Source organism: Pseudomonas sp. SK2 (genome assembly GCF_016772395.1).
GTDB classification, from domain to species: Bacteria; Pseudomonadota; Gammaproteobacteria; order Pseudomonadales; family Pseudomonadaceae; genus Aquipseudomonas; species Aquipseudomonas taiwanensis.
This window is the reverse complement of sequence record NZ_CP061944.1, coordinates 2065594-2526966: the sequence shown is the minus strand read 5'-3', so window position 1 is coordinate 2526966 and position 461373 is coordinate 2065594. Positions and strand designations below refer to the sequence as shown.

Sequence of the window (461373 nt, the reverse complement as noted above, 5' to 3'; positions counted from 1 at the left end):
GCAAGAACGCGATTCTGATCGTCGAGTTCGCCAAGGATGAACAGGCCAAGGGCCTGGACCCATTGGCGGCTGTACTGGAAGCCTGCCGCCTGCGCCTGCGCCCGATCCTGATGACCTCGATCGCCTTCATCATGGGTGTGGTACCCCTGGTGTTCTCCTCCGGCGCCGGATCGGAAATGCGCCATGCCATGGGTGTCGCGGTGTTCTCGGGAATGATCGGGGTGACCGTGTTCGGGCTGTTCCTGACGCCAGTGTTCTTCTTCCTGATCCGCCGTTTCGTCGAGCGTCGCCAGGCCCGCAAGGCTTCGCACGTGCCATCGCTGGAGAGCCACGCATGAACCTGCTCAAACCCCTGACGCCTAGCCTGCTGGCACTGGCCCTGGCGGCCTGCGCGGTGGGCCCGGACTACAAGACACCGGACACCGAACCTGCGCATCTGGACACCCAGGCCCAAGCCCAGGCGTTCGATCGCAGCCACTTCGAAAGCGTGTGGTGGAAGCAGTTCGACGACCCGGTGCTCAACCAGCTGGTGCAGGCCTCGCTGGAAGGCAACCGCGACTTGCGCGTGGCCTTCGCCCGCCTCAAGTCGGCGCGGGCGATCCGTGAGGATGCCTCGAACGATCAACTGCCGGTGGTGACCAGTCGCGTCAGCAGCGAAATCGGCAAGGGCCAGATTCCCGGCCAGACCGAACAGCGAGTCAACAGCGAGCGCTATGATTTGGGCCTGGACATGGCTTGGGAGCTCGACCTTTTCGGCCGCATCCAACGCCAGATCGAGGCCAGCGAAGCCCAGGAGGCAGTCGCCCAGGCCGACCTGCAACAGCTGCAGGTCAGCCTGATCGCTGAACTGGTCGACGCCTACGGTCAACTGCGCGGTGCTCAGTTGCGCGAGAAAATTGCCCTGGCCAACCTCAAGACCCAGGAGGAGTCGCGTGCCATCACCGAAACCCTGCGTGACGCCGGGGTCGGCAACGAACTGGACGTAGTGCGCGCCGACGCGCGGCTGGCCGGGGTCGAGGCGACCGTACCGCAACTGCAGGCCGAACAGGTCCGAGCGCGCAACCGCATCGCCACCCTGCTTGGCCAGCGTCCGGATGCACTGAGTGTCGACCTCTCGCCCAAGGCGCTGCCGGCCATCGCCAAGGCCCTGCCGGTGGGTGACCCGGGCGAGCTGCTGCGCCGCCGCCCGGACATCCGCAGCGCCGAACGCCAACTGGCCGCTGCCACGGCAAACGTTGGGGTGGCTACCGCCGACCTGTTCCCACGGGTAAGCCTCAGCGGCTTCCTGGGTTTCACCGCCGCGCGCGGTTCGCAGATCGGCTCGTCCGCGGCCAATGCCTGGGCGCTTGGCCCCAGCATCACCTGGGCCGCCTTCGATCTGGGCAGCGTGCGGGCACGCTTGCGTGGAGCCAAAGCCGATGCCGAAGGCGCCCTGGCCAACTACGAGCAGCAGGTATTGCTGGCCCTGGAAGAATCGGCCAACGCCTTCAGCGACTACGGCAAGCGGCAACAACGCTTGCTGTCGCTCATGCGCCAAAGCGACGCCAGCCGCAAGGCCGCCGAACTCGCTTCGGTGCGCTACCGCGAGGGCACGGTGGACTACCTGGTGCTACTGGACGCCGAACGCGAACGCCTGAGCGCCGAAGACGCCCAAGCCCAGGGTGAAGTCGAGCTGTATCGCGGCATCGTCTCGATCTACAAAGCCCTCGGTGGCGGCTGGCAACCCGAGACAGTGGCCAGCGCCCACTGATTCAACGACTCCTTTGGTTGGATCCTCCGCCAACCGTTTGCCCCGCTGGCCTCGCGCCTGCGGGGCTTTTTTGTTCATCCTTCGCCTACGCGGCACCGAGCCGACCCCAGACAAGGGTTGAGCCAATGCACCTTGCAGACAGGGGCATTCTGCCCCAAGCTCTGCCTTCCCACCGCCATGGATCGCCCGATGCTCAAACGCCACCACTACCTGATCGCCTTGCTGGCGCTGGTCCTGGCGACGACTGCGTTGGTCTTCCTGCGCCGCGATGACCAACCCACGCCGCCGACCTTGCCTGCGCACAGTTATGCCAAGGCATTGCGCCAGGCCCATGAAGGCCTGCCAGGCGCCGCGCGGGTGCTGTACCAGCAATTGCAACGCAACGACCTCGCGCCGATTCGCCGCGCCGCACTCTACGCCGAGTTGCCCAACTACCCGTCGCCACAAGCACTGAAGCTTGCGCAGCAAGATTTGGAGCATGACGAGCCGCTGGTACGCCGGGCTGCCATCGCCGGCATTCGTCGGTTGCTGCCTGCCGCGCAGCGCAGCCTGGTGCTGGGGCCGCTGCTGGACGACGACGACCAGAGTGTGCGCTTCGCGGCGGTGGACGCCCTGCTGGGTCTGGACCCGGACGCCATCGGCCTGTATTTCGGCCCCCTGCAAGCGGCGCTGGAGCAGTACCAGCAGGCGCTGGAAAAGCAGCCCGAGGATGCCGCCGCGCAGGTGCACCTGGCTCGCCTGTATCTGCATGAAAACGACTATGACCAGGCTGCCATGGCCCTGCAACGTAGCTTGGCCGTGGCGCCGGACGGCCTCGATGCCCTGGCCACTCAGGTGCGCTTGCTCGAGCGCCAGGGACAGCATGATGAATCACGTCAGGTGCTGGCCAAGGCGCTGGCCTTGCGCCCAGACTCGGCGTTTCTGCAGTACGAGCTCGGGCGATGGCTGAACCGTCATGAACAACGCGAATACGCATTGCTGGCCCTGGCCCGCGCGGTGGAACTGGAACCCGACAACGCTGATTATCGTTATGCCCTGGCGGTGACCCTGCACGACCTGGAACAGGGCGATGCCGCGCAGAAGCAACTGGAAACCCTGCTCAACCGTCAACCGGCAAACCGGCGCGCCAGGCTGTTATTGATCAAGTACTGGAAAGAGACCGGCCAACTGCAGAACGTGCAGGTGCTGTTGGCTGAACTGGAACGACAGAACCCTGATGATCCGGTGCTTCAACAAGGTTTGTAGCAAGCTCGGAGATTGTCGTTGAACCCTTGACGATGCGCCGTGGTCCAGAGGTTATCGGACCTCAAGGCGAAAGCGCCCCCAGGCGCTGCCCATCGACACGGGAGAGTCGTTTTGGCCAGTTCATTGTCGCTGGATGAGCGCGCCCTGATCCTGGCCCCCGCCCAGCTCGGCGCGAGCACCTCGAAGCTACTGGCGACAGCCGGTATAGACTGCCTGTGCGCGCGCGATATCGACCATCTGCATGGCTGCCTGGTCGAGGGCGCAGGCTTGGCGATCATCGCCGAAAAGACACTCAAAAGTTGCAAAGATACGTTGTTGCGGGAGTTCATCAAGGATCAGCCCTGCTGGTCGGACCTGCCCATCGTGCTGCTCACCGCCCCCCGCTCCCCCCTCACCGCCCCCCTTGGGCACCCCTTGGGAAACTTGTCCCTTTTGGGCTCACCCTTCGCCGATGAACAACTTCTGCTGTTGGCCAGGAATGCGCTGCGTAATCGTCGCCGCCAGTACTTGGCACGCGACCAGCTCCAAGCGCTGCAACAACAACTCGATTCGCGCAGCCAGACGCCGGCGTTGGCTGTGCATCAAGCACGCAAGATGGAAGCCATCGGCCAGTTGGCTGGTGGCGTGGCGCATGACTTCAACAACCTGCTGACCAGCATCGGAGGCAGTTTCGAACTGATCGACCGCCGCTTGAAGCAAGGCCGCAGCGAGGGCCTCGAAAGCGTGCTGCGGATGGGCCGGGAGGCCGTCAGCCGGGCATCCCTGCTGACCCACCGTCTACTGGCATTTTCTTCCAGACAGTCGCTGCACAGCCAGCGCATCGAACTGCGCGCCTTACTGGAGGCTCAGCGGTTGCAGGACAACTACAGCGACTCGGTCACGCTTGAGCTGCAGCTGCCGGATACACTATGGGCCGTCGAGGCGGACGGTGTGCAACTGCAGCAGGCCCTCGACAATTTGCTGCTCAACGCCTGTGAGGCCATGCCCAGCGGCGGCGCGTTGAGGATAGAGGCAAGCAACCAGCGGGTAGAAGCCGATCCCGGAAGGGGTGACAGCCTGAGTACCGGCGACTATCTGCGGCTGAGCATCATCGATGATGGCCAAGGTATGTCGCAAAGTACCCTCGAACACGCTTTCGAACCGTTCTTCAGCACCAAGCCCGTGGGCCAGGGTATCGGCCTTGGCCTTTCGATGGTGTACGGTTTCAGCAAACAGTCCCGTGGCCATGTCGCCCTGTACAGCCAGATCGGCCAGGGTACGCGGGTGGACCTTTACCTGCCACGCCATGCTGGGCCGGCGCAGACAGTGCAGGCCGTGGACCCACCGACCTCGCCCATGGAGAGCCGTGACGTGCTGGTGGTCGAGGACGACCCACATGTGCGCTGCTTGTTGTGCCAGGCACTACAGGAGGACGGGGCCAACTGCCAGAGCGCCAGCAATGCCAACGACGCGTTGAAGTTGTTGCGCTCTGCGCAAAACGTGGATTTGCTGATCAGCGACGTCGGTCTGCCTGGCATGAATGGCCGACAATTGGCCGAGATTGCTCGCACCCTCCGGCCGGGGCTGGCGGTGCTGTTCATCACTGGCTATGCCGAGACGGCCATGGCCCGCGAAGGCTTCCTGGCGCCTGGCATGCAGTTGATCAGCAAGCCGTTCGAGCTCAAGGAGCTGCAGCGACAGGTTGCCAGGATGCTGGGCAAACCTTGAGATGACTCACTCGGCCAGCAACCGTAAGGCCTGGCTGGCGAGACTCTGGAGCTCAAAAGGCTTGAGCAGCAGCGCGGTGCCCGGTTCTTCGAACAACTGGGTTTGCAATGCAGGCTCGACAAAACCCGTGATGAAAAGGACCCGCTGTTCGGGCACCAGTTGGCGCATCGCCCGTGCCAGCTGCCGACCGCTGAATCCACCCGGCAAGCCGATATCGGTGATGACCAGGTCGAAGGGGCCATCTTGGCGGAAACGCTGCAGGGCCTCGTCAGCATCGCTGGCCTGGTGAACGTCGAAGCCACACTCGTGCAGATACTCGCGCATCAGCGCGCGCAAGTTCAGCTCATCGTCCACCAGCAGCAGGCGTTGTCCGCGGGCCCGTTCCACCACCGGCGTCGGTGGGGGGGGCTCAACGGGCAGTGGTTGGTGGCAGCGCGGGAACAGCATCGAGACCCTGGCACCCTTGTCCGGTGCTGAAGTGATCCATACGTATCCGCCGGACTGGCGAACGAAACCGTAGACCATCGGCAGCCCCAGCCCAGCACCGCTACCTATGGACTTGCTGCTGAAAAACGGTTCGAAGGCACGGGCCATCTCCACCTCGGACATACCATGGCCATCGTCCTCCACGTGCACCGCTACATAATCCCCTGGCGGCAAACCCGTCTCATCGGGAAACGCGGTGGCAAGGCGCTCGTTGGCGCAGCGAATGGTCACGCAGCCACGCTCCAGGCAGGCTTCGCGAGCATTGCTGCACAGGTTGATCAAGGCCGTCTCGAACTGCGTACTGTCAAGGCAAACGGTCCAGGGTTCGATATCCAGTTGCCATTGCAGGCGCATCTCGGCACCCAGGGTCTGAAGTAACACGGGCTGAAGTGCCGACAACTGCCGGTTGAGGTTCAACGGACGGGGCTTGAGCGGTTGATTGCGGGAAAAAGCCAGCAACCGATGGGTCAGGTTCATGGCGCGCTGCACTGAATCGCGCGCCATGTCGACGTAGTCCCCCAAACGCTCCAGACGCCCTTGGTCCAAGCGTCGCTGCAACAACTCAAGGCTACCGCCGATGCCGGACAGCAAATTGTTCATCTCATGTGCCATACCGCCTGCCAGCTGGCCAACGGCTTCGAGTCGCTGACTGTTGCGTAGCAACGCCTGGGATTGGCGCATGGCCTCGTCACGATCATCGGTGATGTCGCGGCCGACCGCGGTCAACAGCGAGCCGTCGAACTTGGCGGTCCAGCGGAACCATCGGTAGTGCCCGTCCTGATGACGCAAACGGGTTTCGAACGTATCGTCGGCATTGCCAAGGATGAAGTCGACCACCGCCACCTGCACCTCGGCGCGGTCCGCCGGATGGATCAACTCAAGTACCGAACGGTCGCGTACCTGGTCTTCACTCCACCCCAGAATGCGGTACCAGGTGGGATTGGCATCCTTCAACACAAGTTCCGAGGTGACAGTCACCATCGCATCGCGCGACAGCGCCCAGAGGTGCTCGCGGTCGACCATGTATTTCTGGATTTGCGCCTGCAACACCTGCACCTGGTCCCGCCACGCTCGCTGCAACTCGGCGCCGGCCGTGGTTTCCATCACCGTGTGCAGAAAACCTGCCACCTCCCCATGGTCATCACGCACAGGGGAGTAGCAAAAGGCGAAGGAGCCCTGCTCTCCCTGGGCGCCACGACCGACCACAATGGGCTTGTCCCCGATGCAGCTCGCGTGGCCTTGCAGCGCTTTGAATACCCACGGCCCCACTTCGTCCCAGGCCTCATGCCATAGCCTGTCGAACCCTTGGCCCAAGGTATCCTGTTGCACGGGATGCAGCGCCTGGTAAGCCTCGTTGTGGATGACCGTCAGGTCCGGCCCCCAGACCAAGGCGCTAGGGAATGGGGTGTTGAGCACCATGTCGACCGCAATGCGCAGCGGAGCTGGCCAACGCGGCAAGGGGCCCAAAGCAGTACGCCCCCAGTCGAAGCGCGCGATTCGCTCGGCGAGGGTGCCTGCGGCATCGGTGTCTGTCGCCTGGGGAACGCCCCGCGGACCGGGTGGGTGTGGCGTACGGTTTGCGCCCAATATGTCGATTCCACTGTGGGGTAGAAGAAAGGATTGGCTGCATCATCTGCGCGAACGAGCGCCTCTGCAAGACATCTGTAATGTTAACCATTACGCGTGCACCACACGCGCTGCGAAATGGCGCGCCCTCAGGAAGATAGCATAACGCCACCATCACAATGGCGTGAGCGAAAACCCCAGCTATGCTGATTAGGCTTCACCTGCCGCCTGTTGCTTTATTCCTTCGCTGCCAATGGAGCCTGGTCATGAGTAAGAAGATTCTGGTTGTGCTGACCAATACAGCCAAGTACCCGACACTCAAGCGAGCGACCGGACTGTGGCTGGGGGAGGCAGTGCACTTCGTCGAAAAAGTGCAACAGGCCGGCTATGCCGTGGACTACGTGAGCCCCAGCGGCGGCTATGTGCCGATCGACCCTCACAGCCTGCAACTGGCCCCAGACCTAGACTGGCAGTGGTACAACGACAAGACGTTCATGAACCGGCTAGGCGCTTCGCTGCAGCCCGGGCAGGTCAAGGCCGATGAGTACAAGGTCATCTATTACACGGGGGGACATGGGGTCATGTATGACTTCCCCGACAACCCGGCGCTGCAGGACCTTGCGCGTCGAATCTACGAAAACCAAGGCATCGTTGCCGCCGTCTGCCACGGTGTCGTGGGCTTGCTGAACATAAAACTCAGTGACAACAGCCTGTTGCTGAAAGATCGGCAAGTCACCGGATTTTCAAATATTGAAGAGAAACTGGCCGAGCTCGATGCCGTGGTGCCCTTCCTGACCGAGAACGAACTGACAGCGCGGGGCGGTCAGTACCTGAAACACGACGACCCTTGGCAGCCCTTCGTGGTTGAAGATGGCCGGCTCATTACAGGTCAGAACCCCGCCTCCACGGGTGCGCTGGCGGAAAAGGTACTGGCAAAGCTCAAGGTGCGATGAACCTTACAGCGATTTCCCCTGATCCCTACCTACGCATCGCCTGCGGATTACAGCCTGAGTAACACAGCTTACTTAGGCTCACCCTTCGTTTGCTCATGCGGCAGACCTACGAGGGGGAAATGCAGGCTATGGCGAAACTCACACAGATCGGCCGCATCATGCTGGCACCGATGCTGGCCTTGACCACCAGCCTGATGCCGGTTGCCAGTGGGCTGGTGGTGATGTTCTACCAACTGGAGCGCAAGCTCGAAGAAAACGCGCGAGTTTCCGTTCAGGAAGCCGTCTACGCGATCGATGGCGCATTGGATCGGTTGCACGCGTCGGCAGAACTGGTTTTGCCTTTGGCTGGCAAACCCTGTTCGCAAGCCCAAGAGAAGCTGGTGGGCCTGCTGCAGGGAGGGCAACGCCTTCAATCGCTGGTGCTGGCGCAGGAGGGCAAGGGCTATTGCTCGTCGATGGATGACGCGCTGTTGTACGACAGCCTGTTCATCGACCAAGACCACCCTGCAATGCTCGTCTTCGACCCGCCCACTGCGCCCAACGCAGTGTTGGTCGTGTATCAGCTGAGGCAGGACAACCTGCGTGTCTACGCATCAGCCTATGGCATGGAACTCCGTAACGAGCTGCGCGGCTTCCAGGATGGCCTGACGCTGCTCCTTGAATTTGGCGAGGACTATATCTGGAGTCATGGCGACAGCCGCGACGCTGATCGGCCTTCCCAATCGGAGTTCTTTGAAACGGCTCACTCCGAGAAGTACGGCTATACCGTCAAAGGCGGCTATGAAACAGGGTTTACCGCTCGAGAAGCCCGCCAGTCGTTGTTGCAGACGATGCCGTCAATCGCCCTGGTCGGGATACTGACAGGCTCGATCGTCTACTGGGGGATGGTAAGGGTGCGTCGCAAGGCGTTGGGTGCCACCGCCATCAGGTCATGACGGCAGCACCCCTGTGTCGTCAATCGACGTTCAGGACACCGCGGCGCACCTGGTCGCGTTCGATGGATTCGAACAGGGCCTTGAAGTTGCCTTCACCAAAGCCGTCATCACCTTTGCGCTGGATGAACTCGAAGAATACTGGCCCCAGCAGGGTCTCCGAGAAAATCTGCAGCAACAGGCGCTTGTCGCCCGCTTCGGACGCGCCGTCGAGCAAAATGCCGCGAGCCTGTAGCTCGGCCACGGGCTCACCGTGGCCTGGCAGCCGCTCTTCGAGCATCTCGTAGTAGGTCTGCGGCGGTGCGGTCATGAAGCGCATGCCGAAGCCCTTGAGGGCGTCCCAGGTCTTTAGCAGGTCGTCCGTGAGGAAGGCCACATGCTGGATACCCTCGCCGTTGAACTGCATCAGGAACTCTTCGATCTGCCCTGCACCTTTGGACGACTCTTCATTGAGCGGGATACGGATCATGCCATCGGGCGCGGTCATGGCGCGCGAGGTCAGACCGGTGTATTCGCCCTTGATGTCGAAGTAGCGAATCTCGCGGAAGTTGAACAGCTTCTCGTAGAAGCCGGCCCAGTAAGCCATACGCCCGCGATAGACGTTGTGGGTCAGGTGGTCGATGATCTTCAGGCCAGCACCGACGGGGTTGCGATCCACGCCGTCGATGAAATTGAAGTCAATATCGTAGATCGAACTGCCTTCCTCGAAACGGTCGATCAGGTACAGCGGTGCCCCCCCGATGCCTTTGATTGCCGGCAGGCGCAGCTCCATCGGTCCGGTCTCGATTTCGACCGGCTGAGCGCCCAGCTCCAGGGCCCGGGCGTAGGCTTCATGGGAATTGCGAACACGAAATGCCATGCCGCACACCGACGGGCCATGCTCGGCTGCGAAGTACGATGCGATGCTTTTCGGTTCGTTGTTCAAAATCAGGTTGATGCCACCCTGACGGTACAGGTGCACATCCTTGGAGCGGTGGGTCGCCACCTTGGTGAAACCGAGCATCTGGAATACCGGCTCCAGCACCCCCGGCGTCGGCGACGCCAGCTCGATGAACTCGAAGCCCATCAGGCCCATTGGATTGTCGAAGATATCAGCCATGTTCGTGTCCTCATCTGCAGCGAAAAATGATCAATTGCCTGTGATGCGGAACGTAGATGGTGGGGAGCACGGGATACCCCGCACGCTGCGGGCGAGGAAGTCACCAATGATCAGCTTGAACCCATGGTATGTCATATGGACCCATTCTCGGCGGGCTGGATCCTCCGTAGGCGAAGGACCTTATTGTTGTATTCGTAAACCGATTCTACATTGCGTAAATACCTTTGTCGCGCTTTAGTTCGCGCTGCACGCCGACGAGCGGCTATCCTGTGCAGGTCTTCCTTTACAAGATTAGGTCAGCATGCCCCTCACGGTTAAACGCCCCGCCCGCTGGAGTTGGCGAGCACTGCTCCCCTGGCTCATTGGCGTATTGCCACTGGCGTGCGGGCTGGTGGTCATCGACTGGCAAACCCAACGCGAGCTGCGCGCCAACAGCCTGGCCACCACGAGTCAGGTGGTGACCCATGTCGAGCGCATTCTCGACAACCTCTCTGGAGCCGCCCAGGCCTTGCTGCCACTGGCCGGCAGCCCATGCGAGCAGATCAAGCTCAACCTGCGCGGCCAGGTAACCCGCAACGCGTTCGTGCGCTCGACCAACCTGTTCCAGCACAACAGCCTGTACTGCACCTCATTGTTCGGCGAGTTCGACGAGCCAGTCGATGCCCGCGATTACACCGAGGGTAAACTGTGGCTGATGGACGGCAATTCGGTGACTCCCGGTCATCCATTGCTGGTGTACCGTGCCAGCGAAGGTGACCGGGGCGCCATCACCACGGTCGATGGTGAACACCTGCTTACGGCGCTGCGCCTGATCGGCCCAGATGAAGTATTGCAGATCCGTGTCGGCGATAAATGGATGGGCAAGGACGGCGTGGTACGCCAGGGCATGCCCCCCGTTGCGCCCATCGCCAGTGTCGAACGAAGCTCCACCCGTTATCCCTTCAGCATCCACGGCGGTTATGAGGCAGGCAAGCAAGGCGCGGTGCTGCGCAGTCATTACCCGGCGCTGCTCAGCCTGTTGCTGTTCATCGGCGCGGTGGCCGGGGTTGCATGTCATTGGCAGATCCGCCGTGCCTCGTCGCCGCGCAATGAACTAAGGCGCGCCCTGGAGGCCGACGAGTTCCTGCCGTACTTCCAGCCGGTGGTGCGCAAGGGTGACTATCGCTGGGCGGGGGCCGAGGTGCTGATGCGCTGGAACCATCCTCGCGAAGGACTGGTGCGCCCCGACCTGTTCATTCCATATGCCGAACACAGCGGCCAGATCGTCGCCATGACCCGCGCCCTGATGGTGCACACGGCACAGACCCTGGCACCCTACTGCTCGCTGATCGAAGACGGATTCCACATCGGCATCAACATTACCGCCGACCATTGCCGCGACCTCGGCTTGCTCGACGACTGTCGAACTTTCCTCCAGCACTTCCCGCCCGGCCGAGTGATCCTGACTCTGGAATTGACCGAGCGCAAACTGATCGAGCCCACACCCGTCACCCTGGAGTTGTTCGAGAAACTTCATGAAATGGGGGTGATGATCGCCCTGGACGACTTCGGTACCGGCCAATCGAGCCTCAACTACCTGCGGCAGTTCCAGGTCGACTACCTGAAGATCGATCAGAGTTTCGTTGCCATGATCGGTGGCGATGCCCTGTCCCAGCATATCCTCGACAGCATTATCGAACTGTCGGGCAAGCTGGGCCTGGGCATCGTCGCCGAGGGTGTGGAAACCACTGCCCAACGGGACTACCTGGCACACCACCAGGTGGATTTCCAGCAGGGCTACCTGTTCGCCAAGCCCATGCCGGCGGCGCAGTTTCTCCAGGCACTGGCGGCCCGCCCAGGCATCACGCAGTTGCCGCAGGGCGCGCCCCCTGAGATCATGCGCGGCTGATCCAGCGGCTTAACTCCCCCTATTTCGAGGCATTCGTGTCAAAAGGCATTCTCTCGTCGGTCATGGCGTCCTGTCTGTTCGCTGTGATGTACTTCTATACCTCTTTGCTCTCACCGCTCGACGGCGAAGAAATCTTCGGCTGGCGCACGCTGTTGACCCTTCCCTGCCTTACCCTGTTCATGCTGCTGACCAAGGACATCAAGCTGGTCGGCGGGCTGCTTGGCCGAGTGCGGCAGAATCCGCTGCTGTTGCTGGGCATGGTTGGCACGTCCTGGTTGATGGGCGTGCAGTTGTGGCTGTTTCTCTGGGCTCCTCTGCACGGGCGTAGCCTGGAAGTGTCGATGGGGTACTTCCTGCTGCCCCTGGCGATGGTGGTGACCGGGCGCATGGTGTACGGCGAACGGCTGTCCCGCCTGCAGAAAGTGGCAGTGGCCTGCGCCGCGCTGGGCGTGGGGCACGAGTTGTACCAGAATGGCAGCTTCGCCTGGGAAACCTTGCTGGTGACCCTCGGTTACCCGATCTACTTCGTGCTGCGTCGCCGCTGTCGCACCGACCACCTGGGCGGGCTTTGGTGCGACATGTGCCTGCTGCTGCCGTGGGCCGTGTATTTTGTGACCCAAGGCCCCCTGAGCGCCAACGACCTGCTGCAGCACCCTGCCCTATACGGTCTGATTCCGTTATTGGGAGCGATCAGTGCCTGCGCCCTGATCGCCTACGTGCTTGCCAGCCGGCTGCTTCCGTTCAGCCTGTTTGGCCTGCTCAGCTATGTGGAACCCGTTTTGCTGGTAGGTGTAGCGTTGCTGCTGGGCGAGACCATCGGCCCAGACCAGTGGCTGACCTACCTGCCGATCTGGGCCGCGGTGTTGGTGCTGGTGCTCGAAGGAATCAAGCACCTGCTACGCCAACGTCGTCGTCCGGTTTAAGGCGCACCTGGCGCACCCGGCGCTCCTCCACCGCCACCACCGTCATGACCCAGCCATTCCAGGCCAGACGGTCACCGACCACCGGCAAGCGGTCCAGCAAGCTCATGACCAGGCCCGCGAGGGTCTGGTAGTCCTCGGTGGCACGGGCGCTGAAGCCGGTTCGCGCCTGCACCTGGCTCAGGTTCAGGGCGCCGTTGACCACGAAACCATCGCTGTCTTCGACTACGCCTGGGCCCTCGACTTCGCTGGCATCGGGCAGCTCGCCTGCAATCGACTCGAGGATGTCGGTCATAGTCAGCAGACCGGTGAAATCACCGAACTCGTTGACCACGAACGCGATGTGGGTCGACTGGCTGCGCATCTGCTCCAACGCGTTGAGGATGCTGAAACTCTCCAGCAGGTTCAGCGGCGCCCGTGCCATGCGTTCGAGGTCGAACTGGCTGCCTGACAACAGCTCCTTGAGCAGTTCCTTCTTGTGCACAAAGCCCAGCGGCTCGTCGATCCGGCCATCGCGAATCAACGGCAGACGCGAATACGGAGAATGGGCCAGCGCCTGGGTAATGGCTTGGGCCGGTTGCGCCAGGTCGATGGCATCGACTTGGGTACGCACCGTCATCACTGTGCGAATCGGCCGTTCGGCCAGGTTCAGCACACCACTGATCATGACCCGCTCGCGACGGTCGAACAGCACTTGCTCCTCGCCACCTTCGACCAGGTCGGCAATGTCTTCGCCCACCTCGTCAGCTTCCACCCGTCGCCCGCCCAACAGGCGCAGCACGGCATGGGCGGTGCGGTCACGCAGCGGTCGGTGCTGTTGCAGGCTGCGCTTGCGACGGGCCCGGGCCAACTGGTTGAACAGCTCGATCAGCAGCGAGAAGCCAATGGCCGCGTACAGGTAGCCTTTGGGGATATGGAAGCCCAGGCCTTCGGCGGTCAGGCTGAAGCCGATCATCATCAAAAAGCCCAGGCACAGCATGATCACCGTGGGGTGGGCGTTGACGAAGCGGGTCAACGGCTTGCTGGCCACGATCATGATGCCGATCGAGAAGATCACCGCGATCATCATCACCGACAGGTGTTCGACCATACCCACGGCGGTGATCACGGCGTCCAGCGAGAACACCGCATCAAGCACCACGATCTGCGCCACGATAGGCCAGAACGCGGCATGGCGTGCCACCCCGCTGCTCTGGGCCACGTGCCCTTCCAGCCGTTCGTGCAGCTCCATGGTGGCCTTGAACAGCAGGAACACACCACCGAACAGCATGATCAGGTCACGGCCGGAGAAGCTCTTGCCGAATACCTCGAACAGCGGCGCGGTGAGAGTGACCATCCACGAGATACTGGCCAACAGGCCCAGGCGCATGATCAAGGCCAGGCTCAGGCCAATCACCCGCGCGCGATCGCGCTGATGGGGTGGCAGCTTGTCGGCCAGAATGGCGATGAACACCAGGTTGTCGATACCCAGCACCAGCTCGAGGACGATAAGCGTCAGCAGGCCCAGCCAGGCCGTGGGGTCGGCTAGCCATTCCATTAGCGGGTACTCACGGGGAAAGCGTCACGAGGACGGGGGAAGGATGGCCAGGAAGGCCGGAGACTGGGGGGCTCCGCGAAGGTGCTCATACGTACCTTGATCAAGAAATAGGAAGGTGATCCTACAATCACCGTGGGTTCTTTCGACAGCGCAAAAATATTACAAAAGCTGTAACCGCCGCTGTGAGGGACTTTTCTTCAATACATCGCCCACCTACCAGGCCAGGATCGTGGCATCTTCCACACGAGGAAATGCACCCATGACTCTCGCGCTTTCCATGGCCGCCTTTGCGCTGGCAGCTTCCATTTCACCGGGCCCGGTAAACATCGTTGCCCTGGGCAGCGGTGCCCGCCATGGTCTGCGGGCCAGTCTGGGCCACGTGGCAGGCGCCACGCTCGGGTTCTGTGCACTGTTGCTGCTGGTCGGGCTCGGGGTGCACGAACTCCTTGCGCGCTGGCCCATGGTTGGTGTGCTGTTGCATTGGGGGGGCGTAGCATTCTTGCTGTACATGGCATGGAAGCTGGCCCTGGATGACGGTCAGCTGAACAGTGCACTGCACCACAGTGCCCCCACTGCCTGGCATGGCGCAGTCATGCAATGGCTCAACCCGAAGGCCTGGCTGGCGGCGGTGGCCGGGGTCGGTGCCTACACCGGTGGCGAGCAGCACTTGCTGTGGTTGTTCACTTGGATCTACGGGCCGATCTGTTTCGTGTCGGTGGCCGGCTGGGCCTGGGCCGGCAGTGTGATTCGACGGTATCTGGGTAACCCACGGCGAGTGCGGGTGTTCAATCGAGGGTTGGCGGCGTTGCTGGTGGCCAGTGCGGGGTATCTGGTCATTTAATGGAAGATCGGCGCACAAGATCCGATCTGCACGCGTCGACTTTTCCTACAGTGCGGATCGAATTTGCCTGGCATCTAGTCAGGTAACCCCACTCATACCCTTTGGCCTTCTCGGATTTCCCGGGGTAATCCCCCGGCTAGGAAGGCCTGCCAAATGCCCCAAGGTTCCCCCGGATCCGCGCTGTCCGAGCGCGAGGTCCAGATCGCCATCGCCCCGCTGGAAACCCTGCTGCGCGAAGACCTCGGTGCCGCTGCCGCCGCCGTCGACCAGTGGCTGCAGGACATCAGCTGCGGTCTGCTCGACCTGCAATCGGTGCGTTATCACCTCGAAGCCTCGGTGCCGGTTGTGGCCAACGCCTTCGCCCTGGTGGATGCGCTGCTCGATATCGCCGAGCTGGTACGAAATCCCAGCAACGATCCGCTGCAATGGGTCAGCCTGGGCATCAACCTGATTGGCGTGGTGCCGGTTCCGCTCGGCCTGGCACGGGCGCGCATGGTGCTGCGGCCGGTGCTGCACCTGACCCGACAGAAGCTGCGGCGCAACCCCCGGGCCAACTTGGGCGCGGTGTTCCTGGAAATCCTCGAAGGCCACCTGCACGCCAACCTTCGCGGTGAGCTGGAGCACTACGTCGACGGCGCCCTCGAGCAATTGCCTGCCATGCTCGAAGCCGCCGGCCAGACCGCCAGCCAACTGTTCGGTGGGCTGGCCGGGCTGCTCAAGGACGCCGCTAGCGGCAACCTCGACGCCGAGGTCAATCATGCCCGGGCCCGCCAGCAACTGGCCCAGGTGGCGCTGTACGACTCCCTGTTCGAAGTCGACGCCTGGACCCTGGCCGCCGCGGCCCTCGCCAATGCTGGAGAAGGCCTGCTCAAGAGCGCCTACAACGGCGTTGCGCGACAGTTCGACGAAGCCTTGCCGAAACTGTTGCAGCCCCTGATCGATACCCTTGAGCGCCTGGCCGCCCGTGTTCCGCGCTTCCTCGACACGCTGGGCCAGGCCGAGCGCGAACAGAGCATCGCCTGGTTGCTGCAACGCCTGCTGCAGACCGTGCGCGCCCACCCGCCCCAGCGAGGGATGGCGGCGGCGGTCAAGGCCGACACCACCCGGCAGGCCCGTCACGTGCTCAGCGAGGGGCACAACGAGTCGCTGTCCCGGCAGGCCCCGGTGCGCCAGGCGCCCAATCCCCGCAAGAACGGCCCATGCCCGTGCACGGCGCACAGCATTGGCTATGCACTGGGTAACGAGCTGCTGTCGCACACCGACTTCAGCCTGTCCGGCCCGTTCCCGGTCACGTGGACTCGCACCTACAACTCGCGCCTCGACAAGCTGGACAACGGCATCCTCGGCGCCCGCTGGATCACCGAGTTCACCACCTGCATCGACGTGGTCGACAAAGGCCTGCTGTTCCACGACATGGACGGGCGCAGCCATGCCTTCGCGCTGCCGAAAAAGGGCAAGCCGCAGTATGACGCAGTCGAGTACTTCACCTGGGTGCGCACCGGTGAACAGCAACTGGTGCTGCTGCGCGGCCTGGGCCGCCGGGAAACCTATGCCCGTCACGGTGACCGCTTCTACCTGACCCATATCCAGCTGCGCAGTGGCGCGGGGGCGATGCTGCATTACGAGCATCGTCACCACGACCAGCCGGTGCTGTCGGACATCAACACCTATTTCGACAACGACCCAAACAAGGTCCACCTGCAACTGGGCACCCTGCTCGACGATCACGGCCACATTCAAGGCTTGTGGCAGGTGGTCGACGGCAAGCCGCTGCGTCAGCTGTGCGGGTATCACTACGATGGCCAGGGCGACCTGATCGGCGCCCAGGATGAAAACGGCGCCGCCTGGCACTACCGCTACCGCCATCACCTGATCACCCGTTACACCGATCGCACCGCGCGCGGCTTCAACCTGGAGTGGGACGGCAGCGGCCCCCATGCCAAGGCCATTCGCGAGTGGGCCGACGATGGCAGCTTCGAAACCCGCCTGGCATGGGACACGCGCATCCGCCTGACCTACGTCACCGACGCCCAGGGTCAGGAAACCTGGCATTACTACGATGCCCAAGGCTACACCTACCGGATCAAGCACCCGGACGGCAACTCCGAATGGCTGTTCCGCGACGCACGCAAGAACGTCATCCGCCACGTCCATGCCGACGGCAGCCAGGACCGTTACGCCTACGATGAGCGCAGCAATCTGCTGCAGCACATCCGCCCCGATCACAGCGTCGAGCACTATGCCTACGACGACCACGACCAACTGATCAAGATTCGCGATGCCGAGGGCGGGCTGTGGCTGCGCGATTACGACGCGCGCGGCAATCTGGTCGAGACCACCGATCCGCTGGGCAACAAGACCGAGTTTGCCTATACCCCGGCGGGCTTGGTCAAGGCGATCAAGGACGCCAACGGCAACGAAAAGACACTCGCCTACAACGACGCCGGGCAATTGCTGGCGTACACCGACTGCTCAGGCAAGACCAGTGTTTGGGCCTACAACGCCTTCGGCCAGTTGATCGAGTTCGCCGATGCACTAGGCAACAAAACCGCCTATGAGTACAAGACCGGTCAGTTGGCCAAGGTCTCCCACCCTGACAAGACCGAAGAGCGTTTCGACTACGACGCCGAAGGTCGCTTGCTGGCTCACTCCGATGGCCTTGATCGTTGCACCACCTGGTCCTACACCGCGGCCGGCCTGCTGGCCGAACGTGTCGACGCCAACGAGCACACCCTGCGCTACCGCTGGGACAAGCTCGGACGCCTGATCGGCCTGGAGAACGAGAACGAAAGCAAGGCGACGTTCTTCTACGATCCAGTAGGTCGTTTGCTCCAGGAAACTGGATTCGATGGTCTGGTGACGCGCTACCAGTACGACCCGTATTCCGGTCGCCTGGCCTCCACCCAGATCGGCCAACGCCGCCTCGACCTGCGCTTCGACCGCATGAACCGGCTGGTCGAACGCACCGCACGCCTGGGCGATCAGAGCCAGACCGAAACCTTCGCCTACGACGGCAACGGCAAGCTGATCCAGGCCATCAACGCCGTCAGCAAACTGCAGTGGTTCCATGACGCAGCCGGCAACCTGACCCGCGAGCACCAGCACTACCTGATGACGGGTGCGCCGATGGTTGCGGTCTGGCAGCACACCTACGACGCCCTCAACCAGCGCATCTCGACCCTCCGCCCGGACGGCCACAAAGTCAGCTGGCTCACCTACGGCAGCGGCCACCTGCTGGGCATGACCCTCGACCACCACGAAATGCTCGCCTACGAGCGCGACGACCTGCACCGCGAAGTGGTTCGGCACCAGGGCAACCAGCTGATGCAGACCCAAGCCTGGGACCCGGTCGGGCGTTTGCAGGAGCAGTGGCTCGGCAGCCACGACAGCCAATCCACGCTGCTCAAGCGCCAGTACCGCTACGACGCCGCCGGCCAGCTCACCAACATCCACGACACCCGTCGTGGGCCGCTGGAGTACCAGTACGACCCCGTCGGGCGCCTGCTCAAAGCCACCAGCCGCCTGGGCATCGAAACCTTCGCCTTCGACCCCGCCGGCAACCTGTTGGACCAGAAGACCCAGGAGCTGAACCGCCCACTGGAAGCCGACCCACGTCGCAACAAGCTGATGGACAACCTGCTGCGCGAGTACGCCGGCACCCACTACAAGTACGACGAACGCGGCAACTTGGTGCACCGCTTACAAAACGGCGCGCACGCCCACTTCACCTGGGACCTGTTCGACCGGTTGGCCAGCTACAGCGACGACAAGCTCAAGGTCGACTTCGCCTACGACGCCCTGGGTCGACGTCTGTACAAGAACGCGGTCGCACATTACTGGGATAGGCCGGAAGCGGGTACCGGCTGGAACCAGATGCAGCGAGCCAAGCGCCAACGTGATCTCGGCTGTGGCTTCACCCTGTTCGGCTGGGACGGCGACACCCTGGCCTGGGAAAGCTCACCGCCAAGGGACGATGGCGATACCGGGCGTACGGTGCATTACCTGTATGAACCGGGCAGCTTCGTGCCGGTGGCCCAGGCCCTGCGCAAGCGCCCGATCGTGCTGCACAGGCAGCCGGATTGGCGTCAGCGAGAGTACGACTTCGATCAGGATCCGTTGTGGCAGACGACGATGCCGCCACAGGCGTTCGATGCGATTGCCTGGTACCACTGTGACCACCTCGGCACGCCGATGGAGCTGACCGATCCGCACGGCAACGTTGCCTGGGCGGGGCAGTACAAGGCGTGGGGAGAGGTGCGGGAGGAGCGTTCGGAGTGGGCCAAGCAGCATGGGTTGGGTAACCCGATTCGCTTCCAAGGGCAGTATCACGATCACGAGACGGGGCTGCATTACAATCGACATCGGTATTATGATACTCGGGGTGCTCGATTCATTTGTAAAGACCCCATTAGCTATGCCGGGGGGCTAAATCAATATGTATATGCTCCAAACCCTACAAGTTGGATTGATCAACTAGGATTAGCAAAAGAAAGTTGCTGCGGCCCAAAAGCGACAGATGTGGTCGATCAAACTGCCGGTTCAATAAAGAATGTTAATCCGGGTTATCCAGAGGCAGGTCGAACTCATAACTGTGTCAATTGCTCTATTGCTACTGATGCGACACTGGCGGGAAATCCTGCATCTGCATTGCCAATCAACCATACGAAAGGTGTTCCATTGAGTATACTGGAAAAGCAATTCAGCTCTAAATTTGGCCCTGTAATAGCGCCTGAGAATATTGCGCAACAAATGGCAAGCTCCGGCAATGGTGCTCGGGGTATCGTGTTTGGTTCTTATGGGCCGGGTCAGCCAGGGCATGTGTTCAATGTGATTAATCAGAACGGTGTTGTTAGATTCCTTGATGGGCAGACCGGGAAGCCAGCAAACCTTAGTAATTTCAAAACACTGCAGCTATTGAGGACAAATTGATGGTCACTTATGCGTATGCCTTGGAGTTGGCGAAGAAATATCTAAAGGACTCCGAAGTTCCTTTGCAAATTACATATGAGGGAGAATTTTCCGAGGGATGGTATTTCTGCTACCAATCAAAAGAATTTTTGGAAACAGGTGAGCTGTCAACTCAGCTCGCAGGGAATGCCCCGTTTTTAATTGATAGGCAGTCTGGTGAGCTTCATGTTCTTGGAACAGCAAAGCCCATAGATAGCTATTTGAATGACTATATAAAAGAGAAGTCCTTGAAATCGAAGTGATTTAATGGTGCAAAAGACGCAGGTGAAATTGCTGGCTCCGCAAAAAACTTCTCAATTGCTGATCGCGTATTTGGCCAGCTCAACGATCCTCGAATGGGTCAGCTTGCAGGAAAGCTTGATGCCGATGCTTTGCGGAAACTTGCCAATAACCCCAGCGCTACTCGGTTTATGGACGCAAGGACAGGGCATATCAATGTAATTAAAGAAATTGAAGGGAAGGTGATTCGAATTACTGCGCCAAGAGACGAGATGAAAATTATTTCCGCTGGACCAATTAGACATAATCAAGTTAAAAACTTATTAGGCAAAGGCGATTTTATACCGTTACCTTGAGTTCGCGGAGGGCTTATGGCGTCAATTCATATTGAGGAAATTCAAAAAATCTTGTCTGAGCAAGGCAATAAAGATGCCTTGCCAAATCAAGCAAATGGGGAGGGCTATTTTCTAGAGATTAGATTTGACAGCCCTACTCGTAAGGCATCCGGAATGGTTGATAATGAGTTCAAGGACAGGGTAATAACCCTAGATCGTCCGTACGGTACGGTCATTATTTTGTGCGATGGCAAGGGGCAGCTGAAATCAATTGAGTTCAGTTGACTGTACAGTGGTAGCACTCTCCCAGCACCGGCCTTGCGCCGGTGTTGTTTTATCTGCGTTAGTTTTTCTTCTTAGCTACCCGCTTGGTTGTTGCTGCTTGTCCCCATAATTCGCGACGCCTGGTATTTGAGAATCATCCCATCAAGTAGTGCCTTGATAACTGACTTCTCGGCTTCGGGCATATGACTAATGGCCTCGAAACGCAGGCGCAAGTCGTCGGATGGCCCGCGTTCCCCTTCTGCAAACACCAAATCATCCAGACTGACGTGCAGAGCCTGAGCAAGCCGGATCAGGGCTTCTAAGGTTGGTTGAGCCGTCCCTGTCTCATAACGCCGAATCTGATTAACGTGCACTGACGCGGTGTCAGCCAGAGTTTGCTGGGTGAGATCGGCGGCTTTGCGCAACTGAATCAGGCGTGTGGGGAAATGCATGGGTAGGAACCAGATCGTTTCGGACTCCATAACTGTGTGCCCTGTCTCTGATAAGGTTTGACTTTGACACAGTGTAAGGTATCAAAATAAAACCTCAAACAAGCGCTGACGTATTTTGGAGAAACCCCGATGGCCCGCATCCCCGAAGCCGAACTGGAACGCCTTAAGCGTGAGGTGTCGCTGGTTCGGCTGATCCAGTCGCAGGGCCATGAGCTGAAAAAGCGTGGCAAGGATTGGGTGCACTGCGTGTTCCATGACGAAAGCACTCCCAGCCTGTCGGGCCAAGCAGCATGGCCTGAGTAACCCGATTCGCTTCCAGGGGCAGTACCACGATCATGAGACTGGGCTGCATTACAACCGTTATCGGTACTATGACTCAAAGGGCTCTCGCTTTACAAGCCAAGATCCAATAGGGTTGAGCGGTGGACTGAATTTATATGTTTATGTTCCAAGCTCTACACAATGGATTGATCCGCTGGGTTTGTCTGGATGCGTTTGCAAACTGACTGAAACTTCCACTAGCGTGATCAATCAACAAAGACTGAATCGATACTACACTCAGTATGAGAAGTACGGCAGTGCTGGAGCAAAAGAGTTAGAGAATGGGCGTTATCGTTTTTATGAAGAGTTGAAGTCGCTTAGGACTCCAGGCGAAATGAAAGGTGCTAGATTGGTACGAGAATGGGATCCTAACACCGATGAACGAATAACCTGGTATGAAACGGTAGATCACTACAACAATATACGAAGCGTTGCGCCGAAACCGATAACGCACGAAAAAAATCACCACATATTGGAAGCAAGCGGTAAGTATATCGGCAGGAGGTAGGCTTGAATATTGAACCAACTCGCAGCGACATGATAAATAAAATAAAACTTGTGATTGATGGGGTCGAATCACGCAGCGAAGTGGCGAGATGGGCTTTCGCCATCTACGAGGATGACGATTTAAGGATAGCGGACAAGGTTGTACTTAAGTATTTAGAATTGCTGGGCGCTTTAGATCTTCATGGTGTAGACAGGGAGTATCTATACACCGAAGAAGATTTAAATCACTGGTTAAATAGCATAAAAACTGAAGATATCCCTTAGGGAGACACTGCATAAATAGCCAGCCGCCCCTACCCTTGGCACACTGAGCCCCCTCAACCAGCCTCCTCCGTGAGCTTTGTTACGCGCATGCAAAAGACCTTCTCCGAACTCGAATACACCGGCAAGAAAAAGCAGACTCGCCGAGATCGCTTCCTGGCGGACCTTGAACAGCTGGTGCCCTGGGCACAAGTGGAGGCGCAAGTGGCGCCGTTCTATAGCGACACCACAGGCAAGCGTGGACGCCCTGCGATTGGGTTGTCGCGCATGCTGCGCATGTATGTCGTGCAGCAGTGTTTCGGTCATCTCCGATGAAGGTACCGAAGATGCCGTCTACGACAGCCAGGCCATTCGTGGTTTCATCGGCATCGACCTGGGCCGTGAGTCGGCACCGGATGCCACCACCTTGTTGCGGTTTCGCCGCTTGCTGGAAACCCATCAGCTAACGCGGGTGTTGTTTGAAACGATTAACCAGCATCTGGCCAGCCAGGGTCTGCTGCTCAAGGAAGGCACTATCGTCGACGCTACCCTGATCGCCGCGCCGCCTTCGGTCAAGAACCGAGAAGGCAAGCGTGATCCTGAGATGCATCAGGCCAAGAAAGGCAATCAATGGCACCTCGGGATGAAGGCCCACGTTGCTGTCGACGCCACATCGGGACTCGTGCACAGCGTGGCAGGGACTGCCGCCAACGTGGCGGATGTCACCCAGGTCGATCAGTTGCTGCACGGCGCCGAAACCTATGTTTCGGGTGACGCTGGATACACTGGTGCGGCCAAGCGACCGGAGCATGCTGAACGGGACGTTATCTGGTCGATTGCAGCACGGCCAAGCAGTTACAAACATCACGGCAAAGACAGCGTGCTGTACCGAGTCAAGCGCAAAATCGAATACGCCAAGGCGCAGCTGCGTGCCAAGATCGAGCATCCCTTCCAGGTGATCAAGGTGCGCTTCAATCATCGCAAGGTTCGCTACCGTGGACTGGAAAAGAATACGGCGCAGTTGTTCAGTCTGTTTGGGTTGGCCAATCTGGTACTGGCCAAGCGGTATTTGCAACGGACGGCGGGATAAGTCCGTCCGAAAGGCGGGGCTGGCCCGCTAATCAGCAAAATCAGGGTAGAAATCGGCCCAAGAAACGCAGAATAAGGCCGGTAGGTTGAAAAACCGGCTTGAAAATGGGGTCGGTGAGAATTGGCTAATTGTTCAGCGCCTCCCTAAAGCAGGGCGATTTATTAGCAAAGACCCAATAAGCTACAGAGGCGGAATTAACTTATTTGCGTATACGGCCAATCCGGTCCTCTGGGTTGACCCATTAGGGTTAGCAAACAATAAGTATAAAGTTCGCCGCCCACCTGAGGATGCCCATGATCCCCATGGTTCGAAATCCCCGGGAAAGCCTGGAAAGGCAGAAGGCTTTTGTGAATGCAAGTTTGGAGAGACTTGGGCAAAACTTGATGATGGGCGTGGATCAGGATGGCTCGACAAATATGATAACGTTTGGGTTCCTACAGGTCCTGAGGGTCCTGGATCAAAGGCTCATGGTGGGCCACACTGGGATGTACAAAAACCTAAAGGCGAATACGAGAATGTCTATCCAGATGGGAGACGAAGATAAATGAACATATTAATAAAGCTCCCAAGTTTTTTCTCCAACTTGGACGAAGTTCGCTTTTTTGAAGGTATCACCTCTAATCCAGCCATAGTCGATATCCGCGGAACCGGGAAAGGGCTGAGTATAAAAATAGACAGGCGAAAACTCTCAAAAGAGAATGCGCGAGAACTTATTTCAATACTTTTCAGGTACGGCGTTAACTTGACGCCGCTTGCGGCGATCGCCAATGGGAATCGCCATGCCTGGATAAAAGATAGTGATTATTACTGGCACGAATCCATGTTTGCAAATAAACAGTCCGGTGATTTCATGGACAAGCATAAGGGGAAAACTGGAAGCGTGATGCTCATGAAGAACATGAAATGTAAGGGGTAATCCATTGATTAGGGCCGCGGACGAGTTTAAATGCATATTCGATTCCGCCCAAGGCGAAGAGCGCGAACGTGTAAAAAAGGAGGCAGACGATGCTGTTTGGCTAGAGGTGGTAGAGAAATATCCAGATCTAGGGTCTGTATGAAAAGTCTTGAGACGAAGGTCAGCCAAGGCGAAAACAGCCGAGGAAGCGGAGTTTACGGGTTGTAAATGAGCACTCCGAGGCTGTTTTCAACGCAGCATCACCGAATTTCAAGGCTTTTCGTACAGAGCCTAGAGGTTGAAGTATTGAACAACCATACTATTTCCAGTGTAGTGTTGGAATCTTTGGCGGCGAGCGCCGATCCAGATGTGAGATTTGATGTCGCCATGAAACGGCGTATTACTAGAAAAACATTTGAGGCGCTTGCAGAAGATCCTGTTGCCTCAGTGAGGCACTGTATCGCTTGCAATGCTAGGGTTCCCCGAGATATTTTGGAAATATTGGCTTTTGATAGAAGCGACTCAGTAGCTCGGGCAGCCAAGAAAAGACTGTGATTAGCATTGACTCGTCTTCGAGCAGTATTCGTATAGCTACGCTCCCCGGACCGAGGCTTGCAAAAGCATTCGGTGGCGCACTATACAGAAGCCGGCACCGGCCGGAACGAAATGCAGCGGGCCAAGCGCCAACGTGAACTGGGTTGCGGATTCACCCTGTTCGGCTGGGACGGCGACACCCTGGCCTGGGAAAGCTCACCGCCAAGGGACGATGGCGATACCGGGCGTACGGTGCATTACCTGTATGAACCGGGCAGCTTCGTGCCGGTGGCCCAGGCCCTGCGCAAGCGCCCGATCGTGCTGCACAGGCAGCCGGATTGGCGTCAGCGAGAGTACGACTTCGATCAGGATCCGTTGTGGCAGACGACGATGCCGCCACAGGCGTTCGATGCGATTGCCTGGTACCACTGTGACCACCTCGGCACGCCGATGGAGCTGACCGATCCGCACGGCAACGTTGCCTGGGCGGGGCAGTACAAGGCGTGGGGAGAGGTGCGGGAGGAGCGTTCGGAGTGGGCCAAGCAGCATGGGTTGGGTAACCCGATTCGCTTCCAAGGGCAGTATCACGATCACGAGACGGGGCTGCACTACAACCGCTATCGGTACTATGACCCAAGGGCTGGAAGGTTCCTGAATCAGGACCCGATCAGTTACACCGGTGGGTTCAACCTGTTCGCCTACGCACCGAACCCTGTCGAGTGGTCTGATCCATTAGGGCTTGCTGCACAAAATCAGTTGGGTACCTATGGGAGTATGAACGGACAAGGGAATGTTGGTGATGAGCTTGAGGTGCATGAATTTGTTAGACATGAAGCATTGGTACAGATGGGATGTGCTAACAAACGACGGAGGAACAAGGATAACCCATCAATTGCTTTAACCCCAAAAGAACATGATCAAGTACATGTCAGCGAGAACGCGCTGGCGCGAACGCATCTTAATGTTGGGGTGAATGAGTTCCAGTTTTCAGGGCAGACAGGTAAGCCGAAAAAGCGTCAAATGGATGTCTGGCAAGGCGCCATTCGACGGGCGGGTATATCTGCGGCGCAAGCGAAGGCGCTAAGAGAGCAATCAGCGCGATATCTTAAAAAATTAAACTGCTGCTGCGAGGCAGGTTGATATGTTCAAAGAACTTGTTTTTTCGACGGATGCTCCTTTAGAAAGTGATGCTTATGTTGGAGGTGGCGCGCGCTTGCCTAAAAGTATGTCCTGGCCACGCTCAGATAGCGGGCTTCCATTGGTGCACTTATTGGCTTTTCCTGTTAGTTGGTTGAGTGACGCAGCGTCACCTTACTGGATTTCTATTTTTATACCATATGAGCCTGGAAAAGTTAGTCATTATGGTCAGCTGCGCATGAAAAGCGGTGAGTCTCAGGCGGCTGTTCTTATCTATGAGAGATGCAAGGAAATTCGTAATGAAAGTGAAGGGAAAATTGTAGGTTGTGGAAGGATCATTGTTTTGGAAAATAATGGCGAAGATGATGAGGAGAACCTCGCGTCAAAAATTGACGGAGTTGATTCTTGGCTGCAGGCTCCGCTTGAGATTGTAGATGCTAAAAGAAGGGTTTCAATCTACGGAGGCGATCTGGATTTATCGATTCCGGAAAACAAAGGTGTGTTATCGGACGGTATGGGGTACCTGCTCTTGAGTGATGATTTTGTGGCTGGAAATTTAGCGGCTGCGCATGGTTTTTTTCTGCAGCTCGGCTAAACACTGGAGCGACTCAAAGTGTGACAGACCTATTAGACAAGGCGATTTAATCGTAAGCGCTCCATAAACCCCACCCAACCAAAGATGGGCAGCGCACCTAGGCTCTGTCTGAAATCCCAAGAAACTGAAATGTGGCCCCCGGAACAGCCGGGGTTCTGTACAGTCGCCGGCCATCTGCGGAAAGGAATTCTGTGATGGCAAAGCGTTATGAACTCTCGGATGAGGCGTGGGCAGTGGTCGCCGATCTCTTTACGGCAGCCCACGTCAGGGGCAGGTCCCGCAGCAGTGATCGCTTGATGCTCGATGGTGTGCTCTGGGTGCTGTGCTCGGGAGCAGCCTGGCGAGATATGCCCGAGCGCTTCGGGTCCTGGGCGACGGTCTATCACCGCTTCCGGGTCTGGCGAAACCGCGGAACATTCGATCAGATGCTCAGACGATTGCACCTCAGACTCAATGAAAAAGGCTTGATCGATCCCCACACCTGGATGATCGATTCGACCGCTGTTCGAGCAACCCGTGCTTCATCTGGAGCGCAGCGGTATATGGCTACAACGATGCACCAGCTGTCAGCCATCAGGGCAGAAATCCTGCTGGGACGACAAAGGGGGACACCGGACTATCGCGCAAATAGGGCGCAAGATTTCGATGCGATTGCCTGGTACCACTGTCATCACCTCGGCAGGCCGGCTGCATTAAAATCGGTACCGACACCATGATCCGACAACGTGTCGTTTAACCAGTCAAGACCCTATCAGCCTGCTCACAACCCACTTCAAGCATCACGATAATGCCCAGGCGTCGCCGCCAGATGTTGCTTGAACACCCGTTGCAGATGCGCCTGGTCCGCAAACCCAGCCTCCACTGCCACCTCGGCGATCGCCCTGCCCTGGCGTAATTGCGCCCGGGCATGCTGAACCCGCTGATCAACCAGGTATCCATGGGGCGTAAGGCCGAAGCGTTGTCGGAATGCGCGGATCAGATAGGCCCGCGACAGCCCGGCAGCGGCACAGATATCTTCAAGGCTCAGTGGGTCGGTGCGGTGCGCACGAATGAAGGCAGCGGCCGTCTCTAGACGCGGATGGCCTGACGCGCTGACGCGCGTAGGTGCCCCAAGATAACCTGGCAGGTCTGTAAAAAACGTCGCCAGCAGCGCCTCACGCTGGGGCTCAGCGTCGTCGAACAAGCTGGCAAACACCTGCAACAGCCGGCCGTACAGCCTCGGCGACGTGCTACAGGTGTGCCCAGGCAGTTCGAACCCCAGCGTCTGCAACCACGGCAGGTCGACGAACAGCATCAGGTAAGACCATGCCTCCCCTTCGATCGGGTTGCAGGTGTGCACCACGCCAGGGTTCATCAGCACCGTGGTACCGGCGCTGACTTCGACCTGAGTGTCACCGGTCAGGTAACGGCTACGCCCGCCAGTGATCACACCGATGGAAAAGCTCTCATGGGAATGGGCGGCGTAACACACCTTGCGCCCATCCCCTACCCGCCGGGCTTCGACGAAAGGCAAGGTTGGATCCCGCCAAAACCGCGACACCTCGATCATCGAGCACTCCTCACGCGTTACAGTTTCCAGTCAAGACTAACCATCATCGTCCTCGGTTCGCCATGATAAACCCCGTTATAGAACCCAAGGTTGTTGTAGTAGTGCTCATCGAACAGGTTTTTCACGTTCAATGACGCTGACACATGCTCATCGAACTGATAGCGCGCCATCAGCCCCACCACCGAGAAGGCCTTCTGGCTAATGGTGTCCTTGACCGTGATGATCGTGCCGTCCGCCTCTCGCCCCACCGGACGATTGGCCGCCTTGAAGTTGTCACTCTGCCAGTCCAGGTTGCCGCCCACGGTCAAGACCGGGGTTAGCTTGTAGGTGGTGGAGAAACGCACTAGGTTCAGCGGCTGCTCGGTATTCTTGCGCTGCTTGTCGCCCGTTGCGGCATGGGTGTAGCTGTAGCCCAGGCTCATTTGCCAGTCGGGCATCACCTCACCGGCAATCTCGGCTTCGAAGCCTTCGACCACCACGCCCTTGCCACCGGATTTGTAATAGATTTCACCGTCCGGCCCCGGCGGCACCGAGTCGTCCTGTTCGGCAACGTTGTCCTGCTTGCTGCGGAACACCGCCGTGCTCAGGTTGAGGCGATCGTCGTAAAGGCTGCCCTTGAGGCCCACTTCGTAGACCTTGCCGACGATGGGTTCGAGGTACTGCTTGTTGACGTCACGCACCGTCTGCGGGTTGAAAATGTCGGTGTAGCTGACATACGCCGTGTACTGCTCGGTGAGGTCGTAGAGCACGCCGGCATAGGGTGTCCACTGGTCGTTCTGGGTCTGCTTGCTCTGGGTTTCAGCGGCATTGAGCGCATCGTCATAGGTCCAGTCGCGGCTTTTGGTCTGCCAGCTGCCGTAACGGCTGCCCAGCACCACATGCAGGCGGTCGGTGGGGTTCAGGCGCGTGGCAATGTAACCGGCTTTCTGGCGGATGTAGCTGCGCGAAGCATCCAGGCCCGTGTCGATGTCGTAGAACTTGGGTATCGACCCCATGTACTTCCAGTCGGGAATGCTGGTGTAGCCATCAGGCACTGAGAGCGCAATCAGATAGGGCGAGCTGTTGCGCCGCTCGGACTCGCCATAGCCAACCATGAAGTCATGGCTGCGCCCGAACAGCTGGTACGGGCCGGCCAGGTTGAAGTCGATCGCGTCCATCTTTTCCTGGCCAGACATGTGCCTGGACCAGGCCTTCATGCCGCTGCGGTCGGCCTCGGGGAAGCCATTGCCGCCGTAGTACACCTTGCCGTCGCTGTCGGTCTGGCGATGGGTGTAGGCCGCCTTGAGCAGCCAATCGTTACCCAGGCGTTGGTCGAGGGTGGCGAACAAGGTCTGGTCTTTCAGTGGCCAGGACGACCAGGGCGCAGCCAGGTTGGTCGAACGGGGCAGATCGGCCTTGCCGCCATCGGCGCTCCAGTAAGGTACCGTGCCCCAGGACGCGCCTTGTACATGCTTGTTCTGGTAATCGTAGCCTACCGCCAGCACGGTACTGTCGGTCAGGTCTGCCTCGACGATGCCATAGGCCACCTCGCGCTGGGTGGCGTACTTGTCCATGAATGACTGGCTGTCCCGGTAGGCCAGCACCGTGCGACCGCGCAGGCGCCCTTCCCAACCCAGCGGGCCGCCGACATCCAGGTGGCTGTAGTAGTTGTCATAGCTGCCTGCACTGACACTGCTGTTGACCGCCAGCTCATGGGTCGGACGCTTGCGCACCATGGCGATGGTGCCAGACGGGTCGCCCGCGCCGGTGGTCAAGCCAGTGGCGCCGCGCACGACCTCGATATGGTCATAGATGATGGTGTCCGAATCCGACTTGAGCCCGGAGAAGGTGTTGAGCATCCCATCGATCTGGAAGTTGTTGATGGCATATCCACGGGAGTAGTAAGTCGGCCGCTCCGAGTCGTTGCGCTGCACGGTGACGCCCGTGACGTGCGCCATGGCCTCGGACAGTGTGTCGAGCTGGAAGTCATCGAGTTGCTGACGGGTGATCACCGAGACCGATTGCGGAGTTTCCTTGATCGACAGGTTCAGCCGCGTGGCTGCGCTCATGCTGCCCGTGGTGTAAGACCCGCTGTTTTCGGTGGTGCTGCCCAGGCTTTGAGCAAGAATTTGCGTGGAGCCGAGTTCCAGCACCCCTTCCTGCGGCCTTGGTTCGTTGTCTTCTGCCAGTGTCGCAGTGCTGAGGAAGGTGGTGCAAAGACCCAGGGTCAAGGTCATGGAACGGCTGATGGGCGCGAACATCGCTGCCTTACTCCTTGTACGTCCGATGAAAATCCATGGCTGCCGTTTGGCAGCATTCACATGAAAACGAATCTCGGATAAGAATCGTTATCGATATGTCATCGAAACGTAAAGATCGCGCTGTCCGTACTGGCCTCATCGCCGGCTTGCCAGCGATGAGGCTTTCAGCAACAGCCCGTCACTTCAAGGCATCACCGGCGGCAGGTACTGCAACGTAGTCCCCAATGCCCACAGCAGCACCAGCACCAACGGTACATGCACCAGCAACTGCACGAACGAGAAGCCGATCAGGTCACGTGCCTTGAGCCCCAGCACGCCCAGTAGCGGCAGCATGTAGAACGGGTTGATCAGGTTCGGCAGCGCTTCGGCGGCGTTGTAGATCTGTACCGCCCAACCCAAGTGGTACTGCAAGTCATTGGCCACCATCATCACGTACGGCGCCTCGATGATCCACTTGCCGCCGCCTGAAGGGATGAAGAAGCCCAGCACCGCCGAATACACGCCCATCAGCAACGCATAGGTGTCATGGGTAGCGATCTGGGTGAAGAACAGCGAAATATGATGAGCCAAGGTCTGCTCATCGACCCCCTTGACCTGGGTGAGGATCGCGGCGATCGAGCCGTACAGCGGGAATTGGATGAGGACCCCGGTGGTGGTCGGCACGGCGCGGGCCACAGCGTCGAGGAAGCTGCGCGGGCGCCAGTGCAACAAGGCGCCGAGCATGATGAACAACAGGTTGTAGGTGTTCAGCCCGGAAATCGCGGTGATCGCCGGCTTGGTGGCAAACTCCTGGTACAGCCAGCCACCGGCCAGCGCCACCAGCAGCAGGATCAGGATCGGGCTGTATTCCAGCCACTCACCGGGGCGGGTGCGCTGAGGCGCGGGCGGCGCGGTGAAGCTTGGGTCGACGCCACAATCCTCGGCGCTGCGCGCACTGTTCGGGCCGGGTGCAGTGGCATAGGCGATCACCAACGAAACGATCACCAGCGCGGCCAGCATCACCCCGGACTGCCAGAGGAAGATGGTCTCAGTGAACGGAATCACACCGGTAATCGACAGGATCGACGGCGGCAGGCTGGCAGGGTTGGCCTGCAACTGCGCGGCCGAAGACGACAGGCCCAATGCCCAGACGGCGCCGAGGCCCAGGTAGGCGGCTGCGCCAGCGGCGCGGTAGTCCATCTTCAGCTCGGTACGGCGGGCCAGGGCGCGAACGAGCAGACCGCCGAACACCAACGACAGGCCCCAGTTGAGCAGCGAGGCCAACATCGAAATCAGCGCGACCCAGCACACAGCCGAGCGGCCGTTCTTGGGCAGGCGTGCCAGGCGGTCGATCAACCGCGCAGCCGGCGGCGAGCTGGCGACCACGTAGCCGCCGATGACCACGAAGGCCATTTGCATGGTGAATGGGATCAGGCTCCAGAAGCCATCGCCAAAGGCCTTGGCGGTGTCGGTCGGTTTGGCGCCCATGACCAGGGCGCCCAGGCACACCAGCATCACCGCCAGGGCAGCGAATACCCAGGAGTCGGGGAACCAGCGTTCGGCCCAGTTGGAGCAGCGCAAGGCAAAGCGGGCGGAGCGGCTGTCTTGAATTTCAGCGGCCACGGTAAACTTCCTTTTATTGGTTTTATTGGTTGCAACGGCAAATCTGCCGGAAACGCAAAAACCCTGTGAGAGCGGGTTCACTCGCGAATGCAGCAGTCAGTTGGCCAATGCATTCGCGGGCAGATCCGCTCCCACAGGGGATGGGGAATGACCTTAGAAGGTCATTTCCTTCACATCATCGGGCACGATCAGCTTGCCGGCGGTCTTCTCGATGATTTCCTCGACGCTCACCCCTGGCGCCGTCTCGCGCAGGATGAACGCACCGTTTTCAATTTCCAGATAGGCCAGGTCGGTGAGCACCTTGCGGATACAGCCCGCACCGGTCAGCGGCAAGCTGCAGCGCGGGAGCAGCTTGGACTCGCCGTCCTTGGAGGCGTGGGTCATGGTGACGATGATGTTCTCGGCTCCGGCCACTAGGTCCATGGCGCCGCCCATGCCTTTGACCAACTTGCCGGGAATCATCCACGAGGCGATGTTGCCCTCCACGTCCACCTCGAAAGCGCCCAGCACGGTGAGGTCGACATGGCCGCCACGAATCATGGCGAACGACTGGGCCGAGTCGAAGATCGAGGCACCACGACGGGCGGTGACGGTCTGCTTGCCAGCATTGATCATGTCGGCGTCGATGGTGCCTTCGGTCGGAAACTCGCCCATGCCCAGCAGGCCGTTTTCCGACTGCAGCATAACGTCCATATCGGCGGGTACGTAGTTGGCGACCAGCGTCGGAATGCCGATGCCAAGGTTGACGTAGTAACCGTCCTTCAGTTCACGGGCGACGCGTTGCGCCATCTGTTCGCGGGTCAATGCCATGGTCAGGATCTCTTTGTTGTTCTTCAGGACGGCGCTCAGGCCTTGACGGTGCGTTTTTCGATACGTTTCTCGAAAGTGCCGACGATCACGCGGTCGACATAGATGCCCGGAGTGTGGATTTCACTGGGCAGCAAGACGCCAGGCTCGACGATCTCTTCGACTTCCACCACGGTGATCCTGCCGGCAGTGGCGGCCAACGGGTTGAAGTTCTGTGCGGTGTTGCGGTACACCACGTTGCCGTAGTGGTCGGCCTTCCAGCCCTTGACGATGGCGAAGTCACCAGTGATGGACTCTTCGAGGATGAACTTGCGGCCGTTGAACTCGCGTACTTCCTTGCCGTCGGCAACTGGAGTGCCATAACCGGTGGCGGTATAGAACGCCGGGATGCCCGCACCGCCCGCACGCATTTTTTCCGCCAGGGTGCCTTGCGGGGTCAGTTCGACCTCCAGTTCACCGCTCAGAAGCTGGCGTTCGAACTCGGCGTTCTCACCGACGTAGGAGGCGATCATCTTGCGGATCTGCCGGTCTTCGAGCAGCACACCCAGGCCGAAGCCATCGACGCCGCAGTTGTTGGACACCACGGTCAGGCCTTTGACACCACGGCGCTTGATTTCGGCAATGAGGTTTTCGGGGATACCGCACAAGCCAAAGCCACCGGCCAGTACCGTCATGTTGTCGTTCAGGCCTTCGAGGGCCTGTTCATAGGTTGCTACGCGCTTGTCCAGTCCGGCCATGCTGATCCGCCTTTTGTAGTTGTTGAACCGACGAGGCTGTCGGTGAGCGTGTGGAGGCATCTTCACTGCTGGCGACTGATTTGTTAATTTTGTTTTAATCATCAATTGATAATAAATTCAAAACAAAGGCCAAGCCCTGTCATGAACGTCAAGCAACTGCGTGCCTTCGTCACCGTGGCCAAATACCAGAGCTTCGCCCAGGCCGGCGAACACCTGCATGTGTCGCAACCGGCGCTGAGCCTGACCATCAAGGCGCTGGAGGACAACCTCGGCGGCGCCCTGCTCACCCGCACCACCCGCAGCGTCAGCCTGACGGCCGAAGGTGAAGTGCTGCTGCCCATGGCCCGACGCCTGCTGGCCGACTGGGACGACACCGAGGAGATGCTGCGCCAGCGCTTCACCCTGCAGCTGGGGCGAGTGTCGGTGGCCGCCATACCCGCCTTCGCCGGCAATCTGCTACCACACTCGCTCAAGGTCTTTCGCCAGCGGTACCCCAAGGTCAACGTCACAGTGCATGATGTGATCAACGAGCAAGTGCTGGAGCTGGTGCGTCATCGTCGCGTAGAACTGGGCATCGGCTTCGAACCGGACAACAACGAAGGCCTGGACTTCCACCCTCTCTACCTGGACCGTTTCGTCGCCGTGGTGCCGGCCGATTCGCCACTGGCAGCGCAGCAACAGGCCACCTGGAACCAACTGCTGGCCGAGGACTTCATCGCCTTGCAACGCCCTTCTGCGGTTCGCCTGTTGCTCGAACACAATGTGGCGGCGCAGCACGGCAAGCTGGCGGTGGCGTTCGAGAGCCATCAGCTGTCGACCATCGGCCGAATGGTGGCCAGCGGGCTGGGCGTGAGCGCAGTGCCTGCGCTGTGCATCAACCAGATGCAGGAGCTCGGCGCACGTTGCGTGGCGCTGGTCGACCCGATCGTCGAACGACGTATCGGCGTGATCGCCTTGAGTGACCACAAACTGTCCACCGCAGCGCAGGCGCTGCTCGAGGTACTGCTTTCCCACACTCAGCCCCCGGAGGTGACATGCGTTACGTGAAACTGGCAGGCTCCAGCGTTCCGGCCATTGGCCAGGGCACCTGGTACATGGGCGAAAACCCACATCGCAAGGCCGCGGAGGTAGCGGCCCTCCAGCAAGGTATCGAACTGGGATTGACCCTGATCGACACCGCGGAAATGTATGCCGAGGGCGGCGCCGAGGAAGTGGTCGGCCAGGCTATCGCCGGGCGCCGTGACCAAGTGTTTCTGGTGAGCAAGGTCTACCCGCACAACGCCAGTCAGCGCGGCGTGCCGGCCGCGTGCGAGCGCAGCCTCAAGCGCCTGGGCACCGACTGCATCGACCTGTATCTACTGCACTGGCGCGGGCAGTACCCGCTGGAGGAAACCGTCGAGGCGTTCGAGCGGCTGCGCGAGCAAGGCAAGATCCGTCGTTGGGGGGTATCCAACTTCGATGTCGACGACCTGCGCGAACTCGACGATGCCAACTGCGCGACCAACCAGGTGCTGTACAACCCGACGCAACGCGGGATCGAGTTCGACTTGTTGCCCTGGAGCCAGAAGCGCGGCTTGCCGACCATGGCCTACTGCCCACTGGCCCAGGCGGGACAGCTGTTGCAGCACTCGGTGCTCAGCGAGATCGCCGAGCGGCACGGCGCAACCCCGGCCCAGGTAAGCCTGGCATGGGTGACGCGCAACGATGGGGTCGTTGCCATCCCCAAAGCAGTCACACCGGAGCATGTGCGCTTGAATGCTGCGGCCGGGGTGCTGAGTTTGAACAGCGAGGACCTGCGGGCGATCGACCGGGCATTTCCGGCGCCGACACGCAAGCAGCCCCTGGCGATGGTCTGAACGGCCGTTGACAGCCCTTTTCACGGGTAGAACCGCTCCTACGGCTTTTGCATTGCCCTCGAGAATCCAGGGAGACCTGCAGGCGCAGGCTTACCCGCGAAAAGGTCGCTGCAATCAGTGGAAGTCCCGGCTCCGTATATCCAGCCCTTGCAGCAACGGGGTGATATCTTCCAGGCGCCGGGCGATCAGATGCCGCACCCCATTCTCCTGCTCAAGCCGCCCACTCACCTTGAGCAACTGCGACCCTACCAATGCCCGCCGCTGCCGTTCGGCCAGGTCGCGCCAGACCACCACATTGACCATGCCGGCCTCGTCCTCAAGGGTCACGAAGGTCACGCCACTGGCCGTCTGCGGCCGTTGCCGCCCCACCACCAGCCCTGCCACGGCGATGTTGTCACCATGCTCGACGCCCGGCAGTTCGCTTGAGCTGCGGCAGCCCAGCGCCCGCAAGCGGGGTCGCAACAAGCTCAGTGGATGGGGGCCGAGGGTAGTGCCCAAGCTCTGGTAATCGGCGAACAGATCCTCCCCGACCGTGGGTGCAGGCAGCACCACCTCGGCTTCAGGGGCCGCATGCACATCCGCGAACAACGGCAACTGCGCCTGCACCGCCGCCACCTGCCAGCGCGCCTGATGGCGGTTGCGGGCCAAGGCCCGTAACGCACCGGCATCGGCCAGGCGGGCGCGGGCCTGACTGTTGAGGCCGGCGCGCAGGCACAGGTCCTCGACATCGCGCCAGGGCCGCCCTGCCCTCGCCTGCACCAACCGACGGGCATCGCTTTCGGCAAAGCCACGAATCTGCCGCAACCCGAGTCGAATGGCCAAGGCGTCATTGGCCATAGGCTCAAGGGTGCAATCCCAGTCACTGTGGTACACATCCACCGGTCTGACCTCGATCCCCTGGCGCCGCGCATCCTGCAACAGTTGGTCAGGGCTGTAGAAACCCATGGGCCAGCTGTTGACCAGCGCACAGGTGAAAATCGCCGGTTCATGGCACTTGAGCCAGCTGCTGGCATAGCACAGCAAGGCGAAACTGGCGGCGTGGGACTCGGGGAAGCCATAGCTGCCGAAACCTTTGATCTGCTCGAAGATACGCTCGGCAAACGCCAGGTCATAGCCGTTGCGCAGCATGCCTTGCACCAGCCGTTCGCGGTGTGGCTCCAGCCCACCATGACGCTTCCAGGCGGCCATGTTGCGACGCAGTTGGTCGGCCTCGCCGGGGCTGTAGTCGGCGGCGACCATGGCCAGCTCCATGACCTGCTCCTGGAACAGCGGCACCCCCAGGGTGCGCTCGAACACTTCTTCAAGCGCCGGCGATGGATAAGTGACTGGCTCCTGCTTCAGACGCCGACGCAGATAGGGGTGCACCATGTCGCCCTGAATCGGCCCCGGACGCACGATGGCGACCTCGATCACCAGGTCGTAGAACTTGCAGGGTTTGAGCCTGGGCAACATGGCCATCTGTGCCCGTGATTCGATCTGGAACACCCCCATGGTCTCGGCGCGCCCGATCATCTCGTAGGTGGCGGCATCCTCGGCGGGGATGGTCGCCAGAGTCAGGTGCCGCCCACGATGGCGCTGCAGCAGGTCGAAACAGCGGCGCAAGGCGCTGAGCATGCCCAGAGCCAGCACATCCACCTTGAGCAGGCCGAGCATGTCCAGGTCGTCCTTGTCCCACTGGATGACCGTGCGTTCGGGCATCGCGGCGTTTTCCACGGGCACCAGTTGGTCGAGCGGCTGCTGGGAGATGACGAAGCCCCCCGGATGCTGCGACAGGTGCCGTGGAAAGCCGATCAGCTCGCCTGCCAGCACCAGGATGCGTCGCAGCGAAGGGCTGGCAGCGTCGAAACCGGCCTCTGCAAGGCGCTGGGCATCGGGGATGCGGTCGCTCCAACGGCCACAGCACTTGGCCAGGGCATCCACCTGGTCGGCCGGCAGCCCCAGCACGCGCGCCACGTCCCGTACCGCACCCGCGGCATGATAGGTGCTGACTACCGCGGTGAGCGCCGCCCGGTGCCGGCCATAACGGCGGAAAATGTACTGGATCACCTCCTCCCGGCGGTCGTGCTCGAAATCCACGTCGATATCCGGCGGCTCGTTGCGCTCACGGGACAGGAACCGCTCGAACAGCAGGCGATGCACCATGGGGTCGAGTTCGGTGATACCCAGCACGAAGCACACCACCGAGTTGGCCGCAGAGCCCCGCCCCTGGCAGAGGATGCCCTGGCTACGGGCGAAGGCGACGATGTCGTGTACGGTCAGGAAGTAGCTTTCATAGCCCAACTCGGCGATCAGCGCCAACTCCCGGGCCAGCACCGTGCGTACTTTGTCGCTTGGCCCTTGCGGCCAGCGCATGGGCAGGCCGCGCTCGCACAGTTCGCGCAGCCAGCTTGCCGGGGAGTGCCCTTCGGGCACCAATTCCCGTGGGTATTGATACTTCACTTCGCTCAGCTCGAAGCGGCAGCGTTCGGCGATGACAAGGGTCTCGGCGAGCAGGTCGTCGGGGTACAGTTCGCTCAACTGCGCCAAGCTGCGCAGATGCCGCTCGCCATTGGCGAACAGGTGACGACCGGCCTCGGCCACGTTGCAATGCTCGCGGATGGCGACCATGCAATCTTGCAGGGCACGACGGCGGCGGTTATGCATGTGCACATCGCCACAAGCCACGGCGCGAACACCCAAGCCTGCCGCCAAGGCCCGCAGGCGGACCAAACGAGCCTGGTCATCGCTGCCCCGGTGCAGGTGCACCGCCAGCCACAGGCGCTCGCCGAACAGCGCTTGCAACCATTGGCCGGAAGCCGTGTCGCCCAGGTCATCGGGCACCCACAACGCCAGCAGCCCCTGATGATGGTGTTGCAGGTCTTCGCCCAACAGTTGGTAAGCCCCCTTCCGCGCCCGCCGCCGCGCCCGGGTTATCAACGCACAGAGGTTCTGGTAACCCGTGAGGTTCTCCACCAGCAACACCAGTTTCGGCCCGTCCTGCAGACGCACCTCGCTGCCGACGATCAGCCGCAGCGGGTGGGCCTTGGCCGCCTGCCAGGCACGCACGATGCCCGCCAAGGTGCACTCGTCGGTAATCGCCAGCGCCTCATAGCCCTGCTCAAGGGCGCGCCGGAACAGCTCGTCGGCGCTCGAGGCGCCGCGCTGGAAGCTGAAGTTCGATAGGCAGTGCAGCTCGGCATAGCCGGGGGTGCTCATGCGAACCAGCCTTGCAGCCACAGCGGACCGGGCTGGGCCAGGTCGCGGTAGGCCCAGCCGCGCAAGCCTTCACGGGTTTCGATGCGATAGTAGTCACGGCGTACGTCGCCACCGTCCCACCAGCCCGATTCGATGCGCTCGGCATGCCCCAGCAGGCGGTGGCCTGCCTCGTCCAGCGCCTGGGGGGTCGGAAGCAGCCAGCCCGGGCGGCTGCCAGGCGCCACCGGCAGGCTGCCCTGCGCGCCCTGCTCTGCCCGCTGCCAGGCGCATTCGGGACGATGGTCGGCCTCGGCGCGCAGTCCCTTCACGGCCTCGTCGCCCAGGCGTGCGCGCAGGCGTTCGCGCAGCTGCTCCCAGGGTTGGGCCTGTTGCGCACGGGAGTCGAACAAGGCCTGGTGCTGGGGCACGAATGGCGGCAGGTCATCGGCAACCAGACGCAGATTGCGCACCGGCGCGGGAATGCGCAATGGTTCAAGCCGTCCGCGAGACAGCTCGAACAACATGCCGGCGTCGCGCTCGGCGGCCAGCAGGCCGACCTTGAGCACAGTGTCCGGCCCTTCGGCATGCTCCAGGTGCAGACTGAAGCGCTGTACGCCGCAATCACGGCCAGCAAGGAAGGCGGCCAGGTCGCCGAGCATGCGCCGCAACGGAAACAGCAGGGCCTGGTGCGATTCGACGTCGAAGTTGAGTTCCAGCCGCGTCTCGAAGCGGTCAGGCGGCTGGTAGAAGTCCAGCGCCAGTTTGCGCAGGCCCAGCAGTTGATCCAGATGCAACTGCACTTGGGCAGCAAAACGCTTGGCCAGGGCATCACGGGGCAATGCCAGGACCTGCCCGAGCTGACGCAGGCCCATGCGGGCAAAGGCCTCGGCGGCGTCACGGGGCAGGCCGACCCGCTCGATGGGCAGGCGTGCCAGCGCTGCGCGGGTATCTTCAGCACAGGCCACGGCCAGGCCGTCGTGGGCGTTAGCGAGCATGCGGGCCGCCACCGGGTTGCTGGCCAACACGATGCGCTGGCGCAGCCCCAGTTCACCCAGTTCCTGACGCAAGCGGGCCTCGAACGCAGGCCAGGGGCCGAACAACTGCAGGCTGGAGCCCACCTCCAACAGCAAGGCGCGGGGATAATGCAGGCTCACCTGGGCGCTGAAACGGTAGGCCCAGGCGGCCAGCAGCTGTTGCAGTTGCTCGATGTGCGCCGCATCGACCTCAACGCAGGTAAAGCCATCGGCCAGGGCCCGTGCCGCGGTCAGGGTCTGCCCGGCGCGCAGGCCCAGCGCCGCTGCAGCCGGGTTGACCGCCTGCAACACACGGCGCTGGGTCGGGCCACCGATCAACACCAACGGCGTATCGGCATCGTCCCGCTCGCGCAGGACCGAATCCAGCGCCAGCTGTGGCAGAAGAATGCAGGCCCAGAGCATGGCGCATCAGCCCCGCCCTGGACAGGCAATGGGAACCGCCGGCGGCAGGCCACCCCGACACTTGAGCACCCGCCATTGCGCCGGTCGGGTGTCGATGGCTATGCGCAACGCGGCCGGCGACGGGTTGTGCGCGGCCTGCTGGGGTCGACAGGCGAACGCCAGGGCCTGACCGGTCTCGGCGGCCACCTGCAGGCGCCGCAGGGAGCGGTCGTCGGCCCGCTGCGGCCAGCACAGCACGGCGGCGCAACTGCCGGAGCGCAGGCATTGTTCGGCGGCCCACAACGCGTCGGCTGGCTCGGCGTCGACCTGGGCCAGCCAGCGCAGGTCGACGCCGGCCGCCTGCCAGGCCGGTGCATAGGGGATGAAAGGCGGTGCCACCAGCACCACCCGCCCCCCGTCGGCGCTCAGGCGCGCCAGGGAGGGCCACAACAGTTGCAGTTCACCGCAACCGGGGCTGGCCAGCAGCAGTTCGGTCAGTGCGGCGGCGGGCCAGCCACCATCGGGCAGGCGCTGATCGAGGGCGTCGTGACCGGTAGGCTGCAACCCGAGTGGGCGTGCCCGGACCTGCCGACCGCGCCACACCTGGCGCTGGTCGAGCAGCCTGTCGAGTTCGACCACCGCGCCCATCAGTCACGCCTCAAGAGGCCGCAGAACACGCCTTCGATGAAGAACTCATGCTCCGGCCCCACTTCGATCGGCGCATAGGCCGGGTTGCGCGGCACCAGCCGGTAGCCGCCAGGCTGGCGTTGCAGGCGCTTGATGGTGACTTCGCCGTCCAGGCGCGCCACCACGATTTCGCCATCGCGGGCATCGGCCTGCTGACGGATGCCCACCAGGTCGCCGTCGAAGATGCCATCGTCGACCATCGAGTCGCCGCGCACTTTCAGCAGGTAGTCCGGGGGGCGGCAGAACAGGCTGGGGTCGAGCAACAGTTGCTCGTGGATGTCCAGGTCCGGGCCTATAGGCGCGCCCGCCGCGACGCGACCCAGCACGGGCACTTCAAGGATTTCCGGGCGCCGCAGCGGCTCGGCCAGGCGAATACCCCGCGCCTGGTTCGGCGTGACGTCGATGTAGCCAGCCTGGCACAGGGCGGTGATGTGCTTGCGCGCCACGCTGCGCGAGGCGAAGCCGAAGCGTGTGGCGATATCGGCAAGGCTCGGCGGCTGGCCGTGATCGGCGATGCGTTCACGGATGAAGTCGAGGATTGCGCGGCGTTTGGGGGTCAAGTTGTCCATGGAGCACATTTGTACTCTTTTCGGAGCGCACTGAACAGCCCCCCTCGTCGCCAGGTTTGGTTATCATCCCCAGGCGTGTGTTTTTTCAATGCCTGGATGCCTGATGCTGACTGCCCTGCTGTTCGACCTCGATGGAACCCTTACCGACACCGACACCCTGCACTTGCAGGCCTTTCGCCAACTGCTGCGCGAACATGATGGCCGCGAGCTGACCCAGGCGCAGTTCGATGCCCAGGTCAGTGGCCGGGCCAATGGCGAGTTGTTTGCCGAGCTGTTTCCCAAGGCCAGTACGGTGCAGCGCCTGGCGCTGGCTGACCGCAAGGAGGCGCTGTTCCGCGAGTTGGCCCCGGCGCTTGAGCCCATGCCAGGGCTGTTGCGCCTGCTGGAGCATGCCCAGGCGCAAGGCATCGGCATGTGCGTGGTGACCAACGCCCCTAGGCTCAACGCCGAGCACATGCTCTCGGCCATGGGCCTGGGCGCGCGATTCGAGCATGTGCTGGTGGCTGAGGAATTGGCCCGACCCAAGCCAGACCCCCTGCCTTACCTCACCGGCCTGCAACGCCTTGGGGCAGAGGCCGGACAGGCACTTGCCTTCGAGGACTCGTTGCCGGGGGTGAAGGCGGCCAGCGGGGCCGGGATCTTCACCGTGGGGATTGCCACGACCCAGACGCCTGAGCGGTTGCTGGCGGCAGGTGCACAGTTAGTGGTCGCGGATTTCGCTGATTCGCGGCTGTGGGAGGTGGTCGAGCGGATGCAGGGGTGAGGGTTTGCTGGTGCATGACGCAAGCGGTGTAGCGCCTGGACGATCGAGCGCCGCCCGCGCGGCGCATCGCGAGCAAGGCTCGCTCCTACGTCTGTTGCGGACCAGGAACGTCAGTGACGGGCGCGCGCGACCGCCTGGTTTGTACGACCCCATATTGCGCCGTGCTCTAAAGCGTTCGCGCGCAAATCCCACAGGATTCATTGGCCCGAAACCGACGTAGGAGCGAGCCTTGCTCGCGGTGCACCGCGCGGGCGGCGCTCGATCGCCCAGGCGCTACACCACTTCCGGCATACGCCCAAAACGCCACCGGCCAACCACCATTAGTCGCCCTCTCGATTCCCCGGTCGAATCTCACCCCTCCCATACGACCATTACTGAATCCCCAAGCGCGGAGTCAGTATCATGAGCACCCCGGAACCGAAGCACGAAGTGGTCTCACGCAGTCAATGGCTGGCCGCCCGCCAGCAACTGTGGCTGCACGAAAAAGCCCTCACCCACCAACGCGACGAACTGGCTGCCGCCCGCCGCGCCCTGCCCTGGGTCAAGGTCGAGCAGCCCTATCGCTTCCAGGGACCCGACGGCGATCTGAGCCTGGCCAACCTGTTCGCTGGCCGCAGCCAGTTGCTGCTGTATCACTTCATGTTCGCCGAAGGCTGGAGCGAAGGTTGCCCAGGCTGTTCGTTCCTCGCCGACCACTTCGACGGCGCCAACCTGCACCTGGCGCACCACGATGTCTCGCTGGTCGCCGTCTCGCGGGCGCCTTACCCCCAGTTCCAGGCATTCCGCCAGCGCATGGGCTGGCGCTTCCCGTGGTACTCCTCCCACGGCAGCACGTTCAACGAAGACTTTGGCGTCAGTGTCGCCAGCCAGGGCCAACGCCAGTACAACTACGCGCCATACACCGGCAACGAAAGCGAATTGCCCGGCCTGAGCGCGTTCTTCCGCGACCACGACGGGACGGTCTTCCACACCTACTCCACCTATGCCCGCGGCCTCGACATCCTGGTCAACACCTACAATTTCCTCGATATCGCGCCCCTGGGCCGCAACGAGGGCGGCACCATGGACTGGGTACGCCACCACGACCGTTACGAACAGGCGCCAGCAGCACCGCATTGCTGCCATCAGTAGCACTACGCCCATGGCGGGCATTCGCCAGGAAAGCAGCCATACTTGAGGCCGTCCCCCGCCTCACAGGCCCGCCATGCCCAGTATCCGTCCGCGTACCGATATGCGTACCCTTGTGCTGGGCATGGTGCTGCTGGCCTGCCTGGCCACCTTGGGCAACACCCTCTACGTGGCCAATCGGGTCCAGCACGGCACCCTGATACAGCTTTCCCTACGGGCCAACCAGGCCCACGCCAGCAAGGTAGCGTCCAGCATCGCCGAGTTTCTGCGCTCGCCCCACAGCCACCTGCGCTACAGCGCTCGAAAACTGGCCACAGGCCTGGACGATACAGTCCTGCTGCAAAGCGAAGCGCACCGCCTGCAAGCGCAGGACAAGGACTTCAACTCGATCGTCATGGTTAACCCCGATAGCCAGGTACTGATGGCCTACCCCGACATCCGCCAGATCGCCAGCCGCCGCCAGCGCTCGCCGGAAATCCATCCGCCAGGCCTTGCTGACGTGCGATCAACTGTTGCGGGATAAATTCGGTCGTTTGCGCCAGGGAGCGCAGAGCGATGCGCTCACCGGCCTGGCCAACCGACGGGCGCTGCACCATACCCTCGACGCCCTGATGCAAGGCACACGCCCGTTCGCCGTGCTGGCGCTGGATATCGATCATTTCAAACGGGTCAACGATACCTTTGGCCATGACGCAGGCGACGAAGTGCTCAAACACCTCGCCGCGTTGCTGCGCCAGCAGTCACGCCAGCAAGACCTGCCTTGCCGGGTGGCTGGCGAGGAGTTCACCCTGCTGCTGCCCGACACCGGCCATGCCGATGCACGGCGCATCGCCGGGCGAATTCGTGAGGCGGTCGAACAAGCTGATACCGCCCATGTTGGCCGACTCACGTTGTCCATTGGCGTGGTCTGCCGGCAGACCGATAGCGATCAAGCCGAGACGCTGCTCAAGCAGGCGGACGAGCAGCTCTACAAGGCCAAGCAGAATGGCCGCAACCGTGTGGAAGTGCTGGGCTTCAGCCCCGCACACCCAACATCCCCCGCTCAACGATGAAGTCGATCACCGCCTGCAGGCCTTCGCCTTTCTTCAGGTTGCTGAAGGTCCAGGGGCGCTCGGGGCGCATACGCTGGGTATCGCGCTCCATCACCTCCAGCGAAGCGCCGACATAGGGCGCAAGGTCGGTCTTGTTGATCACCAGGAAGTCGGACTTGGTGATGCCAGGGCCTCCCTTGCGCGGAATCTTCTCGCCTTCAGCCACGTCGATCACGTAGATGGTCAGGTCGGCCAATTCAGGGCTGAAGGTGGCGCTGAGGTTGTCGCCGCCGCTTTCCACGAAGATCACTTCGAGGTTGCCGAACTTGCGCGCCAGGGCTTCCACCGCCGCGAGGTTCATCGAAGCGTCCTCACGAATGGCGGTATGGGGGCAGCCGCCGGTTTCCACGCCGACGATGCGCTCAGGTTCCAAGGCGCCGGCCTCGGTAAGGATGCGTTGGTCTTCCTTGGTATAGATGTCGTTGGTGACCACGGCGATCTGATAGTGATCGCGCATGGCCTTGCACAGGGCTTCGAGCAAGGCGGTCTTGCCCGAGCCGACCGGGCCGCCGACACCGACGCGCAGGGGTTGCTGATAGTTTTGCATGCAGGCAGTCCTCAAGAACGGAACAAACGGGTGTATTGGGTTTCATGGCGCGACGAAGCGATAGCCAGCAGCGGCAGGCCGCCACCGAGCTGATCGTCGTCCAGCGCCAAGGCATGGTCGAGCACGCCGGGCAGCGCTTGGCCCAGGTCGCGCAGCAGTGTCTGGGCCGCTTGTTGGCCGAAGGGCACCAGCTTCACGCCTGCCATCACGGCGCCTTCCAGCCAGGCAAAACCATGGCCCAGGGCCAACTGGCGTAGCGGGATCGACCAGTGGGCGCCGAGCCAGGCCATGCCGCCGAGCTGGCTGAGTTCCAGGCTGGCGCGCCAGGCCGGGTCCTGGCCCAATTGCCAGCCGTCGAGCATGCGCGCCAGGGCCGAGCCGCGCTGCTGTTCTTCCAGGCGCAGCTCGGCGGTTTCGCGGTTGGCCAGCAGGAACCGGCTCCAGCGGCCGAACGCCTCGGCATCATCGGCCTGGCTGGCCCGGTACAAGCGCGCCAGCAGCGGCCAGTCGAGGTGGCCGAGGGTGTCGTGCAACTGCTCTCGTTGCCAGGCACTGAAGCTGGCGATGTCGCGCACCCAACCTGCCTCGACAGCCCACTCCAGACCTTGCGAATAGGTGAACCCGCCTACTGGCAGGCCGGGGCTGGCCAGCTGCAGCAGGCGTAGCAGTGCCAGGTCGCTGTTCATCAACCGGCCAGCACCAAGGCGGCGCCGGCCAGCAGGCCACCGCCGAAGGCCTTCTGCAGGCCGCTATGGCGACGCAGCAGGCAACCGACGGCGAACCCGACCACCAGCAGCAGGCCGCTGACGGTGACGAAGCCTGCACTGAACAGCCAGAAGGCACTAGGGGTAGCTTCCACACCGTGGGCCCAGCCGTGGAACAGCGCGAACACCGGCATGAGCAGAGCCAACACCAGCTGGCGGCTGGGCAGCAACAACGCGCCAGCGGCAACCAGCAGCGAGACGGTAATCAGGGTTTCCATGCCTAACACGTCACCGAACACGTGACCGCAGATGGCGCCACCGAACATCGCCGCCAAGGTGGCCAGCGGCAGTGCCAGGTTGCGGCGGGTCAGCGCAGCAAGCACGCCGGTACCTAGCAGCATCAGCAAGTGGTCAAGGCCAGTCAGCGGGTGAAGCAGACCGTCCTGCAACGGATTGGCATCGTGGCCAGGGTGGGCGAAGGCTGGCAAGGCCACCATCAGCAAGGCAAAGGCGATCGTTTTTTTCATGGTTGACTCCGTGTACTCAAGAATGGGCTGGCATGCGCACGAACGGGTGATCGTGGCCATGGCTGTGGCTATGCGGCGCACTCTGGTAGGCGCCGGCCTCGGGTTCGAAAGGGGCCTGTTCGGCTTCCACCGTCAGGCCCAGGCCGCGCAGCATGTCGTCCAGCACATGGTCGTGCTGAAAGCGCAGCAGGCCCGGTTCGATCTGCAGCGGCACATGACGGTTGCCCAGGTGATACGCGGCACGGGCCAGCAGGTGTGGATCAGCGCAACGCACCGTCGACACCGCTTCCGGGGCAGCCAGCACACGTATCACCTGACTGCCTTGGGCATCGGCCAACAACTCGCCGCCACGCAGCAGGTGGCCACGTTCGAGCATCAGGCCAGCCTCGCGACCGTCGTCGAGCGTGACGCGCAAGCGGCTCTTGATTCGGCTGTCCACATCCAGGGTGACAGTGCCGGTAACAGTGTCGGATGCAGGGATCCGGCGGGTCAGGACAATCATGCTTGCTCCTTCAGAACAGGAAATAACGCTGAGCCAGCGGCAATTCGGTGGCTGGCTCGCACACCAGCAGCTCGCCATCGGCACGCACCTGATAGGTTTGCGAATCGACTTCGATCACCGGTTGCAGGGTGTTGTGCACCATGTCGGCCTTGCGCACCCGGCGGCAGCCGTGGGCCACCCCTATCAGGCTGCGCAGGCCCAGCTCCTCGGCCAGACCGCGGTCCATGGCGGCCTGGGGCAGGAAGGTCATGCGCGTGGCATGCCGGGCAGCGCCCAGGGCGCCGAACATCGGACGGTAGTGCACCGGCTGCGGCGTCGGGATCGAGCCGTTGATGTCGCCCATCGGTGCAGTGGCGATCATGCCGCCCTTGATCACCAGGGCCGGCTTCACGGCGAAGAAGGCTGGTGCCCACAACACCAGGTCGGCCAGCTTGCCCACTTCCACCGAGCCGACTTCATGGGCGATACCATGGGTCAGCGCCGGGTTGATGGTGTACTTGGCGATGTAGCGCTTGACCCGGAAGTTGTCGCTGTAGGTGGTATCCGGGGCCAGCGGTCCACGGCGCAATTTCATCTGGTGCGCGACCTGCCAGGTGCGCAGCACCACTTCGCCGACCCGGCCCATGGCCTGGGAGTCGGACGAGGTCATGGCAAAGGCGCCCATGTCGTGGAGAATGTCTTCGGCGGCAATGGTTTCACGGCGGATGCGCGACTCGGCGAAAGCCACGTCTTCGGCAATGCTAGGGTCCAGGTGGTGGCAGACCATGAGCATGTCCAGGTGCTCATCGACCGTGTTGACCGTGTAAGGCAGCGTCGGATTGGTCGAGGATGGCAGCACATTGGCCTGGCCTGCCGCACGGATGATGTCCGGGGCATGACCGCCCCCGGCACCTTCGGTGTGGAAGGTGTGGATGGTGCGGTCACCGATGGCGGCCAGGGTGTCCTCGATGCAGCCGGATTCGTTGAGCGTATCGGTATGAATGGCCACCTGGATGTCCATTTCTTCCGCCACGCCCAGGCAGCAGTCGATGGCCGCGGGTGTCGACCCCCAGTCCTCGTGCAGCTTCAGGCCCACCGCTCCCGCGGCGATCTGCTCGCGCAAGGCTTCAGGTTGCGAGGCGTTGCCCTTGCCCAGCAGGCCGATGTTGATCGGCAGGCAATCGGCGGCCTGGAGCATGCGCGCCAGGTACCACGGACCTGGGGTGCAGGTAGTGGCGTTGGTGCCGGTAGCCGGCCCGGTGCCGCCACCGACGAAGGTGGTGACGCCGCTGGTCAGCGCCTCCTCCACCTGCTGCGGGCAGATGAAGTGGATATGCGAATCGATGCCCCCGGCGGTGACGATCTTGCCTTCGGCGGCGATCACTTCGGTGCCTGGCCCGACCGGCACGGTCACGCCAGGCTGCACATCGGGGTTACCGGCCTTGCCGATGACGGCGATGCGGCCATGCTTGACGCCGATGTCGGCCTTGACGATGCCCCAGTGGTCGATGATCAGCGCGTTGGTCAGCACCAGGTCCATGGCCTCGGCCGCCAGCATCTGGCCTTGCCCCATGCCGTCGCGGATGACCTTGCCACCTCCGAACTTGACCTCTTCGCCATAGAGGGTGAAGTCCTTCTCCACCTCTACCCACAGCGCGGTGTCGGCAAGGCGCACGCGATCGCCGACAGTGGGGCCGAACATGTCGGCGTAGGCTCGACGGGAAATACGGCTCATGCCTGGCCCTCCAGTGCGCCCATTATCTTGCCCTGGAAGCCGTAGACTTCCCGCTTGCCGGCGTAGGCCACCAGTTGCACGGTGCGTGACTGGCCGGGCTCGAAGCGCACGGCGGTGCCGGCGGGGATGTCCAGGCGAAAGCCGCGTGTAGGTTCACGTTCGAACACCAGCGCGTCGTTGACTTCGTAGAAGTGGTAGTGCGAGCCGACTTGCACCGGCCGGTCGCCATGGTTGGCCACGCTGACGCTGACAGTGGCGCGGCCGACGTTGAGCTCGATGTCGCCATCGGCGACCTGGATTTCTCCGGGAATCATGGGTGGCTCCTCAGACGATGGGGTCATGCACGGTCACCAGCTTGGTGCCGTCCGGGAAGGTGGCTTCGACCTGCACGTCGTGGAGCATCTCGGCGACGCCTTCCATGACCTGCTCGCGACTCAACACTTCGCGGCCCAGGCTCATCAGCTCGGCCACAGTCCGGCCATCGCGGGCACCTTCGAGCACCGCGGCGCTGATCAATGCCACCGCTTCCGGGTAATTCAGCTTCAAGCCGCGGGCCAGGCGCCGCTCCGCCAATAGCGCGGCGGTGAACAGCAGCAGTTTGTCTTTCTCTCTCGGGGTCAGTTCCATGGCGCGTTCTCAGGTAGCCCAAATGCGCGGCGGACATGCCGGCAGGCCGAGAACGGCCGGCCGCAGCACATGCCAGAGGCGCTGCAGGGTGCGTTGCAGATGTTGGTTGTCGTGATCGAGCAGACGGATCACCAGCAGTTGCCCCAGCAGCGTGGCGCCAGCGGGGTTGCCCAGTGCTTCGAGCAAAGGCCGCACCTGCTCCAGCAGCGCCTGGTCGGCGGGCGCGGCGCAGAAGGTGGCCAGCAGCGGGTGGTCAGCGACCTTGTCCAGGCGCCCGCCTTCGATACGCAGGCGCTCGTGCAGCCCCGGGTCACCGGGCATGTCGATGCGCAGTCGGCTATCCAGGGCGCCTTGCTCGAAGCGTTCGTTCATCACTGGCCGCCCCAGGCAGAGGGTTTCCCAGGCCAGTAGCCGGGCACCAGGCTCCAGGGTGAAACAGCTGTCGAGGCTCGCTCGGGCACCGCAGAAGAAGATGCTGTCCTGAGGCAGCCATTCCAGCGTGCTGCCCGGCTGCAGGTGAAAGCGCTGACGTAATCGGGCGGTAGGGCCGATGCTGCGGTAGAACTTGCTGGCGCCGGGCATGGTCAGCAGCGCGTGACTGCCTGGTTCCAGATGAATGTCCAGTTCCAGGCGGTCGCCAGCAACGATGCCGCCGGGTGGGTGCAGCACATAGACGTGACACGGTGCACCTTCCGGGTAGAACGGTCGCTGCACCAAAAGAGGACCAAAATGATGGCGCGCACCAAGACGGGTCACGCCGGCGCGTTCGACAAAGCGCAACTGCAAGTGCGCGCTCCAGCCAGCATCCTGTTCGGTATGTTCGATCTGCTCCGCGAGCGACATCCTGCGGCCCCTGATATCCGTGGCCTGACGGCCGTTGTGAGGGTTTGGCGCGGCGCCGCTGAGCATTGCCTGCCTGACCACTCGATCAAATTCGATGGCTGGATATAGCAGGTTGCGGGCCAACTACGCAGGTGAAGGAAAATGAAACGTGTGTGGCGACTGCTCTGGCATCGGGCACACAGGGCTATGGCGCACAAACGAGGGGCGGTACAGAGCCCCGTTTTGGGCCATGGCGGTGGAAGTGGCGTGGGTTCGGACGGGATCGTTTGGTGGCCCCTGGTTTTACCTGGGGTGAAGAGTTGGCGGGGGGCAAGAAAGCTTTGCCCCCAACCCTGGAATTTCCCACGGAAACTGCGCCTACTCCACCGCTTCGTAGGGCAGCCCGACGTAGTTTTCGGCGATGTTCACCAGACCAGCCGGCGAGGTCAGGAAGTACTCGCGATCGGCCTCCTGCATCTTCTGGTCCCAGGCATCCTTGTGGTCGCCGAAGTCATGCAGCAACTGAGTCATGAACCAGCTGAAGCGCTCGCCCTTCCACACCCGGCGCAGCGCCAGTGGCGAATACTGCGCCAGCAGGTCGGTGCGGCCCTCGCGGTACACCTTGACCAGGATACGGAACAGGTAGTTGACGTCGGAAGCGGCCAGGTTCAAGCCCTTGGCGCCGGTGGGCGGGACGATGTGCGCGGCATCGCCAACCAGGAACAGGTGCCCGTACTGCATGGGCTCGACCACCAGGCTGCGCAGCGGAGCGATGCTTTTCTCCAGTGCAGGGCCGGTGACCAGACGTTCGGCAACGTCATCAGGCAGGCGCGCCTTGAGCTCCTCCCAGAAGCGCTCGTCGGACCATTCCTCCACGCGATCTTCCAGTGGAACCTGCAAATAATAGCGGCTGCGGGTGTGGGAACGCTGGCTGCACAGCACGAAGCCGCGTTCATGGTGGGCATAGATCAGTTCATGGTTCACCGGCGGGGTGTCGGCCAGCATACCCAGCCAGCCAAAGGGGTAGACCCGTTCGTAATGCTTGAGCACACCTTCAGGAATGCTCTGTCGCGACACACCGTGGAAACCGTCGCAGCCAGCGATGTAGTCGCAGTCCAGGCGATAGGTTTGGCCGTCTTTCTCGTAGGTCAGGTAAGGGCGTTCACCCTTGAGTTCGTGGGGCTGGACGTTGCTGGCGGAATAGATGGTCAGTGCGCCGCTGGCCTTGCGGGCCTCCATGAGGTCGCGGGTCACTTCGGTCTGGCCGTACACCATGACGGTCTTGCCACCCGTCAGGGCCTTAAGGTCCAGGCGTTGGCGACGCCCGCCAACCAGCAGCTCGACGCCTTCGTGAACCAACCCTTCGCAGTCCATGCGGGCGGCCACACCGGCTTCGCGCAGCAGGTCGACCGTGCCCTGTTCGAGGACGCCTGCACGGATCCGGCCCAACACGTATTCAGGGGTCTGGCGTTCGACGATGACCGTGTCGATGCCAGCGTTATGCAGCAACTGGCCAAGCAGCAGGCCGGACGGACCTGCGCCGATGATTGCAACCTGAGTGTTCATTGTTCTTGTCTCTTGTCTGGCGATGCCAGCCCACGACTGGCAGTGGCTGGGCATCTGCTGTTAGGGTTTGCCCCTGCATTTTTACTGGCAATGCACCGCTAAAAAGTGTGCTATCCAATATAAAAACTGCACTTTTGCAAAAAGCGTTCGATTAACGGACAGGAACAAGAACAATGAAATCCACCCTCCCCGGCGTCCCGCTGTTCCAGTTGTATGGCGAAAACCAAGCCTGGCCCGCCACCGACTTGCTGCATTGCGAGACCATCCCGGTGCGCAGCCGCCTGCACCATTGGGAAATCAAGCCGCACCAACATGCCGAGTTGTTCCAGTTGCTCTACGTGCAGCGGGGTCGGGCCGAGGTGGAGATCGAGGGCCGGCACAGCGAAATCCGCGAGGCCGCGATCCAGGTCGTGCCGCCACTGACGGTGCATGGCTTTCGCTTTAGCGCGGACATTCAAGGGCATGTGGTGACGTTCGGCGCAGCCCTGGTAGCCGATCTGGAACAGCGCTTGGGCACGCCGCTGCGGGTGCTTTCGACACCGGCCTGCTACCCGTTGGGCAAGGATCGTCAGCACCTGCGCACGCTGATCGACACCTTGCAGCAGGAATACCAGGGCAGTGCCCCGGCGCGGTCGACCATGCTCCAGGCGTTGGTCACCGCACTGGTGGTGTGGATCAGCCGTCGCCAGCAACAAGGTTTGGCACCACGCAACCGCGATGAACGCGACCGCCTGTTGCTGGGCCAGTACCTGCGCCTGGTCGAGGCTCATTACCGCGAACACCTGTCGGTGGAGGACTTCGCCGCGCACCTGAATATTTCCAGCCTGCAACTGAACCAGCTATGCCGCGAGCTCAGCGGCCAGACGGCCTTGCAGGTCGTCCATCAGCGCCTGCTGCTGGAGGCCCGGCGCAACCTGATCTACACGCGTATGAGCATCAGCCAACTGTCGGACAGCCTGGGGTTCAGCGACCCCACCTACTTTGCACGGTTCTTCAAACGGCTGACCGGCCAGACGCCCAATGCATTCAGGCGTTCGGCTTCGCACGCGCCTGCTTGACGTATACGTCAACCTGCCATTAGGTTAGCCACATACCATCCTGCGAGCCCGAGCATGAGCAGCCAGACCTACAGCATTTCCGACCTGTCCCGCGAGCTGGACATCACCACCCGCGCTATCCGCTTCTATGAGGAACAGGGCCTGCTGAGCCCAGAGCGCCGCGGCCTGGAGCGAATCTATTCGGCGCGCGACAAGGTCAGCCTCAAGCTCATCCTGCGCGGCAAGCGTATCGGTTTCTCGCTGGCCGAATGCCGTGAATTGATCGAGCTATACGACCCCACCAGCGGCAACCTCAAGCAGCTCAACAGCATGCTGGCGAAAATCGCCGAGCGCCGTGCGCAGCTGGAACAGCAGATGCTCGATATCCACCAGATGCAACTGGAACTGGACACCGCCCAGGAGCGCTGCGAACAAGCCCTGGCTGCCACCTTGAACAAGAACGACAACCGTTGATCCGCCACAGGAACCCTGCCATGTCCTTGCCCAAACACGTTCGCCTGGTCGAAGTCGGCCCGCGCGACGGCCTGCAGAACGAAGCCCAACCTATCAGTGTTGCCGACAAGGTGCGCCTGGTGGACGACCTCACCGAAGCCGGGCTGAGCTACATCGAAGTCGGCAGTTTCGTTTCGCCCAAATGGGTACCGCAGATGGCCGGTTCCGCCGAGGTGTTCGCCGGTATTCGTCAGCGCCCAGGCGTTACCTATGCCGCCCTGGCACCCAACCTGCGCGGGTTCGAAGACGCATTGGCGGCCGGTGTGAAGGAGGTCGCGGTATTTGCCGCCGCCTCCGAGGCCTTCTCGCAGCGCAACATCAATTGCTCGATCAGTGAAAGCCTCACGCGCTTCGAACCGATCATGGACGCGGCACGCAGCCACGGCGTGCGTGTTCGCGGCTATGTGTCGTGCGTGCTCGGTTGCCCTTATGAAGGCAAGGTCAGCGCCGAACAGGTCGCACCGGTCGCCCGTGCCCTGCATGACATGGGCTGCTACGAGGTGTCGCTGGGCGACACCATTGGCACCGGAACCGCCGGCGATACCCGGCGCCTGTTCGAGGTGGTGTCGAAACAGGTGCCACGCGAGCAACTGGCCGGGCATTTCCACGACACCTATGGGCAAGCCCTGGCCAACGTCTATGCCAGCCTGCTGGAGGGTATCAACGTGTTCGACAGCTCGGTCGCAGGCCTTGGGGGCTGTCCCTACGCCAAGGGCGCCACCGGCAATATCGCCACGGAGGACGTGCTTTACCTGCTGCAGGGGCTGGGCATCGACAGCGGTATCGATTTGGACCGACTGATTGCAGCCGGTCAGCGTATCAGTACCGTGCTGGGCCGAGCCAATGGTTCACGGGTGGCGCGGGCGCGCACTGCGGGCTAGTTCACACGGCTGTCACATTTGTGTGGGTGGAGTGTTACCGCCCCCACAAAAACCAGCAAAAAATCGGGTAACAGGGAAACAAATCGACAAAATCTCAGGTCACCCGCCACACGCCCAGAATGCCAACCTATTGATTTTAAAGGATTTTGAAAAGTTGGCACGCCACCTGCTATATCTTTGGCATAACAAGAACAAAAACGTGATACCCAATAAAAACAACAGATAACGGCTCTGACATAAAAAAAACAACACGGCAGAGGCGTAGCAAGCAGATTTTTTTGGAGTAGATACGCTTTTCAGGGGTTCGCCCCGCGGTCTGACACAGAACAATAAAACTACCTTCAGGTAGAGACGGTCAGGACCGGACCAGCCCTGGTGAAAGCAGATCAGCGCTCAAAAAAATACGTTTGCTCTTGACCCCGGATGGGGGTCGGCCGCAGTACCAAGACAGGCTAACAAAAACAACAAATGGTCGGTCTTCAATAATAAAAAAGAGCAAGCAACAACGCTTTGAGGGGAGCTCCGGCTCCCCTCAGTGCTTCCTGCCTTCGCCCTCCTCCTGCTTCGCCTCCTCATGCCCTTCGACCTTTTCCACCACCTTGGGCATCGTGCCCAGCACCAGTAGCGCCATCACCGTGCTTACCAGCGCCGTCACTTCTCGCCCCATGCCTGCCGCCGTGCCGATGGCAGCGGTCATCCAGAGTCCGGCAGCGGTGGTCAACCCCTTCACATGGCTGGTGTCCTGCCCATTGCCCTTGAGAATGGTGCCCGCCCCCAGAAAACCAATGCCCGCGACGATGCCCTGGATCACCCGGCTCAAGGCTTGCTCATCCGCCCCGGCCATCGCTGGTGCCAGGACAAACAGCGCGGCCCCAAGCGACACCAACATATGGGTGCGCACACCTGCCGATTTACCCTTGTGCTCACGCTCGAACCCCAGCACCGCCCCCAGCAATGCCGCCATCAGCAAACGCAGCAGAATCCGCGTCACCTCGCCTTCGTCGGTCACATCGGCAAATTCGGACTCAATGGCCAGCACCACAGGTCGCCACCAAGGTTCCATAACCGCCTCCCGCATCAGGCCACTCACATGAACGGTGGACCGCGCTGTGTGCCAGGAGTGCCGCCTACCGGCTGGCGAGCAACACGCCTGGCCATCTGATACGGTTTTTATTGCAAAACCTGAGTCTGTGCTGAAAACAGTTTGACGGCGATAGTGCAGCAACCCTGATGCAGGCCTGATGAGCACAGAACCATGAGCGAACGCATTCCCTTCGTCGAGATCGCTGCCCCGCGAAGCACCGCCAAACCCGTCGACAGCGGCATCCATACCCGCAGCTTCAAAGGTCTGTACCGCAACCTGCGAATCGTCTTCGCCGGCAGTCTGTTCGTGTTGTTCTTCGGTACCGCCTGGCTCGACTGGAACGGGCGCCAGGCCGTGCTGTGGGATCTGTCCAACAGCAAGTTCCACATCTTTGGCGCCACCTTCTGGCCACAGGACTTCATCTTGCTTTCGGCAGTTCTGATCATCTGTGCCTTCGGCCTCTTCGCCATCACCGTATACGCCGGCCGGGTGTGGTGTGGCTACAGTTGCCCACAGAGCACCTGGACCTGGCTGTTCATGTGGTGCGAAAAGGTCACCGAAGGCGACCGCAACCAGCGCATCAAACTCGCCACTGCGCCCTGGAGCCTGGCGAAGGCGGCCCGCCGTACACTCAAACACAGCTTGTGGATGGCGATCGGTGTACTAACCGGCCTCACCTTCGTGGGCTACTTCACGCCGATCCGCCCCTTGGCGGCTGAGCTGTTCACCCTGCAACTGGGGGGGACGGCACTGTTCTGGGTGCTGTTCTTCACTGCCGCCACCTACATCAACGCCGGCTGGCTGCGCGAGGCGGTGTGCCTGCACATGTGCCCGTACGCGCGCTTCCAGAGCGTGATGTTCGACAAGGACACCCTGGCCGTGGCCTATGACCCACGCCGAGGCGAGGCACGCGGGGCACGCAAGAAGGGCGCCGAGGCCCGCGCCCAGGGCCTGGGCGATTGCATCGACTGCACGCTGTGCGTGCAGGTCTGCCCCACCGGCATCGACATCCGCGACGGCTTGCAGATGGCCTGTATCGGCTGCGCCGCCTGTATCGATGCCTGCGATGGCGTGATGGACAAGATGGGCTACCCACGTGGCCTGATCGGCTATAAGTCCGAACACAGCCTGCAAGGCGGCACCACCCACTGGCTGCGCCCACGTCTGTTAGGCTATGCCTGCGCCCTGGTGGTAATGCTCGGCGCCTTGGTGGTGGCCTTGCAGGTGCGCCCGATGGTGTCGCTGGACGTGATCAAGGACCGCGGCCTGTTCCGGGAGAATGCCCTGGGCCAGATCGAGAACATCTACCTGCTGAAAATCATCAACAAGACCGAACAGACACAGCGCTATCGGCTGCGCCTGGACGACGCCGAAGGCTTTGCCTTGCAAGGCCCGGACGAACTGATCGTGCCAGCCGGGGAAATGAGCGAAGTGCCGGTATCGGTCGCCCTGCTCGCCGAGCGCCCGACCAGCAGCTCGCAGGCGCTGAGTTTCGTGGTTCAGGACAGCGACGAGCCCGAGGTGCGGAGCGTGGCCCAGAGCCGCTTCGTGGCACCGATGAACCGCTGATCCCTTACACTGCCCATTCACCTTGCCCGCCAGGCCACGACAAACAGCCACGATGAAACGCTACGAACGATTTGCCGACGACATCGCCGAACTGATCCGCACCGGGGTGCTCGGCCCAGGCCAGCGCGTACCTTCGGTGCGCTATGCCAGCCAGACCCATGGGGTCAGTCCGTCCACGGTGTTCCAGGCCTATTACCTGCTTGAGCGACGTGGCTTGATTCGTGCCCGGCCGCGCTCAGGCTATTTCGTCAACGCTCACGCACCGCGCCCGTTCAGCGAGCCGCAAACGCTACAGCCGCTCAGCGAATCCACCGAGGTAGATGTCAGCGCCCTGGTGTTCTCGATCCTCGAGTCGATCAAGGACCCCAACACCGTGCCGTTCGGCTCGGCGTTCCCCAGCCCCGAACTGTTCCCCTTGCAGCGCCTGTCGCGCTCGCTGGCCAGCGCCAGCCGCACGATGGACCCGCGCATGGTGGTGACCGACCTTTCGCCTGGCAACCCGCAGTTGCGGCGGCAGATCGCACTGCGCTACATGGTCGGCGGCCTGATGCTGCCCATGGAAGAGCTGTTGATCACCAATGGCGCACTCGAAGCGCTGAACCTGTGCCTGCAAGCCGTCACCGAACCCGGTGACCTGGTAGCCATCGAAGCCCCTGCCTTCTATGCCTGCCTGCAGGTACTGGAGCGACTCAAGCTCAAGGCGGTGGAAATTCCCGTTCAGCCACGCGAAGGCATGGACCTCGGCGTGTTGGCACAAACGTTGGACAAGCACCCGATCAAGGCTGTGTGGTGCATGACCAACTTCCAGAACCCCATGGGCGCCAGCATGCCCGAGGCCAAGAAGCAGGCATTGGTCGAACTGTTGCGCCGCCACCAGGTGCCGCTGATCGAAGACGATGTCTATGCCGAACTGTACTACGCCCAGCAAGCCCCCAAGCCGGCCAAGGCGTTCGACACCGAAGGCCTGGTGATGCACTGCGGCTCCTTCGCCAAGAGCCTGGCACCCGGTTACCGGATCGGCTGGGTCGCAGCCGGGCGATTCGCCCAGAAAATCGAACGCTTGAAGTTAATGACCTCGCTATGCGCCTCGATGCCCGCCCAGGCCGCCATTGCCGATTACCTGCAGCACGGTGGCTACGACCGCCACCTGCGCAAGCTGCGCTATGCCCTCGAAGGCCAGCAGGCCAACATGCTGGCGGCCATCGCCCGGTATTTCCCGGCGCAGACACGGGTCAGCCAGCCTTCCGGGGGCTACTTCCTGTGGCTGGAACTGCCCGAGCAGATGGACGCGCTGAAGCTGTTCCACATGGCGCTGGCCCAAGGCATCAGTATCGCCCCGGGGCCGATCTTCTCGCCGACCCGACGCTTCGGCAATTGCATTCGCCTGAACTACGGCAGCCCTTGGCATGATGGCGCCGAGCAGGCCATGGAGACACTGGGCCGCATCGTGCGATCCTTCTAGCCGCCACCATGACGGGCAGGCTACAGTGGGGCCATGCCCCACTGTCGGACGACCGCATGCCCTCTCGCGAATTGCTCCATTTGCGCCAGCAACTCGACGCACTGCAACAGCGCACCAGCCAACTCGAAGCCACGCTGGCGCAGCAACAGACGCTCGGTGATGGTCTCTATCGCTTCCTGTTCGACACCATGGACGAAGGCTTCTGCATCATCGAGTTCTTCGATGGCCCCCATGGCCCACTGAGCGACTATGTGCATGTGCTGGCCAATGCCGCCTACACCAAGCACGCCGGCATCCCCAACGTTGTGGGGCAAAAGCTTCGCCAAATGGTCCCCGACGAGGCCGATGACTGGGTGGAGCGCTACGGCGCGGTGCTGCGCACCGGCGAACCGCTGCACTTCGAGCAGGAACTGGTCGCCACCGGCCGTGTACTTTCGGTCACCACCTTTCGTGTCGAGCCCCCCGAGAAACGTCAGGTCGCGGTGCTGTTCAAGGATGTCACCGAACGCCGCAAGGCCGAGCTTGCCCTGCAGCGGCTAAATGAGGAACTCGAGCAACGGGTCAGCGAAGCACTGGCCGAACGCCGGCTATTTGCCGAGTTGATCGAGCACAGCGTGGTCAATGTGCATGTGGTCGACACCGACATGCGCTGGTTGGCCGTCAACCGCCAGGCCAAGGAAGACTTCCACAAACTGTATGGGCACACGCCGCAAGTCGGTGCGTCCATGCCGGCCCTGATGGGCGATGCCGATGACGACCGCGCGCGGTTCCTGCCAATGTGGCGTCGGGCCCTGGCAGGCGAGCGCTTCCTCGAAATGAGCGTCTTCGGCAGCGAGCACTACGTGCGCCACTTCGAGCTGCACTTCAACGCCTTGCGCGACCATGACGGCACGATCCAGGGCGCTTACCTGTTCGCCTACGACGTCACCGAGCGTTTCCAGGAGCAGCAACGGCGGCTAAAGGCCGAAGAAGCCTTGCGCCAGGCACAGAAAATGGAGGCCGTGGGACAGCTCAGCGGCGGTATCGCCCATGATTTCAACAACCTGCTCGGCGGCATACTTGGCGCCCAGGACCTGATGCGCCAGCGCCTGGCCCGGGAGCAGTACGACGACCTGCACCGCTTGCTCGACCTTTCCAACAGCTCGGCCAAGCGCGCCTCATCGCTGGTGCACCGCCTGCTGGCCTTCTCCCGCCAGCAAACCCTGCAACCACGTTCCACCCACATCACCGCGCTCGTGCATGACATGGAGGAATTGGTGCGCCGCTCCATCGGGCCATCGATTGAGTTGAGCAGTCGGTTCCATTCGCCCCTGTGGCCGGTGTTCATCGATCCACCTCAGCTGGAAAGTGCCCTGCTGAACCTGTGCATCAACGCTCGCGATGCGCTGCCTGCTGGTGGCACCATCGTCATCGAGGGCGAGAATCGGGTGCTGGATGCCGACCAGGCACGTGCAGTGGAGCTGCCTTCCGGTGAATATGTGTGCCTGACCATCTCGGACAACGGCCGTGGGATGACGCCGGAGGTGATGGCAAGGGCGGTGGATCCGTTCTTCACCACCAAGCCGATGGGCCAAGGGACGGGGCTGGGGTTGTCGATGACCTACGGTTTCGTGCGCCAGTCCGGCGGGCAAATGCGCCTGCGCTCGACCCTCGGCGAGGGCACCGAGGTAGCACTCTACTTGCCTCGCCATTACGAGCAGCCGGTTGCTTGCAGTGTCGAATCGGCAAGCAATCCGACAGCGTCCACACACCCGAGCGGCCAGCGAATCCTCCTGGTAGAGGACCAAGTGGCGCTGCGCATGGTGGTCAGCGAGGTGCTGGAAGAGCTGGGGTACCAGGTCGAGGCATTCGAAAACGGCCTGGCGGCACTGGATCATCTACAAAATGGCGAACGGCCCGACCTGCTGCTCAGCGACATTGGCCTGCCCGGCGGGATCAATGGTCGCCAATTGGCCGAGCGCTGCCGGGCCCGCTACCCGGACCTGAGCGTGCTGTTCATCACCGGTTACGACGAGAGTGCGGCGCTTAGCGAGGGGCAACTGCTCCAGGGCACGCGCGTTCTGACCAAGCCCTTCGAACTCGGAGCACTGGCTGACCAGGTGCGCCAGTTGCTCGACAATGGGCAGAAGTGACGGCGGGCTTAGCGCCCACCGCCGAGGTCGATGAAACTGCCGGTGGAATAGGACGCCCTGTCCGATAGCAGCCAGAGAATCGCCTCGGCGACTTCCTCGGGGTACCCCCCGCGCCCCATGGGCAGGCCCGGTTCGAGCTTGCTCACCCGCCCCGGGTCGCCGGACAGGGCATGGAAACCGGTGTGGATGTAGCCGGGCCGCACACCGTTGACGCGCACGCCCTCGCCCGCCACCTCTTTGGCCAGGCCGAGGGTGAAGGTATCGAGCGCCCCTTTGGATGCGGCATAGTCGACGTATTCGTTAGGAGAACCCAGGCGCGCCGCCACCGATGAGACATTGACGATGGCGCCGCCCTGACCGCCGTGGCGTCGGGACATACGCCGCAGCGCGTGCTTGGCGCATAGCATCGGCCCGACCACATTGGTTTTCATCACCTTGAGCAGGCGAAACTCCGACATGTCCTCGACCCGGCTTTGCTGGGCGATGGTGCCGGCATTGTTGACCAGCGCGGTGACCGGACCGAGATCGTGGTCGACCCGCTGGAACAACTGGATCACCTCATCCTCGACGCTGGCATCGGCACGCACGGCAATGGCGTCGGCGCCCAACGCCCGGACCTGGGCCAGAACGCTCTCGGCGGCCTGATCATCGGCGTGGTAATTGATACAGATACGGTAACCCTGCTTTGCCGCCAACAATGCCGTTGCGGCGCCGATGCCACGGCTGGCACCGGTGATGACGATAACGTTGTCCATGTCACTGCCAATCGCTTGGTTGGGAGTCACCGACAATAGGGGAAAAGCCTGCGCATGGGAATGCCTTGGGCACCGGCGCTTTTTCAGTAATCGAAGCGATCGACCGCACGCCGCCGTTCGTTGTCATCCCGCCGATCATAGCTGGCAGTGGTCTGGATGTTGGCATGGTGCGCAAGCTTCTGGGCAATCGACAGGTCGTGCTCTTCGATCACCCGGGTGATGAACGCACGGCGAAAATCATGGGGCATGATCTTGACCCCCACCTGGGCACCGCGTTGGCGAGCGATGTAGTAGATCGCATGCTTGGTGATGCGCGCGCGGGTGATGTGGTTGCCACGGCGGATACGGTTGAACAGGAACGGGTCGTCCGCAGCCCCCTCGGGCAACGCCTGGCGACGAAGGTCGAGCCAGGCCTGAAGCTTTTCGAAGGCCCAGGCTGGCGCGTACTTGACCAACTGCCGATTACCCTTGCCCACCACCTGCAAGCTGCGTTCGATGAAATCGACCTGTGTCAGGTCGATGTCCACCGACTCGGACTTGCGCATGCCGGTGCCATACAACAGCGCAATGATCGCCGCGTCACGCACGCCTTGTGGGCGTGGGTCGGCTGCACAGACGTCCATCAGTTCGCGAATCAGACTGCGTCGCAGGTTGCGCCCCGGTGGCAGACGGCTGCCGGTGTCTGGCTTGACTTCGCGGATTCGAAGCAGCCGCTCATGCTCGATCAGCCCCTGGCGCCAGGCTTCGTTCATCACCCCGCGCACCGCATTGACGTACAACGACGAACTGTTCGGCGCGTAACCGTCCGACCGCAACGCGGCCACCAGACCGATGACATGCCCAGGCTCGAGCTGGTGCCAGGGTACATCGACGATATCGTAATCGACGAAACCAAGCCGGTCGGCGGCATCCTGGAGAATGTAGCGCATCGTCTGTTGGCTGGAGGGCGCCAGCCGGGCCAGGTACTGCAGCAGCGGGTTTTGCGTGAGGTCGGACAAAACGTGATCCTGTAGCGAAGCCCAGGGCGGCGTGAAGCCACGCCAGGCGTGAAGCGAATCAATGCCATCACCTTGATATTCAAGGGGTTTGACGGTGGCACGGCCCATGATGGTACCCCATAGGCTATCGTGGTAGCCATGACTCCCCATCGCCGAGGCCGCATGGCGTTCCATCGACTGACCCGCACCCATCCCCGCCTGAGCATCGCCACCCTGGCAGGCGTTGTCGGCGCCTGGCTGGTTCCCGCCGACGATACCGTCCAGCAGGTGCTGATCGGCTGGAACATCGGCGTCTGGCTTTACCTGTTGCTGGTATTGTGGCTGACCTGGCGGGCCAGTCCCGATACCGTGCGCCGGGTCGCCCGCATCGAAGACGAGAACGCAGGCCTGGTGCTGTTCACCGTCTGCATCGCAGCCATCGCCAGCCTGGCGGCGGTCACCCTGCAGTTGGTATCCAGCCGCGGGCTGCACGGCAGCGACCTTGTCCTGCACTACCTCTATACTGGGCTGACCGTTGCTGGCTCCTGGTTGATGATTGGCTGCATCTTCAGCCTGCACTACGCCCGCCTGTTCTACACCGACGATGGCAAGGCACCGCCCCTGCGCTTCGCGGACAATGAATGCAACCCGGATTACTGGGACTTCCACTATTTCTCGTTCACCCTCAACGTGGCGGTGCAAACGTCGGATGTCGGCGTCGCAGGGCGGGCTTTGCGACGGGTAGTGCTGGCGCACTCATTGGTAGGTTTCGTGTTCAATACGGCCATCCTGGGGTTCACGATCAACATCGCCGCCGGGTTGCTGGGCTAGCGCACGCCAGGCACAAGCAGCGACACGGCGACAAACGTCCTCCAACTGACCAGTCTCCAGCACCAGCCCCATGCGTACATGCCCTGCCGCGCTGGGGCCAAAGGCATCGCCCGGTAGCAGCGCTACGCCCTCCTCCATTAGCAGACGCTGGGCGAACGCCTGGGCACTAAGCCCGGTCGCGCTGATGTCGAGCATGACGAACATGCCGCCTGCGGGCTTGTGAGCCCTGACCCCCGGGCAATCGGCCAGGACCGAGCACACCCGGTCACGACGCTGTCGATACGCTTCGCGCATCTCCCGCACCGCCGGCAGGTCTCCTTCCAACGCAACACAGGCTGCCTGCATCACAAACTCCGGCAAGCCGAACAGCATGGCCATGGCCAGGTTGGCCAAGTGCGCGGCGAGCGGGAGCGGTCCGACCACCCAACCGATTCGCCAGCCGCTCATGGCATGGGACTTGGACAGGCTGTCGATGATCACGCAGCGCTCGGCCATGCCCGGCAGGCTGGTCGGGTCGATCACCTCGCCCTCGAACAACAACCCGCTGTAGACCTGGTCGCACACTAGCCACAGGTCGTGCTCGCGGCATAGCTGCGCGAGTTGCGCCATGTCCTGGGCTGGGATGGCGACGCCGGTGGGATTGTGCGGGGTATTGAGCCACAAGCCCCGGGTACGGGGGGTGACGGCCCGGGCCACGGCCAGCGGATCGAGCCGGAACCCCTGCTCGGGGCTGACCGACACCACGACCGGTAGCGCCCCACAGGCGGCGAGTACCGCAGGGTAGGTAACGTACATGGGTTCGGCGACGATCACCTCGTCTCCCGCCTCGAACAGGCATTGGGCGACGGCGTACAAGGCACACTGCGCGCCCGCCAGCACCACCACTTGGTCCGCCGTGACTTGCGGGCCGCTACGCCGGGCAATGGCCTGACGCAAGGCCAGGCTGCCGCGCACATCGCTGTAATGGGTATCGCCGCGGCGCAGGCTGCTGACCGCCGCCTCGACGATGGGTCTGGGCGTGTCGAAATCGGGGTCGCCCACCGACAGCAGGAAGATCTCTCGCCCTTCGCGTCGCAGGGCCTGAGCCTGATAATGGATGTCCCAGGCAGAGCTGGCGTCCCCGGCGATGCATTGCGTGAGCGTGGAATAGCGCATGACTGTCTCCCTGTCTGCCCAGCCCGCACCGCTCGTCCGAAAACGCTGTGCGCCAACTGGGGTTAAACATAGCAGAGGCCACGGCTCAGCTAGCGGCAGGCCGCGAAGGAAAACGTTTGCCTGGACGTTAATAGCCCAATGGTAGGCATGACGGATCTGTGACCGCCTTCAAGCCTTCATGCAATTGTCTTGAGCGGCGCGGGACAATGGCGATCCAAGTGCTATGGTTAAGTTCCCGGCAACCGCGCATGCGGCCATCCAAACGAGGCGTCCAGGACTGGACAAGGAGGCTGGCTTGAACAAAATGACGTTCCCCAACGCCTGCCAGGTGATGCGTTGGCATTTCCATCCGCTGGGCTTCGAGGCCAGCATGGATGCACCGCGCAGCATGGTCGCCCGCCTGTTCGACCGCGCCACGGGGCAAACCCTGCTCGCCATTGCCGGTATCCCCTGCGCAGCCATCATGGCGGCCTCCGACGTGGAACGGATCATCGAAGCCGTCGAGGCCGAGATGGAGGCGTTCGTGCCTGCCATGGCACTGCGCGACGCAGGTTAAGCCACTGCGTCGCTCGCCTGACGCAACGCCTGCAGCTTGTCCATGAACTGCTCGGCCGGCACCGGCTGCCCGAGCAGATAACCCTGTAACGAATCGCACCCCAGACGGGTCAGAAAAGCCTGCTGGCGGTCGGTTTCCACTCCCTCGGCGACGATCCGCAGGCCCAACGCCTGACCCAATGCGACAATCGCCGAAACGATGGCCGCATCGTCGCTGTCTTGCTCCAGGTCGCGCACAAAACCTCGGTCGATCTTCAGCTCGCTGGCTGGTAGGCGCTTGAGGTACATCAGGCTGGAATAGCCAGTACCGAAATCGTCGATGGACAGGTCGACCCCCATGTCGGCCAGGCGCTGCAGTACCGTGAGGCTGGCATCGGCATCGTGCATCGCTGTGGTTTCGGTGATTTCCAGGGTCAGCCGGTTGGCCGGCAGGTTGTTTGCGCGCAACGCTCGGGCAACGCTGTCGACCAGCCCGGCATGGCAGAATTGAATCGCCGAGAGGTTGACCGCAATGCGCCAGTCCTCGTGCCCCTGCTCCATCCAGGCGCGCATCTGTCGGCAGGCTTCCTGCATCACCCATTCGCCGATGGGAATGATCAGACCGGTCTTCTCCGCCAGGCCAATGAAGCGGTCTGGCAACAGCAGCCCGTGCTGGGGGTGCTCCCAGCGCAACAGGGCCTCGGCACCGATGGGGCGGCAGGCCTGGGCATCGAACTTGGGCTGGTAATGCAGACGGAACTGGCCCAGCTCAAGGGCCACGCGCAGGTCCTGGAGCAGTTGCAGCTGCTGACGGGCATTGCTGTTCATCGACACGTCGAAGAAGCTGTAGCCATTCTTGCCGGCGCTCTTGGCGTGATACATCGCGGCGTCGGCATTACGCAGCAGTTCGTGCTGGTCCTGGCCATTGCCGGGATAAAGCACGATGCCCAGGCTTGCCGACAATTGCAGGTCATGTTCGGCAACGCGGAAGGGACGCGATACCAGGTTGACCTGCTTGACCGCCACGCCCATGGCATCGTCCGGTTCCTGAAGCTCCACCAACAGCACGAATTCATCGCCGCCAATCCGTGCCAGGGTGTCCTGGCTGTGCAGATGGCCTCGCAGGCGCGCCGCCACCTCCTTGAGCAGCTGATCGCCCACATGATGACCAAAGGCGTCATTTACCGGCTTGAAGCCGTCCAGATCGATGAACATCAGCGCAAAACAACCGCCCTGCTCCGCCACCTTGCGGATGGCTTGCTCGATGCGGTCGGCCAGCAGTGTACGGTTGGGCAAGCCGGTCAGGGTATCGTGCAGGGCCAGTTGGATCAGCTCCTGGTTGGCCCGTGTCAGCGAGCGGGCAAGCTCGGCCGTGCGCGCTTCCAGACGGGCGTCGAGCACCGAGGTGAGCAACGCTACCGACAGTACCGCCAGCGTGGTGATCAGCACCAGGTAGACCAGCCCGTCACCCTTGAGCCCCTCTGCCAACGCACCGCAGTAACTGCCTTCGGGAAAATTCGCCGCGGCCATGCCGGTGAAGTGCATGCCGACGATGGCGAAGCCCATGATGATCGCCGCCAGACCGCGAACATGCCGGACATAGGGGGTATGCTGGCGTAGCCGGAAAGCGATCCACAAGGCTGCCGCCGAGGCACTCGCGGCAATGGCTAGGGATGCGCTGAACAATACCGGGTCGTAGTCGATCCCTGGCAGCATGCGCAACGCGGCCATGCCGGTGTAGTGCATGAAGCTGATGCCGGCTCCCATGATCAGTGCACCGAACCCCAACTGCGTCCAGGGCAGGCTCGGCTGGCTGACCAGCCACAAAGCGAAAGCCGAGGACAACACGGCGATCAACAGCGAGAACGCGGTGAGGCCGAAGTCGTAGCCCAGCTGGATAGGTAGGCTGAAGGCAAGCATGCCAATGAAGTGCATCGACCAGATGCCAATACCCATGGCCAGCGCTCCGCCCACCATCCACAGATGAACAGCCCGGCCTTTGGCCGTGGCGATGCGCCCCGTCAGGTCGAGGGCGGTGTAGGACGCTAGAATCGCCACGCACAGCGAAATCAGCACCAGCGAGGAAGAGTAGCTACCGGTCAGCATCAGGAGTTCCAGCGTCGGGACGAAGGGCCCGGAAAAAGCTGACGATTGTACTCAAGCGTTAGCGAAACGCACGGGGTTTTTGCGAATGGGAACGGATCCAGGCTGCTGTCAAGGTCGACCGCCAGCCAGCCCGCTCCGGGAGAGAGAAGCTGGCTGGCGACGGTACCTGTCACTCCTGCCGGGCGAACGCCTCGTCGGACTGCCAGCCACCGCCAAGCGCGGCAATCAGCTGGACGCTCGCGACCAACCGCCCCTGCAGCACGTTGAGCACGTTGCGCTCGTTGCTCAATGCCGTGGTCTGCACGTTCACCACATCCAAATAGCCAATCAAGCCTGCACGATACTGGTTCTCGGTCAGTCGCAACGACTCACGCGCGGCATCCAGCGCCTCTTGACGCACCACCGCTTCGTCGGCGTAGACCTTGAGCTGCACCAGGTAGTTCTCGACTTCCTTGAAGCTGTCGAGCACCGTCTGCCGATACTGCGCCACCGTCTGGTCATACACCGCCACGGTGCGATCCACCTCGGCGCTACGTTTGCCAGCATCGAACAGGGTCATGGCCAGCGATGGCCCCACCGACCAGTAACGGTTGGGCAGCTCGATCCAGTTGCTGAAACTGCTGCTGGAATAACCGCCGCTCATGCTCAGGGACAAGTCGGGGAAGTATGCCGCGCGAGACACGCCGATGTTGGCGTTGGCAGCCATTACATTGCGCTCGGCCGACGCGATGTCGGGACGACGTTCGAGCAATTGCGACGGCAATGTTACCGGAATGTCCGGCAACGCCGGTATCGACTGGTTATCAGCCAGGCTGAATTCGGCCGGGGCCTTGCCCATCAGCACCGCAATGGCGTTCTCGAACTGGGCGCGCTGCCACACCAGGTCGATCAGGTCGGCCTGGGTGCTCTTGAGCTGGGTCCGGGCCTGGGCCACCGCATCGGGCCCGGCGACGCCCGCTCGGTACTGGTTTTCGGTCATCCGCAGCGACCGCTGGTAGGCGGCCACCGTGGCCTCCAGCAAGCGCTTCTGCTCGTCGATGACCCGCAGTTGCAGGTAGTTCTGCACCAGCTCCGACTGCTGGCTCAGGCGAATGGCCGCCAGATCGGCAAGACTGGCTTCAGCGCTCGCCTCATTGGCATTGAGCGTTTCACGCAACTTGCCCCACAGGTCGATCTCCCAGCTCACCCCCAGCTGCGCGTTGTAGGTGTTGCGGATGCCGCTGCTGTTGTTGGACAAGCTCGAACTGCTGCTACCGGTGCCCTGGGCCGAGCGGTTCTTGCTGGTGGTCAGGTCCAGGCTGGGGAACAGCGAGGCACGGCTGCTGCGCACCAGCGCCTGGGCCTGACGATACTGGGCTTCGGACTGGGCGACGGTCTGATTGCTGCGATTGAGCTCCTCGACCAGCGCGTTGAGCCCGGCATCGCCGTAGATCTCCCACCACGCCCCACGGTCAATGGCATCGGACGGCTTGGCCTGGGTCCAACCTTCGGCCTGCTTGAACTGGACCGGGGTGCTCATCTGGGGACGATGGTAGTCGGGGCTCAGGGTACAGGCACTCAGCAGCGCCACGCACAGCCCCGCGCCGACCAGGCGCGAGCCACGCCCACGTGTCAGTAACTGCAGGGCACGGTGAAGAGGTGTCTGGGCAAAGTTCATAGCGGGGTTTCCAGGGCGGCGTCGGTGCGCACGCCACGCCAACGGTTGAATCGGTGACGCAAACGGTCGAGGTACAGGTATACCACCGGCGTCGTGTAGAGGGTCAGGACCTGGCTGACCACCAGGCCGCCAATGATGGTCAGGCCCAGGGGCTGGCGCATTTCAGCGCCTTCGGCGCGGCTGAGCAGCAATGGCAAGGCCCCCAGAATAGCCGCCAGAGTGGTCATCAGGATCGGTCGCAAGCGCAACAGGCAGGCCTGTCGAATCGACTCCTCCGGCGTGAAGCCCTGGTGACGCTCAAGCTGCAAGGCCAGGTCGATCATGAGGATGGCGTTCTTCTTTACCACCCCAATCAGCAGGAACAGCCCCAGCAGCGAAATCAGACTGAACTCGCCACCGGTGGCGTAAAGCGCGAGCAAGGCTCCAACCCCAGCCGAAGGCAGGGTCGAAAGGATGGTCAACGGGTGAATGTAGCTTTCATACAGAATGCCCAGCACCAGGTACACCAGCACCAGGGCGCCGAGGATCATCAGTGGCTGGCCTTCCTGAGTTTTGGCAAAAGCATCGGCAGTACCGCCGAGCTTGGCGATCACCTCTTCAGGCAGGCCAACCTTGGCCACCGCCCGCTCCACCGCGCTCATGGCCTGGTCGGGGCTGTAGCCTTCGGCGACGTCGAACGCGATGTCTTCGGAGGCGAACTGCCCCTCGTGGCTGACCCGGTCGTTGGCCAGGCTGTTCTCGTAACGGGCGATGGTTGACAGTGGTACCCGGGCACCGTCGGCGGTGATGACCTGGACCTGCTCGAGCGTGGTCGGGTCCCAGGCGTATTTCGGGTTGATCTCCAACACCACCTGGTACTGGTTGAGGCTGTCGTAGATGGTGGAGATCTGCCGCTGGCTGTAGGCGTTGTTGAGCACGGTGGTAACCATGTCCATGTCGATGCCCAGGCGCTTGGCCTGGTCACGATCGACCACCAGGGTCACTTGCTGGGTACCCGAGCCGTCACGGGCGTCGATGGCGGTCAGCTCCGGCAGCGCACGCAAGGCGGCGACCACTTTCGGGAACCATTCGCGCAGCGCCGCCAGGTCGCCGCTCTGCAAGGTGTAGAGGTACTGCGACGAAGTCTGGTCGCGACCACCGCCGCCCAACTGCAGGTCCTGGTCGGCCATCAGGAACAGTCGCCCACCCGGCACCTTGGGCATTTCCTTGCGCAAGCGTTCGATGACACGCTGAGCGTTGATCTTTCGTTCGCCGATCGGTTTCAGACGCACCAGCACCATGGCATTGTTGGTACCGCTGTTGCCGCCGATGAAGCCGGCGACACTCTGTACCGCCGGATCGGCCAGCAAGGCGCGTCGGTAGATTTCCATCTTCGGCTGCATCACGCTGAACGACAGGCCGTCGTCACCGCGAATGAAGCCGATCAGCTGGCCGGTATCCTGCTGCGGCATCAGGGTCTTGGGCACCACCACGTACAAGGCGATGTTGACCCCGATGGTCAGCAACAGGCTGATCAGGGTCAGTCGCTTGTGGCGCAGGGCCCAGCCCAGGCTGCGATCGTAGGCATCGACCATACCCTGGTGGAGCTGGTCGCTCCAGCGTTGCAGGCGAGTCTGCTCGCGGTGCTGCGCCTTGAGCCAGCGGGCGCAGAGCATTGGCGTCAGGGTCAGGGAAACCACCAGCGAGACGATGATTGCCGCCGCGAGCGTGACCGAGAACTCCAGGAACAGGCTGCGCACGATACCGCCCATGAACAGGATCGAGACGAACACCGCCACCAGCGAGACGTTCATCGACAGCAAGGTGAACCCCACCTCCTTGGCGCCGAGGAACGCAGCGCGCATCGGAGGTTCGCCGCCCTCGATATGCCGGGAGATGTTCTCCAGCACCACGATCGCGTCATCCACCACCAGACCGGTGGCCAGGATCAGCGCCATCAGCGACAGGTTGTTGAGCGAGAAGCCGCAGAGGTACATGACCGCGAAGGTGCCCACCAGCGACACCGGCACCGCCAGGCTAGGAATCAGCGAAGCACGCAGGTTGCCGAGGAACAGGTAGACCACCAGGATCACCAGCACCACGGCGATCAGCAGGGTATGTTCGGCCTCCTTCAAGGTGGCCTTGATCACCGGCGAGCGGTCCATGGCCACGTTCAGCTTGACGCTGGCCGGCAACAGCGACTCCAACGCCGGGAGCTGTGCCTTGATCTGGTCGACGGTTTCGATAATGTTGGCACCGCTCTGGCGATTGACCACCAGCAACACCGCGCTCTGGTCGTTGAAGAAACCGCTGTTGTAGCGGTTCTCCACCCCGTCGGTGATGGTAGCCACGTCGGACAGGCGCAGGATCGTGCCATTTTCCTGCCGGATCACGATCGGCGCGTAGTCCTCGGCTTTTTCCAGCTGGTCGTTGGCACGCACCTGCCAGTTGCGATCGGCATCCTCGACAAAACCCATGGGCCGCCGCTGGTTGGCATTGGCCACCGCTGTGCGCACTTCGTCCAGCGACAGGCTGTACTGGTTGAGCAGTTGCGGCTCCACCGCGATACGCACTGCCGGCAACGAGCTACCGCCGATCTGCACCTCGCCTACCCCACTCACCTGGGCCAGGCTCTGGGACAGGATGGTGTCGGCAAGATCGTACAGCTGGCCTTTCTGCAGCACATCCGACGTCAACGACAGCACCATGATCGGCGCCTGGGACGGGTTGATCTTCTTGTAGGTGGGCATGCTGCGCATGCCACTGGGCAGCAGGTTGCGAGTGGCATTGATCGCCGCCTGCACCTCGCGCGCCGCGCCATCGATGTCACGGCCCTGTTCGAAACCGATGATCACCCGGGTCGAGCCCTGGTTCGAACTACTGGTCAGGGTGGTGACGCCGGCGATGGTGCCCAGCTTGCGCTCCAGCGGCGTGGCGACCGTGGCCGCCATGACTTCGGGGCTGGCACCGGCCAGGTTGGCCTGTACCACGATCACCGGGAAGTCGATCTGCGGCAACGGTGCCACAGGCAACAGGCCGAAACTGACGCCACCGAGCAACATGATCGCCAGGCTCAGCAGCATGGTCGCCACGGGGCGACGGATGAAAGGTCCGGACAGGTTCATGCCTCGGCCTGCTTCACGTCAGCGACCGGACGCCAGCGGCGCGCCAGGCGGTCGAAGTACAGGTAGATGACCGGCGTGGTGAACAGCGTCAGCACCTGGCTGACCAGCAGCCCGCCGACCATCACCATGCCCAGGGGTTGTCGCAGCTCGGCACCGGAGCCGGTCGCCAGCATCAACGGCACGGCGCCGAACAGCGCCGCCAGGGTGGTCATCAGGATTGGCCGGAAGCGCAGCAGCGCAGCCTGGTAGATCGCGTCACGCGGTGCCATGCCCTGGTTGCGCTCGGCTTCGAGGGCGAAGTCGATCATCATGATCGCGTTCTTCTTGACGATGCCGATGAGCAAGATGATGCCGATGATGGCGATCATACCCAGGTCGTTGCCGCTCAGGATCAGCGCCAGCAAGGCACCGACGGCTGCCGATGGCAGGGTCGAGAGGATGGTTATCGGGTGGATGTAACTCTCGTAGAGCACGCCCAGCACGATGTACATGGTCACCACGGCGGCCAGGATCAGCAGCAAGGTGCTCGACAGCGAGGCCTGGAAAGCTTCGGCGGCGCCCTGGAAGCGGGTCTGCACGCCAATCGGCATGCCGATCTCCTGCTGCACCTGCTCGATCACCTTCACTGCCTCGCCCAGGGACGCGCCATGGGCCAGGTTGAACGACATCATCACCGCCGGGAACTGGCCAATGTGCGAAATGGCCAGCTGGGCCTGGCGCTGCTCGATGCGCGCCAGTGCCGACAGCCGCACCTGGCCACCGTCTGAAGCCTTGACGTGGATCGACTCCAGGGCCTGTGGGCCAATGCTCGCCGCGGTCTGGGACTGCAGCACCACACGGTACTGGCTGGCCTGAGTATAGATGGTCGAGATCTGCCGCTGACCGAAGGCGTCATACAGGGCATTGGTGATTTGCGACACGTTGATGCCAAGGCGGCTGGCCATGTCGCGGTCGATCACCAGGTACACCTGCAGGCCTTTGTCCTGCAGGTCGCTGGCCACGTCCTGAAGTTCGGGACGCTGCTGCAGAGCCTGGACCAGCTTGCCGCTCCATTGCGCCAGCAACTCGGCGTCGGGCGACGACAAGCTGAACTGGTACTGGGTGCGGCTGACCCTGTCTTCGATGCTCAGGTCTTGCACCGGCTGCATGAACAGGCGAATGCCCACCAGTTTGTCGAGCTGCGGTTGCAGGCGCTCGATGACTTGCGCAGCAGTCACATCGCGATCGCCGTGGGGCTTGAGGTTGATCAGCAGACGGCCGCTATTGAGCGTGGCATTGTCGCCGTCCACGCCTATGTAGGATGACAGGCTTTGCACCGCAGGGTCTTGCAGGATCACTTTGCTCAAGGCCTGCTGGCGTTCGCTCATGGCGGCGAACGAAGTCGATTGCGGAGCTTCGGAAATACCCTGGATCACGCCGGTGTCCTGGGCCGGAAAGAAGCCCTTGGGCACTGCCAGGTACAACACCACCGTCAGTGCCAGGCTCGCCACCGCCACCAGCAGGGTCAGCGGCTGGTGCCGGAGCACCCATTGCAGGCCACGACCATAGTGCGCGATCAGCCAGTCGATCCAGGCGCCGCTGGCGCGATAGAAGCGGCCCTGCGCTTCAGGCTTGGGCTCACGCTTGAGCAAGCGCGCGCACATCATTGGGGTCAGGGTCAGCGACACCACCAGCGAGATCAGGATCGCCACCGCGAGGGTAATGGCGAATTCACGGAACAGCCGGCCGACCACATCGGCCATGAACAACAGCGGGATCAGCACCGCGATCAGCGAGAAGGTCAGGGAAACCAGGGTGAAGCCGATCTGCCGGGCGCCCTTGAGCGCCGCCTGCATGGGGGGTTCGCCTTCCTCGATATGACGGGAGATGTTCTCCAGCATGACGATGGCGTCGTCCACCACGAAGCCAGTGGCGATGGTCAGGGCCATCAGTGTCAGGTTGTTGATCGAAAAACCGGCCAGGTACATCACGCCGAAGGTACCGATCAGCGACAGCGGCACGGCGATCGAAGGAATGAGGGTTGCGCTGACGCGACGCAGGAACACGAACGTGACCATGACCACCAGGACAATGGCGATCAGCAGCTCGTGCTGCACGTCCTTGACCGCTGCGCGGATGGTCTGGGTGCGGTCGGTCAGCACTGAAACGTCCAGGCCGGCAGGCAGGTTGTCGGTGATCGTTGGCAGCATCTGCTTGATCCGGTCGACCACTTCGATGACGTTGGCGCCCGGCTGGCGCTGGATGTTCAGCAGCACGGCCTGGTTCTCGTTGGCCCAGGCGGCCAGGCGCTCGTTCTCGGCGCCGTCGACGATCTCGGCGACATCCTTGAGGCGCAGTGGCGCACCGTTGTTGTACGCCAGGATCAGGTTGGCGTACTCCTCGGGCGAGCGCAGTTGGTCGTTGGCATCGAGCATCGACACCCGGGTCGGGCCATCGAAGTTGCCCTTGGGTTGGTTGACGTTGGACGCGCCGATCAAGGTGCGCACGTCTTCGAGATTAAGGCCGTTGGCAGCCAGGGCGTCGACGTTGACCTTGATACGTACCGCCTGGCGCTGGCCGCCGGCGATGCTGACCATGCCCACGCCGCTGATCTGGGCGATTTTCTGCGCCACGCGGGTATCCACCAGGTCGTTGAGCTTGGGCAACGGCATGGTCTTGGAGGCAATGGCCAGGGTCAGCACCGGGGTGTCCGCGGGGTTGACCTTGTTGTACACCGGCGGTGCAGGCAGGTCGCTGGGCAGCAGGTTGTTGGCGGCGTTGATCGCGGCCTGCACCTGTTGCTCGGCAACGTCCATGTTCATGTCCAGGCTGAAGCGCAGGGTCAGCACCGAAGCCCCACCCGAGCTGGTCGAGGCCATCTGGGTAAGGCCTGGCATCTGGCCGAACTGGCGCTCCAGCGGTGCGGTGACCGCGCTGGTCATGACCTGAGGGCTGGCACCGGGATACAGGGTCATGACCCGGATGGTCGGGTAATCGACCTGGGGCAAGGCCGAGACCGGCAGCAGTTTGTAGGCAATCAGGCCGGCCAGGACGATGGCCAGCATGCTCAGCGTGGTTGCGACCGGGCGCAGGATGAACAGGCGCGAGAGGTTCATGCGCCCGCCTTGCCTGCTTCACCCGCCTGGGCCGAACCTTTGGCATCCTGGCCCTGCAGGTGCTGACCGGGCGTGGTGGGGACCTGCGAGCTGTCTTCCACCACCTCCACCTGGGTGCCTTCTCGCAGGCGGTCGGTACCTTCGAGCACCAGTCGGTCGCCTGCGGCCAGGCCTTCGAGGATCACGCTGTGCTCGCCGTCGCTGGCGCCGACCTTCAGCTTGCGGATGTTGACTTTGTTATCGGCATTGACGACGTAGGCGAAGGTGCCATCGTTTCCGAACTGGATGGCCGCTGCAGGGGCAAGCACCACCTGTTTGAGGGTGTCGGCCAGCAGGCGCACGTTGACGAACTGGTTGGGGAACAAGGCTTGGTCCTTGTTCTCGAAACGGCCTTTGAACTTGAGGGTTCCAGTGGTGGTATCAATCTGGTTGTCCAGGCTGCCCAGCACGCCAGTCGATTGCAGCTTGCTGTCGCTGCGGTCCCAGGCCTCGACGGGCAGGCTGGCGCCACTGCGGTAGCGCTCGAGCACCCTGCTCAGTTCGGTTTCCGGCAAGGTGAACGTGACACTGATCGGTTCGGTCTGGGTGATGACCACCAGGGCCGTGGTGTCATTGGCGGCGACCAGGTTGCCCAGGTCGAGCTGGCGCAGGCCTACACGGCCGCTGATCGGCGCACGAATCTGGGTGAAATCGAGGTTCAAACGGGCATCGTTGACCTGCGCCTGGTTGGTCTTGACCAAGCCCTGGAACTGCGCGACCTGGGCTTCGGCGGTATCCAGGGTCTGCTTGGCGATGCTGTCTTCGGCGTACAAACCTTTGTAACGCGCCAGGTCGACCTGGGCGTTCTTCAGTTGCGCCTGGTTTTGCGCCAGGGTGCCTTCAGCCTGCTGCAAGGCGATGCGGTAGCTGCGCGGGTCGATTTCAGCGAGCAGGTCACCGGCCTTGACCTGCTGGCCTTCCTTGAAGTGGATCTTCACCAGTTCGCCTGCAACCCGGCTACGCACATTGACCGTGTTGGTCGCCGTTACCGTGCCGAGGGCTTTGTAGTAGAGCGGGAAGTCGCCAACCCGCACCGGTTCGACCCGCACCGGCACCGGGTCGGTGGATGCACCGAAGCCTGGGCGCCCCTTGCCCATTCCCATGCCCATGCGACCACCACCGGCCTCTTTATGTGCCGGCGTTGCAGGCCACAACCACCAGGCCAGCAGGGCCACCTGCAGCAGGATCAGCAGGCCAACGAGCCAGCGACGGGGGGAACGGGAGACAGAAGCTTGCATGGATTGAACGAACCTTGTTCAGAAAAGGACGGCTTGGAAAGTTTGAACGATAAGCACTGGCTTCGTTTTAGCAAAGGCCCTTTACCAGAGGTTTACCTTCGGCTGACGTTGCCAAGATGCTGAACTTTAAATGAAAACGGCCCGGAACGCGTTCCGGGCCGTTTACAGGGTATTGCTTGAAGCCCTAGTACCGGGCGCCTGCAAGCACTGCGATGTCAGGTGCCGGCGACAGGGCCGGAGCAGGCCACAACGGCCTGCCCCCACGCAGCGTTTACTTCAGAACCGCCAGCGCCGCCGCGTAGTTCGGCTCGTCAGCGATTTCGCCAACCAGCTCGCTGTGCAGCACGTTGTCATTTTCGTCCAGCACTACCACGGCGCGGGCGGCCAGGCCAGCCAGCGGGCCATCGGCGATGGCTACGCCATAGTTCTCCAGGAACTCGCGGCCGCGCAGGGTCGACAGGTTCTTCACGTTTTCCAGGCCTTCGGCACCACAGAAACGCGCCTGGGCGAATGGCAGGTCGGCGGAGATGCACAGCACCACGGTGTTGGCGACGTCGTTGGCCTGGGCGTTGAACTTACGCACGGAGGTGGCGCAGGTTGGCGTGTCGACGCTTGGGAAGATGTTCAGCACCTTACGCTTGCCGGCGAAGTCCTTCAGCGAGGTGTCGGCCAGATTGCCAGCGACCAGCGAGAAAGCGGGAGCCTGGGCACCGACTTTTGGCAGCTCGCCGTTCACCTGAACCGGGTTGCCTTTGAGAGTCACTTGAGCCATGGGCAGAAATCCTTATGCGGGGTTTGAAAAGGACACTGAGTTAAGCATGAAGGCAGCCGGGTGCCTATGGGTGGCGGAGAAATTGTTTTATTGCCGGACAATTCTTGTGGACAAAAAAATGTCCGGATGGCCACAGACCATCCGGACATTTTTAGTTTTGGCGGTGGATTAGCCCAGCAGGCCGTAGACCACCGAGGTCAGTGCGACCAGGCCGACCACAACGACGAAGACGTTGGACAGCGCCCCGCTGTACTTGCGCATCGACGGCACGCGACGGATGGCGTACATCGGCATCAGGAACAGCAGTACCGCGATGATCGGGCCGCCCAGCGACTCGATCATGCCGAGGATGCTCGGGTTGAGCGTGGCGACGATCCAGCACACCACCAGCATCAGCGCGGCGACCACGCGATCCAGGGTCTTGGCGCCGGGGCGCAGGCCAGCCTTGGCGATGATGCCCTTGAGGCCTTCGCTGGCACCGATGTAGTGCCCCAGGAACGACTTGGCGATGGCGATGAAGGCGATCAGCGGCGCGGCAAAGGCGATGGTCGGGTTGCTGAAGTGGTTGGCCAGGTACGAGAGGATCGACAAGTTCTGCGCCTTGGCTTCGGCCAGCTGGGCGCTGCTAAGGGTCAGCACGCAGCTGAAGACGAAGAACAGCACCATGGCCACCATCAGCAGGTGGGCACGGGCCAGGATCTGGCCGCTGCGCTCGTCGGCGTGCTCACCGTAGCGACGCTTCTGGTCCACCGCGAACGCGGAAATGATGGGCGAGTGGTTGAACGAGAACACCATCACCGGAATCGCCAGCCACACGGTGTGCAGGAAGGCCGAACCGGACGGCACCTGGTTGGCACTGTCCAGGATACCGCCGGTCCAGTGCGGCACCAGGTAAAGGCCCAGCAGCGCCAGGGCGACGATGAACGGATAGACCAGCAGGCTCATGACCTTGACCGTGGCCTGCTCACCGCAACGGACGATGGCCAGCAGGCCGAGGATCAGCACGAACGAGAGGATCGCGCGTGGCGGCGGGGTCATGTGCAACTGGTGCTCCATGAAGCTGCTCACCGTGTTGGTCAACGCCACGCTGTAGATAAGCAGGATCGGAAAGATGGCGAAGAAGTAAAGCACGGTGATCAGGGCACCGGCTTTGAGCCCGAAATGCTCTTCCACCACTTCGGTGATATCGCCACCGTTGCGCCCCGACAGCACGAAACGGGTCAGGCCACGGTGGGCGAAATACGTCATGGGGAACGCCAACGCGGCGAGGATCAGCAACGGCCAGAAACCGCCGAGGCCTGCGTTGATCGGCAGGAACAGGGTTCCAGCGCCGATGGCTGTGCCGAACAGGCCCAGCATCCAGGTGGTGTCGTGACGCGACCAGCTGCCGAGGGTGGCGGGGGTCGATTCTGCAAAGCGTTGTTCAACGCTTGGGGCCTGCTCATTCATTCCGGGTGAAGCTCCACTCGCAAGACTGCAACAGGCTGAGAATGGCGAAATAGACGTTTCGCCCAACTCAACCGGAAAAGAGGGGCGCGATTGTGCCTGCAAAGGTTGCACTTGGGGAAGCCCCGTCCGAGGGACGGTTGCACCTCAGAGTAACGCATCCTCAGCAGCTCTTACGTCATACATCCATCAACACCGCTTACGTGAAAGCTCAAGACCTTGTACGTCCCTGAGCAATCTGGCCTTATCGGCCACAATATTAAACGCCTTAATATTCTCATCATGCGCCCTCCTTAAAGCGCGCCCATTTCCCGCAGGAGTTTCTATTGGCGACAACGAATTCTCAAGTTTTCTTCGTGCGCTTATTATCATGCCATAATGAGAACTAAACATTCCTCTCGGCTCAGGCGAGGGCTGACTTCCGTCCGCCATTAGCAAGTAAGCGCGTTTGGCATTTTGAATGGAACGATAATCGACGAGCGCCGAGATCTCTCCGAATGAAGCCGCATCCAGCTCAGCTGAACGTGTATTTTTCAACTCGTTTTTGAACGCAGGGGATAATTGGGCAACCTTGACCTTTCTATTAAAATATCTAAGCATTTTAGTGTCAAACACTTCAAAATCTGCCTGAGCTTTCACTCGCTTAAAAGTCAGAGCGCCATGCCAGCTCCGCCCCGATGAGTCAATTCGATTTATAGGGTCGCCGCCGCAGTAGCAATAAGAATTGATGCCACCCTCCCCGAAAGGACTAGCATCGTCACTGAATAAAAATCGCATTAATCCTGGGCTATAAGCTCGATAGCCATTACCAAGAAAATGACAGAGCGTGATCGGATCTTGAGGATACCCACAAAAACCCAAAAGTTCAGAACTGACGTTTGCGCAGTAACCATAGCAATTGTAAACGCGCCTATCTGGGACCATTTTCATATCCACTCCTCAGAAAGGAGATATGTATACCAGCGCAAGAGCAAGGTAGAAACTATCAGTTTTACTAGGTTGGAAGGCAGTCAGAAATTACCCTGTGCAGCATTTGTGCAGACTGAGTGATCGGTATGACCGCGCCAAGATTCACCGATGAAACCGCCCTCAATAGAATTTTGAAGGCGGCTTATGCTTCGATTCTTTACTGAACAGCAGCGAACGCTTCGGCAACCCGTTGCAGGTTGGCCGGGCGCAGGCCCGACATGCACACACGGCCGCTGTCGATCAGGTACACCCCGAACTCGTCACGCAGGCGACGCACCTGCTCGACGCTGAAGCCAGTGTAGCTGAACATGCCGCGCTGGCGCAGGAAGAACTGGAAGTCCTGGCCCGGCAGCAATACCGCCAAGGCGTCCACCAGGGCCTGACGCATGTCGAGGATGCGCTTGCGCATGACTTCGACTTCCGCGACCCACTGGGCGTTGAGGGCCGGGTCGCCGAGCACGCCGGCCACCAACTGGGCACCGAAGTTGGGCGGGCTGGAGTAGTTGCGGCGCACGGTGGCCTTGAGCTGGCCGAGCACGCTCTGAGTGGTGGCTTCGTCGTCGCAGACCACCGACAGCCCCCCTACCCGCTCGCCATACAGCGAGAAGATCTTCGAGAACGAGTTGCTGACCAAGCACGGCACGCCGGCGCGGGCCATTTCACGGATGGCGTAGGCGTCTTCCACCAGGCCCTCGCCGAAGCCCTGGTAAGCGATGTCGAGGAACGGAATCAGGTTGCGCGCCTTGACCACTTCCACCACTTGTTGCCACTGGTTCTGCTCCAGGTCGGCACCCGTAGGGTTGTGGCAGCATGGGTGCAGCAGGACGATGCTGTTTTCCGGCAGGATCTGCAGGGTGGCGAGCATGCCGGCGAAGTCCACGCCACGGGTGGCCTGGTCGAAGTACGGATAGGTGTGGACCTTGAAACCGGCACCTTCGAAGATGGCACGGTGGTTATCCCAGGTCGGGTTGCTGACCCAGACTTCGGAGCCTGGGAAGTAGCGTTTGAGGAAGTCGGCACCGACTTTCAGCGCGCCGGAACCACCGACGGTCTGCACGGTGGCCACGCGCTTGCCGGTGACGGCCGGGTGGTCAGCACCGAACAGCAGCGCCTGGATGGCCTGACGGTAGCTGGCCAGGCCTTCCATCGGCAGGTACAGCGAGGCTTCGTGGTCCTGGCCCGCGATGCGTTTTTCCACCGCATCCACAGCCGCCAATTGCGGCACCACGCCGGCCTCATCGTAGTACAGGCCGATACTCAGGTTGACCTTATCGGCGCGTGGGTCGGCCTTGAAGGTCTCCATCAACGAGAGGATCGGGTCGCCGGCATAGGCATCGACATGTTTGAACACAGCGTGCAGCTCCTTGGATCAGGACAGTTCGGAAAGGCTGCCCTGAGGATACCCGGAGTCGGGGCCAAGAAACATCACCTATCGTGCAAGGTTGTCTATGCAAGATTGCATGACGGGAGCGTTTTCTTCGCCCTTTGGATCGAACGCCACCTGCGCGGTGATGGCGAGCAAGGTTCGCCCCTGTCCCGCCATGCCTGTGCGACACGACCAGGTAGGAGCGAGCCTTGCTCGCGACGAAGCAACCTTGGCCTCGAACCCGCTCAGCCAATCATTCCCTGAAGGGACTCCCACTCACACTGCGTCAACGCCACCCCTTGCTCATCGGCCATTTCTCGCTCGCGGTAGCGGCGCTCGCCAGGCATGCGCGTCAACCCCACGGCCTGCATCTGCTCGACCAGCTCACGGCTGCGCTGGGCAAACCGTTCGCCTTCGGCCTTGCTGGGGTCGATGACGATGATCAACTGCCCGGTCCATGGGGTCTTGGCCCCAGGGTGCTTGGACCAATCGAACTCCCAGGAAAAGTTACCTCCGGTCAGGGCCGCCGCCAGCAGCTCGACCATCATCGACAGTGCCGAGCCCTTGTGTCCACCGAACGGCAACAACGCCCCGCCCTCGAGGATGGCCTTCGGGTCGGTGGTTGGCTGCCCATTGGCATCGACCCCCATGCCTTCAGGCAACTGTTGGTCGGCACGGGCGGCGATTTGCACATCGCCGTGGGCCATGGCGCTGGTGGCCATGTCGAAGACGATGGGGTCATGGTCGGCGCACGGAGCAGCGAAGGCGATGGGGTTAGTACCGAACAACGGCTTGCGTGCGCCATGGGGCACCACACAGGTCATGCTGTTGACCACGCTCAGTGCAACCAGGCCTTCCTCGGCGAACGGCTCGACATCCGGCCACAGGGCCGCGAAATGGTGCGAGTTGTGGATTGCCAACACGGCGATTCCGGCACTGCGGGCCTTTTTCACCAGCAGCGCACGTGCGGCTGCCAAGGCGGGCTGGGCAAAACCGCCCGCCGCATCCACCTGGACATAACCGGAGGCGACATCGGTGACCTGCGGTGTTGCGCGGCCATCGACCCAGCCGCTGGCCAGTGTCGAGACATACCCCGGAATACGGAACACCCCGTGGCTATGGGCGCCGTCGCGCTGGGCGCTGGCACAATTGTGGGCCAGCACTTCGGCCACTGCCTCACTGCAACCGTGGCGCTGGAAAATCGCTTGCAACAGCGCCTGCAACTCGGCGAAAGGCACACGCACGACGGGGCTGGTGGAGGGTGCGGACATCTGAAGCTCCTTATTGGATTTGGAGTGGCTACAGCGTTGGCAACGACAAAAACTTTCCTGCAAGTGACAGCTACCTGTCAAATGTTGACTTGATGACAGAAAACATCCATTTTCTTTTCCACGCCTCACCGGGAGCCACAGCATGAGCCAACCGATCAAGCAACGCCTGGAAAACAGCCTGCAAGGGGCCGCTGCCTCAGGCCGCAAGATCGCCACGTACATGCTCGCCAATCTGCACGAACTGCCATTCCAGACTTCGGCCAGCATCGCTGCCAAGCTGGGTGTCAGCGAATCCAGTGTCGGCCGTTTCTGCCGCGCCCTCGGTTACCCTCACCTCAAAGCGCTCAAGCAAGATCTGCAAAGCGACCTGGGCGACGGCCCCTGGCTGGTGGGTGATCGTCTGCAAGAATACCGCCAGAACCATGACCCCAGCGATATCTCTGGCAGCCTGGAGCTGGAAATGGCCGCCTTGGTACGGGTCCACGAGTATCGTCAGACCGACGCCTGGCACCAGGTCGCCCAGCGCCTGGCGCAGAAACCACGGGTATTCATCGCCGGCTTCCAGACCGAGCGCGGCGTCGCCCTGTGCATGACCCACCTGCTGCAATACCTACGCGATGGCGTGCAACAGGTCGATGGCAGCGCCGGGCACTTCGGCGAAGTGCTGCTCGGGCCCGCCGAACAGAGCGCCCTGGTGGTGTTCGAGGCCCGCCGTTATTCACGCCACGCCCTGCTGCTGTGCCAGAAGGCACGGGCCGCCGGCATACCCGTCACCCTGGTGACCGATACCTTCTGCGACTGGGCAGATGCCCACGCCGACGAAGTGTTCCGCGTACCTACCGAGTTCAATCTGTTCTGGGAATCTACTGCCCCCATGCTGTCGTGGGTGCACCTGATGGTCAACGAGGTCTGCAAGAAGCTCGGACCGGATGTTGAAAGACGCTTGGAAGCAACTGCCGCTCTACATAACGAATTCGTCGGCTACACCTCGTGGCCGTCGGGCAAACAACAATAGCAAGAGTGCAAGAGGTGCGAGATGAACAAGACCATGGCTATGGTGGGTGCGTGTGCCCTGCTGCTGGCGGGTGCTGCCAGTGCCGAAACCGTGCGCTTCGCCACAGAGGGCGGCTACCCGCCCTTCAACTATGTCGACGCCGATAACAAGCTGCACGGTTTCGACATCGACATTACCTACGCCTTGTGCGAACAGATGAAAGTCGAGTGCACCCTGGTGGCACAAGACTGGGAAGGCATCATTCCGGCGTTGATGGCGCGCAAGTACGATGCCGTGGTCGCCTCGATGATCGACACCGAGGAGCGCCGCAAAAAGATCGCCTTCACCGACCATTACTACCGTACGCCGCTGGCCGTCGCCGTGGCCAAGGACAGCAAGATCGACGACGCCCAGACCACGTTCGAAGGTTACACCGTGGGCGCCCAGTCCTCCTCCACCCAGGCGATCTACGCCGAGGACGTTTACGCCAAGGCCGGCGCCGAGGTGAAGCTCTATCCAACCATGGACGAGGCCAACGCCGACCTGGCAGCCGGCCGCCTGGACGGGGTGATCGCCGACAAGTTCCCGCTGCAGGAGTGGGTCAACAAAAATGGCAAGGATTGCTGCAAGATCCTCGGTGATGTGGCCGGGACCAAGGCCGACGCCGCCATCGCGGTGCGCAAGGACGACGATGCGCTTCGCCAGCGATTGAATACCGCCCTGGCCGAGATCGTCGCCAACGGCACTTATCAGAAGATCGCCAGCAAGTACTTCGACTTCGACATCTACAACTGACCTGCTGCCCTGTGGGAGCGGGTTTGCCCGCGAATGCGCCCGACCGGGCGACAGGTGCCGCTGTTGCTGGCACTTTCGCGGATAAACCCGGTCCTGCAGGGAGGGTAAGTGATCCCGCGTGAGGGCTTGTCATGCTCGACCAATTGTCACTTCTGTCGTTCGCCAGCGGAGGCTGGGGCCAGGCCCTGCTGGCCGGTGCCCTGGTCACTGTTTCGCTGGCCCTGGCCTGCCTGCCCATCGGCCTGCCGCTGGGCCTTGGCGTGGCCATGGCTGCGCGTTCTCGCAAACGCCTGCCAAGAGCCTGGGCGACCACCTTTTCCACCGTGTTTCGTGGGCTGCCCGAACTGCTCACCCTGCTCATCATCTATTACGGCTGCCAGATCGCCGCGCAAAAGATCCTGACAGCCATGGGCTATGAAGGTGAGTTCCTGATCAACACCTTCCTGGCCGCCATGGTCGCCTTCAGCCTGGTATTCGCGGCGTTCTCCAGCGAGATCTGGCTGGCCGCTTTCAAGACCCTGCCCAAAGGCCAGTTGGAGGCCTGCTCGGCCCTGGGCCTGGGCAAGCGCACGGCGTTCTTCAAGGTGGTGCTGCCGCAACTGACGCGCATCGCCCTGCCCGGCCTTTCCAACAACTGGCTGTCGTTGCTCAAGGACACCTCGCTGGTCTCGACCATTTCCCTGGTCGACCTGATGCGCCAGACCAATCTGGCAGTCAGCGTGACCAAAGAGCCGATGTTCTTCTATGGCGTTGCCTGCGTGGGCTACCTGCTGTTCTCGGCATTGTCGGGGCGGGTATTCGCCTGGATCGAACGACGCTGCAACCGACATCTGCAAGGAGCACGGGCATGAGCTTCGAACAACTGCTGGGCCTGGTACTAGACCCTGACCTGCTGGAGCGCTACGGGCCACGCTTCGTCGATGGCCTGCTGGTGACCGCGAAACTGGTGGCCATCTCCTTCAGTCTGGGCGCCGTCCTTGGCTTGCTGCTGGCATTGGCGAGGATGTCACACAGCCTGTTGTTGCAGCGCATGGCCGCTGGCTACATCTATTTTTTCCGGGGTTCGCCGCTGCTCGCGCAGCTGTTCCTACTTTATTACGGCCTGGGTTCGCTCAAAGGCTTCTGGCAGGACGTAGGGCTGTGGTGGTTCTTCCGCGAGGCGTGGTTCTGCACCCTGCTGGCCTTCACCCTGAACACCGCGGCGTACCAAGCCGAAATCTTCCGCGGCAGCCTGATGGCGGTCGCCCCAGGGCAGTACGAAGCCGCGCGAGCCTTGAGCCTGAAACGCTCGACCACCTTCTTCAAGGTGATCCTGCCGCAATCGCTGCTGGTGGCCATCGGCCCGCTGGGCAACGAGTTGATCCTGATGATCAAGGCCAGCGCCATCGCTTCGCTGGTGACCATCTACGACCTGATGGGCGTGACCAAGCTGGCCTTCTCGCGCAGCTTCGACTTCCAGATCTACCTGTGGGCCGCTGTGCTCTACCTGGTGATCGTGGAACTGGTACGGCGCCTGCTCAAACACCTGGAAGCCCGCCTGGGCCGCCACTTGAACTGACGGAAGGATACGTTCCATGCATTGCCAGACCCTTGTCCTCGGCGCCGGTATCGTCGGCGTCAGCACCGCGCTGCACCTGCAAGCGCGTGGTCGCCAGGTGATCCTGATCGACCGCGACGAACCCGGCAGCGGTACCAGCCACGGCAACGCGGGCCTGATCGAGCGCTCGAGCGTGATCCCCTACGCGTTCCCCCGCCAACTGGGCGCTCTGCTGCGTTATGGCCTGAACCGCCAGCCCGATGTTCGCTACAGCCTGCTGCACCTGCCCAAGGCAGCGCCATGGCTGCTGCGTTACTGGCGCCAGTCGGCTCCTGGGCGTCTGGCGGGCGCGGCCGCCGACATGCTGCCGCTGGTGCAGCGCTGCGTCGAAGAGCATGACGCGTTGATCGGTGCTGCTGGCCTCGAAGGGCTGGTGCAAGCCAAAGGCTGGATCGAGGTGTACCGCGACCCGGCCCTGTTCGAACAGGCCAAGGCCGAGATCAGGGGGCTTGCCCGCTATGGTCTGCAGTACGAGATTCTCGAGCGCGGCCAGTTGCAGGCGCGAGAGCATCAGCTCGACAGCGCGGTGGTCGGTGGCATTCATTGGCTCGACCCGAAAACCGTGAACAACCCCGGCGCCCTCACCCAGGGTTACGCTGCGCTATTCGTCCAGCGCGGCGGGCAGTTCCTGCATGGCGATGCACGCAGCCTGAGCCAGGTCGCAGGTCGCTGGCAGGTGAACAGCCAGCGCGGCCCGATCACCGCCGACGAAGTCGTCGCCTGCCTCGGCCCGCAATCCGCCCAAGTCTACGAGCGGTTGGGTTACCGCATCCCGCTGGGTATCAAGCGCGGCTACCACATGCACTACGGCACCCGTGACGGTGCACAGCTCGAACATGCGATCTGCGATACACAAGGCGGCTACGTGCTGGCACCGATGGCCCGAGGCGTGCGCCTGACCACCGGCATCGAGTTCGCCGCCAGCGACGCGCCGGGCAATGAAATCCAACTAAGGCGCTGCGAAATCCTGGCCCGCCAACTGTTCCCGGCCCTCGGCGAGCGCCTGGACGACAGCCCTTGGCTCGGTCGTCGCCCCTGCCTGCCGGACATGCGTCCGGTGATCGGGCCTGCGCCAAGGCACAAAGGGCTGTGGTTCAACTTCGGCCATGCCCACCATGGCCTGACCCTGGGCCCGGTCAGCGGCCGCCTGCTGGCCGAGATGGTCACCGGCGAACGGCCATTCACCGACCCTGCGCCTTACAGCGCTGCACGTTTCGACTGAACCCACGCGGGAGAACAACAATATGACCGCCCCCCTGAGCGTTGCCAGCCTTGCTCCTGAACCCGATCCGCGTCCAACGCTGATCAGCATCGAGGGCTTGAACAAGCATTACGGCGCCTTCCATGTATTGCGTGACATCAACCTCAAGGTGCGCGAAGGCGAGCGCATCGTCCTGTGCGGCCCATCCGGCTCGGGCAAGTCGACCCTGATCCGTTGCATCAACCGTCTGGAGGTGGCCGAGCAAGGCACCATTCGGGTCGACGGCACCGACCTTGCTGCGACCAGCCGGCAAGCTGCCCAGGTGCGTAGCGAAATTGGCATGGTATTCCAGCACTTCAACCTGTTTCCGCACATGAGCGTGCTCGACAACTGCCTGCTGGCCCCCACCAGCGTGCGCGGGCTGTCACGCAAGGACGCCGAGGAACGCGCGCGGATGTACCTGAGCAAGGTCGGCATCGAGAGCCAGGCGCACAAGTACCCCAGCCAGCTTTCCGGCGGCCAGCAACAACGGGTTGCGATTGCCCGTGCACTGTGCATGAAGCCGCGGATCATGCTGTTCGACGAACCGACCTCGGCGCTCGACCCGGAGATGGTCGCCGAGGTGCTGGATGTGCTGGTACAACTGGCTGGCACGGGCATGACCATGTTGTGCGTGACCCACGAGATGGGCTTTGCCCGGCAGGTCGCCGAGCGCGTGCTGTTCCTTGAAGGTGGTCAGATCATCGAAGACAGCCCGCCAGAGGTCTTTTTCGGCCAGCCACGCACTGCGCGAGCCAAGGCGTTCCTTGCGCAGATACTGCATTGAGGCCTGATCGTCGGCAAGCCGATGCCTGCTGGGGTTGCGGAGCCTTTGCCGGCGCCGAATTGGCGGCGATTCATTGCACGGCTGCAATGAGCCGACTGCATCGTTAAATATAATTGACCTCACCTTACGTCAAACCCTTGCCGCCTGAGGCTCGCAAGGGTTTAACCCCCCGTATTTCGGCGCCCGCCCCCCATCAAAGCCCCTGCGTGTCGTTTGACATATCGAACGGCTCTGGCAATCTATCGCTTAAGCCCCGACCGGAATCGTCGACTCGGACGAGCCGGCAGTGCTCGGGGCTCCAGGCAGCACAGAAGGCCAAGGCCGTGCGCCTGCACAACAACGACAGGTCGAACCTGTCTCAAGGTGACATATGTCCAACAGCAACATTGGCAGCAAACAACCCTCCCTGCGCAAACCCGTCGTCCTGATGACCATGGGCATGCAAGAGCGCAAAGGCCATGACTACCAGGTCATGACCCACAAATACATCACCCCGCTGGTCGAGTTTTCCGATTGCGTCCCGGTACTGGTGCCCACTTGCTGCGGTACCGAAGACCTGGAGACCTATCTGGACATGGCCGACGGCGTGTACCTGACCGGTGCTGGCAGCAATATCGACCCCACCCTGTACGGCCAGGAAAACGAGACCCCAGGCAAAGGCCAGGACAAGAACCGCGACCTGTTCGATATCCCGCTGGTCAAGGCAGCCATCAAGCGTGGCTTGCCGATCTTCGGCATCTGCCGGGGTATGCAGGAAATCAACGTGGCCCTGGGTGGTGATATCTACCAGAAGGTCTACGCAGAGCCAGGTTTCAACGATCACCGGGAAAACCCGGAAGACCCGGTCGAGGTGCAATACGCCCAGGTCCACAGCGTGAAGATCAAGCCAGGCAGCTGGCTGCGCGAAACGCTCGGTACCGATGAGATCCGCGTCAACTCGCTGCACGGTCAGGGCCTGCGCAATCTGGGTGAAGGCATCGAGCCGATCGCTCACGCCGAAGACGGCCTGGTCGAGGCCATCCACGCGCCAAGCATTTCGCCTTTCCTCTTCGCTGTGCAGTGGCACCCAGAGTGGCAAGCTGCGAAGAACCCTGACTCGATCAAAATGTTCCAGGCCTTTGGCGACGCCTGCCGCGCCCAGGTCCGCAAGGCCCAGGCCGGCAAACGCCACCTGGCGGCTTGATTCCTCTGCTTCGTTAGCTTTGATCGCGGGGCGGCGCAACGTCGCCCCCGTTTCCCCGGTCACCCTCTGCTGGTCCCAGAATACTTCCCGTGGAAGCGGGCGGCGGGCTTGTGCCTGTCTCCGCGATCGTTTTTTCCCTTTTCGCAGCCAGAGATACGATGACTGAGTGTGGTCGTCGTGACAGACCCTACGCCTGCGAGATCGAGCGCCGCCCGCGCGGCGCATCGCGAGCAAGGCTCGCTCCTACGTCTGTTTCGGGCCAACTATGCCTGTGAGATTGCCCGCGAACGCTTTGGCACCTGACGCGATATCAGGTCGTAGAAACAAGGCGGTCGCGCGCCGGCCACTGACATCACTGGCCCGAAACAAGCGTAGGAGCGAGCCTTGCTCGCGATGCGCCGCGCGGGCGGCGCTCGATCTCCACCCCACCGCATACCCCAGTGTTTGTTTCGCGCCAATGAATCCCGAGGGATTGGCGTGCAAACGCTTCAGTGCACGGCGCGATATGAGGTCGTACAAACAAAACGGTCGCGCATCGGCCACTGACATCACTGGCCCGAAACAAGCGTAGGAGCGAGCCTTGCTCGCGATGCGCCGCGCGGGCGGCGCTCGATCTCCCCCCCACCGCATACCCCAATGTTTGTTTCGCGCCAATGAATCCCGAGGGATTGGCGTGCAAACGCTTCAGTGCACGGCGCGATATGAGGTCGTACAAACAAAACGGTCGCGCGCCGGCCACTGACATCACTGGCCCGAAACAAGCGTAGGAGCGAGCCTTGCTCGCGATGCGCCGCGCGGGCGGCGCTCGATCTCCCCCCCCACCGCATACCCCAATGTTTGTTTCGCGCCAATGAATCCCGTGGGATTGGCGTGCAAACGCTTCAGTGCACGGCGCGATATGAAGTCGTACAAACAAAACGGTCGCGCATCGGCCACTGACATCACTGGCCCGAAACAAGCGTAGGAGCGAGCCTTGCTCGCGATGCGCCGCGCGGGCGGCGCTCGATCTCCCAGGCGCTACGCCTCTTCGGACATACGCCGCAAATCCCAAGACAAGCACCACCCAAGCAAAAAATCCCCAAAAGGGACTAGCCACCACCATAGTTGTACGATAACTTACATCCATCGCTAAACATCACTCGTCACCCAAGCGCCATAGGATGCCAACAACAATGACTCCACAAGAACTCAAATCCATCCTCTCCCACGGCCTGCTGTCGTTCCCGGTAACCGATTTCAATGCCCAGGGCGATTTCAACCAGGCCGGCTACATCAAACGCCTGGAATGGCTCGCCCCCTATGGCGCCAGCGCCCTGTTCGCCGCAGGCGGCACCGGTGAATTCTTCTCGCTGGCCGCCAGCGAATACAGCCAGATCATCAAGACCGCGGTCGACACCTGCGCCACGTCGGTGCCGATCCTCGCCGGCGTCGGCGGCTCCACCCGCCAGGCCATCGAATATGCGAAGGAAGCCGAGCGCTTGGGCGCCAAAGGCCTGCTGCTGCTGCCACACTACTTGACCGAAGCCAGCCAGGACGGCGTTGCAGCCCATGTCGAGGCCGTGTGCAAATCGGTGAACATCGGTGTGGTGGTCTACAACCGCAATGTCTGCCGCCTTAACGCGGTACAGCTGGAGAGGCTGGCCGAGCGTTGCCCGAACCTGATCGGCTACAAGGACGGCCTGGGTGACATCGAGCTGATGGTGTCGATCCGTCGCCGTCTGGGCGAACGCTTCAGCTACCTGGGTGGCCTGCCGACCGCCGAGGTGTATGCTGCCGCCTACAAGGCACTTGGTGTGCCGGTCTACTCGTCGGCGGTATTCAACTTCATCCCGAGAACTGCGATGGACTTCTACAACGCCATCGCCCGCGACGACCACGCCACCGTGGCCAAGCTGATCGACGATTTCTTCCTGCCATACCTGGACATCCGTAACCGCAAGGCCGGTTACGCCGTCAGCATCGTCAAGGCAGGGGCCAAGCTCGCCGGCTACGACGCAGGGCCGGTACGCACCCCGCTGACCGACCTGACTGGCGAAGAATACGAAATGCTCGCAGCGCTGATGGACAAGATGGGTCCGCAATAAGCGCCCCCGGCGGCCTGCCATCGCCGCCACCGGAGTGGGATGCCCCACTCCGGCTACAACTCGTGAGCCCGCACAAAAATAACTAGTGGGAGTATTGCCAGCATGCAAGCGACTAAAAAGACGCATGTGCGCTACCTGATCCTGTTCATGCTGTTCCTGGTGACCACGATCAACTATGCCGACAGAGCAACCATCGCCATCGCAGGTTCCAGCCTGCAGAAAGACCTCGGCATTGACGCCGTAACCCTCGGTTATATCTTCTCCGCCTTCGGATGGGCTTACGTGGCTGGCCAGATTCCTGGTGGCTGGCTGCTCGATCGTTTCGGTTCCAAGAACGTCTACGCCTTCAGCATCTTCACCTGGTCGCTGTTCACCCTGCTGCAAGGCTTCGTCGGCGGTTTGCCCGTGGCCTGGGCAGTGGTGACCCTGTTCACCCTTCGCTTTCTGGTCGGTTTTGCCGAAGCCCCGTCGTTCCCGGGCAATGCCCGCATCGTCGCGGCCTGGTTTCCTACACAGGAACGCGGCACCGCCTCGGCCATCTTCAACTCGGCACAATACTTCGCCACCGCATTGTTCGCCCCGATCATGGGCTGGATCGTGTTCAGCTTCGGCTGGAAGCACGTATTCGTGGTGATGGGCGCGCTCGGGATCCTGTTCTCGATGGTGTGGATGAAGACCATCTACAACCCACGTCAGCACCCACGCATCAGCCAGGACGAGCTCGAACACATCGAGCAGAACGGCGGCCTCGTGGACATGGACCAAAAGCGTGGCGATAACGCAGGCCCCAAATGGGGCTACATCAAGCAACTGCTGACCAGCCGCATGTTGCTGGGCGTCTATCTTGGCCAGTATTGCATCAACGCCATCACCTACTTCTTTCTCACCTGGTTCCCGGTATACCTGGTGCAGGAACGTGGCATGACCATCCTCAAGGCCGGCTTCATCGCCTCGCTGCCGGCAGTGTGCGGCTTCATCGGTGGCGTGCTTGGCGGGGTGATCTCGGACTGGCTGCTGCGACGGGGCAACTCGCTGACCTTCGCCCGCAAGCTGCCCATCGTCTGTGGCCTGCTGCTGTCGACCACCATGGTCTTCTGCAACTACGTCGATGCCGAATGGATGGTCGTAGGATTCATGACCCTGGCCTTCTTCGGCAAAGGCATCGGCGCGTTGGGCTGGGCAGTGGTCGCCGACACCTCGCCCAAGCAGATCGCCGGGTTGTCCGGTGGCCTGTTCAACACCTTCGGCAACATTGCCTCGATCACCACGCCAATCGTCATCGGCTACATCATCAGCGCCACCGGTTCGTTCAAGTGGGCGCTGGTGTATGTAGGCGCCAACGCGCTGGTGGCGGTGTTCAGCTACTTGGTGATCGTCGGCCCGATCAAACGGATCGAGTTGCGCGACGACCCAAAGACTGAAGCCGAGCTACGCGCCACTGGCGAGCTGGCCAGCTCTCGCCACTGACAGAGCACGCCCGCGCCGGCGGATGCCGTGGGCGGGCGGACGTACAACGCCTGAATCTGACAAACAGGGCCCCCATATGCAGTTGATCGAACACTCAGACTCGCCCCGCTACGTTCGCCTTCACGACGACGATAACGTCGTGGTGGTGGTCAACGACGGCGGCCTGGGCGAAGGCGCCCGCTTCGCCGACGGCCTGACCTTGATCGAGGGTGTACCGCAGAGCCACAAGGTCGCCACCGTGAACATCGCCAAGGGCGAGCCGGTGCGCCGTTACGGGCAAATAATCGGGTACGCCCTTGAGGACCTGCGCCAGGGCAGTTGGGTCCAGGAAAGCCAACTGGCCATGCCAGCGGCCCCGGCACTGGACAGCCTGCCACGCTGCGACGCAGTGCCCGCGCCCCTGCCGCCACTGGAAGGCTTTACCTTCGAAGGCTATCGCAATGCCGATGGGACCGTCGGTACCCGCAACATCCTTGGCATCACCACCACGGTGCAATGCGTGACCGGCGTTCTCGAACATGCGGTCAAGCGCATCCGCAGCGAACTGCTGCCCAAGTACCCGAACGTCGACGACGTGGTGGCACTGACCCACAGCTACGGCTGCGGCGTGGCGATCAATGCGCGCGACGCCTACATCCCCATCCGTACCGTGCGCAACCTGGCACGCAACCCGAATCTCGGCGGCGAGGCATTGGTCATCAGTCTGGGTTGCGAAAAGCTACAGGCCAGTCAGGTGATGCACGATGACGACCCGTCGGTGGACCTCAGCGAACCGTGGCTATACCGCCTGCAGGATGCCAGCCTGGGCTTCGTCGAAATGATCGAGCAGATCATGGAACTGGCCGAAACGCGCCTGAAGAAGCTCGATCAACGCCGCCGCGAAACGGTACCCGCCAGCGAGTTGATTCTGGGCATGCAGTGTGGTGGCAGCGATGCCTTCTCGGGCATCACCGCCAACCCAGCGCTGGGGTTTGCCGCTGACCTGCTGGTACGCGCCGGCGCTACCGTACTGTTCTCGGAAGTGACTGAAGTGCGCGACGCCATCTACATGCTCACCTCCCGCGCCGAGAATCAGGAAGTCGCCGATGCCCTGGTGCGCGAGATGGACTGGTACGACCGCTACCTGCAACAAGGCGCGGCCGACCGCAGCGCCAACACGACACCGGGCAACAAGAAAGGCGGCCTGTCCAACATCGTCGAAAAATCCCTGGGCTCTATCGTCAAGTCCGGTAGCAGTGCCATCCAGGGTGTGCTTGGCCCTGGCGAGCGGGTCAAGCGCAAAGGCCTGATCTTCTGCGCCACCCCCGCCAGCGATTTCGTCTGCGGCACGCTGCAACTGGCCGCAGGCATGAACCTGCATGTGTTCACCACCGGTCGCGGCACGCCTTATGGCCTGGCCATGACGCCGGTGGTCAAGGTCTGCACCCGGACCGAACTGGCCCAGCGCTGGCCTGACCTGATCGACATCGACGCCGGGCGCATTGCCAGTGGCCGTTCGACCCTCGAGGAACTGGGCTGGGAGCTGTTTCACTACTACCTGGACGTGGCCAGCGGCCGCAAGCGGACCTGGGCCGAGCAGCACAAGCTGCACAACGACATCACGCTGTTCAACCCGGCGCCGATCACCTGATACGCCACCTGCCCTGTGGCGGCCGGCTTGTCGGCGATTGGAGTGCGCAGCACTCGCCCAGCGCCTGGCGCCTACAGGAACGACGTTGTCCTCCAGTCTTTTTCTCCAAAGGAGTACCCCATGCCTGAGATCCTCGGCCACAACTTCATCGCCGGCCAGCGCAGCGCCACAGGTTCGCAGCGCCTGCAGAGCCTGGACGCCACCACCGGCGAAGCCCTGCCTTTCAGCTTCATGCAGGCCACCGAAAGCGAAGTCGACCAAGCCGCCAAGGCCGCTGCCGCGGCATTCCCCGAATTCCGCCAGTCGAGCCCGGCCCGCCGCGCCGAGTTCCTCGACGCCATTGCCGCCGAACTGGATGAACTCGATGACGCCTTCGTCGCCATCGTCTGCCGTGAAACTGCCCTGCCCGCCGCACGCATCCAGGGTGAGCGCGGTCGTACCAGCGGCCAGATGCGCCTGTTCGCGCAGCTGCTGCGCCGTGGCGACTTCCTTGGCGCGCGCATCGATCTGGCCCTGCCAGAGCGCCAACCGCTGCCCCGCGTCGACCTGCGCCAGATGCGCATCGGTGTAGGCCCGGTCGCCGTCTTCGGTGCCAGCAACTTCCCGCTGGCCTTCTCCACCGCCGGCGGCGACACCGCCGCTGCATTCGCCGCAGGCTGCCCGGTAGTGTTCAAGGCCCACAGCGGCCACATGGCAACCGCCGACATGGTCGCCACCGCGATCATCCGGGCCGCCGAGCGTACCGGCATGCCCAAAGGCGTGTTCAACATGGTCTTTGGTGGCGGGGTCGGTGAGTGGTTGGTCAAGCACCCGGCTATCCAGGCGGTCGGTTTCACCGGTTCGCTCAAAGGTGGCGATGCCCTGTGCCGCATGGCCGCCGAACGCCCTCAGCCGATTCCAGTGTTCGCCGAGATGTCCAGCATCAACCCGGTCATCATCCTGCCGGGCGCCCTGGCCAGGCGTGGCGACGCCATCGCCCGTGAACTGGCGGGATCCGTATGCCTTGGCGCCGGCCAGTTCTGCACCAATCCGGGCCTGGTGATAGGGCTGCAGTCGGCGCCATTCAGCCAGCTACTCGCCGACCTTGGCCGACACCTGGAGCAGCAAGCCGGCCAGACCATGCTCAACGCGGGCGGCCTGCGCAGCTATGTGGACGGCCTGAAGCATTTGCATGCCCACGCTGGCATCGAACACCTGGCCGGCCAGCCGCAGGAAGGCGGCCAGGCCCGCGCACAGTTGTTCAAGGCGGACACCCGCCTGCTGGTCGAGTCCGACCCGCTGCTGCAGGAGGAGGTGTTCGGCCCGACCACGGTAGCCGTGCAAGCCAAGGACAATGCCGAATTACGCGCTGCCCTACTAGGCCTGCGCGGGCAACTGACGGCTACCCTGATCGGCGAGCCTGAAGACTTCGAAGCCTTCGCCTGGCTGGTGCCCTTGCTTGAAGAAAAAGTCGGCCGCATTCTGGTCAACGGCTATCCGACCGGCGTGGAAGTGTGCGATGCGATGGTGCATGGCGGGCCGTACCCGGCAACGTCCGATGCCCGTGGCACCTCGGTCGGCACCCTGGCCATCGATCGCTTCCTGCGCCCGGTGTGCTACCAGAACTACCCGCAGACGCTGCTGCCCGAGGCGCTGCGTGACAGCAATCCGCTTGGGCTGCGTCGGCTGGTGAATGGGCAATGGAGCGATGGGGCGATCTAAGTGGCCTGATGCAAGAACGCCCTGCTGATGCGGGGCGTTTTTGGCTGTTCGGCGTTAGAGTTGCGCCGTCCGGTAGATCGAGCGCCGCCCGCGCGGCGCACCGCAAGCAAGGCTCGCTCCTACGTCTGTTTCGGGCCAATTATTCCTGTGAGAGTTGCGCGCGACCACTTTGGTGCTGGGCGCAATTGAGCCGTACAAACGAGGCGGTCGCGCACGTCTATTGCTGGGGTTACTGGCCCGAAACAAACGTAGGAGCGAGCCTTGCTTGCGATGCGCCGCGCGGGCGGCGCTCGATCTCACACACACCAACCCACTCCAACCCTGCCCTAAAAACCTCAGCCCTCTTGCGCCTCAGCCTCCTCATGCGCCTGGCGCAACCGCTCGCGGCTATTGCTCAAATGCATGCGCATGGCCATCTTCGCCCCCTCGCTATCGCGCCGGGCAATCGCTTCATAGATCGCTTCATGCTCGTGGCTCAGCCGGCTCATGTAATGGGCCTGGTCGTCACGCGCCAGGCGCGCCGAATTCAGCCGGGTGCGCGGGATAATGCTGGTGCCCAGGTGGTTGATGATATCGGCGAAGTAATGGTTGCCGCTGGCCTGGGCGATGCGCAGGTGAAACTGGAAGTCCGCCGACACCGCATCGAAGGCATGGGCAACACCTTCGTTGAGCTCGTCCAGCGCAGCACGCATGCCGGCCAGTTCCTCGTCGCTGCGCCGCTGCGCCGCAAGGCCTGCCGACTCGATCTCCAGAGCGATGCGCAATTCCAGCACCGCCAGCACTTCACGCAGCGTGACCACGGTCGCCGGGTCGATGCGAAAACCGCTAGAGGCCGGAGCGTCCAGCACGAAAGTGCCGATACCATGGCGAGTCTCGACCTGACCGGCTGCCTGCAGCCGCGAGATCGCTTCACGCACGACCGTGCGGCTCACGCCTTCCTCGGCCATGATCTGCGATTCGGTCGGCAACTTGTCGCCACGCTTGAGCTGGCCGCTGCGAATGCGCTCGGTCAGCACCGTAACCAGTTCCTGGGCCAGACTGCGCGGCTTGCGCCGGGTTCTTGCCTGTACCTGTTGCTCTGTCATGCCCTGTATTTCACCTTGAAAGACAGCCGTCATGATAGCGCAAGCAGTTGTACGATCACATACACCCCGCCCGGTATTTATTACCGTGCCGCACCGCCCCCCACTTGAACTGGCGATTGGTGGTCGCATTGCCCCCACCTGCCAGCAAACTGCTGGCCCCCAGCCCTTCGCAGGCGAGGCAAACTCCCTTCTCCTTCAGAAGCTTAGGACAGCAACATGCGGGTATTTCTAGCAACCATGGCCGGCTGCCTGTTGGCCACGATCGCCTTCGGCGTCCAAGCCAGGACGTTGAGCCAGAATGATCGCCACGTCTGCGCGTGGGGTTCGCAGATCGCCGCCGAGGCTCAGCAGGCCAAGCTCTCCGGGGTTACGCTGTACGCCACCCGCAAGAAGCTGCAGGTACGTAAATTCCCCAAACCATGGATGCGCATGACCGCATTCGGCATCACCGAGCAGACCTACAACAGCCGCTCGCGACTCAAGCCGGCGGCTATCAAGCAGACGTATTACGAGCAGTGCGTGCAGCATGCGGTCGCCAAGAGATAATTTCTTATTTATCAAAATGTTATGGCTAAATATTGATGAATAATCTAGCTGGCGATCCATTACATCCAGAAGTATTTTCCTTTTTTGATCAATAACTTAATTGCACAAAATGAATCAAAATCGAGAAAATAGGCCACCCTGTCACCGCAATCAGCTGCATGTTTATCATTGCCGCACGCAGTGAAGTAAGGGTCAGCCTGGGTAGATTGGCTGGCAACGCACCTCTGTCCTCACCGAGTTGGCGATGAAGCACTCTTCATGAGCAAGATGGTGCAAGCGCTCCAACTGCTCCCGAGTCGGCTGGCGCTCGCCCGAGAACGCCACCCGGGGGCGCAGGGTCACAAGGGTCATCGCCGTGCGCCCCGCTTCATTGCGATCCATCACGCCGACAGCATCGTCCACGTACTGCTCGACGCAGAAACGCTGCTTGGCCGCAAGCGACAGAAACCACAGCATGTGACAACTGGACAGCGATGCGACGAAGGCTTCTTCGGGGTCGACCGCCGAAGCATCGGACAGCGGCAACGGCACCACATGGGGCGACGAGGAACCCACTACCTCGACACCGCCATCGAAACGCCACAGGTGCCTGCGGCTGTACTGGTTACCGAGGAAATCCTGCCCCTCACGGGCCCAGGCTACTTGTGCCGTGTATTGCGCCACGCAAACCTCCTTGTCCAGATCATCATTAGAATTCAGCAGCCGGTGAGCGCCACGGGACCACGCTCACCGGCAAAGAACCACGGACGCAGGCACACACCGATCACGTTGCCGGCATAGGCCGCCAGCAACCACAACCAACCGTGCACGCTGCCCGAGGCGATGCCGCTGAAATAAGCGCCAATGTTGCAACCGTAAGCCAAGCGTGAACCATAACCCAGCATCAAGCCGCCGACCATGGCAGCGATCAACGATGGCAGGGGAATCTTCAGGCTAGGTGCGAAACGGCCTGCCAGCCCCGCGGCGAGCAAAGCCCCCAGAACGATACCCAGGTCCATGACCGTGGTGATGTCCTGCCACAGTGGCGCCGCCAGCGCCTTGGCGTTGGCTGGCATCTGCCAGAACGCCCAACTGCTCACGTCCACCCCCAGGCCGTTCAGAGTCTTGGCGCCCCACAGGGCGAACGCCGAGGTGATCCCCCAAGGTCGCCCCGCCAGGGCCAGGGTGGCGTAGTTCAGCAAGGCCAGGGCGATAGCGCCCCACAAGAGCGGCCACGGGCCACGCACAAAGCGTTGCAAGCCTTGGTGTTCGCGGGCAACCGGCGCTTGCAGGGTTGCATGCCGACGCTTTTCAAGCACCACGGTCGTCCAGGCAATCAGGCCGAACAGCGCCAGGCTCACCAGCAAAGCGGGTCCGACACCCCAAACCTGAACGATCGAAGTGGCCGGAAACGATGGCAGCGCAAACCACCAATCAGCGTGATGGGTCGCCGACACCGAACCGATGATGAAGAACAACAGGGTCACCAGCATTCGCGCGTTGCCACCGCCGACGGTGAACAACGTCCCGGAAGCGCAACCACCGCCCAACTGCATGCCGATGCCGAAGATGAACGCGCCGAACACCACCGAGACCCCTGCCGGAGCCACCAGTCCGCTTACCGGGTTACCCAACAGGCTACCCGCCGACAGCGCCGGAAAGAACAGCAGTACCGCCAGCGCCAGCATGACCATCTGGGCCCGCAGACCGGCGCCACGGCGCTCGTTGATGAACACTCGCCAGGCCGAGGTGAAGCCGAACGCTGCGTGGTAGAGCGTCAGGCCCAAGGCCGCGCCGACAAGCAGCAGCAACACCTGCTTGAAACCGGCATTGCGGTTGAGAAACCAGGCCCCGGCCAGCAACAAGGCCAGGGCGATCGAGGGGGCGCCCAAGCGGCGCGGTTCGGGTGTGGCGGCAGAGGAAAGACCCATCACAATACTCGGATTTCAATGAAACGGGCGCCGAGTATAACGCCCTGGGTCTTCGAAAACCGCTCAGCCGGCGAGTACGAGCGTTATGCGGGGACGGCGCCTCATCCCGTCGCTAGCGTGACGTCTCCACGCGCAATACTTCGGTGTAGATGGCATCGACCGTCTGCCCGACCTTGAGGTTCTTCATCCGGGCCTGAAGGTCAGGGTTCTCGACCTTGACCACCTGTAACTTGCCCTCAGGCGGCAGCAGGCTTACCTCATGGTTCTTAAGGTCGACTTTCTGGATCTGTGACGTCACCCTGACCTGGCGGAACGCTTCGCCCCCTGGGTTGGGGTTGTCGGCAGTGGCACGGAGGGTGCCAGACTCATCGCTCATCTTTGGCGCCCCACCTACATGGGTGTTGAGCACGTAGGCCACCGCGCGGGTGACATAGATGTCGACGGTGTCACCGACCTTCAGGTTGGGCAACGCCTTGGCCTTCTCGGTCAACTGAAAGGTTACATCCTTGTCGTTAGGCCCTTTAACCGTCACCTGACGCTTTTCCAGGTCGATGGCCTGCACCTGGGTGGTGACATGACTTTCCAGCGCCTCACTTCCAATCGGTACGTCCGCCGCCTGGGCGAGGAGGCTGACAGTGGTCAGCATCGAAGCAAGGGCAACGGCGCGAGCCAGGGAGCTAATGGGTTTCATAGGCAGCTTCCATGTGATTCAGAGCGAATGAGTGGGGAAATCCTTACGCGCAGACAAGCATAGCCACTGCGCACCAACCCGCCGCCCCCGTTAGCAGCGGGCGCCATTTTTGGATCCCAAAAGCCATTACAAAATTATTAGGGAATGATTAACCTTTACACTTGCTTTACATTTGTTAACCATTACCATTCGCGACTTCAAAACAACAACTGAGTCGCCCTTCATGGCAAAACTGTCTGCTGCTCCTGCCTCATTGTCAGTACTCGGCTTGCTGGTCGCCCCCACCGCTCATGCCGACACCCAGGAGGCCCTTGCCCTCCCCGCAACTTCCGTTACCAGCGCCTACGAGCAGCAAAGCTACAAGGCCAGCGAAAGCAAAAGCGCGCTGAAGATCGATGCGCCGCTGCGCGACATTCCACAGACCGTGAACGTCGTTCCAGAGAGCGTGATCAAGGACCAGGGCGCTCAGTCCATGGCGGACGTGCTCAAGAACGTGCCCGGCGTCGGCCTGTCCAACGGCGATGGTCAGCGCGACCAGGTCACCATCCGCGGCTTCAGCGCCATCGGCGACATGTACATCGACGGTGTTCGGGACGACGCCCTGTACTTTCGCGACCTGTCCAACATCGAGCGGGTCGAAGTCATCAAAGGTCCTGCCGCCGTGCTCTACGGCCGTGGCTCCTCGGGCGGCCTGATCAACAGCATCAGCAAGAAACCTGGCTTTGCGCCCAAGCGCGAGGTCGGCGTCAGTTTCGACAGTGAAGGCAAGCGCCGCACCCAGTTCGACACCGGCTGGGCTGACCAGCGAAGCAACCAGGCCTACCGCGTCACTGGCGCCTTCGAAGACAGCGACACCTTCCGCGACGATGGCTACATCGACCGCAAGGCCATCGCCCCGTCGGCTTACTTCAGGCTGTCCGACGACCTGGAGCTGAACCTGGGTGCTACCTACTTGTACGACAAGCGCCTGATCGACTTCGGTATCCCCGCCCTGGGCAACCGTCCAGTGGATGTCGATCGCGACAAGCGCTTCGGCTCAGGCGATGCCGACCAGGACTACGCCCGCAGCGAGGTATTCTCGTTCACCGCCAGCCTCGACTACCGCATCAACGACGACTTCACCCTGACCAACACCAGCCGCTTCTACCGCTACGACCTGGACCGCAACAACACGCTGGCCGACAGCAGCCCTACCCGCTTCGTCACCGCGCCCAACGGCGAGTTGCTCGTCAAGCTCAACCGCGGCAACGTGGCGCGTGACGAGTACGGCGTGTTCAACCAGACCGAGCTCAAGCAGCAGGCACAATTGCTTGGCATGCAGCACAACCTGCTGTACGGCGTGGAAGTGGGCATGCAGGACAAGCACCAGCGGGTCTTCAGCCAGAACAACGTGGCCCAGGTACCGGTGTATCGCGACGGGCTGGTACCGGTACCAGAGCATGCGGCCAACCTGTCGTCCAAGGGCACCAACTATCAGCAGACCACAGGCCTGTACGTGCAGGACCTGGTCGAGCTGAGCGAGCACTGGAAAGCCCTGGTCGGCGTGCGCTATGACATCTTCGGCCAAGAGTACGACGACGACCGTCGCCAGAATGTCGACCTCGACCGCACCGACAAGACCTGGAGCCCGCGTGCCGGCCTGGTGTATCAACCTGACGCGATCCAGTCGTACTACGTTTCGGTGAGCCGCAGTTACCAGCCGTCTGGTGAAGTGTTCGCGGTCAGCCCGAGCAACCAGCACCTGGAACCTGAAGAGACCACCAACTACGAGCTGGGCGCCAAGTGGGACCTGCTGGACAACCGTCTTTCGCTGACGGCGGCGATCTTCCGCCTCGAACGCACCAACATGAAGACGGCGGACCCAGCCAACCCGAACCTCACCATACTGGCCGGCGAACAACGCACCGACGGCTTCGAAGCCACCGTCAGCGGCCAGTTGACCGACAAGTGGCAGATTTACGCAGGCTACGCCTACCTGGATGCGGAAATCACCAAGTCCAACAGCAAGACCAACGGGGTGTCCAACGAAGGCCAGACGCCCACGCTGACCCCTCGCAACAGCGCCAACCTGTGGCTGGTGCGCACCCTCACCCCGCAATGGCGGGTGGCTGCAGGCGCCAACTACGTCGACGAGCGCTACACCGCGCTGGATAACAAGGTGGTGATGCCTGGCTACACCACCTTCGATGCGGCGCTGCTGTACAGCGTGCCGCAGTGGGACATGGCCTTGCGCCTGAAGAACCTGTTCGACCGCGACTACTATGCCTCCGCGCACGGCTCGGTCGACCTGATAACCCCAGGTGCGCCGCGCACCCTGGAAGCCAGCCTGAACTACCGTTTCTGACCCTACGCGCCTGCTGTGGAAGCGGCCTCGTGCCGCGAAAGTGCCACAAAAGTGGCCCCAGACTTCAGCCTCGATGGATGAAGCGCTGGGGCGACCCTGCGGCCCTTTCGCGGCTCGACTACATTTGCTGTACCCCCCAGGAAAGAGGGACCGTCGGGTTCACCGCTTGGCCGGAATGACATATCCTGACGCGCATTCACCAACCGGACCGTAGCGTTCACCGAGCTTGGGGCATGTCATGAATGCGCACCCTCTACGGCACTGCAACTACCTGTTCGCCAGTGCTCTGATCGCCATCAGTCTGGCCATGACGGCCGGGTGTTCCAACAAAACCAGCAAGGCCCGTTACGCCATGGCGACAACGGGCTCCAAATGCTACGCAAAAGCACTGCCCAGCAGCGGCGAAGGCGGCCTGGCCTGGGGCAACACGTTGAGCATCGCCCAGCAAAAATCACTGAACAACTGCATCCGTTATGCCAGCAGGTCCGGGGGCACCCCGGACACGTGCCAGGTGGTCCTGGCCAAGTGCAAGAACTGACGGGTACCCGGGCCGCGACAACCCGGTTCAGCGCCGCACGATCACGACCTCAAGGTACTCGCTGGGCACCACCAGCGACGCACCGCCGATGTTGTTTTCATTGAGCAGCTCCGTCAGGTCATCCTCCAGCGCCCTCGCCGCTTCCGGCTCCAGCGCGGCAAAGGCTTTGTGCACCGGGCCGTACCAGGTACGGAAGACATCGATGAAATGCGAAGCCGAACGATAACGGAAATTGAACAGCTCATGGCTGACCGTCATCGAGCCGATCTCACCACTGAACATTTCCCTCAACTGCGGCTCGTCCCCCCAGCGCGACGGTGGTAACGCCCCGGCAGGTGGCGGGACATGTCGTCCCAAGGTCTTGAACATTTGCCCAACGAAGCCCTGGGGCGTCCAGTTGGCCATGCCGATACGCCCACCAGAACGGCAAACCCTGGCCAGCTCGCGGGCCGCTTGCGCCTGGTTGGGGGCGAACATCACGCCGAACGTTGAGATCACGGCATCGAAGGCACCGTTTCGAAATGGCAAGTCCTCGGCGTCCGCCACCTGGAAGTCCACGCTCAGGTGTTCTGCACGGGCGCGTTCCTCGCCGCGCTTGAGCAGCGCGGGTACATAATCGGTAGACGTCACCTTGCACCCGCGCCGCGCGGCAGCCAGTGTGGCGTTACCGTTACCGGCCGCGACATCCAGCACCTGCTCGTCCCAGCGCAAGTCGCAGGCTTCGGCCAGGCGCTCACCGACAATCTGCAGGGTGGTTCCGATCACGGCATAATCGCCGCTGGCCCAGGCGGCCTGCTGGCGGGTCTTCAACGCATTGAAATCCAGGGATGTGCTCATGGTCCACGCCTACTGTGTAGTGCTCGACCGGACGACTTTGCGGCGGTCGATGCGCCTTGAGTCAGAAAGAATTGAGACCCGCTGAGGGCCATTCACCAGCTAAACCCCACATTCGCTGCGCGGCAAGCAGCACCTGGCTGAATGGCAAGAACGGTTCATTACAACGATGCATCTGTTTAGATGCCCGTTGCAGGGGCTTGCGCTTGCCGAACGTCCCGCTAAGGTTGGCTTCAGGACATCGCAGCCTGGAAAACAAAATCCGTCATGCTAATTGCCCCACCACCCCTCAACGAAGCTGCCCGACTGTGCTTCCTGGACAGCCTGAATATCCTCGACACGCCGGCAGAGGAAAACTTCGACCGCATCACACGGCTGGTCAGCCGCCTGCTCGACGTGCCAATGGCGCTGGTTTCGCTGGTGGACATGAACCGCCAATGGTTCAAGTCACGCCACGGCCTCGATGCGCAACAGACCTCGCGGGATGTCGCTTTCTGCGCCCATGCCCTGCACGCCGATGACATCCTGGTGATCGCCGACGCCAAAACCGACCCACGCTTCGCGGATAACCCGCTGGTGGTCGGTGCCCCGTTCATCCGCTCCTACGCTGGCGTGCCACTGCGCTTTGCCGGCGGGCTGACCGTCGGCACGCTGTGTGCGCTGGACACCCGTCCGAGGCAACTCGGCGAGCAAGACCTGGAGCACCTGCGCGACCTGGCCCGGATCGTCGAGCGTGAGTTGCTGCACCGCAGCCTGGCCATCGACGCGCGGATCGTCGATGAAGCCGAACGCAGCGCCCTGGTGTCCTCGGCCGAGCGCTTCCGCGCGGTCTTCCAGGAGGGCCCTTCGAGCAAGGCAATCATCAGCCTGGAAGGCCGTATCTACGAGCCCAATCGGGAGTTCTGCCAATTGCTGGGCCTGCCGCCCGAGGCATTGGTGCTGCAAACCCTACTGCAGCAAGTGCATGCCGAGGATCGCGAACTGTACACCGCCCTGGTCCATCGCCTGCTGACCGGTGAGCAGGACAACGCCATGCAGACCTTGCGCTTGCACAGCCATGCTCGTGGCGTGGTGTGGGTGGAACTGAGCATGTCGGCGCTGCGCGATGAGCACGGTCTGCCCGCGCAACTGGTGGCTTCGGTGCGCGATATCACCGAGTTGCGCCGCACCCAATCACGCCTGCAGCAATACCAGGCCTCGCTGGAACAACAAGTGGCCCAGCGCACCGAAGATCTGCAGCGCAGCCAGACCACGCTGCAGGCCATCGCCGACAACCTGCCGGTGTTGATCGCACACATCGACACGGCGCTCAGGTACCGTTTCAACAATGCCTTGTACAAGGAAATCTTCGGCCTGGACCCCGCTCACCTGAAGGGGCGCAAGGTCGCCGAAGTGCTGCCAGAGCATGTCTACGAACACCTGCTCCCATACTTTGGCAAGGCGCTGGCCGGCGAGCGCGTGGAGGCCGACGATGTCCGCTACAACCCGGCCGACCCGCGCATCTGGCACACCAGCTATGTACCCGACGTGCGCCAGGGCAAGGTTGAAGGTTTCTTCGTGATGTCGCTGGATGTGACCGAACGCAAGAAACGCGAAAAATCGCTCTTGGACCAGGCGACCCTCGATCCGCTGACCGGCCTGCCCAATCGTGCGGTGCTGCAGCACGAGCTGACCTACGCGCTGCGCCAGCAGACTGCCTTCGCCCTGTACTTCATCGACCTGGACGGTTTCAAGAAGGTCAACGACGAATGCGGCCATGAAACCGGCGACCTCCTGCTGCAGGCGGCCGCCAGTCGGATGCTGGCGGTCATGCGGGCCGATGATGTGGTTGCCCGTCTGGCTGGAGACGAATTCATCGTCATTGCCCAGTCCGTGGCCAACCAGGCCGCTGCCCGGGATATCGGACGCAAGCTCTGCGACACCCTGGCCAGCCCGTTCCGCCTGGCCGATACGCAGGTCACCATCGGTGCCAGTATTGGCATCTACGTGCGCGGTGCTGGGGGCGGTAGCCACACCCCGGAAGAGGTATTGGCGCGCGCGGACAAGGCGATGTACGAAGCCAAGCGGCTCGGACGCAACCGTTGCAACGTCGCGCCCGACTGACCCTTACTGGGCGGCCTTGGCCCGTGCCGCGTGCAGCTTCTTGTAGCTTTCGATCAAACGCAAGTGGCGGTCGAGGCCTTCGAGCTTCATGCTGGTCGGGGTCAGCCCATGGAAGCGCACGCTGCCGTCCACCGAACCCAGCACCGCGTCCATGCGCGGGTTGCCGAACATGCGACGGAAGTTGACTTCGTAATCCGCCATTTCCAGCTCATCGTCCAGCACGACCTCCAGCACCACGTTCAAGGCCTGGTAGAACAGGCCGCGCTCGACGGTGTTGTCGTTGAACTGCAGGAAGGCCTCCACCAGCTCCTTGGCGTCTTCGAAACGCTGCAAGGCCAGGCAGATCAGCAACTTGAGCTCAAGGATGGTCAACTGGCCCCACACGGTGTTTTCGTCGAACTCGACGCCGATCAGGGTGGTGATGGTGGTGTAGTCATCCACCTCGCAGTTGTCCAGGCGCTTGAGCAGCGCCCGCAGCGCACGGTTGTCGAGGCTGTGCAGGTTGAGGATGTCGGCGCGGAACGCCAGGGCACGGTTGGTGTTGTCCCAGATCAGGTCTTCGACCGGGTAGATCTCCGAGTAGCCCGGCACCAGGATGCGGCAGGCATTGGCGCCGAGGTCATCGTACACCGCCATGTACACTTCCTTGCCCATGTCTTCGAGAATACCGAACAGGGTCTGGGCTTCCTGGACGTTCGAATCCTCGCCGTGCCCGGAGAAGTCCCACTCGACGAACTCGAAATCGGCCTTGGCACTGAAGAAGCGCCACGACACCACGCCGCTGGAGTCGATGAAGTGTTCGACGAAGTTGTTCGGCTCGGTCAGGGCATGGCTTTCGAAGGTTGGCTGCGGCAAGTCGTTCAGCCCTTCGAAACTGCGGCCCTGCAGCAATTCGGTGAGGCTGCGTTCCAGTGCCACTTCGAAGCTCGGGTGGGCGCCGAACGAGGCGAATACGCCACCGGTGCGCGGGTTCATCAGGGTCACGCACATCACCGGGAACTCACCGCCTAGCGACGCATCCTTGACCAGCACCGGGAAGCCTTGCTCTTCCAGCCCCTGGATTCCGGCCAGGATGCCTGGGTACTTGGCCAGCACTTCCTGCGGCACATCCGGCAGCGCCAGTTCGCCTTCGAGGATTTCGCGCTTGACCGCCCGCTCGAAGATCTCGGACAGGCACTGCACCTGGGCTTCGGCCAGGGTATTGCCCGCGCTCATGCCATTGCTAAGGAACAGGTTCTCGATCAGGTTGGACGGGAAATAGACCACTTCACCGTCCGACTGGCGCACGAATGGCAGCGAGCAAATACCGCGCTCGGTATTGCCCGAGTTGGTGTCGTAAAGGTGCGAGCCGCGCAACTCGCCATCGGCGTTGTAGATGTCCAGGCAATACGCGTCGAGGATCTCCACCGGCAGCGCATCCTTTGGCCCTGGCTTGAACCAGCGCTCATTGGGGTAGTGCACGAACGGCGCATTGGCGATTTCCTCGCCCCAGAACTGGTCGTTGTAGAAGAAGTTGCAGTTCAGCCGCTCGATGAACTCGCCCAGCGCCGAAGCCAGCGCAGCCTCCTTGGTCGCACCCTTGCCGTTGGTGAAGCACATCGGCGACTGTGCGTCACGCACATGCAGCGACCACACGTTGGGCACGATGTTGCGCCACGACGCGATCTCGATCTTCATGCCCAACCCCGCCAGGATCGACGACATGTTGGCGATGGTCTGCTCCAGAGGCAGGTCCTTGCCGGCGATGTAAGTGGTGGTGTCGGCCACCGGCATCAGCAGGCCCTGGGCATCGGCGTCGAGGTTGTCGACTTCCTCGATGATGAACTGCGGACCGGTCTGCACCACCTTCTTGACCGTGCAGCGGTCGATGGAGCGCAGGATGCCCTGACGGTCCTTCTCGGAAATGTCCTCGGGCAGCTCGACCTGGATCTTGAAGATCTGGTTGTAGCGGTTCTCCGGGTCGACGATGTTGTTCTGCGAAAGACGGATGTGCTCGGTGGGGATATTGCGTGTCTGGCAGTACAACTTCACGAAGTAAGCCGCGCACAAGGCCGACGACGCCAGGAAGTAGTCGAACGGCCCCGGCGCCGAGCCATCGCCTTTATAGCGGATCGGCTGGTCGGCGATTACCGTGAAGTCGTCGAACTTGGCTTCAAGACGTAGGTTGTCGAGAAAATTGACCTTGATTTCCATGCGGGATTACCGTGATTTAAGCGTGCAAAACGAAATTGGCCGGCATTATCCGGGTTTTCGACCCGGAAGTCCTGTTTGTCTGCACCGGCATCATCGTTGCTGGCTTGCGCATTTCACCGAATTACTTGCCTGATCCTCCTGACCTGCACCCCGCACCAGACCAGCGGTCACCCTCCTGTGCTAGCGTTTCTGGGTCAGGGAACAGTGTATTCCCAGCCCACCCAGAACATGCGACAGCAACCGATGATCAGCAGGTGAACCATGGAACTACGGATCAACCAGAAGACCTATCAGGTCGAGACCGATGCGGACACGCCCTTGCTGTGGGTGATCCGTGACGACCTGGGCCTGACCGGCACCAAGTACGGCTGCGGCCTGGCCCAATGTGGCGCCTGCTCGGTGCTGGTGGACGGCAATGTGGTGCGCGCCTGCGTGACGCCGGTGGCAGGCGTGGTCGGCCGCGAGGTGACCACCATCGAGGCCATCGAAACCGACGAGGTGGGCAAACGCGTGGTGGCTGCCTGGGTCGAGCACCAGGTGGCTCAGTGCGGCTACTGCCAGTCCGGCCAGGTGATGGCTGCCACGGCTCTGCTCAAGCACACCCCGAAACCCAGTGACGAGCAGATCGATGCGGCAATGGTCAACCTGTGCCGCTGCGGCACCTACAACGCCATCCATGCGGCGGTGCATGCGCTGGCCGAAGGGGGTAAGGCGTAATGAAACCTCGGATCGACACCCCTGAAGACCTGCTGAAGCTAACGGCGGGTGAAACGGTCAACCTGTCGCGCCGACGCTTCCTGGCCAGCAGCGCGGTAGGCGCGCTGGTCCTGGGCTTCGGCTTGCCACTGGGCTCGGCCCGGATCCAGGCCGCAACCGCTGCCCCCGAAGCGCGCGGCACCCAGGTTCCGGCATTTCTGGAAATCCGCCCGGACAGCACCGTGCGCCTGCTGTGCCCATTCATGGAAGGCGGCCAGGGCATCTACACCGCCATGGCGCAGATCGTCGGCGAAGAACTGGATGCCGACCCCGCCACCTTCGTGCTCGACAGTGCACCGCCCGGCGAAACCTATGTGGTGATGGAAAACGGCATGCGCATTACCGGTGGCAGCATGTCGGTGCGCATGAGCTACCCGACCATGCGCCGCCTCGGCGCCCTGGCCCGGGCCATGCTCCTGCAGGCCGCCGCTCAACAGCTGGGCGTGCCGGTCGGCGAGCTGTCCACCGAGCCTGGCAAAGTCGTCCATGCCGCATCTGGCCGTTCGCTGGCCTACGGTGAGCTGGCAGGGCGCGCCATGGACCTGCCGGTGCCGGACCCTGCCAGCATCAAGCTGCGCGACCCCAGTCAGTTCCGTTGGATCGGCAAACCGGTGCGCCGGGTCGATGCCTATGACAAGTCCACCGGCAAGGCGCTGTATACCATCGATATCAAGGTCGACGACATGCTCCACGCCGCCGTGCAACATGCGCCACGCTTGGGCATGACCGTCGGCAACCTGCGCAACGAGGACCAGGTCAAGGCCATGAAAGGCGTGCATTCGGTGCACCGCCTGCCTGGCGCCGTTGCGGTGGTGGCCGAGCGCTGGTGGCACGCCAAGCGTGCGGTCGAGGCCCTTCAGGTCGACTGGCAAGAACCTGCCGCCGACTCAAAAGTGCGGGCCATGCCGGCCGACTTCTCCAGCGACGCCTACCGCGACCACCTGGCTGCCCAGCAAGGACCGGCCCGTGATGACGAGGTAGAGGGAGACGTGGCCAAGGTACTGGCCGAAGCCAAGACCACGGTCGAGGCCACCTACCACAACCAGTACCTGAACCATGCCCAATTGGAGCCGCCGTCGGCCATCGCACGCTTCAACCCGGATGGCTCGCTGGAAGTCTGGCTACCCAACCAGGCGCCGGACATGTTCCGCGACGACATCGCCAAGCGCACCGGCCTGGACCCGGCACGCATCACCCTGCACTCACCGCTGCTGGGTGGCTTCTTCGGGCGACACTTCCTGTACGACTCGGCCAACCCCTACCCACAGGCCATCGCGCTGGCCAAGGCGGTCGGCCGACCGGTCAAGCTCATCTGGAGTCGCGAGGAAGAGTTCCTGCGCGACGTGCATCGGCCCATGGCGGTGGTCAAGTTTCGCGCCGCGCTGGATGCCGAGGGCCTGCCAGTCGCCATCGAGGCCGTCAGTGCCACCGAGGGTCCAACCGAGGCGCTGGCCGGCAAGCAGGGCGAGAAGATCGACCCTACCGCGCTGGAAGGGCTGTCCGGCAAGGCCTATGCCATTGCCAACAAGCGCATTGCGCAGATCTATGTGAAAGGTCCGGTGATGCTTGGCTACTGGCGCTCGGTGGGCAATTCGCTGAACGATTTCTTCTACGAGGCATTTCTCGACGAATTGGCCGACAAAGGCGGCAAGGACCCGTTCGAACTGCGCCTGCAGTTGCTCAAAGGTAACCCACGGCTGACCCAACTGCTGCAGGCTGTCGGTGAGCTTTCCGGCGGCTGGAAGCGCGGCCCGTTCACCGCCGAAGATGGCAGCAAGCGCGCCCGTGGCGTGGCCATGGCCTCTCCGTTCGGCTCCGAGGCAGCGGTCATCGCCGAGGTCTCCATCGAGAATGGCCAGGTCAAGGTGCACGACATCTGGCAGGCCATCGACCCTGGTAGCATCGTCAACCCGGCGATCATCGAAGCGCAGGTCAACGGTGCAGTGGCCCTGGGGCTGTCTCAGGCGCTGCTTGAGGAAGCGGTGTACGTCGACGGCAAGCCCAAGGCGCGCAACTACGACTTGTACCCGATCCTGCCACCGTCGCGGATGGCAAACGTGCATGTGCGGATCGTGGAAAGCGGCGCGAAGATGGGCGGCATCGGCGAACCACCACTGCCGGCAGTCGCCCCGGCTGTGGCCAACGCCGTGGCGCGGCTGACCGGCCAGCGCATTCGCAGCATGCCCCTTAGCCGTTACACCTTCAGCTGACCGAGCAAGGATTGCCCATGACCCAAAGCCGTTTCGCAAGCACCGCAGGCTGGCTCGCGCTGCCCTGCCTGGTGGCGGCAGGCCTGCTGGCCTGGTATGTCAGCCGCGAGCCCGCCTCGCCGTTCCAGAACCAGCCCATCACCCAACATGAGCCGTCGCTGATCAGCCGCGGCGAGTACGTGGCCAGGCTCAGCGACTGCGTGGCCTGCCACAGCTTGCCTGGGCAGGCTCCCTTCGCAGGCGGACTGGAAATGGCCACCCCGCTGGGTGCCATCCATGCCACCAACATCACCCCCGACCGCGCTACCGGCATCGGCAACTACAGCCTTGCCGACTTCGACCGCGCCGTGCGCCACGGGGTCGCGCCGGGTGGACGCAGGCTCTACCCGGCCATGCCCTACCCCTCCTACGCCAAGCTCAGTGACGACGATGTGCGTGCGCTGTACGCCTTCTTCATGAAAGGCGTGCAACCGGCCAACCAGCCCAACCTCCCTGGCGAGATTCCCTGGCCGCTGAACCTGCGTTGGCCGATTGCGCTGTGGAACGGGCTGTTCGCCCCCGACATGCCCTATGCGGAAAAACCCGCACAGGATGCCCAGTGGAACCGCGGCGCCTACATCGTCCAGGGTCCGGGCCATTGCGGCAGTTGCCACACCCCACGGGGCCTGGCGTTCAACGAAAAAGCCCTGGACGAGGCTGGCGACACGTTCCTGTCCGGCGCCCTGCTCGATGGCTGGTATGCGCCAAGCCTGCGTGCTGACCCGAACACTGGCCTGGGGCGCTGGAGCGAGGCCGACATCGTGCAGTTCCTCAAGACCGGTCGCAACCAACACACGGTTGTGTTCGGCTCGATGACCGAGGCCTTCAACAACTCCACCCAGTTCATGAATGACCAGGACCTGGCAGCGATCGCCCATTACCTGGCGTCGTTGCCTGGCGACCCGCAACGTGACGGCACGCCGTGGCAGTACCAGGCCGTCGCTGCCGACGCCCAGCCGGACACGCCAGGCGCGCACACCTACATTACCCGCTGCGCCGCCTGCCATGGCCTGGACGGCAAAGGCCAGAAAGAGTGGATGCCACCGCTGGCTGGCGCCACGTCGGCGCTGGCCAAGGAGCAAGCATCGGCAATCAATATCACCCTCAATGGCTCGCAGCGGGTGGTCACGGCCGGGCTGCCGGATGCCTATCGCATGCCGGCGTTCCGCGAACAGCTATCCGACCAGGAGATTGCCGAAGTATTGAGCTATATCCGCACCACCTGGGGCAACCATGGCGGCGCGGTCGATGCCCCGGCAGTGGCCAAGCTGCGCGGGCACACCGACCCAGCCAGTAGCAGCCCGATCATTCTGCATATGCGTTGAACAGGATTGACCGATGGAAAGTATCGACCTGCTGGTCCTACGCACCGCCCGAGACTGGCTGCAAGCCGGCGAGTCCGTGCTGCTTGCCACGGTGGCTCGGACCTGGGGCTCGTCGCCCAGGCCCGTCGGCTCGATGATGGCCCTGCGCAACGACGGTCGAGTGGTTGGCAGCGTTTCCGGTGGCTGTATCGAGGACGACCTCATTCATCGCCACACCACCGCCTATGGCGGCAGCGGAATTGCGCAACGAAGCCCGCAAGTGCTGCGCTACGGCGTCAGCGCCGATGAAGCTCATCGCTTCGGCCTGCCGTGTGGCGGCACCTTGGAACTGATCCTGGAGGCCAACCCAGCATGGCGCAGCCTGGATCAACTTTTGGTCCAGCTCGACGCCGGCAACCTGGTACAGCGCACGCTGGAAGTTGGCACTGGCGAGGCTCGGCTGAACGTTACCGATACGCCGGTCCCGTTCAGCTTCGACGGCCAACGCATGGTCAATACCTTGGGGCCAGGCTACCGCCTGCTGCTGATAGGCGCTGGTGTGCTGGCCGAGTACCTGGCGACCATGGCTTTATTCAATGGCTTCAAGGTGTCGGTCTGTGACCCGCGCCCGGAGTACATGGATGGCTGGAACGTTGCCGGTGTCGAGAAGCTCGTCGGCATGCCGGATGACGTGGTGCGCGCCTACGCCGCCGACATGCGTACCGCCATCGTTGGCCTGAGCCACGACCCCAAGCTCGACGACCTGGCCTTGCTCGAAGCCCTGCGAGGCCCGGCGTTCTATATCGGCGTTATCGGATCGCGGCGCAACAATGAGCTGCGCCGCGCGCGTTTGATCGAACACTTCGGCGAGAGCGAAACCTCGCTGCAGCGCCTGCACGGCCCCATCGGCATCTACATCGGCAGCAAGACCCCGGCCGAAATCGCCGTCAGCGTCATGGCCGAGTTGCTCGCGGCCAAGAATGGCGTGGTACTGCCTGGCACCCTCGATGTCAGCCAGGCCAAGTACGCCCAAGAGGAGGGCGCGTGACGGCGGGCCTGGCGACCTGCGCAGCACTGGTACTGGCGGCTGGGCGGGCAACGCGCTTTGGCAGCGACAAACGCGTCGCCGCCCTGCCCTCGGGCCAGACACTGCTGGCCGAGACACTCAGGCAAGCGCTTGAGCACTTCGACGAAGTGTTGGTGGTGGTGCGCCCGGGGGATGAGCCACAGCGACTGGGCATCGGGCCAGACGCGAAGCTCGTCTACGCCGCGCACGCCGAAAACGGCCTGTCAGCCAGCCTGGCCGCCGGCATCCAAGCGCTGCAGGCGTCGCGGGCCCAGGCGGTGGCGATCATGCTTGGGGACATGCCTTGGGTAACAGCGCACACACTGCGACGCCTGCGCGCCGAGGCCAGCGAAACGCATATCGTGATGCCGTTCCACCAGGACGAGCGCGGCCATCCGGTGCTGTTCGGGCGGGCGTTCTGGCCGGCGCTTGAATGCGTGCAGGGTGACCAGGGTGGTCGGCAGGTCATTCTGGACAACCGGCATGCCTGGCGCAGGGTGGACGTGGAAGATTCCGGCGTCTTGCGGGATGTCGATACCCCGACTGATTTGCTCGGTTAGGGTCAGAAGGGGCCGCGGTGCTGGCCATCGTGGGCCAGCCTCCTTCAGGGTTGCGCCGCGTTCTTCTGTTGTTTTTTCCAGCGCTCGAGGTTTTGCTCAAGCCATTGCGCCGGCAGCGGCCCATCGACGATCGCTTTCATTTTCTGCGCCAGCTGTTGCCGAAGCAGAGGCTGGTTGCACGGCGATTGATGTGACAGCGCCAGATACAGCCCCTCGCTGGCCACCGGTGGCTCCAACACCTTCAGCAGCGGGTCCATGCCCAGCGTACGCGCCAGCGCCATGCCGGGGTATTGCTCGTAGACCACATAGTCGTTGCGCTTGTGCAGCAGTTTCTCGAAGGCTTGCCTGGCGCTGGGCACCGCTTCGAGGTTCAGGTGTGCCTTGGCGTAGTCGTCGAACTGCTGGCCATGGCTGTTGCTGACCAAGGTCCCGCCCTTGAGTCCTTGCAGGTCAGCCCACCCCTGATAGGCAAAGACGCTGTCCTGGCGCACCCAGACCACGCTGGGCGTATGCAGGAACGCCGGCATCACGAAATCCATCACCTGTTGCCGCGCCTGGGTCAGGAAGTAGCCCGCCATGAGGTCGATACGGCCAGTGCGTACTTCCTCCTGCGCCCGGGACCAAGGCCCGGTATACAACACCTGTACCTCCAGGCCCAGGCTTCTGCCCAGGTGCAGGAGCAGGTCGGCATTGGCGCCGATCAGCTGCCGTGGATTGTCCGGGTCACGCCACAGGTAAGGCGGATACTCGGGATTACCTGTTGCAGTGAGATAATGGCAGTCTCGCGCCGCCAGTGCCGTCTTTGGTAGCACCGCCAGGACGCAGACCAGCAGAATCGCCAGGCAAGGACCACGCTCGTCCATGTACGACCCTCGGCACGGTTGGCATTCGACGGCCGGACATGAATGCCATCGCTGCCATGGTTCAATGGCAGCGATGGCATCGCAAGCCGCTCGCATCAGACAGTCTGGACCATCGACGGCCAGCTGCCAGGCCGCTTTTGGCATCACAGGTAAAAGCCACGAGCGGCTACCCGATGAACCATCCAATCGCACAACAGGGCCGATGCCGTGGGCGCGTGCTCCTGTCAGAGATGGCGAGTGATACCGCCATCGACCTTGATGTTCTGCCCGGTGATGTAAGCGGCACCCTCCCCGGCCAGGAAGGCAATGGTCGCTGCAATTTCCTCGCAGGTACCGTAGCGCTTGAGCGGTACGCTGTCGCGGCGCTGCTCGGTGGCGGGCAGACTGTCGATCCAGCCTGGCAAGACATTGTTCATGCGGATGTTATCGCCGGCGTAGGTATCGGCGAAAATCTTGGTGAACGCGGCCAGACCTGCGCGGAACACCGCCGAAGTGGGGAACATGTCGCTGGGCTCGAATGCCCAGGCCGTCGAAATATTGATGATCACTCCACCGCCCTGGCGCTGCATGATAGGCGTGACCAGGCGGGACGGACGGATGGCGTTGAGCAGATAGGTGTCCATACCCAGGTGCCAGTCGGCGTCGGAGATTTCCAGGATCGGCGCGCGCGGGCCGTGACCTGCGCTGTTGACCAGCACGTCGACACGGCCCCATTTTTCCGCCACGGCATCGACCAGGCGCTGGAGATCCTCATTCGACTGATTGCTACCGGTCACGCCGACGCCTCCCAGTGCGTTGGCCAACGCCTCACCTTTGCCCGACGATGAGAGGATGCCGACCTTGAAGCCATCCGCTGCCAGACGCCACGCAGCTGCCGCGCCCATACCACTGCCGCCTGCCGTGATGATCGCTACTTTTTCTATGGACATGTTGCCTCCTCTGGATGGACATCGTGTGAATTGATGTCATCACACTAGCAGCAGAGTCGCCGGTGAGGGAGGCAGCCGAAGTTGGTTCTGGCAGTAGCAAAACTACTGTCTACAGATGAGCCTGACGCAACAGCCAATCCTTGACCACCGCCAAACCTGGCGGTGTACCAGCCTTGCGTGGCCAGACCAGATAGAACGCCTTATCGAGCCGCAACTGCTGGGCAAACACTTGCTCCAGTCGTCCGGCATCGATGTCTCCTTGAACGAACATCTGGCTGGCCAAGGCAATGCCCTGGCCGTTGATGGCAGCTTCGATGGCCAGCGACGTCTGGTTGAACCGCACGTTTTTCGCCGTGCCCTGGGCGTGCTGCGCAAACAACGCACCGGTAAATTCTGGCCAGAAATCATGCGCATCATGCAGCATCACGAAGTCCTGCAATGCCTCGAAGCTGTCGGGGGCCCCCTTGCTGGCCAGCAACCGTGGGCTGGCCACCGCCACGATCCGCTGGTCCATCAGCAACTCGGTATTCAGCCCTGGCCCGAACGGGGGCTGGCCATAGCGCACCGCCAAATCGACACTATCCGTGCTGAAGTGCGAGAGCTTGTCCGTGGCCAGTACGCGCAGGTCGATATCCGGGTAGTCCTCGGCGAAGGCACCCAACCTTGGGATCAGCCACTTCGAGGCAAAGGAGGGGGTGACGCTGACCGTGAGGTGAAGCGGCTGCGGCCTGAGCAGACGGGTCGCCTCGTCGATCATGGACAAGGCGCTGCGCACGCGGCTGGCGTAGGAGCGCCCGGCATCGGTCATGCCTAGCCCTCGCGGCAAGCGCTCGAACAGACGAATCTCCAGGCTGGCTTCCAGCCCGCGAATCTGCTGGGCCACCGCAGCCTGGGTAACACCCAGTTCCTCGGCCGCCAGGCGAAAGTTCAGATGGCGCGCAACCACTTCGAACACCCGTAGGGCGTTCAACGATGGCAGGTTCGGGAAGCCTTCGGGCATAGGGAGCGATGTCTGTTAGTTAAGTAAGGAGCGTGGTCTGCCCCAGGAGCACGGCGGCGCGAGCAGGACAACTGGGACAGCGACTCGAGGAAGCTAGCCTCAAACTGCCGCCAAATAAACCGGCAGCGGAAGAAAAAGTCACGCACAGGTTGATGCGACGCCACCGCTTATCGGGCGGTTACACAAAATATCAGGGCACTGAGTGCTGGGAGTGTGTTGGGCTGACTATGCTGGTGCTTAGCTACCGGCAATTGGCTATTGCACGCTTGCGCATGGAACGTTGTAGCTCGCCACACCTTCTTCAGGCGCTACCCGCGCTGGGGTGGTTGGGCTTATCACGAGGACGATTCAAACATGCAGACCTCGGAACGAACGCCCCCGCTTACCCCTCATTCACTGATATCGCAATGGCCAACCCTGGTCTTGTGGGCATACCTTCTGTCCCCCCTGTTGATACGGGGCATTGCCAACCAGCAGCATGCGAGCATCGACTTGCTGGCCCTCTATAACCTTGCCATCTCCGGGCTTTGGCTGGTGTTGCTGCGGCTCGTTTCGTCCAATCAGTTCAAAGTCCACGCGCTGCTGCTGCCCTTCTACCTGCTGGCCACGATCGACCTGTTCCTGGTACTGAACTTCAACTCCCGGTTGACTGCTGCCTATGTATTCATTGCCCTGACCAATTACAAGGAGGCGAGCGATTTCGCAGCCACCTACTGGAAGCCGGTCGTCTCGGTGCTGGCCATATTCGCCCTGTGCTACGGCCTGGGACTGGCCGGGCTGTACAAACGGCGCTACTACAGAAGCCCGGCCCTCGCCTTGTTGACGGCCTGCACCCTGCTGCTAGGTTACGGCGCCTACTTCTACAAGACAGTCAAACTCAACAGCCTTGGCACAAGTGCAGTCCTGGACCTTGCCGCAAAGGACCAGAGCACGCCGTTCGGCTACCTGTCGCAGATCGGCCTGACCACCTACCTGCACATGCAATCCCAGGAACACATCAGCAAACGTCGCACCGCGAAGATCGACATCATCAGCCAGGCCGACGAAGCGAGTATCGAAACAGTGGTGTTCGTGATCGGCGAATCGTCACGGCCACATAACTGGTCACTCTATGGCTACCACAAACCCACCACGCCGAACCTCGACCGGCAAAAGGGTATCTACAGGCTGGACAACGTGTGCACCACCTCGCCGTATACGTCGGTGGCCGTTCCCGCCATGCTCAGCCTGTCGCCCATTTCCAACTGGGACATGATTGCCTCGACCCAATCACTGGTCGGCATCTACCGAAAAGCGGGCTACGACACCCACTGGCTTTCGGTCCAGGAAGTCGACAGCTTCGGCGGCATCATCCCGCACATCGCCGCGGAAGCGCAGTACCGTCAGTATTTCGAACGCAGTCATGACGGCGCCCTGCTTCCTGCCTACGAAAAAATAGTACGCGACGGCGGCACGCGCAAACAGGCGATCTTCATCCACATCAAGGGCAGCCACTTCGACTACGCCCGGCGCTACCCCGACAACTTCAAGCAATTCAAACCGGCCAGCGGCAGTGCGAAAGACCAGATCACCGCAGACTACGACAACACCATTCTGTACACCGACTGGCTGCTGAACAGCCTCATCACCCAACTGCAGGCCCGTCGACGGCCTGCCCTGCTGGTCTACGCGTCCGACCATGGCGAAAATATCCTGGACGATCACCGCGAGCTGCTGGGTCATGGCATCGGCAATGAATACGACCTGGCGGTCTCTTCGTTCATCTGGGCATCCGACAACCTGCCGGCACCGCTCAACCTCAGGCTCGCAAAACTCAAGGACCGGGCCGACCAACCCATCAGTACCTCTTCGCTACCCCATACGCTGCTTGGTATCACAGGTGTGCTGACCAATGAATACAACAGCGCCCACGACCTGATGACCGATGCGTTTGTACCGTCCAAATGCCCGTACTTGCTTGGCTCAGGGTATGTACCGTCGTTCAAGTTCAGCACCCGCTAGCGATCGGTCGCATGTTCATCAAATCGATTGAACATCTGCGAAAAACACGCTTCAAACGAAGATACCAATCGCCACCTGCGAGGAGCCTGTCATGACCCGCGTCCAATCTGGACAGCGACCGCCCATGGGGACGCCACGCCCATGAAAATGCCCGGTCGCTCGCCCAATGCCTGCCTACAACTAGACTATGTGCGCGATACGCTTTTCGGGCCCGTGGCCCAGAGCGTCGAATGCCAATGCCAACTGGCCGCCCTCACGCTCCAGGGCCGCCCCGCGTTACGCCTGCACATCTGCCCCCCGCTGCCAGATAAAGTCGACCGTGCCCATAGCGTCGCCTTCATCTGGGACGGGCGAGACTACCGTGGAGTGGTACGGGACCATGGAAAGTGCGGAGACGGCGGGCTGAACCTGTTGCTCGAACTGCAGTAGCGGGGATCGCCCCCGGCCAGCTTGGGCCAGCCGGGGCTAGACACTGTCAGGCAATGGCTTTCAGCACCGTTGGCTGTGCGTCACGAAGGGCGTGCAACTGACTGACCAGATGCACCAGGTCACGGCAACTGTTCAGATTCTGCAGCGGGATCGATGTCAACGTTACACCGTCATCGAGCGATTGTCCCTGGCCAAGGCGGATTGTCAGGGTGGCGCCGTCCGGGCAGCTTACCTCGCAACGATCGGGCAGGCAGGCTTGCTCGATCATCTGCCGCATCTCTAGCATCGAAACTCCAATCAACGACATGGTACGACCCTCTCTGTACTGGATGGCCTGTGGTGTGAGTACGCCTTTGCCGCGTGGGGTGCCAATTGATAATGCGCATGTCCAAGCGGCACTCCATGTGCCTGAACAATGATCGGCTCAGATATCCCTAAGCACCTTAGTGGAAGAATGCGATCCGGGCCGGGTGGTTCGACTGGATGCTGGCAGTTCGCGACGGGCGGTCAGTGCGCGGCACCGTCGCGGTCCTCGGCCATCTGTCCGAACCGACCGGCATGGAAGTCATCGAACGACTCGGCGATCTCGACCTGACTGTTCATCACGAACGGACCATAGCCCACTATCGGTTCGTCGATCGGCTCACCACTGAGCAGCAACACACTGCTGTCCTGCTGCGCCTCGATCACCACATGCTCTCCGTCGCGCTCGAACAGCACCAGGCTGGCCGGGCCGGCTTCTCGCTCGCCGTTGGCGCGCAGCATACCGCGCAACACCACCAGAGCGGCCGTGCGCCCCTGCGCCACCGGCAACTGCAGCGAAGTACCGGCTTTCAGGCGCAAGTCCCAGACGTCCATCGGGGTAAAGGTGCGGGCGGGGCCTCGCCGGCCTTCGTACTCACCGGCAATCACCCGGACACTGCCCCCCTCATGCGCCAACGGCACCACAGGAATGTCAGAGGCCAGCAGCGTCTGGTAGCCCGCAGCGGCGCGCTTGTCCCGCGCAGGCAGGTTGACCCAAAGTTGCACCATTTCGAGGGTACCGCCTTGGCGCGCGAACGCTGGCGAATGGAATTCTTCGTGAATGATGCCATTGGCGGCGGTCATCCATTGCACGTCGCCTGGGCCGATCAGGCCGCCGGCACCCGTGGAGTCACGGTGCTCCAGTTCGCCCTGGTAGACGATTGTCACGGTCTCGAAGCCCCGGTGCGGGTGCTGCCCAACCCCACGCCGGTCATGGGTGGGCGTGAAGTCATGGGGCCCCGCGTAGTCCAACAGCAGGAATGGGCTGATCTGGCTGGCCAGGTTGTCATAGGTGAACAGGCTGCGTACCGGAAAACCGTCCCCCACCCAGTGCGCATGGGGGCTGCGGTGGATACCCAGAATCGTTTTCATGAGAAGTCTCCTCTCTCGGCTGAGCTCACCTTAACAACCATGTCAATCCGCCGGAAGACGGCTCAAATGGCATGGATCGTTCCACTGACAGGACAATACGCTCATTGGTGAAGAAAGGAGAGCACCTGTTCCGCCGCCATGACAGGGTCTTCCTGCATGAAGCAGTGACCACCGGGTACGGGTAGCGCGGTGACATTGGCATTGAGCGTGGCCAGGCGGTTTACCGAGCGAGGGACGAAGGGATAGGTGTGCTCGCCGTACAGCACCAGGGTCGGCACCTGGATACGGGCAAGATTGGGCCACATGCGGGTGGGGAAAGAACTGAATATCTCCACTTCGCGGCTGGGCCGGCACTTGAGCACCACCCCTTCCCCGCAGTCACCGATAGCGTGTTCGACGTAGGCCTGCAGCGCTGCGGCGCTCCACCCCTTGAAGATACCCCGCCCTTGAAGCGAGGCCAGTGCGGCTTCGCGATCCGGCCAGTGACTGCGGCGGCTGGCCGCCTTGCGCGCCAGGGCATGACGACGATGCAGGCCAACCATCGCGGCCGCGCCCATGACCCCGATCATCCGCCGACTGAACAATACCGGGTCAAGCAAAACGGCTCGCGTGAAGGCCTGCGGGTCGCTGGCCAGCATCAGCCCGGTGAGCACGCCACCGAAGCTATGCCCGACGGCATATCGAGGTACATCGCCATATTCGCCGCGTCCCGCTTCGAAGGCCTCCAAGGCCAGTGCCGCCGTGCGGTTCCAGCCCAGAAAATCACCGCCGTGGTCGCTGTCTCCATGCCCCTGCACGTCGCTCAGCCACAAGTCGAAATGCTCTGCCAGACGCATCAACAGTGGCTGGTAAGCCAGGCTGCAAAAACCATTGCCATGGAGAAAATGCACCAGCGGCTTGCCACTGGCCGGCGAACGCCAGCCGCGCAAGGTGAAACCTTCGGTGCAGGTATGGGACCAGGGAATCAACTCCATCGGCGCGCGCTACTCATCGTTCTAGGAAAACGCCGATTCTACAAACAGCAACGGGTACAGCGAAATCACCAGCAACAAGGCCATCAGGACATTGAACAGCATCAGCCAGCGCGGGTTCTGCAGCACATTGCGCAAGGCGCTGCCGAACATCACCCAGACCCCGACGCTGGGCAGGTTGACCAGGGCGAACACCGCAGCGATCACGATGACATTGAGCACATAGCCTTGGGCCGGTGTGTAAGTGGTGATCGCCCCCACGGCCATTACCCAGGCCTTGGGATTGACCCATTGAAACGCTGCCGCGCCCCAGAACCCAAGGGGCTTGCGGGCGCCGGAAGAAGAGCTGCCGACCGGTCCGGAGGTGGCGATTTTCCAGGCCAGGTAAAGCAAGTAAACGGCGCCGGTATAACGCAGCACGGTATACAGCGGCGGCCAGGCCTTGAACACTTCGCCCAGGCCAAAGCCCACCGCCAGCACCATCACCATGAAGCCGACACTGATTCCGATGGCGTGGGGAATGGTCCGACGCACGCCGAAGTTCACCCCCGACGCCAGCAACATGGTGTTGTTCGGCCCTGGGGTGATGGAGGAAACGAAGGCGAATAACATGAAGGCCATGAGCAAATCGGCAGAGGCAAGCATGATCGGCATTCCGCATTTATTGTCGTTGCTGCCACACTAGCCGAGTCGCCCTGACTGCAACCGATACAGTTGGGTTAAATTAAACAGATACAAATCACTGTACCGACCCGCGATGTTCTCCACCCACAAGGACGCCCCATGAGCCTCAACATCCGCCCTGCCGTTCGTAGCGATGCTGCGCAGATTTTGGCCTTCATCACCGAGCTCGCCGACTACGAACGTGCCCGCCACGAAGTGGTCGCCTCCCTAGCCGACATCGAGCACAGCCTGTTCGACGAGGGCAGCACGGTGCATAGCCTGATCTGCGAGCGAGACGGCCGGGCCATCGGCTTTGCCGTGTATTTCTACAGTTACTCGACCTGGCTGGGGCGCAACGGCATCTACCTGGAAGACCTGTACATCACCCCCGAGCAACGCGGCGATGGCGCAGGACGGCAACTGCTGCGGCACATTGCCCGTGAGGCGGTGGCAAACCAGTGTGGGCGCCTGGAGTGGAGCGTGCTGGACTGGAACGAGCCCGCCATCGGGTTCTACAAATCGTTGGGCGCAGAGGCCCAGGATGAGTGGGTCCGGTATCGGATGGAGGGTGAAACCTTGCTGGGCTTCGCCCACGGCTGAGGCGGAACGGCCTGGCAGCCCAACTCGCTGTGACAATCGGCGTCACGGGGATTATGCTCTGTAGGCATGTCCCCACGTTTCAATATGTGAGCGCCGAATATGAAAATCGATGACATGGACGCCTTCGTGGCGGTCATCCGTTGCCAGTCGACCAACCTTGCCGCCGAGGCCCTGCAACTGACCCAGCCGGCCATCACGCGCCGGGTGCAGAACTTCGAGCAAGACCTGGGCGCCACCCTCCTCGACCGCAACACCAAACCGCTCAGACCGACACCCATGGGACTGCGGGTATACGAGCAGTGCAAGGCCATCCTGCGCGAGATCGACTCGCTGCGCGAATTGGTGGCCAACGACGGTGCACCGTCCGGCACCCTGCGACTTGGCGTGCCACAGACACTGGGCGATGTGATATTGCTCGATGCCCTGGCGCAGTTGCGCGAAACCTATCCGCAACTGCGTACCCAAGTCACCAGCGGTTGGGGCAGCAGCCTGATCGCCCGTATGGAAAATGGCGAACTCGACGCCGCTGCGGCGCTGTTCCCGCCGGGCAAGATTTTCCCGGAGGGCATCGCCAGCCAGTCGGTTGCACGAATGCCGTTGCGAGTAGTGGCTGCCAAGGGGAGTGCCAGCAAACGTAGCTTCAAGCTCAAGGACTGCTACACCCGCGGCTGGGTACTCAACCCCGATGGTTGCGGCTTTCGCGCCGGGTTGCAGCGGGCGCTGAGCGAACAGGGCCTGAGCCTGACGATCAACCTGGAGACCTTCGGTACCGAGTTGCAACTGGGCCTGGTCGCCACAGGCCAAGGACTGGGCCTTGTGCCAGAACCGCTGCTGGAGGGCAGCCGCCATCGCGATGCACTGGAGGTGGTCAATGTGTCCGACTTCAAGCCGCAGGTCGACTTGTGGTTGTTCCACCCCCGATACCTGGGGAATCTGCAAGAGCCGGTTGAGTTGTTCGGGGAAATCGCGGGCAATCGATTGAAAGCGGAGTGAGCTCGCCCGCTCCTATCGCCGGCCCTTGTGAGAGTGGGCTTGCAAGGGGCGAGCCGATCCGCGCCGGCACCATCACTAAATGCACATACCGCATAAATAAGAAATTATTTTATTCTCAAAACAAATAATTAGCATAGAACCAAAAAGACTTTTACAGCATCCGCTCCTACGAATACGTTCTTTGAAACCTAACGTGTTCCAGGGATGGATGAATGCCCCATGAGTCACCCCCGTCCACGCCCCGCAAGACGATATGGTGCTCGGCCAGACCGTGCGCACTGCGCTGGCGGAGGTGGCCGCAAGAGCCAATCGGTGATCACCGGCCAATTGCAACTGGACGAGCCGGCCGATGCGATGGGGCCTGATCGCTCGGCCCAGCCTCAAGGTCACCGCCCGGAGCCACTTCCTGTCGGACATCCGCTCTATCGCCATCGGCGGGTGTACCTGTCGCCTCACGCCTCGGTGATTTTCGAAGAAGGCTACCTCGCCCTGCAGGACGCCTTCCTCGACAACTGTGCCCGTTACCCCAAGCAAGCCCCGCTGCGCGGGTGGACACCCAGCGCGGCTACCGTTCCTGACTTCTGGAGAGCATCATGAGTTCATTGTCTGCGGTATCCCCCAACGAAAGCGGCGTGCGCCAGCGGGTCGGCGCCGAGGAATGGGAGGTGCGAGTCAAGCTCGCCGCAGCCTACCGGCTGGCGGCACTGTTCCGCTGGACCGACCATATCTACACACATTTTTCGGCCCGCGTACCTGGGCCGGATGAACACTTCCTGATCAACGCGTTTGGCCTGTTGTTCGACGAAATCACCGCCTCGAACCTGGTGAAGGTGGATGTCGACGGCACGATCATCGACGACCCACTGAGCCTGGGCATCAACCAGGCCGGCTACGTGATTCACAGCGCTATCCATCGTGCCCGCCCCGACCTCAAGGCGGTGCTGCATACCCATACCCGTGACGGTGCCGCCGTGTCGGCCCAGCGCAAGGGTCTGCTGCCGATCTCGCAACATGCCCTGGCTTACTACAGCCGGGTGGCCTACCACGACTATGAAGGCGTCGCGCTGGACCTTGACGAGCAACAACGACTGGTGGCCAACCTGGGCACCGGCAATATCCTGATTCTGCGCAATCACGGCCTGCTGACGGGCGGCATCAGTGTCGAGCATGCCTTTCGCGAACTGCATGGGCTGGAGCGCGCCTGCAACATCCAAGTGGCGGCGCAAGTTGGCGGCCATGATCAGTTGTTGCATGCATCGCCGGCAGCGATCGCCAAGGTCCATGAGCAATCCAAGCGGTTTTCCGATGGGCAGGGTGAGGGCATCAAGCGGCACTGGGATGCACTGATTCGGCAACTGGACCGGGAGGGGCTTGATTACCAGCGCTGATTGGATCGGCCTCATCGACTGCACGTCGGCGGCGTTCTGGATCGGCACCCAAGCCCATCGCAAAAAATTACAATAATGCATTTATATCTATATTTTTTATGAATCATAAACATAATTAGAATAGAACCACAAAGCCTTTCACAACCTCACCCCACAACCGCTAAGTTCACTGCAGACCGACCCCTTTCCTGGCGGAGGCCGACAACCACCCACTTCCCGGCCGCCTGGCTCGCCTCGACCGGACAGACGCGGCGGCCTGAGCCCACCACGACAGAGAGTTCTGATTCATGAGTCTCGAATTCATCGGCCTCATCGGCCCCCAGGAAGGTAGCGAATCGCAGGCGCCGCGTGGCCCGCTGGTCGACCTCGAATTCATCAGGGCCTTTTCCCACGCCCAGGAATACGGCGGTTTCGACAAAGCGTTGCTGGCAGTCAACACCAGCGAGCCGGACTCGCTGATTCTGGCCAGCTATGTGGCGGCGCTAACCGAGCGCATCGGCCTGCTGGTGGCGCACCGCCCCGGGTTCCAAGCGCCGACGTTCGCCGCTCGACAGCTCGCCACCCTCGACCAGCTCAGCCGTGGCCGCGCCTCGATCAACATCATCACCGGCGGCGATAGCGGTGATCTGCAACGCGACGGCGACTTCCTCGACAAGGATGCACGTTACGCCCGCACCGACGAGTACCTGGAGGTGATGCGCAAGACCTGGACCCACACCGAACCTTTCGACCACCACGGTGAACACTACCGGGTCGAGGACAACTTGACCCTGGTCAAGCCGGTGGCCAAGCTGCCTGTCTACTTCTCCGGTGCCTCTGACGCGGCGGTGGAGGTGGCGGCCAAGCATGCCGATGTCTACATGATGTGGGGCGAACCGCTGGAGCAAGTACGCGAGCGCATCGGCAAGGTGCGCAAGGCCGCGGCACGCTATGGCCGCGAACAGAAGATCCGCTTCAGCCTGTCGCTACGGCCGATCCTTGGTGCCACCGAGGCAGAGGCCTGGGCACGGGCCGAACGCATCCTCGCCGACGCTCAGCACCGCATCGGCTTGCGCCAGGGCAACCGCCGCGATAAAAACGTCGGCAAGAGCAACGTCGGCTCGGAGCGCCTGGTGCAATTGGCCAGCCAACGCAAGGTTCACGACACCCGCTTGTGGACCGAGATCGCTGCGCTGGGCGGCGGAGCTGGCAACTCCACCTCGCTGGTTGGCACTGCCGATCAGGTCGCCGAGGCAGCACTGGCCTACTACGAGCTGGGTGTTACCACCTTCCTGTTCCGTGGCTTCGATCAGCTTCGCGATGCCGTAGAGTACGGCCAAGCGCTGATTCCACGCATCAAGTCGCGGGTGCAGAGACAACCGCCCGAGGGCCAGGCGCTGCAAGCTTGAGCTGACCTAAATCCACTGCGCTTGTGGCAAGATCAGTCTCCCTCGACTGCGAGCCATTCCATGCTCATCGACGAAGAACTGACCCTCAAGAAGCTCGAGACTTTTCTCGCCTTCATGCGCAGCGGCAACCTCGGCCGTGCCGCCGCTGAGTTGTCGACCAGCGCGGTGAGCGTGCACCGGGCGATCCACTCCCTGGAAAGCGCCCTGCGCTGCCCGCTGTTCAAGCACGAAGGCCGTCAGCTGATTCCGCTGGAAAGCGCCTATGTGCTGGAGAAGAAAGCCCGCCAGCTGATTCAGGATGCTGAGCAAATGGTGCGGCAGACCCGGGAAGCGGCAGGCTTCTATGCCGAGCGCTTTCGGCTGGGTGCGCTGTACTCGCTGACGGTCAAGACCGTGCCCAAGCTGGTGATGGGCCTGAAGCTGCGGCGCAGCGAACTGAATATCGACCTGACCCTTGGCTCGAACATCGACCTGCTACAGCGCCTGAAAAACCACGAACTGGATGCGATTCTGGTGTCGCTGGACGACAGCGTCGATGACCCCACCTGCGAACAGTTGCCGCTGTTCTCGGACGATATCTTCCTTGCCGCGCCCACCGATTCGTCGTTTGCGGCACAGGCCGAGGTGGACTTGGCGGACCTGGCCGATTCTACCTTCATAACCCTGACCCAGGGCTTCGCCACCCACCGTGATGGCGCGCGGGTGTTCCAACAGGCCGGGTTCGAGCCAAAGGTAGCGATGCAGGTGAACGATATCTTCACACTGCTGAGCATGGTCAGCTCGGGCGTGGGTTATGCCCTGCTACCGGGGCGCATCGCCGCAGTGTACGAGAACCGCGTGCGGCTGCTACCGCTGCAACCGCGCTACCGCTTGCAACAGCACATTGGCGTGGTGTTTCTCAAGGCCCGGGAGCGAGAGCCGAACCTGTTGGCGTTGTTGGCTGAATGCCGGATGTATAGCCGGGAAAACTGAGCGAGTTTCATTGCCGTCAAGCCGACGCCTGCCGATTGAACCTGCAGGCGCCGGCTTGCTGGCGATAGGCTGCACCGCAACGCAGACGCCTAGCCCACCAGCCCACGCACACAGAAGTACAGTATCGAAGGTCCCATCAAACACCCCAGCCCGGTATGGAAGGTCGCCGTCAGAGCGCCATAGGGCACCAACCGTCGATCCGTCGCCGCAAGGCCCGCTGTTACACCCGAGACTGTTCCCGCCAGCCCGCCGAACACCATGGCCGAACGTGGGTTGTCCAGGGCCAGCAAGCGCGCAGAGACCGGAGTGAACACCATTACCAAGATCGCCTTGATCAAACCGGTGGCAATCGACAGCGCGACCACGTCCGAACTCGCCCCCAGCGCGGCGCCAGTGACCGGCCCGACGATATAGGTCACTGCGCCGGCTCCGATGGTGGTCATGCTCACCGCATCGCGATAACCGAAGGCATAAGCAACCGCCGCCCCGACCATGAACGGCAGCACCGTTCCCAGCAGCAGCGATACTGCACCGATCATCCCCGCCTTGCGTGCTTCGGTGGCCTGCACCTCGAACGCTGTGGCGACAATCGCGAAGTCACGCAGCATGGCCCCTCCCATCAGGCCGATGCCCGAGAACAGCGCCATGTCGGCCAAGCCTTTCTGCCCGCCGGTCACGGTGCCGCCGACCCAGGCCAGTGCCAGGCCAATGACGATGGCGATGGCCGATCCGTGCACCCGGCCGAAGGTCAGGTATTTCGACAGCAGTACCGACAACCACATGATCCCACCCACCACCGCGAACGCGGTGATCAGGCCGTTGTGCTCCAGGGCATTGTCAATGATCGGCCACATGATCAACGACCTCCCGCAGGGACGACCTGCGTCTGGGTTGCGGGGTCCGCATTCAGCGCGGGCAAGGGTTCGCCGCGATGGCTGCGGCTGATCAGGGCGATCGTCAAGCCGCAAACCAGCACGGCACCGACCGCCGCCAGCAGTGCGGCAGGCCCACCATGCAGGGCCGTGACCACGTTCTGTTGGGCCGCCATGGCCACCACCACCGGGATATACATCGCGCCCCAGAACCCAACGCCGAATTCGCATTCCTTGCTCATGCCGCCGTGGCGGTGCATGTACAGCCTCGCGCAGATCAGCAGGATCATGGCGATGCCAACCCCGCCCACATTGGATTTGACCCCAAGCAGCACGCCCAGGAAGTCGCCGACGATAACGCCGGCCAGCGTGCATACCGCCAGCAGAGCCACACCATAGATAATCATTGTCGTTGTCCTCAGCTTGTGTCGAAGTTGCTTGTTGTTGTTCTTCGATAACGCTTTTGTTGCGCTGCCCGTGCCAGCCTCATCGCCGGCAAGCCGACGGCTACCGCGGCTGAAGGAGACAGCTAGCCCAGGGACATCATCGGTCGTTGGCCACCTCCTGACGCAACAAGACGTCCATGGTATCGGGCCGGGTCGACTCGACTGCCAGCACCCTGCCCTGTTCGAATACAGGACGCGCCAGGCCGCTTAATACGCTGCCTGGCGGCAGTTCCAGGTGCAGGCGCACACCGCGCTCATATGCGTTGCGCAACGTAGCACGCCAGTTCACCAGCCGCGCCATGTTGCCTGCCAGGTCGTCGCGCAGGCGCTCTGGGTCGAAGATCGGCCGGCCGCTGGTGCTGCTCAGGTAGGTGATACGTGGACGGCGCAATGGCACATCGGCAAAGGCTTCGGCCAACGTCCGCGCGGGTTCGTCGAGCAAGGCGCAATGGGACGGCACGCTGACAGCCAGGCGACGAGCGACGCCCTGGCCTTGGCGGCGAACGCGAGCGGCGACTTCATCCAGCGCAGTGTCTCGGCCGGCGATGACGATCTGGTTGTCGCTGTTGAGGTTGGCCAGAAACACCTCGCCCCCCACCTGCGCCAGCAGACGCTCGACACAGGCCAGGTCCAGGCCACTGATGGCGATCATGCCGTACCCTTGCGGATAGGCGCGTTGCATCAACTCGCCACGCAGGCTTACCAAGCGCACGGCATCACGCCAATCCAGCGCGTCGGCGGTCACTGCGGCGGGATAGGCCCCGATCGACAGCCCCGCCACGTAATCCGGGGCTGGGCCGCGCTGCATCAGCCAACGTGCCCACGCGACGCCGACCAGCAGCAGGCACAACTGCACGGCACGGGTGGAGTGCAGGGCTGCTTCACTGTCCAGGTCCAGCACCTGTTCGCCCAAGGTATCGCTGGCCTCTTCGAGCAGCCGCCCGGAACCCTCGGGCAAACGATGCAGCATGCCTGGCTGCTGAACGCCCTGGCCGGGAAATGCGAACAGACTGCTCACGCCGCACACTCCAAGGCGTTCCAGGGGTCTGTCACCAGGCGGGCGCCATTGGCCGACTTGAGCAGAACCCGCCGCGCCATCCCCGCCCAGTCGCGCAGGGCGATGGCGCCATTTGGGGTGTCCAGTTGCAGGTCGATACGGCAGGGAGCGCAGTCCAGAATGGCCAGCAGTTCCCGCGCCTTTGCCCGTGCTACCGGCTGCGGTGTGCGCAGCAGCAGATCCAGATCGCTGGCCAGGTGCAGCACATTGCGAGCGGTGGCGATCTGGTACCCCACGCTTCCGGTCGGCCCCCATTCCAAGCCTGTGCTATCGAGCACCGGAGCCACCGAAGCCAGGGCCTGCAGTGCCGGCCAGGGGCTATCGCCCTGCCAGCGCAGCGCTTGCGGGCTCAACCGCCGCTGGACTTTGGCCAGAGGCATCTGCACGCCCAGGCGCTGCTCGCGTCCGTGCCCACGAAGCCCCACCGCCACCCAGCCGGGTGGACTGCAGGCCCGACGGACCACCACGGGCTCGCCACCTGCCAATACCTGATGCGCCCAGGCCGGCGCTGCATCAGGCAGGTTCTGCGGGGTCATGCCCCAGAGCAGGTCGTGGGGGTATGGGGCGCCCATCTCAGGCCTCCTGCCACTGGCGACGCAACTGTTCGCGAACTTCGCGCGAAGCACGGCGGTTTTCACCCAGCAGGCGTGATGCAAGCGACGTGGAGCTGCCAATATCGCGCACGGCATCAGCCAGGCAGGCGCGCACCTGAGCCAGGTCCCTGACGCTCGGGGTCTGGGCGTTGTCGACCGACAGCCGCCGCCACAACAAGCCAAGCGACCCATAGCTGGCCAGGTCGTAGGCCATTGGCGGAACTTCGGCGGCCAGCACCTCCAGTGCCTCGACGCTGCGCAGGGTGATGCGCGCCGCGGCGGCCTTGCCCATGGCATGAACCATGACGCCGTCATCCTCCAGAGCAATCAGGCGCTGCGCCTGGTAGCCGTGGGCCAGGAACGCGCCAGACATGGCCTTGCCGACCAGCAGGCCTATCACCGGGTGGCCGGCCAGGCGCGCCTGGGCATAGGCGTGCACCGCGGCGGCCAAGGCCTGATGTATGCCCAACGCCTCCTCCCGTCGGCCGTAGGCCTGGCTCGGTACGTCAATGACGGCGACGATGGCACGTTTTTCACCCGAGCGATCGGCTTCCACAGCTTCGCTCACCGCCTTGGCCAAGCCCCAGCCTTCGAGTAGCCCAACCTCCCCCGAGCGCGCGCGGGGAAAGGGGTTGCTGGCATCTGGCACCACCGCGATGAAGCGCGCCAGACGATTATCCAGCTCACCATCGATCACCTGTATCGACGCCGGGTAACCAGGCAGAGCCTCACCTCCGGCCAGGCCGGGCAGCCAGTTCAAGGCACGGTTCATGAGATTGCTCCTTGATAGAGAGTTCGCACGGCAGCGGCGTCCAATTGCGGGCAGTCATCACCGAGGCTTGCCAGGCGATCGAGGAACCAGGCATGGCGAGCGACCCGATTGGCAGAGGGACTGTCGAGCAACTGCACCAGTCGCTGGCGGATACGGTCGACATCATCGGCAACGTAGGCGTCGACCAACCCGCAAGCATGACGCTGTTCACCGCCGGTCAGGCTCCAGATGAAAGGACGGTCCTTGGCGTCGTATTCCTCGATACCGGCTTCCTGTTCGATTACTTGGGGGCCGTTGAGCCCCAACCGGGCCTCGCGGGTGACCAGCAAGTGGCTGCACAAGCCAGCGGCGATGGACATGCCGCCGAAACAGCCGACCGAGCCTGCGATCAGGCCTACCACAGGTTGATGGGCGCGCAACTCGACGATGGCGGACTGAATCTCGGCAATGGCAGCAAGGCCCAGGTTGGCTTCCTGTAGGCGCACACCACCGGTTTCCAGCAACAACACCGCGCACGTGGGAATACCCTTGCGGTTATCCTCGATGGCCAACTCCAGCGCCCCAGCGATCTTGGCACCTCCTACTTCGCCCATGCTGCCACCCTGGAAGCCGCCCTCGATGGCCGCGATCACTGCACGTGTGCCTTTCAAACGGCCTTTGCCGATCACCACGCCATCGTCGGCCTGGGGCACGATGCCCTGACGCGGTAGCCAAGGCGACATGAGCCGGTCGAACGGGCCAAGCAGTTCGCGAAAGGTGCCAGGATCGAACAAGGCGCGGGCGCGTTGGCGTGCGCCGAGTTCGACGAAGCTGCGGCTGCGCAGCAGGCGGTCGATGTCAGTCATGGGCAATCTCCTCGAAACCTTGCTCCAGGCGCAGTCGCACCACTCCTGGAGTGGCGCCGAAATCGTGGATGTCGATCTTCACCGCCGGCAATGTGCGGCCTTCGAACAAGCGCTGAAACAGTTGCGTCCAGCGGGCGTCGCTGCCGTCGACCGAAGTTACCACCTGAATATCGAGGCGGCCGGCGGTGCCGGGCTCGATCAGTACCTCCAGGTCCCCGGAGCTGACGCACCCCACCAGGGTGCGGCCACGCCCCGGTCCGGCGGCGGGAAATTGAAACGTAAGGGTTTGCATGTCACAGGCTCCCGGCAAAGTCGAGGAACAGGCAAGCGGCCAACAAGTCGGCGGCACCGCCCGGTGAGGCATTCAGTTGCAGCAGTTGCATCTCCAGCTGACGCAGTTGCCGGCGCCCGCCGAGGGTGGCGCTGCCCCCAGCATCGAGCACGGCGCGGGCCCCCTGCTGGACCGTGGCCAGACCCTGTGGCCCAGCGCGCCAGAGGACGCAGGTATCGCTCAGTGCGGCCATGATCGCCAGCAAGGCGTCCAGACGGGCATGGGTTTCGCTGGCTCCGGCGGCGCGGCTTCGCAGCAGTTGCGGCAGGCCATGCTCGATGACGGCTGGGAAGCCTTGCTGAGCTTGCTCACGCGCCCCACTGGCGCCGTAGCGACGGCGTACCTGGTTGCCGTGGCTGTCCGGGGCGATGGCGGCCGGGTCGTCGAGCAGCGCAATACGCCCTGCGCGGGCGGCCACTACCTGGGCGCCTGCGCCAGGGTCCAGGGCGCAGGCCGCAACCAGCAGGCCAAGCGCCCAGATTGCGCCTCGATGGGTATTCACCCCGGCCGTGACACTCAGCATGGCGGCTTCGCCTTCACGGCCGATGCGACCGAGCGCGCCGCGCAGTGGCTGGTCGATATACCCATGATCCTGGGCAGCCTCGGCCATCTGTCGCAGACAAGGCCACAGCGCCATTGCCGAAGCATGCATCAAGCTCAGGGTCATGTCGTTGTGAGCACCGCTGCTGCGGCGGTCCACCAACCCAGGCTTGGGCGACAGGTCGGCCTCGTCGATCAAGGCCGCCACAGCGAGGTCGGCGAGGTGCTCGGGCAAGGTGATGGCCGATGACCGTTCGGGCCTCATCGCGGGCAAGCTCGCTCCTGCAGGAGGCTCAAGGCTCAGGGGGCGGCGCGATGGCCAATCCGATTGGGGATTCAAGGTTTCCATCACCAACTCCTGAAACGCGCAGGCGGGTTGTACAAACCGCCGGACCACTCCACCAGATCGGCGATGCTGCGCGCGGCGAGCAGTTCGCGGCCGGCGTCGGTGCGTCGAATGCCCAGGTCTTCGGGCAAAGCCACCAGGCCTTGCTGGCGCAGCCGCAGGGTGACTTTCGGGTCGTGACGCAGGCCGATGGCGGTAACCCCGGCCACGGCGGCGATCATCTGCTGACGTTGTTCAAGGCTGCGTGCCTTGTACAGGTAGGCGATGCCCTCTTCGGTCAACAGGTGGGTGACGTCGTCGCCGTAGATCATTACGGGGGCCAGGGGCATGCCGGTTTTCTTCGCGACCTCGACCGCGTCGAGCGTCTCGACGAAGGTGGGCTTACCGCCCTCCTGATAGGTCTCGACCATCTGCACCACCAGTTTGCGACCACGCTCGAGCAGGGTTTGCGGCACGGTCATGTCAAGCCAGGCCGGAGTAGCATGGCGCCGTCCCCTGGGGTCGTGCCCCATGTTCGGCGCACCGCCGAAACCTGCCAGGCGGCCACGGGTGACGGTCGAGGAATGGCCATCGCCATCGACCTGCAAGGTGGCGCCGATGAACAGGTCCACTGCGTATTGCCCTGCCAGTTGGCACATCATGCGATTGGAACGCAGCGAGCCATCGCGGCCAGTGAAGAACACGTCAGGGCGCTGAGCGATGTAGTCCTCCATGCCCAGCTCGGTACCGAAGCAGTGCACGCTTTCGACCCAGCCGGTCTCGATGGCCGGGATCAGGGTTGGGTGCGGGTTGAGGGTCCAGTTGCGGCAGATCTTGCCTTTGAGGCCCAGGGACTCGCCGTAGGTTGGCAGGATCAGTTCGATCGCGGCGGTATTGAAGCCAATGCCATGGTTGAGCGACTGGACCTGGTGCTTTTCGTAGATGCCACGGACGGCCATCATCGCCATCAGCACATGCACCGGCTTGATGTGACGCGGGTCGCGGGTGAACAGCGGCTCGATATAGAACGGCTTGTCGGCAACGACCACGAAATCGACCCAGGAAGCCGGAATGTCCACCCGTGGCAGGTCATCGGTACGCTCGACCAATTGGTTGACCTGGGCGATGACGATGCCATCGCTGAAGCCTGCCGGTTCCACCAAGGCCGGGGTGTCCTCGGTGCTGGGGCCGGTATACAGGTTGCCGTCGCGGTCGGCCATGAAACCTGCGACCAGGGTGACGTTGGGGATCAGGTCGACCAGCAGCCGCGAATACAGTTCGATGTAGGTGTGAATGGCGCCGACTTCCAGCAGGCCGTCTTCCAGCAGCTGGCCGATGCGCAGGCTCTGCGGGCCGGCGAAGGAGAAGTCGAGCTTGCGGGCGATGCCGCGTTCGAACAGGTCAAGGTGCTCGGCACGGCTCACGCTGGGCATGATCATGTGCAGGTCATGCAGATGCTCGGGGTCGGCCTTGGCCAGGGCGCGCGAGAGAAAGTCGGCCTGCTTCTGGTTGTTGCCTTCGAGCACGACCCGGTCGCCGGGAGCGATCAGCAACTCCAGGGCCTCGACGATCCGCTCGGTGGGCAGCACCACACCGTCGGCGAGGTGCCGGACCCGATCGAGACGACGCTGCTTCTCGGCGCGCCGCCTCGACCATTGCGGCGGTGGATTCGTTGTTATGGTCATGGGTGACTCCACGGTTCGCTGTCGTGGAGGCACATTAGGGCGGTACTGTCGGCTCGATCAATCAAGCTGGGTGCGTGATCGTTACGCTCAGGTTAACGATGGCGGGGCATTGAGCACCGTGACGACTGCAGGCGGATCAGCACGGCTTCGTCCACGCCAGTCCGGCTGACGCAACAGGCGAATCGGTACCTTGCGCAGCGCCTGCGCGACGGGCACGAAGCTGTCCGGTTGGTACAGGTATCTGCGGCGGCGAGCTTTCCCAGGCGAGGTTGTCGCCATCCCAGCCGTACAGGGTGTAACCGCAACCCAGTTCGCGCTGGCGTTTGACGCGTTGCATCTGGTTCCAGCCACTGCCCGCACGGGGATCGTCGTAGTGATGCGCGGTCGAGTGTTTGTGCAGGCGACGGCCCAGGGCGTCGTAGCTGTACGCCACGCTGAGCTTGCCATCGTCGAAGCGGACCAGACGGTCGAACAGGTCCCAGGTCAGGCGGGCCTTGTCGCCGTTGTGCAGGCGGTGGATGAGGTTGCCGCGTTCGTCGTACTGGTAATGCGTGCCGGCGTACTCGCGCAGCAGGTTGTCCATCAGCTTGTTGCGACGCGGGTCGCTTTCCAGCGGGCGGTTGAGTTCCTGGGTCTTCTGGTCCAGCAGGTTGCCGGCCGGGTCGAAGGCGAAGGTCTCGACACCCAGGCGACTGGTGGCTTGCAGCAGGCGGCCCACCGGGTCGTACTGATAGGCCAGGTGACCACGGCGGGTGTCGTGGATGTCGGTCAGCTGGCCGACGGCATCGTATTGATACTGGCGCTTGAGCAACGTGGACTTGCCGTCGTGGCTACCCAGCCATTGCGCCTGCAGGCGACCCGCCGGGTCCCACGCCTGGGTCTGCATCAGCTGGTTGCCCTGGTGCCGGACCACCTCACGGTGCAGTGCATCGCGCTCGTAGGCCAGCGGCTCATGCTGGTCAAGGGTCATGCCCAGCACGTGACCGCTGCCGTAGGTGAGCGTGCTGACCTTATGGCCATCGGGGCGAATCGTCGCCGTGCGCAGGTTCAGCCGCCTGGCTCGCTCATTCCAGGCATGAGTCCGTTCCACCACCCAGCGCTTGGGCATGACCACAAAGCCGCTCGCAACCGGCGCCGCCGTGAACAAATCGCCTTGCTCTGAATACCATTTCCCGGTGCGGCGATTGTTCGGCCCTCGTATCACCTGGATCTCGAGCGAATGAGTATGTTGCATACGCTGGGCCCACTTTCCAGCATAGGCACTGTCGACGAACAGGGTATTTAATGACGGGTACTTGTCCATCGAGGAGGTCACGGCGTCGTCTGCCGCATCTCGATCCTGCACGCTGGCTGCGCTGATGCTCACGGCCAAAAGCAGGCCCAAGGTATCTACGATGAGGCTTCGCTTACGTCCTTTTACCTTTTTGCCTGCGTCGTAACCGCTTTCACCGCCTTGGGGAGAGCTGCGCGTTGATTGGGAGTCCAGAACAGCGGCTGACGGCCGTTCATCACGATCCACCCGCTCTCGCCATTGGGCACGGAGCCGGTCGTGCATTTGCTCAAACTTGCCCTGAGCGCTCCACCGCCGAAAGGTTTTATAGACATTGTCCCAATGGGGAAACTCGCGAGGCAGCATTCGCCACGAGCACCCCGTGCGCACGACATAACAGCAAGCTTCCAAAAGAGTGCGTCGGGAGTGGCGAGGCGGTACGCCGCGACCTCCCGAGACTTCAAACAAATCAGCGACCAGCGCCCATTCTGCATCAGTCAGACAACTGGGGTAGCGTTGCTCTGGCAACTGACGCCGGTGTGCCTCGGTGTAGCCATAAGACTTACGAGGCCCGGGAGACTGGAAGCTACCTTTGGCACGTTCCTTTACTCGAACGATCCCGGCCAGTTTCAACGCTTTTGCAAAGGTATCGGGATGCGCGGTGATGCCCGTTTCAGCATGGAATGCTTGCGCCAGTTCGGCTTGACTGGAATAGGGCTATGCATGAGCGAGTCTGGTCAGCAGAGGCTAATGTTCTGCGGCGATTACGGGTGGGCGTCCGGTTTTAGGCATGGTGCAAAGCTGTGCAGGTAAAGAACAAGCAGTTTACTTTATTTTGTCTACACCATCTTAAAGGTGCCCGATGAACACCATGATCAACGATTCCCCGGAACATCTTGGAGCTGTAGCGCTGTTCCTGGTGCATTAGGAGCAGCGTCGGCCACAGGCTCATACTCGCTGTTCGAGGAGACGTCACCACTGCTGCCCCATCGCAGAAAGACAATATGGTTTTCAGAGGTGCTACGGCGACTTATCTCACTCGCAGTTGGCCCTGGTTCCCAACCGTCTTGTTCACCCAGACACATTGGAGTGATTAGGGCAACCACATGACAACTGCCATAAGCCAATAAACGGTTCATTGCACGGCCTTCAAAGCTCTTTACTACTTAGTTATTTCCACGAGGGCTCTCTCCAATAGAGACACATCAGGTGGATTTTTTTTCGACCCTTTCCCTTTCAGCCAAGCGGGGACTTTCTTCCTGCACAGTTCGTACCCCGTTTCAGAGAAATCACTTACTCGATAGTCCCTTTCAATCAGCTCTCCGTCTTGATCAAATGGATTCACCAGCAAGAGACCCTTTCGAAAGAAAAAATCGTATTTTGCTACCTCCGCTCTTTTTACTATAACTTGAGATTCCAAGTCAGCTACTAGATCCCCATTCTCATCCAGCAGCTTGTAAGCAGAAATTAGCTTACCTGGCGCGCTCCAAACAACATGATTCTTAACTTCTGTCATGGCAACCTCACAATCTCAGACTCTCCGACAACAGGAATAAGCTTCTTGGTACTCCTGTCCCTGATATAAGTACCACCTTCAAACCTAATGTTCAGCTCTTTCTGTATCTGCTCCGTCTTATCCGCCGTCAAACTAGTGACCTCATAGGTTGTGGCCTGACCATTTTCTATCACAGCAGTGTCAACACGGCGACGCTCTTCAGTTATTGGATCTCTAACAGATTTGCCTTTTTCATCCCGGAGATAACACTCGCTCTGAATAGTCGCATTCGGGTGTTTTTTCCTAATTGTTTCGTTAAATTGCTGGTGACGTCGATCCCCGTCAACAGCATTTTTTATCCTAGCTAGGCCCCATGGATCAATCCAGTCAACCGGGTTCGGCACATAGCGATAGAGATTAAGCCCGCCAAAGTAACTGATCGGGTCCTGGCTCAAAAACCGCCCAACCCTCGGATCATAGTACCGATACCGGTTGTAATGCAGCCCGGTCTCATGATCGTGGTACTGCCCCTGGAAGCGAATCGGGTTGGTCATCCCAACCTGCTTGGCCCACTCCGAACGCTCCTCGCGCACTTCCCCCCACGCCTTGTACTGCCCCGCCCACGCCACCTCTCCGTGGTGGTCAGTCAGCTCCATCGGCGTACCGAGGTGATCGCACTGGTACCAGGCAATCGCATCGATCGGCTGCGGCTTCACTTCGTGTTGCCACAGCGGGTCCTGGTCGATGTCGTATTCGCGTCCACGCCAGTCCGGCTGCCGTAACAGGCGAATCGGTGCCTTGCGCAGGGCCTGCGCGACGGGCACGAAGCTGTCCGGTTCGTACAGGTAATGCACGGTCCGCCCGGTTTCGCCTTCGTCCTGTGGCGGCGAGCTTTCCCAGGCGAGGTTGTCGCCATCCCAGCCGTACAGGGTGTAACCGCAACCCAGTTCGCGCTGGCGCTTGGCGCGTTGCATCTGGTTCCAGCCGCTGCCCGCACGGGGATCGTCGTAGTGATGCGCGGTCGAGTGTTTGTGCAGGCGACGGCCCAGGGCGTCGTAGCTGTACGCCACGCTGAGCTTGCCATCGTCGAAGCGGACCAGACGGTCGAACAGGTCCCAGGTCAGGCGGGCCTTGTCGCCGTTGTGCAGGCGGTGGATGAGGTTGCCGCGTTCGTCGTACTGGTAATGCGTGCCGGCGTACTCGCGCAGCAGGTTGTCCATCAGCTTGTTGCGACGCGGGTCGCTTTCCAGCGGGCGGTTGAGTTCCTGGGTCTTCTGGTCCAGCAGGTTGCCGGCCGGGTCGAAGGCGAAGGTCTCGACACCCAGGCGACTGGTGGCTTGCAGCAGGCGGCCCACCGGGTCGTACTGATAGGCCAGGTGACCACGGCGGGTGTCGTGGATGTCGGTCAGCTGGCCGACGGCATCGTATTGATACTGGCGCTTGAGCAACGTGGACTTGCCGTCGTGGCTACCCAGCCATTGCGCCTGCAGGCGACCCGCCGAGTCCCACGCCTGGGTCTGCTCTCCGTCGTTTCAGTCACCCGCTGATGCAAACGTTTTCAAGCCCTGCGCCTGCAAGGTTTAGTGGATCTACCGGGGCGAGGTCGCAAGCCATTATTGCCTGCCGAAGCCTTGAGGCGAACCCTTGAGCAAGTCACTCAACCGCGCATCGGTCAGCCGCGCTGGAGCTGCCGTAGCATGGCCTCGCCATCCGACTCCGCCGATTAAAATAGAGAACTAGGCCATACATGATGCTAGCAAATCGACCTCAGAAAGTTTCTCCCTAGCACTTTCACGATCAACATCAGATAAAGCCCACACCTTGAATCCAGACTTGTCAAGAATTTCACCATGCTGTGACATCACAGCATATAATAATTCGAGCTTTTTGGGAGGAAGCGCTTGCAGCTTACGCACAGAAAAAAGATTTACCGGATATACATCCCTAATATATTCATCAGTTTTACCGGCCCACTGCATCTTGAGCCACATAATAGTTTCGTCACGCCTAGACCACATTAACGGATGTTCTTCATCTGGAACATGTCGCCCAAACGCGTAACCAAAACCAAACGCGTGGCTTTCTGTATAGGCGTATGCATAATCAAAATCGACATACCATTCTGGACAGCTTAGAAAAGACTCAACCAACGATTTCAAACTGAGCTTTTCCGAAAACGCTGTTAGCAAGAGCCCTTCATCCGCAGACAAAACTGACGAAAAATCGCAATTAAGTGTCTCACTTCCCTCCCCTTTCTCCCATATCCTTTCTGAGTAAAGCTCAATTACATCAACCTTCCCCTCATTAAGCTCCTTTAGATACTTCTCCCGACCAAACTTAATTATCCTCCCGTTTTTACCACCACAACGTTCAATTTTTCCACCCACATTTTGTATCCATTGCTCGAACGCAGAGTAGTTCTTAACGAAGTCTAATTTCTCTCCTGCCACCGAATGAGCGACAAGAAAATTATAGTAGTCCACCATCTAAATTCTCCGACGAGTTCTCTCTATCTCTGTGTAACCACCAGCACGATCACCCAAGCCTTTCAAGGTACTTCTTCCTTTCGACTGCAACTCCTTCAGGTTATCGGTTGGTGAAGGTACTTCAACAATATCCACACTACCATCTTTACGAAGCCCGGTTACATCTGGACGAGTAATAGGATCAGTTGGCACACCTGTTACGGTCTTGACTGCTACGTTAACACCAACTTTCTCATAATCACCACTATTAGCCATCTGCAGAGCAATATCTTCGGACAGTTGCGCATGACCATCACCACCAGTCTTCTGCCCAGTACCGATAATTGGACAGCCATTAACGAGTCTTACTGGCTGCTTTTTCGCTAATCCAAGAGGATCAATCCACTCCACAGGGTTCGGCGCATAGGCAAACAGGTTTAAACCGCCCAACCCTCGGATCATAGTACCGATACCGGTTGTAATGCAGCCCGGTCTCATGATCGTGGTACTGCCCCTGGAAGCGAATCGGGTTGCTCATCCCAACCTGCTTGGCCCACTCCGAGCGCACCTCGCGCACTTCCCCCCACGCCTTGTACTGCCCCGCCCACGCCACCTCTGCGTGGTGGTCGGTCAGCTCCATCGGCGTGCCGAGGTGATCGCACTGGTACCAGGCAATCGCATCGATCGGCTGCGGCTTCACTTCGTGCTGCCACAGCGGGTCCTGGTCGATGTCGTATTCGCGTCCACGCCAGTCCGGCTGCCGTAACAGGCGAATCGGTGCCTTGCGCAGGGCCTGCGCGACGGGCACGAAGCTGTCCGGTTCGTATAGGTAATGCACCGTCCGCCCGGTCTCGCCTTCGTCCTGCGGTGGCGAGCTTTCCCAGGCGAGGTTGTCGCCATCCCAGCCGTACAGGGTGTAACCGCAACCCAGTTCGCGCTGGCGCTTGGCGCGTTGCATCTGGTTCCAGCCGCTGCCCGCACGGGGATCGTCGTAGTGATGCGCGGTCGAGTGTTTGTGCAGGCGACGGCCCAGCGCGTCGTAGCTGTACGCCACGCTGAGCTTGCCATCGTCGAAGCGGACCAGACGGTCGAACAGGTCCCAGGTCAGGCGGGCCTTGTCGCCGTTGTGCAGGCGGTGGATGAGGTTGCCGCGTTCGTCGTACTGGTAATGCGTGCCGGCGTACTCGCGCAGCAGGTTGTCCATCAGCTTGTTGCGACGCGGGTCGCTTTCCAGCGGGCGGTTGAGTTCCTGGGTCTTCTGGTCCAGCAGGTTGCCGGCCGGGTCGAAGGCGAAGGTCTCGACACCCAGGCGACTGGTGGCTTGCAGCAGGCGGCCCACCGGGTCGTACTGATAGGCCAGGTGACCACGGCGGGTGTCGTGACGAAATGAAGGCTCAGCCCTTAACTTTCTTTTTCCAAACGCTGAATTGCTTCGCCAAATTTGCTTCGACAGACTCTGCCAAGGCAATTACATCGCTGACAGCATCAGGGGCGTCGACACGTTCCGCAGCATTCAGCTTGTGGTAGTCATATGGTTCGTCACTTTCAAATCTGCCTGCTAGATGCGCGTTGACCCTAAAAATCAAGTGCAACGTACGCCAACAGATTGACCGTTCAAAACCCTTTCCTTCAGACTTAATACCCTTAGGTTGCTTCTCACCACCGACCCAGAGATATGGCACAAACTCTAGAACAATATCTTGGTAGCCAGATTTAGATCTGTCGTAATCAGGGTCATGAAAAACCACCCTCCAACGGGGAATCTCCGGGAAATTAAAAGAGCAAAGAACAGGTCTAAAAAGACGCTCACTCGTATCTACCTCGCCGATATCTGCAGGTAGCGCCTTGTAAAACTTTTTGAAGACCTCTATCAAATAGCCCGCATTTCCAGAAACCGCACCTATATAGCGAGCCATAACAAAGCCCTTTCCATCCATTTCGCTTAGCGCAGGAATACAAAAAAAATCTCCCGGAGTGATGCTTTTATTCACTTTTCCCACTCGTCCTCCTCACAACTCGCACAGCGCAGTACTTTTCTTGGCATTCTTATACTCCGCCAAATGCGAAAGTCCACGCTCATCAGTTCTTGACTTGTTGATTGGCTCAATTACGTTTCCAGGGAAGCCAGTTTTAGCCCCATAGCTTTCGACATAGAATTGTTCCTTACCTTTCGCCTGAGTATATGTTAAATCACTTTCTATCACTCTAAGCTCGCCCTGCCCCAGCCTCTGGGTCTGCTTATGCTGCTGTTCTCGAGCAGCTGGGTCCTGAGCTGTATGTCCAACATAGAATGGCTTTTCCTAACCGGGATTGTATAGGCCATATACTGCATAACCCGGTGCGTCCAATACTGTTGGCGTGAGCCCAAGAGAGTCGTACCAATAAATAGGGTTAGGAGTATAGGCATACAGGTTCAAGCCACCGCCGTAACTAATGGGGTCCTGACTCACGAACCGCCCAACCCTCGGATCATAGTACCGATACCGGTTGTAATGCAGCCCGGTCTCGTGAGCGTGGTACTGCCCCTGGAAGCGAATCGGGTTGCTCATCCCAACCTGCTTGGCCCACTCCGAACGCTCCTCGCGCACTTCCCCCCACGCCTTGTACTGCCCCGCCCACGCCACCTCTGCGTGGTGGTCGGTCAGCTCCATCGGCGTGCCCAGGTGATCGCACTGGTACCAGGCAATCGCATCGATCGGCTGCGGTTTCACTTCGTGCTGCCACAGCGGGTCCTGGTCGATGTCGTATTCGCGTCCACGCCAGTCCGGCTGCCGTAACAGGCGAATCGGTGCCTTGCGCAGCGCCTGCGCAACGGGCACGAAGCTGTCCGGTTCGTACAGGTAATGCACGGTCCGCCCGGTTTCGCCTTCGTCCTGCGGTGGCGAGCTTTCCCAGGCGAGGTTGTCGCCATCCCAGCCGTACAGGGTGTAACCGCAACCCAGTTCGCGCTGGCGCTTGGCGCGTTGCATCTGGTTCCAGCCACTGCCCGCACGGGGATCGTCGTAGTGATGCGCGGTCGAGTGTTTGTGCAGGCGACGGCCCAGCGCGTCGTAGCTGTATGCCACGCTGAGCTTGCCATCGTCGAAGCGGACCAGACGGTCGAACAGGTCCCAGGTCAGGCGGGCCTTGTCGCCGTTGTGCAGGCGGTGGATGAGGTTGCCGCGTTCGTCGTACTGGTAATGCGTGCCGGCGTACTCGCGCAGCAGGTTGTCCATCAGCTTGTTGCGACGCGGGTCGCTTTCCAGCGGGCGGTTGAGTTCCTGGGTCTTCTGGTCCAGCAGGTTGCCGGCCGGGTCGAAGGCGAAGGTCTCGACACCCAGGCGACTGGTGGCTTGCAGCAGGCGGCCCACCGGGTCGTACTGATAGGCCAGGTGACCACGGCGGGTGTCGTGGATGTCGGTCAGCTGGCCGACGGCATCGTATTGATACTGGCGCTTGAGCAACGTGGACTTGCCGTCGTGGCTACCCAGCCATTGCTCCTGCAAGCGACCTGCCGGGTCCCACGCCTGGGTCTGCATCAGCTGGTTGCCCTGGTGCCGGACCACCTCACGGTGCAGAGCATCGCGCTCGTAGGCCAGCAGCTCATGCTGGTCAAGGGTCATGCCCAGCACGTGACCGCTGCCGTAGGTGAGCGTGCTGACCTTATGGCCATCGGGGCGAATCGTCGCCGTGCGCAGGTTCAGCGCGTCGTACTCGTGCTTCCACACCGCGACCATCGGCACAGCGGTCTTGAGGTAGTACTGATGCTCGCGAGTGAGGTTGCCCGCTTCGTCATGGAACCATTGCAACTTGCTGTCGGCATTGATGGCCTGGATCAGCTTGCCGTTGCCGTCGTAGGCAAAAGTTGCCTAGCACCTTGCCCAACCAAGTCCAGCAGTTGCCGGTTGCTGCTCTTGACCAGTTGACCGCGTCGTCCTAGGACATATTATTGCCCATCTGCAACCGAATAACTTGAGCGTTGAGCCGATGGCGACGTCGCCCCTCACTTCCAGACGTTGAAATATTTATCGTAGAGGAACAGGCAATCTTCTTGTCAGTGGTCGCAATTTTTCCCTGTCCTCCCATAAGCCCGGAAAAATCTCAAATTTCAAATCATCTCGATTTATCCCAGTATCATAATATCGTGACAACCTATCCGAGAGATCCTCATCACCCCACATGTTAGTCAGCTCATGCGACTCAATAATATCTCGATCTTCGCACACGGACAAATCATGCTTTACGACTGGAGCTCCATACGTCTCCACTCTTTCACAATCACCCACATCTATCAACCGCCCCCCGTACAGCGAAAAAGTCTCACGACCACCTTTAAAATGCCCTTTATCTAACGATGTATATGGATCAATCCAATACCGTTGCGGCACGAGAAACTTCTCTTGAACTCCCTCAACTTCTATCTTTCTTACAACCATTTTCTTTTGAACCACAGAACCTACAAAAACATAAAACAATGGCTTAACTTCAGCCCAAGCTATGTCCCCCCAAAAATCTTCCTCGCGAAAAATATCATAAACACACAACACTGCACTACCCACCATTCGGGCGACAGTATAAAGTCCGTCCCTCACCTTCAAAACAACAAAACAGCCAGACTTCCAGACTATTCGCCTCTTCATTTAACCCCCCAAATCCCGCAAATTATAGAGCCACCGGAATTAAAGCTATCGATATGTCGAGTTGCCGCATCGGCGTACTCTTGTCGCCTTGGATTATTCTTACCAACGGGACTCTGCCGGTTGGCAGTACCGTCCAAGCCATCGTTCTCGATGAAATAATATTGCTCCAGGCCTCGCGCAGTTGCTTTACCTTCTTGCCCATATCCTTGATAGACCACTCGGGGAGCTGAGCCACCAAAACGCTCATAATTTCCATTGTATCGATACTTAACCACGTCCGGACCGACTTGATGGCCAGGCATGCTCGCATAGCCTATATATGGCTTGCCTGTTTTTTGATCAATCGCATGATACGTGACATGCGTAGCATTTGCAGGGTTACCTGCGAGCCCCAGCGGGTCAACCCAGATCGTGGGATTTGGAGTATACCCATATAGATTTAAACCTCCGGTGTAACTAATGGGGTCCTGACTCACAAACCGCCCGACGCTCGGATCATAGTACCGATACCGGTTGTAATGCAGCCCGGTTTTGTGATCGTGGTACTGCCCCTGGAAGCGAATCGGGTTGCTCATCCCAACCTGCTTGGCCCACTCCGAACACACCTCGTGCACGTCACCCCACGCCTTGTACTGCCCCGCCCACGCCACCTCTCCGTGGTGGTCGGTCAGCTCCATCGGCGTACCGAGGTGATCGCACTGGTACTAGGCAATCGCATCGATCGGCTGCGGCTTCACTTCGTGCTGCGCTGCCGCCATGGTCGGAGGCGCTGGCAACACGCCGTTAAAATTGATGTCCTAGATCATGATGTTGCCAACCACCGCCCAGACTAATGAAATGGCGGTGAAACACTTTAATGAAGCCTAACTCAACCTATGACTCCAAAAAGGCATCCAGAAACCATAGTGTTAGAGCTATTTGCCATCTGTCGACTCAACGCATAGGAATAGGCAATCTTCGTGTCAGTGGTCGCAATACTTCCCGATCATGCCACAAACCTGGAAAAATCTCGAATTTCAGATCATCTCGATTTATCCCAGTATCATGATAGCGTGCAAGCCTATCAGAGAGATCTCTATCACTCCACATATTTACCAGCTCATACTTCTCAATAATATTTCGATCTTCCTCCACTGATAAGTCATGCTTCAATACTGGCGCCTCATACGTTTCGACACGCTCATCACCTCCTAGATCCACCAACCGCCCACCGAACAGAAAGAAGGTATCAGGGCCGCCTTTAAAATGGCTTTTATCCATAGCTCTATACGCAACGATCCAATGCCTTTGCGAAACCGAACAACCCTCTTTAACACCTTTAACTGCAATCTTCCTGATTGCCATATTTTTTTGAACAACACTCCCCACAAACACACAAAACAAAGGTTTTACCTCACCCCAATCGACACCATCCCAGCAGTCTTCCTGGCGAAAAATATCGTATACACATAGCATCGCTTCCTTCAGCATGCGGGCAACGGTATAAAGTCCCTCTCTTACCTTGAGAACGACAAAATCCCCATCTTTCCAAACCACTCTTTTCTTCATCACACAAGCCTTTAAATTTCGCAAATAACAGAACCATTGGCTGCATGTGACTTCAAATACCGATTAGCCGCGACAGCATACTCATCTCGCCTATGATTTCCTGACCCCACAGGATTCTGACGATTAGCGGTACCTTCCAAGCCACCCTCCTCAAGGAAATAATGCTGCTCTAGGCCCCTAGCAGTTGCCTTCCCTTTCTCTCCATATCCACGATAAACAACCTCTGGAGCTACGCCACCAAAACGCTCATAATTTCCATTGTAGCGGTACTTAACAACGTCCCGACCAGCCTTATCACCTGGCATACTTGCATAGCCTATGTATGGCTTACCCGTTTTCTCATCAACGGCCTGGTACGTTACGTGTGTCGCTTTTGTGGGATTGCCTGCAAGCCCTAGTGGGTCAACCCAGGTCGTTGGGTTTCGCGTATACGCATAGAGATTGAAGCCACCTCTGTAACTGATCGGGTCCTGGCTCACAAACCGCCCAGCCCTCGGATCATAGTACCGATACCGGTTGTAATGCAGCCCGGTCTCGTGATCGTGGTACTGCCCCTGGAAGCGAATCGGGTTGCTCATCCCAATCTGCCTGGCCCAGTCCGAACGCACCTCGCGCACGTCACCCCACGCCTTGTACTGCCCCGCCCACGCCACCTCTCCGTGGTGGTCGGTCAGCTCCATCGGCGTACCGAGGTGATCGCACTGGTACCAGGCAATCGCATCGATCGGCTGCGGTTTCACTTCGTGCTGCCACAGCGGGTCCTGGTCGATGTCGTATTCGCGTCCACGCCAGTCCGGCTGCCGTAACAGGCGAATCGGTGCCTTGCGCAGCGCCTGCGCAACGGGCACGAAGCTGTCCGGTTCGTACAGGTAGTGCACGGTCCGCCCAGTCTCGCCTTCGTCCTGCGGTGGCGAGCTTTCCCAGGCGAGGTTGTCGCCATCCCAGCCGTACAGGGTGTAACCGCAACCCAGTTCGCGCTGGCGCTTGGCGCGTTGCATCTGGTTCCAGCCGCTGCCCGCACGGGGATCGTCGTAGTGATGCGCGGTCGAGTGTTTGTGCAGGCGACGGCCCAGCGCGTCGTAGCTGTATGCCACGCTGAGCTTGCCATCGTCGAAGCGGACCAGACGGTCGAACAGGTCCCAGGTCAGGCGGGCCTTGTCGCCGTTGTGCAGGCGGTGGATGAGGTTGCCGCGTTCGTCGTACTGGTAATGCGTGCCGGCGTACTCGCGCAGCAGGTTGTCCATCAGCTTGTTGCGACGCGGGTCGCTTTCCAGCGGGCGGTTGAGTTCCTGGGTCTTCTGGTCCAGCAGGTTGCCGGCCGGGTCGAAGGCGAAGGTCTCGACACCCAGGCGACTGGTGGCTTGCAGCAGGCGGCCCACCGGGTCGTACTGATAGGCCAGGTGACCACGGCGGGTGTCGTGGATGTCGGTCAGCTGGCCGACGGCATCGTATTGATACTGGCGCTTGAGCAACGTGGACTTGCCGTCGTGGCTACCCAGCCATTGCTCCTGCAGGCGACCCGCCGGGTCCCACGCCTGGGTCTGCATCAGCTGGTTGCCCTGATGCCGGACCACCTCACGGTGCAGAGCATCGCGCTCGTAGGCCAGCGGCTCATGCTGGTCAAGGGTCATGCCCAGCACGTGACCGCTGCCGTAGGTGAGCGTGCTGACCTTATGGCCATCGGGGCGAATCGTCGCCGTGCGCAGGTTCAGCGCGTCGTACTCAGCACTCCATTCTTCGTTGGCAAACTATAGGCAAGCGGAAAACCTATAAGGTAATCATAATCCACCAATATCTCATCGACCCTTTACAGACTATCGGCAGAGACCTGCTACCACCGGAAAAGTTACCTTTACTTTTTGCCGGCGGCTTGCACAGACTATAACTTTACTCGAGATATGATGCTAACAAATTGGAGTCTTTAAGAAAATCGCGCGCCTTCTCAAGGTCCGCATCATCCAGACGCCATACTGAAAAGCCCTTATGAATAGATGACTCACCAAAACGCTCCATTGCCTGAACCAAAGCCTGGCTTTTACTCTGAGGCAAAACCTCGATTTTGCGTTCAGAGAATATATTAAAAGGATAAACATCTCGGATGAGTTCGTCTGTTCTGCCGGCCCACTGCATCTTTCTCCACATACCGACTCTAGCGTGCCCTTTCCACAACAGTGGATGCTCATCATCAATCATTGACACGCCAATACCATAACCAAAGCCGTAAGCTTGAGTCTCACTATACGCGTATGCATAGTCACAAAGTCCAACCACCTCCTCTTGCGCCCAGAATGACTCAATCAACCCCTGCAAATCAAGTTTAGCGGCATTAGATGACAAGAGCAGTTCTGAGCCACTTGAGTAGCCTGCAGAAAAATCGCAATTCAAAAACTCATCAACTTCACCCGCACCCCAAATTCGCTCGGAATATAATGAAACTTCCCCCACGCCACCTGCCTGTAGCCCATTCAAATATTTTTTCTCGTTAAACTTCACGAGCTTGCCATTTTTACCACCACATCGATCCACCCTAGCAGGACGCCGCTCCATCCATTCTTTGAGCCTGCCAAAAACTTTCACTTTATCGACATTCTTCCCGGGGCAGTCATGAGCCACAAAAAAACTAAACTCTTCCATGCTTAAACCTTTCTCTTAGTTTTTGGAGTCTCAATGTAACTACCCGCTCGCCCGCCTAACCCTTGTAGGATGACGTCACCCTTCGCCCTCAGCTTGCGGGGGTCATCTGTTGGAGATGGAACCTCAACAATGTCGACCTTTCCATCTTTTCTCAGTCCCGTAACGTCCGGACGAGTAATCGGATCAGAAGGCACCCCTGTCACTGTCTTGACTGCAACGTTAACGCCGACTTTTTCATAATCGCCGCTGTTGGCCATCTGCTCCGCCATATTTTCGGATATTTGCGCATGACCATCTCCACCAGTTTTCTGCCCCGTACCGATAATCGGGCAGCCATTAACAACTCGTACTGGCTGCTTTTTCGCCAACCCCAGAGGGTCGATCCAGAATACCGGGTTCGGTGCGTATGCAAAGAGGTTCAGCCCACCTGCATAACTAGTCGGGTCTTGATTCACGAACCGCCCAACCCTCGGATCATAGTACCGATACCGGTTGTAATGCAGCCCGGTCTCGTGATCGTGGTACTGCCCCTGGAAGCGAATCGGGTTGCTCATCCCAACCTGCTTGGCCCAGTCCGAGCGCACCTCGCGCACGTCACCCCACGCCTTGTACTGCCCCGCCCACGCCACCTCTCCGTGGTGGTCGGTCAGCTCCATCGGCGTGCCGAGGTGATCACACTGGTACCAGGCAATCGCATCGATCGGCTGCGGCTTCACTTCGTGCTGCCACAGCGGGTCCTGGTCGATGTCGTATTCGCGTCCACGCCAGTCCGGCTGCCGTAACAGGCGAATCGGTGCCTTGCGCAGCGCCTGCGCAACGGGCACGAAGCTGTCCGGTTCGTACAGGTAATGCACCGTCCGCCCGGTCTCCCCTTCGTCCTGCGGCGGCGAGCTTTCCCAGGCGAGGTTGTCGCCATCCCAGCCGTACAGGGTGTAACCGCAACCCAGTTCGCGCTGGCGCTTGGCGCGTTGCATCTGGTTCCAGCCACTGCCCGCACGGGGATCGTCGTAGTGATGCGCGGTCGAGTGTTTGTGCAGGCGACGGCCCAGGGCGTCGTAGCTGTACGCCACGCTGAGCTTGCCATCGTCGAAGCGGACCAGACGGTCGAACAGGTCCCAGGTCAGGCGGGCCTTGTCGCCGTTATGCAGGCGGTGGATGAGGTTGCCGCGTTCGTCGTACTGGTAATGCGTGCCGGCGTACTCGCGCAGCAGGTTGTCCATCAGCTTGTTGCGACGCGGGTCGCTTTCCAGCGGGTGGTTGAGTTCCTGGGTCTTCTGGTCCAGCAGGTTGCCGGCCGGGTCGAAGGCGAAGGTCTCGACACCCAGGCGACTGGTGGCTTGCAGCAGACGGCCCACTGGGTCGTACTGATAAGCCAGGTGACCACGGCGGGTGTCGTGGATGTTGGTCAGCTGGCCGATGGCATCGTATTGATACTGGCGCTTGAGCAACGTGGACTTGCCGTCGTGGCTACCCAGCCATTGCGCCTGCAAGCGACCTGCCGGGTCCCACGCCTGGGTCTGCATCAGCTGGTTGCCCTGGTGCCGAACCACCTCACGGTGCAGAGCATCGCGCTCATAGGCCAGCAGCTCATGCTGGTCGATGGTCATGCCCAGCACGTGACCGCTGCCGTAGGTGAGCGTGCTGACCTTATGGCCATCGGGGCGAATCGTCGCCGTGCGCAGGTTCAGCGCGTCGTACTCGTGCCTCCACACCGCGACCATCGGCACAGCGGTCTTGAGGTAGTACTGATGCTCGCGAGTGAGGTTGCCCGCTTCGTCATGGAACCATTGCAGCTTGCTGTCGGCATTGATGGCCTGGATCAGCTTGCCATTGCCGTCGTAGGCAAAAGTTGCCTAGCACCTTGCCCAACCAAGTCCAGCAGTTGCCGGTTCCTGCTTTTGACCAGTTGACCACGCCGTCCTAGTCTAGCGCGACACTAATTAGCCACTTAACTTCGCACGGGCTTTGTTAACTGAATCCTTAAGCAAAATAACATCGCTCTCGGTAATCTTCAGACTCTTTATTTCCTTCATCATTTCGATTGAGCGAAGCACGGCATCAAGCATTAAGCTCACCTGCCTTGACTCATCAGCCTCTTTGAACTCATTGACAGGTATTTGAACGCGAACTTCAATAACCTTACGCGCCTTGTGGTACTTCTTCACTTCGGGATAGTCAATGACTCGCTCGTCTGGCATTAAAATTGAAATGAACGTCCACGAGTTCGCGCCACATTCTAGCGAAACATCAGACAGAGTCTCTACCAGTACATCTTTTACTCTTTTTCGAGCAATTTGAGCGGCATTTCCGACAATAACATGTTGTTCACTTGAAGTGCTAAAAATCATACGGCACCTTAATAATCGCTTTTATTCAGAGGAGGTCTTTTGCCGTCTTTACTTACAGCCTTGTAATCCAATATCTGCTGATGCTGCCACGCATGCATTTCCCACTTTGTCCCTGATGCCTCCTCCTGCATATATGCGTTATTTTCCTTGAGATATTTTTCTGTATACCTGCGTTTACCCATAGTAGTCTCACCGTAGTTTAGAACGCTATGATCGTCTTCATCCCTCAAGGTATATCCAATAGCGGGTTTAGTGGAATTGAGACTATTCCCATGAGTACCATCCTTCTCACACGGACGCCCCGAAGAAGTTGCTGATCGCCGCCTTGGGGTCGTTGAGCAACTGGTCGCTGGCGGCTGCCATCTGCTTGCTCGCCGCCGCCTTGTCGCCCTGGGCGTCGAGTTGGCCGAGCACGACTTTCTCCAGGCCCGTGGCAATTTCGCCAGTCACCTTGGTACCCAGATCGCCCGCGTCCTTGAGAATGCCGGCGATCTTTGGCTGTGCCTGGGTCACAAAGTCGTCGAGGGTCCCGGCGATGGTGGCGTTGAGGTGGCCCATCAGCACCGTGATCAGCGAGTCGCCCAGCAGCATCTTGGCGCTGTTGCGCAGCTCCTGGCGGACCAGGAACAAGGTCGGGCGCAAGCTCATGCGGGCGGCTGCCATGGTCGGCGGCGCCGGCAATACGCCGATCAGGTTGATGCCCAGGCTGACCCAGTCGAGCACCTGGCGGTGCTTGCTCTTGACCAGGGTGACCACATCGCCCAGGGCGTCGACCAGGGCCATGATGTTGCCCACCACCGGCAAGGCACCGGCCACGGTCTTGATCCGTTCGAGGGTGACGTAGCCGCTGCTGACCGACTGCAACCAGGCGTCGAAGGCGGCGGCGCCGCGGCCCACGTCCTTGGCGTCGATGGTGTTGAGCGGGGCGACCGCGACTTGCGCTTCGCGTTGCTTGGATTCGCCACTCATGCCAGCACCTCACTGCCCAGCGGGCGCTTGGCCGGGTTGGCGGGAGGGCTCAGGCCGTGCAGGCCACGGCCGGCATCGCCGAGCTGGAGGAAAGCGGGTTTGTGCAGCAGGCGTTCCAGGTCCAGCGAAGGGCGTTCGCTGACCAGCTCGAGGTCAATGGCATAGGCGTGGCTGATGGCTTCCGTGCCGTTGAAGGCGAGGACCTGGAAATCGTGCTCCAGGCCGTCGATGTGCAAGCTGAAATGGGTCTGGTTCGCGGCGGCAAACATCCCTGTCCTCCTTTAGGAAAACGTAGTGAAAACGACTGCGACCTGACAGGTGAACGTGGCAAGTCGCGGTGCGAGAACGGTACGGGGACGCGCTTCCCATGTATGTCAGATGCAGTTCGACACGACTCGTGGGATACGGACTACATCGGGCGAGATCGGTAAGCGTGACGTTTCACGGTGCAAGGATCGAAGGTGGCCAGCGACGGACGACGCGGGGACGCGACAGCGCTAAAGTTGCATGACTTGTCCGGAAGGCGCGCACATAAGGCAAAAATGCAGGACACCCCTGCAGATTTGTCGATTGTGCACGGTAAATTCGCATGCCACGATCCTGCGACACTCCAGCGCACTCCAGACTTCACTTGGAAAATCAATAACAAAGCAGGGAGAACGCGATGACCGCGCATGCTCACATCTCGGCAACGGATCACGTTTTGGCCGAGGTTCGCAACCACATTGGCCACCTCACCCTCAACCGCCCTACCGGCCTCAACGCCCTGACCCTCGACATGGTGCGCAGCCTGCGCCAGCACTTGGACCGGTGGGCCGAGGACGCACAGGTAAAGGCCGTGGTTCTGCGCGGCGAAGGCCCCAAGGGCTTCTGCGCCGGTGGCGATATCCGCTCGCTGCATGACAGCTTCAAGGCTGGTGACAGGCTTCACGAAGATTTCTTCGTCGAGGAATATGCCCTCGACCTGCTCATCCATCGCTACCGCAAACCGGTTCTGGTGCTGATGGACGGTTTCACCCTCGGCGGCGGCATGGGCCTGGCCCAAGGCGCGGACCTGCGCATCGTCACCGAGCGCAGCCGCCTGGGCATGCCCGAGGTGGGCATCGGTTACTTCCCGGACGTGGGCGGCAGTTATTTCCTGCCGCGCATTCCCGGTGAACTAGGCATCTACCTGGGGGTCAGTGGCGTGCAGATCCAGGCCGCCGATGCCCTGTACTGCGGGCTGGCCGACTGGTACCTGGCCAGCGACGCCCTCACTGCCCTGGAGCAAGGCCTGGATAACATCACGTTCGGCGAATACCCACTCAAGGACCTGCAAAACCTGATGGCCACCCTCGGCACCCAGACCCTGAACGATGCCCCTCTGGAAAAGCTGCGCCCCGTCATCGACCACTTCTTCGCCCAACCCGACCCGCTCGCAATCATCGAGCAACTGCGCGCGGTCAGCATCGGTGACAGTCGCCCGTGGGCCATAGCCACAGCCGACCTGCTGGAAAGCCGTTCGCCGCTGGCCATGGCAGTGACCTTGGAGATGCTGCGCCGAGGCCGCCACCTGGCACTGGAAGACTGCTTCGCCATGGAGTTGCACCTGGACCGCCAGTGGTTCCAGCACGGCGATATCATCGAAGGCGTACGCGCCCTGATCATCGACAAGGACAAACAACCACGCTGGAATCCGCCGACCTTGAGCGGGCTGAGCCGCCAGCGGGTCGACCAATTCTTCGAAGGCTTGTGAGCCTGGGAGTACGCACATGCAAGACCTGGAACTGAGCGAAGAGCAGATCATGATCCGCGACATGGCCCGGGACTTTGCCCGCGGCGAGATCGCCCCCCACGCCCAGGCTTGGGAAAAGGCCGGCTGGATCGATGACGCCGTGGTGAAGAAAATGGGCGAACTGGGCCTGCTTGGCATGGTGGTGCCTGAAGACTTTGGCGGCAGCTACACCGACTATGTCGCCTACGCCCTGGCCGTCGAGGAGATCGCTGCTGGCTGCGGCGCTACCGGGGCGATGATGAGCATTCACAACTCCGTCGGTTGCGGCCCGCTGCTGGCTTATGGCACGCCCGAGCAGCAACAGGCCTGGCTACCGCGCCTGGCCAGCGGCGAAGTCATCGGTTGCTTCTGCCTGACCGAGCCGCAAGCCGGCTCCGAAGCGCACAACCTGCGCACCCGTGCAGAGCTGGTCAACGGCGAATGGGTGATCAACGGCTCCAAGCAGTTCGTCAGCAACGCCCGCCGTGCCGGACTGGCCATCGTCTTCGCCGTCACCGACCCGGAGCTGGGCAAGAAGGGTCTTTCTGCCTTTCTGGTGCCGACCGACAATCCGGGGTTCAAGGTCGACCGTAGCGAGCACAAGATGGGCATCCGCGCTTCGGATACCTGCGCGGTCTCCCTCGACAACTGCCGTATTCCGGCCGCCAACATCCTTGGCGAGCGCGGCAAGGGCCTGGCTATCGCCCTCTCCAACCTCGAAGGCGGGCGGATAGGCATCGCCGCCCAAGCTTTGGGGATAGCCCGCGCGGCATTCGAGGCTGCCCTTCTCTATTCGCGCGACCGTGTGCAGTTCGGCAAGCCGATCAATGAACACCAGAGCATCGCTAACCTGCTGGCCGACATGCAGGTACAGGTCAATGCCGCGCGCCTGTTGATACTGCATGCTGCGCGCCTGCGCAGCGCGGGCAAGCCGTGCTTGTCGGAAGCATCCCAGGCCAAGCTGTTCGCTTCGGAAATGGCCGAGCGCGTGTGTTCGATGGCGATTCAGGTGCACGGAGGCTATGGCTACCTGGAAGACTATCCGGTGGAGCGGTATTACCGCGATGCGCGGATCACGCAGATCTATGAGGGCTCGAGCGAGATCCAGCGGATGCTGATCGCTCGGGAACTGAAGCACTATCCGTTGTAGGCCCCCCGAAAACGAAGATGGCGCTGCCAAAGCAGCGCCATCACGGTCGTTACGAAGCCCAGTCAGTCATTCGCACTGACAACCTGCCCCGCTTTCTCTTCCTTGCCTCGGGTCGCCAGGCAGTAATAGAGCGGCACCGTCACCAACAAGCCAAACAGCCACGACAGGTCGGCCCCCTCGACGATGTTCGAGTAGGGCCCGACATACAGCGAAGTGTTGGCGAACGGCAACTGCACCAGGATCCCGCAGGCATAGGCGACAATCGCATGGTGGTTGAAGCGCCCGTAGATACCGCCATCGGCGCGGAAGATCGAGGCAATGTCGTACTGGCCTTTCTTGATCAGGTAGAAGTCGATCAAGTTGATCGAGGCCCACGGTACGAGCACCAGCAGTAGCGCCAGGATCAGGCCGATGAACTGACCGATGAAGTCCGCCGATGCATTGAGCGCTACCAGGCCGCAGCCCACCAAGATCAGCGACGCCAAAATCACCCGCACCTTGATGCTCGGGGTCCACTGGGCGACGAAGGTCTGGATGGCCGTGACGATCGACAGCACCGCGCCATAGAGGTTGAGGGCGTTATGGCTGATGATGTTGAGCAGGAACAGCACCATCAGGATCGGCCCCAGCCAACCGGTGGCTTGCTTGACCGCGTCCATCGCATCGGTACCTTGCGGCACGCACAGCACCGCCACGGCACCGAAACTGAAGCACAAAATGGTGCCCAGTGTGGCGCCGAAATAGGTCGCCCAGAATGGCTTGGCGATGCCTACCTCACGCGGCAGGTAGCGCGAGTAGTCGGAGGTGTACGGCGAGAAGCTGATCTGCCAGATAGTGCCGAGCGACACCGTGGCGATGAAGCCTGACAGGTTGAACCCTCCGCGGCTGAAGAAGTCAGCCGGCAGCTGCTGGGCGAACATCATGATGAAGCCTGCCAGCAATGCCGAGCCCATCACCCAGGTGCCAATACGGTTCAAGGTGTGGATGAAGCGGTAACCGATCACACCAATGGCCGTTGCGCTCAGCGCACCAATGACGATGGCAGTGGGCATCGGCACGCTGGGGGCGATGCCATGGATCGACTTGCCCGCCAACACGATGTTGGAAATGAAGAAGCCCACATAAATGAGCGCCGTGAAGAACACGATCAGTAAGGCGCCATAGCGGCCGAATTGGCCACGGCTCTGGACCATCTGCGGAATGCCCAACTGCGGTCCCTGGGCAGAGGCCAAGGCGATGACCACGCCCCCGGCAAGATGACCCAGCACGATGGCGACCAACCCCCACAACAGATTCAGGTGGAATACCTGGACCACCATGGCGCCGGTGACGATGGGCAGGGGCGCTATGTTGGTGCTGAACCAAAGGGTGAACAGATCACGCGCCTTCCCGTGGCGCTCGGCAGGTGGAACGTAATCGACCGTGTGATTCTCGACAAACTGGTGTTGCGACGACGGTTGGGACATAGGTTTTCAGCTCGAAAGGTCGTTTTTATCTTTGTAAGGAAACCGCGCGGGGCGGCCTCTCAGCTGAAGACCATATTATGGTATTCCAAGCTTTTGACAACACTGATGCGGCTGAAAAATGTGTAACTGATCCGGTTCAGCAGCACCCGCAATGCTTGCTTGATTTTTTCAAAGCCGCTGTTCATGCGGCCTTGCGCCATTCATCGTGATTTTTACCCGGTGTAAAATTCCACTTGCAAATCGAGTATTACGGTATACCATCAGACACATCAACGATAAAAACCGCGGACCACCGCAGCCCTCTCGAGGTATTCGCCATGATCGATGCAACCGTCTACAAGCATGTCCTGGGCTCCTTCCCGTCCGGCGTCACGGTCATCACCACCCTGGACGACGATGGTTCGATCGTCGGCCTTACCGCCAGCGCATTTTCTTCCCTGTCCATGGACCCGCCGCTGGTGCTGTTCTGCCCGAACTACAGCTCCGATTCCTACCCGGTACTGATGCGCAACAAGCGCTTTGCCATCCACCTGCTCTCTGGCGAGCAACAGACCGAAGCCTACGCGTTCGCCAAGAAAGGCAAGGACAAGGCCGCTGGTATCGAGTGGACTTTGAGCGAGCTTGGCAACCCCATTCTGGCCGGCGCCACCGCCGTCATCGAATGCGAATTGTGGCGTGAATACGAAGGCGGCGACCACGCCATCATGGTCGGCAAGGTGCACAACCTGATCGTGCCCGAAGAGGCCCCACGGCCGATGGTCTACTGCCGCGGCAAGATGGCCAGCCTGCCCGCCTTCGCCTGAGCCACCTATCGTCATCAATGACGCCTGGCGCACCAGGCGACACCTTAAAGCTCCGAGGAAAGCCCCATGAAATTTTCGTTGTTCGTGCACATGGAACGTTGGGATGAACAGGTCAGCCATCGCCAGCTGTTCGAAGACCTGACCGAACTGACCCTGATGGCCGAGAACGGCGGTTTCAGCACCGTGTGGATCGGCGAACACCACGCCATGGAATACACCATCTCGCCGAGCCCGATGCCGCTGCTGGCCTACCTGGCCGCGCGCACCGAGAAAATCCGCCTGGGCGCCGGCACCATCATCGCGCCGTTCTGGAACCCTATCCGCGTGGCCGGTGAATGCGCCCTGCTGGACGTGATCAGCAACGGTCGCATGGAAGTGGGCCTGGCCCGTGGCGCCTATCAGTTCGAGTTCGACCGCATGGCCGGCGGCATGCCCGCCACCGACGGCGGCAAGGCGCTGCGTGAAATGGTGCCGGCCGTACGCAAGCTGTGGGAAGGCGATTACGCCCATGAGGGTGAGGTTTACAAGTTCCCGACCTCCACCAGCGTGCCCAAGCCCGTGCAAAAAGGCATGCCCCCGATGTGGATCGCCGCGCGCGACCCGGACTCGCACAATTTCGCTGTGAAAAACGGCTGCAACGTCATGGTCACCCCGCTGATGAAGGGCGACGAAGAAGTGCTGGACCTGAAGAACAAGTTCCAGGCCGCACTCGACAACAACCCCGAAGTACCGCGCCCGCAACTGATGGTGCTGCGTCACACCCACGTACACAGCCCGTCGGAGCCCGAAGGCTGGAAGGTTGGCGCCCAGGCCATCTCGCGCTTCTACCGCACCTTCGACGCCTGGTTCGGCAACAAGACCACGCCGGTCAACGGATTCCTCGAGCCAAGCCCGGAGTCCAAGTTCGCTGAAGTGCCGGCGTTCGCGCTGGAGAATATCCGCAAGAACACCATGATCGGCACGCCGGAAGAAATCATCGCGCGCATCAAGTACTACCAGGAACTGGGCGTCGACGAGTTCAGCTTCTGGTGCGACAACAGCCTGCCCCACGCCGAGAAGAAAAAGTCGCTCGAACTCTTCATCAAGGAAGTGGTGCCGGCGTTCGCCTGAATTCCCATTGCCTGAAACCGTTGCGGGATGAGCCCGCTCCCGCGGGCCCTCGTGGCCCGCGTGAGCGGGCATTTTTTTGCATGGGCGGCGTTCCCATCGCCAGCCCACTGAAATCGAGAACAGTGCAGCACCTGCAGGTGCATGGCTACCCGCGAGAAGTCCAGCACAGACAGCCCAAAAACCAAGGGATCAGCCCACCTTTCGTCCCCCTGACCAGAGAAATTGTTCGGCACCTCTTGCACAACAAATATTATGGTATACCATCAGACAACAAGAACTGATAACCCTCACCAGGAGCCCCCCATGAGTTTCGAAATCCGCAAGATCGTCACCTACTCCGAAGAGACCCGCATCGAAGGCGGCAAAGCCACCGACAAGCCAGTGACCATGGTCGGCCTGGCCGTGGTGATCAAGAACCCATGGGCCGGTCGCGGTTTCGTTGAGGATCTGAAGCCGGAAATCCGCGCCAACTGCTCCGAGCTAGGCGCGCTGATGGTCGAGCGCCTGACCGCCGCCATCGGCGGTGCCGACAAGATCGAAGCCTACGGCAAGGCCGCCGTGGTCGGCGCCGATGGCGAAATCGAACACGCTTCCGCCGTGATCCACACCCTGCGCTTCGGCAACCATTACCGCGAAGCCGTCAAGGCCAAGAGCTACCTGAGCTTCACCAACAAGCGCGGCGGCCCAGGCACCTCGATTCAGATCCCGATGATGCAGAAGGACGACGAAGGCCTGCGTTCTCACTACATCACCCTGGAAATGCAGATCGAAGACGCCCCGCGCGCCGATGAAATCGTCGTGGTCCTGGGCGCCTCCGACGGCGGTCGCCTGCACCCGCGCATCGGCAACCGCTACATCGACCTGGAAGAACTGGCTGCCGAAAAAGCCAACGCTCAATAACAACAACCAAGACGGGCCGGGGCGTTGCGTGCAAGCGCCACGCCCGACCTTCAAGGAGCGCCCTCCATGATTCAGCCTGTCGCTGAACGTACACCGGCCGGAACCAGCTACCTGGTCCAAGGCCAGGGCCAACCTGTGGTGTTGATCCACGGCGTGGGCCTGAACAAAGAAATGTGGGGCGGGCAGTTCGTGGGCCTGGCCAACGACTATCGGGTCATCGCCTATGACATGCTCGGCCATGGCCAGAGCGCCCTGCCACCGCCCGACGTAGGCCTGGAAGGCTACGCCGACCAACTGGCCGAACTGCTCGATCACCTGCAGATTGCCCAAGCCACCGTGATTGGCTTCTCGATGGGTGGCCTGGTGGCGCGCGCATTCGCCCTTCACCACCGGCAGCGCCTTGCCGCGCTGGTGGTGCTCAACAGCGTGTTCAACCGCACCCCCGAGCAGAGCGCCGGCGTCATCGCCCGTGCCGCCCAGGCTGCGCAACAAGGCCCGGACGCCAACGTCGATGCCGCGCTCGACCGCTGGTTCAGCCGCGAATACAAAGCCGCCAACCCCGCGCAGGTCGCCGCCATCCGCCAGGTGCTGGCGAGCAACGATCCGCAGGGCTATCACACCACTTATGCGCTGTTCGCCACCCAAGACATGTATCGCGCCGACGACCTGGGCAGCATCCAGGTGCCGACGCTGATCGCCACCGGTGAACTCGACGCAGGCTCCACCCCGGCCATGACTCGCCAGCTTGCCGCGCGCATTCCTGGTGCGCAAAGCGTGGTCCTCGCCGAGCAACGGCATATGATGCCGGTGGAAGCGCCGCGGGAAGTCAACAAGATGCTTCTGGACTTCCTGGCGCAAGCCCGCACCCTTACCGAATCCGCCAAGGGGATTGTTGCATGACCCTCGTTCGTTTCCAGATGTGCATCGACGGCCAATGGCTCGATGCCCAGAGCGGCAAGACCTTCGACAGCCTCGACCCGGCTACCGCCAAGGCCTGGGCGCAACTGCCCGACGCCGGTGAGGCCGATGTCGAACTGGCCGTGCAGGCCGCCCAGCGTGCCTTCGACAGCAGAGCCTGGCGCAGCCTCACCGCGACCGCCCGAGGCAAGCTGCTGCGTCGCCTCGGCGATCTGATCGCCCAGAACAAAGAGCACCTCGCCCAGCTCGAAAGCCGCGACAACGGCAAGCTGATCCGCGAAACCCGCGGCCAGGTCGGCTACCTGCCGGAGTTCTTCCACTACACCGCAGGCCTGGCCGACAAGCTCGAAGGCGGCACCCTGCCGCTGGACAAGCCTGACCTGTTCGCCTACACCGTGCACGAGCCGATCGGCGTGGTGGCCGGGATCATCCCGTGGAACAGCCCACTGTACCTGACCGCGATCAAGCTGGCGCCGGCTCTGGCCGCCGGCAACACCATCGTGCTCAAGCCGTCCGAGCACGCCTCAGCGACCATTCTGGAGCTGGCCCGCCTGGCCCTAGAAGCCGGCTTCCCGGCTGGCGTGGTCAACGTGGTGACCGGCTACGGCCCAAGCACTGGCGCAGCGCTTACCCGCCATCCACTGGTGCGCAAGATCGCCTTCACCGGCGGTGCTGCTACCGCCCGCCATGTGGTGCGCAGCAGCGCCGAGAACTTCGCCAAGCTGTCCCTGGAGCTGGGTGGCAAGTCGCCAAACATCATCTTCGCCGACGCTGACCTGGACAGCGCCATCAACGGCGCCGTAGCCGGCATCTATGCCGCCTCGGGACAAAGCTGCGTGGCAGGTTCGCGCTTGCTGGTGCAGGATGAGATCTTCGATGAGTTCGTCGAGCGCCTGATCGCCCGCGCCAAGCGCATTCGTATCGGTAATCCGCAGGACGATGCCAGCGAGATGGGCCCGATGGCCACCGCCCAGCAACTGGCCGTGGTCGAAGGCCTGGTTGCGGCCGCCAAGGCCGAAGGCGCCAAATTGCACATGGGTGGCAAGCGTGCCGAGGTCGAGGGGGACGGCTGGTTCTACGAGCCGACCCTGTTCGAGTGCGACAGCAACTCGATGACCATCATGCAGGAAGAGGTATTCGGCCCGGTCGCGGCGGTGATCCGCTTCAAGACCGAGGAAGAGGCCTTGGCAATCGCCAACGACTCCCAGTTCGGCCTGGCAGCCGGGATCTGGACCCGTGACCTGGGCCGTGCCCATCGCCTGGCCCGTGACGTACGCTCCGGCATCATCTGGGTCAACACCTACCGTGCCGTGTCGGCCATGGCGCCGATCGGTGGCTTCAAGAACAGCGGCTACGGCCGTGAGAGCGGCATCGACTCGGTGCTGGCTTATACCGAGCTGAAGACGGTGTGGATCAATCTCTCCACCGCGCCGATGCCCGACCCGTTCGTGATGCGCTAAGAGGTAACACGAGATGATCGAACCTGGCATCTACAAAGACGTGATGGGCTCCTTCCCGTCCGGCGTGACGGTGGTCACCACCCTCGATGCCGACGGCGCCATCGTCGGCATCACCGCCAGCGCGTTCAGCGCGCTGTCGATCGACCCGGCACTGGTGCTGTTCTGTCCCAACTACGCCTCCGACACCTACCCGATCCTGCGTGACAGCAAGCAGTTCGCCATTCACCTGCTGTCAGCCGACCAGACTGCTGAGGCTTACGCCTTCGCCGGTAAAGGCAAGGACAAGGCCAAAGGCATCGAATGGCACCTGAGCGAACTGGGCAACCCGTTGCTGAGCAAGGCCACGGCGATCATAGAGTGCGAACTGTGGCGTGAATACGACGGCGGCGACCACGCGATCATCGTTGGCGCGGTGAAGAACCTGGTGCTGCCAGCCGAGCCGGTGACGCCGATGGTCTACCACAAAGGCAAGCTAGGTGCCCTGCCACCTTTGGGTTAAGACCCCCAAGGAAGCGGTGTTGGCTTCTTCGCGGGTAAAACCGCGCAGAAGCTCACACACATTCCCCTGTTTTCAGGGGCCGCGCCCACCTCTCACCCTCGGTTGCGGCCCCCTTTTTCATTCGGAGCACGGCAATGAGCAACGAAAAGTACGACAAGGGCCTGCAGATCCGTACCCAGGTGCTGGGCGAGGAGTACGTCAACCGTTCGATCCAGAATGCCGACGACTTCACCAAGCCCTTGCAGGAGCTGGTCACCGAGTACTGCTGGGGCCACGTCTGGGGCCGCGAAGGCTTGTCGCTCAAAGAGCGCAGCATGATAAACTTGGCCATGATTTCCGCGCTCAACCGGCCCCACGAGCTCAAGCTGCACATTCGCGGCGCATTGCGCAATGGCCTGAGCCGTGAACAGATTCGCGAGATCCTGCTCCAGGTCGGCATTTATTGCGGCGTACCCGCGGCGGTGGACAGTTTCCGCCTGGCCCGCGAAGCGTTCGCCGAAGCCGATGCGGAGTCAACCCGTTAACAACGGGCTGTTCGAACCACTGCAAGGAGTGCCAGGTTCAAGGCACTCCGCGATGTTGGCGCAACAGCCTCATAAAGAGCGCACCTGATGAAACGCCAGCCACTCGACGACAGCTTCAAGGTCAACCGCAACCCCGTTACTCTGCGTGAAATCGTGCTCGACAAGCTGCGCGGCGCGATCATGAATTTCCACCTTCTACCAGGCGACCGCCTGGTAGAGCGCGACCTCTGCGACCGCCTTGGCGTGAGCCGCACCTCGGTGCGCGAAGCCCTGCGTCACCTGGAATCCGAAGGCCTGGTGGAATTCGCCGACGCCAAGGGCCCACGCGTTGCCATCATCACCCTGGAAGATGCCCGCGACATCTACGAGCTGCGCTGTGTACTCGAAGGCCTGATCGTGCAGCTGTTCACGCTCAACGCCAAGGCCAAGGACATCCGCGCCCTTGAGCGCGCCCTCGAGGTCAACCGCGAAGCCCTCGAAGAAGGCGAACTGCAGCAAGTGCTCGAGTCGGTACAAGGCTTCTACGACGTCCTGCTCGAAGGCTCCGGCAACCAGGTGGCGGCGCAACAGCTACGCCAGCTTCAGGCCCGCATCAGCTACCTGCGCGCCACTTCGGTGTCGCAAGAGAACCGCCGCGGCGCCAGCAACCGTGAGATGGAGAAGATTGTCGAGGCGATCAAGAGTGGCGACCCAGTGGTTGCCCACCAAGCTTCGGTCGACCACGTTCGCGCCGCCGCCAAGGTAGCGCTGGAATACCTGCGCCAGAAGCAGGACGACAACACCAAGGTGCGCGATATCGTCGAGCCCCTGGCCCTCAAGGAACCTCGCATAGGCCGCTGACCATGCCCACCGCCCCGCGCTACTGCCCGCACTGCACCACGGAACTGGCCCGGGGCGTTCCCACTGGCGACACCCACGAGCGCCTGCACTGCCCTGGCTGTGGCTACGTCCACTACATCAACCCGAAGATCATCGCCGGCTGCATCATCGAGCGCGAGGGCAAGTACCTGCTGTGCCAGCGTGCCATCCCTCCCCGTCCAGGCACCTGGACCTTGCCGGCCGGTTTCATGGAGGCCGGTGAAACCACCGAACAGGCGGCCCTGCGCGAAGTCTGGGAAGAAAGCGGCGTGCGCGCCGATATCGTCTCGCCTTATTCGATCTTCAGCGTGCCGAAGATCAGCGAGGTGTACATCATCTTCCGCGCCATCGCCACCGAAGAGACCGGCCAGTTCGGGCCCGAGACAATGGCTTACCAGTTCTTCGAGCCTGACGAGATTCCCTGGGACGACATCTACTACCCGGCGATCCGACAGATTCTCGAGCGTTACATCCTTGAACGGCAGGCGGGGGTGTATGGGATCTACATGGGTAATGACGATACCGGCAAAGTGCATTTCATGCGCTGAGCCGACAAAGGCGCGATCAACTGCCCAACTGCCCGGCAATCAACCCCACTGCGACCAGGATCATCACCCCCCCTGAGACCCGCCCGACCATCCTGGCCGCGCCCGGACGGCTGCTCAGCACCGCCTTGGCGCCGTACCCCACCAGCGAATAGACCACCAGCGAACTGCACAGGTGCACCAGGCCCAGCAGCAGAATCTGCAACGGTACCGGCCAGCTCGATTGCGGGTCGGTGAACTGCGGCAGCAAGGCCAGGAACAACAGGAACACCTTGGGGTTCAGGCCGCTCACGCAAAAGCCCTTCAGTGCCCAGCGCTTGCCAGAGTCAGCAATACTGCTTTGCCCCGATTGCGGCACCGGTGGGCTGAGCAACAGATTGCCGCCCAGCCACAGCAAGTAGATGCAGCCGGCCAGCGTCAGCAACATCAAGGCCACGGGGTGCCCCGCCAGCACGGTACCAACACCCGCCGCCACCACCAGTGTGGCCATGAAATGCCCCGACAGCATTCCTGCTACCGCCGGCATCACCCAGCGCCCACGCATGCCCGCCGAGATGGCATATGCCCAGTCGGCTCCGGGGGTAATCACGAACAGCAACGACACGGCCCAGAACGCCATCAGCACACTCATAGCCACTTGAAACTTCCTTTGCACGCGGTAGGGGATGGACACAGCGTACGGGTTCCGCCAGGGGATTTTCTTTCGTATATTCCCCGCGGAACGTTATTTGGTGGAAGATTCTTCCCAATGGACAGAACAGACAGAAAGATACTTGCCGAACTGCAAAAAGACGGTCGGCTGTCGGTCACAGAGCTCGCCGACCGCGTCGGCCTGAGCCTGTCGCCATGCCACAGGCGGCTGAAGGCGCTGGAGGAGAACGGCGCGATTCTTGGCTATCACGCACGCTTGGCGCCCTCGGCCTTGGGGCTCAATTTCGCGGCATTGGTGTTCGTCACCTTGCGCGAAGTCACCCGCCAGCCCGTGGCCGATTTCGAAGGCGCACTGGGTGAAATTCCGCAGATCGTCGAGGCCCAGCGGTTGTTTGGCGACCCAGATTACTTGTTGCATGTGGTGGCCAAGGACCTGCCGGCGTTTCAGAAGCTGTACGACGAGCAATTGACCAGCATTCCCAATGTGAAACGGTTGAGTTCGACATTGGTGATGAAAGAGGTGATCCAGGATCGGCTGTTGCCGATGTAGGCGTTGCATCGGTCTCATCGCCGGCAAGCCGGCGATGAGACCAGAGCAGTCAGTGCAACAACATCAGTACTGCGCCTGCCCCGGTACCCAGGCAGTACCCGCCAGCGGCACCCGCGCCATGGCCGCTGCTTCCACCGTCAGCGCCACCAGGTCCTCAGGGTCAAGGTTGTGCAGGTGCGACTTGCCGCAGGCGCGGGCCATGGTCTGGGCTTCGAGCACCAGGACCCGCAGGTAGTTGGCCAGGCGACGACCGGCCTCCTCCGGGTTCAGGCGCTTGGCCAGTTCCGGGTCCTGCGTGGTGATACCCGCTGGGTCTCGGCCGTTCTGCCAGTCGTCGTAGAAGCCGGCAGCCGAGCCGATTTTTTTCAGTTCGGCATCCAGCCGTGGATGGTTGTCGCCCAGGGCGATCAGCGCGGCAGTCCCGATGGCCACGGCATCGGCGCCCAAGGCCATGGCTTTGGCCACGTCAGCACCATTGCGGATGCCTCCGGAGACAATCAGTTGAACCTGGCGGTGCATGCCCATTTCCTGCAGCGCCTGCACCGCTTGCGGGATGGCTGGCAGGATCGGGATACCCACGTGCTCAATGAACACTTCCTGGGTCGCTGCGGTACCGCCCTGCATGCCGTCGAGCACGATCACGTCCGCACCGGCCTTCACCGCCAGCTTCACGTCATAGTACGGTCGGCTGGCACCGATCTTGACGTAGATGGGCTTTTCCCAATCGGTGATCTCGCGCAGCTCGGCAATCTTGATCGCCAGGTCATCCGGTCCGGTCCAATCCGGGTGGCGGCAGGCGCTGCGCTGATCGACCCCGATCGGCAAGGTGCGCATACCGGCCACCCGCTCGGTCACTTTCATGCCCAGCAACATACCGCCGCCGCCAGGCTTGGCGCCCTGGCCAAGGACGATCTCGATGGCGTCGGCCTTGCGCAGGTCATCCGGGTTCATGCCATAGCGCGAAGGCAGGTACTGGTAGACAAGATGCTGCGACTGGCCGCGCTCTTCCGTGGTCATGCCGCCGTCACCGGTGGTGGTACTGGTACCGGCGATGGTGGCCCCACGGCCCAGAGCCTCCTTGGCGTTGGCTGACAACGCGCCGAAGCTCATGCCGGCGATGGTCACCGGGATTTTCAGGTGTATCGGCTTCTTGGCAAAACGGGTGCCCAGGACTACGTCCGTGCCGCATTTTTCGCGGTAGCCTTCCAACGGGTACCGCGACACGCTGGCGCCCAGCAGCAACAGATCGTCGAAATGCGGCACACGGCGCTTGGTGCCACCGCCACGAATGTCATAGATGCCGGTTTCGGCGGCGCGCTGGATTTCCTGGATGGTCAGGCGGTCGAAGGTGGCCGACTCACGCAGTACCGGGGTGGGTTGCTCGCTCATGATGGTGCTCCTGATTCAGTACGCGCTGGCGTTGTCGACTTTGAAGTTGTACAGCTGGCGAGCCGAGCCGTAGCGTTTGAAATCGGCGGCCTTGTGGTCGAGGCCGGCCTTGTTCAGCAGCTCTTGCAGCTCTTGCAGGTGTTCGGCGCGCATTTCCTTTTCGATGCAGTCAGAACCCAGCGACTGCACCGTGCCTTTGACGTAGATACGCACCTCATACAGTGAATCGCCCAGTGCATCGCCCGCATCGCCGCACACCACCAGGCGCCCGGCCTGGCCCATGAAGCAGCTCATATGGCCAATGCTGCCGCCGACGACGATGTCCACGCCCTTCATGGAAATGCCGCAACGCGCTCCGGCATCGCCCTCGATCACCAGCAAGCCGCCATGGGCAGTCGCGCCGGCTGCTTGCGAGGCGCTGCCCTTGACGCGCACGGAGCCGGACATCATGTTCTCGGCAACGCCCACGCCGACATTGCCGTGCACGGTAACGCTAGCCCTCTGGTTCATTCCGGCGCAGTAGTAGCCGGCATGGCCGTCGATGTCCACGGAAACGGCCTGGTTGATGCCTACAGCCAGGTTGTGCTTGCCGTCCGGGTGGCTGACCCGCCATTCACGGTCTTGCACCTCGCCGTGCAAGGCCTGGTTGAGCTCGCGCACCGAGGCGCTGGAAAGGTCGATGGTCTTCATGCAAGTGCTCCAGTGTTCGGTGAAAGGGTCAGGCGCTTTCGCGCTCCCAGACGTAGAGGGTGGCGGGTGCTGGTTCCCAGACCCTGGCCTTGTCGATGCCTGGCAGACTGGCCAGGGCCTGGTACTCCGAGGCCATGGCCACGTAGTCATCGGTCTCGGCCAGCACCGCCGGCTTGCAGGCGATCGGGTCGCGAATCACGGCAAAGCCGTTGCGGGTGCCGATGGCGAAAGTGAAGAAGCCATCCAGGTCCTCCAGCGCACCATCCAGGGCCTGGGCCAGGGTGTCGCCCTGGCGAAGGCGCCAGGTCAGGTAGCCGGCAGCCACCTCGGTGTCGTTGTCGGTCTCGAAGCTGATGCCTTCGCGCTTGAGCTCCTGGCGCAGACGGAAGTGGTTGGACAGCGAGCCGTTGTGCACCAGGCACAGGTCGGCGCCGGTGGAAAACGGGTGGCTGCCCTCCATGGTCACCGCGCTTTCGGTGGCCATGCGGGTATGACCAATGATGTGGCTGCCCTTCATGGTGGCCAGGCCGAAACGGCTGGAAATCTCCGCCGGTAGGCCCATGCCCTTGAGAATCTCGATGCTCCGCCCAGCGCTCATGATGCGCACGTTCGGCGCCAGCTCGACCAGTGCCTGGCGCACGGCGGCCTCGCTGCTGTGTACCTTCAACACGGCGGCACTGGCGTTCTGGAACCAGTCCAGCGAGCAGCCAAGACGCCCTTCCAGCTCGCCCATCAGGGCGGTCCAGGGGTAGTCGATGTCGCTGGCCTGCAAGGTCAACTTAACCCAACCCTCGGCCACTTCGTCGCCGTAGATGGCAAAGCCGGCACTGTCGGGGCCGCGATCGGTCATGGCTTGCAGCATGGGTTCGAACAGCTTGCCGAGTTGGGCCTCCAGCTCGGGCTTTTTCAGGTACAGACCTACGATTCCACACATGGTGATACTCCTTACAAGGCAGTGGGCGACCGCGCTCGCTGTAGCCGCCCAGGGGATTGGGGGCGGTCAGAAGAACTCGGTGTAACGCTGGATTTCCCAGTCGGAGACATGGCGGCTGTATTCCACCCACTCCATGCGCTTGAGCTTGATGAACTCGTCGACGATCTCGGCACCCAACACCTCGCGGAACAGGGGGTCGGCCTCCAGGGCGTCGGCGGCTTCCTTGAGCGACTGCGGCAGGGTCTTGATGCCGCGGTCGGCGATCTCTTCGAGGCTGAGGTTGTAGAGGTTCTCGTTGCACATCTCGCCCGGCTCCAACTGCCGGTCGATACCATCCAGGCCGGCGGCGATGATCGCGGCGGTGACCAGATAAGGGTTGCAGCCCGCGTCCGGCAGGCGAAACTCCAGGCGCCCGTAAGGAATGCGCACCATGGCCGAGCGATTGTTGGCGCCGTAGGCGACGAAAGCCGGAGCCCAGGTGGCGCCAGACAGCGAACGGCCCACCACCAGGCGCTTGTACGAGTTGACCGTTGGCGCGGCGAAGGCACACAGGGCCGGCCCATGGGCCAATAGGCCGGCGGCGAAGTGGTAGGCCAGCTTGGACAGTCCCATGCCGCTGCTGTCGGAGGGATCGTGGAACAGGTTCTTGTTGGTGCTGCTGGCCAGCGACAGGTGAAAGTGCATGCCATTGCCCGCACGCTTGGGGTCAGGTTTGGGCATGAACGAGCAGATCATCCCCAGGTCGTTGGCGATCTCGCCGGCGGCCATGCGGAAGAACGTGAAACGGTCGGCCGACTCCATGGCATCGGAATAGGTGTAGTTGATCTCGAACTGGCCGTTGGCATCCTCGTGGTCTATCTGGTAGATGTCGAAGCCGACCGGCTGCAGGGCCTCGGTCAGGCGCTCGAGGAACAGCCGCGAACGCGACAAGCCTTTGTAGTCGTAGCAAGGTTTGTCGAGGTTGTCCGAGGCATCCACCAACTGCAGCTTGCCGCTTTCGTCCCGACGAAACAGGCTGAACTCCGGTTCAAGGCCAGTGTTCAGGGTCCAGCCTTTGTCGGCCAGGCGCTGCACCTGTTGTTGCAGCACGTAGCGGCTGTCGTAAGGCCAGGGTTGGCCATTGACGTGACCGACGCACACCACGCGACCATAGCCGGGCTGCCAAGGCACCGGGATCAGTGTGGACAGATCACCACGGGCCATGAAGTCCGGACCATGGGGTTCCATGCCCATACCGCAGATGGCGAACCCGGCGAAGCCGGCGCCCTCCTCGGCCACCATCTTCAGGCCCGATACCGGCACCGATTTGGTTTTCGCCGAGCCATGGATATCGACGAATTGGGCCAACACGTACTTGATGCCGTGTTGATCGAGGGTGCGCTGGGTTTCTGCTGGCAACATGGGTTGAACACTCCTGGGTAAGGGGGCAAGGCATGGTGGACCTGCATGTAATTCCGCACGGGAAATTTACTTTCCTATCAGGAATGCAACAGCCTTGCCAACTTTTTGCCAGGAGTGCCCCTGTCGCCAGCAAGCCGGCGCTTGGGGTAATGCTTTACCCGTGCAGGCGCCGGCTTGTCGACGATGAAGCCAGTCCGGCCATGGGGCAGTTTTTCTTTTATATATGTGGGAAACTAGTTTTCACCCGAGGAAAGAGGCCTCTGCTGCAGCCTCACCCTGCGCTTTCCCAGTGCGAAATCTTTATTCCTGAACTGAAACAGTGCAACGCGTGAAAGGAAACGTGATGTTGACCGAGACCGAACCCCGCCTCCGCCTTGAGCAGTACCTGGGCCTGCAGATCAAGCGCCAGCGCCAGGCCCAGTCCCTCAAGCTCGCCGATGTGGCGCGCATCGCCGGCATCAGCCAAGGCATGCTGAGCAAGATCGAGAACGCCCAAGTGTCCACCAGCCTCGACACGCTCAGTCGCCTGTGCGACGTGCTGGGTATGCCGATGGCAAAGCTGTTCAGCCAATATGACCAGCCCGACGGCAATGCCTTGCTGGTGAAGGCCGGCGAAGGATTGGAGGTGGTTCGCCGCGGGACCGAAAAAGGCCACACCTACCATCTGCTCAATCACGCCAGGGGGCCGAAAAAAAACTTCGAGGCGTACATGGTGACCATGGACGACGCCAGTGAAGAATTCCCGACCTTCGCTCACCCCGGCACCGAGTTCCTCCACTTGCTGGAGGGCGAGCTGGTGTATCGTCACGGCAACCAGCTCTATCACATGCAGGCCGGTGACAGCCTGACCTTCGACGGCGAGACCCCGCACGGCCCCGAGCAGCTGGTGCAAGTACCCATCCGCCTGTTGTCGATCATGAATTACGCAGACGAGTGACACGGCGGAGCCAGGCCACAACCGATGTCGCGATCGGATAAACACCTGGGCGATGCGCTTACCTTGCGCAACCCGCCGGTGCTGGGCCTGAGCGGTGCCCTCTGGCTATCCCCCGGGTAACCTTCTTCATCGCCATGGTCGAGCGCGGCGGCCAGTGTATCGGTGTGGTGCAAGGTTCGCCGCTGAGGGTCCCGGCCGGGTGTCAGGCGCACTCGCTTCCCAGGTTAACGCCGCCTGGGGGGTGGCGTGGGGGCGTCTGGTGGTGAATAGCTTTGCAGCATCTTGTCAAATTGGTCAACTTCCCGTCGAAGACGCACATCCCAAATTGCTTTGGCGACTTCAGGCCATGCAGACTCTGCAAGTTGCGCTCTAGGGTGCTGAACAGCAGGAAGAGAAAACCCTCCAAAATCTGCTTTACTGACTTCACGAGATTTATAATTCCTGAGCCCACGTGCGGGCTGAAACGCTCCAACACCCAATACGTAGGTATCCTTTTTTACCTCATAGTTACCAGCCGGCAGATGAAGAATAGGTGACCCATACACAAAATTCACTGAAAAATCATCAGCAGCAAAGTTGTACGTTAAATCAAACCTACTGTAACCGTAGTGCGGAACCCCGTGTTTATATATCCGTGCAACTACTGTTTCCCTTTCCATGGGCCATCCAGTCATTCCCTTAGCCTGTTGCCTGAAGTTCGCGAGCTGTGGATACAAGCTTGGTCGAAGATTCGCGCTTTTCAGAACGCTGATATCCAAGCGCTTTTGAGGATTCGCTTGCCTTCCGACGCCGCTCCTGCTGAGCCCTGAAGGGTCGACGTAATTCACTGGATCGCCAGCGCAATAGGCATAGGCATTTACACCGCCGCTACCAAACGGGCTCAAGACGTCGGGGCAGACAAAACGACCCAGTGAGGGATCGTACATCCGCCGCCCCATACCCAGCAGATAACAGCCACTGTGTGTGTCCTGCCATTGGCCGGCAAAACCAACACGCGATGAACATTGGGAACTGACGGACACACCATAGGGCGTGTAGGCCAGGTCATGGCACTGACGGTTGTGGCAGCTGGCACTGCGAAAACAACGATCCATCGTGAATCACCCCGCGCCTGACGGAAGGGCAACTTTAAAGAGAAAGCCGTGGCCTGAACACTGGCAGTTTTAACAGGCCACTTGGCTGACGCGTCAATTCCCCCCGACGCTATACCGCCCCGGCAATAAACTTCGATCACAAAGCCGGTAATTGGCGGCCAACACAGTCAACCCGACGCTTGCAGGCCAATACATAATTCCAGAAACCGCGCCGCCGCCCGCGACGGGGAGGCGGCATGCGGGACCAGAATGGAAAACCGCCGCACCAACGCCTGCGGCACAACCTGCAACCGGTGCAACGCGCCATCCTCGTGACGGATCGACATCGCCGACACGAAACCGATCCCCATCCCGGCCCGCACCGCCTCCTTCACCCCTTCCACCCCGGCAATCTCCAGCGCCACACGCATCGCCACGCCGCTGCGGGCAAATGCCCGCTCGACGATCTGTCGCACACCCGAGCCGCTCTCGCGCAGCACCAGTGGGTAGGCCCCTAGCGCCGCCAGCGTTTGCTGGTCACTGCCAGCCAGCGGATGCCCACGCGGCACGATGGCGACGATCTCGTCTTCCCGCCACGCCGTCACCACCGTGCCCAATGGCAGCTCCTTTCCCGGCGGCCCTTCGATCAGGGCGATGTCGACGCTGTCGAGCGCGGCGACGATCTCCGCCGTGTTGCCGTTGGAAGTGCTCACCAGCACCTCCGGGTAGCGAGCATGGAAATCGGCAATCAGGTACGGCAGCAGGTAGCTGGCAGGCGTGGTGCTGGCGCCGATGCGCAAGGTACCGCGCTCCAGCCCACGCATGGCCTCGCGCAATGCCTGGGCCTGACGAAACGTTTCGCGCAGGCGCTCAGCATGGGCCAGCAACTGCTCCCCGGCAGCTGTCAGCCGCACACCCCGGCCGGCGCGCTGATAGAGAGGTTCGCCAAAGGCCTCCTGCAGCAACTTGAGCTGGCCAGACACCGCCGGCTGCGACAGGTGCAGCGCCTGGGCCGCATGGCTGATGTTGCCGTGTTCCGCAACCGTGGCGAACGTTATCAGTTGTTCTGGGGTCATGAGAATAAAATATCAGCTAAACGGATATTTTCCATTCTAAATTACGATTTTTTATAAGCTTATAACCAGATTAACGTAGGTCATGTCGAAACACCTTTCCGGAGGACTCACATGGCCACGGTTCCGTCCCACCCTGCCTTTGCTCCTACCCTCGCCACCCGAGGGCGGCTCAATGGCGTTCTGTTCGTCGCGCTGTTCGCGCTTGCGGTCACCCAGTTGGCCGGCCTGCCTGCCATCGCCAATCTTGGCATCAGCCCGCTGATCGTCGGCATCGTCGCAGGTGCCCTGTATGGCAACGCGCTGCGCCATGGCGTGCCTGACAGTTGGGCGGCAGGTATCAACTTTTCTGCTCGCCAGCTGCTGCGAATTGCCGTGGCATTCTTTGGTCTACGGGTCAGTCTGCAGGAAATCGCCGAGGTCGGTTGGTCGGGGTTGACGGTGTCGCTGCTGATTGTCGTCAGCACCCTGCTGATCGGCCTCTGGTGCGGCATGAAACTGCTCAAGCTGGACCGCGATACCGCGCTGCTTACTGCCGCGGGCAGCGCGATCTGCGGCGCCGCCGCCGTACTGGCGTTCGAATCCGCCCTGCGCAGCGCCCCGCACAAAAGCGCCATGGCCGTCGGCAGCGTGGTGTTGTTCGGCACCCTGTCGATGTTTCTCTACCCGTTGGCGATCAATGCTGGCTGGATCCCGCTCGACACCCTCGGTGCCGGCCTGTTCCTCGGCGGCACCGTCCATGAAGTTGCCCAGGTGGTGGGCGCCGCCAGCAACATCAGCTCAGAGGCCACGCACATCGCTACCATCGTCAAGATGACCCGGGTCATGCTGCTGGTCCCCGTGTTGCTGGTAGTGGGTGTGTGGATCAGCCGCTCGCGCAAGGCCGGCCAGGTGCACGGCAACGGGCGCATCGCCATGCCTTGGTTCGCCTTCGGTTTCCTCGCGCTGGTGCTGGTGAATTCGCTGCAGGTCCTGCCAAGCGGGCTGATCCAGACGGTCAACAGCCTCGACACCTTCGCCCTGACCATGGCCATGACCGCTCTGGGCATGGAAACCCGCTTGAGCCAGATTCGCCAGGCCGGCCCCCGGGCGTTGGCCACCGGCGCGATCCTCAACCTGTGGCTGGTCGGGGGTGGCCTGGCCATTACCCTGGGGGTGCAAAAGCTGTTCGGATGAGCGGTTGACGTGGCATGGCCCTCTTCGCGGGTAAACCCGCGAAGAGGGCCATGCCACGTCAAGATTTTATTGACCCCTCTCGTTGCCAGGTGAAATTGTCGGTATGGTGGTGTCAAAGAAGGATGTTTTACCTGCACAGGAAAGACTTAGATGCCCCAACGCAATGTCATCAATGCATCCGTCAGCCCCAAAGGCAGCCTGGAAACGCTGTCGCAACGTGAAGTCCAACAACTGAGTGAAGTCGGTACCGGTAGCCTCTACACCCTGTTCCGCCAGTGCGCCCTGGCCATCCTCAACACCGGCGCCCATGTCGACAATGCCAAGACCATCCTTGAGGCCTACCAAGACTTCGAGGTCCGTATTCACCAGCAAGACCGCGGCGTACGCCTGGAGCTGCTCAATGCCCCGGCCGATGCCTTCGTCGATGGCGAAATGATCGCCAGCACCCGTGAAATGCTGTTCTGCGCCCTGCGCGATATCGTCTACACCGAAAGCGAGCTGGCCAGCCAGCGCATCGATCTGGAAAGCTCCCAAGGCATCACCGACTACGTCTTCCACCTGCTGCGCAACGCACGCACCCTGCGTCCGGGCGTCGAGCCCAAAATGGTCGTGTGCTGGGGCGGTCACTCGATCAGCAGCGAGGAGTACCAGTACACCAAGAAGGTCGGCCACGAGCTGGGCCTGCGCAAGCTGGACGTCTGCACCGGCTGCGGGCCGGGTGTGATGAAGGGCCCGATGAAAGGTGCCACCATTGCCCACGCCAAGCAGCGCATGCACGGCAGCCGTTACCTGGGCCTGACCGAGCCGGGCATCATCGCCGCCGAGGCGCCCAACCCGATCGTCAACGAATTGGTGATCCTGCCGGACATCGAGAAGCGCCTGGAAGCCTTCGTCCGTGTCGGCCACGGCATCATCATCTTCCCCGGCGGTGCCGGTACTGCAGAAGAGTTCCTGTACCTGCTGGGCATCCTCATGCACCCGGACAACAAGGACCTGCCGTTCCCGGTCATTCTCACCGGCCCACGCAGTGCCGAACCCTACCTGCAGCAGTTGCACCAGTTCGTCGGCTCGACCCTCGGCGAAGCCGCTCACCGCCTGTACAAGATCATCATCGACGACCCGGCCGAGGTGGCCCGGCACATGGTCGAGGGCCTCAAGGAGGTCAAGCAGTTCCGCCGCGAGCGAAACGACGCATTCCACTTCAACTGGTTGCTGAAGATCGAGGAGAGCTTCCAGCGTCCATTCGACCCTACTCACCAGAACATGGCGGATCTGGACCTGCGCCGGGAGCTGCCGCCCCATGAGCTGGCGGCCAACCTACGCCGGGCGTTTTCCGGGATCGTAGCCGGCAACGTCAAGGACAAGGGCATTCGCCTGATCGAGGAACACGGGCCGTACCAGATTCGCGGCGACCGCGCCGTGATGGACCCATTGGGTCGTCTGTTGCAGGCGTTCGTCGACCAGCACCGAATGAAACTGCCCGGCGGCGCGGCCTACGTGCCATGCTACCAGGTAGTGGCCTGACCCACGGCCGATGGCGACCAGCCGAGCAGGCGCTACACCGTGCGGTCAACCAACCGAATGCTGTTACGCCCACCCCGCTTGGACTGATACAACGCCACATCACCTTGTTCGATCAGCGCGGCCAGACTGACTGGCGGCTGGTCGAACAGGTTGGCACCGATGCTCAGGGTCACCGCCTCAGGTGTTGGCAGGTTCTGCGCCGCCGCCTCCCGAAACTGCTCCCGCAATCGACCACCCAACGCCTCCACGCGCTCACGACTGGCATCGCTGAGCAGAATGACGAACTCATCGCCCCCCAGCCGGGCGGCCAGCGAACGCTCTGGTAGCAGCGCACGAATCATTTCGCTCAGGGTAACCAGCAGGCGATCACCAGCTGCATGACCATGCAGGTCGTTGACCAGCTTGAAATTGTCGATATCGATCAGCAGCAAGGCCCCCGGTCGCGCCGGGCTGACATCCTTGAACAGGTGGGTTGCGCGCACTTCCAGTGCACGGCGGTTGTACAGGGCCGTCAGTGGGTCGCGTGCGGCCAGTCGGGCAATACGTTCTTCGCGCCTGTAGCGCACGGTGCCCGTCATCGACAAGGCGATCAGCATGATCGCCATTGCCCCCTCGACCAGGGAAATCTGGATGATCAGCCCGCCGAAGGTGGCCAGGTCGATCAAGGTGCCCGGCATGATCGCGATGACCGCCTTGGCGACGTAGAACAGCCCATGGATGAGCAACACATAGCGCAGTTGCACCGCACCCACGCTCAATGATTTGCCATGCGGGCGCAGCAGGAAGCTGGCCCAGAGCGTCAACAGCGACACCAGCAGCGAGTTGACCATCAGCATGACCTTTGACCACTGCGGCCCCACGGGGAGCAGCAGCAAGGCGAACCACGCCAGCACGATCAGCAGCCATGCTTTGGACCACCGCGCCTGGGTGAAATGCATTACCCCGGCCAGGAAGAACGCGTGGGCGACCACCAGCAAGCCGTTGGCGAACCAGATCCCGATCAGCAGCAGGCCGACTCCCCGCAGCAAGGCCAAGGTGGAACCGACGGTGATCGTGGCGAACCCGGCACTCCAGAACAGCAAAGAAGGTTCGCGAACGCTACGCCACTCGATTGCCAGGTACAAGGCAGCCGCGGCGGCCAGGGCGATCGAAATGGTCAGCATCGTAGGAGGGTCAAGCGCCATGATACGGATTGGCCTATCTGGTTAACGTGAAAGCCGCTGATTGTATGCGCTTGTCATGGCTTTTCAGAGGGGGCACATCCATTTGAATATGCCGCCTTCAGGTTAACCTGGACGCTGGCCCGTCCTCACAACACGCGCTTGATCAAAGGCTCCAATCGACTGTAGCGCAGCCTGCGCAAAAACCTGCGCACTTCCTTGGGATGTTCGGCCTGGATACCCAGTTCTTCTGCCGAGGCAATCTTCGGTGCATGGTGGCGCAACGACTCAAGCTCGGATGCCCGAGGTACCAGCCAGTGCCCTTGCGGGTCGTCGATCAGCAAACCGTTTTCCAGGTCCAGGTTGAACCCGCGCGGGTTGAGGTTGTTGCCGGTCAGCAGTGAATAACGCTGGTCGATCCACAGCCCTTTGGCATGGAAGGTATGCCCTGGATCGTTCCACACCCGCACCACCAGCTGACCACTGGCGATGGCGCCATCGCGACGGCGGGCGAAGGTCCGAAGATTGTCTTCATACAGGTAGGGCAAGGCACCGCTGGCACTGAACGGCTCACCGGGCGTGATATAGAAGTCGTTGGCCGTTCGGTGACCGACGATCAGCTCGATGCGCACGCCGCGTTCCAAGGCATGGTCGATCTCGCGCATCAGTACCCGTGGCGGGTTGAAGTACGGCGTGCTGATGATGATCTGTGATCGGGCGGTGGCCAACAGCGTGCAAAGTGTTCGGTTGAGCAGGTTGCCACGCCCAACGCCGAGCAGCGGAATCACCCGCACACCCTCCCCCTGCTGCGCTGCTGGCACCTCATAGGCCATGCGCCGCAAGCGAGCCCGCAGGCGCCGGATATCGGCGCGCAAGCCACGGTTCACTGGCGGAGCCGGCAGGTCCAGGCGCGGCGTGGCGGTATGATGCAGCAGGCGTCGAACCAGATCGACCATGGCATCGGCCAACGCCGGCGAGTGAAACAGATGGTAGCGGTCCAGGCGATAGCGGTCGAATCGATGCAGATAGACGTTATTCAAGCTGGCGCCGGTATAGATCACGCAATCGTCGATGACGCTGCCTTTCAGGTGCAACACGCCGAACAGCTCGCGGGTTTGCACCGGGACGCCGTGAATCACCACATCCAACCCGCGCAACTGGCGCTGGGCCTGGTACCACGCGGCATTGCCCGGCTGGCGCCCTGCCCCCAGGAGGCCGCGCCGGGCCCGGAACCAGTCGACCACGATGACGATCTGAAGCCCCGGCCGCGCAGCTTTGGCCTGGTACAGCGCGTCGAGTACCTCCTGGCCGGCCTCGTCCTCCTGCAGGTACAACGCGACGATGACGATGCGCCGGGTGGCCGCCTTGATGCGCTCCAGCAGGCAGGCCCGATAGGCTGCGGCATCGGGCAGTACCTGGATCGACTCGGCGGGCATGAAGACACCTGGCAGCGCAGCCAGCATGGAATCGGGTTTCACCAACGTTCACCTTTTCTGTGCAATCAGGTCCATTCCTGGTCGCTGTACGCGGGGTGTAAGATCGACCCGGCAACGACCCATAACTACAAGAAACACATGAGGCTTCAATTTTTCACTGCCCCTGACGAATTACGCCTCAGCTTGCACAGGAAGATCGCAATGGTCCACCCCGCTTCAACGATTGGTACGCCGTCCACGACCAGAACGTTCGGATTCCTGGTCTTGCCGAACTTCACCACCATCGGCCTGGCCTCGGCGGTGGAGACCTTGCGCATGGCCAACTTGGCAGCCCGCCGCACCTTGTTCCGCACCGTCCTGATCGCAGCCAGCGATGCCCCGGTCATGGCCAGCAATGGCATGCGCGTCTTGCCTGACCATAGCATCGCCAACAGCCCGGCGCTGGATGCCCTGTTCGTGGTGGGCGCCAACCCCATCGATCGAGGGCGCGAGAGCAATCGACCACTCATCGACTGGCTGCGTCAACTGGCGCGACAACGGCTGCCGCTGGGCGGTATCTGTACCGGCAGCTACCTGCTCGCGCGGGCCGACCTGCTCAAAGGCTACCGCTGCACCATCCACTGGGAAGACCTACAGACCCTGCAGGAGCAGTTTCCCGGCATCGTCATCTCCAGCCAGCTGTTCGAGCTCGACCGCGACCGCTATACCTGCTCCGGCGGTGTGGCCGCCATGGACATGATGCTGCAGCTGGTGGCCCGTGAAGCCGGTGGGCAGGACATCGCCGCCAAGGCCGCCGAGCTGCTGCTGTGCGACCGGGTACGCGGTGAGCGGGAACGTCAGCGGGTGCCCTTGCGCACTCTGCTGGGCAGCGCACAGCCCAAGCTCAGCCAGGTGGTGGCGATCATGGAGGCGAATCTTGAGGAGCCGCTGGGCCTGGAGGAACTGGCCAGCCTCAACGAGGTGACCGTCCGCCAGCTTGAGCGTTTGTTCCACAAGTACCTGCAGCGCACGCCTAGCCAGTACTACCTGGAATTGCGCCTGTCGCGGGCGCGGGAGTTGCTGCTGCGCAGCAATGTGCAGGTGCGGGAAGTGGCGTTGGCCTGCGGGTTCAGCTCGCCGGCGCATTTTTCCAAGAGCTATAGCCGGTTCTTTGGCCTGTCGCCGTTGGGCGAACGGCGACAGGCTTCGTTGCACTGACAGCCTGATCGCCGGCAAGCCGGCGCCTGGCGGGTTCGGCTTGCGCTGCGTAGTAACCGGCTCGCCGCCGATCAGGCGCGTATCGACGGCTCAGTCCTTCAAGGCCGCATGCGCCGTTTCCCGGCACATCAGCATCGCCACCAACGCCACCAGCGCTGCAGCCAGCAGATACCCCGCTGGGGCCAGCTTGTTGCCCGTCAGTTGAATCAACCAGGTGGCGATGAACGGAGCCGTGCCGCCGAACAGCGCATTGGCCACGTTGAAACACAAGGCAAAGCCACTGAAGCGAACCCGGGTGGGGAAGATTTCCGCCAGCAGACACGGCAGCGTTCCATCATTCATCGCCAGCATCGCTCCGAACAGAATCTGGATCGCCAGGATCACCAGCAGCGGCTGGCCCTCGAGCAACTTGAACAGCGGAATGGTGAGCCCCAGGAACAACAGCGAAGCCACTACCAGCATGGTCTTGCGGCCAAAGTGGTCGGACAGCCGTCCCATCAGGAAAATCAGGCCGATGTAGGTCGCCAGCGACACGGTCGAGGCGATGAACGAATCCCGCTCGCTCATGCCCATCTCGGTGGACAGGTAGGTTGGCATGTAGCTCAGCAGCAGGTAGAAGGCCACGGCATTCAGGCAGGTCACGCCGATGCCAATGGCCAGGCTACGACGGTGCCGGGACAGCAATTCGCGAATCGGTGCCGGGGTCATGCAGGCCTTGCTCTCCAGACGCTGTTCCATTTCCAGGAACTTGGGCGTGTCCTGCAGGCTCATGCGGATATAGCGGCCGACCAGGCCAAAGGGGGCGGCCAGCAGGAACGGCAGGCGCCATCCCCAACTGTGCAGGTCTTCGGTACTGAGCACTTCGTGCAGCACCGCCACGAAGGTCGCACCGAACAACAGCCCCGCCGCGGTACTGGCCGGCACGATACTGGTGTAGAGCCCGCGCCGCCCGGGTGGCGCGTATTCAGCCAGAAACGCCGAAGCCCCGGCATACTCGCCTGAGGCGGAGAAGCCCTGGACCAGGCGAATGAGCAACAGCAGGGATGGCGCCCACAGGCCGATTTGCCCATAGCCCGGCAGCAGGCCGATGCAGAATGTCGAGATCGACATGATCAGGATCGACAGTGACAGCGCATTGCGTCGCCCATGGCGGTCACCAAAATGTCCCCACACCATGCCGCCCAGAGGGCGGACCAGAAAGGACAGGGCAAATACCGCGAAGGTTGCCAACAGGCCGGTAGTCTTGTCGGTCTGGGGGAAAAAGGTCGCAGCGATGATGGTGGCCAGGTAACCGTAGGCGGCGTAGTCGAACCACTCGACGAAGTTGCCCATGAAGCTGGCGCGGGCGGCCTTGCGCAAGGCCTGGCGCTCGGCGCTCTGGCTGGCGGCGTCGAGTGTGGATGCATTCAGGGTGGTGCTGGACATGACGGGTACCCTCTGATTCTTCTAATTGGAGGCAGGGTCTGATGGTCATTCAGTGATGTTCTTGTTGTATGCCTCGGCCGCCTCGCCGGCAAGCCAGCGTCCACGGGTACTGGCAGCTGTTGAGCACACTGCCTGACCGGTGGGCGCGGGTTCACCCGCGAAGCGACCGACATCGGTCCTTACTTGCGAACGATGTTGTGCTCTGGCCCATACGGGAACTTGGTGATGTTCTCGGCGCCATGCTCGTTGACGATGAGGATATCGTGCTCGCGATACCCGCCTGCCCCCGGTCGCCCTTCCGGCAGCATGATCATCGGCTCGATCGACACCACCATCCCCGGTTCCAGCACCGTGTCGATGTCCTCGCGCAGCTCCAGCCCGGCTTCGCGGCCATAGTAGTGGCTGAGGGTACCGAACGAGTGGCCGTAACCGAAGGTGCGGTACTGCAACAGGTCATGCCGCAGGAAGATCTCGTTCAACTCGCGGGCGATATCGCAGCAGCGCATGCCTGGGCGCACCAGCTTCAGTCCCGCCTCGTGCACTTCCACGTTGGCCTGCCAGAGGCGCAGGTATTCGTCTGGGCAGTGGTCCAGGAACAGCGTGCGCTCCAGCGCCGTGTAGTAGCCGGCGATCATCGGGAAGCAGTTGAGGCTGAGAATGTCGCCTTTGTTGACCCTGCGGCTGGTTACCGGATTGTGAGCACCGTCGGTGTTGAGCCCGGACTGGAACCAGGTCCAGGTGTCCATCAATTCGGCATCGGGGAAACTTCTGGCAATCTCGCGCACCATGGCCTGGGTGGCATGCAGCGCCACTTCGTACTCCGGTGCCTGGTCGCGCAATGCTTCGACGACCGCCGCACCACCGATGTCGGCCACCCGTGCGCCGTGGCGAATTAGCGCCTGTTCCTCGGCGGATTTGATCATGCGCATGCGCATGCAGGGAGCACCGATGTCCAGCAACTCGGCCTTGGGGTAGCAGGCGGCGAGCTTGGCGTGGTTCTGCAGGTTGAGGTGGTCGTACTCCACGCCGATGCGCGACGCCAGTGGCAGGGCCTGCTGGATGGCGACGTAGAAGTTGTCGCGCTGCCAGTCGGTGTAGACGATGTTGTCGGTGCCTACGGTGCGGCGCCAGGGTTGGCCGCCGTCGATATTGGCGCTGATCGACACCACCTTGTCCTGGGTGATCACCAGCGCATAAGGACGACCAAACGAGCAATACAGGAAGTCGCTGTAATAGTTGACGTTGTGGTAGGAGGTGAAGATCGCGGCTTCGATGTCGTGCTCGGCCATGTAGGCGCGCAGACGGGCGTGGCGAGCGGCGTATTCCTGGGCGCTGAAGGTGGGCTGCACCTTCTCGCCGTTACGAATCCTCAGGGTCTTGGGCATTTGCATGGTCGGTATTCCTTGTGGTTGTGAGCACGCTGTTCAGGCCGGCCGCCTGGGAAGCATTGCAACAGAACGCTCGGGAACGCTTTTGTATCTATCCGACCTGGAATTGGCGCTATGGCCGTCGACAAGCCGAAGCTCGAATGCCTCGGCTTGTCGAATCGGCGGTTACAACGCTGGGAACGCCTTGATGAGGTTTTGCTGGATATCGCCAAGTCCTGGGCGAAGATAATCGCCCATGCAGCTTTCGACAGACCAATTAGCGTCCTGCAAGATCTGGTCGGGCGTTATCGGTGCGGGGTCAACGATGCCAAAGGCTGAGTAGTAGTCCTGGAACTTGAACTCCCAGTTGGCATTTCTTTCCATGGCCATCCATTTATTGGGCACGCCGTAGGAATCTGCAACGATCAGCCCATGCAGACTGGTGGACAGCACGAACTCACAGGAGGCTATCTCGGACAACACCTGTTTTACTGGCGAATACACATCAATGACCTTCGAACCCGGCAGGTGCTGTAAGAGCGCCTTGATGACGGGAGCAGCACGGTGATTGATATGTGGAATGATGCCGATGCGGGTGTGCTTGTGCAGTGGCCTGTTGACCAGTGAAGACGAAAGCAGCCCAGGGTCGCCCAGCACAGGCTGGCGTTTCAAACCTTGGATACGCGATGCGCATTTCTGCCCACGTACCGCGTGGTAGTAGTGCCGACTCGAGAACAGATCCTGCGCGTCTGCGGTGCCTGCCCCCCAGATGTGCAGCTTGCGTGGAAAGCCCCAGATCCTGGCTTTCTTCTCGCGCCCCAAGACACTGCCAATGGCAATGAGTTCGGCGGATTTTATCGGCGAATGTTCGACTTTCTTGCCGGATACGAACTCGACGATATCGGCAGAGAGGTAGTCTCCGAAGTTTTGGCGGTTCGGGTCTTTACGCCCGCTACCGCGACACCAATACAGCTTGATACGACCCACACACACCACCTGGTTACAATCAGGGAACACACTTCCCCAAAGCCTTCCTTGACGCCGCGGCGATCTATAACCGCCCACGCCCCCAATAAACGCCAATGGAACGAACAGCTGTCAGACAGCCACCTATGCACGCGAAAAAAGGGCCGCATGATAGCGCACCCTTGCTGCGATTACTGCCTGCGTCTTATGGGGAAGCATGCACTAACAGCAAACTTCCGTCGGCAGATTGGAAGGGGGAATGACTGATGTTTCAGGAAACCCAGGGGTGAGTCGCCCTCCGGCAAAACATCGCAACCGGAGGGTAACTCGAGGCCTGTCGCATCAGGCCTTGGGGAGGGGACTCAACGCGGCAAGTCGAAGCGGTCGAGTTCCATCACTTTGGCCCAGGCCGCGACGAAGTCCTTGACGAACTTGGCGCTGCCATCGCTGCTGCCGTACACCTCGCTCAAGGCTCGCAGTTGGGCATGGGAGCCGAACACCAGGTCAACCCGGGTGCCGGTCCACTTCACTTGCCCGGTCTTGCGATCGCGCCCCTCGAAGGTGTCGTTGTCGGCCGAGGTCGACTTCCATTCCACGCCCATGTCCAGCAGGTTACGGAAGAAGTCGTTGCTCAGGCTGCCGGGCTTGTCGGTGAACACCCCATGCTTTGAACCACCATGGTTGGCCCCCAGCACACGCAAGCCGCCGATCAGCACCGTCAGCTCCGGAGCGGTGAGGGTCAGCAACTGCGCCTTGTCCAGCAGCAATTTCTCGGCCTTGACGCTGTAGCGCGCCTTGGTGAAATTGCGGAAGCCGTCAGCCAGCGGCTCCAGCACGGCGAACGACTCGACATCGGTCTGCGCCTGGCTGGCATCGACACGCCCAGGATGGAACGGCACGCTGACATCGTGCCCGGCGTCCTTGGCGGCCTTCTCCACCGCCGCGTTGCCGGCCAGCACGATCAGGTCGGCCAGGGAGACCTTCTTGCCGCCACTGTTGAACTCGCTCTGGATCTTTTCCAGCGCCGTCAACACGTTCTCAACGCCCTGGTTGGCAGCCCAGTCCTTTTGCGGCGCCAGACGCAGGCGAGCGCCGTTCGCGCCCCCTCGCTTGTCCGACCCGCGGAACGTCGAGGCCGAAGCCCAGGCGGTGGACACCAGCTCGGCAACACTCAGGCCCGACGCCAGCACCTTGGCCTTAAGCGTCGCGATGTCCTGCTCGTTCACCAACGGATGATCGACTTTCGGCAACGGGTCTTGCCACAGCAGCTCTTCGTTGGGCATTTCCGGGCCCAGGTAACGAGCCAGAGGCCCCATGTCACGGTGGATCAGCTTGTACCAGGCGCGGGCGAAGGCATCCGCCAACTGGTCGGGATTGTCCTTGAAGCGACGGGCGATGGGCTCGTAGATCGGGTCGAAACGCAAGGCCAGGTCAGAGGTGAGCATGGACGGCGCGTGGCGTTTGGCCGGGTCGTGGGCATCCGGCACGGTGCCGGCCCCCTTGCCGTCCTTGGGTCGCCATTGGTGCGCACCCGCCGGGCTCTTGGTCAGTTCCCACTCGAAGTTGAACAGGTTGTTCAGGTACTCGTTGCTCCAGCGGGTCGGGGTCGAGGTCCAGGTCACTTCCAGACCACTGGTGATGGTATCGCCGCCCTTGCCGGTGCCGAACTTGTTGGCCCAGCCCAGGCCCTGCAGCTCCAGCCCCGCGGCTTCTGGCTCGGGCCCGACGTTGTCGGCCGGGCCGGCACCATGGGTCTTGCCGAAGGCGTGGCCGCCGGCAATCAGGGCAACCGTTTCTTCATCGTTCATGGCCATGCGGCCAAAGGTTTCACGGATATCCTTGCCCGAGGCCACTGGGTCGGGAACGCCCTCCGGGCCTTCCGGGTTCACGTAGATCAAGCCCATCTGCACAGCGGCCAGCGGGTTTTCAAGATTACGCTCGCCGGAGAGCGTACGGCTCTCTTCTTCCGGACGCTTGGCCGGTTCGGCCACCAGGTCGCCCTGGCCGGGCGCTTGGGCCTTGCCATAGCGGGTATCACCACCCAACCAGACTTTCTCCGAGCCCCAATACACGTCTTCGTCTGGTTCCCAGACGTCGGCACGCCCACCCGAGAAACCGAAGGTCTTGAAGCCCATCGATTCGAGGGCAACGTTGCCGGTGAGCACGATCAGGTCGGCCCAGGAAATCTTGTTTCCGTACTTTTGCTTGATCGGCCACAGCAGGCGCCGTGCCTTGTCCAGGCTGACGTTGTCCGGCCAGCTGTTGAGCGGGGCGAAACGCTGCTGCCCAGAGCCAGCGCCACCACGGCCGTCACCGATGCGGTAGGTGCCCGCGCTATGCCAGGCCATGCGGATGAACAATGGGCCATAGTGACCGAAGTCGGCTGGCCACCAGTCCTGGGAATCGGTCATCAAGGCGGTCAGGTCTTTCTTCAGGGCCTGGAAATCGAGGCTCTTGAACGCCTTGGCGTAATCGAAGTCCTTGTCCATCGGGTCGGACTTCGAGGAATGTTGATGGAGAATCCTAAGATTGAGCTGGTCAGGCCACCAGTCGCGGTTGGTGGTGCCGCCACCTGCGGTTTGATGGAACGGGCATTTCGATTCGTTCGACATCTGCGGTTACCTTTTGGGTCGGTTATCCAGATTTCCGGTCTATGCCAGGTGTTCTTTCAGCTGAGCACAGGGGCTCATGCCTACCCCTCATCAGGTTGGGTCGGACGCGTGCCGACACGGGGCTAGCGACCTTGCCACGGCGCCGCGGCTCGGTCTTGCACACAGGTGCTGACACGCCGCCCGCACGCACAATTCGCGGAGCCAGGGACAAGACTAGCCGACCTTGGGCAGACTTCTAATAGAGTGGCTATTGCGGGGCGATAGCGTCAGCGTATGCTTTTTCCCGGTCAAAGGCCGGGCACATCCATACAAGGCAAAAGGGCCCTCGGCGTGCTTCAATTCATCGCCAACCACTGACGCCCAGAGCCAAGCACATGAACCGCAATGACCTGCGCCGCGTCGACATGAACCTGCTGGTGCTGTTCGAAGCCCTGATGATCGAACGCAACCTGACCCGTGTCGGCGAAAAGCTGTTCATCACCCAATCCACGGTCAGCGCCGCCCTCGCCCGCCTGCGGGAGCTGTTCGACGACCCGCTGCTGATCCGCAATGGCCGGGCCATGGAGCCGACGCCGCGGGCGATGCAGATTTTTGCCGAGCTTGGGCCGGCCATGGACGTGATTTCCGCGGCGATCAGCCGGGCGCGGGATTTCGATCCGGCCAACAGCTGCAACGTGTTTCGCCTGGGCCTGTCGGACGACACCGAGTTCGGCCTGTTTCCCGCCCTGCTCCAAGCCCTGCGCGAAGAGGCCCCTGAGATCAGTGTGGTGGTGCGTCGAGCCAACTTCCTGCTGATGCCAGGGCTACTGTCCAGCGGCGAAATTTCCGTCGGCGTGAGCTACACCACCGACCTGCCGGCCACGGCCAAGCGTCGCAAGCTGCGCAACATCGGTGTGCGGGTGCTGCGCGCCGATGACCGCCCCGGCCCGCTGACCCTGGACGAATACTGCGCCCGCCCCCATGTGATGGTGTCCTTCTCGGGCGACATGAGCGGCAACATCGACCTTGACCTGGCCCGCATCGGCCGCTGCCGTAAGGTGGTCCTTGCAGTGCCGCAGTTCGGCAGCCTTCGGGCCTTGTTGCGTAACACCGAACTGATCGCCACGGTGCCGGACTATGCCGCCTGTGCCCTGGCCGACGATGGCAGCCTGCGCGCCGACCCCGCACCGTTCGATGTCACCGAGGCAGAGCTGTCGATGGTCTGGAGCGGCGCCCAGGACAACGACCCGGCTGAACGCTGGCTGCGCGAGCGGATCATGCAGTTCATGGCCGACCCTCGTTGATTCATCGACCTCGTCAATAGCCACCATGAACAGCATCGAGTTCCGCCGCAAGCAGTGCCTGGCGGAAGATGGCGGCATTGATGCATTGACGAGGTTTCCCGATGAAAACCGGCATGATCGCAGCCCTGCTCGTCCTGCTCGCGGCTCTCAGCGGCTGTGCGGCGCCTGCAGCGAACCACGACGCCAGGCCCGACGGGCATTTTTACTCCGCCACCGCAATGTCCAGTGTGGTGCTTGCGCCCGGCCAGCATGTCGCAGTACTGCTGGGGCGCAACGGCGCCTCGACACTCGACTACCTGCAGCGCCATCGCGACGAACGCACTGCGCCCGCGCAGAACCGCAGCACTCCGGTCGCCACCCTCAACAGCGGCAGCCAAGCCTACGACTGGCTGGCCAAATCACTGGCCCAACAGTTCGCCGAAGTGACGTTCTATGACGACCTGGACACACTGTTGGCCGATCGCCCGGACATCATCGTGCTCCTCGATAGCGAAAGCCGACTCGCCAGCGCCGATATCGAAAGCCGTGTGGTAGCACGCTTCTTCGACGACCAGCTGACCTACATCGGCCGTGCCGAGGGACGGGCGCACAAGGCGCTTGGCGATGTGACACGGGTTATCGACGATGAGCAGGCAGTACAGGCCGATGCGTTGCGAGACTTCGATGCGTCGTTGAGCAGCTTGCTGGGGGGGCGTGCCTGACCCATGTGGCCATCGAGCAGCCCCTTCGCAATGCATGGGTTCTTCCACATCCAGCTGCACGCAATGACGGTCACTTCCTGCGCTGCATCCACGCCGCACCCAAACCGCTCAGGCAGATGACGGCGATCCCGATCAGGCTGGCACTGTCCGGCACCTGCCGGTAAATGAGCAGGCCGAGCAACCCGGCGAATACGATCTGGCAGTAACTGAACGGTGCCAACAGCGCCGGCGCCGCATGGCGGAACGCCTGGGTTAGCAGCAAGTGCGCGCTCATGCCAAAGCCGCCCAGTGCCAGCATCAACAGCGCATGATCCCAGCGCGGCACTTCCCAGAAAAATGGCACCAGCGCCGTCATCACCAAGGTGTTGCACAACCCTGCATAGAAGTTGCTGGTGGTCGGGCTGTCGTGGGCGGCCAGGATACGGGTCAGCAACTGGTAGAAGCAGAACCCCAGCGCCGAGCCGAACGGGTACAGAATCGCCGGGGTGAACATCGCGCCTCCCGGGTGCACCACCACCAGCACCCCGACGAACCCCAGCACCACCGCCACCCACTGCCCCGCCGTCACCCGCTCTTTGAGCAGCGGTGCCGACAATGCCGTAACCAGCACCGGCGCAAGGAAGTTGACCGCCGTCGCCTCGGCCAGCGGCAGGTACTGCAGGCCGGTGGTGAATAACAGGCTGGTGCTCAGCAGGCTCAACGCACGCAAGGTCTGCAGCACCGGGCGACGAGTCCGCAGCACGTTAAGGCCGGACTTGGGCAGGAAGATCCCGGCCATCAGCAAGGTATGCACCAGATAGCGCGCCCAGACCACCATGATGATCGGGTAAAGCCCGCCGAGAAACTTGGACAAGGCATCGTGGCTGGCAAATAGAAACGTCGCCACCACCACCAGGGCGATGCCTCGCAGTGGTTGATTGACTCCGGACAGCGGTGTGCTGGAACTCATGGCGCTCTCGATGGCGGCGCGGCGGGATACTGCGCCAGGGTGAAAGGCAGGTGCGGCAGGTCGAATTCTAGAAGAGATACGACAACTTAAGGAAGACCCATTGCCGTTCCCGCTCAAGGCCCAGAAGATTTCGTTCGCTGATCGACCACTTTTTGCCTCAGGCACATGGCCCAGGCCGCAACACACACGCACCATCAATGCCCGTTCCTCCCCCCTACAAGGAGTTCTCATGCATAGGTTAACAACCCGCAACGGTCTGGACTTGCCCTGTATCGGCCTGGGCACCTGGCCAATGACCGGCAGCGAATGCACCACAGCGGTCCGCCAGGCGCTGGAGCTGGGTTATCGGCACATCGATACCGCCACCGCCTACGACAATGAGGCCGCGGTCGGCCAGGCCCTGCGCGAGAGCGAAGTGCCGCGCGAAGCCATCCACCTGACCACCAAGGTCTGGTGGGACAAGCTCGAACCCAAGGCCATGCGTCAATCGCTGGAGGACAGCCTGCGTCTCCTGGGCACCGACCAGGTAGACCTGTTCCATATCCATTGGCCCGCCAAGGACATGGACCTGGCCCGCAGTATCGAGACACTGGTCACCCTGCACGAGGAAGGCAAGGCGCGCAGTATCGGCGTGGCCAATTTCCCGCTCGGCCTGTTGCGCCAGGTGGTCGAGGAGCTGGGGGCGCCGCTGTCGGCGATCCAGGTGGAGTACCACGTGCTGCTCAGCCAGCAGCCGCTGCTGGACTACGCGCGTCAGCATGACCTGCTCTTGACTGCCTACACGCCGCTGGCGCGCGGACGGGCCGCGGAACAGCAGGCTATTGGCGATATCGCCGCCAAGCATGGCGTCCTGCCAAGCCAGGTCGCGCTCAAGTGGCTGCTGGACCAGGATGGCGTGGCGGTGATTCCAAAAGCCAGCAGCCGCCAGAACCAGTTGGCCAACCTGGCGGCACTGGACGTGCAACTGGATGATGATGACCGGACCTTGATCGCGGCGCTGCCGAAGGATCAGCGGGTTGTGAGCCCAGATTTTGCGCCCCAGTGGAATAGCTGAGCGCCCCCATCGCCGCCAACCCGGCTCCTGCATAGACCCCGCAGCATAGCGACGGCGGGGCATGGAGCCGGCACCGCCAGCGATCAGCCCACCTGTTTCAATCGCTCGCTCGCCGGTGCCGGTCGACCGTACAGGTACCCCTGAAAGTGCGAGCACCCCTCGGCAGCCAGGCGGCGCATCTGCTCTTCCGACTCCACACCCTCGGCCGTGGTCTTGATCATCAGACTGTTGGACAGCTCGGTAATGGCCCGAATGATCGACATCGCCTCGCGGCTTTCGCACATGTCATGTACAAAGGACTTGTCGATCTTGATCCGGTCGAACGGGAATGAACGCAGGTAGCCCAGCGACGAGTAACCCGTCCCGAAATCGTCCAGCGAGATGGACACTCCGAGTGCCTTTAGCGCCCGCAGGGTACGCACGTTCTCTTCACTGTTGCCCAGCAACACCGATTCGGTGATTTCCAACTCCAGGCGCTGAGGCGCCAGGCCCGAGTCGGCCAGCGCCAGGGCCACCGTGTGCACCAGATTGGCGTTCTTGAACTGCACCGGCGACAGGTTCACCGACACCGTCTGCTCGCCTTCCCAGCTGGCTGCCTCCTGACACGCCAGGTTGAGTGCGCGGGTTCCAAGCTCGTGGATCAGCCCGGTTTCTTCGGCGATGGGGATGAAGTCCATCGGCATCACCATGCCCCGGGTCGGATGCTCCCAGCGCAGTAGCGCTTCGTACCCGGTGATCTGGCTGGTCTGCTGGTCGACCACTGGCTGGTAGTGCAGGTGCAATTGCCCAAGGTGCAGCGCTGTACGCAGGTCGGTCTCGACCAGGCGGCGCTGGCGTGCGGCAACGTCCATCTCGACGCTGAAGCACTCGTAGCGATTGCGCCCATTGCGCTTGGCTTCGTACAACGCCATGTCGGCATAACCCAGCAGTTGCTCGGCCTGATCGCTGTCCTGCGGGGCGATGGCCACCCCGATGCTGACCCCTACCGAGAACTGATGGCCTTCGATCTGGAACGGCGGGCTGATCGCTTCAATCAGGCGCTGGGCGATGTGGTAGGCACCCTCACGGTTCTCCAGGTTGGTCAGGACCACGGCGAATTCATCGCCGCCCAGACGGGCCAGGGTGTCGTGCTCCCGCAGCTCGCGACGCAGCCGCTTGCCCAAGGCTCGCAGCAACTTGTCGCCGAAAGCATGGCCAAGCGAGTCGTTGATGTTCTTGAAATTGTCCAGGTCCAGGCACAGCGCAGCGGTCAGCTTGCTGTTGTCCTCACCCCGCACCAGCGCCTGTTTCAAACGCTCGTTGAACAGCGTGCGATTCGGCAACCCGGTGAGCGCGTCATGGTGTGCCATGTGGTGGATCTGTGCGTGGGCGGCCAGCTCCTCGGTGGCGTCTTCGGCGACGAACAGCACGTAGTCGGCCTGACCGTCGCGATTCTGGCAGAGCAGCGACCGGCTGCGCAGGATGCGCGGGCCGCAGGCGGTGTCGACCCGGGTTTCGGCGGCAAACCCCTTGGCACTGCGGGCACCACGGCTGAACTGCTGACCCAGGAATTCAGCGCCAGCCGGGGTCAGGCACTCGTTGGGCATCTGGCCGATCATGTTCGCGTCACGGCCGCCGAACAGGCGCTCGGCCTGCTGGTTGGCCAGCAGGATGCGCTGGCTCTGCAGGTCCTGGACGATCACACTGGCAGGAATATTGGAGATCACCGAGTCGAGGAACTGCGACAGGTTGGTCATCTCCTGGCTGTACTGCTCGGCCAGCTCCTTGGCCTTCAACAGCTCCAGCTCCTGCTGGCGACGCTCGGTGATGTCACGCGTGACCTTGGCAAAGCCGACCAACTGGCCATCGTCGTCGTATACCGCGTCGATCACCACATGGGCGTGAAAAGCCGTGCCATCCTTGCGCAAGCGCACACCGATTTCCTCGAAGCGCCCCGTGCGCCGGGCCTGATCCAGGTTCTGCTCGGGCAGACCGGCGTTACGCTCGCTGTCCTTGTAGAACAGCGAATAGTGCTTTCCGACAATCTCGTCGGCCCCATAGCCCTTGGCCCGCTGCGCTCCCGGATTCCAGTTGGCGACGATCCCCTCGGGGGTAAGCAGGTAAATGGCGTAATCCAGCACACTCTGGATCAACAGCCGGTACATGATGTCCGAACTTGCGACTAGCGACATGAGATTTACCTGAACCTGCCAAGGGAACGATAAGCCGCCGGGCACGGTGGCGGCCAGGTCTTGCAAAAGGGTGCTGGCATTATGCCAATTACCTGATTTTTGTGAAGTGACTCACAAAATTTTGCCGTTGCCCATCGCGGCGCGGCGCTCAGTGGCGGGCCGCGCTTACCCAGAAATTGAGCAACTCCGGGTCGTCATCCAGCTCGATCATCCGCACCGGACGCGGCAGGGTATCCACCAGCGCTTGGCAGAACGCCACGGCCTGGCGGTCCCGGCCATGGCAGCGCAGCAGCCAGTCGCCGGGGCGGCCGAGGAACTGTTGCGCGACAGCCCGCGCAACGCCCTGGCGGCGATACTTTTTAAGGATGAACAGGTCAGCCAGTTCCAGGGCATCGACCCCCGGCAATTCGCTGCGCTCGACCAGCACGAAACCCGCGATGAAACCATCCACCAGGACCAGGCTGGCGCTCCAGTCGGGAGCGTGCCAATAACGTTGCAGGTGTGATTCATGAATGTAGAAACGCCCGTCCACCTCGACGTCCTCCTGCTCCCAGTCGGAGGATTCATAGGCATAGAACTGATAAAGGTTGCGCAGCAGTTCAGCCTGGTCGGGGCTGGTTTCAAGCAATTCGATGGGCAGCATGAGGCGGGCTCGAAAAATTAGCAGTTTAACGCGCGCCGAAGAACGCTGTGGGCAGATTCCCACCGCGACCGGAGCAGCCTGAACAACGCGTTGGTTTCAGTTTCGCTAACGGCCGGTTAGATTGCAGGCCCCGGCACGGAGGCCTGCATCCACAGAAAAGGAAATGCCATGAAACACGACTTCCAACTCGCCTACACGATCAGCCCCCTCGACACCGGCAAACCACAGCACGTAGCTTCGGCGGAGAAAGCGCGCACCATCCTGCGCCACAACCTGGGTTGGGAAACCACCGGTGATATCGAGACCACACTGCTCGGCCAAGTGGAGCTGGCACCCGCCACCCTCGATGACAAGGCCCGCGAAGCGAAACGCCAGGTCCGCATGCGAATAAAAGGCGAACTCGAATCGGCGGACGTGATCAAGCACATCGAGTTCGAAGGCAGCCTGATGGTCAATGGCCTTGGTAGCGCCATCACGCTCAATATTCCATGACCCCGCTCAGGGCATCAGTGCATCGGGTGCCCTGATCACCCCTTTCAAGGGTGCGGCGCTTGGTCCAGGGCGGCCTTGAGCGCCTGCGCATCGCTGAACAGCCGTTGGCTCACCAACGCGCCCCGCTCCAGCTGCAACCACAGCACCTTGCCCTCCTCGGCTGGGTAACGACTGGCCACTCGGCCGTCACGGTCAAGCAGAACCCGGTAGCTGTAGTCACGCATCGCCGGAATGGCGAACAGTTTGCTGATCAGCGCCGGCATGCGCTGGATATCGGCGACGAACAACGCATGGCGTGCTTCAAGGTAGCCCTTGGGCTGATCGGCAAGCGCCGCCTTCACCAGCTTGGCGCCGTCCATATCGCGGGCAACCAGCAAGATATGGGTGCCGGTTTCAAGACTGCCGGCCTGGTCGTACTGGTCGAGCAGCGTCCAGGGCGCCAGTGTTTCACCTGTTTGCAAGGCATTGGCAATGAATGGCAACAAGCTCAACAGCAAAGCGAGGGCGTATTTCATCGAGGGTCTCCGGGTGAGGTACGCCAGCATAGCTCAGTTGCCTCAATACGACCTCCAATACCACGCCCGCACCCCGGAGATTGTCTTTCCCTCGGCCTGCCGCCACACTCTGCGAACCAGCCTGGAAGCGGAGTTCAGAGTGCCAACGCCACGTCAGTTCAGCAAGAAGACCAGCACCAGCAACATGCTAAGGCTCAAATCCTCGACCGAGAACGCACAGGCGCCCTATCGGGTCGACTTCGTCCTGCTCGAACACTTTTCGATGGCCAGTTTCACCGTGGCCATGGATGTGCTGGTCACCGCCAACCTGCTGCGCGCCGACAGTTTCCGCTTTACCCCGCTGTCGCTCAGTGGCGATCGGGTGCTGAGCGACCTGGGCCTGGAACTGGTGGCTACCGAGTTGGAGGCGCAAGCGCTCAAGGACCTTGATCTGCTGCTGGTGTGTGGCGGCCTGCGCACGCCGTTGAAGTACCCCGAACTCGATCGCCTGTTGGGGGACTGCGCTGCCCATGGCATGGCCCTGGGTGGCCTATGGAACGGTGCCTGGTTCCTTGGCCGCGCCGGCGTGCTCGATGACTATGGCTGCAGCATCCACCCCGAACAGCGCGCGAGCTTGTCCGAGCGCAGCCCGCAGACACGCATCACCCCTGCCAGCTTCACCCTCGACCGTGACCGCCTGAGCGCGGCCAGCCCCAACGGCGCCATGGAGCTAATGCTAGGGCTGGTACGCAGGCTTTACGGCGATGGCTTGGCCGAAGGTGTCGAGGAAATCCTGTCGTTCTCGGGTGCTCGCTATCGCCAGGTCGGGCCTGGAGCGAAGAAGTCCATGAGCCTGCACCTGCGCACCATCGTCGAGCTGATGGAAAACAACCTGGAAGAAACCCTCAGCCTCGACCAGCTGGCCACCTACAGCGGGCGCTCGCGAAGACAGATCGACCGGCTGTTCCAGGCCCAGTTGGGTACCTCGCCGCGGCGCTACTACATGGAGCTGCGCATCACCAAGAGCCGCCGCCTGTTGCAATACTCCGACCTGTCGGTGATGGAGGTGGCGGTGGCCTGTGGTTTCGTCTCGGTGTCGCACTTCAGCAAATGCTATGCCGCCTACTTCGGCTACCCGCCGTCACGCGAGCAACGGCTGGGTGAATGAGCGCCGGTCAGGCGCGGATGTAGCGCATCACTACGTCGCAGATCATCGCCCTGTGGCGCTGCCTGACGTTGGTGTCGGAGAAATCGACCTGGAAGATGTCGCCAAAGGTATGCCGGTTCGATACCCGATAAAAACAGAACGAGCTCATCAGCATGTGCAGGTCGATGACCTCGATTCCGGGCCGGAACACGCCCTCTTCAACACCGCGCTGCAACGTACGACTCAAGGCCTGGAGCACCAGGCTGCTCATCTCGCGGATGACCGGGGTCTTCTTGACGTATTCGCCGTAATGGATGTTCTCGGTGCAGACCATGCGCACGAAGTCGACATTGCGGTCATGGTGATCGAAGGTGAACTCGACCAGACGCTGAATTGCCTGCTCGACCGGCAGCGATTCTAGCTCGAGGCTTTGTTCGGTCTTGCGGATATCGCCGTAAAGCTTGACCAGGCACTCGACGTACAGCTGTTCCTTGCTGCCGAAGTAGTAGTAGATCATGCGCTTGGAGGTGGCCGTGCGCTCGGCGATGGCGTCGACCCGCGCGCCTGCCAGCCCCTGCTGGACGAACTCGTTGATCGCGGCCTGGAGGATGTCCTCGCGCGTTTTCTCGGGGTTGTTCTTGCGCGTCTTGCGCACCCCTTCGATCTCAGGCTGGCCGAGGCTGACTACGGAATCACTCATACCCACTCACAGGCTGTTTATTGGAATGCGAGGATTATCCGTGAGCGAAGCGATACAGGGAAGCGCGCTGTTGGTCGGGTGGCGTCGCGGAGGGTGTGGTGATTGTGAGATCGAACCCCGCCTGCGCGGCGCATCGCGAGCAAGGCTCGCTCCTACGTCTATTCCGGGCCAATAATTCCTGAAAGATGTGCGCTTGACGCGATATCAGGTCGTACAAGCAAGGCGCTCGCGCGCGCCTGTCACTGACGTTATTGGCCCGAAACAGACGTAGGAGCGAGCCTTGCTCGCGATGCGCCGCGCGGGCGGCGCTCGATCTCACAGGCCCCCAGAGCCTAACGCCATGCTCACAACACCGGCTTGCGCGCCGCACCACTGCGCCGCTTGGCCATCGCCGCCAGCCGCACCGCAACGTTGGCGGCACCATAGCCGGCGTACCCCCCCTTGCGCTGGATGATTTCGAAGAAGAAACGCTCCTCGAACGCCTCGGTGTAGACGTGGAACAACTCCCCCCCCTGGGCATCGCGGTCGTACAGCACGTTGTAATACGCCAGCTCGCTGAGGAATTCGTCGTCGAAATCGAAGCGCGCAGCCAGATCGTCGTAGTAGTTCAGCGGAATCTCCAGCAACGGCACTCCCGCCTCCTTGGCCCTGGCCACTTCGCGGAAGATATCGTCACAATCGAAGGCGATGTGATGAACACCCGAGCCCCGGTAGCTGGACAATGCGTGGGCGATGGCGGTGTTACGGTTTTCCGAGATGTTCAACGGCAAACGCAAGGTACCGCACTGACTGCGCAGGGCGCGGCTTTTCACCAGGCCGTATGGGTCGGGCAAAACCACCTCGTCGTCGGCGGCGAAGTCGAAGAGACTCTTGTAGAACAGCACCCAACTGTCCAGCGACTCGGCCGGCAGGGCCAGAGCCATGTGGTCGATTCGGCGCAAGCCACCACTGGCAGTCGCTTCAGGGTCCAGGGAGAAGTCGGTATCGTACAGCGAGCGGCCTTCGCGCCCCTGCTGCACCAGGTAGATCAGGCTACCGTCCGGGGCACGCACCGCAGGCACTTCACATTCGTTGGGGCCGACCAGGCCGCGGAATGGCTGACCACGGAAAGCCGTCGCACGCTGCAGTGCCGCCTCCTCGTCCTTGACTCGCAAGGCCGTGGCACACAGTGAAGGGCCGTGAGCCTCGAAGAAGTTGTGGCCGAAGGAATACGGCTCGGCGTTGAGCACGATGTTGATATCGCCCTGACGCAGCAGCGTCACGTCCTTGCTGCGGTGCTGGCCAGCCTCGGCGAAGCCCAGGCGCTTGAGCCAACCGCCAAGGCGCGCACCAACGGCCTCATCCACTGCAAATTCAAGGAATTCGACACCGTCATAGGCACTGGCCGCCGGTGGCGCGAACAACACACCCGGCTCGATGGGCGTGGCTTCTTGCTCCAGGCGCAGGCGGGTCTGCTCTTCAAGGTACAGCAGCGAACGCAGGCCATCGGCGGCGTTCTGCCGTGCCGGTGCCGCGCGGAAGCCGTCGTTGAAAATCTCCAACGACAACGGACCACGATAGCCAGTCGCCAAAATCGGTGCGAGGAAACCCGCCAGATCCATTTCACCTTGCCCTGGGAAGCAGCGGAAGTGGCGGCTCCACTCCAGCACGTCCATCGCCAGGATCGGCGCATCGGCCATCTGCACGAAGAAGATCTTGTCGCCGGGGATATCGCGGATCGCCGACGGATCGCCCTTGAGCGACAGGGTGTGGAAGCTGTCGAGGATCACGCCCAGCGCAGGATGGTCAGCCTGGCGCACCAGGTTCCAGACTTGCTGGTAGGTGTTCACATGGCGGCCCCAGGCCAAGGCTTCGTAGCCGATGCGCAGACTGCGCTTGCCGGCATGCTCGGCCAGCAGACGCAGGTCATCCACCAGAATCTGCTCTTCGCTCAGCGCATCGGCCTGGACGTTGCTGCACACCAGGACCAGGTCGGTACCCAGCTCTTGCATCAAGTCGAATTTGCGTTCGGCCCGATCGATGTTCTTCTGCAGGCGTTCACGACGGCAGCCTTCGAAATCGCGAAACGGCTGGAACAGAGTGATGGCGATACCCAGGTCGGCGCACATCTGCCGAATTTCACGTGGGCTACCGGCGTAATAGAGCAGATCGTTCTCGAAGATTTCAACGCCGTCAAAACCGGCGGCGGCGATGGCTTCGAGCTTTTCCGGCAGAGTGCCGCTCAAGGACACGGTGGCTATCGAACGCTGCATGCTGGAATACCTTGTTATTGGAGCGCGGCGCGGGGCCTGCGCGGAGGACGACGGTGCCGAAACCTCGAACAGGTTTCTGGCACGATCAATTATTCGCAGGTAAAGTCCTGTCAGCAATTGGTTTGTACGAAATGGTTAGTTTTGTGTTCGATTACCGAACAAAACCCGTTTCGATGAATTGATCAAATGCCAACCCGTGCGCAACTATGAATTCCAGACGCAGGTAAACCGAAGATCCGATTCTGCCCAGAAGGTCGTTCGGCGGAACCTGCGCTGAAGAGCCCAGTATCACCACATAATAAGTTCAATAAACCGGGTACCGACCTATGCACACTCCAGTCGCCTTGCGATCCGCACCTGCTCGCTCGCTCTCCCTTCGCACTTCCCATCCGCGATTGCGCGCCATTTAGCAACGCCCCTACTCCCGATATCGATCGCTACGTCTGGCCCCTTGTCGCGCCTCGCGAACGCTGCCAGCCGTGCGGTAACCAACAAGAACAACGGAGACAACGATGGCCCACTCCAGCTCTCAAGCCAAGAAGGCGACCGCCAGCGGATGGATCGGCTCGGCACTCGAGTACTACGACTTCTTCATTTACGCGCAAGCTGCGGCCCTGATCTTCCCGCAGATCTTCTTCCCCAACACCGACCCGAAAATGGCCATCATCGCTTCGCTGGCCACCTACGGTGTCGGCTACCTGGCCCGTCCGGTCGGCGCCTTCGTGCTCGGCCACTGGGGTGATACCCGCGGGCGCAAGAACGTACTGCTGCTGTGCATGTTCCTGATGGGCCTGTCGACGATGGCTGTCGGCCTGCTGCCTACCTACCACGACATCGGCCTGCTGGCCCCGGCACTGCTGGTGTTGCTGCGCCTGGTCCAAGGCTTTGCCGTGGCCGGCGAAATCTCCGGCGCCAGTTCGATGATCATGGAGCACGCTCCGTTCGGCCGGCGCGGCTACTACGCCAGCTTCACACTGCAGGGCGTACAGGCCGGTCAGGTCATGGCCGCCGCGGTATTCCTGCCGCTGGCCTACTTCATGCCAAGTGAAGCCTTCAACGATTGGGGCTGGCGTATTCCGTTCCTGATGAGCGCCCTGGTGCTGGTAGCGGGCTTCATCATCCGCCGGGAAGTGCATGAAACCCCAGCCTTCGTGAAAGAAGAGAAGCAGGACAAAGTCGCCAAGTCGCCCGTCAAAGAAGCTTTCCGTCACAGCTGGAAGCACATGGTGCTGGTGATGTTCATGGCACTGATGAACGTGATCCCGGTCGTGGCCACCATCTTCGGTGCAGCCTACGCAGTACAGCCGGCCTACGGCATTGGCTTCGACAAGAGCGTTTACCTGTGGATTCCGGTGGTCGGCAACATCGTTGCAGTGTTGGTGATTCCGTTCGTCGGCAACCTCTCGGACAAGATCGGTCGTCGCCCGACCATGATTGCCGGTTGCCTGGGCTCTGGTCTGCTAGCCTTCGTCTACCTGTATGCGATCAGCATCCAGAACGTACCGATGGCCTTCGTCGCCTCGATCGTGATGTGGGGTCTGGTGTACCAAGGCTACAACGCGGTGTTCCCAAGCTTCTATCCAGAGCTGTTCCAGACCCGCTACCGGGTCTCGGCCATGGCCATCGCACAGAACATCGGCACCATGCTCACCGCCATGCTGCCGGCGCTGTTCGCCTTCGTTGCCCCGCCAGGTTCGGACAACATCCCACTGGTGATCGGCGGTTTGGCGTTCCTCATCACCTGCGTGTGCGCCTTCGCTGCCTACCTGGCACCGGAAACCCACCGCCTGGCAATGGAAGACCTGGGTAACCCACAGGCCAAGCCGATGGAAAAAGAAGCCTACGAGGCCAGCCGCAAAGGCAGCTTTCAGACAGTAGGACATTGATGGACAAGGGGGCCGCTTAGCGGCCCCCTTGTTTCAGTCGTTGACGATTTGCTGTAACCGCTCCCACAACCGCTCCACATGCTCTCGCTCGGTCGGCAGAGCCCCCACCGACACTCGCACCATCCAGCGCCCATCCAGGGTAGCCGGCGTGACATAAGCATCCCCCGAGGCATTGAGCCGTTGCGCCCAGCCCTTGGTGTGGGTATCCAGCGCCTCGCCATCCAACCCTGCTGGACAATGGCGAATGCACAACGTCTGCAATTGCACAGGTGCCAACAGCGCCCATTGCGCCGTAGCCTGCACCTGCTCGGCCAGCCAGCGGGCGTTTTCCAGGTCCCGGCGCAAGCGTTGCTGCAAGGCCTCTACCCCCTCGCTTCGCAACATGAACCACAGCTTCAACGCGCGGAACCGACGACCCAATGGGATCCCCCAATCGCGCAGGTTCTTCACCTCGTCATCCACCGCCGACTGCAGGTAGCTGGGGTTGGTGCTCATCACCCGGATCAAATGCTGTGGGTCGCGCACATAGTAGATCGAGCAGTCGAAGGCCACGCCCAACCACTTGTGGGCATTGACCACCACCGAGTCGGCCAGCTCAATGCCCTCCCACATCCAGCGGCATTCCGGCAGGATCATCGCCGAACCAGCCATGGCCGAATCAACGTGCAGCCACAAGCCATGCGCCTGGGCGATCTCGCCAATCGAACGGAGCGGATCGAGCGCGGTGGTGGCGGTGGTGCCGGTGGTGGCGACGACCGCACAGGGCTGATTGCCCGCTGCCAGGTCCTGCACGATGGCCTCGCGTAGCGCCTCAGGGCGCATGGCGAACTGTTCGTCAACGGCGATCAGGCGAATGTTGTCGCGTCCGAAACCCGCCAGCAACGCTGCCTTGTCCACCGAACTGTGCGCGTGGGCGCTGACATACACGACCAACGGTTTTGCCTCGGCCTGCAGGCCACCCCGCACCAAGGCGTACTCGGTGGCTCGTTCGCGCGCGCAGATCAGCGCCACCAGGGTGCTGGTCGAAGCGGTGTCCTGGATAACCCCGCTCCACTGTGCCGACAAACCCAACAATTGGCGCAGCCAATCCAGGGTGGTCTCTTCCAGCTCGCTGAGTGCCGGACTGGATTGCCAGGACAGCCCGAGCACGCCCAGGCCGGTGCTGAGGAAGTCGCCCAGGACCGACGACAGCGTGCCGTTGGACGGGAAGTAGCCGAAGAAATTCGGGTGCTGCCAGTGCGACAGGCCAGGCATCAGCAGGTGGTTGACGTCGTCGAGAATTGCCTCGAACGGCTCGGCCTTCTGCGGCGCTGCATCGGGCAATGCCGACTTGAGATAGCCCGGCTCAACCTGTGCCATGACCGGGCGCTCGGCGATACCTTGCCGATAGTCTGCGATCAAGTCGATCAGTTGGTGGCCATACTGGCGAAATTGTTCGGGGGTCACGCTCAGTCTCCTTTGGGGGTGCCTGGCGTCAGTGCCGCTCTTTGCGCAAGCACGCCCGCTCCCACAGATTACTCACTGGCTCCGAAAACAGCGCAGTCCTGCAAGGAACGGCTTCACCCACGAAAAGGGCCAGCCCCGACACCACGATGTCCCCCAGTCTAGGCAGCCCCACGCCGCCGAAGAACCCCACTTGGCGCATACCTGCTATGGCAAAGGCGCATGACCGCCCTGTACACCGAACTGCGATTGCCGCCACAGCTCGAAGACTCGGTTGCGCAACCAGCGATGCTCAGCAGATGCCTGCAGGCGCTGGTGCCACACCACCCAGTAGCGTTGGGTGTGCTCGATAAAGCCCAGCGGTCGCCAGGCCAGTGGGTGCAGCCGGCACAATTGGCGGGCGATGTGTTCGGGAACGGTCGCCACAGCCTGGCTGTTGCCGACCACCTGCACGGTGGCGGAAAAGAACGGCACTTCCAGGCCAACCCGCCGCTGCAGGCCTTGGGCGCGCAGGTGGCGATCGATGAAGCTGTCCTTGTCGCCGCCACCTGAGATACGCACATGCTTGAACGCCAGGTAGTCCTCCTGGCTCAAGGCTTCGAATGCTGTGAGCGGATGGTCCTGACGCATCAGGCACACCGCACGGTCCTCGCCCAGCAGGCGGCCGTGCAGGTTGGGTGGAGACTCATCGAACAGGGTCGTGGCCAGGTCGATCTCACCACTGGCCAGAAGCGCATACTGGCCAGCCTGCCAGGTGCGGTACTCCAGGCTTATGCCCGGCGCTTCGCGCTCCAGCGCTGCCACCAGCAGCGGCAGCATATGTTCGGCGACGTAATCGGAGGCAGCCAGACAGAACCGACGCTCGCAACGGGCTGGGTCGAAGGCCGCTGGCTGGCGCAGGGCCTGGAGCTCTTCCAGCACCTGACGCAGCGGTTCGACCAAGGCTTCGGCATACTCGCTGAGCACATAGCCGCGGCCCTGTCGCACCAGCAGCGGGTCGTCGAACGCTTCGCGCAGATGGGCCAATTGACGGCTTAGGGCCGACTGGCTGACGCCCAGGCGCTCGGCTGCATGGCTAAGGTTCTTCAACTGCAGGAGGCAGTCAAGCGTACGCAGGTGAGCGAGGCTGAGGGAGGTGAAGGTGGGGTTCATTCAAGCCTTCCAGCAAGGGAGCGCCATGCCCAATCGCCAGCCTCCCAGCCCCTGCAGGAACCGGCTTGCCGGCGATTGGGACGCAACGCGGCCCCTGTCTTCAGGCAGTCAGGCCGACGTAGACGTTCTGCACATCGTCGTTTTCGTCGATCGCTTCGAGGAATGCCTCGACCTCGGCCAGGGCTTCAGCGCTCAGGCTGGCAGCGCTTACCGGGTTCTTCGGGGTGTAGCCGATTTTCGCCGAGGTCACGGTGAAACCATGCTCTGGCAGCGCCTTCTGCACGGCGTCCAAGTCGGTGGTGTCGGTGATGAACAGGGTCGAACCCTCTTCCTCGCCTTCTTCGAAGTCCTGGGCGCCGGCCTCGATGGCGGCCATTTCCGGGTCGGCGTCACCGTTCGGGGTCGCCTCGATCAGGCCAACGTGGTTGAAGTCCCAGGCCACCGAACCGCTGGCACCCAGCTGGCCCTTGCGGAACAGCACGCGGATCTGGGCGACGGTGCGGTTGACGTTATCGGTCAGGCACTCGACGATCAGCGGCACCTGGTGCGGTGCGAAGCCCTCGTAGCTCACAGCCTGATACTGCACCGCGTCGCCATCGAGCCCTGCGCCCTTGCGGATCGCCCGTTCCAGGGTTTCACGGGTCATCGAGGCCTTCTTGGCCTGTTCGATGGCCAGGCGCAGACGCGGGTTCATGTCGGGATCGGCGCCGGACTTGGCGGCAATCTGGATCTCTTTGGACAGCTTGCCCATGATCTTGCCTTTGGCGTTGGCCGCGGCTTCTTTATGTTTGGCTTTCCACTGTGCGCCCATGTCGACTCTCTTTGTTTCAGCGGCCGGTTCAGGAAGCGACCGGCCAAAAGTGGGTGCAGTTTATACGCCCTCGGGCGATGGTTCGACAAGAAATCTTCGCCCAAGCGCTGGCAAGCCAGCGCCTACACGCCCAGAGCCACTCAGGCCTTGTCAGACTTACCCGCCGCCGCCGCGAACCGTGCCAGCCGCACGTCCAGCCGCCGCGGCCTTACACCCTGGTCCTCGGCGCGCTCCTTGCGCCGAATGGCATTGCGCACCATCAACGAGCCCAGGTAGCGAATCGGCTCTGGCGGGAACAGGCCCAGCGGTCCGTTGACCAGTGGCGAACGGGTCCACGGGTTGTCCAGCCCCAGCGCAAGCGACGAGAGAATCTGCCCGCCCATGTGGCAAGGCCCTACACCGCTGCCGGAATAGCCGAAGCCATAGAACACGTTGCCTTGCCCATCCAACCGGCCAAAGAACGGCAAACCGGTCACCGAACGGTCCGAGGGCCCGTTCCAGCTGGCCGCCAGAGGCACATCGGCCAGCGCTGGGAAGAACGCGCCGAGGCTCTCGCGCAGCAAGGGCCGGTACGGCGACGGTTGGTCGAACACTGGCAGCATGCGCCCACCATAGGCGAAGGTATTGCCGCCCTTGCCGAGCATCAGCCGGCCGTCAGAGGTGTTGTGGTAGTAATGCACGAAAATGCGCGAATCGAGCACGCTGATGCCGCTGTCGAGGCCGATTTCCCGGAGCAACTCAGGGCACGGCTCGGTGATCACCATATCGCTGGAAACGATGGCCACGGTGCGTTCGAACTGCGCGAATGCCCGCGCCATCCAGGCATTGAGACCAAGCACCACGCGGTCGGCACGGACCGTACCGTGGGCAGTGCGCACCTGCACCGGAGCGCCATGCTCAAGCCCGGTCATGGCCGTGCCTTCATGGATTCGCACCCCCAGCTGCAGGGCCACCCGGCGCAGGCCGCGCACCAGGCGCCCCGGCTGCACGGTGGCGGCAGCCGGAGAGAACCAGCCCTCCAGGTGTCGCGCCGAACCGGCCAGGCGCTGCAGCTGTTCCAGCGGCAAACGCTGGAACGAATTGATCCCCTTCTGCTCCAGCGCTGCGATCACTGCGTCGGTGGCCCCCACCTGGGCCGGATTGGTAGCGGTATACAGCGTGCCATCCAGTCGGTAGTCGCAGTCAATGCCATGCTCGGCGCAAAACGCGCCGATGGCGCTGATACTGCGCTCGGACTCGCGCACCAGGCGCACCGCCTCAGCCACCCCGAACAGACGCTCCAAGGTGAAATACTTGGCCGACCACGACAGCGCGCATCCGCCGTTGCGCCCACTGGCCCCAGCGCCGCAGATATCCGCCTCGATCAGCAATACATCCAGTGCTGGCACCGCTTGCTTGAGCATCAGTGCTGTCCATAGCCCGGTGTAGCCGCCACCGACGATGCAGACATCACAGCGGGCATCGCCCTGCAGCGGTGGGCAAACAGCCGCCTGTTCGGAATCCAGGGCCTGTTGCAGCCAGAAGGGTCTCATTCGCTTGCTTTCCTTTATGTACGCAGTGGCTTTATTGCCATGCTGGTGTTGGGCGCCACGTCACTGGCCTGGGCCGTGCTCGCCGGGCGACTGTTCCAATGCGGCACCAGCACCAGGGCCGAGAACAGCGCACAGCCTGCGAAGACGATGAACACCGTGACGCTGTCGAAGTAACCGGGCAGCAAGCCGCCCAGCACGGCACCCACCGAACCACACCCGTTGACGAAACCGGCCGCCGTTGCCCCCGCCTTGGCCGTGCCGAAATCGATCGCTGCCGCGCCGCTGATCATCGAGTCAGGCCCATAGAGGGTCAGGCCCATGACGAACAGCAGCGCCACCACCAGCATCACGCTGCCGCTATGCATCGCACCCATGAAGGCTGCCAGTGTCAGGGTCAACAGCAGCAGGCTGATCACGCAGGCCGGCATGCGCCGCGCGCCGAACAGTTTGTCCGAGGCCAGGCCAATGATGATGGGGCCCAGCAGTCCGGCCAGCTCGAAGGCCGTCGGAATGATCGCCGCCCCCACCTTGCCCACCGAAGGCATTTGCTCGAAGACGATCACCGGCCCCCACAGCAAAATGGCATAACGTGCCGGCTTGAGCAGGAAGTAAGCCAGGCCGAGGGTCAGTACCGTACGGTTGCGTAGCACTTCACGTAGCGGCGCCCAGACACTGCACAGGTTTGAACCCGGGGACATGCTCTGCGGCTCAGGCTCCACCGCTGGCAGGCCTACATCCTCGGGTTTGTTGCGCTGCAGAAAGAAGAACAGCACAGCGACAGCCGCCACCACCGCGGCACTGGAGAAGAACGCCGCGTGCCAGGTGCCGACCAGGGTGTAGGCCCACCAGCCGGCGAATGGCGAGGCGACCAAGCCGCCAAAGGCATAGCAGGAACTCCACAGCCCCAATACCCGGCCACGCTGCGAGGCCGGGAAGAAGCTGCCGATGTTCTTGCACAGCCCCGCCCAACCGGTGGACTGCGCCAGGCCCTGGATCAACATGCAGGTGGCGAAGATCGGGAAGGTGGCGTAACTGCCCATCACCACCGCAGCGGCGGCCGAAATCAGCAGGCCGCCGAGCACTACCACGCGCGGGCCAAAGCGGTCGGCAAGCATGCCCCAAGTAAACTGGCCCACGGCATAGGCGGCCAGGTAGATCGCATCGAGGTTGGCCATGGCGGCCTTGTCGAGCATGAAATTCGGGTCTTCGCCGATGCCAAGCTTGGCCACCGAGAACGCTTTGCGGGTGAAATAGAAGGCGGCGTAGGCCAGCCAGGTGATGGCGAAGATCTGTACGCGCCAACGTTTCATCGCGGCTAGGGTTTGATTCATTTTGACTCTGACCTCTTGCTCAAGTGTGCCGGCAGAATGTGAAGAAAATGCCTGTCTTGTTGTTGTGTTGCGCACTGCATGACGTGGCTCGTCATCTGGTCAGATGGCGCCGTATGGGCACCATGGCCACAGGCGGCCGCTTGTGGCGGCTGGCTGGGGCTGATCGGTATGGAAACAGCTACTGACTGATAAATAAAAACGATTTAAGGTATTTCAGACATAAGCTCAGCTTGTTACTGGAGACGTCATGGCGGTTTCCCACGCTCAACTCAAGGCCTTTCATGCCGTGGCCGTGCACGGGAGCTTCACCCGCGCCGCAGAAAAACTGTTCCTGAGCCAACCGGCGGTGTCCGACCAGGTGCGCAAACTCGAAGAACGCTTTGGCGTGTTGCTGTTTCATCGCAACAAGCGCTCGGTGCACCTGACCGACCTGGGTGAACGCCTGCTGGGTATCAGCCAGCGCCTGTTCGCCTGCGAAGCCGAGGCCCACGACCTGCTGCAAGACTCCCGCGCCCTGCAAACCGGCAGCCTGGTCCTGGCCGTGGATGCGCCTGTCCACGTGCTGCCGCAGATCGCCCGCTTCTGCCAGCGCTATCCAGGCATCCAGGTAAAGGTCGAGACTGGCAACACCGATGAATCCCTCGCCCGCCTGTTCAGTTACCAGGCGGACCTGGCGCTGCTGGGGCGCGATGTCGACGACGAGCGCCTGCACTGCGTGCCATTGCGACGCGACCCGATGGTGGCCTTCGTCTCCCATCAGCACCCATGGGCCAGTCGCGGGTCGATCAGCCTGGCCGACCTGGACGACACACCGCTGGTGCTTCGCGAACCGGGCTCGGTAACCCGGCAAACGCTTGAAGAGGAAATGCAACGTGCCGGCCTGCGCATACGCCCGGCAATTCAGGTCGAGGGCCGGGAGGCCGCGCGTGAGGCGGTGGTGGTGGGAATTGGCGTGGGGGTGGTCTCGGCAGCCGAGTTCGGCGCCGACGCCCGTGTATGCGCGCTGCCTATCGTCGATTGCCAGCGGCACCTGACCGAAACCCTGGTGTGCTTGAGCGAACAACGCACACGGCGGGTGGTGGCGACTTTTCTACAGATGGTCCAGGAGGCAATGTGACCTGTACCGTACGCGACTCATTTCAGCCTTGGTAAACAGAGGGATCTACCCATGACCTTGCACATTCAGACGCCCCTGATCGAATCCCGGCCCATGTCCATCGCAGCCGGTCGAGCGGTGTGGCTCAAGCTCGATGCACTGCAGCCCTGCGGTTCGTTCAAGTTACGCGGGGTCGGCCACGCCTGCGAGACGCATCATGCGCGTGGAGCGCGGCACTTCGTGTCGTCCTCCGGTGGCAACGCTGGCCTGGCCGTGGCCTATGCCGGTCGCCAGTTGGGCGTCCCGGTCACGGTGGTGGTGCCCGAAACCACCACTGAACGCGCCAAGGAGCTGCTGCGCCTCGAGAACGCCGAGGTGGTGGTGCACGGCAGTTCCTGGCAGGAGGCCAACGAACTGGCGCAGACCTTGGTCGGGCCGAACGATGCCTTCATCCACCCCTTCGACGACCCATTGCTGTGGACCGGCCATGCCAGCCTGGTGGACGAGCTGGCCCAGGCCGGTTTCAAACCCGATGCGGTGGTGCTCTCGGTTGGCGGCGGAGGCTTGCTCAGCGGCGTGGTCGAAGGCCTGCAGCGCAACGGCTGGGACGATGTACCGGTGCTGGCGGTGGAAACCGAAGGTGCAGCATCGCTGCACGCGGCCATGCAGGCCGGCCAGTCCATCGAACTGGCGCGCATCACGTCGGTCGCCACCTCGCTGGGCGCCAAACGGGTGGCCGATCAAGCGTTGACCTGCGTGCGCACGCACCCGGTCCAGAGCCACCTGGTCAGCGACCGCGCCGCACTACAAGCTTGCGAGCGGTTCCTGCTCGATCATCGGGTACTGGTCGAGCCAGCCTGCGGCGCAGCCTTGGCCCTGGCCTACGACCCGCAGGCACTGGAGCAATACCGCCAGGTGCTGGTGGTGGTCTGTGGTGGCGCCACGGCGACCCTGGCGCAGATTCAGACCTGGTTGGCGGCGGCGCAGTAGATCTCCCCTGCTGGCAGGTACGGCGCAGGTCGTCGATCGGGTTCCCGCCAGCCACCGAACGCGGCGATTAGGATAGTCATATTCGTCTGTTCAACTGCCTTGCGCGAAGGACGGATGGCGCATCGATTACCGTCAGCCACATAACTCTGACGAAATGCGTCTTCCGCCCTTTCGATATACGGCAAGTGAAGGCACAATGCGTGTCCTTTTTTTGGCCGGCCTGGCCGGGGGCCTTTAAATGATCAAGACGCCGTACTACCTCATCGATAAAACCAAGCTGCTGGGCAACATGGAGAAGATCGCCTACGTGCGCGAACACTCCGGTGCCAAGGCCCTCCTCGCCCTCAAGTGCTTCGCCACCTGGTCGGTATTCGACCTGATGCAACAGTACATGGACGGCACCACTTCCTCGTCGCTGTACGAGCTCAAGCTCGGCCGCCAGAAATTCGCTGGCGAAACCCATGCCTACAGCGTGGCGTGGGCCGACGATGAAATCGAGGAAATGCTCGAGAACTGCGACAAGATCATCTTCAACTCCATCGGCCAGCTGCAACGCTTCGCCGAGCAGTCCGAAGGCAAGGTTCGCGGCCTGCGCGTCAACCCGCAGGTGAGCAGCTCCGACTACCTGCTGGCCGACCCGGCCCGCCCGTTCAGCCGCCTGGGCGAATGGGACCCGGCCAAGATCGAGCAGGTCATCGAGCAGATCTCCGGCTTCATGTTCCACAACAACTGCGAGAACGGCGACTTCAGCCTGTTCGACAAGATGCTCTCGCACATCGAGGAACGCTTCGGCCACCTGCTGCACAAGGTCGAGTGGGTCAGCCTCGGTGGCGGCATTCACTTCACCGGCGAAGACTATGCTCTGGATGCCTTCTGCGCGCGCCTGAAAGCCTTCTCGGAAAAGTACGGCGTGCAGGTTTACCTCGAGCCGGGCGAAGCTGCCATCACCCAGAGCGCGTCGCTCGAAGTGACCGTGCTCGACACCCTGTACAATGGCAAGCACCTGGCTGTGGTCGACAGCTCCATCGAAGCGCACATGCTCGATCTGCTGATCTACCGCCTCAATGCCAAGATGGCCCCTAACGAGGGCGAACACACCTACATGGTCTGCGGCAAGTCGTGCCTGGCCGGTGACATCTTCGGCGAGTACCAATTCGATCGACCGCTGGCCATTGGCGATCGCCTGTCGTTCATCGACGCGGCGGGTTACACCATGGTCAAGAAAAACTGGTTCAACGGTCTGAAAATGCCAGCCATCGTGGTCAAGCAACTCGACGGCAGCGTCGAAGTTGTCCGCGAGTTCGGTTTCGAAGACTACGTTTCCAGCCTGTCGTAAGACGGGCTTTCAGTAAGGAGCAAGGGATAAATTGAAGAAGAACGTTCTTATCATTGGTGCAGGAGGTGTCGCCAAGGTGGTGGCCCACAAGTGCGCGCAGCATAACGACGAACTCGGTCGTATTGCCATTGCGTCGCGGAACATCTCCAAATGCCAGGCCATCATCGACAGCGTAAAGGCCAAGGGTAGCCTCAAGGTACCCGCCGACATCCAGGCCTTCTCGCTCAATGCTCTCGATGTCGAGGCGACCAAAGCGCTGATCCGCGAAACCGAATCGCAGATCGTGATCAACGTTGGTTCCGCCTTCCTCAACATGTCGGTGCTGCGTGCCTGCATCGATACCGGTGTCGCCTACCTGGACACCGCCATTCACGAAGAACCGGGCAAGATCTGCGAGACGCCGCCCTGGTACGGCAACTACGAGTGGAAACACCTCGAAGAGTGCCAACAAAAGAACATTACCGCCATTCTTGGTGTCGGCTTCGACCCGGGTGTGGTGAACAGCTACGCGAAACTCGCGCAGCAACAGTATTTCGACAGCATTGAGTCGATCGACATTCTCGACGTCAATGCCGGTTCCCACGGCAAGTACTTCGCTACCAACTTCGACCCGGAAATCAACTTCCGCGAATTCACAGGTCAGGTTTGGAGCTGGCAGAACAGCCAGTGGACCAGCAACACCATGTTCGAGGTCAAGCGTACCGACGACCTGCCGGTGGTAGGTTCGCAGAACCTGTACCTGACCGGTCATGACGAAGTTCATTCGATCTCCAAGAACCTCAACGTACCGAACGTGCGTTTCTGGATGAGCTTCGGCGAGCACTACATCAACGTGTTCACCGTGCTGAAGAACCTGGGCCTGCTCTCCGAGCAACCGGTCAAGACCGCCGAAGGCCTGGAAGTGGTACCGCTGAAGGTGGTCAAGGCCGTGCTGCCTGATCCGGCCTCCCTGGCCCCGGGCTACACCGGCAAGACCTGCATCGGTGACCTGGTCAAGGGCACCAAGGATGGCCAGCCCCGCGAAGTGTTCATCTACAACGTCGCGGACCACGAAGAAGCCTACGCCGAAACCGACAGCCAGGGCATTTCCTACACCGCTGGCGTACCGCCAGTGGCCGCTGCCCTGCTGGTCGCACGCGGCGAGTGGGATGCCAAGCGCATGGTCAACGTCGAGGAGCTGCCAGCCGAGCCGTTCCTCAAGGCGCTGGACGTCATGGGCCTGCCAACCCGCGTGAAAGACGAAAAAGGCGACCGTCCTTGGGACGCTGAAGCCTAAGCAACAAGACAGAAGGGGCGCCGACATGGCGCCCCTTCTGCTTTGGCCGCATCCCTGACAAGCCAGCGCCTGCTACTTGCGCGCCTCCAGGATCAGGTTGAAGGGCGTTTGCGTCGCGCGCCGGAACCGGGTGAATCCCGCTTCCTCGAACACCGCCCGCAAACGCGCCTCCCCGGCCTGGGCGCCAAGCCCCAACCCGACTTCCTGCGAAAGCGAATTCGGTGTGCAGATAAACGTCGAGGCCGCGTAGAAGAGCCGCCCCACCGGCGTCAGATTGCCATCCAGCGAGTCCTCGGCATAAGGCTCCACCAACATTACCGTGCCATCTGCCTTGAGCGCACGGTAGGCATGCCGCGCCGCCCCGACCGGGTCGCCCATGTCATGCAGACAGTCGAAAAAACACACCAGGTCATGATCATGACCTGGGTAATCCTTGGCAGAAGCCTTTTGGAAACTGACGCGTTCAGTCAGCCCAGCCTCGCGTGCACGTTCGCTGGCCGTGGCGATAGAAGGCGCGTGGTAGTCGTAACCGGTAAAGGTCGAGGCTGGAAACGCCTCGGCCATGACCAGGGTCGACGCCCCATGACCGCATCCCACGTCCGCGACCTTCGCCCCGGCCTGCAGCTTGGCCACCACGCCCTCCAGCGCTGGCAACCAGTCAGCCACCAGGAAGGTCCGATAGCCCGGCCGGAAGAAGCGTTCGGTACCGCTGAACATGCACGGGTGATGATCGCCCCAGGCCAGGCCTCCACCACCGCGCATGGCTGCCACCAGCTTGTCCTTGTCATGGAACAGGGCGGCGATCACCGACGCGCCCCCTGCCATGTAGGCGGGGGAGTCTTCCAGCGCCAGGGCCATGGCCTGCTCTTCGGGTAGCACGAAGCTGCCCTTTTCATGAACGACGTAGCCGGCGGCCGACTGGGCATTCAGCCACTCACGCACCAACCGTGGGTGGCAACCGGTCTTGGCCGCAAGTGCCTCGGGGGTGACGGGTTGGCTGTCAGCCATGGCTCGGTACAGCCCCAGCTCATCGCCGAGAATGACATTGGCCAGCGTCGCCGCCGCGCCCATGTCGCCGACCAGCTTGCCCATGAAATCGTGAAGCCTTGCCTCGTCCATGACCAGCCCTCCTCTGCAAGAAGGCCACCGTCAACGAGGTCAGTCCTGTCCGGAGGGCGGTGGTCGGATGGATGAAACGTTCTGCAAGCGAACCACGCATAAGTTTAGTTCAAACCGCAGAGCGAACCCTGGTCGGCGCAGGGTCGCCCGCGATCACGGAAACCGCCTTGGCAACCACAAGGCTGTCATTGCCGGCGGCTTGCCAGCTTCTCCAGCAACGCCTTGGCCAGCGCCTTGTCCGAGAAGGGGTTCTGCCCAGTGATCAATTCACGGTCCACCACCACGTTCGGCTGCCATGCCGGGGCGTAGGTCATGTTACCGCCGGCTCCAGCCATTGCCTTGGCCGGATAGAACAGCAGCCGGTCATCCTTGAGCGAGCCTTCGAACACCTGCTCCTCCGGGTCGGAGAAAATGGTCATCTTGTAACCCTGGTACACCCAGTCAGTGGCTGCTGGCTTCTCACCACGGGCCAGTGCGGCCTGGTAACTGGCCGGGTCTTTCTGAGCCGAGAGCAGCGCAATAGGGCCATGGCAGATGGCAGCGGTCGGCTTGCCCGCCTGGTGGAAGTGGTTCAGCAAAGCGCCGACCTCAGGGTTGTTCGCCAGGTCGATCAGCGGCGCATGGCCACCTGGAATGAACAGCCCCGCATAACGGTCCAGGTCACCGGCCAGTACTTCCTTCACCGAAAGCGTGTCACCAATGTCCGGCAGCCCCTGCACAACCGTCTGAATGCGCTGCATCTCGGCAGCATCGCCGCCGAAATACTGGGGGTCGACCGAACGCTGGTCAACCCTCGGCGCGTTGCCCTTGGGCGTGACCAGGACCAGTGTGTAGCCAGCCTTGAGCAACTGGTCCGCAGGTACACCGAACTCGTTGAGGTAGTAGCCGGTGGCATAGCTTGTACCGCCCTGCAGCGGCAGCTGGTTCTCGCTGGACAGCAGCACCAGCACTTCCCCCTTGGGGGCGGCACTGACCGTGCCGGCAAGCAGCGCGCCGGCCACGGCCAACGCAAGAGTGGATGTCTTTTTCATGCAACGTTCTCCGGATCAAGCGAAAAGTGGGCCCATGCTACCCGGCGCGCTATGATTCGATTATTCGAAAGCCTTCATGCCTGCGATTCTTAAAATGAATATCACCCACAAGGATCTGAACCTGCTGCACCTGTTCCACGTGCTCTATCAGGAACGCAATGCCACCCTTGCCGCCGAGCGCATGGCCCTGAGCCAACCCGCACTCAGCCACAAGCTCAGCAAACTGCGACACCAGTTTGGCGACCCATTGTTCGTCCGCGCGCCGCGGGGGATGACCCCGACGCCTCGGGCCCACGAACTGGCGCCCGAGGTACAGCGTTTAGTGGAAGGGCTGGAGGCGTTCTACGAGCGCTGCGATGGCCAGGACTTCCTCTCCCGCCCTGCCCGCCTGCACCTGTACAGCACCGATTACATCGAGCAGACCTTGTTACCGAAACTGCTGCCGGTTTTGCGCGAGCAGGCGCCGAACCTGGTGCTGGTCACCCAAAACACGCGGGGTCAGCTACCCCGCGACGCATTGGAAAAAGGCAGTTGCGACCTGGCCATCGCCGGCTTTTACACCGACCTTCCAGATACCTTTCACCAACAGCGTCTGCTCAGCGAGGACTTCGTCGTGCTCGCCTGGAAACACAATCCACATCTGGCCCAAGGCCTGGACCTGGATACATTCCTGCGCTGCGATCACCTGTTGACCACCCTCACGGGCGATCTCGATGGCCTGGTGGATCGGGCCTTGCACGCCCAAGGGCACCGCCGCAAGGTGGTTGCGGGCCTTTCAAGTTTCCTGGCGCCGGCCAGGTTGGTGCGGGGTACCGACCTGCTGCTCACTTGCCTTCGCTCGGTGGCAGAGGACGCCACCGAGCGTGATCAGGACCTGTGTCATCACCCGCTGCCGCTGAAGCTTGCGCAGGTGGAAGTGATGCAGATCTGGCACCAACGAACCCACGCAGACCCGATGCGCAGCTGGTTCCGCCAGCAGGTGTGGGCCGCGGCGCAATCCTGATCCCAAGGTCTAGCGGTCGCCGAAGCGAGTCGGGTGCCGCGCGCAGGTGCTTGCAATCCGGGCACACTCAAAATACTGTATGAATAATCAGTATTGCGAGACGACGCCATGCAACTCATCGCCAAGCTCGGCATCCTTGCCGATGCCGCCAAGTACGATGCCTCCTGCGCCAGCAGCGGTGCGCCCAAGCGTAATTCGCGCGGTGGCGATGGCCTGGGTGCAACCAATGGCATGGGCATCTGCCACAGCTTCACCCCGGATGGGCGTTGCGTCTCGCTGCTCAAGGTGCTGCTGACCAACTTTTGCCTGTACGACTGCCAGTACTGCGTCAATCGTCGATCCAGCAACGTTCCCAGGGCCCGTTTCACCCCCGAGGAGGTGGTTCGCCTGACCCTGGACTTCTACCGGCGCAACTGCATCAGCGGGCTGTTCCTGAGTTCCGGCATCATCCGTTCGGCCGACTACACCATGGAGCAGTTGATCCGCGTAGCCCGCCTGCTGCGGGAAACCCACCAGTTCCGCGGTTACATCCACCTCAAGACCATTCCCGACGCCGACCCCTTGCTGATCGAGGAAGCTGGGCGCCTGGCCGACCGCTTGAGTGTCAATATCGAGCTGCCCACCGACGCCAGCCTCAAGCGCCTGGCGCCGGAGAAACGAGCGCACACCATTCGCCAGGCAATGGGCGTGATCCATCGCGGCCAACAGGCTGTGGCCAACGAACCCAAGGCACCGCGCTTCACCCCGGCCGGGCAAAGCACCCAGGTGATCGTCGGGGCCGACTCGACCGACGACAGCACCCTGCTGCGCAACGCCGAATCGCTCTACCAGGGCTACGGGCTAAAGCGTGTGTACTACTCGGCGTTCAGCCCCATCCCGGACAGCCCCAACAGCGTGCCGCTGGCCGCGCCGCCGCTCCTGCGCGAGCATCGTCTGTACCAGGCTGACTTCCTGCTTCGAGGTTACGGCTACAAGGCAGGCGAGCTGTTGGGCCCGAACGCCAACCTGGCGTTGGACATTGACCCGAAGCTGGCGTGGGCACTGGCCAACCGCGATGTGTTTCCACTGGATGTGAATCGCGCAGAACCCGCCCTGCTGGCACGTATTCCGGGCATTGGCTTGCGCAGTGTGCAACGCCTGGTGGCACTTCGCCGCGAGCGACGCATCCGCTACGATGACCTGATCCAGCTGCGTTGCGTGCTGGACAAGGCGCGCCCGTTCATCGTCACCAGCGATTACCGGCCCGCGCAGGCCGAGTTGCGCAGCGGCCTGCTGCGGGCCCGTCTGCGTGAGTCCCAGGCTCCGGTACAGATGGGGTTGTGGGGATGATCGCGCTCGACTGCGACAACCACTTCGCCACCTGGCGCGGCCAGGCCCGGACACTGCTTGGCCACGGCATCGACCCGGCCGAGGTGACATGGTCCCAGGGTCCGATGGACGACTTACTGGCGGTGCCAACACCATTGCCCGAAGGCCCCGGTCCCTTTCGCGCACGGGTTCCGCCGGAATTGCTGAACCAACTCGAACGGGCGGCTCGCTACCGAGGCGAGCAACGCTGGAACCTGCTCTACGAAGTGCTCTGGCGCGTGGCCCATGGCGACCGCACAGCCATGCTCGCCGGTGACCGCCTGGGCAGCGAACTGCACCGTCGTATCAAGCAGGTCAACCGCGAAGCACACCACCTGCATGCCTTCCTGCGCTTCGTGCCATTGCCCGAAGCGCTTGCCCATGAGCTGCAACTGGATCTGGTGGCTTACCATGAGCCGGCACATGACATCCTGGAAAGCGCCAGCGCGCATTTTGCCGATCGTCTGGGTCGCCAACGCTGGATGATCGCCACGCCTCAGGACGGCATTCGTTTCGACGGTCAGCATTTCGACTACCAACGCTGCTGCCCATCGACCTGGCAGCAGTGGGCACGCCATGCCAACGATCCGGATGCCGAGCTGTGGCGCACCTATTATCGTCACACCTTCAACCCTGCCCGCCTGAACCCCGAAGCCTTGCGCCTGCACATGCCAGGGCGGTTCTGGCGCCACCTGCCCGAAGGGATGCTGATTCCACAGCTGGAAGGCCTGGCGCGCCAAGGCAAGCAGCGCGACGGCCAGGCGTTGGAAGTGGCGGAACAACGGGGCAAAAAGATCAGCCACGCCGCCGGCAAATGACATTGATCAGCCGAACAACCGCCCCAGGCAGGCAAGTTTCTTCTTGTACGAACGCCGGGCCTGTAGAGCCTCCTCAAGGCTAACGGCCAGGAATCTTGCCTGCTGGTTCGGCTGCATCTGCCCGATGTGGTCGAGGTCGGCGCTGATCACCGTGCCGATCATGGCATACCCGCCACCCGACACCGCGTCGCGGTGCAGAATGATCGGCTCAAGCCCTGCCGGCACCTGAATCGAGCCAATGGGGTAGCAACTGTCGACGATGTTCGAAGGGTCCGACCCGGCGCCGAAGGGTTGCTCACGGGGCTGGAAGCTCAACGCGCTTGCGCCTTTGTAGCGATAGCCGATGCGGTCGGCCTCCGAGCCCACCGTCCAGGCTTCGGTGAAAAAGCTCTTGGCAGCCGCTTCGGTCAAACGGTGGAAATACAACCCGGGCACTACCCTCAGCACCACCTCCCCACCTAGCGATTGACGCAGCGCCATTGGCAAGCTCGCACCTGCCCGCGTCTTTCCAGTGCTCACACCCACCGGCAGCACATCGCCGGCCATCAGCTTGCGGCCGTGCAATCCTCCAAGCGCCCCCAGTGCGTAGGTCGATCGGCTACCAAGCACCTCGGGCACTTGAATACCACCGGCCACTGCCAGATAGGCACGGGCGCCCGCCGAGGGAAAGCCGAAGCGCAGCACTTGTCCGGCGCGGACCGCAAACGCCGTGTCCGGTGGCTGTTGACGACCGTCCAGGAGCACCGGCATCTGTGCACCGCACACCGCCACCAAGGCATCGTGCTGAAACTCCAGTTCCGGCCCCACCAGCGCGCATTCGAGTGCCGCCGCACCCGCCGGATTGCCCACCAGGTGGTTGGCCGCGCACAGGGCATACTGGTCCAGAGCGCCGGAAGGCGGGATACCCAAATGATAATAACCCTCGCGGCCAAGGTCCTGAACCGATGTGGCCAAGCCAGGTTTGAGCACCTTGATCATGCCAGTACCTCCTGAAGCGATTTCGGGTAGCCCACCGGGTCGGCCAGGAAGGCATCGAGGTCAAAGTCCACGGGGCGTATGCGCAGGTTGAAACGTCCCTCTTCCACATCGGATACGGCCTGGTCGTAGCTGGCCCGGTCGATGGGCTTGAACTGCACGATATCGCCCGGACGGAAGAACACCATGTGCTCCTTGAGGTAGGGCAGACGCTGCTGCGGATCATAGATCGGTGCTGGGGTCACGCCGAACATCTGGTATCCCCCTGCTCCGCGCACCGAGTAGATGCAACCGAAACAACCGCCATGTCCAAGGGTCAGCTTGGGTGTGTCGGTGCGCGGACGCAGGTATTTGGGCACTTGCAACTGCCGTTCTCGCTCGACCATCTGGAACATGAACGGCAAGCCTGCGACGAAACCGACCATGGACACGAACCACGGCGCACCACTGTGCGCGGCAATGAACGCTTGAACATCGGCCAGGCCGTTGATTCGCGCCGCATACTCCAGATCGGTGCTGTCCGGCTCCTGATGGCGGTCACGAAAGCGCATCAGGGTTTCATGGGTCCAGGGGTCGTTGTACAACACCGGAATCTCGATGATGCGCGTCTGCAGCGAGCGCTCGGCTACCGCTTCGGACTCGGCGCCACGTACCGCCTCCAACAGGTCCTGCGGGGCGATACGGTCCGGGTCGAAGCGGATCTGGAACGAGGCATTGGCCAGGCACACATCCAGTACGCCGTCCAGCGCCAGGCGCTCCACTGCACGTGTCACGGCCATACCTTTGAAAAAGGCTTCCAGCGACATGCTGTCGCTGACCTCGGCGAACAAGTGCTCGTCGGCACCAAAGCTGTAGCGAATCGGGGAAGTTGCAAGCGGCTCGGCCATCTCTGTTCCTTTTTGGAGTCTTTATACAAAGGCAGGCGAATTCGAATCATGGGGAGGCCCAGGCTTGTCTGCGCCGGGTGCCTGTGACAGGCCTCAGCGCGGTGCGCGCACCCTGATGCCCGCCCCATTCAACGCCTTACGTGTGGCCTCGACCAGGTCAAGAGCGCCAGGCGTATCGCTGTGCAGGCAAATGGAATCGAAACTTATCGCCAGGTCCTGGCCTTCGACCGTACGCACTACCCGCTCCTGGCAAGCGCGCAGAACCCGTTCGGCAACCCGCTGGGGTTCGTAGCCGCGTACATGACGGGTGAACACAATGGAGCCACTCAAGTCGTATTCGCGGTCGGCATAGAACTCACGGACCACCGGCTGCCCCATCTCCTGGGCGACACGGCAGATCACCGAACCAGGCATGCAGTAAAGCAACAGCTCAGGCTCGACCACCCGCAGGTTTTCCACCAGCAGACGTGCGGCTTCTTCGTCACGGGCCAGGTGCATGTACAGCGCGCCGTGGGGTTTGATGTGCTGCAATGACACGCCCTGGGCACGGGCAATTTCACGTAGCGCACCCAGTTGGTAGAGCATGTCGTCGACCAGTTCCTGGGCTGGCGCGTTGATGTGGCGACGCCCGAAACCGACGAGATCACGAAAACCTGGATGGGCACCCACCGCCACGCCCAACGCCTTGGCCCGCGCCACGGTACGGCGCATGGTGCCGGGGTCGCCTGCATGGAAACCGGTGGCGACGTTGGCCGAACTGATGTAGGCCATCAGTTCGTCGTCGACACCATCACCGATGGTCCAGGGACCGAACCCCTCACCCATGTCAGAGTTGAAATCCACTGCGTGCATACCCTGGCTCCTGATACTTGTGACTGCATGCCAGCCACGTTAGATTTTTCCCCACCCCCTTGGGAAGATTTATAAACAGATGGGGTGTCTTCTGAAAAACAGATACGACAGGAGCATGCTGTGTCACTGACCCTGCGCCAGGTCCGTTACTTCGTCGCAACCGCCGAAATCGGCCAGATTTCCCAGGCTGCGATCCACCTGAACATTTCCCAGTCGGCAGTGACCACCGCCATCAAGGAGCTGGAGGCGATGCTCGGTGCGCTGTTGTTTCAGCGCTCGGCCCAGGGCATGACCTTGACCGAGGCCGGCCGGCACTTTCTCAACCGCGCCTATGTGATCTTGCGCAGCGTCGATGACGCGCTCAACAGCCCGCTGCCCGACCTGCGCGCCAGCGGGGTGCTGCGTCTGGCAGCCAGTTACACAGTGCTGGGCTACTTCCTGCCGCACCACCTGCAACGGCTTGAGCATTGGCATCCGGATGTGAGCCTTCAGGTGCAAGAGCAAGAACGCAGCACCATCGAACAAGGCCTGCTGGAGGGCGACTTCGACATGGCCGTGGTGCTGACCGCCAACCTGACGCACCCGGATATCGTTTCCGAGACGCTGTTCAACTCCGAGCGTCGACTGTGGCTTCCCAGCCATCACCCGCTGTGCGAACGCTCATCGGTGAGCCTGGCCGACGTGGCCCGCGAGCCTTACATCCAGCTGACCGTGGATGAGGCGGAACAAGCCACCTTACGATACTGGGAGCAGGCCGGTCAGCGACCCCGTGTGCGCGTGCGCACCAGTTCGGTCGAAGCGGTGCGCAGCATGGTGGCCAACGGCAGTGGCGTGGCGATCCTCTCCGATCTGGTGCACCGCCCCTGGTCGTTGGAGGGCAAGCGGATCGAGACCGTCACCATCAGCGACCCTGTCACACCCATGAGCGTGGGGCTGGCCTGGCACCGCGAACGGGCATTCAGCCCAGCGATGCAGGCCGTGCGCACCTACTTCCACGGAGCGTTTCTGGCGCCGCAGCAATTGTCGGCGCGGCGTTGATGGACAGACACTTTACCTAGCCACATGCCAGCCCGCTGTCGGAGCGGGTTTACCCGCGCAGGATCGGCGTCCACAACCCCCATCACGAAAGCCAAGCGCTTGCATTTACCGGCCCACGGGCATAGCGTTCGAGAGTTCAGCATTCCCTGTGCCCAGGAGCTCCCCATGTACACCGGCATCGTCCAGGCCGTCCGCCCTCTACTTGATGTAACCCGCTACCCAGGTCACAACCAGTTCACCATCGACCTCACCGCCGAGCTGCTCGATGAGCTGAAGATCGGCGCCAGCGTCAGCGTAGAAGGTACCTGCCTGTCAGTCACCGAAATCAACGGCAGTCAGGTGAAGTTCGACGCCATGACCGCCACCCTCGAACGTACCAACCTGCGCTTCTTCAGCGCAGGCCAAGGCGTGAACATAGAACGCTCGGCGAAGATGAACGCCGAAGTCGGTGGGCACCTGATGGCCGGCCACATCGCCACCACTGCAGAGATTGTCGAGCTGTCGATCAAGGAGACCGGCGCCTTCATCAAGTTCCGCATGCCGCCGGAATGGGCCAAATACGTATTTGCGCGCGGATTCCTCGGCGTCAATGGTTGCAGCTTGACTGTCGCCGACGTTGAAGAAAACGTCGTCACCATCAACCTGATTCCCGAAACCCTGCGCCAGACCACCTTCGCCCGCTACCAGAACGGTGACCTGATCAATATCGAGGTGGACCACCAGACCATGGTCCTGGTGGATGTGGTCGAGCGCACCCTGAAGGGCACCTTGGCCCGCGAAAACCTGCTGCGCTGAGACCACCGCTATGTTGCCCAATGCCCTGCCCTCGCGCAGCGCCAAACGCCTGAGGCTGCAGAGATTGCGTGGTCGGGTAGGTCTTGGCCTGGTCGCCAGTCTATCGGTACTGGCGGGTATGACCGATGCCATTGGCCTGTTGGCGCTAGGCGATTTCGTCTCGTTCATGAGTGGCAACACCACCCGCCTGGCAGTGGCCATCAGCCAGGCGGACCTGGCCCTGGTGCTGCGCCTGAGCGCCGCCATTCTCAGCTTCGTGCTTGGTAATGCGCTGGGGATAGTGCTGGCCCGCGGTTTCAGGCAACGAGCCTGGCCTGTGCTGGTGGTGGTCGCAGCCCTGCTTGCCCTGGCGGCCTCCTGGCCAACGGTCACGAGTTGGCTACCCCTGATCGCGGCGATCCTGGCCATGGGCATGATCAATGCCGTGGTCGAACAAGTGAATGGGCTGCCGATCGGCCTGACCTACGTGACCGGAGCGCTGTCCCGGTTCGGTCGCGGCTTTGGCCGCTGGCTAATGGGTGAACGTCGCGACGGCTGGCGTGTGCAACTGGTGCCGTGGAGCGGCATGCTGCTGGGTGCCGCGCTGGGCGGCTGGTTGCAACATCACCTGGGCCTGCAGGCACTGGTGGGCAGTTGCGCCCTGGCGTGCCTGCTGGCCCTGGTGGCGCGGTTCATTCCGCGCTCATGGCAACGGGGCTACATGCCCCGCTGAGCCCGGGTCGCGTGTCTCAGATGCCTTCGCGGGCCAGATCCATGGCGAAGTAGGTGAGGATCAGGTCCGCGCCGGCACGCTTGATCGCGCCAATGCTTTCACGCACCACGCGCCCTTCATCGATGGCGCCAGCCAGGCCGCCGAACTTGATCATCGCGTACTCGCCGCTGACCTGGTAGGCCGCCAGCGGCAGGCGCGAGGCTGCGCGGATGTCGGCGATCACATCCAGGTAGGCGCCGGCTGGCTTGACCATCAGCACGTCAGCGCCTTCCTGCTCGTCGAGCAATGATTCGCGCACGGCTTCGCGACGGTTCATCGGGTTCATCTGGTAGCTCTTGCGGTCGCCCTTGAGTGCGGTGCCACCGGCCTCGCGGAACGGGCCATAGAGCGACGAGGCGAACTTGGTCGAGTAGGCCATGATGGCGGTGTCATGGAAGCCGGCGCCATCGAGGGCGGAGCGAATCGCCTGGACCTGGCCGTCCATCGCCGCCGAAGGGGCGATGAAGTCGGCGCCCGCGGCAGCGGCCACCACCGCCTGCTTGCCGAGGTTGGCCAGGGTCGCATCGTTGTCCACGCCATGGTCATGCAACACGCCGCAATGGCCGTGACTGGTGTATTCACAGAAACAGGTGTCGGACATCACCACCATCTCCGGCACGGTGTCCTTGCAGATTCGCGCCATGCGCGCGACCAAGCCGTTTTCGTTCCAGGTGTCGCTGCCGGTTTCGTCCAGGTGGTGGGAAACACCGAAAGTCATTACCGACTTGATACCGGCACGGGCATAACGCTCGATTTCCTCGGCGAGTCGTTTCTCCGGGATGCGGTTGACCCCAGGCATGCTGGTGATCGGGACGAAGTCATCGATGCCCTCTTCGACGAAGATCGGCAGGATCAGGTCTTCGAGGCGGAACTCCGTCTCCTGGAACAGGGTACGCAGGGACTCGTTCTGGCGCAGGCGACGAGGGCGAACAACAGGGAAACGGCTGGACATGGAAGCTCCAAGAAATTTGACGACCTACACCATAAGCCTGTCGTGCGTGACTGAAAAGCCAAAATATCGAGATTGTCCCGTGCGCGCCGGGCAATAACGATTATTCAGTGCTGGCGCGGGCGCGACAAAATGTCACCCACCTGAAAAAGCCTGTTCAGGGCTCATCAAATAGTTATAAGATAACGTTTCACTTGATAATGATTCCTGCCTGCGACCCCCTATGACAAGCGCCATAGCCACGCCTACCCAACTCACCCAGCGCCTGCACAGCATCGATGCCCTGCGCGGCCTGGTGATCGTGTTCATGTTGCTGGACCACGTCCGCGAAACCTTCTTCCTGCACCGCCAGGTAGGCGACCCGATGGACATCGACACCACCGAGCCCTCGCTGTTCGTCAGTCGCACCCTCGCCCATCTGTGCGCCCCGGTGTTCGTCCTGCTCACTGGCCTTTCGGCCTGGCTGTACGGCGAAAAGCACAAGGGCCACAGCGATGTGTCGGCATTTCTGTTCAAGCGCGGGCTGTTCCTGGTGGCACTGGAGTTCACCCTGGTCAACTTCGCCTGGACCTTCCAACTGCCGCCCACCGTCATCTACTTGCAGGTGATCTGGGCCATTGGCGTGAGCATGATTGCCCTGTCTGTGCTGGTGTGGCTGCCGCGTCCGCTGATGCTCGCCGTGGGCGCTGTCATCGTGGCCGGGCACAACCTGCTCGACGGCCTGCACTTCGAGCCGGGATCGGCTCTGCATGTCCCGTGGGCCATCTTGCATGATCGTGGTTGGTTGACGCTCTCCGACGGCCTGCGCCTACGCACGTCCTACCCGGTGTTGCCATGGATTGGCGTCATCGCCCTGGGCTATGGCATGGGTCCATGGTTCGCCCGCGGCAGCGACGCAGGCCAACGCCAGCATCGTCTGCTGATGGCCGGCGTGATCGCCCTGCTGGGCTTCGTCGTGCTGCGCATGATCAATGGCTATGGCGAGGCGCCCTGGAGCGGTTACCCAACCTTGACGCAGACGGCGATGAGCTTCTTCAACATCACCAAGTACCCTCCTTCACTGCTGTTCCTGGCCCTGACCCTGGGGGGCGGCCTCGTGCTCCTGCGCGTCTTCGAACGTGCCGGCCAAGCTCGCTGGATCAGGGCCTTGGCCGTGTTTGGCGCAGCCCCCATGTTCTTTTACTTGTTGCACCTTTACGTCCTGAAGCTGTTGTACCTGGCCTGCGTCGCCCTGTTCGGGCTGAACCAGGGCCAGTATTTTGGCTTCGACGGGATCGGTGCAGTGTGGCTGGTCGCCGTGCTGCTGGCGGTGGCGCTGTACCTGCCGGTGCGGGCATTCGGCCGCTTGAAGGCGCGTCGCCGCGACATCAGCTGGCTGAAGTACTTCTGATATGACGTTTTCACCCGGCGGCCGAATGGTCTACCATGCGGCCCGCCGGTTTCCACCACGGAATTAATAGGGAATCCAGGGCCAGCTTTCACAGGCCAATCGGAACTGCCCCCGCAACTGTAGGTGCCGAGCCTGCTCCAACCAAGCCACTGGGTCTGCCGATCCGGGAAGGCCGGAGCCGGGCAAGGACGCACCAGTCAGGAGACCTGCCGGCCTACATTCACCAACCGGCGGGGTGTCCGGGATGGCCATCTCCACCCGTTCCCGGGTGCAGCCCCACGCCGTGCGCATGGGGCTTGGCGATGCCTGTCCGTGCGTTCATGCCGTGAACTGTCCGATAGGAGATCGCCCCCACATGCTGCTGCGCTCCACCACCCTGCTTACAGGCCTGAGCCTCGCCGGCCTGGCCCAGGCCGCTACCACCCACTACCCGCTCACCGTCGACAACTGTGGCCGGCCCCAGACCTTCGCCCAGGCCCCCGAGCGCGCCGTCACCATCGGCCAGGCGGCGACCGAGATCCTCTATGCCCTTGGGCTGGGCGACAAAGTGGCCGGCACTTCGCTGTGGTTCAACAATGTGCTGCCCGAGTACAAGGCGGTGAACGACAAGGTCGAGCGGCTGGCCGACAACGACCCCAGTTTCGAAGCCGTGGTGGGCAAGCGCCCACGGTTGGTGGCGGTGCAATTCGAGTGGATGGTCGGCGCCCAGGGCGTCGTGGCAACCCGCGAGCAGTTCGATGAGCTGAAGATTCCTACGTACCTGCTGCCATCGGACTGCGAAGGCAAGGACAACCTGGTCGGAGCCGACGGTACCCGTCTACAAGCTTTCCAGGTCCAGAGCATCTACAAAAGCGTCAGCCAACTGGCCGAGATCTTCGACGTGCAGGACCGCGGCGCGGCATTGAACGCCGATCTCAAGGCAAGCCTGGACAGTGCCAGAAAGCACGTTGCAGGCAAGGACCTCTCCAACACCAGCGCATTGTTCTGGTTCTCCAGCGCCGACTTCCAGATAGACCCTTATGTGGCTGGTCGCCAAGGGGTGGCTGACTTCATGCTGCGCACCCTCGGTGTGCGCAATGTGGTCGAGTCCAACGAGGAATGGCCGACCGTGGGCTGGGAAACGCTGGCCAAGGCCAATCCAACCTGGCTGATCATTGCCCGCATGGACCGCCGCCGCTTCCCCGCCGACGACTACCAGAAAAAACTCGACTTCCTGCACAACGACCCGGTGACCCGCAACATGGACGCGGTGAAGAACAACCGCATCATCATCCTCGATGCAGATGCCATGCAGGCCGGCATCCGTCTGTTCCGTGGCCTGCAGACTTTGTCTGCCGCCTTCGCCAGCGGCAATGCGGCGCCGTGATGAAGCGTTTGTTGATTTATAGCGTCCTGTCGGCAATGGCCCTGCTCGCCGCCGTCCTGGCCGGCACCGTCATCGGAGAGGCCAACGTATCGTCCAGCGTGGTTTACCAAGTGCTGGCCAACCACCTGTGGCAGGCTGGTTACCCGGTCGACCCGATCGATGCGGGCATCGTCTGGAACTACCGTCTGACCCGCACCCTGGTGGCTGCCGCCTGCGGTGCCGGGCTGGCGACCTGCGGGGTGATTCTCCAGGCATTGCTGCGCAACCCGCTGGCCGAGCCTTACTTGCTGGGCCTCTCGGCAGGCGCTTCGACCGGTGCGGTGCTGGTGGGCTTGCTGGGGTTCGGTGGCATGGCACTGAGCATGTCAGCAGGTGCGTTCCTCGGTGCACTCGCTGCCTTCGCGCTGGTATTGGTGCTGGCCCGCACCAGCGGCTCCACTGGCAACAGCGCCCAGGTCATCCTCGCAGGCATTGCCGGCTCGCAACTGTTCAATGCACTGACTGCCTTCCTGATCACCAAGTCGGCCACCGCCGAGCAGGCGCGTGGCATCCTGTTCTGGCTGTTGGGCAACCTCAGTGGCGTGCGCTGGCCATCGGTGTGGCTGGCACTTCCAGTGGCGCTGGCCGGCCTGGTGGTGTGCCTGTGGCACCGCCGCACGCTGGATGCCTTTACTTTCGGAGTCGACTCGGCAGCGTCGCTGGGTATTGCCGTGCGTCGCACCCAGTTGCTGCTGATCAGTTGCGCTGCATTGGTGACAGCGGTGATGGTGTCGATCGTCGGGGCCATCGGTTTTGTCGGTTTAGTGATTCCCCACGCCCTGCGCTTGCTGCTCGGCCCTGGCCATAGCCACCTACTGCCGGCCAGCGCCCTGGGCGGCGCCTTGTTCCTGATCGCCGCCGATGTACTGTCACGCACGCTGATTGCGGGCCAAGTGATACCGGTGGGCGTGGTCACCGCATTGATCGGCGCGCCTGTGTTCGCGCTGATCCTGGCCAGCCGTCGGGGGCGCCCATGACCCTCATGATCAATGCGCCCATCGCCCCACTCGCCTGTCAGGGCCTGAGCCTCGAATTGTCGGGCAACCTCGTGCTCCGCGATATCGACCTCACCTTGGTCACCGGCGAAACGCTGGGGATCGTCGGCCCGAATGGTTCGGGTAAATCGTCTTTGCTCAAAGTGCTGGCCGGGCTACGCGCGCCGGCCAGCGGCAGTGTCCAGTTGCTCGGTAACGCCTTGGCGCGGCTTCCCCGACGGCGTATCGCCCAGACTCTGGCGCTGGTCGAACAGCAGGCCGACACCCTCGACGCCATCAGCGTGTTCGACGCCGTGGCCCTGGGGCGCACGCCATGGTTATCGGCCCTGTCGCCGTTCTCCAGCCACGACCGCGCCATCGTCGAGCAAGCCTTGGTCGACCTCGACGCCGAGCACCTGCGCACCCGCATCTGGAACTCACTGTCCGGGGGCGAGCGCCAACGGGTGCACATCGCCCGCGCCCTGGCCCAAAGCCCTCAGGTGCTGCTGCTCGACGAGCCGACCAACCATCTGGATATCCAGCATCAGCTCAGCCTGCTACGCCAGGTTCAGGCGCTACCGATCACCACCCTGATCGCCCTGCACGACCTGAACCAGGCGCTCACCTGTGACCGTGTCGCCATGCTGGACAAAGGCCGCCTGGTCGCCCTGGGCAAACCGCAGGACGTGCTGACGCCGGAGCGTCTGCTGAGCACCTTCGGCGTGCAGGCGCACTACCTCACCGACCCCTTCGATGGCGCGCGCATCCTGCGTTTTCGCGCCCCTTGAACCTGGAAGTTCCCACCATGCCGTTGCGTCCTTTCGCCCTACTGCTCGTCAGCACCGTTTTCACCCACGCCGCCCAGGCCGAGGTGCATGAAGTGAAAATGCTCAATCGCGGCGCCGAGGGGTCGATGGTGTACGAGCCGGATTATCTGCGCATTGCGCCAGGCGACACGGTTCGCTTTCTGCCTAGCCAAAGCGGGCACAACGCCGCCAGCGTTCCAGGGCTGCTGCCTGCCGGGGCCGAGGCGTTCATGAGCAGGCTCAACCAGCCCTTCGAGCACAGCTTCACGGTGCCCGGTACATATGGCGTCCAGTGCATTCCCCACGTGGCCATGGGCATGGTGATGTTGATTCAAGTGGGTGACGCCCAGGCCACGCCAATCCCAGGAAACCTGCCGACCCGCGCCAAAGACCGCTTCGCCGCACAGTTGAGCAAACTGGAGGCCGCACGATGAGCCGCTTGCTGCTGGCGCTGCCGCTGCTGGGCATCACCCCATTCACGATGGCCGACTCCACGCAGTCGCAAAGCAACGGCTTCGTCGAGGACAGCACCTGGGGCCTGCTCAATCGCAGCGTATTCGACCAGCGCGACTACAAGCATGGGGGCCGCAACGGCAGCGCGCGTAATGCCTACAAGCCGCGTGACGAACGCAACGGCCTTGCCGAAGAGTGGGCCTACGGTTTGATGGGCACCTTCACCTCAGGATTTACCCAAGGCGTTATCGGCGTGGGTGTCGATGCACACGCCTACCTTGGCCTGCAATTGGACAGCGGCGGAGGACGCGCCGGCAAGGCACGCTTGCTCAGCCTGGACAACGATGGCCACCCCAAATCCGAGTACAGCCGGGGCGGTGCTGCGCTCAAGCTGCGTGTTTCCAATACCGTGCTGTCCTATGGCGAACAGCGCGTGAAGACGCCGGTATTCAGTTCCTCCGACAGCCGCCTGTTGCCTGAGACGGCCACCGGATTCTTCCTCACCAGCAACCCGTTCGACTCACTCAAGCTGGTGGCCGGCCATTTCAACGAGAACACCGACCGCAACGCGTCGAGCCACGACCAAGGCTTCGTGGTCAACTATTCCAACGGCCGGCAAGGCAACGGTTTCGACCTGGCAGGCGTGGTGTGGAACCCCGGCGCCGCCTTCAGTGGCAGCCTGTACACCTCTCGCTATGAAGACAGCTGGAACCAGCACTACCTGGGCAGCACACTCACCCATGCCCTGGACGACCGTCGCAGCCTGAGCCTGGATCTCAACCTGTATCGCACCACCGATACCGGCAAGGCGCTATCCGGGCACATTGACAACACCACATGGAGCCTGGTCTGGCGTTACAATCAGGGCCCCCACGGCTTCAGCCTCGGCTGGCAGCAGGTGGACGGTAACACGCCGTTCGACTATGTCAGCCGTGGAGCGATCTACATCGCCAACGCCGTGCAGATGTCCGACTTCAACGCACCCAACGAAAGGTCCTGGCAGGCGCGCTATGACCTGAACATGGGCGCCTATGGGGTACCAGGGTTGAGCCTGACAGCGCTGTACGTCAGGGGGTTCGATATTGACGGATCGCATGTGGACCCCAACGGCGGTTATGCCTACCTGGGCTATGGCAAGGGCGGCAAGCATTGGGAGCGCGACCTTGAGGCGCGCTACGTGGTGCAGAGCGGCAAGGCCAAGGGCACTGCGTTTTCTGTGCGGCACAACGTGCACCGGGGCAATACCGCGCAAGCGGAACTGGACGGGAACCAGATCCGCCTGGCGGTGGAGTGGCCGCTGACAGGAGGATTCTGATCCTGCGCGCGGCCCGCTGCGCTTTCAGGTTGATGCCTGCAATCGCCACTGCGCCCTCTCCTGCGAGCTTATCGACGCCACGACATCAGCGAACGTTGCACTGAGCTGCGCACTGACATTGCCAAAAACCTGGTAGTGGGTCAGCACGTAACGCTTGACCGTCTTTGGCCAGCATCCTTCCTTATGCGCCGCATGGATGATGGCCTTGGCATCATCGCGCGTCGCCCGGCGCCAGGCCTTGAGCAAGCTGCTCTCGAAGTCTGCGAAGGTCCAGGCGTCTCTGCGGTCTTCGAAATGGTCCAGCAGCTTGAGCTTGTACAGGGCCAGGTGCGCCATGGGCATTGCTTCCTCGTCTTGATGATCGGACGGGAAGGTAAGGAACGCGGCGGGGGAATGAAATGAACGTGATGGCCCGCGCCGCAGCGCGGATGTAGGAGCCTTCCTAGTGTGGTGCTTCGCAAGTAACACTCATATTTTGGTCTAGGCTTTACAGCATCAGAAATGCCTCGGAGCCACGATATGAAAGCCGGCCGACCTGCTGCCCCGATTGAGCTGAGCGACGAAGAACACATCGAACTGCTTCGTCGCTCCCGATAGCGTAAAGGCTCTGCTGAATCTCGCATTCGCGCCGAAATCATCTTGGCGTGCGCTAGTGGAGAATCAGGCACCTCAATCGCCCACAGACTTGGCATCGGCGTACACACGGTCTCGCGTTGGCGAGTGCGATTCAGTCGGCTGCGGCTCGATGGTTTAAATGACGAACATCGCTCAGGCCGGCCTCGCAGCATAACCGATGAACAAGTACAGGCCGTGGTCAATCAGGCACTGCAATCCAAACCCGAAGATGCCAGTCACTGGAGCACTCGCTCGATGAGTCAGGCAACCGGCATTTCTCCAGCCAGCGTCATGCGGATATGGCATGCCTTCGGCCTCAAGCCTCACCTTGAGAAGACCTTCTAACTTTCGATCGACCCTCTGTTCGTCGACAAGGTCCACGACATTGTTGGGCTCTACCTCAACCCTCCCGAAAAGGCCCTGGTGCTCTGCATCGACGAGAAAAGCCAGATTCAGGCGCTGAACCGTACCCAGCCAGGCTTACCTCTTGCCCCCGGCAAACCCGTCACTCGCACCCACGACTACGAGCGCCACGGAACCACATCGTTGTTCGCGGCGCTGGATATCGCTACGGGTGAAGTCATCGGAAGATTGAAGCGCCGCCATCGAAGTACAGAGTTTCTCGCTTTCCTCAAAGAGGTGGACGCTAACGTACCCGAGGACATGCCTGTTCATCTGGTAATGGGCAACTACGCGACACACAAGACTGACAACGTGAAAGTGTGGCTGGCAGCGCATCCGCGCTACCAAGTGCACTTCACACCTACTTCGGCATCCTGGTTGAATCTGGTGGAGCGCTTCTTCTCGACGCTGAGCGAAAAGTGGATCAAGCGCCAGGCACATACCAGCGTGAAGGATCTGGAGGAGTCCATTGAGTACTACCTTGCCACCCACAACGCCAACCCTCGACCCTTTCGCTGGCATCGAAAGGCCGATGACATCTTGGCAAGCGTCGGTCGTGCAGCCGAGGCGTTAGGCCGAAAAATATGAGTGTTACTTGCGAAACACCACACTAGGTTCGCCGCCATTGGTGCATATGGGTGGTGCGCCACAGCGGGTCATCCTCGACATCGACCACCTTGAATCCTTGCCGCTCCCAGAACGCAATCGCGCCAGGCAGGAAGGGATGGGTGTGCAGGTACAGGCAGTCGACACCTGCATTCATGGCCTGCTCGCGCAGTGCCGCGAACAGGGCGCCAGCCAGCCCATGCCTGCGGTACTCGGGCCGGACGAACAAGCGCACCACCTCGACCACGTGAGCACCTCGGTAGTCGAGCTGAGGGAAGCGATGGTCATACGGCAGATAGCCGATGGCTGCGACCAGCCGGCCCTGGTCGCGGGCCACGAGGAAACGACCAGCGCCATCGAGGTAGGTATCGCCGAAGTGGGCAAGGTCGTTGGGTAACGGCGCTTCGGCGAGCATGGGGAACAGATCACGGCGTGCCGCGTCGACGAACCTCACGACTTCTGCGATGGCGTCATGGCTGGGAGTATGGAGGGTCCAATGTGGCATGGTCGACAGGTAGCGATGGCGAGTGCGACCTGAGTTGTACTTCAGTAAGGTCGGCGCCACAAGGCCTGCTTGCCCGTTCGGGCATTGCCCTGGCCGGCCAATTGCTGACGCACATTCGCTCTCGTCGCCGGCACATCGACATCGGTATAATTGCCCCATACATCGCGCCCAAGGCCAGTCCATGCCCCGCCTCCCCTCGCTCCTGCTTCCCCTGTTGCTCGCCGCTGCCCTCGTCGCTTGCGACCAAAAGCCCAGCCGCAACGAACAGATCCTGGCCAATTTGCCGCTGCAGGAGGCCTACGAGAACAATATCGACCGTATGGCGTCGCTGCTCACCCGCACCCACCCGGCGCTGGCCGAAACCACGATCAGGGAAGTGCTGCGCAAGCACCTTACCGTCGAGGACCAGCGCCAGGACCTGTACAAGCTCTACAGCGAGAAGAACTTCAGCGACACCGAGTTCAACACCATCGTCGAAGCCACCCGCGACCCGGCCAAGGCCAGGGCCTTGGAAGAGACCGAGGAAGGCCAGCGCCTCAGCCGCAAGCTGACCGCACTCATGCGTGAGTCTGCACGTGATGAAAAGGTGCAGGCATTGGCCAAACAGCGCATGCAACAAGTGGAAGACGAGCTGAGGTCGCTGGAAAAGGCCGGCGCTTGATGCCTCGGTACCTCACACCGTTCTTCTATAGCCGTGCAAACACATAACGAGTAAGGTTATTCCATTTTCCGCGTCAGTGAGATCAGGATTGCCACACGCCAAGCACGGACTGCGCCTGGACCTGCGCACGCTCATTCTCGTCCTTTGTGCCCTCACCGCCCTGGTGATGCTGTGCGCCAGCTATTTCGCCAGCTACCGGGTGCAACGACAGTTGCTGATCGACCACGCGCTTGAAGCGAACCGAGTGTATGCGGCCAAGCTGGCGGCCATCACCGAGACCTTCATCAGCAACGCCTTGCAGCATCTGTCGTTCAGCGCCGGTTTGCAGGGACGTCAGATGGACGACACCGAAGCGATGGTGGCGGAAACCGAGCGTCTGCTGCGACAGAGCAGTGCCTTCAACTCCACCTTCGTGGTGGACGCCGAGGGCGTCCTGCGGGCTATATCGCCCGCTACACTACGTCGTTTCATCGGCACCCGCGTGCATTCACCCGGGTCCCAGGAGGCACTGACCCAGCGCCGGCCTCTGGTCTCGACGCCTTTTCTGTCAGCCGCCAACAACCTGGTGGTAGCGCTGTCGCACCCGATCTTCGATGGCAACGGCCGGTACCTCGGTTATGTCGGCGGCAGCCTTTACCTGCGCGAGCGCAACATCCTCAACAGCTTGCTGGGTGAACATTTCTACAAAGACGGCTCGTACCTCTACGTGGTCGATCGCAATCGTCGGTTGCTGTATCACCCCGATGCAGAGCGTGTCGGCACGCTGGTGGAAGGCAACGCACTGGTGGACCAGTTGGCGACGGTGCCCAGCGGCACCCGGCAAGTGACCAATACCCGTGGCGTCGAGATGCTGGCCGGATTCGCCACCGTACCCAGCGCGGGCTGGGGCGTGATAGCCCAGCAGCCGCTGGAGCAAACCGTTGCACCATTGAGCCACCTGATACTCAGCGTGATGGGTATTTCAGCTCCCTTGGCGTTGCTTGGCTGCCTGCTGCTCTGGTGGCTGGCAATGATCATCGCCCGCCCGCTATGGCAATTGGCGGCCGGGGCCAGGTCGATGGACCGCGCCAGTACCGCCGAACGCCTGCATCGCGTGCGCGCCTGGTACTTTGAAGCGGCCGAGCTCAAGCGTGCGCTACTGTTTGGCTTGAACCTGTTGCACGAGCGCATAGGCCGGCTCAACCGCGACGCCCAGACCGACCCGCTGACCGGGCTGGGCAACCGCCGCAGCCTGGAGTTCAGCCTGTCGCTGCTCAAAGCTGAAGGGCGGCGATTCTCGGCCATCGTCCTGGACATCGATCACTTCAAGCGGATCAACGATGGCCATGGCCATGATGTTGGCGACCAGGTGCTGCGCCGCCTCGCCGAACTGATGCGCGGCTGTTGCCGTGAAGGCGACCTGCTATGCCGAACCGGTGGCGAGGAGTTTCTGATGCTGTTGCCCGGTGCCAGTCTGGAGGTGGCCACGAATGTAGCCGAGCGCCTGCGAGTGACGGTACAGGACACGCCGCTGGAGCCGGTGGGCGCAATGACCATTTCGCTGGGTGTCGCGCATTGGCAGGCAGTGGAAGGCAGCGACCCTGGCGAGGCGCTGAGCGAGGCGGATCGGGCGCTGTACCAGGCCAAGCAGAGCGGGCGCAACCGGCTGTGCACCGGTGATTCGCAGGGCTGAGTCCTATGCGATGCCAGGTGCGGCAATCCGCCACCGCGAAGCACTACCTGACCATTCACCCCAATGCTAGATTCGCCGCCATGAAAATCACCCCACGGGCCCGCGTGCTGCCCTGGCACTGGAATACCAGTAGGACACCGAGGACAGTCCGTACTGGGGCTCGCCGCTCCTGCCTGGTCGCAGCACCCTGCAGAGCGACAAGAGCCAGCGCTTCGAGAACTACAACGTCGGCGACGGGCGGTACGATCAGCTCAACGAAGCGCTCAACGGCGCATCGGTGTCGCGCAAGGGTAATGCACCAAATGTCGGCAACCTGTGGCTGACCTACAGCCTGCCCCAGGACGGGTCAGGGGGCGTGGACGCTCGCTATGTCGACTCGGTGTACGCCGACAACGCCAATACCCCCAAGGCACCAGCCTACACCCTGTAGGGTGCCTTCGTCCGCTATCGCCTGGACGAGCACACCCCCCTCACCGGGTGGGTGCGCAACCTGACCAATGAGGTATATGCCAAGCAGGCCTACCACCAGCAGTACTACATGGGCGCTACACGCACCTTCGAGCTGGCGCTGGACCTTCGTTTCTGATCGTTTGGCCGGTCAGGCCGACGCCACCGCACCGATGAAGTTCGCCAGCTCCGCCGTGCGCGGGGCGGCGAACACTTCGCGGGGGTCTCCCACCTCGTGCACCTTGCCGTGGTGCATGAACACCAGTTTGTCGCCCACCTCGCGGGCGAAGCGCATTTCGTGGGTGACCATGATCAGGGTCATGCCCTCGCTGGCCAGTTGGCGAACCACGCCCAGCACTTCGTTGACCAGCTCCGGGTCCAGTGCCGAGGTGATCTCGTCGCACAGCAGTACCTTCGGCGACATCGCCAGCGCCCGGGCGATTGCCACGCGTTGCTGCTGGCCACCAGAGAGTCGGTCAGGATACGCATCGAACTTCTCGGCGAGCCCCACCCGCGCCAGCATCTGCTCGGCCAGCTGGCGGGCCTCTGCACGGCTGGCCTTCTTCACCACCTGTGGCGCGAGCATCACGTTCTCGCCCACGCTCAGGTGCGGAAACAGGTTGAACTGCTGGAACACCATGCCAACCTTCTGGCGCAGGGCGCGTAAGTCCGCGCGGCTGGCATCGAGGTATTCGCCGTCGACTTCGATCACCCCATCGCTGATCGACTCCAGACCGTTGAGGGTACGCAGGAAGGTACTCTTGCCCGAACCACTGCGGCCGATGATGGCCACCACCTCGCCTTCCTCGATACTCAGGTCAACGCCCTTGAGCACATGATTGTCGCCATAGTATTTGTGCAGTGCGGATACTCTAAGCAGGGGCATGCAGCCTCCTTTCCAGATAACGGGCGCTCAGCGAGAGCGGATAGCAGAGAAGGAAATAGCCCAGCGCGACCAGGCCGTAGATCAGGAACGGTTCGAACGTGGCGTTGGCCAGCATGCCGCCGGTCTTGGTCAACTCGGTAAAGCCGATGATCGAGGTCACCGCCGTGCCCTTGACCACCTGCACCGAGAAGCCCACCGTCGGGGCGATGGCGATGCGCAGTGCCTGGGGCAGGATCACGTAGCGCAGTTGCTCCAGGCGATTCAACGCCAGGCTGCCCGACGCCTCCCACTGACCGCGAGGAATGGACTCGACGCAGCCACGCCAGATCTCGGCCAGGAAGGCGCTGGTGAACAGCGTGAGGGCAATGGCAGCGGCCATCCACGCCGAGACGTCGATGCCGAACAGCGCTATGCCGAAGAACACCATGAACAGCTGCATCAGTAGCGGCGTGCCCTGGAACAGCTCGATGTAGCCACGGGCAAAGCCACGCAATAAGGAGCTGTCGCTGATCCGCGCCAGCAACAGCAGCAACCCGGCCAGCCCGCCGCACAGAAACGCGACCAGCGACAGCAGCAAGGTCCACTGCAGCCCGGTTAGCAGGTTTCGGACAATGTCCCACAAGGTGAAATCCATTCAGCGTCTCCCCATCAGCCAACGTTGGCCGACCCAGGCCAGCAACTGGCGCACGACAATGGCCATGACCAGGTACATCAGCGTGGTCAGCAGGTAGGTTTCGAAGGCGCGGAAGTTGCGCGACTGGATGAAGTTGGCGGCAAAGGACAGCTCTTCGGTGGCGATCTGCGAACACACTGCCGAGCCCAGCATCACGATCACGATCTGGCTCGACAACGCCGGCCAGACCTTGGCCAATGCAGGGCGCAACACCACATGGCGCAGTGCCTCGAAGCGGCTCATGGCCAATGCCGCAGCGGCCTCCAACTGCCCCTTGGCTATAGCCTGGATCCCCGCACGGATGATCTCGGTGGAATACGCCCCGAGGTTGATCACCATCGCCAGCACCGCCGCTTGCCACTCGGTCAACCTGACGCCCAGCGCCGGCAAGCCGAAGAAGATGAAGAACAGCTGGACGATGAAAGGCGTGTTGCGGATCAGTTCCACGTACACGCCGAACAGCGCATCGAACGGGCGCAGCCGCCAGGCGCGGACCACCGCGCCGACCACGCCGATGGCGACACCGAGCAGCGTACCGATAACCGTCAGCTGCAAGGTGAACAGCGCCCCCCTGAGCAACAGGTCACCCTGCGCCAGCACCGGGGCGAAGTCGAATTGATAGGCCATGGTTCAGGCTCCGCTTGCCGCTCAAAGATCAGCCGGCAGCGGTTGCTTGAGCCACTTCTCGGCATTGCGATTGAGGCTGCCGTCGGCCTTGGCCGCTTCCAGGGTGGCGTTGACCTTCTCCAGCAACGCAGGCTCTTGTTTGGCCAGGCCCACATAAACTGGCGAGTCCTTGAGCTTGACCTTCATCACCGGGACCTTGGAAGGGTTCTTCTCGGCGATGGCAGCCATTACCACACTGCCGCTGGCGATCAGGTCGACCTGGCCGGACAGGTAAGCGGCGATGGTCGAGTTGTTGTCCTCGAAGCGTTTGATAAGGGTGCCTTGGGGCGCGACGGCGGACAGCTCCATGTCCTCGATCGCGCCACGGGTGACGCTGATGGTCTTGCCAGCGATGGCGTCGATATTGTCGACCTTGGCGTCCTGCGGGCCGAATACCGCCAGGTAGAACGGCGCATAAGGGCGGGAGAAATCGATCACCGCCGCGCGCTCGGGGTTCTTGCCCAGGCTCGAGATCACCAGGTCGACCTTGCCGGTGGTGAGGAATGGAATACGGTTGGTGCTGTTGACCGGCGTCAGCGCCAGCTTGACACCGAGCTTGTCGGCCAGCAGCTGGGCGGTGTCGATGTCCAGGCCACGAGGCTTGAGGTCGGGACCGACCGAACCGAACGGCGGGAAGTCCTGCGGCACCGCCACCTTCAGTACACCGCGGGCAGTGATGTCGGCGAGGGCGTCGGCCTGCGCCTGGGACAAGCCCAGGGTGCTGCCGCAGAACAGGGTGGCCAGAAGCAGGGGACGGAACATCTTCATGGAAAAGCCTCGCAGGGAACGGGGTGATGAGTCTGCAAGGCCATTGCATGGGCCATGCCAGATCCCTGAAAACACACGACGAACCCTGCGCAAGGCCCGCGCCTGCAAGGTCTTACTGGTCTGAACAGTTACTTCGAACGCTTCACCCACAGCGGTGCGCCGCGCCCCGCATTCGTGCAGGGTGAACCGATTCTGCGCCACACCGGGGCAAGACTTGCAAGGCGCCGCCAATGCCCGTAAAAGGAGCGGATATCGCCTCCGACCGGTCTGAACAGCATGCTCGACACCCTCCCCCGCGCAGTCCCTGAAATCGCCCTGCAGGCGATTCGTAAACTGATCGACGACGGCGGTTACCTGCCCGGCGATGCCCTGCCCTCGCAGCGCGACCTGGCGGAACAATTGGGCGTCAGCCGGGCTTCGTTGCGCGAAGCCCTCTCCTCGCTCAGTGCGCTGGGACTGGTGAGCGTCCAGCCGGGCAAGGGTGTGTTCGTCCAGGCGCCGCTGGCCCAGACGCCGCCGGCGTTCGCCTGGCCCTACGCCGAGCAGGTGTCGGCCGCCGACACCTTCCAATTGCGCTACACGCTGGAAGGTTTTGCCGCCGGGCAAGCTGCCTTGAGGCTGACCGCTGACGACATCGACCGCCTGGAGGCCAATGTCGAGGCCATGCGTGTGGAATTGCGGGCCGGTCGCTTCGAAGCGGCCGCGCGCCTGGACTTCGCCTTCCACCAGCAGTTACTGCAAGCCTGCGGCAACCAGGCGATGCTGCAGGTGATCACCGCCAGCCAGGAGATCTTCCTGGAAAGCCAGAAGCTTCCGTTCATTCGCCCCGAGCGCGCCATGGAAACCTGGCAGGAGCACCGCAAGATCCTCCGCGCGCTGGCACGGCGTTCGCAAGTTGGAGCGCAACGGGCCATGCAGGAGCATATTCGCAATGCCGCATCGCGTACTGGCGTCGTATTCACCGTCTAAGCGATTGCGACTGGACGGTCGTTGTGGAAACCGGCTTGCCGACCATCACCGCTCGGCCGGTGCATGCACCGCATGGGTCGCATCGCCGGCAAGCCGGCTCCTACGGGGCCGTATCGCACGACAAACGGTCAAAACAGATATCCCGATGTCGCCCTCGAAGCAGCACTCACCCGCGCTGGCCTGTCTACTGCCTGTACCACAACGATAAAGCGGCCCGACCGCTCTACATTCATCCAGGCTGCCTATGACCACCGGAGAGCACACGCATGTCCGCACCTCATGAGGTATCCCCCGCCACGCTACGCCGCGTCATCGCCGCTTCGGCCATCGGCAATTTCGTCGAGTGGTTCGATTTTGCCGTCTACGGTTTTCTCGCCACCCTGATCGCCAGCCAGTTCTTCGCCAGCGAAGATGCCAGCGTGGCGCTGCTCAAGACGTTCGCGGTATTCGCCGTGGCCTTTGCCTTGCGCCCCCTGGGCGGAATTGTGTTCGGCGCCTTGGGCGATCGGCTTGGGCGCAAGCGCGTCCTGTCGATGACCATCTTGCTCATGGCCGGCTCCACCACCCTGATCGGCCTGTTGCCGACCTATGCCAGCATTGGCCTGGCCGCCCCCGCACTGCTGACCCTGGCACGCTGCCTGCAGGGCTTCTCTGCCGGCGGCGAGTATGCCGGTGCGTGTGCCTACCTGATGGAGCACGCGCCCAGAAACCGCCGGGCCTTCTACGGCAGTTTCGTTCCGGTTTCGACCTTCTCGGCCTTCGCCTGCGCCGCAGTGATCGCGTACGGGCTGGAAGCCAGCCTCACCAGCGAAGCGATGAACACCTGGGGATGGCGCATTCCGTTCCTGGTCGCCGCGCCGCTGGGGCTGGTCGGCCTCTACCTGCGCTGGCGCATGGAAGAAACCCCGGCCTTCCGCGAAGCCATGGCCGAGGGCAAGGCACACGAGCACTCGCCGCTCAAGGAGACCCTGCGCACCCATGGCCGGGCGATCCGCAACCTGGGAGCTTTCATCTCGCTGACGGCGCTGTCGTTCTACATGTTCACCACTTACTTCGCCACCTACCTGCAACTGGTTGGCCACCTGACCCGCGCCCAGTCGCTGCTGGTGACTACCGTGGCGCTGCTGTTCGCCGCCATTGGCTGCCCGCTGGCTGGCGCATTCTCGGACCGGGTCGGACGGCGCAAGACCATTGGCTTCACCTGCCTGTGGGTAATGGCCTGCGTGTTCCCTGCTTACTGGCTGGCCAGTTCCGGGTCGATGTCCGGGGCACTGCTGGGGGTGATCCTGCTGGCGGTCGGGGCGCTGCTAAGCGGGGTGGTGACCGCGGCGCTGCTGTCGGAAACCTTCCCGACCCGCACCCGATACACCGCATCGGCGATCACCTACAACGTGGCCTACACGCTGTTCGGCGGCACGGCGCCCTTGGTGGCGACCTGGCTGATCGGCCAGACCGGCAGCAGCCTTGCGCCAGCATTCTACCTGGTGGTGATTGCCCTGATGGCATTGCTGGGCGGCCTGGCGCTACCGGAGACATCGCGGATCTCGCTGCACGAGCCACTGCCAGCGCAAGGCAGCCGGCAAGCCGCCCGCGGCGCGGCCTGAGTCACGCTACAGCCTGATTGCACAGCATGGGGGCGACCCGTCGCCCTCATGACGCCTTGCGCGAGCGTTTGGTCGTCGATTTCTTGCCCTTGACGGTCTTGCCGCCGCCCAGGCTGCGCTTGAGCAGTTCGGTGAGGTCGATGATGTCGGCGCCTTTCTCCGTACGGGTACCTTCGCCCTTCTCCACCGTCTCGATCTTGCCTTTGCTGGCCTTTTCCTCCACCAGGTCAAGAATGGTCTGGCGAAACGCATCGTGGTACTCATCCGGGGACCACGGCCCGCTCATGTCCTCGACCAGCCGCTTGGCCATGTCCAGTTCGCGCTTGTCGACCTTGGCTTCGGTCACGCTCTTGTCCAACTCCAGGGTTTCAATGCTGCGCACCTCCTCGGGCCAGCGCAGGGTGATCATCACCAGGGCATCGTCCAGCGGCCGCAGCAACGCAAGGTGCTGACGGGTGTGCAGCACCACCGTCGCCAACGCCACCTTGCCGGTGCTTTCCAGGGTTTCGCGCAACAGTGCGTAGACCTTGCCACCACGGCGGTCGGGGCTCAGATAGTAAGGGGTGTCAAAGTGCTGCAGCGGGATGTCGCCGGCGTCGACGAAGGAGAAGATGTCGATGGTTTGGGTCGCCTCAGGCCGCGCGGCGCGAATCTCTTCCTCGCTGATCACCACATAGCGACCTTTCTCGTACTCCACGCCCTTGACGATGTTTTCCTTGTCGATGTCCTTGCCAGTGACCTTGTTCACCCGCTTGTAGCCCACCGGCTCCATGCTGCGCTTGTCGAGCCAGTCGAAATCGACCCGCTCGGTACGCACCGCCGTATTGAGCGAAACCGGGATGTGCACCAAGCCGAAACTGATCGCGCCTTTCCAGATGGCCCGCGCCATGCTGACCTCCTATGGGTTGAACGGATCGCCGGCGCTGCTGTAGCGCAGGGCGCCGCAGCGCTCGCAACACTGGCATTCGAGACCCGCGACTTCACGGGTCATCACCGTGCGCCACTGGCAACCACGCAGCAAGCAGACGAGTTTCATCAGCTACCCCTCCAGCCATCACCAAACGAGGCTTGTTACTGCAACTGACTGCGCGCTGACGCGAAGGTTTAATCCCAGGGCCATTGCACCCTCATGCCGTCCCGCTCACCAGTGCGTTCATCTCAGCGATATCACGCGCTACCTGGTCGGCGGAGTGGTCGAACATCGCCTGTTCCCGGGTATCCAGAGGCAACTCGATCACCTGCGAAACCCCGTCCGCTGCCAGTACGCATGGGACGCCCATGGCGATACCCGTGCGCCCGTACTCGCCCTCAAGCATCGCGACCGTCGGCACGATACTGCGCCGTCCGTAAGCGATGGCGTCCACCATCCGCGCAATGGCCACGCCCGGCGCATCGCAGGCGCTGCCCGATTTTTTCAAGCCGAGGATCTCGCCACCGCCCTGCCGTGTGCGCTGCACGATCCGCGCTATCTGCTCGTCCGACAGGAAGTGGGACAACGGCACCGAACCGACCGCGCAATAGCGCATCAACGGCACCATGCTATCGCCATGCCCGCCCAGCACCAGCGCGGTGATATCCCGCGCTGAAAAGCCGGTTTCCTCGGCGATGAAACACTTCATGCGTGCGGTATCGAGCACCCCTGCCTGCCCAAATACCTTGTTGCGCCCCAGCCCGCTGAGGGACCAGGCCCGATAGGTCAGTACGTCGACCGGATTGGACACCACCAGTACCGTGGCGGCTGGCGCATGCTGCTGGATATCCCGCATGATGCCATCGAGAATCGGCAGGTTGACGCTCAACACATCCTGACGCGACTGGCCGGGCTTGCGCGGCACACCGGCCGTTATCACCACCAGGTCGGAGCCCTGCAGGCATTGGGCATCGGCCCCGCCGTAAACCCGGGTATCAGACCCTGACTCGACCGCCGCCTGCCACACATCCAGTGCCTTGCCCCGTGCCAGATCACCCTGCACATCGATCAACACCAACTCGCTGCACAACTCTTCCAGGGCGATGGCCTGAGCCGCCGCCTCACCCACCATCCCAGCACCCACGATTGATAGCTTGTTCACCTGACACCTCCCGCGGTGCGCCACCGGCTATGCGCCCGCCTGTACAGAGAAGTATCGTCTGCTAAAGCCAAAAGACCACCCGCGCCTCAGGCGTACCAGCAGTGTCCGTGGAAACCGCGCGTGACAGCGTTGGCAGTTAAACCGCGCCCATCCACCATCAGCGCAAGTAGTCCTGGACCCACTTTACCCAACAATCGGCGCCAATCTTCACCAGCGCATCGTTGAAGTCGTAATGAGGATTGTGCACCGAGCATCCATGGAACTCGCCCGTACCATTGCCCAACATGAAGTAACAGCCTGGCCGCGCCTCCAGCATGTAGGCGAAGTCTTCGGTGCCCATGACCTTGCTGGGCATTTTGTCCAGCACTGAGCCGTCGGCGAACAAAGGCCTCAGGCTTTCACGGAGCAACGTGCTTTCGTGGTCGCTGTTGCACAGTGCGGGCGCCAGTTGGGTGAATTGCACATCGATCGCCACGCCGAAACTCTCGGCATGCCCCTTGACCAGAGCGTCGATGCGGCGGTTGATCTTGTGTTGGGTCTGGGCCGTGTCGGTGCGCACGCTCAACAGCATGCAGGCCTCGTCAGGGATGATGTTGTAGACGGTGCCGGCTTGGATCATGCCGATGCTGATGACCGCATATTCATCCACGCTCAGGTTGCGCGACTTGATGGTCTGGATGCCGCTGATCAGGCTGTTCAACGCCATCACCGGGTCCACCGACAGCTCCGGCATCGCACCGTGCCCGCCTTTGCCGGTAATGCGAATGCTCACCCGCTCAGAGGACGCCATGGTAGGCCCGGCCTGCACCACGCAGGTACCCACTGGCAGGCCAGGCATATTGTGTAATGCGTACACCGAGTCGCATGGGAAGCGCTCGAACAGGCCGTCGTCGATCATCGCCTTGGCCCCGCCCAGACCTTCCTCGTCAGGCTGGAAGATCACATTCACCGTGCCATCGAAGTCACGCGTCTCGGCCAGTTGCGCAGCGGCGGCCAGCAGGATCGCGGTATGCCCGTCATGGCCACAGGCATGCATGCGCCCGGGAATCTTGCTGGCATGCTCGAAGCGATTCTTTTCGCTCATGGGCAATGCGTCCATGTCGGCCCGCAAGCCAATGCTGCGTGGGCTGTCCCCTGCTTTCAATACGCCGACCACACCATGCCCACCGACATTGCGATGCACCTCATAGCCCCAGGCCTGCAGCCTGTCGGCCACCAATGCGGCGGTATTGGGGGTGTCGCCGCCCAGTTCCGGCGCAGCATGGATCTGCCGACGAAGCATGACGAACTCATCCAGCTCTGCAGACGAGGGCCGAGGTTGCTTGCTCTGGAAAGTACCCATGTCACGCGCATCCTTTGTTTTCAGGGAAATGTTTGAGGCAGGCCAGGCTGACGACGCCCCCAGCCAATAGGAAATAGGCTGGCGCCAGCGCGGTGCCCATCACGCCAATCAACCAGGTAGCCACCAGCGGCGAAAAACCACCGAAGATCGTCACCCCCAGGCTATAGCTGACTGAGGTGCCGAAGGAGCGCCGAGCTTTGGGAAAACCTTCCATGATCAATGCGAAGAACGCACCGGCACCGATGCAGGTCGGCAGGATCAGGATGGCTACGCACATCATGGCCAGGCCTGTGTGTCGCACTTCGCCAAGCAGGTGGAACACCGGCAGTATCAGAACCACCGGCGTCGCAACCGTCCACGCCAGCAGGCGCTTCCTGAGTTGATACTTGTCCGCGAATCGGCCAGCCAACGGGCAGATGATTGCCATGCAACCGCTGCTGATACAGGCAATGGCCATGGCGCTGCCCGGCGGGTAATGCAACGCCGTGGTCAGGTAGGTGGGCATGTAGAACACGAACAGGTACATGCCTATGGTCGAACTGGCCATCAGGCCGATGCCTAGGCCGATACGCTTGAGCAGCTCGGCGTCGAGCCCCCGCTCGGCCTTCTGCGCAGGCCCTGTGTCGTGGGTTTCGGGCAAACGCGTGCGAATGTACCAGCCGACCGGACCGATCAGCAGCCCGAAGATGAACGGTATTCGCCACCCCCAGCTTTCAAGGGCAGCGGGGTCGAGCAACTGGTTGAGGGCAACGCCAAAGCCTGCTCCCACCAATGCGGCGTAACCCTGGCTGGCGGCCTGCCAGCTGACATTGCGGCAACGGTTGCTCACTGCACTGGATTCCATCAGGAACACCGACGCGGTGCCGACTTCCCCGCCCGCCGACATGCCCTGGATGAGCCGGCCCGCCACCAGCAGCAAGGTCGCGAAAATACCTATCTGCGAATACGTCGGCGCGAAGGCGATCAGCCCGGTGCCCAGGGTCATCAGCCCGATGGTCAGGCTCAATGCTGCCTTGCGTCCATGCCGATCGGCGTAGCGACCGATGACCATCGCCCCGACCGGTCGCATCAGGAAACCGACGCCAAAGGTGGCCAGCGACATGAGCAATGAAGCCATCGCCGAGTCGGAGGGGAAAAAGTGCTTGCCGATCAGCACAGCGAAAAAGCTGTAGATCGTAAAGTCGTACATCTCCAGCGCGTTGCCCAACGAGCACGCGATCAAGGTTTTGCGGGAGGAGGATGCTTTCGCGGCTGAATGCGGGCCTGTCTGCACGACTGACGGCGCGGGGGGCGTTCTGGTCATTGTTGTCTCCGATGGCAAATCGCGGCGTGCAACGAATATCTGCCAATCGGGCACTCAACACACTTGCAGTTTCGGCATGAAGCTAACCTCTGGTTAATTGGCCTCATCGGTGGTTGGCCAATTTGCCCTGAGCTAGCGCACAGTTTGCCCTGCCTCGCCACACCGCCCCAATTATGCCCACCGAACCGCGCCTGAAGGGCCGCTTCTCGGCGGCTTGGCAGCCTCTGTAGAAACGGCGCTCCCGCGAAACACAACGCCGCGCGAAGCTGCTATTAACCAAACGGCATGACATGGCCGAATAAGCAATCACGCTGAAACGTTCCGTTCACTGACGCTACGGGCACACATCACTGTGCTGGCTTGGAGTCGTGAATGAACACTCGCATGACGTCGTTGCTGTTGATGATCCAAGGGGCTTGCCTGGCCGTTCAGGCGCAAGCCGAAGGCTTTCCGGCGCTCGATCGCCTTGCGCCAGGTTTTGGTTACTACGGCGTGGATTACGGTTTCGATGACCAACTCAAGGTCTATGGCACCGTGGATGCATTCGCCAGCTATCACGATTCGCAGCACCATTCGGGCTACCGGCTGGCCGGGGGCGGCGCATGGACCAACAAGCTCGGGCTGTATGCCCGCAAGGGGCTCAGCCCCGATACGGTGCTGGAGCTCGACGTCGAAGAGGGCTTCAACATCAACGGCAAAGCCCTGGACGCAACCTGGGACAGCATTGGAAGTCTGCGCCTGGCAACGATCGCCCTGCGCTCGCGAACCCTGGGCAAGCTCGAGTTCGGCAAGACCTACAGCATGAGCACGCCCACCTACGCCGACCCGTTCCTGGCCACCTACGGCTCGCCTTACACCTACCTGGCCCTGCCTGCCGCTGGCAAGGGCGCCTATTACCTGGACCTGCGCCCCAAGCACACCCTGGCCTATACCAGCCCGAACCTGGACGGTTTCAGCATCGGCACCGCACTGAGCTTCGGCTTCGATGATGCCGCCAGCGCGGGGCGCACCGTCCGTGGCGGCGGTGCCAAGTTGCAGTACCGCAACAGCCAGGTCATGCTGCTGGCCTCCTACAACCTGTACTACAGCGATCCGTATGACGACGGTGGCGTCTCCCGGCAGACGGCCAACCACTACAAGAGCCTGTCAGCGTTCTATGACTTCGGCCCGTTGTCCACCAGCATGACCTGGCAACGCCAGGAGGTGGACCAGTCCGGTACGCCCAGCACCACGCTGTACACCTTCGGCGTGCTGGCACCGGTCGGCAATCGGGACGTCCTGCGTCTGGCCGTGATGCAACGCCAAGTCAGCGCCGGCGACAAGGACGCAACCGGGGTGATGATCGGCTATGACCATTTCATCACCCCGCGTTGGGCCATCTATGGGCGACTCGGCAGGATCGTCAACCAGCGAGCTTCGTCGGTCACCTACGCCGGCACACCGGTGGACCAGGTTGGCGATGATCCAAGCAATGTCGCGCTAGGAATGTACTACCACTTCTGAGGGTACCGGGCGAGTTTGCCTGAGCACCTGCCCGCGCAAGCTGTGGAACAGCTCCTGGGCAGGTGCCGTAAGGCTATGGCGGTCGATGCAGACCAAATTGATGGGGTAGTCCGGAATCAGCTCCTGCACCGGCATGGCCACGTAGTCGCACTCGACGCCAAAGGTGAACCCCTGGTCCACGGCCAGCTCACTGATCGTCATCAACGATTCGGTGTTCTTAAGCAGCTTGAGCGCCATCATCACGGAGGTGCATTCGACGGTGTTCTGCGGCACCCGAAGGCCATTGCTTTCGAACAACTGATGAAACTGCGACGCCTGGTCCGACAGTTCATCCAGGCTGATCCAGTTGGCATACTGCAAGGTGCGCAGCGACTTGGCGAACTTCTGCTGATTCGACGCATGGCAGATCACCCTGCCCTTGATACTGCCCAGTGCCTCCCAATCCAGGCTCATACGGCTCAGCGGCTGCTGGGAGGTAATGGCGAAATCGAGGCTGCCATCGCGCAACCGCTGCAAGATCTGGGACGGCCGCAAGTCGGTGATGGTGATCTTCACCCTCGGGTACTTCCGCCGAAAGGCCAGGATGCTCTCATCGACACCGTCGAGCATCGCAGTCAGCGAAGTGACCCCGATGGATACCGCGCCCAGCGCGGCATCCTGAATGCTCGCAGCTTCGATCTGCAGGCGCCGGATACTCTCCACCACGAGGTTGGCATGGCGAATGACGCGCTTGCCTTCCTCGGTGAGCGCCATGCCTTTGTGCGAGCGCTGCAACAGGGTAAAGCCAACCTCCCGTTCCAGCTCCTTGATCGAACGGCTCAATGCGGGCTGCGTGATGTGCATGAGCTTGGAGGCTTCAAGGATGCTGCCTGCGTTATGGATGGCGACCAGCGCCTTGAGTTGGTGAAGTTTCAACCGTCTGTACCTTGTTGTTAGCGGGCCGGGTTGATGCCCCGTACAGATTACACGGCCACACACGCCCTTGAAACATGCAGGCACTTTTCACATTCACCAACTAAGCACGTGCTCTACCCTATAAAGTCCCCACCTAGAAGTTCCAATACATGCTGGTCTGCCACAAGAAGGCATCCCCGCGCTTGGGCACTAACGTTGGATTATCCTGATACGTAAACCCGTTGATCCAATAGATACCCTTGGTGACCCGGAAGGCGTGGGAAAGTGAGACGGCGGTAATAGTATCGGCGGGCGCCAAACCTCGTTCGCCCATTACGTCGCGAAAGTCCTTACTGATAAATGAGCGGGTAAAGCCAATGGATGTCATATCACGAGGCCGCCCCGGAAACAGGCCGATGTCAAATAACGTAAACTGGACATCGCCGTTGTAAGCGTTGCGGTCCTTTGGCGCCCAGCTTGCCTTGGTATCCAGGTACAACCCTTGCGCAGTACCCGGGCTGGGGGTGGTCAACTGGATCGTATTGGCAACATACGCACCGTAGTTACTGTCGGTCGGCTGCTGCGTCTTCAAATAGGTGTAGTGCGATGTGTTATAGATCAGCCCGGCTCGGAACCAATGCGAATGGCTGCCCTGACCGGGCTGGACTTTGTAGCCGAACTCATTGACGAACAGGGGATTGGCGCCATCCACGTGCCACTTCAAGCCATAGGGGTTCTTTTGCACATCGGCCAGGAACCCTTCAGGTGTCATGCTTCGGCTGATGGAGGAATGGTTGTACCAGCGTTTGCTGTCGTCGCGGAAGGTGACATCGAATGACGGCGTCGGTGCGTTCAGGCTCAGGCCCACCTGAACCGGTATCACGCTGGTCGGACCAAGGGCCGCCGATGCCGAGTTACCGCCCAGAATCATGCCGTAGAACTGGCGAATCAGGGGGTAGAAGCCGTATTGCAGCTCCAGCTTGCCGTCGTTGAACGGCTGGTTGACCGCGAGAATCGCGACGTTGTGCAACCTTGGGTAGCCCTGTTGGTAGTTGGATGTCTGCACCTGCGGCGTGAATGTCAGCTGTGCATCCTTGCTGAAGCCGATGCGCTCAAGGTCATAGGTCAAGGTCAGGGCGACACTCTGGCTGTAGGTGAAATTCTGCCCGCCGTATTCTTGCGGGTCGCGGTTCTGACCTTTCAGGTCGTAAAGCCCCATCGGGTTCCAGGTCAGCTGTGCGCCGATACCCCGGTCGGCCAGTTCGGAGCGAATGCCGCCGGCATCGCCAAGCAGCGACTCACAGTTCGATTGAGGGCGGATGACAGCGGTCGCCCGCGAGAGAAACTGGTCAAAGTATTCACAACTGTAAGGTGCCGGTGCCTTGGACGCCTGGCCGACCGTGTCGTTTGTTTCTTCAGTCGACCCGGCAAACGCCGAATGGGTGAGTACCGATGAAACCAGCAGCATTAAAATGGACGGCAGGCAACTGCCCTTGTGACTTTTAAGCACGTCAGGACTCCCGAAGTTCTTGTAGTTGTACGGAAACCATCGCAAGGCGTGGACTTGCACCACAAGTAACCCACAGCAGCCGTTAACTTAGAAATCGTTTATGGCGAGCACCTCCTATCTTCATTGATTATGCCTCGGCATTACCCATCAGCTGGACGGATACTGCCACATCGATATTTATCATGCCCCGCCGCAACGTTTGAAACGCATACTTCCAGTCTGTTAGCCACTCGCGGAGAATTCCAATAATGCGTGACGCGATGATCGATGTAGATGTGCTGATCGTTGGCAGCGGGCCGGTCGGTGCGACATGCGCTCGCCTGCTCGTCGACCAGGGCCACTTGCACGTGCTGATGGTGGATGCCGGCCCACGATTGACCGAGCGCGCCGGCCTGCACGTTCGCAACCTGCCTGAAGAGGCCCGCGTGGCAGCACAGGTCGCCGCGCAAGGGCCGACCGCCTTCCGCTACGCAGTGCCCAGCATGCCTGAACGCGCCGGCGCTGCCGTGTCGGGCCGCTATCGACTCGAGCATCTCGTGCGCCCCGGCACTCACCTGCCGAACGGAGAACGATGGGGTGAACTGCCTGCCGCCGCTTGCTCGACCAATGTTGGCGGCATGGGCGCGCACTGGACGTGCGCGTGCCCACCGCCGGCCGACGGTGAAGCCATCGGCTTCATCCCCACCGACGAGATGCAAGCCGCCTTGGCGACAGCCAGGGAGCTGCTGCAAGTTACGGCGGCCGCGTACCCAGATACCCCTGTCAGCCAACGCCTGCGTGAACGCCTGAGCAATGCCTTCGCTGAGGTCACTTCGCGCGATCGCGCCGTGCAGCGCATGCCGCTTGCCTGCAGTGCCGAGCACGACCAACGCCGATGGAGTGGCAGCGATACGATTCTCGGTGCCCTGGCGGACGAAGCAGGCAGGCCGGAGCGATTCGAACTACGCCATGACACCGCCTGCCTGCAGTTGCTGGTCAGGCACGACCGCGTGATCGGTGCCCAACTGCTGGACCGCAGCAGCGGCACACGTTACCGCGTCGACGCCAAGACCGTCATCGTCGCCGCCGATGCACTGCGCACCCCGCAACTGCTCTGGGCCTCGGGCATACGCCCCCAGGCCCTCGGCCGCTACCTCAACGATCAGCCCCAGGTCGTGCATGCCGTTCGACTCGATGCCGAGGAATGCGGTATCACCCGCCCTGGAGAGGATGCGACGGTTGGCGTGTACTGGGTACCCTTCGACCGGCAGCATCACCCGTTTCATGGCCAGGTCATGCAGATGGAAGCGTGCCCGGTTGCACTGACGGATGAAGCCCAGGCGAACGTCGAGCACATCGTCGCCATGGGCTGGTTCTGCTGCAAGCAGGACATCCGCGCCGAAGACCGTGTGCGCTTCAGCGAGACCGAGAAGGACTTCCTCGGCATGCCCGCCATGACCCTCGACTACAGCTTGACCGAACGCGACCTGGCACAGGTCGACAAGGCGCGCGACCTGTTGCAGCGCGCAGGCAAAGCCCTCGGCCAGCCACTGGGTGAAGCACCTTTGATGTTGCCGCCAGGCAGCTCGCTCCACTACCAGGGCACGACGCGCATGGGCGAAGCGGACGATGGCACCAGTGTCTGTGACGACCGCGGCCAGGTATGGGGCTTCAGGAACCTGTTCGTCGCAGGCAACGGCGTCATTCCCACTCCGACGGCCTGCAATCCGACGCTGACCAGCGTCGCCCTCGCCGTACGCGCCTGCGAGCGCATCCTGCAGGAGCACACCCATGGTCACGCTTAAAGGCCCCTCGCTGTTCGTTGCGCAGTTCGTGGGCAATACCGCCCCCTTCGACACCCTGGACAACCTGGCCGAGTGGGCAGCGAGCCTTGGCTACAAGGCCTTGCAACTCCCCTGCGATCCACGCCTGTTCGACCTGCAGCAGCTTGCGCAAAGCCAGGGCTATGCCGATGAGATCCGCGGTCGGTTGGACCGACACGGGGTCGTTGTCAGCGAGCTTTCCACTCACCTACAAGGTCAGTTGATCGCCGTGCACCCTGCCTACGACACGCTCTTCGACGCGTTCGCTCCCCGTGAAGTGCGCGGCAACCCCGGCGCACGTCGGCAATGGGCCAGCGAACAAGTGGCGCTGGCTGCGCGGGCCTCTGCGCGCCTCGGCTTGACGGCCCACGCGACCTTCTCCGGTTCGCTGGCATGGCCCTACCTCTATCCTTGGCCGCAACGTCCGAAAGGGCTGGTCGAGCGAGCTTTCAAGGAACTGGGCGATCGCTGGCGTCCTCTGCTGGACACCTACGACCGGCACGGCGTGGATGTCTGCTTCGAGCTGCACCCCGGCGAAGACCTGCACGACGGAGTCAGTTTCGAGCGCTTTCTGGCCGAGGTCGACCAGCATCCCCGGGCAAAACTGCTGTACGACCCCAGCCACCTGCATCTGCAGCAGGTCGACTACCTGGCCTTCATCGATCACTACCATGCACGGATCGGGGCATTTCATGTCAAGGATGCCGAGTTCCGACCCGATGGCCGCCAGGGTCTCTACGGCGGCTATGGTGACTGGGTATCACGCGCTGGCCGATTCCGCTCGTTGGGCGACGGACAGATCGACTTCAAGGCGATCTTCTCGCGCCTGGCAACCTACGACTATCCAGGCTGGGCCACCCTCGAATGGGAGTGCTGCCTCAAGCATCCCGAGGACGGTGCCCGCGAAGGCGCGCGGTTCATCGCAGAGCACATTATTCCCGTGGCGCGCTACGCCTTCGACGACTTCGCAAGCAGCACCCTCGACGCAACGGCGCAATCGCATCTGCTGGGCATAGGAGGCGAGCGATGAGTGCACAGACACGGCGTCTGCGACTTGGCATGGTCGGCGGCGGTGACGGCGCGTTCATCGGTGCCGTCCACCGCATGGCAGCCCGCCTCGACGACCGCTTCGAGTGGGTCGCGGGCGCATTGAGCAGAGATCCCGCACGAGCCGATTCCAGCGCCAGGGCATTGTTCATTCATCCAGGGCGCAGCTACCACGACTGGCAGGTAATGGCGCGCGCCGAAGCGATGCGTGACGATGGCATCGATGCCGTGGTGATCGTCACGCCCAATCACCTGCACATACCGATTGCGTCGGCATTCATCGACCATGGTATCGATGTGATCTGCGAGAAGCCCCTCGCCCGCACGTACGCCCAAGCTCATGCACTGGCCGCGACCGTACGTGCGAGCGATCGCATCTTTGCCGTGACCTATCCCTACAGCGCCTACCCCATGGTGCGTGAGGCGCGCCGATTGGTAGCCGCCGGAGCCATCGGCGAGGTACGCGTGGTCCAGGTCGAGTACGCCCAGGAATGGCTCACGGATCTGTCGCAGAGCCCGCAGGCAACCTGGCGCGATGACCCTGACCAAGCTGGGCCGGCCGGGGCACTGGGCGATATCGGCAGCCACGCCTTGCACCTGGTGGAGTTCGTCAGTGGCCTGGTATTGAACGAAGTCTGCGCAGACCTCGCATCGCTGGTGTCTGGACGTCGCCTGGACGACCAGGTGCAAGCGCTGTTGAGGTTCACCAACGGCGCTCGGGGCGGCCTCTGGGCCTGCCAGGTGGCGCCCGGACAGGAGAATGGGCTACGCCTCCGGCTGTTCGGTAGCAAGGGCGCATTGGCCTTCGATCAACAACAACCCGAGGCGCTGCTGTTCACCGAAACCGGCCAGGCGACGCGCATCATCAAACGCGCAGCGGGCGAACATGCGCGACAACGGGATGCGCTGTTGCGCCTACCCGCGGGCCATCCGGAGGGATACCTGGAGGCATTCGCCCAGCTTTATTGCGATTACGCAGAGCTCTGGCTGGCACGACAAACCCTGCGTCCCGCCGCCTACGCAGCTACCCTGCTACCTGATTTCGACACAGGACTACGCGGTCTCGCCGCTATCGAGGCCATGTTGCGCAGCCACGCCCTGGGTGGCCAATGGGTGAAGCTGGGACACTGAGCGCCCTTCCCCCACTGGCGCTTGCACAAGCTGGGCTGCGCATGTGAGCAACTGCTCGCGCAGCCACGTGTGCGCGGGTTCCTGATCACGGTGTCTGGGCCATTGCATCACTTGCCGGCAACGCGGTGCCTGTTGTGAGGCGTTGAGCATCCGCAGGTTCGGGTAGCGTTGGCAGAACCTGCGCGCGATGAAATCCGGCAGCCTCACGCGCAGATTGCTCGCCCCGAGCAGTGTCGGCAGCGCCAGCAGGTGGTCGGTGCGCCAACCCTCGGTCGACTTCAGCCCAAGGTCCGAAGCGATCACCTCGCAGCCATCGTCTGGATCGACGACAAAGCTCGGCTCGACCGGGCGCTGGCAGACCAGCGTCGCCAGCGGCACGTCGAGCAGCATCTGGCTGGCGTAGGCCTCGTCGTGCTCATCGAATGGGCGGATCAGCACATCTGCGCCATGACGCTGGAAAGCATCCTGGACTGCGCTCTCGCCCAGCTGGGAAATCGACAGCACTTCCAGACGAGCCCCAGGCGCAAGCTTCACCAGGCGTTGATACAGCAGCGGAATGAGAAAACCCGCGTCGAGGTCCGAGCACATCACCTTGAACGATTGCCGGGTATGCGCAGCATCGAATACCTTGTCGCGACGCGCGATCTCGGCCGCTCGATGCACGGCATGACGCACTTTCTCGCGCATTTCCAGTGCCAGCGGGGTCGGGCGCATCCGTCGGCCGTCCGGCTCCAGCAGGGGGTCATCGAAATGCAGGCGCAACCGGGCCAGGCCTGCGCTGATCGCGGGCTGGCTGACGTACAGCTGCTCGGCTGCCCGACTGACACTGCAGTGTTCAAGCAATGCGTCCAGCACGACCAGCAGGTTCAGGTCTAGAGCCCGATAACGCATGGCAGCGCTCCTTTGTCCGGCAGGTTCACACAGCCTCGGATCAACTGACGTACCCAATCGTGCAGTGGCTCTTGTATGGCGCCAGCCCGCCAGGACAACCGCTGCACCAGCCTTGCGGTGTCGAAAGGCAGCGGCCACACCTGGAGCGGTCTCTGCGTCCTGTACGCACGACTCAGGGACGCGGGCACGCAGGCAATCGCCTGCCCTGCGTCCAGGTAGGTATCAAGGGCCAGGTAACCCGGCACCCACGCACAGATGTCGCGGGTTTCATCGCCCGCGAAGTGCTGCCCCGCCACCCGCAGGTGCGGCAGGCGGTTGAACGTTTCCAGGCTCAGGCCGTCTTGCAAGGCGGGGTGATCGGTCCGGGCGAGACACTGCCACTGCTCATCGAAAAGTGCCTCACTATGGCTGCAGGCGTCGCTGGCGATCATGAAATCGATCTGCTGACGCGCCATCCAGGCATCGAGGTTTTCAGCGCTGCCCCGGGGTGCGGCCAGCAGTTGAACGCGCATGGCAGGCGCTTGCCGGCCCAAAGCCCTGATGATCCGTGGCAGCAGTTGCTGGGCCAGATCGTCGGTGCAGGCAATGCGCAACGTAGCATCGCACTGCGCGGGCACGAAGGCCGTTGATTGTTCGAGCAGGCCGCCCACATCCTGCAACCACTGCCTCACCAAAGGCTTGAGCTCCTGACTAAGCGCGGTGGGCAGCATGCTGTGATTGCCCTTGACCAGCAGTTCGTCTGCGAAATGCTCGCGCAACCTGGCCAGCGACGAGCTGACGGTGGACTGCCCCAGGCCCAGGCGTTGCGCGGCCCTTGAGACGTTGCACTCCTGCAGAAGGATATCCAGCACCATCAGCAGATTCAGATCCAGCCCCTTCAATCGCATGAGCGCGGCCCCTCAACGACGTGAAGACTGAAGATGGAGACACCCAAGCGCATTAGGATCGGACGGCCCTCCTGGTTGCGGCGTTGGCATTCTTGCTGGCATTTCCATGTCGACCTCCTGCACCCGCCTCGGCGAGCGGGCCTTTCTTGTTGTGGGTGGCAAGCAAAGTTGCTTGCAAATAGAACCATAATTCTGGTTCTATGAGTCATACTTAATTGCCTTTTCATGTCCGTCAAGTTTTTCCTTGCGGGCCATCGGAAAAAACTCCAAGCTTGCCACCATGACTACCCCAAACGTACGCCCGCCCCAGCAAGACCGAAGCCGCCAGTCCCTGGAAAAAGTGCTCACCGCAGCGCGACAACTACTGTGCGAAAGCCTCACCGCAGACCTCACGCTGATTGAGGTCAGCAAGGCAGCTGGCGTATCGATCGGCTCGATCTACGGCCGTTTCAAGGGCAAGGACGACTTGCTGCAAGTAGTCTTCGAAGATGCGCTCGAGAAGATGGACCTCGAGTGGCAGTCCTCGATGCGCGAGCTTGGCGCCCGCCAGCTTGACCTCTCGGAACGGTTACCACTGTTGGTGGACACCCTGGCCGAACACCTGGCCCGGCATGCCGCGATCCTCAAGCCATTCATGAACCGCGCCAGCCACGCCGATATCGCCCGTTCAGGCAAGGAATATCACGCCAGGATGGCAGCCGCGTTCATGGCACAGATCAACGCGCACCAGGATGAAATCCGTCATCCAGACCCTGACCGCGCCATCCATTCCTGCTTCCGCATCATCTACTCCTCGCTTGCCCGTTTCCTTGGGCTGGGCTCGGCGGCCGACGCCGCGGGCGAAGGCGACTGGAACCACTTGAAGCAAGACCTGGGCACCATGAGCGTGCTCTTCCTCACCCATTGACCGCCTCCCGCCTCGGCTCAACCGCCGAATCGGGATTGGCATTGCCTTAAATTAGAATTAGAATTCTTGTTTTATCCAATCAGGAGGTTAGCCCCTTGAAGGCGATAGACCCGCATGCACGCGCGTTTCTGATCCTCATGGCCGCCGTGAGCGCCTTGGGTGCGCTAGGAATCGACATGGCGCTGCCGGCCAACGGCAGCACCGCTTCAGCGCTAGGGATCGCGCCGGAGGCGATGGTCTGGTCACTCAGCGTGTTCCTTGCTGGCTTCGCCGCCGTTCCACTGATCGCGGGCCCGCTGTGCGACCGCTACGGCAGAAGGCCGGTGCTGCTTGTCTCGCTGGTGCTGTTCAGCGTGGCCAGCCTGGGCTGTGCGCTGTCGGACAGCCTCGGTACGTTGCTTTCCTGGCGGTTGCTGCAGGGCGTCGGCGGCGGCGCTGGCCGGCCGGTGATCCTGGCAATCATGCGGGACTGTTTCCAAGGCAGCGAGGCGCGCAGCAAGCTGTCGTTCATGGCCGCCCTAGGGATGCTCGCGCCTCTGCTTGCGCCGAGCCTGGGCTCGCTGCTGATCGGGTTTGCACGCTGGCAGATGCTGTACGTGTTCCTGGCGGTTTACGGGATCGTGATCGGGCTGCTGCTCGCCCGTGGTTTCAAGGAAACCCTCAAGGTTCCCCTGCCCCAGCTCAGCCCAAGGTCCCTGGCCGCGGGATACATGAAGGCGCTGGCAGAACCCCTGTTCCTTGCCGGCACCCTCGTTACGTCTGCCTCGTTCGCCTCGATCTTCGCCTACGTCGGTGCCGCCCCCAGCCTGTTCATCGATACCCTGGGGCTGACCCCACAACAATTCGGGCTCACCTTCGGCGCCTGCTCGGCGGGACTGATCGTGGGGGCCGTCAGCAACGGGCGCCTCAGCGCCAAACATGTCGAAGCACACAAACTGCTGCTCGCCGGCGCCGGGTTGGCCGTCGCGGGCTGTGTAGGGCTGGCGACCTGCGCACTCACCGACGCCCGTTCGATCTGGCCCTGGTTGGTCGCCATCCTTGCATTGACGATGTCTGGCGGGCTGGTCAGTGGCAATGCAACGCAAATGGCGCTGCAGCCTTTCCGTCAGCACGCCGGCACTGCCAGCGCGCTGATGAGTGCCATGCAGATGGCCGGTGCATCGCTGGCTGGGGCACTGGTTGCCGCCCTGGCGTCCTTCGGCAGCGGCCTGTCGATGGTGATCGTCTGCGCCCTGTGCCAGGCGTTCATGGTTGGCGGAATCGTCTGGCTACGTGCCCAGTGGCCTTCCAGGGAGAGTGCGAGCGTGGCTGCAGAGTCGTGACGCTGACAAAACAAAGGGCCTCCTGAACAGGAGGCCCTTTGTTTTACTGCCGATAAAGCGTTTCAGGCGGGAAGCTTGCGTAGCGCATGCCCGTGGCCGGAAAGCGAATAGGCGAAGATCGCGGCTGCTAGCACCAACGCCACGCCACCGAATACCGAAAACGGCACCATGATATTGCCCTCAGCCTGCACGCGCAGCAGGTTGACGAACAGTGGGCTGACGAACATCCCGGCGAAGAAGGCACTGGACCACGCCCCCATCGCCCGACCGCGATGCGCAGGCCCCACCAGCGAGGCCACCCAGAAGATCATCGCGCTGACGGCCATGCCGGCACCGACCTGTTGAACCACCGCGCCAACGCCCATGACCATCGGGTTGCGTGCCTGCCCGATAGCGATCATGCCCGCACCAATCAACGCCAACGTGACGGTGAGCACACGCTCCGGCGTGGTCCGGCTGGAGACCCAGCCGAACAGCAATGCCCCCAGCGGCACCGCCAACGACGCCAACGACATCAGCATGCCGATGCGCTGCGGCGATGCGCCGTCCAGTGCATGGAACGCGGTACCGGCGTTGATGGTGTAGACGTAGTACACGACGGCAATGACGAAGGTGGTCAGGCAGATGGTCGCCATGCGCAGCCAAGGGAAAACGCTGTCGTCGATCAGCGGCTCGTCATCGTGGCGGGTATCGGCATCGGGCTCGAACATCCATACCTTCATGGCCAAGCACAGCGGGAAGGCGATGGTGTAGATCCAGAACGCGCCATTCCAGACCATGGCGGTCAGGTAGCCAGAGCTGGCGATGACAGCGGCGGCGAGCGAAGGCCCGACGAACCCTTGCAGCGCCAGCCAGAAGCGACGACGGCGGACATTGAAATAGTTCACCAGCATGGTGTTAGCCAGCGTCAGTACCACGGCCTCCGCCAGACCCACGCCCAGACGGCTGGCGAAGATCAGCGTCAGCGACTGGCACCACAGCGGCATGGTACCGCACACGCCGAACAGGAATGTCGCACCGATGAGCAGACGACGACGCCCCAGCCGGTCGGCAAGCAAGCCGGCAAAAGGCGCCACGAAGGCGATGACCAAGCCCGGTGCGGTGATCATCAACGGGATAAGCACCTGCGCATGGGCGACAGGCGCGAAGTGCTCGATCAGCGTCGGTACAGCCGGTGCCAGCGAGACAATAGCCAGAATGGGCAGGAATCCGGTCAGCACCATGATCAGGCCTTGCGCCACCCCGGCGCGTGGAGCGGTTTGAGCAGCAGAAAGGGGAGTTCCCACGATCTTCTCCTTCATTGTTCTTGTGGAGATCAAACGGACTGGGCACGCAGCAAGGCGAATCGGGAAGGCCCGACTCGCCCGCGTTCAGGACAGGTTCAGTTCATTGCGTCAGCGCGACATCCGCCTCGCACGTCGTGGTGGGCACGAACGGCAGGTAGGAAATCCGCAGCTTCTCGGCAAGCTTCAGGCGATGCTTGCCCTCGGCGAGGCCGCCGGGCTTGAGCACGATCAGCTCGGCTTTCTCGCCAAAATTCCAGCGGTCGTCGTACACGGTTTCCAGCTCATCCAGGCTCCAGCTGCGGCCCCTTACGCTAAAGCGAATCGCACTGCGTTCGATCGCCTCGCCGTCCACGCTGATAGCGATGTCTTCGATCATCGACAGGCCCAGGCCGCGGTAATACGGCAAACGCGCGAGGAAGCGGAAGCCGGTGACCTTGCCGCCTTCGATGACATTGTTGAAGCCTTCCTGGCAAATCATGTGTTTATCGAACATCGGGGCTATCCTCAGGCGGCCAAAGCGGCGGGCAGATCTTCGTTCAGCAGTTTGCAGAACATGCGGTGTTGCAGGCGAACCTGATGCAGGCTGTCGACTTCGAAGGCGTCTTCCACCCAACGGTTGCCCTCGTACTCGGAACAGACATAACCCTCATAGCCACCTTTTTGCAGCACGCGGAAGATCTCGTCATACGGGATCGACCACTCTTGCAGCGACTCGGTCATCTCGTAGAACTTGGCGTGGATATTGTGGATGCGCGGCATGAAATCGAGCATTCGCTTGGGTTCGAACGCCGCGTTGTGTCGCAGGGTCTCGGCCATCGCCAGTTGCGGGCCCGGCCCCCATTTCTCCATGACGTCCAGGATGACGTACTCGCTGAGGCGGCGGTCTTCGTAGCTCTTTTCGATGAAGTCGGCGGCAGCGACCGGGCAGCCATTGCGGATGAACCGCTCCTTCCAGACCCGCGGGAAGCGATCGAGAAACATCCCCATGTCCGGCAAGAAGCCCAACGCCTGGGTACCGGCGCGCTCATAGGCTTCGGCGTGGCGGATGATCCAGGGATGGTCGAAGTGCAGCGGAGCATGAACTTCAAGGAGAATCTTCAGCCCCAGTTCTTCGGCATAAGGTGCGGCGGCCACCAAGACTTCCGGGTCGACCGAGACCAGCGAGCGGATGTATTTCATGCCCAGGCGCGCACCGAACTCCAGGTCGTTGCGCACACAGCGAACCTGCTCTTCGAAGGGCATCGGCCGCCCTTTGTAACGCTTGTAATCGAGCATGAAGTCGTGGCTCACCGGCACGGTGCCGTACTTCTTCATCAGGTGATGCCAATGCTCGATGGCCGTGTCGGCCACGCCCTGCTCCGGCCAGCCCGCGAAGCTCTGCTCACCGATGATCTCGATACCCAGTGCCCCCATCTGCGCGCACTGGTGGATGCAATCGGCCAGGTCCATCTTGCCGAGGAAGGTTTCGTTCTGGAAGCTGTACAGACTGACGCCGCGTTTGATCTTGTTGTTCATGGCATTTTTCCTGGAGTGGCTGTTACAGGCCAGTGGCTTGTCGCACGGTGGCCAGCGATTGCAGGGAAGGCAGGGTGGGCTTGTACTCGAGGCCGATCGCTTGCCGGTACCCCAGCGTCTCGAGCCGTCGCAGCACATCGTCCCAGTCGAGTTGCCCGGTGCCAGGCTCATTGCGCCCTGGCAGGTCGGCGATCTGCACGTGGCGCACCAGGTGCATGCGGCCGCGCAGCACATCCTCCAGCGATTCATCCATCACGCTGGAGTGGTACACATCGAACAGCAGCTTGAGGTTCGGACTGTCGACCTCCTCGATGATGTCCAGGGCTTCGCGGGTGTCGTGCAGGAACATACCGGGGTGGTCGATACGGGTGTTGAGTGGCTCGATCAGCAACTCCACGCCGGCCTGTTCGGCCAGGTGGGCGGCGTTGCTCAGCGCGTCGATGGCGGCTGCGCGTTGCTCGGCATGCGACACGCCCTCACGGGTGAAGCCAGAGGCCACGATCAGCGGAGGCGAACCGACCTTCTGGCTGGCCGCCAGACTGTCGCGCACCGCTTCGATGAACTCGGCATGCTGCGCCGGATCGACCAGGCTTCGTCGCGGATCGACGCAGAAGCTGGTCAAGGTCACGCCGGTTTCACGCAAGGCGTGCGCTACCTGGTCCATGGGTTTGTCGCGCCACAGGTGAAACTCGACATGGCTGAGCCCGGCGGATTTCGCCGCACGGATGCGATCGGCGAAATTGGGACAGTCATCCTGAAAGAGCCATTCGATACAGGCTGATGGGTACACGTCTTACCTCCTTGTAGGGCGGTTCCTGACCGCCATTGTTATTCTGAACGAGGATTCTTATTCTGATTGTCTGGCAGTGAGCCACAGCACTCGCGCCACTGCACATCATTTATCTCGTGAGCGGCCTATCGCTGGCGTGGATGGATTGATCGAACAGCGAATGCCATGCGCCCGCCTCCACGCCGCCCTTCTCATCGACCTCAAGCGCCAGCTGCAGCCAGCCGTCAGTGCTCGAAGCGCCCAGGGTCATGCGGTAAAGCCCAGGTTGCAGTCGCCACCGCTGCTGCTCGCAATCCCAACGGGAAAAACTGCGCGCCTGGAGCACCAGGTCGACAGCGGCCCTCCCCGTCGCGGGAACGTCCACCGCCGCGAAGGCCTCCAGAGAATATCGCCTGTCCTGGCCTTCTTCGGGGGGGGCCAGCAGGTAGAGCTGGGGAACAGCCTTGCCCTGGCGAGACGAGTTGTTCAGCAACCCAAGGCGCACGCTCAGTGTCTCGACGTGCTCCCCGGACAACTGGGCCACTTCAGGCTCGATCGATGCATAACCCAAGCCATGGCCGAAGGGAAAGGCAGGCGTTAGCGAGTGCGCCGCAAAATGGCGATACCCCACCCACCAACGCTCGTGGTAGTGCACCTCACCCGCCGGATCAGGCGTGAGAGACCAGACCGGATAATCCTGCTCCCGCTCAGCGAAGGTCACCGGCAACCGCCCACCTGGCTCGAGATCGCCTGCCAATACCGAGGCCAGTGCAGGCCCGAAGGCCTGCCCCGGATACCAGGCGACGATGACAGCGGCGGCGTGCTTCAGGCAGGCCGTATCGACCGGATGCCCCACATTGAGCACAACGACCGTACGCGGATTGACCTCGCAGACCGCACGAACCAGGGTTTGCTGTGCGGCGCTGAGCTGGGTGGTGTCGCGGTCGACGCTTTCCAGCCCCGCATCGGCGGTCTCCCCCACCATGAGCACGACGCTATCCACCTGCTGCGCCAACGCCACGGCTTGCGCGAGCAGGTCATGTGACTGAGGTGCTCGACAGCCGAACCACAGGCCATGCGCCAGACTTCGGCCAATGTTCATCGAGAATTCAAGCGAACACTGCTGGCCCGCCTCCAGTATCACATCGACCCAGGTGTGTGGGCTCTGCATCAACTTGCCCATGATGTCACCGGACAAGGTGACGCCATCGAAGCTGGCATAGGCCTGCCCGTTGATGGAGAGGCTGACCTCGCCCGTACCGCCGAGGAAGAAGCGATACACACCACTGTTGGCCACTTGCATGACCGTGCTAGCCGTAACGTTGGCAATGCCTTCGAGCGACAGAAGATCGCCCACACCGGGCATGTCCTTGAACCAGACCAGCGAAGAAGCATGGCGCGTTTCCTCGTGCACCAGGTGCCCTTCGGCATCGCGGAACGTCACGCTCAGGTCCAGCGGCTCGCGGGTCAACGGGGGAATCCGGTACTCGGCGACCACGCCTTCGGCATACACCACCTCGTGGAAACGTGCCGTGATCGAGGTGACCGGCATTTCCGTCGCCGGGTCGAGCGCTACCTTGGCGAACGTGCCACCTTGGAAACAAGGCTGGATCGCGTTGGGGCCGATGACCGCGATGCGCTTTTCCTTATCCGGCCGCAACGGCAACAGGCCGTCGTTGCGCAACAGCACCATTCCAGCCGCCGCCGCCTCTTTCAGCACCTCGATGCGCTCCAATTCGGCAGCGACGCTGGCGTCATAGGGAAGCGGGTTGTCGACTCGACCAGCAAGGCGCTGCAGGCGTTCGACGGCATCGACCAGGCGTTCGCCGATCGGCGCAGCGACGTCCAGCGCCGCGCCCATATGCCGGGCAGGGCCGGGCATTTCCAGGTCCAGCCCTGCCGCCAGGCTAGCGACGCCGTCGTGGGTGCCAAACCAGTCCGACATCACCAGTCCGTCCCAACCCAAGCCCTGCTTGAGCCAGCCAATGGCTTGGCCAAGCTCGGCACAGCGCACCCCATTGACGCTGTTGTAAGCCGTCAACATGCCCCACGCTCCCTGCCTGGCCGTGTGCTCGAACGGGCGGAAATACACCTCCCGCAGGGTCTGTTCGTCTACCGTCACGTTCATGTTGCGCCGGTCGGTTTCCGAGTCGTTGCACACCAGGTGCTTGATCACCGACGCCACCCCACGGGACTGCACCCCTGCAGCCCAGGCCCCACCAAGATTCGAGATCAGCAGTGGGTCTTCGCCGAACAACTCGAAGGCCCGGCCCGCCAACGGGCTACGCATCAGGTTGAGATTGGGCGCAAGGATGCCCTGGATTCCCAGACGCAGCGCCTCGTCGCCCACCACCTGGCCGACCTTGCGCACCAGCGCCCCATCCCAACTGGCCGCCAGCGCCAGACCGCACGGTGTCAGCAGCGCAAGATCGCGCTCATCCACCCGCCCTCCAGTGATGCCCATCGGGCCGTCGGAAAAACGCACGGACTTGAGCCCGATTGCCGGCAGCGGATGAGTCGACCACATATCCTGCCCGGCCGTGAGGTGCGCCACCTGGCGCCAATCGAATACTGGGCTACCCATGGCTGAACCTCTGCCCTGCCCCCTGACGCTGCTGCACCAGCGCAAGGCTCTGCTCTGCCAGTGTGGCCAACGACGCCGCTATCTGCTCATGGGTGCAACGGCCCTCGGCGTCGAACAGCGCAGCGCCGGCAGTGTTGAGCGTTACGCCCAATGGCGTTGGCCAGCCCCGCAGTGCATGGACGATGGAGCGCAGGGCTCCCAAGGTGGTGTTACACCCCTGCCATCCGGCCGCTGTGACGATGCAACCCACCGCACGGCCATCCAGGTAGACGCGGCGATCCTGACGCAGGTCTTCCAGCAGGTCGATGGCGTTCTTCACCAATCCGGAAACGCCGCCGTGGTACCCGGGTGTTGCGAAGATCACACCATCGGCGGCACGCACCGCCTCGATCAACGCCACCTCGGCCGGGGTGCGCTCGGTCACCTGCGGATCGAAGCTTGGCAAGGCAGAGAGCTCGGCGCCACCGAACAAAATGGTCCGTGCGCCCAACTGCCGCGCGCGCTCCAAGGCACAACGCAGAGCCTTCTCGGTGCTGGACCCCGGCCGGGTGGTGCCGCCGATGCCGACGATCAGTGGCCGATCAGCATCATGCAATTGAACAGTACGTTTCATGACTCAAGCCTCCGGCTCAACGAAATTGCGGCATGACTTCGCGGGAGAACAGATCCAGCGACTGGTTGGCAAAGCCGATGCGCTGCTCAGTGAGCGGCCCATTGGTGAAGCCCATCAGTACGTTGCCGATGCCAAGCTGCTTGTGCTTGTGCAGTTCTTCGGCGACCTGCTCCGGTGTCCCGTGCAAGCACCAGGTCTTGATCCATTCCGGGCTGAAGCAGTCAGGGTGTGGGTGCAGCGAGACGCCGCTGAGCACTTCGGCGCGCTTGTTGTAGTGGTACTCGCGGTCGATGGCCTGCTTGTAGGCCTTGAGGATCTGCATGAGCTCCTCTTGCGCCTGCTCCGCACTAGGGGCCAGGTGCACGCATTGGTAGGTATGTGTGGTCCAGGACAGGCAATGTGCGACGACCTCCGGCGCATGACCGGCTTCGTGCAGCGCGTCGCGGTAGCGGTGGAAGTACTTGGTCAGCTCGGTGAACGAATCGGCACTGGCCGCCACTGGCGGGGTGAACGCCGGAATGAAGGCTGGCCAGCCCGAGTCGGCGGCCCGCTGCATGCTGGTTTCGCGCAGCGCCACCGGCATGATGCGGTTGAACTTCTTCTGGTAGGCCGTCGGCACGATGCGTTGCACGACGGCGCCCTTGTAGTGCGCGGTTTCGAAGGAGATTGGGGCGTCTTCCAGTTCCTTGTCCCAGAGGCGCTGGACCAGGTCGAGATTTTCCTGCAGCAAGGCCGAAGCATGCTTGTAGTTCACACCGAAGCCAATCATCTCCTCCGGTGTGGTCCCGCTGCCCACCCCCACCAGCAAACGCCCATCGGTCAACTGGTCAAGCAGATTCACCCGCTCGGCGAAACGCACCGGATGGTGCAGTGGCACCGTGGTGACCGACATGCCGAAATGTACTCGCTTGAGCTGCGCTGCCAGGTAGGCCGCGAACATGAACGGGTCGCTGGACATGGGGGCGTAGCCGGTGAAGTGGTGATCCGGCATGAACACCGCGTCGAAGCCCAACCGTTCGGCAGCGCAGGCATGCTCTACCAGGGCGTCCATGACGAAACGGTCTTGTTCAGGGGCGGTCGAGCGGCCGACCAGGAATGCTGAGAAGCGCATCATGTGTGTCCTCTTATTGTCATGATGAGTCGCTGGGCGAGGGCTGGGAGGCCGGCGGTACCGATTCGAACCCCGCAACAGAATTAGAATTCTCGTTCCAGTTTCGAGAGAATAGTCAGCAATCGCCGCGCGCGTCAATGCATCGACCGAGGAAAAAACCGTCGACCCGGAGGCTGCCCTGCCAGCACCGCGCACGCCTGTGCTCGTTGCGTTACCATGGCGGCTCATTCCCCGAGGTCGCCTGCAATGAGCAAACATGGCCAGACCATCCTGGTCGCCCTGCGCAAGATGATCGCTTCCGGTGAGTTGGCCGGCGGTGAGCGCTTGATGGAAGTTCCCACGGCGGAGCGCTTTGGCGTTTCGCGCATGCCGGTGCGCATGGCGTTTCGTACCCTTGAACAGGAAGGCTTGCTGGTCCGCCATGGCGGCAAGGGCTTTCAGGTTCGCGCACTGAGCGTCGAAGACCTTACCGGCGCCGTCGAGGTGAGGGGTGTACTCGAGGGCCTGGCAGCACGGCAGTGCGCCGAGCGCGGCCTGGACGCCAAAGCCATGGCCACGCTCAAGCAATGCCTGGACGAGGGCGACGCGCTGTTCGACAAGGGCTACATCACCGAGCAGGACCTAGCGGCCTACCACGACCTGAACGTGCGCTTGCATCAGGTAATCATCACCGGCAGTGGTAACCCGGCAATCGCCGAGGCACTGGCACGCAACGATCATCGGCCATTCGCATCGGTGTCGGCGCTGGCCTTCGACCGCGACGACATGGCCCGCGAATACCGGCGCTTCAACTTTGCCCATATGCAGCACCACTCGCTGGTCGACGCCTTGCGCAACCGTCAGGGCGCGCGCGCCGAAAGCATCATGCGCGAGCATGCCAATGCCACGCTGCGCTACGCCGAGGTGTTCGGCGCAGCCAGCACGGCAAGTGGCGTCCAGGTGATTTCCAGGGGCGACTAGACGCCCGTTACAGATCGAGCACCAGCATGGTTGTCCTAGCCCGTGAGCAACAGGGTGTGAACTGATCGTTGGCCGCCTGCTCGTCTTCGGTCAGGTACAGGTCGCGGTGTTCTGGCACGCCTTCCAGCACCCGGGTCAGGCAGGTACCGCATACGCCCTGCTCGCACGAAACGGCAATCGACACGCCATGACGCTCCAGCACCTGGACCACGGTCTTGTCTGCTGGGATCTCGAATACCTGACCGGTGCTGCCGAGCTTGACCGAAAACGCTCCGTCATCGCGGGTGTCTACCGGCTCGGCGGCGAAGTACTCCCGATGCAGCCGGGCATCTGGCCAACCGTGGCTGCGGGCACTGTCCAGCACATGCTGCATGAACCCACCGGGGCCGCAGACATACAGATGGTCCTGCGCCCCAGGGTTTGCCAACACCTGCGCCAGGTCGAGCCGCGTGTTTGGATGCGCGTCGAAATGCAGGTGAACCTGGCTGGCATACGCGGCGCTAGTCAGACGCTCGAGAAACGCCGCTCGCTCGTGGGAGCGTGCGCAGTAATGCAGTTCGAACTCCTCGCCCTGGCTCCACAATTGCTCCGCCATGCACAGGATCGGGGTGATGCCGATCCCGCCGGCAAACAGCAGACTGCGACTGGCCTTGGGGGCCAGGGCAAAGAGATTGCGCGGCTCACTGATCAGCAGGGACTGCCCCGTCACGACCTGCTCATGCAGGCAACGGGAGCCACCGCGTGAAGCAGCGTCGTTGAGAACGCCGATCAGGTAGCGATGGCGTTCCTGGGGGTGGTTGCACAAGGAATACTGGCGCACCAGCCCTCCTGGCAGGTGCACGTCGATGTGCGCCCCGGCGCTGAATGCGGGCAGCGGGTTGCCGTGGGCGCAGCTCAGTTCGTAGCTGCAGATACCTTCAGCTTCACGGGTACGGGATGTGACGACAACTTCAATCATGGCTCACCTTCCATTGACGGCCACCCGGTGGCCGTGCTGGACATCGACAGGGACGGTTACTGCGCGGTAGCGATCAGCTGTGCTGCGACGCCAGCCTGCTCCTGAGCCACCAACCGCTCCAGGATGCGTCGCGACTGCACGCCGCCTGCGTCGATATTGAGCTTGAGCAGAGTGCGCTGCGGGTTGGCGAGCAGGTTGGCTTGCTGCTGCTCGAGCATGTCCAGGTCTTCGCTGAAGATCTTCCCCTGCCCTTCCCGGATGCTGTCGGTCAACGCCTGGTCCTGCGGATTGAAATTGCGCGCCATGCCCCAGAAGTACCAGATTGAGGTCTCGGTTTCCGGCGTGATGAAGTCCACAACGATGCTCGACGCCTTGTGTTCGGGCGCTGCGTCATAGCCTCCCTTGCCCGCGAGCGCCACGCCCACTTCGATCAGTACGTGACTCGGCGGAGTGAAACGGCAGATCTGCCAGCGATCCACCGGCAGGTCGTCAGGCAGATGATTACCCCGCAAGGCCATGCGCCAGAACGGCGGTGCCATGATGTTTTCCATGTGCCGGGCCGTGACGACTTCGTCGCCATTGACCGTTGTCACCGGAGGCGCTTCATCGATCTCCTTCTGGCCGATGCTCGAAGCATGCACGTAGGTTTCATGGGTCAGGTCCATCAGGTTGTCGATCATCAGGCGATAGTCGCACCTGATGTGGAACAACCCACCGCCGTAGGCCCATTCTTCGCTCTCGGCCCACTCCAGGTGGCACAGGGTCGCGGGATCGGCCAGTGCCTGGTCGCCGGGCCAGACCCAGACGAAACCGTAGCGCTCAACCGTGGCATAGGCCTTGTTGCATGGGAAGCCCCGTACCCGCTGGCCAGGCATTTCGAGGGTCTTGCCATCGCAGCCCATGACCAAGCCATGGTAGCCGCAGACCAGGTTGCCGTTCTCGACATACCCCAAGGACAAGGGTGCGCCGCGGTGCGGGCAGAAATCCTCCACGGCGCAGACCTGGTCCTGCTGCCCGCGGTAGAACACCATTTTTTCCCCACAGATTTGTCGGCCTAACGGCTTCTCGGTGATTTCATCAGGGGTGCAAGCCACATACCAGGCGTTTTTCGGGAACATTTGACTCTCCGGCTATTTATTTTTGTGGATCCATTAACTGATACAGAAGCGAGAAAAGTCAAATTATTTAGGCAATGGAAACTTTTTGTGGATCCACAAATCGCATCAAAGGTCATGTTCCTCAGCTAAACGCACGCGCGCGCCCATGCCCTCACAGCGAGCGCGACAACAGGAGCAAGGCGTGGATTCAGGGCGGGGGCAGATGGCCAGTGCACCACCTCAGGTCAGGCAGTAGTACTCACTGGCCTGGGCAACGACCTCATGCTTGGCGTTGAACAGCCGAGCCTCGGGGGTGAACGCCATCGAGCGGCCTTCGAGCAAGTAGCGCTGGCCGGCCTCGAAATGCGCGTAGTGAAGCGTCAGGTAACAGACACGGGTGGAAGGACCGCCCATCATGCTCATGCTACCGCCACCGGCCACTTCGAAATCGAACCGTACGATCAGCTCATGGCTGCCAGGGGCGACCTCGAAGAAGCGGCCATCGCGCAGGCGCTGTTTGTCGAGCCGCTCGGCCAGCAGCAACCTGTCATTGGGAAACGGTGTGGAAAAATCGACCCAGGCCTTTTGCGGGTCTGCCACCGGCATCGGAGCCTGGCAGCCCGCGATGACGCTGGCAACGAGTAACAGCACTAACCTGCGCATGCTGAGTGTTCCGATAAGTGAGTCACCAGCATAACGCCGGGATAGCTCGCCAGCCAGTGAAAAAGCCAGGGCCGCATGCACACCCGGCAGCGGGACCTGCCCGCGCCGACGGATTCCTCGACCGCCTCAACTTTCCAGCAGCGACTGCCCCGCAATCTGGGCCAACCAGTACGTTACGTCCACCTCGTCAAGCTGCTCGGGACGCAGGAACCGCTCGCCATACTCGCGGTATACCCCACTGCTCAGGAACAGCTGAAGCAGTTGCCCGTCGACATGCCTGTCGCGCGCCATGGATACCAGGATCTTCACCGATTCGGACAGTGTCTTCGGCGCTTTGTACGGGCGATCGGCGGCGGTCAGTGCCTCGAAGATGTCGGCAATGGCCATGACCCGTTCGGCGAGGCTCAGCTGGTCCTCGCCCAATCGGCGCGGGTAACCATTGCCATCCATGCGCTCGTGGTGGTTGCCGGCGATGGCAGGCACGCGCCGCAGCTGCCGTGGAAACGGCAAGGCACTGAGCATGATGATGGTCTGCACGATGTGTTCGTTGATCTTGAAGCGTTCCTCGTCGTTCAGCGTTCCCCGCCGAATCGACAGGTTGTACAGCTCGCCATGGTTGCTGGCATTGGCCGGCAGGCGCATGTCGAACCCCCACAGGTTGCGCGGGTCGTCGTGGGTCACGGGGGGCTTGCGCGGGCCCCAGGGTACGCGGTGCTCGTCCCGGTCAGCCAGCAATGGCTCCTCCACCGGCAGGGGCACCGGCGCCAGGCCAGCAAAGCGCTGCTCTTCATCGCGTGAAATGCCCAGACGGTCATCGAAATGCCGTTGCCAGCGGCGTTGGCCTATACGCTGCAACCGCTCGACATCTTCGTCCTGCATGAACTCCCCGCCAATGTTGGCCTTGGCGACGAACGCGAACTCATCCTCCAACTGTGCCTGGTACAGCTCCAGGGTGCGCTGCAGCCCTTGCCGGTCGCCGCCGGCGGCCAGCCCTTGCCAGTAAGCAAGCTCAGCATCGCGCCAGAGCACCTCAAAGCGCATGCGCACCTCGTGGATACGGTTGTACAAGGTCTCCAGCTTGGTGGCCTTGTCCACCACATATTCGGGGCTGGTGATCTTGCCGCAATCGTGCAACCAGGCCGCCACGCGAAACTCGTAGCGTTCACTTTCGCTCATGGCGAAGTCGGCGTAGGGGCCCGTTTCGGCCTGCACGGCCTTGTCCAGCAGCATCTGCGCCAATTGCGGCACCCGTTCACAATGGCCGCCGGTGTATGGGCTCTTGGCGTCGATGGCGTCGGCCAGCAACTTGATCATGGCATCGAGCAGTCGCTGCTGTGCCTCGATCAGCTGGCGCGTCTCGATGGCGACGGCGGCGGCACCGGACAACTCTTCGACAAAGCGTCGAAACGGCTGGCGTACTTCTTCGCGGGCGTGCTGGCTGTTCAATTGCAACACCAGGATGCCGAGCAGCGCCTGGCTGCGATCGTTGAGCACCACCGCCAGGCTCTCCCCACGCAGCTCCAGGGCATGGGCCACGGCGCTGGCCAGATCGTCGCGCTCATGGTCGTCGAGGGCCAGCTCTGCCGGGTACCCCTCGCCTTGGCAGGCGGCCAGGCGCAACGAGGCGCCCTCGGCGTCGAGCAGGTAAACCGCACCGGCACTGACTCCAGCGGCATTCACCAAGTGGGTGAGCACCCCGTCGAGCATGCGCTCCAGCTGGCTTTCTCGGCTCAGCGCCAGGGTGATCGCCTGGAAGCTGCGAATGGTGACGGACATGCGGCTGAGCACATGGCTCAGCTCACGCACCTCGGACACCCGCGAAGACACCCCAACTTCACGACTGAAATCGAAACTGGCCAGCGCCCGCACCTGCTCGGCGAGCAGGCGCAGCGGGCGCCCGATACGACGTCCGAGCAGCCCACCCAGCAACAGCAGTATGGCCATCAGTGCCAGCGTCCACAGCACTTGCTCGACCAGCACCGTGCGCGCTCCGGCCAGTAGCTCTCGAGCAGGCACGGCGATCAGCACCTGCAGTTCCTGGCCAGCCAGGGTGGTGAAGCGCACTCGCATGCCGTACCAGGTCTGCCCCTGCAGTTCGTACGGCTGTGGTCGGCTGCCCTGGGGCAAGTCAGTGTATATCCGATCGAGGCTGGGGATACCCAGTTCCGAAAGGCGCGACAGGCGCACCGCTTCGCCCTCGCGCACGATTACGCGCGCAAGGTCCGGGTAAGCCACCACATTGCCCTGGTCGTCGACCACGGCGATTTCGGTGCCAGCGGTGATGCGTAGGTCACGGCTCTGGCTCGCCAGGTCGTCGACCGACACATCCATGCCGATCACAGCCCCACCATCGCGGCTGCGCTGGGCCATGGTCAGGCCGATCTGGCCGGTGGTGAAGAACACGTAGGGGTGGGTCAGCACGGTCTGTGCCTGGCTTGAGGCTTCGACGAACCAGGGGCGCTGACGTGGATCGTAGTGGTAATCCGGTTTGACCCGAGATTCGAGCAAGGTCAGGGCACGGTCGTAGAACCGCCACTCGCCCAGCATCGCCCCGCCCTCCCCCAGGCTGACGCTCTGCACCAGGAACTCCGTGCCTGGCGGTGCGGCGAAGCGCTCGAGCAACTGCGCCGTGCGCAGCGGGCGAAGCAGCATGAACTCGCCATTGGGGTAACCGACGTAGGCAGCGCTGAGCATCGGGTTGGCGTTGAGGCTTTCGACCAGCTGGGCCAATTGCTGCAGACGGGGGGCCAAGCCACTGGCGGACGGGTTGACGGCAAGCAGGCGAATGCTGCTTTGCACTGGGTCGACCAGGCGACGGGCGCGCTCATCGATGGTCCGGGCGAATTGCTCGGCCGTGTCGCCGGCTGCGGCCACCAGCGTCTGCTGTATGGCGCGATAGCCCTGCCAGGCCAAGCCAACACCCAGTACCAGCATGCCCAGCATGATCGCCAATGCCACCAGCCACTGCAGGGAAACACCCCGTCCTGGGTTGTTCATGGGGGTGTCTCCCTGGCACAAGCCGGTTCGACCGCACGAATCACCTTCACAAGACGCGCCACCAGGCGGCCTGCCAGCCAAGCTGCACGACCCATCGACACCTCGCCCATGCCGGGTATTCCATGTATTGCGGTTTCAACAGTGTAATCAGCGATTGCAAACGTGCCGGGTTAATGTCGAAGGGTGCAAGCCTCTTACCCGAAAGCTGGCGTCGTCGCCGCCATCCCCGAGACGCCAAAAGGAGATGGGCTTTGGCTCCGGGCGCCGTTATCAGAATTTCTGATCACGATTGTCTTTTATCGTCAGCCAACTGAGGCATAGATTCGGCGCCAATAATTGTACGACCCACGGTGGCATCCATGTCCTTCCCGCACGCAACCTCCACCTCGCTCGCTTCGCTGCTCGAACGCTCCAGCCAGTCCAGCCCTTCGCTCAACGAAGACCAGGCCCATGCCTTGCTGCGTGAGCACTATGACCTCGACGGGACGCTACAGGCCCTTGGCAGCCAGCAGGACCTCAACTACCGGGTCGATAGCCCGCAGGGGCGGTATGTGCTCAAGGCCTGCCATGGCACCTACGCCCAGATCGAGCTCGAAGCGCAACACGCGGCACTGGCGTACCTGCGTGACCAGGGATTGCAGGTACCCGCCGTGCGCACGGCACGCAATGGCCGGGCGCTGCTGGCCGTCGAGGTAGGCGGCCAGCCGTTGCGTGCACGCTTGCTCGACTATCTGGACGGGCAACCTCTGACTCGTCTGGCGCACCTGCCCGCCTCGGTCGTTGCCGAATTCGGCGCGCTGTGCGCCCGGGTCGACAAGGCCCTGGCCGGCTTCGACCATCCGGGGCTGGAGCGCACCCTGCAATGGGACCCTCGCCACGCCCTGGCACTGATCGAACACCTGCTCCCCGTGCTGAAGGACCCTGCGCGCCGGGACCAGGTATCGCGCCTGGCACAGCAGGCGGCCAAGCGCCTGGAACCGCTGGTCGAGCACTTGCCGAGCCAAGCCGTGCACCTGGACATCACCGACGACAACGTCGTCTGGGGCCGCGATGCCGAACGTCACTGGCAAGTGCAAGGGGTGATCGACTTCGGCGACCTGCTGCGCACCTGGCGCATCGCCGACCTGTCGGTGACGTGCTCGGCCCTGCTCCACCACGCCGAGGGCGACCCGCTGCGTATCCTGCCGGCGATCAGTGCCTACCAGGCGCTAAACCCACTTCACGACGCCGAGGTACATGCCCTGTGGCCGTTGGTGCAACTGCGTTCGGCGGTACTGGTCCTGAGCAGCGAACAGCAACTGGCGGTCGACCCAGCCAACCAGTACACCCGTGACAACATCGCCCACGAATGGGAAATCTTCGACACCGCCTGTGCCGTGCCCGCCGCACTGATGGAGGCGGCAATCCTGCACGCCGCCGGCAAACCCCAGGCCACCGTGGACTTCGCCGGCTGCCTGCCCCTGATTCCCGCCCTGGCCGGACAGGCCGTGAGCCGGGTCGACCTGGGTGTGCTCAGCCCGCACTGCGAGGCTGGCAACTGGGAGCAGCCCGGTTTCGACCAGCACGTACTGACGGCCCAGCCCGCCCCCGCGTGCAGCCTGCATGGCCAGTTCCGTTTGTCGCAAACCCACATCGACCGCCCTGACGAACCGGCGACCTGCGCCCTGGGCGTAGAGCTCAATCTGCCGAACGGTAGCCTTGTGCAGGCGCCGGAGGCCGGCACCTGGCAGCGTACCGGCGATGGTCGCGGCTGCCTGCGCACCGCCACCTGGACCCTGTGGCTCAGTGGCCTGGAAGATGCCCCCGAGCATGGCCAGGCCTTGGCCAAAGGGCAGGCCTTGGGCAGCAGCTGCGGTTTTCTCAGCGTCCAGCTGTGCCTGGACGAAGGCTTGCAACCGCCATTCTTTGCCGCGCCCTCACAGGCCGCTGCCTGGCTGGCGCTGTGCCCCTCACCGGCAGCCTTGCTGGGCCTGGACTGCGATGCCGAACCGCTGCCCGACCCGCAAGCCCTCCTGGCGCGCCGCGACGCCAGCTTCGCCCGCTCGCAGAAGCACTACTACACCCAGCCGCCCCACATCGAGCGCGGCTGGCGCAACTACCTGATCGACATGCAGGGCCGCTCTTACCTGGACATGCTCAACAACGTCGCAGTGTTGGGCCACGGTCACCCGCGCATGGCCGCCGAGTCGGCGCGCCAGTGGTCGCTGGTCAACACCAACTCGCGCTTCCACTACGCGGCCATCGCCGAGTTCTCCGAACGCCTGCTGGAACTGGCGCCCGAGGGCTTCGACCGGGTGTTCCTGGTCAACAGTGGCACCGAGGCCAACGACCTAGCGATTCGCTTGGCCTGGGCCTATAGCGGCGGACGTGACCTGCTCAGCGTGCTGGAGGCCTACCATGGCTGGTCAGTGGCCACCGATGCCATTTCCACCTCCATCGCCGACAACCCGCAGGCCCTGGAAACCCGACCGGACTGGGTGCACCCGGTGCAGGCGCCGAACACCTTCCGCGGGCGCTACAAGGGCCCGGACAGCGCCGCCGATTACTTGCGCGATGTCGATGCCAAGCTCGCCGACCTCGATGCCCGTGGCCGCCAACTGGCTGGATTCATTTGCGAGCCGGTGTACGGCAATGCCGGCGGCATTTCCTTGCCAGCGGGTTACCTGCAGGCGGCCTACGCCAAGGTCCGTGCTCGCGGTGGCGTGTGCATCGCCGACGAGGTACAGGTGGGTTATGGACGCTTGGGCGAATACTTCTGGGGCTTCGAAGAGCAAGGCGTGGTGCCGGATATCATCACCATGGCCAAGGGTATGGGCAACGGCCAACCCCTGGGCGCGGTCATTACCCGCCGCGAAATCGCCGAGGCACTGGAGGCAGAGGGCTACTTCTTCTCCTCGGCAGGCGGCAGCCCGGTCAGTTGCCGCATCGGCATGGCGGTGCTGGATGTGCTGCATGGCGAAGGACTGCTGGACAATGCGCGGGAGGTCGGGCGTTACTTCAAGGCGCGCCTGCAGGACCTGGTCGACCGCTACCCCTTGGCTGGCGCCGCCCATGGCTCGGGCTTCTACCTGGGGCTGGAGCTGGTGCGCGACCGGCAGACCCTGGAGCCAGCCACCGAAGAAACCACCGCGCTGTGCAACCGCCTGCGCGACCTCGGCATCTTCATGCAGCCGACCGGCGATTACCTGAACATCCTCAAGATCAAACCGCCGATGTGCACCACGCGGGCCAGCGTCGACTACTTCGTCGACAGCATCGAGCGGATCCTGCAGGAAGGCCTGTAGCGGTCCTTCAGCCTTGCCCACCGGTGCGCCCGGTGGGCAAGGCCGATAGTTGTGATAGCGCCCTCTTGTGTTCATAATTTCTATCAATAAAACACAAGCGTCATCAGGTTTCCTGACAATGGCATTCACGAGCGATTCCCTGGCCGTGTTCCTCGCCGTGCTGGACGGCGGTTCATTCTCTGCGGCCGCCCGCAAGCTTGGCCGCGTACCCTCGGCGGTGAGCATGGCCATCGGCCAACTGGAAGCCGAACTGGACTTGGCCCTGTTCGACCGCGCAACCCGCAAGGCCCTGCCCACCAGCGCGGCGCTGGCACTCGAGCCCCAGGCCCGGCAGGTGATCTGCCAACTGAACCTGCTGGATGCCCAGGCCCTGCAATTGCACAAAGGGCTGGAAAAGCGCCTGACCATCGCCATGGCACCCGAACTGCAGACCGGGCGCTGGAGCCAACCACTGGAGATGCTGGCGAACGCGTTTCCCAACCTGGAGATCGAGGTCCGCTCTGCCACGCAATCGGAAGCCATTCGCCTGCTGCATGAGGGCAGCGTGCAACTGGCTCTGGTGTTCGAGCGACCCGGCATCGACGAGCGCGAGTCCTTTCTCGAAGCCGGTAGCCAACTGCTGGTGGCGGTCGCCTCGCCACGTCACCCCGCCGGTCAGCACAGCGGCACACCGCTGCCTGAGGAACAGCTTGCCGAACAGCGGCAGATCATCGTGGCGTCCGGCAACCCTACCGGGTCCGACCCGCGCATGGTGCTGTCCCGGCGCATCTGGCTGACCGACAGCTACCTGGCCACGCTCGACCTGGTGCAATCCGGCCTGGGCTGGGCCTATCTGCCGCAGCCGCTGGTCGAGCCACTGATCGCCTCCGGCGCATTGGCCGAGGTGCGCTTCGACAACATGGCCAGCCGCCTGCGGCTGTGGGTGGATATCATCTGGATCAAGTCCCGACCACTGGGCCTTGGCGCACGCCGTTATCTGGACGCCATGCGCCATTGCTTCGAACGAGAACCGCCCAGGTCCTGATTGCTTGCGTCCAACTGCTTTCTTTCGATTAAAAAGAATGCTCCCATGGGCTTTCGATAAACCACAACGAAAAAGCGCCCTACCCGCCTCGACGACGGGCTTGCGCGCCGATTGATCGAAAGCGGCCCACTACCTATGATGACGCTCCGCCAGATCCGCCATTTCATCGCCGTCGCCGAAACCGGCTCGATTTCCGCTGCCGCCCAGGCAGTGTTCATTTCCCAGTCCACCCTGACCCTGGCCATCCAGCAGCTGGAGGAAGAAATCGGCGTGCGTCTGTTCGACCGCCACGCCAAGGGCATGACCCTCACGCACCAAGGCCACCAGTTCCTGCGCCAGTCGCACCTGATCCTGGCCACGGTGGAAAACGCCAAGCGCAGCCTGCAACAGAGCACCGACCAGGTCACCGGCAGCCTGACCATCGGCGTTACAAGCCTGGTGGCCGGCTATTACCTGGCAGACCTGATCAACCGCTTCCAGCGCGCCTACCCCAACGTGCGCACTCGGGTGGTGGAGGACGAACGTCCCTACATCGAACACTTGCTGGTCAGCGGCGAGATCGACGTTGGCGTGCTGATTCTGTCCAACCTCGAAGACCGTCACGCGTTGCAGACCGAAGTACTCACCCACTCTCCACACCGGCTGTGGCTGCCGCCGCAACATCCATTGCTGGAACGCGACAGCATCGCCCTGGCCGATGTGGCGGGCGAGCCATTGATCCAGCTGAACGCTGACGAAATGGGCCTGCATACCCAGCGCATCTGGTCCCGTGCCGGGCTTGTACCGCAAGTGACCCTGCGCACGGCCTCGGTGGAGGCGGTGCGTAGCTTGGTTGCCGCCGGCCTGGGCTTGTCGATTCAGCCCGACATGACTTACCGCCCATGGTCATTGGAGGGCGACATCATCGAGGCGCGCCCACTGGTGGACCTTGGCGAGCCACTCGACGTCGGCCTGGCCTGGCGCCGTGGCACGGCGCGGCCGACGCTGGTCGACCCATTCCTCACCGTGGCCCGCGAACAGCCCAACGCCAAGCGCCTGTCGATCTGACAGCGTGTAGCATTCGATTTTTTCGAACGACGCTTTCAGTATTAAGCATTTGTCGTCCACTGGCCCGGACTCTAGTCTCTGTTGCCATAGCACAGGGCCAGTTCCGGGCTTCAACCTTGCGGAGCCTGCCTATGCCCCTCGACAACAAGACCGATAAACGACGAGCGTCCAAGATGACTGGTGCCCCCCTGCACACCGCGTTGCTGATCGACGGCCAACTGGTCGCAGGCCAGGGTATTGTCGAACCGATCATCAACCCGGCCAGTGGCCAGACCCTGGTCAGCATCGCCGAAGGTTCGCTGGATCAACTCGAAGCCGCCATCGCGGCCGCCCACCGGGCCTTCCCGGCCTGGTCACGCACCACCCCCGCCCAGCGCGCCAAGGCGCTGCTGGCCATCGCCGAAGCCATCGACCACTGCGCCGACGAACTCGCCCGGCTCGAAGCACTCAACTGCGGCAAACCGCTGCACCTGGCACGCCAGGACGACATCCCCGCCACCGCCGACGTATTCCGCTTCTTCGCCGGCGCCGTGCGTTGCCAGCAAGGCCAATTGTCCGGCGAATACATTCCCGGCCATACCAGCATGGTACGTCGTGACCCGGTCGGCGTGGTGGCCTCCATCGCGCCGTGGAACTACCCGCTGATGATGGCGGCCTGGAAAATCGCTCCGGCCCTGGCGGCCGGCAACACCCTGGTGTTCAAACCGTCCGAACACACCCCGCTGAGTATCCTGGCGCTGGCACCCACCCTGGCGCAGGTCCTGCCACCCGGCGTGCTCAATATCGTCTGCGGCGGTGGCGAAGGCATCGGCAGCCATCTGGTCAGCCACCCGAAGGTGCGCATGGTTTCCCTCACCGGCGATATCGTCACCGGGCAGAAGATCCTGCAGGCTGCCTCGCGCACCCTCAAGCGCACCCATCTGGAGCTTGGCGGCAAGGCCCCAGTGATCGTCTGCAATGACGCCGACCTGGCCGCCGTGGTCGAAGGTGTGCGCACCCATGGCTACTACAACGCCGGCCAGGACTGCACCGCCGCCTGCCGCATCTACGCCCAGGCCGGCATCCACGACCGTCTGGTCGCCGAGCTCGGCGATGCCGTGGCCAGTATTCGCTTCGCCCGCAAGCGCGACGCCGACAACGAGATCGGCCCATTGATCAGCGCCCGCCAGCGCGACCGCGTGGCCAGCTTCGTCGAACGCGCCCTGGGCCAGCCGCATATCGAACGGGTCACCGGCGCTGCCGCGCATTCGGGAGTGGGCTTCTTCTACCAGCCCACCCTGCTCGCCGGCTGCAAGCAGCAGGATGAGATCGTCCAGCGCGAAGTGTTCGGCCCAGTGGTCACGGTGACCCGCTTCGATCAGCTGGAACAGGCGGTGGACTGGGCCAACGACTCGGAATACGGCCTGGCTTCATCGGTGTGGACGCAGAACCTGGACAAGGCGTTCCAGGTCGCCAACCGCTTGCAGTATGGCTGCACCTGGATCAACACCCATTTCATGCTGGCCAGTGAAATGCCCCACGGCGGCCTCAAGCGCTCGGGGTATGGCAAGGACCTGTCCAGTGACTCGCTGCAGGACTACAGCGTGGTTCGCCACATCATGGCGCGCCACGGCCAGCAGCTGGAGTGAACGCGCCTGCCGGCACATCCCAAGCGACAACAACAAGAGGAACTCACCCGATGCGCAAGACCGTACTACTCAGTGCCATCACCACCGCCCTACTGGCCAGCGCCGGCACCCAGGCCGCTGAGGCCTTGAAGGAGGTCGGCGCGGGTGAAGGCCGCCTGGACATCGTCGCCTGGCCCGGTTACATCGAGCGTGGCGAGTCCGACAAGCAGTACGACTGGGTCACCCCATTCGAAAAGGAAACCGGCTGCCAGGTCAACGTCAAGACCGCCGCCACCTCCGACGAGATGGTCAGCCTGATGGCCAAGGGCGGCTATGACCTGGTCACCGCTTCAGGTGATGCTTCGCTGCGGCTGATCTACGGCAAACGCGTGCAGCCGATCGACCCTGCGTTGATTCCCAACTGGAAGAACATCGACCCCAGGCTCAAGGATGCGGCCTGGTACGTGGTCGACGGCAAGACCTACGGCGCCCCCTACCAGTGGGGCCCGAACCTGTTGATGTACAACACCCAGGTGTTCCCCACTCCGCCGGACAGCTGGAAGGTAGTATTCCAAGGCCAGGACCTGGCCGACGGCAAGCCGAACAAGGGCCGCGTGCAGGCCTACGACGGTCCGATCTACGTCGCCGATGCCGCGCTGTACCTCAAGGCCACCCAGCCGCAGTTGGGCATCACCGACCCCTATCAACTCGACGAGAAGCAGTACGCCGCGGTGATCGAACTGCTGCGCAAACAGCGTGAACTGATCCATCGTTACTGGCACGACACCACGGTGCAGATGAGCGACTTCAAGAACGAAGGCGTCGTGGCCTCCAGTGCCTGGCCGTACCAGGCCAACGCACTCAAGGCCGAGGGCCAGCCCATCGCCACCGTTTTCCCCAAGGAAGGCGTTACCGGGTGGGCCGATACCACCATGCTGCATGCCGAGGCCAAACACCCCAACTGCGCCTACAAATGGCTGAGCTGGTCGCTGGAGCCCAAGGTACAGGGTGACGTCGCTGCCTGGTTCGGCTCGGTCCCGGCAGCCCCCGAAGGCTGCAAGGCCAGTGCCTTGCTGGGTGCCGAAGGCTGCGCCAGCAACGGCTACAACCAGTTCGACAAGATCGCGTTCTGGAAAACCCCAGTGGCGGAGGGCGGCAAGTTCGTGCCCTACAGCCGCTGGACCCAGGATTACATCGGGATCATGGGCGGCCGCTGAGCGACGGCTTTCCCGGCGCCTGGCAGCACGCGTCAGTGAGTGCCAGGCGCGCCAGCCCCACACCGAACTACCTGCATAGCGATTTCCCGTCCTTCAGAGCAACGGGCAGGGCCCTGCTACGCCGGATTCCTGCCCCTTGGAGCGTGCACCATGACCACCCCCGCTGTTCAGTTCACCCAGGTTTCCCGCCAATTCGGCGAGGTGAAAGCCGTTGACCGGGTGTCCATCGACATCAAGGACGGCGAGTTCTTCTCCATGCTCGGCCCATCGGGCTCGGGCAAGACCACCTGCCTGCGCCTGATCGCCGGCTTCGAGCAACCCAGCGCAGGCTCGATCCGCATCCACGGTCAGGAAGCCGCCGGTCTGCCGCCCTATCAGCGCGACGTCAACACGGTGTTTCAGGACTACGCGCTGTTCCCGCACATGAGCGTGCTGGAGAACGTCGCCTATGGCCTGAAGGTGAAAGGGGTTGGCAAGGCTGACCGCCTGCAGCGTGCCGAAGAGGCGTTGGCCATGGTGGCCTTGGGGGGTTATGGCCAGCGCAAGCCGGTGCAGCTTTCCGGCGGGCAGCGCCAACGCGTGGCCTTGGCCCGCGCCCTGGTCAACCGCCCACGCGTACTGCTGCTGGACGAACCCCTGGGCGCGCTGGATCTCAAGTTGCGCGAACAGATGCAGAGCGAGCTGAAGAAACTGCAGCGCCAACTGGGCATCACCTTCATCTTCGTGACCCACGACCAGAGCGAAGCGCTGTCGATGTCCGACCGCGTGGCGGTGTTCAACAAAGGCCGCATCGAGCAGGTCGACACCCCTCGCAACCTGTACATGAAGCCGGCCACACCGTTCGTGGCGGAATTCGTCGGCACCTCGAACGTGCTGCGCGGCGACCTCGCCCGCGCCCTGACCGGCAACGCACAGCCGTTTTCCATCCGTCCGGAACACATCCGCTTCGCCGACGGCGAACGCGGCGCCAGCGACATCGAGATCAGCGGCCTGCTGCACGACATCCAGTACCAAGGTGCGGCGACCCGCTACGAAATCCGCCTGGACAACGGTCAGAACCTCTGCCTCAGCCAGGCCAACAGCCAGTGGGCCGACAGCCACCTCCCCCACCAGCCGGGCCAGCAGGTGACCGCTCGCTGGTCGCGCGCGGCCATGGTGGTGCTCAACGAGGGCGCATGACATGGAACTGACCCTCAATGCACCGGCTACGGCGACAGCCAATGGCCCGCTGCGACGCCTGTCGAACCTGCTGTACCGCAAGCCGACCCTGTACCTGTCGCTGCTGCTGGTACCACCGCTGCTGTGGTTCGGCGCAATCTACCTGGGCTCGTTGCTGACCTTGCTGTGGCAGGGTTTCTACACCTTCGACGACTTCACCATGATGGTGACCTCGGACTTTACCTGGTCCAACTTCACCTCGCTGTTCAACCCGGCCAACTTCGACATCATCCAGCGCACGGTGCTGATGGCCGTGGCGGTATCCGTCGCCAGCGGCGCGGTGGCCTTCCCCATCGCCTACTACATGGCACGCTACACCCACGGCAAGACCAAGGCGTTTTTTTACATCGCCGTGATGCTGCCGATGTGGGCCAGCTATATCGTCAAGACCTACGCCTGGACCCTACTGCTGGCCAAGGGCGGCGTGGCGATGTGGTTCATCCAGCACCTGGGCCTGGAACCTGTACTGAACCTGCTGCTGGGCCTGCCGGGGCTGGGGGGCAATACCCTGTCCACCTCCAGCTTCGGGCGCTTCTTGGTGTTCGTGTACATCTGGCTGCCGTTCATGATCCTGCCGATCCAGGCCTCTCTCGAACGCCTGCCGCCTTCGTTGCTGCAAGCCTCGGCCGACCTGGGGGCACACCCGCAGCAGACCTTCTTCCAGGTCATCCTGCCGTTGTCGGTGCCTGGCATCGCCGCCGGTTCGATCTTCACCTTCAGCCTCACCCTGGGCGACTTCATCGTGCCACAACTGGTGGGTCCACCCGGGTTCTTCATCGGCAACATGGTGTACGCCCAGCAAGGCGCGATCGGCAACATGCCGATGGCGGCCGCCTTCACCCTGGTACCGATCGTGCTGATCGCCGTCTACCTGTCCATCGTCAAACGCCTGGGGGCCTTCGATGCACTCTGACTCCTCAACCCACGGCCAGGCTTCCTGGGGGCTGAAAGCCGCCGCCTGGGGCGGACTGGTGTTCCTGCACTTCCCGATCCTGATCATCTTCCTGTACGCCTTCAACACCGAGGACGCCGCCTTCAGCTTCCCGCCCAAGGGCTTCACCCTGCACTGGTTCAGCGTGGCGTTCGCGCGCCAGGACGTACTCGATGCCATCGTGCTGTCGGTAAAGGTCGCCGGCATCGCCACGCTGATCGCCATGGTGCTGGGCACCCTGGCCTCGGTGGCGCTGTACCGGCGCGACTTCTTCGGCAAGGAAGGCATCTCGCTGATGCTGATCCTGCCGATTGCCTTGCCCGGCATCATCACCGGTATCGCCCTGCTGTCGGCGTTCAAGTCACTGGGCATCGAGCCGGGCATGCTGACCATCGTCATCGGCCATGCCACTTTCTGCGTGGTGATCGTCTACAACAACGTCATCGCTCGCCTGCGGCGGACCTCCCAGAGCCTGATCGAAGCCTCGATGGACCTGGGCGCCGATGGCTGGCAGACCTTCCGCCACGTGATCCTGCCCAACCTTGGCTCGGCCTTGCTGGCCGGCGGCATGCTGGCGTTCGCCCTGTCATTCGACGAAATCATCGTCACCACCTTCACCGCCGGCCATGAGCGAACCTTGCCAATCTGGCTGCTGAACCAACTGGGCCGCCCCCGCGACGTCCCCGTAACCAACGTGGTCGCCATGCTGGTGATGCTCGTGACGATGCTGCCGATCCTGGGCGCCTATTACCTGACCAAAGGTGGCGAAGGCGTGGCGGGCAGCGGCAAGTAGCCGCGCCGTGGCACGCGCTTGAACACGACACCGACCGAATGTGCTCTACGCTCCCGAACTGGAGGTTCCACCGATGCAAACCAACCTGTTGATCAACGGCCAACTGGTCGCCGGCAAAGGCGAAACGCTTGCCGTCCTCAATCCGTCACTCGGCACCACTCTGATCGAGATCGCCGAGGCCACGCCTGCCCAGGTCGATGCCGCCGTTCAGGCTGCCGATACGGCCTTCGACAGCTGGTCGCAGACCGCGCCGAAGGACCGCTCGCTCCTGCTGTTGAAGCTGGCCGACGCCATCGATGCCAACGCAGCGGAACTGGCACGCCTGGAATCGAACAACTGCGGCAAGCCCTACAGCGCCGCGCTGAACGACGAACTGCCAGCCGTGGCCGACGTGTTCCGCTTCTTCGCAGGTGCCAGCCGTTGCCTGCAAGGTTCGGCCGCTGGCGAATACCTGCCGGGCCATACCTCGATGATCCGCCGTGACCCGGTGGGCGTGGTTGCGTCGATCGCCCCGTGGAACTACCCACTGATGATGGCGGCCTGGAAACTCGCCCCAGCCCTGGCCGCCGGCAACACCGTGGTACTCAAGCCGTCCGAGCAGACCCCGCTGACTGCCCTGCGCCTGGCTGAGCTGATTGCCGGTATTTTCCCGGCTGGCGTGGTGAACATCGTCTTCGGCCGTGGCCCAAGCGTCGGTGAGCCCCTGACCGCCCACCCGAAAGTGCGCATGGTCTCGTTGACCGGCTCGGTGGCCACCGGCAGCCGCATCATTGCCGGCACCGCTGACACGGTGAAGCGCATGCACATGGAATTGGGCGGCAAGGCCCCGGTGATCATCTTCGACGACGCCGATATCGACGCCGCCGTGGAAGGCATCCGCACCTTCGGCTTCTACAACGCCGGGCAAGACTGCACCGCGGCTTGCCGCATCTATGCACAGAAAGGCATCTACGCCAAGTTCGTGCAGAAGCTCGGCGAAGCCGTTGCCAGCATTCGCTATGGCGAGCAGGACGACCCGGACACCGAATTGGGGCCATTGATCACCCAGCAGCATCTGGAGCGCGTCGCCGGTTTCGTCGAGCGTGCCCGGCAGTTGCCGCACATCGAAGTGGTTACCGGTGGCAAGCGCGCCGAACGTGCAGGCTTCTTCTTCGAACCGACCGTACTGGCCGGCGCCCTTCAGGATGACGAAGTGGTGCGTCGCGAGATCTTCGGCCCGGTGGTATCGGTCACCGAGTTCGACGACGAGGCACAGGCCCTGGCCTGGGCCAACGACTCCGATTATGGCCTGGCCTCCTCGGTGTGGACCGCCGATGTCGGTCGCGCCCACCGACTGGCGGCGCGCCTGCAGTACGGCTGCACCTGGGTCAACACCCACTTCATGCTGGTCAGCGAGATGCCGCATGGCGGCGTGAAGCTGTCCGGCTATGGCAAGGACATGTCGATGTATGGCCTCGAGGACTACACGGCCATCCGTCATGTAATGTTCAAGCACTGACCACGGCTTGAAAAACAAGGCCCCGGCCAGCACCACCCTGCGACCGGGGCCTTGCTTCGACTGCCTTACTGAGTGAAGTCGATCACCATGCGACCAGTGATCTTGCCTTGCTCCATTTCATCGAAGATCTCGTTGATCTCTTCGATGCGGCGCAGGGCGACCTTCGGCACCACTTTGCCTTGCGCGGCGAATTCGAAGGCCTCGTGCAGGTCCTGGCGAGTGCCGACCAGCGAGCCGACCACTTCGATACCGTCCAGTACCAGGCGGGGAATGTTGAGGTCCATGCTGGCGGTCGGCAAACCGACCGCCACCAGTCGCCCGCCCGCGCGCAACGCGTCCACCGCTGAGTTGAACGCCGCCTTCGCCACGGCCGTCACCACGGCCGCATGAGCACCCCCGGTTTTCTCCTGGATGATCTTCGCGGCGTCTTCCTTGAGGGAGTTGATCGTCAGGTCCGCTCCCATTTCCCGTGCGAACGCCAGCTGGTCATCGTTGATGTCCACCGCAATGACCCTGGCATTGAAGACGTTCTTGGCGTACTGAAGGGCCAGGTTGCCCAGGCCGCCGAGGCCGTAGATGGCAATCCACTGTCCGGGGCGAATGTTGGAAATCTTCACTGCCTTGTAGGTGGTGACGCCAGCACAGGTGACGCTGCTTGCAGCAGCGGAGTCCAGCCCATCGGGCACCTTGACCGCGTAATCGGCCACCACGATGCACTCTTCGGCCATGCCACCATCGACGGTGTAGCCGGCGTTCTTCACCTCGCGGCACAGGGTTTCGTTACCGCTGTTGCAGTATTCGCAATGACCACAGCCCTGGTAGAACCAGGCGACACTGGCCCGGTCGCCTATTTTCAGCGAGGTGACACCCGGACCAACTTCCTTGACCACGCCGATGCCCTCATGACCCAGCACGACACCGGTCTTGTCACCGAAATCGGCGTTCTTCACGTGCAGGTCGGTATGGCAGACGCCACAGCACTCCATCGCCAGGAGCGCTTCACCGTGCTTCAACGGTCGCAGGGTTTTCTCGACCACTTCCACACGTTGCCCTTTTGCAACGACAGCAGCTTTCATACTCGCCTCCTTGTATTCCCACATGAGCTTGAGTGATCGCTCGGTCGGCTAGCCAACGAGCGTTGCCGGGCTTGCCGGCGGGTTACATCCAGCCCAGCCACGACCAATAGGTCCCGGCAAAGACCAACAACAGCACATAGCCGATCACACTGACCCAGATGCCAACCCGCGCGAACTGCCTGGGGGTGAAGGTATCGGTGCCCAGGCAGACCATGTTCTGCGGGGCGTTGATCGGCAGAATGAAACCGAAGCTGACGGCAAAACCGAGCAGCATGGTCATGCCTACCCGGCTGAAATCGCCGGGCAGCGTCTGCAGGACTGCAATGAGAATGGGCAGGAATGCCGACGTCAGCGCGGTGGCACTGGCAAAGCCCAGATGAATCAGAATCAGGAATGCACTGAGGATCGCGAACACGCCCAACGAGCCGACCTGGTCCAGCCCGGTGCGCTCGACCACCTGCGCGCCCAGCCACTGCCCTGCTTGGGTGCTGAGCAGGGCAGTACCCAGGCTGATGCCGACGCCGAACACGATCACCGTGCCCCACGGAATGCGCGCCTGCACATTCTTCCAGGTCATCACGCCAAAGCGCGGCAGCAACAGCACCACCAAGCCGACATAGGTGGTGGTCGTGGTATCGAACGGGTGCAGGCGCCCTTCCGTGGCCCAGGCCAGTAACAACAGCAGCGAGACCAGGCCCAGACGCTTCTGCGCGCCAGTCATGGGCCCTAGTTGCGTCAGGCTTTGGTTGACCCCCTCCATGCCGCCCGGCACCTTGTCGCTTTCCGGTGGCAGCAGTTTCAGGACCAGCACCACCAGCACCAGCGACATGATCACCGCCCACGGCGCGCCGGCCATCAGCCAGTCGATCCAAGACACCCGCTGCCCGAGCATCTTGTCCATGAAGCCCACCGTCAGCAGGTTCTGGGCCGCGGCGGTCTGGATCCCGATGTTCCAGATGCTGGTGCCCTGGGCGACGATGATCATGATGCCTGCGGCGATGTTCGAACGTGCCGAAACCCCAAATGCCGCGATCACCCCCATCATGATCGGCACCACGCAGGCGCTGCGCGCGGTGGCGCTGGGCACCACCAGGCTCAACAGCACGATCACCGCCATCGATCCCAGCAGCACACGCTGGGTGCTGGCGCCGACCTTGCTCAGGGTGACCAGGGCGATGCGCTTGTCCAGCCCAGTGTGGGTCATCGCGGCAGCAATGAACAAAGCACCGACCACCAGCGCCAGCGCCGGGTTTGCAAAGCCGCTGAGCGCCATCGATACACCCGCCGACGACCCGTAGGTCACCGCGGGGTCTTGCAACGTGGGCGCAGTGCCCAACAGCACCGCCATGAGCGAGGTGATCATGATGGCGCTGGCTTCATAGGACACCGCTTCGGTGACCCAGACGATGACCGCGAACAACAGAATCGCCAGCATCCGCTGCCCGGCCACTGGCAGGGTGGCCGGCAGAGGCAGCAGCAAGACCACCACCAGTGCGATCACAGCGGCAACCAATCCGACGGGGAAACGGATGGCTTGCGGGGGCGTCTGCTGCAGGGGATGGTCCGTCATCGCGCTCTCACGGGCAGGGTTGGAAAAGCCAGTCTAGACAGTACTTGGCTGCAAAACCCTGTTGCAGGTCAGTAACCGTCGCAAAAACTGTTTTTTATGCCCGTCAGTCGCATGAACGAATCTTCATGTTGGCCATGAAGGCACTGACACCGGGGGCGAGCGGCATATCCAGGCCCGTGCGGTGCATCCGGTACCTTGAGGCTCCCGGCGACCTTGCGTAGCATCGCCCGCCCATCGCGGGGCAGGTCGGCGCTGGCAGGGACACCGCTCGTCAGCGGCTGCGCCGAACCTGTCCAAGCCTGCCTGCCCCGCGATCTTGCGTATTGCCCGAGACCCGACAGCCGAGCCCATGCCCCAGCCCATACCCCTGAAGGACCACGAAAAGGAAAAGCACCTGGTCAACCGTCGGCTGCTGGCCTGCGCCGCCCTGGTCTGCAGCCTGGTGGCCGTGCTGGTGGGACGGCTGTATGTGCTGCAGGTGGTACAGCACGACCAGCAGACCGCTGTTTCGGAAAACAACCGTGTGCATGTGCTACCCATCGCCCCCGAGCGCGGACTGATCTACGACCGCAATGGCGTGGTGCTGGCCGACAACAAGCCCAGCTTCGACCTGACCATGACCCGTGAACGGGCCGGCGATACGGCCAAGGTTCTCGATACCCTGGCCCAGGTCCTGAGCCTGTCCGAAGATGATCGCAAGCAGTTCGACAAGGACCTTCGTCGAGGCCGCAAGCCTTTCGAACCGGTGACCCTGATGGTGGGGTTGAGCGAGGAGCAGATCGCCCTGGTGGCGGTCAACCAATTCCGCCTGCCGGGCCTTGAGGTCGAGCCACAGTTCATCCGCGAATACCCCCTGGCCGAGCACTTCGCCCATTCGGTGGGCTATGTCGGGCGCATCAACGAAAAGGAAGCCAAGACCCTCGACAGCACTGAATACCGGGGCACCCAGTCGATCGGCAAGACGGGTATCGAGCACTTCTACGAAAGCCAGCTGCATGGCCACGTCGGGTACGAAGAGGTCGAAACCAATGCCCAGGGCCGTGTGATGCGAGTGCTCAATCACCAGGACCCGATTCCCGGCAAGGACATCGTCCTGAGCCTCGATGCGCACCTACAGTTGGCTGCGGAGAAGGCCCTGGGCGACCGACGTGGCGCCGTGGTAGTGCTGGACCCGGCCAATGGCGACGTGCTGGCGATGGTCAGCAACCCCAGCTTCGACCCTAACCTGTTCGTCAAGGGCATCAGTTTCAAGCAATACGCAGCCCTGCGCGACTCGATCGACCGCCCGCTGTTCAACCGCGTGCTGCGCGGTCTCTACGCGCCGGGCTCGACGGTCAAGCCGGAAGTCGCCATCGCCGGTCTCGACAGTGGTGTGATCACCCCCGGCAGCCGAGTGTTCGACCCCGGCTACTACGAGTTGCCCAACTACGATCACAAGTACCGCAACTGGAACCACAGCGGCGATGGCTGGGTGGACATGTACACCGCCATCATGCGTTCCAACGACACCTACTTCTACGACTTGGCACACAAACTCGGCATCGACCGGCTGCACGACTACATGAGTGAGTTCGGCCTGGGTCAGAAGGTGTCGCTGGACATGTTCGAGGAAGCGGCCGGCCTGATGCCGTCGCAGCAATGGAAACGTGCGACTCGCCGCCAGGCCTGGTTCCCCGGCGAGACATTGATTCTCGGGATTGGCCAGGGCTACATGCAGGTCACACCGCTGCAACTGGCCCAGGCCACCAGCCTGCTGGCCAGTAAAGGTGTATGGCACCGTCCGCACCTGGCCATGACCGTGGGCGGTGAAGCACCGGTGGACCCGAACCCGATGCCGAACATCGTGCTGCACGACCGCCATGCCTGGGACCAGGTGAACCAGGGCATGCAGATGGTCATGCACGACCCACGAGGTATCGCCCGCGCGGCGGCGGCTGGGGCGCAGTACCGGATTGCAGGCAAGAGCGGCACCGCGCAGGTGGTGGCGATCAAGCAAGGCGAGCGCTACAACCGTGACAAAACCCTGGAACGCCACCGCGACAACGCCCTGTTCGTCGGCTTCGCTCCGGCTGACCATCCAAGCGTGGTGGTGGCGGTAATGATCGAGAACGGCGAGGCCGGAGGCCGGGTGGCGGGGCCCGTGGTGCGCGAAGTGATGGATGCGTACCTGCTGGATGACCAGGGGCATTTGAAGCCGCAGTATGCCGGGACGCCGGTGGCCAAACAGGTCCCTCATACCTGACTACCCGGGGCAACCATCGACCTGAACGCCTGTACCGCCTTTCGAAACGGGCTGGTACAGGCCACGGGAATGTCAGGTCCGATCACCCCCACGGTCATCCCCGACGTCATGATTCACCCCATCATCCGCCCCCTGCCCCACGCTGTGGGGCCCACCCACATCATGGTTGGCTTCGTGATTCGCTTCGTGATTGGCCTCGTGGTTGGCCTCATGGCTGGCACCATCATCTGCCCCGTTGCGACCGCTCTCACCACGGCCCGAGCCGGCATTGCCGCCTTCGCCACCGTGTCCGCTGCCACTGCCGCCATGGCCACCGCCTGAGCCTCCGCCACCACCATGCCCTCCACCACCGCCACCGTGGCCGCCTCCGCCGCCTCCGCCGCCTCCATGGCCTCCACCGCCTCCACCGCCTCCACCTCCACCGCCGCCACCGTCTTTCGCATAAGCAGTGGATACGCCACCGAGCGAGTCCGGCACCCACACCGCCGATGCCGACAGCAAGCCGCCGATGGCCAACGCCAACAAGCATTTTTTAAGCATTGATGAGCCTCCGCCAGGAGTTGCACCGGGCAACTCAAGAATTGCGTCCCCCCATAGGGCGACTTGCCGACCAGCACGGCCTTCCTGCGTAGCGAACGAACGAGATCCATCAGGGCCTGCCGGGGAATATTGCAGAATGTTACTTATGCCCTGAGCGTAGATTCAGCGTGCCGCTTGTCATCAACCGGCCATCAGAATCCTCAAGCACCGTCGCTTCGCCGCCATTCACTACCCAGGAAGCTCACGCCCTTTTCCCTCAGCAACTCCACCATCGAGCTTGCCGCCGGTGGCAAATACCCTTGAGCGCGCACCGATACCGCAACGGTTCGCCGCATCGTGGTCTCCTCCAGCGGCACCTCGCGCAAACCCGAACGGCCCAGACCGTGCTCCAGCGTTTCCCGCGCCACGAAACTCAGCAGACGGGTGCGGGCGATCAGCCGGGGTAGAAGCGAAATCGAATTGGTCTCGATCTGTACCTGCGGGGAAGGCAATTGCTGGGCCATGAACACGTTGTCGATCCAGCGCCGAGCCGTGACCGTGGGGCCACCCAACACCCAGCGATAGCGGCACAGGTCCTTCAAGGTGATGGGGCCGGCAAACACCGGATGGTCCTCGCTGGCCACGACCACTGCTTCGTCTTCAACGATCGGGTAGGTGGTGAACTGCGGGTCGTCGGCGATCTGCGGCGAGATGATCACATCCAGCTGGCCAGAGCGCAGCGACTCCTTGAGCACATCGTCCTGAGCGATGGACAGTTTCAGCGTCAGCTCCGGCGCCCGCTCAAGCAGGACCGCCGTCAGGTTCGGCAACAGATGATCGGCCATGCTCGCGGCGCAGCCAAGGCGAATGTTGCCCACCAGCCCGCTGGCGAAATCGCGCACTTCACGCTCGGTTTGCGCGATGTTCATCTGCAATTGCTTGCCACGGGCCAACAGCAGCTTGCCGACTTCGGTCAGTTTGATCCGCCGCCCATCCCGCTGGAACAGGCGCGTGCCCAACGACTCTTCAAGACGCTGGATGCTCTTGCTCAGCGCGGGCTGGCTGCGATTGAGCTGTTCGGCAGCCCGGCCCAGATGCCCGAGTTCGGCGATGGTTTCGAAATACGTCAGGTCGCGAAGGTCCATGATTCATGAATTTCAGTTATGGATTCATCAAAAGTAGAAAATAGACTTGATCGGTTGCCCCGTCGATACTTTTCCCCGCACACCGCGTTATCGCTGCACAAGGAGTCTCGACCTTGCAGACCTCTGCCTCCGGCAACCCCAAGACCTTCGTCAAATGGTTCGCGCTACTGATAGGCGCCGGTGCCTTCGGCCAGTTGTTGCATACCCTGTCCGTACCGGCAGGCTTGTTCCTCGGCCCCATGCTGGTGGCCATCGTGTTCGGTATAGGCGGTGCGCGCCTGTCTCTACATCGTCAGGCGTTTCGTTTCGGCCAAGGTTGCGTCGGCCTGCTGGTGGCGCACGCGGTGAGCTGGTCGGTATTGATCTCGATGGCGCAGTCCTGGCACCTGATGCTGGTCGCCACCTTCATCACCGTGGCCCTGAGCGCCTTGGTGGGCCTGGGCACGGTGCGCTTTGGCGGCATTCCCGGCAGTACCGCTGCCTGGGGCACCGCTCCTGGCGCTGCGTCGGCGATGGTGTCGATGGCTGAGGAAAACGGCGCAGATGGCCGCGTAGTGGCCACCATGCAGTATGTGCGCGTGGTGTGCGTGGTGATGATCGGCTCGCTGGTCAGCCACCTGCTGGGCGCCACGCCGGGGCCTGGCGCGGCGGCGAACGCCCCTGCGATCAGCGAGGCACCGCATCTGCTCAATAGCCTGCTCAGTGTTGGCGTGGTGGTGGTCGGCATTGCCGCCGGCAACCGAATGCCCGCGGGGGCTCTGCTGATGCCATTGTTGCTCGGTAGTGCGCTGCAGCTGAGCGGGTTGCTGACGATCACCCTGCCCGAACCCTTGCTGGCCGTGGCCTATGGCGCCATTGGCTGCTACATCGGCCTGCGCTTCGACCGGCAGACCGTACGCTACGTGTGGACACACCTGCCGACCATGATAGCTGGAGCCTTGGTGCTGATCGTGCTGTGCGCTGCCTGCGCCTGGCTGATGGCCAAGGCGATGGGCAGCGACTTCCTGTCGATGTACCTGGCCACCAGCCCCGGTGGGCTGGATGCCATGGCGATCATCGCGGTTGAGACCCATGCCGATGTCGGCCTGGTGCTGGCCATGCAGACCTTGCGTTTGTTCGGAGTGATTCTCACCGGCGCCTACTGCGCGCGGCAGATCATACGGCTTACCCAGGCGCCCCGTCCTTAGGGTCTGTATGAAACGTCTTGAGACGAAGGTCAGGCAAGGCGAAAACAGCCGAGGAAGCGGAGTTTACAGCTTGTAAATGAGCATTCCGAGGCTGTTTTCAACGCAGCGTCACCGAGTATCAAAGCTTTACGTACAGAGCCTAGAGCCCACCCGCCGCCAAGGCCTGCCAGTCTTGCCGGTCAGCCTTTCAATGCCGCCTCGATGGCAGCCACATCGATCTTGCCCATGGTCATCATCGCCTCGAACGCTCGCTTGGCCGCTGCGGGATCAGGGTGACTGAAGGACTCGAGCAACACTCTGGGCGTGATCTGCCATGACACCCCCCACTTATCCTTGCACCAACCACACACGCTTTCCTGGCCGCCGTTGCCCACGATGGCGTTCCAGAAACGGTCGGTTTCGGCTTGGTCTTCGGTACAGACCTGGAACGAAAACGCCTCGGTCTGCTTGAACGCCGTGCCCCCATTGATGCCTACGCAGGGTAAGCCCATGACGATGAATTCCACAGTGATCACGTCGCCGACCTTGCCCGAGGGGAAGTCAGCCGGCGCCTTGTGCACGGCGACTACCCGACTATCGGGGAAAACACTGGCATAGAAGTTCGCCGCTGCTTGCGCATCCTTGTCGAACCAGAGGCAGAGGGTGTTCTTGGCAGTCATGGCCATGCTCCAGGAGCGTTGAAGGAACCATCAGTCTAGCGCCTTGGCTCGCGTGCATCCCTGCAACATTCTGCAGACATTTCCGACATTAGGCAGTGAACCTGCCTACAAAAATGCGGTCATTCCCTGACGGTCAAACCAGCGACCGGTTCACCGGCCTATTCACCGGGCCATTTTCTGTCCAGTTCCAGCGAAGACCCAACATGCCTGATTCCCGCCCCTCTGCCCCTGTCCTCCCTGCCCTGCGCGGCAGCCTGATCGCCGCGCTGGTGGCCCTCGCCGTTCCGGTGCATGCTGAAGAACCCGCCAGCGATGCGCGCTGGGTCAGTGACAGCCTGACCACCTACGTGCGCAGTGGCCCTACCGATGGCCACCGCATCGTCGGCAACCTCAAGTCCGGACAAAAGGTCACGCTCATTGGCAGCCAGGGTAACTACAGTCAGGTACGCGGGCAGAATGGCGACTTGGTGTGGATCCTCAGCACCGACTTGCAGTCGGTGCCAGGCCAGAGCGAACGCCTGCCGCAACTCGATGCCCAGGTGGCGGAGTTGTCCGGTCAGCTGAAAACCATCGACGACAGCTGGAAGAACCGCGTGCAGGGTATGCAGGAAACCCTCGACTCACGCAAGAAACTGATCGATGAGCTGGAGGCGCGCAACAAGGCGCTCAGTGAACAGCTCGACCAGAGCCAGTCCAGCTTGCGCGACACCCAGGCGCGCCTGGGCGACGAGAACAAGCAGGTGATGATGCGCTACATGGTCTATGGCGGTAGCATCGCTGGCGCAGGTTTGCTGGCCGGGCTGATCCTGCCGTCGCTGAGCCGAGGCCGCAAGAAGAACGACCGCTGGTTCTAGGGGCTGTGGGAAAAGGCTTGGAACGAAGGTCAGGCAAGGCTGTTTTCAACGCAGCATCACCGAGTATCAAGGCTTTTCGTACACAGCCTAAGGGCGTGTGGGCAGCCCTGCCACAGTGCGGGCCTGCCCCAGGCTTGCACCGCTGAACAGAAAGTCGATCAGCACCCGCACCCGCAAGGGCATGTGCCGCGCCTGTGGGTAGATCAACATGAACGGCCGTGAAGTGCCGCCAAAATCACGCAACACTTCCACCAGCTCGCCACGCTCCAGAGCATCCTGTACCGTGAAGCGATAGGCCTGCATCAAGCCCGCGCCATGGCGTACCAGCGTGGCGGTGGCCAGGAAGTCGCCCTGGCAGGTGAACGATCCGTGGGTCTCCAGCTCCAGCTGCCGACCGTCCTGGCGAAAGCTCCAGGGCGGACGGCGGCCGCTGCTGGGGAGCTCGAACTGGATGCATTCATGCCGAAGCAGGTCTTCGGGCACCTGTGGCACGCCGGCCCGGGCCAAGTAGCCGGGCGTTGCCACCACCACCAGCTCGGCATCTTCCAGCCGCCTTGCCACCAGCCGCGAATCCGCGGGCTCACGACCGCGAATGGCGAGATCGAACGGCTCGTCGGCGAAATCGACATTGCGATTGCTGACGTGCACATCGATTTGCACCTGCGGGTACAGCTCACGAAAGCGCGGCAGCAGCGGCAGCAGACGGTGATGGGCATAGGGTGTCGGGGCGCTGATGCGCAGCCGGCCACTGGGCTCGAGCTGCCCACCGGCGACCTGGCGCTCGGCCTCGACCAGCTGCCCCAGTGCCTGGCGGCATTGCTGGTAATACGCCAGGCCGGCCTCAGACAGGCGCATATGGCGGGTGGTACGCACGAACAACCGCACCCCCAGACGCTCCTCCAGGCGGGCCACGCTGCGACTCACCGCTGCTGGGGTAACGCCGGCCTCGTTAGCGGCCGCCGTGAAACTACCGGTGTCGGCGGCAAGGCAGAACAGCTCCAGGCTACCCAGTTGCAGGTCATCGAAATGGCGGGTCATGGCGACTCTATTGATTACATGAAGTATCGATTGAAATGGCCTGCGGACCTTTTTTCAAGTCCGCAATGGCGCCTTCAGTCGCCCGGTCACCGAAACCCAGCCGCCAGCGGAGTGAGTATCGGGCCTCTTCAAGCACATCGGCAATGAGCCAGTCTACTGCCGCAACCGCTCCAACGCCTCCAGCACATACCCCGTGGCCCGGTCGTGCTCCCCTTCCCGGCAGGCAATACCCAACTGCCGCCACAACCCCGGTCGCAACGGGCGCCGGGCAACCCTGGGGTCGAACTCTGCCGCTGCGCCCTCCTGAGGCAGCAATGTCGCGCCATACCCCGCGCCCACCAGGCTCTTGATCGCATCGTTGTAGTTCAGTTCGATGCGCGGTACCGGGTACAACCCGGCCGCCGCGAACCACTCGGCGGTCACCCGTGACAGCTGGGTGCTGTTGTCATTGAGGATCAATGCGCGCTGCCCCAGCCAGGCTGGCGTCACCTTGGCCGGAGGCTGCCAGTCACTGGGCATGAAGGCCATGATCGGGTCACGCCGCCAGGGTGTGACCCTCAGCCCTTTGCCCGCCACCTGCGGCAATGCCACCAGGCCAATATCCAGCGTGCCGTCACGCAGCCGTGTCAGCGAAGCCTGGGAGGTCAGCACCTGTACCTGCACATCGACCCCTGGATGCGTCTGGCGCAGGTGCTCCAATGCCTGGGGCAGCAGGTGGGCGATGGCGCCGGTCGAGGCTCCCAGTCGCACGCGCCCCGTCAGGCCCTCGACCTGCCGGCGCACCTCGTCCAGCGCCAGGTCGGCATCGGCCAGCAGGCGGCGGGCACGCACCAGCAGGGTTTCGCCGAGGGCGGTAGGCCGAACCTGGCTGCGGTTGCGCAGCAGCAGCGCAGCCCCGACCCGTGCCTCCAGTTCCGCTACATGGAGACTGATGGTCGCAGGCGCCAGGTTGAGCTGTCGGGCCGCTTCGGCGAACGACCCCATATCGGCGATCACCACCAAGGTACGAAGTCGATCCAGGCTGATTTCTCGCATGGTGTTAATTCAGAATTTATGAATACAAGCATCATGATATTCAAATTTTCTTTAGTCCAGCGACGCGCGAGCATAGGCCATCCCTCCGCCACCGGAACTCGACCATGCACACGCCACTTGTCTTCATCGACGGCGACCAAGGCACCACTGGCCTGCACATTCACGCCCGCTTGCAAGGCCGCGACGACCTGCGCCTGATTACCCTCCCCGAGGCTGACCGAAAGCACCCACAACGCCGCGCAGAGGCCATCAACAATGCCGACATCGCCCTGCTCTGCCTGCCCGACGACGCCGCCCGCGAAGCCGTTGCAGCGCTGCGCAACCCGGCCGTACGCGTGATCGACGCCAGCTCCGCCCACCGCACAACCCCCGGCTGGGTCTATGGTTTGCCAGAGCTGGATGAGCAGCAGGCTGAGCGCATCGCCCAAGCCAAACGCGTCAGTAACCCTGGCTGCTACCCCACCGGCGCCATCGCCCTGTTGCGCCCGCTGATCAAGGCCGGACTACTACCAGCCGACTACCCCCTGAGCATTCATGCCATTTCCGGGTACTCCGGCGGTGGCCGATCAGCGGTCGAGCGCTACGAACAGGCGTCAGCAGACAGCCCCCCTGCCCTGCAACTCTATGGACTGGAACTGGCGCACAAACACGTGCCGGAGATCCAGCAACATGCCGGGCTGTCGCAACGGCCGATGTTCCTGCCAGGTTATGGCGCCTATCGCCAGGGCATCGTGCTGAGCATTGCCGTGCAGTTGCGCCTGCTGCCAGGCAACGTCCGCGCCGAACAGCTGCAGGCCTGCCTGGAGCAGCATTACCAGGGCGCGCGCCATGTCCAGGTGATGCCACTGCACCAGCACGGGCCAGCGGCAGCGCTCGACCCTGAAGCCCTGAACGACAGCAACGACCTGCGACTGGCGCTGTATGCCAACCCCGCGCATGGCCAGGTGCTGCTGACGGCGGTGTTCGACAACCTGGGCAAAGGTGCATCGGGCGCGGCCGTGCAGAACCTGGACCTGATGCTGGCGGCGCTGCGGGCCTGAGCCTGCTCGGCAAAAACGGGTAGACTGTGGGTCCTGCGCCAGCGTGGCGCAGCCTAAGCCCTTGCCAGCCGGAGCCCGTCCACCGATGTTCATCCTGAGCCGCCTCGACAGCGTGCCGCCCGAGTCCTTCCAGAACCAGATTCGCCAACTGGTGATCGAAAACGTCGGCGACCTGAGCAGCGTCGCCATCCGCGTCGAGAATCCGCTGTACCCGTTGTATCAGTACGGCGTTGGCATGGAGGTACACCAGTATCTCCAGGCCCTGGACGGCACGCGTGGGCTGCGGGTGACACTGACCCTCGCCCTGGACGCCGATGCACCGGACCAACTGCTCGGGTTCGCCCTGGCGTTACCGGCCCAGGACAACGACCAGGCCTGCGCGCTGACCTTTCTTGCGGTACGGCCAAGCCACCGCCGCCAGGGCATCGCCCGTGCCCTGCTGACGGACCTCAAGACGCGCTACGCCTGCGTCGAGCTCAACGCCTTCGCCGGCCAGGTACCGTGGTTCGAAAGCATGGGAATGCAAGTGGTGGCCGCCAATGGGCCGCAGGTATTGATGAGCAGCACCGGCCACGCCAGCGGCGCGCTGATTGGCCGACTGGATATCGCGCCGATCTACCAGACCACGGAAGTGCACCAGATCCATACCTACCTGCTCAACCAGCAAGGCGAGGACGCCATGATCGACGCTGAACAGCAGCGTGATGAATGGCTGGATGAACTGACGGTGCAAGCTGCGGGGTGTGTCAGGCAGCGCAAGACCGTGCATTGATCGCGCGAGCGCGGATCGCGGCAGCCGCGCAACGTCCGCCGCACGGCAAGGGGGGGGCTGTCAGATCCCGTCCACAGCCAGCATTTGCTTGAGCACATCCGCCAGCGCCTTGACCATCACATCTGCTGTCGGGCGATGCAGGATCACGATTTCATAACTGTCCACCTCCGGCAGCCCTTGCGCCAGCCCGAGGGTGCGATGCTCACCGGTCGCGGCCCGTGGTGGCAGCAGGCTGATGCCCATCCCATCGGCCACCGCGGCCTGGATCCCGCTCAGGCTCGAACTCGTGAAGCTGATGCGCCAGCGCCGCCCCATGCCCTCGATGGCGCTGATCATGTCATCGCGATACAGCCCGCGCGGAGGAAACGTGACCAAGGGTACCGGGTCGAGCTCGAACGATGGCAGGCGCACGCTGTCGATCCACTGCAACCGCTCCGGCCAGCACGCCACCCCTTCGCGGCTGTTGCGCCGCTGCTTGAGCAACACCAAGTCCAGTTCACCGTTGTCATAGGACTGGCTGAGGTCGCGACACAGCCCACTGGTGACCTCCAGCTTGACCTGCGGGTGCTGGCGACTGAACGCCGACAACGCATGGGTGGTGCGTCCGCCGACGAAGTCCTCCGGCACGCCAAGGCGTACGGTCACGCCGACCATGGCACCGGCCAAGGCTTCGAGCATCTGGTCGTTCAACGCCAGCATGTGGCGGGCATAACCGAGCAGGGTCTGACCGGCATCGGTGGGCAGCACGTCACGATTGCCACGCACCAGCAGGCGGTGGCCAACCATTTCTTCCAGGCGGCGAACCTTCTGGCTGATGGTCGACTGTGTCGAGTGCAAGCGTGCCGCGGCCGTGGTGAAGCTGCCGCAGTCGGCCACCACGACAATGGCTCGGAGCAAGTCGAGGTCGAAGAGGGCTCTATTCGATTTAGCGCTGATGGACATCTGGGTATTCAACTTCTGAATGGCACCCCTGCGTTCTATCACGCCTGCCCCCGCCCGTGCAAAAACCAACCTCGACATTAACTGCGCTAAAGTGACGGTTTTTTCCACACACTGCCGCCAGGAGGCCTGGTGAAAGCCCTGAACAAACGTGAACTGGCGCGTAGGGAGCGCGAACTGATCGCCTGCCTGACCGAAGCCTGTGAAACCGCCAAGGCCGAAATTGTCGGTTTCGCCTGGCTCACCCATCGCCTGGATCCCGATGCATTCCCCGGCAGCCTGCGTATTACCTGGGTATTCGACCGCGAAGCGGACAAGGACGCAGCCCTGGGCAGCCCTCAGAAGGCGCGTATGCTGGCACTGACAGCCCAGGCGCTCGACGAAGCCAGCATTCGTCTGGACCATGTGGCCTGGCACGTGCGTTTCGACAGCGAAGAGGCCTGCGCCCGCCGCCATGGCGGTGACTGGAACCGACGCCTGCAGGAGCGCTGACAGGCAGGCCGATTGACGTGAGCGGCAGCCAATTCGTGACTGGCCGTTCCCGATCCGCGACGGATGTATTATCGTGGCGAGGTGCGCATATCACAGCAGCCCGAGTAGATCGGGCATCTGCAAGACAATCGAGGGTGTCATGAGTAACGAGAGCATTAACTGGGACAAGCTGGGTTTCGACTACATCAAGACCGACAAGCGCTACCTGTCCGTGTGGCGCAACGGCGAGTGGGACAAAGGCACCCTGACCGAAGACAATGTGCTGCACATCAGTGAAGGCTCCACCGCCCTGCACTATGGCCAGCAGTGCTTCGAAGGCCTGAAGGCCTATCGTTGCAAGGACGGCTCGATCAACCTGTTCCGCCCCGACCAGAACGCCGCACGCATGCAGCGCAGCTGCGCACGCCTGCTGATGCCGCAAGTGCCGACCGATGTATTCATCGAAGCCTGCAAGCAAGTGGTCAAGGCTAACGAGAAGTTCGTTCCGCCGCACGGCAAAGGTGCCCTGTACCTGCGTCCGTTCGTGATCGGTACCGGTGACAACATCGGCGTGCGCACCGCCCCCGAGTTCATCTTCTCGATCTTCGCCATCCCGGTAGGCTCGTACTTCAAGGGCGGCATGAAGCCGCACAACTTCCAGATTTCCAGCTTCGACCGCGCAGCCCCGCAAGGCACCGGTGCGGCCAAGGTCGGTGGCAACTACGCAGCCAGCCTGCTGCCGGGCGCCGAAGCCAAGAAGGCGCACTTCGCCGACGCCATCTACCTGGACCCACTGACCCACTCGAAGATCGAGGAAGTCGGTTCGGCCAACTTCTTTGGCATCACCGCCGACAACGAATTCGTCACCCCGAAATCGGCCTCGGTACTGCCGGGTATCACCCGCCTGTCGCTGATGGAACTGGCGCAATCGCGCCTGGGCCTGACCGTGGTCGAAGGCGATGTCGAGATCAACAATCTCGGCCGCTTCGTCGAAGCCGGTGCCTGCGGTACCGCTGCCGTGATCACCCCGATCGGTGGTATCGAATACAACGGCAAGCTGCATGTATTCCATGACCTGGAAAAAGTCGGCCCCGTTACCCAGAAGCTCTACAACGAGCTGACCGGCATCCAGAGCGGTGACGTCGAAGCGCCAGCGGGCTGGATCGTCAAGGTCGCCTGATAGCCCACGCGCCAGTCAAAAGGGGCATGCCTTTGTGGGTGTGCCCCTTTTTCATATGAGGTTCAGCGGGTCATTCGGGTCGTCCACAGCATCCAGGTAGGCGAGGATGTCGTTGTAGGTCATGGCTGGCGTCACGGGCTCGACGGGCGCCAACTCAGCGGGTGCCTGGGCAAGCGGTTCGGTTCGGGCGTTCTGCGCATGGGCATGCCAGCGCGCCAATGCGGCCATGAGATGAGGTGTGCCAGCATGCTCGCCATAGATATCGGCTGCACTGATAGGAGCATGGTTCAAGGTCGCCAGGCGCTCGCGAGTGACACTGATACGGCTCAACTCCTGCTCCACCTGCTTTTGGCTTGGCTCATGGGTGCGCGCGTAATGGTCACCGCCAGCCAGACGTGCTCGGCGCCTGACCAACTGTTCGCTGATAGACTTCAAGGCCTCTTCGACCAGCTGTAGTTCTCGTCGGGTGACCGCAGGTGCCCGATCGGCCAGTGCTTGCTGGTGGCGGCGCAACACTGCCCAGCAGGCCGGTAGGTAACCGGCCGTCATGGCGTGATCCGCAACACTGATCGAGCGAAGCTCCGGCAAACCATCGACCTTGCGCAGGTAGCGACTGCACAGGGCCTGATCGGTGATGGTATCGCAGCCCGGGCTCCACAGAATGGCCGACGATGTGTGCGGCGTCAGCGCGATCGGCATGAAATGGCGCAGGTTGCCGTGATGTTCGTAATGTTCGCCCTCCTGGTTGACCAGGCCTGTGCGCAGGATTTTCATGCCAAGCATGGCATCGATCTGCATCACCAAGGCGCCTTGGGCCATGACGTCGTAGCGCGGGTTCATCCAGGGTAGCGGGGCGTTGGGGATGACGTCGTCATGGTTGACGATGCGGTGGTGGATGAGGTCGGCAGCGTTGCGGGTGAAGGTGACGTCACCGGCGCGGGGGGCGCCGTAGGTGTAGAGTTGGATGGCAAACTCTTTGGAAGTGCGGCGCAGCATTTCGGCCAGGATCAAGGCAACTGCTCCGCCAAGACTGTGGCCGCAGATGATGAGATTCTTTGAATAGTCGAACTGATCAAGGTACGACATCGCGAAATCAAAGGCCTTGAGCGCTGACTCATAAAAACCACGATGGACGCGACCTTCTCCTTGCTCGAAGGGCACTTGGAGTGCGTCAACATCTCGAAGAAAGTCCGCTGCTTCGTTTGTTCCGCGTATTGCAATCAGAGCATATTCAGATGTGTGAGTGATGAAGGCCTGGGTGTCCGTTGCATCGCTGAGACCTCTGTCATCCAAAAAATGCAAGCGCGCCGGATTTTGTTGGTCGTTTCCCAGGCTTGGGTCGTTCACTGGATACAGAGCGGGGTCAAACGGCACGATTTCCAGACGTCTGGAATAGGCCACCTCTTCGAGTATTGGGTACATGGGTTCCGATTGCTCTGGGTCGACACGCCAGATTTCATTGAACGTGTTCAACGCACTCCCGAACCAGTTACCACTGGTGGGTATGAACGGAAAGCTGACCGTAGAAGCCAGCACGGGGTGCTCGTCCGGGTCCTGTCCAAATGGGTTGTAGCTGAGCGTCGCCATCAACGCCAACTGATACAAGTTCAGCGCACAGAACTCGGCGTTCGCCGATAGCAGCGGTCGCAATGCCCGGAGCGGACGCACTTCAAGCACAGTATGAGCCTGAGGCGCGAGGCATACGCCGCGCTCGCCATACTTTCCCATGATGGCACTGAGTGCTTTGTTGGGGTGAAAACTACGATCAACCAAAGGTGGTAAATGACAGTTGTATCGCACCAGCTCGCTGATCTCGACCTGATAAAAATGGTTGGTTGTCGCTTGGGCAGGGTTACTTGTCGTTCTGGAGCCATCAGCATTCACATGACGCGTTTGTTCTGCGCGCACCTGAATCTCTGTAATCTTCAGAGGGAAATACTCTCGTTGCATGAGGCCGCTGTAAAGCTTGTCAGTGCCAACATATTCGCTTTCGAATCGAAGTGAGACCGCACCGTGATGATGATTGGAGACGACCCCACGCCCTCCTGGATCAAGCGTCCCGTTGTAACTTACGCCCTCACTGTCGACCACTTCATAATACAGACCGGCATAGGGTTCGCCTGAACCCTTTTCGTCCACTAGCTGAAATGTGGTTTCGCACCCACGATCAGGGCACTGCAACATTCGGCCACCCAACGAGTCGGCCAACTCTGTTGCCAGAGAGTAATTTTCCTTCAAAACTCACTCCTCACAGCCTGGATAAATTGTGCAACGCCTACCATCAGGCATCGTAAATTCGCTGAAATCGGTGTAATTTCCATGGCAGTACCCTTGAAGGTCATCAGGCCCATCCCCTGCACATCGTTTCCAACCATTTGGAAACTTCACCCATGTATCCCCCCAAGACGGACGCTCTTCACCGCCCACTCGAATATTCATCCGCACCGTTTTCCCTGGTAGTTGATCGAGCGTATACGCCGCAAAGGGATGGCCCAAACCACGCTCTCCGCGCTCATTGTCTTTTCTGCATGCCAGCAATTTGCGTATCACCCGATCCCTCCCCATCGTCCTGAACATCCATCGACAAACTCCAAAGAAAACATCTTCGTTCGCCTCATTGAATTCACGATGGTACTTTTCCTCCAACACTTCATAGATCCCGATATTTGCCGGATCTCCAGTGAATTGGTGGAATTCACTTCCATACTTTGCACGTATCTTCAACTCCAGATGCCGCACCACCATCGGGCAGCCCTTGACCATCTTGCGAATTTCGATGGTCGTCACGGGGAGGTAGTTTTTCCGCCAGTCCTTATTGATCGACACCCCACGAAACCCTCCAGCGTCGCACGTGGGGTCCGATTCGTGCCTGTACCACGCCACGCCGTGATAGGAAAAGTTCGGCGGCAACTCACCTATCAACGTAAAGGTATTGGTCTTGTCATCACCGCAACCAGCCAGTAGCGCCACAACGCCAAGCCCTAGAATAGGTTTTCCTGCCCTGGCAGTATTAACGCCCAACTTCATCCATCACTCCTCACAACCTGGGTAAATTGTGCAACGCCTACCATCAGGCATCGTAAATTCGCTGAAATCGGTGTGATTTCCGTTGCAGTACCCTCTAACATCCTCAGGCCCCCTTCCCTTACATCGTTTCCAACCATTTGGAAACTTAACCCATGTATCTCCCCAAGACGGACTCTCTTCACCGCCCACTCGAATATTCATCCGCACCGTTTTCCCTGGTAGCTGATCGAGCGTATACGCCGCAAAGGGATGGCCCAAACCACGCTCTCCGCGCTCATTGTCTTTTCTGCATGCCAGCAATTTGCGTATCACCCGATCCCTCCCCATCGTCCTGAACATCCATTGACAAACTCCATAGAAAACATCTTCATTCGCCTCATTGAATTCACGATGGTACTTTTCCTCCAACACTTCATAGATCCCGATATTTGCCGGATCCCCGGTGAATTGGTGAAATTCACTTCCATACTTTGCGCGTATCTTCAACTCCAGATGGCGCACCACCATCGGGCAGCCCTTGACCACCTTGCGAATTTCGATGGTCGTCACGGGGAGGTAGTTTTTCCGCCAGTCCTTATTGATCGACACCCCACGAAACCCTCCGGCGTCGCACGTGGGGTCCGATTCGTGCCTGTACCACGCCACGCCGTGATAGGAAAAATTCGGCGGCAACTCACCTATCAACGTAAAGGTATTGGTCTTGTCATCACCGCAACCAGCCAGTAGCGCCACGACTCCAAGCCCTAGAATAGGTTTTCCTGCCCTGGCAGTATTGACGCCCAACTTCATCCATCACTCCTCACAACCTGGGTAAATTGTGCAACGCCTACCATCAGGCATCGTAAATTCGCTGAAATCGGTGTAATTTCCATTGCAGTACCCCCTATGATCCTCAGCCCCTTTTCCTGCACAACGTTTCCAGCCATTTGGAAACTTCACCCATGTATCTCCCCAAGACGGACGCTCTTCACCGCCCACTCGAATATTCATCCGCACCGTTTTCCCTGGTAGCTGATCGAGCGTATACGCCGCAAAGGGATGGCCCAGACCACGCTCACCACGCTCGTTATCTTTTTTGCATGACATCAACTTCACGAGCATCCGATGCCTACCCATCGTCCTGAACATCCACTCACACACCCCATAGAAAACATCTTCGTTCGCCGCATTGAATTCACGACGGTACTTTTCATCAAGCACTTGATAAACCCCGATATTCGCCGGGTCACCAGCTATTTCATGAATCGTATTTCCATACTTTGCACGTATCTTCAATTCCAAATGCCGCACCACCATCGGGCAACCCTTGACCACCTTGCGAATTTCGATGGTCGTCACGGGGAGGTAGTTTTTCCGCCAGTCCTTATTGATCGACACTCCACGAAACCCTCCGGCGTCGCACGTGGGGTCGGATTCGTGCCTGTACCACGCCACGCCGTGATAGGAAAAATTCGGCGGCAACTCACCTATCAACGTAAAGGTATTGGTCTTGTCATCACCGCAACCAGCCAGTAGCGCCATGCCGCCAAGCCAGCACAACTGTTTAATCATCCGTTGAGCACTCATGCTCCCTGACCTCTCGTTTCGTCAGCCCACCGTGCGATAGCGCAACCGGTGCAGATGCATCTGCGGACTTTCCCCAGCCTGTGGCCCCCACTCCTCTGGCAACACCAACCCCGGCATACTCAGGCTCTGCACCAGCAAGAACTCGCGTTGCTGCGGCGTCTCCCAGCCCCAGGCGCGGGCACGCGCCAGTTGCGTACGCAACCAATCAGGGTGACCAGGGGGTTCGAACACCTTCAGGTAGGCCGCGAAGTGGTGGGCCAGGAGGAATCGATGTGCATTGGCCAGCAACACCGCTTCGCTGCCTGAGCCGTGCGCCAGCCAAACAGGCGCTGTCGGCAAGGGATGATCACCGGGCAACGGGTTGTCGACCTGCGCCCACCGCTGCCCGTCCCAGTAGCAGATGCTGATGGCCTGCCCCAGGTAGGCAGGCAGGGCAGCCGAGGGCAACCGCTGCAAGGCCGCCGCCAGAATGCGGTTGTCATGGAAGCGGTACAGCGCCTGCTGCGGTCGCTGGCCGATCAACAGCCGCGCCCGCCAATGCGCAGCCCAGGCGGCCAGCGCATCGGGGGCCAGGCTGGCCAGCCAGCCCCAATGCCGTTGTGGCTGATCCAGCAGCGCCTGAACGGTCTTCGCCTCGGGCTCGCCAATCAAGAAGCAACTCGGCCCCAGGGTCGCCATGTGCGCCACTTCGGTCTGGGCATAAAACGCACACCAGCGCTCGCTCGGCAGGCACGCGAGCAGGGACGTGCGCTCGTCGAAGCCGCTGTCCAGCACCAAGGCAATCTCGCGACCGCAGGCGCGCTGCTGCGCCATCCAGGCCCGAGGCGATACCGCCCTCATTGCACACCTCCCAACGCCGCCACGCCTTCGCGGCAGCCCTCGCAAACCGGGCAATAGGCCGCTCCGAGTAACCGGCTCTGCTGCATCAACGCCGCTTGCGTCGGCGCCATGCTCGCCGGCAATGCCCCCGGTACCTGTACGCCACCCCCCTGCCCTGGCGACAAGGGGTTGGCGACGAGACTGGCAGCCGGCACGCCACCAAGCTGAACGGGACTGCTGGCGAAGATCCCGGCGCCATTGATGACCAGGTGCTGACCTGCGACTCTCAGGGTGATACTCGCCCCACCCTCCACGACCACCTCACGCTCCGCCGACAGCTGCATTTGCTGACCGGCATGCTGGGCGAGCACGGTGCCGACCCGGACCTGACGACCCAGGTCGACGGTCAGGTGATCGCTGGAGCGCAGCAGGACACGGCGGTCGCCGCCGACCGTGCACCCTGCCTCGGCCTCCAGCGTGACGTGGCTGTCGCCCTTGACCAGCACCTGCTGGCGGTTGCCGACCTCCAGCAGGCTGTCATGCTCGACCCATTGCTCGAAATCGCGCTGTGCGCGCAGGTACAGCAATTCGTTGCCGTCGCGGTCATCCATGGCCAACTCGTTGTAGCCACCGCTGCCTCCCAGGCTGCGACTGCGCAAGACGGTACGGGCCTTGGCGTCCGGCAGCGCATACGGTGAAGGGTGCAGGCTGTCGGGCAGACACCCGCTGACCACTGGTTGGTCCGGGTCGCCATCGAGAAAGCTCACCACCACTTCCATACCGACCCGCGGCAAGCACACCGCACCATGACGATCACCGGCCCAACTCGACATCACCCGCAACCAGCAGCTGCTGTGTTCGTTGCCCTGGCCTTCACGGTCCCAGTAAAACTGCACCTTGACCCGTCCCAGTTCGTCGCAGTACACCTCCTCGCCCTTGGGCCCGGTCACCCGCGCGGCCTGGCAACCAGGCATGCGCGGCGGGGGACGGGTCATGGCCGGACGGTAGATGACGTCCCAGGGCGTGGCAGTGAAGTGATTGGCATAGCGCGGCGCTTCGCTGACGGCCCCCTCCTGGCCACCGTTCTCCTCCAATACCTGTGGCTGACGCCCCTCATGGCGTAGGCTGGTCAGCAGCCACAGGTCGTTGAAGTCAGCGCGGGGGTGGCCCGTCAGGCTCATCAAGTGGCCACTGACCAGGAGAGGTTCATCACTGTCGCCCTGGGCCTGGCGGTGGTCGACCCGGCAACGCTCCAGGGCACGCTTGCTCATCGTGCTGCCACGGCGCTGCTCCAACGTCTGGCGCAGGCCGCCCGGGTAGGCGTAAAACTCGATATCCGGCGCACGTAGCCCGGTATTGCTACGGCTGGCATAGGCCAGCGGCGCAGCGGCCTTGCGAAAGTCATGGTCGCGCAGTTCCACGCGGCTTACCGTGGTCTGCACCGCCACACTGAATGCCTGGATGACCGGCCCGTCGGGTTGCAGCCCGGCGGGCGGCACGAACGGGACCGCGGTGGCCAGTTTCGGGAAATAGGACTGGTGATCGGCGAACACCACCCGATGCCCCTGCGGCGAATGGACGAAGTGGTAATGAATGCCCTCTTCCTGGCACAACCGCTCGACGAAGGCCAGGTCGCTCTCTGCGTATTGCACGCAGTAATCGCGGGGCGGTGATGGCTCGGCGAGGTGAAACTGGTAGGCGTCGGACAGTATGCCGTGCTCTTCGAGCAGGCGGGCGACCACCTGAGCAACCGTGCGGCCCTGGAAGATGCGGTGGTTGCGACGCAGTCCCAGGCGGGCCATTTGCGGCTCTAGCCTGGCGTGGTAGTGGGTCAGGCGCTTGCCGCTGGCACCCTGGCGCAAGCGCGAAATCACGCCATGCACACCGCTGCCCCGTGTGTCGAAGGCGAGAAACGCCTGCTGGTTGAGCAGTGTTTCCAACGGCAGGTCGGCGCGCTCGCTGACCAGTTCGATATCGAAAGAGAACAGGCTGCTGATGCCTTCGCCGCCGCTGAAGGCCAGCACGCGCATGTCATCGGGCAACCTGTCCGCAAGAAAGCGAATTGCCCCGTAGCCATATGACTTGAACATCCGATGTCCTTTGATGTGGGTTGGACCAATGCCTGTCAATCGGCAAAGACCGGAACCTACCAAGAACATCCGCGAATATATGTAGGACGCTTCACTACTGAATGTAGGATTGATCTAAATCCGCCCAACAACCGGCTTGGCGCAGAGGCGGCGGCTCGGCCAACGCTTGCTACCCGGTGGCAGATGAATTTTTCTTAAATTCCGGGCAGTCTATTCTTTGGCACAATCCAGTCTCCATTCGCCGCCCAGGAACCAGCATGCCACGCGTACTGACCATCGAAGACGACGCCGTCACCGGCCAGGAAATCGTCGCCGAACTCACCAGCCACGGCCTGGAAGTGGATTGGGCCGACAATGGCCGTGAAGGCCTGGCCAAGGCCATTGCCGGTGGTTATGACCTGATCACCCTGGACCGCATGCTGCCCGAGGTCGACGGCCTGACCATCGTCACCACCCTGCGCAACCTGAAGATCGCCACGCCGATCCTGATGATAAGCGCCCTGTCCGATGTCGACGAGCGGGTACGTGGCCTGCGCGCCGGCGGGGATGACTACCTGACCAAGCCGTTCGCATCGGATGAAATGGCCGCGCGGGTCGAAGTGCTGCTGCGGCGCAACAGCGTGCCCATGACCCAGACCCGCCTGCAGGTCGCCGACCTGGAGCTGGACTTGATCAGCCACGAGGCACGTCGCGGCGAGCAGACCCTCAACCTGCTGCCCACCGAGTACAAGTTGCTGGAGTACCTGATGCGCCACGCCGGCCAAGTGATCACGCGGATGATGATTTTCGAAGAAGTCTGGGGGTACCACTTCGACCCTGGCACCAACCTGATCGACGTCCACATCGGCCGTCTGCGCAAGAAGATCGACTCACCCGGCCAGTCGCCGCTGATCCGTACCGTACGGGGCTCCGGCTATGCCATTGCTGAACCCGTCTAAGGGCTGGAGCTCGTCCACCAGCCGCCTGCTGGCGCTGTACAGCTTCCTGTTCGTGGCCTGGAGTTGCATCCTCATGGGGGTGCTGTACTTCGAGGTGTCCAGTTACCTGAACAAGCTCACTCGCCATTCCATGCTGCAGCGCCAGCACTTGTTCGCGCACATGAGCGGCAAGCAACTGGACGATGCCCTGATCGCCAGCCAAGCCTTCGAAGAGCGCAGTTTCGACGCCTATGGCCTGTTCGACGCGCAGCTCAACCCGATTGGCGGGCGTATTCGCGCCATACCTCAGGAACTTGGGCTGGACGGCAAGGTGCATGAGCTCAAGCGCTGCCTGGATGCCGATGACCCGCACATGCCGCGAGACAGCTGCGATGCCGTGGCCATCAAGGTGCAGGATGGCCGCTGGCTAGTGCTGGTGCGCGACAATGGCTCGTTGTTCGTGGTCACCCGGATCATCCTGCATGCCTTGCTTTGGGGCATCTCGCTGACCCTGATCCCAGGCTTCGCTGGCTGGTACCTGCTGCGCCGCCGCCCTCTCAAGCGCATCCGCGCGATCCAGGCCCAGGCCGAACTGATCGTCGCCGGCGACCTCACCCACCGCCTGCCGCTGTCGGCACGGCGTGACGAGCTGGATATGCTGGCGGCCATCGTCAATGCCATGCTCGACCGTATCGAGCGGCTGATGCACGAGGTCAAGGGCGTGTGTGACAACATTGCCCATGACCTGCGCACGCCGTTGACCCGCCTGCGCGCGCAGCTGTATCGAATTCGCCAGCAAAGCACCGTCGACTCGGCCGAAGCCGAGGCGCTGGACCAGGCGATTGGCGAAACCGATACGCTGATGGCGCGTTTTCGCGGGTTGCTGCGCATCAGTGAACTGGAGGACCGCCAACGCCGGGCCGGCTTCGTGCAGCTGGATCCGCATGGCCTGCTGGTGGAGCTGCATGACTTCTACCTGCCGCTGGCCGAGGACGGTGGCATACGCCTTTATCTGGAACAGCCCGCGCAACTGGCGGCGCTACACGGCGACCGGGAACTGCTGTTCGAGGCGCTGGCCAATCTGGTCGGCAACGGGATCAAGTTCACCCCCGAGGGCGGGCGTGTGGTCATCTCGGCGACCCAGGACGAGGCCGGGGTGCATATCGCCATCGAAGACAGCGGGCCGGGCATTCCTGAAGAGGAGCGCGCCGCGGTGTTGAAACGCTTCTATCGCAGCGAGGAAGGTCACCGTCATGCAGGGTTCGGGCTGGGGCTGTCGATCGTGGCGGCGATCGTCGACCTGCATGGGTTCGCGCTGGAAATTGGGGCCAGCGAGTTCGGTGGGGCGAAGTTGGTGATGCATTGCCCGCTGGCGGGGCTGGCCAAGTAACGACCGGGACTGCCTCGCAGCCCAATCGCCGGCACGCCGGCGCCTACATGACACTGAGAGATCCTGTAGGTGCCGGCGTGCCGGCGAACGATCCGCTAACGCGATCAGTCGGCCAGACGCCAGGTGGTCCCACCCTTGCTGTCTTCCAGCACCACGCCCATGGCGGTCAGCTGGTCGCGGATACGGTCCGATTCAGCCCAGTTCTTGTCGGCACGTGCCTGCAGACGCGCCTGGATCAGCGCCTCGACTTCGGCCGCATCGACCTTGCCCTCGGCACCGGCGCGCAGGAAGTCATCAGCCTCCAGCTGCAGCACACCCAGCACATCCCCCAACTCACGCAGACGCCCCGCCAGGCCGGCAGCGGCCTCCAGGTCAGTCTCCCGCAGGCGGTTGATCTCGCGTACCAGGTCGAACAGCACGGCGCAGGCTTCGGGCGTACCGAAGTCGTCGTTCATCGCCACGCTGAAGCGCTCGACGAACTCTTCGCCCCCCTTGGCTGCCACGCGCGGCAGGCCACGCAAGGCGTGGTAGAACCGCTCCAGGGCGCCCTTGGCATCACGCAGGCTGTCCTCGGAGTAGTTGATCGCGCTGCGGTAATGGCTGGCCACCAGCAGGTAACGCACCACTTCGGGGTGATACTTGTCGAGCACGTCGCGAATGGTGAAGAAGTTGTTCAACGACTTGGACATCTTCTCGCCATTGATGCGGATCATGCCGCAGTGCATCCAGGCGTTGGCGTACTGCTTGCCGGTGGCCGCCTCGCTCTGGGCGATCTCGTTCTCGTGATGCGGAAACTCAAGGTCGCTGCCGCCACCGTGGATGTCGAAGCTCTCGCCCAGGCAGCAGGTGGACATCACCGAGCACTCGATGTGCCAGCCCGGACGGCCAGGGCCCCACGGCGAATCCCAGTACGGCTCGCCCGGCTTGACGCCTTTCCACAACACGAAGTCCAACGGGTCCTGCTTGGCTTCGTCGACTTCGATGCGGGCGCCGATGCGCAGGTCTTCGATCTTCTTGCGCGACAGCTTGCCGTAACCGACGAACTTGCCGACGCGGTAGTACACGTCGCCATTGCCCGGGGCGTAAGCGTAGCCTTTGTCGATCAGGGTCTGGATCATCGCATGCATGCCGGCGATATGGTCGGTGGCACGCGGTTCCAGGTCCGGCTTGAGAATGTTCAGGCGGCGCTCGTCCTCGTGCATCGCGTCGATCATTCGGGCAGTCAGCGCGTCGAACGACTCGCCGTTCTCGTTGGCCCGGTTGATGATCTTGTCATCGATGTCGGTGATGTTGCGCACATAGGTCAGCTCATAGCCGCTCTTGCGCAGCCAGCGGGTGACCAGGTCGAAGGCCACCATGCTGCGACCGTGGCCCAGGTGGCAGTAGTCGTACACGGTCATGCCGCAGACGTACATGCGCACCTTGTTGCCATCGAGCGGCTTGAAGACTTCCTTGGTTTTGCTCAGCGTGTTGTAGATGGTAAGCACGGCGGTTCCTTAGCTGCCCCAGGAGTCACGCAGGGTGACGGTGCGGTTGAACACCGGACGGCCAGGCTGGCTGTCCTTCAGGTCGGCGCAGAAGTAGCCTTCACGCTCGAACTGGAAGCGGTCTTCCGGCTGTGCCTGGGCCAGCGATGGTTCGGCACGGCAACCCGTCAGCACTTGCAGCGAGTCCGGGTTGATGTTGTCGAGGAAACTGCCACCGTCTTCGGTTTTCTCCGGGTTGGCGGAGCGGAACAGACGGTCGTACAGGCGCACTTCGCATTCGACGCTGCCTTCGGCCGGTACCCAGTGGATCACACCCTTGACCTTGCGGCCTTCAGGGTTCTTGCCCAGGGTGTCGGGGTCATACGAGCAGCGCAGCTCGACGATGTTGCCGTCGGCATCCTTGATGGCTTCGTCGGCACGGATCACGTAGCTGCCGCGCAGGCGCACCTCGCCGGCTGGCTCCAGGCGCTTGTAACCCTTGGGCGGCTCTTCCATGAAGTCGTCACGGTCGATGTACAGCTCGCGGGCGAATGGCAGTACGCGCACGCCCATGTCTTCCTTCGGGTGACGCGGCAGTTCGAGCTGCTCGACCTTGCCCTCCGGGTAGTTGGTGATGACCACCTTCAGCGGACGCAGCACGCACATGGCACGAGGCGCGGTGCGGTCCAGGTCGTCACGGATGCTGAACTCGAGCATCGACATGTCGACCACGCCGTCGGAACGGTTGGTGCCGATCATTTCGCAGAAGTTGCGGATCGACGCTGGGGTATAGCCGCGGCGGCGGTAGCCCGACAGGGTCGACATGCGCGGGTCGTCCCAGGCCTCGACGTGCCCTTCGTCGACCAGCTGCTTGAGCTTGCGCTTGGAGGTAATGGTGTAGTTCAGGTTCAGGCGGCTGAACTCGTACTGGCGCGGGTGCGCCGGTACCGGCAGCTTGTCCAGGAACCAGTCGTACAGCGGACGGTGGCTTTCGAATTCCAGGGTGCAGATCGAGTGGGTGATGCCTTCGATGGCGTCCGACTGACCGTGGGTGAAGTCGTAGTTGGGGTAGATGCACCACTTGTCACCGGTCTGGTGGTGGTGGGCGTGACGGATGCGATACAGGATCGGGTCGCGCAGGTTCATGTTCGGCGAGGCCATGTCGATCTTGGCACGCAGCACGCGCTCGCCATCCTTGAACTCACCCGCCTTCATGCGGGCGAACAGGTCCAGGTTCTCCTCGACGCTGCGCTCGCGGAACGGGCTGTTCTTGCCAGGCTCGGTCAGGCTGCCACGGTATTCCTTGGCCTGCTCCGGGGTCAGGTCGCAGACGTAGGCGTTGCCCGACTTGATCAGGTCCACGGCCCACTCATGCAATTGCTCGAAGTAGTCCGAGGCGTAGCGCACCGGGCCCGCCCACTCGAAGCCCAGCCACTTGACGTCGCGCTGGATGGAGTCGATGTACTCCTGGTCTTCCTTGGCCGGGTTGGTGTCGTCGAAACGCAGGTGGCAGACGCCGCCGAACTCCTTGGCCAGGCCGAAGTTCACACAGATCGACTTGGCGTGGCCGATGTGCAGGTAGCCATTGGGCTCTGGCGGGAAGCGGGTGACGATGCTGCTGTGCTTGCCCGAGTCCAGGTCGGCCTGGACGATCGGCCGCAGGAAGTTCGCAGGGACGGCGGGGGCGCCTTTGGCAGCGGCGTTGGGCGCGTTGTCGGCAGTGGGCTTGCTCATAGGATCCTTGAATGCACGTGTCCGGCCTGGGTAGGCCGATTGAATCAAAGGGCCTATCATAGCCGAAGCAGTCAAGCTGCTGACAGCCGGGCTCGGACAAACTGCCGCGATTTATCGCTGCTATTTGTCGCAAGCTGGCAAAATAGCCGACGCAGGCCATGTGTCGTGCCGGCCGGATCCTGCGTCAGTTGCCATTATGCGCCTGACGCACCCTATTCCCGAATGCCTTGAAAGAGCGAATTTCAGCATGTCCAAAGTCAAACTGAGCACCAACCACGGCGACATCGTCCTGCAACTGGACGCCGAGAAAGCGCCGAAAACCGTTGAGAACTTCGTTCAGTACGTCAAAGACGGCCACTACGACGGCACCGTCTTCCACCGCGTGATCAAGGGCTTCATGATCCAGGGCGGCGGCTTCGAAGCCGGCATGAGCCAGAAGAAGACCCGCGCCAGCATCCAGAACGAAGCCGACAACGGCCTTAAGAACAAGAAGTACAGCATCGCCATGGCCCGGACCATGGAGCCGCACTCGGCCTCGGCGCAGTTCTTCATCAACGCCAACGACAACGACTTCCTCAACCACAGCGGCAAGAACGTTCAGGGCTGGGGCTATGCCGTGTTCGGCGAAGTGATCGAAGGCCGTGAAGTCGTCGACGCCATCGAAACGGTCGCCACCGGTTCCAAGGCTGGCCACCAGGACGTGCCGAAAGACGACGTGGTCATCGAGAAAGCCGAGATCATTGAGTGATTCTGCTGATCTCCGATCTGCACTTGCAAGAAGAACGCCCGGACATAACCCGGGCGTTTCTTGATCTGCTCGACGGTCGTGCCCGCCACGCCAAGGCGCTTTACATCCTTGGTGACTTCTTCGAAGCATGGATCGGCGACGACGCGATGTCGCCCTTCCAGCAGTCGATCGGCCAGGCCATGCGCCAGCTGAGCGACAGCGGCACGGCGATCTACCTGATGCATGGCAATCGTGATTTCCTGATCGGCCAGGACTTCTGCGAAGCCGCCGGCTGCACGCTACTGACCGACCCAAGCGTGATCGAGCTCGGTGGCGAACAGGTGCTGCTGATGCACGGCGACACCCTGTGCACCCGCGACCTGGCCTACATGAAGCTGCGTCGATACCTGCGCAACCCGGTTAGCCTGTGGGTACTGCGCCACCTGCCGCTATCCACGCGGCAGAAGCTGGCGCGCAAGCTGCGCAGCGAAAGCCGCGCGCAGACACGCATGAAAGCAACCGAGATCGTCGACGTCACGCCCGAAGAGGTCCCGAAGGTCATGGCGGCGCACGGTGTGCGCACCCTGGTCCATGGCCATACCCACCGACCGGCGATTCACAAGCTGGTGGTCGAAGGTGAGCCAGCGCGGCGCATCGTTCTGGGCGACTGGGACCGTCGGGGCTGGGCCCTTCAGGTGGACGAGCAAGGGTTCCAGCTGGCGCCTTTCGAGTTTTCCTGATGCTGTCGATCCTATCGCCGGCAAGCCGGCCCCTGCAGGCCCGTGTCGACCTGCAGGAGCCGGCTTGCCGGCGGTGAGGCCGCCCTCATTTCACGCTCACAACCGCCCCATCCCGCTCGCTGATCACATACTGCCGATACTGCGGGTCTGCCTTGATCTGCGCCTCGGTAAACGGAATCGGCGCCAGCTGTTTGGCGGAGAAGGCCTTGGTCTGGTCGTTCGAATGTGCCGAACCGGCTTCACTGGACTGCGAAAACGCCAGCAGCCCTCGGGCCTGCGGCCCCTGCTCGGTGAACTTGACCAGTTGCAGGTAGCTGGTGCCACTGACGACCCGTCGCTTGCCCGGCCCGTGCGGCACGCTGTAGATCGCGTTGTATACGCCCAAGCCTTGTGGCCCGCCCGGCACTGGCGTGCCATCGGCAGCCTGTTGGATCTGCCCCCACTGGCTGTTTTCCCCTACCCCGGCTTGTGCGACTGCCTGCAATGACGCCAGCGCGGCGTGATGGAGCAGCTTGCGTACCGCTGCCTGTTCGACGGCCAGCCCCCGGGGCGTGTGCTGCGGATCGGCCGGGTCGAAGGCCACCCGCCAGCTTTGCGGGTGTTCGGCCAGCGCCTCGACAATGTTTTCGAAATGCACCAGGCCGACGCCACTGTTCAGATCAGCCTTGCCGTTCCACGCTGCCAGGCTGGCGCAAACGGTCTGCACGTCAGCCTCGGCTTCCTTGCACCACTGCATCAGATCCGGCAGCACCAGGCTGGCGAGATAGACCTCGTCATCGGTCACCATGCGCTGCAAGTCATCGATACCCAACTTCGTCTCGCCTTGCAGGCGCTGCAGGGCAAAGCGCCCGCGCATGCCAAGCGGTTGATCATCGCGGCTGACCAGTGGCGAGAAACCCGTCAGGGGCTCGGCAGGGTTGGCCATCCAGGCGGGGTCATTGGAGTTTTGCACGAAGTCGGAGCGCTCAAGGCTTGGTAGCAGACGCGCGGGGAAGATACCCGGCTGAGCCGCCTGGGCATCGACTTTCCACTGGCACGCACTGCGCGATCCATCCAGCACCACCAGTGGGCCCTGGGCTGCCGGGTGACTGCAGTGGCTCAGCAACTCCTGGTCGACGTACGGCACCACCGACTGGTTGAGGTACAGCGTTCGTCCTGCGGCGTCTACCGCCAGGGTGTTGACCCAGGGAATGCCCTGGAGGCTGGCGATCGAGCCTTTGAGCGCGTCCAGGCTTCCCGCGCGGTTGATCTGGTACCACTGCTGCAACACACGGGTGTTGTCCAGGTTGGCGTCGCGCAGGCTGTAGGCAGCTTGGCTGTCCCAGTCCAGTCGGCCCGGCCATTGCACCACCGGGCCGAACGTCGAGGCATAGACCTGGCGCTGCACTTGGCTCAGGCTGCCGTCTTCGGACTTGACGGTGATGCTCACGGTTTGCGGCATGAGTGGCAGCGACTGGCCATCGAGCAGGTAGCGGGTCGGGTCCTTCGGGTCCAGTTGCAACCGGTACAGGGTGAAATGCTTCGAGGTATCGACGGTGTGGGTCCAGGCCAGGTGCCGGTTGAAACCGATGTTGATCACCGGCAACCCCGGCAGGGCAGCGCCCATGACATCCAGTTGGCCAGGAATGGTCAGCTGCATCTGATAGAAACGCATGCCACCCACCCAAGGGAAATGTGGGTTGGCCAACAACAGCCCGCGACCATTGGCTGAGCGCTCTGCGCCGACGGCCACCGCGTTGCTGCCGCGCTCGGAAGCGAAGCGCGACTGCTGTGCCAGCGCCGCAGTAAAATCGCTGGCGGCCCGCTGAGTCGCCCGTGTCGGCGGCTGCGCGCCTACCACGGCCTCGGCAAACTGCCCCACCCCACCCTCCACCAGCAACCGCCGGGTCAACTTGACCAGGTCCAGACTGGTGATCGGATGCAACCACTGCCCTGTTCCGCATTCGGCCGGCAGGCCCGCGGCACGGCGCTCGCCCAGTGCACGGTTGTAGCCGCTGGCATAGCCTTCGAGCAACTGCCGTACGGCGGTCGGCTGTGCCTGCAGGAAGCCATTGACCGCTGATGGGCGGTTGAGCCAGGTGAAGAACAGGTCGCTGGTCAGGTTGTCGCGCTGCTCCACGGTCTTGCCCTGGGCCCCAAAGTAGCGGGAGCGCTCGCCATTGACGGTCAATACCTCATTGGCCAGCAAGCACAGGTTGTCCTGCGCGTAGGCGTAGCCAATCCCATACCCCAGGCCGCGCTCGTCCTTGGCCACGATGTGCGGGACGCCAAAGCTGGTGCGGCGGATCTGTGCGCTGGCCTCGTCACCGGTATCCCGAGCCTGGGCAGCAACGCTGAAGACAACCAGGGCTACCGCCAGGCTGGCACAGGTCAGTGGACGCGAAAGTGTGAACACGGGCATTCCTCGGATTCAAGGGTCATCCCGATCAGACGAATGGCTGAATGAAAATTTTACGCAATGCCCGCGCATCCAAGGTCTTGATCAGGCCGAGGCAATTTTTTTTACGCCAAGGCTGCAGATTTGCCGCTCTCATTCGTCCTAGTAAGTGAGGCACCCATATTTCGGGACAGTCCACGAAAAGGAGCATTCACATGTACCACCCGCAACCCACGATGCAGGCCGGGCATGCGCCGGTCACGGCGCCCAACGGAGCGGTCGCCAGCGGGGATGAACGCGTTGGCAACGAACAGATTCGCGAGTTGCTGCGCAGTTATGGCCTGCGCACCAGCCTGATCCGCCTGAAGGTGATCGACGCCCTGCACACGGCTGACCGCAACGGCCGCAGCATCGGCGTGCGCGGTGTGCACGCCCAGCTTGAACAACTGGACATACCGCTTTCATTCCTGAGTGTCCGGGAGGTGCTCAAGCGCCTGTGCGCCGAAGGTGTGATCTGCCTGGGCAGCGACAAATGCTACAGCCTCGATCCCCAGGCGCGCGCCGTGTTGGAGCAGGCCGCGCGCTGAGCGGATGGCCGGCCAGGACTGGCCGGCCGGCACGGGTCAGGGTTTGACCTTGCGCCGCAGTATCCCGTTGATTACCACCACGACCACCGCAATGACGATGGCGCACACCTGGAACGTCTGCTCGCTGATCACCCCTTCTTTCTGCAGGTGAGACAGGCCCAGCATGAGGCCCAACACCACCAGGATGATCAAAAGGGAGTATTTGAGGCGCTGCACATGTGTCATCGAAGGTTCCTTGCAACATCAGAGGCAAATGGCTCGCATCGAGCCGCGGCCATGATACAACGCCAACCGTCATCGGCGCTGCATTTCCTGCCTGGCGTGCTTCGACGCACCTGAGCACATGGGCCTTGCGCCCACTGCCAAGGTATCGATAGCCATGGCCACGATGCCAGCGTCCTGGCCCCTTCCCCTCTGCCCCCCGGCACAAATGAGGGTACTGAGACCCAATGCAGCAACGGACGCTGGCCCCGTCGGAAAACAAAGGCCTGGAGCCAAAAGCCGACGCCTTATCCTACAGCCCACGAAATCGCTGCCTGCAACAAGTGCTCCGCTAGGCTACAGCGCCCAGTCCGCTTGGCGCCTAGCGGCTCAGCTCGCCGCTGTCTGAAAATCCAGTCACGCCATCAGCAACCGATCGGTGGCGATCGCAGAGTCGCAACGTTGGATGTTCAACGCGCGCATCCCATTTGTCCTGAGGGGGCCCACATGGAATCACTAGACCTGAGCTGCATCGATATCAGCCAATTACCGCATTCGCTGCAATCGCTCATCGAGTGCATCGGCATTGAAAATGCTTACCGCCTGACCTGCTCCTACGGCGGCAGGCCAAAATACATCCCCAAGCATCGCGAACGCTCCAAGCTGACCGATGTACTGCCGCCACAGGCTCTGGATGCCCTGATCAAACGCTTCGCTGGCGTGGCGCTGGAAATTCCCAAGGCCGATCACTTCCTGCGCCAGCTGCGCAACCTGCAAATCCAGCAAGAAAGCGCCAAAGGCTTGTCCCGCAGCCTGTTGGCCGATAAGTACGGCCTGAGCCTGCGCCAGATCGGTAACATTCGCCGCCAGGCCTGAGTGACCCGTTTGAACTGAAATTCTTCCATCGAGGTTTGAAATGGATCCAAGCCAGCCCTGATGAGCCCGTTAGCCGTTGCAACAGCTGCCGCCCGGAATCTGCATTTCAAGTGCAATGCACCCTGCTGGGCGGTTCGAGGATCAATGACCAGACTTGGGCCTGCGGACTAGGCGTTCGTTGCAGGGTTGCGCGCGGGGAATTCCGCTGATCGACGACAGCCACTGGGCACGAGCTTCGCGATGATGACGGCCACAACGGCACCGTGGCATATTGAATGCTCGTGACCTGATCCTGGCATTCGGATTTGGAGGATTCCATGCGTGACATCATTGACGGCTTTCTGCGCTTTCAGCGAGAGGTTTACCCCCAACGCGTCGAGCTATTCAAGCAACTCGCGACGACGCAAAACCCGAAGGCATTGTTCGTCACCTGCTCGGACAGTCGTGTCGTACCTGAACTTCTTACACAGCGCGAACCGGGCGAACTGTTCGTGATTCGCAACGCCGGTAACATCGTGCCGTCCTATGGACCCGAACCCGGCGGCGTCTCGGCAACCGTCGAATATGCGGTCGCGGTGCTCGGCGTGCAGGACATCGTGATCTGCGGCCACTCCGACTGCGGTGCGATGGGCGCGATTTCACGCTGCACTTGTCTGGACCATCTTCCCGCGGTCGCTAGCTGGCTGCGGCACGCAGACGCCGCAAAAGCGATCAACGCGGCGCATGCGTTCGACACGCCTCGCGCCAAGCTCGACGGCCTTGTGCGGGAAAACGTGATTGCGCAACTGTCGAACCTTCGTACCCACCCCTCGGTCGCACTGGCGCTCGAGCAGGGGCGTTTGAACCTGCACGGCTGGGTCTACGACATCGAGGCGGGTTGCATCGATGCGCTTGATGGCGCGACACGAAAATTCGTCTCACTTGCAGACTCGCCGAACACGGTCGCGATCGCTGCGCGCAACAGCAGACAGATCTGATGGCGAAAGCCACAAGCGACATCGAGGCAAGCAAAGCCCGCGATGGCTGTGGCCAGGTGGCTAGCGCAGGGTCAGTCCAGACCTTGTCTAGGCTCAGCTACCGCGGCCTAGCCGCACAGTCACCTGAACACGGCCCACCTCAGATGAACATTGGCATTAATACGCCGGGCGTCTGCGCGCCGAAGACAACGGCCCCATTAATGCGCAAAGAGGGAATCACACGTCCAGCCCAGGCGGCGACAGAAGCTTCGGTTTCCTGCAATTCATCGCTGAAAGCGGCACTTTGCATGAATGCCTGAATGTCGCCGAAGGACGCCATCTCGCGCCCCAGCAACTTTTCCAGCATGGCCGGATCACCTATGTCCTGACCATGGCAATACAAGGCTTGGTACACGCTTTCCACGAATGGCCGGGCAGGCCTGGCGCTGCGCTGCAACCACAGCACCGCCGCAAGCGCCAGCCGCGTGTCCGGAACGCAGACGATTGCGCTGAACGCCGGTTCAATGCCCAGCATTTGCAGTTCCGTTGCCACGAGGGACTGATGGAGCACCGCTTGTGTCCCGAAGCGGTACGCCAGGAAGTCGCGGTAGGTCATGCCGGCTGCCGATCGACTCAGCACGCAGCGGCAGGGTTGAAAGGTAACATTCAGTTCTCTATTGGCCTGGGTCATCGCGATCACGAGCCGGCGCATTGCGACCCAACCCCAAGGGTCGAGAAAGTCGAACGCCAAGATCGGTGGAGTCTGCATGATTACTACCCTGAAGGATTCGTTCATCCAAGGGTAAGGCGTTACGGGGACAGACTGAAGCCACGCACCACGCAATGGAGCGTTGCGTACGCAGCTATGCGATATTGAGCAACTCTTTCATGAACTGCGCAAATACCTTGATGCGTGTCGATTCACGGTTGATCGGCAAGTAGACGATGTTGATCGAGGAATTGACGGATATCGGGTTCACTTCATATTCCGGCAGCAAGCGGGTGAGCCGCCCCTGCTGCACATCCTCGGCGACCAGCCAGTCGGCCAACAGTGCAATGCCCTGCCCTGCAACGGCTGCTTGCCTGAGAATATCGGCATTGTTGCTTTGCATCCGCCCCTGAACCGAAACCGGCAGAGTCTGGTCAGCGACTTCGAAAAGCCAGTCTCGCATCGGCCCACCGTAGTCGAATCGCATACAAGAATGGGTGCTGAGTTCGCCTGGCTGAGTGGGCGCACCATGCTGTTCAAGGTACGCCGGGCTTGCCACCAGCCAGCGTTGAAAGTGACCGATGGTGGTGCAGATGACTTCCTCGCTGGAGACTGTCGAGCCCAAGCGAACGGTCAGATCGATTCGGTCCTTGAACAGATCCACCCTCTCATCGCTGAGGTTCAGGCTCACCTCCACCCCCGGATGACTCGCCAGAAACCGGCCCAAGTGGGGTGAGATCAGGCGCCGGCCGAACTCCACTGGCACGCTGACCCGAAGCTTGCCTTTGGCTTCGCTTCCTCTGTCCGTCACCCTGCTGTCAGCGGCAGCGAGCGCATCGAGGATGGCCACCGCGCTTTCGAAATAGGCCTGCCCCAAGTCGGTCGGGCTGTTCTGGCGTGTGCTGCGGGTGATCAGCGTGGTGCCCAGCTCCGACTCCAATGCGGCAACCTGACGCGCTACGGAAGAAGTTGCCACGCCAAGCTTTCGGGCCGCTGCGGAGTATCCACCGCAGCGCACCGTCTCAACGAACATGCTTAACGCGAGAAACTTATCCATATTTCCGACTCCGTTGAAGATCCATCCGGCAAGCCAGTGTCGTCACCCGTCGACGCTGCTGGCAGGCTGGATGATAGTCATGTGAACGGACGTGGAAATAGAACAGGCGTGCTCAGCTCATCGATCAGCGCTTGCCCGCATGCTTCATGAGGAAAATCACCAGCGCCACGGCCGGAAACGCAGCGGCAGTGAAGATCGTGGCTGGCCAGCCAAAGCGCTCATAGAGCGGGCTTGCAAGCATCGAACCCAGTGCACCGCCGACAAAGATGCTGGTCATGAACACGGCGTTCAGGCGTGCTCGGCTGTTGGGGTCCAGCGCATAGACCTCGCGTTGCCCAAGCACCATGTTCAGTTGCACCGCGAAGTCCAAGGCGATTGCCGCTGCTACCAGTCCCAGGTAGCCCAGCCCAGGAATACCACCGATCAGCAGCGCTACCGGTGCCAGTACCAATGCCACCAAGGTACTGACGTGGCCATGCCCTGCATCGGCCAGACGGCCGGCGATGGGGGCCGCGACGGCACCCACTGCGCCGACCAGCGCGAACAGCGCCACCCCATTCTGGCTGAAGCCATAGTGACGGATCAGCTCGATCGGCACGATGGTCCAGAAGAAGCTGAAGCTTGCGAACAACAGGCCTTGATACAGCGAGCGTTCCCGAAGAACGGCATATTGCTTGGCAAGGCCGAACACCGAACCAATCAGACGACCATAGGTGGTGTGATGGTTAGGCATGCGCTTGGGCAGCAGTACGGCGACCAGCAAGGCAATCGCGACCATCAGCACCGCAGCGCTGAAGAACACACCTCGCCAGCCAATGTATTCGGACACCAGGCTCGCTACGGGGCGAGCGAGCAAGATCCCGAGCAGCAGGCCGCTCATGATGTTGCCCACCACCCGGCCACGACTGCTTTCAGGTGCCATGTGCGCGGCCAGCGGTACCAGGATCTGCACGGCGACGGAAGTCAGGCCGATCATCAACGCCGCGATCAGGAACAGCGAGGGCGAGTCCGCAAACCCTGCTGCCGCGAGAAACCCGCCGACGACCAGGGTAAAACCGATCACCAGGCGTTTGTTTTCCATCAAGTCGGCCAGCGGGACCAGGAACAGCAAGCCCGCTGCATAACCGAACTGGGTCAACGAAACGATCAGGCTGGCATGTTCGGGCGACAGGCCAATGCTCGGCGCGATCAGTTCGACGATGGGCTGGGCGTAATAGAGGTTTGCAACCACCGCACCGCAGCAGAATGCGAGGAACACGACCAGCGCTTTGGATAGCGTCGGGGTTGCATCGGCATGCACCGACGGTGAAACAAGTACTTCAGGGCTGCTCGCTGACATGGCGACATCTCCGGATGGGTTGAAAAGTTCAGGAGCAAGCCTATGCGCCAAGGCGAGGCGTTGGAATATGAACGCCCAGCAACGAAGCTGTGCATGTTGCGCAAAACTGCCAGCGTTGCGTGAACAGCAAAGCTTCCTTGCGCGAGGGACCTATACCCCTGGAAAACCTGCTCCTTTACGCTCAGGCCCTCAACCAATCGGTACCGAACACGCCGAGGTTGGAGATGAGGAGATCTTCGATGTCGCGTAACAAGCGTTGGGCATCCGTGGCCGTTGCCCTTGCAGTAGCAGGGGTGGCGGCAGCGTTCGGGTTGATGTGGCGACCTGCTATCGAGCCGATCGAGCGGCCAGCAGCCTTCGATGCCGCGCAGATCGCTCGCGGCGCCAAGGTCGTTACAGCCGGAGACTGCGCGGTTTGCCATACACGTCCCGGTGGTAAATACCTGGCAGGTGGCCTGCCACTGGTAACGCCGTTTGGCACGCTCTACAGCACCAACATCACGCCTGACGCCGAAACGGGCATTGGCCAGTGGCCGCTCGCAGCGTTCGAACGCGCCATGCGCGACGGGGTTTCCCGCGATGGGCATTTCCTTTATCCAGCCTTCCCATACAAGCACTATCGCCTGCTCAGCGATCACGACCTGGCGGACGCCTACGCCTATCTGATGAGCGGGCCGCCAGTGTATGAGCCCGCCTCCCCCAACCGCATGAAGTTTCCGATGAACATTCGCCCGCTGGTCGCGGGCTGGAACCTTCTGTTCTTGCATACACAGCCCTTCGAGCCGACAGCGCAGCAATCGCCACAGTGGAATCGTGGCCGCTATCTGGTCGAAGGCGCAGGCCACTGTGGCGGTTGCCACACGCCTTTGAACTTTCTCGGTGCCGAGAAAGACAGCCAGGCGCTTTCCGGTGGGCTGGTCGATGGTTGGGAAGCGCCCTCCCTGCTCGGCCTTGCCCGTCGCGAAAAGCCTTGGACGCAGGCACAGTTGGTGGGCTATCTGCAGGCCAAGGTGGTTGACGACCATGGCACCCCAGCCGGGCCGATGCGCCCGGTCAGCCAGGAACTGGCGCGACTGCCGCAGGCCGACGTCCAAGCCATTGCCCACTACCTGCTGAGCTTGCCGGCGCCGCGTCGTAAACCGACCGACGACCATTCGGACACGGTGGTAACGGCTGAGTCGACTAGCCTTGGTCGCGATCTTTTCCAGGGCGCTTGCGCGGGCTGCCACGGTGCTTCGGCGCCGATGCGCACCATCGACGGCCGGCCTTCACTGGCGGCCACATCCGCGGCTCAGGCCCATGAGCCACGCAATTTCATCAAGACGGTACTTGAGGGCATTCCTCCCACACCCGGCGAGGCCGGCCCAGCCATGCCCCCCTTCGCTGCCAGCCTGAACGACCGACAGCTCGCCGCCCTGGCCTCGTACGTCAGGCAGCAGGCGAACCCGGAGCAGCCGTGGAGCGGAGTGGACTCGACTATCGAAGCGCTGCGCGAGGAGGCCAAATGAGCAACGTCAATCTCACCGTCAACGGCAAGGTGCACAGCCTGGACATCGATCCGGACATGCCATTGCTCTACGCCTTGCGTAACCACCTGCAACTCAACGGCGCCAAGTACGGCTGCGGGCTGGGCCAGTGTGGCGCCTGCACGGTCATCGTCGACGACAGGCCGGTGTTCTCATGCGTGACGCCATGTTCAGGCATGGAAGGCCGCAAGATCCGCACGCTCGAAAGCCTGGGCACGACAGAGCGGCCAGGCCCCCTGCAGCAAGCCTTCATCGATACCCAGGCGGCCCAGTGCGGTTACTGCATCGCTGGGATGATCATGCGCGCCCAGGCCCTGCTGGAGAAAAACCCTCGCCCCGACGAGGACACCCTTCGTGCCCACATGGCGACGAACCTGTGTCGCTGCGGCACGCACCTTCGGATCATTGAAGCGATCACCCGCGTCGTTGAAAACGGTGGAATCCATGTCGTCCAGAACTGAATTCAGTCGCCGCGCATTCCTTCAGGGCAGCAGCCTGCTGATGGCCTTCACGTTGATGCCAGCCGCGCGCAAGGCGCTGGCCGATACTGAGGTGGATACCCTGGGTACGCTCGTGCTCGCCCCGGATCTGCCCGGCAGCTTGCGCACCAACCCTTACCTGGACGCCTGGATCAGGGTTGGTGCAGAGGGGATCACCGTGTATACCGGCAAGGTGGAGCTAGGGACCGGCGTCAAGACCGCGCTTGTGCAGATTGCGGCAGAGCGTCTGGATGTCGCACCAACAGCGATCACCTTTCTCACGGCCGACACGGCCCTGACGCCCAACGAAGGCTACACGGCCGGCAGCCACACGATCTTCGACAGTGGCACGGCGTTGTTCAACGCCGCTGCTCAGGTTCGCCAGATGCTCCTGGAGTCGGCCGCCAGACGCTGGGGCGTCGATGCCGCATCGCTGAAGACCGCTGACGCGATGATCATCGCCCCGTCCGGCCTGCGCATGAGTTATGCCGAGGCCGTGGCCGGTGTGGACTTGCATCGATACGCCAAGGCCGAGTCACCGCAAAGCGCACCGGAGCAGTTCAAGCTCATCGGCCACGCCATTCCACGCCTCGACATCCCTGCAAAAGTCACCGGCGCCGCGGCGTTCGTCCAGGACATGCGGCTACCGGGCATGGTCCACGCGCGGGTCATCCGGCCACCAAGGCCTCGCAGCACGCTCACCGGTTTCGATATGCAAGCTATTGAAAGCCTTCCAGGCATCGTCAAGGTGGTCAAGGATGGCAACTACCTCGCCGTGGTGGCCAAGGATGAATGGCAGGCCGTCACCGCCATGCGCGCAGGCTACGAATCAGCGACCTGGAGCGGCGCAGAGGTGATTGCGGACCAAGCCGTCATTCACCAGCTGCTGCCCAGGCTGCAATCCAGGCGCTACCCAATCAAGCATGAAGGCTCAGCGGCGCCTTCCAGTGGCAAGACGTATCGGGCGCGCGTCACCAAGCAATACTTGATGCACGGTTCGATCGGCCCCTCCTGTTCGGTGGCCTGGTTCAAGGACGGTACGCTGACGGTCTGGAGCCACACCCAAGGTGTATTCCCACTGCGCGCCGGCATCGCCGAGATGGTCGGCCTGCCGCTAAGCGCCGTGCGTTGCATCCATGTCGAAGGCTCCGGATGCTACGGGCACAATGGCGCCGATGACGCGGCAGCCGACGCTGCGCTGATCGCCCTACAGGTGCCGGGCGTCCCGGTGCGTGTGCAGTGGATGCGTGAACAGGAGAACCTGTGGGAGCCCTACAGCTCGGCCATGCTCACCGAACTGGAGGCGGATCTGGACCGCAACGGCCGAATCAACCATTGGAAATACGAGCTCTGGACCACGCCGCATAACGAACGCATCACCAATGCCGGCCGCCTCGTGCCCGCGCGCCTGCTCGCTCGGCCGTTCACCTCGGCGCCCTCCATTCCGATCGCGCAGCCCGAAGGCGATGGTGACCGCAACGCAATCCCGTTGTACCAAACGGGCGCGAGCACTATCGATATGAATTTCATAACGCAAATGCCATTTCGCACCTCGGCGATGCGCTCGCTTGGGGCGCACATCAACGTCTTCGCCATCGAGGCTTGCCTGGACGAACTGGCTGGCCAGGCAGGGGTGGATCCCGTGGAGTTCCGCCTGAGCCACCTCACCGACCCCAGGGCCCGGGCTGTCATCGAGCGGGCCCGCAGTGAATTCGGCTGGCCACGGCGATCGCCCACCCCAGGCTCGGGCATTGGCATGGGCTTCGCGCGCTACAAGAACATCATGGGCTACTGCGCAGTGGCGGTGGAAATCCAGGTACATCCGCAAACCGGCGAGATCGAGATCCAGCGGGTGGTCACGGCCGTCGATGTAGGACAGATCGTGAACCCCGATGGGCTGCGCAACCAGGTGGAAGGCGGCATCGTTCAGTCCAGCAGCTGGACGCTGTATGAGGCAGTCAGTTATGACGCCGGTGGTGTGCGCAGCTACGACTGGAGCGGCTATCCGATCCTGCGCTTCCCGCAGCTTCCCAAGCACGTGCAAGTGCACATGATCGACCAACCTGGCCAGCCCTTCCTCGGGGCCGCTGAAATCGTGCAGGGTCCGATGGCTGCCGCGCTGGGCAATGCGCTGGCAGATGCCACAGGACACCGACGGCTCGCCCTGCCGCTCACCCGTTCCGGTCAGCAAGGGTAGCCGGTGGCACTCGCGCCAGCGTTTACAGAGGTTACGGTAGATGCAACATCTTGATGTGACGGTTCTCGAACAGGCCCTGGCCTGGGCTGACGAGGGGAAAAGTGTGTGGCTTTGCACTGTGCTCAGCACCTTCGGCTCGGCCCCGCGGTCGCCTGGCGCCATGCTGGTGGCCCTGCGATCCGGAGCACACAGCGGCTCATTGTCGGGCGGCTGCGTCGAAGAGGAATTTCTTGAAGCACTCGGCCGTGGCGAGCATGCCGCACCGGCGCAGGTCATCCGTTACGGCGGTACGGCCCAAGAGCGAAGTCGCCTGCAGTTGCCGTGTGGTGGCAGCCTGGACGTGCTGGTCGAGCACAGGCACCCGTGTGCGCAATGGCGTGACCACCTCAGTCAATTGCTCGAGGCTCTGCGCGGGCAGCATCGACTGACGCGCACGCTCGACCTGGAAAGCGGCCTCTTCAGCGTGAAAAGCCCTGTCGCGGGTGCAGATCCGGTGGTGCGTCTTGGCAGCCGCCTGGAGATCAACCTCGGGCCTGCGCTTCGCTTGTTGCTCGCCGGTCTGTCGCCGGTCGCCCAGGCATGCGGGCAGTTCGCCCGCGCACTGGGCTTCGAGGTGATCGCCTGCGATCCGCGCGAAGAAGCCGCGGCGATGCCGATCGAGGGTGTGAAACTGATTTCCATGTTGCCCTCGATGTACATCGCCAACGGCGGTTGTCACGCGGCAACCGCAGTGGTGGCATTGACCCACGACCCCAAGATCGATGACTTGGCCTTGATGGAGGCGGTACACACGCCTGCCTTCTACATCGGTGCGATGGGCTCGCGCCGGACTTCGGAAAAACGCGCGCAGCGGTTGCAGCGAATCGGCGGACTGTCGCCCGCGCAAGTGGACCGTCTACATATGCCCATCGGGTTGGACATCGGCTCCAGAACGCCAGCCGAAATCGCTTTGTCGGTAATGGCCGATGTGCTGCGTGTTTACCGGGGCAAAGCCCGAGCGGCTCTTTGAAGCTGCTTCCGTCGCAAGCTTTGCGAGTGGCGCAACGCACTTGCTCTGGTTGTGGTGATTATCAAATGCGGACCCGGGTCTTAACCTGACGTCATCAAACGACAGCGACATCGCTGCACCTTCGACCCCGTATCAACACTGACTTGAAAGGAACTGAGTGATGACCAGTAATCTGTTCAATCCTATTCGCGTGGGCGCTGTGGAACTTCCTCACCGTATCGCCATGGCACCCCTGACCCGATCGCGCGCAGGCCAACCAGGCGATGTGCCAACGCCCATGGCAGCGGAGTATTACGGCCAGCGTGCCAGTGCAGCGCTGATCATCACCGAAGCCACGCAGATCTCCCAGCAGGGCCAAGGCTACGCCTGGACCCCGGGTATCTACACCCGTGAACAGATCGAAGCCTGGAAACAGGTGAGCGATCAGGTGCATGAACGCGATGGCCGCATCTTTATGCAACTGTGGCACGTGGGACGTGTTTCGCACCCAAGCTTCCAGCCCGGCAACGGGCTACCGGTTGCTCCGAGCGCCATCGCAGCGCCCGGCAAGACCTTCATCGTCGACGAACAGGGCAATGGGGTCTGGGGTGATGTGCCGGTGCCGCGCGCGCTGGATACCGAGGAAATCGCCGGCATCATCGACGACTACCGCCATGCGGCGCTGAACGCCATCGAGGCCGGGATGGATGGTGTCGAGATTCACGCGGGCAATGGCTATCTGCTCGACCAGTTCATCAACAGCAACAGTAACGAACGCACCGATCCGTATGGCGGCTCCTATCGCAACCGGGCGCGCCTGCTGTTGGCCGTCGTCCAGGCAGTGGCGCAGGAAATCGGTGCAGATCGCGTCGGTGTGCGCCTGACCCCCATGGGACGGTTCATGGGGATGGGAGACGACACTCCTCTGGAAACGTTCACCTACATCGTGGAGTCGCTGAACCGGTATGGGCTGGCCTACCTGCATCTGGTCGAGCCTGCGGTCGTCGGCACCGTCAAGGACGAGAACTTCGACCCCCGCTGGGACGAGATCATCCTCACGCTGCGGGATACCTGGAAAGGCGTACTGGTAATCGCGGGCGGATACGACGCTGCTTCTGCCGAGAAAGCGATCCGTGATGGCCGTGCGGACGTGGTGGCTTTCGGCAGGCCGTTTCTGGCCAACCCGGACTTACCACGCCGAATCCGCGAGGGCCTGCCGCTCAATACCCCCGACCCCGCGACCTTCTTCGGCGGCAACGAACGGGGCTACATCGACTATCCGACTCACCCGTAACGGGCGTTGCTGGCTGATGCAACGCGCCAGTCAAATTCATCACGCCGTGTCACTTTCACGCCGCCAGCGGCGCAAGGGGAAGTCATGACTGCATCAACACCGCGTGCCCCATGGCTACCGATTTGGGCGGGTCTTTGTGCCAGCCTCGTCGGTATCGGCCTGGCGCGTTTCGCCTATACCCCACTCATCCCGGCCCTCATCGAGGCCCATTGGTTTGCCAGCTCTGCAGTCGTTTTCCTGGGCGCTGCGAACCTCGCAGGCTACCTCATCGGTGCCTTGATCAGCCGACCGATCGCGACCAGATGGTCAAGTGCAAGCGTGCTCCGGTTCATGATGGTCCTGGTCAGCCTGGCATTTCTAGGCTGTGCCTGGCCCCTGTCGGTGAGCTGGTTCTTCTTCTGGCGGCTGCTATCGGGCGTCGCCGGGGGCGCGATCATGGTGCTGGCCGCAACGGCCATCCTCCCCCATGTCGCCACCCACCGCAGGGGGCTGGCAAGTGGTGCGATCTTCCTTGGAATCGGACTGGGAATCGCAGGTGCCGCCAGCCTGGTACCCTGGTTGCTGGACAAAGGCCTGCAACAAACCTGGCTCGGTCTTGCGGCGTTGTCGCTGCTGCTGACGATCAGCAGCTGGGCGGGATGGCCAGCAGACCCTCCGCATCATCCGCCGACACCGACGCCGGCAAAGCCTGCAACGTCGGCGGCAGTGCTGGTCTTGTTCGGCCAGTACGCGCTGATGGCCACCGCATTGGTCGCGCCCATGATGTTCCTGGTGGACTACATCAGCCGCGGCCTTGGTGCCGGCACTCATGCCGGTGCGCTGATATGGGGACTGTATGGTCTGGGCGCTATCGCGGGCCCCGTACTGTATGGGCTGCTGGCCGACCACTTGGGCGCACGGGCGGGCATTCGGATCGTGCTCTTCGCACAGTTGGTCGCAATGGGTGCATTGATTGAAAGCCATGACCTGCGACTGCTTGGCGCGGCAGCATTGCTGATCGGCTCTTTCCCGCCTGGCATTGTCCCGCTGGCACTTGCCAGGGTGCACAGCCTGGTCGAGGGGCATACACGGCAGAATGCGACCTGGAGCCGCGCCACGGTTTCGTTCGCGAGTTTCCAGGCAATCGCCGGATACGGATATTCAGCCCTGTTCGCGAGCAGCGATGGCCACTACGGCGTGCTGTTCAGCGTCGCGGCTGCTGCACTGGTCCTGGCGCTGCTGCTGGAGCTGATTCTAAAAAGCGAATCCCGAACAGCCGCCGTCCAGGCCATTTAAGAACAAAGCCCGCGTGCGCGGGCTTTGCTGCACTTAAAAGTCCCGCTTGTAGAAGATGTCCAGCGAGCTTGCCAGCCCGCTGGCCGCTTCGAGATAGACCTTCTTGCTCAGCTTGTAGCGCAACGCGATGGTGTTGGCTGGCTCGAACACCCCTACCCCATAACGCAGGCTCAGTCGCTCGGTCAGGTTACCACTGGCCACGACGCTGGTGGCGTTGCCCGACCCCTCGGTATCGAGTTGGAAATCGTCAATGCCAAGGCTCGATGCCAGGCTGCCGGTGATCCCGGCGCTGCCTGCCAGCCCAAGGCCCAGGGCAGCCTCGGCCAACATGTTACTGTCCTCGCCCGAGGCGCCCAACGGGCGGCCCAGCACCAGATAGGACAACGCTTGTTCCTGGCTCATCGCCGGTTCCGAGAACACCTGGGTGGTCGGTTGCTCGGCGCTGCCACTGAGGCGGATACCGGCAATCACATCGTCGACTTTGCGGATCGCCTCGATGTCCAGGTACGGCTGGTCGATGGGCCCTGCGAACAGCAAGCGCGCACGACGAATGGTCAGGCGCTGGCCATAGGCACGGTAACGGCCATCGGCCAGGCTCAGTTCGCCACGGGTGTCCAGGTTATCGCCGATGTGTACATGCCCCAACAGGTTGGCGGAGAGGCCGAAGCCGCTGAACGAGAGCTTGTCGCGTCCCACTTCTACGTCGATGTCCATGGCCACGGCCATGGGCGCCTTGCCCTCTTCGGTCTGGTGGCCGACGATGACGGTGTCGTCCGACACCTTCACCGTCGACGGTGGCAGCTCGCGCACGGTGATGTTGCCCTTGGGCACCAACACTTTGCCAGTGACCGACAGTTTGTCGTCGACCAGGCGCAGACTGAGGTCTGGCGCGACTTCCAGTTCTGCATACGGCTCGACCGTGACAGGCAATTGCTGACCCTGTAGGCGCACGTCCATGCCCAGGGCCTGGCCCCAGGTCAGGTGCCCGGAAAGTTGCCCGCGACCCGCCGCCCCGCTGCGCCAGTCGCCATTGAGTTGCACCCGTTCACCGGCGATCTGCGCTTGCAACGACAAGCCCTGCAAACTCACCGGCAGCTCGGCTCCGCTCACCTCGCCCCCGCTGAGCACCACGTCGCCATTGACCTGCGGTGCCAACAGGGTGCCGGAGAGCCGGCCACTGCCGTTCAACTGCCCGGCCAGCCGCTCGACCATGGGCACGAACGGTCGGGCGACCGAGAGGTCCAGGCCCGCCAGGCGGAAGTCACCCGACAGCGGTTTGTCCTTGCCCAACGGATCGAGGCGCGTGGTGACGTTGAGCTCGCCCAGCCGCTCGCCACGGAAATCCAGGCGGGTGTCGACCCGTCGCGGCGCCAGGGTGCTGTCCAGCCGCAGGGCCTGGTACGGGAAGTCGATCCAACGGCCGTTGTCGCGTACACGCAGGGTGCCGCCACTGGCGTCGATAACGATCTTGCCCTTGGGGCCGCTGGCGGGAACATCCAGATTGACGTCGGCATTGAGCAGCCCCTGCCAGGCAAAGTCCTTGGGCAACCACTGGGCCAGGCTCTCCAGCGGGAACTGCTTGAGGTGGTAACGCAGGCGCGGCTCAGGTGCCAGGCGCTGGTCGTCACCGCACAGGCTGGCCTGGCCGGAACGCCAGCAATGGGCGCCAAAGTCCAGTTGGCCGCTGGCCAGACGCTGCAAACGTGCCGGCCCTTGCAGTTGCCAATCCTGACCACCGGCCTGGATCCGTCCGCTGGCCAGTCGGCCGCGCCAGTCGCCCTTGTTCAACTGGCCATCCAGACCCAAGTCGAGTTTCAGCTGCGGGCCATCCAAAGCCAGGGTCAGTGCCTGCTGCCGGATGTCGCCCTTGCCATTGGCCTGGAGCGTGCCGAGGGATGTTTCGCCCAGACGAATACCGCTGGCCTTGAGCTCGATCAGGCCGCGCTGGGCGTTATCCAGACGAGCATCCAGGTCCAGGCGCTGGATCCGGTTCTCGGCCTGGACCAGTTGCTGACCCTGCAGGACCAGCGTGCCTTGGGGCGCCTTGAGTGTTCCGCTGATGTCCAGCCGGCCTTTGGCCTGCCCTTGCAGCCTTGGCCAAAGCTGGCCCAGGCGCGGCAGGTCAAGGTCCACCCGCCCGGCCAGGCGCTGCTGCATACTGCCGCTGCCGGTGATGCGGTTGTCCCCCAGCTGCACGGCCAAGGCGCCCAATGTCCAGCTCTGGGCAGCGCCCTGGGCCTCTACCTTGAGCACCGCCGGCTGACCACGCAGGCGCCCCTTTAGATCCAACTGGGCATCGAGGGTGAGTTGCTCGCCTTTGAACTCACCTTTGCTGCGCAACGGCCCCGCCAGGGTACCGGGTAGCTCGGCGAGCCAGTAAGCGGGATCGAGCGCCGACAGCTGCAGGTCGACATCCCACGCCAGTGTGTCGGCGAAACGCACGGCAACATTGCCGCTCGCCTTGCCCTGGCCTGCCACCAGCGCCAGTTGCGGCAACCGAACCTGGCCCAGGTCGCCTTCGAACGGGCTGGCCAACGTGAAGGCACCTGCCGGGCCGTCGAGTTCACCCTTGAACGTACCTTGGTAACTGCCATCGCGGTAATGCACCTGGGCATCGAGGCGCTTGAGGCTGACTTCAGGCGGGGTTTCCAAGGGGTACAGGCGCAGCCAGGGGAAGTCCAGCCAATCCAATTGGGCATCGGCCTGCAGGGCGTTCTGCCAATCGGCGGTGGCACTTAGCTTCAACCGCTGGGTTTCACTGGCGCTCAGGTCCAAGGCATCGAGTCTTGCCCCCTTGGCATCCACACGCCCCGCCAGCACCAGCGACACGGGGGCTTGTTCGGCAGGCAAACTGGCCGAGCCAGTCAGCTGATAACCCTTTAGCAAGTCACCCTCGGCGTCCAGCTTGAGCTGGTTGAGTTGCACGGTGTCCGGAAGCGCAGCTGCGGGCTTGAACGCTTCGGAACGGACGTGCAGCTTGGCCGGCAGGTGCTCGGCAAGGGCCTGCAGCTCACCGGTCAACCGGGCATTGAGATAACCGGTGCTGCTCGCATCCAGTTCGAGGGTTCGCTGCAAATCCCCCTTGGCGGTCACGGCCAGTTGCCAGGCCTGACCTTCCACGGCTGGCAGCTGTAGCTGGCCATCGAGTTGCAGCGGCCAATCGCCTTCGGGCAAGAGATTACCCTGCAACGCCAGGTGCAGATCGTCCCGATGCACTTGCAGGCGGTCGATGCGAAGCCCAGTGGTCGTCCAGTGCGCCGCCAGTTGCAGGTCGCCCAACAGATCATTGCCGTCGAGTCGCAACTGCCCGACCTCGACCGTACCCACTTCGATCCCGATCGGCAGGCGCAACACCGGCAGCTGCACAGGGCTGGTGTCAGCAGGCGCGTCGCTGGGCGCAAAGGCCATGTCGACCCGCTGGGCCTTGAGCCGGTCGATGCACAAGGTGGCACGCAACAGGCAAGCAGGCGACCAGGACAGCACCGGCTCCTGGAGCTCGACACGGTTACCGCCATCTGCCCAGACAATCTGACGGGCCTGCCAGCTGCCACCCAGGCGCCCCTGGAATTCAGTGACTTCGAGCCCAGGCACCTGACCCAGCAGCCAGCGCCCGACAGCTTCGCTAGCCAGTATCGCGCCGAGCGCCAAGGCCACCAACAGCACGATGGCCAGCAGGCTCAGCACAAGGGTTCTCAACACACGCATCACAGCTCAGGCCCCATGGAAAAGTGCAGGCGGAAACCGCCATCGTCATCGAGCGCCCTGGCCAGGTCCAGACGCAGCGGCCCGACCGGCGATACCCAACGCACACCGATGCCGACCCCGGTCTTGAGGCTGGGCAGTTCAAGCGTATTGAACGCGTTGCCTTGGTCGACGAAGGTCGCAACGCGCCACTTCTCGGCCAACGAATACTGGTACTCGGCGCTGGCGGCCACCAGGTAGCGCCCCCCGATCCGGTCGCCGTCGCTGTTCTTCGGCGACAAGCTCTGGTAGTCGTAGCCGCGCACGCTCTGGTCGCCACCGGCGAAGAAACGGAGTGACGGCGGAATGTTGTTCTTGTAACCATTGGTGGCACTGCCGCCGAACTGCACACGGCCCAGGAAACGGTGGTTGTGGCCAAGCGTCGTCAGGCCTTTCAACAGGACATTGCCATGCAGCAGGTTGGTGTCCGAAACCAGCCCCTCCTTGGCCGCCTGAACATCGAACTGCAGGCGGTAGCCGCTGTGCGGGTCGATGCGGTTGTCGCTGCGCAGATACGAAAAACTCACGCCTGGCATCAGCAGGTTGCTAAGGCCCGAGTCGTCGCCCAGGCGGTACTCCTCGCGCTGGTACTTGAGCGAGATGACCCGCTGCCAACCACTGGGCAGCTTGCTGTGCCATTCCGGGCCGACGGTCAACAGCTTGCTGAGGGTGTCGGTTCCGGCGAGCTCTTCGTTCTGATAGCCACCGGCGAACCGCAGTTTGTCGGTCAGCGGAGGGTCCAGGGGAATGTCGTACCAAAGGCCGACGTTCTGCCGCGGGGCCGATAGTTCGGTTTCCCAGCCGTAGCTGTGCCCTTGTGGGTTGACCCAGTGGCGGGTCCAGTTGGCCTTGCCACGCGGACCAACGTCGGTCGAGAAACCCAGGCCCAGGCCCATGGTGCGCGGTTTGCGGGTTTGCAGATGGACGTCCACCGGGATGTCTTCGCCCACGGCGGCAGTGGGCGCCGCGTCGACCCGCACGCCTTCGAAGTAGCCGCTGGACTGCAAGTCGTTGTTGAGCTCGGCCACCAGTTCCGAATCGTAGGGGGTGCCAGGCTTGAACGAAACCATGCGTTGCAGCAGTTCTTCATCCAGTGGCGTGTCGCCACCGAACGTGACCGCGCCCAGGCGGTAGCGTGGGCCGCTCTGGTACACCAGCTCGATGTCGGCCACCCCGGCCTGGGGGTCCACTGCCAGACGCTGGCGAGTGAACCGACCGCTGAAGAATCCATAGCGCGAGGCCTGGTTCTGGATCAGCCGCTTGGCATCCTCGTAGTGGCCGTGGTTAAGCGGCTCGCCCGGACGCAGCGCACGACCATCCGGTATGCGAAACGCCTTCATCTCACTGGCTGGCCCTTCGATGCGCACCGTCACGTTGCGCAGGCGCACCGGTTCGCCGGGTTCAATGCGGATGATCAATTGCGGGTGTTCGTCGGCCTTGGCTGCGGGCTTGACCTCAGTGTCGATCTGCGCCTGATAGTAGCCCAGTGCCTGCGCAGCCTTGCGCGCCTGCTCCTGCGCCCCGCGACTGAAGCGCAGCAGCGCTTCCTCGTCGCGGTCACCCAGATTACCGATATAGCCTTCGACATTGGCCTTGAGCGCTTTATTGGCCGGCTTGACCTTCACCAGCAACTCGCTCTGGCCCCATGCTGCGAAACTGGCGGCCCAGAAAATAAGGCCCCAGGTGAATCTTCCTGAATACGTCATGCGGCGCATGCTACCAGAGCCGGGCCCTCATGGGAGGCGTTCAGGCCTCCGTCATTCTTGATGACACAGGATTGGGATGAAAGAACACCCTTTCCCGGATTGGTCCTACAGCTACCTCGCCGATCTCTTCGTACCCCTGGCGTTGGTAGAACGCCAGATAATGCTCATTGCCCGTATCCAGCACCACCCCTTGGGTGTTTGGGTCTTCCGCGCACCAGTCGTGCACGGCCTGGAGCAATTGTTCACCGTAGTGCCGGCCCTGAAATTGCGGATGGACCCCCAGCAAAGGCAGCACATGCACCCTGGCGCCCGGCAGGCAACTGGCCAATGCGGCCTGGTATTCCATGTAGCGGCGCGTGCAGCGCAAGCCAGTGCCCAACATCATGCGCAGGCGCCAGGCCCAGCTGTCGGCCACCCCCAACCGTCGTTGCGGCGGCACGATCAGTGCCAAGGCGATCAGGCGGTCATCCAGCAAAAGGCCAATGGCGGGCAATTGCAAATAGAAGTGCTGGCGCACCCACTCACGCACCATCACCCGCAGGCGCCTTTCGTAGCCAGGCCGCTGGCCCTCGAACACATAGCCGAACGTCGGTTCGTGGCGATAGGCGTGGTACAGCAGCGAGCGCACCTCACGGCTATAGCCCTCATCGAGCATACAGACACTGGCCTTGGCTTCAGTGGTATCGGGCATCGCGGGCGGTCCTCCTGGAAAGGTCATTCAGTGCCTTGGAGGTGCCTGGACGCACATCGTTCACCCCCTCCAGCACGTTAGCAGCGCCACCCCAAGGCTGCCACGCTGGTGGAGACGGCCGATGTCGGCTAGCATCCGGCCTTTTACCAGGATTGTCTTTCGATGAAGATCGTCTGTTTCAACATCAACGGCCTGCGTGCCCGCCCGCATCAGCTGGCGGCGCTGATCGAAAAGCACCAGCCGGACGTGATCGGCCTGCAGGAAACCAAGGTCAGCGACGATCAGTTCCCTCTGGCCGAGGTCCAGGCACTGGGCTACCACGTGCACTTCCATGGCCAGAAAGGCCACTACGGCGTCGCCCTGCTGTCGCGCCAGGCGCCTCTTAGCCTGTTCAAAGGCTTTGCCACCGACGAAGAAGATGCCCAGCGCCGTTTCATCTGGGGCTCCTTCGCCGATGCCAACGGCACCCCGATCACTATCATGAACGGCTACTTCCCCCAAGGCGAAAGCCGCGACCACCCCACCAAGTTCCCGGCCAAACAGCGCTTCTACAGCGACTTGCAGGCCCTGCTCGAAGGGCAGTTCCACAATCACGAGCCGGTGCTGGTGATGGGCGACATGAACATCTCGCCCCAGGACTGCGATATCGGGATCGGCCCGGACAACGCCAAGCGCTGGCTGAAGACCGGCAAATGCAGCTTCCTGCCTGAAGAGCGGGAATGGATGGAGCGCCTGAAGGGCTGGGGCCTGGTGGACAGCTTCCGTCACTTGTACCCGGAAGTGAACGACCGCTTCAGCTGGTTCGACTACCGCAGCCGCGGCTTCGAGGACGAGCCCAAGCGCGGACTGCGCATCGACCTGATCATGGCCTCGCAAGCCCTGGTGCCGCGCCTGAAGGCCGCAGGGGTGGATTACGAGCTGCGTGGCATGGAAAAGCCCTCGGACCATGCGCCGATCTGGCTGGAATTGAGCTGAAACGAATTGCCGGCAAGCCAGCCTCTACGAAGTCGTCGTACGCTCCGTAGAGCCGGCTTGTCCGCGATCGGACCGACTACAGGCCCAAGCGCAGCGCCTCGCCAACACCGGCCCCGCGCACATCGTCCGCCGCACTGACCAGTGCGAAGTTGTACGCCCCATGGGACCAGTAGCGTGCCTCCAACCGCCCATCCGTGCGCTGCCCCTGCGGCATGCGCGCGAAGCGTTCGCCCGGCGAGCGCAGAAACAGACTGATGCGTTGCCCTTCACGGTCCTGGAATACCAGCAAAGCCGCCGGCCCCTGCTCGTTGCTGAGCAGTCGTGCCCCCACCGGCTTGAAGCCGTATCCCGCGAGGTCTGGCAACTGCCCTACCCGACTGAAATGCCGCTCCAGCCAGTCGCGCAACTGAGCCGGGTCGCTGGCCTGGATATCCAGCGCTTCGCTGGCAGCGAACAGGCGATGGGCCTGCACGGCATCGGCCATGGGCAGGCCAGCGTCCGCCAACGTGGCGTCCCGTGCCTGCCAGCCAACCAATCCACCCACTCCCACGGCCAGCAGCAACACCGCAGCCGACGCCCAGCGGCGCTGCCTGCGATGACGCAAGCGTTGCTGCAGCCTGCCCACATCCAACTGTGACGAGCCTGGCTGCTCGCCGAAACCTGCCAATGCCGCCCGCAGACGCCGGGCATCGCTTCGCCAGGCCTCGACCCTTTGCGCTTCCAACGGGTTGGCCGCCAACCAGGCTTGCACTTCGGCTCGCCGTGAGGGCTCCAGACGGTCATCGACGTAGGCATGCAGCTCGTGTTCACTGGGAATAAGGCGCGTCATTTCAGTCTCCGCAAGGCCGGGGGCTGCGGGTTGCCCTCGGTCAGTTCACGCAACGCGGCACGGGCGCGCGACAGGCGCGACATCACAGTACCGATGGGAATCCCTAGGGCGTGGGCGGCCTCCTTGTAGCTCAGGCCCTCGACGCTGACCAGCAACAACAGGGCGCGCTGCTCGTCCGACAATCGCGCGAAGGCCTGCAAGTCCGCCTGGGCCAGGATGATGCGTTCGATATCGCCGCCAACCGGCTCTTCCTGCGCCTCGGCGCGCCCAAACCAGGACAGCCAACGCGCATGCAGGCGGTCACGGCGCTTGCCATCGAGAAACTGCCGATAAAGGATGGTGAACAGCCAGGCGCGCAGGCTGTCGGCGTCACGCTGCTGACTGCTGCGGCTGAGGGCACGCTCGACGGTCGCCTGGACCAGGTCGTCGGCGCTGCCAGACTCGCGCGTCAGCCAGATGGCAAAGCGGCGCAGACGCTGGAGCAGCTCGCGCCATTGGTGTTCGTCCAAATCATGCATGGAAGTCATCCGGCCCCTGGGATGGTCAGTGTAGAGGGCAGACGCCCGGCCACAAAATTTATTCCCTCGCAGGGAATAACCGCCTTCCTGCCCCGTCGTACCGGCACCTCAACTGCACCGGACGATGACCATGAACTCACCCTTGCACGGCCCCGCCAAGCACCTGCGGCTGGCCGCCATAGGCGCCATCATGCTGGCCATGGGCGCGGGTTTCGCCTATGCCGCTGGCTGGATCGGCGGCCCAACAGTGACCCCGCAGCGCATCATAGATACCTTCGAGGCCCAGGCTGGCCATTACCCCGGCTACCGCAAGAACCATGCGAAAGGCCTGTGTGTCAGCGGTTACTTCCAGGCCAGCGGCCAGGCGGCGACGCTGTCGACGGCGCGGGTGTTCAGCCAGGCGCGGGTACCGGTCATCGGCCGGTTCGCCATTGGGGGGGCCAATCCGTTCGCACCGGACACCGCGGTGCCCGTGCGCAGTCTGGCGCTGCAACTGAGTACCGATGACGGCCAGCTCTGGCGTACCGGTATGAACAACCCTCCCGTGCTGGCGGTGAGCACGCCGCAGGCGTTCTATGAACAGGTGCTGGCCAGCGCGCCTGACCCTGCCACCGGCAAGCCTGACCCGGCAAGGCTACAAGCATTCTTCGCCGCCCATCCGGAAAGCGCGGCGTTCCGCCAATGGGCCGCCAGCTATACCCCGAGCGACAGCTTCGCCAGCACCCAATACCACAGCATCAATGCCTTTCGCCTGATCGACGGCGATGGCAAGGCTCACCCGGTGCGCTGGCAATTGGAGCCACAGACCCACTTCGCCGCGCTCCCAGGCAAGGTCGATGACAAACAATTCCTGCAACATGACCTGCAACAACGCCTGGCCCAGGGCCCGTTGCGCTGGACCTTGCGCCTGGTGCTGGCCGAGGCCGGCGACGCCGTGGACGACCCGGCCCAGCCCTGGCCTGCGCAACGGCGCCGAGTGGACGCTGGCACCTTAGTGCTCGAACGAGTGGACGCCCCTGAACAAGGTGCCTGCCGCGACCTGAACTTCGACCCGCTGATTCTCCCCCGTGGCATCGAACCTTCCGCCGACCCGATCCTCGCCGCCCGCTCGGCGGCCTATTCGGAGTCTTTCAATCGCCGCAGCCGCGAATCGCTCAGCACCGGAGCCCGCCCATGAAACCTGAAGCTTTCCACCCCCTGGCCCGCTCGCTGCACTGGCTGATGGCAGTGTTGATCCTGGCCATGCTGTTCATCGGCGTGAGCATGGTCGCCGACCTGTCAACCCGCCACCCGATGCTGGTCGAGCTGCACAAGGCCACCGGCCTGGCGCTGCTGGTACTGGTGCTGCTGCGTATCGGCGTGCGCCTGACCCGACCTCATCCGCCCCTGCCCGACGACTTGCCGACTGTGCAACGGTTCGCTGCCGGCGCCTCGCACCTGCTGCTCTATGCCTTGATGCTGGCCATGCCGCTGCTGGGCTGGGCAATGCTGTCGGCGGGCGGTTACCCTCGACCGCTACAGCTACCGGCCATCGCCCCACACGACCTGCAACTGTACGCCGTACTGCGCCAAGCCCATGGCTGGGCCGGGTACCTGTTGTTCGCCACTGTCCTGCTGCACCTGGGTGCAGCGTTGATGCACGCACTGGTGCGCCGGGACGGCGTGTTGCGTAGCATGTGGCCAGGCCCCCTGCGCCGCGGCGAATGACAGCGTGCGGTCCAGGCCGGTTCGACAACCGATGAGTGCTCTTAATAAGATCGCCCTTTAACGCTGAAACTGCCTGGACTGCCCGATGACTGCTGCAAAGGATCCTGCCACCCTGGGTGTCACACGCACCCTCGACCTGCGCCCCCTGCTGCTGGCCAACATGGCCTGCACCATGTCGATGATGGCCTTCGTGGCCTTGATCGGGCCAATTGCCCGGCTGCTGGGGATGGCGACCTGGCAGGCCGGGGCAGCCGTGACCGTGGCCGGCGTGGTCTGGGTGCTGCTGGCACGCCCCTGGGGGCGCGCGGCCGACCGCCTCGGACGCCGACGCATCCTGCTGCTAGGCAGTGCGGGCTTTACCCTGGCCTACTGGTCATTGTGCCTGTTCGTCGAAGGCGCCTTGCGCTGGCTGCCAGACGCCACCTTGGCGTTCGTCGGTCTGATGCTGGCTCGCGGGCTGATCGGCGCGTTCTACGCGGCCCTGCCGGTGGCCGGCAATGCGCTGATCGCCGACCATGTCGAACCGCAACGTCGGGCCCGAGCCATGGCCTCCCTGGGCGCAGCCAATGCTGTGGGGCTGGTACTGGGCCCGGCGATTGCCGCGCTGTTGGCACGCCACAGTCTGAGCCTGCCGTTTCACATCATGTCCTTGCTACCGGCCACCGCGTTCATCGTGTTGCTGTTCAAGCTAAAGCCGCAACCGTTGGCCCACAGCCATGCGCCGAGCCCGGTGCGCCTGACCGACCCGCGCCTGCGCCGCCCCCTGCTGGTGGCCTTCAGCGCCATGCTCAGCGTCACCGTTTCGCAGATCATCGTCGGTTTCTTCGCCCTCGACCGTTTGCACCTGCCGCCGACCGAGGCAGCCCAGGCAGCCGGCATCGCCTTGACTACGGTCGGGGTGGCACTGATCCTGTCGCAGATCGCCCTGCGCCAGCTGGAATGGCCACCGCTGAAGATGATACGGGTTGGCGCCAGCGTCTCGGCGCTGGGCTTTGCCGGCGGCGCTCTGGCCACGAGCGCGCCCTGGCTCTGGGGTTGCTACTTCGTCGCCGCCGCGGGCATGGGCTTTGTGTTCCCGTCCTTTTCCGCGCTGGCCGCCAATGCCATGCACGCGTCGGAACAAGGCGCCACGGCCGGCTCCGTCGGCGCGGCGCAGGGGATGGGCGCGGTGATAGGGCCACTGGCTGGCACCTTGGTCTACGCGCTGGATCCACGCCTGCCATTCCTTGCGGTTGCCCTGTTGTTGCTGCTGGTCGGGCTGTGGCCAATGCCCCGCGACCAACGCACCTGACAAGCACTGCGCGCAAGGCTTCAGAGTGTGCTTTAATGCGTCGCCCATTATTTTTTACACCTCTGATTACAAGGCGGCTATGGACACGGGGACACGACTCAAACTGGTGCGTGAACGCAACAACCTCTCCCAACGGGAGCTGGCCCGTCGCAGCGGCCTGACCAACTCGACGATTTCGCAGATCGAGCAAAACCGCGTCAGCCCTTCGGTCAGTTCCCTGAAAAAACTGCTCGAGGGGATCCCGATGACCTTGGCGGAGTTCTTCAGCTTCGACGAGCCGGTGCGGGAAGAGCGCTTCGTGTTCCGCGCCAACGAGCAGCCTGACCTGGGCCGCAACGGCCTGCGCATGCTGCTGGTCGGTGCGAGCGTCGAAGCCCGCCAGATGCGTATGCTGCGCGAGCTGTATGCACCAGGCGCCGACTCCGGCGAGCCGATCGTGCATGCCGAGGGCGAAGAATGCGGGCTGGTCACCCGGGGCACGGTCGAATTGTGGGTCGATGGCCAGGTAAGCGTGCTCAACTCCGGCGATGGCTACTACATCCCCACTACCCTGCCGCACAGTTTCAAGAACATCGGTCCGGACGAGGCCGAAATCATCAGCGCCAACACGCCGGCCAACTTCTGACCGTGCCTGAACCCGGCCAGCGCTTGCACTCCCGGGCCGTTTACCAGTGCCTGCGCGAGACGGCCCTCGGCGTTCACTCGCTGCAGGTTCGCGCCCGTGATGGGCATGGGCTGGTCGAAGTGGACATCGACGGCTGGCAGCTGACCCTGGCCGTGGATGCCGAAGGCCTGGCCCATTGCGTGCGCTGCCAGTCCCCCGAGGGCCTGCAGGCCGATCTGGAAGACTGGCAACGCTACGGCAGCAACCCCACCGACCTGCTCAGTCTCTGGGAGCGTACCCAGCTCGAGAAACTGCTGGCTGGCTAACGCAACGCACCTTCGACGAAGTCCAGGCGATCCTGCCCGAAGAACATCTGCCCATCGACAAAGAACGTCGGTGCACCGAACACCCCACGCGCCACTGCTTCTTCGGTCACCTGCTTGAGCGTCGCCTTGACCTGTGGCTCGGCGGCCAAGGCCTGGAACGCGGCAGGGTCGAAGCCTGCCTGGCGCAAGGTAACGTCCAGCACTGCAGCATCCCCCAGGTTCAACTGCTTCGCCCACAGGCCGGTGAACAGCACGTCGAGCAACGTTTCGAAGCGCTCGGATGCCAGCAATTGCGTGCCGGTCAAGCCGCGCATCAGGCTCAGGGTGTTGATCGGAAAGCCCGGGGGCATGGCGAACGGCACGCCATAGCGCGCAGCGAAGCGCCCCAGGTCGGTGAACATGTAGCGCCCCTTGGCCGGGATCATGGCGGGTGAAGCATTACCGGTCGCCTGGAACACACCGCCCAGCAACAAGGGTCGGTAGCGAAGCTCGGCGCCGTGGCGGTCGCAGATACCCGCCACTTGGGTCCAGGCCAGATAGCTGGCCGGGCTGCCCAGATCGAAGAAAAACTCGACAGTCTTGCCCATTGAAAGCTCCTTGTTCGACATAGGGGTCACCAGCGCTCCATCCATGGTCGCAGATCCAGCTCGAAGGTCCAGGCGTCCCGTGGCTGGACATGCAGGAACCAGTAGCTGTCGGCGATATGTGCCGGGTCGAGGATACCGTCCTGGTCCTTGAGGGCGTAGCGCTCGGGGAAGCTGTCGCGAATGAAGGCGGTGTCGATGGCCCCATCGACCACCACATGGGCGACGTGAATGTTTCGCGGGCCCAGTTCACGGGCCATGCTCTGGGCCAACGCGCGCAAGGCATGCTTGGCCCCGGCGAAGGCGGCGAACCCGGCAGCGCCTCGGGTGCCAGCCGTGGCACCGGTGAAGAGGATCGTGCCGCGCTCGCGCATCACCATCCGCCGGGCAACCGCCTGTGCGGTCAGGAAGCCGGCGAAGCAGGCCATTTCCCAGATCTTGAAATACTTGCGGGGCGTTTCCTCGAGAATGCTGCACGGCACATTGGCGCCGATATTGAAGACAAACGCCTCGATCGGGCCAATGTCGCGCTCGATGGTCTCGATCAGCTGCGTCACCTCTTCTTCCTTGCGGGCATCGGAGCCAAAACCATGGGCCTGGCCGCCCGTAGCGCGGATCTCGTCCACCAGGGGTTGCAGCTTCTCGGCCTGGCGTCGTGTGACGCAGGCGGTGTACCCCTCGCGGGCGAAACGCTTGGCAATTTCCCCTCCGGTGGCATCGCCGGCACCGATCACCAGCACTACTTTTTGTTGTTCTGTCACGACCCGCCTCCATTAGTGAACGATCACTTAGTAAACGAACGCTATGTTATGATCGCCCCCATCGTCAAGTCAGGGCGCGAGGGGGTTTCGGATGCGCTATTCCACCGAACACAAGCAACAAACGCGAGAAAGACTGCTGGCCAGCAGCGGCGCGCTGGCCAAGCGTGGCGGCTTCTCCAGCACCGGCGTGGCCGGGCTGATGAAGGCCATTGGCCTGACCGGCGGCGCCTTCTACAACCACTTTCCATCCAAGGACGATTTGTTCACCGAAGTGGTCCGCCAGGAGTTGTGCAACAGCCCACTGGCCCGCCTGGCCAATCGAAGCACCAGCAAGGCACGCCTGGCACGCTGTCTTGAGCAATACCTGAGCCTGGCTCACCTGCACAATCCCGAGGGTGGTTGCCCGTTGCCCCCGCTAGGTGTTGAAATCGCTCGGGCCGAGCCACAGGTGCGCGAGGAAGCCGAGCATTGGCTGGTAGCCCTGCATGATGCGTGGAGCGAAACGCTGCAAGACCCGCAACTGGCCTGGGTGCTGATCAGCCAGTGCGTGGGCGCCCTGGTGGTCGGGCGCATGATGGTCAGCGAACACGTGCAAACCCAGGTGCTGGATGCCAACCGTACCTTCGTCGACAAGGCCTTGAATGAAGCTCTCTAGTCTTTTGCTTGGCCTTGTGCTGTCTGCCCCCGCATTCGCCGAACAAGCCTGCCCTCCTGGGCAATACCAGGTGTGCCTGATGGGATGCTTCTGCGCGCCGATCGACCCCGGCCAGGCCGGGCAGATTCTCAAGGACGTCGAGGTCGTCGCCTCCAGCAGCCTGGTGTTCGCCCTGCAGCAGGCCCGCGACGAAGCCACGGCCAGCGGCACACAGCCCATTCCGCTGCATATCCGGGTACAACTGGAACCCTGGTACGATTTCGCCGTGCTCGACGCCGCACGTTACCGGGTCGGCGACGAGCAACAGGTGAGCGCCGCCAATGCCCTGCTGCAGAACCCTGACGTGAATGCGGTCACGCTCATCGACACCATCATATTCCGCCACGCGACCGATGCCGAGGACAACGTGGCGCTGTGGGCGCATGAACTCAAGCACGTTCAGCAGTATCAGCAATTGGGCGTGGAAGAGTTCGCGCGGCGCTACACCCGAAATTACGAGGAGCTGGAAGCGCCGGCTTACAAGATCGAGGCTCAGGTGAATAAGACCCTGCGCCAGCGAGGCTCGGGTCAGGCGCGCTAGCCGTTGGTGACAACCTCACCCGCTTCATCGCGACTGGCGTAGCGCTGCGCCAGTACCGCGCAGACCATCAGTTGGATTTGGTGGAATAACATCAACGGTAAAATCATCGCCCCGATACCGCTGCCTACGAACAGCACCTGCGCCATGGGCACACCGGTGGCCAGGCTCTTCTTCGAACCTGCGAACAGAATGGTGATGCGATCCTCGAGGTTGAACTCCAGCACCTTGCCCAGCATATGGGTGCCCAGGAGCACCACGGCCAGCAGGATGGCGCACACCGCGAACAACCCTGCCAGGTGCTGCGAGGAAACGGTGTGCCACAAACCCGTGACCACGGCCTCGCTGAATGCGGTGTAGACCACCAGTAGAATCGAACCTTGGTCGACCAGCTTGAGCCAGCGTGCATTGCGCTTGACCCAGTTGCCGATCCAGCGGCGGGCAACCTGGCCGGCCAGGAACGGCACCAGCAACTGAAGAGTGATCTTCAGCACCGCGTCCAGGCCCGAACCGGTATCGCCACTGGCACCCAGCAACATCATCACCAGCAACGGCGTGAGAAAAATACCCAGCAGACTGGAAGCCGCCGCGCTGCAGATGGCTGCTGGCACGTTACCGCGGGCCAGCGAGGTAAAGGCGATGGCCGACTGCACCGTGGCCGGCAACGCGCACAAATACAGCACGCCCAGGTACAACTCGTTGCCCACCAGCGGCACGAACAACGGCTTGAAGGCCATCCCCAGCAAAGGAAACAGCACGAAGGTGCAGGAGAATACCAACAGGTGCAGACGCCAGTGGCCGGCACCGGCAATGATGGCCTCACGCGACAATTTGGCGCCATGCAGGAAGAACAGCAGGCCGATGGCCAGGTTGGTCAACCAGCCAAAGTACAACGCCCCATCACCCGAGCAGGGCAGCACGGTGGCAATGAACACCACACTGAGCAGCGCCAGGGTGAAATTGTCGAATAACATGCGCAAATACTTCATCACAGATTCCGTCTTGTCATTGTGCTGGGGCAGACGATAAGGTCTGGGCCTTTTTCCCGCTAACGCCGGAACCCCCGCCGGTATCGCTGAACGGACACTCCGTCGCACAGGACCCGCCCCCATGTCACGCTTTCTTCTTGCCACGCTGGCTACCGCTACTTCCCTCGCCTGGGTCCATGCCTCGGCCCACGCCGATGACACCCTGCAAGCACGGGTGACCCAGACCATCCGCCCGCTGATGCAGGCGTACGGGATCGCCGGCATGGCAGTGGGGGTCTACCACAAGGGCCAGGCGCATTACTTCAGCTTTGGCGTGGCCGACAAGGCAGCGGGCACACCGGTCAGCGCCGATACCCTGTTCGAGGTCGGTTCGCTGAGCAAGACCTACACGGCCACCCTCGCGGCCCTGGCCAGTGCCGAAGGCAAGCTGGACCTCGATGCGCCTGCCCGCCGCTACCAGCCCGCACTGGCCGGCACGTATCTGGGTGATGTCAGCGTGCTGGAGCTTGGTGCCTACAGCGCCGACTGCCTGCCCTTGCAGTTCCCCGACGATGTGCAGACGCCACGGCAGGTGCTGACGTTCTTCCGCCAGTGGAAACCGCACAGTGAGCGCGGCACTCAGCGCTGCTACTCGAACCCCAGCATTGGGCTGTTTGGCGATCTTGCAGCACGCGCCCAGCATCGGCCTTTCGACCCGTTGATGACCCAGGGGCTATTGCCGCGAATGGGTCTGGAGCACACCTATCTGAACGTCCCTCCCGAAGCGCGTAGCCTCTACGCCCAGGGTTATGACGCCCAGGACCAACCCGTTCGGGTCAACCCCGGCCCATATGCCGACCCGGCGTACGGCATCAAGACCAGCGCCACCGACCTGCTGCGTTACGTACGCCTGCACATGCAACCCTCCGCCTTGCCTCAACCCCTGCAGGAGGCCACCGCGATCACCCAGGCAGGTTACTTCCAGGTCGGCACAATGACTCAGGGCCTGGGCTGGGAGCGCTACCCCTACCCTGTCGACCTGCAGACCCTCGTCAATGGCAACAGCCCCAGGCTGATCCGCGAACCTCAGAGCACCCAACGCCTGAAGCCTGCCAGTCCCGCCTTGCGCAACGCCTGGTACAACAAGACCGGCTCCACCAATGGCTTTGGTGCCTACGCCGTATTCATTCCCTCCGAAGGCCAGGCCGTGGTGCTGCTAGCCAACCGCAACTACCCCAACGAGGCGCGGGTTCGGGCTGCATGGCAGATTCTGTCCGGCCTGTCGCATTGACCGGCGACACCCTTGAAAAGGCCCCGACAGGTGGATTGTCCGACAAGATGTAGTGAGAAAAAATATTCACTACAAAACGGTTGACGCCGTTCATCCGCCTTGGGCATGATGAGGCCGTCTCCCTGATCGGGAGCGGTGGCAAGGGTATTCCAGACGGCCTGCGCGGTAACGCAGGCCGTTCGTGGAGAGGGAACTGTCCAAAAGGCAGCGTGAGAAAGCCCCTGTTGCGATGCTGCTGTAGCAGCCGTGGTAGTGCGCTACACCGTGGTGGCGCCAACTGTGAAAATCACAATCAATAGGTAATGGGGGCTTTATGATGAACTTGAACAACAATCCCACGATCGACCAACTGTCCAAGCTGTTCGCCGCACGCAAGGACAGCCTCGACGATCACCTGCTGTGGGTCAGCCAGACCGGTGAGGTACGCCTCGACCGTCTGCCGCCAAACACCGTCGAAGATGAATTCGAAGCGCACCTGCCCAGCATGCGCGCACGCTTCAAGGTCTACCGCCGTGGCCAGGGCTACGTCGGCAAGAAGGCCGCCGCCGACACCGAGTTCGTAGGCCGCGTCCTGCAGACCCTGCAGGAGGAATGGCCCGCCGCCCGCGAGCGGCAGGCGATCAAGGTGATCGATTCGATCAACTGATCGAGCACGCCTCCTCATCAGCCCGGCCCGCAACGGCCGGGCTTTTTCATGCCTGTTAAACTGTCGGCCCCTGGACCTTGGAGCCCTTGATGAACACTCCCGCATTCGGCACCGGCGATGCCTCTTACCAGGCCGCAGGCGGTATCGATGGCATGCGCCGCCTGGTCGATGACTTCTACCGCCTGATGGATGAAACACCGGCAGCCGCCAGCGTACGCCAGATGCACCCGGACGACCTGAGCGGCTCACGGGACAAACTGGCCTGTTTTCTCAGTGGTTGGTTGGGTGGCCCACGCCTGTACAGTGAACGCTACGGCTCGATCGCCATCCCATCGTTCCATGCGCAGTGGCCGATCGACGCACAGCACGCCAGCGTCTGGCTGACTTGCATGCGCGATGCCATTGCCCTGCAACGGTGGGACCCGGCGTTCTCCGACTACCTGCTACGTCAGTTGCACGTCCCTGCGCAACGCATCGTCCAGGCGTCTGAAGCCCGGCACGCTCAAGCTTGACGGCGTAGCACGGTGGTTGGCAGTGGCAGTGCACCTGTGGCCAGTGCTCGCGCGCGGTCCACACCCCACACCAGTGCGCGGGTCATGGTTTCGCCAGGCCGCGCTGGATAATACTCCTCAAGCAGCGCCTTGCCGTCCTGGGCATACAAGCCAAGGAACAGCTGCGTCGCACCCAGGCGCGACAGACGTACCTGAACATCGAGCGTGGTGCCATCGCTCAGCGCCTCGTCATGACAGCGGCTGTGCAGCTGGGCGTCAGCCCACTGCCAATAAGTCTCTTCCCTGATGCGCATGGAAAAACAATCCTCCTTTTCTGACATGCCGCGCAAGAAGACCACAAGCGCCGCGATCCGGCGAGCGCTACCCCTGGATACCATGAGCTGGATCAAGCAACCAAAACAAAAACCCCGCCGTTCGGCGGGGTCTTGGGTCAGCGTTACTTCTTCGCAGGTAGCCGGGGCGTGAAACGGCCCTTCTTGTAGCGCTGCAAATGCGCAGGCTTGAGCTGCTCTGACTCGTCCAGGGTCATGTTGGCAAAGCCCAGGCGAAACGACGACTGGCCGCACCATACCTGGCTGTTGATTGGGAATGCGTCGTTCGTGTCTTCGAAAAAGGACTCGCTCATGCCCCGTCTCCCTCAAGTGACGACCGCGTCGGCAGGTAGATGACATGCCCAGGAAAAACGCGGTCTGTTGAAGAAAGAGACTAGCCAGTCATTTGCAGACTGCCCGGGCAAAACATCCAAACCCGACCAGTGGCAAAAAGCCTTACCTCAACCGCACCGCCGTACCAGTGGCGAACACCACGACCATTCCGCCCTGCACCGAGGGCATGCTGATCTCGAAATCGACCCCCACCACTGCATCGGCTTGCAACTGCCGTGCCCGAGCCTTCAGTTCTTCGGTGGCCTGTTCGCGGGCCTCGCGCAATGCGCTTTCCAGGGTCTGCGAACGCCCCCCGAAGAAGTCCCGAAAGCGTGCGAAGAAATCGCGCACAAAGTTGATGCCCTGCACCGATTCAGAGCTGACTACCCCGAGGTACTCGGCAATCGGGCGGCCTTCGAGCTGGCTGGTGGTGGAAATGATCATGGGCGTGCTCCGTGGGCCTGGCAAAAGAGGCCCAGTCTAACAAAGCCCTCGCCCGCATTGCGGCGCTTGCCCGTTGCAACTGAACGCGGGTGTGTTTTCAGTTATTGCGCGCTGGCCGCCCTCAAGCGCTGCCCCAGCTTCGGCCCGAAGACATTGACCAGCAGCCCGGCCATCACCAGCAACGCGCCCCATCCCTGCACGGCGGTCAACCGTTCACCCAGCAACCACGCCGAGGAACTCAAGCCAATCACCGGAACCAGCAACGAGAACGGTGCCACCTTGCCCGCCGGGTAGCGCGACAGCAGCTTGCTCCAGAGGCTGTAGCCGAGCATGGTGGCGACAAAAGCCAGGTAAGCCAGGGCCAGAATCGAGCTCCAGCTGATGTTGGCCAATGCATGACCGATGCGCTCTGGCCCCTCCAGCCACCACGAAAGCGCCAGGAACGGCAATGGCGGAATCAACCCGCCCCAGATCACCAGCGCCACCAAGTCCACCGAGCCGAAGCGCCGGGTAATGATGTTACCCAGGCCCCACATGGCACCGCCGCACAATGTCAGCAGCAGCGCCACCATCGGCACGTGCCCGCTGTCCTCGCTGCCGATCAGCGCCAGGCCGCTCGCCGCCACCAGTAACCCGAGTACGCTGGCCAGGCGCAACCGCTCCCCCAGAAACAGCGCAGCGAAACCAAGGGTGAAGAACGCCTGGGATTGCAGCACCAGCGAAGCCAGCCCCGGTGGCATCCCGCTGTACATGGCCTGGAAGAGAAAAGCGAACTGGCCCAGGGAGATGGTCGCACCGTAGCCAATCAGCCAGCGCCAGGGCAGCTTCGGGCGCTTGACCAGCAATATGGCCGGAAACGCCACCAACACGAAGCGCAACGCCCCCAGCAACATCGGTGGCAGACCGTCGAGGCCAACCTTGATGACCACGAAGTTGACTCCCCACGCGATGATCACCACCAGGGCGATCAGCAGGTCCTTGAGCGGCATTGCGGCTTCCTTCTTCAGGCGTTCTAGACATATTTCGTTACAGCATAAAGGCATTTCTTCGGCAGGGACCAGCACAGTTGGCGGCCAGCCTTGCGCAACAGTGCCGCTGTTATGCTACCTGCCGCTGTCGAGGTTCAGGTTAGGGCGCCCTGTTTCGCATGCATCGGTTGCATTTGCCCTCGGCGCCCAACCCATGGCATAGATGCAAGTCTTTGCAGGTAGGAGATCCGCGTATGAGCAAGTCCCCTTACGTTCCGCCCAAGGTCTGGCGCAACGAGGCCGCTTCCGGCGGCCAGTTCGCCAGCATCAACCGCCCTGTCGCTGGCCCGACCCATGACAAGGACCTGCCGGTGGGCAAACACCCCCTTCAGCTTTACTCCCTGGCCACGCCCAACGGCGTCAAGGTCACCATCCTGCTCGAAGAATTGCTCGCCCTCGGCCACACCGGTGCCGAATACGACGCCTGGCTGATTCGCATCGGCGAAGGCGACCAGTTCTCCAGCGGCTTCGTGCAGGTCAACCCGAACTCGAAGATTCCCGCCCTGCTCGACCGCAGCGTCGAACCTGCGGTACGGGTGTTCGAGTCAGGCTCGATCCTGCTGTACCTGGCCGAAAAGTTTGGCGCTTTCCTGCCCAAGTCCCTTGCTGCCCGCACCGAAACCCTGAACTGGCTGTTCTGGCAGATGGGCGCGGCCCCCTACCTGGGCGGAGGGTTTGGCCACTTCTATGTGTATGCCCCGGAGAAATTCGAGTACGCCATCAACCGCTTCACCATGGAAGCCAAGCGCCAGCTCGACGTGCTGGATCGCCGCCTGGCCGAAAGCCGTTACCTGGGTGGCGATGAATACAGCATCGCCGATATCGCCGTATGGCCATGGTACGGCCAGCTGGTACGCGGCAACCTGTATGGCGCCGCAGAGTTCCTGGCGGTGGATGAGTACCCGAACGTTCAGCGCTGGGCCGAGCAGATCGCCGCACGCCCGGCGGTACAGCGCGGCACACGGGTGAACCGCACCTGGGGCGACGAAGCCAGCCAGGTGGCGGAACGGCATTCGGCGACAGACCTGGCCTGAGTGCACCGGGCCGCTTGGCGGCCCCATCAATGCCCGCCTGCAAAAAACCATTTCTCCCGCGCAAACCTGCTTCCCCCGAAACCTTCTTGTACACTCCTCGCATTAGCCCCCACCTTGCACAATTTTTGGTGAAAGCATGATCGAGGTAACCGAGGTTTCCATTGCCGAGCTGCGCGATGCACTTGAGTCGGGCCGCACGACGGCGGTCGAGCTGGTCAAGGCCTATATGGCGCGTATCGACGCCTACGATGGAGCCAATACCGCCACTGCCCTGAACGCCGTGGTCGTGCGCAACCCAGACGCACTCAAGGAGGCCGAAGCGTCCGATGCGCGTCGCGCCAAGGGACAGACCCTGAGCCCGCTGGACGGCATTCCTTACACCGCCAAAGACAGCTACCTGGTCAAAGGCCTTACCGCCGCCTCCGGCAGTCCGGCCTTCAAGGACCTGGTCGCCCAGCGCGACGCCTTCACCATCGAGCGCCTGCGTGCGGCCGGTGCGGTGTGCCTGGGCAAGACCAACATGCCGCCCATGGCCAACGGCGGCATGCAGCGCGGCGTCTACGGCCGCGCCGAAAGCCCGTACAACGCCAACTACCTGACCGCACCGTTCGCGTCCGGCTCCTCCAATGGTGCCGGAACTGCCACCGCCGCCAGCTTCAGTGCCTTCGGCCTGGCCGAGGAAACCTGGTCCAGTGGTCGCGGCCCAGCCTCGAACAACGGCCTGTGCGCCTATACCCCCTCTCGCGGGGTGATTTCGGTCCGTGGCAACTGGCCACTGACCCCGACCATGGACGTGGTGGTGCCTTATGCACGGACCATGGCCGACCTGCTGGAAATTCTGGATGTAGTGGTCGCCGACGACGCCGACAAGCGTGGCGACCTGTGGCGCCTGCAACCTTGGGTACCGATTCCGGCGGCCTCGACCGTGCGTCCGACCTCGTACCTCGACCTGGCGGTGGATGCCAGCGCGCTCAAAGGCAAGCGTTTCGGCGTGCCTCGCATGTACATCAACGCCGATCCCGAAGCCGGCACTTCCGAAAAGCCTGGCATCGGTGGCCCGACCGGTCAGCGCATCAACACCCGTGCCAGCGTCATCGACTTGTGGCAAGAGGCACGCAAGGCGCTGGAAGCCGCCGGTGCCGAGGTGATCGAAGTGGACTTCCCGCTGGTGTCAAACTGCGAAGGCGACCGTCCGGGTGCACCGACCGTGTACAACCGTGGCATCGTCAGCAAGGAATTCCTTCACGACGAACTGTGGGAACTGTCAGGCTGGGCCTTCGACGATTTCCTGCGCGCCAACGACGACCCCAAGCTCAACCGCCTGGCCGACGTCGATGGCCCACAGATCTTCCCCCACGACCCCGGCACCCTGCCCAACCGTGAAGACGACCTGGCCGCGGGCATGGACGAATACGTCAACATGGCCAAGCGCGGCTTGAAGACCTGGGACCAGATCGAAACGCTGCCCGACGGCCTGCGCGGGCTGGAGAAAACCCGCAAGATTGACCTGGAAGACTGGATGGATAACCTGGGCCTTGACGCGGTGCTGTTCCCTACCGTGGCCGACGTGGGCCCGGCCGATGCCGACGTAAACCCCGTGTCGGCGGACATCGCCTGGAGCAATGGTATCTGGGTAGCCAACGGCAACCTGGCGATCCGTCACCTGGGCGTGCCGACCGTCACCGTACCGATGGGCATCATGGCGGATATCGGTATGCCCGTAGGCTTGACCTTCGCCGGTCGCGCTTACTCCGACAATGCCCTGCTGACCTTCGGTGCAGCATTCGAGTCCACCGGTTCGCGACGCATGATCCCGCCGCGCACGCCTGCCCTGGTCTGAGTCAGCACATCGTCGGCAAACCGGCTCCTACACAATCCTCGCCGAACCTGTAGGAGCCGGCTAGCCGGCAACAAGACCCGTGCTGCCCCATCAATTGTCTTATGCTGAGCGTTCCTGAACCCAGCGATAAGCCCTCATGCTCTTTCGCCTGACCGCCGACACCTTGGTCCTACTGCACCTGGCCTTCATCCTGCTGGTGCTGTTGGGCGGGCTGTTGGTGATCCGCTGGCCTCGCGCCTTGCTCGTTCACCTGCCAGCCCTGGCCTGGGGCCTGGCCGTGGAATGCCTGCACCTGGGTTGCCCCCTGACGACGTGGGAAAACCGCATGCGCAGTGCCGCAGGAGATGCCGGTTACGAAGGCGGCTTCGTCGAGCATTACATCTGGCCCTTGATTTACCCCGCCGGCTTGACCGAACGGACTCAGTTGCTGCTGGGCACGCTGGTGCTGGTGGTCAACCTCGCCCTTTATGGTTACATCGTCTGGCGCAAGCGCCGGCTCAGCGGGTAGCCACCACGAACAGCCGTGGGAACGGCAACAACACCTTACCGTCGGTGGCCGGGGGGTAGTCGCGCTGCATGGCTTGCAGGTACAACTGCAGAAAATCGGCCTGCTCCTGCGCGTCCAACTTTGCCAAGTAAGGTCGCAGCGCCGAGCCCTTGAACCACTCCACGACTGCCTCGGCGCCTCCCGCCAAGGGGTGATGGTAGGTGGTGCGCCATACATCCACGCGGGCGCACAGGGGGCTGAGCAGGTCATAGTAATAGGCTGCGCTGTGCCGGGGCGGCAGGACATGGTCAGCGAACTTGTCGGCCCAAGGGCCCTGGCTGGCGATTTCACGCAACCGCCGGTGCGCAGGTTCGTCCAGGTTGTCGGGCGTCTGCACCGCGAGACTGCCGCCCTCGCACAGCTGGTGAACCAAATGAGGGTACAGCGATCCGTGGTCCGGCAACCACTGCAACGACGCATTGGCCAGGATCAGGTCCTGCGGTTTCGATGCGGTCCAAGTGGCGATATCGGCCTTCTCGCAACGCACCCGCAGCACGCGCAACCGTTGCCGCTCAAGCGCCTTGTTGATCATGTCCTGGTCGTTGTCCAGGGCCACAACCTGGGCATCGGGACAATGGTGCAGCAGGACTTCGGTAGAGTTTCCAGGGCCGCAGCCCAGGTCGGTGGCGTGGTGCACCGCGCGCTGCGGCACCGCGGCGAGCAGGTCGCGCACGGCGCGGGTGCGTTCATCTTCGAAAAGCGAATACTGATTGGCGGACCAGGCCATGGCGGGTTCCTTTTGGCGGGCAATGCTCGAAGCATAAGCCATGTGCCCATACTTAGGGTCATGCGCTTGCTCACACTTTCGGTAACGCCGCGTGGCGCCTCCACCATCACGAAAAAAAACGGCCGGCCTCCCGAAGAAGCCGGCCGTCTCTCAAGCGTTGAACGCTTAGTGTTGCTTGCCAGTACGGATCTGGTGCACCACACCCATGGCCACCACGATGGCAGCGGCGATGCCGGTGGAGATCACCAGGATCTGGTAGTCAGGCATGAATGCCATGGTCACCAGGGCTGCCACGATGAAAGCGATCACCAGGTAGGTCAGCCAAGGGAACAGCCACATCTTCAGGCGCACTTCCTTGCCCTCGGCGATCAGCTTGCGGCGCATTCGCAGCTGCGAGAAGGCAATTACCAGGTACACCAGCAAGGCGATCATGCCAGTGGTGTTCATCAGGGTTTCCAGTACGTCCTTCGGACGCAGGGTCTCGCTGAAATTGATCAGCGCACACACCACGGCCACGGCGCAGGAACCGATGATCGCGTACACCGGAACACCGGTGCCGGCACGGGTGATCTTGAAGAACGACGGCGCGTCGCCACGCTGGGCCAGGGAGAACAACATGCGCGAAGCGGTGTAGTGACCGGAGATCAGGCAGCTGCTGACCGACGTCAGTACCACGAAGTTCATCAGCAGTTCTGCGTACGGCACACCCAGCAGTTCCAGGGTACGACGGTAGGCGCCGTAGCCGGACTCACCCAGGTGCGGGTCGTTCCATGGAACCAGGCAGACGATCAGGAAGATCGAGCCGACGTAGAACAGGCACACGCGCCATACCACCGAGTTGGTGGCCTTGACGATCTGGGCGGCCGGGTCCTTGGCTTCGGAAGCCGCGATGGTCACGATTTCAGCGCCGAGGAATGCGAACATCACCCCCAGCAACGCACCGATCACGGTGGTGATGCCATTGGGCATGAAGCCTTCGGCGGTCAGGTGGCTGATGCCACGGACTTCACCGAACTGCCAGATATTCATGACCGCGGCAGTACAGATCACCAGGAAGCAGACAATCGCGACCACCTTGATCAGCGCGAACCAGAACTCGAATTCGCCGTAGTGCTTGACGTTGAAGAAGTTGACGGTGATCAGCACCAAGGTCGTGGCCAGCACGAATACGTTGACGCTCACATCGGGGAAGAAGCCGTGCAGGATCTTGCCCGCCACGTAGGCCTCCCAGGCCATCAGGATGACCCAGTACCACCAGTACAGCCAGCCGATGGTGAAGCCGGCCCAGCGGCCAATGGCGCGGTCGGCGTAGGTCGAGAACGAGCCGGTGTCTGGCGAGGACGTCGCCATTTCACCCAGCATTCGCATGATCAGGACCACCAGGATGCCGCCGGCGAGATACGCCAGCACAGCGGCCGGGCCGGCACTGTGAATCACGCTGCCGGAACCGACGAACAAGGCGCCGCCGATTACCCCGGCGATCGACATCATCGTCAGGTGGCGCGACTTGAGCGAAGCGCTGAGCTTGCTCTCGTGCTCGCCCTTGGCGGTGGTGGTTGTGGATGTTGCTCCCATCAGTTGTGTACCCCGTGCTTCTTTTTATCCAAGGAAAACTGTGAGACCCCGATGGCTAGCGGTCTCACCTGTACATCAGCGCTAATGCGGGCAGGAAGGTGTGCACAAGCACACGCAGGCCTTCCATGGCGGCCTGCTTACGCGCCCCAAGGTTGACCCTGGAGCGGACTGAACATGCTTTATGTGGCGATATCTGACACGTAATGTAAAAATGTCCGGCGCAGAGAGCCATGCACAGTGGCATGAAATACGCGCTGCACTGTACAGGTCACCCATGCAATACACCCGCAGTACCCCGCAGACGCCCAGCGTTCTGCACACCTGAAGGCACCCCAATGTTTGAACTACATCCAGACGCCCCCACTCCGCTGGTCAACCAGATCATCGACGGGGTGCGCGCGCTGATCGACAACCAGACCCTCAAGCCTGGAGCCAAGGTGCCGTCTATCCGCGCCTTCGCCGCGACCTATTCGGTGAGTACCTTCACCGTGGTCGAAGCCTATGACCGACTGGTGGCCCAGGGGCTGCTGGTAAGCCGTGGCAACGCGGGCTTTTTCGTCAATCGCGCAGCGGGCGAGTTGCTGGACAACCACAGTGCCGAGACCGACACCAGTCGACCAACGTTCAACTCCGAATGGTACTTGCAGCAGATCTTCGAAATCCGCCAGTTGCCGTTCAAGCCAGGTTGCGGCTGGTTGCCCAACGACTGGATGTACGAAGACGGCCTGCGCCGCGGCTTGCGCCAAGTGGCCGGCAGCCCGCTGGAGCTGTCCGGCTATGGCGACCCGATGGGCCTGTTGGAGCTGCGCACGCTGACGGCGCAGAACCTGCAGCAAGAGCTGTCGATCGTCGCCAATCCAGCACAATTGATGCTCACCCACGGTGCCAGCCAGGCTCTGGATCTTGCAGCGCGTACCCTGGTGCGCCCAGGCGATGTGGTGCTGGTGGACGACCCGGGTTACCCCAACCTGATGAGCATCCTGCGTACCCAGGGCGCCACCTTGGTGGGAGTCCCCCGCACACCGGCAGGCTATGACCTGAACCAACTGGAGCAGTTGCTGGCGCACTACCGCCCCACCGCGTTTTTCACCCAACCGCACCTGCACAGCCCAACCTGTTCACGCACCCCGCTGGCGCAATTGCACCGCCTGCTGCAACTGGCCAGCAAGCACGGTTTCAGGCTGGTGGAGAACAATCTGTACGCCGACATGGTCGCCGAGCCGCAGCCTTGCCTGGCCAGCCTGGACCACTTGCAGCAGGTGGTGTACGTGGGCAGCTACTCCAAGAGCATCTCGCCCAACGTACGGGTCGGCTACATGCTGGCCAACCCCGAGCTGATGCAGAAACTGCTGCACCTGAAAATGCGCTCGGGCCTTACCACGTCACAGGTCATGGAGCGCGTGGTATACGCCGCCATCATCGACGGCCGCTGGCGCAAGCACCTCAAGCGCCTGCGCCAACGCCTGGCCGAGGCGCACCAGGAAGTGGGCCGTCACCTGCACCGGTTGGGTTTCGAGTTATTCACCGAGTCGGACGAAGGCATGTACATCTGGACCCGCCACCCAGCGATTCCCGACAGCGCGGCGTTGCTGGACGATGCGCTGGAGCAAGGGATCATGCTCGGGCCTGGCCAGTTGTTCATGGTCGATGCGCAGGCCACCGGGTGGATGCGGTTCAATGTGGCCTTCAGCAGCGACCCGGCGATGTGGGAGTTGCTGGAGAAGGTGTTGGTCAAGCACGTGCGGCGTGGGAACACGTGAGGCGCTGCCGGGCGAAACTGAACCGCCCCCCCGCGGGCAAGCCCCCGCCTACAGGTATTGCGCTGGGCTGGCAGGCGTCTCTCCAGGAGGCGGCTTGCCGGCTATTGGGCCGCCCATGACGGCCCCGTTATCGGCCCTTCACCTATCGCCAAGCTGCTTGTTCAGCAAAGAAGGCTTGAGCATTCGCCTCCAGGCTCTCCAGGTGATAGCCCCCTTCCTGGACAATCAAGCATGGCACCCCTAACGCCCGAATCCGCTCCCCCAGCGCGGCAAAGCCTTCGGTCGTCACCGCCACCTTGCTCTGTGGATCCTGCTCATAGATATCGAACCCCAGCGACAGCACCAGCACCTCGGCGCCAAAATCCTTCACCGCATCCAGCGCAATTTCAAGCTGGACCATGAAGTCCGCCTCACTGGCCCCATGGGCCATCGGCAGATTGAGGTTGTACCCCTCCCCCGCACCGCTGCCACGCTCGTCCTCGAACCCGGCCACACCAGGATAGAAGTTGGTCGGGTCACCATGGGTCGATACGTACAGCACATCGTTGCGCGCGTAGAAGATTTCCTGAATGCCCTGCCCATGGTGCATGTCGGTGTCGAGGATCGCTACGCGGTTGTATCGGCTGCGCAGCGCTTGGGCGGCGACGGCGGCATTGTTGATGTAGCAGAAGCCACCGGCTGCATCGAAGCGGGCATGGTGTCCCGGCGGGCGGCACAGGGCATAGGCGGCGGGTTCACCGTCGAGGATGGCCTTGGCCGCGGCCACTGCGCTTTGCGCCGACCAGTAGGCCGAACGCCAGGTATGCTCGCCCACCGGGCAACTGCCGTCGGCCAGGTAACGCGCGGCCTGGGCAAGGATGCCGCGCAGGGCATTGGGTTCGCGCACGAAGATGTTGGACATCACCTCGTCGCCCCAATCCTCGGGTACCTCCTTCCAACGCGCATGTGCCTCTTCGAGGAAGACCAGGTAGGCCTCGCCATGCACAGCCTTGAGCGGTGCCAGCCCCGCATCTTCGGGCTGGCGGATGTCGAAGCCCAGATCCTTGGCTGCCTGCAGCAGGTGTTGGGCACGCTCGGGAACTTCCTGCGGGGTGCGCATGGCGCCGCGGGAGTAATAGCTGCGGGGGTGGTGCAACAGTTGCTCGGGGTGGAAGTAGCAACGCATCAGGCTTCTCCTTGTTCGACACGGCCAGCGCGGGCCAGCACGGCATTGAGCAGTACATCGGCGCCCTGACTGGCATCCTCGGGCAGCACGTCTTCGGCTTCGTTGTGGCTCAGGCCACCGACGCAGGGGATGAACACCATCGCTGTCGGGCAATAGCGGGCCAGCAGGATCGCGTCATGGCCAGCACCGCTGACGATGCTCTGCTGGGAGTAACCGAGCCCATCGACCGCCCGCTGCACCTGCGCCACGCACTCGGCATCGAAAGGGGTTGCCGGGCTGCCCCAGTGGCGCTCGATGCGCACCTGCAAGCCTCGCTGCGCAGCAATCGTCTGCAGCTCCGCGGCCAGATCGCGCTCCATGGCTTCAATGGCTTCATCACGGTGGTGGCGCAGGTCGACTGTAAAGCGCAGCAAGCCTGGCACGGTATTGCGCGATGACTTGACGATGGACAGCTCACCCACGGTGGTCAGGCCTTCAGGGGCAAAGGCTGCCGCCAGTTGCTCCACGCTCTGGACCATCTGCGCAGCACCGTACAGGGCATCCTTGCGCAGCAACATCGGTGTGGTGCCGGCATGGGCCGCCATGCCCTGGACCGTTACGTCCAACCAACGAATGGCCTGACCGCCACTGACCACCCCAATGGACTTGGCGTTGTCTTCCAGGATCGGGCCCTGTTCGATATGCGCTTCGAAATAGGCATCGACCTTGCCTCCCAGCGGACGTTGGCCGGCGTAACCGAGACGCTGCAGCTCATCGGCCACGCTGATGCCGTCGGCATCACGGATGGCCAGGGCGTGGTCAAGAGACAATGTGCCGGTGAACACCGCCGAGCCGAACATGGCCGGAGTGAAGCGGGCGCCCTCTTCGTTGGTCCACACCGCGATTTCCAGCGGCTTGCGGGTCTGGATAGCGAGGTCGTTGAGACGGCGGACCACCTCCAGGCCAGCCAGCACACCATAGACGCCATCGAAGCGACCGCCTTCGGGCTGGGTGTCGAGGTGGCTGCCCATCATCACCGGCGCGGCGTCAGGGTCGGTCCCTGCACGACGGGCGAACAGGTTGCCGATGGCATCTACCGACAGAGTCAAACCGGCCTCACGGCACCAGTGACTGAACAGTGCGCGGCCGGCTTTGTCGTCGTCGGTCAGGGCCAGTCGGCAGCTGCCGCCACGGGCGGTGGCACCGACCTCAGCCATGTCCATCAGGCTCGCCCACAGGCGGTCCCCGTTGCTTTTCAACATATACGAATACTCCGGATTCGGTCGGGATCAGGCCAGCTCCAGGCGCTGACTGCGGGTGTATTGGCGCGCCAGGGCCAGCACGCAAGTGAGCGAGATCGTGGCGATCAGGGTGTAGAACACCGCCATCGGCCACCATTGGCCAATGAAGGTATGGGCCAGCCAAGTGCCGATCAGCGGGGTAAGCCCGCCAGCGATGGCGCCACACACCTGGTAGGCCATGGAGATGGCGGTGTAGCGCACACGGGTTTCGAACATGCCGCTGACATAACCGGCGATGACCGCGTAGAACGAAGCCATGCAGGCTGCCGCCAGGGCGATACCCAGCACGATCAACGGGCCTTCGCCGGAGCTGACCAGCACGAACATCGGGTAAGGCGAAGCCATGGCCAGCAGGGCGACCAGCGCCAGGAAGCGCGTGGCACCGATTCTTTCCGATAGCCACGCTGCCAGCGGTTGCACGCAGAACTGGATGACAGCCACGAAGAACAGGCATTCAAGAATCAAGGCGCGTTCCAGGTGCAACTGCTGGGTGGTGTAGCTGATCATGAAGGTATTGGTGAAATAGACCCCGGCGATGCCCAGGGTATTGGCGCCGATGCACAGCAACAACGGGCGCCAGGCAGTACGCAGCACTTCCAGTACCGGGGCCTGCTCCTTGCGTTGAGTCTTCAGGGCCTGTTCACGGCTGGCGATGAACTCAGGCGACTCGTTGACCCCAAGGCGAATGGCCAGGCCTACCAGCAGCAACAGTGCACTGGCCAGGAACGGTACACGCCAGCCCCAGCTCATCAGCTCTGCTTCTGGCAACCGCGTGACGGCGCCAAAGGCCAACAGGGAAAGGATCAAACCCGCCGGGCTACCCAACTGGGCGAAGGAGGCGAAGAAGGTACGGCGCCCTTTGGGGGCATGCTCGCCAGCCATCAAGACCGCCCCACCCCACTCGCCGCCCACGGCAATGCCCTGGACGATGCGCAGCAAAATCAGCAGCACCGGCGCGGTTGTACCGATCTGGGCGTAGGTCGGCAGCAGGCCGATGCCGACCGTCACCACGCCCATCATCAACAGGGTGATGACCAGGGATTTCTTGCGACCAATACGGTCGCCGACATGGCCGAAGACAATGCCACCCAGCGGCCTGGCGAAAAAGCCTACGGCGAAGGTGCCGAAGGCGGCCATGGTGCTGAACAGGCTGTCGTCGGAGGGGAAGAACAAGGCACCGAACACCAACGCCGCGGCGGTAGCGTAAATGTAGAAATCGTACCACTCGATCATGGTGCCGATGAATGCGGCGGCAGCGGCCCGGCGCGGCTGGGGTGAAGCGGTAGGCTTCATGGATGGCTCCTTTGCTTGTTTTTCTGGCAGGAGTAAGTGAGTCACGGGAGCGCTCTGTCGGCGTCTAGGTGCGATTTATCGTTCCGAGGCTATGATTAGTCAATTTTCTATTTATTATTCCAACTATAAATCGAGCTTATTCTAGAGTCCCGCCATGTCCGACCGCCTGCTCAACGACCGCCTCGACTGGAACCTGCTGCGTACGTTTCGGGTGATTGGCCAGGAGTTGTCCATCAGCCGCGCCGCTGCCCGGCTGCACCTGACCCAACCTGCCGTGAGCCAGGCACTCAAGCGCCTGGAGGAACAACTCGGGCGCCAACTCATCGCCCGCCGGGGGCCGCGGTTCGTACTGACCGAAATGGGCGAGCAGCTGTTCCAGCTGGCCGGTGAGGTGTATGGACAGATGTCGCAAATCAGCGGGCTGCTGGAGCAACCGGCCAATGAATTGGTGGGCAAGGTGCGCCTACTGATGATCAGCCGCATCGTCAGCGAGCGCTTCGATGATTTTCTCGCCGCCTTCCATCGCCAGCACCCAAGGGTGGAGGTGGAGATCGACGTGATGCGCAGCTCCGATATCGTCGCCGCCCTGCAGGAGAAGACCGCCACGGCAGGCCTTAGCCTCAACCGCCGGCCCCAGCCACGCCTGGAACAACGACTGTTCCTGCGTCAACGCTATGCGTTCTTCTGTGGCAAGCACCATCGTCTGTTCGGCCAGGCCGAAGGCGACTTGCAGCGGGAGAATTTCGTCAGCTTCACCAGCGACCAGATCGGCGGCATGCTGTCGCCGCTGACCATTTTCCGCGACCAACAGGGCTTTTCCGGGCGTATCGTGGCTTCGTCGCCCAGCCTGGAGGAAGTCCGCCGCCTGGTGATCGCGGGGTTCGGCATCGGCTGCCTGCCCGAGCACGTGGTGGCACCGGATGTGGCCGCGGGGCTGCTGTGGAAGCTGCCCCCGCACGAAGGCATTGCCGATGTGGACATCCACCTGCTGTGGAACCGCGAGCAACGCCTGAGCCGGGCCGAAGGTGTGTTCATCGAAGCATTGCAACGCGGTCTGGAGTAGGCGCCTACAACTGCGCCAGGCGCTCGCGCAGAAACGCCACGAACCCCTGCACCGGCCTGGCCACCTGCCGGTGCTGCGGATACACCGCCGACAACTGCAGGGGTGGCGGTGTCCAGGGCTCCAGCAGCGTCACCAGGCGCCCATCGGCCAATGCCTGCCCAACGATGAAGGTCGGCAGGTAGGTGATGCCCATGCCGGCGATCGCCGCATCCCTGAGCAGTTCACCATTGTTGGCACGCATCCGACCAGTGACCGCGATGCTTTGAGCCTTGCCCTGCCCCTTGAACTGCCACTGCACCTGACGTGCGTGGCCGTATGGCAGGCAATCGTGCTCGCTCACTGCCTCGGGCGTAATGGGCTGCCCCCGGGCTTGCAAGTAGGCTGGACTGGCGCAATACACCCGCTCGACACTGGCGATGCGCCGCGCCACCAAGCTTGAATCTTCCAGTGCGCCGATCCGCAATGCCAAGTCATAACCTTCGCCGATCAGGTCGACAGCGCGGTCGCTCAAGTCCACTTCGACGTCGACCTGCGGATGCAAGCGGAGAAACTCAGTCAGCAGGCATCCCAGGTGCGCCATGGCGAAAGACAGCGGCGCACTCAAACGCAAGGTACCGCGCAGGGCCTGAGCCTGGCCGCTGATGTCGTATTCCACCTGCTGCACTTCGCCCAGCAGACGCAAGGCCGACTGATAGTAATGCTGGCCCAGCGGCGTGGCATCCAGGCGCCGAGTCGAGCGATTGAGCAGGCGCACACCCAGGCGTTCTTCCAACTGCATCAAGCGTCGGCTGACTGATTGCTTGGACATGCCCAGGCGGTCGGCGGCAGCGGTGAAGCTGCCAGCTTCCATGACCTGGGCGAAGATCCGCATGTCTTCGTATGGGTTCATTGTCTCTCTCTACGTGACAGTAAAACGCTTTATACCGACTTTTTCCCACGAAGGCATCTCCCTACTCTATGCACAGGTCGCAGCGATGGCCCCCAGGCCAGGCAAGACGCCCACTCCAACACTTCATAGAAAAGGATTCGCACATGAACATTGTCCACAAAACCCTCACCGCCAGCCTTCTGGCCCTGTCCGTCTCCAGCGCATTTGCAGCGGGCAGCCCGGGTGTCGAACAGCATACTCAAGCCTTCCTCGAAGCCCTGGAACGCGGCGGCGGCAAGCCGCTCGAGCAACTCACCCCGAACGAAGCCCGTGCCGTGCTGACCGGTGCCCAGGCGTCGGTGAAGGTCGACCTGTCCGGCATCGAGGTCAAGGAACGCACCATCCAGGCCAACGGCCAGTCGATCAAGCTGCAGGTGGTGCGCCCAAGCAACGCTAAAGGCGAGTTGCCAGTGTTCATGTTCTTCCACGGTGGCGGCTGGGTACTCGGCGACTTCCCGACCCATCAGCGATTGATTCGCGACCTGGTGGTCGGCTCCGGTGCGGTGGCGATCTATGTGGACTACACCCCGTCGCCCGAAGCGCACTACCCCACTGCGATCGACCAGGCATATGCCGCGACCCGTTGGGTGGCCGAGCATGGCAAGGACATCGGCGTGGACGGCAAGCGCCTGGCCGTGGCAGGCAACAGCGTCGGCGGCAACATGGCGGCCGTCGTGGCACTCAAGGCCAAAGAGGCTGGCACGCCGGCGTTGCGCTTCCAGTTGCTGCTGTGGCCGGTGACTGACGCCAGCTTCGAGACGGGTTCTTACAAGCAGTTCGCCGAAGGGCACTTCCTCACCACCGGCATGATGAAGTGGTTCTGGGACAACTACACCACCGACGCCAATGCTCGCGCGCAGATCTACGCTTCGCCACTGCGGGCCAGCAGTGAGCAGTTGAAAGGCCTGCCGCCGGCGCTGGTGCAGACGGCCGAGTTCGACGTGCTGCGTGACGAAGGTGAAGCGTATGCCCGCAAGCTGGATGCCGCTGGCGTGACGGTGACTTCGGTGCGGTACAACGGGATGATTCACGACTATGGGCTGCTCAACCCGTTGAATCAGGTGCCGGCGGTTAAGGCGGCGATGAGGCAGGCGGCCACCGAACTTAAAATACATTTGCAGTGAGTCAACGATCAAAAGACCCGCCTTGGCGGGTCTTTTTCGGATCTACAATCTATCCAGTTCAATCAGCAGCCAAACTACAAAAAGCCATATACAACCGATTAGAAGACACCAGAATGATATCTGCAGCCTGCGCCTGAGATAGAGCGGGCAGTTTCGGCAGTCATCAGCATCCAACCACCCTTGGCGAATTCCTAAACCAGGCCAAACTGACGCCAACGTGACACCCGACACTATCATCGACCTTGTTCTAAGCGAAATAGTACTCCAATACGTAAAGTCCTCCACAAAGCCCTGGCTATTTTTAAATGCCTTGCATAGCACCTCGAAATGCCGGGAACCCGCTCTATGGTAGCCAATACCGACCCCAGTCAAACTGATGATGAAAGGTGCAAGCACAAACGCTATTTTCAAGCCAACGGGCACGTTCGATAGATCAATCATAGAGCGCCTCGTATGCCATTTCTCCTAAAACGTCGCCCACCGGTTCACCTAACGTGCTACCACCATAGGATCCACCACCAAACATCGCAATACCACAAACAGCCTTACCATAGACGCCAAAACGGCACACCGCTTTCGCTGCAAGAGACGCAAGCTGCCCCCCAGCGACCCCTCCAGCTAACCCTCCTGCGAAACTTCCCGCTTCTGTAAATCGAATTTTCTTACAGGCTTTGGTCTCACCTGATCGGCACGCTTCATAGACCTTCAAATAAGAAGACCCGGCACCCAGTCCGATTCCAACCCACCCTCCGTATTTGAGATACTTCGACACCTTCGCCACCTCGTCCAGGTGCGTCGCGTAGCCCGGTATCTGTCCTGACACGCCTGCCTTCTTCCAATGATGTACAACACTCTTGGACGAGATACCAAGATCACGGCGCAGACTGTCATAACTTCCCAAACCTAGCGGCTTGTTCAAAAAGGCCATGCGCAATTGGCTATCCAGTTGCTTGTAGAGCTCCTTGCGCGAGGCAAAGAACTCTGGGCTGTTCAGATGGCCATGCAGGGTAAATTGACGCTGGTGCAATGCTTCGATCCCTTTCAGAGTATTTGTTACCTGCCCCAGCCCCCGCTCAAGCATATCCATGCCAACGCCCATCGACTGGCTCGCGCCATTGAGTACACCTGCAATCTCGCTTAGGTGCCGCATCATGAAATTGGCTTCCTCGGGTCAAAGAATCGCCAGTGACGCTCTCGCTTCTTCCGCCACCATGATCAATTCGGTTTCCCCAGGGCTGCAGGTAAACTCGCTGCTCGGGCTGCCCAGCACAAAGATCTCGCCGGCCTTGAAGCCGTCAGCGAAGGTGGGATTCAAGCGCTGCAGCGATGAGAGGGGCAAAGGCTTTTGCATAGCCAGGCTCGCCAATACCTCCTCGAACGACATGCTGCGCTGAACGATATGAAAGCCCGACTCCAATCCAGAATCAGTAGCGCCGAGGGACCGTGTTGTCGGCGCAGCGACTGCTCTTGCCGTGGCCAAGCTCCGGCCTGACGGCATCGGCCCCGTAAGGGGCGCCACTACACGATTGCTGCCAGTCGGGCAGCCACATTTGACCAATGATCCATCCTCCGCCACGGGCTGCCCGAACGAGAGGAACAACTCGCTACCCTCTGCAATCACTCCTTCCTGGCCACACATCGGACAAGCCTTAGTGACATCACCTCGGCGAAGCACCTTCTGACCATTGAAGGTATAGCCACTGCCACTGGCCATGCAGATGGCCCCGGTGGTGGTCCTGTCCCCGTCTACTGCCTGGCCTTTACCGTCGATTTCATTACGTATGGAGTGCGATTCCCGAGTGGAAAATCCGGAAGCTAGCAGCCGAAATCCCCCTCCGAAGCGCGTCAGCGAAAATTAGGAACAGTACTACTGCCGCAAAAGAAATAGCCGTCAGAGCACGTCTACCGCTGTCATCCTGGACAAGACAGTAATACTCATTGAACCTAATTTATAAACACTTAAAGTGACAGTACGATTCTCCCATCAATTGCCCTGCGGCCCTTCCGGCCCCGGCTTTTCAAGGAGAACCACCATGCTCACCCTGCGCAACGCCCAAGACCGTGGCATTGGCTTCCATGGCTGGCTGAAGTCGTTCCATACCTTTTCCTTCGGCCATTACCGTAACCCCGAAGAACAAGGTTTTTCCGACCTGCTGGTGATCAACGACGACCGTGTCATCGCCGGCAAAGGCTTCGGCGAGCACCCGCACCGAGACATGGAGATTTTCTCCTATGTGCTTGAAGGTGCACTGGAGCACAAGGACACCCTCGGCACCGGTTCGGTGATTCGCCCCGGCGATGTGCAACTGATGAGCGCGGGGCACGGTGTGGCCCACAGCGAGTTCAACCACAGCCTGACGGTGCCGGTACACTTCCTGCAGATCTGGATCGTGCCCAACGTCAGGGGCGCGACACCGCGTTACCAGCAGCGGCACTTCAGTGCAGAGGAAAAACGCGGCAGGTTGCGCTTGATCATCTCGCCCGATGGCGCCGAAGGCTCATTGCAGGTCCGCCAGAACGCGCGGGTGTATGCCGGGCTGTTCGATGGCGAGGAACGGGCGACCCTTAACCTGCGGGAAAACCGCCATGCCTATGTGCATGTCGCCCGGGGCAGCATCGCGCTCAATGGGCAGGCGCTGAATGAGGGGGACGGTGTGCGGGTTCGCCAAGAGCAAAGGCTGGAGCTGGCCAATGGCAATGATGCCGAAGTGTTGGTATTCGACCTGCGTCCACATGAGTTGCCTGGGATGCCTTGAAGGCTACCTCAGGCATTACTGGCCTACGGCGGGCAAGCCCGCCATAGGCCAGTCGCGAATGGCTCAGGGCTCGAAACCTTCGACGATGATCACCTCGGCCTTCGCCACCCCTTGGCGATGGCTGCAAGCCTGCTGGTACAACGCCGACCGATAACAGGCCACTGCCTGTTCATACGAATCGAACTCGATCACCACGCTACGCTGAGGCGTAGGCCTCCCCTCCATTGCCTCGCTACGCCCGCCACGAGCCAGGAAGCGTCCACCGAATGCCTTGAAGGCCGCCGGCGCACGCTGGGTGTACTGCTGGTATTGCTCGGGGTCGCTGACATCCACATGGGCGATCCAGTAAGCCTTCATCCGCTGATCTCCTGCTACGTCGATATTGTGTATGATGGTATACCATAAAAATCACCCCATCACAGCGAGCGTGCAGCATGGCATTCAACAGCATCGAAGAACTTCTCGAAGATTACCGGCAGGGCAAGATGGTGCTGCTGGTGGACGATGAAGACCGGGAAAACGAAGGCGACCTGCTGATTGCCGCCGAACGCTGTGACGCCCAGGCTATCAACTTCATGGCCCGCGAAGCGCGCGGCCTGATCTGCCTGACCCTCACCGACGATCACTGCCAACGCCTGGGCCTGGAACAGATGGTACCGGCCAACGGCAGTGTGTTCAGCACCGCCTTCACCGTGTCGATCGAAGCGGCCACCGGCGTCACCACTGGCATCTCCGCCGCCGACCGGGCCCGCACGGTGGCGGCAGCCATGGCTCCTGACGCCCGCCCGGAAGACCTGGTGCAGCCCGGCCACATCTTTCCCCTGCGCGCCCGCGAAGGCGGCGTCCTGACTCGTGCCGGGCATACCGAAGCCGGCTGCGACCTGGCGCGCCTGGCCGGCTTTGCCCCGGCATCGGTAATCGTCGAGGTGCTCAACGACGACGGCACCATGGCCCGGCGGCCCGACCTGGAAGTGTTTGCCGCCCGGCACGGCATCAAGATCGGCACCATCGCCGATTTGATCCACTATCGCCTGAGCACCGAGCAGACCATCAAGCGCATCGGCGAACGGGAGCTACCCACCGTCCACGGCACCTTCCGTCTGGTGACCTATGAAGACCGCATCGAAGGCGGTGTGCACATGGCGATGGTGATGGGTGACATCCGCCGCGAGCAGCCGACCCTGGTGCGTGTGCATGTGATCGACCCGCTGCGTGACCTGGTCGGTGCCGAGTATGCCGGCCCGGCCAACTGGACGTTGTGGGCGGCGCTCGAGAAGGTCGCCGAGGAAGGTGCAGGCGTGGTGGTGATCCTGGCCAACCACGAATCCTCCCAGGCCTTGCTCGAACGCGTGCCGCAACTGACCCAGCCGATACGGCCTTACCAGCGCGGACAATCGAAGGTGTACTCGGAGGTGGGTACCGGAGCGCAAATCCTCCAGGACCTGGGCGTGGGCAAGCTGCGTCACCTGGGGCCGCCACTGAAATACGCAGGGCTGGCAGGGTATGAGCTGGAAGTGGTGCAAAGCATTCCGTTCGAACCGGGGATCGCGGGCTGAACAACCTCCCCTTTTCCAATTGAGCCGGGCCGCTCCTGCAGAGGGCCCGCGTCGCAACCAAAACCTCGGAGTGATGGCCGGTAGCCTCATCCCTCTTGCCAAATGTTTGGAATACCATAATATGATATCCCGTAGACCTTGATTCAGCAGGCCGGCACCTACAATGACAAACGGCCAGAAGACACTTTGTTGAAGCTGCTCCCCGAACACTGTTGGCGGGCGCACCACAAGCCCCGCCTCGAATAACAAAAGCAACGAGGGCGTAACCATGCTGTTGAGCAAACGTGTAACCGCAGTGCTGTCCGCCAGCCTGCTGACCCTGGCATGTCAGGCCGTGCAGGCCGCCGACAGCCTCAACTTCGTCAGTTGGGGCGGCACCACCCAGGACGCCCAGAAAGAAGCATGGGCAGTCCCCTTCACCAAGTCGACCAACATCAAAGTCGTTCAGGACGGCCCGACCGATTACGGCAAGCTCAAGGCCATGGTCGAGAGCGGCAACGTGCAATGGGACGTGGTCGACGTCGAAGCCGATTTTGCACTGCGGGCTGCCAGCGAAGGCCTGCTCGAACCCCTGGACTTCAAACAGATCCAGCGCGACAAGATCGATCCTCGTTTCGTCTCCGACCACGGTGTCGGCTCGTTCTTCTTCTCCTTCGTGCTCGGCTACAACGAAGGCAAGCTCGGTGCCAACAAACCGGTCGACTGGAGCGCTCTGTTCGACACCAAGACGTACCCTGGCAAACGCGCCCTGTACAAATGGCCCAGCCCTGGCGTGCTGGAGCTTGCCCTGCTGGCCGACGGCGTAGCGCCCGACAAGCTCTACCCGCTGGACCTGGACCGCGCCTTCAAGAAACTCGACACCATCAAGAAGGACATCGTCTGGTGGGGCGGTGGCGCCCAGTCGCAACAGCTGCTGGCCTCCGGAGAAGCGTCCCTGGGTCAGTTCTGGAATGGCCGGGTCTATGCCCTGCAGCAAGACGGTGCGCCGGTGGGTGTGAGCTGGAAGCAGAACCTGGTCATGGCCGATTTCCTGGTCATCCCCAAGGGCGCCAAGAACAAGGATGCGGCCATGAAGTTCCTGGCCAATGCCAGCAGCGCCGAGGGCCAGGCCGATTTCGCCAACAAGACCGCCTACGCCCCGGTGAACATCGACAGCGTCGGCAAACTCGACAAAGACCTTGCGCCAAACCTGCCGACCGCCTATGCCCAGGACCAGGTCACCCTGGATTTCGCCTACTGGGCCAAGAACGGACCGGCCATCGCGGCGCGCTGGAATGAGTGGCTGGTCAAATGAAAGTTGCCATCAACGCCCTGCATAACGCGCACGGTGCCCCCAGCGGCACCGGCGCTCCGGGAGCGGCCGCGTGCCGCCCAAGCCTGAGCCAACGCTGGAAAGGCAGCCGCAACCTGCTGCCTGCCCTGCTGTTCCTTGGCCTGTTCTTCTTCGCGCCGCTGGCCGGTCTGTTGCTGCGCGGAGTGCTGGAGCCGGTGCCGGGGCTGGGCAACTACGAGCAGCTGTTCGCAAACTCGGCTTACGCGCGCGTGCTCTTCAACACCTTCTCCGTCGCCGGCCTGGTGACCCTGATCAGCGTGCTGCTGGGCTTTCCGCTGGCCTGGGCAATCACCTTGGTGCCGAAGGGGTGGGGGCGCTGGCTGCTGAACATCGTGCTGCTGTCGATGTGGACCAGCCTGCTGGCGCGCACCTACTCATGGCTGGTGCTGCTGCAAAGCTCGGGGGTGATCAACAAGGCGTTGATGGCCATGGGCATCATCGATACGCCGCTGGAGATGGTGCACAACCTCACCGGCGTGGTGATCGGGATGAGCTACATCATGATTCCGTTCATCGTCCTGCCGCTGCAGGCGACCATGCACGCCATCGACCCGATGGTGCTGCAGGCCGGCTCGATCTGTGGTGCCAGTCCCTGGACCAACTTCTGGAAGGTGTTCCTGCCGCTGTGCCGCTCGGGGTTGTTCTCCGGTGCGTTGATGGTGTTCGTGATGTCGCTCGGTTACTACGTCACCCCGGCACTGCTGGGCGGTGCGCAGAACATGATGCTGCCTGAATTCATCATCCAGCAGGTGCAATCGTTCCTGAACTGGGGCCTGGCCAGCGCCGCCGCCGCACTGCTGGTGGTGATCACCCTGGTGCTCTTCTATCTGTACCTGAAGCTGCAGCCGGAATCTCCGGTTGGCAACGCGAGGTAAGCCGTCATGCTCCTGTCTCCCAACGCCATGGGCCGCCCGCTGCGTACTGGCCTGTACTTGACCACCGGGGTCATCGCGGCCTTCCTGCTGCTGCCGGTGGTATTCATCGTCCTATTGTCGTTCGGCTCATCCCAGTGGCTGGTGTTCCCACCACCAGGCTGGACCTTCAAATGGTATGGCCAGTTCTTCTCCAATCCCGAATGGATGGACGCCGCCCTGGCCAGCCTCAAGGTCGCCGTGCTGACCACCCTTGCCGCCGTGCTGCTGGGCCTGCCCACCGCCTTCGCCCTTGTACGCGGGCGCTTCCCTGGCCGTGAGTTGCTCTACGGCCTGTTCACCATGCCGATGATCGTGCCGCTGGTGATCATCGCCGTGGCGGTGTATGCGCTGTTCCTCAAGCTCGGCTACACCGGCACGTTGTTCGCCTTCGTGGTCAGCCATGTGATCGTCGCCCTGCCTTTCACCATCATCTCGATCATCAACTCGTTGAAGTTGTTCGACCAGTCGATCGAGGATGCCGCGGTGATCTGCGGCGCCTCGCGCCTGCAGGCCATTTTCAAGGTCACCTTCCCCGCCATCCGCCCGGGAATGATCGCCGGCGGCCTGTTCGCCTTCCTGGTGTCCTGGGATGAAGTGGTGCTCAGCGTGATGATGGCGAGCCCCGACCTGCAGACACTGCCGGTAAAGATGTGGACCACCCTGCGTCAGGACCTGAGCCCGGTCATTGCCGTCGCATCGACGCTGCTGATCGGCCTGTCGCTTCTTGTCATGATTATTGCCGCCGCACTGCGCCGGCGCACCGAAGTCAACGCCTGAGTGCCCGGAGAGAACAACCATGAGTGCAGTGATCAAAGACAACGCGCACAACAAGACCCTGGTCAGCCTGCGCGGTCTGAACAAGCACTACGGCGACTTCACCGCCGTGGACAACCTCGACCTGGACATCCAGGACGGCGAGTTTCTCACCTTCCTGGGCTCCAGCGGCTCGGGCAAGTCCACCACCCTGTCGATGCTGGCCGGCTTCGAAACGCCCAGCAGCGGCGAGATTCTGGTCGAAGGCCAGTCGCTGGTGAACGTGCCACCGCACAAGCGCGACATCGGCATGGTGTTTCAGCGCTATTCGCTGTTCCCGCACCTGAACGTGCGCGACAACATCGCCTTCCCGCTGGCCATCCGCAAGCTCGGCGCCGCTGAGACCAACAAGCGCGTCGACGCCATGCTCAAGCTGGTACAGCTGGAGAAATTCGCCCACCGCAAACCCTCGCAGATGTCCGGCGGCCAGCAGCAGCGCGTAGCGATTGCCCGGGCGCTGGTGTACGAGCCCCGCATCCTGCTGATGGACGAACCGCTTGGTGCGCTGGACAAGAAGCTGCGTGAAGACCTGCAGGACGAGCTGCGCCAGCTGCACCGGCGCCTGGGCATCACCATCGTCTACGTGACCCACGATCAGGAAGAAGCCATGCGCCTTTCGCAGCGCATCGCCATTTTCAGCCACGGCAAGATCGTTGGCCTGGGTACCGGCTACGACCTTTACCAGAACCCGCCAAACGCGTTCGTGGCCTCGTTCCTGGGCAATTCCAACTTCCTGCGCATCAAGGCCAGCAGCAATGGGGCAGGCAGCTTCGAAGGCCAGCCGGTAGCCATTCGCCTGACGCCAGGCCTGACGGCCGGGCAAGACGCGCTGATCATGGTGCGCCCGGAAAAAGCCCTGGCACTGACGGCTGAACAAGCCGCTCGTGACTCGTTGCCAGCAGGTTGGAACGAGGTCAGCGCCAAGGTCGCGGAAGTACTGTTCCTCGGCGAAAGCCAGACCTGTCATGTGGTGACCGCCGGTGGTACCGAACTGACCGTCAAGGCGCTGTCTGCCGCGGGTATGCCCATGCAGCCGGGCGATACCGTGAAGGTTCGCTGGGCCGTGGCGGATGCCTGCGTGTACACCGAGTGGGCCGAAAGTGACCTGAGCAAATCCGCCGGCGCTCATTGATGCAGCGCCATCGCCGGCAAGCCGACGCTTCGTAGGAGCTGGCTTGCCGGCGATAAGCGGGCAAAGCCCTCCCTCCCGCCACCCGCTGTCACATTTCAGTCACGCCCCTGTCGTAATCTGCCGGGCACTCCTGTGCCAAAGGTCCCCGGCATGCATCGCCTGCTCATCCTGCTCATCCCGTTGCTACCGCTGATGGCCCTGGCCGAACCAGCGCACCTGCGTATTCAGGGTTCCAACACCATCGGCGCGACCTTGTTGCCGGCACTTGTCGAAAGCTTGTTGCAGTCGCAACACGCCACGGCCATCCAGCGATTGCCCGGAGCGGTACCTAACGAGAGTGTGATCCAGGCACAGGATACCCAAGGCCGCGCCCTGCGGATCGACATCGCCGCGCACGGTTCGAGCACCGGCTTCACCGCCCTGGGCCGCGGCGAGGCTGACCTGGCCGCGGCCTCCCGCCCCATCAACGACGCCGAAGCCAACCAGCTGCATGCCTTGGGCGACCTGCGCGCGGCGCGTGCCGAGCAAGTCATCGGCCTGGACGGTGTGGCGGTGATCGTCCATCCCGACAACCCCTTGCCGCAACTGACCACCCAACAATTGGCCGAAGTCTTCTCCGGGCACATTCAGCGCTGGGAGCAGCTGGGCGTGGTCGGCGGCGAGATTCACAGGTATGCCCGGGACGAGCGCTCCGGCACGTTCGAGACCTTCAAGGCAATGGTACTGGACCGGCACCAGGCCAGCTTGATGCCGCAGACCCAGCGCTTCGAGTCCAGCGACGAACTGGCCGAACGGGTCGCTGGCGATCGCCAGGCCATCGGCTTCAGTAGCCTGGCAGCGGCGCACGGCGCCAAGGTGCTGGCAATCGCCGAGGGTGATGCGCCCGCGATGCGCCCGGAGCGCGCGCTGGTGGCCAATGAAGATTACCCGTTGTCGCGCAGGTTGTATTTCTACCTGCCCGCCAATGCCACACCCATGGCCCGGGCATTGGCCGACTTTGCCCAGAGCCCGGCCGGCCAGGCGATCGTCGCCGCACAGGGTTTCGTTTCTCAACAGGTCACGGCCCAGTCAGTGCCGCCACACACCAACATGCCACCGCGCTATCGCACCCTGGCCCTGAAGGCGCAGCGACTGAGCGTCAACTTCCGCTTCCAGGAAGGCAGTGCCAGCCTCGACACCAAGGCACTGCGCGACGTGCAGCGGGTGGCCGACTACCTGCGCCAGAACGCAAAGCTGCACACCAAGGCAGTGCTGGTGGGCTTTGGCGACCCCAAGGAAACGCCCGGGCGCGCCGCCCTGCTATCACGTCTGCGAGCCCTGGCGGTAAGACGCGAGCTGGCCAGGGGCGGCGTCGAAGTCCTGGAGATAACCGGTATGGGCGACGAACTGCCTGTGGCCGGCAACGACCTGGAACAGGGCCGTTTGCGCAACCGGCGGGTGGAAGTGTGGGTCTACTGAAACCCCAGGTTTAGCCGTTGGCGCCCTGCCCAACAACGCAGTGGCCGAACGGGCTATCGGCCGCCGTCTTGGTCACCACAGGCCGGATTGCATGCGCGCCTGGACTCAAAGGATGGCGTCCAGCAGCCGGTACCAGGCAATGCCAACGCCCAGGTACAAGCGCTGCAGACCATGGAGCGGTATCGGCCGAATCGGCGTCACCGGAAACGGAAAATGCTCGGCCTGCCCAAGCAAGCGCTCGGCCAGATGGCGGCCAAGGGTCGTCGACATGGCAATGCCTCGACCGTTGTAGCCCAGCAGGATGCTCAGGCCAGGGGCCGGCTCATGCAGGTGCGGCAGGAAATCCTGGGTCAGCGCCACCCGCCCAGCCCACTGGTACTCGAACTCGACATCCTTCAAGTGCGGGAACAGCCCCACCACTGAGCGGCGCAGATGATTCCAGTCAGTGGCCGCACGCGGTTCTGCAAATGGCCCTCGCCCGCCCAGCAACAGGCGTCCTTGTGCGTCCTGCTTGAAATACACCAGCAGGCGCCGGGCATCGGAGCAGACTTCGCCCCCCGGCAAAATCGTGCGACGCAACTGCTCAGGCAACGGCCGGGTGGCGACGATGAAACTGTTCGCCGGCAGCAGCGTCTGCCGCAACTTCGGCCACAGATCGTCCGTGTAGCCATTGGTGGCCAGCACAACCCGTTCGGCTGTGACCATGCGGCGGGTATCGGTGGTGAGCGTCCACCCACTGCTGTCACGACGCAAGCCGGTCACCCGGTTATGGCCATGGATCTGCACGCCTTCGCTCAACGCCGCCCGCGCCAGGCCGCGCACGTAGCTCAGCGGCTGGACACTACCGGCACGCGGGTCGACCCAGGCACCGAGGTAGTCATAACTGCCTATACGCTGGCTCACACGGCCCTGGTCGAGCAGCTCGACAGGCACACCGCGCTTGCGCCATTGCTCGGCGCGCCGCTCGATCGCACGCATGGCGGCCGGCGTCGCAGCCGGCTGGATCCAGCCCTTGCGGGTCGCGTCGCACTGAATGCCGTAACGCTGGATGAGCGCGAAGACTTCATCGGCAGCGCCACCCGCCACGTCGACCAAGCGCTGCCCCTGCCCCGGGCCGAAGAGGCGCAGCAAGTCTTCCGGGTCATGCTTGAGGCCCGGAATGACCTGCCCGCCATTGCGCCCGGAGGCGCCCCAGCCAGGCTCGCCGGCATCCAGCACACAAACCCGCACACCCTGGCGGGCCAGGTGCAGGGCCGTCACCAACCCTGTGTAACCGGCACCGACCACGGCGACATCCACCTGCTTGTCGTCATCCAGTGGCGGTGTATGCACCCCCGGCGTGGCAGTGGCCGCCCATAATGAGGCAGGCAATGCCAGTTGCGCAGCACTCATGCCTGGCCCCCTTCACTGGTCAGCAAACGTCGCAGGAAGTCCTGGGTACGCTGTTGCTGAGGCGCCCCGAGCACCTCGCGGGCCGGGCCCTCTTCGATGATCCTGCCGCCGTAGAGGAAGCAGACCTTGTCAGCGACCTCACGGGCAAAGCCCATCTCGTGGGTCACCACCACCATGGTCATGCCTTCATCTGCCAGTTTTCGCATCACCGCCAGCACTTCACCTACCAGCTCCGGGTCCAGCGCCGAAGTCGGCTCATCGAACAGAATCGCCTTGGGCCGCATGGCCAGCGCACGGGCGATGGCAACGCGTTGCTGCTGCCCCCCGGAAAGCTCGTCGGGGTAGGCGTCCATACGGTGGGCCAGGCCTACCTTCTCCAGCAGTGCCCGAGCATGTTCGCGGGCGGCTTGCGGGTTTTCCCTTTTCACATACACCGGACCTTCCATGACGTTCTGCAACGCAGTGCGGTGCGGAAACAGGTTGAAGCGTTGGAACACCATGGCCACCTGACTGCGGATGGAGTGGATGCTTTTGGCATTGCGGTCCACCCGTTCGTCTTCGACCAGGATGTCACCACCTTCGTAGGTCTCCAGCCCGTTGATGCAGCGCAGCAAGGTGGACTTTCCCGAACCCGATGGGCCGATCAGGCACACCACCTGACCGCTGTCGACGTTCAGGTCGATGCCTTCGAGCACAGGTGTACTGCCGTAGCTTTTATGCAGAGACTGAATGCTGATCATGCGTGCTTCCTCGTGGCGATACGCGTTTCGAGACGGCGCAGGGCATACGACAGGGGCAGGCTCAGGGACAAGTAGAGCAATGCCACCAGGGTGTAGACGGTCATGTTCTCGAAGGTCGACGAAGCAATCAGCTGGCCGGCACGGGTCATCTCGGCAACGGTGATGGTCGACACCAGGGACGAGTCCTTGAGCATCATCACCAAGGTGTTGCCGTAGGGCGGCAAGGCAATACGCAACGCCTGTGGCAGCACGACCCGGCGCATGATCATCGGCCCACGCATGCCAAGGGACTCGGCCGCCTCGATCTGGCCCTGTTGAATGGCCTGTATGCCGGCGCGGAAATTCTCCGCCTGGTACGCCGAGTAGGCGATACCCAAGCCGATGATGCCCGCATGCAAGGCGCTGAGTTGAATGCCGAATTCAGGCAGCACGAAGTAGATGTAGAACAACTGCACGATAATCGGCAGGCCACGGATGACGTTGACCAGGGTGATGCCGCACAGGGCGACGGCGCGCACCTTCGACACCATCATCAGGGCAAAGCCCAAACCAATCAGGGAACTGAGCAGGAACGAGGCAATCGTGACCTGCACGGTGACCACCGCGCCATTGAGCAGAATGGGCAGGAAGTCCAGAGCATTCTGGAAGAACATAAGCGTGTCCGGGATGGATGTACCTAAGAGACGGCGCCCTTTCTGGGCACCGGAGGATGACGACCGTCAGTCGAGCTTCCACTTGGCGATGATGCCGGCCAGCGTGCCGTCGGCCTTGATGCTGGCGATACCCTTGTTGACCTGTGCCAGCATCTGCGGGTCGCCCTGGCGCATGATCAGGCACACCTGGCCCTTGAGGTGCGGCTGGTAACTCTCGACCAGGCGCACTTTCTTCAATGTGCCCTGCGCCATCTGATACGCCAGGATCGGGTGATCACCGAAGCCGGCCTTGATCCGACCCAGCGCCAGGTCACGGGTGAGGTCGGCGAGCGAGTCGTAGCCACGCACTTCCTTGAAGATGCCACGGCGATTCAGTTCGTCGATGAAAACGGTCCCCACCTGGGCTCCCACCACTTCGCCCTTGAAGTCATCCATACTGGTGTAGGCCTTGTCATCGTCGGCACGCACCATCAGCCCCTCACCGTACTCGAACACCGGTTCCGAATACTGCACGACTTTCTCCCGCTCTGGCGTGCGCAGCATGGCCGCTGAAATCAGGTCGATCTTACGAGCTGTCAGCGAAGGGATCAGCGCCGCGAAATTGGTCTGGGCAATTTCCACTTCAAAGCCCGCCGCCTTGGCCACGGCCTCAGCCGAGTCGACCATCATGCCCTGGATACTGTTGCTCTTCACATCAAGGAAAGTGAACGGAACGCCGGTGGCAGTGGCGCCCACTTTGTAGGTCTCGGCCTGGGCGACCAAGGCGGTGGCACAACTGGCGACCAGGGCCAGAGCGCAGGTGACTGCTCGAAGACGTGGATACATGCTGAACACTCCCATTTCACGCGACTTATTGTGTTTATGCGTAGGGTTGGCCTCAGGTATCGGCAGGAGGCATGTTTTTTACTATAAACAATTTACAAAAATCGTAAAGAGATTTACAAATATCGCATATCGATATTAAAGAAGCGTAAATGGATGATTCAACGTATGAACGATAGCGAAAGCAGCCTGTTCAATCAGTCATTGGAGAAGGGTTTGGCCGTGCTCCGAGCGTTCAATGCCCGCCGCCGTACCATGAACCTGGCAGAGGTGGCCGAGGCCGCCGGCATCAACAAGAGTTCGGCGCAGCGCATGATCTACACCCTCGAAGCCCTGGGCTATGTGAGCAAGCATCCGTTGAGCAAACGTTTCCAGCTCACTCCGGAAGTGATGGAGATCGGCTATAACTACCTGGCCGCCGACACCTTGGTGGACGTGGCCAACCCCTTCCTCGCGGAACTGGCGCAAACTACCGGCGAAACCACCAACCTGACCGAGCCCGTGCGCACCGACATGCTCTACGTGGCGCGGTTCGTAGGCCCCAAGTTCATCCCCATCCACTTACCGATCGGTAGTCGCATACCGATGTACTGCACGGCTTCCGGCCGCGCCTACCTGAGCGCTCTGGAAGAGGATGAAGTCAAGGCGCTGCTGGCGCGCAGCGAGCTCATCCGCCATACCCACCTCACCCGCACCAGCCCCGAGCAGATTCTTGAGGCGATTGCCGAGGTCCGGCGCAAGGGATATGCGATCAACAGCGAAGAACTGTTCCTCGGTGACATGGCCGTGGCTGCCCCCGTGCGAAACAGCCAAGGCCGGCCTGTTGCGTCCGTGCATGTGGTGGCGCCCACCAGTCGCTGGTCGGTGGAAGATGCCGAGCGCCGACTGGCGCCGGCCGCTCTCGAATGCGCGCGCGCCATCAGCACATCGATCAGGGCCCTTTAGGGCGCGCTGCACGCAAAAAAATGTAACAGCTCACCATTCGGCTTCACGGGGAATTGGGTCTAGGCTCAGAACCATGTGATACCGGGCCCCTCTGACGGCTGCCGAGCCGCCATGTCGGATCACTGTTGCCATGCAACGTCGACATTCAAGGAGGGGCTCATGACAGCTCTGCAGACATTCCTCACCACCCCGTTCCTCGGCACCAGCACTTGGTTGTGGCTGGTGTTCATGGCCATCGTCATCGGTTTGCTGGTGCTTGACCTGGGGGTTCTGCACCGCCAGGACCGCGAGATCGAAATGCGCGAAAGCCTGTTGTTGTACTCAGGCTATTTCAGCGTCGGCGTGCTGTTCGGGGCCTGGGTCTGGTTCGAACTGGGGTCGCAGGCGGCGTTAGAGTTCTATACCGGTTTTCTGGTCGAGCAGTCATTGTCGATGGACAACGTGTTCGTCATGGCCATGATCTTCGGCTTCTTCGCCATCCCCCGCCGTTACCAGCACCGCGTCCTGTTCTGGGGCATCCTTGGCGTCGTGGTGTTGCGCGCGATCATGATCGGCGTGGGCGCAGCGCTGGTGCAGAACTTTGCCTGGGTGTTGTATGTGTTCGGCGCGTTCCTGCTGTTCACCGGGGTCAAGATGGCGTTCTCCAGGCAAGAAAGCCATCCGGATCTTGCCAACAACCCAGTGCTCAAGTTCGTGCGCCGGCACATGCGGGTCACGGACCAGATCCATGGCTCGCACTTTTTCGTACGCCTCAAGCCCCCAGGCCACACCAAGGCCCTGCATTATGCCACGCCGCTGTTCCTGGCCCTGGTACTGATCGAACTGGCCGACCTGGTGTTCGCGGTGGATAGCGTGCCGGCGATTTTCGCCATTACCCAGGACCCCTTCATCGTCTATACCTCCAACATCTTCGCCATCCTTGGCCTGCGCTCGCTGTACTTCGCCCTGGCCGCACTGATGCACCGCTTCGTCTACCTCAAGTACGCGTTGGCGCTGGTGCTGATCTTCATCGGCTGCAAGATCTTCTACCACGGCATGGTGGGCAAGGTACCGGCGTTGCTGTCGTTGGGCGTGACATTCGGGTTGTTGCTCGGCGGGGTCGTGTTGTCGTTGTTCAGGACGCGTAGGAGTGCACCGGAAGCTGCTCAGCCACCCATGGATCAGACGCAAGGCAAGGCCGTGAACGTGAACAAGGAAGAGGATCCGCAAATGAGGGTGTGAGCCAGAGCCGGGGGCCGCTTTGCGGATGCACTGGCCCCCAAGGCCTGCTGCATTTGCAGAGTTAGAAGCGATGACCAACACGCCATGATGAAAGGAATGATCAAGAACGCGCTCTTCAATGACGGCGACCACTTTTCAAACTCAATCATCCATCACCTCATGAATGACTTGCCCTACCAGCTCTCCCAGCGCGACCTTTCAGGCGTCAAGAAACGCCAATTTCATCCATGAAGCCGTCGACAAACCACACCAACCGCTGATGCCGCTGAGCCGCCAGTCGTGCGCCCTCGCCGGTCTGAAAGCCCGACGCCAGCGTCAGCAATTTGTTGGGAAAGTGCTCAAGACTGAACTGACGATCCTGGTAGTCGCGGCCTTTGGCCTTGGGATTGTTCGGGTCATACAGCGCCGTACCCATGCGGCCACCGACGTAGAAGCAGCGGGCAATACCGACCATGCCGAGGGCGTCGAGGCGGTCGCTGTCCTGCAGGATCTTCGCTTCCAGGGTATCGGCTGGCAGATGGGCGCTAAAGCTGTGCGCGGCAATGGCGTGGCGAACCGCCTCGATGCGTGGCGTGGGCCAGTTCAAAGCTGCGAGTATCTGCGCCGCCTTGCTGGCGGACAGCCGCGAGGCCTGACTGCGTTGGGGTGAGTCTTTTTCCACGGCCACACAATCGTGCAGCACGGTTGCGGCCAGCAACACCTCCAGGTCCCCGCCCTCTACCGCGTGGATCCTGCGTACGTTGGCCCACACTCGGTGCAGGTGCGCCAGGTCATGGGCGCCGTCATCCGTGGCTTCAGGCATGTGCGCCTGCAACGCATCCGCAAGAAATTGGAGGGGGTGGAACGGTGAGTGACTCATTTACATCCTGGCCGTGGCAAATCGGAGACAGCGGCGGCAAGCCGCCCCTCGCAGGACGGCACATACCGCAATGATGTAGCAGGGACCTGTGGGAGCGGGTTCACCCGCGAACACTGGCAAAGCCAGGGCCATGCACCGCGTCGAATGCTTCGCGGGCAACCCGCACAGAAACTGCGTGATCAGCACAGACTAGCGCAACATCGACGGCGGCACGTACTTACCGATTTCATACTTGCCAATCGCCGCCCGGTGCACTTCGTCCGGCCCATCGGCCAAGCGCAGGGTGCGCTGCATGGCGTACATGTAGGCCAACGGAAAATCACCGCTCACCCCTGCCCCACCATGTATCTGGATTGCCCGGTCGATCACCTTCAAGGCCACGTTCGGAGCCACCACCTTGATCTGGGCGATTTCGCTGCGCGCCACTTTGTTGCCGACGGTATCCATCATATAGGCCGCCTTCAGGGTCAGCAGCCGCGCCATGTCGATTTCCATCCGCGAGTCGGCGATCTTGTCGATGTTGCCGCCCAGTCGTGCCAATGGCCGGCCGAACGCTGTTCGCTCGACCGAGCGCCTGCACATCAACTCCAGTGCCCGTTCAGCCATGCCGATCGACCGCATGCAATGGTGAATGCGGCCGGGGCCCAGGCGTCCCTGGGCAATTTCAAAGCCGCGGCCCTCGCCGAGGATGACATTCTCGTAGGGCACCCGCACATCCTCGAACAGCACCTCGGCATGACCATGGGGTGCATCGTCATAACCGAACACCGGCAATGGTCGGACGATGTTCACCCCAGGTGCATCGGTCGGCACCAATACCATCGAATGCTGCTGGTGACGCGGCCCATCGGGATTGGACAGGCCCATGAAGATCATCACCTTGCAACGCGGGTCGCAGGCGCCGGAGGTCCACCACTTGCGACCGTTGATCACCCACTCATCCCCATCGCGCACGGCGGTGGCAGCCATGTTGGTGGCATCCGATGAGGCAACGTCCGGTTCGGTCATGGCGAATGCCGAACGGATCTCGCCGCGCAGCAGCGGCTCGAGCCACTGGCGCTTCTGCGCCTCGCTGCCGTAGCGGACCAGCACCTCCATGTTGCCGGTGTCCGGCGCCGAGCAGTTGAACGGCTCCGGGCCGAGCAGTGAGCGGCCCATGATCTCGGCCAGCGGCGCATATTCCAGGTTGCTCAACCCCGCGCCGTACTCCGACTCGGGCAGGAACAGGTTCCACAGGCCTTCGGCGCGGGCCTTGGCCTTGAGCTCTTCCATGATCGCAGTCGGCTGCCAACGGTCACCCTCGGCAACCTGCCGCTCGAACACCGGTTCGGCGGGATAGACATGAGTGTCCATGAACGCAGCGACGCGTTCGCGCAGGGCCTGGACCTTGGGTGAATAGGCGAAATCCATCTGGGCTACCTTCACGGTTCGAAATACATGGACCAGAGCCTAGAACAGCCGGCCTTCATCCACCTAGTCTATTTTCTACGTGTATAAACATTCATAACCGATATATGATCGACCCATAATTCCAACAAAGAGCGGCGCCTATGAACCTCAGCAAGGTCGACCTCAACCTGTTCATCGTTTTCGACGCGATCTACACCGAAGCCAACCTGACCCGCGCCGGGCAGATCGTCGGCATCACCCAGCCGGCGGTGTCCAACGCCCTGTCACGGCTGCGCGAAACCTTCAACGATCCACTGTTCGTCCGCACCGCCCAGGGCATGGTGCCTACCCCCATGGCGCAGAACATCATTGGCCCGGTGCGCAACGCCCTGGCGCTGCTGCGAACCTCGGTGCAGGAAAGCCGCATCTTCAACCCGCAGCAAGCCAACAAAACCTTCCGCATCAGCATGACCGACCTCACCGAAGCGGTGATCCTGCCGCCGTTGTTCCAGCGTCTGCGCCGCCAGGCCCCCTCGGTGCTGATCGAGAGTTTTCTGTGCAAGCGCCGCGAGACCACCAAGGAGCTGGCCGCCGGTAGACTGGATTTCGCCGTCGATGCGCCCTTGAACACCGACCCGCAGGTACGCCATGTCAAACTGATGCAAGACCGCTACGTCTGCGCGTTGCGCCAGGGCCATCCGCTGGCTGAAGCCAAGTTGACGCTCGACAGTTACCTAGGCATGACCCACATCCACATCTCCAGCCGCCGCAACGGCCTGGGCTATGTCGACCTGGCGCTGGGCAAGATGGGCGTGCAGCGCAAGGTTGCCTTGCGTTCACAGCACTACTTGATGGCATCGCGGGTGCTGCAGCAAACCGACATGGTGATGACCGTTCCCGAGCGATTCGCCCGTCGCCATCAGTTGCGCTATCAACCGCTGCCGGTCGACGTGCCACCGCTGGAAACGCACCTGTATTGGCACGAAAGCACTGATCAGGACCCGGCCAATCGTTGGATGCGCGAACAGATCATCGAGCTGTGCGAGCGCGTGGTGCTCGAGGAGGAGAAAGCGCTACAATCGGCATGACAACGACGGGAGAACAATTTTCTACCTCAAGGCCTTGCAATAGAGAAATTTTTTCAAGGTTGGCCGACGGGACCCACCATTGAGCAAAACATTTCGGGCAGCAGCGGGTACGCTTTCATCAAAGATCGCCATATCCACGGCAACAGAAACGGACCCGCCCCAATGCCCAGTGCCCCGCTTTACTTCGATTACGCTGCCACCACGCCGGTCGACGACCGGGTCATCGAAACCTTGGTTTCCTGCCTGAGCCGCCATACGAATTTCGGTAACCCCGCCTCCAGCGGCCACGCCTATGGCCAGGCGGCTCGCGATGCCGTTGAAAAGGCGCGACAGCAGGTCGCTGATCGCGTGGGCGCCAAAGCGAGCGAGCTGGTCTGGACCTCCGGCGCCACCGAGTCCAACAACCTTGCACTCAAGGGCATAGCCCTAGGTGCCGGGCAACCCGGCCACTTGATCACCAGCCGATTGGAGCACAAGGCAGTGCTGGACACTGTCGCCGAACTGGCTCGCCAAGGCTGGGCGGTCACTTACCTGACGCCGGACGAAGACGGGCTGATCCAGCCGCAGGCCGTACAGGCTGCGCTGCGCGACGACACCCGTCTGGTGTCGTTGATGGCCGTGAACAACGAACTGGGAACCATCACCGACTTCTCCGCCATCGGCGAGCATGTGCGAGCGCACGGGGCTTTGCTGCATGTGGATGCAGCACAGGCCGTGGGCAAGCTGCCCATCGACCTGGGCAGCCAGGCGGTTGACCTGATGTCGTTCTCCGCTCACAAGGTCTATGGCCCCAAAGGCATCGGTGCGCTGTATGTGGGGCCACGCGCATTTCCATGGATGCGTGCACAGATGCACGGCGGAGGTCATGAACAGGGCTTGCGCTCCGGGACCCTGGCCACCCACCAGATCGTCGCGATGGGCACCGCGTTCGCGCTGGCCGGTCAGCCGGGCGACGGCGAACACCAGCGTATCGAACGGCTGGCCGAACGCCTGCGTGCAGGCTTGCTGGCGTTGCCGGGGGTGAGCCTCAACGGCAGCCGTACACAGCGCATCCCGCACACCTTGAACCTGTGTATCGAGGCCAAAGGGTTCAACAGTGCAGCCTTGGCCAGCGAGCTTGCGCTTTCGACCACCTCGGCGTGCAACTCGGCAAGCAACGCCGCGTCGCACGTGCTGTTGGCGCTGGGGTTGGACGAAGCGCTGGCGCGCAAGAGCGTGCGCATCAGCCTAGGACGGTTCACCACCGAGGCCGAGGTGGACAAGGCCGTCGAAGTCTTCTCGCGGGTGGTGACGGCGGCTTCGCAGGCATTGTGGTAAGGCCACGTTACGTTTCGGTCGCAACACAGGGCGCACGGGATTAACATGGTCGCCTTCCAGCGCGGCCGATGGCCGCCCCTTGCCTGACTGTCCGCCAAAAATCCATGCCCTTCGAACTCACCGTAGAACCGCTTACCCTGCTGATACTTGCCCTGGTCGCCTTCGTCGCCGGTTTCATCGATGCCATCGCCGGTGGCGGTGGCCTGCTGACCACGCCGGCCTTGCTCACCGCTGGCATGCCGCCGCACTTGGTACTGGGCACCAACAAACTCAGCTCGACCTTCGGTTCGGCTACCGCCGGTTTCACCTACTACCGACGCAAGCTGTTCCACCCTGCCCAATGGCGTCGGGCACTGCTCGGCACACTGGTGGGTGCCTTGATCGGTGCGGTGGTCGCCCACTACATGCCCGCCGAATGGCTGAACAAGATGCTCCCGGTCATCGTCTTCGCCTGCGGTATCTACCTGTTGTTCGGTGGCACGCCCAAGGCGCCCCTGGACGCCGATGCGCCAATCAAGAAGAAGTGGCAGTTACCCCAGGGCTTCACCCTGGGCTTCTATGACGGTGTGGCCGGCCCCGGCACCGGCGCGTTCTGGACCGTGAGCACCTTGCTGCTCTACCCCATCGACTTGGTACGGGCCAGCGGTGTGGCGCGCAGCATGAACTTCGTCAGCAACATCGCGGCGCTGACGGTGTTCATCATTTCCGGGCAGGTGGACTACATCGTCGGCTTGTGCATGGGTCTGTCGGTGATGGTCGGTGCCTTCTTCGGCGCACGCACGGCGATCAGCGGCGGCAGCAAGTTCATCCGCCCGGTGTTCATCACCGTGGTGCTGGCCTTGACCGTGCGCCTAGCGTGGCAGCACTGGTTCGGGCAGGCCTAAACGACGCGCCACATACAGGTCGATCAGGTATCGGGCGATGGAGCGCCCGGCCGGCAGGGGTGGCAGTTCATGCACGCTGAACCACTTGGCGTCTTCGATCTCGTCCGGCTGCATGACGATCTCGCCCCCCGCGTACTCGGCATGGAAACCCAGCATCATCGAATGCGGGAACGGCCAGCACTGGCTCCCGATGTACTGGATGTCCTTCACCTCAACCGCGACCTCCTCACGCACTTCACGCACCAGGCAATCCTCGGCCGACTCACCAGGCTCGGCGAAGCCGGCCAGTGTGCTGTAGACACCGCTCACGAAACGTGGCGAACGGGCCAGCAGGATCTCGTCGCCACGGGTCACCAGCACGATCATGCTCGGCGAGATACGCGGGTAGCTACGCAGGTCGCAGGGCTGGCAATACATCGCCCGCTCCCAGCGAATTTGCGTCATCGGCTGGCCGCAACTGCCGCAAAAACGGTGCTCGCGCGCCCAGGTGCCGATCTGCGCGGCATAGCCCAGAATCTTGTAGGTCTCGAAATCGCCTTCGAGCATGAACGAACGTAGCCCGCGCCAATGGCAACCCGGCACCTCGCTGGCGCTGCGCAGTTCGAGCAGGAACACGGGCTCGCCGTCGAAGTGGCCGATACCCTGCTCGCACAGCACGTCCAGGTCCTGGCGCTTGAGCCAGTCCCGGGGGAACAGCGCGCCATTGTCATCCAGCAGGAACCCGTCCGGGCTGCGGGCGACGGCAAGTCCCCCGGTGATTTGCGGGTCGAGTACTGCGGTGATCCAGCGAGCTGACATGTGGAGGTTCCTTGCAGCGCGTCCCCCGGACTGTCAGTCGGCGAACGTCGGTTTCTGTTTGCTCATGTGCGCCGCCACGGCCACGCGCAGGTCTTCGGACTGCAGCATGGCGGCGTTCCAGGTAGCGATGTATTCAAGGCCATCGTCGATGCGATGGTCGCGCATGTAGCTGAGCATCTCCTTGGTGCCGGCCACGGCGATCGGCGATTTTGCGGCAATCTCGCGGGCGATGGCAAAGACACCGTCCAGCAGCGCGGCCTGATCATCATAGACCCGGTTTACCAGGCCGATGCGCAGCGCCTCGTCGGCATCGACCATGCGACCGGTGAAGGCCAGCTCACGCATCATGCCGTCGCCGATGATACGTGGCAAACGTTGCAACGTACCGACGTCTGCCGCCATGCCCATGTCGATTTCCTTGATCGAGAACTGCGCATCCTGGCTGCAGTAGCGCATGTCGCACGCCGACACCAGGTCGATGGCGCCGCCGATGCAGTACCCTTGGATCGCTGCCAGCACCGGCTTGCGGCAGTTGTCGACGGCGTTGAACGAGGCTTGCAGGCGCAGGATGGTGCGCCGCAGCAAACGGGCATTGCGCCCCACGTCCTTGCCCATCTGCCCGGCCAGCGAGGCGAGCATCATCAGGTCGATGCCGGAGGAGAAATGTTTGCCCGCGCCACTGATGACCACCGCCCGCACTGCATCGGTGTCGTCGATCCACTGGAAGATGTCGACGATTTCTTCCCAGAAGGCAGCATTCATCGCGTTGATCTTCTCGGGACGATTGATCTGCACATGGGCGATGTTGTCGGTCTGCTCGACCTTGAACGCGCTGTAGTCGGTCACGGGCGGTACTCCTTGAGGGGAAAGGTTCACAGCGCTGGATGTTAACCCAGCCCTGTGGCCGCACTTGTGCCAAAAACGGGACTCCATGCCTTGCCTAACGGCAGCTGATGCGGCACCGTGCGCCATCGCTGAATCATAAGGAAACATATTCATGTCCCGCTCCCTGACGGGCGCGCTTGCCCAGAGTTTTCTGGGCCAGTCGCCGCGCTGGTACAAGGCCGTCATCTGCCTGTTCCTGGTGCTGAACCCAGTGCTGCTGTTCACGGCTGGCCCGGTGGCCGCTGGCTGGCTACTGGTCGTCGAATTCATCTTCACCCTGGGCATGGCGCTCAAGTGCTACCCGCTGATGCCCGGCGGCCTGCTGCTGATCGAAGCATTGCTGGTGGGGATGACAACGCCCCAGGCATTGTACGAGGAGTTACAGCACAACTTCCCAGTGATCCTGCTGCTGATGTTCATGGTGGCGGGCATCCACTTCATGAAAGAGCTGCTGCTGTACCTGTTCTCGCGGATTCTGCTGGGCGTGCATTCCAAAGCCGTGCTGGCCTTGCTGTTCTGTGTGCTGTCGGCATTCCTCTCGGCCTTCCTCGACGCACTGACCGTGACGGCGGTGATCATCAGCGCCGCCGTGGGCTTTTACGCGGTGTATCACCGCGTCGCTTCGGGCGCCAACCCTCGTGAGGAAAGCGCGCTGGACAGTGACCAAGAGGTCGCCCAGTTGCACCGCGAAGACCTCGACCAATTCCGCGCCTTCCTGCGCAGCCTGCTGATGCACGGCGCGGTCGGCACGGCCCTGGGCGGCGTTTGTACCTTGGTAGGCGAGCCGCAGAACCTGCTGATCGGCCATGAAATGGGTTGGCACTTCGCCGACTTCTTCTTCAATGTCGCACCCGTGTCGCTCCCCGTGCTGGGTGCAGGACTGGTTACCTGCGTACTGCTGGAAAAACTGCGCCTATTCGGTTACGGCGTGTTGATGCCAGCACCGGTGCGCCATGTGCTGGCCGCCTATGCCGCCGAAGATGATGCCGCCCGAACCCCGGCGCAACGCCTCGCCCTGCTGGTACAGGGCCTCGCCGCGTTGATCCTGATCATCAGCCTGGGCCTGCACATCGCCGAAGTCGGCCTGATCGGCCTGCTGGTAATCGTGCTTATCACCGCCTTTACCGGCATCACCGACGAGCATCGCCTGGGCCGAGCCTTCCAGGACGCCATGCCCTTCACGGCCCTGCTGGTGGTGTTCTTCGCGGTGGTCGCGGTCATCCATGACCAACAGCTGTTCAGCCCGCTGATCGCCTGGGTGCTGGCGCTGCCTGCCGAGCAGCAGCCGGGCATGCTGTACCTCGCCAACGGCCTGCTCTCAGCGATCAGCGACAACGTGTTCGTCGCCACCATCTACATCACCGAGGTCAAGCAAGCCTTCCTCGACGGCGCCATGAGCCGCGAACATTTCGAAACCCTGGCGGTGGCGATCAACACCGGTACCAACCTGCCCAGCGTGGCTACACCCAATGGGCAGGCGGCCTTTTTGTTCCTGCTGACCTCGGCGATCGCACCACTGATTCGACTGTCGTATGGGCGGATGGTGTGGATGGCGCTGCCCTACACCGTGGTGATGGGCGGGCTGGGCTGGTGGGCGGTTACCTACTGGTTGTGAGGCGGCTATCCTGACCCAATCGACGACAAGTCGGCTGTAGCGGGACCTGCACCGGTATCCCGTACGCGACGTGCGTACGGGTGCGGTGGATACCTGCGTATGCTGTTCAACGGCGTACAACTTTTGCCTCGCCCCCGCATCGAATGACAGGTGAGCCCTTTCTACGCGAAACGGAGATGACCCATGGCAACACGCACGCCCCTGCTGCTTTCCTGCCTGACCCTGGCGCTGGCCCTGACCGGCTGCGCAGGCTCCAGCGACGATCAACGCCCCCCTCCCACTACCCAGCAGGTCGACCTGCAACGCTACCAGGGCACCTGGTACGAACTGGCTCGGTTGCCGATGTTCTTCCAGCGCAACTGCGTACAATCCGAGGCACATTACGGTCTGCGCGAAGATGGCCGGATCGACGTGACCAACCGCTGCAAGGAAAACGACGGCCAGTGGAACGAAGCCAAAGGCATCGCCGAAGCGCAGCAGCCTGGCAAGACCGACAAGCTGTGGGTGACTTTCGACAACTGGTTCAGCCGCCTGGCGCCGGGACTGACCAAGGGCGATTACTGGGTGCTGTACCACGACCAGGACTATCGCGTTGCCTTGGTGGGTCACCCGAACCGGGAATACCTGTGGCTGCTGTCACGCACACCGACGGTCACCGAGCAAACGCGCGAACAAATGCTTTCGATCGCCCGCAATCAAGGCTATGACACCAGCAAGCTGATCTGGCGCCAGTAAACGTCGACGCCCTGACCCAGCCGAGCTAAGGTGTAAGCCCACCCCCTTCGGAGCCAACCTCTTGGACCTGCTGTTTCTGGGCACCTCTTCCGGGGTGCCCACCAAGACCCGTAATGTCAGCGCCACCGCCGTGATCGAAGCCAGTGGTCGCCACTGGTACCTGGTCGATTGCGGCGAAGGCACCCAGCACCAATTGCTGCATACACCGCTGTCGATACGCGACCTGCGCGGCATTTTCATCACCCATGTGCATGGTGACCATTGCTTTGGCCTTCCAGGCCTGCTGGCCAGCGCCGGCATGAGCGGTCGCACCGAACCCTTGGACCTGGTGCTGCCTCACGCGCTGCATGACTGGATCCGCCTGAGCCTGGCGGCCAGTGAAACCTACCTGCCGTTCGAGCTGCGTCTGCTGGCGGTCGAGAGCCTGGCCGACTGGTGCAGCGAAACCCTTCAGGTGAACACCGTGCAACTGTCGCACCGTGTGCCTAGCGTCGGTTTCGTGTTCACCGAGCTGAACCCAGAGCCACGCCTGGATGTACAGCGCCTGGACGCCGAGGGTATCCCCCGTGGCCCCTTGTGGGGCGAGCTGGCCCAGGGCCTTTCGGTGGAATTCGACGGACGAGTGCTGCATGGCCACGACTACCTGCGGGCGTCTCGTCCTGCGCGGAAGCTCATCGTCTGCGGCGACAACGATAACCCTGAGCTTTTGGCCGAGGTGGCCAGAAACGCGGATGTGCTGGTGCACGAAGCCACCTTCACCCAAGCGATCATCGCGCGCAACGGGGTAACGTACGGCCACAGCACCGCAGCTGCGGTCGCACGCTTTGCCGCGCAGGCTGGCGTGCGCAACCTGGTGCTGACCCATTTCAGCGCCCGCTACCAGTCCAACCCCCAGCGCAGCCCGTGTATCGACGATGTGCACGAGGAAGCCCAGGCGTACTACGGTGGCAACCTGACCCTCGCGCGGGATCTGCAGCGCTACCACATCGGGCGTGATGGCTGCCTGCACGCCGTTTGACGCCGCGCCTACAGGCAAGACGCAACACCTGTAGGGGCCGGGCTGCCGGTGACAAGTCCGGCACGCTTCCTAGGCTGCCAACTTCCCTTTGGCAATCGCTTCAGACGCCGCCAGCATGGCCCGCAACAGCACCGCGCACCCGGCCGCCAGGTCCTCTGGCGCGGCGTTCTCGATCTCGTTATGGCTGATGCCGTTCTCGCACGGCACGAAGATCATCCCCGCCGGCCCCAGCTCGGCGAGGAAGATCGCGTCATGCCCGGCGCCACTGACGATGTCCATGTGCGACAGGCCCAAGGCACCTGCCGACTCGCGCACGGCATCGACGCAGGTGGGGTCGAAGTACAACGCTGGGAAGTCCGCCGTCGGGACCAGCTCATAGCTAAGACCGTGCTTGGCGCAAGTGGCCTCGATCACTGCGCGCACGTCGGCGATCATCGAATCCAGGCGCTCGCTTTCAAGGTGACGGAAGTCCAGGGTCATGCGCACCTCCCCCGGAATGACGTTGCGCGACCCCGGGTACGCCTGCAGGCACCCGACCGTGCCACAAGCATGCGGCTGGTGCCCGAGCGCGGCACGGTTGACCGCCTCGACCACGGCGGCGGCGCCTACCAGGGCATCCTTACGCAAGTGCATGGGGGTCGGGCCAGCATGGGCCTCGACGCCACGCAAAGTCAGGTCGAACCACTTCTGTCCCAGTGCGCCCAGCACCACGCCGATGGTCTTGGCCTGGTCTTCGAGAATCGGTCCCTGCTCGATATGCGCTTCGAAATAAGCGCCGACCGTATGGCCCAGCACCGCACGCTCACCTGCGTAGCCGATGCCACTCAACGCCTCACCGACAGTCACCCCCTGGGCATCGCGCTTGGCCAGGGTTTCCTCCAGGGTGAACTTACCGGCGAACACCCCAGAGCCCATCATGCAGGGCGCGAAGCGTGAACCTTCCTCGTTGGTCCACACCACCACCTCAAGCGGCGCCTCGGTTTCCACCCCCAAGTCATTGAGGGTGCGGATCACTTCCAGCCCGGCCATCACTCCGAAGCAACCATCGAACTTGCCGCCGGTGGGCTGGGTGTCGATATGGCTGCCGGTCATCACGGGCGGCAATGCGGGGTTGCGGCCGGGCCTGCGGGCGAAGATGTTGCCGACCTTATCGACACTGACGCTACACCCCGCGGCTTCGCACCATTTGACGAACAGGTCACGGGCCTGGCGGTCGAGGTCGGTCAGGGCCAGGCGGCAGACGCCGCCCTTGGCGGTGGCACCGAGGCGCGCGAGGTCCATCAGCGACTGCCAGAGGCGTTCGCTGTTGACGTGGCGTTCGGACGGTTTCAAGACGAAGCTCATGGGGTTGTCTCCTCAGGCGTTCTTGTTGTCTGCAATCATCATCGAAGTCGCGCTGTTGCCATCGCCGCAAGCGGGCGATGAAGCCAGCACACGTCTTACGGCAATGGCTTGGCCAGCCGCGCCGCTCCACGCACCGCCACACCACCGAGCACGTAATACAACACGCCGCCCAGCAGCGACCCGGTGAACCAGCCGTAGTCATAGAACCAGCTGAAGCTGCTGTTGCCGATCGCCATCACGGTCAGCGCCACCGGCAGCGCGAAGGCGGCGAAGCCTGCCCAGTTCCAGGCCGGATACACGTCGTCGCGGTACAGTCCGGCGAGGTCCAGACGCTGACGACGGATCAGGAAATAGTCCACGACCATGATTCCGGCAATCGGCCCCAGCAGACTGGAGTAACCCAGCAACCAGTTGGAATAGATACTTTCCAGGCTCACATCCGAGACGATCCAGCCTAGCTTTTTCAGCAGCTCGTGGCCCATCAGTGCCAGGCCGATGAATCCGGTAAGCCAGACTGCGCGGCTTCGCCCGATCAGGCGTGGCGCGATGTTCTGGAAGTCGTTGGTCGGTGAGACGATGTTCGCCGCCGTGTTGGTCGACAACGTGGCGATCACGATCAGCGCCATGGCCAGTGCCACCCAGCCCGGACTCTGGATCTTGCCGATCAGGCTCACGGGGTCGGACACCGTCTCACCCACCAGCGAGGCCGATGCCGCGGTCATCACCACGCCCAACGAGGCGAACAGGAACATGGTCAGGGGTAAGCCAAGGATCTGCCCGAGAATCTGGTCTTTCTGGCTTTTGGCGTACCGACTGAAGTCAGGAATGTTCAACGAGAGTGTGGCCCAGAACCCCACCATGGCGGTGAGCCCTGCGCAGAAGTAGCTGGCCATGCTAGCCCCTTCCGGGCGTTTGGGCGGCTGAGCCAGCAGCTCGGTCATCGACATGTGTGGCAAGGCCCAGAACAGCAAACCGAAGCCCACCGCTACCAGCAAGGGGGCCGAGAGGGTTTCCAGCCACTTGATCGACTCCGCACCGCGCAACACTACCCACAGGTTGAGCACCCAGAAGATCATGAAGCCGATCACCTCGCCGGTGCCGCCCAGGGCCTTCCAGCCTTCGAACATCGAGCCCAGGAACAGGTGAATCGCCAACCCGCCGAACATGGTCTGGATACCGAACCAGCCACAAGCCACCACTGCGCGAATCAGGCACGGCACATTGGAGCCGATGATGCCGAACGAGGAACGCAGCAGAACCGGAAAAGGAATGCCGTACTTGGTGCCAGCGAAGGCGTTGAGTGTCAGCGGGATCAACACGATCACGTTGGCCAATAGGATGGCCAGCAACGCTTCGCCCACGCTCAGGCCAAAATAGGCAGTGAGCACCCCGCCGAGGGTGTAGGTAGGCACGCAGATGGACATGCCCACCCACAACGCCGTGATGTGCCATTTGTTCCAGGTGCGCTGATGCACTTTGGTCGGTGCGATATCGTGGTTGTAGCGGGGGCTGTCGAGGACGTCGCTGCCGGCGGACAGCTCGAACAACCCGTCCTGTTCGATCACTTCCGATCTGCTCTGTTGCATGGGGCTCTCCAGGTTCTTTTTCTAGTTGTCGCTCATCGGGCTAACGCGATGGCCGGAGCACACACACCACCAGTACTGCACCTCCGGCCCGGCCAGGCGGTCGCGGCCAACGCAGTTCAACAACCGTGCCGGGTTGGCCAAGGCCGCCCCGTTTGGTCGCCGCCGACCGGAGGTAACTCACTGACTTGCAAGCGTATTCATCAATACCGACGACAGCGCTATGGCCATCACCTGCCTGCCGTACACCTGGCGTGTCCAACGCCCAGGGTTTCAATCTGGTGCGGCCTGGAAAAACAGCGGCCCCCCTGCGCCGGCAGGACAATCATCAAGCAGCTGATTTTGCATAGAAAATCTTGACCAATTTCGCTTCCTGTCAAGTGCGTCAAAATGGTGAGAGACCGTTCCATTTTGGTGATTTGTGATTTTATTCTTTATTTTTCAAGTACTTAAGTTGGTTATAAGTTCATAAACTTTTTTCTTGATCATTCTCTGGTCAGCATCTAGATTCCATTCTTGTCAGGCCTGACAGGATTGCATCGCAACCTCCAGCCACTGGCATCAAAACTTCAAGAACCGGCGTTCGACCGGTCAGCCTGCGAGGAAAACGGCATGTCCCTGTTGATCCGTGGTGCCACCGTGGTTACCCACGAAGAAAGTTTTTCCGCTGATGTCCTGTGTGCCGAGGGTTTGATCCGCGCCATTGGCCAGAACCTCGACGTCCCCACCGATTGCGAAGTCCTCGACGGCAGTGGCCAGTACCTGATGCCAGGCGGTATCGACCCACATACCCATATGCAATTGCCCTTCATGGGCACCGTGGCCAGCGAGGACTTCTTCAGCGGCACCGCTGCGGGGCTGGCCGGCGGCACCACCTCGATCATCGACTTCGTCATCCCCAACCCTCAGCAGTCGTTGCTGGATGCCTTCCACACCTGGCACGGTTGGGCGCAGAAGTCTGCCGCCGACTATGGCTTCCATGTCGCCATCACCTGGTGGAGCGAACAGGTGGCCGAGGAGATGGGCGAGCTGGTGGCCAAGCACGGGGTGAACAGCTTCAAGCACTTCATGGCCTACAAGAACGCTATCATGGCCGCCGACGACACCTTGGTCGCCAGCTTCGAGCGCTGCCTGCAGTTGGGCGCGGTACCTACGGTGCATGCCGAGAATGGCGAGCTGGTCTATCACCTGCAGCAGAAACTGCTCGCCCAAGGCATGACCGGGCCTGAAGCGCATCCGCTGTCGCGCCCTTCCCAGGTCGAAGGCGAAGCCGCCAGCCGGGCCATCCGCATTGCCGAGACCCTCGGCACGCCGCTGTACCTGGTCCATGTGTCCTGCAAGGAAGCGCTGGATGAAATCACCTACGCACGGGCCAAGGGTCAACCGGTATACGGCGAAGTGCTGCCCGGCCACCTGCTGATCGATGACAGCGTCTACCGTCACCCGGACTGGGCCACCGCGGCCGGGCACGTGATGAGCCCTCCCTTCCGCCCACGCGAACACCAGGAAGCGCTGTGGCGAGGCCTTCAGTCGGGCAGCATTCATACCACCGCTACCGACCACTGCTGCTTCTGCGCCGAACAGAAAGCCATGGGACGCAACGACTTCAGTCGAATTCCAAACGGGACCGCGGGCATCGAAGACCGCATGGCCGTACTGTGGGATGCCGGCGTCAACAGCGGGCGGCTGTCGATGCATGAGTTCGTCGCGCTCACATCCACCAACACCGCGAAGATCTTCAACCTGTTTCCGCGCAAGGGCGCCATCCGCGTCGGTGCCGATGCCGACCTGGTGCTGTGGGACCCACAAGGCACCCGCACGATCTCGGCGCAGACCCACCACCAGCGGGTGGACTTCAACATCTTCGAAGGCCGCACCGTGCGGGGCATACCCAGCCACACCATCAGCCAGGGCCGTGTGTTGTGGGCCGATGGCGACCTGCGTGCGGAACCCGGCGCGGGCCGTTACGTGGAACGTCCACCCTACCCCTCGGTGTACGAGGTGCTGGAGCGACGCGCCGAACAACAGCGCCCGACGCCCGTCCAGCGATAGTGCTGTTGAGGCTGCTACGCAGCCCATCGCCGGCACACCGGCTCCTGCATAGACCGCATCCACTTCAAGGTCATCCATGGACCTACAGGAGCCGGCTTGCCGGCGATTGAGCCACACCCAATAAAATCAAAGAGGCTACAACCGTGATCGACGCCCTGAAGCACTTGCCGCGCCCCCGGGCCGGCGCCGACCAACTGGCCGAGCAGTTCACCGACCTCGCGCCGCCGCTCACCCCGCGCCAGGCTGCCGTGGAAAGCGCCCGCTGCCTGTATTGCTACGACGCCCCCTGCGTCAACGCCTGCCCCAGCGAGATCGACATCCCTTCGTTCATCCACCGCATCAGCGATGAAAACCTGCAAGGTGCCGCCGAGCGTATTCTCTCGGCCAACATCCTGGGGGGCAGCTGCGCCCGCGTCTGCCCTACCGAAATCCTCTGCCAGCAAGCCTGTGTGCGCAACAATGCCCAGGAGTGCGCACCGGTCCTGATCGGCCAGCTGCAACGCTACGCCCTGGACAACGCACAGTTTACTGAGCACCCGTTCAGCCGCTCCCCATCCACCGGCAAGCGTATTGCCGTCGTAGGCGCTGGCCCCGCCGGGCTGTCGTGTGCCCATCGCCTGGCCATGCATGGCCATGATGTGGTGGTGTTCGAGGCCAGTGAAAAAGCCGGTGGCCTGAATGAATACGGCATCGCCCGTTACAAGCTGGTGGATGACTATGCCCAGCGCGAGGTGGCGTTCCTGCTGGGCATCGGTGGCATCGAGATTCGCCACGGCCAACGCCTGGGCAGCAACCTCAGCCTCGCCGAACTGCGCGACCAGTATGACGCCGTGTTCCTCGGCCTGGGCCTTGGTGCCGTGCGCCAGCTCGGCCTGGCCGACGAAGAAGCCGCCGGCTTGCTGGCCGCCACTGAATACATCCGCGAACTGCGCCAGGCCGATGACCTCTCGCAACTGCCGCTGGCCGACCGCTGCCTGGTGATTGGCGCTGGCAACACAGCCATCGACATGGCCGTGCAAATGAGCCGGCTGGGCGCACGCGACGTCAATCTGGTCTATCGCCGTGGCCATGCCGACATGGGCGCCACTGGCCACGAGCAGGACATTGCCAAGGCCAACCAGGTGCGCCTGCACACCTGGGCACGCCCGGATGCCGTCCTGCTGGACGATGACGGCCGTGTGCGCGGTATGCGTTTCGCCCGCACGCACCTGCAGGAGGGTCGCCTGACCGACACGGGCGAAACCTTCGAGCTGGCTGCCGACGCCATCTTCAAAGCCATCGGCCAGTCCTTCGACGAAGCCTGCCTCGGCGACCCGCTGGCGGCACAACTGGACCGCGACGGCGAGCGGATTCGCGTCGATGCGCACCTCCGGACCAGCCTGCCGGGCGTATACGCCGGTGGCGACTGCACCAACCTGGGCCAGGATCTGACCGTCCAGGCCGTACAACACGGCAAGCTGGCCGCCGAAGCCATCCATGCCCAACTCATGCTCAACGTGGAGGCTGCGTAAATGGCCGACTTGTCCATCGTATTCGCCGGCATCAAGGCCCCAAACCCTTTCTGGCTGGCTTCCGCGCCGCCCACCGACAAGGCCTACAACGTCGTGCGCGCCTTCGAAGCGGGCTGGGGCGGTGTGGTCTGGAAAACCCTGGGCGAAGACCCAGCGGCGGTCAACGTGTCGTCGCGCTATTCGGCGCACTATGGCGCCAACCGTACCGTACAGGGCATCAATAACATCGAGCTGATCACCGACCGTTCGCTGGAGATCAACCTGCGGGAAATCACCCAGGTGAAGAAGGACTGGCCCGACCGCGCGCTGATCGTCTCGCTGATGGTGCCGTGCGTGGAAGAGTCGTGGAAATTCATCTTGCCGCTGGTCGAAGCCACGGGGGCCGACGGCATCGAGTTGAACTTCGGCTGCCCCCATGGCATGCCGGAGCGCGGCATGGGCGCAGCCGTCGGCCAAGTGCCTGAGTACGTGGAGATGGTCACCCGCTGGTGCAAGACGCACTGCTCGCTGCCGGTGATCGTCAAGCTGACCCCCAACATCACCGACATTCGCCAATCGGCGCGCGCTGCCCATCGCGGGGGCGCCGATGCGGTGTCGTTGATCAACACCATCAACTCGATCACCAGCGTCGACCTGGACCGCATGGTCGCCCACCCCATCGTCGGCGACCAAAGCACCCACGGAGGCTACTGTGGGTCGGCGGTCAAACCCATTGCCCTGAACATGGTCGCCGAGATCGCCCGCGACCCTGAAACCCGCGGGCTACCGATCTGCGGCATCGGCGGGATCGGCAACTGGCGCGACGCGGCCGAGTTCATCGCGCTGGGCAGCGGTGCGGTGCAAGTGTGCACGGCGGCGATGCTGCATGGTTTTCGCATCGTCGAGGACATGAAGGACGGACTGGCGCGCTGGATGGACCAGCATGGTTACCAGAATCTGGAGACTTTCCGCGGCTTGGCGGTGGGGCATACCACGGACTGGAAATACCTCGACATGAACTACAAGTCGGTGGCGCACATCGACCAGGATGCCTGTATCGGGTGCGGACGCTGCCATATCGCCTGCGAGGATACCTCGCACCAGGCGATCGCCAGCACGTTGAAGGAGGACGCAACGCACAGCTACAGCGTGATCGAAGAGGAATGCGTGGGCTGTAACCTGTGCCAGATCACCTGCCCGGTGGAGCACTGCATCGAAATGGTGGCGCAGGATACCGGCAAGCCGTACATGAACTGGACGCAGGACCCACGCAACCCCTATCGCGAAGCCAGCTGACCCACTCGGACAGAGGCTTCTGAGGGCCGCATCGCCAGCAAGCCGGCGCCTACAGGTGTGTAGCGATCCCTGTACGGGCAGGCTTGCCGGCGATCCGCGTCACGGCTCCAGGCCGATTCCGCGCAGGATCACACAGGTCACCGTCTGCACCGCACTTTCGAATGCCAGGTCCGACAGCGGCTCCCCGCCATTGAGCAGGGCCACCTGGTAACCGAAGTCGGCATAGTGCTGGGTCGCCGCCCAGATCATGTACAACAGCGCCGATGGCTCCACCGCCAGGATGCGCCCCTCCTCCACCCAACGGCGGATCTTCGCCTCCTTGAGCTGCGCCCAGGGCACCAGGATTTCATCCAGGCTAGCCCCCAACAGCGGCGCGCCATGCAGCATTTCTTCGGCCCAGATCTTCGAACCCAACGGACGGGTACGCGAATGGCCCATCTTGGCGCGGATGTAACTGGTGAGCACCACCCGGGGGTCATCGAAGCTTTCGAAGCACAGCGCATCCTGCTTCCACACGTCCAGCAGGTCCTGCAATACCGCGCGGTACAGGTCGTCCTTGGTGCTGAAGTAATAGTGCAGATTGGAGCGCGGCAGTTCGGCCTGCTCGGCAATGTCACCCATGGAAGTTGCGCCGAATCCCTTCTCGGCGAACACTTTCTCGGCCGCCTGCAGAATCTTCTCTACATTGCGCCGACGGATTTCGATCTTGTGGTTGGCCATGGCCTGTCCAAAACGCCTGAAACCTGTCAAGGCTAACAGGTTTGCAGGGAATGCAGGCAGCCGTTATGCGGCTTCATGCTGTGATGGCCTGGACCTTGGCGCAATAGGGGGCCAGCGGTCGGTCAACCCAGCGTGTGCCACTCACGCTTGTCCCGGGCCAACAGCTCGTTGCCCGCTTCAGGGCCATCCTCGCCCGCCGGGTATGCATGCACTTCACCGTCCGTGGCCCAGGCGTCGAGAAACGGCTGCACCGCGCGCGAGCCGTTCTCGATGTTGTCGGCGCGCTGGAACAAGGTCTGGTCGCCGGTCAGGCAATCGTAGATCAGCGTCTCGTAGCCGGTGGCCGGGGTCATCTTGAAGAAATCCTTGTAGGCGAACCCGAGCTCGACGTTCTCCATCACCAGTTCCGGCCCAGGGCGCTTGGCCTGCAGGTCGAACCACATGCCTTCGTTAGGCTGGATCTGGATCTTCAGGTAGTTGGGCTTCGGCCGCTCCAGCTCGGACTCGCGAAACTGAGCATAGGGTGCAGGCTTGAAGCAGATGGCGATCTCGGTATCACGCACGCTCATGCGCTTGCCGGTACGCAGGTAGAACGGCACACCGGCCCAACGCCAATTGTCGATCATCACCTTCAGCGCGACGTAGGTCTCGGTCTGGCTGTCTTCGGCAACATTGGGCTCCTGGCGGTAACCGGGCAGGCGCTTGCGGCCCTGTTTGCCAGCAGTGTACTGGCCGCGCACCGAATTCTTCAACGCAAGCTTCGTCGACCAGGGCCGAATGGCGCCAATGACCTTGGCCTTCTCGCTGCGCACAGCGTCGGCGCCGAAGGCTGCCGGCGGCTCCATCGCGACCATCGCCAACAGCTGGAACAAGTGGTTGGGCACCATGTCGCGCAGTGCGCCGGTATGGTCGTAGAACGCCCCCCGGGTTTCGACGCCGACGGTCTCCGCCGCCGTGATCTGTACGTGGTCGATGTAGTGGTTGTTCCAGAACGACTCGAACAGGCCGTTGGAGAAGCGGCTGACCAGAATGTTCTGCACCGTTTCCTTGCCCAGGTAGTGGTCGATGCGGTAGATCTGCCGCTCGCTCATCACTTTGAGCAAGCAGGCGTTCAAGGCTTCGGCGCTGGCCAGGTCGGTGCCGAACGGCTTTTCCACCACCACCCGGCGAAAGCCCCCTGCGCGCTCGTCAAGCAGTCCGGCCTCACCCAAGCGCTGGGCCACTTCAGGAAAGAATCGTGGCGAAGTGGCCAGGTAGAAGATCGCGTTGCCATGACTGGTCTTGTCGATGCGTTTGGTCAGGGCGGTGTAGGTGGCCGGATCGAGAAAATCGCCGGTCTGGTAATCCAGCGACTTGGCCAGACGCTGCCAGCGCTTTTCGTCCAGGCACTGGGGGTCGCGTTCGAGCATGAAGCGGTGCAGGCGCTCGGCGAAGTCTTCTGCGCTGGCCGGGTTGTGGTCGACGCCAACGATGCGCAGGTTACGGTCGAGCAACCCGTCGCGGCTGAGGTTGTACAGCGCCGGCATCAGCAGGCGCTTGACCAGGTCGCCGTTGGCGCCGAACAGAAACAGGGTGCAAGGGGGGGCAGCAGGAATGGTCGGTCTGGTCATTCGCCTTTCTTCTCGATGTGGCCACCGAAACCCAGGCGCATGGCAGAAAGGATCTTGTCGCCATAAGTCCCCTGCTGCTGGCGTGAACGGAAGCGGGCGAACAGGGCGCTGGAGAGCACCGGCACCGGCACGGCCTGCTCGACGGCGGCGTCGATGGTCCAGCGCCCTTCGCCGCTGTCGGACACCGAGCCACTGAACTGCGCGAGCTGCGGATCGGCAACCAACGCATCGGCGGTGAGGTCAAGCAGCCAGGAGGTGACGACGCTGCCGCGGCGCCAGACTTCGGCGATTTCAGCCACATCGAGGTCGAAGCGCTGCTCTTCTGGCAGCTCATTGCCGCCCTTGCTGCGCAGCAGGTCGAAGCCCTCGGCGTAGGCTTGCATCAGCCCATATTCGATGCCGTTGTGGATCATCTTCACGTAGTGCCCGGCGCCGGGCGGGCCTGCATGGATGTAGCCGTGCTCGGCACGCTGGTACTCACCACTGCGCCCCTGGGTACGCGGGATGTCGCCGACACCGGGCGCCAGGGCCTTGAACAGCGGCTCGAGGCGCTCGAACACCTCTTTTTCACCGCCGATCATCATGCAGTAGCCACGCTCAAGGCCCCACACGCCACCCGAGGTGCCGACATCCAGGTAATGCAGCCCACGCTTGGCAAGTTCGGCGGCGCGGCGTACATCGTCCTTGTAGAACGTATTGCCGCCGTCGATGATCGCATCGCCCGGCTCAAGCATGTCGGCCAGTTGGGCGATGGTCTGCTCGGTCGGCTCGCCCGCAGGCAGCATTACCCATACTGCGCGGGGTGCCTTCAGCTTCTGTACCAGTGCGCCGAGGTCGTGCGCGCCTTGCGCGCCCTCCCCCTCCAGTGCCGTAATGGCTTCACGGTTGCGGTCGTTGACCACGGTGCGATGCCCTGCGCGCATCAGCCGTCTTGCGATATTGCCGCCCATGCGGCCCAGCCCGACGATTCCCAGTTGCATGTGCCGACGCTCCCCTTAGAAATGGATGACAAGGCGGTTCAGGTGTTCAGATTAGTCCAGCGCTCCGCCATGAGGTTCACCGACGAACGGCGCGACAACCATAAACAAAAAAGTTCCCAACGCGGCAGAAAGAATTCAGAATGCGCGCCGCGCGAGCGTCTACGCTTAAAACGTCACTAGCCAATTGCGAGGTGTGCAATGGGTACCTTGATGCCTGCTACTCCCGTCCAGACCCTATATGTAAGCGTCCGCCGCGACGAACTGGCTCGCTTGAAAGAAGAACGCGACCAACTCAAGCAGCAGGTGGCCCTGCTGAACCTGCAACTGGCACAAAGCCGCAACGGTGGCAAAGCCGTCAGCGTCTGATTGAACCCTGTCGTGGGGGCTCTCCTGGCTCCCACTCTGCTTCACATCGTGCTTTATACGCCCGCCTACACCCTCCCCATGACGCACCAAAACGGTGCGAGGTGCTATTTGCCGACACATCATGTCGCACGCACTTCTGGCCCCTGCCCCACCCTGGAACACACCATTCACATCCTGTCACATACGCCAACGTTTGCGTCTAACGCGCGTCATAACGAAAGTGACCGACGGGTCACCTTTTTATCTCCCTGTCTCCTACACTCTGATTTCGGCCCGCCATTTGCTGTGTAGAAAAGCGACGGAAAAAAAGTCGAACTTTCTGAAAAGGCGGCGGGTCATGGAGTAAACAGGCCATTGCAAAGGGACTTCCCACGCTAAGGCTTACCCACCCCATTCAGTCAAACGCTTTCGGCCGGAATGCCGATCGCGCAGTGCCTGCGCGCACGACTCAGGGGCAAGGACTGCACTACGAAGAAACGCATTCAGAGAGAACCAGCACGACATAACGCAAAGGGTGCCAGCACCCGACCAAACATAGGGACGGAGAGAAGTATGATCAGTGCCGCTGTCGAACCTCATGTAGATTCATTCAAACCGGACAATCGCGAGCCGCTTACCCCGGACTTCGCCACGACAGCCAAGGCACCTGGCGCCCAGCGCCAGCACAATCCCAACAAGCGCAAGATCCTGTTCGTCACCTCGGAAATCGCCGACCTGGTCAAGACCGGCGGGTTGGGCGACGTGTCCGCGGCACTGCCTCGGGCGCTTGCTCACCTGCATGATGTCCGGGTACTGATCCCCGGCTACCGCCAGGTGATGGAGAGCGACAACCCCATTCACATCGTTGGCGAATTGGGCGGTCACGCGGCCCTGCCGCCGTGCAAGATCGGCCGCATGGACTTGGCCGACGGGCTGGTCATTTATGTGCTGATCTGCCCCGAACTGTATCAGCGCGACGGCACACCCTATGGTGCCAACAACGGCCGCGACTGGCCTGACAACCACATCCGCTTTGCCCGCCTGGGCCTGGCCGCAGCCGAGATCGCTGCCGGCGAAGGCATGATCCACTGGAAGCCCGAGGTGGTCCATGCCCATGACTGGCCGGCCGGCCTTGCTCCCGCCTACATGCACTGGCGCGGGCTCAACACGCCGACCCTGTTCACCATCCACAACCTCGCCTATCAAGGGGTCTACAGCCGCGGTTGCAGCCCGGAACTGGCGATCCCCGAGCACGCCATGCAGCAGGAAGGCATGGAGTTCTACGGCAAGCTGTCATTCCTCAAGGCAGGCCTTGCCTATTCCAGCCATATCACCACGGTCAGTGCCACCTACGCCCGGGAAATCACCACCCCCGAATTCGGTTGCGGCCTGGATGGCTTCCTCGCCAGCAAGGCCCAGCAAGGCCTGCTCGGCGGCATCCCCAACGGCATCGACGAAAGCTGGGACTCGGCCACCGACAAGTACCTGCAGCACAACTTCAGCATCAACGACTGGGACGGCAAGGCGCGCAATGCCCAAGAGGTACGTGAGCTGTTCGGGCTGGCACCGTCCGAAGGCCCACTGTTCGCCGTGGTTTCGCGGCTGGTGTACCAGAAAGGTCTGGACCTGACCCTGGGCGTCGCCGACTACATCGTCGAACAGGGCGGGCAGATCGCGATCATCGGCCGTGGCGAGCCCGAAGAAGAGCAAGCCATGCGTGAGTTGGCCCTGCGCCACCCCGGCCGTATCGGCGTGCGCATCGGCTTCAATGAAACCGATGCCCGGCGCATGTTCGCCGGCAGCGACTTCCTGCTCATGCCCTCTCGCTACGAGCCCTGTGGCCTGAGCCAGATGTACGCTCAGCGCTTCGGCTCGCTGCCAGTGGCACGCAATACGGGCGGGCTGGCCGACACCATCGAAAACGGTGTCACCGGTTTCCTGTTCGACGAGTCGACGGTCGAGAGCTACCGCGAAGCCTTGAGCCGAGCCTTTTATGTCTACGGCAAACCGGACCTGCTCAATGCCATGCGCTGCCTGTCAATGACCCAACCGTTCAACTGGTGCCAGGCGGTGGAACCCTACGCCCGCCTCTACGAGGACTTGGTCAAACAGGCACAGTTCAGCCACTAGAGCGGAGGCCGAAGATGCACAGGCATGGCGCACACCTGCTGGACGCCACGTCGGCGCGCTTCGCCCTCTGGGCGCCGGATGCGCGCAGCGTGAGCCTTCAACTGGAGCAACAGCCGGCGATCGAGCTACTGCCGGAGAACGACGGCTGGTACACCGGGGTTGCCCAGTGCCAGGCCGGTGACCGTTATCGCTATTGTATCGACGGCGAGCAATGGGTAGCCGACCCGGCATCACGCTACCAGCCCGAGGGGGTCGACGGCCCTAGCCAACTGGTGGATACGCACGCCTATGATTGGCAGCACCCCTGGCAGGGTCGACCATGGCACGAGGCCGTGATCCAGGAATTGCACGTGGGTGTGCTCGATGGCTATGCCGGGGTTGCCCGGCAGCTGCCGCGCCTGGCACAGCTGGGTATCAGCGCCATCGAGCTGATGCCCCTCGGGCAGTTCCCCGGCACGCGCAATTGGGGCTACGACGGCGTGTTCCCCTACGCCCCCCAGCACAGCTATGGCAGCCCAGAGCAACTGTGCGCGCTGGTCGACCAGGCCCACGGCCAGGGGCTGATGGTGCTGGTGGATGTGGTCTACAACCACTTCGGCCCCCACGGCAATTACCTGCACCACTATGCCAGCCCATTCTTCCGCGAGGACAAACACACCCCCTGGGGCGCGGCCATCGACTTCCGTCGCCCCGAGGTGCGGGAGTTCTTCATTCAGAATGCACTGATGTGGGTGTGCGACTACCGCTGCGATGGCCTGCGCCTGGATGCGGTGCACGCCATCGACCACCCCGACTTCCTGCGCGAGTTGGCACAACGGGTGCGCGCAGCCGTCTCCCCCGGCCGGCATGTCTGGCTGGTGCTGGAGAACGAGCACAACCAGGCTTTCCTGCTGGAACAAGGCTTCGATGCGCAGTGGAACGACGACAGCCACAATGCCCTGCATGTACTGCTGACGGGTGAAACCGAAGGCTACTATGCCGACTACCAGCACCGCCCGATCGAACAGTTGGCACGCTGCCTGACAGAAGGCTTCGTGTTCCAGGGCCAGGCCAACCGCCACGGCACCCCACGGGGCGAGCCCAGCGGGCACCTGGCGCCCACCTCGTTCGTGCTGTTCCTGCAGAACCATGATCAGGTCGGCAACCGCGCCCTCGGCGAGCGCCTGAGCCGGCTCTGCCCGCCTGCGGCCTTACGCGCCGCCACCGCCCTGTTACTGATGGCACCGATGATTCCGCTGCTGTTCATGGGCGACGACGACGGCAGTTGCCGGCCGTTCCTGTTCTTCACTGATTTTCACGACGAACTGGCCGATGCCGTGCGCGAGGGCCGGCGCAACGAGTTCGCCCACTTCGCTGCATTCACCCAGCCGCAATCACGCGAGCAGATCCCCGACCCCAATGCGCCAGACACCTTCGACGCTTCCCGGCCTCTGGCCAAGGAAGTGCTCGCCGGCTGGCACGGTCTTTACCAGCACCTGCTCGACCTGCGCCACCGCTACATCATCCCGCAGCTACCTGGTTGCCGTGCGCTGGGTGCCGAGGTGCTCGGCGAAAAAGCCCTCACCGCCCGCTGGCGCCTGGGCAATGGCAATACCCTGCGTATCGACCTGAACCTGGCCGACACCGCCCAACCGGTCGGACTGCCCGGCTTCGAACAACGCGTGTTCGACACCAGCGACAGTGCCCACCCCGATTCCCACCTGGCCGCCTACAGCTGCGTGGTCAGCCTGCTCACACCTGGTCAGGAGCGCCCATGAGCGATACCCCACTGCACCGCCTGGCTGCCCGCGTCGGTCTGGCCCGCGACTGGATCGACGCCAACGCCAGGCCCCAGCAGGTCAGCGACGATGTGCTGCGCAACGTGCTCGAAGCCCTGGGCCACTGCGCCCAGGACGATGCCGCTGTCCTGGCCAGCCTGCGGGCCGTGGAAGCAGCCGAAGACAGCGAGCACCTACCGCCGCTGCTGACTGCCGACGTCGGCCAGCCGTTGCCACTGCAACGCTACTTCAGCGCCGCAACCCAGGCCCATTGCACCTTGGAGGATGGCAGCCAGCGCCTGCTGACCCTGGACGCCCAGGCCCGCCTGCCCGGTGACCTGCCCATCGGCTATCACACCGTGGACATCGACAGCCGCAGCTTCACCCTGGCTGTGGCACCGCTGCGCTGCCATAGCCTGGACGAGGCCGTGACGCAACCGCCGCCACGCTGCTGGGGCCTGGCCGTGCAGCTTTACAGCCTGCGCCGCGACGGCGACGGTGGCTTCGGTGACTGCCTGGCCCTTGAGCAACTCGCTCGCAGCGCCGCCGAACGCGGTGCCGATGCCCTGGCCATCAGTCCGGTTCATGCACTCTCGGCCATCGACCAGGAGCACTACAGCCCCTACTCGCCATCCAGCCGATTGTTGCTCAACACCCTGTATTCAAGCCCCGCCGCACTGCTCGGCGAGCGCGCCGTGCGCATGGCCATCGAGGCCTGCGGCCTTGAACACATCCTGGAAGACCTGGAACAAGGCCCTCTGGTCGACTGGCCCCGCGCAGCCGATGCCCATGAACGTCTGCTGCAAGCCCTGTATCGGGATTTCAGCCAGAGCGATCACCCGCTGCGCGAGGACTTCGACAGTTTCCGCGCCGCCGGTGGCCAGGCGCTGGAGCACCACTGCCGCTTCGAAGTGCTACAGATCCAGGCCAAGGCACGAGGTCTGGGCGCTGACTGGCGAGCCTGGCCAAGTGCCTGGCACGACCCTTATCACCCTGAAGTCGAGGCGTTCGCCGACGCCCATCAGGCCGAGGTCGAGTTCCAGGCATTTTGCCAATGGCTGACCGAGCGCGGCCTGCAACGCGTCCAGGCCGCGGCCCGCAGCAATGGCATGGCGATAGGTTTGATCGCCGACCTGGCGGTGGGTGCCGACGGGGCCGGCAGCCAGGCCTGGAGCCGCCAGGACGAACTGCTGGCCGACCTCAAGGTGGGTGCTCCGCCCGACATCCTGAACCGCTCGGGGCAGGACTGGGGCATCTGCGCCTTTTCCCCCGAGGGCCTCAAGCGCAATGGCTATCGCGCCTTCATTGAGATGCTGCGAGCCAACCTGGCCCATGCCGGCGGCCTGCGCATCGACCACGTGATGGGGCTACGCCGCTTGTGGCTGATTCCGCGAGGTGCCAAGCCAACCGAAGGGGCCTACCTCCAATACCCAGTGGACGACCTGCTGCGCTTGCTGGCTCTGGAATCGGTACGCCATCGCGCGATCATTCTTGGCGAAGACCTCGGCACCGTCCCTGATGGCTTGCGCGAACGACTGGCCGCAAAAGCCATACTCGGCATGCGTGTGCTGCCGTTCGAACAGACATCGACGGGGCACTTCAAAGCGATCCTCGACTGGCCGGACAACGCGCTGGCCACCACCGGCACCCACGACCTGGCACCTCTGGCCGGCTGGCTGGAAAGCCGCGACATCGACTGGAACCACCGCCTGCAATTGATCGACGCTGCCACCGAACTGCACTGGCGCCATGAGCGACAGAAAGAACAAGCCGGCCTGCGCCACATCCTCGAGGCCAACTACGGTTCCTTGAAAGACAACGCCGCCATCATCGACGCCGCCATCCGCTTCGTTGGCCACACCCGCGCACCGCTGGTCCTGGTGCCCCTCGAAGACCTGCTCGGCAGCGACGAACAGCCCAACTTGCCGGGCACCACTCACAGCCACCCCAATTGGCGCCGTCGCTTTGCCCAGCCCGTTGGCAAATTGCTCGACGATGAAGATGCCTCCCGTCGCCTGGAGCTACTGGCCCAGGCGCGCGAACAAGCCTGGGAGCGTGACCGATGAAGCCATTGACCGCCACCCAGCGCCTGCAATTTCACAGTGACTTCACCCTTGACCATGCGGTGCCGCTGGTGCCGTATTTCGCCCGGCTTGGCATCAGCCACCTCTACGCTTCCCCCCTCCTCAAGGCACGCGCCGGCTCACGTCATGGGTACGACGTGGTCGACCCCACCTGCGTGAACCCCGAACTGGGTGGCGAGGCCGCCCTTGAGCGCTTGGTGAGCGCGTTGCGCCAGCACGGCATGGGACTGATCGTGGACACCGTTTCCAACCACATGGCCGTCGGCGGGGCCGACAACCCTTGGTGGCAGAGCCTCCTGGCCTGGGGACGGCGCAGCCCGTATGCCGAATTCTTCGACATCCAGTGGCACTCCAGCGACCCGCTACTGGCCGGGCAACTGTTGCTGCCCTTCCTCGGCAACGACTATGGGCTGGCACTGAAGAACGGCGAAATACCGCTGACCTTCGATGATCAGCACGGTGTGCTGCATATCGCCCACTACGACCACCGTTTCCCGATCTGCCCGGTGGACTATGGCCGGGTCCTCGCACAGAGTCCTGACCCCCAGTTGCAGGCCCTGGCCCCACGCTTCGCCGCCCTGCACCTGGCTGACGAGCCCCTGCACGCTGCCCTGCCCTTGCAGGCAGAACTGGCACGCTGCGTCGCCGATGGTGCCGACCTGGCATCCGCGCTGCAGGCCTTCGATAGCCGCAGCACAGCGGGTTTCAAGCACCTGCACGCGCTGCTCGAACGCCAGACCTACCGCCTGGCCAGTTGGCGAACCGCCGCCGACGACATCAACTGGCGGCGCTTTTTCGACATCAACGAACTGGGCGGCCTGCGGGTCGAGCGTGCCGTGGTGTTCGAGGCTACCCACGCCAAGCTGTTCGAGCTGATCGAGCGCGGTTTGGTCGACGGCCTGCGCATCGACCATATCGACGGCCTGGCCGATCCGCGCCAGTACTGCCGCAAGCTGCGCAGGCGGGTCGATCGTCTGCTGGCACGGCGCCCCGTGAACGCGGCAGTCGAGCATTTCCCGATCTACGTGGAAAAAATTCTCGGCGCCGGCGAGCACCTGCATCGCGACTGGCTGACCGACGGCACCACCGGCTACGAGTTCATGAACCAGGTGTCGCTGCTGCAGCACGCCCCCGCTGGCGAGGCGCCGCTTAGCGAGTTGTGGTCGAGCATCAGCGAACGCCCCGACTTCCCCGAAGAGGTCCGCCAGGCGCGGCACCTGGTGCTCAATGCCAGCCTGGCCGGCGACTGCGAGTCGGTGGCCCAAGCCCTCCTTCAGGTCGCCCGCGACGACCTGATGACCCGCGACCTGACTTTGGGCGCGATCCGCCGCGCCGTGCAGGCGCTGGTCGCGCATTACCCAGTCTACCGCACGTACTTCAATGCCTGCGGGCGCCCGGCCGAAGACGAAGCTTTCTTTCAGCAGGCGCTTGCCGGTGCCCGCCAGGATCTCGGCGAAGCCGACTGGCCGCTGCTGGCGCAGCTCGAACAATGGCTGGGCGGCCAGCCCTGGCGGCACCTGCCTGCGGGCAAGCCACGCAAACACCTGCGCCATGCCTGCGTGCGCTTCCAGCAGCTCACCGCCCCCAGCGCCGCCAAGGCGGTGGAAGACACCGCCTTCTACCGCAGCGGCCGCCTGCTGTCGCGCAACGATGTAGGCTTCGAGGCCGAACGGTTCTATGCCGATGCGGCCGAGTTCCACAGCCAGGCCCAACGCCGGCTGCGCCACTACCCCGACAACCTGCTGACGACCGCCACCCATGACCACAAACGTGGCGAGGACTGCCGCGCGCGCCTGGCCGTGCTCAGCGAGCGCGCGCCCTGGCTGGCCAGCCGCGTCGAGCACTGGCGCGAACTCGCCGCCCCATTGCGCGAGTCGCTGGAGGACGGCCTGGCCCCTAGTCCCGGCGATGAGTTGCTGCTATTCCAGACGCTGCTGGGCAGTTGGCCACTGGAGCTCGACCTGCACGACGATGCCGCGCTGCGCAGCTATGCCGAGCGTATCCGTCAGTGGCAGCAGAAAGCGCTGCGCGAGGCCAAGCTTCGCAGCAGCTGGAATGCGCCGAACACAGCCTACGAAACGGCCTGTGCAGCCTACGTCGATAGCCTGCTGCTGGACCGCCAGAACCAGCAGCTGCGCCAGTCGCTGGCCGACGCGGTGCGCCTGATCGCCTGCCCTGGCGCTCTCAACGGCCTGGTACAAACGCTGTTGCGCATGACCGTGCCCGGCGTGCCCGACCTGTACCAAGGCAACGAGTACTGGGATTTCAGCCTGGTCGACCCGGACAACCGCCGCCCCGTGGACTACGCTTGCAGGCGTCGCACCCTGGACGCTGCCACACCGCTCGACGCGCTGCTCATGCACTGGCGCGACGGACGTATCAAGCAGGCGCTGGTGTCGCAGGTATTGGATTGCCGTCAGGCACACTCCGCGCTGTTCCGTCGCGGAGCCTACCTGCCGTTGACCGTGCAGGGCCGACATGCCGACAAGGTCGTGGCCTTCGCCCGCCTGGGCGAAGATGAACGCGCCATCGTGATTGCCCCACGCCTTGCCAGCAGCCTGCTTGGCGATGCCCCTACACCGTTGATCCCAGCGCAGAACTGGGACGACACCCGGCTGATCCTGCCGTTTGCCTTGTCGCCTGCCAATACGACGGGACTTTTCACCACCGGTGCGGTCAGCCCTTGTAAGGAGCTGATGTTGAACAGCGTACTGGCGAAGTTTCCGGTCAATCTGTTGATACAACAATCTTGAACATCAGGAGCGTCATGATGAGCGTCGATGAAAAGCGTATTCGCGAATTTGCCTATCAGATCTGGGAGTCGGAAGGTAAACCCGTAGGCCAGGAAGAACGCCATTGGGACATGGCGCGCAAGCTTGCGGAAGCCGAGTCCCTGGCGCCCAAGGCGGCGCCACGCAAGCGCGCCCCGGCCAAACCTAAAGCCCCTGCCGTGGCCGAAAAGCCGGCGCCGGTGAAGAAGCCGCGCGCGGTGAAAAAGCCCACTGCCGGCTGAATCGGTATCAGTCTCGGCCTCATCGCCGGTAGCCAGCCCTTGCCCTTTTGCAGGCGCCAGCTTGCCGGTGATGAGCCCGCCTACATTTCCCTCCACACAGGCCCTCGAGGATTGCCATGAGCCCCCGCACCCCAAAGAAAACCCGCTCTGTCGCCCCATCGCGGATCCGCGAAGGACTGCCCTTCCCCCTTGGTGCCACCTGGGATGGGCTGGGGGTCAACTTCGCATTGTTCTCGGCCAACGCCAGCAAAGTCGAACTGTGCCTGTTCGACTCCAGCGGCGAAGAGGAACTGGAGCGCATCGAGCTACCCGAGTACACCGACGAGATCTACCACGGCTACCTGCCCGACGCGCATCCGGGGCTGGTCTACGGCTACCGCGTGCATGGCCCTTACGAGCCAGAGAACGGCCACCGCTTCAACCCCAACAAACTGCTGATCGACCCCTATGCCAAGCAATTGGTCGGTGGCCTGAAATGGTCCGAAGCCTTGTTCGGCTACACCATTGGCCACCCCGACGGCGACCTGTCGTTCGATGAACGCGACAGCGCGCCCTTCGTGCCCAAGTGCAAGGTGATCGACCCTGCCTTCACCTGGGGCCGCGATCAGCGTGTGCTGGTGCCCTGGGAGCGCACGATCATCTACGAAGCCCACACCAAGGGCATCAGCATGCGTCACCCGGCGGTGCCGGAAGCTCTGCGCGGCACTTTCGCCGGCCTTGCCAATGACGAGTTGCTCAAGCACATCAAGGACCTCGGTGTATCAAGCATCGAGCTGCTGCCGATCCATGCCTTCGTCAACGACCAGCACCTGCTGCAAAAAGGCCTGAACAACTACTGGGGCTACAACAGCATCGCCTTCTTCGCGCCGCATCCCAGCTACCTAGCCAGCGGCAAGATCGCCGAGTTCAAGGAGATGGTCGCTCACCTGCATGATGCCGGCCTGGAGGTGATACTCGATGTGGTCTACAACCACACTGCCGAGGGCAACGAACTCGGTCCGACGCTGTCCATGCGCGGCATCGACAACGCCTCGTACTACCGCTTGATGCCGGATGACAAGCGCTACTACATCAACGATTCCGGCACAGGCAACACCCTCGACCTGAGCCACCCCTGCGTACTGCAACTGGTGACCGACTCGCTGCGCTACTGGGCCGGCGAGATGCGCGTCGATGGTTTCCGCTTCGACCTGGCGACCATTCTCGGGCGCTACCACGACGGCTACAACGAACGTCACAGCTTCCTCGTCGCCTGCCGCCAGGACCCGCTGCTCAGCCAGGTCAAGCTCATCGCCGAGCCATGGGACTGCGGCCCCGGCGGCTACCAGGTGGGTCACTTCGCACCGGGCTGGGCGGAATGGAACGACCGCTTCCGCGATACCGTGCGTGCGTTCTGGAAGGGTGACGAAGGCCAGCTAGCCGATTTCGCCTCGCGCATGACCGCCTCGGGCGACATGTTCAACAACCGTGGCCGACGCCCCTATGCCTCAGTCAACTTCGTCACCGCCCATGATGGCTTCACCCTGCGCGACCTGGTGTCGTACAACCACAAGCACAACGAAGACAACGACGAGAACAACCAGGACGGGACCGACAACAACCTGTCATGGAACTGCGGGGCCGAAGGCCCGACCGACGACCCGACCATCAATGCCCTGCGCACCCGGCAGATGCGCAACTTCTTCGCGACCTTGCTGCTGGCCCAGGGCACCCCGATGATCGTCGCCGGCGATGAGTTCAGCCGGACCCAACATGGCAACAACAACGCCTATTGCCAGGACAGCGAGATCGGCTGGGTGAACTGGGAGTTAGACGAAGAAGGCGAAGAGCTGCTGGCCTTTGTCAAACGCCTGACCCGTCTGCGCCTGGCCTACCCGGTGCTGCGCCGCTCACGTTTCCTGGTCGGAGACTACAACGAAGCGATCGGGGTCAAGGACGTCACCTGGCTGGCACCGGATGGCCGCGAAATGAGCGTAGAACAATGGGAAGACCCCCATGGCCGCTGCCTGGGGATGCTAATGGACGGTCGCGCCCAGGTGAGCGGCATCGCCCGCCCCGGTTCGGAGGCTACCCTCCTGCTGATCGTCAATGCCTACCACGACACCGTACCGTTCCTGCTACCGGCCGTACCCGAGGGCGATTACTGGAGCTGCCTGATCAACACCGACAGGCCCGAGATGCGCAAACCCCAGCATCTGCAGTTCGATACGACCTTCGAAGTCAAAGGCCGCTCGGTGCTGCTGATGGTGCTCCAACGAGAAGATGAATAGACCCAACGGGCGCCACCGCCCAAGCGGCGGTGGAGCTTGAGCTCTAGCCCTAACAATGATTCGGCATAGCCGCCGATCGGCAAATAGCGAACATCGCTATGCCCACAATTTTTATCAATAGATTCATAGCGTTGAGCCAATCACCAAGGCATGAACGGGACTTTCACGTTTTCTTGACGCAAGCGCCGACCTCTCCTTAGCTGAACATTATCACTACGCGTAAAAAATCACGCCGGGCCTCTAGCTCGCGCCTTCGTGCGCACTTGCTAAAGCTGGCGTGCTGGTTTGGGTCGCCCTCTGTTTTTGCCGTACAGCTCGTGACAACAGGCCAGGTCCTTGGGCTGTACAACAAAAAATGAGGAGATCCGCTATGAAAAGAACCTCGAATCCCTGGCGTTTCGACAGCATTTTCTACGCGGTTTCCACGTCGCTGCTTCTGGCAACCCCTGTGGAAACCTTGGCGTTTGAATTGCAGGACGACCCGACCTTCGACCGCTTCCTGCAACAACCGTCAATGCCACAGCTGTCACTCGACCCGGTGAGCGCCGTCGGCCTCACCCTGGGCACGCTGAACGAGTTTTCCGATCGCATGAGCGAGCGCCACGGGCAGGCCGCACCGGACCTGGTCGCCAGCCAATGGTCGCAGTTCTTCCCCAGCGTGCAACGCCAGGGCGCGCAGCCGCCAGACCAGCTCGAAGCGCCCAGCCAGCAATTGATGATCGGCCCGGACCTGTTCGTACGTGAATCCTCGGCGGGCAATGTGCACCGGGCGGGAATCTTCGTTGGCCATAACAACCTGCAGAGCACCTTCAACGGTATGCGCCCGTTGCTTGGCGACAAGCAGCGCAATGCGGTCAACCTCAGCGGCGAGAGCCTGGGGGTGTACTGGAGCATGACCCATGATCGCGGCTGGCACCTGGATGCCGTGGCCATGGGCTCGCGCATTGATGTCAACGGCCGTGGCGAAAGCGGCCAGCGCCTGGACGACAGCGGCCACGCGATGACCTTCTCGGTGGAAGGCGGCTACCCGATCAAGTTGGGAGGCGGCTGGGTGATCGAGCCACAGGCACAGTTGATCAACCAACAATTCTTCCCCGGCAGCCAAGTGCAGGAAGAGACCTTGCAGGCCTTCGACAGCCAGCCCAGCTGGAGCGGCCGGGTCGGTGCCAAGTTGTCCGGCCGCTACGCCGTGCGCGGCATGCCGATCGAGCCTTACGTGCGGACCAACGTCTGGTACGACTTCAGCAACGCCGACTCGGTGAAGCTGGACCAGGTCGACAAGATTTCCAGCTCGCGCTACTCGACCACGGTGGAGTTAGGCTTGGGACTAGTAGCCAGGGTCACCCCGTCCGTGGCGCTGTTTGTCAGTGCCGATTACAGCAGTGATGTGGATGGGAATGACTTGAATGGGTTGATTGGGAGTTTGGGGGTGAAGATGCGTTGGTAGTGTGTACTGCTGCATAGGGCAAGGGCGGCATTAGGTCATTTAGAGGGGACGGAATTGAGTGGCGGGTCCGCTTACGGGCCGACCTGGATGCCATGCTAAAGGGTGACCTGCACAGGTTGAAAGGACTCGCATTCGCCACCGCCTTGTACATCGCAGCGGTAGTCGGCACCGACGTATTCGCAGTCGGTTGTCCATCAACTCGTTACACCGTGGATCGGCTTACAGCGGGCGGTCGAGCAGGTACTACTGGTACTCCGACGGGCCGCGTCGGGTGGCGTGGAGTGGGTGAGCTGGACGGCGACGGCGTAGCGGTACTGGCGCTTGAGCAGCGTGGATGGGCTGTCGTGGCTGCCGAGCCACTGCTCCTGCAAACGCCCGACCAGGTCCCAGGCCTGGGGTTGCCCTGCTGCCGAACCACTTCGCGGTGCAGGTCGTCGCGCTCGTAGGCGAGCATCTCGTGGTGGTCGAGGGTCATGCCCAGCAGGTGGCCGCTGCCGTAGGTGAGCCAGCCGACTTTGTGGCCATCCGGGCGGAGGGTGCTGGCGCGCTGGTTGAGGGCGTCGTATTCGTGCTGCCACACGGCGACCATCGGCGTGCCGAGGTGATCGCAGTGGTACCAGGCAATCGCATCGAACGCCTGCGGTGGCATCGTCATCTGCCACAACGGATATTTCTTAAGGCCTACAGGAATGTTTGCACAGGTATATCGACATTTGAGTGCGCAACTTCTTGCGCAGTTGACTCAGGAGAGTGCGCCGAAGCTGTAAAAGCCATCGCGAAATGCAGCAAGCCGGCCGCCACCAAAACCAACGTGCTACCATCGTGCCGCACTCATGGATGCTCTACCGATTCGACAAGGAACGCCGCGCGTGACCACTTCCGTTACTGCTTCACCCTGCCCTGCCCGTTTTCTGCCAGCAGGCCACGCCTGATGCTCGGCGCCCTACTGCAACGGACCCGCCAAGACCTCTCTCCCTGGCAGCGTATAACCCGTGCCTTATGGGGCGGCAGCCTGCCGCTGACGCGCGCCCAGGGCCGTTTGTTGGCGCAATTGATGCTGCTGCCAAGCGCGATGTACCTGCTGCTTGCCCTGGCATACCTGGCGCAGATCACCGACCTGATCGGCAGCCTGGCGCCGCATGCGGTGCTGCAACGCCTCGCCGACCACGGCCAATGGTTGGGGGCTTTCGCCCTGGCCCTGCTGGCATTGAGCTGCTTGTTGCGCAAGGGGCTGCGCCTGAACTGGGGCTTCGGTCGCACACTGTTGTGGGCGCTGCTGACCTGCACAAGCTGCCTGTACCTTGGCAACCAGGCCCAGCGCCTGCTGATCGATAGCCTGGTCGAGCGCACCAGCCCTAGCCAACAAGCCCAGGCAGCCTTCGGTATGCCGCTGCTCAACCGCATGCTCGAACATGACCTGCGCATCGACGGCCAGACCGCCACGCCCGCGCAGTTGCAAAGCCCCGAGGGCAAATGGCGGCTGGCCGAATTGGCCCTGCTGCTACCGGACAGTCCCCAAGTGGCGCTGACAGACGGCCTCACGCCGCAGGCGTTCTTCGAGCAGCTCGCCGACCAACGACGCGGGGGCCTGGAGCGTAATTACCAGCGTTACCTGCAAGCCACCGGCAGGCAGGAGGACCATTACCGCCAGTACCGACGCGCTAGCCAGTTCTACGCGGATGCAACCAGCCGCCTGGCCATCCTCCAGCGCCAGGGCCAGGCCTGGACCGACTACCTGCGTCTGCTCACCAAGCGTGGTCGCACCCTCAATCCATGGAACCTGCCGCTCGCTGAGTGGCAACCTGTGCGCCACGTGCTACGCGAGCAGATGAACGTTCCGGTCAACGACCTCTGGCGCCCCGATGACCGCCGCGGCTTCAACCAGGCGGTCGCCAGGCAGGTGCGGCGCGAAGCACGTAACCGATACGCCGAAACACTCCAGCAACGCATCGACGCCGGCTGGATCGAACCCGGCCTGACGCGGACGGGCTTCCTGGCAGTTAACGCCATCCAGGCCCAATGGCGACAGGATTTGGCCCTACCCGCTGGCATCACTTTGTATGCCTACCTGACCAAGGAAGCCTTCGCGCTCACAGTCTACCGACCGGCACTGCAATACGACGCCCGCGAACTGATGAAGCAACGCGTCGAGGCCAGCAACGACCTCTCTACCCTCGGCCGTGACAGCTACCGCGATTTGGTAACCCCAGGCGTCACCGTGCTGCTGATCAGCATCGGGTTGGTGGTGCACCTGTTCAGAACGCTGGCGTACCTGCTGCGTTTGGGGCTGCCGCAGCCTCCGGGCGTATACCTGAAACTGTTGGCGCTGTACGTGTTGCTACTGGGCAGCATGGCGCTGTTTACGGGCAAGTCACAGGTACCGGCATTCGGACTGACCGCGGGCAACAGCGATAGCCTGGTGTTAACCCTGGCGCGCAACACGTTGGACTGGACCGCTGCGCATCAGGCGCACCTGTATGCCTGGGGCAATGGCCTGCGCCAGGGCATGCTGCGCGGCTATGGCTTCGGTGCTACAACCCCTCAGGAAGACTGAGTGTTGCGCATGCTCCTGAGCCGCGCCCACAGTCCTTGGGCGGCAAAGGCATCACGCAACTGCGCCGCACTCACGCGGCGCTGCTCGGGGTCGAACGCCAGCGCCACACGCAATGCGCTCCAGGCCTTGGCCGGCATGCCAAGCGGCACCGAAAGCCGCGAGCTCAGCGCCTGGTCGCGGACCTTGATCGAGGGTACACGCTCGAAGGGATGACGGCCGCAGGCCAGCTCATACAATACGCAGGCAACGGCATACAGGTCGCTGGCCCTGCTGGGATTACTGCCCTCGAACAACTCCGGCGCTGCATAGGCCGGTGTCCAGGCTTCGAAACGGCCGTAGCTCAAATGCGGCAACCTGGCCAGTGGCCCTTCCACGGCCATGCCCAGGCCAAAGTCGAACAGACGCACGCCATCGTCGCCGAGCATCACATTGCTGGGTTTGATATCGCCATGCACCACCCCTTGGCCGTGTACACAGGCCAGGGCGTCGAGCAGCGGCACGGCTATTTCACGCACCTCTGCCCACGCCAGGCCCAGGGGCTGGTCGCAGAGTACGCGGTCAAGCGCACGACCACGCATCAACTCCATGCTGATGAAGGCGCGCCCGCATTGCGGATCGACAGCGAAACCATGCAACCGCACCAGGTTGGGGTGCCGCAAGCGGCTGGTAAGCGCGTATTCGTTGAACAGCAATGCGTTGGCGTCTGCCGAGGCAGCCAGTTGGTCGCTCATCAGCTTGACCGCCAACAACGGTTGCGGATCACCGTAGCTTTCCTGCAACAAGTCGCGAGCGCGATACACCAGGCCCATGCCGCCAGCCCCCAGCAGCCGCTCGAGGCGATAGCGGCCGGCCAACAGCTCGGGCACAGGCAACACGTCGACGGCTGCCGGGATTGCAGGCAACGGTTCTGCCGCCCTGCCCTTGCCACGGCGCTTGCGCCGCCCCTTGCCATTGCTGCCCCGATCCGGCTCGCCGGCCGGCTGGGTGAAGGAAAAGTAGGTGGCGTCGCCACCTTGCTCCAGGGCATCGAGTATATCCAGTGCGTCGCCGCTCATTGATGGATCACCACTGCGGTCAGGTTGTCTTTCGCCGCACCGCCCAGTGCAGTAGCAAACAGTCGCTGCAAGGCATCGGCGGGCGACGCAAGGTCCAGGGCGTGGCCGAGACCATCGCTTTGAAGGCTGTCGTAGAGACCGTCGCTGCACAGGAGGAACACATCGCCCGGCAACGCTTCGAACTCCAGCACCTCCAGCTTGAGCTCGGCACTGGCGCCCACCGCACGGGTCAGTGCGCGTGCCGAGGGGTGGCCACGGGCCTGCTCGGCGCTCATGCGCTGCTGGTCGATCAATTGCTGCGCAAGCGAATGATCGCGGGTCAGCTGGTACAGCCGATGCCCACGCCACAGGTAGCAACGGCTGTCGCCGGCCCACACGCATGCACCACGGCGGCCTTCAAGCAGTAACGTAACCACTGTGCTTCCGATGATTCGCGCGTGGCCCTCGACGCTCACTGTCAGCTCCTGGCCCAGGCGGCGATTGATCCAGTGCAGGCATTGGCGGACCGCGACCACACGCTCGTCGAAACTGGCGGCAGGGGCCAGTTCAGCCAGGCTGGCCACGATCATCTGGCTGGCGACATCGCCATCCTCATGTCCTCCCATACCATCCGCTACAGCCCACAACCCATGCTGCGGGCAATCCAGAAATGCATCCTCGTTGCGGGCGCGCACCTTGCCGGCGTCTGTGCGCGCCGCACTGCGCCAGGGGTTGGCGTGCAGCATCAGAGTTCACCCGGCAGCCGCAGGCCACGCAACACGTTCAGGTCGAACGGGTTGGGCGAGCGCTGGCTGGTCAGCAGGTAGTTGGCGCGCATACCTCCGACGTTGGCCTTGACCACCATGGTGTCGCGGCCCTTGAGGTACTCGGTCTGCATCAGGTCGAGCAAGCGGAACAGCGCCCACGGGCCGCCGTTCTTTTCCAGCGACATGGGGCGGCCATTGATTTGCTCCAGGGTCAGGCTGCTGTTGCCGTCCTGTGCCTCGGTCGGCCACTTGAACGTGGTGGAGACAATCGGACCATGACGGTAGTCGATCACCTGGTCACCGAAGCGAAACTCAGCGCGACTCACCGATGGATCGAGGGTGTACGGTTCGAGCTTGAACTGCACTTGCGGCTCTTGCGGGTTTTGCGCAAAGAAGCTCTGGCGCACAGCCTGGATGATGCCCATCTGTTCAAGGAACGTCTTGGTCATCGGCAGGCTCTGGCCGTCAAGGCTGCGCAAGCGATAGTTGCCTGGCTCGCCACTGACGAACGGCTTCATGTAGCTGTCGAAGAACTGGTCGGCTACACCCTGGGCCTTGAAGAAGTCGCGGAAATCGCTGATCGCCACATCGCCGGTGCCTGCGGCGTTGAACGGGTAGCGCGACTCGATGGCCTTGCCATAGAAGCTGTACAGCTCACTCTGGTAACGCTGGTTGAGGTAGTTGTAGCTGTCGTTCAGGACCATGCGCCAGATGTCGTCCGAGAGCAGGTTGAACCAGCCCGCCACTGGCCGTGGCAGTCGGGCGGTGCCGTTGCGCAGGCTGCTCAAGGCGTCACGTTGGCCCGACATGCGCGCCTTGGCCATCTGGTACGAAGCTTCCTCGACCTGGTTGGAGCGCGCCAGCCCGGCCAATTGTTGTTGCAGATCGTTCAGCGCTTGCAGGGTCGGCGCCAGATCAGGCCCTGGGCCGTTGTTGTCATCGAGCAAACGGTGCAGCGGCTCGAAGCGCCGTTGCAGCGCCATGCGCGCGGTGTCTGGCAGCGGTCGCTTGGCCAGGGCGTCACGGGCCTTGCCGGCGACCGCGCCAGCCACGGCAGTGCCGTTCTTGCCAAGCTTCTTGGCCGCGGCCTTGCCAGCGGCCGCCTCGGCTGCCTGCTCGCCCTCGTCTGACGTCTCTGGCAACGTCGGGAAACGGGTGTTCTCGCGCACTTCGGTCAGCAGCAGCAACAACGGCGAGTTGGCGGCGGTGAGCGCCGACAATTGGTCAGCGCCTTCCCCCGCGTCGCTGAACGGAATCAAGCCGACCTGGTTGATCGCCTCCCCCCAATAATTGGCGTAGTCGCGAAAATACAACTGTTCCAGCGCCACCATCAGCCGTCGCATGTCCATGTCGCTGATACCTGGCCCCTCCCCCAGCACCCAGTTGTCACGCAGGATGTCGTTGACCAGGTTGGCGCCCTGCACCGAGAAGTATTGCTGGTAACCCTGGGAGGTGTAGAAGCCCGGAATCGCATAGTCGACCCCCACGAACTGGCTCGCCTGTGGCCCCAACTGCTGGCTCAGGCGGTACTCGGGCAGACTGCGGGCCTGTTCTCGCAGCACTCGGTAGACCACGCTGGCCAGCGACTCTGCACGCAACACCTGACGCGCCTGTGCCACCAGCGCATCATTGAGCGGCAAGGCGAACGGTTGCTGCAACAGGCGCCCGAAGTGTGCGTTGAGCGCCTCCTGCGCGGCGGTGTTGCCGCTGTAGCGCTGCGACCAGCCGGCTGCCACCCAATCCTGCAACCAGTCCTGATCTCGACGCTCGGGATCGCCCAGCATCAGGTAGGCACGCAGGCTGTTGAGCAAGCGTTCGCGGTTCTTCAGGTTGCTGCGAATCTGCTCTTCCACCATCTTGCCGACGCGCGGCAGCAGGACTTGCTCGAGTTCGCGCTGGTAAGCAGGTTGCAGCACCTCGTTGGCAGCCCCCCCTTGATACAGGCCGGCGCGCTGCAGCAGCGAGACATCGCCACTGTCGGGAAACACTCGTGCTGCCTGGTAGGCCGAATCCAACGGCTTGAGTGCGGCCAGGGCATCGTCGCGGCCGTCGAGGCTCTGGTGCTGATGCTGCCATTGCCGAGCCAGTTCACGCAGCGCTTCCAGACGCTCATGGTTGCCGGAGAAACTGTTTGCCCACAGCAGGCCGAACAGCACCAGCGCGCCGAGTGCCGTCAGGTATACGGCACGCTGGCCCCAATTGATGCGGCGCCGCTCACGGCGGTCGAGGCCAGCCAGGTCGTATTCGGGAAACACGACACGGGTGAACAACTGCAGCATGAAGCGCGCCCGCCCCCGCGGGATTCCGTGCCCAGGCATACCGGGCTGGAAGCCATTGTCGCTATCGACCTGCGGCGCATGGTGCGGCGCGCTGGTCAGATAGACACCGCGCAAGTGGCTGGCGCGCTGATAGCGGTTGCCGGTGAAAGCGGCATCCACCAACAGGCACAATTGGTCACCGATGCGTCCGAGCTGGTGCGGGAAATCGAGGATGCGCGCACGACGCAAGGTATTGCGCTCGTGGTGGATGCGCTGGGTGACCTGGTCACCCAGGCGCTGCAGCAGGCCCTGAAACTCGTTGGCCAGTAACTCGGTATCGGCGCCATTCTTGCCTTTGCCGAACGTGACGCCAAACACCTGTTCGTTTTCTTCTCGCGACTGCTGGTCGAAGAATTCCTCAAAGCCAGCCAGCCGGTCGGTCTTGGTCAGCACCAGGTATACCGGCAGGTCCTGGTGCAGGCGCTGGCGCAACTCCTGCAAGCGCGAGCGAACCTTCTGCGCCAAGTCGTTCAATGCCGCGTCACCGCCAAGCAAGGTATCCATTGGTACGGTGATCAACACACCGTTGAGCGGCCGATTGCGTCGACGCTGACGCAGCAGGTCGAGCAAGGTGCGCCAGGCATGGCCGTCCAGCTCACTGTCGCGCTGTTCGAGGAAGCGCCCGCCGGTGTCGACCAGCACGCCCTGCTCGGCAAAGTAGTAATTGCAGTATTCGCCATTGCCCGCGTCCTGCGAGCGCCTGCGCTCCAGCGCGTTGATGGGAAACTCCAGCCCCGAATGCTCCAGCAGGCTGGTCTTGCCCGAGCCATTGGCGCCGAGCACCAGGTACCATGGCAGATCACGACGCCAGCGGTCGTGACGGCCACCGTACAGGCTCGAGGTGTTGAGCGTGGCCAGGGCATGCTTGAAACGCGCCCTGATTTCCTTGGCCGCTTCGTACTTGCGCTCTTCACGCTCCAGACGCTCTTGCCCGCCCTCGCTCTCCAGCGCCTTCTGCTTGCGATGGTTGGCACGCCAGCTGGCGTACACCATCCACAATCCCCAGAGCAGGAACAGCACACTGATGGTCAACAGCCGCGCCGCGGCGTCTTCCCAGAACTTGTCGTCGGCGACGGCCAGCAGTGGCCCGACGAACCACACCAGCAAGGCCAGGGCCAGCACCAGCAGCAGACTCCACACCCAGGTCCGGGCAAGGAATGCGCCGACTTTCTTGAAAACATTCTTCATCACAGATCCTTGTGTCACTGCTTCTGTTCGGCCACGTTCTGTTCGAGGGGCTGGAAGGGTTGCAAGACGGTGGCGCGCTGCTCCCCCAGCACCCAGGCGAAACCGGCATACAGCACCATCAGACACACCATCGTGAGCAACGCCACGCTCCACCACGGCACGATACGCACCGGAGTGTGGCGCTGGTCGTGACCCTCCCAGCGTGGCGCCAACTCGCGCGGCACGTCGCCCCGCAGCTGGCGGATCTGGCGGAACAGCGCGTCGCGGATGCCTTCGAGTTCGGACATACCGCGATCGATTACCCGATACTTGCCCTCGAAGCCCAGCGACAGGCACAGGTACATCAGCTCCAGCATGGCCAGGTGCTTGACCGGGTTCTTCGACATGCGGTCGAGCAAGGCGAAGAACTTCTCGCCGCCGAAGGTTTCGTTGTGAAACGCACTGAGCAGGCTCATCTGGGACCACTGACTTTCGTTGCCCCACGAGGTGGTGACCACGGCTTCATCGACCACGGTGCAAATCAGGTAGCGCGCCACCGTCACCTGGCTGCTCTCGACCCCTTCGTAATGGATGCGCGCTTCGAAGGTGCGGATGTAGGCGCTCAGTCGCTCCTTGAGCGTATTCAAGTCTTCGGCGGTTTCGCTGTGCTTGAGCCGCACCACTTCCGAAATCAACTCGCCAGCAGCCGCCACCAACGGGTTGAGACCGACGCTGAAGCTGCCGCTGGCAGGGAGCCGCGCCGAATAGACCATACGCTGCTCCAGCGGCTCGACCTTGGCCGCATCGCCATGGGCCGTCAGTGGCTGGCCAGAGGGTGCCGAGCCATCCTGGTTGTACAGGACGGTCTTGTCGTCCTGCGGGTGTTCCGTGTCCTTGCTCATTGCGGTCAGTTCCTGATGGCCCAGAATTTCAGTTCAAGATCGGAGAACTCACTGGTGACGTGGAAGGCGAAACCACCAGAGCCATCCATCTTGGCGCGATCTGCGGCATCGAGTTCGACGATGAAGTAGGTTTTGTTGGCATGAAACGGGATCTGCCTCGGCGCCACAGGCAAGGGCTTGACCTTGAGCCCAGGCAAGTGAAGGTTGACCAACTGGCGAATGCGCTCCACCGGGCCGACCTTGAGGTGCAGCGGCAGACGCTGGCGCAGCTCCTCGGATTCGCAGTTGGCGCTGGCGGCCAGTACGAACGATGCCGTGGTGAGCAGCCCTGGATCGTGCAAGGGTGAAACCAGGATGCCGTACTGGCGCTGTTGCAGCTCCAACTCGATGGCATGTTGCTCGAGCACCATCGACAACACCTGACGGATCGACTCCATCAGCTTGCGGAAGCTGCTGCCCTGGTCACTGTGCTGGTAACGAGCGTCCAGCCGAGGGCGCTTGGTGTCGCTGGAGAAGGTCGACAGGTCGCCGAGCATGATCAGGAAGGTGCGGTACAACTCTTCCGGGTGCACCTGCTCAAGGTTCAGGTAGTGACGCAGCAGCAACTCGGTACGGTTGATCAGCTGCAGCATCATGAAGTCGCCCACCTCTGCACCGCCGACCTTGCCATTGGAGCGGATGCGCTCGGCCAGGGTGTCGCCACGCAAGGCCAGCATGCTGATCACTTCCTTCAGGCATGACTGCAGGTACACCGAGGATTGGGTCCGGATGTAGCTCGGGACGAAGTCCGGATCCAGGGTAATGACCCCGTCCGGCGAGGTGTCGAGCACTTCGCACACCTTGAGCTTGACGTACGCCTGGTCGCCCTGCTGCTCGCCCAGCAGCAGGCGGAAGTCCGGGCGCGCGCAGTTGATCTGGGTGCTGTTGTCATCGCCCGCGTTGGAATCGCTGACCTCCAGCTCGTAGGTGGTATAGCGCGTCAATACCTCGGCCTGCTCCGGCCGGCGGGCCTCGATGTGGTTTCCGGTGACCAGCGGCAAGGCCATGAAGATCGGCGTGCTGCCGGTGTTTGGCGGCACGTCCAGGGCCAGCGGTTCACTGCTGCCATCGAGCTCGAACAGACTGCCATCCGGCAGGATGCCTGCGGCACGACTGATCACCAGCTTGCCCATGGTCAGGAACTGCAGGTCGATCTCCAGATCGATGAAACCCCAGGTGCAATTACCCAGCAGCTGCGTGCGGGTTTTCATCTGGCTGTCGTAGTAGCGGTCGTTGTGCTGGAAATGCTGCGGGCGCAGCAGCATGCCTTCCTGCCAGACTACCTTGTGCACGTTCATGGCTGTTCACCCGCTTGGACTACCGCTGGTACGCCGTTGTGAATACCGGTCTTGTCCAGGTACAGGTTGACGACCGTCCGCTCACCGGCCCGAACCGGCTGCACCCGGCGCCACTCGGCTTGCTCCAGGTCGCGATAGGCGGCCAGCACGCCGACGAAGCGGCTGCCTGGGTCGATGCTCAGGTTCAGGCTCAGGGTTTCGCCTGGGCGCAGTTCGTGCTCTTCGCTGGCAACCATGTCCAGGTCGAGGGCTTCTTTCGGGCGCTGGTAGAGCGTGAAGAAGTCGGTGCTTTCGAACGCGACCGGGTGCTTGAGCTCGAACAGACGTACCACTACCGGCGACGGCCGGCCGTTGATGTCGAGGTTGAGCGCGTCGGTGGCGGTCAGTGTCAGGTCGAGCTTGGTCATGTGCGAATACGGCGACAGCGCGGCACAGCCGGTCAACCAGGACGCGGCAACCAAAGCCCACGCTGCCCCGAAGCATTTGCGGGTGATAGGTTTCATGCAGTCATCCTCGCGGATCGTGGTGAAGGGAAGCGATCAGGCGCACCTGCTCTTCGTAGGTTTGGGCGAAGTCCTTGGCCAGCAGGCGCTCGCTCCAGTCGGCATCGGCACTGAGTGCTTCGTGGTAGCGCACGTATTGCTTCCAGCGGCTACCGAACCACGGCTTGCGACCCAGGCGTTCGAACTGCAACGCCAACTGACTGGGGGCAAAGTGTTCGAGGGTGCTGCGCAAGGCGCTGCGACTGGCACCAAGCAAAGCCACCTGGTGTGCCTGCAAGTCACGGAAGGCCTGGGCCACGGCCTGCTCGGCCGACAACTGTCCGGGCCGGCGCGGCTTGAGCAACTCGCCCAGGGCCTGGTCGGCTTCCAACGGCGCCTTGATCGGGTTCCGGCTGGCGCCTTGCGGGGTGGTGAGCGACAGGCGCAACTCGTTCTTGAGCTCGCTACGGGTGCGCAAGCTTTGCTGCAAGGCACCGATACTGTGGCGCAGCAAACCGGCTGCCTGCACCGCGAAGTCTTCGCGAGCTTGATCGTCGAGACCGGCGAGGTCGACGCCCAGCGCTGCGCCGAAGCGCTCCCAGAATGCTTCACTTCGCCGTTCGCGCGGGGCCGGTTGCGGGGCAGGCTCGGTAACCGGGGCTGGCACCAACGTCGGCACAATGATGTTTTCGCGGTCGATCTGGGCGTAGTCGGCACGCTGCTTGGCCGGGGTGTCGGGCAAGGTCATGGCGGCCAGTTCATCCATCGGTGCAAGGCGCGCCTCTTCGTTGTCCAGGGCGGACAGCGGGTCAAGCGCGAGGAAGGCATCATCGGGGATGATGTCCGATCCCGGTATGCCGAGCCCTACATCCAAGGCACGATCCGTTTCGATCAAGCGGGCGCGCACCTCGATGTCGCCCATCTGGTACACCGCCCCCTGCTCGATACGGTAGGCCTCGCCCTTGCGCAGTTGCGCACCGCTGCTGGCCAGGCGAATGCCATTGCTGCTCTGGTCGGTGAGGTAGAAGGCGCCCTCGCGATAGGTGACCTCGGCATGGTGGCTGGACAAGTGGCGCTTTTCGTCCTCGATGCACCAGTGGCAGTCCTTGGCGCGTCCAATGTGGCCGCCACTGCGGCCAAACGACTTGCTGGGCGAGTCGGTGCGGGTGTGCTGGCGTCTGTCCACCAGCTCGAAAACCAGTTCCATGGTCAGGGCTCCTTGGGCTCAGTTGCCACGATTGAGGGCCTGTGGGTCGCCCACTGGCCGGTAGCGGTCGTCATCGAACTTGTAGTTGCCGCTGCACCCGGCCAGGACCAGCACGGTTAACAGGGCCAGTAACGCAGCCCGCCAGATACCGATGAACATCGAAAACACTCCATGAGCTAAACAGGCAAGCACCAGCTGCGGCGCGCCTTGGATGTAAGAGAAAAGGTTCATGCCAGCCGGCCTGCGCCATCGCCGATCTGGATATTCAGGCGACCGAGTCGGTACAGCAGGGTGCGCCGCGGCAAGCCCAACTCGCGAGCGGCCATGGTCTGGTTGCCATCGTGCTTGCGCAGGCAGTCGAGCAGCAGATTGCGCTCGACCTGCTCGAGGCGTTCGCGCAGGTTCAGTTCGCCATCGCCCGCTGTGGATGCGGCGCCGTTCAGCGCAAAGTGCTCCGCCGCCAGCTCACGGCCCTCGCAGAGGACCACCGCGCGCTCCACCAGCCCCTTGAGCTCGCGAACGTTGCCAGGGAAGCCATAGCCTTCGAGGTGGTTCAGGGCGGCGTTGGACCAGATCACTGGGCTGCGCTGCAGGAACGCACAGGCCTTATCGGAAAAATGCCGTGCCAGGGCACTCACATCGCCGTCACGCTGGCGCAGTGGCGGCAAGTCGATCGGGAACTGGGCCAGGCGGTAATAGAGGTCTTCACGGAACTGACCGTCACGCACCATCTGCGCCAGGTCACGGTGCGTGGCAGCGACGATGCGCACGTCGATCTTGTGCGTGCTGTTAGCCCCCAACGGGCGGATCTCACCCTCCTGCAGCACCCGCAGCAACTTGGCCTGCAACGCCAGCGGCATGTCACCAATCTCGTCGAGCAACAGGGTGCCGCCGTCCGCGGCGTCGAACAGTCCCGGGCGGTCGCGGTCGGCCCCGGTGAAGGCGCCTTTGCGGTAACCGAACAGCTCGCTTTCCAGCAGGTGCTCGGGAAATGCCGCGCAGTTCTGCACCACGAATGGCCCCGAACGGCGAGGGCCGTAGTCGTGGATGGCCCGGGCCACCAATTCCTTGCCGGTGCCCGTCTCACCGAGCACCAGCACGGTGTAAGGGCTGTGCAGCACCTTGCTGATCATCTGGCAGGTCTGACGCATGGCCGGGCTGTCACCGATCAGGCCGTAACTACCGACCTCGGCCGGCTTGGCGACACTGGCCGGCAGCTGCGGCTGGGGTTGACGCAAACGCCGCAGCAGATGCAACTGAGCCATGGCGAAAGCACCGAGGCGTCCCAGCGAGTCGGCAAAGCCGGCCAGCTCGATGCGCGCCCGGGCTACGCACAACAACACGCCAACCACCCGTTGCTGCGGGGTCACCAGGGGCACCGCCAGCAGCGCCTGCCATGGTGTTGCCTGAGCCGGCAGGAAACTGGTGTCGAACATGCTGGCGGACAGCTCGGCGATGCTCACCATGCGGTTCTGACACAAGGCGAACTGCATCAACTGCTCGCCATTGTAGTCGGCCGGCAGGCTGGCACAGTCCCGCGCCTGCAACTGCCCATCGAGGCAGGCGACCTCAAGCCCCAGCCGCGTGTGGGTCGAGTCGAGCAAGTACACCTGCACCAGCGCGCAGCCACTGAGCCCGGCCACCGCCTGGACCAGTGCCTGCATCAGGCCCTGCTCGTCAGCGGCGCAGGCCAGCTCGGTGAAGGTCCCCATCAAGGTCTCGGCATAGGCCAGAGGCTGCGGCACATGCGTGAACATCACTCCCACCTCAGGCGAACTCGCAGATCACGCCCGCAGCCGGGTCCAAGGTCGCATGCACACGGCTGATGTCCTCGCCGCTGGCCATGGCATCGAGCAGGCGATCAGCCACTTTTGGCAGCACGTGCGAATCGAGCAGGTGGTCGATCAGGCGGGCGCCACTCTCGCTCTGGCTGCAGCGCTCGGCCAGGTGGTCGACCAGCGGCTGGCAATAGCTGAACGCCAGTTGCCGACGCTGCAGTCGCTCGCCCAGGCGGGCAAGCTTGATCTCGATGAGTTCGCGCAGCACCGGGCCACCGACCGGGTAGTACGGCACCACGCGCATGCGCGCCAGCAGGGCCGGCTTGAAGTGGCGGCTGAGCACAGGGCGGATATGGCTTTCAAGCTGCTCGGCATCCGGGCGCTTGCCGTTCTCGCAGAGGGCGCTGATCTGATCGCTGGCCAGATTCGAGGTCATCAGGATCAGGGTGTTGCGAAAATCGATCTGTCGCCCTTCGCCATCGTTGGCCACGCCTTTGTCGAAGATCTGATAGAACAGGTTGAGCACGTCGGGGTCGGCTTTTTCCACCTCATCGAGCAACACCACCGAGTATGGTTTCTGGCGCACGGCTTCGGTCAACATGCCGCCTTCGCCATAACCCACATATCCAGGTGGCGCACCGATCAGGCGCGAAACAGTGTGTTTTTCCTGGAACTCGGACATGTTGATGGTAGTGATGAAGCGATCACCACCGTACAGCAGGTCGGCCAGGGCCAGCGCCGTTTCTGTCTTGCCCACGCCACTTGGGCCAACCAGCAGGAACACCCCCACCGGTGCATCGGGCTTGTTCAGACCTGCGGCGGTGGCCCGCATGGCACGGTCAAGGGCATGCACGGCCTGCTCCTGGCCACGGATGCGCGCACGCAGGTCGTCGGCGAAGCTGACCACTTTGGCGTTATGCTCGCGTGCCAGCTGGGTCAACGGCACGCCCGTCCAGGCGCTAATCACTTCGGCCACCAGCCGTGGACAGACCTCGGCACTGACCAGGCGCTCTTGCGCCTGGGCATCGAGCAAGGCCTGGTGCGTCTCGGCAAGGCGCTGCTGCAGCTGCTCGCGGGTCTCGACCAGGGTGCCCTCCTCGTCCGCCTCGGCCACCGGCGCCACGGCAGCGCTGGCAACTTGCTGACGCAATGCCAGCACTTGCTCGGCCAGCTCACGCTGGCGCGTCCAGCGCACGCTCAGGTGTCGCTCTTGCTCGGTCGCCTCGGCCAGGCGCTGCTGCAAGCCTTCGAACGCTTCCTGGTCGATCTGCAGCCCTGCCTCAGCATCACGGCTGATGGCATTGCGTTGGCGCTCGCCTTCGGCCAGCTCGGCGCGCAAGCGCTCCAGGCTGTCGGGCGGCGCCGCCAGGCTGATGCGCACGCGGGCACAAGCGGTGTCGAGCACATCGACCGCCTTGTCCGGCAGTTGTCGACCGGTAAGGTAGCGCGCCGACAACTCGGCAGCGGCCACCACGGCGTCGTCGCGCAGGTAGATGCCGTGGCTTTTTTCGTACAACTGCGCCAGGCCACGCAGGATGGTCACCGCTTCAACCACGGTCGGCTCATGCAGTTGCACCGGCTGGAAGCGACGGGCCAGTGCCGGGTCCTTCTCGAAGTATTTCTTGTATTCGGCCCAGGTGGTGGCGGCGATGGTGCGCAGTTCGCCGCGTGCCAACGCGGGCTTGAGCAGGTTGGCGGCATCGGAGCCACCCGCGTTGCCACCGGCACCGATCAGAGTGTGTGCTTCGTCGATGAACAGGATGATTGGCCGGGGCGAGGCCTTGACCTCGTCGATCACGCCCTTGAGGCGCCGCTCGAACTCGCCTTTGACGCTGGCGCCAGCCTGCAACAGGCCCATGTCCAGCGCCAGTAGGTCGACGCCCTGCAAGGCAGGCGGCACCTGGCCTGCGACGATACGCGCCGCCAGCCCTTCGACCACGGCGGTCTTGCCGACACCGGCCTCGCCCACCACGATGGGGTTGTTCTTGCGTCGACGAGCGAGGATATCGATCATCTGGCGGATCGAACCGTCGCGGCACAGCACCGGGTCGAGCTTGCCGGCTCGGGCCTGCTCGGTAAGGTTGTGGGTGAAACGCTGCAGCATCGACTCGCCCTGAGGCTGGCCAGCGGCCTTGGGCGCAGCGGGCTGCTGGGCCAGCGCATAGCCCTTTAGGCGTTCGATATCCAGGCGGCCTAGGAGCTTCTGGTAACGGCTGCCGGCATAGCGCAGCGGGTTGCGCAACAGTGCCAGGATCAAGGCAGCCTGGTCGACCTGGGCCTGGCTCAGTTCAAGGTTGGACACCAGCAGCGCATCCTGCAACCACTGCACCAGTTCCGGGGAGAACACGGGGTTGCGGGTGGCACTGTGCTCGACCGCCGTATGCAGCGCGGCGCGGAATTCGCCGAAATCGACCTCGGCGTCTTGCAGCGCTCGCTGCAACAGACTGCCTTCACGTTCGAACAAGCCGAGCAGCAGGTCTTCGACGAGGATCTTGCTGCCGCTGCGAGCGACGCAGCGCTCGGCGCAGCGCTCCAGGCCACGGCGGCTGTCGGCATCCAGGGCTTGTACGAGTTGTTGCAGGTCTACGTTGATCATGGTCATTGATCCTTAATGAATTTTGCTTCCCAAAGTCACCACGCCATCGGCGCGCTCGCGCCCCAACCAGCTGGTCCAGCCCAAGTGGCAGACGTTCTGCTCGCCAATGCGTAGCTCGCGAATTTCCTCGCGGCGCAGCTCCAGGCGGATGTCGTAATCAAGGGGGTCGCGCAGCGTGAAACGCACCAACGCACACAGCGGCTGATAGCCGAGGCCGATGGGCAGGAATTCGTGAAAGCGCTGCCAGTCCAACTGGGTGATGTGAATACGGAACTTGCCACTGCGATCGCGCACCCGCTCGCCCAGTACCGCGTCTTCACCGAGCAGGCTGTTCGCCAGGCCAAGGCGGTTGCACTGTTCCTCGAGAATCTCCACGCGTCGTTCCAGGCATTGCTCGATGACCAGGTCGGCGTGCTTGAAGTAATAGCGCAGCACCGCCTCGATCAGAGCAGCCGAATGCGCACGCAGGCTCAGCACGCCCAGGTACGGCAGTAGGCGCTTCCAGTTCAGTTCCTTGGCCCTGCGGATCTCCTCACCGCCCAGGCCGATCAAGGCGAACAGGTGCGATGAGAAGCCATCCAGCGCCCCGCTCTTGAAGCTGGCGCGGTAGCGGTACTTTTGCCAGATCGGCAGGAGCAAGCGTTGCAGCCGGTGGTGGAACAGGTCGAGAAACTGGCGCGTGGGGTTGCCATCTTCACTGTCACCCAACGCCTGTTCGCCATAGAACGCGGGCAGCGGCGAGCTGGAACCGATCAGGCTCACCAGGTTGAATCGAAGACGCGCACGCAACTGGCCGTGCTCGCGGAAGAACTCGACGCGGTCGACATCGCTGCGCGGAAAGCCCAGGCTCGGGTTGGCCTCGAACTCGAGCAGGTCATACAGCTCGTCGTCCTCCAGGTACGGGTAATGCTCGCGCAACTGCTCGGTGACCAGCAGAACCGCCTGGAACAGCGAGTATTCACGGATGCTCCGGCTCAGCCGGCTCAAAGCAGGGGCTGCAGGCCCATACGTGGTGTCCATTGGTACACCTCCCCTTGTGTGCTTTTCACCCGCAGCTCGTGGTACGAGTTGAGGCTGGCGTAGAGTGCGAAGAACTCGTTGAGCACCGAGGCGAAGACGAACAGGTCGCCTTCACCGATGTAACCCTCGGGATCGATCGTCAGTTCGGTGCGCAGGCCGCGTAGCGGCAGGCCACGGTGCAAGCGGTCGACATGCTGGTGGCGGATCGACTTGAGCCCACCGAGCAGGCGTCGGCTGACCTTCTCCGCGTGCTGGTCGTAGTAGCGCGGCAGGTCATAGGTTTCGAGGATGACCTTCAGCGCGTCCACATCGGCCAGCGACAGGTAGTTCAGCGACATGTTGCTGATCAGCTTCCAAAGAAAATCGCGGTTGAGCGGCGGTGCATAACTGGACGTGACCGCAGTGATGTTGCGGAAGGTCAGGAACTCGGGGGTCTGCTCGCTCAGCATGCAGATGTCACCGAGTTTGAGCCGCCGCGGCAGGTTCTGATTGGTGCACGTCAGCTCGATCGACAAGGTCTCGTGGAACTCGCCGCCATGCACACCGAAGCTCAGGTAGGTATCGAGGCCATCGTGCAGCAGCGAAGAGCGTTGGCGCAGGCTGTAGTGCGATCGGCTGTGCGGCACATCGAAGCTGGGGTCGTGCTCGAAGGACTCGAAGGGCACGTATTCTTGGTAGCCCAGTCCTCCGGGGCTCCAGCCGGTGACACCATCGACCGAGAATACCCCGCAGTGCTCGGGGTCGAGCTCGGCAGGCAACAGCAGGTATTCGTCCTGCTTGCCGTCCAGGCGGATCGGCAAGGCGTCGTGCTTGAACAGGTTGACGATTGGCGTGCAGTACAGTTTCACATTGTCCAGGGTCGGGCGCAGGCGCTGGGCTTCGGCTTTGCGGATATCGAAACGCACCTCCACGCCGTGCACCTGCTTGAGGGTTTCCTCGGGCAGCCGCTGCAGAACGTCCAGGCCAGTGACATCGACGAACAGGAACTTGTCCTGGAAGGCGAAGTACTCCTGCAAGAAGCGATAGCCACGAAACGTGTTCAACGGGTAAGGAATCAGCGCCTCTTCCTCGGCGAACCCTACCGGATGAACCTTGGCATCCCGCGCCTTGAGGACCAGCGGATCGCCAGCGTCGTTGAGCAACGGTTTGCCATTGCTGCACAGCGCTATGAGCTCGATGCCAGCCAGTCCGCGCAACAGGCTCAAGTAGAGCATCTGGCTGATGTAGCGCTCTCCGGCCAGGTGCAGGCGCAGGCGGCTGAGCTTGACGTCGCCGACATGGCCATCGCAGTTCATGTCCAGGCGCAGGCTGAGCAGCGCGCCCTGACCATTGAGCGAGTAATTGAGCGCGCTCAGTTTCAGCGGCAGGACCTCGGTGGGGTAACAGGTGCGAAAGCGGCAGCTGACCCCATCGATAGGCCGACCTTCCACTGGCGTGTCGCGCTCGACCAGCAGTGCCGGACCGGCCTGGCGCAGCGGGTCGAACTGCAGGATGCTGAAGGCTGGCAACGGACGCATGTAGTTGGGCCACAGCAGCAACATCAGTGAGTGAGTGAGCTCAGGCAGCTCGTCGTCGAGCTTCTGGCGTAAACGACCCGTGAGAAAGGCAAAGCCTTCGAGCAGCCGCTCGACATCGGGGTCGCGTCCGGCCTGGCCCAGGTACGGCGCCAACGCCGGGCTACGCTCGGCGAAACGGCGACCTAGCTGGCGCAGGGCCGTCAGCTCGCTTTGGTAGTAATGATTGAAGGACATCTGTCGTTTCGCCTGAATTCGGTCTGGGTACCACCGTGGCTGCCTGAGCAGTCCCTGGCAGACGGCGTGCGGCTAGCCGGTGGTGGTCAAAAAGTCACAGGGAGAGCCCAGTCATGTGCAAGGCAACATCACCAGTCTCCCTGACCTACGCTGACTTGCCCGCTGCCATCCAGGCGCGCGGCAAAACTGACCTGGCGCTTGATACCGTTCACCTCAAGCTGGCCTTCGATACTGAAAGCGAGCTTGAGCTGATCGTGATCACGCGGTCTTGAAATCACCCTGACATCCGACAAGCGCGGCTCGTAGGCCTCGATGAAATGCTCGATGGCCTGGCGGGCCTGACTGAGCGCGTCGTGCAGGCTCAGGCGCATGTCGTTGAGATCGGGCAACCCGTAGTCGGCAAGCGTCTGCACGCTGCCGGCCCGGGTGCTGAGCATCTTCGCCAGATGAGCGGCGACGGACGCCATGGCAGCATCTTCACGCCGCCAGTTGGCACGCTTGCCGGCTTCGCCGCTCAAACGTTCGAACAGGCTTCCGTATCCGCTCGTCATCGGCGTGTTACTCCTTGTCCAGCTTGCCGACCAGCGACAGGGTGAAATCGGCCCCCATGTACTTGAAGTGCGGACGCACGTTCAGGCTCACGCGGTACCAGCCCGGCTCACCTTCCACGTCGCTGACGATGACCTGTGCCGCACGCAGCGGACGGCGGCCACGGACTTCGGCGCTGGGGTTCTCCTGGTCGGCCACGTACTGGCGGATCCACTTGTTCAGCTCCAGCTCCAGGTCGGTGCGCTCCTTCCAGGAGCCCAGTTGCTCGCGCTGCAGGACCTTGATGTAGTGGGCCAGTCGGTTGACGATCATCATGTACGGCAGCTGGGTGCCGAGCTTGTAGTTCAGTTCGGCCGTCTTGCCTTCGGCGCTGATGCCGAAGAACTTCGGTTTCTGTACCGAGTTGGCCGAGAAGAACGCTGCGTTGTCGCTACCTTTGCGCATGGTCAGGGCGATGAAGCCCTCTTCGGCCAGTTCGTACTCGCGGCGGTCGGAAACCAGCACTTCGGTCGGGATCTTGGTTTCGATCTCGCCCATGCTTTCGAAGTGGTGCAACGGCAGGTCTTCCACCGCGCCTCCGCTCTGCGGACCGATGATGTTCGGGCACCAGCGGAACTTGGCAAAGCTGTCGGTCAGCTTGGTGCCGAAGGCGAAGGCAGTGTTGCCCCACAGGTAGTGTTCGTGGCTGTTGGCGACGGTTTCGCGGTAGACGAACGACTTGACCGGGTTCTCCTCCGGGTCGTACGGGTTGCGCAGCAGGAAGCGCGGCACGGTCAGGCCGATGTAGCGCGAGTCCTCCGACTGGCGGAAGCTCTGCCACTTGGCGAATTGCGGGCCTTCGAAGTGGTCTTTCAGGTCTTTAAGGTCCGGCAGGCCGGTGAAGCTTTCCAGGCCGAAGAACTTCGGGCCGGCCGCGGCGATGAACGGCGCGTGGGACATGCACGCTACGCTGGACACGTACTGCATCAGCTTGACGTCCGGCGAGCTCGGCGACAGGAAGTAGTTGGCGATGACCGCGCCAACCGGCTGGCCACCGAACTGGCCGTACTCAGCGGTGTAGATGTGCTTGTACAGGCCGGCCTGCATCACTTCGGGCGAGTCCTCGAAGTCGTCCAGCAGGTCTTGCTTGGAAACGTTGAGGATTTCGATCTTGATGTTTTCGCGGAAGTTGGTGCGGTCGACCAGCAACTGCAGGCCACGCCACGCCGACTCCATGGCCTGGAAATCGGCATGGTGGAGGATCTCGTCCATCTGACGGCTGAGCTTGGCATCGATCTCGGCGATCATGCGGTCGACCAGCGCCTTCTTGACCGGCTCGCCGTCGTTCTGCGGCTTGAGCAACTCTTCGATGAAGGCCGACACACCGCGCTTGGCGATGTCGTAGGCTTCGTCGTCGGGGGTCAGACGGGTTTCGGCGATGATGCTGTCGAGAATGCTGAATTCGCTGTTCTCGGCGCTCTGTTGTTGTGCGGCGGTGCTCATGACAAATAGCTTCCTTGACTAGTGGGTTCAGGCGTCCGGCGTTGCATTGATGCCCAGCTCACCGAGCACGCGCTCACGCGAGGCATCATCGGCCAGCACGCCTTCGATGGCCTTGCGGAACGCTGGAGCGTTACCCAGCGGGCCTTTCAGCGCGACCAGGGCCTCACGCAGCTCCATCAGCTTCTTCAACTCAGGCACCTGCTCGACCAGGCTGGCCGGGTTGAAGTCCTTCATCGAATTGATGCGCAGGCTGACGGCAAGCTCGTCGCTTTCGGCGCCTTCCTGCAGGCGATTGGGCACGGCCAGGGTCATGCTCAGTTCCTGCTTGGCCAGCACTTCGTCGAAGTTCATCTTGTCAATGCTGATCGGTTTGCGGTCTTCGATCTTGCGATCATCGGCACGCAGCGTGTAGTCACCGATCGCCAGCAGTTTCAGCGGCAGTTCGATCTCTTCCTGAGCGCCGCCAGTGGCGGGTTTGAAGGTGACGTTGATACGTTCCTTGGGGGCTACCGAGCCTTCTTTGGCCATTGGTTTTCTCCTTGAGGGTTATGGCCCTTGGGCCTATTCGAGTACGACTTCGAGATCGAGGTGGCACAGACGGCGATAGATCTCGTCCTTGCGCTCGCGAACCACATGGTTCTGCGGCAACAATTCACAGCAGGTGTGCAACAGATGCAGCACCTGCAGCGACAGGTCTGGCTCCCAGGCATCCAGGCCGGATTGGCACAGCTGCAGATCGAGGGCTTCCAGTTGGGTCTTGGCCAGCTCGTACTTTTTTGCCGTGAAGCACAGCCGGGCTTGGCTGAGTTGCCAGAAGAAACGCTCTCGCCCGCCGTGGCACCCTTGCATCTGCTGCTTGAGCTGCTGCACCGCCTTCTTCAGGCCATCCTTGCGCAGTACCGGGATCGCCGCTTCCAGGGCCTCTTCCCAGGGCGCCTGGCGCTCGCTGGATTCGACCACTGGCTGAGCGACGACTGCCTGCAGGTGGGGCGAGACCTGGGAGGCAATCCAGGCGCGGGTCTCGGGGTCGGCGAACGGTGTGCCATCGTGAAACTTGAGCTCGATCAGCATAGGCAGGCGCTGCAGCAGCGAGGCGAAGTTCATTTCCACTTCACGCATGCCGGCCTCGACGTTCAGGGCCTGGCAGCACTCCCAGACCATTCGCTGTCCGTCGAACCAGAACGGCGCCTTGGCCACGCTGTTCTCCAGTTCGACCAGCAGGTCGGCATAGGCGCCTTGCTCGAAGCGGTCGCGGTAGCTCTTGAGCTTGTCGGCCGGCACCCCCCGTAGCGCGGTGACATTCTCGGCGTTGCGTTCGGGAACGGCTTCGATGGGCAACCACAGCAGTGTGCGGTTAAGGCGCAGCGCGCGCAGGTCGGTGGCTTTCTGTCGCTGCCACCACACGCACAGCTGGCGCCCCTGCTCCTGCTGGGCACGCAGGGCCTTGCCGGCATCCTTTTCACTCTCCACCGGTTCGCCAGGAGTGAACAGCTGCGTGGCCGCCTGCTTGACCTGGTTGACGATCGCCCCGACACTCCCCGCTGGCGGCTCGTTGCTGGCCGAACGTTGCACCTGGTTCTTGAGCGAACGGCAAAGCGGCAGCAGCATCGGTGCATCGGTGCCCAGTTGCTGCGAGAGAAACGCCTCGAGCCCAGCGAGGTGCTCGACCATCTGCTGGAACAGTGGCAGTTGCTCCTTGATCGCGATATCGCTGTCCAACGCCTGCTCCAGGCGCGGAACCAGCCAGCCGATCGCCGCCGAGCGCGTACGGGCCTTTTGCGGATGAACTGTCTCCCAGTGCTGCTCGCACAACTGGCGCAGCATGCCCAGCCCTGCCAGCAGCCCCGCGTAGGACTCGCGCTGGTACAGCGCCCAGGTCAACCAGGCACCGACGCGCAGATCCTTGGACTGCTCTCGCAGCAGCGTTTCACCGCCTTCGAGAATCTTCAGCCAGTCGACCTGGCCGCTGGCATGTATTGACTGAGCCTTGCCAAGTTCAGCTTCCAAGGCTTCGAACTCGGAAGAAAAACGCACATCTTCGCCGACGAAAGATCCCGGCGCGATGGCATTACTGGCGAGCGCTGCAAAACGCGCAGTCAGTTTCGAGGAGTAGGACATCCATATCTCACATTGTGAACTTTCGCGCGCACAATACTTGGCGAAACCACTTGTTCAGTGGACACGAAGTTCAAACTATCGAAGCTCACACCCTAGTGAGCAGCCAGGAAAACGGGCACCAAAGCCAAGGACTCTAACGGTCTCGAAAGCCGCGAAAAGCCTTGGGAACTTCACCACCCAACTCCAGTTCAGCAGATCAACTCGAAAGACTATACAAACCCTAACCACTTCCTAAAATAGCCGCATGGGAAATTCAGATTCGTCTTACGGAAATATCCGATACTGAATTAACTCGTAACAACCCCCGTTGATCCATCCATTAAATTATTAAATTTAATGACTACGACCGGACAATGGCGTGGGAAAGACGCAAACGTTTGAGCGCAAGACAAGAATGCTCGCCAAGGGGGGCTGGATGGAGTGCTCGGGAAGGTAGTGCGCAGAGGTAGCAACAGCGAGAACATCGATGGCGTTGGCTTGCAGTGGCGCGGCCTTAAGCACAGGCGACGACACCGCCGCGCCATGGCCCGGAAGACGGCCATCCAGGCGACCCAGTGGCCGCTCCAACTCAGTACTGCCAACGACGGAATGATCCGGTGTCATGTATCGCTCCTTGAAGTCACTTTCGCACATCCCAGTGCACCGTGGCGCGCAAGCTACCAGCTCTTCCGGCTAAAGCCAACTTTTTTTGGCGTCAATTAGCCACCATCGGACAGGGGGCGTTCGAACATTTGACGCACAGCGCCAGCCGGCCCCCAAGCGAGTAGCCGAGGGGCCTTGCGAACTGGGCTGAGGTTAGAGGTCAGGAGCGGACCGTAAAGTCACACCGAAAGATCAGCTTGCGACTACGCTCTTCGGCCCGCTGGCAATGAGCGCCGCGCCGCAGGCGGTCTTGTGTCCGTCGAGCGCGACAGGGATACCATCGACGCTGTAGGTAGCACTGCCTTCGACGATGGGGAACACCCCCTTGCACAGCGGGCAACTGACCATGTGCCCGACGCCGGCGATGGGTTTGCCGTTGACGTTGGTGTTGCCGAACGAGCCAAGCACTTTGCCGCCGTGGGTAGTGGAATCGCCGAGGCGGATGATGTCTTTCATGGTACGAACTCCTGTCATAAGTGGGGGCATCGATGCCAACAGCTGAAGCCTACCACAGCGAAACGGAGCCTACGTCCGGTCACCGCAGTAGGCATACCAGCCGATGAGCGGCCAACGCCCCAGCGCTCCCCTTACGCGGGCCTCATCACCAACACCCCCAACGGCGGCAAATTCAGCGACAGCGACACCGGTTGCCCATGACTGGCCACCGCCTCACAGTCCACTGCGCCCAGGTTACCCACATTCGACCCGGCATACAGCTCGGCATCGCTGTTGAGCAGCTCTTGCCAGCGTTCACCGAACGGCACACCAATCCTGTAGCCCTCACGCGGCACCGGGGTGAAGTTAGCCACCACCAGCAGCGGATCGCCTTGGCTGCTCCAGCGCAGCCAGGCATACACGCTGTTGTGCGCATCATCGCCGATCAACCACTGGAAGCCCTGCGGCTGGCAGTCCTGCTCATGCAATTGCGGCAGGTTGCGGTACAGCCGGTTAAGGTCACTCACCAGGCGCTGCACACCCTGGTGCTCGGGGTACTGCAGCAGGTACCAGTCCAACTCGTCGTCGTGATTCCATTCGCGCCATTGGCCGAACTCGCAGCCCATGAACAGCAACTTCTTGCCGGGGTGGGTCCACATGAAGGTGAGGTAGGCGCGCAGGTTGGCGAATTTCTGCCAGCGATCGCCGGGCATCTTGTCGATCAGCGAATGCTTGCCATGCACCACTTCATCGTGGGAAATCGGCAGGATGAAATGCTCGGAATAGGCATAGATCAGCCCGAAACTCATCTCGTTGTGGTGGTACGTGCGGTGGATCGGGTCGTTCTGGATGTAATGCAGCGTGTCGTGCATCCAGCCCATGTTCCACTTGTAAGCAAAGCCCAGGCCGCCTTGCTGGATCGGCTGGCTGACGCCGGGCCAGGCAGTGGATTCCTCGGCGATGATCAGCGCACCGGGCGCTTCATGGGCGGCAACGCCGTTGAGGTGGCGGATGAAGTCGATGGCTTCGAGGTTCTCGCGCCCACCATGGCGGTTGGGCACCCACTCACCCGACTTGCGCGAGTAGTCGCGGTACAGCATCGAAGCCACCGCATCGACCCGCAGGCCGTCGATGTGGAAGTGTTTGAGCCAGTGCAGCGCCGAGGCCATCATGAAGCCGCGTACTTCGTTGCGACCAAGGTTGTAGATAAGGGTGTTCCAGTCCTGGTGGAAGCCTTCCAGGGGATTGTCGTACTCGTAAAGTGCCGTGCCGTCGAAGCGGGCCAGGCCGTGTTCATCGGTGGGGAAATGCGCAGGCACCCAGTCGAGTATCACGCCAATGCCACCCTGGTGGCAGGCATCGACGAATGCCGCGAAATCTTCGGCGCTGCCGTAACGCGAGGTGGGCGCGAACAGCGAAAGCGGCTGGTAGCCCCATGAGCCACCGAACGGGTGCTCCATGATCGGCATCAGCTCGATATGGGTGAAGCCAAGTTCCTGTACATAGGGCACCAGCCGCTCGGCCAGTTCGCGCCAGTTGTAATAGCGCGCGATTTCACCGGCATCGTCCAACTCGCAGCGCCAGGAGCCTGCGTGCAGCTCGTAGATCGACAGCGGCGCACTGTAGGCGTGACGCTGGGCACGGTGTGCCATCCAGTCGTGATCCTGCCATGGGTGACTGAGCGCATCAGCGACCTTGGAGGCGGTACTGGGCGGCAGTTCGGTGGCGCGGGCCAGTGGGTCGGCCTTCAGTGGCAGCACCCCTTCCTTGCCCAATACCTCGAACTTGTATGTCTCGCCGACACCGATGCGGGGCACGAACAATTCCCAGACACCCGTACTGTGGCGCAGGCGCATGGGATGGCGGCGACCGTCCCAGTTGTTGAAGTCGCCCACGACCGACACACGACGGGCGTTCGGCGCCCACACCGAGAAGCAGACGCCAGCGACACCATCGACCTGCGTCGGCTGGGCACCGAAGCGGCCGGACAGATCCCGGTGGTTGCCCTCGGCAAACAGGTACAAGTCCATGTCGCCCAGTTGCGGACCGAAACTGTAGGGATCCTCGGTCACCTGCTCGCCGCCTGCCCAACCAATTTGCAGCAAATAGGGTTGTGCCTCATCCAAGTGCGCGGTGAACAACCCAGGCAAGCTACCCTGCACCATATCGGCGAGCACTTGCCCATCATGGCGGGCCAGCACGCGTGCATTCAACGCATTGGGCAGGAAGGCGCGGACGAACGAGCCCCCCGTTCCATCGCCATGGGGGCCGAGCACTGCAAAGGGATCGGCGTGCTCGGCGCGGGCCAGGGCATCCAGGTCCCGTTGCCGAAGTCCGCCGTTTTCACGCGTGGTTGCATTCATCTATGACTCTCCCCAGGTACTGATCAGTCCATGCAAGCCATGCAAAGGCACGGCCAGCCAGCTTGGACGGTTTTCGGCTTCGTATGTGATCTCGTAGGCGGCTTTTTCCAGGCAGAAGAGCTCCAAGGCGGCGCGCTCGCCCTCAGCCTGTTGCCAGGCGTGGGGCATTGCGGCGGTGGCCAGGCCGTAGGCTTCGACGAAGGCGTGGCGCGACTGGTGCAGGTACTGCCGTGCAACCCGCTGACGAGCCTGGCGCGCCGCGTCGGAGAGGTCTACCGCCGAGGCGCTGCGCAGGATCATGGCAGCAGCATAGTCGAAGGATCGCAACACGCCGGTTACATCCTTGTAGGGACTGTGCTTGGCGCGCCGCTCCTCCAAAGGACGGGCGGGTTCTCCTTCGAAATCAATCAAGTAGGCATCGCCCTGTACCACCAGCACCTGACCCAGGTGCAGGTCGCCGTGTACGCGCATCAGCAAGCCGCCCTGGGCCTGGCGCGCGAGGTTGTCGATGTGCTGGGCGAGACCGTCGCGTTGCTGCTGCAGGTCATCGACCAGCGCCTGGCTGTCGGCATCGAGGCTGTCGCGGTGTTGCGCCAGCAGGTCGAGGGCACGGGCAAGTTCGGCTGTGATCTGCTCGCTCCAACGCTTGCTGTCACGGGCATCGCTGGGCCGTGGCGTGAAGGCAGGATCGTCGCTGGGCCTGGCCAGCAGCAGGTGCATCTCGCCCAGCCGCTGGCCGAGCAAGGCCGCGAAACCGTTTAGTTCGGCCAGAGCGTCGGCGTGGGCATCGGGGGTGTTGCTCGAAGGCTCCATCTGGTCGCGGATGGCCCGTTCGAGGGTGTTCTGGGTCCAGGCCCAGGCATCGCCCTGGTTGCTCAGGTAGCCTTGGGCGATCATCAACAGGTGCGGTGTGCCCTGCTCGTCCACCCGGCTGACCCAGGCCAGCAACGGGGAGATGTTGGTGAACCCGGCAGCCGTGAGGTAGGCGCTCATTTCCAGTTCCGGGTGCACGCCTGCATTGACCCGACGAATCAGTTTGAGCACCACGCGGTCAGCGACCACCACCGAGCTGTTGGATTGCTCGGCGCCCAGGTAGCGTACCTGGCTTTCCTCAGACAGCCCGGCTGCCGCAAGCAAGTCGGTACGTTCGAAACGTAGCTCGCCCGCCGTGCAGGGCAGCCTCGTGCCTGCCTCACAGTTGCGCAGCACGGCGCGGATGAAGGGTTCGAGCACGAAGGCATCGGTGATCAGTCCCACCTGACGGCCCCGGCGTACGCGGGACAGCGCCAGTTGCTGGGGCAACGCGGTGGTGATCTGTTCTTCAGGCAACAGGCCGAACGGCAGTTGGTAACGCGTGACAGTATCTTCGCTGCGAACTTCGATCTCGCTCAGCAGCACCGGCGTGGTGGCCGTGGCCAAGCGCACGCCATAGCTCAGTTGCACTTGGTCCAGTGGCCCTTCCTTGCCGGCGAACCAGCGGCGTTTGGGCAGGTACTGCGGCAGAATCGCGGTTTCCAGGGTGTCGCGGCAGGGCGCGTCGAGCAACTCCTCCATGCGCTTGCGCAACACCAGCGTAGTGAGCTCCGGCAGGCCTTCGGAGGGCTGGATGTGCCAGCTGGGCATGCGGTCGTGGGAGGTCAGCAAGAACCAGTAGAACGCATAGGGGGGCAAGGTGAGCAAGAACGGCAACTGGCCGATCGGCGGGAATGCGCTGCCGCCGAGCATCTCCACCGGCACCATGTCGGCGTACGGCGACAACTCCAGTTCGGCCGCCTGCGCAGCCCGCGACACGTTGGCCACGCACAGGATCACTTCAGTGTTGCCGTTCGCGTCGGTGTATTCGCGAAGGTAGGCCAGGATCCGCCGGTTACTCGGCGTGAGCATCTTGAAGGTGCCACGACCAAAGGCCTTCTGTTGTTTGCGGACGGCCAGCAGGCGGCGATTCCAATTGAGCAGCGAGTGCGGGTCGTGGGACTGGGCCTCGGCGTTGACGGTCTGGTAGCCGTACAGCGGGTCCATGATCGGCGGTAGCACCAGGCGTTGCGGGTCGGCCTTGGAGAAACCGCCATTGCGGTCCGGCGACCATTGCATGGGGGTGCGCACGCCGTCGCGATCGCCCAGGTAGATGTTATCGCCCATGCCTAGCTCGTCGCCGTAATACAAGGTGGGTGTGCCGGGCATCGACAGCAGCAGGCTGGTGAGCAGTTCAATACGCCGACGGTCGCGCTGCAACAGCGGCGCCAGGCGCCGACGGATGCCGAGGTTGATGCGTGCGCGGCGGTCCTCGGCATAGTAGTTCCACAGGTAGTCGCGCTCGCGGTCGGTGACCATCTCCAGGGTCAGTTCATCGTGGTTGCGCAGGAAAATCGCCCATTGGCAGTTGGCCGGAATCTCCGGTGTCTGACGCAGGATATCGGTGATCGGAAAACGGTCCTCCATCGCCAGGGCCATGTACATGCGTGGCATCAACGGGAAGTGGAATGCCATGTGGCATTCGTCACCATCGCCTTCGCCGAAGTACGGGTGGGTGTCCTCCGGCCATTGGTTGGCCTCGGCCAGCAGCATGCGATCAGGGTAGTTGGCGTCGATCTCGGCGCGGATCGCCTTGAGTACCTGGTGGGTTTCGGGGAGGTTCTCGTTGTTGGTGCCATCGCGCTCGATCAGGTACGGAATGGCATCCAGACGTAGGCCATCGACGCCCATGTCCAACCAGAAACGCATGACGCCGATCACCGCCTTGAGCACCTGCGGGTTATCGAAGTTGAGGTCGGGCTGATGGGAGTAGAAGCGGTGCCAGAAATACTGGCCGGCCACCGGATCCCAGGTCCAGTTGGACTTTTCGGTGTCAAGGAAGATGATCCGCGTGCCGTCGTACTTCTGGTCGTCATCGGACCACACGTAGAAGTCCCGCGCCTTGCTGCCGCGCTTGGCATGGCGGGCTCGCTGGAACCAGGGGTGCTGGTCGGAGGTGTGGTTGATGACCAACTCGGTAATCACCCGCAACCCACGCTTGTGCGCCTCGGCAATGAAGCGTTTGGCATCGGCCATGCTGCCGTAATCGGGATGCACGGCCTTGTACTCGGCGATGTCGTAACCGTCGTCGCGCCGGGGGGACGGGTAGAATGGCAGCAGCCAGAGGGTGTTGACGCCCAGCTCGGCAATGTAGTCGAGCTTGTTGATCAGGCCGGGAAAATCGCCGATGCCATCGTTGTTGGCGTCGAAGAACGACTTGACGTGCAACTGGTAGATCACTGCGTCCTTGTACCACAGTGGGTCGTCGATGAAGGCAGCAGGGCGGGAACGCTTGGCCATGTGTGACTCCTTTCAAAGCTTTCTTGAACTTGCGCGATCTCCTGTGAGCCGCAGATCCCGGCGCAGTGTGCAACGGGCTCCATAGCACCGGATTGGCCCGAGTTCGCGGGTGAGCCCGCTCCCACAGGGAACAGCGTGCGACCGTCAATGGGCCTTTTCGATGCGCCAGATGCCGAACGGCGAATGCCAGGGCTCTATGCGCATCCACTGGGTCTTGCCATGCCAGGTCCAGCGATGACCGGTCATCAGGTCTTCACCGAGGGTGTCGGCGTTGTCGTCCAGGCCCAGTTCCCACAGCGGCAGTTCGAAGCTCGCCTCCTGGGCGTTATGGGGATCGAGGCTCACCGCCACCAGGATGAAGTTGTCGCGCTCTGGGGTGCGTTTGGCGAAATACAGGATGTTGTCGTTCCAGCAATTGAAGAACGCCACGCCCAGGTGGGTCTGCAAGGCACGGTTCTGGCGGCGAATGCGATTGAGCTGGGCGATTTCGGCGATGATGTTGCCGGGCTGGGTGAAGTCCCGCGGACGGATCTCGTACTTCTCCGAGTCCATGTACTCTTCCTTGCCTGGCAGTGGCGTGCTTTCGCACAGTTCGAAGCCCGAATACATCCCCCACAACCCCGAACCCATGGTGGCCAGCGCGGCACGAATGAGGAAACCGGCGCGCCCGGAGCTGTGCAGGAAGAACGGGTTGATGTCGGGCGTATTGACGAAGAAGTTGGGGCGATAGCATTGGCTCCAGGGCGGCTGGTTGAGCTGTTCGAAGTACTCGCGCAGTTCTTGCTTGGTGTTACGCCAGGTGAAGTAGGTATAGCTTTGGGCATAACCGACCTTGCCCAGGCGCGCCATCATCGCCGGTCGGGTGAAGGCCTCGGCGAGGAAGATCACCTCCGGGTGCTGGCTGCGCACATTGGCGATCAGCCATTGCCAGAATGGCAGGGGCTTGGTGTGCGGATTGTCCACGCGAAACGTCTTCACCCCCTCCTCGACCCAACCGACCACCACGTCGCGCAATGCCAGCCACAGCGATGGCACCGCCTCGGGCGCATAGAAGTCGACATTGACGATGTCCTGGTACTTCTTGGGTGGGTTCTCGGCATAGCGGATCGTGCCGTCGGGGCGCCAGCTGAACCAGCCGGGGTGTTCCTTGAGCCAGGGGTGATCCTGGGAGCACTGGATGGCGAAGTCCAGGGCGATTTCCAGGCCATGCTCAGCGGCTGCGGCCACCAGCCGTCGGAAGTCGTCGCGGCTGCCCAGCTGCGGGTGAATGGCCTCGTGCCCGCCCTCGTGGCTACCGATGGCGTAAGGGCTGCCGGGGTCACCCGGCTCAGCACGCAGGGCATTGTTGCGGCCCTTGCGGTACTGCGTTCCGATAGGGTGGATGGGCGGAAAGTACAGCACGTCGAAGCCCATGTCGCGGATCATCGGCAAACGTGCGTGCACATCGTTGAAGGTGCCGTGGCGGTCAGGGCTATCGGTGATCGAGCGGGGAAACAGTTCGTACCAACTGGCGAACAGCGCCGCCTCACGATCGACATCCAGCGGGAATTCGGTGCTACGGGTCAGGTAGCTGCGATGTTCGGCCTCGCTCATCAAGCGCGCAGTGTTGGCATCGAGCAGCAGCGCCACCTGGTCATCCGCCGGCAGGGTCGGCAAGCTGTCGAGCAGCGTCTGGATTTCCTTGCGCAGGGCCCCATCGCTGCGCTCCAGGCCCTTGCCAAGCATCAGCCTGCCCTCCTCCAGCTCCAGCGACACCTCGACACCCGCATGGTACTTTTTCTCAAGGTCGTGGCAGTAGGTCGCGAACGGGTCGATCCAGGCCTCGATACTGAATAGGTGCAAGCCCAGCTCAACTGGGGTGAACTCGGCCAGCCACAGGTCGTTACCAGGGGAATGCATCGGCACACAGTGCCAGCGGCGGCTGTGGGCCTGTCGCCACAGCAGGGTTACCGCCAGGCGGTCATGGCCATCGCTATAGACCTTGCTGCTGACCGTGACCGGCTGGCCGCTGATGGCCTTGGCGGCGAAAGTGCCAGCGTCGAGCACCGGGCTGGTGTCCTCGATCACGATGCGCGGCGCCAGCAGCGCCTGGGACAGGCTAATGGCCTGGTCGGGGTGATCGTTCGCCATCGGTACGCTTTCGAAGGGCTCGTTGCGCGTCATCGGTCCTGGCTCCCTGTTGGCATTGGCGCTAAGGATTCAGAGCCGTCGACCGGCAGGGGGTTCAAAAAAAATGAGCGATTGGCGCTGGCACGCATCAAAGCCTGCACCACCCTCTCCTATCACCCTGCGAGGTCAGGCCATGAACATTCCCATTCCACCGGAGACACCCGACCCGAACATCGACGACCCCAGCCTGCCGCCGCCGGTACCGGAAGAAGACCCCAACGAGCTGCCGATCAAGCCGACCGTGCCGCCAACCGTGGGTGACCCGCCCAGCCAGGAGCCACCGGTGAAGGCATAAGGATAGCCAAGGATCGTGGTGGGGTTGTCAGCCTGATCGCCGGCTTGCCGCCGATCAGGCCGAAACGGTCAACCCAGCTCTGCCATGCTGATCTCGCGCATCCGGAACTTCTGCACCTTGCCGGTGACCGTCATCGGAAATTCATCGACGAACCGGTAATGCCGCGGCACCTTGAAATGGGCAATGCGGGCCTTGCACCAGGCCTGCAGCTCTTCGACGGTCGCGCTGTGCCCGGGGTGTAGCTTGATCCAGGCCACCACCTCCTCGCCATACTTGTTGCACGGTATGCCGATCACCTGCGCATCGGCCACCGCCGGGTGGGTGTAGAAGAACTCCTCCAGTTCGCGTGGGTAGATGTTCTCGCCGCCGCGGATGATCATGTCCTTGTTGCGCCCGACGATACGCACATAGCCCGCCTCGTCCATCACCGCCAGGTCGCCGGTGTGCATCCAGCCGGCCGGGTCGATGGCGTCCACGGTGGCCTGGGTGTTGTCCCAGTACCCGAGCATCACGCTGTAGCCACGGGTGCACAGCTCGCCGATCTCGCCGCGCGGGACGATGCGCCCCTCCTGGTCGACCAGTTTGGTCTCAAGTTGCGGCTGGGTACGGCCGACGGTGGTCACACGCAGCTCAAGGTCGTCGTCCGGACCGGTCTGCAGCGACACCGGGCTGGTTTCCGTCATGCCGTAGGCGATCTGTACTTCGGCCATGTGCATCTGGTGGATGACCCGTCGCATCACCTCGATCGGGCAAGTGGCACCGGCCATGATGCCGCTGCGCAGCGTCGAAAGGTCCATCTGTGCACGCGAGGGGTGGTCGAGCATGGCGATGAACATGGTCGGCACGCCATAAAGGATGCTGGCACGCTCTTGGGCCACTGCGCGCAGGGTGAGTTCGGCGTCGAAGGCGTCGTTGGGGTAGATCATGGTGCTGCCGTGGGTGATGCAACCGAGGTTGGCCATGACCATGCCGAAGCAGTGGTACAGCGGCACCGGGATCACCATGCGGTCGCGCTCGGTCAGGCCGAGGCTTTCGCCGACCATGAAGCCGTTGTTGAGAATATTGTAGTGACTGAGCGTGGCGCCCTTGGGCGCGCCTGTGGTACCGGAGGTGTACTGGATGTTCACCGGCTGGTCGAATTGCAGGCTTTGCTGGCGAGCCACGCAGGCCTGCGCCGAGACCTGCCCTGCCCGTTCGGCCAGTGCTTGCCAGGGTAGAAAGCCCACCGGTGGGGTGGCCGCCAGACTGATCACGCCACGCAGGTCGGGCAAGCGTTCGCAAGCCAGCTCACCTGCAGTGGCGCTGGCCAGTTCCGGCACCAGTTCCTGGACCATGGCATGGTAATCGGAGGTCTTGAAGGCATCGGCACATACCAACCAACGGCAGCCGGATTGGCGCAAGACATATTCCAGCTCGCCCACCCGGTATGCCGGGTTGATGTTGACCAGGATGGCACCGACCTTGGCGCTGGCCAGTTGCAGGATGCACCACTGGGCGCAGTTGGGTGACCAGATCCCGACCCGGTCGCCGGTGTTCACCTCCAGCGCCATCAGGGCACGAGCGTGCATTTCGACCTGCTCGGCCAACTGACGCCAGGTGTAGCGTAGGCCCTGATGGCGGGCCACCAGCGCCTCGCCGTCGGCGCACCGGGCCACAGTGGCATCGAAGGCCTGGCCGATGGTTTGGGTCAGCAAGGGTCGGTCCTGGCGACCGCGGGTGTAGCTTGGTTGACTCATGGGTGTCCCTTCTTGTGGTTGTTCTGGGCACGACTGAAGCAAGCAGGAATACTCTGGCGCAGATTTACGTTTACGTAAAGGTGATGAATGGATTGACAGCGATGAGGGTCAGGTTTACGTTAACGTAAAGGTGATGAACGACACCGGCCCTCAGGCAGGACGCCGGATCCTTGAGCCAGGCTGTTTCCCCTATTTCAAGAACAACAAGGTGCCCCAGCATGCATTACCCCTCCCTGAACTTCGCCCTGGGCGAGACCATCGACATGCTCCGCGACCAGGTCCGCACGTTCGTCGCTGCCGAACTGGCCCCCCGCGCTGCGCAGATCGACCACGACAACCTGTTCCCCGCCGACATGTGGCGCAAGTTCGGTGACATGGGCCTGCTGGGCATCACCGTGCCGGAAGAGTACGGTGGTGCCGGCCTGGGTTACCTGGCGCACGTGGTGTCCATGGAAGAAATCAGCCGTGGCTCGGCCTCGGTAGCCCTCTCCTATGGCGCTCATTCCAACCTCTGCGTCAACCAGATCAACCGCAATGGCAGCCACGAGCAGAAGCTCAAGTACCTACCCAAGCTGATCAGCGGCGAACACATCGGCGCCCTGGCCATGAGCGAGCCCAATGCCGGATCCGACGTGGTGTCGATGAAACTGCGTGCGGAAAAACGCGGCGACCACTACGTGCTGAACGGCAGCAAGACCTGGATCACCAACGGCCCCGATGCCAACACCTACGTGATCTACGCCAAGACCGACCTGGACAAGGGCCCCCATGGCATCACCGCGTTTATCGTCGAGCGTGACTGGAAAGGCTTCAGCCGCAGCAACAAGTTCGACAAGCTGGGCATGCGCGGCTCCAACACCTGCGAGCTGTTCTTCGATGGCGTCGAAGTCCCGCAAGAGAACATCCTCGGCCAGCTCAACGGCGGTGTGCGCGTGCTAATGAGTGGCCTGGACTACGAGCGTGTGGTGCTCTCCGGCGGCCCCACCGGCATCATGCAAAGCTGCATGGACCTGGTGGTGCCCTACATTCACGATCGCAAGCAGTTCGGCCAGAGCATCGGCGAATTCCAGCTGATCCAGGGCAAGATCGCCGACATGTACACCCAGCTCAATGCCAGCCGCGCCTACCTGTATGCCGTGGCCCAGGCCTGCGACCGTGGCGAGACCACCCGCAAGGACGCCGCCGGGGTCATCCTCTATACCGCCGAACGCGCCACCCAGATGGCCCTGGAAGCGATTCAGATTCTCGGCGGCAACGGCTACATCAACGAGTTCCCGGCCGGCCGCTTGCTGCGCGACGCCAAGCTGTACGAGATCGGTGCCGGCACCAGCGAAATCCGTCGGATGCTGATCGGCCGCGAACTGTTCAACGAAACCCGCTGAGCATAAGGAACGGGCGTCCATGGCTATCCTGCATACCCAGATCAACCCGCGCTCGGCGGAGTTCGCCAGCAACAGCGCGGCCATGCTAGAACAGGTCCAAGCCCTGCGCAGCCTGCTCGCCCAGGTCAGCCAGGGCGGAGGGCCGAAAGCTCAGGAACGGCACACCTCGCGGGGCAAGCTGTTGCCACGCGAGCGTATCGACCGCCTGCTCGACACCGGCTCGCCCTTCCTTGAGATCGGTCAGCTGGCGGCCCATGAAGTCTATGGCGAAGACGTGCCCGCGGCGGGCCTGATCGCCGGTATCGGCCGTGTCGAGGGCGTGGAGTGCATGATCGTGGCCAACGACGCCACGGTCAAAGGCGGGTCCTACTACCCGCTGACGGTGAAAAAGCACCTGCGCGCCCAGACCATCGCGTTGCAGAACCGTCTGCCGTGCATCTACCTGGTGGACTCGGGCGGCGCCAACCTGCCGCGCCAGGATGAAGTGTTCCCCGACCGTGAGCATTTCGGCCGCATCTTCTTCAACCAGGCGAACATGAGCGCGTTGGGCATTGCGCAGATCGCCGTGGTGATGGGCTCGTGCACCGCCGGTGGCGCCTACGTGCCAGCCATGGCCGACGAAGCGATCATGGTACGCCAGCAGGCCACCATCTTCCTCGCCGGCCCGCCTCTGGTGAGAGCCGCTACCGGGGAGGTGGTGAGCGCCGAGGACCTGGGTGGTGCCGACGTGCATTGCCGTACCAGCGGCGTGGCCGACCATTATGCCGACAACGACGAACACGCCCTGGCCCTGGCGCGGCGCAGCGTCGCCAACCTCAACTGGCACAAGCTGGGCAAACTGCAGCGCCAAACGCCCATCGCCCCGCTGTATAGCGCCGAGGAGCTGTACGGCGTGGTGCCGGCCGACGCCAAGCAACCGTTCGATGTCCGCGAGGTGATCGCCCGCCTGGTCGACGGCTCGGTGTTCGATGAGTTCAAGGCGCTGTTCGGTACCACCTTGGTGTGCGGTTTCGCCCACCTGCACGGCTATCCGGTCGCGATCCTGGCCAACAACGGCATCCTGTTCGCCGAAGCTGCGCAAAAAGGTGCGCATTTCATCGAACTGGCCTGCCAGCGGGGCATTCCGCTGCTGTTCCTGCAAAACATCACCGGTTTCATGGTCGGCAAGAAGTACGAAGAGGGCGGCATCGCCAAGCATGGCGCCAAGTTGGTGACCGCCGTGGCTTGTGCCCAGGTGCCGAAGTTCACGGTGATCATCGGCGGCAGTTTCGGCGCCGGCAACTATGGCATGTGCGGCCGGGCCTACGACCCGCGCTTCCTGTGGATGTGGCCCAACGCGCGCATCGGTGTGATGGGCGCCGAGCAAGCCGCCGGGGTACTGGCGCAGGTCAAGCGCGAGCAGAGCGAACGCAGTGGCCAGCCCTTCAGCGCCGAAGACGAGGCGCGCCTGAAGCAGCCGATTCTCGACCAGTACGAGCACCAGGGCCACCCCTACTACTCCAGCGCCCGGCTGTGGGACGACGGCGTCATCGACCCGGCGCAGACCCGCGACGTGCTCGGCCTGGCGTTGTCCGCCTCGCTGAACGCCCCGATCGAACAGAGCCGCTTCGGCATATTCCGGATGTGATCCATGAGCGATTTCAGCACCCTCGAAGTGATTCGCGACCCGCGCGGCTTCGCCACCTTGTGGCTGAGCCGAGAGGACAAGAACAACGCCTTCAACGCGCTGATGATCCGCGAGCTGATCGTCGCCCTCGACCAGTTGGCCGAGGACGCGAGCCTGCGCTTTTTGCTGCTGCGCGGCCGTGGCCGGCACTTCAGCGCTGGCGCCGACCTGGCCTGGATGCAGCAATCGGCGCAGCTGGACTTCAACACCAACCTCGACGACGCCCGCGAACTCGGCGAGCTGATGTACGCCTTGCACCGTCTCAAGGCGCCGACCTTGGCCGTGGTGCAAGGCGCGGCCTTTGGTGGCGCACTGGGCCTGATCAGTTGCTGTGACATGGCCATCGGCGCCGAAGACGCTCAGCTGTGCCTCTCGGAAGTGCGCATCGGCCTGGCGCCAGCGGTCATCAGCCCGTTCGTGGTCAAGGCCATCGGCGAACGCGCCGCACGCCGCTATGCCCTGACCGCCGAGCGTTTCAGCGGCGTGCGCGCGCACGAACTGGGCCTGCTTGCGCAGGTGTATCCCGCCGCCGAGCTGGATGCGCAGGTCGAGGCTTGGGTAGCCAATCTATTGCAGAACAGCCCGCAGGCGCTGCGTGTCACCAAGGACCTGCTGCGCGAAGTGGACGACGGCGAACTCAGCCCCGCCCTGCGCCGCTATTGCGAAAACACCATTGCCCGCATCCGCGTCAGCGCAGAAGGCCAGGAAGGCCTGCGCGCCTTCCTGGAAAAACGCCGCCCCGCCTGGCAAAACGACGACAAGAAGGAGCCGCGCCCATGAGCCGCCCCACACTGACCACCCTGCTGGTCGCCAACCGTGGCGAAATCGCCTGCCGGGTAATGCGCACCGCCAAGTCCATGGGACTGACCACCGTCGCCGTGCACAGCGCTACCGATCGTGACGCCCGCCACAGCCGTGAAGCGGACATCCGTGTCGACCTGGGCGGCACCAAGGCCGCCGAAAGCTACCTGGTGATCGACAAGTTGCTGGCCGCCGCCAAGGCCAGCGGCGCCCAGGCCATCCATCCCGGCTATGGCTTCCTGTCCGAAAACGCCACCTTTGCCCGGGCCATCGAACAAGCCGGGCTGATCTTCCTCGGTCCACCGGCCAGTGCCATCGACGCCATGGGCAGCAAGTCGGCGGCCAAGGCACTGATGGAAGCTGCCGGCGTACCCCTGGTGCCCGGCTATCATGGCGAGGCCCAGGACCTGGAAACCTTCCGCGCCGCCGCCGAACGCATCGGCTACCCGGTTCTGCTCAAGGCCAGTGCGGGCGGCGGTGGCAAGGGCATGAAGGTGGTCGAGGACGAAAGCCAGCTTGCCGACGCCCTGGCCTCGGCCCAGCGTGAAGCGCAATCGTCGTTCGGCGACTCGCGCATGCTCGTGGAAAAGTACGTGCTCAAGCCACGTCATGTGGAAATCCAGGTGTTCGCCGACCAGCACGGCAACTGCCTGTACCTGAACGAGCGTGACTGCTCGATCCAGCGTCGTCACCAGAAGGTCGTCGAGGAAGCCCCGGCGCCAGGCCTTTCCCCGGAACTGCGCCAGGCCATGGGTGAAGCTGCAGTGCGTGCCGCCCAGGCCATCGGCTACGTTGGCGCGGGGACCGTGGAGTTCCTGCTCGATGCCCGTGGCGAGTTCTTCTTCATGGAGATGAACACCCGCCTGCAGGTGGAGCACCCGGTCACCGAAGCCATCACCGGCCTCGACCTGGTGGCCTGGCAGATCCGCGTGGCCTGCGGCGAACCGTTGCCGATCACCCAAGCCGAGGTGCCTCTGATGGGCCATGCCATCGAGGTACGTCTGTACGCCGAGGACCCAGCCAATGAATTCCTACCGGCCACTGGCACCCTGACGCTGTACCGCGAGTCGGCGCCGGGCGAAGGGCGCCGGGTCGATAGCGGCGTCAGCGAGGGCGAGGTGGTGTCGCCGTTCTACGACCCGATGCTGGGCAAGCTGATTGCCTGGGGCCAGGACCGCGAACAGGCGCGCCTGCGGTTGCTGGCGATGCTCGACGAGTTCGCCATCGGCGGCCTCAAGACCAACATCAACTTCCTGCGCCGAATTCTCGCCCACCCGGCGTTCGCCGAGGCAGAACTCGATACTGGGTTCATCCCGCGCCATCAAGACGTCTTGCTGCCTGCGCCCCAGGCACTGCCGGCCACCTTCTGGGAAGCAGCGGCCGAAGCCTGGCTGCTGGGCCAGGCACCGCACGAGCGCGCCGACGACGCAGGCTCGCCCTGGCGGGAACACAACGGCCTGCGCCTGGGGTTGCCGGCACGCAGCAGCCTGCACCTGTTGAGCGGCGGGCAAGCTCAGGCCGTCGCCCTCGAACGCAGCGCCGCATCGACCTGGCAGCTCGATGGCGAGCAGTTGTGCCAAGACCACGATGGCATGCGCCGCCGGCATCTGGCCGTGCGCAAAGGCAGCACGCTGTTCCTGCGCTGGGAAGGTGAAGTGCACGCCGTGGAAGCGTTCGACCCGATCGCCGAAGCCGAGGCCAGCCATGGCCATCAAGGCGGCCTGACGGCGCCCATGAACGGCAGTATCGTGCGGGTGCTGGTCGAGTTGGGGCAACGGGTGGAGGCCGGCGCTGCGCTTGTGGTGCTGGAGGCGATGAAGATGGAACACAGCATTCGCGCCCCACACGCCGGGACGGTGAAGGCACTGTTCTGTCAGGAAGGGGATATGGTCAGCGAAGGAACGGCGCTGGTCGAACTGGCTGAGTGATTGGGCTTGGGCAACGGTGTGTGTTGTCTGTTCTGGCCTCATCGTCGGCAAGCCGGCGATGAGGCCACGATCCAGCTAGAAAACCCCGTGCGCCTGCACGACGACGCCCAGAAACTCACACCCCTCCTCGCAAAGGAGCGCCGGATAACTGTTGTTGAGCGCTTTCAGATAGCGTTGCCCGCCCTCCTCGGCCAGCTCCCGCAAAATCGCCGACTTGCCAGGCAACCGTGCAATCACCAGTTTTCCCGGCACAGCCTCAAGCCCTGGGTCAACCAGCACACGCATGCCTTGAGGCACGCTGCGGCCCGTGTTCGTACTCATGGCGTCGTTTTCGACCGGCAGCCAGAACGCCTTGCCCTGTGCCAGATAGTCGGTCTGCTCGAACACCGTGGATGATTCGGCCGTGCTTGAGCCGACCTGCTCCCAGCCCAGCACCGGGTAGCGAAAACACACGATGTACTGCATCAGGTCCTGGTCGTCATCGACCTCATCCAAGGTATAGCTACCTGGGTCTTCGCCCACCCGCCCCAGCACCCGCAACTGCATGCTGACGTGATAGTGAGGCATGCCCAGTTCGACGAACACACGGTTCATCGAGTCGACCCTGGGTTGGCGCCGCTTGCATAGCCAATGACCCACGCTACCTTGGGAGACGCCAACGCGTTCGGCCAGTTGCTCCTGGGAGATATCGAGCTCCTCCATCCGCTCACGGACGAGGGCAATCCATTTATCCATATTCATCGCTGGCACGATACGGACTGCCTTCGAGCGCTCAATAAACATTTAGTATTATTTATCAGAAAGCACGAGAATACCCCAAGTATTAAACTCGGGTTGAACCTTTTCCCCATTGGCATTCACAGGTATCAGGATGAAACCCTCGAAAAAAGACGAAACAGATCTCGACAGCGAAGCCGCTCGCCGTGCCCTCGACTATTACCTGAACCCCAACCCAACGCGCCCCACTGCCCAGAACAAGATCTGGACCTTGCACGAAGGCGTTACCGGCGAACAGGCGCAGGAACACGCCATCGCACTGCTACGCTGCGCAGCGGCCACGGCACAGGAAACGGCCCAGCACCAGCAAGGCACCCAGCGGGAGTTGACGTTCGCGTTGATGCACATGATGGACATGGCCAGGGCGCTGCTCGAACACAAACGCTCGGTGCAGACGGGCCTTTAGCACGGATTAGGAAGGGAGAAACGTGATAGCCGCGTCACGGCAAAGGCCCCGGTTGCCGGGACTAGGAGCGCACCGGTAATACTTTTTTACCGGATAACTGAAAATTCATTTGACTCGCAAATGATAACGATTATTATTGCACTCAGCTGATCGCGAGATCCGCTGGATAACCTGGAGCTTAGGTCGCTCTCAGATTATCTCCTCATCAGGCTAATCACGGTTTTTGACCCGGCTTTTTGCCGGGTCTTTTTTTTGGCTCTTCAGGCTAATGAAGATCGTTGAATGGCGGCGATGATAGCAAAAATGTTTCAGAGCGTGAACGCTCATTACAAAACTTTGCGGAATCAGCACTTGAGAATCAATCTCGTTTCACTTACTCTGAATCCGCATCACGGAAGATGCCCCCTTCCCACTTGAGCACGGAGCTGTCCATGAGCCGTTCGCTGCTGCCCGTTGAACACAGCCCCCATGCCGTCGCAGGGCCCACTGACGATGCCCTTCTGCATGGCCTCAAGCGGCTTCCACGCCGCGTGCAGCAAGTCTTCCTGCTCAATCGTCTGGACCAGCTCGATTTCCCCTGCATCGCTACCCGCCTTGGCCTGCCGCTGTCCAGCGTCGAGCGGCACATGATCCAGGCGCTGCAATGCGCACGTCCCCGTGGCGATGCCTTGGCACGCCTAGCCGGCCACTGGTACGTGCGCCTGCAGAATCCTCAGGCGAGCGCCTGCGAGCGCATCGACTTCCGCCGCTGGCTCGATGCCGACCCTGCGCATCTGCAAGCTTTCCACGAGACCGAACTGTGCTGGCGAAGTCTGTTGGCACCGGCTCGTGCGCTGGGGCATGACGGGTGGTACCGACAAGGCCGGGCGGCGTTATCGCTGGGTGGCTGTTCGATTGCTGTCGGCCTCGGCATTGCTGCGTTGCTGCTCTTGGGCCTTAGCGCCTGAGCCGCGCATCACGAGCAAGGCCAGCGCCTGCAAGCGCGCGATCATTGCGCCGTGCAGCAAGGCGGTCGCGCGCAAATCGTGCGGGCATGGCTGGCCCGAAACAGAGGTAGGAGCCTTGCTCGCGATGCGCCGCGCGGGCGGCGCTCGATTGACGCCCCTCAAGATCAAGTAAAGATCGCCACAGCCCGAACAAAGCCCGCAGAAGCCCGACGAATCTTGTACGGGAAACAACTGACCAGAAAACCGAACGGCGGCAGCTTTTCAAGATTGGCCAACTTCTCCATCTGCCCATACCCGATGTCGCGCCCAGCCTTGTGCCCCTCCCAGATAATCGAGGCATCGCCCGAAGCGATGAAACGTTCGCGGGTGTACTTGAACGGAGCGTCCCAGCTCCAGGCATCGGTACCGACCACCCTCACCCCCCGCTCCAACAGATAGAGCGTCGCCTCACGGCCCATTCCGACCCCAGCCTCCAGGTAACCGGGCTGGCCGAACAGGCTACCGGCGCGGGTGTTCACCAAGACGATATCCAGCGGCTGCAGTTCATGGCCGATGCGCGCCAACTCTGCCTCGACCTCGGCCGCGCTGACCACGTGACCATCGGGCAAGTGGCGCATGTCCAGTTTCACACCCGGCTGCAGGCACCACTCCAACGGCAGTTCGTCAATGCCGAAGGCCGGCTTGCCACCATCGGTGGTTGACGCGTAATGCCAGGGCGCATCCATGTGCGTCCCGCTATGGGTGGTGATCTGCAGGCGTTCGGCTGCCCAGGATTCGTCGCCCGGCAGGTCTTCCTTGCGTAGTCCGGGAAACATCGCGGCCATCTCCGGCCAGCCCTGCTGGTGGTCCATGTAGTCGATCTTCGGCAGCAGGGGCGGTGGATCGGTGTACGGGTTGTTGTCCAGGGTGACAGACAGGTCCAGCAAGCGACGTGCACTGATGCTCATGCAGGGATTCCTTTTCGATGGGTGGCGCGGTTACTGCGGCGCAGCGGCAGGTCGAGGGCATTGCGCAGCAGCGCGGCCACCGACCCGTCGTGGCAGAAACCAAGCTCGCGGGCCTGGGACGTTCGCAGCGGTGGATAGCTGCCGAACTGCGCTTGCAGTTGGGGGTCCGGGGCGAAGCTGATGCGTGCGCCGTTGGCCTCGCCAAAGCTGGTCGCCAGCCCGGCCAGCACCTGGGCGATGGATAGATGCAACACAGGCAACTGCCAGATGCGCTGGTTGCCGGGTTCTTCCAGTTCGGCAGCACGCAGCAGGTTGTCCACGCAGCAATTGGCCGACATCCACCAGGCACGTGCATCAGGCGAGACCGGGCAGGTGTAGGCGTCACCCGCCGCATAGGCATGTAGAAGGTCGCTCATGAACGCCGAACGCAAACCGTTCGGCTCACGCGGCCTGGCGACGATGCCGGGCAGGCGCAAGGCACGGCCGTCCACCTCGCCACGGCGGGACAGGTCTTGCAAGGCGATTTCGACCATGCGCTTGTGCGCCGCATAGGAAAGCTGCGGGGACGCCGGTTGGCCTTCGTCCATGCGCAGCGGCAGCTCGCCGCCGTATACCGCTACGCTGCTGGCGTACACCAGCACCGGAGGACGACAGCGATTGCGCAGCTGGTTGAGCAGTTCCAGGCTGGCTTGCAGATTCACCTGATAACCCAGCTCGTACTGCGCCTCGGCCGCGCCTCCCGGCACACTGACCAGATGGAACACCACGTCGACACCATCTGCCAGTATCCGGCGCAACAAGGCCGCGTCAGTGATGTTGCCGGTGTGGCAACGCAGGCGCGTGTCCTCGGGCAAGCCATCCAGCACCTGGTCCAGCAGCAGCAATGTCTCGATGCGCTGCCCACGCAACTGCCCCCTGCCCAACAAGCGCCGCACCAGTTGTCGACCGACGAATCCATTGGCGCCGGTGATCATCACGCGCATGGCCCGCCTCCCTGCACCACGCGCTGGTCGATGGCACCGAACAGCACTTCGCCAGAGAGGCCGCGGGCTTCCATGCGCACGCGATCGCCAAAACGCATGAAGGCCGTGCGCGGCGCCCCAGTGGCAATGGTTTCGATGGCGCGGCGCTCGGCGATGCACGCCGAGCCCACACTGCGATCGGCATTGGACACGGTGCCGGAGCCAATCAGCGTGCCGGCACTCAAACGCCGTGTCAGCGCCGCATGGGCGATCAGCTGGTGAAAGCCAAAATGCATGGTGCCCCCATGGGGGTGGCCAAACCACTGGCCATTCCACTCCACCTGCAGCGGCAGGTGCACGCGACCCTCGCGCCACGCATCGCCAAGTTCGTCCGGCGTCACCGCTACCGGTGCGAAGGTGCTGGCAGGCTTGGCCTGCAGAAAGCCAAAACCAGTCTTCATTTCCCTCGGGGCCAGAGCTCGCAGGCTGACGTCATTGAGTTGCAGCACCAGGCGCACATGCTGCAACGCCTGCTCAGCCAGGCAGCCCATGGGGACGTCATCGAGCAACACGGCAAACTCGCCTTCGAAGTCGATGCCGTGGGCTTCGCTGGGCAAAGGTATGTCCGCGCACGGGCCGAGGAAGTCGTCACTGGCGCCCTGGTAGATCAGCGGCGTGTGCTCTACGCCCTCAATGGGGTCCAGGTTGAAGGCCTTCTGCATCAGCTCGCCATGGCTGAGAAAGCAAGAGCCGTCCAACCATTGGCTGGCACGCGGCAGGGGGGCGGCCAGTCGGGTCAGGTCAAGATCGAAGCGCCCCCTGGCCGTGTTGTCGTTGAGCTGCTGATAGCGCTGCTGCAATCGGGCTTCGACCTGGGGCCAGTTCTCCAAGGCAACCTGCAAGTTGGCGGCGATGTCGCTGGCATCGACCGCTTGCCCGAGGTCACGGGCCACTACCAGCAAGCGGCCATCGCGGCTGCCGTCATCGAGTGTGGCAAGCTTCATGGCAACAGCTCCTTGAGGTCGTCGGCATAACGGCCATCGAGCAGGATGAAGACCATCCGTGCCATCTGCTCGGTGCGGTTGCTCCAGGCGTGGTTGGTGCCACGCTGGACCACGATGTCACCGCGCTTGAGGTGGACCTCGCCATCGTCCAGCACCAACCAGACCTCGCCCTCGGTGACGATGCCGTAGTCCAGGGTCTGTGTACGGTGCATCAGCTTGTGTTTCGAATCGGCCTTGCCCGTGCCGGCACCAACCTGGCCGATCTCGGCGAACACAGCCGCCGCCGCTTCAGCGCTGACCCGGTTCTGTACGCTGTCCGGCGGAATGTCCACCACCCGGATCACGCTGCCCAGCCTGCCAGGGCTCAGCTGCAGTGGCTGCGCGGTCGGGTCATCGCCGTTGTCCAGTAGCGCGGGGCTGCCGACACTGTTCCAGACCTCATAGAACAGGGTGCCGGGGACCGCCATGAGCGGGAAGTTATTTGGCGTCGGGCCGCAACTGGCGATGACCGCCTGGCCCTTGGCATCGTGGCCGGTAACGACACGTTTGAATGCAGGAAGCGATTGCATGTTGTCTCCTTTCAATTGCCGTCGCCGATGGTCGTGCCACCGTCGACAATAAGATTCTGTCCCGTGATGAACGCGCCCCCCGGCGCAGCCAGCAGCAAGGCAAGGGCTGCCACTTCTTCCGGGCGGCCGACCCGCCGCAAGGGGGTGAGCGCCAGGCGCCGCTCCAGTACCTGGGGGTTGTCGGTCAGAGGGCGGGCGAACGCGGTGTGGATGACGCCAGGGCTGATGGCATTGACGCGAATGTTCGCCGGCCCCCACTCCACCGCCAGGTTGCGCGCCAGCTGTGCGAGGCCAGCCTTGGACAGCCCATACAGGCCCAGCCCCTTGTTGCCGCGCACACCGGCGATACTGGCCATGAACACCACGCTGCCGCCGCCGCCCTCGGCCATGGCCGGTAACAGCGCGTTGGTCAGCCACAGCGCGCTGCGCAGGTTGACGGTGAAGGTCAGTTCCCAGTCGGCATCGCTAGCCGCGGCCAATGGCCCCATGTGCGGGGCGACACCGGCATTGCACACCAACGCATCGAGACGCCCGAAGTGATCCAGGCAGCGCCTAGCCAGGCCCTGTACGGCCTCGGCGTCACGCAGATCGGCGACCAGCGCGATGGCCTCGATGCCTTCCAGCGCCAGTTGCGCCACGGCGTGCTCGCAGCCCTCGGCACTCTCGCTGCTGATGGCGACACGCGCACCGGCACGCCCATACTCGCGGGCGATGGCCAGGCCGATGCCGCGGGTAGCGCCAGTGATGAGTGCAGTCTTTCCCGCCAGTGAAAACAGTTCGCTCATCGTGCACCTACCACTGCATCAGGACGTGTGCGGCGCATCATCACCAGGCACACTGGCGCCAATAGCAGTTGCCCGATGGCGATCAGCAACAGCGCGTGGGGCAATTGCGCAACCACGCCCGCCGTCAGCGCCAGCACCAGCAGCGGGCTGAGGAACTCGCCGGCGAAGATCGCCGCGGTGAATCCGCCAGTGGCGCGGCCACGCTGCTCGAAGCCGACCTGCTGCATTACCCGGGTGATCAGCGTCGGTAATAGCAGGCCCACACCCAAACCATTGATGAGCACCGCCACGACCACCGGTGCATGACTGCTGGCCAACGCCATCAGGCCACCACCGACCCCGGCGGTGGCAAAACCCAATGCCAGCAGGCGGCAAGGAGCCAGGCGCGCCAGCAGCCGGAAAGCCAGTGCGCCGGCCAACACGCCCAGTTGGTTGGCACCCATGGTCAAGCCGACGTGTTGCGGCGCATCGACATGCAGCAGTTGCAGCACGTAACCGGCCTGTACCGGGACGATGAACAGGCTGACGCCAGCCAGCCCGGTGAGCAGGTACAAAGGCGCCAAGGCTGCCCAGGGGAAACGCGATTGCGCCTTCTGCTCGCATGCGCTGCGACAGGTGCCGGGCTCCCACAGCGCGACGGCCATCAGCGGCAGGCACAGTACACCCACGGCGTAAAGCGCGAAGGGGGAACGCCAGTCGCTTTCGCCCAGCGCACCGCCCATGCCCATGAACAACGCCGCCGACAACGACGTCACCACCATCTGCAGGGCGAACAGCCGGGCTCGGCGCTGGCCGTCGAAGTAATCACCCATCAACGTCGTGCAGCAGGTCATGATCCCCGCTTCGGCCACGCCGATACCGGCGCGGCTGACGACGATCAGGGCCAATGAGTCCAGCCATAGCGGCAACAGTCCGCACAGGCTGTACAGCAGCATGCTCGCCAGCAACAGTGGTCGACGCCCGACACGGTCGGCGAGCACCCCGGCCAGCGGCGCCAGCAAGGCAATCACCAGCGCCGGCAGCGTCAACGCCACGGGCACCAGCACGGCGACTCCCGGAGTCTGGGCAAAATGCTCATGCATGCGCGGCAGGACCGGCGCTATGAGCACAGCACCCAGCACCGGCAGGCAACTGCCGAACAGCAGCAGCGCGCCCTGGATGCGTCCGGCGATACGTTCAGCGGCCATGGCTCATCTCCTCCAGTGGACGAAAGCCTGCGCTGGGTTCCAGCGCCCCTGCCCCTTCCTCGCGCTGCGTGGGCTGGGATTCATGGGCCGATGCTTTGGGGTGCTGTTCGGCACTGACCTGGCGGTGGGGCAAGAGGAAGTAAGCCAGTGCGGGCAAAAGGATCAGCGCGCCGACCATGTTCCAGACGAACATGAAGGCCAGCAGCACGCCCATGTCAGCCTGGAACTTGATCGGCGAGAAGATCCAGGTACCGACGCCGATGGCCAGGGTGATTCCGGTAAGCATCACCACCTTTCCAGTGAACAGCAGTGCGCGGTAATAGGCCTGGGACAGGCTCGCCCCTTCACGCAGCTGGCCCAGCACGATGCTCATCACGTACAGCGCGTAGTCCACGCCGATGCCGACACCCAGCGCGATCACCGGCAGGGTCGCGACCTTCACGCCTATACCGAGCGCGACCATCAGCGCTTCGCAGAGGATCGAGGTCAGCACCAGTGGCAATACCGCGCAGAGTACCGCTCGCCACGAGCGGAAGGTCGCCAGGCAGAGCAGGATTACAGCGCCGTACACCCACCACAGCATGTCGCGATTGGCCTGTTTCACCACCTGGTTGGTGGCAGCCTCGATACCCGCACTGCCAGCAGCCATCAGGAAGCTCGCCTGCTCGCTGTCGTTGGCCTGGGCGAAGCCCTGGACGCTGTCAACCACCTGCGCCAAGGTGTCGGCCTTGTGGTCGGTGAGGTAGGCGTAGAGCGTCAGCAGGCTGCAGTCGTCGTTGTATAACCCGCGCGGGGCATTGGCGGTGACCATGTTCAGGGTCGCCTGGTTGTTGACCAGGTCGTACCACTTCGGACTGCCCTCGGAAAGGCCGACCAGCACCCGGCGATTGAGCAGTGCCAGCGAGTTGGTCGAATCCACCCCCTGCAGGCCTCGCAGTTGCCAGTCCAGGTCATCCACCCGCTTGAGAGTGTCATAGGCCGAACAACCGCCGGGAGCGGTGCGCACCATCACGGCGAACACATCGCTGCTGGCGCCGTAAT

General features: G+C 62.4%; 399 protein-coding genes, 16 pseudogenes and 1 riboswitch (2 of these 416 cut by a window edge). Of the genes and pseudogenes, 198 read left to right on the top strand and 217 right to left on the bottom strand.

The window, feature by feature from the left end:
* The 4 genes from IF103_RS11275 to IF103_RS11260 all read left to right on the top strand — a co-directional run.
* Positions 1 to 338 carry the 3' end of an efflux RND transporter permease subunit gene (locus IF103_RS11275; protein WP_023380413.1) on the top strand. It extends 2842 nt beyond the left edge of the window, so 338 of the gene's 3180 nt are visible here — the last part of the coding sequence; the start codon falls outside the window, past its left edge; the stop codon is at positions 336 to 338.
* A complete protein-coding gene (locus IF103_RS11270; protein WP_202676119.1) occupies positions 335 to 1750 on the top strand; it encodes an efflux transporter outer membrane subunit in 1416 nt (471 codons plus the stop codon). Before IF103_RS11275 ends, IF103_RS11270 begins: the two co-directional genes overlap by 4 nt.
* Positions 1751 to 1939: 189 nt before the next feature.
* Positions 1940 to 2995 carry a tetratricopeptide repeat protein gene (locus tag IF103_RS11265; protein WP_104883989.1) on the top strand — a complete coding sequence of 352 codons (1056 nt, stop codon included), beginning with the start codon at positions 1940 to 1942 and terminating at the stop codon, positions 2993 to 2995.
* 111 nt (positions 2996 to 3106) lie between these two features.
* Entirely contained in the window at positions 3107 to 4702 is a 1596-nt protein-coding gene (locus IF103_RS11260) for a response regulator (RefSeq protein ID WP_104883990.1), read from the top strand.
* Between the two features lie 6 nt (positions 4703 to 4708).
* Here IF103_RS11260 and IF103_RS11255 read toward each other — a convergent pair whose 3' ends face one another.
* Complete coding sequence (locus IF103_RS11255; protein WP_502709915.1) at positions 4709 to 6775, bottom strand: PAS domain-containing hybrid sensor histidine kinase/response regulator family protein; 2067 nt, start codon at positions 6773 to 6775, stop codon at positions 4709 to 4711.
* Positions 6776 to 7020: 245 nt separating this feature from the next.
* Between IF103_RS11255 and IF103_RS11250 the strand changes: the two genes are divergently transcribed.
* Both IF103_RS11250 and IF103_RS11245 read left to right on the top strand, forming a co-directional pair.
* Positions 7021 to 7707, top strand: a complete 687-nt coding sequence (locus tag IF103_RS11250) for a type 1 glutamine amidotransferase domain-containing protein (RefSeq protein ID WP_023380408.1) — start codon at positions 7021 to 7023, stop codon at positions 7705 to 7707.
* Between the two features lie 95 nt (positions 7708 to 7802).
* Positions 7803 to 8642 carry a CSS-motif domain-containing protein gene (locus IF103_RS11245; RefSeq protein WP_238346517.1) on the top strand — a complete coding sequence of 280 codons (840 nt, stop codon included), beginning with the start codon at positions 7803 to 7805 and terminating at the stop codon, positions 8640 to 8642.
* Positions 8643 to 8661: 19 nt separating this feature from the next.
* On the opposite strand, the gene hppD is transcribed toward IF103_RS11245, so the two are convergent.
* Entirely contained in the window at positions 8662 to 9738 is a 1077-nt protein-coding gene (hppD, locus tag IF103_RS11240; RefSeq protein ID WP_023380406.1) for a 4-hydroxyphenylpyruvate dioxygenase, read from the bottom strand.
* 301 nt (positions 9739 to 10039) lie between these two features.
* Between hppD and IF103_RS11235 the strand changes: the two genes are divergently transcribed.
* Together IF103_RS11235 and rarD are read left to right on the top strand one after the other, a co-directional pair.
* Positions 10040 to 11626, top strand: a complete 1587-nt coding sequence (locus IF103_RS11235) for an EAL domain-containing protein (protein ID WP_027907767.1) — start codon at positions 10040 to 10042, stop codon at positions 11624 to 11626.
* A 35-nt stretch (positions 11627 to 11661) separates the two neighbouring features.
* A complete protein-coding gene (rarD, locus tag IF103_RS11230; protein WP_023380404.1) occupies positions 11662 to 12549 on the top strand; it encodes an EamA family transporter RarD in 888 nt (295 codons plus the stop codon).
* Here rarD and IF103_RS11225 read toward each other — a convergent pair.
* Positions 12512 to 14083, bottom strand: coding sequence for a TerC family protein (locus tag IF103_RS11225; RefSeq protein ID WP_202676118.1), 1572 nt, complete (start codon positions 14081 to 14083; stop codon positions 12512 to 12514). The two genes, rarD and IF103_RS11225, sit on opposite strands and share 38 nt — an antisense overlap.
* Positions 14084 to 14342: 259 nt before the next feature.
* Between IF103_RS11225 and IF103_RS11220 the strand changes: the two genes are divergently transcribed.
* From IF103_RS11220 to IF103_RS11200, 5 genes are all read left to right on the top strand, one after another.
* Positions 14343 to 14924 carry a LysE family translocator gene (locus IF103_RS11220; protein ID WP_027907766.1) on the top strand — a complete coding sequence of 194 codons (582 nt, stop codon included), beginning with the start codon at positions 14343 to 14345 and terminating at the stop codon, positions 14922 to 14924.
* Positions 14925 to 15077: 153 nt separating this feature from the next.
* Positions 15078 to 19853, top strand: a complete 4776-nt coding sequence (locus IF103_RS11215; RefSeq protein WP_202676117.1) for an RHS repeat-associated core domain-containing protein — start codon at positions 15078 to 15080, stop codon at positions 19851 to 19853.
* The gene (locus IF103_RS11210) at positions 19853 to 20134 is read left to right on the top strand and encodes a YrhB domain-containing protein (protein ID WP_023380400.1); all 282 of its coding nucleotides are present in this window, start codon (positions 19853 to 19855) and stop codon (positions 20132 to 20134) included. Before IF103_RS11215 ends, IF103_RS11210 begins: the two co-directional genes overlap by 1 nt.
* Before the next feature lie 93 nt (positions 20135 to 20227).
* Positions 20228 to 20467 carry a hypothetical protein gene (locus tag IF103_RS11205; protein WP_155950806.1) on the top strand — a complete coding sequence of 80 codons (240 nt, stop codon included), beginning with the start codon at positions 20228 to 20230 and terminating at the stop codon, positions 20465 to 20467.
* A gap of 15 nt (positions 20468 to 20482) precedes the next feature.
* Entirely contained in the window at positions 20483 to 20731 is a 249-nt protein-coding gene (locus IF103_RS11200; RefSeq protein ID WP_202676116.1) for a hypothetical protein, read from the top strand.
* A gap of 71 nt (positions 20732 to 20802) precedes the next feature.
* Here IF103_RS11200 and IF103_RS11195 read toward each other — a convergent pair whose 3' ends face one another.
* Positions 20803 to 21162, bottom strand: coding sequence for a helix-turn-helix domain-containing protein (locus IF103_RS11195; RefSeq protein WP_049818826.1), 360 nt, complete (start codon positions 21160 to 21162; stop codon positions 20803 to 20805).
* A gap of 129 nt (positions 21163 to 21291) precedes the next feature.
* On the opposite strand from IF103_RS11195, the gene IF103_RS11190 reads away from it, so the two are divergent.
* From IF103_RS11190 to IF103_RS11150, 10 genes and pseudogenes are all read left to right on the top strand, one after another.
* Positions 21292 to 21465, top strand: coding sequence for a CHC2 zinc finger domain-containing protein (locus IF103_RS11190; RefSeq protein WP_023380396.1), 174 nt, complete (start codon positions 21292 to 21294; stop codon positions 21463 to 21465).
* Positions 21443 to 21649 (top strand): annotated as a pseudogene (locus IF103_RS25380) (RHS repeat-associated core domain-containing protein); the annotation flags it as partial. The gene IF103_RS11190 and the pseudogene IF103_RS25380, both read left to right, overlap by 23 nt.
* A 344-nt stretch (positions 21650 to 21993) precedes the next feature.
* Positions 21994 to 22254: a YxzC family protein gene (locus IF103_RS11180; RefSeq protein ID WP_023378997.1), complete on the top strand. Its 261-nt coding sequence runs from the start codon at positions 21994 to 21996 to the stop codon at positions 22252 to 22254.
* Between the two features lie 87 nt (positions 22255 to 22341).
* Positions 22342 to 23320, top strand: a protein-coding gene (locus tag IF103_RS11175; RefSeq protein WP_202675617.1) for an IS5 family transposase whose coding sequence is annotated in 2 segments (ribosomal slippage) — positions 22342 to 22554 and positions 22556 to 23320 — 978 coding nt in all. Because the reading frame shifts where the segments join, the coding sequence is not laid out codon by codon here.
* 85 nt (positions 23321 to 23405) lie between these two features.
* On the top strand, positions 23406 to 23864 hold the full coding sequence (locus IF103_RS11170; RefSeq protein ID WP_202676114.1) for a polymorphic toxin type 37 domain-containing protein: 459 nt from the start codon (positions 23406 to 23408) through the stop codon (positions 23862 to 23864).
* Entirely contained in the window at positions 23865 to 24236 is a 372-nt protein-coding gene (locus IF103_RS11165) for a hypothetical protein (RefSeq protein ID WP_104883331.1), read from the top strand.
* Between the two features lie 285 nt (positions 24237 to 24521).
* The gene (locus tag IF103_RS24820) at positions 24522 to 24770 is read left to right on the top strand and encodes a hypothetical protein (protein ID WP_158664899.1); all 249 of its coding nucleotides are present in this window, start codon (positions 24522 to 24524) and stop codon (positions 24768 to 24770) included.
* Between the two features lie 51 nt (positions 24771 to 24821).
* Positions 24822 to 25496, top strand: a pseudogene (locus tag IF103_RS11160) (RHS repeat-associated core domain-containing protein); the annotation flags it as partial.
* A 394-nt stretch (positions 25497 to 25890) separates the two neighbouring features.
* Positions 25891 to 26481 carry a hypothetical protein gene (locus IF103_RS11155; RefSeq protein WP_202676113.1) on the top strand — a complete coding sequence of 197 codons (591 nt, stop codon included), beginning with the start codon at positions 25891 to 25893 and terminating at the stop codon, positions 26479 to 26481.
* 194 nt (positions 26482 to 26675) lie between these two features.
* Positions 26676 to 27014: pseudogene (locus IF103_RS11150) on the top strand (transposase); the annotation flags it as partial.
* A 239-nt stretch (positions 27015 to 27253) separates the two neighbouring features.
* Here the strand turns inward: IF103_RS11150 and IF103_RS11145 are convergent.
* The 5 genes from IF103_RS11145 to IF103_RS11125 form a co-directional block, all read right to left on the bottom strand.
* Complete coding sequence (locus tag IF103_RS11145; RefSeq protein WP_023380387.1) at positions 27254 to 28030, bottom strand: AraC family transcriptional regulator; 777 nt, start codon at positions 28028 to 28030, stop codon at positions 27254 to 27256.
* A 17-nt stretch (positions 28031 to 28047) separates the two neighbouring features.
* The gene (locus IF103_RS11140) at positions 28048 to 30270 is read right to left on the bottom strand and encodes a TonB-dependent siderophore receptor (RefSeq protein WP_104881832.1); all 2223 of its coding nucleotides are present in this window, start codon (positions 30268 to 30270) and stop codon (positions 28048 to 28050) included.
* A gap of 183 nt (positions 30271 to 30453) precedes the next feature.
* Positions 30454 to 31872 (bottom strand): short-chain fatty acid transporter, encoded by a 1419-nt coding sequence (locus IF103_RS11135; RefSeq protein WP_023380385.1) that lies wholly within the window; start codon positions 31870 to 31872, stop codon positions 30454 to 30456.
* Between the two features lie 153 nt (positions 31873 to 32025).
* Positions 32026 to 32682: a CoA transferase subunit B gene (locus tag IF103_RS11130; protein ID WP_023380384.1), complete on the bottom strand. Its 657-nt coding sequence runs from the start codon at positions 32680 to 32682 to the stop codon at positions 32026 to 32028.
* 35 nt (positions 32683 to 32717) lie between these two features.
* Complete coding sequence (locus IF103_RS11125; RefSeq protein ID WP_023380382.1) at positions 32718 to 33416, bottom strand: CoA transferase subunit A; 699 nt, start codon at positions 33414 to 33416, stop codon at positions 32718 to 32720.
* Between the two features lie 141 nt (positions 33417 to 33557).
* On the opposite strand from IF103_RS11125, the gene IF103_RS11120 reads away from it, so the two are divergent.
* Positions 33558 to 34463 carry a LysR family transcriptional regulator gene (locus IF103_RS11120; RefSeq protein WP_104883992.1) on the top strand — a complete coding sequence of 302 codons (906 nt, stop codon included), beginning with the start codon at positions 33558 to 33560 and terminating at the stop codon, positions 34461 to 34463.
* Complete coding sequence (locus tag IF103_RS11115; protein ID WP_023380380.1) at positions 34451 to 35272, top strand: aldo/keto reductase; 822 nt, start codon at positions 34451 to 34453, stop codon at positions 35270 to 35272. The genes IF103_RS11120 and IF103_RS11115 overlap by 13 nt, the downstream gene beginning before the upstream one ends.
* A 114-nt stretch (positions 35273 to 35386) precedes the next feature.
* Here the strand turns inward: IF103_RS11115 and IF103_RS11110 are convergent, their stop codons facing one another.
* The 4 genes from IF103_RS11110 to lexA are packed head-to-tail and all read right to left on the bottom strand — an operon-like array spanning position 35387 to position 41117.
* Entirely contained in the window at positions 35387 to 38467 is a 3081-nt protein-coding gene (locus tag IF103_RS11110; RefSeq protein WP_202676112.1) for an error-prone DNA polymerase, read from the bottom strand.
* The gene (locus tag IF103_RS11105) at positions 38464 to 39882 is read right to left on the bottom strand and encodes a Y-family DNA polymerase (protein WP_023380378.1); all 1419 of its coding nucleotides are present in this window, start codon (positions 39880 to 39882) and stop codon (positions 38464 to 38466) included. Before IF103_RS11105 ends, IF103_RS11110 begins: the two co-directional genes overlap by 4 nt.
* A gap of 6 nt (positions 39883 to 39888) precedes the next feature.
* Entirely contained in the window at positions 39889 to 40509 is a 621-nt protein-coding gene (gene imuA, locus IF103_RS11100) for a translesion DNA synthesis-associated protein ImuA (RefSeq protein ID WP_023380377.1), read from the bottom strand.
* Complete coding sequence (gene lexA, locus IF103_RS11095; RefSeq protein WP_502709914.1) at positions 40509 to 41117, bottom strand: transcriptional repressor LexA; 609 nt, start codon at positions 41115 to 41117, stop codon at positions 40509 to 40511. Before lexA ends, imuA begins: the two co-directional genes overlap by 1 nt.
* Positions 41118 to 41220: 103 nt before the next feature.
* Here lexA and IF103_RS11090 point away from each other — a divergent pair, with 103 nt between their 5' ends.
* The 4 genes from IF103_RS11090 to IF103_RS24865 all read left to right on the top strand — a co-directional run bounded on the left by IF103_RS11090 (position 41221) and on the right by IF103_RS24865 (position 44060).
* Positions 41221 to 41880, top strand: coding sequence for an HAD family hydrolase (locus tag IF103_RS11090; RefSeq protein ID WP_023380375.1), 660 nt, complete (start codon positions 41221 to 41223; stop codon positions 41878 to 41880).
* Positions 41881 to 42282: 402 nt separating this feature from the next.
* Positions 42283 to 43011, top strand: a complete 729-nt coding sequence (locus tag IF103_RS11085; protein WP_023380374.1) for a DUF899 domain-containing protein — start codon at positions 42283 to 42285, stop codon at positions 43009 to 43011.
* Positions 43012 to 43084: 73 nt separating this feature from the next.
* Positions 43085 to 43531: a hypothetical protein gene (locus IF103_RS24870; RefSeq protein ID WP_252189438.1), complete on the top strand. Its 447-nt coding sequence runs from the start codon at positions 43085 to 43087 to the stop codon at positions 43529 to 43531.
* Positions 43521 to 44060, top strand: a complete 540-nt coding sequence (locus IF103_RS24865; protein WP_238546549.1) for a GGDEF domain-containing protein — start codon at positions 43521 to 43523, stop codon at positions 44058 to 44060. Before IF103_RS24870 ends, IF103_RS24865 begins: the two co-directional genes overlap by 11 nt.
* On the opposite strand, the gene ureG is transcribed toward IF103_RS24865, so the two are convergent.
* From ureG to pobA, 9 genes are all read right to left on the bottom strand, one after another.
* The gene (gene ureG / locus IF103_RS11075; RefSeq protein ID WP_023380373.1) at positions 44023 to 44646 is read right to left on the bottom strand and encodes an urease accessory protein UreG; all 624 of its coding nucleotides are present in this window, start codon (positions 44644 to 44646) and stop codon (positions 44023 to 44025) included. The genes IF103_RS24865 and ureG overlap by 38 nt on opposite strands.
* An 11-nt stretch (positions 44647 to 44657) precedes the next feature.
* Complete coding sequence (locus IF103_RS11070) at positions 44658 to 45332, bottom strand: urease accessory protein UreF (protein WP_023380372.1); 675 nt, start codon at positions 45330 to 45332, stop codon at positions 44658 to 44660.
* Positions 45332 to 45877 (bottom strand): HupE/UreJ family protein, encoded by a 546-nt coding sequence (locus tag IF103_RS11065; RefSeq protein ID WP_202676110.1) that lies wholly within the window; start codon positions 45875 to 45877, stop codon positions 45332 to 45334. Before IF103_RS11065 ends, IF103_RS11070 begins: the two co-directional genes overlap by 1 nt.
* A 16-nt stretch (positions 45878 to 45893) precedes the next feature.
* Positions 45894 to 46379 (bottom strand): urease accessory protein UreE, encoded by a 486-nt coding sequence (gene ureE / locus IF103_RS11060; protein ID WP_023380370.1) that lies wholly within the window; start codon positions 46377 to 46379, stop codon positions 45894 to 45896.
* Between the two features lie 10 nt (positions 46380 to 46389).
* Entirely contained in the window at positions 46390 to 48093 is a 1704-nt protein-coding gene (gene ureC, locus IF103_RS11055) for an urease subunit alpha (RefSeq protein WP_104881837.1), read from the bottom strand.
* Positions 48090 to 48407, bottom strand: a complete 318-nt coding sequence (locus tag IF103_RS11050; protein WP_023380368.1) for an urease subunit beta — start codon at positions 48405 to 48407, stop codon at positions 48090 to 48092. Before IF103_RS11050 ends, ureC begins: the two co-directional genes overlap by 4 nt.
* Before the next feature lie 10 nt (positions 48408 to 48417).
* A complete protein-coding gene (locus IF103_RS11045) occupies positions 48418 to 48720 on the bottom strand; it encodes an urease subunit gamma (RefSeq protein ID WP_023380367.1) in 303 nt (100 codons plus the stop codon).
* Positions 48721 to 48729: 9 nt separating this feature from the next.
* The gene (locus IF103_RS11040; RefSeq protein WP_027907612.1) at positions 48730 to 49563 is read right to left on the bottom strand and encodes an urease accessory protein UreD; all 834 of its coding nucleotides are present in this window, start codon (positions 49561 to 49563) and stop codon (positions 48730 to 48732) included.
* A gap of 357 nt (positions 49564 to 49920) precedes the next feature.
* Positions 49921 to 51108 carry a 4-hydroxybenzoate 3-monooxygenase gene (gene pobA, locus IF103_RS11035; protein ID WP_023380364.1) on the bottom strand — a complete coding sequence of 396 codons (1188 nt, stop codon included), beginning with the start codon at positions 51106 to 51108 and terminating at the stop codon, positions 49921 to 49923.
* Positions 51109 to 51281: 173 nt separating this feature from the next.
* Here pobA and IF103_RS11030 point away from each other — a divergent pair, with 173 nt between their 5' ends.
* The 3 genes from IF103_RS11030 to IF103_RS11020 are packed head-to-tail and all read left to right on the top strand — an operon-like array spanning position 51282 to position 53539.
* Entirely contained in the window at positions 51282 to 52166 is an 885-nt protein-coding gene (locus tag IF103_RS11030; protein ID WP_023380363.1) for a helix-turn-helix domain-containing protein, read from the top strand.
* Positions 52167 to 52220: 54 nt separating this feature from the next.
* Positions 52221 to 52619 carry a MerR family transcriptional regulator gene (locus tag IF103_RS11025; RefSeq protein WP_023380362.1) on the top strand — a complete coding sequence of 133 codons (399 nt, stop codon included), beginning with the start codon at positions 52221 to 52223 and terminating at the stop codon, positions 52617 to 52619.
* A gap of 20 nt (positions 52620 to 52639) precedes the next feature.
* Positions 52640 to 53539 carry a hydroxymethylglutaryl-CoA lyase gene (locus IF103_RS11020; protein WP_023380361.1) on the top strand — a complete coding sequence of 300 codons (900 nt, stop codon included), beginning with the start codon at positions 52640 to 52642 and terminating at the stop codon, positions 53537 to 53539.
* A gap of 532 nt (positions 53540 to 54071) precedes the next feature.
* Here the strand turns inward: IF103_RS11020 and IF103_RS11015 are convergent.
* Complete coding sequence (locus IF103_RS11015; protein ID WP_023380360.1) at positions 54072 to 54602, bottom strand: MgtC/SapB family protein; 531 nt, start codon at positions 54600 to 54602, stop codon at positions 54072 to 54074.
* 192 nt (positions 54603 to 54794) lie between these two features.
* Here IF103_RS11015 and ccoG point away from each other — a divergent pair, with 192 nt between their 5' ends.
* Genes ccoG through IF103_RS11000 form a run of 3 tightly spaced genes read left to right on the top strand, consistent with a single transcriptional unit; the run spans position 54795 to position 59786 of the window.
* Complete coding sequence (gene ccoG / locus IF103_RS11010) at positions 54795 to 56192, top strand: cytochrome c oxidase accessory protein CcoG (RefSeq protein ID WP_023380359.1); 1398 nt, start codon at positions 54795 to 54797, stop codon at positions 56190 to 56192.
* Positions 56193 to 56244: 52 nt separating this feature from the next.
* Positions 56245 to 57654: a GntR family transcriptional regulator MpaR gene (gene mapR / locus IF103_RS11005; RefSeq protein ID WP_023380358.1), complete on the top strand. Its 1410-nt coding sequence runs from the start codon at positions 56245 to 56247 to the stop codon at positions 57652 to 57654.
* Positions 57655 to 57710: 56 nt separating this feature from the next.
* Positions 57711 to 59786 carry a hybrid sensor histidine kinase/response regulator gene (locus tag IF103_RS11000; protein ID WP_023380357.1) on the top strand — a complete coding sequence of 692 codons (2076 nt, stop codon included), beginning with the start codon at positions 57711 to 57713 and terminating at the stop codon, positions 59784 to 59786.
* 8 nt (positions 59787 to 59794) lie between these two features.
* On the opposite strand, the gene IF103_RS10995 is transcribed toward IF103_RS11000, so the two are convergent.
* Complete coding sequence (locus IF103_RS10995; RefSeq protein ID WP_023380356.1) at positions 59795 to 60541, bottom strand: SDR family oxidoreductase; 747 nt, start codon at positions 60539 to 60541, stop codon at positions 59795 to 59797.
* A gap of 83 nt (positions 60542 to 60624) precedes the next feature.
* A complete protein-coding gene (locus IF103_RS10990; RefSeq protein ID WP_023380355.1) occupies positions 60625 to 61539 on the bottom strand; it encodes a site-specific integrase in 915 nt (304 codons plus the stop codon).
* 162 nt (positions 61540 to 61701) lie between these two features.
* On the opposite strand from IF103_RS10990, the gene IF103_RS10985 reads away from it, so the two are divergent.
* Positions 61702 to 62349 (top strand): DUF1345 domain-containing protein, encoded by a 648-nt coding sequence (locus tag IF103_RS10985; RefSeq protein WP_023380354.1) that lies wholly within the window; start codon positions 61702 to 61704, stop codon positions 62347 to 62349.
* On the opposite strand, the gene IF103_RS10980 is transcribed toward IF103_RS10985, so the two are convergent.
* The gene (locus tag IF103_RS10980) at positions 62275 to 63504 is read right to left on the bottom strand and encodes a pyridoxal phosphate-dependent aminotransferase (RefSeq protein ID WP_023380353.1); all 1230 of its coding nucleotides are present in this window, start codon (positions 63502 to 63504) and stop codon (positions 62275 to 62277) included. The two genes, IF103_RS10985 and IF103_RS10980, sit on opposite strands and share 75 nt — an antisense overlap.
* A gap of 295 nt (positions 63505 to 63799) precedes the next feature.
* On the opposite strand from IF103_RS10980, the gene IF103_RS10975 reads away from it, so the two are divergent.
* A complete protein-coding gene (locus tag IF103_RS10975; RefSeq protein WP_027907608.1) occupies positions 63800 to 64060 on the top strand; it encodes a DUF1652 domain-containing protein in 261 nt (86 codons plus the stop codon).
* Here IF103_RS10975 and IF103_RS10970 read toward each other — a convergent pair.
* The 10 genes from IF103_RS10970 to IF103_RS10925 form a co-directional block, all read right to left on the bottom strand.
* Positions 64057 to 66144 (bottom strand): putative bifunctional diguanylate cyclase/phosphodiesterase, encoded by a 2088-nt coding sequence (locus tag IF103_RS10970; protein ID WP_202676109.1) that lies wholly within the window; start codon positions 66142 to 66144, stop codon positions 64057 to 64059. The two genes, IF103_RS10975 and IF103_RS10970, sit on opposite strands and share 4 nt — an antisense overlap.
* Positions 66145 to 66313: 169 nt before the next feature.
* Positions 66314 to 67801, bottom strand: coding sequence for an efflux transporter outer membrane subunit (locus tag IF103_RS10965; RefSeq protein ID WP_202676108.1), 1488 nt, complete (start codon positions 67799 to 67801; stop codon positions 66314 to 66316).
* The gene (locus IF103_RS10960) at positions 67798 to 70905 is read right to left on the bottom strand and encodes an efflux RND transporter permease subunit (protein WP_027907607.1); all 3108 of its coding nucleotides are present in this window, start codon (positions 70903 to 70905) and stop codon (positions 67798 to 67800) included. The genes IF103_RS10965 and IF103_RS10960 overlap by 4 nt, the downstream gene beginning before the upstream one ends.
* Entirely contained in the window at positions 70902 to 74000 is a 3099-nt protein-coding gene (locus tag IF103_RS10955) for an MdtB/MuxB family multidrug efflux RND transporter permease subunit (protein WP_202676107.1), read from the bottom strand. The genes IF103_RS10960 and IF103_RS10955 overlap by 4 nt, the downstream gene beginning before the upstream one ends.
* Entirely contained in the window at positions 73997 to 75277 is a 1281-nt protein-coding gene (locus IF103_RS10950) for an MdtA/MuxA family multidrug efflux RND transporter periplasmic adaptor subunit (protein WP_202676106.1), read from the bottom strand. The genes IF103_RS10955 and IF103_RS10950 overlap by 4 nt, the downstream gene beginning before the upstream one ends.
* 271 nt (positions 75278 to 75548) lie before the next feature.
* Complete coding sequence (gene tpx, locus IF103_RS10945; RefSeq protein ID WP_023380346.1) at positions 75549 to 76049, bottom strand: thiol peroxidase; 501 nt, start codon at positions 76047 to 76049, stop codon at positions 75549 to 75551.
* A 168-nt stretch (positions 76050 to 76217) separates the two neighbouring features.
* Positions 76218 to 77498 (bottom strand): serine/threonine transporter, encoded by a 1281-nt coding sequence (locus IF103_RS10940; protein WP_023380345.1) that lies wholly within the window; start codon positions 77496 to 77498, stop codon positions 76218 to 76220.
* A 186-nt stretch (positions 77499 to 77684) separates the two neighbouring features.
* On the bottom strand, positions 77685 to 78425 hold the full coding sequence (locus IF103_RS10935; RefSeq protein WP_202676105.1) for an RHS repeat-associated core domain-containing protein: 741 nt from the start codon (positions 78423 to 78425) through the stop codon (positions 77685 to 77687).
* A gap of 196 nt (positions 78426 to 78621) precedes the next feature.
* Positions 78622 to 79815 carry an amino acid aminotransferase gene (locus IF103_RS10930; RefSeq protein ID WP_023380343.1) on the bottom strand — a complete coding sequence of 398 codons (1194 nt, stop codon included), beginning with the start codon at positions 79813 to 79815 and terminating at the stop codon, positions 78622 to 78624.
* Between the two features lie 260 nt (positions 79816 to 80075).
* Positions 80076 to 81101 carry an Ldh family oxidoreductase gene (locus IF103_RS10925; protein WP_202676104.1) on the bottom strand — a complete coding sequence of 342 codons (1026 nt, stop codon included), beginning with the start codon at positions 81099 to 81101 and terminating at the stop codon, positions 80076 to 80078.
* 142 nt (positions 81102 to 81243) lie between these two features.
* Here IF103_RS10925 and IF103_RS10920 point away from each other — a divergent pair, with 142 nt between their 5' ends.
* From IF103_RS10920 to IF103_RS10870, 11 genes are all read left to right on the top strand, one after another.
* Complete coding sequence (locus IF103_RS10920; RefSeq protein WP_023380341.1) at positions 81244 to 82116, top strand: MurR/RpiR family transcriptional regulator; 873 nt, start codon at positions 81244 to 81246, stop codon at positions 82114 to 82116.
* 21 nt (positions 82117 to 82137) lie between these two features.
* Complete coding sequence (locus IF103_RS10915) at positions 82138 to 82890, top strand: transporter substrate-binding domain-containing protein (RefSeq protein WP_023380340.1); 753 nt, start codon at positions 82138 to 82140, stop codon at positions 82888 to 82890.
* 131 nt (positions 82891 to 83021) lie between these two features.
* Positions 83022 to 83741 carry an ABC transporter permease gene (locus tag IF103_RS10910; protein ID WP_023380339.1) on the top strand — a complete coding sequence of 240 codons (720 nt, stop codon included), beginning with the start codon at positions 83022 to 83024 and terminating at the stop codon, positions 83739 to 83741.
* Positions 83738 to 84448 (top strand): ABC transporter permease, encoded by a 711-nt coding sequence (locus tag IF103_RS10905; RefSeq protein ID WP_023380338.1) that lies wholly within the window; start codon positions 83738 to 83740, stop codon positions 84446 to 84448. Before IF103_RS10910 ends, IF103_RS10905 begins: the two co-directional genes overlap by 4 nt.
* Positions 84449 to 84464: 16 nt before the next feature.
* A complete protein-coding gene (locus IF103_RS10900; protein WP_023380337.1) occupies positions 84465 to 85709 on the top strand; it encodes an NAD(P)/FAD-dependent oxidoreductase in 1245 nt (414 codons plus the stop codon).
* Between the two features lie 22 nt (positions 85710 to 85731).
* A complete protein-coding gene (locus tag IF103_RS10895; RefSeq protein ID WP_023380336.1) occupies positions 85732 to 86514 on the top strand; it encodes an amino acid ABC transporter ATP-binding protein in 783 nt (260 codons plus the stop codon).
* Positions 86515 to 86884: 370 nt separating this feature from the next.
* Entirely contained in the window at positions 86885 to 87697 is an 813-nt protein-coding gene (locus IF103_RS10890; protein WP_023380334.1) for a gamma-glutamyl-gamma-aminobutyrate hydrolase family protein, read from the top strand.
* A 1172-nt stretch (positions 87698 to 88869) separates the two neighbouring features.
* Positions 88870 to 89781, top strand: coding sequence for a 5-dehydro-4-deoxyglucarate dehydratase (kdgD, locus tag IF103_RS10885; protein ID WP_023380333.1), 912 nt, complete (start codon positions 88870 to 88872; stop codon positions 89779 to 89781).
* A 102-nt stretch (positions 89782 to 89883) separates the two neighbouring features.
* The gene (locus IF103_RS10880; protein ID WP_202676103.1) at positions 89884 to 91248 is read left to right on the top strand and encodes an MFS transporter; all 1365 of its coding nucleotides are present in this window, start codon (positions 89884 to 89886) and stop codon (positions 91246 to 91248) included.
* Positions 91249 to 91324: 76 nt separating this feature from the next.
* Positions 91325 to 92878: a galactarate dehydratase gene (gene garD / locus IF103_RS10875; protein ID WP_023380330.1), complete on the top strand. Its 1554-nt coding sequence runs from the start codon at positions 91325 to 91327 to the stop codon at positions 92876 to 92878.
* 120 nt (positions 92879 to 92998) lie between these two features.
* Entirely contained in the window at positions 92999 to 94579 is a 1581-nt protein-coding gene (locus IF103_RS10870; RefSeq protein WP_023380328.1) for an aldehyde dehydrogenase (NADP(+)), read from the top strand.
* Positions 94580 to 94914: 335 nt separating this feature from the next.
* Here IF103_RS10870 and IF103_RS10865 read toward each other — a convergent pair whose 3' ends face one another.
* Positions 94915 to 95664 carry a FadR/GntR family transcriptional regulator gene (locus IF103_RS10865; protein WP_023380326.1) on the bottom strand — a complete coding sequence of 250 codons (750 nt, stop codon included), beginning with the start codon at positions 95662 to 95664 and terminating at the stop codon, positions 94915 to 94917.
* Positions 95665 to 95880: 216 nt separating this feature from the next.
* Here IF103_RS10865 and IF103_RS10860 point away from each other — a divergent pair, with 216 nt between their 5' ends.
* Positions 95881 to 96210, top strand: coding sequence for a hypothetical protein (locus IF103_RS10860; RefSeq protein ID WP_027907799.1), 330 nt, complete (start codon positions 95881 to 95883; stop codon positions 96208 to 96210).
* 192 nt (positions 96211 to 96402) lie between these two features.
* On the opposite strand, the gene IF103_RS10855 is transcribed toward IF103_RS10860, so the two are convergent.
* From IF103_RS10855 to IF103_RS10845, 3 genes are all read right to left on the bottom strand, one after another.
* Entirely contained in the window at positions 96403 to 96873 is a 471-nt protein-coding gene (locus IF103_RS10855; protein ID WP_023380324.1) for an OsmC family protein, read from the bottom strand.
* Positions 96874 to 96905: 32 nt separating this feature from the next.
* On the bottom strand, positions 96906 to 98120 hold the full coding sequence (locus IF103_RS10850; protein ID WP_202676102.1) for a YeeE/YedE family protein: 1215 nt from the start codon (positions 98118 to 98120) through the stop codon (positions 96906 to 96908).
* Positions 98121 to 98232: 112 nt separating this feature from the next.
* Positions 98233 to 98811: a hypothetical protein gene (locus tag IF103_RS10845; protein ID WP_023380322.1), complete on the bottom strand. Its 579-nt coding sequence runs from the start codon at positions 98809 to 98811 to the stop codon at positions 98233 to 98235.
* Positions 98812 to 99034: 223 nt separating this feature from the next.
* Between IF103_RS10845 and IF103_RS10840 the strand changes: the two genes are divergently transcribed.
* Both IF103_RS10840 and IF103_RS10835 read left to right on the top strand, forming a co-directional pair.
* Positions 99035 to 101155 carry a TonB-dependent receptor gene (locus tag IF103_RS10840; protein ID WP_104881849.1) on the top strand — a complete coding sequence of 707 codons (2121 nt, stop codon included), beginning with the start codon at positions 99035 to 99037 and terminating at the stop codon, positions 101153 to 101155.
* Positions 101156 to 101393: 238 nt separating this feature from the next.
* Positions 101394 to 101693, top strand: a complete 300-nt coding sequence (locus tag IF103_RS10835) for a hypothetical protein (protein ID WP_023380320.1) — start codon at positions 101394 to 101396, stop codon at positions 101691 to 101693.
* A gap of 27 nt (positions 101694 to 101720) precedes the next feature.
* Here the strand turns inward: IF103_RS10835 and IF103_RS10830 are convergent, their stop codons facing one another.
* Positions 101721 to 102530, bottom strand: coding sequence for a class I SAM-dependent methyltransferase (locus IF103_RS10830; RefSeq protein ID WP_023380319.1), 810 nt, complete (start codon positions 102528 to 102530; stop codon positions 101721 to 101723).
* Positions 102531 to 102794: 264 nt separating this feature from the next.
* Here IF103_RS10830 and IF103_RS10825 point away from each other — a divergent pair, with 264 nt between their 5' ends.
* Positions 102795 to 104630 (top strand): bifunctional diguanylate cyclase/phosphodiesterase, encoded by a 1836-nt coding sequence (locus IF103_RS10825; protein WP_023380318.1) that lies wholly within the window; start codon positions 102795 to 102797, stop codon positions 104628 to 104630.
* Positions 104631 to 104633: 3 nt separating this feature from the next.
* Here the strand turns inward: IF103_RS10825 and IF103_RS10820 are convergent, their stop codons facing one another.
* Positions 104634 to 106823, bottom strand: coding sequence for an OsmC domain/YcaO domain-containing protein (locus IF103_RS10820; RefSeq protein WP_023380317.1), 2190 nt, complete (start codon positions 106821 to 106823; stop codon positions 104634 to 104636).
* A 261-nt stretch (positions 106824 to 107084) separates the two neighbouring features.
* On the opposite strand from IF103_RS10820, the gene IF103_RS10815 reads away from it, so the two are divergent.
* From IF103_RS10815 to IF103_RS10795, 5 genes are read left to right on the top strand one after another with little or no spacing between them, the layout of a single operon-like run.
* On the top strand, positions 107085 to 107540 hold the full coding sequence (locus tag IF103_RS10815) for a (2Fe-2S)-binding protein (protein ID WP_023380316.1): 456 nt from the start codon (positions 107085 to 107087) through the stop codon (positions 107538 to 107540).
* Entirely contained in the window at positions 107540 to 109789 is a 2250-nt protein-coding gene (locus tag IF103_RS10810; protein WP_186599192.1) for a xanthine dehydrogenase family protein molybdopterin-binding subunit, read from the top strand. The genes IF103_RS10815 and IF103_RS10810 overlap by 1 nt, the downstream gene beginning before the upstream one ends.
* A gap of 17 nt (positions 109790 to 109806) precedes the next feature.
* Positions 109807 to 111153 carry a c-type cytochrome gene (locus IF103_RS10805; protein ID WP_023380314.1) on the top strand — a complete coding sequence of 449 codons (1347 nt, stop codon included), beginning with the start codon at positions 109807 to 109809 and terminating at the stop codon, positions 111151 to 111153.
* Between the two features lie 13 nt (positions 111154 to 111166).
* Complete coding sequence (locus IF103_RS10800; RefSeq protein WP_023380313.1) at positions 111167 to 112180, top strand: XdhC family protein; 1014 nt, start codon at positions 111167 to 111169, stop codon at positions 112178 to 112180.
* Positions 112177 to 112758 (top strand): nucleotidyltransferase family protein, encoded by a 582-nt coding sequence (locus IF103_RS10795; protein ID WP_027907795.1) that lies wholly within the window; start codon positions 112177 to 112179, stop codon positions 112756 to 112758. Before IF103_RS10800 ends, IF103_RS10795 begins: the two co-directional genes overlap by 4 nt.
* Before the next feature lie 44 nt (positions 112759 to 112802).
* Here the strand turns inward: IF103_RS10795 and IF103_RS10790 are convergent, their stop codons facing one another.
* From IF103_RS10790 to IF103_RS10780, 3 genes are all read right to left on the bottom strand, one after another.
* The gene (locus IF103_RS10790; protein ID WP_041925654.1) at positions 112803 to 113621 is read right to left on the bottom strand and encodes a substrate-binding periplasmic protein; all 819 of its coding nucleotides are present in this window, start codon (positions 113619 to 113621) and stop codon (positions 112803 to 112805) included.
* Between the two features lie 224 nt (positions 113622 to 113845).
* Positions 113846 to 114550: an SDR family oxidoreductase gene (locus tag IF103_RS10785; RefSeq protein WP_202676101.1), complete on the bottom strand. Its 705-nt coding sequence runs from the start codon at positions 114548 to 114550 to the stop codon at positions 113846 to 113848.
* Positions 114551 to 114659: 109 nt separating this feature from the next.
* The gene (locus IF103_RS10780) at positions 114660 to 115550 is read right to left on the bottom strand and encodes a LysR substrate-binding domain-containing protein (RefSeq protein ID WP_023380309.1); all 891 of its coding nucleotides are present in this window, start codon (positions 115548 to 115550) and stop codon (positions 114660 to 114662) included.
* Positions 115551 to 115973: 423 nt separating this feature from the next.
* Here IF103_RS10780 and IF103_RS10775 point away from each other — a divergent pair, with 423 nt between their 5' ends.
* Positions 115974 to 117551: a phosphoethanolamine transferase gene (locus tag IF103_RS10775; protein WP_238546548.1), complete on the top strand. Its 1578-nt coding sequence runs from the start codon at positions 115974 to 115976 to the stop codon at positions 117549 to 117551.
* Between the two features lie 141 nt (positions 117552 to 117692).
* Positions 117693 to 117980: a hypothetical protein gene (locus IF103_RS10770; protein ID WP_023380307.1), complete on the top strand. Its 288-nt coding sequence runs from the start codon at positions 117693 to 117695 to the stop codon at positions 117978 to 117980.
* 46 nt (positions 117981 to 118026) lie between these two features.
* Here IF103_RS10770 and IF103_RS10765 read toward each other — a convergent pair whose 3' ends face one another.
* The 4 genes from IF103_RS10765 to IF103_RS10750 form a co-directional block, all read right to left on the bottom strand.
* The gene (locus IF103_RS10765) at positions 118027 to 118287 is read right to left on the bottom strand and encodes a DUF1652 domain-containing protein (RefSeq protein WP_027907792.1); all 261 of its coding nucleotides are present in this window, start codon (positions 118285 to 118287) and stop codon (positions 118027 to 118029) included.
* Positions 118288 to 118487: 200 nt separating this feature from the next.
* Positions 118488 to 119375 (bottom strand): pirin family protein, encoded by an 888-nt coding sequence (locus IF103_RS10760; RefSeq protein ID WP_027907791.1) that lies wholly within the window; start codon positions 119373 to 119375, stop codon positions 118488 to 118490.
* 101 nt (positions 119376 to 119476) lie between these two features.
* Entirely contained in the window at positions 119477 to 120349 is an 873-nt protein-coding gene (locus IF103_RS10755; protein WP_202676100.1) for an alpha/beta fold hydrolase, read from the bottom strand.
* A gap of 21 nt (positions 120350 to 120370) precedes the next feature.
* A complete protein-coding gene (locus IF103_RS10750; RefSeq protein ID WP_023380303.1) occupies positions 120371 to 121000 on the bottom strand; it encodes a LysE family translocator in 630 nt (209 codons plus the stop codon).
* Positions 121001 to 121129: 129 nt separating this feature from the next.
* Between IF103_RS10750 and IF103_RS10745 the strand changes: the two genes are divergently transcribed.
* The 6 genes from IF103_RS10745 (at position 121130) to IF103_RS10720 (ending at position 126350) form a co-directional block, all read left to right on the top strand.
* Complete coding sequence (locus IF103_RS10745; RefSeq protein ID WP_023380302.1) at positions 121130 to 121609, top strand: GNAT family N-acetyltransferase; 480 nt, start codon at positions 121130 to 121132, stop codon at positions 121607 to 121609.
* A gap of 99 nt (positions 121610 to 121708) precedes the next feature.
* Entirely contained in the window at positions 121709 to 122602 is an 894-nt protein-coding gene (locus tag IF103_RS10740) for a LysR family transcriptional regulator (RefSeq protein ID WP_023380301.1), read from the top strand.
* 219 nt (positions 122603 to 122821) lie between these two features.
* The gene (locus tag IF103_RS24860; protein WP_238546547.1) at positions 122822 to 123199 is read left to right on the top strand and encodes a hypothetical protein; all 378 of its coding nucleotides are present in this window, start codon (positions 122822 to 122824) and stop codon (positions 123197 to 123199) included.
* Entirely contained in the window at positions 123196 to 123990 is a 795-nt protein-coding gene (locus IF103_RS10730) for a class II aldolase/adducin family protein (RefSeq protein ID WP_202676099.1), read from the top strand. Before IF103_RS24860 ends, IF103_RS10730 begins: the two co-directional genes overlap by 4 nt.
* A 287-nt stretch (positions 123991 to 124277) precedes the next feature.
* Positions 124278 to 125378, top strand: a complete 1101-nt coding sequence (locus IF103_RS10725) for an LLM class flavin-dependent oxidoreductase (protein WP_104881853.1) — start codon at positions 124278 to 124280, stop codon at positions 125376 to 125378.
* 60 nt (positions 125379 to 125438) lie between these two features.
* Positions 125439 to 126350, top strand: a complete 912-nt coding sequence (locus tag IF103_RS10720) for a LysR family transcriptional regulator (protein ID WP_023380297.1) — start codon at positions 125439 to 125441, stop codon at positions 126348 to 126350.
* Positions 126351 to 126439: 89 nt separating this feature from the next.
* On the opposite strand, the gene madM is transcribed toward IF103_RS10720, so the two are convergent.
* The 13 genes and pseudogenes from madM to IF103_RS10655 all read right to left on the bottom strand — a co-directional run.
* Positions 126440 to 127204 (bottom strand): malonate transporter subunit MadM, encoded by a 765-nt coding sequence (gene madM, locus IF103_RS10715; protein WP_027907787.1) that lies wholly within the window; start codon positions 127202 to 127204, stop codon positions 126440 to 126442.
* A 2-nt stretch (positions 127205 to 127206) separates the two neighbouring features.
* A complete protein-coding gene (madL, locus tag IF103_RS10710) occupies positions 127207 to 127629 on the bottom strand; it encodes a malonate transporter subunit MadL (protein WP_023380295.1) in 423 nt (140 codons plus the stop codon).
* Between the two features lie 136 nt (positions 127630 to 127765).
* Entirely contained in the window at positions 127766 to 128686 is a 921-nt protein-coding gene (gene mdcH / locus IF103_RS10705; protein ID WP_027907786.1) for a malonate decarboxylase subunit epsilon, read from the bottom strand.
* A complete protein-coding gene (locus IF103_RS10700) occupies positions 128683 to 129297 on the bottom strand; it encodes a malonate decarboxylase holo-ACP synthase (protein ID WP_104881855.1) in 615 nt (204 codons plus the stop codon). The genes mdcH and IF103_RS10700 overlap by 4 nt, the downstream gene beginning before the upstream one ends.
* A 1-nt stretch (position 129298) precedes the next feature.
* Positions 129299 to 130090, bottom strand: coding sequence for a biotin-independent malonate decarboxylase subunit gamma (mdcE, locus tag IF103_RS10695; RefSeq protein WP_104884009.1), 792 nt, complete (start codon positions 130088 to 130090; stop codon positions 129299 to 129301).
* Positions 130087 to 130935 carry a biotin-independent malonate decarboxylase subunit beta gene (locus IF103_RS10690; RefSeq protein ID WP_023380291.1) on the bottom strand — a complete coding sequence of 283 codons (849 nt, stop codon included), beginning with the start codon at positions 130933 to 130935 and terminating at the stop codon, positions 130087 to 130089. The genes mdcE and IF103_RS10690 overlap by 4 nt, the downstream gene beginning before the upstream one ends.
* Positions 130928 to 131227 (bottom strand): malonate decarboxylase subunit delta, encoded by a 300-nt coding sequence (locus tag IF103_RS10685; protein ID WP_023380290.1) that lies wholly within the window; start codon positions 131225 to 131227, stop codon positions 130928 to 130930. Before IF103_RS10685 ends, IF103_RS10690 begins: the two co-directional genes overlap by 8 nt.
* 1 nt (position 131228) lies before the next feature.
* Positions 131229 to 132071, bottom strand: coding sequence for a triphosphoribosyl-dephospho-CoA synthase (locus IF103_RS10680; RefSeq protein ID WP_023380289.1), 843 nt, complete (start codon positions 132069 to 132071; stop codon positions 131229 to 131231).
* A gap of 83 nt (positions 132072 to 132154) precedes the next feature.
* The gene (gene mdcA, locus IF103_RS10675; RefSeq protein ID WP_202676098.1) at positions 132155 to 133816 is read right to left on the bottom strand and encodes a malonate decarboxylase subunit alpha; all 1662 of its coding nucleotides are present in this window, start codon (positions 133814 to 133816) and stop codon (positions 132155 to 132157) included.
* A 147-nt stretch (positions 133817 to 133963) separates the two neighbouring features.
* A pseudogene (locus tag IF103_RS10670) lies at positions 133964 to 134867 on the bottom strand (RHS repeat-associated core domain-containing protein); the annotation flags it as partial.
* Positions 134865 to 135830, bottom strand: a pseudogene (locus IF103_RS10665) (IS5 family transposase); the annotation flags it as partial. The pseudogenes IF103_RS10665 and IF103_RS10670, both read right to left, overlap by 3 nt.
* A gap of 418 nt (positions 135831 to 136248) precedes the next feature.
* Complete coding sequence (locus IF103_RS10660; protein WP_027907862.1) at positions 136249 to 136602, bottom strand: hypothetical protein; 354 nt, start codon at positions 136600 to 136602, stop codon at positions 136249 to 136251.
* 341 nt (positions 136603 to 136943) lie between these two features.
* A pseudogene (locus IF103_RS10655) lies at positions 136944 to 138101 on the bottom strand (RHS repeat-associated core domain-containing protein); the annotation flags it as partial.
* 27 nt (positions 138102 to 138128) lie between these two features.
* On the opposite strand from IF103_RS10655, the pseudogene IF103_RS10650 reads away from it, so the two are divergent.
* Positions 138129 to 138284, top strand: a pseudogene (locus IF103_RS10650) (helix-turn-helix domain-containing protein); the annotation flags it as partial.
* A gap of 33 nt (positions 138285 to 138317) precedes the next feature.
* On the opposite strand, the gene IF103_RS10645 reads toward IF103_RS10650, so the two are convergent.
* The 14 genes and pseudogenes from IF103_RS10645 to IF103_RS10580 all read right to left on the bottom strand — a co-directional run.
* On the bottom strand, positions 138318 to 139067 hold the full coding sequence (locus IF103_RS10645) for a hypothetical protein (protein ID WP_202676097.1): 750 nt from the start codon (positions 139065 to 139067) through the stop codon (positions 138318 to 138320).
* Positions 139068 to 139457, bottom strand: coding sequence for a hypothetical protein (locus tag IF103_RS25375; protein WP_502709913.1), 390 nt, complete (start codon positions 139455 to 139457; stop codon positions 139068 to 139070). It abuts the gene before it with no gap.
* Positions 139458 to 139485: 28 nt separating this feature from the next.
* Positions 139486 to 140385 (bottom strand): annotated as a pseudogene (locus IF103_RS10640) (RHS domain-containing protein); the annotation flags it as partial.
* A 55-nt stretch (positions 140386 to 140440) separates the two neighbouring features.
* Positions 140441 to 141037 carry an Imm26 family immunity protein gene (locus IF103_RS10635; protein WP_158664868.1) on the bottom strand — a complete coding sequence of 199 codons (597 nt, stop codon included), beginning with the start codon at positions 141035 to 141037 and terminating at the stop codon, positions 140441 to 140443.
* Between the two features lie 369 nt (positions 141038 to 141406).
* Positions 141407 to 142891: pseudogene (locus tag IF103_RS10630) on the bottom strand (RHS repeat-associated core domain-containing protein); the annotation flags it as partial.
* A 159-nt stretch (positions 142892 to 143050) separates the two neighbouring features.
* Positions 143051 to 143665: a DUF8309 domain-containing protein gene (locus tag IF103_RS10625; protein ID WP_202676096.1), complete on the bottom strand. Its 615-nt coding sequence runs from the start codon at positions 143663 to 143665 to the stop codon at positions 143051 to 143053.
* A gap of 383 nt (positions 143666 to 144048) precedes the next feature.
* Positions 144049 to 144405: pseudogene (locus IF103_RS25370) on the bottom strand (RHS repeat-associated core domain-containing protein); the annotation flags it as partial.
* A 193-nt stretch (positions 144406 to 144598) separates the two neighbouring features.
* Positions 144599 to 145213, bottom strand: coding sequence for a DUF8309 domain-containing protein (locus IF103_RS10615; protein ID WP_023380281.1), 615 nt, complete (start codon positions 145211 to 145213; stop codon positions 144599 to 144601).
* 386 nt (positions 145214 to 145599) lie between these two features.
* Positions 145600 to 146946: pseudogene (locus IF103_RS10610) on the bottom strand (RHS repeat-associated core domain-containing protein); the annotation flags it as partial.
* 154 nt (positions 146947 to 147100) lie between these two features.
* On the bottom strand, positions 147101 to 147847 hold the full coding sequence (locus IF103_RS10605) for a hypothetical protein (protein ID WP_202676094.1): 747 nt from the start codon (positions 147845 to 147847) through the stop codon (positions 147101 to 147103).
* Positions 147848 to 148206: 359 nt separating this feature from the next.
* Positions 148207 to 149697: pseudogene (locus tag IF103_RS10600) on the bottom strand (RHS repeat-associated core domain-containing protein); the annotation flags it as partial.
* A 90-nt stretch (positions 149698 to 149787) separates the two neighbouring features.
* Positions 149788 to 150195 carry an Imm44 family immunity protein gene (locus tag IF103_RS10595; RefSeq protein WP_202676093.1) on the bottom strand — a complete coding sequence of 136 codons (408 nt, stop codon included), beginning with the start codon at positions 150193 to 150195 and terminating at the stop codon, positions 149788 to 149790.
* A 288-nt stretch (positions 150196 to 150483) separates the two neighbouring features.
* The gene (locus IF103_RS10585) at positions 150484 to 151164 is read right to left on the bottom strand and encodes a hypothetical protein (RefSeq protein ID WP_252189437.1); all 681 of its coding nucleotides are present in this window, start codon (positions 151162 to 151164) and stop codon (positions 150484 to 150486) included.
* Positions 151165 to 151214: 50 nt separating this feature from the next.
* Positions 151215 to 151433, bottom strand: a pseudogene (locus tag IF103_RS10580) (type VI secretion system tip protein VgrG); the annotation flags it as partial.
* Positions 151434 to 151828: 395 nt separating this feature from the next.
* Here IF103_RS10580 and IF103_RS10575 point away from each other — a divergent pair.
* On the top strand, positions 151829 to 152899 hold the full coding sequence (locus tag IF103_RS10575; RefSeq protein ID WP_202676091.1) for an enoyl-CoA hydratase/isomerase family protein: 1071 nt from the start codon (positions 151829 to 151831) through the stop codon (positions 152897 to 152899).
* Between the two features lie 16 nt (positions 152900 to 152915).
* Positions 152916 to 154067, top strand: coding sequence for an acyl-CoA dehydrogenase family protein (locus tag IF103_RS10570; RefSeq protein WP_023380271.1), 1152 nt, complete (start codon positions 152916 to 152918; stop codon positions 154065 to 154067).
* Between the two features lie 62 nt (positions 154068 to 154129).
* On the opposite strand, the gene IF103_RS10565 is transcribed toward IF103_RS10570, so the two are convergent.
* On the bottom strand, positions 154130 to 155533 hold the full coding sequence (locus IF103_RS10565; RefSeq protein ID WP_023380270.1) for a purine-cytosine permease family protein: 1404 nt from the start codon (positions 155531 to 155533) through the stop codon (positions 154130 to 154132).
* A gap of 317 nt (positions 155534 to 155850) precedes the next feature.
* Here IF103_RS10565 and IF103_RS10560 point away from each other — a divergent pair, with 317 nt between their 5' ends.
* From IF103_RS10560 to IF103_RS10520, 9 genes are all read left to right on the top strand, one after another.
* A complete protein-coding gene (locus IF103_RS10560; RefSeq protein ID WP_023380269.1) occupies positions 155851 to 156336 on the top strand; it encodes a flavin reductase family protein in 486 nt (161 codons plus the stop codon).
* Positions 156337 to 156402: 66 nt separating this feature from the next.
* On the top strand, positions 156403 to 157446 hold the full coding sequence (locus tag IF103_RS10555) for an LLM class flavin-dependent oxidoreductase (protein WP_023380268.1): 1044 nt from the start codon (positions 156403 to 156405) through the stop codon (positions 157444 to 157446).
* Between the two features lie 303 nt (positions 157447 to 157749).
* A complete protein-coding gene (locus IF103_RS10550) occupies positions 157750 to 158346 on the top strand; it encodes an amino acid synthesis family protein (RefSeq protein ID WP_023380267.1) in 597 nt (198 codons plus the stop codon).
* 66 nt (positions 158347 to 158412) lie between these two features.
* Positions 158413 to 159246 carry an alpha/beta fold hydrolase gene (locus IF103_RS10545; protein WP_023380266.1) on the top strand — a complete coding sequence of 278 codons (834 nt, stop codon included), beginning with the start codon at positions 158413 to 158415 and terminating at the stop codon, positions 159244 to 159246.
* The gene (locus tag IF103_RS10540; protein WP_023380264.1) at positions 159243 to 160724 is read left to right on the top strand and encodes an aldehyde dehydrogenase; all 1482 of its coding nucleotides are present in this window, start codon (positions 159243 to 159245) and stop codon (positions 160722 to 160724) included. Before IF103_RS10545 ends, IF103_RS10540 begins: the two co-directional genes overlap by 4 nt.
* A gap of 13 nt (positions 160725 to 160737) precedes the next feature.
* Positions 160738 to 161223 (top strand): flavin reductase family protein, encoded by a 486-nt coding sequence (locus tag IF103_RS10535; protein WP_104881861.1) that lies wholly within the window; start codon positions 160738 to 160740, stop codon positions 161221 to 161223.
* A 134-nt stretch (positions 161224 to 161357) separates the two neighbouring features.
* Positions 161358 to 161747 (top strand): carboxymuconolactone decarboxylase family protein, encoded by a 390-nt coding sequence (locus IF103_RS10530; RefSeq protein ID WP_023380262.1) that lies wholly within the window; start codon positions 161358 to 161360, stop codon positions 161745 to 161747.
* A gap of 87 nt (positions 161748 to 161834) precedes the next feature.
* Complete coding sequence (locus IF103_RS10525; RefSeq protein ID WP_023380261.1) at positions 161835 to 162587, top strand: GntR family transcriptional regulator; 753 nt, start codon at positions 161835 to 161837, stop codon at positions 162585 to 162587.
* A 2-nt stretch (positions 162588 to 162589) separates the two neighbouring features.
* Positions 162590 to 163153 (top strand): NUDIX hydrolase, encoded by a 564-nt coding sequence (locus IF103_RS10520; RefSeq protein WP_027907195.1) that lies wholly within the window; start codon positions 162590 to 162592, stop codon positions 163151 to 163153.
* Positions 163154 to 163169: 16 nt separating this feature from the next.
* Here IF103_RS10520 and IF103_RS10515 read toward each other — a convergent pair whose 3' ends face one another.
* Positions 163170 to 163787, bottom strand: a complete 618-nt coding sequence (locus IF103_RS10515) for a LysE family translocator (RefSeq protein ID WP_023380259.1) — start codon at positions 163785 to 163787, stop codon at positions 163170 to 163172.
* Positions 163788 to 163898: 111 nt separating this feature from the next.
* Between IF103_RS10515 and IF103_RS10510 the strand changes: the two genes are divergently transcribed.
* Complete coding sequence (locus IF103_RS10510; RefSeq protein ID WP_023380258.1) at positions 163899 to 164351, top strand: Lrp/AsnC family transcriptional regulator; 453 nt, start codon at positions 163899 to 163901, stop codon at positions 164349 to 164351.
* A 63-nt stretch (positions 164352 to 164414) separates the two neighbouring features.
* On the opposite strand, the gene IF103_RS10505 is transcribed toward IF103_RS10510, so the two are convergent.
* The 4 genes from IF103_RS10505 to glnT form a co-directional block, all read right to left on the bottom strand.
* Positions 164415 to 165740, bottom strand: coding sequence for an FMN-binding glutamate synthase family protein (locus IF103_RS10505; RefSeq protein WP_027907194.1), 1326 nt, complete (start codon positions 165738 to 165740; stop codon positions 164415 to 164417).
* Positions 165741 to 165755: 15 nt separating this feature from the next.
* Positions 165756 to 166430 (bottom strand): GltB/FmdC/FwdC-like GXGXG domain-containing protein, encoded by a 675-nt coding sequence (locus IF103_RS10500; protein ID WP_023380256.1) that lies wholly within the window; start codon positions 166428 to 166430, stop codon positions 165756 to 165758.
* Between the two features lie 28 nt (positions 166431 to 166458).
* Positions 166459 to 167364, bottom strand: a complete 906-nt coding sequence (locus tag IF103_RS10495) for a class II glutamine amidotransferase (protein ID WP_023380255.1) — start codon at positions 167362 to 167364, stop codon at positions 166459 to 166461.
* 66 nt (positions 167365 to 167430) lie between these two features.
* Positions 167431 to 168765, bottom strand: coding sequence for a type III glutamate--ammonia ligase (gene glnT / locus IF103_RS10490; protein WP_023380254.1), 1335 nt, complete (start codon positions 168763 to 168765; stop codon positions 167431 to 167433).
* A gap of 343 nt (positions 168766 to 169108) precedes the next feature.
* Here glnT and IF103_RS10485 point away from each other — a divergent pair, with 343 nt between their 5' ends.
* Positions 169109 to 169702, top strand: a complete 594-nt coding sequence (locus tag IF103_RS10485; RefSeq protein ID WP_023380252.1) for a helix-turn-helix domain-containing protein — start codon at positions 169109 to 169111, stop codon at positions 169700 to 169702.
* A gap of 224 nt (positions 169703 to 169926) precedes the next feature.
* On the opposite strand, the gene IF103_RS10480 is transcribed toward IF103_RS10485, so the two are convergent.
* Positions 169927 to 170796 carry an RHS repeat-associated core domain-containing protein gene (locus IF103_RS10480; RefSeq protein ID WP_202676090.1) on the bottom strand — a complete coding sequence of 290 codons (870 nt, stop codon included), beginning with the start codon at positions 170794 to 170796 and terminating at the stop codon, positions 169927 to 169929.
* Positions 170797 to 170963: 167 nt separating this feature from the next.
* Complete coding sequence (locus IF103_RS10475) at positions 170964 to 171851, bottom strand: LysR family transcriptional regulator (protein WP_202676089.1); 888 nt, start codon at positions 171849 to 171851, stop codon at positions 170964 to 170966.
* A gap of 111 nt (positions 171852 to 171962) precedes the next feature.
* On the opposite strand from IF103_RS10475, the gene IF103_RS10470 reads away from it, so the two are divergent.
* Positions 171963 to 173024 carry a YeiH family protein gene (locus IF103_RS10470; protein ID WP_027907192.1) on the top strand — a complete coding sequence of 354 codons (1062 nt, stop codon included), beginning with the start codon at positions 171963 to 171965 and terminating at the stop codon, positions 173022 to 173024.
* A 150-nt stretch (positions 173025 to 173174) separates the two neighbouring features.
* Positions 173175 to 174548: a nucleotide 5'-monophosphate nucleosidase PpnN gene (ppnN, locus tag IF103_RS10465; protein WP_023380248.1), complete on the top strand. Its 1374-nt coding sequence runs from the start codon at positions 173175 to 173177 to the stop codon at positions 174546 to 174548.
* A gap of 32 nt (positions 174549 to 174580) precedes the next feature.
* Here the strand turns inward: ppnN and IF103_RS10460 are convergent, their stop codons facing one another.
* Together IF103_RS10460 and pssA are read right to left on the bottom strand one after the other, a co-directional pair.
* A complete protein-coding gene (locus IF103_RS10460) occupies positions 174581 to 175732 on the bottom strand; it encodes a GGDEF domain-containing protein (protein WP_081669660.1) in 1152 nt (383 codons plus the stop codon).
* A gap of 125 nt (positions 175733 to 175857) precedes the next feature.
* Positions 175858 to 177186, bottom strand: coding sequence for a CDP-diacylglycerol--serine O-phosphatidyltransferase (gene pssA / locus IF103_RS10455; protein WP_409269556.1), 1329 nt, complete (start codon positions 177184 to 177186; stop codon positions 175858 to 175860).
* Positions 177187 to 177345: 159 nt separating this feature from the next.
* Here pssA and cahR point away from each other — a divergent pair, with 159 nt between their 5' ends.
* Entirely contained in the window at positions 177346 to 178341 is a 996-nt protein-coding gene (gene cahR, locus IF103_RS10450) for a transcriptional regulator CahA (protein ID WP_023380242.1), read from the top strand.
* Positions 178342 to 178431: 90 nt separating this feature from the next.
* Here the strand turns inward: cahR and IF103_RS10445 are convergent, their stop codons facing one another.
* From IF103_RS10445 to katG, 4 genes are all read right to left on the bottom strand, one after another.
* Entirely contained in the window at positions 178432 to 179766 is a 1335-nt protein-coding gene (locus tag IF103_RS10445; protein ID WP_202676088.1) for an MFS transporter, read from the bottom strand.
* Between the two features lie 179 nt (positions 179767 to 179945).
* Complete coding sequence (gene creA, locus IF103_RS10440) at positions 179946 to 181157, bottom strand: creatinase (protein ID WP_023380238.1); 1212 nt, start codon at positions 181155 to 181157, stop codon at positions 179946 to 179948.
* A 162-nt stretch (positions 181158 to 181319) separates the two neighbouring features.
* Positions 181320 to 182120 carry a polysaccharide pyruvyl transferase family protein gene (locus IF103_RS10435; RefSeq protein WP_023380237.1) on the bottom strand — a complete coding sequence of 267 codons (801 nt, stop codon included), beginning with the start codon at positions 182118 to 182120 and terminating at the stop codon, positions 181320 to 181322.
* Positions 182121 to 182461: 341 nt separating this feature from the next.
* Entirely contained in the window at positions 182462 to 184711 is a 2250-nt protein-coding gene (gene katG / locus IF103_RS10430; RefSeq protein WP_104881866.1) for a catalase/peroxidase HPI, read from the bottom strand.
* 374 nt (positions 184712 to 185085) lie between these two features.
* Between katG and IF103_RS10425 the strand changes: the two genes are divergently transcribed.
* Positions 185086 to 185994: a LysR family transcriptional regulator gene (locus IF103_RS10425; RefSeq protein WP_023380235.1), complete on the top strand. Its 909-nt coding sequence runs from the start codon at positions 185086 to 185088 to the stop codon at positions 185992 to 185994.
* 101 nt (positions 185995 to 186095) lie between these two features.
* Positions 186096 to 186695, top strand: a complete 600-nt coding sequence (locus tag IF103_RS10420) for a hypothetical protein (protein WP_041925480.1) — start codon at positions 186096 to 186098, stop codon at positions 186693 to 186695.
* A gap of 70 nt (positions 186696 to 186765) precedes the next feature.
* On the opposite strand, the gene IF103_RS10415 is transcribed toward IF103_RS10420, so the two are convergent.
* On the bottom strand, positions 186766 to 187644 hold the full coding sequence (locus tag IF103_RS10415) for a DMT family transporter (RefSeq protein WP_023380233.1): 879 nt from the start codon (positions 187642 to 187644) through the stop codon (positions 186766 to 186768).
* A 229-nt stretch (positions 187645 to 187873) separates the two neighbouring features.
* Here IF103_RS10415 and IF103_RS10410 point away from each other — a divergent pair, with 229 nt between their 5' ends.
* Positions 187874 to 188698: an aldo/keto reductase gene (locus IF103_RS10410; RefSeq protein WP_027907186.1), complete on the top strand. Its 825-nt coding sequence runs from the start codon at positions 187874 to 187876 to the stop codon at positions 188696 to 188698.
* 83 nt (positions 188699 to 188781) lie between these two features.
* On the opposite strand, the gene IF103_RS10405 is transcribed toward IF103_RS10410, so the two are convergent.
* Together IF103_RS10405 and IF103_RS10400 are read right to left on the bottom strand one after the other, a co-directional pair.
* Complete coding sequence (locus tag IF103_RS10405) at positions 188782 to 190869, bottom strand: putative bifunctional diguanylate cyclase/phosphodiesterase (RefSeq protein WP_023380231.1); 2088 nt, start codon at positions 190867 to 190869, stop codon at positions 188782 to 188784.
* Positions 190870 to 191017: 148 nt separating this feature from the next.
* A complete protein-coding gene (locus tag IF103_RS10400; protein ID WP_023380230.1) occupies positions 191018 to 191512 on the bottom strand; it encodes a GNAT family N-acetyltransferase in 495 nt (164 codons plus the stop codon).
* A gap of 168 nt (positions 191513 to 191680) precedes the next feature.
* Here IF103_RS10400 and IF103_RS10395 point away from each other — a divergent pair, with 168 nt between their 5' ends.
* Positions 191681 to 192004 (top strand): hypothetical protein, encoded by a 324-nt coding sequence (locus IF103_RS10395; RefSeq protein WP_023380229.1) that lies wholly within the window; start codon positions 191681 to 191683, stop codon positions 192002 to 192004.
* A 44-nt stretch (positions 192005 to 192048) separates the two neighbouring features.
* On the opposite strand, the gene IF103_RS10390 is transcribed toward IF103_RS10395, so the two are convergent.
* A complete protein-coding gene (locus tag IF103_RS10390; protein WP_023380228.1) occupies positions 192049 to 192519 on the bottom strand; it encodes a hypothetical protein in 471 nt (156 codons plus the stop codon).
* 139 nt (positions 192520 to 192658) lie between these two features.
* On the opposite strand from IF103_RS10390, the gene IF103_RS10385 reads away from it, so the two are divergent.
* Positions 192659 to 193666, top strand: coding sequence for a GlxA family transcriptional regulator (locus IF103_RS10385; RefSeq protein WP_023380227.1), 1008 nt, complete (start codon positions 192659 to 192661; stop codon positions 193664 to 193666).
* Between the two features lie 7 nt (positions 193667 to 193673).
* On the opposite strand, the gene IF103_RS10380 is transcribed toward IF103_RS10385, so the two are convergent.
* Both IF103_RS10380 and quiC read right to left on the bottom strand, forming a co-directional pair.
* On the bottom strand, positions 193674 to 194345 hold the full coding sequence (locus IF103_RS10380; protein WP_023380226.1) for a TetR/AcrR family transcriptional regulator: 672 nt from the start codon (positions 194343 to 194345) through the stop codon (positions 193674 to 193676).
* Positions 194346 to 194689: 344 nt separating this feature from the next.
* Positions 194690 to 196597, bottom strand: a complete 1908-nt coding sequence (gene quiC / locus IF103_RS10375; RefSeq protein WP_202676087.1) for a 3-dehydroshikimate dehydratase QuiC — start codon at positions 196595 to 196597, stop codon at positions 194690 to 194692.
* A 512-nt stretch (positions 196598 to 197109) separates the two neighbouring features.
* Here quiC and IF103_RS10370 point away from each other — a divergent pair.
* On the top strand, positions 197110 to 198483 hold the full coding sequence (locus tag IF103_RS10370; protein ID WP_023380222.1) for an MFS transporter: 1374 nt from the start codon (positions 197110 to 197112) through the stop codon (positions 198481 to 198483).
* Positions 198484 to 198516: 33 nt separating this feature from the next.
* Here the strand turns inward: IF103_RS10370 and IF103_RS10365 are convergent, their stop codons facing one another.
* From IF103_RS10365 to IF103_RS10345, 5 genes are all read right to left on the bottom strand, one after another.
* Positions 198517 to 199929 (bottom strand): DOPA decarboxylase, encoded by a 1413-nt coding sequence (locus tag IF103_RS10365; protein ID WP_023380220.1) that lies wholly within the window; start codon positions 199927 to 199929, stop codon positions 198517 to 198519.
* Positions 199930 to 200133: 204 nt separating this feature from the next.
* Positions 200134 to 201078 (bottom strand): LysR family transcriptional regulator, encoded by a 945-nt coding sequence (locus IF103_RS10360; protein ID WP_023380219.1) that lies wholly within the window; start codon positions 201076 to 201078, stop codon positions 200134 to 200136.
* A gap of 100 nt (positions 201079 to 201178) precedes the next feature.
* Positions 201179 to 201889, bottom strand: coding sequence for a YebC/PmpR family DNA-binding transcriptional regulator (locus IF103_RS10355; protein ID WP_023380218.1), 711 nt, complete (start codon positions 201887 to 201889; stop codon positions 201179 to 201181).
* Positions 201890 to 202029: 140 nt separating this feature from the next.
* Positions 202030 to 203421: an FAD-dependent oxidoreductase gene (locus IF103_RS10350; protein WP_202676086.1), complete on the bottom strand. Its 1392-nt coding sequence runs from the start codon at positions 203419 to 203421 to the stop codon at positions 202030 to 202032.
* Positions 203422 to 203435: 14 nt separating this feature from the next.
* Complete coding sequence (locus IF103_RS10345) at positions 203436 to 204752, bottom strand: MFS transporter (protein ID WP_027907182.1); 1317 nt, start codon at positions 204750 to 204752, stop codon at positions 203436 to 203438.
* Between the two features lie 247 nt (positions 204753 to 204999).
* Between IF103_RS10345 and IF103_RS10340 the strand changes: the two genes are divergently transcribed.
* From IF103_RS10340 to IF103_RS10325, 4 genes are all read left to right on the top strand, one after another.
* Positions 205000 to 205869 carry a LysR family transcriptional regulator gene (locus tag IF103_RS10340; protein WP_202676085.1) on the top strand — a complete coding sequence of 290 codons (870 nt, stop codon included), beginning with the start codon at positions 205000 to 205002 and terminating at the stop codon, positions 205867 to 205869.
* A 51-nt stretch (positions 205870 to 205920) separates the two neighbouring features.
* Complete coding sequence (locus IF103_RS10335) at positions 205921 to 206838, top strand: pyridoxal-phosphate dependent enzyme (RefSeq protein ID WP_023380214.1); 918 nt, start codon at positions 205921 to 205923, stop codon at positions 206836 to 206838.
* A 238-nt stretch (positions 206839 to 207076) separates the two neighbouring features.
* A complete protein-coding gene (gene nspC, locus IF103_RS10330) occupies positions 207077 to 208174 on the top strand; it encodes a carboxynorspermidine decarboxylase (RefSeq protein WP_023380213.1) in 1098 nt (365 codons plus the stop codon).
* Between the two features lie 31 nt (positions 208175 to 208205).
* Positions 208206 to 209450, top strand: coding sequence for a saccharopine dehydrogenase family protein (locus IF103_RS10325; protein ID WP_023380212.1), 1245 nt, complete (start codon positions 208206 to 208208; stop codon positions 209448 to 209450).
* Positions 209451 to 209522: 72 nt separating this feature from the next.
* On the opposite strand, the gene IF103_RS10320 is transcribed toward IF103_RS10325, so the two are convergent.
* Together IF103_RS10320 and IF103_RS10315 are read right to left on the bottom strand one after the other, a co-directional pair.
* On the bottom strand, positions 209523 to 210569 hold the full coding sequence (locus tag IF103_RS10320; RefSeq protein ID WP_023380211.1) for a class I SAM-dependent methyltransferase: 1047 nt from the start codon (positions 210567 to 210569) through the stop codon (positions 209523 to 209525).
* Between the two features lie 185 nt (positions 210570 to 210754).
* Positions 210755 to 211600, bottom strand: coding sequence for a type 1 glutamine amidotransferase domain-containing protein (locus IF103_RS10315; protein ID WP_023380210.1), 846 nt, complete (start codon positions 211598 to 211600; stop codon positions 210755 to 210757).
* Between the two features lie 94 nt (positions 211601 to 211694).
* Here IF103_RS10315 and IF103_RS10310 point away from each other — a divergent pair, with 94 nt between their 5' ends.
* The 3 genes from IF103_RS10310 to IF103_RS10300 all read left to right on the top strand — a co-directional run bounded on the left by IF103_RS10310 (position 211695) and on the right by IF103_RS10300 (position 214768).
* Positions 211695 to 212603 carry a LysR family transcriptional regulator gene (locus tag IF103_RS10310; RefSeq protein WP_202676084.1) on the top strand — a complete coding sequence of 303 codons (909 nt, stop codon included), beginning with the start codon at positions 211695 to 211697 and terminating at the stop codon, positions 212601 to 212603.
* Positions 212604 to 212711: 108 nt separating this feature from the next.
* On the top strand, positions 212712 to 213932 hold the full coding sequence (locus tag IF103_RS10305; RefSeq protein WP_023380208.1) for a putative DNA modification/repair radical SAM protein: 1221 nt from the start codon (positions 212712 to 212714) through the stop codon (positions 213930 to 213932).
* Complete coding sequence (locus IF103_RS10300) at positions 213923 to 214768, top strand: TIGR03915 family putative DNA repair protein (RefSeq protein WP_027907180.1); 846 nt, start codon at positions 213923 to 213925, stop codon at positions 214766 to 214768. The genes IF103_RS10305 and IF103_RS10300 overlap by 10 nt, the downstream gene beginning before the upstream one ends.
* Before the next feature lie 6 nt (positions 214769 to 214774).
* Here IF103_RS10300 and IF103_RS10295 read toward each other — a convergent pair whose 3' ends face one another.
* From IF103_RS10295 to IF103_RS10285, 3 genes are all read right to left on the bottom strand, one after another.
* On the bottom strand, positions 214775 to 215746 hold the full coding sequence (locus IF103_RS10295) for a 5-oxoprolinase subunit C family protein (RefSeq protein ID WP_023380204.1): 972 nt from the start codon (positions 215744 to 215746) through the stop codon (positions 214775 to 214777).
* Entirely contained in the window at positions 215743 to 216630 is an 888-nt protein-coding gene (locus IF103_RS10290) for a 5-oxoprolinase subunit B family protein (protein ID WP_023380202.1), read from the bottom strand. The genes IF103_RS10295 and IF103_RS10290 overlap by 4 nt, the downstream gene beginning before the upstream one ends.
* Before the next feature lie 93 nt (positions 216631 to 216723).
* Entirely contained in the window at positions 216724 to 217482 is a 759-nt protein-coding gene (locus tag IF103_RS10285) for a 5-oxoprolinase subunit PxpA (RefSeq protein WP_023380201.1), read from the bottom strand.
* 120 nt (positions 217483 to 217602) lie between these two features.
* On the opposite strand from IF103_RS10285, the gene IF103_RS10280 reads away from it, so the two are divergent.
* From IF103_RS10280 to IF103_RS10270, 3 genes are all read left to right on the top strand, one after another.
* Positions 217603 to 218520 (top strand): LysR family transcriptional regulator, encoded by a 918-nt coding sequence (locus tag IF103_RS10280; RefSeq protein WP_023380199.1) that lies wholly within the window; start codon positions 217603 to 217605, stop codon positions 218518 to 218520.
* A 165-nt stretch (positions 218521 to 218685) separates the two neighbouring features.
* A complete protein-coding gene (locus IF103_RS10275; RefSeq protein ID WP_023380198.1) occupies positions 218686 to 219315 on the top strand; it encodes a riboflavin synthase in 630 nt (209 codons plus the stop codon).
* A 10-nt stretch (positions 219316 to 219325) separates the two neighbouring features.
* Positions 219326 to 220027: a YoaK family protein gene (locus IF103_RS10270; RefSeq protein WP_023380197.1), complete on the top strand. Its 702-nt coding sequence runs from the start codon at positions 219326 to 219328 to the stop codon at positions 220025 to 220027.
* Positions 220028 to 220043: 16 nt separating this feature from the next.
* On the opposite strand, the gene hemB is transcribed toward IF103_RS10270, so the two are convergent.
* Entirely contained in the window at positions 220044 to 221018 is a 975-nt protein-coding gene (gene hemB / locus IF103_RS10265; RefSeq protein WP_023380196.1) for a porphobilinogen synthase, read from the bottom strand.
* 220 nt (positions 221019 to 221238) lie between these two features.
* On the opposite strand from hemB, the gene IF103_RS10260 reads away from it, so the two are divergent.
* The 6 genes from IF103_RS10260 to IF103_RS10235 all read left to right on the top strand — a co-directional run bounded on the left by IF103_RS10260 (position 221239) and on the right by IF103_RS10235 (position 227358).
* Positions 221239 to 222405, top strand: coding sequence for an acetyltransferase domain-containing protein (locus tag IF103_RS10260; RefSeq protein WP_202676083.1), 1167 nt, complete (start codon positions 221239 to 221241; stop codon positions 222403 to 222405).
* Between the two features lie 29 nt (positions 222406 to 222434).
* Positions 222435 to 222633, top strand: a riboswitch (cobalamin riboswitch).
* A 127-nt stretch (positions 222634 to 222760) separates the two neighbouring features.
* Positions 222761 to 223771 (top strand): ABC transporter substrate-binding protein, encoded by a 1011-nt coding sequence (locus tag IF103_RS10255; RefSeq protein ID WP_202676160.1) that lies wholly within the window; start codon positions 222761 to 222763, stop codon positions 223769 to 223771.
* A complete protein-coding gene (locus IF103_RS10250; RefSeq protein WP_202676082.1) occupies positions 223771 to 224787 on the top strand; it encodes a FecCD family ABC transporter permease in 1017 nt (338 codons plus the stop codon). Before IF103_RS10255 ends, IF103_RS10250 begins: the two co-directional genes overlap by 1 nt.
* Positions 224784 to 225572 (top strand): ABC transporter ATP-binding protein, encoded by a 789-nt coding sequence (locus tag IF103_RS10245; protein ID WP_023380191.1) that lies wholly within the window; start codon positions 224784 to 224786, stop codon positions 225570 to 225572. The genes IF103_RS10250 and IF103_RS10245 overlap by 4 nt, the downstream gene beginning before the upstream one ends.
* 17 nt (positions 225573 to 225589) lie before the next feature.
* Positions 225590 to 226024, top strand: coding sequence for a pseudoazurin (locus tag IF103_RS10240; protein ID WP_023380190.1), 435 nt, complete (start codon positions 225590 to 225592; stop codon positions 226022 to 226024).
* Positions 226021 to 227358, top strand: a complete 1338-nt coding sequence (locus IF103_RS10235) for an OprD family porin (protein WP_027907179.1) — start codon at positions 226021 to 226023, stop codon at positions 227356 to 227358. The genes IF103_RS10240 and IF103_RS10235 overlap by 4 nt, the downstream gene beginning before the upstream one ends.
* A 24-nt stretch (positions 227359 to 227382) precedes the next feature.
* Here the strand turns inward: IF103_RS10235 and IF103_RS10230 are convergent, their stop codons facing one another.
* Positions 227383 to 227694 carry a hypothetical protein gene (locus tag IF103_RS10230; protein ID WP_023380188.1) on the bottom strand — a complete coding sequence of 104 codons (312 nt, stop codon included), beginning with the start codon at positions 227692 to 227694 and terminating at the stop codon, positions 227383 to 227385.
* 183 nt (positions 227695 to 227877) lie between these two features.
* On the opposite strand from IF103_RS10230, the pseudogene IF103_RS10225 reads away from it, so the two are divergent.
* Positions 227878 to 228963: pseudogene (locus tag IF103_RS10225) on the top strand (IS630 family transposase).
* A gap of 22 nt (positions 228964 to 228985) precedes the next feature.
* Here the strand turns inward: IF103_RS10225 and IF103_RS10220 are convergent.
* Positions 228986 to 229486, bottom strand: a complete 501-nt coding sequence (locus IF103_RS10220) for a GNAT family N-acetyltransferase (RefSeq protein ID WP_027907178.1) — start codon at positions 229484 to 229486, stop codon at positions 228986 to 228988.
* A gap of 181 nt (positions 229487 to 229667) precedes the next feature.
* Between IF103_RS10220 and IF103_RS10215 the strand changes: the two genes are divergently transcribed.
* The 3 genes and pseudogenes from IF103_RS10215 to IF103_RS10205 all read left to right on the top strand — a co-directional run.
* Positions 229668 to 230147 (top strand): DUF2059 domain-containing protein, encoded by a 480-nt coding sequence (locus tag IF103_RS10215; protein ID WP_023380186.1) that lies wholly within the window; start codon positions 229668 to 229670, stop codon positions 230145 to 230147.
* Positions 230148 to 230235: 88 nt separating this feature from the next.
* Positions 230236 to 231819 (top strand): sensor domain-containing diguanylate cyclase, encoded by a 1584-nt coding sequence (locus IF103_RS10210; protein ID WP_023380185.1) that lies wholly within the window; start codon positions 230236 to 230238, stop codon positions 231817 to 231819.
* Between the two features lie 232 nt (positions 231820 to 232051).
* A pseudogene (locus tag IF103_RS10205) lies at positions 232052 to 232405 on the top strand (TonB-dependent receptor domain-containing protein); the annotation flags it as partial.
* Between the two features lie 12 nt (positions 232406 to 232417).
* Here IF103_RS10205 and IF103_RS10200 read toward each other — a convergent pair.
* The 4 genes from IF103_RS10200 to IF103_RS10185 are packed head-to-tail and all read right to left on the bottom strand — an operon-like array spanning position 232418 to position 235259.
* On the bottom strand, positions 232418 to 233152 hold the full coding sequence (locus IF103_RS10200; protein ID WP_023380184.1) for an amino acid ABC transporter ATP-binding protein: 735 nt from the start codon (positions 233150 to 233152) through the stop codon (positions 232418 to 232420).
* Positions 233139 to 233786, bottom strand: coding sequence for an amino acid ABC transporter permease (locus IF103_RS10195; protein ID WP_023380183.1), 648 nt, complete (start codon positions 233784 to 233786; stop codon positions 233139 to 233141). The genes IF103_RS10200 and IF103_RS10195 overlap by 14 nt, the downstream gene beginning before the upstream one ends.
* Positions 233787 to 234452: an amino acid ABC transporter permease gene (locus IF103_RS10190; protein WP_023380182.1), complete on the bottom strand. Its 666-nt coding sequence runs from the start codon at positions 234450 to 234452 to the stop codon at positions 233787 to 233789.
* A gap of 21 nt (positions 234453 to 234473) precedes the next feature.
* On the bottom strand, positions 234474 to 235259 hold the full coding sequence (locus tag IF103_RS10185) for a transporter substrate-binding domain-containing protein (RefSeq protein ID WP_023380181.1): 786 nt from the start codon (positions 235257 to 235259) through the stop codon (positions 234474 to 234476).
* A 276-nt stretch (positions 235260 to 235535) separates the two neighbouring features.
* Here IF103_RS10185 and IF103_RS10180 point away from each other — a divergent pair, with 276 nt between their 5' ends.
* Together IF103_RS10180 and IF103_RS10175 are read left to right on the top strand one after the other, a co-directional pair.
* The gene (locus IF103_RS10180) at positions 235536 to 236228 is read left to right on the top strand and encodes a FadR/GntR family transcriptional regulator (protein ID WP_023380180.1); all 693 of its coding nucleotides are present in this window, start codon (positions 235536 to 235538) and stop codon (positions 236226 to 236228) included.
* 266 nt (positions 236229 to 236494) lie between these two features.
* Entirely contained in the window at positions 236495 to 237832 is a 1338-nt protein-coding gene (locus IF103_RS10175) for an MFS transporter (RefSeq protein WP_202676081.1), read from the top strand.
* A 46-nt stretch (positions 237833 to 237878) separates the two neighbouring features.
* Here IF103_RS10175 and ku read toward each other — a convergent pair whose 3' ends face one another.
* From ku to IF103_RS10150, 5 genes are all read right to left on the bottom strand, one after another.
* Positions 237879 to 238721, bottom strand: coding sequence for a non-homologous end joining protein Ku (gene ku / locus IF103_RS10170; protein WP_023380178.1), 843 nt, complete (start codon positions 238719 to 238721; stop codon positions 237879 to 237881).
* Positions 238722 to 238730: 9 nt separating this feature from the next.
* On the bottom strand, positions 238731 to 238868 hold the full coding sequence (locus IF103_RS10165) for a PSPA7_2676 family Cys-rich small protein (protein WP_167332796.1): 138 nt from the start codon (positions 238866 to 238868) through the stop codon (positions 238731 to 238733).
* Between the two features lie 91 nt (positions 238869 to 238959).
* A complete protein-coding gene (locus IF103_RS10160; RefSeq protein WP_202676080.1) occupies positions 238960 to 239904 on the bottom strand; it encodes a malate dehydrogenase in 945 nt (314 codons plus the stop codon).
* Between the two features lie 157 nt (positions 239905 to 240061).
* Positions 240062 to 241246, bottom strand: a complete 1185-nt coding sequence (locus tag IF103_RS10155; protein WP_023380176.1) for a M20 aminoacylase family protein — start codon at positions 241244 to 241246, stop codon at positions 240062 to 240064.
* 1 nt (position 241247) lies between these two features.
* Complete coding sequence (locus IF103_RS10150; RefSeq protein WP_041925478.1) at positions 241248 to 242549, bottom strand: MFS transporter; 1302 nt, start codon at positions 242547 to 242549, stop codon at positions 241248 to 241250.
* A 372-nt stretch (positions 242550 to 242921) separates the two neighbouring features.
* Here IF103_RS10150 and IF103_RS10145 point away from each other — a divergent pair, with 372 nt between their 5' ends.
* On the top strand, positions 242922 to 244052 hold the full coding sequence (locus IF103_RS10145) for a porin (RefSeq protein WP_027907175.1): 1131 nt from the start codon (positions 242922 to 242924) through the stop codon (positions 244050 to 244052).
* Here the strand turns inward: IF103_RS10145 and IF103_RS10140 are convergent.
* A complete protein-coding gene (locus tag IF103_RS10140) occupies positions 244029 to 244967 on the bottom strand; it encodes a LysR family transcriptional regulator (protein ID WP_104881875.1) in 939 nt (312 codons plus the stop codon). The genes IF103_RS10145 and IF103_RS10140 overlap by 24 nt on opposite strands.
* A gap of 133 nt (positions 244968 to 245100) precedes the next feature.
* Positions 245101 to 246456 (bottom strand): carbohydrate porin, encoded by a 1356-nt coding sequence (locus IF103_RS10135; RefSeq protein ID WP_202676079.1) that lies wholly within the window; start codon positions 246454 to 246456, stop codon positions 245101 to 245103.
* Between the two features lie 248 nt (positions 246457 to 246704).
* Between IF103_RS10135 and IF103_RS10130 the strand changes: the two genes are divergently transcribed.
* The 3 genes from IF103_RS10130 to IF103_RS10120 are packed head-to-tail and all read left to right on the top strand — an operon-like array spanning position 246705 to position 250436.
* A complete protein-coding gene (locus IF103_RS10130) occupies positions 246705 to 248240 on the top strand; it encodes a GMC oxidoreductase (protein ID WP_104882549.1) in 1536 nt (511 codons plus the stop codon).
* A complete protein-coding gene (locus IF103_RS10125) occupies positions 248227 to 249288 on the top strand; it encodes a sugar phosphate isomerase/epimerase family protein (RefSeq protein ID WP_202676078.1) in 1062 nt (353 codons plus the stop codon). The genes IF103_RS10130 and IF103_RS10125 overlap by 14 nt, the downstream gene beginning before the upstream one ends.
* Positions 249285 to 250436, top strand: a complete 1152-nt coding sequence (locus tag IF103_RS10120) for a Gfo/Idh/MocA family protein (protein ID WP_027907171.1) — start codon at positions 249285 to 249287, stop codon at positions 250434 to 250436. Before IF103_RS10125 ends, IF103_RS10120 begins: the two co-directional genes overlap by 4 nt.
* Here the strand turns inward: IF103_RS10120 and IF103_RS10115 are convergent.
* Both IF103_RS10115 and IF103_RS10110 read right to left on the bottom strand, forming a co-directional pair.
* On the bottom strand, positions 250359 to 251327 hold the full coding sequence (locus IF103_RS10115; protein WP_023380168.1) for a LysR family transcriptional regulator: 969 nt from the start codon (positions 251325 to 251327) through the stop codon (positions 250359 to 250361). The two genes, IF103_RS10120 and IF103_RS10115, sit on opposite strands and share 78 nt — an antisense overlap.
* Positions 251309 to 252214: a LysR family transcriptional regulator gene (locus IF103_RS10110; RefSeq protein WP_104881877.1), complete on the bottom strand. Its 906-nt coding sequence runs from the start codon at positions 252212 to 252214 to the stop codon at positions 251309 to 251311. Before IF103_RS10110 ends, IF103_RS10115 begins: the two co-directional genes overlap by 19 nt.
* 280 nt (positions 252215 to 252494) lie before the next feature.
* On the opposite strand from IF103_RS10110, the gene IF103_RS10105 reads away from it, so the two are divergent.
* Complete coding sequence (locus IF103_RS10105; RefSeq protein ID WP_023380166.1) at positions 252495 to 253121, top strand: TetR/AcrR family transcriptional regulator; 627 nt, start codon at positions 252495 to 252497, stop codon at positions 253119 to 253121.
* A 95-nt stretch (positions 253122 to 253216) separates the two neighbouring features.
* Complete coding sequence (locus IF103_RS10100; RefSeq protein WP_023380165.1) at positions 253217 to 254443, top strand: multidrug effflux MFS transporter; 1227 nt, start codon at positions 253217 to 253219, stop codon at positions 254441 to 254443.
* Positions 254444 to 254505: 62 nt separating this feature from the next.
* On the opposite strand, the gene IF103_RS10095 is transcribed toward IF103_RS10100, so the two are convergent.
* The 7 genes from IF103_RS10095 to IF103_RS10065 form a co-directional block, all read right to left on the bottom strand.
* Entirely contained in the window at positions 254506 to 255729 is a 1224-nt protein-coding gene (locus IF103_RS10095; RefSeq protein ID WP_202676077.1) for an MFS transporter, read from the bottom strand.
* Positions 255730 to 255829: 100 nt separating this feature from the next.
* Positions 255830 to 256222, bottom strand: a complete 393-nt coding sequence (locus IF103_RS10090; protein ID WP_023380163.1) for a C-glycoside deglycosidase beta subunit domain-containing protein — start codon at positions 256220 to 256222, stop codon at positions 255830 to 255832.
* Positions 256223 to 256233: 11 nt separating this feature from the next.
* The gene (locus IF103_RS10085) at positions 256234 to 257244 is read right to left on the bottom strand and encodes a sugar phosphate isomerase/epimerase family protein (RefSeq protein ID WP_202676076.1); all 1011 of its coding nucleotides are present in this window, start codon (positions 257242 to 257244) and stop codon (positions 256234 to 256236) included.
* Positions 257245 to 257266: 22 nt separating this feature from the next.
* Positions 257267 to 258034, bottom strand: a complete 768-nt coding sequence (locus tag IF103_RS10080; RefSeq protein WP_027907169.1) for a hydroxypyruvate isomerase family protein — start codon at positions 258032 to 258034, stop codon at positions 257267 to 257269.
* 109 nt (positions 258035 to 258143) lie between these two features.
* Entirely contained in the window at positions 258144 to 260597 is a 2454-nt protein-coding gene (locus tag IF103_RS10075) for a beta-glucosidase family protein (protein WP_202676075.1), read from the bottom strand.
* Entirely contained in the window at positions 260590 to 261210 is a 621-nt protein-coding gene (locus IF103_RS10070) for an NADPH-dependent FMN reductase (protein ID WP_023380158.1), read from the bottom strand. Before IF103_RS10070 ends, IF103_RS10075 begins: the two co-directional genes overlap by 8 nt.
* 16 nt (positions 261211 to 261226) lie before the next feature.
* On the bottom strand, positions 261227 to 262324 hold the full coding sequence (locus tag IF103_RS10065) for an LLM class flavin-dependent oxidoreductase (protein ID WP_252189436.1): 1098 nt from the start codon (positions 262322 to 262324) through the stop codon (positions 261227 to 261229).
* Positions 262325 to 262567: 243 nt separating this feature from the next.
* On the opposite strand from IF103_RS10065, the gene IF103_RS10060 reads away from it, so the two are divergent.
* Positions 262568 to 263281 (top strand): GntR family transcriptional regulator, encoded by a 714-nt coding sequence (locus tag IF103_RS10060; RefSeq protein WP_023380156.1) that lies wholly within the window; start codon positions 262568 to 262570, stop codon positions 263279 to 263281.
* Between the two features lie 7 nt (positions 263282 to 263288).
* On the opposite strand, the gene IF103_RS10055 is transcribed toward IF103_RS10060, so the two are convergent.
* The 4 genes from IF103_RS10055 to IF103_RS10040 all read right to left on the bottom strand — a co-directional run bounded on the left by IF103_RS10055 (position 263289) and on the right by IF103_RS10040 (position 268996).
* Positions 263289 to 264239 (bottom strand): PDR/VanB family oxidoreductase, encoded by a 951-nt coding sequence (locus IF103_RS10055; RefSeq protein ID WP_202676074.1) that lies wholly within the window; start codon positions 264237 to 264239, stop codon positions 263289 to 263291.
* Between the two features lie 56 nt (positions 264240 to 264295).
* Positions 264296 to 265357, bottom strand: coding sequence for an aromatic ring-hydroxylating dioxygenase subunit alpha (locus tag IF103_RS10050; RefSeq protein ID WP_023380154.1), 1062 nt, complete (start codon positions 265355 to 265357; stop codon positions 264296 to 264298).
* Between the two features lie 219 nt (positions 265358 to 265576).
* Positions 265577 to 265999 carry a PA0061/PA0062 family lipoprotein gene (locus IF103_RS10045; protein WP_041925476.1) on the bottom strand — a complete coding sequence of 141 codons (423 nt, stop codon included), beginning with the start codon at positions 265997 to 265999 and terminating at the stop codon, positions 265577 to 265579.
* A 126-nt stretch (positions 266000 to 266125) separates the two neighbouring features.
* Positions 266126 to 268996, bottom strand: a complete 2871-nt coding sequence (locus tag IF103_RS10040) for an HD domain-containing phosphohydrolase (protein WP_202676073.1) — start codon at positions 268994 to 268996, stop codon at positions 266126 to 266128.
* Positions 268997 to 269355: 359 nt separating this feature from the next.
* Here IF103_RS10040 and IF103_RS10035 point away from each other — a divergent pair, with 359 nt between their 5' ends.
* The 9 genes from IF103_RS10035 to IF103_RS09995 all read left to right on the top strand — a co-directional run bounded on the left by IF103_RS10035 (position 269356) and on the right by IF103_RS09995 (position 281615).
* A complete protein-coding gene (locus IF103_RS10035) occupies positions 269356 to 272280 on the top strand; it encodes an aminotransferase (protein ID WP_202676072.1) in 2925 nt (974 codons plus the stop codon).
* Positions 272281 to 272398: 118 nt separating this feature from the next.
* The gene (locus tag IF103_RS10030) at positions 272399 to 273304 is read left to right on the top strand and encodes a LysR family transcriptional regulator (protein ID WP_023380150.1); all 906 of its coding nucleotides are present in this window, start codon (positions 272399 to 272401) and stop codon (positions 273302 to 273304) included.
* 135 nt (positions 273305 to 273439) lie between these two features.
* A complete protein-coding gene (locus IF103_RS10025; RefSeq protein WP_023380149.1) occupies positions 273440 to 274351 on the top strand; it encodes a LysR family transcriptional regulator in 912 nt (303 codons plus the stop codon).
* A gap of 173 nt (positions 274352 to 274524) precedes the next feature.
* Positions 274525 to 275979, top strand: a complete 1455-nt coding sequence (locus tag IF103_RS10020) for a gamma-aminobutyraldehyde dehydrogenase (RefSeq protein ID WP_041925643.1) — start codon at positions 274525 to 274527, stop codon at positions 275977 to 275979.
* A 50-nt stretch (positions 275980 to 276029) separates the two neighbouring features.
* Positions 276030 to 277175 carry a putative ABC transporter substrate-binding protein YdcS gene (ydcS, locus tag IF103_RS10015; RefSeq protein ID WP_023380147.1) on the top strand — a complete coding sequence of 382 codons (1146 nt, stop codon included), beginning with the start codon at positions 276030 to 276032 and terminating at the stop codon, positions 277173 to 277175.
* Positions 277176 to 277325: 150 nt separating this feature from the next.
* Complete coding sequence (locus IF103_RS10010) at positions 277326 to 278354, top strand: ABC transporter ATP-binding protein (RefSeq protein ID WP_023380146.1); 1029 nt, start codon at positions 277326 to 277328, stop codon at positions 278352 to 278354.
* Between the two features lies 1 nt (position 278355).
* Positions 278356 to 279306, top strand: a complete 951-nt coding sequence (locus IF103_RS10005; RefSeq protein ID WP_027907162.1) for an ABC transporter permease — start codon at positions 278356 to 278358, stop codon at positions 279304 to 279306.
* The gene (locus IF103_RS10000; RefSeq protein WP_023380144.1) at positions 279296 to 280117 is read left to right on the top strand and encodes an ABC transporter permease; all 822 of its coding nucleotides are present in this window, start codon (positions 279296 to 279298) and stop codon (positions 280115 to 280117) included. The genes IF103_RS10005 and IF103_RS10000 overlap by 11 nt, the downstream gene beginning before the upstream one ends.
* 73 nt (positions 280118 to 280190) lie before the next feature.
* Positions 280191 to 281615: a gamma-aminobutyraldehyde dehydrogenase gene (locus IF103_RS09995; protein WP_202676071.1), complete on the top strand. Its 1425-nt coding sequence runs from the start codon at positions 280191 to 280193 to the stop codon at positions 281613 to 281615.
* Between the two features lie 65 nt (positions 281616 to 281680).
* On the opposite strand, the gene adhP is transcribed toward IF103_RS09995, so the two are convergent.
* Positions 281681 to 282691, bottom strand: a complete 1011-nt coding sequence (adhP, locus tag IF103_RS09990; protein ID WP_023380142.1) for an alcohol dehydrogenase AdhP — start codon at positions 282689 to 282691, stop codon at positions 281681 to 281683.
* Between the two features lie 82 nt (positions 282692 to 282773).
* Positions 282774 to 284261: a DASS family sodium-coupled anion symporter gene (locus IF103_RS09985; protein ID WP_202676070.1), complete on the bottom strand. Its 1488-nt coding sequence runs from the start codon at positions 284259 to 284261 to the stop codon at positions 282774 to 282776.
* 349 nt (positions 284262 to 284610) lie between these two features.
* Between IF103_RS09985 and mrdA the strand changes: the two genes are divergently transcribed.
* Both mrdA and IF103_RS09975 read left to right on the top strand, forming a co-directional pair.
* On the top strand, positions 284611 to 286503 hold the full coding sequence (gene mrdA / locus IF103_RS09980) for a penicillin-binding protein 2 (protein WP_023380140.1): 1893 nt from the start codon (positions 284611 to 284613) through the stop codon (positions 286501 to 286503).
* A 69-nt stretch (positions 286504 to 286572) separates the two neighbouring features.
* On the top strand, positions 286573 to 286824 hold the full coding sequence (locus IF103_RS09975) for a hypothetical protein (RefSeq protein WP_202676069.1): 252 nt from the start codon (positions 286573 to 286575) through the stop codon (positions 286822 to 286824).
* A gap of 419 nt (positions 286825 to 287243) precedes the next feature.
* Here IF103_RS09975 and IF103_RS09970 read toward each other — a convergent pair whose 3' ends face one another.
* On the bottom strand, positions 287244 to 288167 hold the full coding sequence (locus tag IF103_RS09970) for a LysR family transcriptional regulator (protein WP_023380138.1): 924 nt from the start codon (positions 288165 to 288167) through the stop codon (positions 287244 to 287246).
* Between the two features lie 113 nt (positions 288168 to 288280).
* Between IF103_RS09970 and IF103_RS09965 the strand changes: the two genes are divergently transcribed.
* Positions 288281 to 289354 (top strand): AbrB family transcriptional regulator, encoded by a 1074-nt coding sequence (locus tag IF103_RS09965; RefSeq protein ID WP_023380137.1) that lies wholly within the window; start codon positions 288281 to 288283, stop codon positions 289352 to 289354.
* 179 nt (positions 289355 to 289533) lie between these two features.
* Here the strand turns inward: IF103_RS09965 and IF103_RS09960 are convergent, their stop codons facing one another.
* Positions 289534 to 290013, bottom strand: coding sequence for a VOC family protein (locus tag IF103_RS09960; RefSeq protein WP_104881885.1), 480 nt, complete (start codon positions 290011 to 290013; stop codon positions 289534 to 289536).
* A gap of 203 nt (positions 290014 to 290216) precedes the next feature.
* On the opposite strand from IF103_RS09960, the gene IF103_RS09955 reads away from it, so the two are divergent.
* Positions 290217 to 290867, top strand: coding sequence for a TIGR04211 family SH3 domain-containing protein (locus IF103_RS09955; RefSeq protein WP_202676068.1), 651 nt, complete (start codon positions 290217 to 290219; stop codon positions 290865 to 290867).
* An 87-nt stretch (positions 290868 to 290954) separates the two neighbouring features.
* Here IF103_RS09955 and IF103_RS09950 read toward each other — a convergent pair whose 3' ends face one another.
* The gene (locus IF103_RS09950; protein ID WP_023380134.1) at positions 290955 to 291905 is read right to left on the bottom strand and encodes a LysR family transcriptional regulator; all 951 of its coding nucleotides are present in this window, start codon (positions 291903 to 291905) and stop codon (positions 290955 to 290957) included.
* A gap of 153 nt (positions 291906 to 292058) precedes the next feature.
* Entirely contained in the window at positions 292059 to 292940 is an 882-nt protein-coding gene (locus IF103_RS09945) for a LysR family transcriptional regulator (RefSeq protein WP_202676067.1), read from the bottom strand.
* Between the two features lie 104 nt (positions 292941 to 293044).
* Between IF103_RS09945 and argC the strand changes: the two genes are divergently transcribed.
* Both argC and IF103_RS09935 read left to right on the top strand, forming a co-directional pair.
* A complete protein-coding gene (gene argC, locus IF103_RS09940; RefSeq protein WP_023380132.1) occupies positions 293045 to 293980 on the top strand; it encodes an N-acetyl-gamma-glutamyl-phosphate reductase in 936 nt (311 codons plus the stop codon).
* An 85-nt stretch (positions 293981 to 294065) separates the two neighbouring features.
* Positions 294066 to 294752 (top strand): GNAT family N-acetyltransferase, encoded by a 687-nt coding sequence (locus tag IF103_RS09935; protein ID WP_023380131.1) that lies wholly within the window; start codon positions 294066 to 294068, stop codon positions 294750 to 294752.
* Between the two features lie 60 nt (positions 294753 to 294812).
* Here IF103_RS09935 and IF103_RS09930 read toward each other — a convergent pair whose 3' ends face one another.
* Complete coding sequence (locus IF103_RS09930) at positions 294813 to 295694, bottom strand: LysR family transcriptional regulator (protein WP_023380130.1); 882 nt, start codon at positions 295692 to 295694, stop codon at positions 294813 to 294815.
* Positions 295695 to 295823: 129 nt separating this feature from the next.
* Between IF103_RS09930 and IF103_RS09925 the strand changes: the two genes are divergently transcribed.
* A complete protein-coding gene (locus tag IF103_RS09925) occupies positions 295824 to 296183 on the top strand; it encodes a hypothetical protein (RefSeq protein WP_202676066.1) in 360 nt (119 codons plus the stop codon).
* A 139-nt stretch (positions 296184 to 296322) separates the two neighbouring features.
* A complete protein-coding gene (locus IF103_RS09920) occupies positions 296323 to 297342 on the top strand; it encodes a branched-chain amino acid aminotransferase (protein ID WP_023380128.1) in 1020 nt (339 codons plus the stop codon).
* A gap of 51 nt (positions 297343 to 297393) precedes the next feature.
* On the opposite strand, the gene IF103_RS09915 is transcribed toward IF103_RS09920, so the two are convergent.
* The 6 genes from IF103_RS09915 to IF103_RS09890 are packed head-to-tail and all read right to left on the bottom strand — an operon-like array spanning position 297394 to position 304844.
* Complete coding sequence (locus tag IF103_RS09915) at positions 297394 to 299580, bottom strand: lipase family protein (RefSeq protein WP_238546546.1); 2187 nt, start codon at positions 299578 to 299580, stop codon at positions 297394 to 297396.
* Positions 299581 to 299583: 3 nt separating this feature from the next.
* Positions 299584 to 300369: a hypothetical protein gene (locus IF103_RS09910; RefSeq protein ID WP_023380125.1), complete on the bottom strand. Its 786-nt coding sequence runs from the start codon at positions 300367 to 300369 to the stop codon at positions 299584 to 299586.
* A 3-nt stretch (positions 300370 to 300372) separates the two neighbouring features.
* Positions 300373 to 301158, bottom strand: coding sequence for a hypothetical protein (locus IF103_RS09905; RefSeq protein WP_023380124.1), 786 nt, complete (start codon positions 301156 to 301158; stop codon positions 300373 to 300375).
* A gap of 3 nt (positions 301159 to 301161) precedes the next feature.
* Positions 301162 to 301935 carry a hypothetical protein gene (locus tag IF103_RS09900; RefSeq protein WP_252189435.1) on the bottom strand — a complete coding sequence of 258 codons (774 nt, stop codon included), beginning with the start codon at positions 301933 to 301935 and terminating at the stop codon, positions 301162 to 301164.
* Positions 301936 to 301956: 21 nt separating this feature from the next.
* Positions 301957 to 302775 carry a DUF4123 domain-containing protein gene (locus IF103_RS09895; RefSeq protein ID WP_023380122.1) on the bottom strand — a complete coding sequence of 273 codons (819 nt, stop codon included), beginning with the start codon at positions 302773 to 302775 and terminating at the stop codon, positions 301957 to 301959.
* Positions 302772 to 304844 carry a type VI secretion system Vgr family protein gene (locus IF103_RS09890; RefSeq protein ID WP_202676065.1) on the bottom strand — a complete coding sequence of 691 codons (2073 nt, stop codon included), beginning with the start codon at positions 304842 to 304844 and terminating at the stop codon, positions 302772 to 302774. Before IF103_RS09890 ends, IF103_RS09895 begins: the two co-directional genes overlap by 4 nt.
* A 257-nt stretch (positions 304845 to 305101) precedes the next feature.
* Here IF103_RS09890 and IF103_RS09885 point away from each other — a divergent pair, with 257 nt between their 5' ends.
* Positions 305102 to 305782 carry a response regulator transcription factor gene (locus IF103_RS09885; RefSeq protein WP_023380120.1) on the top strand — a complete coding sequence of 227 codons (681 nt, stop codon included), beginning with the start codon at positions 305102 to 305104 and terminating at the stop codon, positions 305780 to 305782.
* Complete coding sequence (locus IF103_RS09880; RefSeq protein ID WP_202676064.1) at positions 305760 to 307151, top strand: sensor histidine kinase; 1392 nt, start codon at positions 305760 to 305762, stop codon at positions 307149 to 307151. Before IF103_RS09885 ends, IF103_RS09880 begins: the two co-directional genes overlap by 23 nt.
* A gap of 104 nt (positions 307152 to 307255) precedes the next feature.
* Here IF103_RS09880 and cysS read toward each other — a convergent pair whose 3' ends face one another.
* Both cysS and IF103_RS09870 read right to left on the bottom strand, forming a co-directional pair.
* The gene (cysS, locus tag IF103_RS09875) at positions 307256 to 308638 is read right to left on the bottom strand and encodes a cysteine--tRNA ligase (RefSeq protein ID WP_104881890.1); all 1383 of its coding nucleotides are present in this window, start codon (positions 308636 to 308638) and stop codon (positions 307256 to 307258) included.
* A gap of 9 nt (positions 308639 to 308647) precedes the next feature.
* Positions 308648 to 310351, bottom strand: a complete 1704-nt coding sequence (locus IF103_RS09870) for a glutamine--tRNA ligase/YqeY domain fusion protein (RefSeq protein ID WP_023380117.1) — start codon at positions 310349 to 310351, stop codon at positions 308648 to 308650.
* Positions 310352 to 310598: 247 nt separating this feature from the next.
* Here IF103_RS09870 and IF103_RS09865 point away from each other — a divergent pair, with 247 nt between their 5' ends.
* Positions 310599 to 311099: a peptidylprolyl isomerase gene (locus IF103_RS09865; RefSeq protein WP_104881891.1), complete on the top strand. Its 501-nt coding sequence runs from the start codon at positions 310599 to 310601 to the stop codon at positions 311097 to 311099.
* A complete protein-coding gene (lpxH, locus tag IF103_RS09860) occupies positions 311096 to 311818 on the top strand; it encodes a UDP-2,3-diacylglucosamine diphosphatase (RefSeq protein WP_023380115.1) in 723 nt (240 codons plus the stop codon). The genes IF103_RS09865 and lpxH overlap by 4 nt, the downstream gene beginning before the upstream one ends.
* A gap of 85 nt (positions 311819 to 311903) precedes the next feature.
* Here the strand turns inward: lpxH and pvdQ are convergent, their stop codons facing one another.
* The gene (gene pvdQ / locus IF103_RS09855; protein WP_202676063.1) at positions 311904 to 314213 is read right to left on the bottom strand and encodes a bifunctional acylase PvdQ; all 2310 of its coding nucleotides are present in this window, start codon (positions 314211 to 314213) and stop codon (positions 311904 to 311906) included.
* Between the two features lie 197 nt (positions 314214 to 314410).
* On the opposite strand from pvdQ, the gene IF103_RS09850 reads away from it, so the two are divergent.
* Complete coding sequence (locus IF103_RS09850) at positions 314411 to 314782, top strand: fe2+ zn2+ uptake regulation protein (RefSeq protein WP_104881892.1); 372 nt, start codon at positions 314411 to 314413, stop codon at positions 314780 to 314782.
* A gap of 36 nt (positions 314783 to 314818) precedes the next feature.
* On the opposite strand, the gene IF103_RS09845 is transcribed toward IF103_RS09850, so the two are convergent.
* Positions 314819 to 315007 carry a hypothetical protein gene (locus IF103_RS09845; RefSeq protein WP_023380111.1) on the bottom strand — a complete coding sequence of 63 codons (189 nt, stop codon included), beginning with the start codon at positions 315005 to 315007 and terminating at the stop codon, positions 314819 to 314821.
* A 483-nt stretch (positions 315008 to 315490) separates the two neighbouring features.
* On the opposite strand from IF103_RS09845, the gene IF103_RS09840 reads away from it, so the two are divergent.
* Complete coding sequence (locus IF103_RS09840) at positions 315491 to 315859, top strand: Mor transcription activator family protein (protein ID WP_023380109.1); 369 nt, start codon at positions 315491 to 315493, stop codon at positions 315857 to 315859.
* 317 nt (positions 315860 to 316176) lie between these two features.
* Positions 316177 to 316836: a carbonic anhydrase gene (locus IF103_RS09835; protein ID WP_023380107.1), complete on the top strand. Its 660-nt coding sequence runs from the start codon at positions 316177 to 316179 to the stop codon at positions 316834 to 316836.
* A gap of 139 nt (positions 316837 to 316975) precedes the next feature.
* Here the strand turns inward: IF103_RS09835 and IF103_RS09830 are convergent, their stop codons facing one another.
* From IF103_RS09830 to IF103_RS09820, 3 genes are all read right to left on the bottom strand, one after another.
* Positions 316976 to 317584: a DsbA family protein gene (locus tag IF103_RS09830; RefSeq protein WP_023380106.1), complete on the bottom strand. Its 609-nt coding sequence runs from the start codon at positions 317582 to 317584 to the stop codon at positions 316976 to 316978.
* 94 nt (positions 317585 to 317678) lie between these two features.
* Positions 317679 to 318581, bottom strand: coding sequence for a LysR family transcriptional regulator (locus IF103_RS09825; protein WP_041925474.1), 903 nt, complete (start codon positions 318579 to 318581; stop codon positions 317679 to 317681).
* 124 nt (positions 318582 to 318705) lie between these two features.
* Positions 318706 to 319920 carry an MFS transporter gene (locus IF103_RS09820; protein WP_023380102.1) on the bottom strand — a complete coding sequence of 405 codons (1215 nt, stop codon included), beginning with the start codon at positions 319918 to 319920 and terminating at the stop codon, positions 318706 to 318708.
* Between the two features lie 239 nt (positions 319921 to 320159).
* Between IF103_RS09820 and IF103_RS09815 the strand changes: the two genes are divergently transcribed.
* The 6 genes from IF103_RS09815 (at position 320160) to IF103_RS09790 (ending at position 327679) form a co-directional block, all read left to right on the top strand.
* A complete protein-coding gene (locus IF103_RS09815; protein WP_202676062.1) occupies positions 320160 to 321428 on the top strand; it encodes a c-type cytochrome in 1269 nt (422 codons plus the stop codon).
* Positions 321425 to 321907 carry a (2Fe-2S)-binding protein gene (locus tag IF103_RS09810; protein ID WP_023380100.1) on the top strand — a complete coding sequence of 161 codons (483 nt, stop codon included), beginning with the start codon at positions 321425 to 321427 and terminating at the stop codon, positions 321905 to 321907. Before IF103_RS09815 ends, IF103_RS09810 begins: the two co-directional genes overlap by 4 nt.
* Complete coding sequence (locus IF103_RS09805; RefSeq protein WP_104881895.1) at positions 321891 to 324122, top strand: xanthine dehydrogenase family protein molybdopterin-binding subunit; 2232 nt, start codon at positions 321891 to 321893, stop codon at positions 324120 to 324122. The genes IF103_RS09810 and IF103_RS09805 overlap by 17 nt, the downstream gene beginning before the upstream one ends.
* 40 nt (positions 324123 to 324162) lie before the next feature.
* On the top strand, positions 324163 to 325131 hold the full coding sequence (locus tag IF103_RS09800) for an XdhC family protein (protein WP_104881896.1): 969 nt from the start codon (positions 324163 to 324165) through the stop codon (positions 325129 to 325131).
* Positions 325132 to 325291: 160 nt separating this feature from the next.
* A complete protein-coding gene (locus tag IF103_RS09795; protein WP_027907004.1) occupies positions 325292 to 326404 on the top strand; it encodes an alkene reductase in 1113 nt (370 codons plus the stop codon).
* A gap of 84 nt (positions 326405 to 326488) precedes the next feature.
* Positions 326489 to 327679 (top strand): YbfB/YjiJ family MFS transporter, encoded by a 1191-nt coding sequence (locus IF103_RS09790; protein ID WP_023380096.1) that lies wholly within the window; start codon positions 326489 to 326491, stop codon positions 327677 to 327679.
* 33 nt (positions 327680 to 327712) lie between these two features.
* Here IF103_RS09790 and IF103_RS09785 read toward each other — a convergent pair whose 3' ends face one another.
* Genes IF103_RS09785 through IF103_RS09775 form a run of 3 tightly spaced genes read right to left on the bottom strand, consistent with a single transcriptional unit; the run spans position 327713 to position 333817 of the window.
* A complete protein-coding gene (locus IF103_RS09785; protein ID WP_202676061.1) occupies positions 327713 to 331387 on the bottom strand; it encodes a translocation/assembly module TamB domain-containing protein in 3675 nt (1224 codons plus the stop codon).
* Entirely contained in the window at positions 331384 to 333126 is a 1743-nt protein-coding gene (locus tag IF103_RS09780; protein ID WP_027907006.1) for an autotransporter assembly complex protein TamA, read from the bottom strand. The genes IF103_RS09785 and IF103_RS09780 overlap by 4 nt, the downstream gene beginning before the upstream one ends.
* A 40-nt stretch (positions 333127 to 333166) precedes the next feature.
* On the bottom strand, positions 333167 to 333817 hold the full coding sequence (locus tag IF103_RS09775) for a GNAT family N-acetyltransferase (RefSeq protein WP_202676060.1): 651 nt from the start codon (positions 333815 to 333817) through the stop codon (positions 333167 to 333169).
* 162 nt (positions 333818 to 333979) lie between these two features.
* Between IF103_RS09775 and xthA the strand changes: the two genes are divergently transcribed.
* Positions 333980 to 334792 carry an exodeoxyribonuclease III gene (xthA, locus tag IF103_RS09770; protein ID WP_023380092.1) on the top strand — a complete coding sequence of 271 codons (813 nt, stop codon included), beginning with the start codon at positions 333980 to 333982 and terminating at the stop codon, positions 334790 to 334792.
* Between the two features lie 76 nt (positions 334793 to 334868).
* On the opposite strand, the gene IF103_RS09765 is transcribed toward xthA, so the two are convergent.
* A complete protein-coding gene (locus IF103_RS09765) occupies positions 334869 to 335621 on the bottom strand; it encodes an anti-sigma factor family protein (RefSeq protein WP_023380090.1) in 753 nt (250 codons plus the stop codon).
* The gene (locus tag IF103_RS09760; RefSeq protein WP_023380089.1) at positions 335618 to 336139 is read right to left on the bottom strand and encodes a sigma-70 family RNA polymerase sigma factor; all 522 of its coding nucleotides are present in this window, start codon (positions 336137 to 336139) and stop codon (positions 335618 to 335620) included. The genes IF103_RS09765 and IF103_RS09760 overlap by 4 nt, the downstream gene beginning before the upstream one ends.
* A 124-nt stretch (positions 336140 to 336263) precedes the next feature.
* On the opposite strand from IF103_RS09760, the gene IF103_RS09755 reads away from it, so the two are divergent.
* The 5 genes from IF103_RS09755 to IF103_RS09735 all read left to right on the top strand — a co-directional run bounded on the left by IF103_RS09755 (position 336264) and on the right by IF103_RS09735 (position 340067).
* Positions 336264 to 337316, top strand: coding sequence for a catalase family peroxidase (locus IF103_RS09755; RefSeq protein ID WP_202676059.1), 1053 nt, complete (start codon positions 336264 to 336266; stop codon positions 337314 to 337316).
* Positions 337313 to 337846, top strand: a complete 534-nt coding sequence (locus IF103_RS09750; RefSeq protein ID WP_023380087.1) for a cytochrome b — start codon at positions 337313 to 337315, stop codon at positions 337844 to 337846. Before IF103_RS09755 ends, IF103_RS09750 begins: the two co-directional genes overlap by 4 nt.
* Before the next feature lie 85 nt (positions 337847 to 337931).
* Entirely contained in the window at positions 337932 to 339137 is a 1206-nt protein-coding gene (locus tag IF103_RS09745) for an MFS transporter (protein WP_027907009.1), read from the top strand.
* A 79-nt stretch (positions 339138 to 339216) separates the two neighbouring features.
* Positions 339217 to 339762: a cupin domain-containing protein gene (locus IF103_RS09740; protein WP_023380085.1), complete on the top strand. Its 546-nt coding sequence runs from the start codon at positions 339217 to 339219 to the stop codon at positions 339760 to 339762.
* Between the two features lie 2 nt (positions 339763 to 339764).
* A complete protein-coding gene (locus IF103_RS09735; RefSeq protein ID WP_252189434.1) occupies positions 339765 to 340067 on the top strand; it encodes a DUF7693 family protein in 303 nt (100 codons plus the stop codon).
* On the opposite strand, the gene IF103_RS09730 is transcribed toward IF103_RS09735, so the two are convergent.
* Both IF103_RS09730 and IF103_RS09725 read right to left on the bottom strand, forming a co-directional pair.
* Positions 340064 to 340654 carry a 2-hydroxychromene-2-carboxylate isomerase gene (locus tag IF103_RS09730; RefSeq protein WP_202676058.1) on the bottom strand — a complete coding sequence of 197 codons (591 nt, stop codon included), beginning with the start codon at positions 340652 to 340654 and terminating at the stop codon, positions 340064 to 340066. The genes IF103_RS09735 and IF103_RS09730 overlap by 4 nt on opposite strands.
* Positions 340655 to 340680: 26 nt before the next feature.
* Entirely contained in the window at positions 340681 to 341412 is a 732-nt protein-coding gene (locus IF103_RS09725) for an SDR family oxidoreductase (protein ID WP_104882571.1), read from the bottom strand.
* Positions 341413 to 341503: 91 nt separating this feature from the next.
* On the opposite strand from IF103_RS09725, the gene IF103_RS09720 reads away from it, so the two are divergent.
* Positions 341504 to 342067: a TetR/AcrR family transcriptional regulator gene (locus IF103_RS09720; RefSeq protein ID WP_104882572.1), complete on the top strand. Its 564-nt coding sequence runs from the start codon at positions 341504 to 341506 to the stop codon at positions 342065 to 342067.
* A complete protein-coding gene (locus IF103_RS09715; protein ID WP_027907012.1) occupies positions 342054 to 342647 on the top strand; it encodes an eCIS core domain-containing protein in 594 nt (197 codons plus the stop codon). The genes IF103_RS09720 and IF103_RS09715 overlap by 14 nt, the downstream gene beginning before the upstream one ends.
* Here IF103_RS09715 and IF103_RS09710 read toward each other — a convergent pair.
* Positions 342644 to 343633, bottom strand: coding sequence for a bile acid:sodium symporter family protein (locus tag IF103_RS09710; RefSeq protein ID WP_104882573.1), 990 nt, complete (start codon positions 343631 to 343633; stop codon positions 342644 to 342646). The two genes, IF103_RS09715 and IF103_RS09710, sit on opposite strands and share 4 nt — an antisense overlap.
* A gap of 121 nt (positions 343634 to 343754) precedes the next feature.
* Here IF103_RS09710 and ampC point away from each other — a divergent pair, with 121 nt between their 5' ends.
* From ampC to IF103_RS09695, 3 genes are all read left to right on the top strand, one after another.
* Positions 343755 to 344903 (top strand): class C beta-lactamase, encoded by a 1149-nt coding sequence (gene ampC / locus IF103_RS09705; protein WP_104882574.1) that lies wholly within the window; start codon positions 343755 to 343757, stop codon positions 344901 to 344903.
* 313 nt (positions 344904 to 345216) lie between these two features.
* Positions 345217 to 345549 (top strand): hypothetical protein, encoded by a 333-nt coding sequence (locus tag IF103_RS09700; RefSeq protein ID WP_023380072.1) that lies wholly within the window; start codon positions 345217 to 345219, stop codon positions 345547 to 345549.
* Between the two features lie 89 nt (positions 345550 to 345638).
* Complete coding sequence (locus IF103_RS09695) at positions 345639 to 346061, top strand: group II truncated hemoglobin (protein WP_202676057.1); 423 nt, start codon at positions 345639 to 345641, stop codon at positions 346059 to 346061.
* Here the strand turns inward: IF103_RS09695 and IF103_RS09690 are convergent.
* The 4 genes from IF103_RS09690 to IF103_RS09675 all read right to left on the bottom strand — a co-directional run bounded on the left by IF103_RS09690 (position 346052) and on the right by IF103_RS09675 (position 348138).
* On the bottom strand, positions 346052 to 346354 hold the full coding sequence (locus IF103_RS09690) for a hypothetical protein (RefSeq protein ID WP_023380069.1): 303 nt from the start codon (positions 346352 to 346354) through the stop codon (positions 346052 to 346054). The genes IF103_RS09695 and IF103_RS09690 overlap by 10 nt on opposite strands.
* 143 nt (positions 346355 to 346497) lie before the next feature.
* Entirely contained in the window at positions 346498 to 346686 is a 189-nt protein-coding gene (locus tag IF103_RS09685; RefSeq protein WP_023380068.1) for a hypothetical protein, read from the bottom strand.
* Positions 346687 to 346828: 142 nt separating this feature from the next.
* The gene (locus IF103_RS09680; RefSeq protein WP_023380067.1) at positions 346829 to 347149 is read right to left on the bottom strand and encodes a YbjQ family protein; all 321 of its coding nucleotides are present in this window, start codon (positions 347147 to 347149) and stop codon (positions 346829 to 346831) included.
* Between the two features lie 101 nt (positions 347150 to 347250).
* Positions 347251 to 348138, bottom strand: a complete 888-nt coding sequence (locus tag IF103_RS09675; RefSeq protein WP_202676056.1) for an EamA family transporter — start codon at positions 348136 to 348138, stop codon at positions 347251 to 347253.
* Positions 348139 to 348371: 233 nt separating this feature from the next.
* On the opposite strand from IF103_RS09675, the gene yghU reads away from it, so the two are divergent.
* The 3 genes from yghU to IF103_RS09660 all read left to right on the top strand — a co-directional run bounded on the left by yghU (position 348372) and on the right by IF103_RS09660 (position 351559).
* Positions 348372 to 349211, top strand: a complete 840-nt coding sequence (gene yghU / locus IF103_RS09670; RefSeq protein ID WP_023380065.1) for a glutathione-dependent disulfide-bond oxidoreductase — start codon at positions 348372 to 348374, stop codon at positions 349209 to 349211.
* Between the two features lie 136 nt (positions 349212 to 349347).
* A complete protein-coding gene (locus IF103_RS09665; protein WP_104881905.1) occupies positions 349348 to 351051 on the top strand; it encodes an amidase in 1704 nt (567 codons plus the stop codon).
* 136 nt (positions 351052 to 351187) lie between these two features.
* The gene (locus IF103_RS09660) at positions 351188 to 351559 is read left to right on the top strand and encodes a DUF2784 domain-containing protein (RefSeq protein ID WP_023380063.1); all 372 of its coding nucleotides are present in this window, start codon (positions 351188 to 351190) and stop codon (positions 351557 to 351559) included.
* On the opposite strand, the gene tam is transcribed toward IF103_RS09660, so the two are convergent.
* Both tam and IF103_RS09650 read right to left on the bottom strand, forming a co-directional pair.
* Positions 351549 to 352325 carry a trans-aconitate 2-methyltransferase gene (gene tam, locus IF103_RS09655; protein WP_023380062.1) on the bottom strand — a complete coding sequence of 259 codons (777 nt, stop codon included), beginning with the start codon at positions 352323 to 352325 and terminating at the stop codon, positions 351549 to 351551. The genes IF103_RS09660 and tam overlap by 11 nt on opposite strands.
* Positions 352326 to 352490: 165 nt before the next feature.
* On the bottom strand, positions 352491 to 353900 hold the full coding sequence (locus tag IF103_RS09650; RefSeq protein ID WP_023380061.1) for an amino acid permease: 1410 nt from the start codon (positions 353898 to 353900) through the stop codon (positions 352491 to 352493).
* A gap of 335 nt (positions 353901 to 354235) precedes the next feature.
* On the opposite strand from IF103_RS09650, the gene IF103_RS09645 reads away from it, so the two are divergent.
* Positions 354236 to 355660 (top strand): aminotransferase-like domain-containing protein, encoded by a 1425-nt coding sequence (locus tag IF103_RS09645; RefSeq protein ID WP_027907015.1) that lies wholly within the window; start codon positions 354236 to 354238, stop codon positions 355658 to 355660.
* Between the two features lie 142 nt (positions 355661 to 355802).
* Here IF103_RS09645 and IF103_RS09640 read toward each other — a convergent pair whose 3' ends face one another.
* Genes IF103_RS09640 through IF103_RS09630 form a run of 3 tightly spaced genes read right to left on the bottom strand, consistent with a single transcriptional unit; the run spans position 355803 to position 359398 of the window.
* On the bottom strand, positions 355803 to 356825 hold the full coding sequence (locus tag IF103_RS09640) for a histone deacetylase family protein (RefSeq protein WP_104881908.1): 1023 nt from the start codon (positions 356823 to 356825) through the stop codon (positions 355803 to 355805).
* A complete protein-coding gene (locus tag IF103_RS09635) occupies positions 356825 to 358066 on the bottom strand; it encodes a Zn-dependent hydrolase (protein ID WP_027907016.1) in 1242 nt (413 codons plus the stop codon). Before IF103_RS09635 ends, IF103_RS09640 begins: the two co-directional genes overlap by 1 nt.
* A 27-nt stretch (positions 358067 to 358093) precedes the next feature.
* Positions 358094 to 359398 carry an MFS transporter gene (locus IF103_RS09630; RefSeq protein WP_104881910.1) on the bottom strand — a complete coding sequence of 435 codons (1305 nt, stop codon included), beginning with the start codon at positions 359396 to 359398 and terminating at the stop codon, positions 358094 to 358096.
* A 154-nt stretch (positions 359399 to 359552) separates the two neighbouring features.
* Between IF103_RS09630 and IF103_RS09625 the strand changes: the two genes are divergently transcribed.
* Complete coding sequence (locus IF103_RS09625; RefSeq protein WP_104881911.1) at positions 359553 to 360461, top strand: LysR family transcriptional regulator; 909 nt, start codon at positions 359553 to 359555, stop codon at positions 360459 to 360461.
* 4 nt (positions 360462 to 360465) lie between these two features.
* Here IF103_RS09625 and IF103_RS09620 read toward each other — a convergent pair whose 3' ends face one another.
* Entirely contained in the window at positions 360466 to 361350 is an 885-nt protein-coding gene (locus tag IF103_RS09620) for a LysR family transcriptional regulator (protein WP_023380055.1), read from the bottom strand.
* Between the two features lie 143 nt (positions 361351 to 361493).
* Here IF103_RS09620 and IF103_RS09615 point away from each other — a divergent pair, with 143 nt between their 5' ends.
* Entirely contained in the window at positions 361494 to 362513 is a 1020-nt protein-coding gene (locus IF103_RS09615) for an alpha/beta hydrolase (RefSeq protein WP_023380054.1), read from the top strand.
* A gap of 433 nt (positions 362514 to 362946) precedes the next feature.
* Here IF103_RS09615 and IF103_RS25190 read toward each other — a convergent pair whose 3' ends face one another.
* Together IF103_RS25190 and IF103_RS25365 are read right to left on the bottom strand one after the other, a co-directional pair.
* Complete coding sequence (locus tag IF103_RS25190; RefSeq protein WP_353843717.1) at positions 362947 to 363666, bottom strand: hypothetical protein; 720 nt, start codon at positions 363664 to 363666, stop codon at positions 362947 to 362949.
* An 18-nt stretch (positions 363667 to 363684) separates the two neighbouring features.
* On the bottom strand, positions 363685 to 364227 hold the full coding sequence (locus IF103_RS25365) for a PAAR domain-containing protein (protein WP_502709912.1): 543 nt from the start codon (positions 364225 to 364227) through the stop codon (positions 363685 to 363687).
* Positions 364228 to 364546: 319 nt separating this feature from the next.
* Between IF103_RS25365 and IF103_RS09605 the strand changes: the two genes are divergently transcribed.
* The gene (locus IF103_RS09605) at positions 364547 to 365269 is read left to right on the top strand and encodes a pirin family protein (RefSeq protein WP_023380052.1); all 723 of its coding nucleotides are present in this window, start codon (positions 364547 to 364549) and stop codon (positions 365267 to 365269) included.
* Between the two features lie 63 nt (positions 365270 to 365332).
* Here IF103_RS09605 and IF103_RS09600 read toward each other — a convergent pair whose 3' ends face one another.
* Positions 365333 to 365626 carry a DUF1330 domain-containing protein gene (locus IF103_RS09600; protein WP_023380051.1) on the bottom strand — a complete coding sequence of 98 codons (294 nt, stop codon included), beginning with the start codon at positions 365624 to 365626 and terminating at the stop codon, positions 365333 to 365335.
* A 77-nt stretch (positions 365627 to 365703) separates the two neighbouring features.
* Between IF103_RS09600 and ribBA the strand changes: the two genes are divergently transcribed.
* The 6 genes from ribBA (at position 365704) to IF103_RS09570 (ending at position 372475) form a co-directional block, all read left to right on the top strand.
* The gene (gene ribBA / locus IF103_RS09595; RefSeq protein ID WP_023380050.1) at positions 365704 to 366825 is read left to right on the top strand and encodes a bifunctional 3,4-dihydroxy-2-butanone-4-phosphate synthase/GTP cyclohydrolase II; all 1122 of its coding nucleotides are present in this window, start codon (positions 365704 to 365706) and stop codon (positions 366823 to 366825) included.
* A 268-nt stretch (positions 366826 to 367093) separates the two neighbouring features.
* Positions 367094 to 368119: an ABC transporter substrate-binding protein gene (locus IF103_RS09590; RefSeq protein WP_023380049.1), complete on the top strand. Its 1026-nt coding sequence runs from the start codon at positions 367094 to 367096 to the stop codon at positions 368117 to 368119.
* A complete protein-coding gene (locus IF103_RS09585) occupies positions 368116 to 369033 on the top strand; it encodes an ABC transporter permease (RefSeq protein WP_023380048.1) in 918 nt (305 codons plus the stop codon). The genes IF103_RS09590 and IF103_RS09585 overlap by 4 nt, the downstream gene beginning before the upstream one ends.
* A 6-nt stretch (positions 369034 to 369039) precedes the next feature.
* On the top strand, positions 369040 to 369849 hold the full coding sequence (locus IF103_RS09580; RefSeq protein WP_023380047.1) for an ABC transporter permease: 810 nt from the start codon (positions 369040 to 369042) through the stop codon (positions 369847 to 369849).
* Positions 369850 to 369868: 19 nt separating this feature from the next.
* Positions 369869 to 371017 (top strand): ABC transporter ATP-binding protein, encoded by a 1149-nt coding sequence (locus IF103_RS09575; RefSeq protein ID WP_104881914.1) that lies wholly within the window; start codon positions 369869 to 369871, stop codon positions 371015 to 371017.
* A 150-nt stretch (positions 371018 to 371167) separates the two neighbouring features.
* On the top strand, positions 371168 to 372475 hold the full coding sequence (locus IF103_RS09570) for a substrate-binding domain-containing protein (RefSeq protein WP_202676055.1): 1308 nt from the start codon (positions 371168 to 371170) through the stop codon (positions 372473 to 372475).
* A 105-nt stretch (positions 372476 to 372580) separates the two neighbouring features.
* Here the strand turns inward: IF103_RS09570 and IF103_RS09565 are convergent, their stop codons facing one another.
* The 4 genes from IF103_RS09565 to IF103_RS09550 form a co-directional block, all read right to left on the bottom strand.
* Complete coding sequence (locus IF103_RS09565) at positions 372581 to 373867, bottom strand: NAD(P)/FAD-dependent oxidoreductase (RefSeq protein ID WP_202676054.1); 1287 nt, start codon at positions 373865 to 373867, stop codon at positions 372581 to 372583.
* Positions 373864 to 374607 carry an amino acid ABC transporter ATP-binding protein gene (locus IF103_RS09560; protein WP_023380043.1) on the bottom strand — a complete coding sequence of 248 codons (744 nt, stop codon included), beginning with the start codon at positions 374605 to 374607 and terminating at the stop codon, positions 373864 to 373866. Before IF103_RS09560 ends, IF103_RS09565 begins: the two co-directional genes overlap by 4 nt.
* Positions 374604 to 375260, bottom strand: coding sequence for an amino acid ABC transporter permease (locus tag IF103_RS09555; protein WP_023380042.1), 657 nt, complete (start codon positions 375258 to 375260; stop codon positions 374604 to 374606). Before IF103_RS09555 ends, IF103_RS09560 begins: the two co-directional genes overlap by 4 nt.
* A gap of 66 nt (positions 375261 to 375326) precedes the next feature.
* Entirely contained in the window at positions 375327 to 376085 is a 759-nt protein-coding gene (locus tag IF103_RS09550) for an ABC transporter substrate-binding protein (protein WP_041925634.1), read from the bottom strand.
* Between the two features lie 165 nt (positions 376086 to 376250).
* Here IF103_RS09550 and IF103_RS09545 point away from each other — a divergent pair, with 165 nt between their 5' ends.
* Complete coding sequence (locus tag IF103_RS09545) at positions 376251 to 377027, top strand: IclR family transcriptional regulator (protein ID WP_027907022.1); 777 nt, start codon at positions 376251 to 376253, stop codon at positions 377025 to 377027.
* A gap of 159 nt (positions 377028 to 377186) precedes the next feature.
* Positions 377187 to 378248: a TerC family protein gene (locus IF103_RS09540; protein ID WP_023380039.1), complete on the top strand. Its 1062-nt coding sequence runs from the start codon at positions 377187 to 377189 to the stop codon at positions 378246 to 378248.
* A gap of 205 nt (positions 378249 to 378453) precedes the next feature.
* Here the strand turns inward: IF103_RS09540 and IF103_RS09535 are convergent, their stop codons facing one another.
* Together IF103_RS09535 and IF103_RS09530 are read right to left on the bottom strand one after the other, a co-directional pair.
* The gene (locus IF103_RS09535; protein WP_104881916.1) at positions 378454 to 379107 is read right to left on the bottom strand and encodes an HD domain-containing protein; all 654 of its coding nucleotides are present in this window, start codon (positions 379105 to 379107) and stop codon (positions 378454 to 378456) included.
* A 189-nt stretch (positions 379108 to 379296) separates the two neighbouring features.
* Entirely contained in the window at positions 379297 to 380517 is a 1221-nt protein-coding gene (locus IF103_RS09530; protein ID WP_023380037.1) for an acyl-CoA dehydrogenase, read from the bottom strand.
* 140 nt (positions 380518 to 380657) lie between these two features.
* On the opposite strand from IF103_RS09530, the gene IF103_RS09525 reads away from it, so the two are divergent.
* From IF103_RS09525 to IF103_RS09515, 3 genes are all read left to right on the top strand, one after another.
* Positions 380658 to 381584 (top strand): LysR family transcriptional regulator, encoded by a 927-nt coding sequence (locus IF103_RS09525; protein WP_202676053.1) that lies wholly within the window; start codon positions 380658 to 380660, stop codon positions 381582 to 381584.
* A gap of 162 nt (positions 381585 to 381746) precedes the next feature.
* The gene (locus tag IF103_RS09520) at positions 381747 to 382901 is read left to right on the top strand and encodes a cysteine desulfurase family protein (protein ID WP_104881917.1); all 1155 of its coding nucleotides are present in this window, start codon (positions 381747 to 381749) and stop codon (positions 382899 to 382901) included.
* Between the two features lie 104 nt (positions 382902 to 383005).
* Positions 383006 to 383785, top strand: coding sequence for a TSUP family transporter (locus tag IF103_RS09515; protein ID WP_027907024.1), 780 nt, complete (start codon positions 383006 to 383008; stop codon positions 383783 to 383785).
* Here IF103_RS09515 and nudC read toward each other — a convergent pair.
* Together nudC and IF103_RS09505 are read right to left on the bottom strand one after the other, a co-directional pair.
* Complete coding sequence (nudC, locus tag IF103_RS09510; protein WP_023380031.1) at positions 383753 to 384583, bottom strand: NAD(+) diphosphatase; 831 nt, start codon at positions 384581 to 384583, stop codon at positions 383753 to 383755. The two genes, IF103_RS09515 and nudC, sit on opposite strands and share 33 nt — an antisense overlap.
* A gap of 33 nt (positions 384584 to 384616) precedes the next feature.
* The gene (locus IF103_RS09505) at positions 384617 to 385429 is read right to left on the bottom strand and encodes a crotonase/enoyl-CoA hydratase family protein (RefSeq protein WP_023380030.1); all 813 of its coding nucleotides are present in this window, start codon (positions 385427 to 385429) and stop codon (positions 384617 to 384619) included.
* A gap of 151 nt (positions 385430 to 385580) precedes the next feature.
* On the opposite strand from IF103_RS09505, the gene nhaB reads away from it, so the two are divergent.
* From nhaB to IF103_RS09490, 3 genes are all read left to right on the top strand, one after another.
* Positions 385581 to 387083 carry a sodium/proton antiporter NhaB gene (nhaB, locus tag IF103_RS09500; RefSeq protein WP_023380029.1) on the top strand — a complete coding sequence of 501 codons (1503 nt, stop codon included), beginning with the start codon at positions 385581 to 385583 and terminating at the stop codon, positions 387081 to 387083.
* A gap of 183 nt (positions 387084 to 387266) precedes the next feature.
* The gene (locus IF103_RS09495) at positions 387267 to 387818 is read left to right on the top strand and encodes a lipocalin family protein (RefSeq protein ID WP_202676052.1); all 552 of its coding nucleotides are present in this window, start codon (positions 387267 to 387269) and stop codon (positions 387816 to 387818) included.
* Between the two features lie 61 nt (positions 387819 to 387879).
* On the top strand, positions 387880 to 388836 hold the full coding sequence (locus tag IF103_RS09490; RefSeq protein WP_023380027.1) for a ribonuclease Z: 957 nt from the start codon (positions 387880 to 387882) through the stop codon (positions 388834 to 388836).
* Between the two features lie 69 nt (positions 388837 to 388905).
* On the opposite strand, the gene IF103_RS09485 is transcribed toward IF103_RS09490, so the two are convergent.
* Both IF103_RS09485 and IF103_RS09480 read right to left on the bottom strand, forming a co-directional pair.
* Positions 388906 to 390180, bottom strand: a complete 1275-nt coding sequence (locus IF103_RS09485; protein ID WP_023380026.1) for a Zn-dependent hydrolase — start codon at positions 390178 to 390180, stop codon at positions 388906 to 388908.
* A 95-nt stretch (positions 390181 to 390275) separates the two neighbouring features.
* A complete protein-coding gene (locus IF103_RS09480; RefSeq protein WP_023380025.1) occupies positions 390276 to 391766 on the bottom strand; it encodes an NCS1 family nucleobase:cation symporter-1 in 1491 nt (496 codons plus the stop codon).
* A 609-nt stretch (positions 391767 to 392375) separates the two neighbouring features.
* Here IF103_RS09480 and hydA point away from each other — a divergent pair.
* The 3 genes from hydA (at position 392376) to preA (ending at position 396601) form a co-directional block, all read left to right on the top strand.
* The gene (gene hydA, locus IF103_RS09475) at positions 392376 to 393815 is read left to right on the top strand and encodes a dihydropyrimidinase (protein WP_202676051.1); all 1440 of its coding nucleotides are present in this window, start codon (positions 392376 to 392378) and stop codon (positions 393813 to 393815) included.
* Positions 393816 to 393958: 143 nt separating this feature from the next.
* Positions 393959 to 395326: an NAD(P)-dependent oxidoreductase gene (locus tag IF103_RS09470; RefSeq protein ID WP_023380023.1), complete on the top strand. Its 1368-nt coding sequence runs from the start codon at positions 393959 to 393961 to the stop codon at positions 395324 to 395326.
* The gene (preA, locus tag IF103_RS09465) at positions 395327 to 396601 is read left to right on the top strand and encodes an NAD-dependent dihydropyrimidine dehydrogenase subunit PreA (protein ID WP_023380022.1); all 1275 of its coding nucleotides are present in this window, start codon (positions 395327 to 395329) and stop codon (positions 396599 to 396601) included.
* Positions 396602 to 396700: 99 nt separating this feature from the next.
* On the opposite strand, the gene IF103_RS09460 is transcribed toward preA, so the two are convergent.
* The 3 genes from IF103_RS09460 to gnd all read right to left on the bottom strand — a co-directional run bounded on the left by IF103_RS09460 (position 396701) and on the right by gnd (position 399911).
* Complete coding sequence (locus IF103_RS09460) at positions 396701 to 397321, bottom strand: TetR/AcrR family transcriptional regulator (protein WP_023380021.1); 621 nt, start codon at positions 397319 to 397321, stop codon at positions 396701 to 396703.
* A 122-nt stretch (positions 397322 to 397443) separates the two neighbouring features.
* Complete coding sequence (gene zwf / locus IF103_RS09455; RefSeq protein WP_202676050.1) at positions 397444 to 398931, bottom strand: glucose-6-phosphate dehydrogenase; 1488 nt, start codon at positions 398929 to 398931, stop codon at positions 397444 to 397446.
* On the bottom strand, positions 398928 to 399911 hold the full coding sequence (gene gnd / locus IF103_RS09450) for a phosphogluconate dehydrogenase (NAD(+)-dependent, decarboxylating) (RefSeq protein WP_023380019.1): 984 nt from the start codon (positions 399909 to 399911) through the stop codon (positions 398928 to 398930). Before gnd ends, zwf begins: the two co-directional genes overlap by 4 nt.
* 198 nt (positions 399912 to 400109) lie before the next feature.
* Here gnd and IF103_RS09445 point away from each other — a divergent pair, with 198 nt between their 5' ends.
* From IF103_RS09445 to IF103_RS09410, 8 genes are all read left to right on the top strand, one after another.
* Complete coding sequence (locus IF103_RS09445; protein ID WP_023380018.1) at positions 400110 to 400277, top strand: DUF6026 family protein; 168 nt, start codon at positions 400110 to 400112, stop codon at positions 400275 to 400277.
* 552 nt (positions 400278 to 400829) lie between these two features.
* The gene (gene glgA, locus IF103_RS09440) at positions 400830 to 402386 is read left to right on the top strand and encodes a glycogen synthase GlgA (RefSeq protein ID WP_023380017.1); all 1557 of its coding nucleotides are present in this window, start codon (positions 400830 to 400832) and stop codon (positions 402384 to 402386) included.
* Between the two features lie 14 nt (positions 402387 to 402400).
* A complete protein-coding gene (gene treZ / locus IF103_RS09435) occupies positions 402401 to 404143 on the top strand; it encodes a malto-oligosyltrehalose trehalohydrolase (RefSeq protein WP_202676049.1) in 1743 nt (580 codons plus the stop codon).
* Positions 404140 to 406209, top strand: a complete 2070-nt coding sequence (gene malQ, locus IF103_RS09430) for a 4-alpha-glucanotransferase (protein ID WP_104882583.1) — start codon at positions 404140 to 404142, stop codon at positions 406207 to 406209. The genes treZ and malQ overlap by 4 nt, the downstream gene beginning before the upstream one ends.
* The gene (locus tag IF103_RS09425) at positions 406206 to 408980 is read left to right on the top strand and encodes a malto-oligosyltrehalose synthase (protein ID WP_104882584.1); all 2775 of its coding nucleotides are present in this window, start codon (positions 406206 to 406208) and stop codon (positions 408978 to 408980) included. The genes malQ and IF103_RS09425 overlap by 4 nt, the downstream gene beginning before the upstream one ends.
* A gap of 14 nt (positions 408981 to 408994) precedes the next feature.
* Positions 408995 to 409240 carry a DUF2934 domain-containing protein gene (locus IF103_RS09420; RefSeq protein WP_027907028.1) on the top strand — a complete coding sequence of 82 codons (246 nt, stop codon included), beginning with the start codon at positions 408995 to 408997 and terminating at the stop codon, positions 409238 to 409240.
* Positions 409241 to 409356: 116 nt separating this feature from the next.
* Positions 409357 to 411510, top strand: a complete 2154-nt coding sequence (gene glgX / locus IF103_RS09415) for a glycogen debranching protein GlgX (protein ID WP_104881923.1) — start codon at positions 409357 to 409359, stop codon at positions 411508 to 411510.
* A 370-nt stretch (positions 411511 to 411880) separates the two neighbouring features.
* A complete protein-coding gene (locus tag IF103_RS09410; protein ID WP_202676048.1) occupies positions 411881 to 412957 on the top strand; it encodes an autotransporter domain-containing protein in 1077 nt (358 codons plus the stop codon).
* A gap of 246 nt (positions 412958 to 413203) precedes the next feature.
* Here IF103_RS09410 and IF103_RS09405 read toward each other — a convergent pair.
* A pseudogene (locus tag IF103_RS09405) lies at positions 413204 to 413555 on the bottom strand (hypothetical protein); the annotation flags it as partial.
* A 333-nt stretch (positions 413556 to 413888) separates the two neighbouring features.
* Here IF103_RS09405 and IF103_RS09400 point away from each other — a divergent pair.
* Complete coding sequence (locus IF103_RS09400; protein WP_186598358.1) at positions 413889 to 415511, top strand: hypothetical protein; 1623 nt, start codon at positions 413889 to 413891, stop codon at positions 415509 to 415511.
* On the opposite strand, the gene IF103_RS09395 is transcribed toward IF103_RS09400, so the two are convergent.
* The 20 genes from IF103_RS09395 to IF103_RS09300 form a co-directional block, all read right to left on the bottom strand.
* Positions 415499 to 416566, bottom strand: coding sequence for a serine/threonine-protein kinase (locus IF103_RS09395; protein ID WP_023380008.1), 1068 nt, complete (start codon positions 416564 to 416566; stop codon positions 415499 to 415501). The two genes, IF103_RS09400 and IF103_RS09395, sit on opposite strands and share 13 nt — an antisense overlap.
* Positions 416563 to 417291 carry a PP2C family protein-serine/threonine phosphatase gene (locus tag IF103_RS09390; RefSeq protein ID WP_023380007.1) on the bottom strand — a complete coding sequence of 243 codons (729 nt, stop codon included), beginning with the start codon at positions 417289 to 417291 and terminating at the stop codon, positions 416563 to 416565. Before IF103_RS09390 ends, IF103_RS09395 begins: the two co-directional genes overlap by 4 nt.
* Positions 417291 to 420818: a type VI secretion system membrane subunit TssM gene (gene tssM / locus IF103_RS09385; protein ID WP_186598357.1), complete on the bottom strand. Its 3528-nt coding sequence runs from the start codon at positions 420816 to 420818 to the stop codon at positions 417291 to 417293. The genes IF103_RS09390 and tssM overlap by 1 nt, the downstream gene beginning before the upstream one ends.
* 14 nt (positions 420819 to 420832) lie before the next feature.
* The gene (gene icmH, locus IF103_RS09380) at positions 420833 to 421699 is read right to left on the bottom strand and encodes a type IVB secretion system protein IcmH/DotU (RefSeq protein ID WP_023380005.1); all 867 of its coding nucleotides are present in this window, start codon (positions 421697 to 421699) and stop codon (positions 420833 to 420835) included.
* A gap of 5 nt (positions 421700 to 421704) precedes the next feature.
* Entirely contained in the window at positions 421705 to 423036 is a 1332-nt protein-coding gene (gene tssK, locus IF103_RS09375) for a type VI secretion system baseplate subunit TssK (protein ID WP_023380004.1), read from the bottom strand.
* Positions 423033 to 423539: a type VI secretion system lipoprotein TssJ gene (tssJ, locus tag IF103_RS09370; protein ID WP_023380003.1), complete on the bottom strand. Its 507-nt coding sequence runs from the start codon at positions 423537 to 423539 to the stop codon at positions 423033 to 423035. Before tssJ ends, tssK begins: the two co-directional genes overlap by 4 nt.
* A gap of 4 nt (positions 423540 to 423543) precedes the next feature.
* Positions 423544 to 424725: a type VI secretion system-associated FHA domain protein TagH gene (gene tagH, locus IF103_RS09365; RefSeq protein WP_202676047.1), complete on the bottom strand. Its 1182-nt coding sequence runs from the start codon at positions 424723 to 424725 to the stop codon at positions 423544 to 423546.
* An 18-nt stretch (positions 424726 to 424743) separates the two neighbouring features.
* Positions 424744 to 424884, bottom strand: coding sequence for a hypothetical protein (locus IF103_RS09360; protein ID WP_023380001.1), 141 nt, complete (start codon positions 424882 to 424884; stop codon positions 424744 to 424746).
* 68 nt (positions 424885 to 424952) lie between these two features.
* Entirely contained in the window at positions 424953 to 426482 is a 1530-nt protein-coding gene (locus IF103_RS09355) for a sigma-54-dependent Fis family transcriptional regulator (RefSeq protein WP_023380000.1), read from the bottom strand.
* 10 nt (positions 426483 to 426492) lie between these two features.
* A complete protein-coding gene (gene tssH, locus IF103_RS09350) occupies positions 426493 to 429099 on the bottom strand; it encodes a type VI secretion system ATPase TssH (RefSeq protein ID WP_502709911.1) in 2607 nt (868 codons plus the stop codon).
* A 12-nt stretch (positions 429100 to 429111) separates the two neighbouring features.
* Positions 429112 to 430119, bottom strand: a complete 1008-nt coding sequence (tssG, locus tag IF103_RS09345) for a type VI secretion system baseplate subunit TssG (protein WP_023379998.1) — start codon at positions 430117 to 430119, stop codon at positions 429112 to 429114.
* Positions 430083 to 431870 carry a type VI secretion system baseplate subunit TssF gene (gene tssF, locus IF103_RS09340; RefSeq protein ID WP_023379997.1) on the bottom strand — a complete coding sequence of 596 codons (1788 nt, stop codon included), beginning with the start codon at positions 431868 to 431870 and terminating at the stop codon, positions 430083 to 430085. The genes tssG and tssF overlap by 37 nt, the downstream gene beginning before the upstream one ends.
* A 128-nt stretch (positions 431871 to 431998) precedes the next feature.
* Complete coding sequence (gene tssE / locus IF103_RS09335) at positions 431999 to 432421, bottom strand: type VI secretion system baseplate subunit TssE (RefSeq protein ID WP_023379996.1); 423 nt, start codon at positions 432419 to 432421, stop codon at positions 431999 to 432001.
* A 7-nt stretch (positions 432422 to 432428) separates the two neighbouring features.
* Entirely contained in the window at positions 432429 to 433901 is a 1473-nt protein-coding gene (gene tssC, locus IF103_RS09330; protein WP_023379995.1) for a type VI secretion system contractile sheath large subunit, read from the bottom strand.
* Between the two features lie 27 nt (positions 433902 to 433928).
* Complete coding sequence (gene tssB, locus IF103_RS09325; protein ID WP_023379994.1) at positions 433929 to 434429, bottom strand: type VI secretion system contractile sheath small subunit; 501 nt, start codon at positions 434427 to 434429, stop codon at positions 433929 to 433931.
* 33 nt (positions 434430 to 434462) lie between these two features.
* Positions 434463 to 436019 carry a type VI secretion system protein TssA gene (gene tssA / locus IF103_RS09320; RefSeq protein WP_202676045.1) on the bottom strand — a complete coding sequence of 519 codons (1557 nt, stop codon included), beginning with the start codon at positions 436017 to 436019 and terminating at the stop codon, positions 434463 to 434465.
* An 834-nt stretch (positions 436020 to 436853) separates the two neighbouring features.
* Entirely contained in the window at positions 436854 to 437117 is a 264-nt protein-coding gene (locus IF103_RS09315; RefSeq protein WP_023379992.1) for a PAAR domain-containing protein, read from the bottom strand.
* A gap of 131 nt (positions 437118 to 437248) precedes the next feature.
* The gene (gene glgB / locus IF103_RS09310; protein WP_023379991.1) at positions 437249 to 439459 is read right to left on the bottom strand and encodes a 1,4-alpha-glucan branching protein GlgB; all 2211 of its coding nucleotides are present in this window, start codon (positions 439457 to 439459) and stop codon (positions 437249 to 437251) included.
* Positions 439460 to 442771: a maltose alpha-D-glucosyltransferase gene (gene treS / locus IF103_RS09305; RefSeq protein ID WP_202676044.1), complete on the bottom strand. Its 3312-nt coding sequence runs from the start codon at positions 442769 to 442771 to the stop codon at positions 439460 to 439462. It lies immediately after the preceding gene.
* Between the two features lie 144 nt (positions 442772 to 442915).
* Positions 442916 to 444934 carry an alpha-1,4-glucan--maltose-1-phosphate maltosyltransferase gene (locus IF103_RS09300; RefSeq protein ID WP_104881930.1) on the bottom strand — a complete coding sequence of 673 codons (2019 nt, stop codon included), beginning with the start codon at positions 444932 to 444934 and terminating at the stop codon, positions 442916 to 442918.
* Between the two features lie 139 nt (positions 444935 to 445073).
* On the opposite strand from IF103_RS09300, the gene IF103_RS09295 reads away from it, so the two are divergent.
* Entirely contained in the window at positions 445074 to 445235 is a 162-nt protein-coding gene (locus tag IF103_RS09295; protein WP_023379988.1) for a hypothetical protein, read from the top strand.
* A 68-nt stretch (positions 445236 to 445303) separates the two neighbouring features.
* On the opposite strand, the gene IF103_RS09290 is transcribed toward IF103_RS09295, so the two are convergent.
* Positions 445304 to 446971: an AMP-binding protein gene (locus IF103_RS09290; RefSeq protein WP_202676043.1), complete on the bottom strand. Its 1668-nt coding sequence runs from the start codon at positions 446969 to 446971 to the stop codon at positions 445304 to 445306.
* Positions 446972 to 447189: 218 nt separating this feature from the next.
* Here IF103_RS09290 and IF103_RS09285 point away from each other — a divergent pair, with 218 nt between their 5' ends.
* The 4 genes from IF103_RS09285 to IF103_RS09270 are packed head-to-tail and all read left to right on the top strand — an operon-like array spanning position 447190 to position 452748.
* Positions 447190 to 448353, top strand: coding sequence for an isovaleryl-CoA dehydrogenase (locus IF103_RS09285; RefSeq protein ID WP_023379986.1), 1164 nt, complete (start codon positions 447190 to 447192; stop codon positions 448351 to 448353).
* Between the two features lie 19 nt (positions 448354 to 448372).
* Complete coding sequence (locus IF103_RS09280; RefSeq protein ID WP_023379985.1) at positions 448373 to 449980, top strand: carboxyl transferase domain-containing protein; 1608 nt, start codon at positions 448373 to 448375, stop codon at positions 449978 to 449980.
* A 3-nt stretch (positions 449981 to 449983) separates the two neighbouring features.
* On the top strand, positions 449984 to 450799 hold the full coding sequence (locus IF103_RS09275) for a gamma-carboxygeranoyl-CoA hydratase (protein ID WP_023379984.1): 816 nt from the start codon (positions 449984 to 449986) through the stop codon (positions 450797 to 450799).
* Complete coding sequence (locus tag IF103_RS09270; protein ID WP_202676042.1) at positions 450796 to 452748, top strand: acetyl/propionyl/methylcrotonyl-CoA carboxylase subunit alpha; 1953 nt, start codon at positions 450796 to 450798, stop codon at positions 452746 to 452748. The genes IF103_RS09275 and IF103_RS09270 overlap by 4 nt, the downstream gene beginning before the upstream one ends.
* Positions 452749 to 452823: 75 nt before the next feature.
* Here IF103_RS09270 and IF103_RS09265 read toward each other — a convergent pair whose 3' ends face one another.
* Positions 452824 to 453531, bottom strand: a complete 708-nt coding sequence (locus IF103_RS09265; protein WP_104881932.1) for a LexA family protein — start codon at positions 453529 to 453531, stop codon at positions 452824 to 452826.
* An 88-nt stretch (positions 453532 to 453619) separates the two neighbouring features.
* Between IF103_RS09265 and IF103_RS09260 the strand changes: the two genes are divergently transcribed.
* Together IF103_RS09260 and IF103_RS09255 are read left to right on the top strand one after the other, a co-directional pair.
* Positions 453620 to 453931: a DUF6124 family protein gene (locus tag IF103_RS09260; RefSeq protein ID WP_023379981.1), complete on the top strand. Its 312-nt coding sequence runs from the start codon at positions 453620 to 453622 to the stop codon at positions 453929 to 453931.
* 431 nt (positions 453932 to 454362) lie between these two features.
* Positions 454363 to 454878 (top strand): DUF4880 domain-containing protein, encoded by a 516-nt coding sequence (locus tag IF103_RS09255; protein ID WP_023379980.1) that lies wholly within the window; start codon positions 454363 to 454365, stop codon positions 454876 to 454878.
* A gap of 164 nt (positions 454879 to 455042) precedes the next feature.
* Here IF103_RS09255 and IF103_RS09250 read toward each other — a convergent pair whose 3' ends face one another.
* The 7 genes in view from IF103_RS09250 to IF103_RS09220 are tightly spaced (at most 11 nt apart) and all read right to left on the bottom strand, a layout consistent with a single transcriptional unit that may run on beyond the window.
* Positions 455043 to 455825: a cyclase family protein gene (locus IF103_RS09250; protein WP_023379979.1), complete on the bottom strand. Its 783-nt coding sequence runs from the start codon at positions 455823 to 455825 to the stop codon at positions 455043 to 455045.
* Positions 455822 to 456808 (bottom strand): NAD-dependent epimerase/dehydratase family protein, encoded by a 987-nt coding sequence (locus tag IF103_RS09245; RefSeq protein WP_202676041.1) that lies wholly within the window; start codon positions 456806 to 456808, stop codon positions 455822 to 455824. Before IF103_RS09245 ends, IF103_RS09250 begins: the two co-directional genes overlap by 4 nt.
* Positions 456799 to 457791: a fumarylacetoacetate hydrolase family protein gene (locus IF103_RS09240; RefSeq protein ID WP_104881934.1), complete on the bottom strand. Its 993-nt coding sequence runs from the start codon at positions 457789 to 457791 to the stop codon at positions 456799 to 456801. Before IF103_RS09240 ends, IF103_RS09245 begins: the two co-directional genes overlap by 10 nt.
* Positions 457788 to 458360 carry a cupin domain-containing protein gene (locus IF103_RS09235; protein ID WP_023379976.1) on the bottom strand — a complete coding sequence of 191 codons (573 nt, stop codon included), beginning with the start codon at positions 458358 to 458360 and terminating at the stop codon, positions 457788 to 457790. Before IF103_RS09235 ends, IF103_RS09240 begins: the two co-directional genes overlap by 4 nt.
* A gap of 11 nt (positions 458361 to 458371) precedes the next feature.
* Positions 458372 to 459145: an SDR family NAD(P)-dependent oxidoreductase gene (locus IF103_RS09230; protein WP_027907044.1), complete on the bottom strand. Its 774-nt coding sequence runs from the start codon at positions 459143 to 459145 to the stop codon at positions 458372 to 458374.
* Positions 459142 to 460332 carry an MFS transporter gene (locus IF103_RS09225; RefSeq protein WP_023379972.1) on the bottom strand — a complete coding sequence of 397 codons (1191 nt, stop codon included), beginning with the start codon at positions 460330 to 460332 and terminating at the stop codon, positions 459142 to 459144. The genes IF103_RS09230 and IF103_RS09225 overlap by 4 nt, the downstream gene beginning before the upstream one ends.
* On the bottom strand, positions 460322 to 461373 hold the final stretch of the coding sequence (locus IF103_RS09220; RefSeq protein ID WP_202676040.1) for an efflux RND transporter permease subunit. The gene runs 1447 nt beyond the window's last position; only the last 1052 of its 2499 coding nucleotides appear in the window; the start codon falls outside the window, past its right edge; its stop codon occupies positions 460322 to 460324. The genes IF103_RS09225 and IF103_RS09220 overlap by 11 nt, the downstream gene beginning before the upstream one ends.

Bases quoted from the DNA above. Each gene is read 5' to 3' on its own strand.
- IF103_RS11270 (WP_202676119.1), top strand. From the start codon at position 335: ATGAACCTGCTCAAACCCCTGACGCCTAGCCTGCTGGCACTGGCCCTG.
- IF103_RS11265 (WP_104883989.1), top strand. From the start codon at position 1,940: ATGCTCAAACGCCACCACTACCTGATCGCCTTGCTGGCGCTGGTCCTG.
- IF103_RS11250 (WP_023380408.1), top strand. From the start codon at position 7,021: ATGAGTAAGAAGATTCTGGTTGTGCTGACCAATACAGCCAAGTACCCG.
- IF103_RS11245 (WP_238346517.1), top strand. From the start codon at position 7,803: ATGCGGCAGACCTACGAGGGGGAAATGCAGGCTATGGCGAAACTCACA.
- hppD (WP_023380406.1), bottom strand. From the start codon at position 9,738: ATGGCTGATATCTTCGACAATCCAATGGGCCTGATGGGCTTCGAGTTC.
- IF103_RS11235 (WP_027907767.1), top strand. From the start codon at position 10,040: ATGCCCCTCACGGTTAAACGCCCCGCCCGCTGGAGTTGGCGAGCACTG.
- IF103_RS11225 (WP_202676118.1), bottom strand. From the start codon at position 14,083: ATGGAATGGCTAGCCGACCCCACGGCCTGGCTGGGCCTGCTGACGCTT.
- IF103_RS11220 (WP_027907766.1), top strand. From the start codon at position 14,343: ATGACTCTCGCGCTTTCCATGGCCGCCTTTGCGCTGGCAGCTTCCATT.
- IF103_RS11215 (WP_202676117.1), top strand. From the start codon at position 15,078: ATGCCCCAAGGTTCCCCCGGATCCGCGCTGTCCGAGCGCGAGGTCCAG.
- IF103_RS11210 (WP_023380400.1), top strand. From the start codon at position 19,853: ATGGTCACTTATGCGTATGCCTTGGAGTTGGCGAAGAAATATCTAAAG.
- IF103_RS11205 (WP_155950806.1), top strand. From the start codon at position 20,228: ATGGGTCAGCTTGCAGGAAAGCTTGATGCCGATGCTTTGCGGAAACTT.
- IF103_RS11200 (WP_202676116.1), top strand. From the start codon at position 20,483: ATGGCGTCAATTCATATTGAGGAAATTCAAAAAATCTTGTCTGAGCAA.
- IF103_RS11195 (WP_049818826.1), bottom strand. From the start codon at position 21,162: ATGCATTTCCCCACACGCCTGATTCAGTTGCGCAAAGCCGCCGATCTC.
- IF103_RS11190 (WP_023380396.1), top strand. From the start codon at position 21,292: ATGGCCCGCATCCCCGAAGCCGAACTGGAACGCCTTAAGCGTGAGGTG.
- IF103_RS11165 (WP_104883331.1), top strand. From the start codon at position 23,865: ATGAACATATTAATAAAGCTCCCAAGTTTTTTCTCCAACTTGGACGAA.
- IF103_RS11155 (WP_202676113.1), top strand. From the start codon at position 25,891: ATGTTCAAAGAACTTGTTTTTTCGACGGATGCTCCTTTAGAAAGTGAT.
- IF103_RS11145 (WP_023380387.1), bottom strand. From the start codon at position 28,030: ATGATCGAGGTGTCGCGGTTTTGGCGGGATCCAACCTTGCCTTTCGTC.
- IF103_RS11140 (WP_104881832.1), bottom strand. From the start codon at position 30,270: ATGTTCGCGCCCATCAGCCGTTCCATGACCTTGACCCTGGGTCTTTGC.
- IF103_RS11130 (WP_023380384.1), bottom strand. From the start codon at position 32,682: ATGGCATTGACCCGCGAACAGATGGCGCAACGCGTCGCCCGTGAACTG.
- IF103_RS11125 (WP_023380382.1), bottom strand. From the start codon at position 33,416: ATGGCCGGACTGGACAAGCGCGTAGCAACCTATGAACAGGCCCTCGAA.
- IF103_RS11120 (WP_104883992.1), top strand. From the start codon at position 33,558: ATGAACGTCAAGCAACTGCGTGCCTTCGTCACCGTGGCCAAATACCAG.
- IF103_RS11115 (WP_023380380.1), top strand. From the start codon at position 34,451: ATGCGTTACGTGAAACTGGCAGGCTCCAGCGTTCCGGCCATTGGCCAG.
- IF103_RS11110 (WP_202676112.1), bottom strand. From the start codon at position 38,467: ATGAGCACCCCCGGCTATGCCGAGCTGCACTGCCTATCGAACTTCAGC.
- IF103_RS11105 (WP_023380378.1), bottom strand. From the start codon at position 39,882: ATGCTCTGGGCCTGCATTCTTCTGCCACAGCTGGCGCTGGATTCGGTC.
- imuA (WP_023380377.1), bottom strand. From the start codon at position 40,509: ATGGGCGCGGTGGTCGAACTCGACAGGCTGCTCGACCAGCGCCAGGTG.
- lexA (WP_502709914.1), bottom strand. From the start codon at position 41,117: ATGGACAACTTGACCCCCAAACGCCGCGCAATCCTCGACTTCATCCGT.
- IF103_RS11090 (WP_023380375.1), top strand. From the start codon at position 41,221: ATGCTGACTGCCCTGCTGTTCGACCTCGATGGAACCCTTACCGACACC.
- IF103_RS11085 (WP_023380374.1), top strand. From the start codon at position 42,283: ATGAGCACCCCGGAACCGAAGCACGAAGTGGTCTCACGCAGTCAATGG.
- IF103_RS24870 (WP_252189438.1), top strand. From the start codon at position 43,085: ATGCCCAGTATCCGTCCGCGTACCGATATGCGTACCCTTGTGCTGGGC.
- ureG (WP_023380373.1), bottom strand. From the start codon at position 44,646: ATGCAAAACTATCAGCAACCCCTGCGCGTCGGTGTCGGCGGCCCGGTC.
- IF103_RS11070 (WP_023380372.1), bottom strand. From the start codon at position 45,332: ATGAACAGCGACCTGGCACTGCTACGCCTGCTGCAGCTGGCCAGCCCC.
- IF103_RS11065 (WP_202676110.1), bottom strand. From the start codon at position 45,877: ATGAAAAAAACGATCGCCTTTGCCTTGCTGATGGTGGCCTTGCCAGCC.
- ureE (WP_023380370.1), bottom strand. From the start codon at position 46,379: ATGATTGTCCTGACCCGCCGGATCCCTGCATCCGACACTGTTACCGGC.
- ureC (WP_104881837.1), bottom strand. From the start codon at position 48,093: ATGAGCCGTATTTCCCGTCGAGCCTACGCCGACATGTTCGGCCCCACT.
- IF103_RS11050 (WP_023380368.1), bottom strand. From the start codon at position 48,407: ATGATTCCCGGAGAAATCCAGGTCGCCGATGGCGACATCGAGCTCAAC.
- IF103_RS11045 (WP_023380367.1), bottom strand. From the start codon at position 48,720: ATGGAACTGACCCCGAGAGAGAAAGACAAACTGCTGCTGTTCACCGCC.
- IF103_RS11040 (WP_027907612.1), bottom strand. From the start codon at position 49,563: ATGTCGCTCGCGGAGCAGATCGAACATACCGAACAGGATGCTGGCTGG.
- pobA (WP_023380364.1), bottom strand. From the start codon at position 51,108: ATGAACACTCAGGTTGCAATCATCGGCGCAGGTCCGTCCGGCCTGCTG.
- IF103_RS11030 (WP_023380363.1), top strand. From the start codon at position 51,282: ATGAAATCCACCCTCCCCGGCGTCCCGCTGTTCCAGTTGTATGGCGAA.
- IF103_RS11025 (WP_023380362.1), top strand. From the start codon at position 52,221: ATGAGCAGCCAGACCTACAGCATTTCCGACCTGTCCCGCGAGCTGGAC.
- IF103_RS11020 (WP_023380361.1), top strand. From the start codon at position 52,640: ATGTCCTTGCCCAAACACGTTCGCCTGGTCGAAGTCGGCCCGCGCGAC.
- IF103_RS11015 (WP_023380360.1), bottom strand. From the start codon at position 54,602: ATGGAACCTTGGTGGCGACCTGTGGTGCTGGCCATTGAGTCCGAATTT.
- ccoG (WP_023380359.1), top strand. From the start codon at position 54,795: ATGAGCGAACGCATTCCCTTCGTCGAGATCGCTGCCCCGCGAAGCACC.
- mapR (WP_023380358.1), top strand. From the start codon at position 56,245: ATGAAACGCTACGAACGATTTGCCGACGACATCGCCGAACTGATCCGC.
- IF103_RS11000 (WP_023380357.1), top strand. From the start codon at position 57,711: ATGCCCTCTCGCGAATTGCTCCATTTGCGCCAGCAACTCGACGCACTG.
- IF103_RS10995 (WP_023380356.1), bottom strand. From the start codon at position 60,541: ATGGACAACGTTATCGTCATCACCGGTGCCAGCCGTGGCATCGGCGCC.
- IF103_RS10985 (WP_023380354.1), top strand. From the start codon at position 61,702: ATGGCGTTCCATCGACTGACCCGCACCCATCCCCGCCTGAGCATCGCC.
- IF103_RS10980 (WP_023380353.1), bottom strand. From the start codon at position 63,504: ATGCGCTATTCCACGCTCACGCAATGCATCGCCGGGGACGCCAGCTCT.
- IF103_RS10970 (WP_202676109.1), bottom strand. From the start codon at position 66,144: ATGCTGACCGGTAGCTACTCTTCCTCGCTGGTGCTGATTTCGCTGTGC.
- IF103_RS10965 (WP_202676108.1), bottom strand. From the start codon at position 67,801: ATGAACTTTGCCCAGACACCTCTTCACCGTGCCCTGCAGTTACTGACA.
- IF103_RS10960 (WP_027907607.1), bottom strand. From the start codon at position 70,905: ATGAACCTGTCCGGACCTTTCATCCGTCGCCCCGTGGCGACCATGCTG.
- IF103_RS10955 (WP_202676107.1), bottom strand. From the start codon at position 74,000: ATGAACCTCTCGCGCCTGTTCATCCTGCGCCCGGTCGCAACCACGCTG.
- IF103_RS10950 (WP_202676106.1), bottom strand. From the start codon at position 75,277: ATGCAAGCTTCTGTCTCCCGTTCCCCCCGTCGCTGGCTCGTTGGCCTG.
- tpx (WP_023380346.1), bottom strand. From the start codon at position 76,049: ATGGCTCAAGTGACTCTCAAAGGCAACCCGGTTCAGGTGAACGGCGAG.
- IF103_RS10940 (WP_023380345.1), bottom strand. From the start codon at position 77,498: ATGAATGAGCAGGCCCCAAGCGTTGAACAACGCTTTGCAGAATCGACC.
- IF103_RS10935 (WP_202676105.1), bottom strand. From the start codon at position 78,425: ATGAAAATGGTCCCAGATAGGCGCGTTTACAATTGCTATGGTTACTGC.
- IF103_RS10925 (WP_202676104.1), bottom strand. From the start codon at position 81,101: ATGTCCGCACCCTCCACCAGCCCCGTCGTGCGTGTGCCTTTCGCCGAG.
- IF103_RS10920 (WP_023380341.1), top strand. From the start codon at position 81,244: ATGAGCCAACCGATCAAGCAACGCCTGGAAAACAGCCTGCAAGGGGCC.
- IF103_RS10915 (WP_023380340.1), top strand. From the start codon at position 82,138: ATGAACAAGACCATGGCTATGGTGGGTGCGTGTGCCCTGCTGCTGGCG.
- IF103_RS10910 (WP_023380339.1), top strand. From the start codon at position 83,022: ATGCTCGACCAATTGTCACTTCTGTCGTTCGCCAGCGGAGGCTGGGGC.
- IF103_RS10905 (WP_023380338.1), top strand. From the start codon at position 83,738: ATGAGCTTCGAACAACTGCTGGGCCTGGTACTAGACCCTGACCTGCTG.
- IF103_RS10900 (WP_023380337.1), top strand. From the start codon at position 84,465: ATGCATTGCCAGACCCTTGTCCTCGGCGCCGGTATCGTCGGCGTCAGC.
- IF103_RS10895 (WP_023380336.1), top strand. From the start codon at position 85,732: ATGACCGCCCCCCTGAGCGTTGCCAGCCTTGCTCCTGAACCCGATCCG.
- IF103_RS10890 (WP_023380334.1), top strand. From the start codon at position 86,885: ATGTCCAACAGCAACATTGGCAGCAAACAACCCTCCCTGCGCAAACCC.
- kdgD (WP_023380333.1), top strand. From the start codon at position 88,870: ATGACTCCACAAGAACTCAAATCCATCCTCTCCCACGGCCTGCTGTCG.
- IF103_RS10880 (WP_202676103.1), top strand. From the start codon at position 89,884: ATGCAAGCGACTAAAAAGACGCATGTGCGCTACCTGATCCTGTTCATG.
- garD (WP_023380330.1), top strand. From the start codon at position 91,325: ATGCAGTTGATCGAACACTCAGACTCGCCCCGCTACGTTCGCCTTCAC.
- IF103_RS10870 (WP_023380328.1), top strand. From the start codon at position 92,999: ATGCCTGAGATCCTCGGCCACAACTTCATCGCCGGCCAGCGCAGCGCC.
- IF103_RS10865 (WP_023380326.1), bottom strand. From the start codon at position 95,664: ATGACAGAGCAACAGGTACAGGCAAGAACCCGGCGCAAGCCGCGCAGT.
- IF103_RS10860 (WP_027907799.1), top strand. From the start codon at position 95,881: ATGCGGGTATTTCTAGCAACCATGGCCGGCTGCCTGTTGGCCACGATC.
- IF103_RS10850 (WP_202676102.1), bottom strand. From the start codon at position 98,120: ATGGGTCTTTCCTCTGCCGCCACACCCGAACCGCGCCGCTTGGGCGCC.
- IF103_RS10845 (WP_023380322.1), bottom strand. From the start codon at position 98,811: ATGAAACCCATTAGCTCCCTGGCTCGCGCCGTTGCCCTTGCTTCGATG.
- IF103_RS10840 (WP_104881849.1), top strand. From the start codon at position 99,035: ATGGCAAAACTGTCTGCTGCTCCTGCCTCATTGTCAGTACTCGGCTTG.
- IF103_RS10835 (WP_023380320.1), top strand. From the start codon at position 101,394: ATGAATGCGCACCCTCTACGGCACTGCAACTACCTGTTCGCCAGTGCT.
- IF103_RS10830 (WP_023380319.1), bottom strand. From the start codon at position 102,530: ATGAGCACATCCCTGGATTTCAATGCGTTGAAGACCCGCCAGCAGGCC.
- IF103_RS10825 (WP_023380318.1), top strand. From the start codon at position 102,795: ATGCTAATTGCCCCACCACCCCTCAACGAAGCTGCCCGACTGTGCTTC.
- IF103_RS10820 (WP_023380317.1), bottom strand. From the start codon at position 106,823: ATGGAAATCAAGGTCAATTTTCTCGACAACCTACGTCTTGAAGCCAAG.
- IF103_RS10815 (WP_023380316.1), top strand. From the start codon at position 107,085: ATGGAACTACGGATCAACCAGAAGACCTATCAGGTCGAGACCGATGCG.
- IF103_RS10810 (WP_186599192.1), top strand. From the start codon at position 107,540: ATGAAACCTCGGATCGACACCCCTGAAGACCTGCTGAAGCTAACGGCG.
- IF103_RS10805 (WP_023380314.1), top strand. From the start codon at position 109,807: ATGACCCAAAGCCGTTTCGCAAGCACCGCAGGCTGGCTCGCGCTGCCC.
- IF103_RS10800 (WP_023380313.1), top strand. From the start codon at position 111,167: ATGGAAAGTATCGACCTGCTGGTCCTACGCACCGCCCGAGACTGGCTG.
- IF103_RS10790 (WP_041925654.1), bottom strand. From the start codon at position 113,621: ATGGACGAGCGTGGTCCTTGCCTGGCGATTCTGCTGGTCTGCGTCCTG.
- IF103_RS10785 (WP_202676101.1), bottom strand. From the start codon at position 114,550: ATGTCCATAGAAAAAGTAGCGATCATCACGGCAGGCGGCAGTGGTATG.
- IF103_RS10780 (WP_023380309.1), bottom strand. From the start codon at position 115,550: ATGCCCGAAGGCTTCCCGAACCTGCCATCGTTGAACGCCCTACGGGTG.
- IF103_RS10770 (WP_023380307.1), top strand. From the start codon at position 117,693: ATGAAAATGCCCGGTCGCTCGCCCAATGCCTGCCTACAACTAGACTAT.
- IF103_RS10765 (WP_027907792.1), bottom strand. From the start codon at position 118,287: ATGTCGTTGATTGGAGTTTCGATGCTAGAGATGCGGCAGATGATCGAG.
- IF103_RS10760 (WP_027907791.1), bottom strand. From the start codon at position 119,375: ATGAAAACGATTCTGGGTATCCACCGCAGCCCCCATGCGCACTGGGTG.
- IF103_RS10755 (WP_202676100.1), bottom strand. From the start codon at position 120,349: ATGGAGTTGATTCCCTGGTCCCATACCTGCACCGAAGGTTTCACCTTG.
- IF103_RS10750 (WP_023380303.1), bottom strand. From the start codon at position 121,000: ATGCCGATCATGCTTGCCTCTGCCGATTTGCTCATGGCCTTCATGTTA.
- IF103_RS10745 (WP_023380302.1), top strand. From the start codon at position 121,130: ATGAGCCTCAACATCCGCCCTGCCGTTCGTAGCGATGCTGCGCAGATT.
- IF103_RS10740 (WP_023380301.1), top strand. From the start codon at position 121,709: ATGAAAATCGATGACATGGACGCCTTCGTGGCGGTCATCCGTTGCCAG.
- IF103_RS24860 (WP_238546547.1), top strand. From the start codon at position 122,822: ATGAGTCACCCCCGTCCACGCCCCGCAAGACGATATGGTGCTCGGCCA.
- IF103_RS10730 (WP_202676099.1), top strand. From the start codon at position 123,196: ATGAGTTCATTGTCTGCGGTATCCCCCAACGAAAGCGGCGTGCGCCAG.
- IF103_RS10725 (WP_104881853.1), top strand. From the start codon at position 124,278: ATGAGTCTCGAATTCATCGGCCTCATCGGCCCCCAGGAAGGTAGCGAA.
- IF103_RS10720 (WP_023380297.1), top strand. From the start codon at position 125,439: ATGCTCATCGACGAAGAACTGACCCTCAAGAAGCTCGAGACTTTTCTC.
- madM (WP_027907787.1), bottom strand. From the start codon at position 127,204: ATGTGGCCGATCATTGACAATGCCCTGGAGCACAACGGCCTGATCACC.
- madL (WP_023380295.1), bottom strand. From the start codon at position 127,629: ATGATTATCTATGGTGTGGCTCTGCTGGCGGTATGCACGCTGGCCGGC.
- IF103_RS10700 (WP_104881855.1), bottom strand. From the start codon at position 129,297: ATGGGCGCCCCATACCCCCACGACCTGCTCTGGGGCATGACCCCGCAG.
- mdcE (WP_104884009.1), bottom strand. From the start codon at position 130,090: ATGAACCGTGCCTTGAACTGGCTGCCCGGCCTGGCCGGAGGTGAGGCT.
- IF103_RS10690 (WP_023380291.1), bottom strand. From the start codon at position 130,935: ATGACTGACATCGACCGCCTGCTGCGCAGCCGCAGCTTCGTCGAACTC.
- IF103_RS10685 (WP_023380290.1), bottom strand. From the start codon at position 131,227: ATGCAAACCCTTACGTTTCAATTTCCCGCCGCCGGACCGGGGCGTGGC.
- IF103_RS10680 (WP_023380289.1), bottom strand. From the start codon at position 132,071: ATGAGGCCCGAACGGTCATCGGCCATCACCTTGCCCGAGCACCTCGCC.
- mdcA (WP_202676098.1), bottom strand. From the start codon at position 133,816: ATGACCATAACAACGAATCCACCGCCGCAATGGTCGAGGCGGCGCGCC.
- IF103_RS10660 (WP_027907862.1), bottom strand. From the start codon at position 136,602: ATGACAGAAGTTAAGAATCATGTTGTTTGGAGCGCGCCAGGTAAGCTA.
- IF103_RS10645 (WP_202676097.1), bottom strand. From the start codon at position 139,067: ATGGTGGACTACTATAATTTTCTTGTCGCTCATTCGGTGGCAGGAGAG.
- IF103_RS10625 (WP_202676096.1), bottom strand. From the start codon at position 143,665: ATGAAGAGGCGAATAGTCTGGAAGTCTGGCTGTTTTGTTGTTTTGAAG.
- IF103_RS10615 (WP_023380281.1), bottom strand. From the start codon at position 145,213: ATGAAGAAAAGAGTGGTTTGGAAAGATGGGGATTTTGTCGTTCTCAAG.
- IF103_RS10605 (WP_202676094.1), bottom strand. From the start codon at position 147,847: ATGGAAGAGTTTAGTTTTTTTGTGGCTCATGACTGCCCCGGGAAGAAT.
- IF103_RS10595 (WP_202676093.1), bottom strand. From the start codon at position 150,195: ATGATTTTTAGCACTTCAAGTGAACAACATGTTATTGTCGGAAATGCC.
- IF103_RS10585 (WP_252189437.1), bottom strand. From the start codon at position 151,164: ATGAGTGGCGAATCCAAGCAACGCGAAGCGCAAGTCGCGGTCGCCCCG.
- IF103_RS10575 (WP_202676091.1), top strand. From the start codon at position 151,829: ATGACCGCGCATGCTCACATCTCGGCAACGGATCACGTTTTGGCCGAG.
- IF103_RS10570 (WP_023380271.1), top strand. From the start codon at position 152,916: ATGCAAGACCTGGAACTGAGCGAAGAGCAGATCATGATCCGCGACATG.
- IF103_RS10565 (WP_023380270.1), bottom strand. From the start codon at position 155,533: ATGTCCCAACCGTCGTCGCAACACCAGTTTGTCGAGAATCACACGGTC.
- IF103_RS10560 (WP_023380269.1), top strand. From the start codon at position 155,851: ATGATCGATGCAACCGTCTACAAGCATGTCCTGGGCTCCTTCCCGTCC.
- IF103_RS10555 (WP_023380268.1), top strand. From the start codon at position 156,403: ATGAAATTTTCGTTGTTCGTGCACATGGAACGTTGGGATGAACAGGTC.
- IF103_RS10550 (WP_023380267.1), top strand. From the start codon at position 157,750: ATGAGTTTCGAAATCCGCAAGATCGTCACCTACTCCGAAGAGACCCGC.
- IF103_RS10545 (WP_023380266.1), top strand. From the start codon at position 158,413: ATGATTCAGCCTGTCGCTGAACGTACACCGGCCGGAACCAGCTACCTG.
- IF103_RS10540 (WP_023380264.1), top strand. From the start codon at position 159,243: ATGACCCTCGTTCGTTTCCAGATGTGCATCGACGGCCAATGGCTCGAT.
- IF103_RS10535 (WP_104881861.1), top strand. From the start codon at position 160,738: ATGATCGAACCTGGCATCTACAAAGACGTGATGGGCTCCTTCCCGTCC.
- IF103_RS10530 (WP_023380262.1), top strand. From the start codon at position 161,358: ATGAGCAACGAAAAGTACGACAAGGGCCTGCAGATCCGTACCCAGGTG.
- IF103_RS10525 (WP_023380261.1), top strand. From the start codon at position 161,835: ATGAAACGCCAGCCACTCGACGACAGCTTCAAGGTCAACCGCAACCCC.
- IF103_RS10520 (WP_027907195.1), top strand. From the start codon at position 162,590: ATGCCCACCGCCCCGCGCTACTGCCCGCACTGCACCACGGAACTGGCC.
- IF103_RS10510 (WP_023380258.1), top strand. From the start codon at position 163,899: ATGGACAGAACAGACAGAAAGATACTTGCCGAACTGCAAAAAGACGGT.
- IF103_RS10505 (WP_027907194.1), bottom strand. From the start codon at position 165,740: ATGAGCGAGCAACCCACCCCGGTACTGCGTGAGTCGGCCACCTTCGAC.
- IF103_RS10500 (WP_023380256.1), bottom strand. From the start codon at position 166,430: ATGAAGACCATCGACCTTTCCAGCGCCTCGGTGCGCGAGCTCAACCAG.
- IF103_RS10495 (WP_023380255.1), bottom strand. From the start codon at position 167,364: ATGTGTGGAATCGTAGGTCTGTACCTGAAAAAGCCCGAGCTGGAGGCC.
- glnT (WP_023380254.1), bottom strand. From the start codon at position 168,765: ATGTTGCCAGCAGAAACCCAGCGCACCCTCGATCAACACGGCATCAAG.
- IF103_RS10485 (WP_023380252.1), top strand. From the start codon at position 169,109: ATGTTGACCGAGACCGAACCCCGCCTCCGCCTTGAGCAGTACCTGGGC.
- IF103_RS10480 (WP_202676090.1), bottom strand. From the start codon at position 170,796: ATGGATCGTTGTTTTCGCAGTGCCAGCTGCCACAACCGTCAGTGCCAT.
- IF103_RS10475 (WP_202676089.1), bottom strand. From the start codon at position 171,851: ATGACCCCAGAACAACTGATAACGTTCGCCACGGTTGCGGAACACGGC.
- IF103_RS10470 (WP_027907192.1), top strand. From the start codon at position 171,963: ATGGCCACGGTTCCGTCCCACCCTGCCTTTGCTCCTACCCTCGCCACC.
- ppnN (WP_023380248.1), top strand. From the start codon at position 173,175: ATGCCCCAACGCAATGTCATCAATGCATCCGTCAGCCCCAAAGGCAGC.
- IF103_RS10460 (WP_081669660.1), bottom strand. From the start codon at position 175,732: ATGGCGCTTGACCCTCCTACGATGCTGACCATTTCGATCGCCCTGGCC.
- cahR (WP_023380242.1), top strand. From the start codon at position 177,346: ATGGTCCACCCCGCTTCAACGATTGGTACGCCGTCCACGACCAGAACG.
- IF103_RS10445 (WP_202676088.1), bottom strand. From the start codon at position 179,766: ATGTCCAGCACCACCCTGAATGCATCCACACTCGACGCCGCCAGCCAG.
- creA (WP_023380238.1), bottom strand. From the start codon at position 181,157: ATGCAAATGCCCAAGACCCTGAGGATTCGTAACGGCGAGAAGGTGCAG.
- katG (WP_104881866.1), bottom strand. From the start codon at position 184,711: ATGTCGAACGAATCGAAATGCCCGTTCCATCAAACCGCAGGTGGCGGC.
- IF103_RS10425 (WP_023380235.1), top strand. From the start codon at position 185,086: ATGAACCGCAATGACCTGCGCCGCGTCGACATGAACCTGCTGGTGCTG.
- IF103_RS10420 (WP_041925480.1), top strand. From the start codon at position 186,096: ATGAAAACCGGCATGATCGCAGCCCTGCTCGTCCTGCTCGCGGCTCTC.
- IF103_RS10415 (WP_023380233.1), bottom strand. From the start codon at position 187,644: ATGAGTTCCAGCACACCGCTGTCCGGAGTCAATCAACCACTGCGAGGC.
- IF103_RS10410 (WP_027907186.1), top strand. From the start codon at position 187,874: ATGCATAGGTTAACAACCCGCAACGGTCTGGACTTGCCCTGTATCGGC.
- IF103_RS10405 (WP_023380231.1), bottom strand. From the start codon at position 190,869: ATGTCGCTAGTCGCAAGTTCGGACATCATGTACCGGCTGTTGATCCAG.
- IF103_RS10400 (WP_023380230.1), bottom strand. From the start codon at position 191,512: ATGCTGCCCATCGAATTGCTTGAAACCAGCCCCGACCAGGCTGAACTG.
- IF103_RS10395 (WP_023380229.1), top strand. From the start codon at position 191,681: ATGAAACACGACTTCCAACTCGCCTACACGATCAGCCCCCTCGACACC.
- IF103_RS10390 (WP_023380228.1), bottom strand. From the start codon at position 192,519: ATGAAATACGCCCTCGCTTTGCTGTTGAGCTTGTTGCCATTCATTGCC.
- IF103_RS10380 (WP_023380226.1), bottom strand. From the start codon at position 194,345: ATGAGTGATTCCGTAGTCAGCCTCGGCCAGCCTGAGATCGAAGGGGTG.
- quiC (WP_202676087.1), bottom strand. From the start codon at position 196,597: ATGCAGCGTTCGATAGCCACCGTGTCCTTGAGCGGCACTCTGCCGGAA.
- IF103_RS10370 (WP_023380222.1), top strand. From the start codon at position 197,110: ATGGCCCACTCCAGCTCTCAAGCCAAGAAGGCGACCGCCAGCGGATGG.
- IF103_RS10360 (WP_023380219.1), bottom strand. From the start codon at position 201,078: ATGAACCCCACCTTCACCTCCCTCAGCCTCGCTCACCTGCGTACGCTT.
- IF103_RS10355 (WP_023380218.1), bottom strand. From the start codon at position 201,889: ATGGGCGCACAGTGGAAAGCCAAACATAAAGAAGCCGCGGCCAACGCC.
- IF103_RS10350 (WP_202676086.1), bottom strand. From the start codon at position 203,421: ATGAGACCCTTCTGGCTGCAACAGGCCCTGGATTCCGAACAGGCGGCT.
- IF103_RS10345 (WP_027907182.1), bottom strand. From the start codon at position 204,752: ATGAATCAAACCCTAGCCGCGATGAAACGTTGGCGCGTACAGATCTTC.
- IF103_RS10340 (WP_202676085.1), top strand. From the start codon at position 205,000: ATGGCGGTTTCCCACGCTCAACTCAAGGCCTTTCATGCCGTGGCCGTG.
- IF103_RS10335 (WP_023380214.1), top strand. From the start codon at position 205,921: ATGACCTTGCACATTCAGACGCCCCTGATCGAATCCCGGCCCATGTCC.
- nspC (WP_023380213.1), top strand. From the start codon at position 207,077: ATGATCAAGACGCCGTACTACCTCATCGATAAAACCAAGCTGCTGGGC.
- IF103_RS10320 (WP_023380211.1), bottom strand. From the start codon at position 210,569: ATGGACGAGGCAAGGCTTCACGATTTCATGGGCAAGCTGGTCGGCGAC.
- IF103_RS10315 (WP_023380210.1), bottom strand. From the start codon at position 211,600: ATGAAAAAGACATCCACTCTTGCGTTGGCCGTGGCCGGCGCGCTGCTT.
- IF103_RS10310 (WP_202676084.1), top strand. From the start codon at position 211,695: ATGAATATCACCCACAAGGATCTGAACCTGCTGCACCTGTTCCACGTG.
- IF103_RS10305 (WP_023380208.1), top strand. From the start codon at position 212,712: ATGCAACTCATCGCCAAGCTCGGCATCCTTGCCGATGCCGCCAAGTAC.
- IF103_RS10295 (WP_023380204.1), bottom strand. From the start codon at position 215,746: ATGATCAAGGTGCTCAAACCTGGCTTGGCCACATCGGTTCAGGACCTT.
- IF103_RS10290 (WP_023380202.1), bottom strand. From the start codon at position 216,630: ATGGCCGAGCCGCTTGCAACTTCCCCGATTCGCTACAGCTTTGGTGCC.
- IF103_RS10285 (WP_023380201.1), bottom strand. From the start codon at position 217,482: ATGCACGCAGTGGATTTCAACTCTGACATGGGTGAGGGGTTCGGTCCC.
- IF103_RS10275 (WP_023380198.1), top strand. From the start codon at position 218,686: ATGTACACCGGCATCGTCCAGGCCGTCCGCCCTCTACTTGATGTAACC.
- IF103_RS10270 (WP_023380197.1), top strand. From the start codon at position 219,326: ATGTTGCCCAATGCCCTGCCCTCGCGCAGCGCCAAACGCCTGAGGCTG.
- hemB (WP_023380196.1), bottom strand. From the start codon at position 221,018: ATGTCCAGCCGTTTCCCTGTTGTTCGCCCTCGTCGCCTGCGCCAGAAC.
- IF103_RS10260 (WP_202676083.1), top strand. From the start codon at position 221,239: ATGACAAGCGCCATAGCCACGCCTACCCAACTCACCCAGCGCCTGCAC.
- IF103_RS10255 (WP_202676160.1), top strand. From the start codon at position 222,761: ATGCTGCTGCGCTCCACCACCCTGCTTACAGGCCTGAGCCTCGCCGGC.
- IF103_RS10250 (WP_202676082.1), top strand. From the start codon at position 223,771: ATGAAGCGTTTGTTGATTTATAGCGTCCTGTCGGCAATGGCCCTGCTC.
- IF103_RS10245 (WP_023380191.1), top strand. From the start codon at position 224,784: ATGACCCTCATGATCAATGCGCCCATCGCCCCACTCGCCTGTCAGGGC.
- IF103_RS10240 (WP_023380190.1), top strand. From the start codon at position 225,590: ATGCCGTTGCGTCCTTTCGCCCTACTGCTCGTCAGCACCGTTTTCACC.
- IF103_RS10235 (WP_027907179.1), top strand. From the start codon at position 226,021: ATGAGCCGCTTGCTGCTGGCGCTGCCGCTGCTGGGCATCACCCCATTC.
- IF103_RS10230 (WP_023380188.1), bottom strand. From the start codon at position 227,694: ATGGCGCACCTGGCCCTGTACAAGCTCAAGCTGCTGGACCATTTCGAA.
- IF103_RS10220 (WP_027907178.1), bottom strand. From the start codon at position 229,486: ATGCCACATTGGACCCTCCATACTCCCAGCCATGACGCCATCGCAGAA.
- IF103_RS10215 (WP_023380186.1), top strand. From the start codon at position 229,668: ATGCCCCGCCTCCCCTCGCTCCTGCTTCCCCTGTTGCTCGCCGCTGCC.
- IF103_RS10200 (WP_023380184.1), bottom strand. From the start codon at position 233,152: ATGCCCCTGCTTAGAGTATCCGCACTGCACAAATACTATGGCGACAAT.
- IF103_RS10195 (WP_023380183.1), bottom strand. From the start codon at position 233,786: ATGGATTTCACCTTGTGGGACATTGTCCGAAACCTGCTAACCGGGCTG.
- IF103_RS10190 (WP_023380182.1), bottom strand. From the start codon at position 234,452: ATGGCCTATCAATTCGACTTCGCCCCGGTGCTGGCGCAGGGTGACCTG.
- IF103_RS10185 (WP_023380181.1), bottom strand. From the start codon at position 235,259: ATGAAGATGTTCCGTCCCCTGCTTCTGGCCACCCTGTTCTGCGGCAGC.
- IF103_RS10180 (WP_023380180.1), top strand. From the start codon at position 235,536: ATGCTCGACACCCTCCCCCGCGCAGTCCCTGAAATCGCCCTGCAGGCG.
- IF103_RS10175 (WP_202676081.1), top strand. From the start codon at position 236,495: ATGTCCGCACCTCATGAGGTATCCCCCGCCACGCTACGCCGCGTCATC.
- ku (WP_023380178.1), bottom strand. From the start codon at position 238,721: ATGGCGCGGGCCATCTGGAAAGGCGCGATCAGTTTCGGCTTGGTGCAC.
- IF103_RS10165 (WP_167332796.1), bottom strand. From the start codon at position 238,868: ATGAAACTCGTCTGCTTGCTGCGTGGTTGCCAGTGGCGCACGGTGATG.
- IF103_RS10155 (WP_023380176.1), bottom strand. From the start codon at position 241,246: ATGGGTACTTTCCAGAGCAAGCAACCTCGGCCCTCGTCTGCAGAGCTG.
- IF103_RS10150 (WP_041925478.1), bottom strand. From the start codon at position 242,549: ATGACCAGAACGCCCCCCGCGCCGTCAGTCGTGCAGACAGGCCCGCAT.
- IF103_RS10145 (WP_027907175.1), top strand. From the start codon at position 242,922: ATGAACACTCGCATGACGTCGTTGCTGTTGATGATCCAAGGGGCTTGC.
- IF103_RS10130 (WP_104882549.1), top strand. From the start codon at position 246,705: ATGCGTGACGCGATGATCGATGTAGATGTGCTGATCGTTGGCAGCGGG.
- IF103_RS10125 (WP_202676078.1), top strand. From the start codon at position 248,227: ATGGTCACGCTTAAAGGCCCCTCGCTGTTCGTTGCGCAGTTCGTGGGC.
- IF103_RS10120 (WP_027907171.1), top strand. From the start codon at position 249,285: ATGAGTGCACAGACACGGCGTCTGCGACTTGGCATGGTCGGCGGCGGT.
- IF103_RS10115 (WP_023380168.1), bottom strand. From the start codon at position 251,327: ATGCGTTATCGGGCTCTAGACCTGAACCTGCTGGTCGTGCTGGACGCA.
- IF103_RS10110 (WP_104881877.1), bottom strand. From the start codon at position 252,214: ATGCGATTGAAGGGGCTGGATCTGAATCTGCTGATGGTGCTGGATATC.
- IF103_RS10105 (WP_023380166.1), top strand. From the start codon at position 252,495: ATGACTACCCCAAACGTACGCCCGCCCCAGCAAGACCGAAGCCGCCAG.
- IF103_RS10090 (WP_023380163.1), bottom strand. From the start codon at position 256,222: ATGTTCGATAAACACATGATTTGCCAGGAAGGCTTCAACAATGTCATC.
- IF103_RS10085 (WP_202676076.1), bottom strand. From the start codon at position 257,244: ATGAACAACAAGATCAAACGCGGCGTCAGTCTGTACAGCTTCCAGAAC.
- IF103_RS10075 (WP_202676075.1), bottom strand. From the start codon at position 260,597: ATGGGTAGCCCAGTATTCGATTGGCGCCAGGTGGCGCACCTCACGGCC.
- IF103_RS10070 (WP_023380158.1), bottom strand. From the start codon at position 261,210: ATGAAACGTACTGTTCAATTGCATGATGCTGATCGGCCACTGATCGTC.
- IF103_RS10065 (WP_252189436.1), bottom strand. From the start codon at position 262,324: ATGATGCGCTTCTCAGCATTCCTGGTCGGCCGCTCGACCGCCCCTGAA.
- IF103_RS10060 (WP_023380156.1), top strand. From the start codon at position 262,568: ATGAGCAAACATGGCCAGACCATCCTGGTCGCCCTGCGCAAGATGATC.
- IF103_RS10055 (WP_202676074.1), bottom strand. From the start codon at position 264,239: ATGATTGAAGTTGTCGTCACATCCCGTACCCGTGAAGCTGAAGGTATC.
- IF103_RS10050 (WP_023380154.1), bottom strand. From the start codon at position 265,357: ATGTTCCCGAAAAACGCCTGGTATGTGGCTTGCACCCCTGATGAAATC.
- IF103_RS10045 (WP_041925476.1), bottom strand. From the start codon at position 265,999: ATGCGCAGGTTAGTGCTGTTACTCGTTGCCAGCGTCATCGCGGGCTGC.
- IF103_RS10040 (WP_202676073.1), bottom strand. From the start codon at position 268,996: ATGAACAACCCAGGACGGGGTGTTTCCCTGCAGTGGCTGGTGGCATTG.
- IF103_RS10035 (WP_202676072.1), top strand. From the start codon at position 269,356: ATGTCCTTCCCGCACGCAACCTCCACCTCGCTCGCTTCGCTGCTCGAA.
- IF103_RS10030 (WP_023380150.1), top strand. From the start codon at position 272,399: ATGGCATTCACGAGCGATTCCCTGGCCGTGTTCCTCGCCGTGCTGGAC.
- IF103_RS10025 (WP_023380149.1), top strand. From the start codon at position 273,440: ATGATGACGCTCCGCCAGATCCGCCATTTCATCGCCGTCGCCGAAACC.
- IF103_RS10020 (WP_041925643.1), top strand. From the start codon at position 274,525: ATGACTGGTGCCCCCCTGCACACCGCGTTGCTGATCGACGGCCAACTG.
- ydcS (WP_023380147.1), top strand. From the start codon at position 276,030: ATGCGCAAGACCGTACTACTCAGTGCCATCACCACCGCCCTACTGGCC.
- IF103_RS10010 (WP_023380146.1), top strand. From the start codon at position 277,326: ATGACCACCCCCGCTGTTCAGTTCACCCAGGTTTCCCGCCAATTCGGC.
- IF103_RS10005 (WP_027907162.1), top strand. From the start codon at position 278,356: ATGGAACTGACCCTCAATGCACCGGCTACGGCGACAGCCAATGGCCCG.
- IF103_RS10000 (WP_023380144.1), top strand. From the start codon at position 279,296: ATGCACTCTGACTCCTCAACCCACGGCCAGGCTTCCTGGGGGCTGAAA.
- IF103_RS09995 (WP_202676071.1), top strand. From the start codon at position 280,191: ATGCAAACCAACCTGTTGATCAACGGCCAACTGGTCGCCGGCAAAGGC.
- adhP (WP_023380142.1), bottom strand. From the start codon at position 282,691: ATGAAAGCTGCTGTCGTTGCAAAAGGGCAACGTGTGGAAGTGGTCGAG.
- IF103_RS09985 (WP_202676070.1), bottom strand. From the start codon at position 284,261: ATGACGGACCATCCCCTGCAGCAGACGCCCCCGCAAGCCATCCGTTTC.
- mrdA (WP_023380140.1), top strand. From the start codon at position 284,611: ATGCCCCAGCCCATACCCCTGAAGGACCACGAAAAGGAAAAGCACCTG.
- IF103_RS09975 (WP_202676069.1), top strand. From the start codon at position 286,573: ATGTCAGGTCCGATCACCCCCACGGTCATCCCCGACGTCATGATTCAC.
- IF103_RS09970 (WP_023380138.1), bottom strand. From the start codon at position 288,167: ATGGACCTTCGCGACCTGACGTATTTCGAAACCATCGCCGAACTCGGG.
- IF103_RS09960 (WP_104881885.1), bottom strand. From the start codon at position 290,013: ATGACTGCCAAGAACACCCTCTGCCTCTGGTTCGACAAGGATGCGCAA.
- IF103_RS09955 (WP_202676068.1), top strand. From the start codon at position 290,217: ATGCCTGATTCCCGCCCCTCTGCCCCTGTCCTCCCTGCCCTGCGCGGC.
- IF103_RS09950 (WP_023380134.1), bottom strand. From the start codon at position 291,905: ATGACCCGCCATTTCGATGACCTGCAACTGGGTAGCCTGGAGCTGTTC.
- IF103_RS09945 (WP_202676067.1), bottom strand. From the start codon at position 292,940: ATGCGAGAAATCAGCCTGGATCGACTTCGTACCTTGGTGGTGATCGCC.
- argC (WP_023380132.1), top strand. From the start codon at position 293,045: ATGCACACGCCACTTGTCTTCATCGACGGCGACCAAGGCACCACTGGC.
- IF103_RS09935 (WP_023380131.1), top strand. From the start codon at position 294,066: ATGTTCATCCTGAGCCGCCTCGACAGCGTGCCGCCCGAGTCCTTCCAG.
- IF103_RS09930 (WP_023380130.1), bottom strand. From the start codon at position 295,694: ATGTCCATCAGCGCTAAATCGAATAGAGCCCTCTTCGACCTCGACTTG.
- IF103_RS09920 (WP_023380128.1), top strand. From the start codon at position 296,323: ATGAGTAACGAGAGCATTAACTGGGACAAGCTGGGTTTCGACTACATC.
- IF103_RS09910 (WP_023380125.1), bottom strand. From the start codon at position 300,369: ATGAAGTTGGGCGTTAATACTGCCAGGGCAGGAAAACCTATTCTAGGG.
- IF103_RS09905 (WP_023380124.1), bottom strand. From the start codon at position 301,158: ATGAAGTTGGGCGTCAATACTGCCAGGGCAGGAAAACCTATTCTAGGG.
- IF103_RS09900 (WP_252189435.1), bottom strand. From the start codon at position 301,935: ATGAGTGCTCAACGGATGATTAAACAGTTGTGCTGGCTTGGCGGCATG.
- IF103_RS09895 (WP_023380122.1), bottom strand. From the start codon at position 302,775: ATGAGGGCGGTATCGCCTCGGGCCTGGATGGCGCAGCAGCGCGCCTGC.
- IF103_RS09890 (WP_202676065.1), bottom strand. From the start codon at position 304,844: ATGTTCAAGTCATATGGCTACGGGGCAATTCGCTTTCTTGCGGACAGG.
- IF103_RS09885 (WP_023380120.1), top strand. From the start codon at position 305,102: ATGCCACGCGTACTGACCATCGAAGACGACGCCGTCACCGGCCAGGAA.
- IF103_RS09880 (WP_202676064.1), top strand. From the start codon at position 305,760: ATGCCATTGCTGAACCCGTCTAAGGGCTGGAGCTCGTCCACCAGCCGC.
- IF103_RS09870 (WP_023380117.1), bottom strand. From the start codon at position 310,351: ATGAGCAAGCCCACTGCCGACAACGCGCCCAACGCCGCTGCCAAAGGC.
- IF103_RS09865 (WP_104881891.1), top strand. From the start codon at position 310,599: ATGTCCAAAGTCAAACTGAGCACCAACCACGGCGACATCGTCCTGCAA.
- IF103_RS09850 (WP_104881892.1), top strand. From the start codon at position 314,411: ATGTACCACCCGCAACCCACGATGCAGGCCGGGCATGCGCCGGTCACG.
- IF103_RS09845 (WP_023380111.1), bottom strand. From the start codon at position 315,007: ATGACACATGTGCAGCGCCTCAAATACTCCCTTTTGATCATCCTGGTG.
- IF103_RS09840 (WP_023380109.1), top strand. From the start codon at position 315,491: ATGGAATCACTAGACCTGAGCTGCATCGATATCAGCCAATTACCGCAT.
- IF103_RS09835 (WP_023380107.1), top strand. From the start codon at position 316,177: ATGCGTGACATCATTGACGGCTTTCTGCGCTTTCAGCGAGAGGTTTAC.
- IF103_RS09830 (WP_023380106.1), bottom strand. From the start codon at position 317,584: ATGCAGACTCCACCGATCTTGGCGTTCGACTTTCTCGACCCTTGGGGT.
- IF103_RS09825 (WP_041925474.1), bottom strand. From the start codon at position 318,581: ATGGATAAGTTTCTCGCGTTAAGCATGTTCGTTGAGACGGTGCGCTGC.
- IF103_RS09820 (WP_023380102.1), bottom strand. From the start codon at position 319,920: ATGTCAGCGAGCAGCCCTGAAGTACTTGTTTCACCGTCGGTGCATGCC.
- IF103_RS09815 (WP_202676062.1), top strand. From the start codon at position 320,160: ATGTCGCGTAACAAGCGTTGGGCATCCGTGGCCGTTGCCCTTGCAGTA.
- IF103_RS09810 (WP_023380100.1), top strand. From the start codon at position 321,425: ATGAGCAACGTCAATCTCACCGTCAACGGCAAGGTGCACAGCCTGGAC.
- IF103_RS09805 (WP_104881895.1), top strand. From the start codon at position 321,891: ATGTCGTCCAGAACTGAATTCAGTCGCCGCGCATTCCTTCAGGGCAGC.
- IF103_RS09800 (WP_104881896.1), top strand. From the start codon at position 324,163: ATGCAACATCTTGATGTGACGGTTCTCGAACAGGCCCTGGCCTGGGCT.
- IF103_RS09795 (WP_027907004.1), top strand. From the start codon at position 325,292: ATGACCAGTAATCTGTTCAATCCTATTCGCGTGGGCGCTGTGGAACTT.
- IF103_RS09790 (WP_023380096.1), top strand. From the start codon at position 326,489: ATGACTGCATCAACACCGCGTGCCCCATGGCTACCGATTTGGGCGGGT.
- IF103_RS09780 (WP_027907006.1), bottom strand. From the start codon at position 333,126: ATGACGTATTCAGGAAGATTCACCTGGGGCCTTATTTTCTGGGCCGCC.
- IF103_RS09775 (WP_202676060.1), bottom strand. From the start codon at position 333,817: ATGCCCGATACCACTGAAGCCAAGGCCAGTGTCTGTATGCTCGATGAG.
- xthA (WP_023380092.1), top strand. From the start codon at position 333,980: ATGAAGATCGTCTGTTTCAACATCAACGGCCTGCGTGCCCGCCCGCAT.
- IF103_RS09765 (WP_023380090.1), bottom strand. From the start codon at position 335,621: ATGACGCGCCTTATTCCCAGTGAACACGAGCTGCATGCCTACGTCGAT.
- IF103_RS09760 (WP_023380089.1), bottom strand. From the start codon at position 336,139: ATGCATGATTTGGACGAACACCAATGGCGCGAGCTGCTCCAGCGTCTG.
- IF103_RS09755 (WP_202676059.1), top strand. From the start codon at position 336,264: ATGACCATGAACTCACCCTTGCACGGCCCCGCCAAGCACCTGCGGCTG.
- IF103_RS09750 (WP_023380087.1), top strand. From the start codon at position 337,313: ATGAAACCTGAAGCTTTCCACCCCCTGGCCCGCTCGCTGCACTGGCTG.
- IF103_RS09745 (WP_027907009.1), top strand. From the start codon at position 337,932: ATGACTGCTGCAAAGGATCCTGCCACCCTGGGTGTCACACGCACCCTC.
- IF103_RS09740 (WP_023380085.1), top strand. From the start codon at position 339,217: ATGGACACGGGGACACGACTCAAACTGGTGCGTGAACGCAACAACCTC.
- IF103_RS09730 (WP_202676058.1), bottom strand. From the start codon at position 340,654: ATGGGCAAGACTGTCGAGTTTTTCTTCGATCTGGGCAGCCCGGCCAGC.
- IF103_RS09720 (WP_104882572.1), top strand. From the start codon at position 341,504: ATGCGCTATTCCACCGAACACAAGCAACAAACGCGAGAAAGACTGCTG.
- IF103_RS09715 (WP_027907012.1), top strand. From the start codon at position 342,054: ATGAAGCTCTCTAGTCTTTTGCTTGGCCTTGTGCTGTCTGCCCCCGCA.
- IF103_RS09710 (WP_104882573.1), bottom strand. From the start codon at position 343,633: ATGAAGTATTTGCGCATGTTATTCGACAATTTCACCCTGGCGCTGCTC.
- ampC (WP_104882574.1), top strand. From the start codon at position 343,755: ATGTCACGCTTTCTTCTTGCCACGCTGGCTACCGCTACTTCCCTCGCC.
- IF103_RS09700 (WP_023380072.1), top strand. From the start codon at position 345,217: ATGATGAACTTGAACAACAATCCCACGATCGACCAACTGTCCAAGCTG.
- IF103_RS09695 (WP_202676057.1), top strand. From the start codon at position 345,639: ATGAACACTCCCGCATTCGGCACCGGCGATGCCTCTTACCAGGCCGCA.
- IF103_RS09690 (WP_023380069.1), bottom strand. From the start codon at position 346,354: ATGCGCATCAGGGAAGAGACTTATTGGCAGTGGGCTGACGCCCAGCTG.
- IF103_RS09685 (WP_023380068.1), bottom strand. From the start codon at position 346,686: ATGAGCGAGTCCTTTTTCGAAGACACGAACGACGCATTCCCAATCAAC.
- IF103_RS09680 (WP_023380067.1), bottom strand. From the start codon at position 347,149: ATGATCATTTCCACCACCAGCCAGCTCGAAGGCCGCCCGATTGCCGAG.
- IF103_RS09675 (WP_202676056.1), bottom strand. From the start codon at position 348,138: ATGCCGCTCAAGGACCTGCTGATCGCCCTGGTGGTGATCATCGCGTGG.
- yghU (WP_023380065.1), top strand. From the start codon at position 348,372: ATGAGCAAGTCCCCTTACGTTCCGCCCAAGGTCTGGCGCAACGAGGCC.
- IF103_RS09665 (WP_104881905.1), top strand. From the start codon at position 349,348: ATGATCGAGGTAACCGAGGTTTCCATTGCCGAGCTGCGCGATGCACTT.
- IF103_RS09660 (WP_023380063.1), top strand. From the start codon at position 351,188: ATGCTCTTTCGCCTGACCGCCGACACCTTGGTCCTACTGCACCTGGCC.
- tam (WP_023380062.1), bottom strand. From the start codon at position 352,325: ATGGCCTGGTCCGCCAATCAGTATTCGCTTTTCGAAGATGAACGCACC.
- IF103_RS09650 (WP_023380061.1), bottom strand. From the start codon at position 353,900: ATGGGAGCAACATCCACAACCACCACCGCCAAGGGCGAGCACGAGAGC.
- IF103_RS09645 (WP_027907015.1), top strand. From the start codon at position 354,236: ATGTTTGAACTACATCCAGACGCCCCCACTCCGCTGGTCAACCAGATC.
- IF103_RS09640 (WP_104881908.1), bottom strand. From the start codon at position 356,825: ATGCGTTGCTACTTCCACCCCGAGCAACTGTTGCACCACCCCCGCAGC.
- IF103_RS09635 (WP_027907016.1), bottom strand. From the start codon at position 358,066: ATGTTGAAAAGCAACGGGGACCGCCTGTGGGCGAGCCTGATGGACATG.
- IF103_RS09630 (WP_104881910.1), bottom strand. From the start codon at position 359,398: ATGAAGCCTACCGCTTCACCCCAGCCGCGCCGGGCCGCTGCCGCCGCA.
- IF103_RS09625 (WP_104881911.1), top strand. From the start codon at position 359,553: ATGTCCGACCGCCTGCTCAACGACCGCCTCGACTGGAACCTGCTGCGT.
- IF103_RS09620 (WP_023380055.1), bottom strand. From the start codon at position 361,350: ATGAACCCATACGAAGACATGCGGATCTTCGCCCAGGTCATGGAAGCT.
- IF103_RS09615 (WP_023380054.1), top strand. From the start codon at position 361,494: ATGAACATTGTCCACAAAACCCTCACCGCCAGCCTTCTGGCCCTGTCC.
- IF103_RS25190 (WP_353843717.1), bottom strand. From the start codon at position 363,666: ATGATGCGGCACCTAAGCGAGATTGCAGGTGTACTCAATGGCGCGAGC.
- IF103_RS25365 (WP_502709912.1), bottom strand. From the start codon at position 364,227: ATGGCCAGTGGCAGTGGCTATACCTTCAATGGTCAGAAGGTGCTTCGC.
- IF103_RS09605 (WP_023380052.1), top strand. From the start codon at position 364,547: ATGCTCACCCTGCGCAACGCCCAAGACCGTGGCATTGGCTTCCATGGC.
- IF103_RS09600 (WP_023380051.1), bottom strand. From the start codon at position 365,626: ATGAAGGCTTACTGGATCGCCCATGTGGATGTCAGCGACCCCGAGCAA.
- ribBA (WP_023380050.1), top strand. From the start codon at position 365,704: ATGGCATTCAACAGCATCGAAGAACTTCTCGAAGATTACCGGCAGGGC.
- IF103_RS09590 (WP_023380049.1), top strand. From the start codon at position 367,094: ATGCTGTTGAGCAAACGTGTAACCGCAGTGCTGTCCGCCAGCCTGCTG.
- IF103_RS09585 (WP_023380048.1), top strand. From the start codon at position 368,116: ATGAAAGTTGCCATCAACGCCCTGCATAACGCGCACGGTGCCCCCAGC.
- IF103_RS09580 (WP_023380047.1), top strand. From the start codon at position 369,040: ATGCTCCTGTCTCCCAACGCCATGGGCCGCCCGCTGCGTACTGGCCTG.
- IF103_RS09575 (WP_104881914.1), top strand. From the start codon at position 369,869: ATGAGTGCAGTGATCAAAGACAACGCGCACAACAAGACCCTGGTCAGC.
- IF103_RS09570 (WP_202676055.1), top strand. From the start codon at position 371,168: ATGCATCGCCTGCTCATCCTGCTCATCCCGTTGCTACCGCTGATGGCC.
- IF103_RS09565 (WP_202676054.1), bottom strand. From the start codon at position 373,867: ATGAGTGCTGCGCAACTGGCATTGCCTGCCTCATTATGGGCGGCCACT.
- IF103_RS09560 (WP_023380043.1), bottom strand. From the start codon at position 374,607: ATGATCAGCATTCAGTCTCTGCATAAAAGCTACGGCAGTACACCTGTG.
- IF103_RS09555 (WP_023380042.1), bottom strand. From the start codon at position 375,260: ATGTTCTTCCAGAATGCTCTGGACTTCCTGCCCATTCTGCTCAATGGC.
- IF103_RS09550 (WP_041925634.1), bottom strand. From the start codon at position 376,085: ATGTATCCACGTCTTCGAGCAGTCACCTGCGCTCTGGCCCTGGTCGCC.
- IF103_RS09545 (WP_027907022.1), top strand. From the start codon at position 376,251: ATGAACGATAGCGAAAGCAGCCTGTTCAATCAGTCATTGGAGAAGGGT.
- IF103_RS09540 (WP_023380039.1), top strand. From the start codon at position 377,187: ATGACAGCTCTGCAGACATTCCTCACCACCCCGTTCCTCGGCACCAGC.
- IF103_RS09535 (WP_104881916.1), bottom strand. From the start codon at position 379,107: ATGAGTCACTCACCGTTCCACCCCCTCCAATTTCTTGCGGATGCGTTG.
- IF103_RS09530 (WP_023380037.1), bottom strand. From the start codon at position 380,517: ATGGATTTCGCCTATTCACCCAAGGTCCAGGCCCTGCGCGAACGCGTC.
- IF103_RS09525 (WP_202676053.1), top strand. From the start codon at position 380,658: ATGAACCTCAGCAAGGTCGACCTCAACCTGTTCATCGTTTTCGACGCG.
- IF103_RS09520 (WP_104881917.1), top strand. From the start codon at position 381,747: ATGCCCAGTGCCCCGCTTTACTTCGATTACGCTGCCACCACGCCGGTC.
- IF103_RS09515 (WP_027907024.1), top strand. From the start codon at position 383,006: ATGCCCTTCGAACTCACCGTAGAACCGCTTACCCTGCTGATACTTGCC.
- nudC (WP_023380031.1), bottom strand. From the start codon at position 384,583: ATGTCAGCTCGCTGGATCACCGCAGTACTCGACCCGCAAATCACCGGG.
- nhaB (WP_023380029.1), top strand. From the start codon at position 385,581: ATGTCCCGCTCCCTGACGGGCGCGCTTGCCCAGAGTTTTCTGGGCCAG.
- IF103_RS09495 (WP_202676052.1), top strand. From the start codon at position 387,267: ATGGCAACACGCACGCCCCTGCTGCTTTCCTGCCTGACCCTGGCGCTG.
- IF103_RS09485 (WP_023380026.1), bottom strand. From the start codon at position 390,180: ATGAGCTTCGTCTTGAAACCGTCCGAACGCCACGTCAACAGCGAACGC.
- IF103_RS09480 (WP_023380025.1), bottom strand. From the start codon at position 391,766: ATGCAACAGAGCAGATCGGAAGTGATCGAACAGGACGGGTTGTTCGAG.
- hydA (WP_202676051.1), top strand. From the start codon at position 392,376: ATGTCCCTGTTGATCCGTGGTGCCACCGTGGTTACCCACGAAGAAAGT.
- preA (WP_023380022.1), top strand. From the start codon at position 395,327: ATGGCCGACTTGTCCATCGTATTCGCCGGCATCAAGGCCCCAAACCCT.
- IF103_RS09460 (WP_023380021.1), bottom strand. From the start codon at position 397,321: ATGGCCAACCACAAGATCGAAATCCGTCGGCGCAATGTAGAGAAGATT.
- zwf (WP_202676050.1), bottom strand. From the start codon at position 398,931: ATGACCAGACCGACCATTCCTGCTGCCCCCCCTTGCACCCTGTTTCTG.
- gnd (WP_023380019.1), bottom strand. From the start codon at position 399,911: ATGCAACTGGGAATCGTCGGGCTGGGCCGCATGGGCGGCAATATCGCA.
- IF103_RS09445 (WP_023380018.1), top strand. From the start codon at position 400,110: ATGGGTACCTTGATGCCTGCTACTCCCGTCCAGACCCTATATGTAAGC.
- glgA (WP_023380017.1), top strand. From the start codon at position 400,830: ATGATCAGTGCCGCTGTCGAACCTCATGTAGATTCATTCAAACCGGAC.
- treZ (WP_202676049.1), top strand. From the start codon at position 402,401: ATGCACAGGCATGGCGCACACCTGCTGGACGCCACGTCGGCGCGCTTC.
- malQ (WP_104882583.1), top strand. From the start codon at position 404,140: ATGAGCGATACCCCACTGCACCGCCTGGCTGCCCGCGTCGGTCTGGCC.
- IF103_RS09425 (WP_104882584.1), top strand. From the start codon at position 406,206: ATGAAGCCATTGACCGCCACCCAGCGCCTGCAATTTCACAGTGACTTC.
- IF103_RS09420 (WP_027907028.1), top strand. From the start codon at position 408,995: ATGATGAGCGTCGATGAAAAGCGTATTCGCGAATTTGCCTATCAGATC.
- glgX (WP_104881923.1), top strand. From the start codon at position 409,357: ATGAGCCCCCGCACCCCAAAGAAAACCCGCTCTGTCGCCCCATCGCGG.
- IF103_RS09410 (WP_202676048.1), top strand. From the start codon at position 411,881: ATGAAAAGAACCTCGAATCCCTGGCGTTTCGACAGCATTTTCTACGCG.
- IF103_RS09400 (WP_186598358.1), top strand. From the start codon at position 413,889: ATGCTCGGCGCCCTACTGCAACGGACCCGCCAAGACCTCTCTCCCTGG.
- IF103_RS09395 (WP_023380008.1), bottom strand. From the start codon at position 416,566: ATGAGCGGCGACGCACTGGATATACTCGATGCCCTGGAGCAAGGTGGC.
- IF103_RS09390 (WP_023380007.1), bottom strand. From the start codon at position 417,291: ATGCTGCACGCCAACCCCTGGCGCAGTGCGGCGCGCACAGACGCCGGC.
- tssM (WP_186598357.1), bottom strand. From the start codon at position 420,818: ATGAAGAATGTTTTCAAGAAAGTCGGCGCATTCCTTGCCCGGACCTGG.
- icmH (WP_023380005.1), bottom strand. From the start codon at position 421,699: ATGAGCAAGGACACGGAACACCCGCAGGACGACAAGACCGTCCTGTAC.
- tssK (WP_023380004.1), bottom strand. From the start codon at position 423,036: ATGAACGTGCACAAGGTAGTCTGGCAGGAAGGCATGCTGCTGCGCCCG.
- tssJ (WP_023380003.1), bottom strand. From the start codon at position 423,539: ATGAAACCTATCACCCGCAAATGCTTCGGGGCAGCGTGGGCTTTGGTT.
- tagH (WP_202676047.1), bottom strand. From the start codon at position 424,725: ATGGAACTGGTTTTCGAGCTGGTGGACAGACGCCAGCACACCCGCACC.
- IF103_RS09360 (WP_023380001.1), bottom strand. From the start codon at position 424,884: ATGTTCATCGGTATCTGGCGGGCTGCGTTACTGGCCCTGTTAACCGTG.
- IF103_RS09355 (WP_023380000.1), bottom strand. From the start codon at position 426,482: ATGTTCACGCATGTGCCGCAGCCTCTGGCCTATGCCGAGACCTTGATG.
- tssH (WP_502709911.1), bottom strand. From the start codon at position 429,099: ATGATCAACGTAGACCTGCAACAACTCGTACAAGCCCTGGATGCCGAC.
- tssG (WP_023379998.1), bottom strand. From the start codon at position 430,119: ATGGACACCACGTATGGGCCTGCAGCCCCTGCTTTGAGCCGGCTGAGC.
- tssF (WP_023379997.1), bottom strand. From the start codon at position 431,870: ATGTCCTTCAATCATTACTACCAAAGCGAGCTGACGGCCCTGCGCCAG.
- tssE (WP_023379996.1), bottom strand. From the start codon at position 432,421: ATGACGAGCGGATACGGAAGCCTGTTCGAACGTTTGAGCGGCGAAGCC.
- tssC (WP_023379995.1), bottom strand. From the start codon at position 433,901: ATGAGCACCGCCGCACAACAACAGAGCGCCGAGAACAGCGAATTCAGC.
- tssB (WP_023379994.1), bottom strand. From the start codon at position 434,429: ATGGCCAAAGAAGGCTCGGTAGCCCCCAAGGAACGTATCAACGTCACC.
- tssA (WP_202676045.1), bottom strand. From the start codon at position 436,019: ATGTCCTACTCCTCGAAACTGACTGCGCGTTTTGCAGCGCTCGCCAGT.
- IF103_RS09315 (WP_023379992.1), bottom strand. From the start codon at position 437,117: ATGAAAGACATCATCCGCCTCGGCGATTCCACTACCCACGGCGGCAAA.
- glgB (WP_023379991.1), bottom strand. From the start codon at position 439,459: ATGAATGCAACCACGCGTGAAAACGGCGGACTTCGGCAACGGGACCTG.
- treS (WP_202676044.1), bottom strand. From the start codon at position 442,771: ATGGCCAAGCGTTCCCGCCCTGCTGCCTTCATCGACGACCCACTGTGG.
- IF103_RS09300 (WP_104881930.1), bottom strand. From the start codon at position 444,934: ATGACGCGCAACGAGCCCTTCGAAAGCGTACCGATGGCGAACGATCAC.
- IF103_RS09295 (WP_023379988.1), top strand. From the start codon at position 445,074: ATGAACATTCCCATTCCACCGGAGACACCCGACCCGAACATCGACGAC.
- IF103_RS09290 (WP_202676043.1), bottom strand. From the start codon at position 446,971: ATGAGTCAACCAAGCTACACCCGCGGTCGCCAGGACCGACCCTTGCTG.
- IF103_RS09285 (WP_023379986.1), top strand. From the start codon at position 447,190: ATGCATTACCCCTCCCTGAACTTCGCCCTGGGCGAGACCATCGACATG.
- IF103_RS09280 (WP_023379985.1), top strand. From the start codon at position 448,373: ATGGCTATCCTGCATACCCAGATCAACCCGCGCTCGGCGGAGTTCGCC.
- IF103_RS09275 (WP_023379984.1), top strand. From the start codon at position 449,984: ATGAGCGATTTCAGCACCCTCGAAGTGATTCGCGACCCGCGCGGCTTC.
- IF103_RS09270 (WP_202676042.1), top strand. From the start codon at position 450,796: ATGAGCCGCCCCACACTGACCACCCTGCTGGTCGCCAACCGTGGCGAA.
- IF103_RS09265 (WP_104881932.1), bottom strand. From the start codon at position 453,531: ATGTTTATTGAGCGCTCGAAGGCAGTCCGTATCGTGCCAGCGATGAAT.
- IF103_RS09260 (WP_023379981.1), top strand. From the start codon at position 453,620: ATGAAACCCTCGAAAAAAGACGAAACAGATCTCGACAGCGAAGCCGCT.
- IF103_RS09255 (WP_023379980.1), top strand. From the start codon at position 454,363: ATGAGCCGTTCGCTGCTGCCCGTTGAACACAGCCCCCATGCCGTCGCA.
- IF103_RS09250 (WP_023379979.1), bottom strand. From the start codon at position 455,825: ATGAGCATCAGTGCACGTCGCTTGCTGGACCTGTCTGTCACCCTGGAC.
- IF103_RS09245 (WP_202676041.1), bottom strand. From the start codon at position 456,808: ATGCGCGTGATGATCACCGGCGCCAATGGATTCGTCGGTCGACAACTG.
- IF103_RS09240 (WP_104881934.1), bottom strand. From the start codon at position 457,791: ATGAAGCTTGCCACACTCGATGACGGCAGCCGCGATGGCCGCTTGCTG.
- IF103_RS09235 (WP_023379976.1), bottom strand. From the start codon at position 458,360: ATGCAATCGCTTCCTGCATTCAAACGTGTCGTTACCGGCCACGATGCC.
- IF103_RS09230 (WP_027907044.1), bottom strand. From the start codon at position 459,145: ATGAGCGAACTGTTTTCACTGGCGGGAAAGACTGCACTCATCACTGGC.
- IF103_RS09225 (WP_023379972.1), bottom strand. From the start codon at position 460,332: ATGGCCGCTGAACGTATCGCCGGACGCATCCAGGGCGCGCTGCTGCTG.